Below are 461373 nucleotides of genomic sequence, written 5' to 3'. Positions count from 1 at the left end.
GTATCAAAGGTGGTCATGACCGGTTGGGTAAACCACGAGGTACCGTCATCTGAAAAATATTCTACATGCTGAGCAACGAGGCGATAGTTCAGCGCGCCTTCCGGGCTATAGACCACGGTGTCGCTGTGATCGCTTTTATAGGTCGGGTCGCTCGTGTTAACCACTTCCGCTTGCGTATCATCGCGGTCAGCGAGGTTGACGCCAATCAGTACCAGGGCGACAAGCGCAAGCAGAATGATAACCCAACGTCTGGTTTTACTCATATCGATTGCCCTTTCGCCTCATCAAGCTTGCCCTGCGACAGCAGAAGCAGATCGCAGACTTCACGGACGGCGCCGCGGCCACCGTGAATATGGGTAACGTAATCAGCACGCGGGATCAGCAGCGGGTGCGCGTCAGCCACGGCGATGCTCAGACCCACCTCCGCCATCACTGGCCAGTCGATCAAATCATCCCCGACGTATGCCACATTCTCTGGTGCAATGGCCAGTTTTCCCAGCAGATCCCGGAAAGCTACCATCTTATCAGACTGCCCCTGATAGAGATGGGTAATGCCCAGCGTTTCACACCGATCTTCTACCAGTTTAGCTTTCCGCCCGGTGATGATTGCAACTTCAATTCCGGACGTGAGCGCACAGCGGATACCGTAACCGTCGCGAACGTTAAAGGCTTTCAGCTCTTCGCCGTTATTGCCCATATAAATCAGACCGTCGGAGAGCACACCATCCACATCGAGGATCAACAGGCGGATATTTTCCGCCTTTGCCATCATGTGGGCGCTCACCGGGCCATAACAGGTTGCAAGGGATGCACCCGCATTACTCATTGTCTTATCCTTCATTACACTACGCCAGCGCGCAGCAGATCATGCATATGTACCACACCCAGCAGTTGGTCGCCATCGGCAACCATCACTGAGGTAATATGACGGGACTGCATCAGGTTCAGCACATCTACCGCCAGCGTGCCCGGACGGACGCGGATCCCGCCTGGCGTCATCACATCAGCAATGCCCAGCGTTCGGACATCCACACCCATATCGAATACCCGGCGCAGGTCGCCGTCGGTGAAAATGCCCTGAATCTTCATCAGATCGTCGCAGATAACCGTCATGCCCAGGTTTTTACGGGTGATCTCCAGTAACGCGTCGCGCAAAGAGGCCTCTTTGCTCACGTGCGGGATCTCATCCCCGGTGTGCATAATATCGTTAACCCGCAGCAGCAGTTTGCGCCCGAGCGCGCCGCCGGGGTGAGACAGGGCGAAATCTTCAGGCGTAAAACCGCGGGCTTCCAGCAGCGCAACGGCAAGGGCATCGCCCATCACCAGCGCGGCGGTTGTGCTGGAGGTCGGCGCCAGCCCCAGCGGACAGGCTTCTTTAGGCACCTTCACGCACAGGTGAATATCCGCCGCACGCGCCATGCTGCTTTCCGGTCGGCTGGTCATGCAAATCAGCGGTACGTGCAGACGCTTCAGCACCGGGATCAACGCCAGGATTTCATTCGATTCCCCGGAGTTGGACAGAGCAATAACCACGTCCTGCGGCGTAACCATGCCGAGGTCACCGTGCGCGGCTTCACCGGGATGAACGAAGAATGACGACGTGCCGGTACTGGCAAAGGTCGCCGCCATTTTGCGTCCGATATGGCCGGATTTGCCCATCCCCATCACCACGACTTTGCCGGCACAGTAGAACATCTTCTCACAGGCCAGACTAAAATCCTGATTAATGTACTGATCTAACTGCGCCAGACCTTCACGTTCAATCTCCAGAACGTCTTTGCCTGCTTTCTGAAAGTCAAAACCCGGCTGCAATTCTATTTGCGACATAATGCGTTTCCGTTTACCCAGAGAGAAGAGGCGAAAGCCAGTACAGCATCGCCAGCCATACGATAAATCCACCCGTCAGCAGCGCGCCTGCGCCTTTGCCGATCTGCTCTTTTCGCCGCCAGCAGAGCAGGGCGAAAATCACGCTGACCAGCAGCATCACACCGTAATCGCGCGTGAAAACCATAGGGTTAAACGGCCCCGGCGAGATTAGCGCCGGCAGCCCCGTCACGATCGCGATATTGAAAATATTCGAGCCAATGATATTGCCGATGGCGATATCATCTTCCCCTTTACGCGCCCCGGCGATGGCGGTGGCCAGTTCTGGCAGGCTGGTGCCGATGGCGATTACCGTCAGACCGATTGTCAGTTCGCTCATCGCAAACGCGTTCGCCAGCACCGTCGCGTTATCGACCACCATCCGCGTGGCCATTGGCATGATGATTAGCGCGACGCCCAACCACAGCAGGGCGACGGGTAAGGTCCCTTCCCGGGGCAGCTCGGCGAGATGCTCACGCGTGAGGCTATCGTTACCCTGTTTTTCCGCCAGACGTGCGATCTTCACGCTGTAAAGCAACCAGATCACGGCCAGGGCGAGCAGGAATATACCGTCACCGACGCTCAGCACCCCGTCATAAAGTACGTAGCCTGCCAGCAGACTGACGACTAACATTAACGGCAATTCCCGGCGCAAAACATCAGAATGCACGCGAAATGGATGCAGTAATGCGGCTAAGCCTAAAATCAGTAAGATATTGACGATGTTAGAGCCAATCGCGGTGCCGATAGCGAGGTCGACCTGCCCATGCAGCGAGGCTGAAACAGAAACGATGATTTCAGGAAGCGATGTGCCTACACTGACCACCGTCATGCCGATAATGATGGGCGGCATGCCAATGAGTCGACAGAGAATGGATGCGGCAAAGACCAAACGGTCAGCACTGTAGACCACCAACAGTAAACCAATTATTAACAGTGCTGTTGCTAAAAGCATCAAAAGTCCTTTCTTCAGGTATACTCGCTGGTCCACTGCGCACGAATGTTGGCGCCAGATGAAGTCTGAGACGTAACGAATTCCTAATTTTGACTTTATGCGCCGGAAAAGTAAAACAAATGCCAGCTTTCGCTAACCCCAATAGTGAATATTCTGTAAAAATGCGGGGTTTAGGGCTGATTTACGCTTCATGCCAGCCGTGAAGCAAGGTAAGTAAGGAACCATAAATGAGCCAAACGATGGCGAATATAGTCGATGTCCGGGGCGTCAGTTTTTCGCGCGGCAACCGGTTAATATTTGATGATATTTCGCTGACCGTGCCGCGCGGTAAAATCACCGCCATCATGGGGCCGTCAGGGATCGGTAAAACCACGTTGCTGCGTCTTATCGGCGGGCAAATCCCCCCTGACAGCGGCGAAATTCTCTTCGACGGCGAAAATGTCCCGGCGATGTCTCGCTCGCGCCTCTACACGGTTCGCAAACGGATGAGCATGCTCTTTCAGTCGGGCGCGCTGTTCACGGATATGAACGTTTTTGACAACGTGGCCTATCCGTTGCGTGAGCACACCCATCTTCCTCCTGAGCTGTTGCACAGTACGGTGATGATGAAGCTTGAAGCCGTGGGGCTGCGGGGGGCTGCGAAACTCATGCCGTCCGAACTCTCGGGTGGGATGGCGCGCCGCGCCGCGCTGGCGCGTGCTATTGCCCTGGAACCCGATTTAATCATGTTCGATGAACCGTTCGTCGGGCAGGACCCCATCACCATGGGCGTGCTGGTGAAGTTAATTTCGGAGCTGAACAGCGCCCTTGGCGTCACCTGCGTGGTGGTTTCCCACGACGTGCCGGAAGTGCTGAGTATCGCTGATTACGCCTATATTGTGGCTGACAAAAAGATCGTCGCCCACGGCAGCGCGCAGGCGTTGCAGGAGAATGGCGATCCGCGCGTGCGGCAGTTCCTGGACGGTATCGCAGATGGGCCGGTGCCTTTCCGCTATCCGGCGGGCGACTATCATGACGATTTACTCGGAATAGGGAGTTAAGCCACTCATGCTGTTAAATGCGTTGGCGGGTCTTGGACACCGTGGCCTGAAAACCATCAGTACGTTCGGGCGTGCCGGATTAATGTTGTTCAACGCGCTGGTCGGCAAACCGGAGTTCCGCAAGCATGCGCCGTTACTGGTGCGGCAGCTTTATAACGTCGGCGTGCTGTCGATGCTTATCATCATCGTGTCGGGTCTGTTTATTGGCATGGTGCTGGGGTTGCAGGGGTATCTGGTGCTGACAACCTACAGCGCGGAAACCAGCCTTGGCATGCTGGTGGCGCTCTCGCTGCTGCGTGAACTCGGGCCGGTGGTTGCCGCGCTGCTGTTCGCCGGGCGTGCCGGGTCAGCGTTGACGGCGGAAATTGGCCTGATGCGCGCCACCGAGCAGCTCTCCAGTATGGAGATGATGGCAGTCGATCCGCTGCGCCGGGTAATCTCGCCGCGCTTCTGGGCCGGGGTTATCTCCTTGCCGTTACTGACTATCCTCTTTGTGGCGGTAGGTATCTGGGGAGGCGCGCTGGTTGGCGTTAACTGGAAAGGCATTGATGCCGGATTCTTCTGGTCTGCCATGCAGGACGCCATCGACCTGCGGATGGATCTGGTGAACTGTCTGATCAAGAGCGTGGTTTTCGCTGTGACGGTTACCTGGATTGCGTTGTTTAATGGTTACGATGCCATTCCGACGTCGGCGGGCATTAGCCGTGCAACGACGCGTACTGTCGTACATTCGTCGCTGGCCGTTTTAGGTCTGGATTTTGTGCTCACCGCACTGATGTTTGGGAATTGAGTTCATGCAAACGAGAAAAAATGAAATTTGGGTTGGCGTGTTTCTGCTTCTGGCGCTGCTGGCCGCGCTGTTCATCTGCCTGCGAGCGGCGGACATCACCTCTGTTCGCGCCGAGCCGACGTATCGTGTCTACGCGACTTTCGATAACATCGGCGGCCTGAAAGCGCGCTCACCGGTGCGTATTGGTGGCGTCGTTATCGGACGTGTCGCTGACATTACGCTTGATGAGAAAACCTATCTGCCGCGCGTCGCGATGGATATCGAAGAGCGCTATAACCACATTCCGGACACCAGCTCGCTTTCTATCCGCACCTCTGGCCTGCTGGGGGAGCAATATCTGGCCCTTAACGTTGGTTTTGAAGATCCTGAGCTGGGAACGACTATCCTTAAAGACGGTAGCGTAATCCAGGATACCAAGTCAGCGATGGTGCTGGAAGATATGATTGGTCAGTTCCTTTACAACAGTAAAGGGGATGATAAAAAGTCTGACGATGCCCCTGCGCAGAGTGAAGACCACACCAACGTCGAACCGACGCCAGGCGCGACGAATTAATTTCAGGAGAAGTCATTCATGTTTAAACGACTGTTAATGGTTGCCATGCTGGTCATTGCCCCTCTTACCGCGGCGCACGCTGCGGATCAGAGTAACCCGTACAGACTGATGGATGAGGCCGCGAAGAAAACCTTCGACCGTCTTAAAAACGAACAGCCAAAAATCCGTTCTAACCCTGATTATCTGCGTGATGTGGTGGATCAGGAACTGCTGCCGTATGTGCAGATCAAGTATGCGGGCGCACTGGTGCTGGGCCGTTACTACAAAGACGCGACCCCTGCACAGCGCGAGGCTTACTTTGCGGCGTTCCGTGAATACCTGAAACAGGCTTACGGCCAGGCGCTGGCGATGTACCACGGGCAGACCTATCAGATTGCCCCTGAACAGCCGCTGGGCGATGCCACTATCATTCCTATTCGCGTGACGATTATCGATCCAAACGGTCGTCCACCGGTTCGTCTGGACTTCCAGTGGCGTAAAAACAGCCAGACCGGAAACTGGCAGGCGTACGACATGATCGCTGAAGGCGTCAGCATGATCACCACTAAACAGAACGAGTGGAGCGATCTGCTGCGCACTAAAGGCATCGATGGCCTGACGGCTCAGCTTCAGTCCATCTCTCGTCAGAAAATTACCCTGGACGAGAAGAAGTAATGTCACAGCAGCTTAGCTGGGCGCGTGACGGCGAGACGTTGACGCTGACGGGAGAGCTGGATCAGGATCTGCTTAACCCGCTGTGGGACGCTCGCCATAACGCGATGCAGGGCGTGACGCTGATTGATCTCCATGGCGTTACGCGGGTAGATACCGCCTGTATCGCCCTGCTGGCGCACCTGGTGGCCACGGGCAAAAAGCAGGGGAGCAGCGTTACCCTGACGGGGGTAAGCGATAACGTGATTACCCTTGCACAGCTTTACAATTTGCCCGAAGACGTATTACCTCGCTAATTTTTTCAGTACGTTACTTCTTAAAGCCCCGACAGTTTACGCGTCGGGGCTTTTTGCTTGTTTAAGACCGCGCCACTTTGCTCTAAGATGTTGAGCTTGTTTTCACTATCAGATGATGTAGACCCCATGGAAAATAATGAAATCCAGACTGTGCTGATGAATGCACTCTCCCTTCAGGAAGCCCACGTCTCTGGCGATGGCAGTCACTTCCAGGTTATTGCTGTGGGTGAGATGTTCGACGGAATGAGTCGCGTGAAGAAACAGCAGGCTGTGTACGCGCCGCTGATGGAATACATTGCGGATAACCGCATCCACGCCCTGTCGATTAAAGCGTTCACCCCACAGGAGTGGGCACGCGATCGCAAACTAAACGGTTTTTGAGCTGAGGGCGAAACGCCCGCAGCACGGTTGAATTTATAAGAGAGCAAACGATGGATAAATTTCGTGTACAGGGACCCACGCGTCTCCAGGGCGAAGTCACAATTTCTGGCGCTAAAAACGCCGCGCTGCCCATTCTTTTCGCTGCGCTGCTCGCAGAAGAGCCGGTAGAGATCCAGAACGTACCGAAGCTGAAAGATATCGACACGACCATGAAGTTGCTCGGCCAGTTGGGCACCAAAGTGGAGCGTAACGGTTCCGTCTGGATCGATGCCAGCAACGTGAACAACTTCTCAGCGCCGTATGAGCTGGTGAAAACCATGCGTGCTTCCATCTGGGCGCTTGGTCCGCTGGTGGCGCGTTTCGGTCAGGGACAGGTTTCACTGCCGGGCGGATGCGCTATCGGCGCGCGTCCCGTTGACCTGCATATCTTCGGCCTGGAAAAACTCGGCGCGGAGATCAAGCTGGAAGAGGGTTACGTTAAAGCGTCCGTCAATGGTCGTCTGAAAGGCGCGCACATTGTCATGGACAAAGTGAGCGTGGGCGCAACGGTCACCATCATGTCGGCTGCTACGCTGGCAGAAGGCACTACCATCATCGAAAACGCCGCCCGTGAGCCGGAGATCGTGGATACCGCGAACTTCCTGGTCGCGCTGGGGGCGAAGATCAGCGGGCAGGGCACAGACCGTATCACCATCGAAGGCGTTGAACGTCTGGGTGGTGGTGTGTATCGCGTACTGCCAGACCGTATCGAAACCGGTACTTTCCTGGTGGCCGCGGCCATTTCTGGCGGTAAGATTGTCTGCCGTAACGCCCAGCCGGATACCCTGGATGCGGTGCTGGCGAAACTGCGCGATGCGGGTGCGGATATCGAAATCGGTGAAGACTGGATCAGCCTCGATATGCACGGGCAGCGTCCTAAAGCCGTTAACGTGCGTACTGCGCCACATCCGGCATTCCCGACGGATATGCAGGCACAGTTCACGCTGTTGAACCTGGTGGCCGAAGGCACGGGCTTCATCACGGAAACTATCTTCGAAAACCGTTTCATGCACGTACCGGAACTGATCCGTATGGGTGCGCATGCTGAGATTGAAAGCAACACGGTAATTTGCCACGGCGTTGAAAAACTGTCCGGTGCGCAGGTGATGGCGACCGATCTGCGCGCGTCTGCGAGCCTCGTATTGGCAGGTTGTATTGCGGAAGGGACTACCGTTGTCGATCGTATCTACCACATCGATCGTGGATACGAGCGTATTGAGGACAAACTGCGCGCGCTGGGTGCAAATATCGAGCGTGTGAAGGGCGAGTAATCGTTCCGGCACCCCCCTGCCATAACAGGCCGGGGGATTGCTGTTCCTGTCAATCCTGGTGCATCAGTCCTGATGTGCTTTCTTCGTTTTGCCCTGGCGCATCATGCGCGTTCTGTCGATAAATTCATGGGTAATAGGATCGTGGTAGCGTGACGGCCATATCACCCACGGATGCGTATCCAGCGCCGTCGCGATAATCAGTTCCCCCTTCGGCCATGGGCGGGTCAGGGCGTTTGCCAGCGTCGACGAGCTTAGCCCATGACGACGTGATTCGGCAGCCAGCGATGTTCCTTTTTTACGCAGTGCCGCAATAATGTCAGCAGAATGCCAGTCGATGAATTTTGTATCCATAATGCTGTCCTTGTGTTCGTTATCGTCCACGTCGTTTCGTGTGAAAAGACAGCATTACTATACTCACTTCGAACATGTGTTCTAAAAAGTTCATGTTACGAGAAGCAATATTCAGAATAAGGCACGGCTTTATACATGCGGCCTGTAACCCGATGGGCTTACGCGGAAATGTAATTTATTGGTGTGTACTGGAATCTCCCTGCGTGGGAGCAGGGAGATGAGGAGGGGATTATCGGTCGCGCTGGACGGCGATGTGCGCGAGGCCGATTAGCGCATCACGCCATGGGCTGTCGGGAATGACCTGAATGGCGGCGATGGCTTTGTCCGCTTCTTCTTCAGCGCGCTGACGCGTCCATTCCAGGGAGCCGCAGATAGCCATTGTTTCCAGTACCGGTTCCAGAAGATGGCGTCCATTTCCCTGCTCGATAGCCTCCCGGATCATTTTCGCCTGCTCTGGTGTGCCATTGCGCATCGCGTGGAGCAGCGGCAGCGTTGGCTTGCCTTCGTTCAGGTCATCGCCGACGTTTTTACCGAGCGTTTCGCCATCCGCGCTGTAGTCCAGCAAATCATCAATCAGCTGGAACGCGGTGCCGAGGTAACGGCCATAGTCCTGAAGGCCCTTTTCCTGAGCTTCGCTACAGCCTGCCAGAATGCCGGAGCATTGCGCGGCGGCTTCGAACAGACGTGCGGTCTTGCTGTAAATCACCCGCATATAGTTTTCTTCGGTGATGTCCGGGTCGTTGACGTTCATCAGCTGTAGGACTTCACCTTCAGCGATAACGTTCACGGCTTCTGACATCACTTCCAGCACCTTCAGCGAGCCAAGGCTGGTCATCATCTGGAAGGCGCGGGTATAGATAAAATCGCCTACCAGAACGCTTGCCGCATTACCAAACGCGGCGTTGGCGGTGGCTTTACCACGACGCATGTCTGATTCATCCACAACATCGTCGTGAAGCAGGGTGGCGGTGTGGATAAATTCGATCAGCGCCGCGATCGTGACGTGGGCATTTCCCTGATAGCCAACCGCGCGTGCGGCCAGAATGGCAATCATCGGACGAATACGTTTACCGCCGCCGCTGACGATGTAATAGCCCAACTGATTGATCAGCTGAACGTCAGAGTTGAGTTGCTCCAGGATTGCTGCATTCACACCCGCCATATCTTGCGCGGTTAACTCATTGATTTTTTCTAAATTCATCGCAAAAGCCGGGCTTTTTATCCTGTTTATCCCACACGAGATGGGTACACAAAGGGTTTCGGTTTATAAATAGTATTGCTGATTGTACTGAAAAAACGGCTCAGATAAACGTTACCGTACGTGTTGTGTTTTTTTTCTTCATGTATTGATGGTAGCACTTGTCAAAGGCTCGCGTTTTGCGTAATATTCGCGCCCTATTGTGAATATTTATAGCGCACTCTGAATCATACGAGGATGTGCGCGGAAGCGGAGTTTATATGTACGCGGTTTTCCAAAGTGGTGGTAAACAACACCGAGTAAGCGAAGGTCAGACCGTTCGCCTGGAAAAGCTGGACATCGCAACTGGCGAATCTGTTGAGTTCGCTGAAGTTCTGATGATCGCAAACGGTGAAGAAGTCAAAATCGGCGTTCCTTTCGTTGATGGCGGCGTTATCAAAGCTGAAGTTGTTGCTCACGGTCGTGGCGAGAAAGTTAAAATCGTTAAGTTTCGTCGTCGTAAACACTATCGTAAGCAGCAGGGCCACCGTCAGTGGTTCACTGATGTGAAAATTACTGGCATCAGCGCCTAAGACCTGAGGAGAGATTTAAATGGCACATAAAAAGGCTGGCGGCTCCACACGTAACGGTCGCGATTCAGAAGCTAAACGCCTGGGCGTTAAGCGTTTCGGTGGCGAATCCGTTCTGGCGGGTAGCATCATCGTTCGTCAGCGTGGCACCAAGTTCCACGCGGGTACCAACGTAGGTTGCGGTCGTGACCACACTCTGTTTGCTAAAGCAGACGGTAAAGTGAAATTTGAAGTTAAAGGCCCGAACAACCGTAAATACATCAGCATCGTTGCTGAGTAAGGTTTTCTCGGTCCGGTAACGGATTAAAGCCCCGCAACGTGTTGCGGGGCTTTTTACATTGGAAACCCGGAAAATTTTCTGTAGGGAAAACGGGCATGAAGCAGCAGGCCGGCATGGGTATTCTTTTGGCGCTCACTACCGCAATGTGCTGGGGTGCGCTGCCAATTGCAATGAAGCAGGTACTGGAAGTCATGGAGCCACCGACGGTGGTGTTTTATCGCTTCCTGATGGCAAGCATAGGCCTGGGCGCCATTCTGGCCGTCAAAGGTAAGCTGCCACCGCTGCGCATCTTCCGAAAACCGCGTTGGCTGGTGTTACTGGCTATCGCGACGGGCGGTCTGTTCGGTAACTTCATTCTGTTCAGCTCTTCCCTGCAATATCTTAGCCCTACAGCGTCGCAGGTGATTGGTCAGCTTTCACCGGTCGGCATGATGGTCGCCAGCGTATTCATCCTCAAGGAGAAGATGCGCGGCACGCAGATCATCGGGGCAAGCATGCTGCTTTGCGGGCTGGTGATGTTCTTTAACACCAGCCTGATTGAGATTTTTACCCGCCTGACGGATTACACCTGGGGTGTCATTTTTGGGGTGGGTGCAGCAACGGTCTGGGTGAGTTATGGCGTCGCGCAAAAGGTGTTATTGCGCCGTCTTGCCTCACAGCAGATCCTCTTTTTGCTGTACACTTTGTGTACACTGGCATTATTGCCTTTAGCGAAGCCGGGCGTAATTACCCAGCTCAGCGACTGGCAACTGGCGTGCCTCATTTTTTGTGGGCTGAATACGCTGGTCGGTTATGGCGCTCTGGCTGAAGCCATGGCGCGCTGGCAGGCAGCACAGGTGAGCGCCTTAATCACGCTTACCCCGCTGTTTACGCTGTTATTTTCAGATTTGTTATCAATGGCCTGGCCCGATGTCTTCGTCAAGCCGATGCTCAACCTGTTGGGTTATCTCGGTGCGTTTGTCGTGGTTGCGGGCGCGATGTATTCCGCCATTGGTCATCGTCTCTGGGGGCGTTGGCGCAAAAATGAAGCGGTTGTAATAGTCCCCCGCTCAGGCGAATGAGTTACGGAGAGTAAAATGAAGTTTGTTGATGAAGCGACGATTCTGGTCGTGGCAGGTGATGGCGGTAACGGTTGTGTAAGCTTCCGCCGTGAAAAATATATTCCTCGTGGCGGTCCTGACGGCGGTGACGGTGGGGACGGTGGCGACGTGTGGCTGGAGGCGGATGAAAACCTCAACACGCTGATCGACTACCGTTTCGAAAAATCTTTCCGCGCCGAGCGTGGCCAGAACGGCCAGAGCCGCGACTGTACCGGTAAACGCGGTAAAGACGTGACGATCAAAGTGCCGGTGGGTACGCGTGTCATCGATCAGGGCACGGGCGAAACCATGGGTGATATGACCAAACACGGTCAGCGCCTGATGGTGGCGAAAGGCGGCTGGCATGGTCTGGGTAACAGCCGTTTCAAATCTTCCGTTAACCGTACCCCGCGTCAGAAAACCATGGGTACCCCGGGTGATAAGCGCGACCTGCAACTGGAACTGATGCTGCTGGCGGATGTGGGGATGCTGGGTATGCCAAACGCCGGTAAATCGACGTTTATCCGTGCGGTCTCTGCGGCGAAACCCAAAGTAGCGGATTATCCGTTTACGACGCTGGTGCCGAGCCTGGGCGTTGTCCGTATGGATAACGAGAAGAGCTTTGTGGTCGCTGACATCCCGGGTCTGATTGAAGGGGCAGCAGAAGGCGCCGGTCTGGGTATTCGCTTCCTGAAGCACCTTGAGCGTTGTCGCGTACTGTTGCACCTCATCGACATCGATCCAATCGACGGTTCCGATCCGGTTGAAAACGCCCGTATTATTATCGGCGAGCTGGAGAAATACAGTGAAAAACTGGCGCAAAAACCGCGCTGGCTGGTATTTAACAAGATCGACCTGATGGATAAAGCGGAAGCTGAAGCGAAAGCTAAAGCGATTGCCGACGCGATGGGTTGGGAAGATAAGTACTATCTGATCTCTGCCGCCAGCCAGGTTGGCGTGAAAGATCTCTGCTGGGATGTGATGACCTTTATCATCGAGAATCCGGTTGTTCAGGCAGAAGAGGCGAAACAGCCTGAAAAAGTCGAATTCATGTGGGATGACTACCACCGCCAGCAGCTCGAAGAGCTGGAAGCGGAAGAAGATGATGAAGACTGGGACGATGACTGGGATGAAGACGACGAAGAAGGCGTCGAGTTCATCTACAAGCACTAACCCTGTATAAAGCCCCTTAACGGGGCTTTTTTTTTATCCTATTTTCGCCGGTAACCAACAGCTGGCGATGAGGCCGCCCTCAGCGCCGTTCTCCAGCGTTAAATGGCCATGATGGAGCTGTACGATACGCTGTACGATGCTCAGCCCAAGGCCGCTGCCGCCGTAGCGCTGGTCGAGACGTCGGAAAGGTTCGGTGATCGACTGGCGGTGCGCCTCATCAATACCCGGCCCCTGATCGGTAACGCTCACCCGGGTACCGCCCTCCGTCGCTGTTAATGCCACTTCAATGGTTGTGCCTGCCGGGCTGTAGCGGGCGGCATTCTCCAGAAGGTTCCTTAGCATCAGACGTAACAGGACGGCGTCCCCCTGTACCGTCAGCGCGCTGTGGGCCGGCCATATTACCGTATGCTCTTTGGCTTCATGCTCCAGACTGAGCGGAGCAATGATCGTTTCTGTCCAGTTCACGGTATCGTAATGGCCGCTGGCCATCGCCTGTCCGGCACGCGCCAGCATCAGCAGCTGTTCCACCGTGTGCATCAGCTGATCGATACGGCTTATCAGTGGCGTGGCCTGCGGGGAACCGGACTGAGCCATCAGTTCCAGATGGAGCCTGATCCCCGCAAGCGGCGTACGTAACTCGTGTGCCGCATCGGCGGTAAACAGGCGTTCCTGTTGAATAGTGTGGTCCAGCCGGGCGAGGAGTTGATTGAGCGACGTGGTCACAGCGCCTATCTCTTCCATATCGGAATACATCGGCAGGGGAGTCAGATTATCCGCCGAACGGTTCGCAAGGCTGGCGCGAAGTTTGTTGAGTGGTCGGGTGATCCAGGTGACTGCCCAGAATGAGAAGAGCAAGGTAAAACCGACCATCACCAGAGAAGGGACCAGCAGGGAGGCAATAGCTTCGCGGATCTCCTTTTCGACATGGTTGTTGCGCGCTTTGGCGGACAACGTTTCATTCACAAGAAAACCGATTTGCTCGCGGCTCTCATGCCACAGCCAGACTACGCTAATGAGTTGAAAAAATAGCAGAATAACCGCCAGCAACACCATTAATCGCCGGCGCATACTGTTCATTTCTGGCTCTCCAGACGGTAACCCACGCCGCGTACGGTTTTGATGCGATCTTTACCGAGCTTGCGCCGCAGATTATGAATGTGAACTTCAAGCGTGTTTGATCCTGGATCGTCCTGCCAGGAGTAGATGTCCTGTTGCAGCGTTTCGCGGTGCACGGTCTGCCCGCTGCGCATGATCAGGCGCGTCAGCAGAGCGAACTCTTTTGGCGTCACTTCCACAGGCTGAGACTGGCGCAGCACCTGCTGAGTTTGCAGATTGAGGGTGATATCTCCGTCCGTCAGCAGGTTGTCGCTGTGGCCCTGATAGCGGCGGATCAACGCCCGTACGCGAGCCTGTAGCTCGGCAAGGGCGAAGGGTTTTACCAGATAATCGTCAGCGCCAGAATCCAGCCCGTTAATTCTGTCTTCAATGGCATCGCGGGCGGTGAGAATCAAGACGGGATTCTCAACCCCGCGACGACGCCACTGGCAGAGTAGCGTCGCGCCGTCTTTATCCGGCAGCCCTAAATCCAGGATCACGAGGCTGTATTCACCGCTCTGGATCAGGGCATCTGCTTCAGCGGCCGTGGTGGCACAATCCAGGGCGTAGCCTTCATTCCCCAGCGCCAGCGCTAACCCTTCCTGCAATAACAGATCGTCTTCAACTATCAGTAGTTTCATCGCTAGTTATTCTGGTAGATGTCCTTATAGAGCCTGCTTTCGAAACGCACCAGTGGAATACGGCGATTGCGCTGGTCAGCCGGTTCGACGGCATAGCCGGAAAGATACTGCACAAATGCCATGCGTTGTCCGCTGGCGGTAGTGATAAAACCGGCAAGGTTGTAAACGCCTTGCAGGGAACCCGTTTTGGCTGACACTTTGCCATCCACGCCCGCAGCGTGAAGGCCCGCGCGGTACTGAAGAGAGCCGTCGTGTCCGGCAAGCGGCAGCATCGTAATAAAGTTTAGCTCAGCGTCATGTTGAGCAATGTACTGCAACACCTGCATCATGGTGGCCGGCGAGATCAGGTTATGACGCGATAAACCGGAACCATCAACGGCGATCGTATTGCCCAGATCGATACCCGCCTGCTGGCGCAGGATCTGACGTACGGCATCAGAACCGGCCCGCCAGGTGCCCGGCACACCAAATCGCGCGTGCCCAATCATGCGGAACACCGTGTCGGCAATCATGTTATCCGACTTTTTCAGCATAATCTTAAGCAAATCATGCAGTGGCGCGGACTGTTTGCTGGCGATCACCGTGCCTGGCTCATTCACCTGCGTCTGGCGCAGCAGCGTTCCGGTGTAGGTTATGCCCGCCTGCTTCAGTTCATCTTTAAAAATGGCACCGGCATAGCCCGCGCCATCCTGAATGGCGAAGGCCAGCGGGAGGGGATCGGCCCGCTGGGTCAGGCAGCCGGTGAGCGTATAGCGATTGAGATCGCCCGGTACCACGTCCAGCTCGCAATACTGCGCCTCCGGGGAGCCTTTCGCCAGCGTCCGCACCTGGCTGAACATCGTGACCGGGTAGTATGAGGCCACGCGGATAAAAGCTAAGTCATTTGGTTTTGGCGCGCTGTAAAGCGATACGGAGAAGCAGTTACGGTCAACGATGGCGGCGGCTGGCGGGGCGCTAAAGCACTGCGTCATGTCGTTCCACGGCCAGCCAGGCGCTTTATCGTGGCTGGCGAAAATGGAGGTGTCGATCAGTACGTTGCCATCAATTTTTGTTACGCCGGATTTTTTCAGTACCGCCACCATATTGCGGACATCCTGGCGCTTAAAGGTGGGATCGCCACCAAAACGGGCGATAAGATCACCTTTCAGTTCGCCACCCTCAACGTTACCTCTGGTTTCAAGGGTGGTAGTAAAACGGAAGTCAGGCCCGAGCTGGAGCAGGGCGGCGAGGGCAGTGATCACCTTCTGGGTACTGGCAGGCAGCGCCATCTGTTGACTGTGATAGTCAATCTCGGGAGCCTGCGCGCCAACCTTCTGCACCATCAGGGCAAGGTTCGCGCCGGCGGGCAGTTGATTAATGTACTCATCAACATTCGCGGCCTGAACGGTGAACGTTATACTGGTAGTCAATCCGATGATAAAACTGGAAAATCGCATAATCTCGCGCTAACAACCCGAAAACAAACCGTCATACTACGGTGCATGGCACTGTAAAGTAAACGATGACCCATAGTGAACTTCGCGGTAAAATGCGTATCAAATTGAAAAATTGCTGCTGACCTGGGGCGTTGCTCCCGGGTCGGTTTTCTTTTTGCTTCTGGCCTGTTCAGGTGGGCTGGAGCAGGGAACACTGCTCCCAACAGGAATGTTTAAGAGGTATAACAAATGCAAGCTATTCCGATGACCTTACGTGGTGCCGAAAAACTGCGCGAAGAGCTGGATTTTCTCAAATCCGTGCGTCGCCCTGAAATCATCGCCGCTATCGCGGAAGCGCGTGAGCATGGCGACCTGAAAGAGAATGCTGAATACCACGCGGCGCGTGAGCAGCAGGGTTTCTGTGAGGGGCGCATTAAAGATATCGAGGCGAAACTGTCTAACGCGCAGGTTATCGATATCACCAAAATGCCAAATAATGGCCGTGTGATCTTCGGCTCTACCGTCAGCGTCCTGAATCTGGACAACGACGAAGAGCAGACCTATCGCATCGTGGGTGATGATGAAGCGGACTTCAAACAGAACCTGATTTCGGTGAACTCGCCGATTGCTCGTGGCCTGATTGGCAAAGAGCAGGACGATGTGGTCACCATCCGCACCCCTGGTGGTGAAGTGGAATACGAAATTATTAAGGTTGAATACCTGTAATTCGCTTCTCTACTAAGATGTTGATACATTGTAAAGAAAAGAAAAAGGCCGCATAGCGGCCTTTTAACAACTCAAGGAGCATGGCATTTTGCTCGCCTGCTGAAAGAAATCCCTCGTTTCACACAGAAAATGTGTTCGATTCAGGATATCCTTAACGTGGCAGCGAGATTTTGCGCTCTTTTGATGGGCGATAGAGCACCAGCGTTTTACCGATGACCTGTACATTACAGGCGCCGGTTTCGCGCACGATGGCTTCCACGATCAGGTTTTTAGTGTCTCTGTCTTCAGAGGCGATTTTCACCTTGATCAGCTCGTGGTGTTCCAGCGCTTGTTCAATCTCGGCAAGCACCCCTTCGGTCAAACCATTGTTGCCAAGCATCACTACAGGCTTGAGCGGATGTGCCAGACCTTTAAGGTGCTGTTTTTGTTTAGTACTCAGATTCATCGTATATTTTTGCTTACGTTGGGATTGAAAACGGTTCATTCTACCGCCATCTCCCTAATATCGCCAAATAGCTGCGTAGAAATTTACGTCACAGGCAAGCAACGATGAACCAGGACGGAAATGTTAAATGACAGGTAAAAAGCGTTCTGCCAGCTCCAGCCGCTGGCTTCAGGAACACTTTAGCGATAAATATGTTCAACAGGCGCAGAAAAAGGGGTTGCGTTCCCGTGCCTGGTTTAAACTTGATGAAATACAGCAAAGTGACAAACTTTTTAAACCGGGAATGACGGTGGTCGACCTCGGTGCGGCACCTGGCGGATGGTCCCAGTATGCGGTTACGCAGATCGGCGGAACGGGCCGAATCATCGCATGCGATCTTTTACCAATGGATCCCATTGTCGGTGTCGACTTCCTTCAGGGCGACTTTCGTGATGAATTAGTGCTTAAAGCACTACTTGATCGTGTAGGTGACAGTAAGGTCCAGGTTGTCATGTCGGATATGGCGCCAAATATGTGTGGAACACCGGCGGTGGATATCCCCCGCGCCATGTATCTGGTGGAACTAGCGTTAGAAATGTGTCGTGATGTACTAGCGCCTGGTGGTAGTTTTGTTGTGAAGGTGTTTCAGGGCGAAGGTTTCGAGGAGTATCTTAAGGAAATTCGCTCCCTGTTTGCGAAGGTCAAAGTTCGTAAGCCGGACTCTTCCCGGGCCCGTTCCCGTGAAGTGTATATTGTAGCGACCGGGCGAAAATGATAACCGGTAGATTTCAGGCGAAAGTTTGAATGAAACTGGATATAGAGTATCCTGACGCTGTTTTTAACACAGTTGTAATATGAGGTTAATCCCTTGAGTGACATGGCGAAAAACCTAATACTCTGGCTGGTCATTGCCGTTGTGCTGATGTCAGTATTCCAGAGCTTTGGGCCCAGCGAGTCGAATGGCCGCAAGGTGGATTATTCTACCTTCCTGCAAGAGGTCAATCAGGACCAGGTTCGCGAAGCGCGTATCAACGGACGTGAGATCAACGTTACCAAGAAAGATAGTAACCGTTACACGACTTACATCCCGGTGAACGATCCTAAGCTGCTTGATAACCTTCTGACCAAAAACGTCAAAGTGGTAGGCGAGCCGCCGGAAGAACCAAGCCTGCTGGCTTCTATCTTCATTTCCTGGTTCCCGATGCTGCTTCTTATCGGCGTCTGGATCTTCTTTATGCGCCAGATGCAGGGCGGTGGTGGCAAAGGTGCCATGTCGTTCGGTAAGAGCAAGGCGCGTATGCTGACGGAAGACCAGATCAAGACCACGTTTGCTGACGTAGCAGGTTGTGACGAAGCAAAAGAAGAGGTGGGTGAACTGGTTGAATACCTGCGCGAGCCGAGCCGTTTCCAGAAACTGGGCGGTAAGATCCCGAAAGGCGTCCTGATGGTCGGCCCTCCGGGTACCGGTAAAACCCTGCTGGCAAAAGCCATCGCGGGTGAAGCGAAGGTGCCGTTCTTTACTATTTCAGGTTCTGACTTCGTTGAAATGTTCGTGGGTGTCGGTGCATCTCGTGTGCGTGACATGTTCGAGCAGGCTAAGAAGGCAGCACCGTGCATCATCTTCATCGATGAAATCGACGCCGTAGGCCGCCAGCGTGGCGCAGGCCTGGGTGGTGGTCACGATGAACGTGAGCAGACCCTGAACCAGATGCTGGTTGAGATGGACGGCTTCGAAGGTAACGAAGGTATTATCGTTATCGCGGCAACTAACCGTCCGGACGTACTCGACCCTGCGCTGCTGCGTCCAGGCCGTTTTGACCGTCAGGTTGTGGTCGGTCTGCCGGATGTTCGCGGTCGTGAACAGATTCTGAAAGTGCATATGCGACGCGTACCGCTGGCGCCAGATATCGACGCGGCAATCATCGCGCGTGGTACTCCAGGCTTCTCCGGTGCGGATCTGGCTAACCTGGTCAACGAAGCAGCACTGTTTGCCGCTCGCGGTAACAAGCGCGTGGTGTCCATGGTGGAATTCGAGAAAGCGAAAGACAAAATCATGATGGGTGCGGAACGTCGCTCCATGGTGATGACGGAAGCGCAGAAAGAGTCCACGGCATATCACGAAGCGGGCCACGCGATTATCGGTCGTCTGGTGCCGGAACACGATCCGGTGCACAAGGTGACGATTATTCCACGCGGTCGTGCGCTGGGTGTGACCTTCTTCCTGCCTGAAGGCGACGCGATCAGCGCCAGCCGTCAGAAGCTGGAAAGCCAGATTTCAACCCTGTACGGCGGTCGTCTGGCTGAAGAGATTATCTACGGTGCGGAACATGTTTCCACCGGTGCGTCGAACGATATTAAAGTGGCGACAAACCTGGCGCGTAACATGGTGACTCAGTGGGGCTTCTCCGACAAACTCGGTCCGCTGCTGTATGCAGAGGAAGAGGGAGAAGTATTCCTGGGCCGCTCTGTGGCAAAAGCGAAACATATGTCCGATGAAACGGCACGTATCATCGACCAGGAAGTGAAAGCGCTGATTGAACGTAACTACGCTCGCGCCCGTCAGATCCTGAACGACAATATGGACATCCTGCATTCGATGAAAGATGCGCTCATGAAATATGAGACCATCGATGCACCGCAGATTGACGACCTGATGGCGCGCCGCGAAGTGCGTCCGCCGGCAGGCTGGGAAGACCCAGGCGCGTCTAACAATTCTGACAACAATGGCACCCCGCGTGCGCCGCGTCCGGTCGATGAACCGCGTACGCCAAACCCGGGCAACACCATGTCAGAGCAGTTGGGCGACAAGTAAGTCACTGCTGTTGAAGCGTTTGTCTTTATCTCAAACCCTGGAGCTTGCTCCGGGGTTTTTCTTATCTGTTTAACCACATTAATCCCAGGGACTTCACCATGAAACTATTCGCCCAGGACTCGCATCTCGACCTTTCACATCCCCATGTGATGGGGATCCTGAATGTCACGCCTGATTCCTTCTCTGACGGCGGCACGCATAATTCGCTTATCGACGCGGTTAAACACGCGAATTTAATGATTAACGCGGGTGCCACCATCATTGACGTTGGAGGGGAGTCAACGCGGCCTGGCGCGGCGGAGGTTTCGGTGGAAGAAGAGCTGGCGCGCGTGGTGCCGGTGGTGGAGGCTATCGCCCGGCGCTTTGAAGTGTGGATCTCCGTTGATACCTCCAAACCCGAAGTGATCCGTGAAGTGGCGAGAGTGGGCGCTCACATTATCAATGATATCCGCTCGCTGACCGAACCGGGAGCGATTGAAGCCGCCGCAGAAACCGGGCTACCGGTGTGTCTGATGCATATGCAGGGTCAGCCTAAGACAATGCAGGAGGCGCCAAAATATGAAGATGTGTTTGCCGACGTCACCCGCTTCTTTATTGAGCATATCGAACGCTGTGAACGTGCGGGTATCGCAAAAGAGAAATTGCTGCTCGACCCGGGCTTCGGTTTCGGTAAAAATCTCTCACACAATTACGCGTTGCTTGCGCGCTTATCAGAGTTTCATCAGTTCGGCCTGCCACTGCTGGTGGGAATGTCGAGAAAATCGATGATTGGTCAGTTGTTGAATGTCGGGCCGAGCGAACGTCTGAGCGGCAGTCTGGCCTGCGCGGTGATTGCCGCGATGCAAGGTGCACACATCATTCGCGTCCATGACGTAAAAGAAACAGTAGAAGCCATGCGTGTGGTAGAAGCCACACTGGCAGCGAAGGAAAACAAACGCTATGAGTAATCGTAAATATTTTGGTACCGATGGCATCCGTGGGCGCGTAGGCGATGCGCCAATTACCCCTGACTTTGTCCTGAAGCTGGGCTGGGCAGCGGGGAAAGTGCTGGCGCGTCATGGCTCCCGTAAGATCATTATTGGGAAAGATACCCGTATTTCGGGTTATATGCTGGAGTCCGCGCTGGAAGCCGGGCTGGCGGCGGCGGGGCTTTCAGCTTCCTTTACGGGGCCAATGCCGACCCCTGCTGTTGCCTATCTGACCCGCACCTTCCGTGCGGAAGCGGGCATCGTCATTTCAGCTTCCCATAATCCGTTCTATGACAACGGTATCAAATTCTTCTCCATCGACGGCACCAAACTGCCGGATGACGTGGAAGAGGCGATTGAAGCGGAAATGGAAAAAGAGATCACCTGTGTTGACTCCGCTGAGCTGGGTAAAGCAAACCGTATTGTCGATGCCGCAGGCCGCTACATTGAATTCTGCAAAGGCACTTTCCCGAATGAGCTGAGCCTGGCACACCTCAAAATTGTGGTGGACTGTGCCAACGGTGCGACTTACCACATTGCGCCGAATGTGTTCCGCGAGCTGGGTGCGAAAGTGATCACTATCGGCTGCGAGCCGGACGGTCTGAACATCAACGAAGAAGTTGGCGCGACAGACGTGCGTGCCTTGCAGGCGCGTGTCCTGGCTGAAAAGGCCGATCTGGGTATTGCCCTGGATGGCGATGGTGACCGTGTGATCATGGTTGACCACGAAGGTAACAAGGTCGATGGCGATCAGATCCTCTACATCATTGCGCGTGAAGGCCTGCGTCAGGGGCAGCTGCGCGGTGGCGCGGTCGGTACGCTTATGAGCAACATGGGACTCGAACTGGCGCTGAAACAGCTGGGCATCCCGTTTGTCCGTGCGAAAGTGGGTGACCGCTACGTGCTGGAAAAACTTCAGGAGAAAAGCTGGCGTATTGGCGCGGAAAACTCCGGCCACGTGATCCTGCTTGATAAAACCACCACCGGTGACGGTATTGTGGCGGCGCTTCAGGTTGTTGCCGCGATGGCGCGTAACCATATGAGCCTGCACGATCTGTGCAGCGGCATGAAAATGTTCCCGCAGATTCTGGTTAATGTGCGTTTCACCGCGGGTAAAGGCGACCCGCTGGAAAATGATAACGTGAAAGCGGTGATGGCAGAGGTGGAAGCGACTCTTGGCAGCCGTGGGCGCGTCCTGCTGCGTAAGTCGGGTACCGAGCCGCTGATCCGCGTGATGGTGGAAGGCGAAGACGAAGCGCAGGTAACTGAATTTGCGCACCGCATTGCGGATGCAGTCAAAGCTGCATAATCTTTCAGAATAAGTGTTTAAAAAGGCGGCGTTTGCCGCCTTTGTTTTAAGCAATGAATGGCTTTTTGCTGTTTTTTTCCGCAGTTGATACAATGCCTCGAAAATGCCCTTGCGAAGGTGATTCGCTTTGGTTAGTATTCACACCCGCTTCAGTGGGAAACAAAATCCTGCTAATTGGTCGAAGCATTGGTATGCGGCAAATCCGCAAGGAACAGGTTGATTATGTACGAAGCTCTTTTAGTTATTTTCCTTATTGTAGCCATCGCTCTCGTAGCGCTGATTATGCTACAGCAAGGTAAAGGCGCTGATATGGGAGCCTCCTTCGGAGCAGGCGCTTCCGGTACGCTGTTCGGTTCAAGTGGTTCTGCGAACTTCATGACCCGTACGACGGCGATTCTGGCTACGCTGTTCTTCATCATCAGTCTGGTGCTGGGCAATATCAACAGCAACAAGACCAGTAAAGGAAGCGAGTGGGAAAATCTGAGCGCGCCAGCAAAAACTGAGCAAACTCAGCCAGCTGCACCGGCTAAGCCAACCAGCGATATCCCGCAGTAAGTATTCCGTACCGAGGTGGTGGAATTGGTAGACACGCTACCTTGAGGTGGTAGTGCCCTAACGGGCTTGTGGGTTCGAGTCCCATCCTCGGTACCAATATTCCAGAAGAAAGACGTCGCAAGACGTCTTTTTTTTCGTGTGTACATTCTGTGTATCCGATCTTTTGTAGGGCGGGTAAGCGCAGCGCCATCCGCCGTTTTGCCCGGTGGCGCTGCGCTTACCGGGCCTACGAAGAGCATAAAAAAGGCGCCCAATGGGCGCCTTTTGCATGACTTGCTGTCGATTATTTCTTATCGCTGTGTTTCAGGTTCTCAACCTGAGGGAGGCCATTACCGGAACTGGCGGAGAGCAGGCCATTCTCAACATAGTTGAACAGCTTCTCACGGGTATCGGTGATGTCCAGGTTACGCATGGTCAGCTGGCCAATACGATCGTCCGGAGAGAACACTGACTCACCTTTCTCCATGGTCAGACGCTCTGCTTTATAGGTCAGGTTGTCAGACACGGTATTGAGGATGGAGTAATCATTGCCGCGACGCAGTTCCAGCGTCACTTCGCCGGTGATTGCGCTTGCCACCCAACGTTGCAGGGCGTCACGCAGCATCAGCGCCTGTGGATCAAACCAGCGACCCTGATACAGCAGTTTGCCCAGCTGACGGCCATGAGAGTGATACTGCTCGATGGTGTCTTCGTTGTGAATACCGGTCAGCAGACGCTCGTAAGCGATGTGCAGCAGCGCCATCCCCGGCGCTTCGTAAATGCCACGGCTTTTCGCTTCGATGATACGGTTTTCGATCTGATCGCTCATACCCAGACCGTGACGACCGCCGATGCGGTTTGCTTCCAGCATCAGTTCAACATCGTCGGAGAAGGTTTTACCGTTCAGGGCAACCGGATGACCACGTTCGAAACGCACGGTCACTTCTTCCGCCGGGATCTTCACGTTCTCATCCCAGAACTTCACGCCCATGATCGGGTTAACAATTTTTACGCTGGAGTTCAGGAATTCCAGGTCTTTCGCTTCGTGCGTCGCACCCAGCATGTTGGAGTCGGTGGAGTAGGCTTTCTCAACGGACATCTTGTAGTCAAAGCCGCAGGCAATCATAAACTCAGACATTTCATGACGGCCACCCAGCTCGTCGATGAAGTCGGTATCCAGCCACGGTTTGTAGATCTGCAACTCGGCGTTGGTCAGCAGGCCATAACGATAGAAACGTTCAATATCGTTGCCTTTATAGGTGCTACCGTCCCCCCAGATGTTCACGCCATCTTCTTTCATGGCGGCGACCAGCATAGTGCCGGTGACGGCACGACCCAGCGGGGTGGTATTGAAATAGGTCAGGCCGCCGGTCGTATTATGGAAAGCACCGCACTGGATCGCGGCAATCCCTTCGGCAACCAGCTGCTTACGGCAGTCGATCAGACGTGCGTTCTCTGCGCCATATTCCATGGCACGACGAGGGATCGCGTCATAATCTTCCTCGTCCGGCTGACCCAGGTTCGCAGTATATGCATAAGGAACCGCTCCCTTCTGGCGCATCCACAGCAGTGCAGCGCTGGTATCCAGGCCGCCAGAAAAAGCGATGCCAATACGTTGTCCTACCGGGAGATGCTTGAGAATCGTCGTCATATAATAAAACCCTGCTTGATTGACTGATTAGAGACCGCTTTCGCTCTCGATGCATGTTTATGCAAAATAAGTGAGTATTCATTTAATCATCTTTTATCGACGACCGAAAGAGACGTGTGCGTTTTTTGTAAAAATTTCCCTTTTATTGCCCTGGCTGAAGTTGGGTTGACAGGTGGGGTCAACTATCAATATACTGAACGCCGATTTTACGTCCCGTCTTCGGTACCAAATCCCAGCATTATTTGCAAATTCTGTCCAAAACGCGTAGAATTTGCCACGTTTCAGGCGCGGGGTGGAGCAGCCTGGTAGCTCGTCGGGCTCATAACCCGAAGGTCGTCGGTTCAAATCCGGCCCCCGCAACCACTTTCCCATAAAGTTCTTTTTCAAATATACTGTGAAGACTTAGAGCCTTCGTAGCTGGATTTGAAAAAATGCTTTCGGAGAGTGCTCCAGGCCACAGTTGTGGCTATAGGGTTCAGTTATCTAAAGCCCCGATTTATCGGGGTTTTTTGTTATCTGACTACAGAATAACTGGGCTTTACGCCCTTTTTTTATGTCTTGGGGGTGGGCTTGTCCACATTAGAGCAAAAATTAACAGAGATGATTACTGCGCCGGTCGAAGCACTGGGCTACGAACTGGTCGGCATCGAATTCGTTCGCGGCCGTACATCCACACTGCGCATCTATATTGATAGTGAAGATGGCATCAATGTTGATGATTGTGCTGATGTCAGCCACCAGGTGAGTGCGGTTCTTGATGTTGAAGATCCGATTACCGTTGCGTACAACCTGGAAGTTTCCTCACCTGGCCTCGATCGTCCGATGTTCACGGCCGAGCACTACGTGCGCTTTACCGGTGAAGAAGTGGCTCTCGTTCTGCGTATGGCCGTACAGAACCGCCGTAAATGGCAGGGAATTATCAAAGCCGTTGATGGTGAAATGATCACGGTGACAGTCGAAGGCAAAGATGAAGTGTTCGCGCTGAGTAATATCCAGAAGGCGAACCTGGTTCCCCACTTTTAACAGTCTGGATTGAGGTGAAAAGCCCGCGATGAACAAAGAAATTTTGGCTGTTGTTGAAGCCGTCTCCAACGAGAAATCACTGCCGCGTGAGAAGATTTTCGAAGCGCTGGAAAGTGCACTGGCTACAGCAACCAAGAAAAAATACGAACAAGAGATCGATGTTCGCGTAGAAATCGATCGTAAAAGCGGTGACTTCGATACATTCCGTCGTTGGGTAATCGTAGAAGAAGTGACCCAACCGACCAAAGAGATCACCCTGGAAGCGGCACGTTTTGAAGACGAAAGTCTGAACGTGGGTGACTACGTTGAAGATCAGATTGAATCTGTTACCTTCGACCGTATCACCACCCAGACCGCGAAGCAGGTTATCGTGCAGAAAGTTCGCGAAGCCGAGCGCGCGCTGGTTGTCGATCAGTTCCGCGATCAGGAAGGCGAAATCATCACTGGTGTGGTGAAGAAAGTGAACCGCGACAACATCTCTCTGGAGATCAAATCCGAAGGGCTGCCGGGTAACGCTGAAGCCGTGATCCTGCGTGAAGACATGCTGCCGCGTGAAAACTTCCGCCCAGGCGACCGTATTCGTGGTGTGCTGTATGCCGTACGTCCTGAAGCGCGTGGTGCACAGCTGTTCGTGACGCGTTCTAAACCAGAAATGCTGGTTGAACTGTTCCGTATCGAAGTGCCGGAAATCGGCGAAGAAGTTATCGAAATCAAAGCGGCGGCCCGCGATCCGGGTTCCCGTGCGAAAATTGCGGTGAAAACCAACGACAAGCGTATCGACCCGGTCGGTGCTTGCGTCGGTATGCGTGGCGCACGTGTTCAGGCGGTTTCTACCGAACTGGGCGGCGAGCGCATTGATATCGTTCTGTGGGACGATAACCCGGCGCAGTTCGTGATCAACGCAATGGCACCGGCTGATGTGGCGTCTATCGTTGTTGACGAAGACAAACACACCATGGATATCGCTGTAGAAGCGGGCAACCTGGCGCAGGCGATTGGCCGTAACGGTCAGAACGTACGTCTGGCGTCACAGCTGAGCGGCTGGGAACTCAACGTGATGACCGTTGATGACCTTCAGGCCAAGCATCAGGCTGAAGCCCACGCGGCGATCGATACCTTCACCAAATACCTGGACATTGACGAAGACTTCGCCACTGTGCTGGTTGAAGAAGGTTTCTCTACGCTGGAAGAACTGGCCTACGTGCCAATGAAAGAGCTGCTGGAAATTGACGGTCTGGATGAACCAACCGTTGAAGCCCTGCGTGAACGCGCTAAAAACGCACTGACCACCCTGGCGCTGGCTCAGGAAGAAAGCCTTGGCGATAAGAAGCCGGCTGATGACCTGCTGAATCTGGAAGGTCTTGATCGTGCGATTGCGTTCAAGCTGGCTGCCCGTGGTGTTTGTACGCTGGAAGATCTCGCTGAGCAAGGCGTTGATGACCTGGCCGATATCGAAGGTTTAACCGACGAGAAAGCCGGCGAACTCATCATGGCCGCACGTAATATTTGCTGGTTCGGCGACGAAGCGTAATAAACTGTAGCAGGAAGGAACAGCATGACTGATGTAACTGTAAAATCGCTGGCTGCTGAGATTCAGACCTCCGTGGACCGCCTGGTACAGCAATTTGCTGATGCAGGGATCCCGAAGTCCGCTGATGACTCGGTGACCGCGCAAGAAAAACAAACCTTGTTAGCGCACCTGAACCGTGAACACGGCTCTACGCCTGACAAGTTAACGCTACAGCGTAAAACGCGTAGCACGTTGAACATCCCTGGTACCGGTGGCAAAAGCAAGTCGGTACAAATTGAAGTCCGCAAGACGCGCACCTTTGTAAAACGTGATCCGCAAGAGGCAGAACGCCTTGCCGCGGAAGAGCAGGCACAGCGTGAAGCGGAAGAACAAGCTCAGCGTGAGGCAGAAGCCACTGCCAAACGTGAAGCAGAATTAAAAGCTGAACGTGAGGCCGCAGAAAAAGCGAAACGCGACGCCGGTGAAAAAGCGAAGCGTGACGCTGCGGAAAAAGACAAAGTGAGCAATCAACAGACCGACGAAATGACCAAAACTGCCCAGGCTGAAAAAGCCCGCCGTGAAAATGAAGCTGCCGAGCTGAAGCGTAAAGCGGAAGAAGAAGCCCGCCGCAAGCTTGAAGAAGAAGCTCGCCGCGTCGCCGAAGAAGCGCGTCGCATGGCAGAAGAAAACGAGAAGAACGGTGTGAATACCGCTGAACCAACTGAAGATACCAGCGATTATCACGTCACCACGTCTCAGCATGCGCGTCAGGCAGAAGACGACAACGACCGCGAAGTTGAAGGTGGCCGTGGCCGTACTCGCAGTGCAAAAGCTGCGCGTCCTGCGAAAAAAGGTAACAAACACGCTGAATCAAAAGCTGACCGTGAAGAAGCGCGTGCAGCGGTTCGCGGCGGTAAAGGCGGCAAGCGTAAAGGTTCCGCTCTCCAGCAGGGCTTCCAGAAGCCTGCTCAGGCCGTTAACCGTGACGTTGTGATCGGCGAAACCATCACCGTTGGCGAACTGGCTAACAAGATGGCGGTGAAAGGCTCTCAGGTCATCAAAGCGATGATGAAACTGGGCGCAATGGCCACCATCAACCAGGTCATCGACCAGGAAACCGCACAGCTGGTTGCCGAAGAGATGGGTCACAAAGTTATCCTGCGTCGTGAAAACGAGCTGGAAGAAGCAGTAATGAGCGACCGTGATACGGGCGCAGCGGCTGAACCGCGCGCACCGGTCGTGACCATCATGGGTCACGTTGACCACGGTAAAACCTCTCTGCTTGACTACATTCGTTCTACTAAGGTTGCCTCCGGCGAAGCGGGTGGTATTACCCAGCACATCGGTGCTTACCACGTAGAAACCGAAAACGGCATGATCACCTTCCTGGATACCCCAGGCCACGCAGCGTTTACTTCAATGCGTGCTCGTGGTGCTCAGGCAACGGATATCGTTGTTCTGGTTGTTGCTGCCGACGATGGCGTGATGCCACAGACCATTGAAGCTATCCAGCACGCGAAAGCGGCGCAGGTGCCTCTGGTTGTCGCAGTTAACAAAATCGATAAGCCAGAAGCCGATATGGATCGCGTGAAGAACGAACTGTCCCAGTACGGCGTTATGCCGGAAGAGTGGGGCGGTGAAGCGCAGTTCATCCCTGTATCTGCAAAAGCAGGTACCGGTATCGACGACCTGCTGAACGCTATCCTGCTTCAGGCTGAAGTTCTGGAGCTGAAAGCGGTTCGTAAAGGTATGGCGAGCGGCGCGGTAATCGAATCCTTCCTGGATAAAGGTCGTGGTCCGGTTGCAACCGTTCTGGTTCGCGAAGGTACTCTGCACAAGGGCGACATCGTTCTGTGTGGTTTCGAATACGGTCGCGTTCGTGCGATGCGTAACGAACTGGGTCAGGAAGTGCTGGAAGCGGGTCCGTCCATTCCAGTGGAAATTCTCGGCCTGTCCGGTGTTCCGGCTGCCGGTGACGAAGTCACCGTGGTACGTGACGAGAAGAAAGCGCGTGAAGTCGCTCTGTATCGTCAGGGTAAATTCCGTGAAGTGAAGCTGGCTCGTCAGCAGAAATCTAAACTCGAGAACATGTTTGCCAACATGACCGAAGGCGAAGTTCACGAAGTGAACATCGTTCTGAAAGCGGACGTTCAGGGTTCTGTGGAAGCGATCTCCGACTCCTTGCTGAAACTGTCTACCGACGAAGTGAAAGTGAAGATCATCGGTTCTGGCGTAGGTGGTATCACCGAAACCGACGCAACCCTGGCAGCAGCGTCCAACGCGATCCTGGTTGGCTTCAACGTTCGTGCTGACGCATCTGCGCGTAAAGTGATTGATGCTGAAAGCCTGGATCTGCGTTACTACTCCGTCATCTATAACCTGATTGACGAAGTGAAAGCAGCGATGAGCGGCATGCTGTCTCCTGAGCTGAAACAGCAGATCATCGGTCTGGCTGAAGTACGTGACGTGTTCAAATCACCGAAATTCGGTGCGATCGCGGGCTGTATGGTTACCGAAGGGACCATCAAGCGTCACAACCCAATCCGCGTACTGCGTGACAACGTGGTTATCTACGAAGGTGAGCTGGAATCCCTGCGCCGCTTCAAAGATGACGTTAACGAAGTCCGTAACGGCATGGAATGTGGTATCGGCGTGAAGAACTACAACGACGTTCGCGTTGGCGATATGATCGAAGTGTTCGAGATCATCGAAATTCAGCGTACCATCGCGTAATCTTCGTCAACTGAAGAGTAATTAGCGTAGGCCGGGTAAGCGAAGCGCCACCCGGCAGTAATTTTAAAAAGGGGCTTAAGCCCCTTTTTTGTCTGGAGAATTTATTATGGCGAAAGAATTTGGTCGCCCACAGCGCGTCGCGCAGGAGATGCAGAAAGAGATCGCTCTCATTCTGCAACGTGAAATCAAAGATCCACGCGTGGGTATGATGACCACCGTGTCTGGCGTGGAAATGTCCCGCGACCTGGCGTACGCCAAAGTGTTTGTTACTTTCCTGAATGACCAGGATGAAGACGCCGTGAAGAACGGCATTAAAGCGTTGCAGGAAGCCTCTGGTTTCATCCGCTCTCTGCTTGGCAAAGCAATGCGCCTGCGTATCGTGCCAGAGCTGACCTTCTTCTACGACAACTCGCTGGTTGAAGGTATGCGTATGTCCAACCTGGTGACCAGCGTGGTGAAACATGACGATGAGCGTCGTGTTAACCCGGCGGACGACAGCAAGGAGGACTGATGAGTCGTCCTCGTCGTCGCGGTCGTGACGTGCATGGCGTGCTGTTGCTGGATAAACCACAGGGCGCATCCAGCAACGACGTGCTGCAAAAAGTGAAGCGTATTTATAACGCCAACCGTGCAGGACACACTGGCGCGCTGGATCCGCTGGCAACCGGCATGCTGCCGATCTGCCTGGGGGAAGCGACAAAGTTTTCCCAGTACCTGCTGGATTCGGATAAGCGCTACCGCGTGATTGCCAAACTGGGCCAGCGCACGGATACCTCTGATGCAGATGGCCTGGTGGTGGAAGAGCGCCCGGTGACCTTCAGCGCGGAGCAACTTGATGCGGCGCTGGACAGCTTCCGTGGTGATACGCTACAGGTGCCGTCGATGTATTCGGCGCTGAAATATCAGGGCAAAAAGCTCTACGAATATGCGCGTCAGGGCATTGAGGTTCCGCGTGAAGCTCGTCCGATTACCGTGTATGAGTTGCTGTTCATTCGCCACGAAGGTGATGAACTCGAGCTGGAAGTACACTGTTCGAAAGGGACCTATATCCGCACCATCATTGATGACCTCGGTGAAAAGCTGGGCTGCGGCGCGCATGTGATTTATCTGCGTCGTCTGGCGGTCAGCAAATATCCGGTCGAACGCATGGTGACGCTTGAGCATCTGCACGCCCTGGTTGAGCAGGCGCAAGCGCAGGGCGTTGCGCCTGCCGATCTGCTGGACCCGCTGCTGATGCCAATGGACAGTCCGGCAGTGGACTTCCCGGTTGTTAATCTTCCTTTAACATCGTCCGTTTACTTTAAGAACGGAAACCCGGTTCGCACATCGGGGGCGCCGCTTGAGGGCCTGGTACGCGTGACGGAAGGTGACGAAGGGAAATTCATCGGTATGGGCGAAATGGACGGCGAAGGGCGTGTGGCGCCGCGTCGTCTGGTCGTCGAATATCCGGTCGAAGCGTGACGGTGATAACGCCTCACCTTGCGATAAGCAGGGGAGACGAGTAGAATATCGCCGCTTAACGCCTGGTAAATTGTTTAACAATCTGCGGGGCGTACATGGGATAGCTGAATTAGAGATCGGCATCCTTACATTCTTTATACTTTGGAGTTTGAAAATGTCTCTAAGCGTTGAAGCTAAAGCTAAAATCGTTTCTGAGTTTGGTCGTGGTACTAACGACAGCGGTTCTACCGAAGTTCAGGTTGCACTGCTGACTGCACAGATTAACCACCTGCAAGGTCACTTTGCAGAGCACAAAAAAGATCACCACAGCCGTCGTGGTCTGCTGCGTATGGTTTCTCAGCGTCGTAAACTGCTCGACTACCTGAAGCGTAAAGATGTTGCACGCTACACCGCGCTGATCGAGCGTCTGGGCCTGCGTCGCTAATTCTTGCGAGTTTCAGAAAAGGGGGCCTGATGGCCCCTTTTTTCAACCAGACGGCAGCAATTCAATGGAAACTATTGTATTGTTGCTATAAATGATCTTCATTGCAGAGGTTCGCGCGGCTAATGAGAGGCTTCACCCATGGGGGTGTCGGTTGTCATTAGTCGCGAGGATGCGAAGAAGGTCGGGTTAAATCGTCAGCACACCTGAGGTGTGCTTTCAAACATTTAAGAAAGGACAGAATTTTGCTGAATCCGATCGTTCGTAAATTCCAGTATGGTCAGCATACCGTCACGCTGGAAACCGGCATGATGGCGCGTCAGGCTACTGCTGCCGTTATGGTAAGCATGGATGACACTGCTGTATTCGTTACCGTAGTTGGCCAGAAAAAAGCTAAACCAGGTCAGGACTTCTTCCCACTGACCGTTAACTACCAGGAGCGTACCTACGCTGCCGGTAAAATCCCGGGTGGCTTCTTCCGTCGTGAAGGCCGTCCAAGCGAAGGCGAAACCCTGATCGCGCGTCTGATTGACCGCCCGGTTCGTCCGCTGTTCCCGGAAGGCTTCGTAAACGAAGTTCAGGTTATTGCGACCGTTGTTTCCGTTAACCCACAGGTTAACCCGGACATCGTTGCTATGATCGGCGCATCTGCGGCCCTGTCACTGTCTGGTATTCCATTCAATGGCCCAATCGGTTCCGCGCGCGTTGGCTACATCAACGACCAGTACGTACTGAACCCAACTCAGGAAGAGCTGAAAGAGAGTAAGCTGGACCTGGTTGTTGCCGGTACTGAAGCAGCGGTTCTGATGGTTGAATCCGAAGCTGAACTGCTGAGCGAAGATCAGATGCTGGGCGCTGTGGTATTTGGCCACGAGCAGCAGCAGATCGTTATTCAGAACATCAACGACCTGGTGAAAGAAGCCGGTAAACCACGTTGGGACTGGCAGCCAGAAGCGGTGAACGAGGCGCTGAACGCACGCGTTGCTGCACTGGCAGAATCTCGTCTGAGCGACGCATACCGCATCACCGACAAACAGGAGCGCTATGCTCAGGTTGATGTGATCAAATCTGAAGTGACCGCGACCCTGGTTGCCGAAGACGAAACGCTGGACGCTAACGAGATTGGCGAAATCCTGCACGCCATCGAGAAAAACGTTGTTCGTAGCCGCGTCCTGGCAGGCGAGCCGCGTATCGATGGCCGTGAAAAAGACATGATCCGTGGTCTGGACGTGCGTACTGGCGTACTGCCACGTACTCACGGTTCTGCGCTGTTCACCCGTGGTGAAACGCAGGCGCTGGTAACCGCGACCCTGGGTACCGCACGTGACGCACAGATCATCGACGAACTGATGGGCGAGCGTACTGACAGCTTCCTGTTCCACTACAACTTCCCTCCGTACTCTGTGGGCGAAACCGGTATGGTTGGCTCACCGAAGCGTCGTGAAATTGGTCACGGTCGTCTGGCGAAGCGCGGCGTGCTGGCAGTGATGCCAGAAGCAGACAAATTCCCGTACACCGTACGTGTGGTGTCTGAAATCACCGAATCCAACGGTTCCTCTTCTATGGCTTCCGTGTGTGGTGCCTCTCTGGCGCTGATGGATGCAGGCGTGCCAATTAAAGCCGCCGTTGCGGGTATCGCAATGGGTCTGGTGAAAGAGGGCGACAACTACGTTGTTCTGTCTGACATTCTGGGCGACGAAGACCACCTGGGCGATATGGACTTCAAAGTAGCGGGTTCCCGTGACGGTATCTCTGCCTTGCAGATGGATATCAAAATTGAAGGTATCACCAAAGAGATCATGCAGGTTGCTCTGAACCAGGCTAAAGGTGCGCGTCTGCACATCCTGGGCGTGATGGAACAGGCGATTAATGCGCCGCGTGGCGACATTTCTCAGTTCGCTCCACGTATCCACACCATCAAGATCAATCCAGACAAGATCAAAGATGTTATCGGTAAGGGCGGTTCTGTTATCCGTGCACTGACCGAAGAAACGGGCACCACCATCGAAATCGAAGATGACGGTACTGTGAAAATCGCAGCAACCGACGGCGAGAAAGCGAAATACGCTATCCGTCGTATCGAAGAGATCACGGCAGAAATCGAAGTGGGCCGTATCTACAATGGTAAAGTGACCCGTATCGTTGACTTTGGCGCATTCGTTGCCATCGGTGGCGGTAAAGAAGGTCTGGTACACATCTCTCAGATCGCTGACAAGCGCGTTGAGAAAGTGACCGATTACCTGCAAATGGGTCAGGAAGTACCGGTGAAAGTTCTGGAAGTTGACCGCCAGGGCCGTATCCGTCTGAGCATTAAAGAAGCAACCGAGCAGTCTCAGCCTGCTGCGGCACCGGAAGCCCCGGCTGCTGAACAGCAAGGCGAGTAAGGTTGCCATTTGCCCTCCGCGCAGGCGGAGGGCTTATTATCAGGCAGGACGCCTTGTTAAGCCGCCGGGGGACAGGACGTTCATCAATAGTTGTCTTCGGGAGTGGGAAATGAAGCCTTTTTTGCGCTGGTGTTTCGTTGCGACAGCTTTAACGCTGGCAGGATGCAGCAACTCTGCCTGGCGTAAGAGCGAAGTCCTCGCAGTGCCATTGCAACCGACTTTGCAGCAGGAAGTCATTCTGGCACGCATGGAACAAATACTTGCCAGTCGGGCTTTAACCGATGACGAACGCGCACAGCTTTTATATGAGCGCGGAGTGTTGTATGATAGTCTCGGTCTGAGGGCACTGGCGCGAAATGATTTTTCACAAGCGCTGGCGATTCGACCTGATATGCCTGAAGTATTCAATTACTTAGGCATTTATTTAACGCAGGCAGGCAATTTTGATGCTGCCTATGAAGCGTTTGATTCTGTACTTGAGCTTGATCCAACTTACAACTACGCGCACTTGAATCGCGGTATCGCATTGTATTACGGCGGTCGTGATAAGTTAGCGCAAGATGATCTGCTGGCGTTTTATCAAGACGATCCTAATGATCCTTTCCGCAGCCTGTGGCTTTACATCGTTGAGCAGAAGCTCGATGAGAAGCAGGCCAAAGAAGCACTGAAACAGCGCTTCGAGAAATCGGACAAGGAACAGTGGGGATGGAACATTGTCGAGTTCTACCTGGGCAACATTAGCGAAGCAACGCTGATGGAACGCCTCAAGGCGGACGCAACGGATAACACCTCGCTCGCTGAGCATCTCAGTGAAACCAACTTCTATTTAGGTAAGTACTACCTAAGTCTGGGGGATATGGACAGCGCTACGGCACTGTTCAAATTAGCGGTTGCTAACAACGTACATAACTTCGTTGAGCACCGTTATGCATTGTTGGAATTATCGCTCTTGGGCCAGGAGCAAGACGACCTGGCAGAATCGGACCAGCAATAGCTGACGACATAAACATCAGCCCGTAATCTTTTGATTGCCATCACCTTCACTGGTGAGGGCGTTGTTGTTCGTCAATACACCTAATTTGAGCCGGTTCACACTTTTCAATGAAAATTGCTAATCATTTTCACGATGAGCTAAGTAGACTGGCCGCCATTAATATCGAGGCACTTGTACTACATGGCTGAATTCGAAACCACTTTTGCAGATCTGGGCCTGAAGGCTCCTATCCTTGAAGCCCTTAACGATCTGGGTTACGAAAAACCATCTCCGATCCAGGCTGAGTGTATCCCACACCTGCTTTCTGGTCGTGACGTGCTGGGCATGGCCCAGACTGGTAGCGGTAAAACCGCAGCATTCTCGCTGCCGCTGCTGAACAACATTGATCCGGACCTGCGCGCGCCGCAGATCCTCGTCCTGGCTCCAACCCGTGAACTGGCTGTTCAGGTTGCTGAAGCCATGACGGAATTCTCTAAACATATGCGCGGCGTAAACGTGGTAGCCCTGTACGGCGGCCAGCGTTATGACGTGCAGTTACGCGCCCTGCGCCAGGGTCCACAGATTGTTGTCGGTACGCCGGGTCGTCTGCTGGATCACCTGAAGCGCGGTACCCTGGACCTCTCTAAACTGAGCGGTCTGGTACTGGACGAAGCCGATGAAATGCTGCGTATGGGCTTCATCGAAGACGTAGAAACCATCATGGCGCAGATCCCGGAAGGTCATCAGACCGCTCTGTTCTCTGCAACTATGCCAGAAGCGATCCGTCGCATTACCCGCCGCTTCATGAAAGAGCCGCAGGAAGTGCGTATTCAGTCCAGCGTGACCACTCGCCCGGACATCAGCCAGAGCTACTGGTCTGTGTACGGCATGCGCAAAAACGAAGCGCTGGTACGTTTCCTGGAAGCAGAAGATTTTGATGCGGCGATCATCTTCGTTCGTACCAAAAACGCGACCCTGGAAGTGGCTGAAGCCCTGGAGCGTAGCGGCTACAACAGCGCAGCGCTGAACGGCGACATGAACCAGGCCCTGCGTGAGCAGACTCTGGAGCGTCTGAAAGACGGTCGTCTGGATATCCTGATTGCAACCGACGTGGCAGCACGTGGCCTGGACGTTGAGCGTATCAGCCTGGTTGTTAACTACGACATCCCGATGGACTCCGAGTCTTACGTTCACCGTATCGGCCGTACCGGTCGTGCGGGTCGCGCGGGTCGTGCGCTGCTGTTCGTTGAGAACCGCGAGCGTCGTCTGCTGCGTAACATTGAACGCACCATGAAGCTGACCATTCCAGAAGCCGAGCTGCCAAACGCAGAACTGCTGGGCAAACGCCGTCTGGAAAAATTCGCTGCGAAAGTACAGCAGCAGCTGGAAAGCAGCGATCTGGATCAGTACCGTGCGCTGCTGTCCCAGATCCAGCCTGTCGCTGAAGGCGAAGAGCTGGACATGGAAACCCTGGCCGCAGCACTGCTGAAAATGGCGCAGGGCGAACGTAGCCTGATCGTGCCACCTGATGCGCCGATGCGTCCTAAGCGTGAGTTCCGTGACCGTGACGATCGTTTCGAACGTCGTGGCGACCGTAACGACCGTGGTCCACGCGGTGACCGTCCAGAGCGTGGTGGTGAAGACCGTCCACGTCGCGAGCGTCGTGACGCTGGCGAAATGGAACTGTATCGCATTGAAGTGGGCCGTGATGATGGTGTTGAAGTTCGTCACATCGTTGGCGCGATCGCTAACGAAGGCGATATCAGCAGCCGTTACATCGGTAACATCAAGCTGTTCGGTTCCCACTCCACCATCGAGCTGCCAAAAGGCATGCCGGGCGAAGTACTGCAACACTTTACTCGCACCCGTATCCTGAACAAGCCGATGAACATGCAGCTGCTGGGCGATGCACAGCCACGTCCTGACCGTGGCGGCGAACGTCGTGGCGGTGGTCGCGGTTTCGGTGGCGAGCGTCGTGAAGGCGGTCGCAGCGAAGGACGCGGTGGTGAAGGCCGTCGTTTCTCCGGTGAGCGCCGCGAAAACCGTGGTCCACGCCGTGAAGAAGGCGCCAGCCGTCGTCGTTTCGGTGACGCGTAAGCCTTTCGCTTCTAACGTAAAGTAAAATATACAGCCCCGATAGTTGCTATCGGGGCTTTTTTTATTCCTTTTGTACTCTTGTACTGGTACAGTGCAACACACTAAAATGCAGAACCACATTTTTCACTGGAGATAAGGCCGCATGGCAACACTAACCACCACCCAAACGTCACCTTCGCTGCTTGGCGGCGTGGTGATCATCGGCGGAACCATCATTGGTGCCGGGATGTTTTCCCTGCCTGTGGTCATGTCCGGTGCGTGGTTCTTCTGGTCGCTGGCGGCGCTGGTTTTCACCTGGTTCTGCATGCTCCATTCCGGGCTGATGATCCTTGAAGCAAACCTGAACTACCGCATTGGCTCCAGCTTCGACACCATCACCCGGGATCTGTTGGGCAAAGGCTGGAACCTGGTGAACGGGCTGTCCATCGCGTTTGTACTCTATATCCTGACCTACGCGTACATTTCAGCGAGCGGGTCGATTCTGCATCACACCTTCTCAGAGATGTCGCTGAACGTTCCGGCGCGTCTGGCGGGTCTCTGCTTCGCGCTGGGCGTGGCGTTTATCGTCTGGATGAGCACCAAAGCGGTCAGCCGCATGACGGCGATCGTGCTGGGCGCAAAGGTCATCACCTTCTTTCTGACCTTCGGCAGCCTGCTGGGGCACGTCACGCCAGCCACGTTGTTTAACGTTGCGGAAGTGAACACCTCCTACACGCCGTACCTGCTGATGACGCTGCCATTCTGTCTGGCGTCGTTCGGCTACCACGGCAACGTACCGAGCCTGATGAAATACTACGGCAAGGATCCGCGCACCATCGTGAAATGCCTGGTTTACGGCACGTTGCTGGCGCTGGGGCTGTATGTGATCTGGCTGCTGGGGACGATGGGTAACATCCCGCGTCCGGAATTTATCGGCATTGCGCAGAAGGGCGGTAACATTGATGTGCTGGTACAGGCGCTGAGCGGCGTGCTGAACAGCCGCAGTCTGGATCTGCTTCTGGTGGTCTTCTCGAACTTTGCGGTGGCGAGCTCATTCCTCGGCGTGACGCTGGGCCTGTTTGACTACCTGGCGGATCTGTTTGGTTTTGATGACTCTGCTATGGGGCGCTTCAAAACCGCGCTGTTGACCTTCCTGCCGCCGATTGTGGGCGGCCTGCTGTGGCCGAACGGTTTCCTGTACGCCATCGGCTATGCGGGACTGGCGGCCACCATCTGGGCGGCGATTGTACCGGCGCTGCTGGCGCGCAAATCACGTAAGCGCTTCGGCAGCCCGAAATTCCGCGTCTGGGGCGGAAAACCGATGATTGCGCTGATTCTGGTATTTGGTATCGGCAATGCGGTGGTCCACGTGCTGTCGAGTTTTAATCTGTTGCCGGTATATCAGTAAAACGTGCGGTCTGAACCCCTCACCCCGGCCCTCTCCCCATGGGAGAGGGAGAAAAGAATGTAGGCCCGGTAAGCGAAGCGCCACCGGGCAAAGCAAAAAACTACCCCACCAACTCCTCTTTCACCTGCATCGCCAAATCAAACGAATGCAGACGCGCCTGGTGATCGAAAATCTGGCCGTTAACCATAATCTCATCCGCCTGGGTTTCACGCAGCACCGCCTCCAGCCCGTGACGCACTTTCGCCTTATCACCCACCAGCGACATACTCAGAGCCTGCTGCACGCCATACTGCTCGGAGGCCGACCACAGCTGATGCATATTCTCTACCGGCGGTGGAAGCTGGCCCGTCTCACCGCGACGCAGCTTCACAAACGCCTGCTGCATAGAGGTAAACAGGAATTCCGCGTCGCGGTTGCTGTCGGCGGCAATGATATTGATACACACCATCGCATACGGCTTCTCCAGACGTTCAGACGGTTGGAAGTGCGTACGATAAAGATGCAGTGCCTGATGCAGCATATCCGGTGCGAAGTGGGAAGCGAACGCGAACGGCAGCCCCAGCTGAGCGGCGAGCTGCGCGCTGTACAGGCTTGAGCCTAACAGCCATACCGGGATCTTTTCCCCGTACCCCGGCACAGGACGCACGTGCGGGTTCGGATCCCGCGCGTCAAACCAGTCCACCAGCTCGGCCACATCGCGCGGGAAGTTATCGATATCGCCGCTCATATGGCGACGCAGGGCGCGCATGGTCGGCTGGTCGCTGCCCGGCGCGCGGCCAAGCCCTAGATCAATACGGCCCGGATAAAGGGTATTCAGCGTCCCGAACTGCTCGGCAATCACCAGCGGGGCGTGGTTCGGCAGCATCACACCGCCGGAGCCCAGGTGCAGAGTGGTGGTATTCGCCGCCAGATAGCCAATCAGCACCGAGGTGGCGGCGCTGGCGATGCCCACCATATTGTGGTGCTCCGCCAGCCAGTAGCGGTGATAGCCGCGCTTTTCGGCAAGCTGAGCAAGATCGAGAGAGTGCGTGAAGGCTTCTCTGGCCGAGGAGCCTTGTGGAATCGGCGCCAGATCCAGCACCGAAAACGGAATGGTTTTGTCAGTCATAACAGCTCACTTTGTCGACGGTCAATCTTTAATACTGCATTAAAAAATGATAACCGTTGTTAACAAAGTGAGCCTTTTTTACGCCTGCAATTCCAGCCCGGCGAGACGTCTCCAGTAACCGTTGCAGTCGCTGTTTGCCGTCAACGGCAGCGGTGAGGCGCCGTTTTCGTTGGCGCGGAAGGCGTCCAGCATCGCGAAAACGCCGGTATCAAGCGGCGAAAGACGCACCATATCCACCAGCCCGTGCATTGACGCCAGTTCGTTGCCGAGGTTATAGACGTAACCGCTCATGGTCTGAATGCCGTTGAGGACAAACACCTGCTGGTTCTCCTGCGACAGCATACTGCGGCCGTTCGGGTACTTAATGCAGCAGGTTTCGCACTCGTCTTTCGGGCGATCTTCGGAACGTGCGGTGAAGCAGCGGGCAGAGTAGGCCAGCGGCAGATGCCCATAGCTCAGGACTTCCACTTCAAACTTGTTGCGAATGCCCAGCTCTTCGCACTGATTCAGCAGGTTGGCCAGCCAGTCGCGGGAGAGCTCTACTGGCATGCACCAGCGTGTCATCCCCTGTTTGAGCAACAGGCGCAGGGTCACCGCGTTATAGCAGTTCAGCGCATGTCCGGCGACAAACGGCAGCTTACGCTCGGCACACAGGTTTACCACGCCCAGGTCGCTCGCCTCCAGCAGGAACTCACCGTTTTCGACGTAGCGCTTCAGCTCGCCCAGTTCAGAGGACGCCTGCACCAGCGCCAGCGTCGAGAGCACCACCTGCTTGCCGCTGCCGGCCAGGCTTTTCGCCATATCCAGCCAGTCGCCCACTTTGGTGGCGCGGCGCTTGCTGCACACCGCTTCGCCGAGGTAAATCACATCGGCGCTGCTGTTAGCCGCCAGCTGGTAAAAATCTTCCAGCGTCTCTTTTGGCCAGTAGTAAAGCACCGGCCCTAATGAATATTTCATGATTATCTCACTGCCATTTACGGTGATACGCGCCGAGCGTGGTTTGGGTGCCTTCGGACATCGCGCCGAGCGTCTCCATCCATGCTGGCTGCGGGGCGTAGTTTTGCGGATCCGCCATGCAGCGGTCGATGGCCTGACGCCACACCTTCGCCACCTGGCTCACGTAGGCCGGGCTGCGCTGGCGGCCTTCGATTTTCACCGAGGCAATATTGGCGGCCAGCAGTTCCGGCAGCAATTCCAGCGTGTTGAGGCTGGTGGGCTCCTCCAGCGCGTGGTAGCGCTCGCCGTCCACCAGATAACGGCCTTTGCACAGCGTCGGGTAGCCCGCGTTTTCACCGTCCTGATAGCGGTCAATTAACACGTCATTCAGGCGTGACTCCAGTCCCTGCGGCGTTTGCTGCCAGCGAACGAAGCGGGCAGGCGAGCAGGCGCCGACGGTATTTGGCGATTCCCCGGTGAGATAGGAAGAAAGATAGCAGCGGCCTTCGGCCATGATGCACAGGCTGCCGAAGGCAAAAACCTCCAGCGGCACTGGCGTGACGCGCGCCAGTTGCTTAACCTGATGAATAGAGAGCACGCGCGGCAGCACCACGCGGGCTACGTCAAAGTGTCGATGATAAAAACGCACGGCCTCTTCATTGGTGGCCGATGCCTGAACAGAGACGTGGCGCTCAATATGCGGATAACGTTCTGCCGCATACTCAAGCATGGCGAGGTCGGCCAGGATCAGCGCATCGGCGCCCAGCTGGGCCGCCATATCCACGGCGCGCTGCCAGCGGGCATAGCCATCAGGATGGGCAAAGGTATTGATGGCGATGTGCAGTTTGCGCCGGTGCTGGTGAACGAAGTTAACGGCTTCCTGAAGCTTTTTCTCCGTAAAGTTAAGACCCGCAAAATGGCGGGCGTTGGTATCATCTTTCAGCCCGATATAGACCGCATCGGCCCCATTTTCGATGGCCGCCTTAAGCGCCGGAAGGTTTCCGGCAGGGCAGAGCAGCTCCATAATTTATCCCGATGTTGTCGATCGCAGGGATCGTAAAAAATGTTAACGAGCTGGGATTTTAATTAACCCATACGCGACAATTTTTGATTTAAGGCAGCTAATGGCGTATTGATGGCACCAATAATGAGGTATACCGGACAACGGTTTGTTGATTTACGCCGCTATCTTCTTGTCGGGATATGGCAAAATAGCAGGACTATAGCTATCAGGGAGTAAAGCTCGTGCTGGATAAACTGCGTTCACGTCTCGTACAATTTGGTCCATCAATGCTGAGCGTGCCGGTAAAACTGGCGCCGTTCGCGCTTAAACGCCAGGTGCTGGAACAGGTACTGAGCTGGCAGTTCCGCCAGGCGCTACAGGACGGTGAGCTGGAGTTTCTGGAAGGCCGCTGGTTAAAGATTGAAGTGCGCGATATCGGGTTGCGCTGGTTTACTTCCGTTGAGAACGATCGGCTGATCGTCCGTGAAACCGCCGAGGCGGATGTCAGCTTTAGCGCGGATGCCAGCGATCTGCTGATGATCGCCGCGCGCAAACAGGATCCGGACACCCTCTTCTTCCAGCGTCGTCTGGTGATTGAAGGCGACACGGAGCTCGGTCTGTACGTCAAAAATTTAATGGATGCCATTGAGCTGGAGCAGATGCCGAAAGCGCTGCGTATGATGTTGATGCAAATGGCAGATTTCGTTGAGGCCGGGCTAAAAACCCCGCCGGACAGTAAACACACTTCAGTAGGTGAGCCATGCTGATTCGAGTCGAAATTGGGATTGATGCGCCGGGTATCGATGCGTTGTTACGCCGCTCTTTTGCAGGCGACGCCGAAGCCCAACTGGTTCACGATCTTCGCGAAGATGGCCTGATTACGCTGGGCCTGGTTGCCACCGACGATGAAGGGCAGGTGGTCGGCTACGTGGCCTTCAGCCCGGTGATTGTGCAGGGTGAAGAGTTACAGTGGGTCGGCATGGCGCCGCTGGCGGTGGATGAAAACTACCGTGGCCAGGGCCTGGCGCGCCAGCTGGTCTATGAAGGGCTGGATTCACTGAATGAATTTGGCTATGCCGCTGTCGTCGTTCTGGGCGATCCGGCGTTCTACGAACGTTTAGGTTTTAAGCCAGCGTCCAGATACGATCTGCGCTGCCACTGGCCGGGCACGGAAACATCTTTCCTGGTGCATCCTCTGGCGGATGATGCGCTCGACGGCGTTACCGGTCTGGTGGAGTACCACGATCATTTCAATCGTTTTTAAGCAGGCTTTCGCGTAGCGCCTCGAAAGAGCCGTCCCCGTTGACGAGACGCTCTTTCTGGCGCTTCGTCAGCTGCTTGATGCGGTATTCCAGCCTGAGCGCCAGGGATCTGTCGCCCACGGCGGCTGAAAACGCTAACTGAAGTTCACCTTTCCCCCGCAGCGCCTTCGCCCCTTTCCCCGTTTGATGTTGTAAAAAACGCCGTGCCACATCGGTAGTGATCCCGGTGTAGAGTGCGTTATCAGCGGTTCGGACAAGATAGAGAAACCAGCACACGGTAAACAGATTCAGTATGTTAAGGTGAACGCACCATAGCATGAGAGAGAGCGAAAATGGAAACACTGGCCGCCATTAACCGCTGGCTGGCAAAGCAGCATGTCGTGACCTGGTGCGTCTGTAAAGACGAGGAGATGTGGTGCGCAAATGCCTTTTATTACTACGATCCCGAGCGAGTGGCCTTTTACGTGATGAGCGAAGATAAAACGCGGCATGCGCAGATGACGGGCCAGCGGGCAAAAGTGGCGGGCACGGTAAACGGTCAGCCTAAAACCGTTGCGCTGATCCGCGGGGTCCAGTTTAAAGGTGAAATTCGTCGCCTGGAAGGTGAGGAGAGCGACGCGCAACGTAAACGCTATACGCGCCGCTTCCCGGTGGCCGCGGCGCTAAAAGCCCCGGTGTGGGAAATCCGCCTTGATGAGCTGAAATTTACCGACAACACCCTGGGCTTTGGCAAGAAGCTGCACTGGTTACGCGCCGAGCAGGCGTAGCGCTTCACGGTTAAACGCCGGCAGATCGTCCGGTGTACGGCTGGTGATCAGCTGATCGTTATCGTTCACCACTTCCTGATCGTAGAACTCGGCTCCCGCGTTTTTCAGATCGATAACGATCGGCTTCACCGCGGTGAGCTTACGCCCGCGTACCACCTCGGCGCTGATCAGCAACTGCGGACCGTGGCAAATGGCAAATACCGGTTTACCGGTGCCGACGAAGTCACGGGTAAAGGTGACGAAACGCTCGTCTCCGCGCAGGGAATCCGGTGAATGACCGCCCGGTAACAGCAGGGCGTCGAAATCCGACGGGCTGACGTTATCAATGGATTCGTCAATGGTCACGCTGGCTTCGCCCTTATGGCCCTTCACGGTTTTACCCGCTTCTTTCTCGATGGTGACCACCTCGTGGCCCGCCTTGCGGAATGCCTCTGCTGGCGACGTAAATTCTGAATCTTCAAACTCGTCGGTAATCAAGACTGCGATTTTTTTACCCATGCTTCCTCCGTTGTTTTCGCTTCAGACTGTTTTTTTCCCGTTTGTGGTAAATACTTACCGGTAACAGACTTTTAAGTGTGGTAGAGCAGGCCCAGAACGCAAACGGACAATTCTGTAAAGGGGATAAGATGAGTCAGGTACTGATTACCGGCGCAACCGGGCTGGTGGGTGGACATCTGCTGCGGCTGCTGATCCAGGATCGGCATATCAATTATATCGCCGCCCCGACGCGTCGCCCGCTGTTGGATATCACCGGCGTCTATAACCCGCACGATCCACAGCTCACCGACGCGCTGGCGCAGGTGCAGGATCCCATTGATATCGCCTTTTGCTGCCTTGGTACCACCCGACGGGAAGCGGGCAGTAAAGAAGCTTTTGTCCATGCGGATTACACACTAGTGGTGGATACCGCCCTGACGGCGAAAAAGCTGGGCGCAAAACATTTCCTGGTAGTCAGCGCGCACGGCGCGAACGCAGGCTCGCCGTTTTTTTACAACCAGGTGAAGGGCAAAATGGAAGAGGCGTTAATCGCGCAGAAATGGGAGCGCCTGACCATCGCGCGGCCTTCCATGCTGATGGGGCACCGTGACGAACGTCGTTTTAACGAGTCATTTTTCGCTCCGCTGTTTCGTATCCTGCCGGGTAACTGGAAGTCCATCGAGGCGCGGGATGTCGCGCTGGCGATGCTAAAAGAGGCGCTGGCTCCGTCGCAGGAGGGGGTTAATATTATCCCTTCGGCAAAACTGCGTGAAATCGCGCAGGGCGAGGCGTAAACTTCCCCGGCTTATTAAATAACACCTTCCGGGGAATGGTATGACTGGTCAGTCTTCATCTCAGGCGGCAACACCTGTTCAGTGGTGGAAGCCCGCACTCTTCTTTCTCGTGGTCATCATTGGCCTCTGGTATGTGAAATGGCAGCCGTACTACGGTAAAGCCTTCACCGCCGCCGACACCCACAGCATCGGTAAATCGATTCTCGCGCAGGCCGATTCCAGCCCGCTACGCGCGGCGTGGGATTACGCCATGGTCTATTTTCTTGCCGTCTGGAAAGCGGCGGTATTGGGCGTATTGCTGGGCTCGCTGATTCAGGTACTTATCCCGCGTAACTGGCTGGTGAAAACCCTGGGACAGCCGCGCTTGCAGGGCACGCTGCTGGGGACGATTTTCTCCCTGCCGGGCATGATGTGCTCCTGCTGCGCCGCACCGGTGGCGGCGGGTATGCGCCGACAGCGCGTGTCGATGGGCGGCGCGCTTGCCTTCTGGATGGGTAACCCCCTGCTGAACCCGGCAACGCTGGTATTTATGGGCTTCGTTCTCGGCTGGCATTTCGCGTTTATCCGTCTGGCGGCTGGCCTGCTGACGGTGGTGCTTGTCGCTACGCTGGTGCAGCACCTGGTGAAAGACAACGAGGCCGGGCCTGCCTCCGTTGAGCTGGACGTCCGCGAGCCGCAGGGCAATTTCTTTGCTCGCTGGGGCAAAGCGCTGTGGCAGCTTTTCTGGAGCACCATTCCGGTCTATATCCTGGCCGTACTGGTGCTGGGGGCGGCGCGCGTCTGGCTGTTCCCGCATGCGGATGGCGCTATCGACAACACGCTGATGTGGGTGATTGCGATGGCGGTGGCCGGGTGCCTGTTTGTGATCCCAACCGCGGCGGAGATCCCGATTATTCAGACCATGATGATGGCTGGTATGGGGACCGCACCGGCGCTGGCGCTGCTCATCACGCTGCCGGCGGTGAGCCTGCCGTCGCTTATCATGCTGCGTAAGTCATTCCCGGCGAAAGCGCTGTGGCTGACTGCGGGGCTGGTGGCGTTGAGCGGAGTTATTGTGGGGAGTATGGCGCTTGTGTGAAAAAAGCCCGGCGGCGCTAGCGCTTACCGGGCCTGTAGTCAGGTGGTAATTACTTAATGTAAGTAAAGGCGGTGGTGACGTGTTTCACGCCGCTCACCCGGCTGGCGATATCCGCCGCCGCTTTCCCTTCACGTTCCGTCACCAGACCCAGCAGGAATACTTCGCCGTTCTCCGTGGTCACTTTCACGTTTGAGGATTTCACCTGGTCGGTACCCAGCAGCTGGGAACGCACTTTGGTGGTGATCCAGGTATCAGATGACGCGGTGCCGAGACCAATCGGCTGGCCCTGGCGGATCTCGTTAAACACTTCCGCCGTGCCTTCCACACCCATCGCGATCTGTTTGGCGCGCGAGGCGAGTTCAGGATTTGGCGCCTGGCCTGCCAGCAGCACTTTGCCCTGATAAGCCGTCACGTTGATGCGTGCTTCCTTCTTGATCTGCTCGTCTTTCGACAGCGCACTGTTTACGCGCAGCTCAAGCGTACCGTCATCCACCTGCGTCCCAACGGTGCGCGGATCGGTCGCTGCTTTGGTGCCGACCGCTGCGGTGCCGACTACAGCGGCAGCGATGCATCCCTGAAGCAGTAATGCAGACATCACGACTGCAAGGGCCGATAAAACCTTCATGAGAACTCCTTAATCATCCTGGTGAGGGAAAAGCGTGTTATCGATCAGATCGCATAAGCAGTTCACCGTGAGCATATGCATCTCCTGGATGCGGGCGCTACGGTGCGAAGGAATGCGGATCTCCACATCCTGCGGCCCCAGCAGGCCAGCCAGCTCACCGCCGTCGTAACCGGTCAGGGCGACAATCGTCATATCCCGGGTCACTGCCGCTTCAACCGCTTTAACGATATCCCGGCTGTTACCGCGCGTGGAGATCGCCAGCAGCACGTCTCCGGCATGGCCTAAGGCGCGCACCTGCTTGGCGTAGATTTCGTCATGCAGACGATCGTTGGCAATCGCAGTTAAGACCACGTTATCGGTGTTTAGTGCAATGGCAGGTAAACTCGGGCGCTCGGTTTCGAAGCGATTGATCATGCTGGCAGCAAAATGCTGTGCGTTGGCGGCGGACGTGCCATTGCCACAACAGAGGATTTTGTTGCCGTTGAGCAGCGACTGAACCAGCGTCATCGCTGCACGCGAGATCGCGTCCGGAAGGGCTTCCGCCGCGGCAATCTGCGTTTGAATGCTTTCTGTGAAGCACACTTTAATTCGTTCGAGCACGGTATCCCTTTAAAATCTTATTTATGCGTCTTCGCCAAACGCGTTTTTAAGCCAGTCGATCGCATTTCCGGTGAAGGCTACCACATCGAAACGGCAATCCACAGTATCAAAACTCCCATTATGGCGGGCAAGCCACAAGTGGGCAGTCTGTAATAATTTTTGTTGTTTGGCGAGCGTCACGCTGGCGGCAGCACCGCCAAAACGGGACGACTGTCGGAAGCGAACTTCAACAAACACGATGGTCTGACCGTCTTTCATGATCAGGTCAATCTCGCCGCCGCGCCCGCGAACGTTGGCGGCGACAAAGCGCAGTCCTTTGCCTTCAAGCCAGCGACGCGCCTTTAACTCCCACGCGTCGCCGGTCTGTTTACGGCTTAACTGGCCGGGACAATCTGCCCCTGCTGGTATTTGAGCCATGATAACTTCCTGTTAATCACACAATCCTGATCGGCGGTCAGATCGCCGGTATTCCCGTTAAGCTCGAAGCCCGGTACCTGACGCATCTGGGTGAAGTGGTTTGCCAGCGCCCAGGCATCGACGCCCATCGCGTACAGACGCGCCAGGGAATAGTCATTGCGCACCGCGCCCAGCGCCTGCTGCATCAACTGCGGGTTGCTGCCTGCCAGCATGGGGATCTCGCTGTATTGCAGTCCTTCCATTTCCAGACGGAAATCCGGGCCTGCGGTACCCTGTGCGCTGCGTGAGCTGGCGTAGAGCGTTGCACCGCTCTGGCTGCCGTTACGCATGGCGATCATCGGTTTGATAAAGGCGATCTCTTCCGGCGTAGCGACGATGTACGCCGAATCCACTTTACCGCCGCCGCTGATTTGCGCGTCGGTAGGTGGTGCCGGGATCGTCAGACCGCCGATGGTGACGCTCTGCTGCTGCGGCAGGCTGGCGGATACCGGGCTACCGTTGAGGGCAATACCTGCCCCGCCGTTCACGCCCGCTCTCAGTTCGGAAGCTGAGCCAAATTTCTGCTGCAACACCACGCCACCGCCAAGGGTCTGCCACTCTTGCGCAAACGCGTTGGCAACGCGATCGCCCAGCGTGCTGCGTGGGATCAGCAGCAGCGGCGCCTGCTTGCCCTGCTCGTGAATATGGCGGGCCGCATCGCGGGCTTCATCCTCCGGAGAGAGGGCGAAGTAACAGATATTGGCGCGGTTCTGAACCTGCTCAGGCTGGTTAAGCGCCAGCACGTTCAGCGTGGTGTTGCTCTTCATCAGCGCTTCCACGTTGTTTTTCAACAGCGGGCCGACAACGATGCTGGCCCCGTCCTGCTGAACCTGCGCCAGCACCTGGTCAAGCGGCTGGGCGCTGGTGTCGTAGATTTTCAACTCTGCACCAGGGTTAGCGCTGGTGGTGACCACAGCCTGCGGCTGGGCTGATGGCTGCTGTTCCGGCTGCGCGGTTTGCGGCTGAGGTTGTTCTGCCGTCGCGGGCGCCGGTGTTTCAGCCGGGGCCTGTGTTGCCGCAGGCGCTGGGGTAGCAGGCTGCGTCGTTGGGGCAGTAACCGGATTCTGCATGGTGCCCTGCGCAGGGGTTTGCGCGGTGGTCAGGTCGCTGGTTTCGGCGGCGGACGGGCTGACAACGTCATTCACATTCGCCGCCTGTGCAGCCTGCGCCGGAACCGCGCTGCCGCTGACGGCGGTGGTGCCGTTTTTCGCGGCTTCAAAACCTTGCTGAATGGCGCGACCAAACACCGCAGCCTGACCGTTTAACGGCAGCAGCAGGGCAATTTTGCTGGTGGAGGCGGGCTTAAAGTTTTGCACGTTCACCAGCTGCGTTGGCAGCATTTTCGCTCCCGGGTTTTGCGGGTAACGCTTTTGCCAGTCGGTAATGCCGGCTTTCAGCATGTTCGGATCGCTGCGGTTGTTGAACCACATCTGTTGCAGATCCAGCCAGCCTTGCAGGACATTTTCATCGGCGTTGATTACCAGCGCCTTGGCCTGATCCTGGGTCATGGAGGCGAGCGCCTGCCAGGTTGCGTCAATATTTTTTTGCTTGTCCGCACCCGCGAGCAGAGGCTCCTGGGCAATCAGCGCGCGGAGTAGCGTCAGGGAAGGGCGACCCTGCTCAGCGGTGATACCGGCCTGCCAGAAACGGGCCTGCTGGTTTTTATCCAGCGTGCTGAGATCGATGGTGCCGAGGATCTTCTTCGCGCCGTCGTAATCTTTTTGCGCGACCTTCAGTTCTGCCGACAGCAGCGTCTGCTCATGGCGCTGAGTGTCGTTAAGATCCTGCGGCAGCTGGCTGAACAGCTCGGCGGCCTGCTGGGTTTTCCCTTCTTTCAGCAGTGCACGAATGGCGAGTAATTGCCAGTTGATCCTGGTATCATTTGTACTCTGCGACATTTGTTGCAGATAAAAGCCAGAATCAGCCTGAGCGGATCCCTGCATATGAGCAGTGCTCTGGTCAGGTGCCTGGGTGCCGCAGCCGGTAAAGATCAGGGCTGCCAGCAGGAGGGGCACGCTGTGCGCGGCTTTTTTTCGAAGAAACGTTAACGGTACCATACTGTATCCAGTGATTTTTTTACGCAATGCTCAATATTAAATCGGCAATACGGACGAAACAATGAAACAACACGAAACGGCAGATAATTCTCAAGGCCAGCTTTATATTGTACCTACTCCTATCGGGAATTTGTCTGATATTACCCAACGTGCGCTCACCGTATTGCAAGCTGTTGATTTAATTGCGGCTGAAGACACCCGTCATACCGGTTTACTGCTACAACACTTTGCCATCAACGCCCGTTTGTTTGCCCTGCACGATCACAATGAGCAACAAAAAGCCGAAACGCTGGTGGCGAAGCTTAAAGAAGGGCAGAACATCGCGCTGGTCTCCGATGCGGGAACGCCGCTGATCAACGATCCGGGCTACCATCTGGTACGCACCTGCCGGGAAGCAGGCATCCGCGTTGTGCCGCTGCCGGGGCCGTGCGCGGCGATTGCGGCGTTAAGCGCTGCGGGTCTGCCGTCCGATCGTTTCTGCTACGAAGGTTTCCTGCCAGCTAAATCCAAAGGTCGCCGCGATGTATTAAAGGATCTGGAAGCCGAACCGCGTACGTTGATCTTCTACGAATCCACTCACCGTCTGCTGGAAAGCCTGGAGGATATGGTGACCGTCTGGGGCGAAGGGCGCTACGTGGTGCTGGCGCGCGAGCTGACCAAAACGTGGGAAACCATTCACGGTGCGCCGGTCGGCGAACTGCTGGCGTGGGTGAAAGAAGACGAAAACCGCCGCAAGGGCGAAATGGTGCTGATTGTCGAAGGGCACAAAGCGCAGGAAGACGCTCTGCCTGCCGATGCGCTGCGTACGCTGGCCCTGCTACAGGCTGAACTTCCTCTGAAAAAAGCGGCGGCGCTGGCGGCGGAGATCCACGGCGTGAAGAAAAATGCGCTGTATAAATATGCGCTGGAGCAGCAGGGGGAGTAAGACCCTGCCGCCTGTTTTGCCGGGTGGCGGCTTCGCCTTACCCGGCCTACACCGTGTCAAAGCCTCACTATTTCTCCGGCATCGCCTCAAACACCAGCGTTTCCAGCGGTTGCAGCGTAATCACCACAGCGTTTTTATACTCCTCTGGTACGGTCGAATTACTGCCGTACACGGCTTTCAGGGTAAACTGCGAACGCTCTCCTGCCGGGATCTCAAAATCTTTGGTTAAATCCAGGAAGTAACGTTGCGGCTTATCCGATGGGTTGCGTAAGCCAAAAATCGCTTTGTCTTTACTCCATGAGGCCCAGCCGTAAACCTCAAGCGAAGTTGGGTCACCGCCAATCCAGTGAGTATCCACCAGCACGCTGGCATTCTCACGCGACCATTTCGCCGCCTGCGCCAGGGTATCCCACTTCGCCTTATTCAGCATGGACGGCGTAATGTACAGCTCCTGAAGCTGAGTTCCGGTTGCGAAGTAGCTCCAGACCTGATCGGCAAAATCGCTGTCTGTTTGCACTTTCTCGAGTCCATAGTAAGCGTTCTCTGCGCTGACGATCCCGTGGTACATCAGTGAGTTCAGCGGGAACAGCGGACCTTTACGCACGATGGATCGCCAGGTTTCGGCATCGCGGTAGGTCATCCACTGCTGCACTGGCGTGCCGGGGCCGTACAGGTTGATATCATCGCCCTGACGCCAGATTGAATCAGCATAGAACAGCCAGGACGGGCTGGCGTCGGTGCCGGTGGTCAGGTTGATAAACAGGTTCGGGTTTGCGCTGCGCATGTTGTGCAGCAGGGCAATGGACGCGTCAAAATCCGATGCAAATGGGCTGCCCTTGATATGCGAATTGGCATTACCCATTCCGTCGAGCTTGAACGAGGTAATGTGCTCGTTTTTGATCAGCTTGATGATCTGATCGTTAAAGTTTTTAAAGTAGTTCGGCCCCGACAGCGCCAGCTTGCCGTCTACGGTTTCGAAACCATACTCTTTTGCATGCGAGACGCGAATATCGCGCGGCTTGTTGTAACCGCCCCACGGTGAAAGCCACAGCCCAACCGAGCTATGCAGGCTGTCGGCTTTTTCCCTGACTTTGCCAAAACCGTTGCTGAATGCCGGGCCAAACAGCCAGCGTCCGGTGCGATCGTCCCAGCCATCGTCCAGCAGGAACGCGTCCAGCGCCACCCCGCGTCCGGCAATAAATTCTTTATTCCATTCGTCCATCCGCCCAATGACATCCTGCTCGGAGTAAGGGGTAAAGAAGCCGATGTCCATCCAGCTGTTGTAGTGCAGGTAAGGCTTATAAGGCCGTGGACGCACGGCATCGATAAACTGGTTTACGCTGCGGCGCAGCTGATTAGTTTCCGGGAAAGTGCCGAACCAGGTGGTAAAACTAACCGGTGTCTCAGGCAGAATTGGCGTTTTCAGCTCCACGTTGAGGTTCGTGGTGGCTTCATAAGCGTAAGTATTCACAATCGGTTTGTCTGGCAGGATGAAGAACGAGTCGGCCACGATTGGCGAGCTGTTAATCGCCCCGTCAACGTAAGGTGCCTGAGACTGCTTCTTCGTCGGGAAGAAGGTAATTTTCGCTACGTCCCGGGGCTGCCCGACGGCGGCGATGGTGTAGCCGATGCTGGCGTATTTTCCCTTCACCAGGTTCAGTTTCACCGTTACGTTAAAATCCGGATGCGTAAAGTCGATGACTATCGCATTGTCCTGCTTTTCGACGTACTTGATTTTGAAATCAGCGGTGTGGATTTTTGTTTCATCCGGTAGCGTCAGAAAGAACAACTCCTGGGGCGTGAGCGGATGGTTAGCTTTGCTGTCCGTTACCACTACCGTTGCGTTTGCATCATCAAACAAAAGGGCAATATTGTCGTTACTGAGCGCGTAGTTTGCTGCCGCCGCACCATGAGAAACACAGAGAGTCAGCAGCGAGAGAGTGAGCATTTTTTTCATCGGGGTAAGATCCTTATCAGTAATGCTTCAGCATTCGGTTGATGGACTGTTCCAGCCAGTAGCGCTGGGTGCCGAAGTTAATACGCAGGTAGTTTTCGCCGTTTTGTACGTAGTGGCTGCCATCTTCAATGACCACGCCAGCCTGTTTTGCGAAATGTTGAGTTAGCGCCGTCGCACTGCGATCGTCCGCACTGACGTCTATCCAGGCGAGATACGACGACTCCGGGTTCATCATCTTCCATGCAGGGAAATGGGTCTGGATGGCATCCGCAAGGTAGCGGGCATTGCCGCGCAGATAACCATTCAGCGCGTCGAGCCATGGCAGACCTTGCTGATAAGCCAGAATAATTCCCCACACGCCGAAGATATTGGGCGAGGTAATGGAGTTCTTCTCCAGCTGCTGGCGGAAACGCTGGCGCAGCGAATCGTCTGGAATCATTGAGTAGGATGTTTTTAGCCCGCCAAGGTTGAAGGCTTTATTGGGGGAGGTCAGCACAATCAGGTTGTCCTGGGCGGCACAGCCTGAAGTCAGACAACTGACGAATGTACCGTCCAGAATGTGCTCGGCGTGAACCTCATCAACCACCAGAATCGTGCCGTAGCGCTTACAGAGATCGGACACCTGACGTATCTCATCCGCGCGCCAGATTCGGCCCGAAGGGTTATGCGGCGAGCAGAAGAACCACAGTTTTGGACGGTGAGTTTTGAGCTGAACTTCAATCAGATTAAAATCCAGCTGATAGCGGTTTTCCTTCACGCTCAGCGGATTTGCAAGCACCCGCACGCCCTGTCGCTGTGTCGCCATCGCAAACGGGTCATACACTGGGGTATTCATCATCACGCAGTCCCCGGGTTTGCAGAACGCCTGAACCGTATAGTGCAGCGTGGAAACGGTGCCGTAGGTCAGGGTGATCCATGACTTATGCACCTCAACCTGATGACGGGTGCGCTGGAAGGCGATGACCGCATCGTAGAATTCGTCGAAGCACCAGGTGTAACCGAAGGTGCCATGCTCCACGATGCGCTGGAAGCCTTCAATCACGGCGGGTGGCGAGGTGAAATCCATATCTGCTATCCACAGCGGGATAAATCCCTCCGGGACATCACCGAAACGCGAGCACACAAACGCATGATCCCATTTACGGCATTTATCGCTTTTACGCTCAATGATTCTGTCGAAATCAAACACAACGTCCCCCTGTTAAATTAAGGCTTCAATGCCGGATTTGACGCTCTGCACCTGCGGGCCGATGATCACCTGAACGCTGTGGGCATCAAGCACCACTACTGACAAGGCGCCCGCGGCCTTCAGCGCCTGCTGGTCGATAAGCCCCATATCTTTTACCACCAGACGTAAGCGGGTGATGCAGTTGTCGAGCGACTCAATATTCTCTTTACCGCCAAGCGCGCGAAGAATAAGCCCATGATCGTATTTCGATTTTCCACGTGCCCGGGTATTGGCTTCCACCGCCTGGAGCGCACCCTTCGCGTCAACCTCACGGCCCGGCGTTTTAATATCGTGCCTGAGGATGTACCAGCGGAAGACGAAGAAGTAGATAGCAAACCAGGCAATACCCACCGGGAACAGCAGATACCATTTGGTCGACATCCCCTGCATGACGCCGAAGATCAGCAGATCCAGAATGCCGCCGTCGGTGTTGCCGATGGTGACGCCGAGCAGCGCCATCACCATCAGCGCCAGGCCAGACATAACGATATGAAACGCGTAAAGCACAGGGGCAATAAACAGGAACAGGAACTCAATCGGCTCTGAAATACCCGTGACAACTGAAACCAGCACGCCTGAAAGCAGCAGCCCTTTAATCACCGGACGGTTTTCCGGGCGCGCGGTGCGGTAGATAGCGTAAGCCACGGCAGGCAGGCCGAAGATAAAGGTCGGCATAAACCCTTGCGATAAAAATGCCGTAACGTGCGGGCTAAACGGCAGGCCAGCTTTCAGCTCGGCGTAGAAAATGTTCAGCGCACCGGCCACTTCCTGGCCGTTAACCATCTCAATGCCACCCGCCGGGGTGAAGCGCACCATCGCCAGCAGGATGTGGTGCAGGCCAAAAGGTTTGAGCAGCAGTACGCCCACGCCATACAGGAACGGCCCAAAGACGCTGGTGCTCTGGATGATATGACCAATCCCGGCAATGCCCATTGCCACATATTCCCACAGCAGGGGGATAAACAAGCCGACCAGCGACAGGGTGAGGGCGGTAATGATGGGCACAAAACGAATGCCGCTAAAGAAGGCAAACGCGTCGTGCAGCACCGTGTCCTGGAAGCGTTCGTGCAGGAAGTAGGTGATCACCCCTACCACAATGCCGCCGAGCACGCCCATCTCCAGCGTTTGAATGCCAAGCACAATGGATTGTCCCACCTGTCTCATGGTGGCGGCATCCGCAAGCTGGTGGGTGGCGGTCAGGTAGTAGTTGATGCTCATGTTCATCAGCATGTAGCCAACGAATCCGGCAAAAGCGCCAACCGCTTTATTACGTCTGGCAAGGCCCATCGGGATCGCCATGGCAAACATCAGCGGCAGATAGGTAAAAGCAAAGCCGCCGACCATGGCGATAAAACCAAAGGTGAGCTGCGTTAACTCGCCGCCCAGAAAGGGAAAACTTTTGATGGTGGAAGGGCTGGTGACAGAACTACCGATACCTAACAACAACCCCATAAAGGCCAACAGTGAGACCGGGAACATAAACGTCTTTCCCAGGCTCTGGAAAAACTCCCACGCTTTCGATTTAAACGACTTTTCCTGTGTCATGTAGGGACTCCTCGGTTTTTTAGGATAATGGAAGGCGCTGTCCGGCTTAAGGACGCGCCTTCATATTTGCGAGGCTTATAGTTATTTTTTTAGGTACTAACGTTATGCGCGATGGGTTCAGGCTTCAGTCGCAAGCAGCAGCCGGTTCGCCGAGCCGCAAACGGTGATTTTGCTTCTGACCACCTCTTTCATGGCATCCATGCCGACGCGCATGTAGAAGCGCGGATCGTTGCCCTGTGGGTTCTCGGCAAACCAGGCTTTGACTGCGTCAGAGAAGGCGATTTTCAGCTCTGTTGCGACGTTAACTTTGCAGACGCCCAGCTCAATGGTGCGGCGCACATCCTCATCCGGCACATCACTCGCACCGTGCAGCACCAGCGGCACTGTCACTACCTCGCGGATCTCGGCCAGCCGCTGGAAGTCGATTTTTGGGCGTTTGGTATAAAGACCGTGCGCGGTACCGATGGCAACGGCGAGGCTGTCCACGCCTGTCATTTCGACAAAGCGTTTTGCTTCCTGCGGGTCGGTCAGGAACGCGCTTTCGGCGTCGACGCTCATGTCATCTTCCACTCCGCCCAGTCGGCCCAGTTCGGCCTCGACGCTACAGTCGTTGAGGTGGCAGAAATCGACGACCGATTTCACCAGCTTGACGTTTTGTTCGAAGGGGTAATGGCTACCGTCGATCATTGCGCTACGTACGCCGGCATGGACTTTGCGGCGAATGTCGTCCAGCGATTCGTGGTGATCGAGGTGTAGCGCCAGCGGCATGTCATAAGTAAGGGAATATGCGCTGCACAAGGCGTAGATCTCTTCCAGCGCAATGTGTTTAAACGTCCCCGGCGTACCCGCGAGGATCACCGGCGATCGCATTTCGCTACAGACTTCGAGGATCGCCTGGATCGTCTCGGCGTTATGGATGTTAAAGGCCGGAACGGCATAGCCCTTCGCCTGTGCGTCCTGCAAAAGATATTTGGTAGAAATAATACTCATGAGCCTGTCCTCTTAAGCCTGCCACGGATGAATAACGACGCCCTGGACCACACGGTTAACCGTACCGCTGGCGGATGGCGTATCCGGCGTATTGCCAACGTGCAGAGACTGGGTCAGTGCGAAGACCTGGGCGTACATCAGGAAGCAGAACGCCTGCTCCATATCGTTAAATGAACGGGAAGGCGGCAGCAGGATATGCGGGCCAGCTTCAATGACCGGATCCGTTTCGGCTGCAATGGCTACCACGCGCATAGCCTGACGATCGCGTCGCAGCTCGGCGAGCAGATCCCGATCGTACTGACGCGTATACGGATGGCTGGAGACAAACACGACGACCAGCGTTTCGTTGTCTACCAGCGACTTAGGCCCGTGACGGAAACCCGTTGGCGAATCGTAGAATGCCGCCAGCTTGCCGGCGGTCAGCTCCAGCACCTTCAGCGCAGACTCCCGTGCGGCGCCCTGTAATCCACCGCTGCCCAGATAAACAATGCGTTTCCACGGTTCGTTACCAAAGACGCCGGGACTGAAATCGCCAAGCGATGTGAGGATCGCCTGACAGCGATCGGACACGTCGCGGAACGTTTTGCTGTTGATCGTTTCCGGTGCGAATACCGCCAGGCAGCTCGCCATCATGGTGGTGATGCTGCTTGTCATCGCGAACCCGCGATCGTGCGTTTCGGCTGGCATGAGCAGAGCGCAGGCGTTATCGCTGTCGACGGCATTCTGGTACAGGCTGCCTGCTTCATTACAGGTGATCGACAGGTGGTAGCACTCCGGTACAAACTGATTCGCCAGCTCAACGGCGGCGACGCTCTCCGGGCTATTGCCAGAACGGGCGAAAGAGACCAGCAGCAGCGGGTGCGAAGGGCTGAAATAATCCATCGGGTTGGTGACCAGATCGGTCGTAGGTATCGCGGTGATGTTTTTCCCCGTGTGGCTGGCAAGCCATGGCGCAATGATGTCGCCGATAAAAGCAGACGTACCCGCGCCGGTCAGAACGATCCGCAGATCGGGCTTGCGCAACAGTGGCGTCAGAAAACTGTCGATCGACGCGCGCAGATTATCAATATTGTTGAGCGAGCGAAGCCAGCTGGCTGGCTGCTGGCGGATCTCTTTTTCGGTCCAGGTGCCGGTGGTGGCGATAGTGGTTTGTGGCATAACTCAGTCCTTAGTCGTGTGAATTCCACATCAGACGCTGGCAAATGTGTCGCTATCTTTCGTTTCGTTTCACTTGTTCACTTTAGCAGTTAAATAAAATTTATAGAAAAGAAATAGAAAGTTCAATGGCGAAAAAAAAATAAAACGAAAAGTGTCATCGCGAAAGGAAAGGCGAAAATCAAGGAAAGGAAAAGAAAGGCCTTACGATCGTCTTCCGTAAGGCCAACAGGGCACACTGTGAAGGGGCTACAGGGAAAGAGCCTGACCCTGGATCCAGATCTGCCGGAGGTGTAAACCCGCATCCAGCGCAAGAACATTGGCGCGTTTGCCTGGCGCTAACGTTCCCAGCAGGTGATCCATACCGAGCAGACGAGCAGGATGCAGCGAGGCCATATGGATTGCGTTTTCTGGGGCGATCCCCGTATGCTCCACCATATTTCGCACGGCGGCATCCAGCGCGAGCGTGCTGCCCGCCAGCCCGCCCGAGGCCGTGCGGACAACGCCGCCCTGCATCTCGACATTTTCACCACACAACGTATAGCGCCCATCAGGCATACCCGCCGCCTGCATGGCATCGGTAATCAGCACCGTACGATCCTTCGCGCAGCAACAACATAGCCGCATGGCTCCAGGATGAACGTGATGCCCGTCGGCAATAAGCTCCAGCCACGCGCGTGGGTCCGTAAGCCCGGCGCCAACCATGCCGGGCTCCCGGTGGTGTAACCCTGTCATGCCGTTGTAGCAGTGCACCAGCCCGGCTGCGCCTGCATCAAATGCGGCCAGGGTTTGCGCGTATGTAGCGGCGCTGTGGCCCAGCATGACGCGTATCCCTTTTTGCTTGAGGTGATGGATCGCCTTCAGGGCATCCACTTTTTCCGGAGCAAGCGCCACTACCCGCAGCGTGTTCTGCGAAACCGCAATCAGCTCATCAAGTTCCGCGAGATCCAGTTCGCGAAACAGTTCTGGCGGGTGCGCCCCTTTGTTCTGCGGTGTAAAGTACGGGCCTTCCAGATAGCTGCCCAGGATCTGCGCGCCGGGGCCACCGGCATGACAGCGCCGGGCAATGCGCCGTAACGCGCCATGGATCGCCTCCAGCGGAGCGGTGACGGTGGTAGGCAGAAACGCCCCCACGCCTTCACGCGCTTTGTGCACGGCTAACCGGTCCAGCACGTCGGGCGCATCATCCATCACATCCACACCCGCGCCGCCGTGGACGTGGATATCAATGTATGCCGGGCAAAGCAGGTCTGCCTCGCGGGTATTAACCCCTGCCGGAATCGGCTCGATGGCGGTGATGACGCCTCTATCCATACGCAGCTGATGGTCATCCAGCCAGCCCTGCCCGGTAAGCAGACGACGCGCGCGCAGCAGCTGGCTCATATCCCTTCCTCGGCGGGCGCTTCCTCGCGACAGCGTGCAAGTTCATCCACCAGGCTGGTCAGGCCGCGATGGCCGCACTCCAGCGCCTGCAAACGAAAGGCTTCACTGCTTAATCCGTCGCGCTCCAGAACCATCTCCAGCAAAAGCTGGAGATTGGTGCCGGTGATCACTTCGCTGCCGGGGCGCTGCATCGCGAGGGTAGAGGCCACACGAAACGGCGTACCGCCGAGAAGATCGGTGAGAAACACGATATCGTGCTCTGCATCCAGTTCATTCACTGCCTGCTCAAGCTGCGCGGTCAGCCGCACAGTGGTGGAGCTTTCCGGAAAATCGATGGCGATAAACTGCGGCTGTTCGCCGAGGATTTGCTTCATCGCCTGTTCCAGCCCGCTGGCAAAACCGCCGTGACCCGTCAAAATAATGCCTAACATCGCAACCTCTTTGCTTATTACAGGAAGTGACAGAATTTACCGACAACGCCCAGCACCACGGTGATACCAATCAGGCGCAGCGGGCTCCAGCCACGGCGTACCAGCCAGAACATGGTCAGGGTGTAGACCAGCGGCAGAAAAGCGGGCATCAGTTTGTCGATCACATCGGTTTGCAGTTTGACGACCGCATCCCCGGCTTTAATCTCGAGTGTGGTATTCAGGCGCACATAGGTTGCCACCAGCGCACCAATCACTGTCATCCCGACAATGGACGCAGCATGACCAACCTTTTTGGTGTTGGCCTTGATCAGCGGGATCGCGGCGACACCCATTCGATAGGCATAGTGCGCCAGACCAAAACGCAGGCCGAGATGCACCACGTTAAACAGCACGATAAAGACCACCGCGCCAAGAATGGATCCCTGTAGCGCCAGGCTGGCGCCAATCCCCCCGCAGATGGGCAGCAGGGTCAGCCAGAACATGGCGTCACCAATGCCACCGAGCGGTGCGCCGACGGCAATTTTAGTGCTCTGGATGCTGTTCACATCCTGCTTGGAACGCTCCATTGCCAGAATAATGCCGATGACGAAGGTCACCAGGAACGGGTGGGTGTTGAAGAAGCCCATATGGCCTTTCATGGCGCGCGCCAGGTCCCGCTTATTGGTGTGGATCTTTTTCAGCGCGGGCAGTAGCCCATACAGCCAGCCGGAGGCCTGCATACGCTCGTAGTTAAACGAGGCCTGTAGCAGCATGGAACGCCAGGCGACACGGTTAATATCCTTTTTCGTTAGCTCAGCGCCAATACTCTGGTCTTCGTAGACGTTTTCATTCACGCCGGTCAGCAGTGTCTCTTCACTTTCAGACACGCCCGGCAGGGTGGTGTGATTAGATGCCATCTTCAAATTCCTCTTTCTGGGCCGCAGGCGCCGTGGGTTCAGGCGATTTGCGCAGCAGGTCGATCAGCGCCATCGCCAGCGCAGCCGCGGCAATCGCCAGCACCGGGAGTTTCAGCCAGGCCGCGGCGACAAAGCCGATAATGAAGTAAGGGATGTAAACGTTTTTCATCATGATCTTCAGCAGCACGGCGAAGCCGATCGCTGGCATGATGCCGCCCGCGACGCCGAGACCGTCGATCAGACGTTCCGGCAGCACGTCAATGGCGGTTTTCGCATGTTCAGCCCCGAAGTAGATGGGCAGAAACGCGCACAGGAAGTAGAAGACGCCGAGCGCCAGCAGTGCCAGATAGTTGACCCGTTCAATACCACGGGTGTCTGCGTTAGCCGCCATGCGATCGCAGCGGGACATCACGCCGGACATCACCGAGAAGAGGAAGGTGATCCCCATCTGAACCGCCACGGCAAACGGCACGGCGACCCCAACGGCGACATCCGGCTTCACGCCTGTAGTAATGGCAAATGTGGTGCCAACGATGGTGCCGATAATCACGTTTGGCGGCTGCGCGCCCGCCAGCGGCGCGAGTCCCATCCAGACCAGTTCTAACGTACCGCCGGTCAGAATTCCGGTGTGCAAATCGCCCAGAATCAGGCCAACCAGTGGCCCGAGCACCACTGGACGGTGCATGTGTGTTAAGCCGTTAAACATATCCAGGCCCGCTATAAAGGCGAGAAGCCCCAGCGCGAAAGCCTGCAACAGACTGATTTCCATTGTGAATCCCTCAGAGCAGTTTAAAGAGATCCAAAGCAGTCTCTGTTGGAACGCCCTGAACGAAGCATTCCACTCCGGCCGCCTTCAGGCCGTTAAACGCGGCGATATCGTTCGCGTCTACAGATACCGTTTTGGCAATTTGCTGTTTGCCACTGGCGTAATGCATATTTCCGACGTTAATACGGGTGATGGGCACGCCGCCCTCGACCAGCGTTAAAAAATCAGCCGGTGTTTTACAGACCAGCAGAATTTTCTGCCGGTCGGCGGCGCGATGAATGTTGTCGATCACTTTTTGCAGGGACCAGAAACGCACGGCGATGCCTTCCGCCAGCACCATCTCCATCAGGTTTTGCTGAACCGGATCGTCTGCAACCTCGTCATTTGCCACCAGCACCAGGTTCGCCCCCGCAAACCCCACCCACTGTACGCCCACCTGACCGTGGATCAGGCGTTCATCAATGCGGCATAAGACAATGTTTGGCATAGCGTTTTCCTCTTTTTAATTATGCGTGTTGAGTCGTTACGCCTTCGCAGGCGGCATGGTACTGCTGGAGTATGTCCTGAATGTGGTCGAGGATGAGTTCCCGTGGTGTGGACCTGAGAGCGCCATCGCGAACTTTGCTGTACTGCAACGGCAGATACTGGCTGATCAGCGGCAGCGGGATCGGTTCATCCGCCAGGTTGCGTACCAGCCGCTCAAAGGCGTCGTCAATCTGGCTGTCTGGCCAGTAATAGCGCACGCGGTCGGAATAGCTGTAACCGCGCGCCAGGCGACGGGCATTGCCGTCGCCGTGATAGTGGCTTTGCCAGTATTCCGGGCGATCGAGCATCACGTTTTCCAGGACGTGACGCAGCCCTGAGCAGGCTTTTGCCGGCAGCAGCTCTTCTTCAATTGCTGCCAGAGAGAACAGCGCTTCGCGCAGCGCGAAGGTTAGCGCAGGGCCGACTTTCAGAATGGCGAAGTGATCTTTCACCAACTGGCGCAGCGCCTGCGGCGTCTGGTAATCGGTAGAGTGTGCTTCAAATACAAGCGTGTCGTAGGCTTCAACCATCTCGCTCAGCGCGACGGCTTTATGCGGTTGATAGTCACAAACCTGCGCATGGTCGAACTCAACGCCAGGCTGAACCACCAGGCCAATAATGCGCGGCCAGATGTCGCTTAACCCTTCCTTCTCGAATGCGTGGCGGTGTGCCTCAAGCGTGGCGCGTGCCGCCTCTGGCGTGGTGACCTCAAGCTCGGTCAGCGTCTCGTGTGCCCCACCGGGAACCGGAACTTCCGTGCCGATAACGTAGACCAGATCGGCTACGCCAAATTGCTCGAGACAGGTGGTTTCGGCAATTTTAGCCAGCCGAGCGGCACGCCCGGCAACGATTGCATCGGTTAACGGAACCGGGTCGTCTTCGCAGGACATGCTGCAATCGAGGTGAATTTTTTTAAATCCGGCCGCCACGTAGCTTCTGATCAGATCGTCGGCGTTCGCCATCGCCTGCGAAGCCGGCAGGTTTTGCCAGCGGTTTGGACCTAAATGATCGCCGCCAAGGATCAGCTGCGAGGTGGGGAAACCAAGAGATCCCGCCAGCTTGCAGACAAACCCATAAAAATCGGCGGGCGTCATACCGGTATAACCGCCAAACTGATCCACCTGGTTTGAGGTGGCTTCTATCAGCAGGGGCGTCTGTTGTGAATGGGCGTAACGTAGTGCAGCTTCAAGTACCAGTGGATGTGCGGAACAGACGGCATAAATCCCGTTTGTATTCCCCCGTTTATGTTGTTCCACCATTTCTGTCAGATGTTTCACTTTCCTCTCCATTTCGGATGGTGTTGGTATTCATCTTTCGTTTTGTTTCATTTGATACTGCATTATGGTGAGGTAAAAATAAAACGAAAGATAATAGTTTTCCGATCTGTTTCACAAAAGAAACATAATGAAAGGTTTCAGCGGCGATTAAGCTTGCGTCCGCACACCATACAGGGCTTGCATTCCCTCAAAAGAAAGGCGTTAATAAGCAAAACGAAATGAAACGAAAGTGTATTTACTAAGGAGCTCGTATGAGCAGCACCGATTCGTCCGCAGAGAAGCGCATCACCGGCACCAGTGAAAGGCGAGAGCAGATCATTCAGCGGTTGCGGGCGCAGGGAAGCGTGCAGGTTAACGATCTTTCTCTTTTATTCGGCGTGTCGACGGTGACGATCCGTAACGATCTGGCCTTTCTGGAAAAGCAGGGGATTGCCGTTCGCGCTTACGGCGGCGCGCTGATTTGCGAAGGCAATGCCCCCGGCGTGGAGCCGTCCGTTGAGGACAAAAGTTCCCTTAATACGGCAGTGAAGCGCAGCATCGCGCAGGCGGCGGCTGAACTGGTGAAGCCGGGTCACCGCATTATTCTGGACTCCGGCACCACAACCTTTGAAATTGCCCGCATGCTGCGCCAGCACACCGATGTCATTGCCATGACCAACGGGATGAACGTGGCAAACGCGCTGCTGGAAGCGGAGGGCGTAGAGCTGCTGATGACCGGCGGGCACTTGCGCCGTCAGTCGCAGTCCTTCTACGGCGACCAGGCGGAGCAGTCCTTACAGAATTACCATTTTGACCTGCTGTTCCTGGGCGTCGATGCCATCGATCTCGACCGGGGGGTGAGTACGCACAACGAGGATGAAGCCCGTCTGAACCGCAAAATGTGCGAGGTGGCGGAGCGTATTATCGTTGTCACTGACTCCAGCAAGTTTAACCGTTCAAGCCTGCATAAAATCATTGATACTCAGCGGATCGACATGATTATCGTTGATGAAGGCATTCCGGCGGAAAGCCTTGAAGGATTACGCAAAAGCGGGATCGATGTGGTGCTGGTCTAAAGAGGCTTTTCCCCTCTCCCTAACCCTCTCCCCATAGGGAGAGGGTTCCCCAGTAATTTGAAAGCAAAAGCTATAACGTTGCCTCAGAATAACTGAGGGCTTTCAGCGATGCCTCGGTCCGGCTGTAAATCGCTGAGGCGTTTCCTGTAGGCCGGGGCGAGGCGCAGGGATGCGCCGAGAGGGCGGGCTTTACAGGGATGTTACCTCCGCCCGTCCCCGATAAGCCGGAAGGAATAAGCCGAAGGCACCGCGAAGCGGCGATTTTCCGCCGGAAGCCCGGGTCGCCAGGGTGGTGGCGACTGAGCCACCCTGGCACGTTCACCGCTCATGTCGTGACAGAGTAGCAAGGAACATAAAGTGAACGGAATGACCACCTGAGCCGTATGTTCCCCCTCACCCCAGCCCTCTCCCTCAAGGGAGAGGGGGCCGTCTGTGCAGGCATTATTTTGTGGGGAACCCTCAGCCCCATAGGGGAGAGGGGACTGCCCGGTGCGGTTTTTTACCCTCTCCCCGGTGGGGAGAGGGTAGGGTGAGGGGCCATCAGGTCACCGGCGCCGGGTTAAACACCGCCAGCGAGTTATGCAATCCCCATTGATCGGAGAAGGTTTTCTTCCGCCCGCTTGCCACATCCAGAATGAAGTGGAACAGCTTCCAGCCCACTTCTTCAATACTCTCTTCCCCGGTGGCGATGGTGCCCGCGTTGATATCCATTAAGTCATACCAGCGGTTTGCCAGCTCGGTGCGGGTCGCCATTTTGATCACCGGTACCGCCATCAGGCCGTACGGCGTGCCGCGCCCGGTGGTAAAGACCTGTACCGTAATGCCGGACGCCACCTGCTGGGTACCGCACACGAAATCACTGGCAGGCGTTGCCGCGTAGATCAGACCGCGTTTGGTTGGTCGCTGGCCAGGGGAGAGCACTTCCACAATCGCGCTCTGGCCGGATTTGGCAATCGACCCGAGGGCCTTTTCCACCACGTTGGCCAGGCCGCCTTTCTTGTTACCCGGAGACGGGTTGGCGCTGCGGTCGGTTTTGCCCATGTCGAGATAGTTATCGTACCAGGCCATCTCCTCCAGCAGGCGTTTGCCCACCTCTTCGTTGACGGCGCGCGGCGTGAGCAGGTGGATAGCATCACGTACTTCGGTGACTTCGGAGAACATCACCGTGGCGCCGCAGCGCACGAACAGATCGGAGGCATAACCGACTGCCGGGTTGGCGGTGACGCCGGAAAACGCATCGCTGCCGCCACACTGTGTCCCAACGACCAGTTCAGAGGCCGGGCAGGTTTCACGCTGGCGTTTGTTCAGCTTCTCCAGATGGCGCTCTGCCACCTGTAAAATGTCGTCGACCATCGATCTGAAGCCGACATGGTGTTCATCCTGAAGTCGCACAACACTGGCATCGTCAACCGGAATGGCTTTCACATCCTCAGTACCCTGCAACAGGCGTTCTGGCTGCAATTTTTCACAGCCGAGACCAATCACCATGACCTCACCGCCAAAGTTTGGGTTAAGGGCGATATTGTGAATCGTGCGGATCGGCACGACCGCTGCGGGCGCGTTGATCGCCACGCCGCAGCCGTACAGGTGGTTAAGACCCACCACGCCGTCAACGTTGGGGTATTTCGGCAACAGATCGCGCTCAATAATTTTCACCACATAATCCACTACGCCCGCCACGCAATGCACGCTGGTGGTGATGCCAAGCAGGTTTTTGGTTCCCACGCTGCCATCCGCGTTGCGGTAACCCTCGAAGGTATAACCCTCCAGCGGAGGCAACGGCTCAGGGACGCGGGTAGCCAGCGGCAACGACTCCAGCGGCGGGGCGGTGGGCAGCTCAACCAGCGACTCCTCAATCCAGCTACCCTGCGGGATAGCGCGCACCGCATAGCCGATGACTTCGCCGTAGCGCACGATTTCGCCCTGCGCCGGGATATCGACCAGTGCGACTTTATGCCCCTGCGGAATGTGCTCAATCAGCTCCAGGCCATCCGGAAAGCGGGTGCCAGCTTTTAAGCCATTGTCGTTGACAATAATCGCCACGTTATCGGTATCGTGCACTTTTATATAGAACGCCGTCGGCGACGCCTGTCGAATTTCAATATCGGCCATTGTTCACTCTTCTCCAGCAAAATATCTGATACTAAATATAGCCAGATGGTTAATTGTTTCTTATTGAGGAAATAAAGAATGCCAGGAGAGGAAAGGTGAGAATGTGATCGCGATCGCTCCCGAACCACTAATCGTTGATTCTGTGCATCAGCGCCCACTGTGTTGGGCATATGCTCAAAATAGCGTGCTACTCCCGTTGGATAATTGAGCATTGAGACAATGTGCTGCCGGGTGGTGACGATTATACTGAATGACGATTTTATAACGCCAAAATTCAGTCAGGAAAATAAATATAACGCTGACGCTGAGTCGGAATAAATAAGAAAAGCTACTGGCTAAAACTGCGGAATTAAAAAAGGTATAAGTAATGAGTAACGACATCTTCCCGAATAAATTTAAAGCGGCCCTCGCGGCGCACCAGATTCAGATTGGCTGCTGGTCTGCGCTGGCCAACCCCATCAGCACCGAAGTGCTGGGCCTGGCCGGGTTCGACTGGCTGGTGCTGGACGGCGAACATGCGCCAAACGATATCAACACGTTTATTCCGCAGCTGATGGCGCTGAAAGGCAGCCACAGCGCGCCGGTGGTGCGTGTGCCCACCAACGAGCCGGTGATCATCAAGCGTCTGCTGGATATCGGCTTCTACAACTTCCTGATCCCGTTTGTTGAAACGGAAGAAGAAGCGGTGCTGGCCGTGGCGGCGACCCGCTATCCACCGGAAGGGATCCGCGGCGTGTCCGTCTCGCACCGCGCCAACATGTTTGGCACCGTGCCGGACTATTTCGCTCAGTCCAACAAGAACATCACCATTCTGGTTCAGATCGAGAGCCAGCAGGGGGTCGATAACGTCGACGCTATTGCCGCGACGGAGGGGGTAGACGGCATTTTCGTCGGCCCGAGCGATCTGGCGGCCGCCTTTGGTCATCTGGGCAACGCCAGCCATCCGGACGTGCAGCGCGCAATTCAGCACATTTTTGCCCGTGCCAAAGCGCACGGTAAACCGTGCGGCATTCTGGCGCCAGTGGAAGCCGATGCCCGCCGCTACCTGGAGTGGGGCGCAACGTTTGTCGCCGTGGGCAGCGATCTCGGCGTATTCCGCGCCGCCACGCAGAAATTAGCGGACGCTTTTAAAAAATAACCATCATTGAGGAAACAGATTATGACGCTGAAAGTGGGTTTTATTGGCCTGGGTATCATGGGCAAACCAATGAGCAAAAACCTCATCAAAGCAGGTTACTCACTGGTGGTTTTAGATCGTAATTCAGACGCGGTGGCAGAGGTGATTGCGGCTGGGGCAGAAACGGCGACAACCGCAAAAGCGATTGCTGAGCAGTGCGACGTGATTATCACCATGCTGCCAAACTCCCCGCACGTGAAAGAGGTGGCGCTGGGTGAGAACGGCATTATCGACGGCGCGAAGCCGGGTCTGGTGGTGATCGACATGAGTTCTATCGCACCGCTGGCAAGCCGCGAAATCAGCGAGGCGCTGAAAGTGAAAGGCGTGGAAATGCTGGATGCGCCGGTCAGCGGCGGCGAACCGAAAGCCATCGACGGCACCCTGTCGGTGATGGTGGGGGGCGATAAAGCTGTGTTCGACAAATACTACGACCTGATGAAAGCCATGGCTGGCTCCGTGGTGCACACCGGTGAAATTGGCGCAGGCAACGTCACCAAGCTGGCAAACCAGGTGATTGTGGCGTTGAACATCGCGGCCATGTCCGAAGCGCTGACGCTGGCCACCAAAGCGGGCGTTAATCCGGATCTGGTCTATCAGGCCATTCGCGGTGGTCTGGCGGGCAGCACCGTGCTGGATGCCAAGGCGCCGATGGTGATGGATCGTAACTTCAGGCCGGGCTTCCGCATCGATCTGCACATTAAGGATCTGGCGAATGCGCTGGATACCTCCCACGGCGTGGGCGCGCAGCTGCCGCTGACTGCCGCCGTCATGGAGATGATGCAGGCGCTGCGTGCGGACGGTCTGGGCACCGCCGATCACAGCGCATTAGCGTGCTATTACGAAAAACTGGCGAAGGTTGAAATTGCTCGCTAATGACGTCCTGCCCGGTGGCGTTACGCTTACCGGGCCTACGGCTCAGGCATACAACTATGAAAATCGTAATCGCGCCAGACTCTTATAAAGAAAGCCTGTCTGCCACCGAGGTGGCGCAGGCGATAGAAAAAGGATTTCGGGAAATTTTCCCCGACGCTCATTACGTGTCTGTTCCCGTTGCTGACGGCGGAGAAGGTACGGTTGAAGCGATGATCGCTGCGACGCAGGGCACCTGGCAGCAGGCTGTCGTCACCGGCCCGTTAGGGGAAAAGGTGAAGGCCAGTTGGGGGATCTCGGGCGACGGTACCACCGCGTTTATCGAGATGGCCGCCGCCAGCGGCCTGGTGCTTGTTCCTCCCGCGCAGCGTAACCCGCTGGTCACGACGTCGCGCGGGACGGGGGAGCTGATCCTCAGCGCGCTGGATAAAGGCGCGCGCAACATCATTATCGGTATCGGCGGGAGCGCAACCAACGATGGGGGCGCGGGTATGATGCAGGCGCTGGGCGCGAAGTTTACGGATGCGAACGGGACGGAGATCGGCTACGGCGGCGGCAGCCTGATGGCGCTTAACCGGATTGATATTTCCGATCTCGATCCGCGTCTTCAGGGATGCGCAATCCGCGTCGCCTGTGACGTGACGAATCCGCTGGTCGGTGAAAGCGGCGCGTCGCGTATCTTTGGCCCGCAAAAAGGCGCCACGGAGGAGATGATCCTCGAACTCGACGCCAATCTTAGCCACTACGCCGGGGTGATCAAAAAATCGCTGCGCATTGACGTCAACCGGGTTCCGGGGGCTGGCGCCGCGGGCGGCATGGGCGCGGCGCTGATGGCCTTCCTGGGCGCTGAGCTGAAAAGCGGCATCGAGATTGTCACTCAGGCGCTCAATCTTGAAGAACATATTCACGATTGCACGTGGGTGCTGACCGGGGAAGGGCGCATCGACAGCCAGAGCATTAATGGCAAAGTGCCCGTCGGCGTGGCGAGCGTCGCCAAAAAATACCATAAGCCGGTGATCGGGATTGCCGGAAGTCTGACGCAGGATGTGGGTGTGGTGCATCAGTACGGCATCGACGCGGTGTTCAGCGTACTGACCAGTATCGGTTCACTGGAAGAGGCGTTCCAGGGAGCATATGACAACATTTACCGCGCCTCGCGGAATATCGCGGCCACATTGCAGGTAGGCATGCGTAGCCAGGGGTGACAGCGGCGCGCAAACCCTCTATACTGCGCGCCGAAGCTGACCAGACAGTCGCCGCTTCGTCGTCGTCCCTTTCGGGGGAGACGGGCGGAGGGGAGGAAAGTCCGGGCTCCACAGGGCAGGGTGCCAGGTAACGCCTGGGGGGGAAACCCACGACCAGTGCAACAGAGAGCAAACCGCCGATGGCCCGCGCAAGCGGGATCAGGTAAGGGTGAAAGGGTGCGGTAAGAGCGCACCGCGCGGCTGGTAACAGTCCGTGGCACGGTAAACTCCACCCGGAGCAAGGCCAAATAGGGGTTCACATGGTACGGCCCGTACTGAACCCGGGTAGGCTGCTTGAGCCAGTGAGCGATTGCTGGCCTAGATGAATGACTGTCCACGACAGAACCCGGCTTATCGGTCAGCTTCAACTTCTTACGAAACCCCGCTTCGGCGGGGTTTTTGTTTTCTGAAGGTTGCAGGCCGGGTAAGCGAAGCGCCAAACGACATCAATTCTCAATTTTGCGACGCTAAGCACATTTCACTATTTGCCTGACTGTGCGTTCCTCTCATCTGCTGCGCATGATCGTAATCACAAAATTTAACGCTATAAAATTAGAAAATTTTAGTGTTGATAAGATGTTGTAAATGTTTAGTCAGTGATGCCGAATGTTATTCATTTGATAATTTAATATTGAATCTAAAAACATTCTTCTGGTGAATGTGTGATATATCCCACTCTTTAACCGGAAAGTGAATAAATATTCCTGGTAAAGTTGATAAACCACAAAAATGTTTTAAAGGAATAATGGTGTTTTATTAACCTTTAATTGCCTGAAAGATAGCCTTTATTAATATTTTTAAGGCAAAAAAATTCACGCTGGTTATTGCCATAAAATAAATTTATTACCGCGTTTTTTATTGATCAATATCAGCGTAAATGTGTATTTTTATTGTAATAAGCATTTGATTTATAAAGACATAAATAGATTTTGGGTGCGGTTGAAAACAGAGCGTCCTGGCAAATTGTGAGTAACAGCACATACCCCCTGAAACAATATTGGGTAGAATCCGCTGCGTCATAGGGAAATAAGCGCAGAATATTATGAATACTATTATTCTACCGAAAACACAGCACCTCGTGGTATTTCAGGAAGTCATCAAAAGTGGCTCCATAGGTTCTGCTGCAAGACAACTGGGGCTGACGCAACCTGCCGTCAGCAAAATCATCAGCGACATCGAATCCTACTTTGGGGTGGAAGTGATGGTGCGTAAGAACACCGGCGTAAAACTCACTGCCGCCGGTCAGGTGCTGCTGTCCTACGCTGAGTCGATCACCCGCGAAATGAAAAACATGGTGAGCGAGATTAACAGCCTCAGTTTCAGTACCGTCATGGACGTCTCTTTTGGCTATCCGTCGCTGATTGGCTTCACCTTCCTGTCCGGGATGATCAAAAAATTCAAGGAAGTGTTCCCGAAAGCGCGCGTCTCAATGTATGAAGCGCAGCTCTCTTCATTCCTGCCCGCCATTCGCGATGGCCGGCTGGATTTCGCCATCGGCACGCTGAGCGACGGGATGCAGCTTCAGGATCTTCACGTTGAGCCACTGTTTGAATCCGAGTTTGTGCTGGTGGCGAGTAAATCACGAACGTGCACCGGCCCGACCAGACTGGCATCGCTCACGCACGAGCAGTGGGTGATGCCGCAAACCGATATGGGCTACTACAACGAACTCCTGACCACCCTGCAAGACAACCACATCAGCATTGAAAACATCGTCCAGACCGATTCCGTCGTCACCATCTATAACCTTGTCCTCAATGCCGATTACCTGACGGTGATCCCCCGTGACATGATTGCGCCATTCGGCTCGGACCAGTTTATTGTTCTGCCGGTGGAAGATGAATTACCCGTGGCGCGTTATGCCGCCGTGTGGTCAAAAAATTACAGTATTAAAAAATCGGCGTCAGTATTAGTTGAACTGGCAAAACAATATTCGTCGATGAATATCGAAAAACGACGATAGAAATAATGATGATTTAAAACACCCGGAGCGACGCTTTTTAACGCTCTGATACCCTGACTTTGCCTGAAAACAATGAATTATTATAACGAGGATATTATGCACATTACTTACGATCTCCCGGTGACCATTGAAGATATTCAGGACGCCAGAAAAAGACTGGCGGGAAAGATCTATAAAACCGGTATGCCGCGCTCGAATTATCTGAGCGAACGGTGTAAGGGTGAGATATTCCTGAAATTTGAAAATATGCAGCGTACCGGTTCGTTTAAAATACGTGGGGCTTTTAATAAATTAAGCTCGCTGACCGATGCGGAAAAACGCAAGGGCGTGGTGGCCTGTTCCGCAGGGAACCACGCGCAGGGGGTCTCTCTCTCCTGCGCCATGCTCGGCATCGACGGCAAAGTGGTCATGCCGATGGGCGCGCCGAAATCCAAGGTTGCCGCCACGCGCGACTACTCTGCCGAAGTGGTGCTGCACGGCGAGAACTTTAACGACACCATCGCCAAAGTGAGCGAAATCGTCGAGATGGAAGGGCGCATTTTTATCCCGCCTTACGACGATCCGAAAGTCATTGCCGGCCAGGGCACCATCGGCCTGGAAATCCTCGAAGATTTATATGACGTGGATAACGTGATTGTCCCCATCGGCGGCGGCGGTTTAATTGCCGGTATTGCGACAGCAATTAAATCCATCAACCCAACTATCAATATTATCGGCGTGCAGTCTGAAAATGTGCACGGAATGGCGGCATCGTATCAGGCCGGAGAAATAACCAGTCATCGTATTACCGGCACATTAGCTGACGGCTGCGACGTGTCTCGCCCAGGTAATTTAACCTTCGAAATTGTTCGTGAATTAGTCGATGACATTGTGCTGGTCAGCGAAGACGAGATTCGCAACAGCATGATCGCGCTTATTCAGCGAAATAAGGTGGTCACGGAAGGTGCCGGTGCGCTGGCGTGCGCGGCGTTATTAAGCGGCAAGCTGGACCACTATATTCAGGGCCGAAAAACCGTCTGCATTATTTCCGGCGGCAATATCGATCTCTCCCGTGTTTCCCAAATTACCGGCTTCGTTGACGCATAAAGGATGACTTATGAGCAACACAGAAAGCATTATCGTTGGCCAGACAAAAACGTCCACCTGGCGTAAATCGGATACCACCTGGACGCTCGGCCTGTTTGGTACCGCCATTGGCGCAGGCGTGCTGTTCTTCCCTATCCGTGCAGGCTTTGGCGGCCTGATCCCTATCCTGCTGATGCTGGTACTCGCGTTCCCGATTGCGTTTTACTGCCACCGCGCGCTGGCGCGTCTGTGTTTGTCCGGCAGTAACGTCTCCGGCAACATCACCGAAACGGTGGAGGAGCATTTTGGTAAGACCGGAGGGGTGGTGATCACCTTCCTCTACTTCTTTGCCATTTGCCCGCTGCTGTGGATTTACGGCGTCACCATTACCAACACCTTTATGACCTTCTGGGAAAACCAGCTCCAGATGCCCGCCCTGAACCGCGGCGTGGTGGCGCTATTCCTGCTGCTGCTGATGGCTTTTGTTATCTGGTTCGGTAAAGACCTGATGGTGAAAGTGATGAGCTACCTTGTGTTCCCGTTCATCGCCAGCCTGGTGTTGATTTCTCTCTCGCTGATCCCGTACTGGAACTCGGCGGTGATCGACCAGGTTAACCTGAGCGATATCGCCTTCACCGGTCATGACGGCATTCTGGTCACGGTGTGGCTGGGGATCTCCATCATGGTCTTCTCCTTCAACTTCTCGCCTATCGTCTCCTCGTTTGTGGTCTCCAAACGCGAAGAGTACGAACCAGAGTTCGGGAAAGAGTTTACCGAGCAGAAATGTTCCAAAATCATTGGTCGCGCCAGCCTGCTGATGGTGGCGGTGGTGATGTTCTTCGCCTTTAGCTGCCTGTTTACGCTCTCTCCGCAGAACATGGCGGACGCCAAAGCGCAGAACATTCCGGTGCTCTCTTACCTGGCGAACCACTTCGCGTCGATGTCAGGCAGTAAATCCACGTTCGCCACGGTGCTGGAATACGGCGCCTCCATCATCGCGCTGGTCGCTATCTTTAAATCCTTCTTCGGCCACTATCTGGGCACGCTGGAGGGGCTAAACGGTCTGATCCTCAAGTTCGGTTACAAGGGCGACAAGAAGAAAGTCTCCGTCGGCAAGCTGAACACCATCAGCATGGTCTTCATCATGGGCTCCACCTGGATTGTGGCCTACGCCAACCCGAACATCCTGGACCTTATTGAAGCCATGGGCGCGCCAATTATCGCCTCTCTGCTGTGCCTGCTGCCGATGTACGCCATCCGCAAGGCGCCTGCGCTGGCGAAATACAAAGGCCGGACCGAGAACATCTTCGTAACCGTGGTCGGCCTGCTGACCATTCTGAACATCGTGTACAAACTGTTTTAAACCAAAGCTCAGGAAGAGCGGAGCCATACCATGATTGAGTTTCCGGTAGTACTGGTCATTAACTGCGGATCGTCCTCTGTTAAGTTCTCGGTGCTGGACGCCGCAGGCTGCGATGCCCTGATGACGGGCATTGCGGACGGCATCAACACAGAAAAAGCCTTTATTTCCGTGAATGGGGGGGAGCCGGTCAGACTGGCTCACCAGGACTACGAAGGGGCGCTGGCCGCCATCGCCCTGGAGCTGGAGAAACGCAACCTGATGGGCAGCGTGGCCTTGATTGGCCATCGCATTGCCCACGGCGGCGACCTCTTCAGCGAGTCGACCCTGATCACGGAAGAGGTGATGGCGCAGATCCGCGAGGTCTCCCCGCTGGCGCCGCTGCATAACTACGCCAACCTGAGCGGCGTGGAAGCCGCCGGGCGCTTGTTCCCCGGCGTGCAGCAGGTGGCGGTATTTGATACCAGCTTCCACCAGACCATAGCGCCGCAGGCGTATCTGTACGGCTTGCCGTACCGCTATTTTGAAGAGCTGGGCGTGCGCCGCTACGGTTTCCACGGCACCTCTCACCGCTACGTGTCGGCGCAGGCGCACGCGCTGCTCGGGCTCTCTCCCGATGACAGCGGCCTGGTGATTGCCCATCTCGGCAACGGGGCGTCCATCTGCGCGGTGCGTAACGGCGTAAGCGTGGACACGTCCATGGGGATGACGCCGCTTGAAGGACTGGTGATGGGCACGCGCTGCGGCGACGTGGATTTTGGCGCGATGGCGTGGATTGCCCGGCAGACCGGCCAGTCGTTCGAGGATCTGGAGCGCGTGGTCAACAAAGAGTCCGGGCTGCTGGGGATCTCTGGCATCTCCTCCGATTTGCGCGCGCTGGAGAAAGCCTGGCATGACGGCAACGAGCGGGCGCGGCTGGCAATAAAGACCTTCGTCCACCGGATTGCGCGACATATCGCCGGTCATGCCGCGTCCCTGCACCGTCTGGATGGCGTGGTGTTTACCGGCGGGATCGGTGAGAACTCCGTGCTTATCCGCGCGCTGGTGGTGGACCACCTGAAGGTGTTTGGCATCATCCTCGACGAGTCCAAAAATGCCCTGCCGGGCAGCGCGGGCGAGCGCGTGATCTCCACCGAGTCGTCCCGCGCGGCCTGCGCGGTGATCCCTACCAATGAAGAAAAAATGATCGCACTGGACGCCCTCCGTCTTGGGAAGGTTACTCCGGCTGCGGCTTACGCCTGATAAAGCGAGAATCTGATGAAAGTAACAATCGATACGGGCGTCGCGCCTTACAGCGACGCATGGGCCGGCTTTCGCGGTGAAGAATGGAAAAACGCCATTAACGTGCGCGATTTTATTCAGCATAACTACACCCCTTATGAAGGCGATGAAGCTTTCCTCGCACAGGCGACGCCAGCAACGACGGCGCTGTGGCAGAAGGTGATGGTCGGCATTCGTCAGGAGAATGCTACTCACGCTCCGGTGGATTTTGACACCAACATCGCCACTACTATTACCGCGCACGGGCCGGGCTATATTGATCAGGAGCTGGAGACGATCGTTGGCCTGCAAACCGACAAGCCGCTCAAGCGCGCCCTGCATCCGTACGGCGGGATCAACATGATCCGCAGCTCGTTCGAAGCCTACGGTCGCGAGATGGATCCGCAGTTTGAATATCTCTTCACAGACCTGCGCAAAACCCACAACCAGGGCGTGTTTGACGTTTACTCCCCGGAGATGATGCGCTGCCGCAAATCGGGGGTGCTGACCGGTCTGCCGGACGGCTACGGGCGCGGACGCATCATCGGCGACTACCGTCGCGTGGCGCTGTACGGCATCAGCTATCTGGTGCGCGAGCGTGAACTTCAGTTCGCCGATCTCCAGGGGAAACTGGAGCGCGGAGAAGATCTGGAGGCCACGATCCGCCTGCGCGAGGAGCTGGCGGAGCATAAACGTGCGTTGCTCCAGATCCAGCAGATGGCGGCGAACTATGGCTTTGATATTTCACGTCCGGCGATGAATGCGCAGGAAGCGGTGCAGTGGGTCTACTTTGCCTACCTTGCCGCAGTGAAATCCCAGAACGGCGGGGCGATGTCGCTGGGGCGCACGGCCTCGTTCCTCGATATCTACATTGAACGCGACATGCAGGCAGGAAGGCTGAATGAGGTGCAGGCCCAGGAGCTGATCGACCACTTCATCATGAAGATCCGCATGGTACGCTTCCTGCGCACGCCGGAGTTCGACACGCTCTTCTCCGGCGATCCGATCTGGGCCACGGAAGTGATTGGCGGCATGGGGCTGGATGGCCGTACGCTGGTGACCAAAAACAGCTTCCGCTACCTGCATACCCTGCACACCATGGGGCCTGCGCCGGAGCCAAACCTGACGATCCTCTGGTCCGAACAACTGCCGATCGCGTTCAAGAAATACGCCGCGCAGGTGTCGATCGTCACCTCCTCGCTGCAATACGAGAACGACGATCTGATGCGCGCCGACTTCAACAGCGACGACTACGCCATTGCCTGCTGCGTCAGCCCGATGGTGATCGGCAAGCAGATGCAGTTCTTCGGCGCACGCGCCAACCTCGCCAAAACGCTGCTGTACGCAATCAACGGCGGGGTGGATGAGAAGCTGAAGATCCAGGTGGGGCCTAAAACCGAGCCGCTGCTGAATGAGGTACTGGATTACGACACCGTGATGGCGAGCCTCGATCACTTCATGGACTGGCTGGCGGTGCAGTACATCAGCGCGCTGAATCTCATTCACTACATGCATGATAAATACAGCTACGAAGCCTCGCTGATGGCGCTGCACGATCGGGACGTCTACCGCACCATGGCCTGCGGCATTGCCGGGCTGTCGGTGGCGGCGGATTCCCTGTCGGCCATCAAATACGCCACGGTAAAACCGGTGCGCGACCACACCGGTCTGGCGGTCGATTTCGTCATCGAAGGCGACTATCCGCAGTACGGCAACAACGACGATCGCGTGGACAGTATCGCCTGCGATCTGGTTGAGCGCTTTATGAAGAAAATCCAGGCGCTGCCGACGTACCGCAACGCGGTACCGACGCAGTCGATCCTGACCATCACCTCCAACGTGGTTTACGGACAGAAGACCGGCAACACGCCGGACGGACGTCGCGGCGGCACGCCGTTTGCGCCTGGCGCCAACCCGATGCACGGGCGCGACAGAAAAGGGGCGGTGGCGTCGTTAACCTCGGTCGCCAAGCTGCCGTTCACCTACGCCAAAGACGGGATCTCCTACACCTTCTCCATCGTGCCGCAGGCACTGGGCAAGGACGAGCCGGTGCGCAAAACCAACCTTGTCGGGCTGCTGGACGGATACTTCCACCACGAAGCGACCATTGAGGGCGGGCAACACCTGAACGTCAACGTGATGAACCGGGAGATGCTGCTGGATGCCGTCGCCCATCCGGAGAACTATCCGAACCTGACGATCCGCGTTTCAGGTTATGCGGTGCGGTTTAACGCCCTGACGCGCGAGCAGCAGCAGGACGTGATTTCGAGGACGTTTACGCAGGCGATGTAATACAGGCTTCATCTTCAGCCTCCTCAAATGGGGAGGCTTTTAATTTTGTGAACGCCGTCAATTTTAGAAAACTTACTCTCCTTTCTGCTATCCCGAAGTAATATTATTCTCTCGCTTTAGGAAATCCCTATAAAAGTTGTGACTTTTTTCTCCCGCGCTCCGGATATGATCTTCCCATATCAATAACTCACACCTGCACCCTCTGACTTGCAATCGCTGGCGATCGGAACCTTATAAAAACAACCAGTTACCCTACAAAATAAGCGAGTGCCCAATGAATATGGCAACAAACAGCAGTGTGATTGTGAGTGATTCCCCTGCGGCAAGGCGGGCGGGAATGAGCGAAAGCGAATGGCGAGAGGCGATCAAATTCGACAGCACCGATACGGGCTGGGTCATCATGAGTATCGGGATGGCTATCGGCGCGGGCATCGTTTTTCTTCCGGTGCAGGTCGGGTTAATGGGGCTGTGGGTGTTTTTACTCTCGTCGATAATTGGTTATCCGGCTATGTACCTGTTCCAGCGCCTGTTTATTAATACGCTGGCGGAATCACCGGAATGCAAAGATTACCCGAGCGTCATTAGCGGTTATTTAGGTAAAAACTGGGGCATCTTATTGGGTGCGCTTTATTTTGTGATGCTGGTGATCTGGATGTTTGTCTATTCCACGGCTATCACCAACGACAGCGCATCCTACCTACACACCTTCGGCGTAACCGACGGTTTGCTGTCGGAAAATCCGTTCTACGGCTTATTCCTGATCTGCATTCTGGTCGCCATTTCGTCGCGCGGTGAAAAACTGCTGTTTAAAGTCTCCAGCCTGATGGTGCTGACCAAATTATTTGTGGTGGCGGCGCTGGGGCTTTCGATGATTGGCCTCTGGCATTTAGCCAACGTCGGTATGCTGCCGCCGATGGGCCTGCTGATTAAAAATGCCATTATTACGCTGCCTTTCACCTTAACCTCCATTCTGTTTATTCAGACATTAAGCCCGATGGTGATTTCCTATCGTTCACGGGAAAAATCCGTTGAGGTGGCGCGTCATAAAGCGCTGCGGGCAATGAATATCGCCTTTGGCGTGCTGTTTGTGACGGTCTTTTTCTACGCGGTCTCCTTTACGCTGGCGATGGGGCACGACGAGGCGGTAAAAGCCTACGAGCAGAATATTTCCGCCCTGGCAATCGCAGCACAGTTCATCAGCGGTGACGGTGCGGGCTGGGTCAAAATCGTCAGCGTGATCCTCAACATTTTTGCCGTGATGACCGCGTTCTTTGGCGTCTATCTCGGCTTTCGTGAGGCGACGCAGGGCATCGTGATGAACATCCTGCGCCGCAAAATGCCGGCGGAGAAAATCAATGAAAGCACCGTCCAGCGCGGGATTATGCTGTTCGCTATCCTGCTGGCCTGGAGCGCGATTGTGTTAAACGCGCCGGTGCTGAGCTTCACCTCCATCTGTAGCCCTATTTTCGGGATGGTGGGTTGCTTAATTCCGGCGTGGCTGGTCTACAAAGTGCCCGCACTTCATAAATATAAAGGCGTATCGCTGGTGATTATTGTGATTACCGGGCTGCTGCTTTGTGTTTCTCCTTTCCTCGCCTTCTCATGAGGTTAAATAAGGTCGTAACGATGTCTGAGCAAATTAATCCTTTATGGAACCATTTTATTCGCGCTGTGCAGGAAGAGGTAAAGCCTGCGCTGGGCTGTACCGAACCCGTCTCGCTGGCGCTGGCGTGCGCGATGGCTGCCGGACAGCTTGACGGTGAGGTGACGCGTATCGAGGCGTGGGTATCGCCGAACCTGATGAAAAACGGGCTTGGCGTAACGGTGCCCGGCACCGGTATGGTCGGTTTACCCATCGCGGCCGCGCTGGGGGCGACAGGCGGTAATGCACACGCCGGGCTGGAGGTGTTGAAAGACGCGTCGGCCGAGGCGCTAACGCGCGCCAAAGCACTGCTGAACGCGGGTCTGGTGCAGGTGAAATTGCAGGAGCCGTGCGAGGAGATCCTCTATTCACGCGCCTGCGTTTACGTCGGTGAATCCTCGGCGACGGTGACCATCGCTGGCGGGCACACTCGCGTGGTGGAGGTAGTTTGTCAGGGCGAAACACGCTTCAGGCTTGACGATCGTCAGAGCCAGAACAACGACGATCCGCTGGCGGTACTCTCGACCACCACGCTGTCGCAGATCCTTGAGTTTGTAGAGCAGGTGCCGTTCGACGCGATCCGCTTTATCCTCGATGCGGGGCGGCTGAACGATGCGCTCTCCCGCGAAGGTTTGCGTGGCAACTGGGGGCTGCATATTGGCGCGACGCTCAATAAACAGCGCGCACGCGGCTGGATGGCGCAGGATCTGGGTTCAGACATTATTATCCGCACCAGCGCAGCCTCGGATGCCCGCATGGGAGGCGCGACGCTGCCGGCGATGAGCAACTCGGGTTCCGGGAATCAGGGCATCACCGCCACCATGCCGGTAGTGGTGGTGGCTGAGCACGTTCAGGCCGATGACGAACGGCTGGCGCGGGCGCTGATGCTCTCGCATCTGTCGGCTATCTATATCCACTACCAGCTTCCGCGCTTGTCCGCGTTGTGCGCGGCGACAACGGCCGGAATGGGGGCAGCGGCGGGGATGGCGTGGCTGATGGGCGGTTCTTACCAGACCATTGCCATGGCGATCGGCAGTATGATCGGCGACGTGAGCGGGATGATCTGCGATGGGGCTTCTAACAGCTGCGCAATGAAGGTCTCGACCAGCGTTACCAGCGCCTGGAAAGCCGTGATGATGGCGCTGGATGATACTGCCGTGACGGGTAACGAGGGGATTGTGGCGCACGACGTGGAACAGTCTATCTCTAACCTGTGCGCCCTGGCGTGCCGCGCAATGCAGGCGACGGACCGGCAGATCATTGAAATTATGGCGAGTAAGGTGTTGTGATTTAATCCAACCCGTTACCCCTGACTCTAACCCTCTCCCATAGGGAGAGGGAACCGATCGAGCGAGGGGGCGTGTTGATCTTAAACCGGCAAATCAATCAGCAGCGCGCGCAGCGGCGTATCGGCAACCAGAGTGATATTCGCTTCGTCACGAATAAACGCCCCGTCACCGCAGGTGAGCGCTTCTTTCTCTTCCGTATGCGTGACCGCATGCACCGTTCCGTGAATGGACTGCAAATAGGCACGCGGGCCATGAAGCTGGAAGCTCGCCTGTTCACCTTTTTTCAGTTCGATATGGTGCAACCACACCTGCTGGCGCAACTGCAAGCTGCCTTTGCTGCCGTCTGGCGAGGCAATCAGCTGCTGTTTACCGCCCTTCAGATCGATTTTTTGCACCAGCGGATTTTCCCGCTCCGGACAGGCATCCAGCCACAACTGCATGCGGGTCAGCGTTTTATCTTTGCTGAGGTTATGCTCGCTGTAGCTAATACCTGGCTGCGTGGAAATTAACAGCGCCTCGCCAGCCTTCGCCTGGACATGATTGCCCTCGCTATCGCGGTATTCTGCCTCGCCTTCCAGGATCAGGTTCAGGATATCGACTTTAGGGTACGTGCGCGGCTGGAAGGACGCGCCCGGGGCGAGCACTTCCTGATTCAATACGCGCAGTGAAGCGTAACCGAGGAGTTTAGGGTCAAAGTAGTGTCCAAAGGAAAAGGTGTAGCGGGCCTGCAACCAACCGAAATCGGCTTGTCCGCACTGTTTCGCTGTTCTTGTCGTAATCATAAACTTGACCTCTCTTTACACTAAATCAATGGTAAAGGTATGGACGCTGCATTGTTAGCCAGATATTCTGCCTGGTATGTTCAAATTTCCTGAATGAGAACGAGATGGCTAAAGAGAGAGCATTGACGCTTGAGGCGCTTCGCGTCATGGACGCGATTGACAGGCGCGGCAGCTTTGCCGCGGCGGCAGATGAACTGGGGCGCGTTCCGTCTGCCCTGAGCTACACCATGCAAAAGCTGGAAGAGGAGCTGGATGTTGTGCTCTTCGATCGCTCCGGTCATCGAACAAAATTCACCAACGTTGGGCGGATGCTGCTGGAGCGCGGCCGCGTATTGCTGGAAGCGGCGGATAAGCTGACGACGGATGCCGAAGCGCTGGCCCGCGGCTGGGAAACCCATCTGACGCTGGTGACCGAAGCGCTGGTGCCCACCGAGGCGCTGTTCCCGCTGGTGGACAGACTGGCCGCGAAAGCCAATACCCAGTTGTCGATCATCACTGAGGTGCTGGCCGGGGCGTGGGAGCGTCTTGAGACGGGCAGGGCGGATATCGTGATTGCGCCGGACATGCATTTCCGCTCATCGTCAGAAATCAATTCGCGCAAACTGTACAGCGTGATGAACGTCTACGTCGCCGCCCCGGATCACCCGATCCATCAGGAGCCGGAGCCGCTCTCTGAGGTCACGCGCGTGAAATACCGCGGTGTGGCGGTCGCGGATACCGCCCGAGAGCGCCCGGTGTTAACGGTACAGTTGCTGGATAAACAGCCGCGACTGACGGTAACGTCGCTGGAAGATAAGCGACAGGCACTCCTGGCGGGGCTGGGCGTGGCGACTATGCCGTATCCGTTTGTCGAAAAGGACATTGCAGAAGGGCGGCTGCGCGTCGTCAGCCCGGAATACACCAGCGAAGTGGATATCATTATGGCGTGGCGTCGCGACAGCATGGGCGAAGCCAAATCGTGGTGTTTGCGTGAAATTCCCAGGCTCTTTGCCCACCACAACAAATAAGCGTAGGCCCGGTAAGCGTATGCGCCACCGGGCAGAATTTACGCGCTTGCCTTAGGATCCGGACCAAAGCGGTTTTCGCCCGGCGTTCCGCTCTGACAGTTGAAAATCAAAATCACGATCCAGCCGATAAGCGGGATCAACAGCAACAGCAGCCACCACGCCGAACGATCTGTGTCGTGGAGACGACGAAACAGTACGGCCCATGAAGGCAGCAGAACTAACACACCATAAATGGTGGTGAGAATGCCTTCACCCCCCTCGCGTTCCCAGCCGAGGATCTTGTCCACAATGCCCAGCACCATAATCAGGACGAAGTTCACCAGAACGAACATCCAGTACTCTTTACGGCGGGCACGGCCACCAAATCCAACGTAGTTGCGCAGTACTTTTAAATACCAGTCCATTTTTCCTTGCCTCTTAATCAGTCAATCACTTGTTTTCTAAGCGATCGAGGTAAGGATAGATGTATGCTGTGAATTAAAAAAGGGAATCAATTGATTCCCTAAATAATTATCCGAAACGCACGTCGCGCCCGTGCGGTTCATCCAGGTCCTGCCACGGGCCAATGGAGATAATGCCCGTTGGGTTGATGGTCTTATGACTGCGGAAATAGTGGGTGCGAATATGGTCAAAATTGACCGTCTCCGCAATCCCCGGCATCTGATAGATGTCGCGCAGGAAACCGTGCAGGTTCAGGTAATCACTGATGCGATGCTTGTCGCACTTGAAGTGGGTGACATATACCGGATCAAAGCGGATCAGCGTCGTCCACAGGCGGATGTCTGCTTCGGTGAGGCGATCGCCCGCTAAATAACGATGCTGGCCGAGGATCTGCTCCAGGCGCTCCAGGGATCCAAACACGTTGCCGACCGCTTCGTCGTACGCTTCCTGACTGGTGGCAAAGCCCGCTTTGTAGACGCCGTTGTTAACGTTGTCGTAGATCCAGCCGTTCAGCTCGTCAATTTTCTCGCGCAGCTCAACCGGGTAGTAATCCCCGGCACGGGCACCGTGCGCGTCAAACGCGGTATTGAACATGCGAATGATTTCAGCGGATTCATTGCTGACGATCGTCTGGTTTTTCTTGTCCCACAGCACAGGCACCGTTACGCGTCCGGTGTAGTGCGGATCGGCGCGCAGATAGAGCTGATACAGGAAATCGTGATGATAAAGCTCATCACCCGTCGCGGCCGGGAAGCCACTGTCGAACGTCCAGCCGTTTTCCAGCATCAGCGGGTTGACCACCGAAACCGGAATTAACGATTCGAGACCTTTAAGTTTGCGCACAATCAGCGTGCGGTGCGCCCACGGACAGGCGAGAGAAACATACAGATGATAACGATCTTTTTCCGCCGCAAAGCCCCCTTCGCCACTCGGGCCGGGTGCGCCGTCGGCGGTCAGCCAGTTACGGAAGGCCGAAACAGAGCGCTTAAAGCGTCCACCGGTGGATTTGGTGTCATACCAGACATCCTGCCAGACGCCGTCTACGAGTTGTCCCATTTTTTACTCCTCCGTCAGATAGCAAAAGCGAGGAGATGTCTCCTCGCTTTGAATGTAATCAGTATAGCCTGCTTACCACTTCTTATTCAGAAGACGGTCGATGCTGTAGGCGCCCGGACCCGTGATAGCCAGCAGCAGGAAGCCGCCCGCGATGGTCAGGTTTTTCATGAACATCAGGGAGTTCACGCCTTCCGCAAAGTTGCTGTGGAAGATGAACGCGGTCAGCAGGGTAAAGCCTGCGGTGAACAGCGCCGTAGTGCGGGTCAGGAAACCGAACAGCACTGCCAGGCCGCCGCCGAACTCAAGCAGAATGGTCAGTGGCAGCAGGAACCCCGGCACGCCCATCGCTTCCATATACTGCTGAGTGCCCGCATAGCCGGTAATTTTGCCCCAGCCTGCGGTGATGAACAGAACAGGCATCAGAATACGCGCTACCAGTACACCAACATCTTCTAATTTTTTCATTTTACTCTCCAGGAAACCACATCAGCGGCTAAACGTTATTTGCTTGCAAATTCGGGTAGATACCGCGTCTTTGCTGTCGATGGAGAGGAGTGTAAACGGGGCGGATGGCAAATGTTAGCAAGGAAAACTGTTAATCTTCTTCAAAGATATTGAGTAAGGGAGGGGGTTTTGCCGGGTAGCGGCTACGCCTTACCCGGCCTACACGCAATCGTAGGCCGGGTAAGCGCAGCGTCACCCGGCAAGAAGGCTAGCGCAACTGCTGTTGTCGCAGCGTGGTTTTCACCAGCCGCCAGGCGCTCCAGGCGCCAAAGCCGCGGCGTGCCCAGCGGATCAGCATGTTAGGATGCCGAACCGACCAGATCGCCATCACGCTGCTGCCGACCAGCGCCCATGAGCGCAGGCTCAGGACCGTGTTCCAGCCGCGGTCAAACCGATGCGTGGCTTCAACCCAGTCTCGACGGCTGGCAGACAAATCCAGCCGCTGCTGCTGGATTTGGCTCAACAGATACGCTTTCCGCTTTTGACGTTCGGCTTTGTCGCTCACGACTTATCATCCTCCAGCAGGGCGCGGTCGTTGGCCAGCTCCTGGCGCGTATGGCGCAGGAAGGTCGACGTGCGCGCTTTATGCAGGGTCCAGATACCGCCTATCAGCGCCGCCACCAGCAGAACCACGGTAGTCGCAATCATCGCGTTCAGACGATACTGTGGATCGATAGCCCAGATGATTAACACCATCAGGCTCATCAGACCAAACGCGGCAAAGAGCATCGTAAGCCCAAGCATGAGCAGCATCTGGAAGAGGTTGGCTTTCTCCTCTTCCAGCTCCACTACCGCAAGCCGGACGCGCGTTTCGGCAATCCCGACCAGCGTCGTAAGAATACGCTGGCCGATGCCGAGGACGTTTTTAGCAGGCCCTTGTGCGTGACGTGGATCTTCCATAATCAACGACGCGTCAGCAGGACACCCAGCACCACACCCACTGCGGCGCCAATACCTACACCCGTCCATGGATTATCACGTACATATTCGTCTGCGCGCGCTGCCGCTTCGCGGGTTTGTTTCGCCAGCGCGTCACCGGTTTCGCCCAGACGGTAACGGCTCTCTTTCAGTGCCTGCTCCGCTTTGCTGCGCAGTTTACTTACTTCTTCTTTCGATTTATCCGCAGAAGAGTTCAGCACCTCTTCCAGGGTGTCCGCCAGGGATTTCAGTTCAGCGCGCAGATTTTCTGAAGTTGTATCTTTTGACATGATTCTCTCCTGTTGAGATTTCCGTTAACTCAATAATCGCGAGCTTCCAGCGCTTTCAGTTCGTCCTGCGCCTCTTGCAACTTCCTCTCGCGCTTGGCAATTTTTTCCGCATCACCTTTCTCTTTCGCTTCCTGTAGGTCTTGACGGCGCTCGGCTATCTCGTCCTTCTGTTCAGCGATTTTTTCCTGATGATCGGCACGCAGCTTGCTGTCCGTACAGTTGTCTTTCACTTCGCTCAACGCTTTTTTCAGCCCGTCGATCCGGTGCTGATTGTTATGCTTTTCGGCATAACTGATTTCGCGTTGGATATCCTGTTCTTTCTCCTGACAAAGAGACATAGCGAAGGAAGCTGTGCTTAAAGAAAAAAGGGCCAGAGCCAGAGTGATGCGGTATTTCATTATAGAAACCTTCCATTGTGTTACGGCGTAAACCGTGTTCCAGAACTATGCGGAGAACATCTGAGGGGTGCTCCGCGTACTTAAGCATAGTAAGTAAACGGGAGTTTCACCAAAGTAGGTGAAAATATTCGGAATCTTAGTCGTTAACCAAATCGATGCGACGTGTCGCGTAACCGTGACATCCAGGAGGCTACGTGGCTGTCATCATCCTGTTGCGCAATGATGTAACCCTGCGGCAGCGTGCGGTCCAGCACGGCTTTCGCCGCGGCGCTTTGCGCACTGGAGTCAAATTTTATCAGCAGCACATCGTCTTGCGGCGTGATGCTCTTAAAGCGGATCCCGTTTGCGTCCAGATGATGCCAGATTGAAAAACCATCCGGCACGCTGGTTCCCTGGCTCACAGGACGGATAGCCAGCGTCGACTCCTGATGCTGTAGCGCAGACCACAGCAGGATAAGAGCGCTGAACATCATCAGCGCGACGATAGCGTAAGAGAAGCGGCGCATCGCGAGCGGGGAGATGACCATCGTTAACCCCTGGCTCCGTATTTCTTCTTCCACAGTACGACCAGGGACCCGACCAGGCCAAACACCAGCAGAACGACGGGCAGCAGCATCAGGCAAGACATCAGCTGATCTTCATATTTCATAAAGACCGGCGTTTTACCCAGCGCGTAGCCGAGCGTGGTCAGGATCAGCACCCACAGCAAGCCGCTCATCCAGTTAAAGAACTGGAAGCGCGTACTGCTCAGGCCGGACAAGCCCGCAATGGTGGGCAGCAGGGTGCGTACGAATGCGATAAAGCGGCCGATCAGTAAGGCGGAAAGCCCATGCTTATGGAAAAGGTGGTGCGCTCGCTGGTGGTAATGGGCCGGAAGGTGCGAAAGCCAGTTCTGAACGATTCGCGTGTTACCCAGCCATCGCCCCTGAATGTAACTCACCCAGCAGCCCAGGCTGGCGGCAATGGTCAAAAGCAGGACCGTTTGCGGGAAAGCCATCGCCCCTTTTGCACAGAGCACCCCGACCAGCACCAGCAGGCTGTCGCCGGGTAAAAAGGCAGCAGGCAGCAGACCGTTCTCAAGGAACAGGATCATAAATAACACAAAGTAGAGCATGCCAATCATGGACGGGTTGGCCAGCGTTTCGAAATCCTGAGCCCAGAGGGCGTTCAGTAGTTGGGTCAAAAGTTCCATTCAGTGTTCCTGGAAATCGGTTAACGTCACGCCTGTCATTCGGGAAAACAGCACGGCGACATTGTTATGATTTCATTATGGTCGCTCGCGGACACATTGATGTGTGGCCAACACTGTTCCCTGTTAATTGGCTGGTTAGCAAGCACTAACTTACAAAATAACGAAGTGAATCCAATTGTAACAAAGCCCGACGTTCTGCGTCACAGAATTTGAGGGGAAACACGATTTTGGCGTAAGCCACGGAGGGGAGCGAGAAATTTTACAAAGGCTGACACTATAGAGGTTTTCTTACCCTGTCTGGCCGGAAGGCGCGGCGGTGCGCCTGCCAGCCGTTCGGGGGATTATTTTGCGAGATTGGTCGCGGTATCGAGGTGAACGACCGGATTATCGGCAAAAAGATAGCGGTCAGCGTTAAATTCAAAGTCATCACTTGTTTCATTAAACAGCATCTGTTTGGTGTTCTCCAGGTGCTGCCACATTGCCAGTTTCGCCGCATGCGGATCTTTACGAATCAGAGCCTTAAGAATCTGGTCGTGGTCGTCACACCAGTTATCTACCGTGCGGGAATCAATGTGATCGTGCAATTTCTTCCAGTACGGGTTGTGAACGCGCTGAGTCCACATTTTTTCAACGATTGCCGCCAGCGCCGTATTCTGAGTCGCAAGGGCGACCTGGACGTGGAATTGCAGGTCCCATTCGGAATCGCGGAAACATTTTTCTTTACGCGCATGATCCTGGATTTCCATCAGCTTCATGATGTCCTGCTTGGTCACCTGCGTCGCAGCAAATTCCGCAATGTTGCTTTCAATCAGCTGGCGAGCCTGGAGAAGCTCAAACGGACCGTAGCTAGCAAACTCCAGACTTTCGTCCGAGGTGGGGGAGTGTTTCGCCTGGCTGGAAATCACATGAATGCCGGAACCTTTGCGTACCTCAACATATCCTTCCACTTCCAGCATGATGATGGCTTCGCGGACCACCGTACGGCTGACGCTTTTTTCATCCGCAATGAAACGCTCAGCGGGAAGTTTATCACCGACAAGATAGACCCCTTGCTCGATGCGATCTTTCAGCTCGGCGGCAAGTTGTTGATATAAACGACGTGATTCGGTGATTTCCATATGCGCTCCAGGCAGGGTACGGCGAATGATTTGTTATACCACTTTTGCGTGCCACTCTCCAGATTTCACCATGAAAAAAGCCGCCCGTAGGCGGCTTTTGAGAAGATTTTGCCGGGTGCGCTTCGCTTGCGCGGGCCTATGGGTTTTGTAGGCCGGGTAAGGCGTAGCCGCCACCCGGCACAACAACGCTAACTCTGCGTCGCCGGTCCCCCAAGGGACTCTTTCGCCAGTTCATCGGCGGATTTGCTCTTCAGCACCGTCCAGATAACCACCGCACCCATCAGGTCGAAGATAGCCAGTACCGCGAACAGCGGGCTGAAACCAATCGTATCTGCCAGCGCGCCGACCACCAGCGCAAACAGGGTACTTGCGGTCCAGGCGGCCATACCGGTCAGGCCGTTGGCGGTAGCGACTTCGTTACGACCAAACACGTCGGACGAGAGCGTAATCAGCGCACCGGACAGAGACTGGTGAGCAAAGCCCCCGATACACAGCAGGGCGATAGCCACGTAAGGGCTGGTGAACAGGCCGATCATGCCCGGGCCGATCATCAGCAGGGCGCCCATGGTGACCACCATCTTACGGGACACAATCAGGTTCACGCCAAACCAGCGCTGGAACAGCGGTGGCAGGTAGCCGCCGATGATACAGCCCAGGTCTGCAAACAGCATTGGCATCCAGGCGAACATCGCGATCTCTTTCAGGTTAAAGCCGTAAACTTTAAACATGAACAGCGGGATCCAGGCGTTAAACGTACCCCAGGCCGGTTCTGCCAGGAAGCGTGGCAGGGCGATACCCCAGAACTGACGGGTGCCCAGGATCTGCCAGACGGACATCTTTTTGCCGTTGTCGGTCTGATGCTGAGATTCCTGACCATTAATAATGTAGTCACGTTCTTCGTCAGACAGCTTTTTCTGATCGCGCGGGTGTTTATAGAAGATCAGCCACGCCATGGCCCAGGCAAAGCTCAGCACACCGGAGATGATGAACGCCATCTGCCAGCTGTGCATCACAATCGCCCACACCACCAGTGGCGGAGCAATCATCGCCCCGATGGAGGAGCCTACGTTGAAGTAACCGACAGCGATTGAACGCTCTTTTGCCGGGAACCATTCAGAGCTGGCTTTCAGACCCGCGGGGATCATCGCCGCTTCGGCAGCACCTACCGCACCACGCGCCAGCGCCAGTCCGCCCCAGCTGCCGGCCAGCGCGGTCGCCCCACAGAAGACGGCCCAGGCTACAGCGAAGAAGGCATAACCAATTTTTGTACCCAGAATATCAAGAACATAACCTGCAACAGGCTGCATTACGGTGTAAGCGGCAGAGTAAGCCGCAATGATGTAAGAGTATTGCTGCGTGGAGATATGTAACTCTTCCATCAACGTTGGCGCCGCTGCTGCCACGGTGTTACGTGTCAGGTAGCCCAGCACGGTGCCGAGCGTCACCAGTGCGATCATGTACCAACGTAACCCTTTAATTTTACGCATGTAAAACCTCATCGTTATGTTATTTCCGTGTCGGGACACGGCAACAACTCAACCGTTGCCGGGAGTTGTTCTGTAACGGGAGGGGCGTAACCGGGAACCTGTCCCGGAACGGCCCGAACCTTGCCATAAGTAATCGTGCTAAGTCGGCTTCCGTACCGTTAAATCCGATGTCTCAAACACCGGTAATGCATTCCGTCGGCTTATAGTTTGCGACGGCGAAAAGATAACTTGTCATACAACTTTAAAAGGTGAGTGACATCACAAAAGTGTGAATCTTTGTAGGGACATTATGCGGCGCGCGCAAAGCCAGAACTGGCGCGGTCTGCGAGAGGGTTTACCCCTTTGAGGGTAATTTATTTGTCGACGTTTATTGATCTAACTCACGAAAAAAACGTCGGACTCTGGAAATTGGTGTGATAACTTTGCAGCATCTGAACATAAGCTTTCTGACGCTCCCGTAATGAGGAAGACGATAATGACACCGTTTATGACCGACGATTTTCTGCTAGATACCGAATTTGCTCGCCGCCTGTACCACGACTACGCAAAAGACCAGCCGATTTTCGACTACCACTGCCATTTACCGCCGCAGCAGGTTGCCGAAAATTACCGTTTCAAAAACCTGTATGATATCTGGCTGAAGGGTGACCACTATAAGTGGCGCGCAATGCGCACCAACGGCGTGGCCGAGCGCCTGTGTACCGGCGACGCGACCGATCGCGAGAAGTTTGACGCCTGGGCCGCTACCGTTCCTCACACCATCGGTAACCCGTTATACCACTGGACGCACCTCGAACTGCGTCGTCCGTTTGGTATCACCGGCAAGCTGCTCTCTCCCGCCACGGCGGATGAAATCTGGGATCAGTGCAACGAACTGCTGGCGCAGGATAGCTTCTCGGCGCGCGGCATCATGCAGCAGATGAACGTGAAGATGGTGGGCACCACCGACGATCCGGTCGACTCTCTGGAACATCACGCGGTTGTCGCGAAGGACAGCACGTTTGACATCAAAGTGCTGCCAAGCTGGCGCCCGGATAAAGCCTTCAACATCGAGCTGCCGACCTTTAACGACTACATGGCGAAGCTGGCGGAAGTTTCGGATACCGACATTCGTCGCTTTGGCGATCTGCAAACCGCGCTGACCAAACGTCTGGATCACTTTGCCGCACACGGCTGTAAAGTGTCTGACCACGCGCTGGACGTAGTGCTGTTCGCGGAATCCAGTGAAGCTGAGCTGGACAGTATTCTGGCGCGTCGTCTCTCCGGCGAAGCCCTGAGCGAGCACGAAGTGGCGCAGTTTAAAACCGCGGTGCTGGTGTTCCTCGGTGCGGAATATGCCCGTCGCGGCTGGGTTCAGCAGTATCACATCGGCGCGCTGCGTAATAACAACCAGCGTCAGTTCAAACTGCTGGGCGCGGACGTAGGCTTTGACTCCATCAACGACCGTCCGATGGCGGAAGAGCTGTCAAAACTGCTGAGCAAACAGAACGAGCAAAACCTGCTGCCAAAAACCATTCTGTACTGCCTGAACCCGCGCGATAACGAAGTGCTGGGCACTATGATCGGCAACTTCCAGGGCGAAGGGATGCCGGGCAAGATGCAGTTCGGTTCCGGCTGGTGGTTTAACGATCAGAAAGACGGCATGGAGCGTCAGATGACGCAGCTGGCGCAGCTCGGCCTGCTGAGCCGCTTCGTTGGCATGCTGACCGACAGCCGCAGTTTCCTCTCCTATACCCGCCATGAATATTTCCGCCGCATTCTGTGCCAGATGATTGGCCGCTGGGTGCACGCGGGCGAAGCGCCAGCGGATATCCAGCTGCTGGGCGAAATGGTGAGAAACATCTGCTTTAACAATGCGCGTGACTACTTCGCCATTGAACTGAACTAAGGCCGTTTGAGGTTGATATGCAATACATCAAAATCCATTCGCTGGATAACGTTGCCGTCGCGCTGGCCGATTTAGCCGAAGGGACGGAAGTGACCTTCGACAACCAGTCGGTGACGTTACGCCAGGCCATTGGACGTGGACATAAGTTTGCCCTGATCCCCATCGCGAAAGGGGAGAACGTGGTGAAGTACGGTTTGCCCATCGGTCATGCGCTGGCGGATATTGCGCCGGGTGAATACATTCATTCCCACAATACCCGCACCAATCTCAGCGATCTGGACGAGTACAGCTATCAACCTGACTTCCAGGCAGAAGAAGGACAGGCGGCCGATCGTGAGGTGCAGATCTACCGCCGCGCCAGCGGGGAGGTGGGGATCCGCAATGAACTGTGGATCCTCCCGACCGTCGGCTGCGTGAACGGGATCGCGCGTCAAATTCAGACGCGTTTCCTGAAAGAGACCAACAATGCTGAAGGCACCGACGGCGTGCATCTGTTCAGCCATACCTACGGTTGTTCCCAACTGGGCGACGACCACATCAATACCCGCACCATGCTGCAAAATATGGTGCGTCACCCGAACGCGGGGGCGGTGCTGGTGATTGGCCTCGGCTGTGAAAACAATCAGGTCGACGCCTTCCGCGACACGCTGGGCGAGTTCGATCCTGAGCGCGTGCACTTTATGGTGTGTCAGCACCAGGACGACGAAGTGGAAGCGGGCGTTGAACAGCTGCACCAGCTGTATGAGGTGATGCGTCACGACAAGCGCGAGCCGGGCAAGCTGAGTGAACTGAAGTTTGGCCTGGAGTGCGGCGGATCTGACGGGCTTTCCGGCATTACCGCTAACCCGATGCTGGGCCGCTTCTCAGATTACGTGATTGCCAACGGTGGCACGACAGTGCTGACCGAAGTGCCGGAGATGTTCGGCGCAGAGCGCATTCTGATGAGCCACTGCCGCGACGAAGAGACCTTTGAGAAGACCGTCACCATGGTCAACGATTTCAAACAGTACTTCATCGCCCATAACCAGCCGATTTATGAGAACCCGTCGCCGGGTAACAAGGCGGGCGGGATCACCACGCTGGAAGAGAAATCCCTGGGCTGCACCCAGAAAGCGGGCGCCAGCCAGGTAGTGGACGTGCTGCGCTACGGTGAACGGCTGAAAACGCACGGTCTGAACCTGCTGAGCGCACCGGGCAACGATGCGGTCGCCACCAGTGCGCTGGCGGGAGCGGGCTGTCACATGGTGCTGTTCAGTACCGGGCGCGGCACGCCGTACGGCGGATTTGTCCCAACGGTGAAAATCGCCACTAACAGCGAGCTGGCGGCGAAGAAAAAACACTGGATCGACTTTGATGCCGGCCAGCTGATCCACGGCAAAGCGATGCCGCAGCTGCTGAGCGAATTCGTGGACACGATTGTGGAATTTGCCAGCGGCAGGCAGACCTGCAACGAGAAGAACGACTTCCGCGAGCTGGCGATCTTTAAGAGTGGTGTGACGCTATAAGTGCTTTGTCGGGTGGCGCTAGCGCTTACCCGACCTACTAAATCCTGTAGGCCCGGTAAGGCGTAGCCGCCACCGGGCTTGTCTTTTTAACTGCGCAGGGCGTTCTTCGCTAAACGTGCATCTTCCGCCTGACAGGCCGCTGCGGTAAACAGAACGTCGGTAGAGGAGTTCAGCGCGGTTTCGCAGGAATCCTGCAATACGCCGATAATGAAGCCGACCGCGACAACCTGCATGGCAATCTCGTTCGGAATACCGAACATGTTACAGGCCAGCGGGATCAGCAGCAGCGAGCCGCCCGCCACGCCGGATGCGCCACAGGCACACAGTGATGCAACGACGCTCAGCAGCAGCGCGGTTGGCAGATCCACCGGAATGCCCAGCGTATGCACCGCCGCCAGCGTCAGCACGGTGATGGTGATCGCCGCACCTGCCATGTTCACGGTTGCACCCAGAGGAATCGACACCGAATAGGTATCGCGATCCAGATTCAGCTTCTCCGCCAGCGCCATGTTGACCGGAATGTTTGCCGCCGAGCTGCGGGTGAAGAAGGCATACACGCCGCTTTCACGCAGGCAGGTCAGCACCAGCGGATACGGGTTGCGGCGGATCTGCCAGAACACCAGCAGCGGGTTGATCACCAGCGCCACCAGCAGCATACAGCCGACCAGGACGACCAGCAGCTGCGCGTAGCCCCACAGTGCATCGAAACCGGTGGTTGCCAGCGTGGAGGAGACCAGGCCGAAAATACCGATTGGCGCAAAGCGAATCACCAGCTTCACCATAAAGGTGACAGCGTTGGACATATCGTTCACCAGGTTTTTCGTGGTCTCGTTACCATGACGCAGCGCGAAGCCCAGACCGATCGCCCAGACCAGGATGCCGATGTAGTTCGCGTTCGTCAGCGCGGTGACGGGGTTAGAGACCATGCTCATCAGCAGACCGCGAAGCACTTCCACAATCCCGGACGGCGGGGTGATATCACCGGCCGCGCTGGTCAGGTGCAGCGTGGACGGGAACAGGAAGCTAAACACCACGGCCGTTAAGGCAGCAGAGAAGGTTCCCAGCAGATACAGGAACAGAATAGGGCGAATGTTGGTTTTTTGTCCGTGCTGGTGGTTGGCAATCGACGCCATCACCAGCATCAGCACCAGTACCGGGGCGACGGCCTTCAGTGCGCCAACGAAAAGGGTGCCGAGCAGCCCCGTCGCTTCCGCGGCAGGTTTTGACACCATCGCCAGCAGAATACCCAGTACCAACCCGACCAGAATTTGTTTTACAAGACTGCCCTGCGCCAGGCGCGCGAACAGACCGCGTGATTGTGTGCTCATACGTTATTCCTGAGTGAAATTGCGTTCCATCCTGGATGTGCTCTAAGTCACATTTGTGTCCGGATGTAAGTATTTGTTTGCCTGGTTGAGTATCAGGGAAAGCAGCGAAAGGCGGAAGCGTAAAATGCTGGATTTTACGTGTTGCGTCATGTTTTTTAACTATTGGTTAACGAAAGTGCCGGGTGGCGCTGCGCTTACCCGGCCTACGGGGTGACGTTGTAGGCCCGGTAAGCGTAGCGCCACCGGGCAAAACGCACTAAGCCTGCTGCTTCTTATCGTGCTGGCGGTTAACCCAGGTATTGATAATCAGCGTTACCAGCAGAATGCCAAACACCACGCCGAGCGAAATGGCGATCGGAATATGGTAGAAATCGACGATCAGCATCTTGATACCGATAAACACCAGAATCACCGACAGACCGTACTTCAGCATTGAGAAGCGCTCTGCCGCACCCGCCAGCAGGAAGTACATCGCACGCAGGCCGAGGATGGCGAACAGGTTTGAGGTCAGCACGATGAACGGGTCGGTAGTGACCGCGAAGATAGCCGGGATACTGTCCACCGCGAAAATCACGTCGCTCAGTTCGACCAGAATCAGCACCAGCAGCAGCGGGGTGGCGAACAGCAGGCCGTTCTTACGCACGAAGAAATGCTCGCTCTCGATCTTGTCCGTCATGCGCAGATGACCCCGGATCCACTTCACCAGCGGCTTATCACCGATACCGGTATCGTCTTCTTTCGCCAGCGCCATTTTTACCCCGGTGAACAGCAGGAACGCGCCAAACACATACAGCAGCCATTCGAACTGGGTAATCAGCCAGCTACCGGCGAAGATCATGATGGTACGCAGGACAATAGCGCCCAGCACGCCGTACACCAGCACGCGACGTTGCAGAGCCGCAGGTACGGCGAAGTAGCTGAACAGCATCAGCCAGACGAAGACGTTATCAACCGCCAGGGCTTTTTCAATCAGATAGCCGGTGAGGAAGGCGAGTGCCTGAGGATCGGCCACCGCGCGGCCTTCGGTTGAGGCCAGATACCACCAGAAGGCGGCGCAGAAGAGGAGTGAGAGGGTAACCCATACCAGCGACCAGACGGCGGCTTGCTTGACGCTCATGCCGTGCTCGCCGCGACGACCCTGCAAAAAGAGGTCGATTGCCAGCATGATGAGCACGACAACCGCGAATCCGCCCCACAGCATTGGAGTGCCGACAGAATGCATACTATTTTCCTTACACATAAAAAACAAAAACGGCCATGGTCAGAAGACGATAGCCGTTAGCTTTTTATGCATAGACCTCGCCTTCCGGCAAGGTCTCACTTACAACCACGAAGGTTGCCCGGCGACCGGATGCGGTTTTGCACACATCGTAATGACGATCCACCGGCGAAGAAGTTACTCCCCTTTGCAGGTAACAAATTATGTCAGACCATCGGTTTCGTCAATGGTCTGCACGATTTCATTACACAGTTTTACGCGACGGCTTCCACATTCACGCCGTCTGCGGGGAAGATCACGCCAGTCTGTCGGCGGATCTCTGTTTGCAGCTTCGCCGTGGTGCGGCTGATCGCCACCCCCGGGTGGTTCACTTCGTTGTCTTCTACCAGACGGGCGAAGACCTCTGCCTCATAGAGCATAGTGTTAATATGCTGAGGCTGCGTCAGCTCCTGCGCTTTGCCGCCGCGGGGAACGATGCTTAGCTTCTGACATTCGGAGATTTTTTCGATCACCAGCGAGCCGTCTTCGCCCTGAATTTCGCTTGGCAGTACGGAGTCACTGACCTTCGAGTGCTGCAACGTCACGCTAAAATCACCGTAGTCCAGCACCACAACGCCGTGTGCATCCACGCCGCTTTCCAGCAGGCTGGCGGTGGCGGTTACGCCGTGCGGTTCACCCCACAGGGCGACCGCAGAGGCCAGGCAGTAAAAACCGATATCCATAATCGAGCCATTCGAGAATGCCGGGTTAAAGGTGTTCGGGTTTTCGCCGTCCAGGTAGCGCTGGTAGCGCGAGGAATACTGGCAGTAGTTGATAAAGGCTTTACGCACTTTGCCTATTTTCGGCAGCGATTGCTGCAACAGCAGGAAGTTCGGCAGGCTGGCGGTTTTGAACGCTTCAAACAGTACCACCTGGTTTTCGCGGGCAAGCGCAATGGCGACTTCCACTTCCTCAATATTCGAGGCGAGCGGCTTCTCGCAGATCACATGCTTTTTGTGGCTGAGGAACAGCTTCGTTTGCGGGAAGTGCAGAGAATTCGGGCTGGCGATATAGACCGCGTCAATGGCGTCGCTTTGCGCCATCTCATCGAGCGAGGTGAACAGATGTTCAACCAGGTAGTCATTCGCAAAACTCTGCGCCTGCTCAAGGCTGCGGGAATAGACTGCGGTGAGCTTATATTTGCCGGTTTCGTGGGCGGCGTCGACGAACTGGCGCGTGATCCAGTTCGTACCGATGACTGCGAAACGTATCATAAACGGTTACGTACTCCGTAGCAGGGAACCTAAAGCCACTGTAGCACGTCATCATGACATTTCGCGTGCGCTACTGCGCATTACTCTTTAACGATAAATGCGTCAGCCACAAACGGGTATCAAACTCCAGCTGGTGGTACTGCGGCTCCATATGGCAGCACAGTGAGTAGAACGCTTTGTCGTGCTCTTTCTCTTTCAGGTGCGCCAGCTCGTGCACCACGATCATCCGCAGAAAGGCTTCCGGCGCATTGCGAAAGACGGTCGCGACGCGGATCTCCGCTTTGGCCTTCAGCTTGCCGCCCTGTACGCGGGAGATGGCGGTATGCAGGCCGAGCGCGTTTTTCAGCACGTGGATCTTATTGTCGTACATCACCTTGTTGATCGGCGGAGCGCTCTTAAGATACTGGTTTTTCAGATCCTGCGTATACTGCCAGAGGGCTTTGTCAGTCGCGAAATCATGCGTGCCCGGGTAGCGTTTTTCCAGCACCGCGCCGAGCTTTCCCGCGGCAATCAGGTCACGAACCTGGGAAAGTAAATGCTCCGGATAGCCCTGGAGATAAGTCAGCTGGTTCATCAAAACCCCAAAATAGTGTGAAAACGGGTATACTCACGCACCCTTTTCAGGGATACGCCAAATTTTACCATTCAGGAGGGCCGATGAGCCACTTAGACAACGGTTTCCGTTCACTCAACCTTAAACGTTTCCCGGAAACGGACGACGTTAACCCGCTTCAGGCGTGGGAAGCGGCGGATGAATATCTGCTGCAACAGTTGGATGGGACTGAAATCAGCGGCCCGGTTCTGATCCTGAATGACGCGTTTGGCGCGCTGGCCTGCGCGCTGGCGGAACATGCGCCTTACAGTATCGGCGATTCTTACTTAAGCGAGCTGGCGACGCGTGAAAACCTGCGTCACAACGATATCGAAGAATCCAGCGTGAAGTTCCTCGACAGCACCGCGGACTACCCGCAGGCGCCGGGCGTGGTGCTGATTAAAGTGCCCAAAACCATGGCGCTGCTGGAGCAGCAGCTTCGCGCGCTGCGTAAGGTCGTGACGCCGGATACGCGTATTATCGCGGGTGCCAAAGCGCGCGATATTCACACCTCGACGCTGGAATTGTTCGAGAAAGTGCTCGGCCCAACCACCACTACGCTTGCCTGGAAAAAAGCGCGCCTGATCAACTGTACCTTCAGCGCACCGGCGCTGGCCGACGCGCCGGAGACGCTGAGCTGGAAGCTGGAAGGCACCGACTGGACCATCCACAACCACGCGAACGTTTTCTCCCGTACCGGTCTGGATATCGGCGCACGCTTCTTTATGGAACATCTGCCGGAAAACCTGGAAGGGGAAATCGTTGATCTCGGCTGCGGTAATGGCGTGATTGGCCTGACGCTGCTGGCGAAGAACCCGGAGGCCAGCGTGGTGTTCAGCGACGAATCGCCGATGGCGGTGGCCTCCAGCCGTCTGAACGTGGAAACCAACCTGCCGGAGGCACTGGATCGCTGCGAGTTTATGATCAATAACGCGCTGTCGGGCGTAGAGCCTTTCCGCTTCAACGCGGTATTCTGTAACCCGCCATTCCACCAGAAGCACGCCCTGACGGATAACGTCGCGTGGGAGATGTTCCACCACGCGCGCCGCTGCCTGAAAATCAACGGCGAGCTGTATATCGTGGCGAACCGCCACCTGGACTACTTCCACAAGCTGAAGAAGATTTTCGGCAACTGCGTCACCATTGCCACCAATAACAAATTCGTGGTGCTGAAATCGGTGAAGCTGGGGCGTCGTCGGTAAGATTGGGTATGTGCGGCCTGATGCCCGGTGGCGCTTCGCTTACCGGGCCTACAATGGCCTCGAACCCGTAGGCCGGGCAAGCGAAGCGCCGCCCGGCAATGCCCTAGATCGCCAGAGCTAACTTCGTCCCCTGCGCAATTGCCCGCCGCGCATCCAGCTCCATCGCCACATCGCACCCGCCGATCAAATGCACCGTTTTCCCCGCCTCACGCAGCGGATCCGCCAGATCCCGCTTCGGCTCCTGCCCGGCGCACAAAATCACATGATCCACGCGCAGCAGTTGCGGTTCGCCGCCGATCAGCACGTGCAGCCCGTCGTCGTCGATCTTCTGGTAGCTCACCCCCGGGATCATCTTCACCCCGCGCGAGAGCAGGGTGGCGCGGTGGATCCAGCCCGTGGTTTTGCCCAGCCCTTCACCCGGCTTGCTGGCTTTACGCTGGAGCATCACGATCTGGCGCGGGCTTTTCGGCAGTTGCGGCCCTTCCGGGCGTAGCCCGCCGGACTGGTTCAGGCTGGTGTCGATCCCCCATTCCACGCAGAACTCAGCGATGTTCTGGCTGGTGGCTTCGCCCGGCTGGCTTAAATACATCGCGGTATCAAAACCGATCCCGCCGCAGCCGATGATCGCCACCTTCTCGCCAACCGGCGCTTTGTCCCTTAATACATCCAGATAGCTCAATACCTTCGGATGATCGATGCCTTCGATCGCTGGCGTGCGCGGGGCGATCCCACTCGCGAGGATCACCTCGTCGAAACCGATCAGATCCGCCGCGCTGACAAACTGTTTAAGCCGCAGATCGACGCCCGTCACCTCGATCATCCGGCGGTAATAGCGCAGCGTTTCGTAGAACTCCTCTTTGCCGGGGATCTGTCTGGCGACAGTAAACTGCCCGCCAATCTCCGCCAGCGCATCAAACAGCGTCACGCTGTGCCCGCGCGAGGCGGCATTGACTGCGAACGCCAGTCCCGCCGGGCCTGCGCCCACCACGGCCAGGCGTTTTTTATTGACCGCCGGAACGATCGGCATTTTGGTTTCATGGCAGGCGCGGGGGTTAACGAGGCAGGAGGTGACCTTGCCGACGAAGATCTGATCCAGACACGCCTGGTTACAGCCGATGCAGGTATTAATCTCGTCCGCACGGCCGCTTTGCGCTTTGGAGAGCAGTTCGGCATCCGCGAGGAACGGGCGCGCCATCGATACCATATCGGCATCGCCGCGTGAGATCACATCCTCCGCCACCTGCGGATCGTTAATGCGGTTGGTGGTGACCAGTGGAACGGAGACTTTGCCTTTCAGCTTGCGCGTTACCCAGCTGAACGCCGCGCGCGGCACCGGCGTAGCGATGGTCGGAATGCGCGCTTCGTGCCAGCCAATCCCGGTGTTGATGATGGTGGCGCCAGCGGCTTCAATCGCCTGCGCCAGCTGCACGGTTTCGTCGAAGGTGCCGCCGCCCTCTACCAGGTCGAGCATCGACAGGCGGAAGATGATAATAAAATCCGTACCCGCACGTTCACGCACCGCGCGCACCACCTCCACGGCAAAACGCATCCGGCGGGCATAGTCGCCACCCCATTCGTCGTCGCGCTGGTTGGTGCGTGCGGCGAGGAATTCGTTGATCAGGTAGCCTTCCGAGCCCATCACCTCCACCCCGTCGTAGCCCGCTTCCCGCGCCAGCGCGGCGCAGCGGGCAAAATCGTCTATCAGGGCCAGGATCTCGTCGTGGCTGAGGGCATGGGGAGTAAAGCGGTTAATCGGCGCCTGAATAGCCGAGGGGGCAACCAGGTTCGGTTGATAGCTGTAGCGCCCGGTATGCAGAATTTGCAGGGCGATTTTGCCGCCCTCGCGGTGGACCGCGTCGGTCACAATGCGGTGATGCGGCAGCTGTGACGCATCGTTCAACACTGCGCCGCCCTCCATCGTCACGCCGGAAGGGGCAGGGGCTATGCCGCCGGTGACAATCAGCGCCACCCCGTGGCGCGCGCGCTCGGCATAGAAGGCTGCCAGACGTTCAGCCCCGTCCGGACGCTCCTCCAGCCCGGTGTGCATCGAGCCCATCAGCACGCGGTTTTTGAGGGTGGTGAACCCCAGATCGAGAGGGGCGAATAACGACGGGTAGCGGCTCATAGTCTCTTCCAGTGTAAAATTATTGTTATGTGGTCGGATGAGTTACTAATTTAGCCAGCGGTAGCGGAAAGGTAAAAGCGGGATCGAATGATTGTGATAGATCTCAAAGAACTTCCCCGGTGGCGCTGCGCTTACCGGGGCTACAAACCGTAGGCCGGATAAGCGCAGCGCCATCCGGCGTATTTTACGGCGCTGCTGCCCGCACCAGCCCCGGTGCCTGCCACATCGACGTCGTCAGCCCGCTGTCCACCAGCCCAAGCTGGTCGGCATACACCGCCTGCCATTTCTGCATCATGCCGTCGTACAGCTCGCGGTGCTGCGGGTTCGGCGTGAACTCGCGGCTCCACTTCACCAGCCGCTCGCCCGTCGAAGCCATATCCGCAAACAACCCCGCGCCAGCACCTGCCGCAATCGCGCAACCCAGCGCCGTTGCCTCTTTGACTTCCGGCACGCGCACCGGCAGCCCAGTAACGTCGCTTAAAATCTGGCTCCACAGGGCGCCTTTGGCCCCGCCACCCGCAAACACCAGGCTCTCAAACGTCACGCCGGAGAAGCGCGAAATCTGCGCCAGGTTGCAGGCCGAGACGATGGCCGCGTTCTCTTCCAGCGCGCGGAACAGCGTCGCTTTGTTGCACTTTTCCGGGTCGATGGAGAGGTTAATAAACGACGGCGCTGCGTGATACCACTGCTTAAAATGCATCGCGTCGGAGAAGATCGGCATCACGCCGTGGGAGCCCGCCGGGACGCGGCTCGCCATCTCTTCGAGCAGGGAGTAGGTGTCCATTCCCATTCGTTCGGCAATCAGCTTCTCTTCGGCGCAGAAGGCGTCGCGGAACCAGCGCATGGTTAGCCCGGTAAAGAAGCTGATCGACTCCGCCTGCGCCATGCCGGGGATGACGTGCGGGTTTACGCGGATGTTCATCTCAGGGTCGGTGCGCACCTGCGGCAGATTCACCACCTGCTGCCAGAAGGTGCCGGCGAGAACCGCCGTTTGTCCGGCGCGCACCACGCCCAGCCCCAGACAGCCCAGCTGCACGTCGCCGCCGCCCATCACCACCGGTGTGCCTTCGCGCAGGCCGCTCTGCTGCGCGGCCTCTTTGGTGACAGCGCCCAGCACGGTGCCGGTCTCTTTCACCGGAGAGAGAATATCGGCGCGCAGCCCGGCCATGTCGAGCAGCGCCGGACGCCAGTCGCGGGAGAAGAGATCCAGCATGCCGGTGGTGCCCGCATTGGACGGATCGACCGCCAGCTCACCGGAGAGCTTCGCCGCCAGCCAGTCGCTGATCATGGTGATGGTGGCGGCTTTACGATAAATATCCGGACGATGGTGCGCCAGCCACAGCAGGCGCGGCATGGCGCTGAGGGCAAGCGTCTGGCCGGAAACATCATACACTTCGGATTCAAACCGGTAGTCGTGGATCTCTTTGAGTTCAGCCACCTCGCGGCTGGCGCGGGCGTCGACGTTGGCGCAGGCCCAGATAGCCTCGCCGTTGCGGTCGTACAGCACAATCCCTTCGCGCATCGAGCAGCAGGCGACGGACTGAATATCCGCCGCGCTCAGGCGTGCGCGCTCCAGCGCCTGATGAATACACCGGCAGGCCAGCCGCCAGTTGGTGTCGAGGTCGAACTCCATCGAGCCCGGCACGTTCTCCACGCTCAGGTGCTTCCACTCGGCCTGGCCAACGGCAATCTGGTTGCCCTGTAAATCAAAAATCACGGCGCGAACGCTGCCTGTCCCTGCATCTAACGCTAAAAGGTAACTCATGAGCTTGCCTCGTGTCAGGCGCAGGGCTGCTCTTATCCGGCCAGAGCCAGCACCGCGCGGGCTGTCGTCTCTTCCGTCACCAGGCCATTAATACGGCGACCTTTCAGTGCGGCATAAATCGCATCGGCTTTCTCTTCCCCTCCGGCCACGCCTACGATGGTGGGCAGCTGCGCCAGTTCATCGAGCGTGACGCCCAGTAATTCTTTGTGGATCTCCAGCTCCTCAACGCATTCCCCTTCGGCATTGAGGAAATAGCCAAGGATATCGCCCACCGCGCCTTTACGGGCGTACATCAGCTGTTCACCTTCGCTGATATAGCCGGAGCGCAGTATCGTCGCGTCACGGCGCTGGTTTACCGAGCCAATCCCGACCACCGCCACGTCAGCCGCGGTGGCGGCGAGGATCACGTCCCGCACGCTGGTTTCGCGCTTTAAGATCCCGGCGACTTCAGCGGATGACACGCGAAGCGGGGCGGGGATCATGCTGACGCTACAGGCTGCATCCAGCTGGCCGATACCGGTCATATACGGCCCGACGCCGCCGGAGAGCGTCACCAGGCGGATCTGCTGCGAGCTGATAAAGCCGCTTAAGTGTTGCAGACTGCTCATGGTGGTTTCACCGAAGCCCACCGCTAACAGCTGGCCGGGTTGCAGTACGCCCATCAGCGACTGTGCCGCGCCAATGCCCAGCCGCACGTTCATCGGCGGCGTATTCAGGGCGGGCATCACGCGCACCAGCTTCAGGCCAAATCGTTGTTGCAGCTCGGTTTCCAGCGCCAGGCAGCCCTCGTAGCGGGAGTTGATCTGCACGCGGATCACCCCGGACTGACGGCCTTTCTCCAGCAGGCGGGAGATCTTCAGACGCGGCAGCCCGAGCCGTTCGCCGATGTCGTTCTGGGTCAGCCCGTCGTGGTAGTAGCACCAGGCCACGCGCGCCACCAGCTCCTCTTCCGCCAGTGCCAGCCCGGCAAACCGTCCTTCTTCCGCAGTGCGTTTATCGCTCATAATTGAACTCTTATAAAAATTTAGATCATATGTTCGTGATGGTGCGACGTGAAAATGTGAGCCACGCGACAAAACGGATCTTTTCGATCGTTTCCGCTTTATCTGAATCTCAATCGATAAAACTGTGATCCCTGCACGGTTGTAAATATAGTTCACCGTCTACGCTTTTGAACATTATTAAATCTAAAAATCATTTGTTCAATAGCGGAGCGATGATGACACCACTTCTCGACGCGCGTGATATCAGCAAGCAGTTTTCAGGCGTACCGGTCTTAAAAGGCATTGATTTCACGCTGCTTGCGGGGCAGGTGCATGCGCTGATGGGCGGTAACGGCGCGGGAAAATCGACGCTGATGAAGATCATCGCCGGGGTAGAAACCCCGGATAGCGGTGAACTTTCGGTGGCGGGTGAGTCTTTTGCACGGCTTACCCCGGCGCAGGCGCACAGGTTAGGCATTTATCTGGTGCCGCAGGAGCCGCTGCTATTTCCCAACCTGACGGTGCGGGAAAACATCCTGTTTCGTCTGCCGCGAGAGCGCGATCGGGAAAAACGCCTGGCGGAAAAACTCCGGCAGCTGCAATGCCAGCTTAACCTCGACGCTACCGCCAGCACCCTCGAGGTGGCGGACCAGCAGATGGTGGAGATCCTGCGCGGGCTGATGCGCAACGCCAGAATTCTGATCCTTGATGAACCCACGGCCTCGCTGACGCCCGGTGAAACCGAACGGCTGTTTCGCCAGATCCGCGCCTTGCAGGATCTTGGCGTCGGGATTGTTTTTATCTCGCATAAGCTGCCGGAGATTCGACAGCTGGCGAGTCACGTCTCAGTGATGCGCGACGGCGCGGTGGTGCTCAGCGGCGAAACTGCGCATTTTGACGATAACGCCCTGATCGCCGCCATGACGCCTGTAAGCCGGGAAGCATCCCTGAGCGATACGCAAAAGCTGTGGCTGGCGCTGCCGGGCAACCGCCGCACCCAGGCGCAGGATTTTCCCGTGCTGCGCGTGGAAGCGCTCACCGGGGAGGGCTTTATCGATCTCAGCCTTGAGATTTACGCCGGGGAGATCGTTGGTCTGGCCGGGCTGGTGGGGTCCGGGCGCACCGAGTTTGCCGAAACGCTCTACGGCCTGCGTCCGGTTCGCGGCGGGCGGGTGTGGCTGGAGAGCCAGGAGATCACCGCCGATCCGGTCAGTTCACGCCTGCAAAAAGGGCTGGTCTATCTGCCGGAAGACAGGCAGGTGTCCGGCCTGTTTCTCGACGCGCCGATCCGCTGGAACACCGTGGCGCTGAACGAGCCGTCGCTCTGGCAGCAGCGAAAGCGGGAGTCTGCGGTAGTGGAACGCTATCACCGGGCGCTGGGGATCAAGCTCAACCATGCGGATCAAACCGTGCGCACGCTCTCGGGCGGCAACCAGCAGAAGGTGCTGCTGGCGCGCTGTCTTGAGGCCAACCCGCTGCTGCTGATCGTCGATGAACCGACGCGCGGCGTGGACGTATCGGCGCGCGCTGATATTTATCAGCTGCTGAAAAGCGTGGCGGCGCAGAACGTGGCGGTGCTGATGATCTCAAGCGATCTCGATGAGTTTCCCGGCCTCGCGGATCGGGTGCTGGTAATGCATCAGGGCGTGCTCAGCGGCGAGCTGCCGCGCCACGCCGTCAGCCTCGACCGGATGATGGCGCTGGCGTTTGGAGGGCAATCATGAAGATCTTACTGAAAAACCGCGAGCTGAGCGCGTTTCTCTCCATTCTGGCGCTGTTCGCCGTGCTGGTGGCGCTGAACCCGTCCTACCTGAGCTTACAGACGCTGGGGATGATCTTCGCCAGCTCGCAGATCTTGATCCTGCTGGCTATCGGCGCGGCGCTGGTGATGCTGACCCGCAATATTGACGTCTCCGTCGGCTCCACCGTCGGGCTTTCGGCGATCGCCGTCGGCGTGGCGCTGAACAGCGGCTACAGCCTGCCCGTTTCCATTCTCTTCGCGCTGTCGATTGGCGCGCTGGCGGGGGCGTTCAACGGTTTTCTGGTGGTGGGCCTGCGCATTCCGGCGATTGTCGCCACCCTCGGCACGCTGGGGCTGTATCGTGGGGCGATGCTGCTGTGGACCGGCGGGAAGTGGATAGAAGGGCTGCCGCCGGGGCTGAAATCTCTCTCTGAGCCCGCCGCCGTCGGCATTTCGCCGCTCGGCATGCTGGTGTTGATTATCGCGGCCACCGGCGGGTGGACGCTGTCGCGCACCGCCTTTGGACGTGATTTTTACGCCGTGGGAGATAACCTCGCCGCCGCGCGCCAGCTGGGCGTGGCGGTGAACCGCACCCGCATGATCGCCTTTACACTCAACGGCATGCTGGCGGCCTGCGCCGGAATTGTGTTTGCCGCGCAGATTGGCTTTGTACCCAACCAGACCGGCAGCGGGCTGGAGATGAAGGCCATCGCCGCCTGCGTGCTCGGTGGCATCTCGCTGCTGGGCGGCACCGGCACGCTGGTCGGCGCCTTCCTCGGCGCGTTCTTCCTCACCCAAATCGATACCGTGCTGGTGCTGTTCAGGCTCCCGGCGTGGTGGAACGACTTTATCGCCGGGCTGGTGCTGCTGGGTGTGCTGGTGCTCGACGGGCGGCTGCGTCAGGCGCTCTCACGGCATCAGCGGGCGCTGAAATACAGCCGTTTCCAGCCGGGTAACAAAGGGGGAAAGCACGTTACCCCGTTTCCGAAACGCAAAAAAGAGGTGGCGTAAATGAGGCTTAACTGGGAAAGCGCGCTGCTGATTTTACTGGTGCTGGAGATCCTGCTCTTCGGCGCCATCAACCCGCGCATGCTTGATATCAACATGCTGCTGTTCAGCACCAGCGACTTTATCTGCATTGGCATCGTGGCGCTGCCGCTTACGCTTGTGATTATCAGCGGCGGGATCGATATCTCCCTCGGCTCAACCATCGGCCTGTGCGCCATCGCGCTGGGGGTGATGATGCAGGCAGGGTGGCCGATGGCGGTTGCCATCCCTCTGACGCTGCTGCTCGGCCTGCTGTGCGGGCTGGTGAATGCGGCGCTGATCCACTACACCGGCATCAGCCCGTTGGTCATTACCCTCGGCACGCTCTACCTCTACGGCGGCGGGGCGCTGCTGCTCTCCGGCATGGCGGGGGCGACGGGCTACGAGGGGATCGGCGGCTTCCCGGACAGCTTTACCACCTTCGCTAACCTCACGGTGGTGGGCCTGCCGATCCCGCTGGTGCTGTTCGCGGTGATTACCGCTTTCTTCTGGCTGATTACCCACCGCGGGCGCTTTGGTCGGCATCTGTTTTTAATCGGTCAGAATCCGCGTGCGGCGCGCTATGCGGCGCTGTCGGTGAACGGCATGCTGTACGCGCTGTACGGCCTGGTGGGGGTAGCCTCGGCGGTTGCCGCGCTGGTGATGGTTTCCTATTTCGGTTCCGCGCGCTCGGATCTGGGGCGCGATTTACTCATGCCCGCGCTCACCGCCGCCGTACTCGGCGGGGCAAATATCTACGGCGGGTCAGGTTCGGTTGTCGGTACGGCGCTGGCGGCGCTGCTGGTGGGGTACCTGCAACAGGGTTTACAGATGGTCGGCATCCCCAACCAGGTGTCGAGCGCGCTGTCAGGGGCGCTGCTGGTTGTGGTGGTGATGGGACGTTCGCTGAGTCTGCACCGCGAATGGGTGCGTTCTCTCTTCAGAAAACTATCCGGAGCGTAAGATGAAAACAAAACTATTCGTCCTGGCAATGGCCCTCAGCTTCGCTTCGGCGCAGGCGGCGGACCGCATTGCCTTTATCCCGAAACTGGTAGGCGTGGGATTCTTCACCAGCGGCGGCAACGGCGCGAAAGAGGCGGGGAAAGATCTCGGCGTGGACGTGACCTACGACGGCCCGACCGAGCCGAGCGTCTCCGGCCAGGTGCAGCTGATCAATAACTTCGTCAACCAGGGCTATAACGCCATTATCGTCTCCGCCGTGTCGCCGGACGGCCTCTGCCCGGCACTGAAGCGCGCGATGCAGCGCGGCGTGAAGGTCCTGACCTGGGATTCCGACACCAAACCGGAGTGCCGCAGCATCTACATCAACCAGGGAACGCCGGAGCAGCTCGGCGGTCTGCTGGTGGACATGGCGGGCAAGCAGGTCACCAAACCGAACGCGAAAGTGGCGTTCTTCTACTCCAGCACGACCGTTACCGACCAGAACCAGTGGGTGAAAGAGGCGAAGGCCAAAATCGAGAAAGATCATCCTCAGTGGCAGGTCGTCACCACCCAGTTTGGCTATAACGACGCCACCAAATCTCTGCAAACCGCCGAAGGGATCTTAAAAGCCTATCCGGATCTGGATGCGATCATCGCCCCGGACGCCAACGCCCTGCCAGCCGCGGCACAGGCGGCGGAAAACCTGAAACGGGAAGGGGTGGCGATTGTCGGCTTCAGCACGCCGAACGTGATGCGCCCGTACGTTGAGCGCGGCACGGTGAAAGCCTTCGGCCTGTGGGATGTGGTGCAACAGGGCAAAATTGCGGTCAATGTCGCCGATCGTTTACTGAAAAAAGGCGATCTTAACCCTGGCGACAGCGTCGACGTGAAAGATATCGGGACGCTGAAGGTCGAGCCGAACAGCGTGCAGGGCTACCAGTATGAGGCGAAGGGCAACGGCATCGTGCTGCTGCCGGAGCGGGTGGTGTTCACCAAAGAGAACATCAACAAATACGATTTCTGACGGGGGAGCAAATGGCTGATTTAGATGACATCAAAGACGGCAAGGATTTTGGCATCGGCACGCCGCAGCAGAATGTGCCGTACACCCTGAAGGGCTGCGGCTCGCTGGACTGGGGAATGCAGTCGAGGCTTGCGCGCATCTTCAACCCACAGAGCAACCGCACGGTGATGCTGGCCTTTGACCACGGCTACTTTCAGGGGCCGACCACCGGCCTTGAGCGTATCGATCTCTCCATCGCGCCGCTGTTTGGTGAAACCGACGTGCTGATGTGCACCCGCGGCATCCTCAGGAGCCAGGTGCCAGCCGCCACGAACAAACCGGTGGTGCTGCGCGCCTCCGGCGGTAACTCGATTCTGGGCGAGCTGTCCAACGAGTGCGTGGCGGTGGCGATGGAGGACGCGCTGCGCCTGAACGTCTGCGCGGTGGCGGCGCAGGTGTATATCGGAAGCCCGTTTGAGCATCAGTCGATCAACAACATCATCAAGCTGGTGGATGCGGGGGCGCGCTACGGCATGCCGACGCTGGCGGTGACGGGCGTGGGGAAAGAGATGGCGCGTGACGCGCGCTATTTCTCGCTTGCCAGCCGCATCGCCGCCGAAATGGGAGCGCAGTTCGTCAAAACCTACTACGTGGACGAGGGCTTTGAAAAAGTGACCGCCAGCTGCCCGGTGCCGATTGTTATCGCCGGGGGCAAAAAGCTGCCGGAGCACGAGGCGCTGGAGATGTGCTGGCGGGCGATTGACCAGGGCGCATCCGGCGTGGACATGGGGCGCAACATCTTCCAGTCCAGCGCGCCACTCGCCATGCTGAAGGCGGTGAAGAAAGTCGTTCACGAGAACATGAGCGCCCGGGAGGCGTTCCAGTTCTGGCAGGAAGAGAAACAGGGAGAAGCAAAATGAACGTGACGCTGGTGGAGATTAATATTAAACCCGAGCGGGTGGACGAGTTTCTGGAGGTATTTCGCGCCAACCACGAGGGGGCCATCAAGGAGCCGGGAAACCTGCGCTTTGATGTCTTGCAGGACCCGCGGGTGAAAACCCGCTTCTTTATCTACGAAGCCTATAAAGACGAAGCGGCGGTGCTGGCGCATAAGCAAACGCCACACTATCTGGCGTGCGTGGATAAGCTTGAAGAGCTGATGTCAGAGCCGCGCAAAAAACGCTGTTTTGTGGGGTTGTTGCCGGAGTAGCGGCTTTGCCCGGTGGCGCTGCGCTTACCGGGCCTACGGGGGCGAGATGGTGCGGTGTTTGCCCGGTGGCGCTGTGCTTACCGGGCCTACGGGGGCGAGATGGTGCGGTATTTGCCCGGTGGCGCTGCGCTTACCGGGCCTACATATGCAGTATTTGTAGGCCGGGTAAGCGAAGCGCCACCCGGCGTTGTTCACGCCAGCTCCAGCAACTGAATACGCGCCGTCGCGCCCGGCATCAGCTTTTGCAGATTGCTCACCAGCTCATCGCCAGCTTCCTGTAATGCCGCCAGCGGCATCGACGGCAGGCTTTCGAGAATAAACCACATGGATTGCGCCTGGCTGTCCAGACGCGTGCGTACCCCCTGTCGCCAGTTCCAGCGGCGGCAGGTGACGCCGAGATCGTCACGCCAGATAACTTCGCCTGGCTCCGGATTTTCTACAACCGGCTCACCTTCTTTAAAGGTATCAAACGGCTCGCTGCCGTCGGCCAGCGTCAGGCGCGGCGCTCCCGAGTAAGCCGCCAGATTTTCTCCCCCTACCGGAATAGCGTAACGGATACTGATGGCATTATAGATATCCACCACCGGGTCGAGCGGCGGCAGCGAACCGTCTCTCATCACGCGCTTGCGCAGGGCCGAGGCCGAGCAGGGCGTACGTTTGGGTTTTGCACCAAAGGCTTTAAACACCTCATCCCAGGCGGCGAGATGATTTTCTGCCCAGGGCACATCATCATTGAGCATCTGCTGGCAGGCCTGCGCCAGCGCAGCGGGCGCAACCCCCGGTTGGGTAATCGGGGCAGCTTCAACCAGAATGCTCAGCGCCCGAAAGCCGGGCGCGATCCCGACAAGTCGCGAATCTATTGACGGTGTTAGAAGAGACATAAATAATCCTGTATTGACTGTTTTATACCATGGTAGTGACCAATGACTGATAAAGTCAATATAATGACCGATGCGGGCGCCGATGTTGCCCAGGTAAGCCTGGCCGTGGCGAACCGTATCCGCAGCTGGCGGAAAGAGAAAAAGCTGTCGCTGGACGAGCTTTCCCGCCGCGCCAGCGTCAGCAAAGGCATGCTGGTGGAGATCGAAAAAGGGGCTGCCAACCCCAGCATTGCCATTCTGTGCAAACTGGCCGCCGCGCTTGGCGTCTCGGTGGCAGACATCGTTAACGTCTCCAGCGAGCCGCAGGTACACATTATTCAGGAAGAGGCGATCCCGGTTCTGTGGCAGGGCGCACAGGGCGGTTATGCCAGATTGCTGGCAGGCACCGCAGGCCCGGACATGATTGAGCTGTGGCAGTGGGAGATGCATCCGGGAGAGACTTTCACCTCTCCGGGACATCCCGCGGGAACCTTTGAGCTGCTGCACGTGAACGAAGGCATGTTAACCCTGACGGTGGACGAGACGGTGGTACAGGTTAATGCTGGCGCGTCGGCGGTGGCGAAAACGGAAGCCGCGCACGGCTATGCCAATGAAGGCGATACCGTACTTCGCTTCACCATGACGGTGGCGGAGTTCCACCGATAAAAAGCAGCCCGGTGGCGCTACGCTTACCGGGCCTACGTATGCAGTATTTTGCAGGCCGGGTAAGCGTAGCGCCACCCGGCGTTTTTTACGCCTCTTCCACGCTTACCCGCAGCGCCGCCAGCGCTTTACGCGCCGCCTTCAGCACCTGCTCACACTGCTCAATGGTAAGCGTCAACGGTGGCTCAATGCGGATGGTTTTCGAGTTGTTAAGCGTTCCCGCCACCAGTACCCGCTGGCGGAACATCTCGCTTGCGAAGCTATAACCGGTTTCGTTATCAACGAACTCAATCGCCATCAGCATCCCTTTCCCGCGCGCATCCTGTACCAGATCCGGATATTCCCGGCCCAACTGACGGAAGCCGTCCAGCAGCATGTCGCCTTTCTGCTCCGCTTGCGCGGGCAGGTTTTGCTCCAGCAGGACGTTGATGGTGGCCAGCGCCGCCGCACAGGCCAGCGGGTTACCGCCAAAGGTGGTGGTATGTAAGAACGGGTTATCGAACAGCACCGAGAAGACCTCCTCAGTGGCGACCGTTGCGCCAATCGGCATCACGCCGCCACCGAGCGCTTTCGCCAGGCACAGAATGTCCGGCTGAACGTTCTCGTGCTCGCAGGCGAACATCTTGCCGGTGCGCCCCATCCCGGTCTGCACTTCGTCGAAGATCAGCAGCGCGCCAAACTCATCGCACAGCTGACGCACGGCGGGCAGATAGCCCTGCGGCGGGAGGATCACGCCGCCTTCACCCTGAATCGGCTCCAGGATCACCGCCGCCACGTCGTCGCCGGTTTTACGGCATTCACTCAGCACGATGCGCATGGCGTTGATGTCGCCAAACGGCACGTGGCGGAAGCCCGGCAGCAGCGGCATAAACGGCTTGCGGAAGGTAGATTTAGCGGTCGCCGACAGAGCGCCCAGGGATTTCCCGTGGAACGCGCCGCTGGTGGCGATAAAGGTAAATTTCCCGCGCGGTGACTGGTACGCCTTAGCGAGCTTGAGCGCCGCTTCGACCGATTCGGTGCCGCTGTTGCTGAAGAAGCTGTATTTCAGCTTACCGGGCGTTAAGGCTGCCAGCGTTTTCGCGAGCATGGCGCGAAGCGGATCGAGCAGTTCCTGGCTATGGAGAGGTTGTTTCGCAAGTTGATTCTGTACGGCGGAAACCACAACTGGATTACGGTGCCCCACGTTGAAAATACCAAAACCACCCAGGCAATCGATAAACTCCTGTCCCTGGGTGTCGACAAGCGTATTCAGACTGCCCGCTTGCCACTCTACGGCTCCGTAATCCCCGCCGGCGGTAACAGATTTGCGATACTCCAGAAAACCTGGATTCACATGCTCCTTAAAGTAATCAATGACCTCACGGTTAAGTTGTTTCATCTCCTCATGATCAAGCGTTCGCTTCTCAATGAGATTCAGTGCGTGCGCGGTACAGGCAAGAGCCGAGGCGCTGGAAGGTAACCTGTTCAAAATATGCTCCCGGGGATCGCGTATCACATGATACTGAGTTAAGTATTGCAGGGATTACGCCACCTCAGATGCCTTAACAAAAATCGGGATAAACGCCAGGTGAAATCAAAGTTGCACAATATTTAATCATGCCATCGCGCGCCGCACGGGATAAGGGATAACGAGCCGGGGATGGGGTGTCGTCAATTGCACTGCTCCAGGGCAGGGAATGCGCCTTAAGTGTGCACCGGGGTATCATGCTTTGTAGGTAGTTTCATGCCGAAAGTATTTTAAATCAATTAATTAGAAAAACGTACGAAAAGTGCGGTTTAACCGAGATTTGCGATCTCAATCATATTTAACAACTAAAGATAAATTTTTTATCGCCGAAAAAACATAAGCCACAAAATTAACATTCAAATAACCTGCAAGGGATGCTCACTATGTCCTCTCCTGACTATGTCACCCAGAATGAATATCCGCTGGACGATGACACCACGCTTATGTCGACCACCGACCTCCACAGCTACATGACCCACACTAACGACACCTTTGTGCAAGTGAGCGGCTTTACGCTCCAGGAGCTGCTCGGGCAACCGCACAACATTGTGCGTCATCCGGATATGCCGAAAGCGGCTTTTGCCGACATGTGGTACACGCTGCAAAAGGGCGAACCCTGGAGCGGGATTGTCAAAAACCGACGTAAAAATGGCGATCACTATTGGTTACGTGCCAATGCGGTACCAATGGTGCGTAACGGCCAGATGACGGGCTATATGTCCATTCGTACCCGCGCCACGCAGGACGAGGTCGCCGCGGTGGAGCCGCTTTATAAGGCGCTCAACGAAGGACGCTGCAAAAAACGCATTCATAAAGGGCTGGTGGTGCGCAAAGGCTGGCTCGGCAAATTACCGGCGATGCCGCTGCGCTGGCGCGTGCGTAGCGTAATGGCGGTACTTTTCGCGGTGATGGCCGCAACGCTGGTTGCCAGTGCCGCGGGCTGGGCTTCGTTGGTGGCGGCAGCCGTGGTGATGCTGCTTGGCACCCTGGTGTTTGAGCAACAGATTGTCCGCCCGGTGGAAAACGTCGCACGGCAGGCGCTCAGGGTCGCTACCGGAGAGCGTAACAGCGTGCAGCATCTTAACCGCAGCGATGAACTGGGGCTAACGCTGCGGGCCGTCGGACAGCTGGGGCTGATGTGCCGCTGGCTGATCAACGACGTCTCCAGCCAGGTGGTGAGCGTGCGCGACGGCAGCGACAGGCTGGCGCAGGGCAATGAAGATCTCAACGACCGCACGCGCCAGACCGTGGCTAACGTGCAGCAGACCGTGGCAACAATGAACCAGATGGCGGCGTCGGTGCAGAGTAACTCTGAGACCGCAGCCGAAGTCGACAAGCTATCGATGGCCGCCAGCAGCGCGGCCACGCAGGGGGGCACCGTGATGCAGACCGTGGTGAAAACCATGGATGACATTGCCGACAGTACCCAGCGCATTGGCTCTATTACCTCGCTTATCAATGACATCGCCTTCCAGACCAATATTCTGGCGCTGAACGCCGCGGTTGAGGCGGCACGCGCAGGCGAGCAGGGGAAAGGCTTTGCGGTGGTAGCGGGCGAAGTGCGTCATCTTGCCAGCCGCAGCGCGAACGCGGCTAACGATATTCGCAAGCTGATCGACGCCAGCGCCAGCAAAGTGCAGTCGGGCGCCGAGCAGGTCCACGCCGCGGGACGTACTATGGATGATATTGTCGAGCAGGTGAAAAACGTCACGCAGCTTATCGCGCAGATCAGTCACGCCACCTCAGAGCAGGCGACAGGTCTGACAGAGCTGACCCGTGCTGTGGCAGAGCTGGACAGCATTACGCAGAAAAATGCTGACCTGGTCGAAGAGAGCGCGCAGATTTCCGCGATGGTTAAGCACCGGGCCGGACGCCTTGAAGATGCGGTTACCGTGCTGCATTAAGAAATGCATGCTTCGATAAAGCCGTTTATTCCTCCTGGGTAAACGGCTTTTTTGTTTTTCAGAATAAGTTATGTTGTTAATGAAATATTAAGTAACTAAAAAAAGCGCCCGGTTTTTAATTGTTACGATCCAGATTTATTGAGAGTGAAAAATAAAAAAACGATCAAAGTCATAAAGTTAGCGTGTTTCCTGTCGATAACAGCGATCGTCTGAGAAATAATCACATCGATGGGGTAAATATGTTCATACATGACGTAAAGATCGGCACGAAATTATTTCTGGCGTTTGGATTATTTATTGTCCTGATGGTCGTCAGCGCAAGCTTGTCTCTGATGAGCCTGAATCGGGCAAACAATGGAATGCAAACCATCCTTACCAGCGACTATCCAACGACGGTAAAAGCGAACCAGTTAATCGACAACTTCCAGGAATTTATAAGCACGCAGCAGCTCATGCTGCTGGACGAACAGGGAACGTACACGGCGCAATCAGAGCAGCGTCTGAAGGCGATCAGCGAGCGCATCTCCGCAATCCTGAGCGAGCTGGACAACGCTCTCAAGGATAAAAAATCCCAACAGGTGCTGGCCGATATCCACGGCGTACGCCAGCAATATCTTGACTCGCGCTACCGCATTTTGCAGGCCGTGCAGAATAACGACCGTGCGGGCGCGATAAACGAAATGATGACCAACACCCTGAATCTGCAACAGTCCTATAAAGCGAAAGTGCAGGCGCTGATTGCGATCCAGGACCATGAAATGCAGAGTGCGGGCGAGCAGGTGGAAGGCGATTTCCGCACCAATCGTCTCCTGCTGGTCCTGATTACGCTTTTCAGCGTCGCGGCAGCCAGCCTGACTGGCTGGTTCATTGTGCGATCCATTACCCGACCGCTGAACGACGCGGTGAATTTTGCGGAGGCCATTGCCGATGGCGATCTCACCGGCAGCATTATCTCGCACGGTAAAGATGAAACCGGACTGCTACTCACCGCACTGATGGAGATGAAAACGCGCCTGCTGGAGATTGTGCAGCAGGTGCAAACCGGATCGGAAAACATCTCCAGCGCCGCCGCGCAGATTGTCGCGGGAAACCAGGATCTGGCTGCCCGCACGGAGGAGCAGGCCAGTTCCGTTGAACAAACGGCCGCCTCGATGGAGCAGATCACCGCTACGGTGAAGAACACCGCGTCCCACACCGGAGAAGCGACGAACCTGTCTGCCGATGCGGCTGCTGTGGTCAAAAACAACGGCGAGATGATGAAGCAGGTCACCAGCAAGATGCGCCTGATTAACGAAACATCGAACAGGATGTCCGACATTATCGACCTGATCGACGCCATTGCCTTCCAGACTAATATTCTGGCGCTGAACGCGGCGGTCGAAGCGGCGCGCGCGGGTGAGCATGGTCGTGGCTTTGCGGTGGTGGCGGGCGAGGTACGCCAGCTCGCGCAGAAAAGTGCAACATCTGCGAGTGAGATCCGCCAGCTGATTGAAAGCTCCACAAGCCAGACGCAGGACGGCATGAACCTTGTGGAGAAGGCCAGCGGGCTTATCAACGGCATGGTCGGCAACGTAGAGGAGATGGACGTAATCCTGCGTGAGATTCGCCAGGCCAGCCACGAACAGACGGAAGGCATCTCGCAGATCAACAGCGCGATTGGCCTGATAGACGCCACCACCCAGCAGAACTCCGCGCTGGTGGAGGAGTCCGTTGCGGCGGCGGCATCCCTTAACGAACAGGCCATGCACCTGAAAGAGCTGGTCCGCGTGTTCCGCGTGAGCGACGGCGTGCTGGCTTAATCCAGCTGGGAGATCTCCAGCGCCGCGCGGTCAATCACGCCGATAATCTGTTTCAACTGCGCGTCGCTGAGCTCTCCCTGATTAACCTTCAGGTCCAGAACCGCTTTAAAGTTATCCAGCGCCCGCTTCATCTGCGGGTTTTTGCGCAGCTGGAAACCGACGGAGCGCGCCTTGATACGCGTCTGGATCTGCTCCAGCTGTTCCCGGTTGTCATCCAGCCACTGTTCTCCGGCGGCGTTAATCGCAATCCGCTTCCGGCCGTTCTCTTCTTCGGTAATGGTGATAAGCGCCTGATCCTGCAAGTAATCCAGCGTCGGGTAGATCACGCCAGGGCTAGGCGTGTAATGTCCCTGCGTCAGGTTTTCGATCTCTTTGATCAGTTCGTAACCATGGCTCGCGTTGCGGGTCAGGATATCCAGGATCACCAGCCGCAAATCGCCATGGCCAAAAAATCGTGGCCGGCGTCCGCCGCCGTCGTGTTCGTGTCGCATGTTTTTTCCTTAATTTGATATATCTAAACTATATCTAAGATATATTCAGATGCAATCTAAAAAATCTTGATTTCTTAGTTAATAGCAATCATTATCATTAAGAATTCATTCCGATATATCGTATTCACCTGAGAAGGGCATCAACATGGCATCTACCCGTTACCCTCAACGTGTCCGCAATGACCTGCGTTTTCGTGAGCTGAACGTGCTGCGCACTGAGCGAGTCAGCGCAGGATTTCAGCGCATTGTGCTAGGCGGCGAGGCGCTGGAGGGCTTTAGCTCTCGCGGCTTTGACGACCATACCAAAGTCTTTTTCCCGGCACCGGGCACCACTTTCGTGCCGCCTGTGGTGACCGATGAAGGCATCGACTGGGGCGACGGCGCGCGTCCGCAGGCACGTGACTATACCCCGCTGTACGATGACGAAAAACATGAGCTGGCGCTCGATTTCTTCGTTCATGATGGCGGCATTGCCAGCAACTGGGCGGTGGAGGCTAAGGTGGGCGACAAGCTGACCATCGGCGGGCCGCGCGGTTCGCTGGTGGTGCCGGAAGATTACGCCTGGCAGCTGTACGTGTGCGACGAGTCGGGGATGCCCGCGCTGCGCCGCCGTTTAGAAGGCATCGCAAAACTGCCTGTTCGCCCGGCGATCCACGCCATTGTCACCGTGGGCGATGCGGCGTATCAGGACTATCTGGCGCACCTGAGCGGGTTCAACATCACCTGGGTTATCGGCCACAACGAGCAGGCGGTGGCCGACCATCTTGCCGCGCTGGCCGTGCCGGAAGAGGATTACTTTATCTGGCTGACCGGGGAGGGGAAGGTGGTGAAACGCCTGAGCCGTCAGTTTGAAAGCGACGCAATTGACCCGCAGCTGGTGCGTGCCAGCGCGTACTGGCACGCCAAATAATCAGGCAGCGGGATCCAGCTGCGCTTCGCTCACCTGATGTTCGAGCGAGGCGCATACCTCTTTCAGCGCTTTCTCCTGCTGGGCAAAGTAGGCTTCCATATTGCTGAGCGACGAGACGAGCAGCCAGGACTCTTCTTTCTCCAGCTCTGCCAGCTCGTTCACCAGGGTGTCGATTTGCTCACGCACCTGCGCCATCTTTTTACGAATACGTTCCAGGTCGTTCAGCCTGTCGCTTGCCATCATCGGTTCGAATCCTTGTTGCAGACGGGCGACCAGCGAGCGAATGGCCTTCACGTCGCCGCGCTGTTTGGCCTGGTTGAGTCGCACCATCATCCTGTTGGCTTCCTCTTTTAAATCATCGGCAACCAGATCCGGGTGGCATAGCTTGCTCGCCTGACGCCAGAGCCGCTTCAGCTCGTTCCGATCCTCTTCAGAGAGATCCTTGCCTTTACGCAGGCGAACTTCGGCATCATGATGCTGTTCGCGATACTTCTTGTACTCTTCGTTGGCCTCATCGCGCGCCTGACGTGCCGGCTCTTCTTCACGCGTTAAACCGGTCTCCAGCTCCATTGCTTCGGCCAGCAGGTTGGCAATCAGATTGCTTTGCTGCTGAAGATGTTTGCGCGCCTCTGCCGCCTGAACGGAATCCGCAGGCAGATCTCGCCAGCGCCGGGTGAGCGTTGTCAGAACCTCTACGGCCTGCGCCATATAGTCCTGGCAGCGGCGGTAATCCTCTTCCCGACGACGCGTCTCCGCCTGCTGACGACGCAGGTTAAGCTCCGCCAGCGTTTTACGCAGGGCGAGGATCTGCTGCATCAACGGCCCGAGGCGGGAGAAATAGAGATCGTTGAACTCATCTAGCTGCTGTACCCGGGCGTTACGGCGATCAATCAGATCGCGCAGACGCTCTTCCAGGGCTTTCAGCTCCAGCTTGCTGGCCGCCAGCTGTGGGTCACGCCACGGGGTAACGGCGCGCTGGCTTTGCAGCCAGGCGGTGATAGCGCGAAGGGCTGCGGTGTAGTTTTTCTGCTCAAGCGCCGCGACGATGGACAGGAGATCATCGTCAAAGGCTTCCTCTTTGAGACGTTTCAGCTGGCTCCGGATGATGTCGTCATCTTCCAGCTCAATGGCATTTTTAATGATTTCTAGCCGTTTGATCGGTGTGCTCATGATGCCTTTCGCTCTGGCGCTTAAGTATTTGAGTTAAGGTTAGTTGTTGTAAAAGCTACAGGAAATAATACACACGGATGATGATCGGCGCGATGGAGGATTTCTTTAGTTTTTAGGGTTTGTGAAAGAATGAGAGTTATTGAATCTTCCTTCTGGAACGGGGAGCACGGGGTTAAATGTGACCTTAGAGTTCAATTTTGAATGCGTGAGCCGAGAAACTCGAAAATTTGGGGTTCTGGAGGCGTGCAGCGGCAGCGGTACGCCGCAATAACTGCCAGAAAATGCTTAACAGCATTAAGCATGATTAAAATACCCCAAATGTATAAGAAGTGCGGAGAGCTGGAACCGGGTGATCGCGCGGGGTGTTGCCATCGAGGGGAGGCTACGTGCTGGCAAACCGAGGGGGCGAAAGAATTGGCACTAAAAACAATACAGGGCGGATTAACCGCCCTTTTTTTACGCTGTAACCCGCTCGTTCCACGCATCCGAGTATTGGATGTTCCCATCGCAATACTTCCAGGTGATCCGTTCATAGCGGAGCTGTATTCCCTCATTATGATTGTGTATCTGTAACGCTGGCTCTTTACAGTTATGCATGACGGGGTTAATGCTGACTACCCGGACGTTTTCAAGCAGCATATTGAAATATTCAACCTCCTGGCCCGCATCGTTGATTTTATACCACTTGATCTCTGCGCTTTTCAGCGTTTGGCCGGTGGCTACCGCTTTGTAGAGATACGGGCTGGAGCTATCAAACTCTTTTTCAATTACGAGCGGCGCATGTAAGCGCGTGCCGGTGATCTTGCCGGTGTTGTTATCGGTCGGAACTAACAAGCCGTGACTAAAAGAGAGGATCTCTATACTACCTTCTCTATTTTGAACATCCACAGATCCCTTAATCGGGTTGCCGCCATCATCCTTAAGCCATAGATAAGCAGGAATAGCCATTTTTAAAACTCCATTTCCATTGAGGGTAAACCCTCATTAATGACTAAATACGGATCGCAGGTGATACAAATTGTGTTATAGGTTCGTGTTATTTAATTTCGTTACTTATTGATGTTGCAAATAAAATTAATAAATTGATCTTCAGCAGTACGCATTACCGTTATTGCTCTTATGTTGCCCTTTTTGCCTGGCAGAAAGGAAGAACGATGGCATGTATACCGATTTATCCACCCCGCGGGCTAGAGATATTGCGCGAACACATAAGGCTCGCGCGGGCGCGTCACGAAGTCCAGAATATGGCCGCCCCGCTTACGTATACGTGGTTTTATGAGCGAGTAAGAAACGGCGGGCCGTGGGATTACAAACAACATAAACGGGCTTATGCTGACTTCGGGAATTTCCATTACGGCGCTGTGGGTTATGCAGCGTGCATCCCTGCAAAGATTTTGCTTATTGCTGCCGGCGCGGCGCAGTGGAAAGCCGGCACATCAAGACCCGAATGGGGTAATTTCACGGGGACCCCGCCGTTTGGTGATGATCCGATTGACCAATTTTGGATAAAGCAAGGCATCGACTATGTTAAACAGCATCACTTTTAGGACGCTGCACTGGATCGCCACTATTCTTATGGCCCTGGCGGTCGCGGGGTACTGTTATTTCCAACATATACAGCGTTTAACTGTTAGTGATCGGCTATATCAAGTTCGCCAGCTCACGCCCCGGACCTGGTTATACATTACTGAGTATGACGGCTCGAACATGACCACCGGGGAAGTGTATCGTTATTTTTTAGCGAGTAAGATTGACGGCGATCCGCTGGTGGCTCTCGAAAAACAACATATCGCGCCCACGCTTACAGCGAATACCGCCCGCGCGAAAGTTGACGGCATAGGCAACAATATCTCATTTACTGTTTATGGCACCGTGTACAGCTTTACTACGTCTGCATTTTTTTATGATGCTGAGGGAATAGCGGCCGCGCCGTCAATCGACTTAACGGCCCGTGGCGAGGGCTGGGACAAGGGGAAATTTAGTCGATAGATAAATATTTATTTAAAAATCCCTTGCGGTCGGGTCAATGACCCGATGAGCCGCGTGTAAGTTTTCACGGCGTACCCGTGCGATTTTTGGGAAACAGCTGCATCCACCGGGCAAAGGTCTGCCCCATATCAGCCAGGCGATTCAGCAGCGGATACGCGCTATCAGCGGCGCTCTGGCGCGTTCAGCCTTTTCGCACACTCAGAGCCACCCTTAAAACAGATCGTGCGCACAGCAGGGCGCTGGCGCGTCACAGCATGACCAAAAAAATTTTTCGCAGACCAAAATCGCACTACACCGCACCCGTCTGTGGTTTTTGGATCATAAAATTTTTTCAGTTTTATTTTTCTACAAACCAGACTGCCAGACCTCGCCGGTGCTGGCGGCTTTGCGGAAAACCAGAACTGAAAAGATTGAAAAGAATTTCAGTGTTTTTCACTTTTATGGATCTGCGGAGTATTTAATGAAATTTGTAACTATCAGATAATTAATGATATTTTAGACTTTGTGAGAAAAAAGAAGATCAAAATATAGGAGGCAAGAAGTTCAGGGAAAACCCGCACGGTGAGAGCTGGCGCGGGTTTGGGGGCAGGAAATCACTTTAAAAAACTGAAACGTGTAGCAGTGCCTGTTTCATGCTGCATGTAATTTGTTAGGTATGACATGCAAAGTTTTTTCGCTATAGACAGTGGTGTTGCTGGGAATGTCTTTGTTCACAAATGACATAGCGCCGATTACAACGTTGTCACCGATGCGAATCTTATCTGCGATGATGCAGGAACCCGCGCCAATGCTGACATTGTTGCCAATAACAATGGATATCGGCTCTTTATGGACATTCGCACCGGTAATGCCAACCGTTATGTTCTGCCTGATACGCAAAGAGTGTCCGATGACAGCGGAGCCGTTTATCACTATCCCTTGATGGTGGGAAATCACCATTCCGGGTCCGATGTGTGCGCCCAACTGAATATCAGTTCCATATTTGAAAATGAGGTTTCTGTTTATCTTAGTAGCTCGTTTTTTCAGGAAGTTACTGTCTGAATGATGCCAGTATGAAGCAATGCGCCACCAGAAGTGGAAACGGCGATTGGGGCATTTGATAGATTTATGCAGCACCCCGAACCACGAAAACTTCTTAGAACTCATCATTACTTCCTGGCGTAAGCATTCACGTAAATGATTTGCTCTGGCTTGTTTATCCATTACTTATCTTTCCCTTTCATTTGTCGCGGGAATTTAAAGTCAAAAGTCTATGGAAAGCAACTTTTTGGCTTATTAGTCATGTGGACAGGGCTTTATCAAAACCTTGATGAGCGGGAGACTCTCTTACTTTCGTGCGACACTCATGTATTGAGTAACAAAAAAGCCACTCAATCGAGTGGCTTAACTGGATGATTGTAAAGCTAAAATTTGGTGGCCCCTGCTGGACTTGAACCAGCGACCAAGCGATTATGAGTCGCCTGCTCTAACCACTGAGCTAAGGGGCCGTGGCGGTGAATTATAAAGTAACTCCCCTCAGCAATCCAGCCATTCACACCTGCCTGCTGTTTTTATAAACAACGCATAATCAATCCTTTATACTTACCTTAAGATGCATAGACAGGAGTAGAGATGATCAACGATATTCTGGCCCCTGGCCTGCGGGTGGTGTTCTGCGGTATCAATCCGGGTAAGTCATCGGCGCACACCGGTTTTCACTTTGCTCATCCGGGAAATCGCTTCTGGAAGGTGATCCACCAGGCCGGTTTTACCGACAAACAGCTTAAGCCGGAAGAAGAGCAGCAGCTGCTGGATACGCGCTGTGGCATCACCATGCTGGTCGAGCGACCCACGGTGCAGGCAAGCGAAGTGAATCTGCATGAGCTGCGCGCTGGCGGGCGTGAGCTGATCGCGAAAATTGAAGACTATCAGCCCGCGGCGCTGGCGATCCTCGGCAAGCAGGCCTACGAGCAGGCGTTCAGCCAGCGCGGCGCCAGCTGGGGTAAGCAGAACATTACCATTGGCGTAACGCAGGTGTGGGTGCTGCCGAACCCGAGCGGGCTGAACAGGGCGACGCTGGACAAGCTGGTGGAGGCGTATCGGGAACTGGATGAGGCGCTGGTGGTGAGGGGGCTTTAGCTCCTCTGCGGCTTGATGCCCTCATCCTGACCCTCTCCCACAGGGAGAGGGAATAAACAAAAAAAAAGCTCCCGATTGGGAGCTTTTTCATTTCAGGACCGATTAATCGTCCAGGAAGCTACGCAGCACTTCAGAGCGGCTCGGATGGCGCAGCTTACGCAGCGCCTTCGCTTCGATCTGACGGATACGTTCGCGGGTAACGTCAAACTGTTTACCCACTTCTTCCAGCGTGTGGTCGGTGTTCATGTCGATACCGAAACGCATACGCAGCACTTTGGCTTCACGGGCGGTCAGGCCAGCCAGCACGTCGTGCGTAGCGGCACGCAGGCTCTCGGTGGTGGCAGAGTCCAGCGGCAGCTCGAGGGTGGTATCCTCGATGAAATCACCCAGATGCGAATCTTCATCATCACCGATTGGCGTTTCCATGGAGATTGGCTCTTTAGCGATTTTCAGCACTTTACGGATCTTGTCTTCCGGCATCAGCATGCGTTCAGCCAGCTCTTCCGGCGTCGGCTCGCGGCCCATCTCCTGCAACATCTGGCGAGAGATACGGTTGAGTTTGTTGATGGTCTCAATCATATGCACCGGAATACGGATGGTGCGCGCCTGGTCTGCGATAGAGCGGGTGATCGCCTGACGGATCCACCAGGTAGCATAGGTGGAGAACTTGTAACCACGACGGTATTCAAACTTATCTACCGCTTTCATCAGACCGATGTTGCCTTCCTGAATCAGATCCAGGAATTGCAGGCCACGGTTGGTGTATTTCTTGGCGATAGAGATAACCAGACGTAAGTTCGCTTCAACCATCTCTTTCTTAGCACGGCGGGCTTTCGCTTCACCGATGGACATACGACGGTTGATGTCTTTCACCTGCTCGATGGTCAGGCCGGTCTCTTCTTCAATCTGATGCAGTTTTTGCAGGCCGCGCTGTACGTCTTCTTTCACGTCGTGCAGCTTTTCAGACCACGGCTTGTTCATCGCGATAGCGGCGTTGAACCAGGTTTCGCTGGTTTCATTGCCGGTGAAGAGGGTAATGAAGTTCTTCTTCGGCATTTTGCACTGTTCAACGCACAGCTTCATGATGATACGTTCCTGGGTACGTACGCGATCCATCATCACGCGCATGCTGTTCACCAGGTAGTCGAACTGTTTTGGCACCAGGCGGAACTGTTTGAACACTTCAGACAGCTTCAGGATCTCTTCCTGAGCGGCGGCATGGCTGCGGCCTTTCGCTTTGATGGTGTCACGCGTCACTTCGTACTGGGTACGCAGCTCGGCAAACTTCTCACGCGCCAGTTCAGGGTCGATGCTGTTGTCATCGTCGCTGCTGTCGTCCTCTTCTTCTTCATCTTCGTCTTCGTCGTCATCCATCTCTTCCTGAGACAGCTCAGAACCGACGTGAGTGGCGGTTGGCGCCATATCTTCTTCAGCGTTCGGGTCGACAAAGCCAGTGATCAGATCGGACAGACGCGCTTCTTCCGCTTCGACGCGATCGTACTGCTCCAGCAGATAGGTAATCGCTTCCGGGTATTCGGCAACAGAGCACTGAACCTGGTTGATCCCGTCTTCGATGCGTTTTGCGATGTCAATTTCGCCTTCGCGGGTCAACAGTTCAACGGTACCCATTTCGCGCATGTACATACGGACCGGGTCAGTGGTACGCCCGATTTCAGATTCCACGCTGGACAGGACCTGTGCAGCAGCTTCTTCCGCATCTTCGTCAGTGTTGTTGGAGGTTTCAGCCAGCAACAGATCATCGGCATCCGGTGCTTCTTCCATCACCTGAATGCCCATGTCATTGATCATTTGGATGATATCTTCGATCTGATCTGAATCGACGATATCTTCCGGCAGATGGTCATTGACCTCGGCATAGGTCAGATAGCCTTGCTCCTTACCGCGTTGGACAAGAAGTTTCAGCTGTGACTGCGGGTTTTGCTCCATAAGACGGTATCCACACTTAATTCGTTTGATTGGTGTCGGCGATGGGCTGCCAACCTTTAAAGCGAGGGCGTACTTATATTTTTGCCGCTGCCTCTCAGTGCGGCTGCCGGGGGCTTCCCGATCGATATTCGGCACTTAAGCCGTTAAATTTTTTATTTCTTCGCCAGTTCCTGGTTAATCATCCAGAGCTCCCGGCGTTCTTCGCTGCTCAGGCCATGGGTGCGCTCGCGAGCTATCAACTCTTCCTGGCGCAACTCAAGCATCGAATCAAACATATGGTTGAGCGAGTCGGTGAACGTTTTTTCTGCGATATCCTTATCTGCTATATCGTCCCACATCGACAGTTTTTCAAGGGTAGCGGCCTCTTTTGTGCCGCGATAATGCTCTAAAAGTTGTCCGGTGGTCAGACCTGGCTGAGACAAACAAGTGTTGACCAATTCTGAAAATAAGCCAAGCCCGGGCAATTTTTCGTGGTTCAAACCCGCCAGCGACGGCACTTGCGGAGCAAGTTCGGGGTTTTGCACCAGCAACCCTATCAGTATACGCATGGTTGTGCGTTTTAGCTGAGGCGCGGGGCGTACCGTGCCGTTTTCAGCCTGTTTCGGCATTAAACGTTCAAGCTGGCTGTCATCCAGAATGCCGAGCTTGTTGCCTAACTCCTGACGCAGATAGATGCGCAGCGTTTCGCCGGGCACCTGGCTGATTAACGGCAGCGCCAGCGTGCTGAGCTGCGCGCGCCCGTCAGGGGTACTCAAATCAACCTGCGGCATCAGGCTGTTAAACAGAAACGTGGAGAGCGGCTGAGCCTGCTCCATCCGCGCTTCAAACGCCGCTTTGCCCTCTTTACGCACCAGCGTATCCGGGTCTTCACCGTCGGGCAGGAACATAAAGCGTAGCTGACGCCCGTCGGTCATATACGGCAACGCGGTTTCCAGCGCTCGCCAGGCGGCGTCGCGTCCAGCGCGGTCACCGTCGTAACAGCAAATCACGTTGTTGGTGACGCGGAACAGCAGCTGGATATGGTCCGCCGTGGTGGACGTTCCCAGCGACGCAACGGCATAGTTAATGTCGTACTGCGCCAGCGCAACAACATCCATATAGCCTTCGACGACCAGAAGACGCGGAGGTTCCGCATTATCCTGCTGTGCCTCATAAAGACCGTAAAGCTGGCGGCCCTTATGGAAAATATCGGTTTCCGGGGAGTTAAGGTATTTCGGCAGGGCATCACCCAGCACGCGACCACCAAAACCTATCACCCGGCCACGCTTGTCGCGGATCGGGAACATCACCCGCTCACGGAAGCGGTCGTAGCTTCGTCCCTGGTCGTTGGTGACCAGCATGCCTGCGTCGATGAGGGATTTACGATCTTCGCTATTGCCGCCAAAACGCTTTAACACGTTGTCCCAGCCGGGCGGGGCGTAACCAATAGCGAAACGCGCAATCACATCGTCACTCAGTCCGCGCTTGTTCAGATACTGACGCGCAGGCTCAGCCGCAGAGTGCTTAAGAGACTGTTGGTAAAACGAATTCAGGCCATCCATCAGTTGGTACAGCGTTTGCCGCTGATGGCGCTCGATCTGACTTGGCCCACTGCCTGCTTCATACGGCACTTCAAGGTTATGCATCGCCGCCAGCTCTTCGACGGTTTCAACGAACTCGAGCTTGTCGTAGTTCATCAAAAAATCGACGGCATTACCGTGTGCGCCACAGCCGAAGCAATGGTAGAACTGTTTTTCACCGTTTACGGTGAAAGAGGGGGTTTTTTCGTTATGGAACGGACAGCACGCATGGTAGTTCTTGCCCTGCTTTTTTAGCTTCACCCGCGCGTCGATGAGATCGACGATGTCGGTTCTGGCAAGCAGGTCATTGATGAAAACGCGTGGGATTCTTCCGGCCATATGCCCCAAAAATTTAAGCGACTTATAAACGAAAACAAGCCGCGCATTCCTTCCGGAAGCACGGCCTTACGACTACAACTCTGTCTGTCAATTGAGGGCTGTGGCCCTCAACAGATTAGTACAGACGAGTACGGCGTGCGTTTTCGCGAGCCAGTTTCTTCGCGTGACGTTTCACAGCGGAAGCTTTAGCGCGCTTACGTTCGGTCGTTGGTTTTTCATAAAACTCACGACGACGAACTTCAGCCAGAACACCTGCTTTCTCGCATGAACGTTTGAAGCGACGCAGTGCTACGTCGAACGGCTCGTTTTCACGTACTTTAATTACCGGCATGTAACTCTCACCTTTAATAAATTCGGTTTGCCGCTGGCATCAACGCCAGCTTATTTCAAAATGGTGCGGAATTTTACTGCAAATGCTGCTGCTTTGTAAAGCACCGATGCGATTTTGAAAGGGACTTTAATAAGGGTGAGGAGTATACACGAGGCTTCTTCCTGGGGCGAACAAAGTTTTACAACAATCCGCCCAGGCTCTACACTGCGCGGTATTGAAACGAGGTAAAACAAGTCATGCGTGTACTGGGTATTGAAACATCCTGCGATGAAACCGGCATCGCGATTTACGACGACGAAAAAGGGCTTCTGGCCAACCAGCTGTATAGTCAGGTGAAATTGCACGCTGACTACGGCGGCGTCGTGCCTGAACTGGCCTCTCGTGACCACGTGCGTAAAACGGTTCCCCTGATTCAGGCGGCGCTTAAAGAGGCCGGGTTGAGTGCAAAAGATATTGATGCCGTGGCCTATACCGCAGGGCCGGGCCTGGTCGGCGCGCTGCTGGTCGGCGCAACGGTAGGGCGTTCGCTGGCCTTCGCGTGGGATGTTCCGGCCATTCCGGTTCACCATATGGAAGGGCACCTTCTGGCGCCGATGCTGGAAGACAATCCGCCAGAGTTCCCGTTTGTGGCGCTGCTGGTTTCCGGTGGGCATACCCAACTGATTAGCGTAACGGGCATTGGCAAGTACGCGCTGCTGGGCGAGTCGATCGACGATGCTGCCGGTGAAGCCTTCGATAAAACCGCCAAGCTGCTGGGGCTGGATTACCCGGGTGGCCCGATGCTGTCGAAAATGGCGTCGCAGGGAACGGAAGGGCGCTTTGTCTTCCCGCGGCCGATGACCGACCGTCCGGGGCTGGATTTCAGCTTCTCTGGCCTGAAAACTTTCGCGGCCAATACTATCCGCAATAATGACGACAGTGAGCAGACCCGTGCCGATATCGCCCGTGCGTTCGAAGACGCGGTGGTGGATACGCTGATGATCAAGTGCAAGCGCGCGCTGGATCAGACCGGCTTTAAGCGCCTGGTGATGGCCGGTGGTGTCAGCGCTAACCGCACGCTGCGCGCGAAGCTTGCTGAGATGATGCAAAAGCGTCGCGGGGAAGTGTTCTATGCGCGTCCGGAGTTCTGTACCGATAACGGGGCGATGATCGCCTACGCCGGGATGGTGCGTCTGAACGCCGGCGCAACGGCTGACCTGAGCGTGTCCGTGCGTCCGCGCTGGCCGCTGGCGGAACTGCCTGAGGCGTGAACGGCTCTCCCGTCGTCGCGGCGGGGGAGTTTTATATTCTGATGTCGAACATCTGGTTCTTGATGATCAGAGAGTAAAGCTGGCAGTCGTTTTGCACATCCAGCTTTTCCATCGCCCGGATCTTATGCGCACTGACTGTTTTGATGCTCAGGTGCATATGTTGTGCAATCTCCTTCAAATTTAATCCGTTACATATCAGACGCAGCACATCGATTTCCCGCGGCGAGAGTTTCTCTATATCTGTCATCTCATGACGAAAAAGCATATTTACCAGCTGGCTTTCGATATAGATCTCACCTTTAAGAACTGTAGCAATCGCCTGGCTTAAGGTTTTCTCGTTGATATCCCGCGACAAATACGATCTGACGCCTTCCTTTAGCGCCTGACGAATCAATATGGCGTTTGCATAGGGCGAGAGCAGGATAATGCTGAGCGTAGGATAAGTCTGATGGAGCCATCTCAACAGCTTCAGACCGTCCATACCCGTGAGAGGAGAGCGATTAAAGCTGGTTGTCAGTGAATAGCTGAGGATAACGATATCGGGGTTATGCTGGCCAAGAAGCGACAGAAGTTCTGCGGAAGAGGCTGCTTCACCGGTCAAAACACATCTCTTATTCATGCCTGAGGCGGGTAACGAGAGCGCTTGCATCATTGAGGATAAGCCGCGGCGAATCAACGAGGATTCTTCAGCGATAACGATTTTAATGTCCATAATGATGCGTCGTATTAACCCTTACATGATAATGGCGGGGTTGGAATCCCTCGCAAGATATATCGTTATTAAAATCCAGGCTGCGGTAAAATAGCAGTAACAATGAGAGTATTTTTAACGGCGGCGGATATTGATTATTTCATTATGCTTAATCTTTACGGCTTTTGTATCCAGGTGTATCCTCGTGTTGCCAAATATAAAGAAATGAGATATGGATTTTTCTTATTCAATTATAGAAAGATCGTTCCCCCAGATTAGGAAGTTCTTATTCATCACGGTGCATGTATCACAGATACTGAAAAAGGAGAAATGTCGATTCACAAAGGAACCGTGATTACCATGAAAAAAAGTACCTTGTCCCTTTTTATTTGTGCAGCAATTTCATTTTCCGCTACGGCAGAAAATCAGGTGCAAAATGAGTTTGCACATGACAATGCGACCTACACAGCAATTGTACTCAAGCTAAAACCCACTACAGGTTTGCTAAAAGCGACAAACAATAAAATTACCCTGAATGATCCTTCCCTTATCACCACAAATATGTTTCGGCCGACTAATTTGCGGAGTTCAAATCAGTCATCCGAGTTAACGGAACTCAATAAACGCTATGGCTTTGACCGTTATCTGCGTATCGCGTTACCGCAAGATAAACGTCAGGATAAAACCTACATTAACCATATTATTACTGAGCTGGAGCAGAATCAGAACGTTGAGTTTGTTTATCCGGAGGCCGAACCGGTGTCGCTGGATGAAAACGCCCTTACGCCGCAGGTTAAATCTTCGGTAAATAATAATTTAACGTCTGCTGCCGTTCCGGATTTTCGCAATAAGCAGGATTATCTTAAAGCTCCTGATGTTAAGCGCGCCGGTTATTATATGGGGGGCGTAAACCGCGAAAGCGTTGATCACTATGCAGGCAGTGCCGGTGAAGGGGTGACGATTATTTCAACGGAGATTTATCCCTGGAATACCCACCACCTCAACTTACCGCCAATGAGTCTCAGCTCTGGAAAGACAACCTATGTTGAAAAGCAAGATCATGACACCGCTTCCGTCGGGATTATGACAGCGAAAGATATTGGCACCGGTATTCGAGGGATAAGCTGGAAAAGCCGACTGGGGTACGCGGCCTCAGCGCATAATAACCTCTATAATTTAATTCCGTTGCTAAAAGCTGGCGATGTGGTGCAGATCGGGGTACACGTAGCGGGCGGTTATCCAGCGGGTTGTCAGAAGGATTGCTGGGTGGCAATGGAGTCCGAGCCCGCCTATTACGATGTGATTAAAGCGCTGACGGATAAAGGCGTTCACGTTATTGAGGCGGCAGGTAACGGGAACGTCAACCTGGATAGCCCTGGCTTCCAGGGTGAGTTTGACGTGAACGTGCGGGACTCCGGGGCTATCCTGGTGGGTGCGTTTTGTGCAAAGGACGGTAAAAAAGCGTCGTTCAGCACCTATGGTTCGCGCGTCACCAGCTCTGCATGGGGCTGCTGGGACGTAGTGAGCACAGGTTATGGCGATCTCTATAAAAATGGCGGCGTTAACGATTCTTATACCGCGACGTTTGCCGGAACTTCTTCCTCGAACCCGATTATTGCGGGTGTGGTAGCCAGCCTGTCAGGCATCGCCAAAGCCAACGGTATTACCGTGACACCGCGGCAGATGCGTCAGATTCTGGCGGAGACCGGAACGCCACTGGCCAACGGAGATTCGGCAAAAGTGGGTACTCAACCTGACATGGAGCGTGCGGTGGCCCGTATTATGGCGCTCAAAGACGGTAGCACGCCTGTCGCGCCGGCTCCAACGGCTGTGGCAGGCGCAGATTACGCTCTGGTTTCTCCGACCACGGGGGTGATCACCTACGCGCTGGACGGCAGTAAGAGCCTGAATGCCAAATCGTATAACTGGCGTGTGACGAAAGGGGCAGAAACCTTCTCGCTGGAGGCGACACTGAACGGCACGCTGGTGAAGAGCGTGGACAACGCGCATGCCTATGCCGTCATTCCTGCCAACAGCGAGGGTGAAGCGACCTTTACGCTGACGACGACCGGCGCGGATGGGCGAACCGCGACGGACAGCATGACCATCACCGTCAGTAAACCGGCGGTACCGGCTAAGGATGACACCCCGGCAAAAGATGACACACCGGTAAATCCTGCGGCACCGGCCTATAACGCCAAAATTGCCTATCCAACCCGATGCACCAAAGTGTCTTACAACGGTAAAGTTTGGCTCAACCAGTGGTATGTCAACCCGGGGCAAGAAACGCCGGGAACTGGCGGCCAGTGGGGCGCATGGCGCGAACAAGGGTCTTCCAATAACAGCTGCAAATAACAATCACGGCCTGGCGTTATGCCAGGCCTTTTTTCAGATCCGCAGCATTCCTTTCTCTTCCAGAAACGCAATAATCGTCGCTAAACCGTCGCCCGCCTTCAGGTTGGTAAACGTCCACGGGCGCTCGCCGCGCATGCGATTAGTGTCGCGCTCCATTACCTCCAGCGACGCACCGACGTACGGCGCGAGGTCGGTTTTGTTGATCACCAGAAAATCGGATTTGGTGATCCCCGGCCCGCCCTTGCGCGGGATTTTTTCCCCTTCGGCCACGTCGATGACGTAGATGGTGAGGTCCGCCAGCTCCGGGCTGAAGGTCGCGCTCAGGTTATCCCCGCCGCTTTCCACGAAGATCAGATCCAGATTGCCGAACTTCTCGCTCAACGCTTCCACCGCCGCCAGGTTCATTGAGGCATCTTCGCGGATGGCGGTATGCGGGCAGCCGCCCGTTTCCACGCCCACGATGCGCTCTGGCTCCAGCGCACCCGCCTCGGTCAGGATGCGCTGATCCTCTTTGGTATAGATATCGTTGGTCACCACCGCAAGATGATAGGTGTCGCGCATCGCCTTGCAGAGCGCTTCCAGCAGGGCGGTTTTGCCCGACCCTACCGGGCCGCCCACGCCCACGCGCAGGGGATGTTTGTAATCAGCCATGTTGATTCCTCAGGAACGGAATAGTCGTGAATATTGGGTTTCATGGCGCGCAGAGGCGATGGCCGACAGCGGCGTAGCGGCCCCCAGCGCGTCGTCGTCACGTAAAAATGCCTGTTCAAACCCGGCGGCAAAATGGTCGCTCAGGTCGATAATCAGCTGTTGTGCGGCCTGCTGCCCAAACGGCACCAGCTTGACGCCCGCCATCACCGCGCTCTCTATCCAGCTGTAGCCGAGGCTCAGCGCCAGCTCGCGCGCGCTAATGCCCCAGCGCACGCCGAGCCACGCCATGCCGCCGAGCTGGCTTTGTATAAACAGCGGTAGCCATTCTGGCGGGCAGGCGGGTTCCCAGCTCTTAATCAGCCGCGTAAAGGCTGCCCCACGGTTGCGTTCTTCATCGCGCAGCTCGCGCGTTTCCCGACAGGCGAGCAGGTATGCCGTCCAGCGTTTTGCTGCCGCGATGTCCTGCTTCGCGCAGGCACAATACAGGCGGATAAACAGCGGCAGGTCGACGCAGAAAAAGCTCTGCTCCATCTGCTGGATCTGCCAGCGCCTGAAGGCCTCAGCGTCCGTGACCCACCCGGCCTCGACAGCCCACTCCAGCCCCTGCGACCAGGTAAACGATCCGACCGGCAGGCTACTGCTGGAGAGCTGCATCAGGCGCAGCCGCTGGCGGGCGTGCTCCATCAGCTCATCAGCGCCAGCAGGGCGGAGACGATCAGCCCGCCGCCGAAGGTTTTACGCAGGCCGTCGTGACGGCGCAGCAGCAGCCCTGCCGCGAAGCTGGCACACAGCACCGTGGCGCTGGCTAACATAAACCCGCTGGTGAAGAGCCAGAAGCTGTGGCCGGACATCTCCACGCCGTGCGCCCAGCCGTGGAACATCGCCAGGGCTGGCACCGCCAGCAGCAGGCGATTTTCAGTCTTAAACATCATCACGCCGCAGACCGCCAGCGAGGCGATAATCAGCATCTCCATGCCGCTAAAGCCGCCGAGCAGGCTGCCCGCAACGGCACCAGCAAGCATCATGCCGAGCGTCGCTAACGGCAACAGCAGCTTGCGGCCGCTCAGGGCGGAGAGCACGCCAGCCCCCGTCAGCATCAGCAGGTGATCCAGCCCGGTCAGCGGATGGAGAAATCCGGCCTGGAAGCTGTCGGTCCCGTGGCCGGGATGCGCGAGCGCGGGAACGGAAAAAGCCAGCAGTAACAGCGGTAAGTACTTGCGCATGATGAGTCCTTAATGTGAATGAGCGTGAGAGTGGCTATGGCTGTGGGCATCGCTGGTGTAAGCGCCCGCTTCCGGTTCAAATGGCAGGCTGGCGAAGGTCACCTCCAGCCCGAACTGACGCAGCATATCGTCGAGGACGTGGTCGTGGTGGTAGCGCAGTTCGCCAGGCATTATTTGCAGCGGTACGTGACGATTGCCCAGGTGATAACAGGCGCGGGCGAGCAGGAACGGGTCGGCGCAGCGCACCACGGAAACCGACTCCGGGGCGGCGATCACTTCGATCACCTCGCTGCCATCGTCGGTAGTCAGCAGGTCGCCCCCGCGCAGCAGCAGGCCGCGCGGCAGCATTAGCCCGGCTTCGCGGCCGTCGTTCAGCGCCACGCGGGCGCGGCTTTTCACCCGCACGTCAATCGGCAGCGTGACGCTGGCGGTAGTCGGATGCGCGTGGTCCAGGCGTTGGGTCAAATAGATCATCATCACTCCTCAAAACAGGAAATAGCGTTGCGCCATTGGCAGAACGTCAGCCGGTTCGCTGGTTATCAGTTCGCCGTCGACGCGCACCTCGTAGGTTTGCGCGTCAACGGTGATATTGGGCTGTAAATCGTTGTGGATCATGTCGGCCTTTTTCACCGCCCGGCAGCCCTTCACCACCGCCGTGGCGCTTTGCAGGCTGAACTGCTGCGGGATGCCGTTCGCACTGGCGGCCTGCGAGATAAACGTCAGCCGCGTGGCGTGACGTGCGGCGCCCAGCGCGCCAAACATCGGGCGGTAATGCACCGGCTGCGGCGTGGGGATCGAGGCGTTGATGTCGCCCATCGGCGCGCAGGCGATCATCCCGCCTTTGACGATGGTGGCGGGTTTGACGCCAAAGAAGGCGGGGGACCAGACCACCAGATCCGCCAGCTTGCCCGCCTCAATAGAACCGACCTCATGGGCGATGCCGTGGGTCAGCGCTGGGTTGATGGTGTATTTGGCGACATAGCGCTTCACGCGGAAGTTATCGTTATCGCCGGTCTCTTCCGGCAGTGCGCCGCGCTGCACCTTCATGCGGTGCGCCACCTGCCAGGTGCGGATAATCACTTCCCCCACGCGGCCCATTGCCTGTGAATCTGACGAGGTGAGCGAGAACGCGCCGATATCGTGCAGCACGTCTTCGGCGGCGATGGTCTCCCGGCGAATGCGGGATTCGGCAAACGCCACGTCCTCGGCGATATCCGGGTCGAGGTGATGGCAAACCATCAGCATGTCCAGGTGCTCGTCGATGGTGTTGACCGTGTAGGGCAGCGTCGGGTTGGTGGAGGAGGGCAGAATATTCGGGTGCGCGCAGGCGGTGATGATATCCGGCGCATGGCCGCCGCCCGCCCCTTCGGTGTGGAAGGTGTGGATGGTGCGCCCGGCGATGGCGGCCAGCGTGTCTTCGACAAAACCGGACTCGTTCAGCGTGTCGCTGTGCAGCGCCACCTGAATATCCATCTCTTCAGCGACCTCCAGCGAGCAGTTGATGGTCGCAGGCGTCGCGCCCCAGTCTTCGTGGATCTTAAGCCCGATGGCACCTGCGGCGATCTGCTCGCGCAGCGCGTCCGGGTTGGAGCCGTTCCCTTTACCCAGCAGGCCAATATTCACCGGTAGCGTATCGGCTGCCTGCAACATGCGGGCGATATACCACGGCCCCGGTGTGCAGGTGGTGGCGTTTGTGCCTGCCGCAGGCCCGGTGCCGCCGCCGATCATGGTGGTGACGCCAGACACCAGCGCCTCTTCCGCCTGCTGCGGACAGATCCAGTGGATGTGGGTGTCGATCCCGCCTGCGGTGACGATCTTCCCTTCGGCGGCGATCACCTCCGTTGCCGCGCCAATCGGGATCGTCACGCCGGGCTGAATGTCCGGGTTTCCGGCTTTGCCGATGGCGAAGATCCGCCCATCTTTTACGCCGATATCCGCTTTCACGATCCCCCAGTGATCGACGATCAGCGCGTTGGTGAGCACCAGATCCACGCAGTCGTCGGCGGTCATCTGCCCCTGTCCCATGCCGTCGCGGATCACTTTTCCGCCGCCGAATTTAACCTCTTCGCCGTAGATCGTGAGATCGTCTTCCACTTCGATCCACAGCTCGCTGTCGGCCAGCCGCACTTTATCCCCGGTAGTGGGGCCGAACATATCGGCATACGCCTGGCGTGAAATCTCAGCCATGTTTCACCTCGCCCATGACCTCGCCGCGAAAGCCGAAAATGCGCTGTGCGCCCGTCACCTGCACCAGCGTCACTTCCCGCTTCTGGCCGGGCTCGAAGCGCACGGCAGTGCCGGCCGGGATGTTCAGCCGGTAACCTCGGGTGGCTTCGCGATCGAACTTCAGCGCCGGGTTGACCTCGTAAAAGTGGTAGTGCGATCCGACCTGGATCGGCCTGTCGCCGTGGTTTTCCACGATCACACTTCGGGTTTCGCGCCCGACGTTGAGAGCAATGTTTCCGGACTGGATCCGGTATTCGCCTGGGATCATCACGCGCTCCTTACACGATCGGGTTGTGGACGGTGACGAGCTTGGATCCGTCCGGAAAGGTGGCTTCCACCTGGATATCCGGGATCATCTCCGGCACGCCTTCCATCACCTGATCGCGCGTCAGGACGTGGCGGCCGGCTTCCATCAGCGAGGCGACGGTTTCGCCATCGCGCGCGCCTTCCATAATAAAGGCGCTGATCAGCGCGACCGATTCCGGGTAATTGAGCTTTACCCCGCGCGCGAGGCGGCGTTCGGCAACCAGCGCGGCGGTGAACAGCAACAGCTTGTCTTTTTCTCTGGGAGTCAGTTCCATAGCGTTTCTCTTATGTTTGCCAGATGCGCGGCGAACAGGCGGTTTTGGAAGTTAAAAGCGGGCGAAGCGACTGCCATATATCGCGCATCACCCGCTGACAAATCAGGTTGTCGTGGGAGAGAAAACGCACCGACAGCAGATCGTCGGTGAGCGTCGCCCCGCCAACGTTTTCCAGCGGGGCGAGAAGCGCACGCACCGCGTCGAGAAGTGCTTCCCGGGCCGGATAGAACAGCAGCGTGCCGACCCACGGATGGTCCGCGACGGGCGTCAGATCGCCACTGCTGAGATGCAGTCGCTCAATCAGACGCGGCTCGCCATCCACCCACACCTCAAGGCGGTTCTCCAGCGTGCCGTGGCTGAAGGTTTCGTTTATCACCGGACGGCCCAGACAGTACAGTTCCCACGCCAGCAGCGTGCTGGTGGCGTGCAGGTGAAAGACGGAACGCAGCGCGGCGTTAGCGCCGGGGAAAATAATGGTGTCCTGCGGCAGCCACTCCAGCGTGGCCTCTTCGTCGAGGTAAAAATGCTGACTGAGGCAGGCCAGCGGGCCGCTGCTGCGATAGAACTTGCTGGCGCCGGGCATGGTAATGAGGGCATGGCTTTTGGCGTCGAGCCGCACGGAAATATCCAGCGTATCTCCGCCCACAATTCCGCCTGGCGGGTGCAGCAGGTAAAGGTGGCAGGTTTCCCCTTCGGGATAAAACGGACGCTGAACGGTGAGCGGCCCGCTGTGACGCGCGGAATGGAGGAGGGTTTTCTCAGGGGTATGACAAAACTGGAGGGCAAGCGAGGCCTGCCAGCCTTTGTATGAATTATCAGTGACCTGAGTTGCTAACATGGTGCTTCCATTTCCACACTATCGGGGTACGTTTCAGTATGCCCTGGCGGAAATGAAGGCTGTCATATGAGTCGCTTATGGATAAAAAAACCGGCTCATGTGAGCCGGTTTCAGTAATGTAGGCCGGGTAAGCGCAGCGCCACCCGGCAAGAAAGGCTAGCGATAATCCTCTGCATCCACATCATACCCCGACGGCTCCCAGCGGATCGCCAGCAGCGACGCCAGACCGATAAACGGCGCCAGCGCAATCACCCAGAACACGGCGGTATCCAGCGAGGCGACCAGCAGCGGGAACAGAAACAGTGACAGCGTTGAACTGCTGCGCATCAGCGTCTGGTTAAGCCCCACGCCCACGCCGCGCAGCGAGGTCGGGTAGCTCAGGGAGGCAAACGTCATGGTATGCGCACCTGGACCAAAACCCTGACCAAACAGGAACAGCGCCAGCATCGCGACGGCGACCACGCCTTCCGTAGCCCCGTCAGGGCGGCCAATCAGCGCCAGGCCGAGCAGTGCCGCAAGCTGGCACGCATAACCCGCCAGAGACATCCGCCATGCGCCGAAGCGCGGAACATAGCGCACCGCCAGCAGCCCGCCGACAAACGCGAACAGCAGGTTAAGCGCCAGCGAGATCAGAATGGTGGTCAGCATCGACTGCACAAAGAAGCTGGAGATGATCACCGGCAGGCCAAAGGCTACGGCGTTATAGGCGAACGAGGAGACCACTGACAGCAGCGTGGCGAGCGTGGTACGCCGCAGATAGATACCGCGGAACAGGTTCAGGTAGTTCGACCATTTTGCCTTGTTCACGACAGGCGCGGGCTGGTCGAGCGCATCCTGCGGTACGTGGGCATTAATATTGTAAGACTGCCGCAGGATGGACGCCGCCTCCTTCAGATTGCCCTGATTCGCCGCCCAGACCGGGGATTCGCTCATATAGCGGCTGCGGATGGCGATAATCACCAGCGCGGGCACCGCGCCAAAGCCAAGGATCAGACGCCAGAGCCAGTCGCTGTGGCTTTCCGGCAGCACGGCGTAAAAGAAGAGCACCAGAAGATAAGAGATGCTGATGGCCGCGTACCAGGTGGGGCACCACATTGCGACGCTGGAGGCTTTATTCCCCGGGCCTTTCAGCCTGGCGAACTCGCTGAGAAACGCCATCGCGACGGGAAGGTCGATCCCAACGCCAAGACCCATCACAAAGCGCGCGCCCGCAAGCACATATTCGTTCGGGGCCAGCGCACAGGCGATAGCGGCAACGACAAAGAACACCATGTCGGCCATAAAGACGCGGTAGCGCCCGATTTTATCCGTAAGATAGCCGCCGAGCAGCGCCCCGACAATCGCGCCAAAGGTAATCGCCGAGGCCACCATGCCGGTACCGGCGGGCGTCAGGTTAAATTCGCGGGTGATGTCTTTGATGCCGAATGCCAGCGCGCCGAGATCGTAGGCATCGAGGAAAATTCCCCCGAGCGCGATACCGACCACGATGCGGGCATTGGCCCGGCCCTGAGAGCCGTCATTAACGAGACGTGAAACGTCCGATGCGCTGCGTACCCACTTGATGTCGCCATCCGGGGTGTTTCCTGCCGCTGGAAGGGGAGTTGAATCTGTGATTTCTGCCATTTTCTTTTTGTGTGGTTGTGTTGTGTCTCTAACAGTTACCACAGGCAGAAGGTGACAAAAATCACATTTGGTTATAAGGCATAACGAACGGTTTACTGAGCGTCTTTCTTTTTACGCCTGAGCTTCGTCCAGATCTTCGTTTCCTTACGCCGCCACAGGCGCTGAATGTTGTCGTGATGGCGCAACAGGATCAGACACGAGAGCATCGACACCGGGAAGGTAAACTGCGGTTTAAACCACCAGACATAAAACGGGGCGATCAGTGCGCTGACGATGGCGCCCAGCGACGAATAACCGCTCAGCAGAATGGTCAGCAGCCAGGTGCCCGCCATCACGCCGGTGAGATCCCAGCCGATCGGCGCAATCGCGCCAAACGCGGTGGCAACGCCTTTACCGCCTTTAAAACCAAAGAAAACGGGCCAGATGTGGCCGACGCAGGCGGCGATGGCAATCAGCCCCAGCCAGAAGGGTGTGACGCCGAGCGCATACGCGCCCCAGACGGGAAGCATTCCTTTCAGAACATCAAAAATCAAAACCGCTACGGCTGCTCCCTTGCCGCCAATTCGTAGTACATTGGTCGCCCCCGGATTCCCGGAACCACTTTCACGCGGGTCAGGCAACCCGGCGATGCGGCAGACCAGAATGGCGCTGGAGATTGAGCCGCAAAGGTAGGCGAGGATAATCATTCCAGGCGCGATTGCACTCATAACGCTGTTCCGTTTTGAAAATGTATCTGTATTCTCAGCATCTGTGGATAATACGCATAATTCGCCGGAAGTGGTATCCGGTTTAGCCAAAAAGCAGGCAGGTCGTGATGGATATTGTATTTATAGAGCAACTTTCGGTAATCACCACAATTGGTGTTTACGACTGGGAACAGACCATCGAGCAGAAACTGGTGTTCGATATCGGAATGGGCTGGGACAACCGCAAGTCAGCAAAAAGCGATGATGTGAATGACTGTCTGAGCTACGCCGACATCAGTGAAACGGTCATCGCCCATGTGGAAGGGCAACGTTTTGCGCTGGTAGAACGCGTGGCGGAAGAGGTAGCAGACCTGCTGCTGAGCAAATTTAACTCCCCATGGGTGCGCATTAAGCTAAGCAAGCCGGGAGCGGTGGCGCGCGCCGCCAATGTGGGCGTGATTATCGAGCGTGGCACAAATCTGAAAGGAAAGATTTAACGTCATAATAGCTAAACCATTTTAGGTTATATCGGTCTTAAAGCTGTATCTTTCACGGTTGTCCGCGTGGGACACCGTTTTTTTATATCTTTTTAGGGGTTTATAGATGAGCGATATGCACTCGCTGCTGGTGGCGGCAATACTGGGTGTGGTCGAAGGATTGACGGAGTTTTTGCCGGTGTCCAGTACGGGCCATATGATTATCGTTGGCCATCTCCTGGGCTTTGAAGGCGATACCGCAAAGACGTTTGAGGTGGTGATCCAACTGGGCTCTATCCTGGCGGTGGTCGTGATGTTCTGGCGACGTCTGTTTGGTCTGATCGGTATCCACTTCGGGCGTTTGCCGCAGCGTGAAGGAGAGGGCAAAGGGCGCCTGACGCTGATTCATATTCTGCTCGGGATGATCCCGGCGGTGGTGCTGGGGCTGGTGTTCCACGACACCATTAAATCGCTCTTCAACCCGATTAACGTGATGTACGCGCTGGTTGTCGGCGGCTTCCTGCTGATTGCCGCCGAAGTGCTGAAGCCAAAAACCCCGCGTGCGGAAGGTCTGGACGATATGACGTATCGCCAGGCGTTTATGATTGGCTGCTTCCAGTGTCTGGCGCTGTGGCCGGGCTTCTCCCGTTCAGGGGCAACCATTTCCGGCGGGATGCTGATGGGCGTGAGCCGTTACGCGGCGTCTGAGTTCTCGTTCCTGCTGGCGGTGCCGATGATGATGGGCGCCACCGCGCTGGATCTCTACAAAAGCATCGGCTTCCTGACCGTGGGCGACATTCCGATGTTCGCCGTGGGCTTTATCACCGCCTTTATTGTGGCGTTGATCGCCATCAAAACCTTCCTGCAACTGATTAAGCGTATTTCGTTTATTCCGTTCGCGATCTACCGCTTTATCGTCGCGGCTGCCGTGTACGTGGTCTTCTTCTGATGACCGACCGCCCTCAGTCTTTCGGCTGAGGGCAACGTTTTTCCTTCCACGCTGCAACCGCATCAATCCGCCGCTTCGTCAGCTCTTCGCGGATCGCCGGGCCTTTAAACCCTGCCTCCACCACCTCTTTCGTTGGCACCGCTTTCGCCACGTCCCACGCCTCACGCAGCAAACGACCCTGCGGATAATCGGACGCTTCAAACCCGGTGCGGCCGCGCACGTCGGCTTCGCTGGTCAGCGCAATTTGCTCCACGCGCTGCGGTTTGCGCCAGGCGTCGATGTTATCAAACAGCCTGACGATGGTGGCGGGTTTCAGGATCGGGAAGGTGTGGATCAGGTCGTGAAACTCGGCCACCAGTTTTGCCAGATCGCGAATGTCATTCGGCACGCGCAGGCGCTGGCAAAGCCCTTCAACCAGCTTCACGCCAGCCGGACCGTGCCCGTGGTGGCGTGGCCACAACTCCTTTGGCGTTAACCCTTTGCCGAGGTCATGGCAGAGGGTGGAAAAGCGCACGTCCACCTCCGGGCTGAGCATGGCGGCCATGCTCAGCGTCATCAGGGTGTGAATGCCGGTATCAATTTCCGGGTGCCATTTCGCCGGGGCGGGCACGCCAAACAGCGCGTCTATTTCCGGGAACAGCACTTTCAGCGCCCCGCAGTCGCGCAGAACCTGGAAAAAGACCTGCGGATTACGGGTAGTCAGGGCGTTTTCGGTCTCTTTCCAGACGCGTTCTGGCGTCAGGTGTTCCAGCTCGCCCGCGTCGGTCATGGCCGTCATCAGCGCCATCGTCTCGTCGGCGATGCGGAAGCTGAGATGGGCATAACGGGCGGCAAAACGCGCCACGCGCAGTACGCGAAGCGGATCTTCAGAAAAGGCGGGGGAGATATGGCGTAAAAGACGGTCACGCAGATCGTTCTGGCCGCCGTAGACATCGATAATATGGCCGTTTTCGTCCTGCGCCAGGGCATTAATGGTGAGATCGCGGCGCAGTAAGTCCTGCTCCAGCGTCACATCCGGCGCGGCATAGCAGGTGAAGCCGGTATAACCGGAACCGGATTTCCGTTCGGTACGCGCCAGGGCGTACTCTTCCCGGCTTTTCGGATGGAGGAACACAGGAAAATCGCGGCCTACCTGCTGGTAGCCCGCGTCAATCATCGCTTCGGGCGTGGCACCGACCACGACCCAGTCTTTATCTTTGACCGGCAGACCTAATAACGCATCACGTACCGCACCACCGACCAGATAACTCTTCACGCCAACACTCCCGTTTTCTCTTTTCGCAAGATGATACGTAAGTGTGGCAGAGAAGACGAGTTAGTTCATCCAGCGGTCTTTACGTTTACGGCTTGGAATAAGGTGAGGAAGCACCAGACCCAGCACCAGACCGACGCCCAGCACCCCGCCGCCATACATAAACCACTGCATGATGATGGTGCGTTGTTTGTCATCCAGCTGTAGATTCGCGGCGTTCACTTTCTTCTGCGCGACGATGAGCTCATTTTTCAGCTTCTGATTTTCATCTTTCAGACCGGCGATCACACTGTCGCTTTGCGCCACTTTCTGCTGCATCTCTGCGGTGCGCTGGTTCCAGGTGCCGTCAATGTTGTTCAGCTTATCGGTCAGGGTTTTCACCTGATTTTCCAGATCCGGCACGCGGGTGCGCAGGCTCGGCACCGTGCTCAGCTCTTTCAGCGGGATCCATGAGGTGCGGCCAGAGCTGTCACGAACCTGACCGTAATTGGTGTCTGCATTGGTTTGCAGCAGAGTCACTTCCTCGCCGGCATTTACCGTACCCACGAGGCGATAATTGTCTCCAGGGCCGCTGCGTACCCAGGTATTCAGTTCATCAGAAACGTAACGTTTCTCTTCAGCGTGGACCGCGGTTGCGGCGCTAAAAGCGAGTAAAGTAAGTCCAATCAGGCGTAATTTAAGCATATCAGTCGTTATTTTCATAAAAAGTGGAACGATAGTAGTGGTATCAGTGTCGCTACGCAAAGGATTCATCATCAATCGGAATCATCTGTGTCATGATTTCCACCGCTTTAAACTTTTACGCCCGTCAAATTGCTCATTGCGTGGCAATTTGGCGCAAAATACTATGTACTGACAAACAAATGGCGAGGAAGTTCGCCTTCATCGACGCGTCTGTGACGCACGCAAAAGTACAAGGCTATGGCACAAGAGATCGAATTAAAGTTTATCGTCGAAAAAGACAGCGCTGACGCGCTCCGCCAGCATCTGAATACGCTGTCCGGCGAGCACCATGAACCCGTACAGCTGCTCAACATCTATTACGAAACGCCGGACAACTGGCTGCGCAACCACGATATGGGCCTGCGCATCCGGGGTGCGAACGGGCGCTACGAGATGACGATGAAAATCGCCGGTCGCGTGGTGGGCGGTTTGCACCAGCGTCCGGAATACAATATCGACATCAGTAAGCCAGAACTTGAGCTGGATCGTTTTCCGGCGGAAGTGTGGCCGGAAGGGACGCTGCCCGCAACGCTGTCGGCAGAGGCGCAACCGCTGTTCAGCACCGATTTCTGGCGTGAAAAATGGCTGGTGACGGAAGGCAAGAGCCGCATTGAGATCGCGTTCGATCGGGGTGAAATTAAGGCGGGTGAAGAGCAGGAGCCGATCTGCGAATTGGAACTCGAACTGCTGGAAGGCGAGGCGAGCGACGTGCTGAAGCTGGCGCACAAGCTGGTGAACCAGCCTGGCCTGCGTCAGGGCAGCCTGAGTAAAGCGGCGCGCGGCTATCACCTGGCCGCCGGGAATGCGCCGCGCGTGCTGCGAGAAACCCCGATTCTGCGCGTTGTGCCGAAAGCCTCCGTTGAGCAGGGCATGGAAGCGGCGCTGGAGCTGGCGCTCTCTCAGTGGCAGTACCACGAGGAGCTGTGGGCGCGTAACGTGAAAAATGCCAAAAAACAGGTGCTGGCCGCTATGGGGCTGGTGCGTCATACCCTGACGCTCTTTGGCGGCATTGTACCGCGTAAAGCCAGCACTCACTTACGTGATTTGCTCACTCAAACCGAAACGCTGATGCTTTCCGACGTGTCGGCACAAACGGCGATCTACAGCCCGCAAAACGCCGGCGCGAAACTGGCGCTGACCGAGTTTCTGGTGACGCGCGGCTGGCGTATTTTCCTCGATGCGAAAGGGCAGACCAAAATCGCGGAAAACTTCAAACGTTTTGCGGATATCCACCTCTCCCGTCACGCGGCCGAGCTGAGAACCACCTTTGCGCATCCGCTGGGCGACCAGTATGGCGATCAGCTTCCCCGCCTGGCGCGTAACATCGACAGCATGTTGCTGCTGTCAGGTGCGTATGAGGGCGTGAAGGCGCAGGCCTGGCTGGAGAACTGGCAGGGGCTGAAGCATGCCATCGAGACCCGTCAGCAGATCGAAATCGAGCATTTCCGCAACGAGGCCATTTCGCAGGATCCGTACTGGCTGCACAGCGGAAAACGTTAATTCTGGCAAGGAACCCCTGATATGCCGCTTTCTTCGCAGTTACAACAGCACTGGCAGACCGTTTGCGAACGCCTGCCTGAGTCGTTACCTGCGTCATCGTTAAGCGAGCAGGCGAAAAGCGTGCTCACGTTCAGTGATTTTGTGCAGGAGAGCGTCAGCGCCAACCCGGACTGGCTGGCAGAGCTGGAAAGCGCGCCGCCGCAGGCTGACGAGTGGCGGCATTATGCTGGCTGGCTGCAAACCGCGCTGGCAGAGGTGGCAGACGAAGCCACGCTGATGCGCGTACTGCGTCAGTTCCGCCGCCGGGTGATGGTACGCATTGCCTGGGCGCAGGCGCTGGAGCTGGTGAGCGAAGAGAGTACCTTGCAGCAGTTGAGCGAGCTGGCGCAGACGTTGATTGTCGCCGCGCGGGACTGGCTCTACGCCGCCTGCTGTAAAGAGTGGGGCACGCCGTGCAGCGAAGCCGGGGTTCCGCAACCGCTGTTGATTCTGGGGATGGGCAAGCTGGGCGGCTGCGAGCTTAATTTTTCCTCAGACATCGACCTGATTTTTGCCTGGCCGGAGAACGGCTCCACGCGCGGCGGTCGTCGCGAGCTGGACAACGCCCAGTTCTTTACTCGCCTGGGGCAGCGGCTGATTAAGGCACTGGATCAGCCCACCCAGGATGGTTTTGTCTACCGCGTGGATATGCGTTTGCGTCCGTTTGGCGACAGCGGTCCGCTGGTGCTGAGCTTTGCCGCGCTGGAAGATTATTACCAGGAGCAGGGTCGCGACTGGGAGCGTTACGCGATGGTCAAAGCGCGGATCATGGGTGACAGCGACGATGCCTGGGCCAACGAGCTGCGCGCCATGCTGCGCCCGTTTGTGTTCCGCCGCTACATCGACTTCAGCGTGATCCAGTCCCTGCGAAATATGAAAGGGATGATTGCCCGCGAGGTGCGTCGCCGTGGCCTGAAGGACAACATCAAGCTCGGCGCGGGCGGTATTCGTGAGATCGAATTTATCGTCCAGGTCTTCCAGCTAATACGCGGCGGGCGTGAACCTTCTCTGCAATCCCGCTCGCTGTTGCCGACGCTGAGCGCTATCGAGCAGCTGCATCTGCTGCCGGAAGGCGATGCGCAAACGCTGCGTGACTCTTACCTCTTCCTGCGTCGTCTGGAAAATTTGCTGCAAAGTATCAACGACGAACAGACCCAGACGTTACCGGGCGACGAGCTGAACCGGGCGCGTCTGGCCTGGGGGATGCGGGTGGATGACTGGGCGGCGCTGACGGAACGGCTGGAAGCGCATATGGCGGGCGTGCGCCGCATCTTTAACGATCTGATCGGCGACGACGAAAGTGAATCGCAGGACGATGCGCTCTCCGAGCACTGGCGCGAGCTGTGGCAGGACGCGCTCCAGGAAGATGACACCACGCCGGTGCTGGCGCACTTAAGCGACGATGCCCGCCATCGCGTGGTGGCGCTGATTGCCGATTTCCGCTTCGAACTGAACAAACGCGCCATTGGCCCACGCGGTCGTCAGGTGCTGGATCATCTGATGCCGCATCTGCTGAGCGATGTCTGCTCCCGCGAGGATGCGCCGGTGCCGCTGTCGCGCATGATGCCGCTGCTGAGCGGGATCGTCACGCGTACCACTTACCTTGAACTGTTAAGCGAGTTTCCCGGCGCGCTGAAGCACCTGATTTCTCTCTGCGCCGCCTCGCCGATGGTGGCGAACAAGCTGGCGCGTTATCCGCTGCTGCTGGACGAACTGCTCGACCCGAATACGCTGTATCAGCCGACGGCGACGGACGCCTACCGCGACGAGCTGCGTCAGTATCTGCTGCGCGTACCGGAAGAGGACGAAGAGCAACAGCTTGAGGCGCTGCGTCAGTTTAAGCAGGCGCAGATGCTGCGCGTGGCGGCGGCAGATATCGCCGGCACCCTGCCGGTAATGAAAGTGAGCGATCACTTAACGTGGCTGGCGGAAGCGATCATCGACGCGGTTGTCCATCAGGCGTGGGTGCAGATGGTGGCCCGCTACGGGCAGCCGAAACACCTTGCAGAGCGCGAAGGCCGCGGTTTTGCGGTGGTGGGTTACGGCAAGCTGGGCGGCTGGGAGCTGGGCTACAGCTCCGATCTGGATCTGATTTTCCTCCACGACTGTCCGGCAGACGTCATGACCGACGGCGAACGTGAGATTGACGGGCGGCAGTTCTACCTGCGTCTGGCCCAGCGCATTATGCACCTGTTCAGCACCCGCACCTCATCCGGCATTCTGTATGAAGTGGATGCGCGTCTGCGCCCGTCCGGCGCGGCAGGCATGCTGGTCACCTCGACGGAGGCTTTCGCCGACTATCAGAAGAACGAAGCCTGGACGTGGGAGCATCAGGCGCTGGTGCGCGCCCGCGTGGTATACGGCGATCCGCAGCTCAAAACGCAGTTTGATGCGATCCGCAAGGCGGTCATGACGACCCCGCGCGAGGGCAGTACGCTGCAAACCGAAGTGCGGGAAATGCGGGAGAAGATGCGCGCGCACCTTGGCAACAAACATCGCGATCGCTTTGATATTAAAGCCGATGAAGGCGGCATTACCGATATCGAGTTTATCACTCAGTACCTGGTGCTGCTGCACGCGCACGATAAGCCGAAGCTGACCCGCTGGTCGGATAACGTGCGCATACTGGAACTGCTGGCGCAGAACGACATTATGGATGAGCAGGAGGCGCAGGCATTAACCCGCGCCTACACCACGCTGCGTGATGAGTTGCACCATCTGGCCTTACAGGAACAGCCGGGCCATGTGGCGCTGGACTGTTTCACCGATGAACGCGCGCAGGTGACCACAAGCTGGCAGAAGTGGCTGGTGGAACCGTGCGTAACAAAACAAGTGTGATATTATCGCGCGCAAATTGTGAATCTTTCTGGAGTCAGGAATGAAAGTAACACTGCCAGAGTTTGAACGTGCTGGAGTTATGGTTGTCGGTGATGTGATGCTGGATCGCTACTGGTATGGGCCGACCAGCCGTATCTCTCCGGAAGCGCCGGTGCCGGTAGTTAAGGTCGACACCATTGAAGAGCGTCCAGGCGGCGCGGCAAACGTGGCGATGAACATAGCCTCGCTGGGCGCGCATTCGCGTCTGGTGGGCCTGACCGGCATTGACGATGCGGCGCGTGCCCTGAGTCAGTCGCTGGCGGACGTGAACGTGAAGTGTGACTTCGTTTCTGTTCCGACCCACCCAACCATCACCAAGCTTCGCGTCCTGTCGCGTAACCAGCAGCTGATCCGCCTCGATTTCGAAGAAGGATTCGAAGGCGTTGATCCTGAGCCGCTGCACGAGCGTATTAGCCAGGCGCTGGGCAATATCGGCGCGCTGGTGTTGTCTGATTATGCCAAAGGCGCGCTGGCGAGCGTGCAGACCATGATCCAACTGGCGCGTAAAGCCAGCGTACCGGTGCTGATCGATCCGAAAGGCACCGATTTCGAGCGTTATCGCGGCGCAACCCTGCTGACGCCAAACCTCTCTGAATTCGAAGCGGTGGCGGGCAAGTGCAAAACTGAAGAAGAGCTGGTTGAGCGCGGCATGAAAATCATCGCTGATTTCGAGCTGTCTGCGCTGCTGGTGACCCGTTCCGAACAGGGCATGACGCTGCTGCAACCGGGCAAGGCGCCGCTGCATATGCCAACCCAGGCGCAGGAAGTGTACGACGTGACCGGTGCCGGTGATACGGTGATTGGCGTGCTGGCGGCGACGCTGGCGGCGGGTAACTCCCTGGAAGAAGCATGCTACTTCGCGAACGCCGCGGCGGGCGTGGTCGTCGGTAAACTCGGGACCTCCACCGTTTCGCCAGTCGAGCTGGAAAACGCGGTGCGTGGGCGTGCGGATACCGGCTTTGGCGTCATGACCGAAGACGAGCTGAAAGTGGCCGTTGCTGCCGCGCGCAAACGCGGTGAAAAAGTGGTGATGACTAACGGTGTGTTCGACATCCTGCATGCGGGTCATGTCTCGTATCTGGCGAATGCGCGTAAGCTGGGCGATCGCCTGATTGTGGCGGTCAACAGCGATGCCTCAACCAAACGTCTGAAGGGTGAAACGCGTCCGGTGAACCCGCTGGAGCAGCGCATGATCGTGCTCGGCGCGCTGGAAGCGGTGGACTGGGTGGTCTCATTTGAAGAAGACACCCCGCAGCGCCTGATTGCCGGGATCCTGCCTGACCTGCTGGTGAAGGGCGGCGATTACAAACCAGAGCAAATCGCAGGTAGCGAAGAGGTCTGGGCGAATGGCGGTGAAGTGATGGTGCTCAACTTTGAGGACGGGTGTTCAACCACCAACATCATTAAGAAGATCCAGAAAGACAGTCAGTAAAAAACGGGCCAACAGGCCCGTTCGTTTTTCACCCTCTCCCTGTGGGAGAGGGCTGGGGTGAGGGCATCAGGCCGCACTTATGCCTGGTCATCCACCGGTGGAATAGCTGGCGCTGGCTTCACTTCTTCCGGCGCATTGCGGCTCTCCAGCTCGCTCAGACGCTGTTCCAGCAGCGCCAGTTTCTCGCGGGTGCGCAGCAGCACCTGAGTCTGCACATCAAACTCTTCGCGGCTGACTAAATCAAGGCGAACCAACTGTGCCTGCAACGTCTGGCGGATTTTCTTCTCAACGTCATCACCAAACTCACGAATACCTTTCGGCATGGACTCATGAACCTGACGCGCGATCTGCTCAATTTTCTTTGGGTCAATCATTGTCGTTTCCCTTGATGAAAAGGTGTTAGTGCCTATTGTAGCGCGTCATGCCGTGGGTTAAACAAAATTGTTTGAAGCTTATGCATTGCCCAGGGTAATCAATAGCGTTATAGTTATCTCGCTTATTCTCAGGGCGGGGCGAAATTCCCCACCGGCGGTAAATCAGCTTAACGCTGAAAGCCCGCGAGCGCTTTGGGTGAATTCTCAAAGGTCAGCAGATCCGGTGTAATTCCGGGGCCGACGGTTAGAGTCCGGATGGGAGAGAGTAACGATCCAGTCGGGCATGGCCCGCTCACGTTATTTTTTTGCCGCTAGTACGGCGCTCCTAAGACTGCCCTGATTCTGGTAACCATAAAGTTAATGAGGTTTTTTTACCATGAATCAGACGCTACTTTCCTCTTTTGGCACTTCAACTCAACGTGTTGAACATGCACTGGATGCACTGCGCGAAGGCCGCGGTGTGATGGTGCTTGACGATGAAAACCGTGAAAACGAAGGCGACATGATTTTTGCCGCCGAGAACATGACCGTTGAGCAGATGGCGCTGACCATCCGTCACGGTAGCGGCATCGTATGCCTGTGCATCACCGAAGACCGTCGCAAGCAGCTTGATCTGCCGATGATGGTTGAAAACAACACCAGCGCCTTTGGTACCGGCTTCACCGTGACCATTGAAGCAGCGCATGGCGTAACCACCGGTGTGTCGGCGGCTGACCGCCTGACTACCGTGCGTGCAGCGATTGCTGATGGTGCGAAACCATCCGATCTGCACCGCCCTGGTCACGTCTTCCCGCTGCGCGCGCAGCCGGGCGGCGTGCTGACCCGTGGTGGTCATACCGAAGCGACCATCGATCTGGTGACGCTGGCTGGCTTCAAACCCGCAGGCGTGCTGTGCGAACTGACCAACGATGATGGCACCATGGCGCGCGCGCCGGAGTGCATCACCTTTGCGCGACTGCACAATATGCCAGTGGTGACGATTGAAGATCTGGTTGAGTACCGCCGGGCGCACGAGCGCAAAGCCAGCTAAACATGCTGATGTGAAAAAGCCGGGGAAACCCGGCTTTTTTGTTTCTAGTGGTAGTTAATTTTGAACAGTACCACGGTTTCAAACGGCCCGGACTGAATCGCTTTCCCTTCTTCCCGTGAAAGTTCAGCCGTGTAGTTTTGCTCAACATTCATAGTATCGCCCGTAAAATCGGCGTACTCCTTGTACTGGTTGAAGGTGTAAGGCTCCGTTCCGTTAAGAATACGCAGCTTTAACCCATTCCCTATCAGTACCGCGGTGTCGTCTGCGCTAAGCGTTTCGGTTGTGTAAAACGACGAGTCCATCTTAAATCCGTCCGAGCACTGGGCATCCTGCACTTTGGTGGTTCGTATTGAAAACGTGCGCATACGCGTCTGCTGATTCACAATGTCGCGCGCGCTGAAGGCGCCGAAGTCGATCTCCTGATTTTCAGGGAAAATGCTAAACGTCGCTCCACAATCAAGCACCGTAATGTTTTGCAGTCCGTTGATGTGATACTTGAGGTTCTTCGCGTCGGCCATCTGATTAACGCCACCCTTACCGTCAAACTGCACAACGATGTAATCGCTGAGCGAACTGACATAACCATGTGGCGGCATAGTCTTAATTCTCACGAAAAGTCGTAATCGGGTGACGAACGTGCGTGAAATATGGATATCATCCGGATTGCCGGAGCAGATGCGATCCTCCCAACCCATCTGGCGGATTTGATCCGAGGTGTAAATGGTGATGTTATTGTTGTCCAGGCACTGGCGGGTATCCACGCCGTTGGGCTGGCCTGTAGCATCGTAATCTATGCCTTCATAGGTTACGCCCAGTTCATAATAGGGATCGGTTGCGGCAGGATAAGGGTTCACCCATGCAAAGACATCTTCCGGCTCAAAACTGCTCGTGACGTTGTTGTCTCACGTCACCGGAATTCTAATGTCGTCAGACTCCCATATTTTTTGGCCAACCTGAGCGTTGCTGGGGATCGCAAAAGGGGTGATCGTTTTTGTCTCCTCGACGGGGCCGCCAGATCCACCCAGATAGCAGTTAAGCGCCAGCGCGTCTTTCAAAGGCAGCGCTGAAAGCAGCAGGATAACCAGCAAACTAGCGAGCTTTTGCATCTTTGTCGATTTTCCGTTCGGTAAGTTTACATTGCGCCATTCCGGTGCACTGCACGTCGACTTTTTTTAGGGCGCCGTAATCGTCGATATAGCCGATGCTGTAATAACTACCGTGGTAATTACCGGTAGAGGCGGTTGCCGTGGCGAAAGGCGCAATCATCAGACTGTCGAAACCCGGCAGCATGGTTTTGGCATTTTTGCTCAGCCACGCCAGCGTGATGTAATACGGCGTAGGGTTGTGGACCGTGAGCCCTTTCGCGTTGGCGGTAATTTCCATTCGCATTTCAGCCAGTTTGCCGGATTTTTTGCTAATCGCTTCCGGACGCCAGAACAGCTTAATTCGGCTTTGCATGGCAACCTGCATCACGCTGCGCTCCTCGCTGGCGCTGATGCTTTTTGGCGGTACTTCACGCAGGTTGAAATAAAACAGCGATTCCCTGTCTTTTGGCAACTGGCGGGTGGCGGCTTGTTTAACAATTCTTACCTGCGACGAGGTGCCCGCTTCGATACGTTGAATGGGGGGAAGCGCCATAAAGTGCGTATCTTCTTTTTGCCCCTTTTCGTCTTCAATCCAGGAGAGCGCCAGATAAGGTAAAGCCTTGCTCTGGTTGTCCACTTTCAGGCTGCTGGCCTTGTCGCTTTCTGGAAAAACAATGCGCGTGCGGTCCAGATTAATGGCCGCATGGGTGGTAAATGCTGTGCTGATTAGCATCAGGCACAGGCTTTTAATCGGCGTTAATTTCATGATGATTTCTTACTGACACGGCAGTATCAACTGCATACTGTTTTCTAAGTGAGAAGGTAACGAGAAGCGACACTGTTGGTTGTCGCCCCATATCACGCGAAACTGCTGTTCTGGCTCAACGGCGCCGAGCCAGACGTGGCCTTCATCAGCCACCATCCCAACCTGCAAATCGTTTGCTTCCAGGCGAACAATCGCCCCGAGCGGTGGCGTTCCTGATGACATCCGCAGAACACCTGCCACGTCCCGACCTGCACGCGTGGCAATCTGACGAAAACCAATGGCCCCCTCAGTCCAGGTTGAGGTCACGACGCGGTTGTCCACGTCCACGCCATCCGGAAGGTTGTTCATATTGATCTGCACGCTGGAGGGGGAATAGCTGGAGAATGACGGTAAAACGCCGATGCCAAAACGGTTGGTCTCATCTCGCGACATGTTCAGCGGGATATTGCCTACCCCGTCGGTGCTGACCATTACGCGGGGTTCATTACCGTAGCTGCGCCGGTGCAGCGCGGCGCCTTTCACCGTTGAGGTGAAGGAACCGCTCCAGCTTGCGCTGAGGGAGTTATATTCTTCAGCTTTATAGCTGCCGGAGAGATTAAGATCGCCGTACGCAGAATAATGCTGATAATTCCCGCTGAACTGCGCCCCGGAGTCTGGCTTCCCGCTCTCCGCGCCCGCGGAAACGCCCCAGGTGTTATTGCGATCCGACGTGTCATACCACGACACGTTATGGCTCAGCGTGTCGCGGTTACGCAGGTCATAGTTAAGTCGATGATCGGGATCGAGCGGTACGCTGAGCGAGAGATAGAACTGAGTATCGTCACTTTCGTCTTTCTCATCGTAATGCGTTTTACTCCAGGACAGGGTTACGCCAAGGTTCTTCCAGCGGCCCATATCAAAGTTGTAGCCCGCCGTGATACTGCCGGTCGTGGAGGGTGAATCATTCCACCATGTCTGACGCAGCATATTGACGTACAGGTTCAGGGATAACGCCGAAATGTACTGGCTTGCCGTCACGCTCAGGGTTTGTTTTTCCGACTGGCGGTCACCGTCGTCATAATTAAGGTAGCGGGCGTAGCTCAAAAACTGTGGATCTGAGTAGCGGTAGCTGGCGAGCGTAAGCTGACTGCCGGTGGTATCGAAACGCTTGCTGTAGTTAATGCGATAGCTGTAACCCGTCTGGCTGCGCTGGTGTGGCAGCTGGCTGGTGGCCTGCGTGACGTCAAAAGAGAGCGCCCCCAGCCAGGCCATATTCTGGCCGATCCCGGCAGCGACGGAACGATAGCGGTCGCCATCGGCCAGCGTACCGCCATACAGGGAGGTGTGCGACAGCATGCCCCAGGAAAATTCGCCGCTCATGAAGGCGTTATCTTCAACGTCATGGGAGGCACCCTGGCGCGCTTTACCCGCCGCGAGCTTGTAGCGCACCTGACCCTTGCGCGTTAAAAATGGTACGGATTCGGCCGAGACCTGGAAGGTGCTGACGCGTCCATCCTCTTCCGTGACTTTGACGTCCAGCGTGCCCTGAACCGACTGGTTAAGATCCTGAATAACAAAAGGACCTGGCGGCACTTTACTCTGGTAAATCACGCGATCGGCAAGGCTTACGGTTACCGTGGCGTTGGTTTGCGCTATCCCGGTAATCTGCGGGGCATAGCCGCGCAGCGACCATGGCAGCATACGTTCATCGCTGATTAGCGATGCGCCGGTGTAGGTAAAGGCGTCAAAAATTGCGGACTGGAAATCCGTTTCACCCAACGTCAGTTTCGCACCGATCGAGGGCAGAGGGCGGAACATATACACGCGTGAAAAACGTCCATTATGCTCCGAGCCTGCGTCAGTATGACTTTGCGTGTACTGGTAATCGCTGCGTAGCCGCCACGCGCCCATGTTCGCACCGGCGGTGCCATAGGTATTGGCGTTGTCATTGTTGCTGCCGCTATTGGGCTGATAATGGCTGGCAAAAAGATTGTAATCCAGCAGTACGCCCGGCACGCCGTTGTCCCAGGTGGATGGCGGCATCCAGTCAACCGCACGGTATTGCAGCCACGCCTGGGGGATGGTCACTTTCAGGGTCTGGCTGCCTTGCTCAAAAGTAAATTTGATGTCTGGTCTGGCGGCGAAATCAACGCATCCCTCTTTCTCCGGCAAAGCGTGACGAATGTCATCCTGCAACGCAAAGGTATCGGTCAGCTCGGGGGGAATACAGACCTGAACGGCGTTATTTATTTCTCGCCAGCGAAGCTGCCAGCCATTTGCCAGCGGAATATCATTGACGGCAACCGTAACGAAATAGCTTCCCGGCGTAACCGATATTTGATCTTTAAACAGTGATAAATCGACGCTGCCGCGCTGATCTTTATCGATGGCGTTTATATTAAACTCGGTGGCAGAGGCAACTTTCGTCATTAACAGGGACGCAATGATGATTATCCATTGTAATTTGTATGTCATCATCCTGTTACTCGAGTAAATAGAGAGTGCCGACCGGTATGAATTACCAGTCGGCTGGTGCCGTGACGTAACAGAATTATTTGTACATCAGGACGTAGTTAGCCGTGGCTTCAACCTGGCCTGCCGTCGCAGTTTTACCTGTAGGGACTTCCATAACCGCTTTGAAATGCAGCGTCTGGGTGGTTGAACCCGCCAGCAACTCAACCTCGTTGGCCTCTCCCAGCGTGATAGCAGACTCCGCGTTATCCAGCAGACGCACCCCCACGTTCTGCGCACCGCTTGCATAGGTGTTGCTCATCAGGCTGGTATCCGCCGCGTCTGTCGCTGCGCTGGTAAAGGTCACATCCACTTTGGTAATTGGCGTGTCGGTCTCGTCTGCCGGATCGTCAAGCTGGCAGTTCTCCAGATTGATATCGACCGGAACCGGGGTAGATTTTTTGTTGGCGTTGATAACGGCCGTGGTCACTTCACCCAGATCGACTTCTTTATCAACGCTGTCTGGTGCGATACTGCACGGTGCGTCAATAACAATACCTTTGAATTTGATTTTTCCTGAGCCTTGATCATCTGCAAAAGTAGCACCCGATACAATGACTGCCATAGCCGTCGCTAACAGTAGTTTTTTACCCATATACATGAAAATATCCTTTTTCAGAGTGATTCATAATGTGAATATTAATTTCAGAATACTCGCGAAGTATACGAATTGGGGTGGGGAGACGCGATTAACATGACTTAAATATATTTTTAGATGGTTTTAATTAATATTTGCAGGCTATTTTAAGAGGCGTGGTTTTTCAGGGTTTTAACAGGTTTATATTTGCGGGTTATTATAGGTGAAATATATAGGATTGTTTTTTTGAATAATATAAAGCCTCCGTATAAAACGGAGGCATAAATTCTTAGCCAATACCGGCCGTTTGCAGCAGTACCAGACTCATCCCCATCACTGACATTCCACACAGTACGCCGTAGCTGGGGTTATTGTTGGGATCGATCTCTTTCGCCAGCGGCATCAGCTCATCGACAGAGAGCGCGACCATAATCCCGGCCACGGCAGCCATAATCGCAGCCATCACAATCGGGGAGACGAGGCTACCGAGGATCAGCCACGCCAGCACGCCGCCGAGAATTTCAGCCATCCCGGAGATACCCGCCCAAAAGACAGCCGTACGTTTTGAACCCGTGGCGGCATAAACGGGCCCGGCAACGGCAAGTCCTTCAGGAATATTGTGCAAAGCCACGGCCAGCGCCACACCAAAACCCATTTCCAGGTTGCTGCTGGCCGTGACATAGGTGGCGATACCTTCCGGAAAGTTATGCAGGCTGATACCCAGCGTCAGCAGAATGGCCGTGCGTTTGATATTGCCCGGGATGGGGGTAACGCTTTTTTGCATTAAATCCTGCGGGTGCGCGTGAGGAAGAATACGGTCGAGCGCAAAATAACCCAGCAGTCCAATGATAAACATGCCATAGCCCAGAACAGGCGACATACCTTCGGTGTGAAGCGCGGCGGGCAGCATCTCCATCAGCGAGATAAGCAGCATGATCCCGGCGGCGAAACCCAGCGAGAAGGCCAGAAGGCGATTAGAGGGTTTTTGCCCGAGTACCCCGAGGAACGCACCGATAAAGGTTGCGGCGCCCGCGAGTAAGGTCAAAATCAACGGTACTGACATGCATTCTCCTTAAGCGATATCTGACATTCAAATTTCCTGATGATGATCTTCACGGTTATCTGCGTTCATCTTCACCTGAATGCGCGTAATGTAGGCCCATCACATTGACACCTTCTCTAAGGATATCACCATGTCTTCTTCTCGTATGCCAGCACTGTTTTTAGGCCATGGCAGCCCAATGAACGTCCTGGATGATAACGTCTATACCCGTGCCTGGCGTCAGCTGGGTGAGACGTTACCGCGTCCGAAGGCAATTGTGGTGGTCTCTGCGCACTGGTTTACCCGGGGTACCGGTGTGACGGCTATGGAAGCGCCAAAAACGATTCATGATTTTGGCGGCTTTCCGCAGGCGCTGTATGACACGCATTATCCTGCTCCGGGCTCCCCCGAGCTGGCGCAGCGGCTCGTTGATCTGCTCGCCCCTGTTCCGGTTGCGCTGGACAAAGAAGCCTGGGGCTTTGACCACGGCTCATGGGGGGTGTTGATCAAAATGTATCCGGATGCCGATATCCCGATGGTGCAACTGAGTATCGACAGCACCAAACCGGCTGCCTGGCACATGGAGATGGGGCGTAAGCTGGCTTCGCTTCGTGATGAGGGCATCATGCTGATTGCCAGTGGCAACGTGGTACACAATCTGCGTACGGTACGCTGGCACGGTGAAAATACGCCGTACCCCTGGGCAACAGCCTTTAATGACTATGTAAAAGACAACCTGACCTGGCAAGGGCCGGCCGAACGACACCCTTTGGTGAACTATCTGGATCATGACGGCGGTTCGCTCTCTAACCCGACGCCGGAACACTTCTTGCCATTGCTGTATGTATTAGGCGCGTGGGATGGTCAGGAGGTTATTACGATCCCGGTCGACGGTATTGAGATGGGGAGCTTGAGTATGCTGTCGGTGCAGGTGGGGTAAAAACATGTCGGGTGGCGGCTTCGCCTTACCCGACCTACATATTGAGCGTAGGCCCGGTAAGCGTAGCGCCACCGGGCAAGTCTTACTCGACGAAAATATGCGGGTAGAAACGCGACAGATCCTGCGTAATCAGCGCGCGATCTTCGCGAATGCCAATCCCGGCAGGCTGATCGTTAATAAGCCAGCTGCCGATCAACGTATAGCTGTCGCCAAACTTCGGCAGTTGATAAAACGCCTGGACGATCATCCCTTCTTCACCGTACGGCCCTTCAACCGCTTCCAGCGTTTTACCGTTTTCGATAATCGAGACGTTTGCCCCTTCACGGGAGAAAATTGGCTTAACGACGTATTTCTCCATCGGTGGGAAATCATCTTCAGCAAAGTAAGCAGGCAGCAGGTTCGGGTGATTCGGGAACATCTCCCACAGCATCGGCAGCAGGGCTTTATTGGAGATAATGCTCTTCCAGGCCGGTTCCAGCCAGCGCACGCCGGCGTCTTCCAGTTTGGTAGAGAACATTTCCCGCAGCATGTATTCCCACGGATAGAGCTTGAACAGGTTGCTGATGACCTGATCCTGCATGTCCGTAAACTGACCTTTTTCACCTAAACCGATATCTTCGATATAGAGGAATTCCGTCGCCACTTCCGCTTCGGCTGCGCAGTCCTGCAAATACTGAACCGTACCGCGATCTTCTTCGGTATCGCGGCAGCAGGCGAGGTGCAACAGGTTGAAACCGTGCTGTTCACGCAGTTCGACGAAACGCTCAATCAGCTTTTCCTGAAGGCTGTTGAACTGGTCGCTGCCTTCGGGCAAGTTTCCGGCATTCGCCTGATCTTCCAGCCAGATCCACTGGAAGAACGCGGCTTCGTACAGAGAGGTTGGTGTATCCGCGTTGTTTTCTAAAAGCTTCGGTTCACCCACGCCATCCCATGCCAGATCGAGGCGAGAGTAGAGCGAAGGCTGGTTCGTTTTCCAGGACTGACGAACAAAACTCCAGGTGTGCTTCGGAATGCGGAATTTGGTCATCAGTTCATCGCTGTCGATGACTTTTTCTACTACCTTCAGGCACATCTGGTGCAGCTCTGCGGTTACCTCTTCAAGCTTTTCGACCTGAGCGAGCGTGAGCTTATAGTAAGCATCTTCACACCAGTACGGCTCGCCGTACATGGTGTGAAAGTTGAAACCGTATTCGGTGGCTTTTTCGCGCCAGTCCGGGCGCTCAACAATACTGACTCGTTCCATGATCAGCCGCCCATTGAGCGAGTTGAGGAGCCGGTCGCACTACGCTGCATGGTGGTTTGTTTGGCAACAGACTCACCAAAGCCGCCACGGGTAATGGTGCTGGTGGTGGCTGGTTTCGGCGCCATTGCGGTTTTCGGTACGGTCATCGTACGGCCTGGCGTTGCAGCACCGTAACCCTTGCCGGTGGCATCGGTGTATTTACCGTAGGCCGGGCTGTTCGGGTTTTTGGAGCTAAACAGCGGCTGCTGCTGGTAGCCCGCACCGCCGCTCATCAAACGGCCCATCATATAACCCGCCATCAGCGGCATCCAGAAGCTGCCGCCGGACTGTGCCTGCGCCTGGTTTTCCGGTGCCATACCCGCCTGAGCAGGTGCCTGCTGGCACTGGCCTTCACCGAATTCGGCTACACAGTCTTCGCGAGAGGCATATTTCGGCGCGGTACGTTCCGCTTCTTTGAGGGCGTTGTTATAGGCCGTCGTACACTCAGCGGCTTTACCGGTTGCGCTCGCGCAGTCGTCGGCGTTTTGATACAGCGAAACCGTTTCGTCGTTTTGCTCACAGCCTGCCAGCATAAAGACGGCGGTGACCGCCAGCGCGACAGGTGTCAGGTGGCGTGCGTTCCAGCTTTTGCGGAACGACGCGTGATTCATCGTTTTTGTCCGTTTCATATTTGTCTTCCAGGACCCAGTGGTAATAACGCTCAGGATAGAGGATGAGTGGTTGAAAATGAAGCGAAGAGGGGCGAAATGCGGGGGATCTTTACGTTGGCTTACGTTCAGGTGTGATTTTGCGCCGGGTGGCGCTGTGCTTACCCGGCCTACGATTAAGTAGGCCCGATAAGCTCAGCGCCATCGGGCAAGGCTTAATGACGGAACGGATTCGTACCGCTGCTGGCAGGTGCGGTGCTACGCGCTGCCGCTGGCTGCGCAAGCGGGGCGCTGCTGTTAGGGGTGAAATTATCAACGGCGGCATCCTGCTGTGGATTTTCCGGCGCGACGCTGTCAGGCGACGTAGGGACCGGTTTGCCTAGCGTGCTGTTCAGCATTTGCAGATCCTGCTCGTTCAGCGTACCCAGCGCCTGCTTGATGTTCAGCTGGTTAATCAGATACTGATAACGTGCGCTGGAGAGCTGCTGTTTCGCGTTATACAGCGTGGTCGTTGCGTCTAACACGTCCACGATGGTACGCGTACCTACGGAGTAACCCGCTTCGTTCGCATCCAGTGAGCTCTGGGCAGAGACGACGGCCTGTTTATAGGCGTTGATGCTGCTGATAGAGGCATTTACGTTGTTGTAGGAAGAACGCACGGTCTGCACCACGTTGCGGTGTGCGCTTTCCAGCTGCTCGCTGGCGCCCACAAAGTTGTACTGCGCCTGTTTAACCTGAGAGTTAACCATCCCGCCCTGGTACAGCGGCAGAGAGAAGCTGAGACCCACTTTGTTCTGGCCAACGTTGCTGTCGTCATAGGCCTGAGAGGTCGTTTTAGACCCGCTGTAGCTGGTGTCCGATACGCCGGTAGAGGCGCTCAGGCTCAGAGTTGGCAGGTGACCATCCTGTGCAAGACGGATCTGTTCGCGCGCCAGATCCTGGCTCAGGCGTGCCTGCAACAAGGTCAGGTTGCGGTTTTCCGCTTCTTTCAGCAGAGCGTTAACCGCCTGCGGTTTGTCCGTTTTGAAACTGTCCACGTTCAGAGAGGCCAGCTCAGGATAGTAGTTACCGGTGACCTGACGCAGTGCTTCCAGGGCGTTGTCGAGGTTGTTACGTGCGGTCACTTCGTTAGCCAGTACGGTATCGTACTGTGAACGGGCGTTCTGCACGTCAGTAATGGCGACCAGGCCCACGTTAAAACGCTGGGTGGTTTGATCTAACTGACGGTAAACCGCCTGTTTCTGCGCTTCGGTGTAGGAGAGGGCGTCAATCGCGCTCAGAACCTGGAAATAGGCGGTCGCGGTATTCAGGATCAGCGTCTGCTGATCGGTTTGATAGGTGACATCCTGAATGCCGGCGCTCTTTTCCTGCAAGCTCAGTTCCCGCCATTTGGACATGTCGAACAGGGTTTGTGTAAGCTGTAAAGAGGCGCTGGTGGCATTCGAATCGATGCCATTGTTATCGCGAAAACCGTTAGTGTAGGTATAATCTGCACCTAAGCCTAACTGCGGCAGCAGTGGACTACGTGCTTCGTTAATCTTTTCAAACGCAGCATCACGATCGGCCGCTGATTTACGTAAATCAGGGTTGCCCAGACGTGCCTGCTGGTAGACCTGTAACAGGTTTTCTGCCTGGCTCATTGCACTGAAGCCCGTCAGGCTCAGGCCGATAAGGATGGGGAGCAATTTCTTCATTTGCATTCCTTGTTGTGAAGCAGTATTAGCGCTGATCTAATTAAAAATAATTGCCGATTCTAACAGAATCATCCACACCAAAAGGTTGGCGTAACGTGCCATCTGGCGGTAATTTGCTCCAATCTACCATATAGCCATACAAACGGCAGCCAAACAGCCTTGAAATTCACAATTTCATCACCATTGCTACCAGGACTCGACCGATGCAAAAACCAGAAAACGTGCCTGTCACCTTCGCCAAAAACGATGTAGAAATTATTGCACGAGAAACGCTTTATAGCGGTTTTTTTTCAATGGAACTTTACCGTTTCAGGCATCGTCTGTTTAACGGTGAGATGAGCGGTGAAATCAAACGCGAAATTTTTGAGCGCGGGCATGCGGCTGTGTTGCTACCCTATGACCCAGTGCGTGATGAAGTGGTGCTGGTCGAACAGGTGCGTATTGCGGCTTATGATACCAGCGATACGCCGTGGTTGCTGGAGATGGTGGCCGGGATGATCGAAGAAGGTGAGTCGGTCGAAGACGTCGCTCGCCGTGAGGCGCTGGAAGAGGCGGGCCTGGCGATCGGCCGGACGAAACCGGTGTTGAGCTACCTGGCAAGCCCGGGTGGGACAACGGAACGTTCATCTATTATGGTGGGCGAAGTGGACGCCAAGACAGCGGAAGGGATCCACGGTCTGGCAGATGAAAACGAAGATATTCGGGTTCATGTGGTGAGTCGGGAGCAGGCTTACCAGTGGGTAGAAAAGGGGAAAATCGACAACGCAGCGTCTGTCATCGCCCTGCAATGGCTACAGCTGCATTATCAGACATTACGACACGAGTGGAAAAAATGAAGCGTTATACACCTGACTTCCCAGAAATGATGCGCCTGTGCGAAACCAATTTCGCCCAGCTGCGCCGCCTGCTGCCGCGAAACGACGCGCCCGGCGAAACGGTGAGCTATCAGGTGAGCAACGCGCAGTATCGGTTAACGATAACAGAATCAACGCGCTACACTACGCTGGTGGAGATTGAGCAAACGGCGCCGAGCATCAGCTACTGGAGCCTGCCGTCGATGACGGTACGTCTTTATCATGACGCGATGGTCGCTGAAGTGTGTTCAAGCCAGCAGATCTTTCGCTTTAAAGCGCGGTATGATTACCCGAATAAAAAGTTGCATCAACGCGACGAAAAGCATCAAATTAACCAGTTTTTAGCCGACTGGCTAAGATATTGTTTAGCACATGGAGCAATGGCGATTCCGGTTTGTTAGCGTCATAAACCTACCTAAGGACACCATTTGGAAAGCCTGTTGAACCTGACTGTTGCTGGTGGGGCGCCAGTCAGGATATTACAAATCACCGACACCCACCTTTTTGCCGAAAAGCATGAGACGCTTCTGGGCGTGAACACCTGGGAGAGTTATCAGGCGGTTCTTGACGCGATCCATGCTGGAAAGCGGCCATGCGATCTGATCGTCGCGACGGGCGATCTGGCGCAGGATCAATCCTCCGCAGCCTATCAGCATTTTGCTGAAGGGATTGCGAGCTTTAGCGTGCCTTGCGTCTGGCTACCGGGCAATCACGATTTTCAACCCGCTATGTACAGTTCGCTTCAGGATGCGGGGATTTCACCGGCAAAATGTGTCTTTGCGGGGGACCAGTGGCAAATTCTGCTCCTCGACAGTCAGGTGTTTGGCGTTCCGCACGGTGAGTTGAGCGACTATCAGCTTGACTGGCTGGAGACAAAACTGGCCGCCGAACCGAATCGCAATACGCTGCTGTTGCTGCATCATCACCCGCTGCCGGCGGGCTGTAGCTGGCTCGATCAGCACAGCTTACGCAACTCTGCGGCGCTGGACGGCGTACTGGCGAAATTTCCGCGCGTGAAAAATTTGCTGTGCGGGCACATTCACCAGGAGCAGGATCTCGACTGGAATGGTCGCCGCCTGCTCGCGACGCCCTCTACCTGCGTGCAGTTTAAGCCGCACTGCGCCAACTTTACGCTGGATACCATCGCACCGGGCTGGCGCTGGCTGGAGCTGCATGCCGATGGCTCGCTGACCACCGAAGTTTGCCGTCTGACCGGGGCTCAATTCCGCCCGGATACCGCTTCGGAAGGCTATTGATGTCGACGCTTCTCTATCTGCATGGGTTTAACAGCTCACCACGATCGGCGAAAGCGACGCAGCTTCGCCAGTGGCTGAGCGCGAATCATCCCCACGTGGAGATGATTATTCCGCAGTTGCCCCCTTATCCGGCGGATGCGGCAGAGATGCTGGAATCGATCGTGCTTGAACACGGCGGCGAATCGTTTGGCGTTATCGGGTCGTCGCTCGGCGGCTACTACGCCACCTGGCTGTCGCAGTGCTTTATGTTACCCGCTGTCGTCGTCAACCCGGCGGTCCGGCCATTTGAGCTGTTAAGGGACTTTCTTGGCGAAAACGAGAACCCCTACACCGGCCAACAATATGTGCTAGAGTCACGCCATATTTACGATCTAAAAGTTATGCAGGTCGACCCGCTTGAAGCGCCCGATCTTATCTGGCTGCTACAACAGACGGGAGATGAAGTGCTGGATTACCGCCAGGCAGTGGCGTATTACGCATCCTGCCGCCAGACTGTAGAAGAGGGCGGTAACCATGCTTTCACGGGCTTTGAAGATCATTTCACCCAGATTGTCGATTTTCTTGGACTGCACAGCCACTGACAATCAATGCGAATTGCTAGCTTAAATCATGACGCAAACCTATAACGCTGATGCCATTGAGGTACTCACCGGGCTTGAGCCGGTTCGCCGCCGCCCGGGGATGTACACCGATACGACGCGCCCAAACCACCTGGGCCAGGAAGTAATTGATAACAGTGTGGACGAAGCGCTGGCAGGCCATGCCAGACGCGTGGACGTTATCCTGCACGCCGATCAATCGCTGGAAGTTATCGACGACGGCCGCGGCATGCCGGTAGATATCCACCCGGAAGAGGGTGTTCCCGCCGTTGAGCTGATCCTCTGTCGTCTGCACGCGGGCGGTAAGTTCTCCAACAAAAACTACCAGTTCTCCGGCGGCTTGCACGGCGTGGGGATCTCCGTGGTTAACGCCCTGTCAAAGCGCGTGGAAGTGAACGTTCGTCGCGATGGCCAGGTGTATAACATCGCGTTTGAAAACGGCGAAAAAGTGCAGGATTTGCAGGTCGTCGGGACGTGCGGTAAACGCAACACCGGCACCAGCGTCCATTTCTGGCCTGACGAAAGCTTCTTCGACAGCCCACGCTTTTCCGTTTCTCGCCTGACGCACCTGCTGAAAGCCAAAGCGGTGCTGTGCCCGGGCGTGGAAATCACCTTTAAAGATCACGTAAACAACACCGAACAGAGCTGGCGCTACGAAAAGGGTCTGAACGACTACCTGTGCGAAGCGGTTAACGGCCTGCCGACCCTGCCGGAAAAACCGTTCGTCGGGAATTTCGAAGGTGACACCGAAGCGGTGGACTGGGCGCTGCTGTGGCTGCCGGAAGGCGGTGAGCTGCTGACGGAAAGCTACGTCAACCTGATCCCAACGCTGCTCGGCGGGACGCACGTCAACGGCCTGCGTCAGGGGCTGCTGGATGCGATGCGCGAGTTCTGCGAATACCGCAACATTCTGCCGCGCGGCGTGAAGCTTTCCGCAGAAGATATCTGGGACCGCTGCGCCTACGTGCTCTCCGTGAAGATGCAGGATCCGCAGTTTGCCGGTCAGACTAAAGAGCGCCTGTCGTCACGCCAGTGCGCGGCGTTCGTCTCCGGCGTGGTGAAAGATGCGTTTACCCTGTGGCTGAACCAGAACGTTCAGGCCGCAGAAATGCTGGCTGAAATGGCGATCTCCAGCGCCCAGCGTCGCCTGCGCGCGGCGAAGAAAGTGGTGCGTAAAAAGCTGACCAGCGGCCCCGCGCTGCCGGGCAAGCTGGCGGACTGTACCGCCCAGGATCTCAACCGCACCGAGCTGTTCCTGGTGGAAGGGGACTCGGCAGGCGGATCGGCCAAGCAGGCGCGCGATCGTGAATATCAGGCGATCATGCCGCTCAAGGGTAAGATCCTCAACACCTGGGAGGTCTCGTCTGATGAAGTGCTGGCCTCGCAGGAAGTACACGACATCTCCGTGGCGATCGGCATCGATCCGGACAGCGACGATCTGAGCCAGCTGCGCTACGGCAAGATCTGTATCCTCGCGGATGCGGACTCCGATGGTCTGCACATCGCCACGCTGCTCTGTGCGCTGTTCGTGAAGCACTTCCGCACGCTGGTGAAAAACGGTCACGTCCACGTGGCGCTGCCGCCGCTGTACCGTATCGACCTTGGCAAAGAAGTCTACTATGCGCTGACGGAAGAAGAGAAAGCGGGCGTGCTGGAGCAGCTCAAACGCAAGAAGGGCAAACCGAACGTTCAGCGCTTTAAAGGGCTGGGCGAGATGAACCCGATGCAGTTGCGTGAAACCACCCTGGATCCGAACACCCGCCGTCTGGTGCAGCTGACCATCAGCGATGAAGACGAACAGCAAACCAACGCCGTGATGGATATGCTGCTGGCCAAGAAACGTTCTGAAGACCGACGTAACTGGCTCCAGGAGAAAGGCGATATGGCGGATATAGAGGCCTGATGTCCCCTCACCCTAACCCTCTCCCACAGGGAGAGGGTTAGGATCGTAGGCCCGGTAAGCGTTAGCGCCACCGGGCTTTTTTACGTCAAAACTCCATCTTCACCGTAAACTGCACTTCACGCGGGTCGCCAATCTGGTTGCCCAGGTTGTTGGTCGCAATCGACGACGTGTAGTAGGTCTTATCGAACAGATTCTTCACGTTCACCTGTAGCGTCACCGGATATTGCAGCTTCATTTTGTACGCCGCAAATGCATCCGCCACGAAATAGCCCGGCAGATAATAATCCGCACCGTTAGTCGCTGAGCGGCGGCTTACGCCGTGCCCGCCGCCGCCAATTGTCAGCGTATTCCCGGCAAACGCATTGTGAATATCGTACGTCAGGAACAGGGAGCCGGTATGGCGCGGTACGTTCGGCAGCGGTTTGCCCGCGTAGTCCGGGTCTTCCAGCACCTTCGCATCGGTATAGCCGTAGCTGGCGATAATGTTGGTGTTCTCGGTCAGCGATCCGGCGAGATCCACTTCGACACCCTGCGAGCGCACGCGGCCCGCGGTTTTGGCGACGGTTTCATCACCGACGCTCTCGGTGTACAGCACGTTGCGCTTGTGGATATCAAACAGCGCGATGTTGGCGGTAATGCCGTCGAACAGGTCGAACTTAGCGCCTATTTCATACGCGTTCGACGTTTCCGGCGGCAGGTCGCCGATGTAGCTCGCAATGGACGACTGCGGCATAAACGTCTGGGAATAGTTGGCAAACAGGGAGACTGCCGGCGTGAGCTTGTATACCAGGCCCAGCTTCGGCGTCCACTGGTCGTCGCGGCTGTCGGTGTTGACGTTAAACGGACGGCCTTTGCCCGCGTACTGGGTGTAATACTGGTAGCGCAGTCCGGCAACGGCGATCCATTTATCGGTCAGGTACAGCGCGTCCTGCGCGTAGGCGGAGTAGCTCTCCTGCTTGATGGTTTGATCGCTGTCGGCTGCCGAGACGGTGGTGCACTTGCCGAGGCTGCCGTAGCTCGGGTTGTAAATATTGAAATCCTTAACGTTCTTACAACGGATCATGTCCGTGCGCAGCAGATCGTAATTTTCATACGACACGCCGGTCAGTATCTCATTGTAAAAGCCCGCGATGTCCACGTTCCCCTGCAAATCTGCCCGCGTTGTGTGCATACGCTGGGTCGAACCCTGGGTCGCATCCACGCGGCGGGTCAGGTTGCCGGTTTTTGAATCGTAGGCCATCACGCGAGCCTGGTTATCGCTGTACTTATCCTGGCTGTAGCTGTAGTCGAACTTCGCGGTCCACTGGCTGTTGAGCCGATACTCCGCGTTAAGCTGAGCGAGGTCGGACTGACCGTCGGTCACGTTAAATGGCTCATCAAAGCGGGTTTTGCGATCGACGTCGACGGCCTTTTTGGTGTTGAGATCGAAGATCGTTCCGCGATCGAACGGCGTTTTATAGTCGCGATGCGAATAGAGCACGGTCACGGTGGCATCATCGCCGAACCAGGTCAAAGACGGGGCGATAAAGGTGCTGCGTTCGGTGCCGAAATTACGCCAGTAATCCTCGTCCTGATACTCCCCCGTCAGGCGATAGGCCAGACGCGTACCTTCAATTGGACCGGTGACGTCAAACTGTCCGCTACCGCCGCCAAAGCTGGTTGATGTGGCAGAAATCGAGCCGCCGAAGGTTTTCTCCGGGCGTTTGGTCACCACGTTAATCAGGCCGCCGGGGTCGAGAATACCGTAAAGGGTCGAGGCCGGGCCTTTTAGCACCTCCACGCGCTCGGTTGCGGCATTGAAGCTGCGCGGCAGCACGGTGCGCAGGCCGTTGGTCATGATCGAGCCATCGCGGTTTGCGCCGAAGCCACGGCGCACGAAGGCATCCTGCGTGCCGCCCAGGGTGTTGGTCTGCACCACGTTGCTGACGTTATACAGCGCCTCGTCTAGCGTGGTCGCGTTTTGGTCTTCCAGCACTTTATCGCTGACGGTATTGACCACCTGCGGGATGTCCAGCATCGGCATGTTGGTCAGCGTGGCGGTGGAGGTGTTCAGGGGCTGATAGCCGCTGGTGGCGTCGGTGGAAGCGTAAGGATCGGCAGTGACGGTAAGCGTCTCACCGTCTTTTGCTGCTGCGTGCACCAGAGGCGCCATGAACAGGAGTGAAAAGAGCGCGCGCCCTTTTACCCCGGCGAATGAAGGTGTGAACTTAGCCATTACATCTGTTTTCCCAAAATATCCTGCGATGAAATGCTCGCGGAAGAATGTGTGAGTCATTGCCCTTACGCTCTGTCCGTTAGCCTCTACGGCATCGGACTTGTAATTGAGAATCATTCAAGCATGAGGGCATGTAGTAGTAAATGGAATAAATAAAAATTTCGCTACAGAGTTTTTTCTCTGGCTAAAACGCTTCGGTTTCTTGTTTAAGGTATTGAAAATAATTAATAAAAATGAATTTTAATTTGTGCGGTGACGCTCAATTATCCCTGGGTTTTACAGGGTGTATCTTCGCTTGACTACTACATGGAGCGGCGGCAAACTCACAAAAGAGAATGAGTTTTATTTTTATTTGTTGGTTTTTTTTCTTACGTTGGCGTTCACGTGGCTCACTACATCAAAAAGCCGGGACTGGTTCTTGAGAACCTCTCCGCGGGTTACCAGAAAAAAATCATCGTTGATGATATCTCCCTTGCGATCCCCCAGCAGAAAATGACTGTTCTGGTGGGCGCAAACGGCTGCGGAAAATCGACGCTGTTAAGTACCCTCGCACGGCTGCTTCAGCCGCTCGGCGGCAACGCGGTGCTGGACGGCAAAGCCATCCACTCGCAGCCAACCAAAGCGGTCGCCCGCCAGCTCGGGATCCTGCCGCAGTCTCCGCTGCTTCCAGAAGGGTTAACCGTATTTGAGCTGGTCTCGCGCGGACGTTTCCCCTGGCAGAACGTGATGCGCCAGTGGAGCGAGGAAGACGAGCGGGCCGTGGAAGAGGCGTTACGCCTGACCGGAACGGCAGAGTTTGCCCATCATCTGGTTGAAAGCCTGTCCGGCGGCCAGCGCCAGCGCTGCTGGATCGCTATGGTGCTGGCGCAGCAAACGCCCTATATCCTGCTGGATGAACCCACGACGTACCTCGATCTTCGCTACCAGGTGGAGATCCTCGAACTGCTGCACACGCTGACGCGCCGGCACGGGCGCACCGTGGTGGTGGTTCTGCACGATCTCAACTTCGCCGTGAATTACGGTGATTCGCTGGTCTTTTTACGTCAGGGAAAGGTTGAGGGGGTACTGCATGAGGGCGACGCCTGCACGCCGGAGCTGATCAAAGCGGTGTTTGACGTCGACGTGCATATGTCGGTTAACCCGCTGACCGGCAAGCCGTTCTTTATGCCGTTCCGTCAGGCTGACGACAAACCATGATGCGCACATCTGTGGCCTTTATTCTCTTTACGCTGCTGCTTCTGGCAGGCGCGATTGCGCACCTGAGCATCGGGGCGCGCGTTATCGCCCCCCGGACGGTAGTAGACGCATTTTTCCACTTCGACCCGCGCAATTTTGAGCATAGCGTGATCGTCAGGCTGCGCTTGATGCGGCTGTGCGCCGCCCTGGTGGCGGGCGCGGCGCTCGGCGTCGCGGGCGTGCTGCTGCAATCAGTGATCCGCAACCCGCTCGGCGAGCCGCATATCCTGGGGCTGAATGCAGGGGCGGCGCTGGCGGTGGTGCTGACGAGTGCCCTCGGGCTGTCGCTGCCGTTTGGCCGCCCTCTGATAGCCGCAGCTGGCGCCGCCGCGCTCTTTTTGCTGGTGCTAACGTTCTCCTCATCCGGGCGTACCGGTCTCACGCCGATGAAGGTCACGCTGTGCGGCGTGGCAATGTCGGCATTTGCCTCATCGATAACCGCCACGGTGTTGATTCTGGATGAACAGACGCTGCTGGCCATGCGGACCTGGCTTGCGGGGGATGTGGCGGGAGTCATCGGCGAGACGATCGCTAGCGCCGCGGGGGCCGCTGCCGTGGGTTTTGCGCTGGCGCTCTGGCTGTCGCCGTCGCTGAACATGCTGGCGCTGGGCGAGAGAATGGCGCAGGGGCTTGGCGTGTCGCTGCTGAAAACGCGCCTGCTCGCGCTGCTGGCCATCGCCCTGCTGTGCGGCGCGGCGGTTTCAGTTGCCGGACCGATCGGGTTTATCGGACTCGTGGTGCCGCAGCTGATTCGCCGTCTGGTATCGGTGGACCTGCGCGTGATGGTGCCGCTTTCAGCCCTCTGCGGGGCGCTGGTTCTGCTGATGGCGGATATCGCCGCCCGTACGCTGTTTACGCCGTATGAGCTGGCAACCGGCGTGATGACTGCGCTAGTCGGCGCGCCGGTCTTTATCCTTATGGCGTCAAGGATGTTCAAATGAACCGGGCTGGATTGAGGGCAGTACGATTTTTCTCCTTCTCGGCGCTGGTTCGCCCGAGGGCGCTGCTGTATCTGGCCGTATTATCGCTTGCCGCTCTCCTGCTGCTAAGTTTTGGCCTGACGCACGGTTCGCTGCCCATTCCTGCTTCCGCCATCGGACGTGCGCTGTTTTATCCTGAACGTCTGACGGCGGATGCGCATTACATTGTGATGGATATCCGCCTGCCGCGCCTGCTGATGGCGGTGCTGTGCGGCGCGATGCTCGGCATGGCGGGGGCGGCCATGCAGTCCATTACCCGCAACGGCCTTGCTGACCCCGGTCTTATCGGCGTGAAAGAGGGCTGTAGCGCGGCGGTGCTGCTGCTGATTTTTCAGTTTCCGGGATTGGGGCCGTACTGGCGTCCACTTATCGGCATGGCCGGTGGGCTGCTGACCGCGCTGCTGGTAGTGGCGCTGGCGCGTGATATCTCGCGCCCGCGATTCATCCTGATCGGCATCGGCGTGTCATGGGCGTTTGCCGCCGCGATGGGGGTCTTTATGACGACCGCCGACGTGCGCGACGTCCAGACGGCGATGCTGTGGCTGGCGGGGAGCCTGCATACGGCAAGCTGGACGCTGGTCAGCATCGCTGCTGCCTGGACGGTGCCAGCGTTTGCGCTGCTGCTCTTTACCGCACGCGCCGCAGACGTAGCCTTGCTCGGCAACCACACTGCGACGGGGCTGGGCGTGCGGACTTCACGCCTCGCTCTGCTGCGCGTGTTTGCCCCCGTGGTGCTCACCGCGGCCTGCGTCTCCTGCGTGGGGAGTATCGGCTTTGTCGGGCTGATTGCCCCGCACATGGCGCGCCTGCTGCTGCGCGGAGGGCAAACGGCACTGCTGACGGGAAGTGCCGTACTGGGCGCGCTGCTGGTGCTGCTGGCGGATAACGTCGGGCGGCTGGCATTTCTCCCGTTGCAGCTGCCGGCGGGAATTGTCATTTCACTGATTGGCGGACCGTTTTTCCTGCTGCTGTTCTGGCAGCGTCGGGATCGATTTTAGGGGATAGAAATGCGCGTATTTTTTGCAATGCTGGTGCTGGTGGGTTTTGCTGTAGGAGCCGCAGAGCCAACGCAGACGTTTACTGACGACCTGAACCGCAACGTGGTGGTGCCGGTTAACCCGAAGCGGATTGTGTCCCTGCACGACCTGGATATCACCATTCCGCTGATCGAGCTTGGCGTACCGCCGGTTGCCAGCCATGGCCGCACCCGACCGGACGGCAGCCATTTTCTGCGTTCCAGCGGTATGCTGACGGGCATCGATTTTGATAATTCCGACATCACATTCATCGGCACCGCGGATATCGATATTGAAGCCATCGCCGCGGCGAAGCCGGATCTTATCATCACCGAGCCGACCCGCAACACGCCGGTCGAACAGCTGGAAAAAATTGCCCCGACGGTGAGTATCGATCACCTCGACGGCGGTGCGCCGGAGATCTACCGCAAGCTGGCGCAGCTTACCGGGACAGAGGCGCGGCTGAAGATTCTGGAGCGTCGCTATCAGGAGCAGATCGAGGCGCTAAAGGCGACCATCGATACGAGCAAACTGACCGTCTCGGTGATTCAGGCCAATCAGGGCAAAATCAATGCCATGCACAGCTACCACTCGCTTGGGCGCGTGCTGCGCGACGCAGGGTTCAGGTTCCCGCCGCTGATTGAGAGCATCCCGGTGGGCGGGCGCATCGACGTCAGCGCCGAGCGCCTGCCGGAGCTGGATGCTGATTTTGTCTTTGCCACCTGGCGCGGGGACACTGGCGGAAAACCGCAGGACGAGCTGGCGGCGATGGATGCGGTGATGCCGGGCTGGTGTCAGTTTCTCAACGCCTGCCGAACCGGGCATTACGTGCTCATCTCCCGCGAGGAAGCGATCTCAAATTCATTTGCCTCGCTGGGGCTGATGGCCGCGCAGGTGCAGTCGCAGATAGCGGGCCGTCCGCTGCCGGAGGCCGCACGATGATCCGAAAAATTGATGTCTACGGCGACCGCCTCCGCTCGCGGGCGCACCAGCTGACGCCGCGTCTGCTGCAGGTGGCGAGCTATATCAATGAAAATCGTGAAGCGGTTATGGAGCAGACGGCAATGGAGATTGCCGCTGTGCTACACACCTCGGACGCCACCGTGGTGCGTGCCATTCAGGCGCTTGGGTTTGGTGGGCTGCGGGATCTCAAGCAGACCCTGGAGCAGTGGTTTGGCCCGGTGGTCACCTCCAGCGAGAAGATGTCCACCACGGTAAACACGCTTACCAGCGACGTCGACGCGAGCATCGATTTTGTGCTGGAAGGCCATCAGCACACCTGCGCGGTGTTGTCCGAACCGGGCAACCGCTACGCGATGGCGCAGGCCGTGTCGCTGCTGGCGCAGGCGAGACAGGTCGCTATTTTTGGCATTGGCGCATCCGGCATTCTGGCTGAGTACACCTCGCGACTGTTTAGCCGTATAGGCCTGCCTGCGATCCCGCTCAACCGCACCGGTATTGGCCTCGCCGAACAGCTGATTGCCCTACAGCGCGGTGACGTGCTGGTAATGATGGCGCAAAAATCCGCGCACCGGGAGGGGCAGACCACGCTGCGCGAAGCGAAGCGCCTGGGTATTCCCACCATTTTGCTGACCAACGCCACGGACTCGCGCTTTAGCAAAGAGGCAAGCGTAGTGATCCACGTCCCGCGCGGTGGCGAGAAGGGCAAAATCCCGCTGCACGGCACGGTGCTGCTGTGCCTGGAGATGATTATTCTGTCCGTCGCCTCCACTGAGCCGCAGCGCACCATCAAGTCGATGAAGCGCATCAACGAGTTACACCGCGGATTAAAGCCGGGGAAGAAGAGCGGTTGATCTTCCCCCTCTCCCCGTGGGAGAGGGCGGGGGTGAGGGCGTCAAACCGCACGATGGTTCTTCCTGTACTGCAACGGCGTCTCGCCAATCCCCTTTTTAAAAGCGCTGATAAACCACGTCACGTCGGAAAATCCCGCCTGTGCGGCAATGTCACGCACGCTCGAATCCGTGTGGAGTAAACACTCGCACGCCTTACGCAATCTTAGCGTGTTCAGGTAGTCGTGAATTTTTTCGCCCGTTTCCGCATGGAATCTTCGCGATACGTAACTGCGTGATTTACCCAGCTCTTCGGCCAGCGCATCCAGACGAAATTTCTCCTGATAATGCTCGTCGAGCCAGAACATTACCTGGCTGGCGATCCCCTGGCTGTTGCCCGGCTCACCGTCGCGATCGTCGGGGAGCATCGCGAACAGGCCGATCAGCAGGCTGGCGATGCTCTCGCCGTTCATCGGCGGTTTATAGCAGCTAAACAGATGGTCGATATGGTGGTGACAGTGGGCTAAATCGGCGACCCACGCTTCGCCGCCACGGCGTGACAGCCGCTCCAGGCGCTGCCGGGTCTGGGGAAAATCCCGCAGGATCTTCAGCACCGCGTGCTGGTCGAGATGAATAATGGTGCGGCGGTAAATTGCCTCCGCCTGTTCGTCCACCATGACCTTGTGCAGCGTAAAAGGCGGGAAGAAAAACAGTCGTCCGGGGCGCATGGTGTAGTGACGATTATCGACAATCGCCACGCCAAAGCCCTCTTCCACATAGAGGATCTCCAGACACTGATGCCAGTGATGGTAGCGCACCGTATTGGCAAACAGGCGGCTGAACGAGGCCACGGTATCATTCAGGGCGATCAGTTCCAGAAGGTCGGATGTCGGCGTGTCGCGCATAGTGCAATAAAACTCAACTTTTTCCCGTCTGATCGTCTTTATAAACCACCTTTTTAAATTTTCTCAACTGGAGGTTTATTCATCGTTCATGCCTGTGACATGGCTAACATTTCTGCCCCTTGCGGATTCACTATGCTTTGCCGCAGTTGATTACGAGGGCGAACCGATGTGGGCGGCAAACAAAGAAAAATCAAATCCGTTGTCTTCACGCCAGGAGGTAGTGGCGTCGTTGAATGCACTTTTACAGGCGCTGGACACGCAATTTCCGGCGAACCGTTCACGATTCCCGCTGGGCGACACCTGCGCCCATTACACAGCGGATATTGCGCAGATGGAGGGACTTTCTCGCGCGCTGTGGGGGCTGTTTCCGCTGATGGCATCTGGCGAAAGCACGCCGTTCAGCGAGAAGTACCTTACTGCCATTAAGCTTGGTACCGACCCGCAAAGCAGCGGCTACTGGGGTGAAACCGGCCCGTACGATCAGCGTCTGGTGGAGATGGCGGCCTACGGTCTGGGGCTCGCACTGCTGGGGGATAAACTCACCGCGCACTTTACCGGGCGCGAGGTGATGAACCTGCACGCGTGGCTCAACCAAATCACCGACGCGCAGATGCCGGACAGCAACTGGAACTATTTTGCCATTATGGTCCAGCTCGGCTTTAAGCGCGCCGGCCTGCCGTACGATCGGGCCGCCATTGACCACCGCTTTGCGCTGATGGACGCCTACTACCTCGGCGACGGCTGGTATTCCGACGGTCCCGGCCGCCCGAAAGATTACTACATCTCCATGGCTTTCCATTTCTACGGCCTGATTTACGCCACGCTGAGTGACGACGAGGCGAGGGCGAAGGTGCTGCGCGAGCGCTCGCGTCTGTTCGCGGAAGACTTTATCTACTGGTCCGCCGCCGATGGCGCCTCGGTGCCGTTTGGCCGCAGCCTGACCTACCGCTTTGCCATGGTTGCCTTCTGGAGCGCGGTGGCCTTTTCTCAACTGGACGTCTTCACACCGGGCATCGTGAAGGGCATTGTGCTGCGGCATCTGCGCTGGTGGCAGCAGCAGTCGATTGTCGATCGCGACGGTATTCTTACCCTGGGGTTTGCGTATCCGAACCTGGCGATGTGCGAGGATTACAACTCCCCCGGTTCACCGTACTGGGCGCTGAAAACCTATCTGATCCTGGCGCTGCCGGAAGCACACCCGTTCTGGCAGGCGGAAGAACAACCGCTGCCCGCGCTTGCTGGAAAACATGTGATTCCGCATGCGCAGCAGATCCTGATGCATTCGAAAGATTCGCAGCACGTCGTCATGCTCACCGCCGGTCAGCTGGAGCTGAACAACTACGTCAACACCGAAGCGAAATACACCAAATTTGCCTACTCCAGCCGCTTCGGATTCACCCTTGAGCGCGGGCGTTTTGGCCTGAAGCATGCCGCCTGCGATTCCATGCTGCTGCTGGCGGACGGAGATGACTATTTCCGCGGTCGTCGCGAGTGCGACGAGGTTCGGGTGGATGAAAATTACATTTTCTCGCGCTGGTCGCCGTGGCGCGACGTGCAGATTGCGACCTGGCAGATCCCGTTCGGGGAGTGGCACCTGCGCCTGCACCGTATCAACAGCGCGCGCACTCTGCAAACCGTCGAGGGCGGCTTTGCGGTGATGAAAACCGCCCACCAGGTGCGCGAACGCGGTTGTTATCTGTTGGCTGAAAACGGCAGCAGCGTCATTGTCGATCTTTCGCCGATCATTCAGCGCCAGCCAGACAGCATCGTCACGCCGCCGAACAGCAGCATTATGTTTGCGGAGTGCGCCTCCATTCCGCTGTTAAAAGCTGACCTCCCGCAAGGGGAAAGCTGGCTCTGTTGCGCCGTTCTGGCTGGCGGAAAACAGCCTGCTGCGGCGACGCCGCAGCTGAATATAACCCATAACCAGGTCGTGATTAGCGAACCCGGAAGCGAACGTAAGCTGGCGTTCACATTATAAAAATCTGGCCCTACACCCCGGCGAGGATGATATGAAAAGCACATCGACAACCAACAGAACTGAATATTACAAAATCAGCAGCTTTATCTTTCTCTATTTCTTTACCTGGTCTGCCAGTATTGGTCTGCTGGCGATCTGGCTCGGTCAGAAAGCCAACCTGAGCGGATCGGTGATTGGAACCGTCTTTGCGGTGAACGGGATATTCTCCGTTATTCTCAAGCCGATCTACGGCTATATTCTCGATAAGATCGGCATGAGCAAATATCTGCTCTATTTTGTGGTGATCATGTCGGCCCTGATGGCGCCATTCTTTATTTATGTTTACCAGCCGCTGTTAATGTCTAATACCCTGCTGGGGATTATTATCGGCGCGCTCTATTTAAGCTTTGCCTGGTACGCGGGCGTGGCGGCGTGTGAATCTTATTCCGACCGCTTTAGCCGTTTGAATGGCATGGAGTTCGGGCAGATCCGTATGTGGGGATCGCTCGGCTGGGCGGTGGCGTCATCTTTCTCCGGCCTGCTGTTCAACCTCTCACCGGCGTATAACTTTATTCTCGGCAGCGTGGCGTCGGTGGTGATGCTGATTGTCCTGCTGAGCCTGAAAGTGAACACTAACTCCGCTCACGCAGGCGAGGTGCTGACGAAAGAGAAAATTGCCCCGTCCGACGTTTACGCCCTGCTGCGTAACCGCAAATTCTGGGCTTTCTGCCTGTACGTGGCGGGCGTGGCGTGGATGATGTTTATCGCTGAGCAGCAATTCTCGCGCTATTTCGTCACCTTCTTCGATGATATTCATGAGGGCAACGCCGTATTCGGCTATCTCGGGACCGTACAGTCGGGCATGGAATTTGTCATGTATATGGTGGTCCCGCTGTTTGTGAACTTTATTGGCGCCAAACGCGGGCTGTTAATTGTCGGGCTGGTGGTTGGGGCGCGTCTGATTATTTCCGGCATGTGTGATTCACACCTGTTAATTTCAGTGCTTAAGCCGCTGTACGGTCTGGAAATTTGTCTCCTGCTGGTGTCGGTATTTAAATATATCGCCGAGCATTTCGACAAGCGCGTCAATGCCACCATGTATTTACTCGGCTATCAGGCGATGCTCTACGTTGGCAACGTGGTGGTCTCTTCCCCTGCCGGCTATATGTATGACCGTATTGGCTTTGAGCACACCTATATCATCATGGGCGCAACGGCGCTGACCTTTACCCTTATTTCTGCTTTTACGTTATCCGCCTGTCAGAGCAAATGGCGCGGGGCTCGTGCGCTGAACGTAGCAGAAACGTCAACACGATAAATTACGCCGTCAAAGAAGGAACCGAAATATGTTAAGTCGTATCAAAGAAGAACGTCTGCCTGTTATCGTTGCGCCCGTTGACTCCCGCGCATTCAGCGATGAACTGAATTCGGCGCGCAGCCACGTTCTCGACCTGATTAGCCGTCATTTAACGGAGTTCGGCGACAAATTCCCGGCGGAAACCTGCCAGAACGGTTTTTATCCGCTGACTGACAACGTGGAGTGGACCACCAGCTTCTGGACCGGGCAGCTGTGGCTGGCATGGGAGATGAGCGGCGAGGAAAAATTCCGAGCGATGGCGGAAAAACACGTGCGCTCGTTTGGCCTGCGCATCGCCGGGCGCAACGACACCAACACCCACGATTTAGGCTTCCTCTACACGCTCTCCTGCGTAGCCGCGTGGCGGCTGACCGGAAACCGCGAGGCGCGCGGCTTCTCGCTGCTGGCGGCGGAAGCCCTGCTGGAACGCTTCCACGAGAAGGCGAAAATCATCCAGGCGTGGGGCGATCTCTCCGATCCGGAGCAGGCCGGGCGGATGATCATCGACTGCAACATGAACCTGCCGCTGCTCTACTGGGCAACGGAGCAGACGGGCGATCCGCGCTTTGCCGACGCCGCAAAAGCTCACGTGATGCAGGCCGCGACATACCTCATTCGTGACGATGCCTCCACCTTCCACACCTACTATATGGATGTGGCAACCGGCGCACCGCGCTACGGCAACACCCAGCAGGGCTACGCCGACGACTCCTGCTGGTCGCGCGGGCAGGCGTGGGGGATCTACGGTTTCCTGCTGAGCTATATCTATACCGGCGACGAAACGATGATCGCCCTGTCAAAGCGGCTGGCGAACTACTTCCTCAATCGCCTGCCGGAAGACTACGTCTGCCACTGGGATCTGGCGCTGGTGGGCACCGACGCACTGCGTGACTCTTCCTCGGCGGCAATTGCGGTGTGTGGACTGCTGGAGCTGGTGAAACATCTGCCGGTCACAGATCCGGATCGCGAACGTTACCTCGAATGGGCGAAAGGGATTATGTCCTCGCTGACAAAGCACTATCTGATGGGCAAAGAAGAGAAGGGCAACGGGCTGCTTAAGCACTCGGTGTATCACCTGGCGAGCAATAAAGGCGTGGATGAGTGCGCGAGCTGGGGCGATTACTTCTACGTTGAGGCACTGGTGCGTTTTACGCAGAGCTGGAAACTGTACTGGTAAAAACAGTCGGGGGGTAACCCCCGACTTATCGATCACGCTTTCGGAATACGCAGCGTCTGACCGGGATAGATCTTATCCGGGCTGGAGAGCATTGGGCGGTTAGCCTCAAAAATCTTATTGTACTGGTTGGCATCGCCGTACACGGTTTTAGAGATTGCGCTCAGGGTATCGCCGGATTTCACCGTATAGTAGGTGGCTTCATCTTTGGCATCTGTTGCGGTGATATTGTTCTCCACTTCGCTGACGCCCGCGATGTTGCCGACGGCGACCTGGATTTTTTCTTTCTGCTCCTGCGTCAGCCCGTCGCCCGTCACGCTGGCCTTGCCGTCAGTGACGTTAACCTGAACCTTATCGGAACCGGGAATGTTGAGTTTCTTGAGGTGCTCGGTAATTTTGTCGCCCTGACCTTTATGATCGGTCAGGTTATCCCACAGCTTTTCGCCTGCTTCTTTTACGAAGTTAAAAAGTCCCATTCCATCCTCCTGTTAAACATGAAGTCAGAATAAGCATAGCAGTTGAATGTTAAGGTGATAAAAAAAGCCCGGCGGCGTTAACGCTTACCGGGCCTGGGAGGGAAGTTGAAGGCCGGGTAAACGCAGTGCCACCCGGCAAATTCCACGAACCTTAAACCCCTTGCTCCAGAATTCGGATATGGGTATCCAGCACGTCACCTTTTACCGCCTCACTCCACGCTTTCATATGCGAGGTCTGCAAATGCGCTTCAAGGTGCGCGACGGTTTCCCACTGCTCAACCATGATGATTGAGTCTGGCGCGGTCGCCTGGAAGCTTGCGCTGGTGGCGGCGTCCACCATCGGCGCGTAGCCGTGGCAGCCTTCTTCTTTCAGTACGGTCGGGATGATCTTCGCGAACTCATCCAGTACCGCCTGGCGGTGATGTTGGCCAGGACGCGTACGGATTTCAGCAATAACGGTAAGCATAATTAACTCCTTCTAATTCCAGGCTACCAGTTAAGCAAAAATTTCCGCGAGATGCTTGCGATATTCTGCGATATAGCGCGGGACGTCCGGCATTTTAATTACGTCGTTGACGATAAAGGTCGGCAGCGGCTCCATACCCAGGAACTGATTCGCCTTGTGGAACGGCAGATACGCGCCGTCTACGCCCACGCCTTCGAAGAACTGATCTTGCTCAGTGAACGCTTCTAGCGGGGCATTCCAGGTCAGGGAGAGCATGTATTTCTTGCCCTGAATCAGGCCGCCGGAACCGTATTTTTTAGACGCGTCTGAGCGGGTGCGGCCGTCGCTGGCATACAGCGAACCGTGACCTTCGGTAAACACATCGTCCATGTATTTTTTCACGGTCCACGGTGCGCCCATCCACCAGCCCGGCATCTGCCAGATAACCACGTCGGCCCACAGGAAGTTCTGCACTTCGGCCTTCACGTCGTAATCGCTGTCCGCGCGCACGACCTTAACATCATGTCCGGCGTCGCGCAGGAAACCATCCGCGACCTCGGTCAGGGTGTCATTGAGCTGGCCTTTAGAGTGCGCAAATTCTTTCGCGCCGTTGATAATCAGAATGTTGCTCATTATTTGTCCTCGATGCTGAGAGTATGCCGGGTATTCTACGCGCGAGGACGGAGCGGAAAAATAAGCAGAATGTGCAAAGTCTTTTGCGCTCAGCGCAATAATGGCTGCCAGCTGACGGTCACCTCAAAGCCCCCTTCCGGCGCATTGCCCAGCGAGACGCGCATCCCATGTAACGCCGCGATACGCTTGACGATAGACAACCCCAGACCGCTGCCGGTGGCGTCCTGGCCCGGTGGACGATAAAAGCGCTCGCCGAGACGCGCCAGCGCATCGGAAGAAATGCCCGGGCCGTTGTCGCGCACGGTAAAGCTTTGGGTATGCAGCGTCACGTCCACCACGCTGCCGCGCGGGCTGTAACGAACGGCGTTGTCCAGCAGGTTACGCGCCAGAAGGCTCAGCAGTAGCGGCTGTCCGTGACGCATCACCTCGGGCGCGTTGACGTTGAGCCGAATATCAATGCCCGCCTGCTGCGCCGGATGCCAGATATCCAGCACCGCGGATTGCAGCAAATCGGCCATCATCACGGGTTCGACGTCATCAAGATTATCCAGTGAATCCAGGCGCGACAGGGTGAGAAGCTGGTCCACCAGCCGGGAGGCGCGGTCGATGCCCGCATGCAGCTGCCCCAGCGCTTTAGACTGCGCCCCGGGATCGTCCAGGGAAAGCTGCGCCACGTCGGTTTGCACCTTCAGCGCGGCCAGCGGGCTGCGCAACTCATGGGCGGCATCCGAGGTGAAGCGGCGCTCGCGGGCCATCATCTCCTGCGTACGGGCGAAAAGATGGTTAAGCGCATCAAGCAGCGGGCGAACCTCCGTCGGCACGCCGTGGGTGGGCAGCGTATCGGTCGCATCCGGCGAGCGCGAGCGCAGGGTCCGCGCCAGATTTTTCAGCGGTTTCAGTTCCCGGCTCAGCAGAACAATCAGCAACAAAAGCATGACGGGCAGCGCCACCAGCCACGGCGTCAGCTGCGAGCTGACCACGTCCAGCGCCATATCCTGTCGGTACTCCCACTCCTGGCCAACCACCACGCGGTATTTCCCGTCCGGAGAAGTCAGCCACAGGAAACGCCATTCGTCGTTGTCATCCTGCAACCGACCGTCATCAAACCCGTCCCGGCGGTAGAGGTAAGGTATGTCGCGCCCGTTTTCGCCGTCGTTAAGCACCATGCTGCCGTCGGCGGTGAAGATTGCGAAGGCCAGCGCATCGTCGTCCAGATGGCCGTGTTTGGCTTTTTTCGGTACCTCGCGCATGCGTTCCGGGGCGCGAAGTTCGTCCACGTCCATCGTCAGCAGCCGTTTGGCAAACAGCATCTGCTGGGTATCGAACAGCTTATCGAGCTTGTCGGTCGTCTGGTGCCAGGCCACCACGCTTGCGGCAAACCAGGCCGCCAGGGACAGCAGCAAAAAGAGGAGCGTCAGGCGCAGCTTCAGGCTCAGGCGTTGGGTCAGTTTCATGCGTCACCCAGGGTATAACCGATGCCGTGCACGGTGCGGATAAATTCGCTGCCGAGCTTGCGGCGTAAATGATGAACGTGGACTTCGACGGCGTTGCTGGAGACGTCATCATCCCAGTTGTAGAGTTTCTCCTCGATGGTCTTGCGCGGCAGCACGCGGCCCGCGTTGCGCATCAGCAGCTCCAGCAGGGCGAACTCTTTGGGTTTGAGCACCAGCGTTTCGCCCTCCAGCGTGGCGACAAGGCTTGCCGGATCGAGCGTGACCTTGCCGTGACGCAGCTCGCTGCGCGCCTGACCGTGGCTGCGGCGCACCAGCGCTTCAAGGCGGGCCACCACTTCAATCAGCGCGAACGGCTTACACAGGTAATCATCCGCCCCCAGGCGTAACCCTTCGACGCGCTGATTCAGCGCATCCCGCGCGGTCAGGATCAGCACCGGTTCGCTCTTACCGCTTTCGCGCCAGGCGCGCAGGATCTCAAGCCCGTCGATTTCTGGCAGCGTCAGGTCCAGCACCACGGCATCATACGGCGCGGTGTACAGGGCCGACTGCCCGGTTTTACCGTCGGTAAACCAGTCCACGTTAAAGCCCATTTTGCTTAAGCCCGCTTTGATGCCGTCGCCGATGAGCCTGTCGTCTTCTACCAGTAAAATGCGCATATTTCCTCCTTGATGCCGTCAGTAAACCTTCTGCAAGCGCCTGCTGTACAGTAAAAATAAATAAATTTTCCCCTTAAGAAGTTGTTAAGGTTTACCCTGTTTAATGGATTGTGAAACGACATTAAAGGGAGAGATAAAGATGAAAAAATTCGCTGCAATTGCTGCCATCATGATGATGACCACGGCCCCTGTCTTTGCTGCACAGGGTGGCTTCTCTGGCCCATCTGCGACACAGAACCAGACGCAAACCCAGCAGGGTGGCTTTGTCGATAACAACGCCAACCTCACCACCGCGGCTAAAGTGAAAGACCTGAAGGACGATGCCTGGGTGAAGCTGCGCGGGAACATTACCGAGCGCCTGTCCGATGACCGTTACACCTTCCGCGATGAGAGCGGCACGGTGGTGGTGGAGATCGACCACAAGCGCTGGAACGGCGTGACCGTCAGCCCGCAGGATAAAGTCGAACTCCAGGGTAAAATCGATAAAGACTGGAACGAGTTTGAAATCGACGTGAAGCAGGTTATCAAGCTGAACAAATAACCCGGAAAGGGCCGCTTATGCGGCCCTTTTTCTTTGTGACTCAACTCGCCAGATGAGGTAGTATCTGCGGCAATATTGCCTGAAACCCATCGGTTTCTGAGTTGAGGAATCACACGTAATGAGCGATATGGCAGAGCGCCTCGCGCTACATGAATTCACGGAAAACGCCTACCTGAACTACTCCATGTACGTCATCATGGACAGGGCGTTGCCGTTTATCGGGGATGGCCTGAAGCCCGTTCAGCGCCGCATCGTCTATGCGATGTCCGAACTGGGACTGAATGCTACCGCCAAGTTTAAGAAATCCGCCCGTACCGTCGGCGACGTGCTGGGTAAATACCATCCGCACGGCGACAGCGCCTGCTATGAAGCGATGGTGCTGATGGCCCAGCCGTTCTCTTATCGCTATCCGCTGGTGGATGGCCAGGGGAACTGGGGGGCGCCGGACGATCCGAAATCCTTCGCGGCAATGCGTTATACCGAATCCCGCCTGTCTAAATATGCCGAAGTGCTGTTGGGCGAGCTGGGGCAGGGGACGGTCGACTGGGTGCCAAACTTCGACGGTACGATGCAGGAGCCGAAGATGCTGCCTGCGCGTCTGCCGAACATCCTGCTGAACGGCACGACCGGTATCGCCGTGGGCATGGCGACGGACATTCCGCCGCACAACCTGCGTGAAGTGGCAAAAGCCGCCATCACCCTGATTGAGCAGCCGAAAACCTCGCTGGACGATCTGCTGGATATTGTGCAGGGGCCGGACTATCCGACCGAAGCCGAGATCATCACCTCGCGCGCGGAAATCCGCAAAATCTACCAGAACGGCCGTGGCTCCGTGCGCATGCGCGCGGTGTGGACCAAAGAAGACGGGGCCGTGGTGATCACCGCGCTGCCGCACCAGGTGTCCGGTGCGAAGGTGCTGGAGCAGATCGCCTCCCAGATGCGCAATAAAAAGCTGCCGATGGTGGACGACCTGCGCGACGAATCGGACCACGAAAACCCGACCCGTCTGGTGATCGTGCCGCGCTCTAACCGCGTGGACATGGAGCAGGTGATGAACCACCTGTTCGCCACTACCGATCTGGAAAAAAGCTACCGCATCAACCTGAACATGATTGGTCTGGACGGTCGTCCGGCGGTGAAAAACCTGCTGGAGATCCTCACCGAATGGCTGGCCTTCCGCCGCGATACGGTGCGCCGTCGTCTGAACCATCGTCTGGAAAAAGTGCTTAAGCGCCTGCATATCCTCGAAGGTTTGCTGGTGGCGTTCCTCAACATTGACGAAGTGATCGAGATCATTCGTACCGAGGACGAACCTAAGCCTGCCCTGATGTCGCGCTTTGGCATCAGCGAAACCCAGGCCGAAGCGATCCTCGAACTGAAATTGCGCCATCTCGCCAGACTGGAAGAGATGAAGATCCGCGGCGAGCAGAACGAGCTGGAAAAAGAGCGCGATCAGCTTCAGGCGATTCTGGCATCCGAGCGCAAGATGAACACCCTGCTGAAGAAAGAGTTGCAGGCCGATGCCGACGCCTTTGGCGACGACCGTCGTTCTCCGCTGCACGAGCGCGAAGAGGCGAAGGCGATGAACGAGCACGACATGCTGCCTTCCGAGCCGGTGACCATCGTGCTTTCCCAGAGCGGCTGGGTACGTAGCGCCAAAGGCCACGATATCGACGCGCCGGGTCTGAGCTACAAATCCGGTGACAGCTTCAAGGCGGCGGTGAAGGGCAAGAGTAACCAGCCGGTGGCATTCATCGACTCCACGGGCCGCAGCTACGCCATCGACCCGATCACGCTGCCGTCTGCGCGCGGCCAGGGCGAACCGCTAACTGGCAAGCTGACGCTGCCGCCGGGCGCCACGGTGGACCATATGCTGATGGAGGCCGACGATCAAAAACTGCTGATGGCGTCTGATGCGGGCTACGGCTTTATCTGTACCTTCAACGATCTGGTGTCGCGTAACCGTGCTGGTAAGGCGCTGATTAGCCTGCCGGATAACGCACACGTCATGCCGCCGCTGATCATCGAGAACGAAAGCGACATGCTGCTGGCGATCACCGCTGCCGGACGCATGCTGATGTTCCCGGTCAGCGATCTGCCGGAGCTGTCGAAAGGGAAGGGCAACAAGATCATCAGTATCCCGTCAGCGGAAGCGGCAAAAGGCGTCGATGGCCTCGCGCATCTCTTCCTGCTGCCGCCGCAGAGCACCCTGACCATTCATGTCGGCAAGCGTAAAATCAAACTGCGTCCGGAAGAGTTGCAGAAGGTGGTGGGTGAGCGTGGGCGTCGCGGCTCACTGATGCGCGGCCTCCAGCGAATTGACCGCGTGGAGATCGACTCGCCGGCGCGCAGCAAAGCGGACGACAGCGAAGAGTAACCTGTTTCATCCCCCCTCTTTCCGGAGGGGGAATTACCATAAAATTTCCCGTAAAAACGTTGTTAATTCGTGCGTTGCGATTAACAATACGCGCTCGTAATAAAGTCCTTACCTGGCCACAGGTGAAGTATAATTGTCAGCTGTCAGGGCTTCAGAGGTCGCTATGCTATACATTGTTCGTCTCATTCTTACCGTTATTTATTGCATTCTGGTCTGTATTTTCGGATCGATTTATTGCCTGTTCAGCCCGCGTAACCCAAAGCATGTCGCGACGTTTGGCCACATGTTTGGTCGTCTTGCGCCGCTATTTGGCCTGAAGGTTGAAAAGCGTCTGCCTGAAGGGGCGGAGAATTTCGGTAACGCCATCTATATCGCTAACCATCAGAACAACTACGATATGGTGACGGCCTCAAATATTGTTCTTCCGCCGACCGTAACCGTGGGTAAAAAAAGCCTGCTGTGGATCCCGTTTTTCGGTCAGCTGTACTGGCTCACCGGTAACTTACTGATTGACCGTAACAACCGCGCCAAAGCGCATGGCACCATTGCGGAAGTGGTGGATCAGTTTAAAAAGCGCCGGATTTCCATCTGGATGTTCCCGGAAGGGACGCGCAGCCGTGGTCGCGGCCTGCTGCCGTTTAAGACCGGCGCGTTTCATGCTGCAATTGCGGCAGGCGTTCCAATTATTCCCGTGTGTGTTTCCAATACATCGAATAAGATTAATCTTAACCGTCTGAATAACGGACTGGTCATTGTCGAAATGCTGCCGCCGGTAGATACCTCAAAATACGGTAAAGACCAGGTGCGCGAGCTGGCCACGCACTGCCGCGAGCTGATGGCTCAGCATATTGCGCAGCTCGATAAAGAAGTTGCAGAGCGAGAAGCCGCCGGTAAGATTTGACCCGGTGTCGTGTAAGGGAAAACGAATTCCCGCGTTGTTAGTCGTTTCAGATGGAGCTTATATGTCACTCAGTCGGCGTCAGTTTATTCAGGCTTCGGGTATCGCCCTTTGTGCGGGTGCGATGCCGCGTACAGCCAGCGCCGCCGGGCAGCAACAGCCGCTGCCTATTCCGCCGTTGATTGAATCCCGTCGCGGGCAGCCGCTATTCCTCACGCTTCAGCGTAGCCACTGGTCCTTTACCCAGGGAACGCGCGCGCAGGTATGGGGCATTAACGGACGCTACCTCGGGCCGACCATTCGCGTGTGGAATGGCGATGACGTTAAGCTCATCTACAGTAACCGTACGACGGAAAATGTCGCGATGACCGTCAGTGGTTTGCAGGTGCCGGGGCCGCTGATTGGCGGCGCGGCACGCATGATGTCGCCGAATGCCGACTGGGCGCCCGTCCTCCCGATTCGTCAGAGCGCGGCGACATTGTGGTATCACGCCAACACCCCGAACCGCACCGCCCAGCAGGTCTACAACGGCCTGGCCGGAATGTGGCTGATTGAAGATGAGGTCAGCAAAACGCTGCCGATCCCGAATCACTACGGCGTTGATGATTTCCCGATCATTATTCAGGACAAGCGGCTGGATAACTTCGGCACGCCGGAGTACAGCGAGCCGGGCAGCGGTGGTTTTGTGGGCGATACGCTGCTGGTTAACGGCGCGCAAAGCCCGTATGTTGAAGTGTCTCGTGGCTGGGTGCGCCTGCGTCTGCTGAATGCTTCTAACTCGCGTCGCTATCAGTTGCAGATGAGCGACGGCCGCGCGCTGCACGTGATTTCAGGCGATCAGGGATTATTACCTGCGCCGGTGTCGGTAAAACAGCTGGCGCTCGCACCGGGCGAACGTCGTGAGATCCTCGTGGATATGACCAACGGGGATGAAGTGTCCGTGACCTGCGGCGAAGCGGCAAGCATTGTTGACCGTATTCGCGGCTTCTTTGAACCGTCGAGCGTTCTGGTCTCCACGCTGGTGCTCACGCTACGCCCGACCGGCCTGTTGCCGCTGGTGACCGACAGTCTGCCGATGCGCCTGCTGCCGCAGGAGATTGTGACCGGCCCGGCAGTACGCAGTCGCGATATCAGCCTTGGCGACGATCCGGGCATCAACGGTGCGCTGTGGGACGTAAACCGCATTGATATCACCGCCCAACAGGGAACATGGGAGCGCTGGACCGTCCGCTCGGAGATGCCGCAGTCGTTCCATATTGAAGGGGTGTCATTCCTGATCCGCAACGTCAACGGGGCGATGCCGTTCCCGGAAGACAGGGGCTGGAAAGATACCGTCTGGGTGGATGGCCAGGTCGAACTGCTCGTCTACTACGGCCAGCCTTCCTGGCCGCACTTCCCGTTCCTGTTCCACAGCCAGACGCTGGAGATGATGGACAGGGGATCGGTAGGGCAGATGCTGGTGAATCCGGCACCATAAAACGCTTTCTCCCTCTCCCTGTGGGAGAGGGTTGGGGTGAGGGCAACAGCCCGCACAATACCCCTTCATTTCCCCCGGTAAACCAGCGTATAATCCCGCTCCTTTTGTCTATTTTTTCTTCGGAAGCATTATGAGCGCTATTTCCCTGATCCAGCCGGATCGCGACCTCTTCTCCTGGCCCCAGTACTGGGCAGCCTGCTTTGGACCGGCGCCGTTCCTGCCGATGTCCCGGGAAGAGATGGATCAACTGGGCTGGGACAGCTGCGATATCATTCTGGTAACGGGCGATGCGTATGTCGATCACCCGAGCTTTGGCATGGCGATCTGTGGCCGTATGCTTGAAGCCCAGGGCTTCCGCGTGGGGATCATCTCCCAGCCTGACTGGAACAGCAAAGACGACTTTATGCGTCTGGGCAAGCCTAACCTGTTCTTCGGCGTGACCGCGGGCAACATGGACTCGATGATCAACCGCTATACCGCCGACCGTAAGCTGCGCCATGACGACGCTTATACGGCTGACAACGTGGCGGGTAAACGTCCCGATCGCGCGACCCTCGTCTACACCCAGCGATGCAAAGAAGCATGGAAAGACGTGCCGGTGATCCTGGGCGGCATCGAGGCGAGCCTGCGCCGCACCGCACACTACGACTACTGGTCAGATACCGTGCGCCGTTCGGTGCTGGTGGATTCGAAAGCCGACATGCTGATCTTTGGCAACGGCGAGCGTCCGCTGGTGGAAGTGGCGCATCGCCTGGCGCAGGGTGAACCGGTCAGCGAGATCCGCGACGTGCGCAACACCGCGATCATGGTGAAAGAGGCGCTGCCGGGCTGGAGCGGGGTGGATTCCCGCATTATCGATATGCCGGGCAAAATCGACCCTATCCCACATCCGTACGGTGACGATCTACCGTGCGCGGATAACAAACCGGTTGAGCCGAAGAAAGCGGAAGCAAAGGCCGTGGTGGTGCAGCCGCCGCGTCCGAAGCCGTGGGAAAAAACCTATGTGCTGCTGCCGTCTTACGAAAAAGTAAAAAGCGATAAAGTACTCTACGCCCACGCATCGCGCATCTTACACCATGAAACCAACCCCGGCTGCGCGCGAGCGCTGATGCAAAAGCACGGCGAGCGCTATATCTGGGTTAACCCACCGGCGATCCCGCTCTCTACCGAAGAGATGGACAGCGTCTTTGCTCTGCCGTACAAGCGTGTGCCGCATCCGTCATATGGCAACAGCCGTATTCCGGCGTACGAGATGATCCGTTTCTCAATCAACATCATGCGTGGCTGCTTCGGCGGGTGCTCATTTACTCTTGTTTTTATGTATTTAGAGTTAAACTCTACTTTTCTATTTTTAGAATTCAAGCTATTCATCGTAATTGAGAGATATCCTTTTAATGTTCAGCAAGCCTGTTAAAAGCACTTTATCTGAACCGCGTTTTGCCTAAATCCTGCTCAATATATACTCTCCCTGAGTTCTGAAATCCTCAAATTCCCCAATCTTAAAGCATTGATACATAGATGATGTCAGATAATGCGCAATCATCTCACCGCCAATATGGATCCGTTCCGGGTGTGGGTATGTCGCCTGTATAGCCCTTTGTTCATTCATCATTACAGGAATTGTCTGCAACAAATCCCCATCCAAGATTTGGCACTCAGGTTTTACTCCTGTTCCGTATTGTAATTGCTCTGATTCGAAATCATGGACTGAGCGATAGGCGAACGAAACGATATTTCCTGTTTCCTCGCAAATTGCGAACTGATAAACACTGGTTGTCACCGTTGAAGAAGAGGGAATTGCATGGTCATGCTTGTATTGTTTCCACAGCCTCCTTAGACAGGCCGATGTATGATAATTGAGATTTTGTATACCTGATACGACCATTCTGGTTGATGCTTCAAGCAACCAGGTGTTAGAAAATCCACCTGCCCCCGTTCCTGCTATGATGGTTCTTAGCTGGGGGATGTAACCTGCTTTGGAAACAAAAGATAACGGCTCCCCATTATCGGTGACGGCAAGGGTATCTGTTACAATCAGTGCTTGTGCTTCGTCTGTATAAAATATCAGTGATGACATATTTTCCTCATCCAGAAAAGACATTACATGAATCACAGAACAGGTCACTACAACCACGTGAAAGGGAGTCAGACCATTTTCCAGAGGTAAATATATTCTTGTGTTTGGACGCGTTGCGGTTCTCTGTAAAAAATATATAGCACAAACAAAAGTCCCCGCAGGGATAAATATAGTTATATGCGCTTTTTCTGCTGGCTTTTACAATTGAAAGTGACAGGTAAACGAAATGTGTTACAGGTTTCTTTTGCTTTTCGTTGGGTTCTGTATATGCGAATTTACCCTGTGTGTTATTTTTGCAATGGACTCAGGCTGTATTCAATCAATTAAGGTTTACTTCTGGCATTAAGATGTATCCGTTGCCTGTTTTTTAAGGGCACGGTTTGTGCCGGGAAATGAAAATCACATCTTAAGTTCTTCACTCAAAGGATTTGTGATGTTTATCACGTATGGTCCGGGTAACGTGTTGAGGTCAATGTATTGCATCGTGATGGTGTCGTTACATCTTTTACTTTCCTCCTGATTTGCATATTCACTCCCGGCAACCTGGTTGTTTGTTTTTTCTTCTTCCGGATTTATAGTGTAGGCATGAGGTGGCGTTTCAGGGCGACAGACTGTGAGGATAATCACTAACATTCATGCGCGTTATGGGCGTGTCAGCAAACTGGATGCAACAGAGCCGAAACTGAAATTTGAACCCGGATTTCTGTATGCTGAAATACCTTATATTAGCGGCATCCAGAATCGAAAACTGAGCCGATATGTACACTTTTATCTTATGGATAAAGCTATCCTGCAGGCCAGGGATTTAAAGCCTTTAGCCCGGGCATTTTTACGCTGGATAAGGTGGCTGGAGGATAACGGACTTGACCCTTTCACCCCGGGAACGTTGAAATACCAAAGCCCTACATATGGCTTCAGGGAGTATCTTCTGGGGGCCGTAAGGCAGGGGCGCATCGCCTCATCCACCGCGGCGGTGTACATCAGCGTTATCCGACGGTTTTACGTATTTCTGGGCAAGTGTGGTGAGCTGGCTGCCAGCTCATTTTTTACGTTGGTCGAAAAAGTCGTTGACGGGCGACGCAAGGTGATAAGTTCGGATCTTGCCATCAGGATAACCAGCACAACAAAAAGGACAATCAACCCACTGAATGATGCAGAGGTTCATATCCTGGATGAGGCACTGAAATCTGAGTCCGGGTTGTTCAGTTTAATGATTGTGCTGATGAAAAATTGTGGGCTACGGCTGGATGAAATGCTGACCCTGCCGTCGTCACTCTTTACTGAAGAGTACCTTGCCAGTGTCCCTGTATCTGAGTTGACCATCAGGGGGCTTCATATTGGTCCGAGATGCGGAGTTCATACGAAGTTTGGGATGACGCGAGAACTCTTCATCACCAGACGATTGTACGAGCAGGTTCTGGATTATCTGGCGGATGAGGAGTATGAAAAGAAGATCCAAAAATGGCGTGCACGACAGGGTGGGGAAGGGCGGCACGAGCCTTTATTTTTAATGGCAAACGGGAAACGGATGTCTGAAAAAGCCTTTTACTCCCGCTGGTACAGTTTTCGCCATCGCCTGGCCCGGTCTGCTCCGGGAAATGTGTTCAGACATAAACCCCATGATTTGCGGGCAACGTTTGCGACCCATTTTTTACGCTCGGCACTGAGTTGCTATCCCGATCAGGCCGCAAATGCGCTGGGTACAGTAAAATACTGGATGGGCCATAAAAGCGAAAATACGACGATGAAATACATCGTCTTTCTTCAGCAAAACCAGATTTCTGATGCAGTCGCCGGGGTCATGGACGCATTGATTGACGGTGCTGCAGGTCGCGATGGAGCCATATATGAGCCGGAGTGAAACGCAGATAACGTGGATGGCCGAAAATGTGCTGTCATGGGAGACGGTCAGCGGACACATCACTCAGCGGGATCTGAACCGATATTATTTACTTGACGTTTATCTTCAGGCTCATTTTTCAGATTATGTGTTGCTCCCCGGATGGTTTAGTGAACATTCGCATCTTGCCCGCCCTGAAAAACGCGATTTTATTGCCTCTCTGAAACGATTTCTTCTGTCTTACCGTCCCGCCGGAAGGTTAACCATTTTCCGTTATCTCAATATGTTTTTTATATGGCAGTCAGTCAATCAGTATGACTATGGCACGGCTGAAGGCGTTGAAATGTATATTAAACATCTCATGAACGATATTCGTCGGCGAAAAATTTCAGTCAGGATGGCAAGACACTACTTGTCCGTGGTCAACCGGTTTTTGCTTACGGGCGGGCAGATTCAGAGGCGGTATGAATATGAATTCTTACCGAAAGGAACGTATCAGCAGCAGGGAAGGGATAGCTATACCAGGAATGAACTTTCCGAGATCCTGAGGCAGTTGTCATCCATGAATGAGTTCCTTGCGGGATGTATCCGGGAGCATATCGCTAAATCGGAAAAAGGGGTGCGGCATTTCTCACCGTCTTTGCTGGCACCTGTTTATGAAGCGTATTTCCGGTATCCGGGAGAGAACGGGGTCAGCAGGGCAGAGATCATCATCAGGGACGTTCTGGAAAATTACTTTCTTACTTCTTTTTTTCTGTTCTGTTACCACACATGGGGAAACACCTCTCAGGTTCTGGGTCTGACGCGGGATGATATACATCTGGATGAAAAGGGTATCAGCACTGATTATGTTTATAAGGGGAGAGCGAATAAGTATATACGTCTGACGATAGGTAAATCGGAGTATGTGACCAAACGTGCGGGCTATTACTGGTTTCTGTCTTTTATCAGGCTCAGGGACGACATCGTTAACTATCTGGTTTCCGCAGATAACTTCCCTCCGGTACAGGCGCTGTTTCTGAGTGAGCCGCAGGTGAAATTCCGTAAGCTTTATTCTCTTAATCCCAGTCATCTGACTAAATTTTCTAACTCTGAGGGGGCGTGGGCCACGATGCGGCAGCTTAATCCCTCGCTTCCATCAATTACCGTTTCTGGCTTGCGCAAAACGTCTGAGCAGTATACGGACAGAACATTAAAGAATGGTCTGATTACGGCGGAAAAAGCACAGCATAACTGGGGCACTTACAGGCGGAATTATGCTGCAGGTAACCCACAGGGGGCGAAGGAAAACTTCAGTGCTGCACTTGATACGCTTATGAATCAGGGGATTGCGACACGTGCGTTATCCGAGCGGGTAAAAGTTGCTGATGAGCTGGGGATCGATCTGCGTGGAAGCGATGAGGGTGTGGATCTTTTATTGAATGGCCTGGGATGTCGATCGCAGGAGCCGCCTACAGATATTGAATTGCGCTTTATAAAAAAGCAAAAACGATTTGGCCGGACACCAAAGGCTTGTGCGGATTTTTCTCATTGTGTCGAATGTTCAAAAAGTTGCGTTGTGGAAACGCTGGAGTCTGTATGGCTCCTGCTGTCATTCAGGCATGCTATCGAGTATGGAAAACCGTTGTACATCGGTTCGGTCAATGCTGTGGAGCGTTATGAAACGTTACTCCTGAAGATTGATTTACGGCTTGGGCTGGTAGATGAGGCGACCCTGAAAAAAGCGCGCGTTAAACTTCAGCGAGAAGGTGTGGCTCCGGTATGGCAGATTTGAAGAAAAAAGAGGTAAGCCGTAGTCGAATGGCGGAGTTTCCTGCCGGAACGCCGCTTCGTTCAGGGGATGAGTTTCCGACTGAGGATATCATCTGTGAGGCACTAGAAAACAAAAGCTTTGAACGTCTGAATAACTGCCTGGTTATCGCCAGCTCAGATGAACATGATATGCGTTTTATCAATGAGGAGACGCTGAATATTTATTTCAGGGATGATGTCTGGACCAATCGCTATGTCAGAACCCATATTGGTGAAACGTTAAGAACCGTTAATTTTTCAGGCATACGGGATCCTGAACTGCGTCTTGAAGCCAAAATCATCTCAGCCAGCCTGCTCTGGATTGTCGGCAGGACCGCGAAGACGCAGTCACTGATCCGGAAATGTGCAAACATTGTGGCGGGAGCCCGTATTATTGAGTCTATGGGGTATCGCAGTCTGTTTCAGCTTCGTTTTCCGCTTGTCCGGAATGCTTTCATTGTAAAGATGAAGGAGGAGGATGAGCACGGCAGGAAGCGTTCTGAAAGAACATTACGTAATTACTTTATGGACCTGGCGGATATCTCGCTGACAGGTCATACCCGTCTTCGAAAATACGGTTACTTTCCTGATATTAGCTTCGACAGTTACAACAGTGTGGATGATTCAAACCAGACATATTGTATGCCTTTCAGTCTTATGATGTCTGTCTGGGAAGGGCTGATTACTGAACTGGATGCTGAAATCAGTGATTTCGATTTTGACGGGTTTTCCCGGCTGTGCGCTATCATAAACGGTTTTTATGATTCGCCTTACTATACGTCGATGCTGGAAGCCCGTAAAAGAGGGACAGCAAAAAGCATACCGGATTACCGGGCCGCGTATTACTACAATATTGTTGCCGGGGAAATTCGGGCGCTTTTCGCGACACTTGGCCCCGGGATGCAGGGCTGGTTCTCGGTACATAAAAATAAGCGCTGGAGATCTGATTTTATTGGCGTTGATCACATAAAGCTGAACACCTGGCATTTTGAGCTGACGTTAAAAGTCATGAATGTGATACAGGCCATGTCGGGGATGAGACACAGCGAAGTGCTTGGCGTGATGCACGGTTCACTGATTTATGATGGTGATATCCTGGGACTTCGTTCGGTGTTGCATAAGTTCGCCCCGGAAGGTGGAAGTCACGAAGACTGGGTTGTTTGTCGCTATGTGGAAAAGCCTTTTCAGCATTTACGCAGAATTAATCAAATCATGACAGGCCTGGACGGGAAGACGCTGGACAATGTTCCATTGTCTTTAAATATCAGGTCGTGGTTCTCGGAGCAAAAACTCTCTTTTATGGGGACGCAGCGCCAGACTGAGTGGGCAAAGAAATTTGTGAAAAGACACCATCTGTTCATCCGACGTGACCATATTGATGAGTTCAGGCTTTTAAATCCAAACATACGTGATGATGAACGCGTTGCGATGGAGATTCGGGAGGGGGCTTTCTGGCCATTGCGAACCCATCAGTTTCGCCGTTCACTTGCTGTACACCTCAGGCGTCTTGATCTGATTTCTACTAATGATCTTATCCGGCAGTTTAAGCACTTAATCAGAGGCATGACGGAGTGGTATATGTCCGGTGCACTCAACGCTTCGCATTTTAGCCGGGCGATCCCTCAGGCATTCGCTGCCGAGATTGAAAGGGTTGATACCGAACTCTCAGCTTCCAGGGCTGTTTCTTATCAGCATGAAGGCCTGCTTTATGGCGAAGGCGGGAAGTTACTGATGTCCCAGAGAGGTGGGCACTTACATCAGATGACGTTTCCTACACTGAAAAAAGCGATGAGCATGGCTAAACGAGGCGGGCAAAAACTGGTATCTCTTGGAAACGGTTTTTATTGCATGAATGGCCATGACTGCGAGTTTAAGGCGGTTGTTCAGTCAGCGTCCTGCAATCCGGGATGTGAGAACATGCTGGCCGGAGCTGATTCTGTTCCCGTGTGGAAACGCAGGATGGCTCATTATGACAACCTTCTGGAGATTGCCGTGCGAAATAATGCTCCTCAGGCTGACAGGGATTTTCTGATGCTTGAGAGAGATTTTTATGCAGATGCTGTCCGCTTTTTTGAAAAGGATGAATAGAGCATGACGAACGAACAGTCGGGGGTTAAAAAAACACAGGCAAGAGCAGAGCAGGCCCTGAGGGAACTGATGTTATCAGGGGAGCGTATCAGCCAGTATGCTGTGGAAAAACGAGCGGGGCTGGCAAACGGCACCCTGAATTATAACTGTCCTGAGTACAGGCAGGTCAGGGAGGCTATCCGCAGTCTGAAAAAAACGTGCCAGGGCACCGCGCCGGTTGATGAGCAGGGCATTGAGCAGCAGATCAAGCTGAAAGAAAAGTATCGCCGTCAGAGAAATGAGCTGAGGGAAGAAATCAAAAAGATGATGGCTGAAAATGTAGAGCTGTTACATAACCTTATACTTTTACAGCAGTATGTCAGGGAGCTTGAACGCAACACCGGGAGGGAGAAAGGGGACGTCATTCCGTTCTCGGGTGGTGTCAGGGACTGAGGCTATACTGAACGGAAGGACGCGAGGTGAATCGCCACGGGTTTAACAGACACCTCAGAGTCATTTAAGATGGCTTAAAGAGAGGTGCCCATGAGCGGTAAGCGTTATCCCGAAGAGTTTAAAATTGAAGCAGTCAAACAGGTTGTTGATCGCGGTTATTCTGTTGCCAGCGTTGCAACGCGTCTCGATATCACCACCCACAGCCTTTACGCCTGGATAAAGAACTACGGTCCGGATTCTTCCACTAATAAAGAACAGTCAGATGCTCAGGCCGAGATCCGCCGTCTTCAGAAAGAGCTGAAGCGGGTTACCGACGAACGGGACATATTAAAAAAAGCCGCGGCGTACTTCGCAAAGCTGTCCGACTGAGGTACGCCTTTATTCGTGACAACACCTGTTGCTGGCCTGTTCGCCTGCTCTGTCGGGTGCTGGATGAACATCCCAGTGGTTTTTACGCCTGGCTTCAGCAGCCGCATTCACAACGCCATCAGGCAGACCTGAGACTGACAGGACAGATTAAACAGTTCTGGCTGGAATCGGGATGCGTCTATGGTTATCGCAAAATCCATCTGGATCTGCGGGACAGCGGGCAACAGTGCGGAGTGAACAGAGTCTGGCGACTGATGAAACGTGTCGGGATAAAGGCTCAGGTCGGATACCGGAGCCCGAGGGCATGTAAAGGCGAGGCCAGTATCGTGTCGCCCAACAAGCTCCAGCGACAGTTCAATCCGGATGCTCCGGATGAGCGTTGGGTAATCACAGCGTGGTTTCCTCAAACCCTCGCTGTGAATTAACTGAAATACTTCATTGAAGCTGTAACCAAACAGTTAACTGAAACAATGAGCCCGCAGAGCATTGCACAGCGATGACACCATTTGTTGAGCTTCACCGTTTTCGCATACAACCGTCCGGGATTTGGAAAAGCACTGTCTTTTTGTACTGACCGATCATGATTAAGTGACACCTCTTCGAAAAAGAGAGCGCGATGAGCGATTAATATATGGCTCGAAAGACAATTATGTTGGGCTTTTATGACCGCTGTCAGAGGTATTATCTTACCCGGACGGCAACAGGGTCGGAATGTCATCAGCGGCACTGTAACAAGCTATCCGCCATCTTAAATATCTGCAGGTCCTTTCACCGAGTATGCACACCAACCGACAGAGTGATTTGACCCAAACTGGTGGATATTTTGCAAAACTATTAGCCTCTTATGACCGGTCTGCAGCCTGATATTGAGGAATTAGTGCGCTTTCATGGAATGCCTGCCGGGATCGCAAGTACGAACCCCCGGTACTGTTACACTGAATGTGCTCAGTCCTGTATCAGATTGTATTTTTCAGCAACTCAAGAACAACCCTTATTTTATCATTGTCACGTTTGTAGTACGTCCAGGGACCGATGCGCTGAGAAGTAACAAGTTGTGCCCGTTGAAGAGCTGAGAGGTAAAGAGAAACGGTAGACTGTGAGAGCCCGACCTTTTCCTGAATGATACTGACACACACACCGAACTCGTCCGCATCAGCATAAGGCTGATGGAAGTGTATTTTCGGTTCCTTGAGCATATACAGAATTTTTCTTCTAACAGGGTTTCCCAGCGCCTTAATCACGTCATTCAAATCAATATCAGGCATAAACTCTGTCACTTGTCGCATTGAGGAATTGCAATGTTACGATACTTCTCTACGTTAAGCATCAGCTTTTGAAAAGCTGATGCTCATAAGAATGGTTAGCCAAAGGCGGGATAATCTGTGTAGCCTTTTGCCGTTCCACCATACATGGTTGTTGGATCGACCGGATTCAGTGGCCATTCATGATAAAGGCGCTGCGGTAAATCCGGATTAGCTATGAACGGGCGGCCAAATCCGATAATGTCTCCCCAGCCAGCACCGATAATCCGTTCGGCTTTTTCTTGCGTATATCGCCCGGCATACATAATTACACCGCTGAATAATTTACGGACTTCAGCTCTGAATGCTTCAGGCAATTCGGGAGCATCATCCCAGTCGGCTTCAGCAAGAGAAATATAGGCTATTCCGATTTCTTCAAGAATTTTAACGGCTTCGGTATAGGTTTCATGGGGATCATCTTCCACCAGGCCAAGATAGACCCTTACTTCATCCGTGGTCTGAAAGAGCGGAGCAAAACGGACTCCCACACGGTCTTTACCGACCACATCAGCGACAGCCTGCGTCACTTCGCGCAGAAACCGCAGCCGGTTATGTAATGAGCCACCATATTCATCCTCTCTTTTGTTGCTATGGGATGACATGAACTGGTTAACCAGGTATCCATTTGCACAGTGAATTTCCACACCGTCAAAACCGGCATCAAGGGCGTTCTGAGCTGCCCCGGCGTACATCCTGACAATCTCACTAATTTCCTCTTTTTCCAGTGCGCGGGGGCAGGAAGCGGTAGCCAGCGCCCCCTCTCCCGGCCCGGTTTCGATGAATACCTTAACGTTTTCCCCTGCCGGTATCGCCGACGGAGCGACAGGCGAGGCGTTACCTGGCTGCAGGGAGTTATGGGATACTCTTCCGACATGCCAGAGCTGGGCAAAAATGATGCCTTCTTTTTCATGCACTGCCCGCGTCACTTTCTTCCAGCCTTCCACTTGCCGTGAGCTGTAGATCCCCGGGGTCCACGCATAACCCTGCCCACGAGGTTCGATTTGTGTTCCTTCGGTCACCATAAACCCGGCACTGCTGCGCTGTGCGTAATATTCAGCCATCAGTTCGTTCGGAATATCACCCGGTTGTGAGCTCCGTGAGCGGGTTAAAGGCGGAAGTACAACACGATTCTTCAGGGTGTAGGGACCTAGTCTGGTGGGAGAGAACAGGTTTTTCGTCTTCATTACATATCCTGATATAGCGAATTTTCAATATCACTGAAACGCCATGTCTCAGCATTTACGACCTGGCATGTCGTCGTTCGGCCGATGTAGCCGCAGAACCACGACACTTTATTCCACATATTGAGATTTACCAATATCTAGATTTATAAAAATTATGATCGGATGAGCGGAACGGGGGGTTGCCTGATGGCTCACAGAATCGGCATCATGAACCTAAATGGTTCTGATAATGTTATCGGAGATCCTGAACGGGAACGGTATGCGTCACGATTTTAATGACTATGTTGCATTCATGGCAGTAGCACAGGAGTGCAGTTTTTCACGGGCTGCTGTCCGCCTCGGGATTTCGGCATCCACGCTTTCACACACGATACGTCGTCTCGAGGAGCGCGTTGGCATGCCGTTACTTATGCGTACAACCAGGCGGGTGGCTGTCACCGAAGCCGGTAAACAATTATTACTGACGCTTGAACCCGGTCTTGCGCGCATTGAAGCGGGCGTGACAGCTCTTCAGAGACTGCGCCATACACCGGCTGGGCTGGTCAGACTTACGGTATCAGATCACATGATTCATGAATGTCTCTGGCCACGATTGTCACCGTTACTAAAAAAAATATTCGGATATCAAGGTGGAAATGTCGCAGCAGAACGGTTTTGTCGACATTGTTGAGGGCAATTTTGATGCCGGAGTCCGAATTGGTGATGACATATTAAAGGATATGGTGGCCGTCCGAATCGCACCGGACATACGGTTTGTCGTCATTGGATCGTCCACCTATCTTCCAGAAAGAGGTCTGCCGCTACATCCCTCTCAGCTGGAAAAACATGACTGCATCAATATACGTCTGTCACCCACAGGCCCGCTGTATGGCTGGGAATTTGTCAGGCAGGGGGAGAATATTGTGAAAAAAGTGGACGGGCAGCTTACTTTTTCAAGCATTTATCCAATGCTTCATGCAGTAAAAGATGGCTACGGCCTGGCCTACCTGCCGGAGTCTTCTGCCCTGGCGGGGATTGAGGCGGGACACTATTGTCGGGTGCTTGAGGACTGGTCAGAGGCTTTTCCCGCCGACATGATAATTCCAATAATGTCCATTACAGGCTCCGGTAAAGATAATACCGACACCTTACATGAGAAAGGCAAAAGCAATATAACCTGCTGTGCTCCGGATTTTAAGAATGAGCGGTTTACGTAGCAGGATGAGCAGTTCGAACCAGAAATTTCGTTACTATTGCTAAAGTAAAACCTGATGACCTCTAATCGTAACGGAGACCAATATGACTTCACAACTGAACTGGCAGGCCCCGGCTATCAATCGCAAAAAAGTAGGTGACATGACTGTGACCATGCTGAGTGATGGCTATCTGGACGTATCTTTTGAGCTGCTGTCTGGTATTGACGGCTCACGTGCCGAGGATTTACTGCAGAAGCGCGGTGTGCCAGCAGTACCCCGTATTAATATCAACGTCTACGTTATCCAGACGCCTGAGCGAACCATCCTGATTGACAGTGGTGCCGGAGGTATTAATGGCTGGGGCGGTCGGCTTCAGGTAGCCCTGGCCGCGGTAGGCATTGACCCGCTTCAGATTGATACCCTTCTCCTGACTCACGCGCATCCTGACCATATCGGCGGGCTTGCAGGCCCCCTGCAGACTCCCGTTTTCCGCAATGTTCAGCAGTTGTTTGTGCATGAGAAAGAACTCGCTTTCTGGCGTGATGAAACCATTTCCGCTGGCGCGCCTGACGCATTCAAGCCGTTCTTTGAAGTAGCAAGGAACGCCTTCAGCGCTTATGACGACAAACTGGTGCCATTCCGCGAGGAAGCGATTTTACCAGGTATTCAGACTGTACCGCTGTTCGGCCATACGCCAGGACATACCGGTTATCTGCTGGGTGATGAAAAAGAGTCGCTGCTCATCTGGGGTGATATTGTTCACTTCCCACACATTCAGGTTGCTCAGCCTGACGTTACTATCGCGTTCGACAGCGATCCTGCGGCGGCGGCGGCCATCCGTAGCAAAGTGCTTGACCGCGCAGCGAGCGATAACCTGGCTGTCAGTGGTATGCACTTCAACCTGCCTACTACCGGTAAGGTTATCCGTGAAGGTAACAGCTTCGCACTGAATTACGACCTGTGGTCACCCGCAGTCTGATCACCTTCCTTCCCGGTGCACACAATAGTGACCGGGAAGAGATCCCCTTTCATATCGCCCGACAAGAACCCACCTGCAATACTATGAATATCACTGCCTCACAAAAAAAATGGCTCATTACTCTTGCGCCCTGGCTTTTTGTATTCCTCTGGAGTCAGGGTTTGTCGCAGCCAAATTTACCGTGCAGTACAGCGCGCCGTTTCATCTTTTATTCCTGCGTGGCGCATTTTCCTGTCTGGTCCTTCTGCTGCTTACACTGGGGTTCAGGGCCCGTTTTCCGTCCGGCAGAGGAATGGTTCGCAACCTGATTGTCGGACTTTTCCTGCAGAGCTTCTTTCTGGGCGGATGCTTTTATGCCATCCATCGTGGCATGCCGTCAGGCATTGCGGCGCTCATCACCGGCCTGCAGCCGGTACTGACTGCAATACTGGTTTCACTCATGCACCGTCAGTCCCTGCATCCCCGGAAATGGCTGGGTATTGCGATTGGCTTTGCGGGCGTTTTCTTGGTGCTATCGCCAGGGCAGCATAGTTTTGCACTGGATCCTGTGGCTTTTGGGTCGGTCATGCTGGGGTTATTTGGCGTAACGATCGGAGCGCTTTATCAGCGCCGTGCTCAGGGAGATGGACATATCTTTGCGAACACGTTTTTACAGTACGTCACTTTGACAATATCGATGGGTGCAATTAGCCTGATGTTCGAATCTGCTCCGACGCAGTGGAGCTTATCATTTGCGCTGGGTCTGGGCTGGCTGGTTATTGGCGTATCGGTTCTGGCGATTATGTTGCTGATTTTTATGATACGAAGCGGTGAAGCAACCAAAGTCGCTACTTACTTTTACCTGGTTCCCATTCTCACGGCAGCTGAAGCGTGGTTGCTGTTTGGAGAGGCCATTACATTGCCTATGCTTGTGGGTATGGCAGTAACTATAATCGGCCTGATTTTTGTCATCCGGGAATAGACAACCGCACGCGTCGCTGTATGCTTTTGTATATGGCGACGTATAATAGCGGTCAAAGTCAAATTCCGGATGAATATGCAAACAGTCAGCTTTTCCGATTCTCCCGTTGATGATCTCCTCGCTGAGCTTCTTACCCTGGCACGCTCCCGTTTTCCACTTCCCTGCGATTGCCTTCGCGCAGAACAGACGCATCAGGTAAAGAAGTTCGAGGTGGAAGGTGCGACCCTTTCCTTCCCGCTGGAAGGAGAATTCCGGTATCGTGAAAATGAGAAATGGCACCGGGTGATCCCGGGCGAGATTATGGTCGTCCCGAATGCCCGTAGCATCGATATAGAATATGCCCCTTCAGAACAAAGTGGTGAGTTTGTCGCCCTGAGCGTGGTGCTCGCGGAGGAACAGCTTGAAGCAGCCAGGCTGTTACTTGCCGCACCACCACCACAGGACACCGGCAGCATCGCAGCCATTTCCGTATCAGCTCTTCTTTCACCCCTTAACCGCTGGACAGCCGCAATGCGGGAAGGGAAGCGTCCGCTTTCCCTGCACGCCATGGTTGAAGTGGTGCTCTGGCTTTATGGCATGGGATACCATGCTTTGCTGCGAGCCCGGCAGCCAAGTCTGGCCATGAAAATCCGTCAGATGGTAGCGGACAAACCGGCTCATCCCTGGAGTGCTGCTGAAATTGAAGATCTGACGGGACTCAGTGGCCCCACGCTTCGGCGCCACCTGGCCAGTGAGTCAACCAGCTTACGCTCAGTTATCGCCGATGCACGTATCGCGGAGGCTCTCCGCCTGCTGATGACATCGACGCTGCCGGTAAAAACGGTCGCGGGGCGGGTGGGTTACAATTCAGTATCGAGCTTCAGCAGGCAGTTTTCTGAACGCTATGGAATCGAACCTTCAGGGTTCCGCTGACTTCAGTTCGTTCAAGGTACACATTGCGTCCCTCGCACTTCAGTAACTTGCGTGGATCTTTCGAATATAACGGAAGATATTGGCCGGCATTGCGTGTAACCGGTTCAGGAGTTCTCATCGTGACGGGAGAGCTAAATCGGTACGGCTGTTGTTCTCAGCTATAAGAACAACTGAGTATCTGACCAGCTGTCTGGTGCTGGCAGCAGCATGCAGTGCAATCGGTCAGGCTCAAAGGAACTGACCTGATGTCAGGTTATAATTTCGGACACATCATAACCCCAGAAGGAGACAACTGTGGTTCATGTTTTCATTATCGGTGGTGCAGGCAAAATCGGCCAGCGTCTGTGCAGGATCCTTTCAGGAAGGGGGCATGCTGTTCGTGCCCTCTACCGTAAGCCAGAGCAGCAGGCATTGCTAGGCGAGCTGGGTGCTGAGCCCGTCAGTGGGAGCCTGACAGAGCTGGATGCAGCTGCGCTGGCGATGCACTTTGCAGGTAGTGATACAGTGGTGTTTACTGCCGGTGCCGGCGGTAAGGGGGGGCAGGAGATGACCAATGCGGTCGACGGCGAAGGGCTGAAAAAGTCGGTAGCTGCCGCCCTCAGTGCCGGTGTGTCTCGCTTTCTGCTCGTTTCTGCATTCCCGGAGTCCGCACGGGGAGAAACCACTTCTGAATCATTCGAAAATTATATGCGTGTTAAAAAAATGGCCGATGTGGAACTAGCACAAAGCGAGCTTGACTGGGTGATCCTGCGCCCCGGCGCGCTGCAGGATAAGACTGGTACGGGTTATGTACGTGCCGGCCTGGCCATCCCGTATGGTAACGTGCCCCGTGATGACGTGGCGGCTACGCTGGCTGAACTCATTGAGCAACCTGCCGTCAGCCGCGTCATCATTGAGCTGACGTCTGGCGATGCTCCTGTCCGTGAAGCCATACAGAAGCTGGCGGGCCGATAAAAGGCAGCGCACGTACCAGCAGGCTGCAGGCCCCCAGGCGTTTACAATAAACTTTCCAGCCAGTCGGTAAACGCCCGTACTTTTCGGGAGAGATGGCGGTGCGGATACAGAAGTTACAGTTTGCGATTCGGGGACGGATTATCTGGCAGAACCTCTACCAACAGCCCGCGATCGAGATAAGGCTGCAAAAAAATATTCATGCCCTGTAGTATTCCCAGCCCCGCCAGGCCTGCTGCAATGTAGGCTTCTGAGTTATCCACGACAAGCCTGCCTGGAAGTTCAATTTCGGTGGAGCCCTCTGACGTCCCGAATGTCCAGGGCATAACTTGTCTGTTGCTGCTGTTAATCCAGTTGACGGCCTGATGCTGCTGCAACTCGTCCATTGTTTCCGGGGTGCCGTGTTGATCAAGATACGCAGGACTGGCGCAGGTCGTCATTTTAACGGTTCCCACCTTCTTTGCGATATAGTCGCCATCGTCCAGCTCCCCTACCCTCAGTATGCAGTCCAGGCCATCATGCAGCATATTCCGTCGGCGGTCTGAGCTGCTCAGGATAATTTCAATTCCGGGATGCTGGCGATAAAAATCAGGCAGGTTGGGTATAACAAGTAAAGCCGCAAACGCGACAGGCATATCTATGAGCGAATAGCGGACGTCAAAATGATAGCGACAGGAAAGTTCTGCCATATTAAACATAACAACCCTTGGGCGCGCCGCCGCAGGCGCCCTCAGCACGTTTCTGCGGCCTCCCGCCTGTTTCCGGCACCTTTCCTGCCCCAACCCCTGAAAAACGCCCCTGATGATTTCTGCGCGTCTGCATGGCTATGCAGTGAGATCTGCTCTCCACCGATTAGTGCATGCAGATTTTGGAAACGTCCAATTCTGGCACGAAGCGGTCACCCCGGCGGGGTGCAGTCCGCTGTCAGCGAAAACGGACATTGAGCCAATCAAATAATCTGTGCCAGAATTTGTCATTGAGGCTAGTACTTTCGAGTAGATCTATTTCCCGCCCGTACTCTTAAACTCATCTATCTCATCCTTCTACGACTTATTACCGGGAATATAAAACCCCGCCGAAGCGGGTTTGGTAATTTGAGTTTTTCTCAGGCGGCCATCTTTCTGCATTGTTCGGCGCAGTGATGACAAGCGCTTGAGCAATCCTGACAATGGTCATGTTCATGCTTTCCACACTCGTCACCGCACTTCTGACAAACATCAGCGCAAAGACGGCAAAGATCCTGGGCAGACCCGCTATTTAGTGTCATGAATTGAGCTGCAAGACGGCAGATATTTGCACACTGCATATCCAGTTTTATGCACTCGCGCATCATCTCCAGATTCTCTTCGTCGAGACACGAAGCCGCACAGTTATCACATGCCGTTGCACATAGATAACAGGCTTCGATGCATTTTTTGTATTCGTCTAACATAATTTCTCCTTAGCTAAGGTTACGTATTAAGCATGGAAGAGATAACTGATTATTCAAATTTTGAATTAGTTAATAACCTTTTCAGCATTTCATATCATTGATTCAAAGTGCATCTCTAGGGTTACCTAATTCACCTATGTCTACTTCTGGCACAATGCAGAAATGAGATAGATTTACTTTATCCGCTTCTCGCTCAAAGCTGTCCGTAATCCCCTGCCTGCTTAAAAAAACCGGATTAACGTGTGATGTTTTTACGTTTTCCAGGCAGCCTTCATCGGTAAGTACCTGTCTTACAGACTTCAATGCACTTAGTTAAGAAACATCCTAATCGTCCTTTCGCCGATCGCGAGATCTGTTATGGCAGCTAAACTCGATTGATACCCCAATCCGCCGGGCAGCATTTCCTTTCCGCACGCAAGAAGGAGAAGATCATGAAAGCAGTAATTTACAACGGTCCTTATGATGTAAAAGTAAAAGACGTACCGGATGCGAAAATTGTCCGCCCCACGGATGTACTCGTCCGCATCACCACCACCAACATTTGTGGGTCGGACTTGCACATGTATGAGGGCCGGACCAGCTTTGAACAGGGACGGATTCTGGGTCACGAAAACCTGGGTGAAGTGGTCGAAATTGGCTCAGGCGTTGAACGTATTAAGGTGGGCGACTATGTTTGTCTGCCGTTTAACGTGGGATGTGGTTTTTGCGAAAACTGTGAAAAAGGTCTGACCGGCTTTTGTCTCACTACCAATCCGGGTTCGGCAGGCGCAGCTTATGGTTTTGCTGAAATGGGTCCCTGGGAGGGGGGGCAGGCGGAACTGCTTCGGGTGCCATTTGCCGACTTTAACTGCCTTGTTCTTCCCCCTGATGCGGCAGAAAAAGAAGATGATTATGTGATGCTCTCTGACATTTTTCCTACCGGCTGGCATGCAACAGAACTTGCCGGATTGAAGCCTGGTGAAAGCGTGGCCATTTATGGCGCGGGGCCGGTCGGTTTGATGGCAGCTCATTCGGCGATCATTAAAGGTGCTTCACAGGTGTTTGTGGTTGATACGCACACAGACCGGTTGGCTCTGGCTGAAAAAATGGGGGCGACGGGCATCAATGCTACTGGCGATGAAGCTGTACAAAAAATTCTCGACCTGACGGATGGACGCGGTACGGATTGTGGCTGCGAATGTGTTGGCTATCAGTGCTGTAACAAACATGGCCATGAAGATAACTCTGTCACCATGAACAGTCTTGTTGCGTCGACGAAAGCAACCGGGGGAATTGGTGTGGTTGGCGTCTTTATTCCTCAGGATCCGGGGGCTGAATCGGAGCTTGCCAGAGAGGGTAAGATGCCATTTGATTTTGGGAGTTTCTGGTTTAAAGGACAGGCAATCCGTACCGGCCAGGCGAACGTTAAGGCCTATAACCGTCAGCTGTCTCGCCTCATCCATCACGATAAAGCCAGTCCGGGCAAAATAATTTCTCATCGTCTTTCGCTTGAAGAGGCTCCTGCCGGATATAAGCACTTCGATGAGCGGGATGAAGGATGGACGAAGGTTATCCTTAAGCCTTAAATAGAGTTATCCGGTATGAGAAAGCAAAAACCGGGAAAGAATGTATGACTTTTGACAGGGTGCAATAAAATATCCTGTCAGGGCGTTATTATTCATACTTTCAGCTGCCAGGTGATGCTGCCAACTTACTGATTTAGTGTATGATGGTGTTTTTGAGGTGCTCCAGTGGCTTCTGTTTCTATCAGCTGTCCCTCCTGTTCAGCTACTGACGGGGTGGTGCGTAACGGCAAAAGCACCGCCGGACATCAGCGCTATCTCTGCTCTCACTGCCGTAAAACATGGCAACTGCAGTTCACTTACACCGCTTCTCAACCCGGTACGCACCAGAAAATCATTGATATGGCCATGAATGGCGTTGGATGCCGGGCAACCGCCCGCATTATGGGCGTTGGCCTCAACACGATTTTACGTCACTTAAAAAACTCAGGCCGCAGTCGGTAACCTCGCGCATACAGCCGGGCAGTGACGTCATCGTCTGCGCGGAAATGGACGAACAGTGGGGATACGTCGGGGCTAAATCGCGCCAGCGCTGGCTGTTTTACGCGTATGACAGGCTCCGGAAGACGGTTTGCGCACGTATTCGGTGAACGCACTATGGCGACGCTGGGGCGTCTTATGAGCCTGCTGTCACCCTTTGACGTGGTGATATGGATGACGGATGGCTGGCCGCTGTATGAATCCCGCCTGAAGGGAAAGCTGCACGTAATCAGCAAGCGATATACGCAGCGAATTGAGCGGCATAACCTGAATCTGAGGCAGCACCTGGCACGGCTGGGACGGAAGTCGCTGTCGCTCACAAAATCGGTGGAGCTGCATGACAAAGTCATCGGGCATTATCTGAACATAAAACACTATCAATAAGTTGGAGTCATTACCCTTTTTTCAACTTCTGATGGATGCGAGTGATTGAACTCATACATTAATGTTTTCCCACGAAGTCTTTTTTCAGGTAAGCCTTCGCACATATCGGTAAATAGCTTGCCTGCTTTTATTTTTTCTGTCATCGACATGTTCATTTTTAACATTCCGTCCTGATAAGTTGGTCGGATAAGGCGCTCGCGCCGTATCCGACATTAATTTCTTAAGCGACTTCATTCACCTGGCGACGCAGCAGAGAAAGTGGGCCGGGGCCGCTAAGCGTGAACACGGAAATTAAGGTGAAGCCCAGCGCCACCAGACCCAGCACCAGGTAAGCGCCCTGGAAACCGATGCTTTCATACATATTGCCCGCCAGAATAGACATAAAAATCATCGCCAGTTGCTTAAAGAAGCAGAAACAGACCAGATAAATCGTCGCTGAAAAACGCACTTCAAACTGGCTGGTAATATATTTAAAGCAGCCCACCAGCAGGAACGGTACTTCAAACATATGCAGCGTTTTCAGAATAACCACTTCCAGTGCTGAGGTAGCGAACGATGAGCCAATAATACGTACTGACATAATAGTGCCAGCCAGCAGCAGGGCGTTTTTCCCACCGATGCGATTAATGATCAGTGGCGCAAAAAACATAATCGAGGCGTTAAGTAATTCGCCCATTGTCGTTACGTAGCCAAATACCCGCGTACCCTGTTCACCGGTAGCAAAGAACGAAGTAAAGAAATTAGCAAACTGTTGGTCAAAAACATCGTAGGTGCAGGAAACGCCAATAACATACAGTGACAAAAACCACAGTTTTGGCTGTCTGAACAGTTCCAGCGCCAGCTTAAGGCTAAATGCCGAATGGTTGGCACCTACCGCATTGGCAACCGTGGCAGAAGAGGGCGCATCCGTTTTGGCGAAAAAGAGTAAAACGGCGAGGATGAATGCACAGCCAGAACCCAGCCAGAAAACAAACTGATTATTGATGGTGAACATGATGCCGACAATCGAGGCACACAGCGCCCAGCCAACACAGCCAAACATCCGCGCGCGACCATATTCGAAATTACTGCGACGGCTGACTTTCTCGATAAATGCCTCTACTGCTGGCGCACCGGCGTTAAAACAAAAGCCTAGATAAATACCACCAACAATCGATCCTACTAAAATGTTGTATTGTAACAGTGGCCCGAAGATAAAAATAAAGAACGGCGCAAACATCACTAACATGCCGGTAATAATCCACAGCAGGTATTTGCGCAGCCCGAGTTTGTCAGAAAGCAGACCAAACAGCGGTTGGAATAATAGCGAGAACAGAGAAATAGCGGCAAAAATAATACCCGTATCACTTTTGCTGATATGGTTGATGTCATGTAGCCAAATCGGGAAAAACGGGAAGTAGGCTCCCATGATAAAAAAGTAAAAGAAAAAGAATAAACCGAACATCCAAAAGTTTGTGTTTTTTAAATAGTACATAATGGATTTCCTTACGCGAAATACGGGCAGACATGGCCTGCCCGGTTATTATTATTTTTGACACCAGAGCAACTGGTAATGGTAGCTACCGGCGCTAAGGTGGAATTCCGCCGACACTGACGGGCTCCAGGAGTCGTCGCCACCAATCCCCATATGGAAACCGTCGATATTCAGCCATGTGCCTTCTTCCGCGTGCAGCAGATGGCGATGGCTGGTTTCCATCAGTTGCTGTTGACTGTAGCGGCTGATGTTGAACTGGAAGTCGCCGCGCCACTGGTGTGGGCCATAATTCAATTCGCGCGTCCCGCAGCGCAGACCGTTTTCGCTCGGGAAGACGTACGGGGTATACATGTCTGACAATGGCAGATCCCAGCGGTCAAAACAGGCCGCAGTAAGGCGGTCGGGATAGTTTTCTTGCGGCCCTAATCCGAGCCAGTTTACCCGCTCTGCTACCTGCGCCAGCTGGCAGGTCAGGCCAATCCGCGCCGGATGTGGCGTATTGCTCGCCACTTCAACATCAACGGTAATCGCCATTTGACCACTTCCATCAATCCGGTAGGTTTTCCGGCTGATAAATAAGGTTTTCCCCTGATGCTGCCACGCGTGGACCGTGGTAATCAGCACCGCGTCGGCAAGCGTATCTGCCGTGCACTGCAACAACGCTGCTTCGGCCTGGTAATGGCCCGCCGCCTTCCAGCGTTCGACCCAGGCGTTAGGGTCAATGCGGGTCGCTTCACTTACGCCAATGTCGTTATCCAGCGGTGCGCGGGTGAACTGATCGCGCAGCGGCGTCAGCAGTTGTTTTTTATCGCCAATCCACATCTGTGAAAGAAAGCCTGACTGGCGGTTAAATTGCCAACGCTTATTATCCAGCTCGATGCAAAAATCCGTTTCGCTGGTGGTCAGTTGCGGGATGGCGTGGGGCGCGGAGGGGAGTGTCACGCTGAGGTTTTCCGCCAGACGCCACTGCTGCCAGGCGCTGATGTGTCCGGCTGCTGACCATGTGGTCGCGTTCGGTTGCACTACGTGAACCGTTAGCCAGAGTTGTCCGGCGCTCTCCGGCTGCGGTAGTTCAGGCAGTTCAATCAACTGTTTACCTTGTGGAGCGACATCCAGAGGCACTTCACCGCTTGCCAGCGGCTTGCCATCCAGCGCCACCATCCAGTGCAGGAGCTCGTTATCGCTATGACGGAACAGGTATTCGCTGGTCACTTCGATGGTTCGCCCGGATAAACTGAACTGGAAAAACTGCTGCTGGTGTTTTGCTTCCGTCAGCGCCGGATGCGGCGTGCGGTCTGCAAAGACCAGACCGTTCATGCAGAACTGGCGATCATTCGGCGTATCGCCAAAATCACCGCCGTAAGCCGACCACGGATTGCCATTTTCATCATATTTAATCAGCGACTGATCCACCCAGTCCCAGACGAAGCCGCCCTGTAAACGGGGGTACTGACGAAACGCCTGCCAGTATTTAGCGAAGCCGCCAAGACTGTTACCCATCGCGTGGGCGTATTCGCAAAGGATCAGCGGGCGCGTCTCTCCAGGCAACGAAAGCCATTTTTTGATGGACCATTTCGGCACAGCCGGGAAGGGCTGGTCTTCATCCACGCGCGCGTACATCGGGCAAATAATATCGGTTGCGAAGGTGTCGGCTCCGCCGCCTTCATACTGTACCGGGCGGGAAGGATCGACAGATTTGATCCAGCGATAGAGTGCGTCGTGATTAGCGCCGTGGCCTGATTCATTCCCCAGCGACCAGATGATCACACTCGGGTGATTACGATCGCGCTGCACCATTCGCGTTACGCGTTCGCTCATCGCGGGTAGCCAGCGCGGATCATCGGTCAGACGATTCATTGGCACCATGCCGTGGGTTTCAATGTTGGCTTCATCCACCACATACAGGCCGTAGTGGTCGCACAGCGTGTACCACAGCGGATGGTTCGGATAATGCGAACAGCGCACGGCGTTAAAGTTGTTCTGCTTCATCAGCAGGATATCCTGCACCATCGTCTGCTCATCCATGACCTGACCATGCAGAGGATGATGCTCGTGACGGTTAACGCCGCGAATCAGCAACGGCTTGCCGTTCAGCAGCAGCAGACCATTTTCAATCCGCACCTCGCGGAAACCGACATCGCAGGCTTCTGCTTCAATCAGCGTGCCGTCGGCGGTGTGCAGTTCAACCACCGCACGATAGAGATTCGGGATTTCGGCGCTCCACAGTTTCGGGTTTTCGACGTTCAGACGTAGGGTGACGTGATCGGCATAACCACCACGCTCATCGATAATTTCACCGCCGAAAGGCGCGGTGCCGCTGGCGACCTGCGTTTCACCCTGCCACAAAGAAACCGTCACCCGCAGCTCATCGCGCAGCTCGCCGTACATCTGAACGTCTGCCTCCAGTACAGCGCGGCTGAAATCATCATTAAAGTGAGTGGCTACATGGAAATCGCTGATTTGCGTGCTCGGTTTATGCAGCAACGAGACGTCACGGAAAATGCCGCTCATCCGCCACATATCCTGATCTTCCAGATAACTGCCGTCACTCCAGCGCAGCACCATCACCGCGAGGCGGTTTTCTCCGGCGTGTAAAAATGCGCTCAGGTCAAATTCAGACGGCAAACGACTGTCCTGTCCGTAACCGACCCAGCGCCCGTTGCACCACAAATGAAACGCCGAGTTAACACCATCAAAAATAATTCGCGTCTGGCCTTCCTGTAGCCAGCTTTCATCAACATTAAATGTGAGCGAGTAACAACCCGTCGGATTCTCCGTGGGAACATACGGCGGATTGACCGCAATGGGATAGGTCACGTTGGTGTAGATAGGCGCATCGTAACCGTGCATCTGCCAGTTTGAGGGGACGATGACAGTATCGGCGTCAGGAAGATCGCGCTCCAGCCAGCTTTCTGGTACCGCTTCTGGTGCCGGAAACCAGGCAAAGCGCCATTCACCATTCAGGCTGCGCGACTCTTGGGAAGGGCGATCGGTGCGAGCCTCTTCGCTATTACGCCAGCTGGCGAAAGGGGGATGTGCCGCAAGGCGATTAAGTTGGGTAACGCCAGGGTTTTCCCAGTCACGACGTTGTAATACGACGGCCAGTGAATCCGTAATCATTGTCATAGTTGTATCCTGCGTGAATTGTTATCCGCTCACATTTTCGCATAACATACGAGCCGGACACATAGAGTGTAAAGCCTGGGGTGCCTAATGAGTGAGCTGACTCACATTAATTGCGTTGCGCTCACTGCCCGCTTTCAAGTCGGGAAACTTGTCGTGCCAGCTGCATTAAGGAATCTGCCAACGTGCGGGGAGAGGTGGTTTGCGTATTGGGCGCCAGGGTGGTTTTTCTTTTCACCAGTGAGACGGGCAACAGCTGATTGCTCTTCACCGCCTGGCCCTGAGAGAGTTTCAGCAAGCGGTCCACGCTGGTTTGCCCCAGCAGGCGAAAATCCTGTTTGATGGTGGTTAACGGCGGGATATAACACGAGCTGTCTTCGGTATCGTCGTATCCCACTACCGAGATATCCGCACCAACGCGCAACCCGGACTCGGTAATGGCGCGCATTGCGCCCAGCGCCATCTGATCGTTGGCAACCAGCATCGCAGTGGGAACGATGCCCTCATTTAGCATTTGCATGGTTTGTTGAAAACCGGACATGGCACTCCAGTCGCCTTCCCGTTCCGCTATCGGATGAATTTGATTGCGAGTGAGATATTTATGCCAGCCCGCCAGACGCAGACGCGCCGAGACAGAACTTAATGGGCCCGCTAACAGCGCGATTTGCTGGTGACCCAATGCGACCAGATGCTCCACGCCCAGTCGCGTACCGTCTTCATGGGAGAAAATAATACTGTTGATGGGAGTCTGGTCAGAGACATCAAGAAATAACGCCGGAACATTAGCGCAGGCAGCTTCCACAGCAATGGCATCCTGGTCATCCAGCGGATAGTTAATAATCAGCCCACTGACGCGTTGCGCGAGAAGATTGTGCACCGCCGCTTTACAGGCTTCGACGCCGCTTCGTTCTACCATCGACACCACCACGCTGGCACCCAGTTGATCGGCGCGAGATTTAATCGCCGCGACAATTTGCGACGGCGCGTGCAGGGCCAGACTGGAGGTAGCAACGCCAATCAGCAACGACTGTTTCCCCGCCAGTTGTTGTGCCACGCGGTTGGGAATGTAGTTCAGCTGCGCCATCGCCGCTTCCACCTTTTCCCGCGTTTTCGCAGAGACGTGGCTGGCCTGGTTCACCACGCGGGAAACGGTCTGATAAGAGACACCGGCATACTCTGCGACATCGTATAGCGTTACTGGTTTCACATTTACCACCCTGAATTGACTCTCTTCGGGTGCTATCATGCCATACCACGAAATGTTTTGCGCCATTCGGAGGGGGCACGCCGAAGTGAGATTCAAAATGCCGACGTCAGTTCACAGGTGGGTAATGATACCAACGTGTTGATTTCGTATTTTCACTGACACCAGGATCATCCTGATGTTACAAGGATTGAATGACTACAGATTAAAATAGTCATCAACAGGTTGACAGCATTACCCAGCGCCCGCTTTCCGCGTATTTTTCGATTTGCACTGCCGGGGGCACTGGCGGGTATCGCGTTCCGCACACTTTTACATTTATTTATCTGGTGACTGACCTTTTTAAGGAGACAGAATGAAAGCCGTTGGTTTCTGGCAACCCGGGAAAGTACATCCGTTATTGAAGATTTGTCGCTTCCCCACCCATCCATGCCCAAGGGGCGTGATCTTTTGATCAGAGTCAGGGCGGTCGCGGTTAACCCACGGGACCTGAAAAGCCGGCGAAACATCAGTCCCTCTGCAGGCAATCCGGTAGTTATGGGATACGACGCTTCCGGTGTTGTTGAAGCAACCGGACCAGAGGTGACGCTGTTCAGGCCAGGTGACCACGTTTTCTATGCCGGTGTGCTCGATCGCCAGGGAGCCAACGCAGAGTTTCAGCTGGTTGACGAACGCATTACGGGGATAAAGCCGGCAGCACTAAGTTTTGAAGCTGCAGCGTCGGTTCCTCTGACCGGTCTGACAGCCTGGGAAATGTTATTTGATCGTCTGCAGTTGTCAGTGAACGGAGATGCTGATCAGACCCTGTTGATGCTTGGCGGTGCGGGCGGAGTCCCTTGTATGGCTATACAGCTTGCCCGCACTCTGAGTCGGGTGAACATCATCGGGACTGCCTCCCGGCAGGAGAGTGTCAGAGCGGTTCGCGGGTTTGGTGCGCATTATGTCCTGGATCATTCATGTGCGCTTGCGCCACAGGTTGCCAGCCTTGCTGGACTCCCTCCCATTACCCGGATTTTCTCAACGTACACCACGCCATCTGCCTGGGAAAATATGGCCGAAATTATTGCCCCACAAGGCCGTATCGGACTCATCGACGACCCTGAACCACTGGATCTGCGTTTGATCAAATTTAAGAGCGTTTCTGTTCACTGGGAGGCAATGTTTACCCGCCCCATGCATGCTACTGCGGACATGTCTAAACAGCATGATATTCTTAACAAACTCTCATGCATGCTGGATTCCGGTAAGCTCAAACCTCCGTTGCTGGCAGAGTATGGCAGGCTGAATGCTAAAGCACTTCGCCGGGCTCATGAGGACATGGAAAATAAAAATGTGAACGGGAAAATTGTTTTTTCAGGGTTCTGATGAACAGGCCTGTCAGAGTAAAAAAAGATTCGGGTTCAGCACAATGCTGAATTCTGTCTGGCTATAGAGTAAGAATCGTACCGGAATTGAGCATTTACCCTCAGTACCTGCGGATGAAAAAGCAGTCTGCCCTGACATACTGAACAATCCCTTCTCATAAGATGCCTCTCTTTTGCTGTTTAAAGAGCTGAGCAGTCCGGGCGGAGACTGACCTCGTTCCGCTTTCCAAGCGACCCCCTTGTTGAAAGTGCGACAAAAGAGATAGGGCGAATGACTATACTTCGCTCATAGCTGCCCGCCATGCCAGCTCAAAAAACAGGCTTAACGTAGGATATTTAATGAGATGGTCACTCCCTCCTTCCCGGTACTATGCTGAGGACAGGCTTTCATTCGGAGAACTATCATGGAAAACATTGCGCTCATTGGTATCGATCTGGGTAAAAACTCTTTCCATATTCATTGCCAGGATCGTCGCGGGAAGGCTGTTTACCGTAAAAAATTTACCCGGCCAAAGTTGATCGAATTTTTGGCGACATGCCCCGCTACAACCATCGCAATGGAAGCCTGTGGCGGTTCTCACTTTATGGCACGCAAGTTGGAAGAGTTGGGGCATTCCCCAAAGCTGATATCACCACAATTTGTCCGCCCGTTCGTTAAAAGCAATAAAAACGACTTTGTCGACGCCGAAGCTATTTGTGAAGCTGCATCGCGTCCGTCTATGCGTTTTGTGCAGCCCAGAACGGAATCTCAGCAGGCAATGCGGGCTCTGCATCGTGTCCGTGAATCCCTGGTTCAGGATAAGGTAAAAACAACCAATCAAATGCATGCTTTTCTGCTGGAATTTGGCATTAGCGTTCCCCGAGGAGCTGCCGTTATTAGCCGACTGAGTACCATTCTTGAGGATAATAGTTTGCCTCTTTACCTCAGCCAGTTATTGCTGAAATTACAACAGCATTATCACTATCTTGTTGAGCAGATTAAAGATTTGGAATCCCAGTTGAAACGAAAGTTGGACGAAGATGAGGTTGGACAGCGCTTGCTGAGCATTCCCTGCGTCGGAACACTGACAGCGAGTACTATTTCAACTGAGATTGGCGACGGGAAGCAGTACGCCAGCAGCCGTGACTTTGCGGCGGCAACAGGGCTTGTACCTCGGCAGTACAGCACGGGAGGTAGGACGACATTGCTGGGAATTAGTAAGCGAGGTAATAAAAAGATCCGAACTTTGTTGGTTCAATGTGCCAGGGTATTCATACAAAAACTGGAACACCAGTCTGGCAAATTGGCCGATTGGGTCAGGGATTTACTGTGCCGGAAAAGCAACTTTGTCGTCACTTGTGCTCTGGCAAACAAGCTGGCCAGAATAGCCTGGGCCCTAACGGCACGACAGCAAACTTATGTAGCATAACGGCAGAAATACACCGGTTTAAAGAATTACTGATCTGGTTTTGCGAATACTGATATTGATGATACTAACGGCCCACCGGCCTGTTGAGGAACCTGTAAAACGGAAAGGCTCATTGAAGCCGTATATTTTCTGGAGGTTCATCAGGCGCGGAACTCATCAAGGCGCGGGAATAAAATCCCATTCAGACGCCGGATAGATTCAAGCAAGCCAACTTGTCGTCAAAATCGGTGTTGCAAAAACGGGAGTGACCATAGATTCCGTTTGCCAAGCGGCCCCCATATTGAATGGCTGACGGTACTGGATTTCGATGAGATAAAAATAGACCGTATTTTTATTGCCAATATTGATGACCCGGTGAAGCGAGCGCTACTTGTTTCTGTGGTGAAAGGGTTACGTGGTACTGGCAAACCACTGGTGTTTGAAGGGGTGGAAACGCCAGGACAGTTTGAATTCGTCCGTTCTCTTGGCCCCGGTTACCTAGTTCAGGGCTGGTATACCGGAAAACCCGAAACAATATCTGCGATGAATATTCAGGGTTAAAACGATACGGGGCCCGGCCCGTATCGGCAACCCGACCCGTCAGCGTATCGCTTTCTGTCTGAAGCCGGTTCAGGTCGGCTTCTATCTGCGCGATGCGGCGGGAGATTTATTCAGAACGACTGCCGAAGTTCATCCGGCGAAGCTTATCCAGCTGCGCCTGCAGATGGTCTATTTCGCGCTCCCGGTCGGCCTGCTTTTCCAGCAGGGCGCGGTTCAGCGCTTCCTGTTCGGACAGGCGCTGTTTCAGCAGAAGGATGTCGTCAGGGGGAGGTGTTGTTCATAAGCCCGCATTTTACCAGGCTTATTCAACGACAACCAGGATAAAGAGGCCTACAACATGGTCAGGGACGTAAGCAGTCTTTTAGGCTGCCGCCAGTCGATGCCTTCCAGAAGCATTGCCAGCTGCGCCGGGGTCAGGAACACTTTGCCATCGCGGGCAGAGGGCCAGGCGAAGCGGCCGCGTTCCAGCCGTTTGGTCAGCAGGCACAGCCCGTCGCCGGTGGACCACAGCAGTTTGACCTTACTGCCGCTGCGGCCCCGGAAGATGAAGACATGGCCGGATATCGGGTCATCTTTCAGCATCGTCTGCACCTTTGCGGCGAGACCATTGAAGCCGTTGCGCATGTCGGTGATACCGGCAACCAGCCAGATTTTGGTGCCTGTTGGCAGGTGGTTATCACTTCCTTTATCTGTCCTGTGATGATCCTTATGACTTCGCCAGACTACTTCACCACACACATGGGTCTGCCAGATACCGGTTCGGGATGGATTTCCGCTTCTACGCTGAACACCGTCTTTAGAAGCTCTGGTTTCATCACTGCTTCCGGAGCACCTTGCGCCATCACGCGACCGCTTGCCAGTACCACCAGATGATCGCAATAGCGGCTGGCCTGATTCAGATCGTGGAGTACCGTCACTACGGTTTTCCCCTGCCTTTTGAGTTCAACCATCAGGCGCATCAGTTCAACCTGATGATTGATATCGAGGTAGGTCGTAGGCTCATCAAGAAGAATGAGTGGGGTATCCTGTGCCAGCACCATCGCCAGAAACGCACGCTGGCGCTGGCCGCCGGAAAGCTGGGTTAACCTGCGGTCAGCCAGATTGCGCGTCCGGGTCTGACTCATTGCCACGTTGACCCGCTCGTTGTCTTCCGCGGAGAGTCGCCCCCACAACGACAGCCACGGGCTGCGGCCGTAGGAAACCAGTTCCCGTACAGTGATCCCCTCGGGGGATAAATGGTGTTGCGGCAGTAAAGCCAGGCGGCGAGCCAGCTGGCGGGCGGAAAAACCGGCTATGGGTTTTTCATCAAGCAATATCTCGCCAGAGTCTGGTGTTAACAGGCGAGAAAAACAGTTCAACAGCGTCGATTTCCCGCAACCGTTAGGGCCGAGCAGGGCCGTGATTTTTCCGGCAGGCAGGGCGAGAGAAAGTCCATCCAGCACGGTTTGTGCGCCATAGCTGACGGTCAGATTTTCAGTACGTAATCTCATTTATCGCATTCTCACAAGCAGCCAGACAAACCACGGTGCGCCGATAATGGCGGTCAGCACGCCTGCCGGAAGCTCCAGCGGCGGATGAATGATTCGTGCCAGCAGATCGGCAATGACCAGCAACAACGCGCCCGTCAGGGCCGAAACGGGCATCAGCCAGCGGTGACGCCCGCCGGCGATCCTGCGCACCATGTGCGGCACGACGAGACCAATAAAACTTATCGGGCCACAGACGGCCACGCCGGTTGCTGTCATCGCGACAGCCAGCATCAGCCCCTGGAACCGGGTGCGCTGAACCGACACGCCGAGCGTGGCTGCTCGTGCATCGCCCAGCGCCAGCAGGTCGAGATCGCGACAAAAGCGCAGGCTCAGCGGCAAAAACAGAATGAGCAACGGCACGGCAATCTTCACAAAGTGCCAGTCGCGCCCCCATAAGCTACCCGTCAGCCACAGCAGGGCACTGTTTACATCCTGCGGGTGCAGGAGCATCAGGTAATCCGTCAGGCTCGCCCAGCAGGCGGAAAGCGCCACGCCGGTGAGCGCCAGCTTCATCGGCTGGTGGGTCTTTGCCAGCATCTTCAGCAAGATCAACCCCGCCATACCGCCCGCAAAGGCCAGCAGCGGCAGCACCATCACGGATAGTGATGGCATAAGAAGCAGTGCTCCCACAGAGGCAAGGCTGGCGGCATGGTTAATGCCGAGAATATCCGGTGATGCTAGCGGGTTACGCACAATCCCCTGTACCAGCACGCCCGCCACGGCGAGGGCTGCACCGACAAACAGTGCCAGCAGCAAGCGCGGCAGTCGGTACTCCATCAATACATAATAATGCTCGCGTCCGTCCTGCCAGTCGGTCAGCAGCGCGCGCCACGGCACGGGGATCACCCCCATATGGAGTGATAACAGCGCACAACCTGCCAGGGCAAGGGTGATGAAAATGACCAGCGCAATTTTCATCCTCGCCTCCTCACCAGCCAGACAAAGCAAGGACTGCCAATCAGCGCCAGCACTGCGCCTGCGGGCAGATCGCCGGGGAAGGCCAGCGCGCGTGCGAGTACATCTGCCATCAGCATCAGCGTGGCCCCCAGCAGCATGCTCACCGGCAGTACGTTGCGCTGATCGAAGCCTGCCCAGAAGCGCGCCAGATGTGGCACCAGCAGGCCGATAAACGCCACCGGACCTGCCACACTGACGCACGCGCCAACCAGAAGCAGCACTAACATATTGATGATCAAACGTAGTCTCGGCAGGTTCACTCCCAGCGTATGGGCGGTACTGTCGCTGACGTTGAGCAGGTTCAGTTGATTCGCCAGCAGCAACACGACAGGGACTGCAGTGACCACCACCGGCAAGAGCTGCCAGACATCCTGCCAGTGGGCGTGGGACACTCCGCCTGCCAGCCAGTAAAAGATGCCGTAAGCATGATCTTCGGCCAGCAGCAGGGTGATGCGGGTCAGGGCCATACAAAAGGCCGACAGCGCGATACCCGCGAGGATCAGTTTGTTTCTGTCCTGGGTATGACGAAACCCGCCTCCTGCGGTCATGACCAGCAGCCAGCTCACGCCGCCCCCGCATGCCGCGATGAACGACAGGGAATAGCCTGCAACCGGCGTCGGACTCAGCGCGCTGGTAAGCGCCATAGCCAGCGCCGCGCCGCTGTTAATGCCGAGCAGTGAAGGAGAGGCCATTGGGTTGTGGGTCAGGGTTTGCAGCAGCGTGCCCGCGAGCGCCAGGCTTGCGCCGATCAGAACGGCGACCAGGCTTCGCGGCAAACGAAGGTTTTGCACCAGCGCTTCTGGTAGCGTTGGCGTGTGTCCAGGCAGCAGGGCGCGGATTGCGTCTGCTCCGGAAACAGGAATGGCCGAGTAGCAAAACAGACTCAGCCAGAAAATAATAATAAGTACTGCAACGGGAAGCCCCCACAGCAGCACCGGGTGTTTTAGCGCGGTCATTTCACATCGGTAAGCGGCTGATGGTGGAAGATTTTTACCGTGTCAGCGGCAATACGCTCTGCGGCAAAAATACCGCGCATCCGCGCCCAGGCGTTACTGTCGACTGAAGCAACCTGCTGCTTCTGCGCGGCGGTTAATATCTGCCAGAGCGGATCTTGTTGCCAGCGTTTAACAATGCTCTCTTCGCGATAGTGGGCAACCAGCAGCCAGGCAGGATTGACCGCCAGCAGTTGCTCCAGGCCGATGGACGGCATGGACGCGCCCGCCATCGCAGCGGGAACGTTCAGCCCCAGAGAAGCCAGCACGCTGCCGGTCCAGGTCTCCTGGGTATGCAGGTTGAATAGCTGTTCGCGTGATGTGCCAAAGGCCACGCGTGTCCCTGTGGGAAGCTGGCTGGACCACTGCGCCATCTTCTCTTTATGTTGTTCCAGACGCGCCTGCATCTCTCGTTTTTTACCTACCACTTCGCCGATGATAGCCGCTGAGTGCAAATTTTCAGCGTAGGTTTCGTTGCGGGACTTAAGCAGCAGTACCGGCGCGATTTGCTGCAAGGCAGTGTAAATCCCCGCATGGCGACTGCTGTCGGCAATGATCAGGTCTGGTTTCAGGGCAGCAATGGCTTCCAGGCTCGGCTGCGCGCGCGTTCCGACGGACTGCCACGGTTTCAGGTGCGCACGCACTTCGGGCAGGATGCGTTTTGCATCGTTATCGTCGGCAATACCGATCGGGCTGACGTCCACGGCGGCCAGCGCATCGGCGAACGAGAGTTCCAGCACCACAATCCGTTGTGGCGTTTTATCGAGTGTAAACGTGCCGTGTTCGTCCTGAACCGTGGCGGCAAAGGCGTGGCCGATCACCAGCAGCAGGCCTGCAAAAAGAAAACGGATAAATGCCAACATAGTCACATTCCAGCTAAAAGCCCGGCAAGCCGGGCGTTAACACATCAGAACTTCAACGACCCCTGCATATACAGCGTGCGCGGCTGGCCTGCGTAGATGCCTTTGTTGTTGTCGTCATAAGAGCGGATGAAGTAGTCCTGGTCGAAGATGTTTTTCACACCGAACGCCAGGTTCAGATCTGCCATCTGCGGGCCAAAGTCATACGCCACGCGTGCGCCCCAGAGCATGAAGCCGGGAATGCGGCCGGTACTGCCGTCGGCGCTCTCTTTCACCGTATTGGCGTTATCCGCAAACTGGCTGGACTGGAAATCGCTGTTCAGATTGAACGTCCAGTTGCCCGGCTTGTAGTCCACGCCCAGCGTGCCTTTATGTTTCGGGGAGAATGGCACCTGATTGCCATAGGTGTCGCCTTTCTCGCGGATTTCCGCGTTCACATACGCATAGCTGGCGTAGACGGAAACGTTATCAAGCGTTGGCGTTAGCGTACCCAGGTCGTAACGTGCCTGCGTTTCCAGCCCGGTATGGCGCGTTTTGCCACGTGCAGTGACGGTGTCGTTGGTCTGGTTGGAGTCGTACTGATTGTTAAAGTTAATCAGGAACAGCCCCATTTCCGCCGTCAGCGCGCCGTCATCGTAGCGGGTACCGAGTTCCCAGGTTCGCGCTTTTTCCGGTTCCACATTGCCGCTTTGCACAGCCTTGCCAATCTGGCTGTACTGTACGGTGCCGAACGAGCCTTCAGTGTTTGCATAAAGATTCCAGCTATCAGTCAGGTGATAGAGCACGTTCAACGCCGGAAGCGGTGCGTTATAGCTCACCTCTTCGTGCGTGCCTTTGATGGCGTTGTTCTGGTATGACTCGATATGTTCGAAACGCATACCCGGCGTGATGGTCCAGTTGCCGATGTCGATTTTGTCATCCAGATACCAGGCGTGCGCCTCGGTGCCGGAACGCGTGTCGCGGTCGTAAGGGCTTGAGCCGGACGGCAACTGCCCGCTGCTGGTGGCGGTGTAGTAACGCATTTCATGCGTTGATTCATTCACATAGCGATAGCCCACGCCCACTTCGTGCGCGGAAGGGCCGATCATAAAGCTCTGGCTGTAGCGTGGCTCAATACCGCGCACCCAGTAGATACGCGGCGAGAGGGTGATGCGTTTGCCTTGCTCCAGGTAGCCGCTGCGCAGGGTTTGGGTGTAGAACCCCTGAATGTTGAATTTATGCTGGCTGTCCGGCTGGAACTGGTAGCCCAGGCTCGCCAGCTTGCGACGGCCCCAGAAGCGGTCATACGGGCGGGTGGATTGCCAGCGATCGGCGTCGTAATCCGCGCGGGACAGGCCGCCGGGCATGTCGGCTTCACCATCGTAATATTGCAGCAGGCTGTTGAAGGTGTGCACCTCATTCGGCGCATATTTGCTTTTCAGCATCAGGTCGTCGATGCGGGTGGCGCTGTGCTCGCGCCAGTCACTGCCGCGCGTGCCGGAGTAGAGCAGCGCGGTGCCAAAACCGTTGTCCGCTGTGCCGCCCACCATCAGGTTGTGCGTCTCTTTCGGGTTGTTTTGTGAAGAGGTTGGGCTGAGCTGACCTTCCACCCCCGCCTCGATACCAAAGTCCTGCGGAATGGCGCGGGTAACAAAGTTCACCACGCCGCCCACGCTCTGCGGTCCGTAACGCACCGCACCACCACCGCGCACCACGTCAATGGCATCCATGTTGCCGAGCGAAACGGGAGCCAGTGAAAGCTGCGGCTGACCGTAAGGGGCAAAGGGGACGGGGATGCCGTCCATCAGGACGGTCGAGCGGCTGGCGAGGCGTGGGTTCAGGCCCCGGATGCCAAAGTTCATCGCCAGGTCGTGGCTGCCGGTGCCGTTGTTTTCCGGCGCGCTGACGCCAGGGATGCGGTTAAGCACCTCACGCATGGTGGTTGCGCCGGTTTTGGCGAAATCCTCACGGCGGATCACGTCACGCGCGCCAGCATGTTCAAATACGTCGTTTTCACGCGCATCGCCCAGCCAGTCGCCGACCACGGTCAGGGCATCTTCTTTTGGCGCGGGCGCGGTCTCCAGCGTCCAGCTGTTATTTCTCAGCGGTTTTACCTGCAGTCCGCTGCCGTCCAGCAGTTGTTGCAGGCCGCTCTCGACGTCGTAATCTCCGTGCAGGCCGTTGCTCTGCTTGCCGCGCGTCAGGCTGGCGTCAACCGAGAGGGTAATTCCGCTGTGTGCGGCATACTGATTGAGCGCTTTGTCGAGCGATCCCGGTGCGATATCAACCTGTGCAGCAAAAGCGGAAAACGAGAGACCGGCCAGCGGCAGCAGGCTCAGGCGAATGGCGTTAACCAAAGGTGTTGTTTTACGAAAAACGCGTAACGGCGTCATACCTTCTCCATCATCATTTTTGTTGTGTTCAGCTATGAGTCGAACGAGAAGGGTAAAAAGGACAATCGAAATGAGAATTATTTTTCTTACAGCGGTGAAATGTTTATCCAGTACCGCGTAATAGACTGAATTTTAACGGGAAGCGTTTGAGCGATAACGTTCAGGATCGCATCGGTATTTTTCAGCGGGAACGTCCCGCTCAGGCGCAGCCCGGCAACGGCGGGATCGCAGCGCAGCACGCCGTTGCGGTAACGGCTTAGCGTGGCTATCACCTCACCCAGCGGTTTATCGCTGAAGCTCAGGATGCCCTTCGTCCAGCTTGTACTCTCGTCATCCAGCGGTTTCACTGCGCCAAACTCAGAGGCGCTGAACTGCAGGCTTTCACCAGCGTTCACGATGCGTTTTTGCGCGGGGGCACTGGCGAGAAGCACTTCCACGGCGTGCTGCTGCACGTCAAGCTGCGTGAAATTATCCTGCTGGCGGACGGTAAATTCTGTCCCTAAAGCGGTGAGTTGGCCCTGACGGGTCAGGACGCGGAAGGGGCGTTGCTGCGCATCTTTCGCGGTAGTAATGGCGATTTCACCGTACCAGAGCCGGACGGTGCGCTGATGCGCATCAAAACGCACATCCGCCGCGCTTTGGGTATTCAGCGTGAGCAGGGAGTCATCTTCCAGTTGCTGACGGCTGACTGCGCCTTTGGCGGTGCGGTAATCTGCCCGCAGACCTTCGCCGGTTTCCGACTGCCAGAGTTGCCAGCCTCCGCCAGCGCCGAGCAACAGCAGTAATCCTTTCATCACGTGACGGCGGGTGAGGCGGGTATCGTGCAGCGCCCGGCTGGCAACGTCGCCAGGCACACCGCCAAGCTGGTTGCGCAGGTTTTCAACCTGCTGCCAGGCCCACTGGTTATCCTGATCCTGTTCATACCACTGTTGCCAGCGCGCTTCCTGTTGTGGGCTGACGCGCTCGCCGCTTAGCACGGCATACCAGTGGGAAGCTGAACGCAGCGCCTGACGGCGGGAATCGGTTAACGAAGGATTCATAACCCATGCTCCAGACGAAACAGCAGGCAGTGCTCGACGGCTTTCGCCACGTATTTTTTCACGGAGCTGACGGAAACACCGAGTTTGTGCGCAATCTCGCTGTATGTCAGGCCATCCAGTTGCGAAAGCAGAAACGCTTCACGTGTTTTTCCGTTTAGCCCGTCCAGCATGCTGTCGACGAGTTGTAGGGTCTCGAGCTGGCTTTCGCGTTCCTCAGGTGAAGGCGCTACCCCCTCCGGCATAAGCGCCAGCATCTCCAGATACGCTTTTTCCAGCGCGTTTCGGCGAAACAGGTCCACCATCACGCGTTTGGCGATAGTGCACAGGAAAGAGCGAGGATCGCGGATCGTCGAGAGCGTTTCGCTGCTCATTACCCGCAAAAAAGTGTCCTGGGCAATGTCATCTGCATCAAAGGCAGACTGGAGTTTGCGCGTCAGCCAACTTTTCAACCAGCCGTGATGGGTGCCATAAAGCGACTCGAACGTTAAGGAAGCTGTGGAAGTGGCACGGTCAGACATGCGGAGTGCATCAAAAGTTAATTATCACGTAGCCATATTAATATGAGAATGGTTATCATTACAATTGGAAATAAAATTGTTTCCAATAAACATTTTTAACATGTTGTTTTTCTAAGTGTTATAAGGTAGGTATAAAATGGGATGGATCCTCTGCTTCTGGCATCTGTCGGTCAGAATGACATCATGATGTGGTCTGCTATTATTGACATCCTCCCCGCCCTTTAGGGCGGGGAGGATGTCAACTATGAGTGTTGCCTGAAATGTCGCCAGCCCCCGGTACAGCAGAAGTATCTCGGGCTTTCTGCGTTTGCTCCTGGTGGGTATGGCCCCCGCAAGCGGGGGTTATTGCTAACTGGGTAATGACTCAAAATTATTGATAGTGTTTTATGTTCAGATAATGCCCGATGACTTTGTCATGCAGCTCCACCGATTTTGTGAGCGACAGCGACTTCCGTCCCAGCCGTGCCAGGTGCTGCCTCAGATTCAGGTTATGCCGCTCAATTCGCTGCGTATATCGCTTGCTGATTACGTGCAGCTTTCCCTTCAGGCGGGATTCATACAGCGGCCAGCCATCCGTCATCCATATCACCACGTCAAAGGGTGACAGCAGGCTCATAAGACGCCCCAGCGTCGCCATAGTGCGTTCACCGAATACGTGCGCAAACCGTCTTCCGGAGCCTGTCATACGCGTAAAACAGCCAGCGCTGGCGCGATTTAGCCCCGACGTATCCCCACTGTTCGTCCATTTCCGCGCAGACGATGACGTCACTGCCCGGCTGTATGCGCGAGGTTACCGACTGCGGCCTGAGTTTTTTAAGTGACGTAAAATCGTGTTGAGGCCAACGCCCATAATGCGGGCGGTTGCCCGGCATCCAACGCCATTCATGGCCATATCAATGATTTTCTGGTGCGTACCGGGTTGAGAAGCGGTGTAAGTGAACTGCAGTTGCCATGTTTTACGGCAGTGAGAGCAGAGATAGCGCTGATGTCCGGCGGTGCTTTTGCCGTTACGCACCACCCCGTCAGTAGCTGAACAGGAGGGACAGCTGATAGAAACAGAAGCCACTGGAGCACCTCAAAAACACCATCATACACTAAATCATTAAGTTGGCAGCATCACCGATTTTTTAAACATATAAAATACCATCAATGAAGTGATTAAGAAGTTATAGAGTAACAGAGAATTAATAAGATTCTTTTCTCTGAGACGCCAGAATATTTGTTCTGGCGTCTGATTTTGAGTTTATTTGACTAATGAAAATAGATCATTGAGTGATTCGCTCATCGACGGATGAGTAAATATCTGATCGCGTAATATGCTATAAGGCAGCCCGGCATCCATCACCATTTTCACTATATTGATCATCTCGTGGGAGTCAATACACAGCAGTGATGCTCCTAATATACGTTGGGTTTTATTATCAACAATCGCTTTTAATACCCCACGGGTATCGTTCATCACTCTGGCGCGCGGAATTGCAGCTACAGGCAATGTCACCACCTGAATATCAGCACCACTCTCTCTGGCTTGTTCTTCTGTCATACCAACCCTGGACAGGGGCGGTGTCATAAATACGGAATAAGGCACATTTTTCCGATCATCAGTACTACGTTTGCCTTCACCCAGTAACTCATCACGTACAATGCGGTAATCATCCAGTGATATGTAAGTAAATTGCAGCCCGCCGGTAACATCTCCCATCGCCCAAATATTGTCTGCGGTGGTATGTAATCGCTTGTCAACGACAATTGCCCCGCGCTCGTTTACTGCGATACCGGCATTTTCTGGATGTAACGAAGCGGTAGCCGGTTGACGACCGGAAGCTATTAACAGTGCATCCACCGCCAGTTGGGCGTGCTCGCTATGCACTTGCACTTGATTTTCATGGTGACTGATTCGCTCCACATGGGCATTGAGGATAATATCGACGCCCTGATCGCGTAAAATCGTCGCGATATTATCAGCAATATCCCGATCTTCCCGAGGCAAAAACAGCGAAGCTGCCTCTAAAATGGTTACTTTGCTGCCAAAATTAGCGAACATAGAGGCGAACTCAACGCCAATATATCCGCCGCCCAAAATACCTAAATGCCCAGGCAATTCTTTTAGATTAAGTAATCCGGTGCTGTCATATACACCAGGCGTGGTGGTAATTCCAGGAATTGGCGGAACCACGGCTTGTGCACCGGTATTAATAAAAATTTTCTCGCCATGAATCTCCAAATTTCCCTCAGGCCGATGAACACGCAGGCTATGATTATTGATAAACTCCGCCTGGCCGTCGATCACGTCGATATTGGGCATATCCGCAAGATTATGAAAATTCTTATTACGTAAAAAATTAACCACTTCATTTTTACGCTGTATGGCACGGACAAAATCTGTGTGCTGCTGTGCGTCATGAACCAATGTTTTGGTTGGGATACAGCCGATATTAATACAGGTCCCGCCATACATTGCATTTGATTGTTCGATGAGAGCCACACGCCAACCTGCTTTTGCCAGCGTGACGGCTAATGTTTTTCCAGCCTTGCCAAAACCAATAATAACTGCCTGATATTTATTCATGATGATTTCCTGTCGAAACGCGTTCATTTGACATCATGACTATAGACGCAAAAGGTGATGCTGCCAACTTACTGATTTAGTGTATGATGGTGTTTTTGAGGTGCTCCAGTGGCTTCTGTTTGGCTTTGTTGAATAAATCGAACTTTTGCTGAGTTGAAGGATCAGATCACGCATCTTCCCGACAACGCAGACCGTTCCGTGGCAAAGCAAAAGTTCAAAATCACCAACTGGCCCACCTACAATAAAGCCCTCATCAACCGTGGCTCCATAACTTTCTGGCTGGATGATGAAGCTATTCAGGCCTGGTATGAGTCAGCAACACCTTCTTCACGAGGCAGACCTCAGCGCTATTCTGACCTTGCCATCACGACTGTGCTGGTCATTAAACGCGTATTCAGGCTGACCCTGCGCGCTGCGCAGGGCTTTATTGATTCCATTTTTTCTCTGATGAACGTTCCGCTACGCTGCCCGGATTACAGCTGTGTCAGCAGGCGGGCAAAGTCGGTTAATGTCAGTTTCAAAACGCCCACCCGGGGTGAAATCGCACACCTGGTAATTGATTCCACCGGGCTGAAGGTCTTCGGTGAAGGCGAGTGGAAAGTCAAAAAGCATGGCCAGGAACGCCGCCGTATCTGGCGTAAGCTGCATCTCGCCGTTGACAGTAAAACACATGAAATCATCTGCGCTGACCTGTCGCTGAACAACGTTACGGACTCAGAGGCCTTCCCCGGGTTAATCCGGCAAACCCACCGGAAAATCAGGTCAGCCGCCGCCGATGGCGCTTACGATACCCGGCTATGTCACGATGAACTGCGGCGTAAGAAAATCAGCGCGCTTATCCCTCCCCGAAAAGGTGCGGGTTACTGTCCCGGTGAATATGCAGACCGTAACCGTGCAGTGGCTAATCAGCGAATGACCGGGAGTAATGCGCGGTGGAAATGGACAACAGATTACAACCGTCGCTCGATAGCGGAAACGGCGATGTACCGGGTAAAACAGCTGTTCGGGGGTTCACTGACGCTGCGTGACTACGATGGTCAGGTTGCGGAGGCTATGGCCCTGGTACGAGCGCTGAACAAAATGACGAAAGCAGGTATGCCTGAAAGCGTGCGTATTGCCTGAAAACACAACCCGCTACGGGGGAGACTTACCCGAAATCTGATTTATTCAACAAAGCCATTCACTGGATGTGGAAGAGAATATCATATCACTATGTTGCAACTGCCATAAACAAATTCATCTTGGCAAGGGGTTTGAAGATATGTTGAGGAAAATATATGCCGAGCGGAAAGATGTATTAAAAAAAGCGGGAATCGAGATATTATTAGAGGATTTGATTCTTTTTTACAAGATGGAAGGTAATTAATCTTCGAGAAGATGCATGCTTATTTTTATTTTTTAGCAATGAATGTGAAATACTGCCTGACTATCAATCCTGTCATGTGGTTCAGATTTATGGGGGAGGATTTTAATATTTTACCAGCATGGCATGTCGATCAATCGGTTAAGTATAGCGCCAGGTAACCAGACGGATTTTCCCTCTCAGGCGGGAGTCGTTATCCATCGTCCAGTACCTGATTAAAAGTAGGAGTAATTACAAGAAAATTAAATTGTATGACTATTATTTCCGTTCAGAAAAGAAAGTTACATTAAAAACCCGAAATTATTCGGGTTTTTAATTAGTTAAGTGCTATATATTTTCGTGTCCGGGGGTACCCTAAGAGGGTGCGCAAGACAACACTCCAGTGTTCATTATTTATGACTGTCAAGCCATTTATTCATCTGCTCAATTTCACCTTTTTGAGCTTTAATGATGTCCTGCGCAAGCTTTCTCATTTCGGGATCTTTTCCGTATTTGAGCTCGGTCTCAGCCATTGCGATTGCCCCTTCATGGTGTGCGATCATACCTTTTGCAAAGGCCTTATCGGGATTGGATTCATTAACGGCGGCCATCATTTTTTCATGCATATTTTTCATGCCAGCCATATATTCCTGTGATGATGCCGATGAGTGCATATCTGACATTTTCATTTCCGAATGTTCAGCAGAAATGGCTGGCAGGGATAACATTAATATTACAAAAAGGGTGTTTTTGATTTTCATATAATAATTCCTTTCAGACAGGTACCGGTTAAGTGTAGCTGAGTCAGACAAAAAAGCCCTCTGACGGGGGGCAAAAATGTAGCAACGTTGTTTCAGGAAAATCTATCAGGGAAAAGGTAACAGCACGGATACTACCGTCGCATTCAGCCTGCATTGATCATGCGGCGGTGCGCTTCGGCCATGGCCTGATGTGGGCCGGATTGCCCGTTATTCATGAATTCATGGGCAACCGCTGCTCTTTCATGCTCATTCATCGCCGCGTAAGACGTTGACGGGACGGTCGTGGATACCGTGTTATTTCCCATCATCTTCTGATGACTTTCCACCATTTTCTGGTGCGCATCCGCCGAGCCGTTCGTCATGGTCTCATGAGCAATAATGGCCTGTTCATGCTGGTCCATACCGGTCATACGAGGAGCAGTCCCCTGGATCCCGACAGGAGCCGCAGCAGACTGCATCTGGTGAGCAGGAGCCTGTGCATTGTTGACGCGATCATGGATATTCACGGTTTCAGTGGCCCAGGCCGATGAAATTAAACCAAAGCCCAGCAAAGATGCTAATACGATATTTTTCATGATAACTCTCCATTTCTGAATTAGTGATGTCCGGGGAAGTACAACCGGTGTTTTCAGTTCCATAACTGAAACAAGTTCGGCAGCGTTTATTTCTCCGGAAGAGGGCTGGATATTCATTTCCTGGCGTACTCTGACGCCGGGTATTGATGAAGCAATCCAGCCTTCCTGATAAGTTGCACTAATTATATCGAATGGCTTCTGTTTGCTGCATGACAGGCTAATGACATCTTTGTCATTTACATCTTTATTTTCAGCATTGGGTTTCCGGGATCATTTTCTCCAGTCTGGGCACGGATAAGATAAAACGCGTGGAGCGTACGTCTGATTCCACCTGCACTCTTCCGTGATGTGCTTCCACGATTGACTTCACAATCGCAAGGCCGATGCCGCTGCCTTCTCCTTTTCGTTGTCTGGATGGATCCACCCGATAAAAACGGTCAAACAGCCTTGATAAATGTTCTTCAGGGATCGGTTTCCCCGGATTTTCAATCACAAGGTCAAAAAAGCTCTCCTGCTCTCTTATTGAGACGGTGATTGCCTGTCCCTCCGGGGTATAACGCAGGGCATTGGATAACAGATTATTGATCGCCCTTCTGAACATTTGTGGATCTCCCTCAACCAGGCAGGGCATCCCGTTAAATTTGAGCGTGATATTGCGTTCTTCGGCCCAGGCTTCGAAAAACTCGAAGACTTTCATGACTTCCGCTCTGAGGTCAAACATGACCCTGTCAGGTATCAGCTGATTATTATCTGCCTGTGCCAGGAACAGCATATCGCTGACCATTTTGGTCATCCGGTTATACTCTTCAAGACTGGAATAGAGGACATCCTCAAGTTCCCTCTGTGTTCGATCCTGACTCAGTGCGATTTCAGTCTGCGTCACCAGATTGGTGATGGGCGTTCTGATCTCATGCGCGATATCGGCAGAGAAATTGGCCTGGCGGGTAAAGACATCCTCAATCTTTCCAATCATATGATTGAACGAGATAACCAGTTGCTCCAGCTCAATGGGAACGCGTGTCGGTTCCAGTCGCGCATCAAGATTCTCGGAGGTGATGTTTTTAATGGCATTGCTGACATTACGAAGGGGCAGGTGCCCCTGACGGACAGCGATTCGAATGATCAGAACAATCAACAGGCTTATCACGACGGCAATCGCAATCAGGTTCTTTTTCAGCGCATCGAGGTAATGGAGATGGAAATTAATGGATAGGCCAGTCAGCATGACATAGTTCTGCTGTTTGCCCTGAAATATCGCCTGACCAGAGGAGGCGATAATCCTGTATGTTTCCATCTTCATTTCGGACCCGGTATCCATCGGTCCCGCAGGATCCTCCACCGTCCAGAGAAAGACATCCCGTGCGCGGCTGTGCTCGCTAAAATCTGCTGAATTCACTGCCGGGCGTAGTGCCGCCCCCTGAGCTGAGCTAAAGAGCACTTCCCCCCTGGGATTGAGGAGCAAAAGGGCAACGTTGCGGTAGCTGGCAATTGATTCCTTTATTTTGCTTATTTTTTTATCATCCGGATCCACCGGGGACTGCAGTATACGGTTCAGTGTGGTGCTGATTTGTTGAAGATCGCTGACATCCTGCTCGGCAAAATGATTTTCAACAGAATGCAGCATAAACCAGGTGAAGGCGATAAAAGCCAGTATCGTGGACAGGCTGATAAAAAAGGTCAGCCGCAGAGCGAGTGAGAAAGGGCGTCTGGAAGGTTTGCTATGCATCCGGGACCTCCAGCATGTAGCCCACGCCCCGGACTGTCTGGATCAGCTTTGTCCCGTAATCGTTGTCTATTTTAGCGCGGAGTCGCTTTACTGCGACATCGATCGCATTAGTGTCGCTGTCAAAATTCATGTCCCAGACCTGAGAGGCAATCAGGGAGCGGGGAAGAACCTCTCCCTGATGGCGAATGAAGAATTCCAGCAGGCTGAACTCTTTACTGGTGAGCACAATGCGGTTTCCGGCGCGACTGACTTTTCTGGATACGAGATCAATCGAGAGGTCAGCCACCTTAAACTGGCTTTCCGTGATCATCGTGTTTCCCCGCCTCAGAAGGGTTCTCACCCGGGCGAGCAGTTCAGCAAACGCAAAGGGTTTAACCAGATAATCGTCCGCACCCAGTTCCAGTCCTTTGACCCTATGTTCGATCGTGCCGAGGGCTGTCAGCAGTAAGACCGGCATACCCTTTCCGGCAGTGCGCAGCATGCGGATGATATCCCAGCCGTTCACATCAGGTAGCATGATATCCAGAATGACTAAATCATACTCGGCTGTCATGGCGAGATGATATCCGGTAAGACCATTATCAGCGTGATCCACTACGAACCCTGCCTCTGTAAGCCCTTTGCTGAGATATTCACCTGTTTTAATTTCGTCTTCGACGATCAATATTTTCATCTTGCTCCCCGGCTGGCTGCTAATGTCATTCTATTGCGCCCACGATCGTTATCAACGGATTACAGCAAAAATGACAACATTGTCATTATCCTGTCACCCGGCAAACAGAGAGCGTTAGGTAAAGTACCCCTATCAATACTCTGGACTTCATTTGAACCATTTACCAGGTCTGCCTGGACGAGAAGCGTTATGTTCAAATTAAAATTACTCAGCATTAGCACGATATTCATCCTGGCAGGCTGCGTGTCGCTTGCGCCTGAATATCAGCGGCCCGCAGCACCGGTACCCCAGCAGTTTTCACTGTCCCATAACAGCCTGACGCCAGCGGTAAATGGCTATCAGGATACGGGCTGGCGTAACTTTTTTGTCGATCCCCAGGTTACCCGGTTGATCGGTGAAGCTCTGACTAATAACCGTGATTTGAGAATGGCTGCCCTGAAGGTTGAAGAGGCCCGAGCCCAGTTCAACGTCACGGATGCAGATCGTTATCCCCAGCTGAATGCCTCATCCGGGATAACATACAGCGGTGGTCTGAAAGGTGACAAGCCGACCACACAGGAGTACGACGCGAGACTGGAGCTCAGCTATGAGCTCGATTTTTTCGGCAAACTTAAGAACATGAGTGATGCTGACCGCCAGAACTACTTTGCCAGCGAAGAAGCCCGTCGGGCCGTACACATCCTGCTGGTCTCCAACGTTTCACAGAGCTATTTCAGCCAGCAACTGGCGTACGAACAACTCCGTATTGCGCGGGAAACGCTGAAAAATTATGAACAGTCCTATGCTTTCGTTGAGCAACAGCTCGTGACCGGGAGTACGAACGTTCTGGCACTTGAACAGGCGAGAGGACAAATCGAAAGTACCCGCGCCGAAATAGCCAAACGAGAAGGCGATCTGGCTCAGGCAAACAATGCCCTGCAACTGGTGCTTGGAACGTACCGCGCAGTTCCGTCAGAAAAAGGGATGAAAGGTGGGGAGATCGCACCAGTAAAATTGCCACCAAATCTGTCGTCACAAATATTGCTGCAGCGTCCGGATATTATGGAAGCGGAATACCAGTTGAAAGCGGCTGATGCCAATATTGGCGCAGCGCGAGCGGCTTTTTTCCCGTCCATTACCCTGACCAGTGGTCTCTCCTCAAGCAGTACGGAGCTGTCCAGCCTCTTTACGTCAGGAAGTGGAATGTGGAATTTTATTCCTAAAATTGAAATTCCTATATTTAATGCTGGCAGGAACAAAGCCAATCTGAAGCTGGCTGAAATTCGCCAGCAACAGTCGGTGGTTAATTACGAACAAAAAATTCAGTCAGCCTTTAAGGATGTTTCCGACACGCTTGCGCTGCGCGACAGCCTTAGCCAGCAACTTGAGTCACAGCAGCGTTATCTTGATTCACTACAGATAACTCTACAGCGTGCCAGAGGATTGTATGCAAGTGGTGCTGTCAGTTACATCGAAGTGCTGGATGCAGAACGTTCCCTCTTCGCGACGCAGCAAACCATTCTCGATCTTACCTATTCCCGACAGGTTAACGAAATTAATCTGTTTACCGCGCTGGGTGGCGGTTGGGTAGAGTAAATTTATTCAATTAATCAGGAAATTAAAAATGCGTAATTCACTTAAAGCCGTTTTATTTGGTGCCTTCTCTGTCATGTTTTCTGCCGGTCTTCATGCTGAAACACATCAGCATGGCGATATGAATGCTGCCAGTGATGCTTCGGTACAGCAGGTTATCAAGGGCACCGGTATCGTTAAAGAAATTGATATGAATAGTAAAAAGATCACCATTTCGCACGAAGCAATCCCTGCGGTGGGCTGGCCTGCAATGACCATGCGCTTCACTTTTGTTAATGCAGACGACGCTATCAATGCCCTGAAAACCGGCAACCATGTCGATTTCTCGTTTATTCAGCAGGGCAATATATCCTTACTCAAAAGCATTAACGTTACGCAATCCTGATTGACTGTCCGGAGCGAATACATCCAGTGCGTCTGAACATTCATTAAGGGATTACTGTGAATGAATGATCGGCCGCATATGCCAGGTGTTTTGATTTTTCAGCGAGAAATTGTATGGCTTCTTTAAAGATAAAATATGCTGCAATAATTATCAGCAGCCTCATAGCAGGAGGGCTGATATCGGTTACTGCCTGGCAGTATGTAAACTCATCACAAAAAACAGTACAAACCGAACAAAAGGCACCCGAGCGAAAGGTACTTTTCTGGTATGACCCGATGAAACCGGATACCAAATTTGATAAACCCGGAAAATCTCCCTTTATGGATATGGACCTGGTGCCAAAATATGCTGATGAAAGCGGCGATAAAAGCAGTGGCGGGATCCGTATCGATCCAACGCAGGTTCAGAATCTGGGATTAAAAACGCAAAAAGTCACGCGAGGAATGCTGAATTATTCTCAGACAATCCCGGCTAATGTCAGTTACAACGAGTATCAGTTTGTCATTGTGCAGGCGCGCTCTGACGGTTTCGTCGAAAAAGTGTATCCCCTGACGATTGGCGATCATGTGAAGAAAGGCACTCCGCTTATCGATATCACCATTCCTGAATGGGTTGAGGCACAAAGTGAGTTCCTGCTGTTATCCGGTACAGGCGGTACGTCAACCCAGATAAAAGGGGTTCTGGAGCGACTTCGTCTGGCTGGTATGCCGGAAGAGGATATTCAAAGGCTGCGTTCAACCCGCACAATCCAGACCCGTTTTACCATTAAAGCACCTATTGATGGTGTCATTACTGCGTTTGACCTGCGCACCGGCATGAATATTTCGAAAGATAAAGTAGCGGCTCAGATTCAGGGGATGGACCCGGTCTGGATCAGCGCTGCAGTGCCAGAATCTATCGCATATCTGCTGAAAGATACGTCGCAGTTTGAAATTTCGGTACCGGCTTATCCGGATAAAACATTCCATGTCGAAAAATGGAACATTCTTCCCAGCGTGGATCAGACAACCCGTACGCTTCAGGTCCGTCTCCAGGTTTCTAATAAGGATGAGTTTCTCAAGCCGGGCATGAATGCCTATCTGAAACTGAATACCAAGAGCCAGGAGATGCTGCTGATACCAAGCCAGGCCGTTATCGATACCGGCAAAGAACAGCGCGTGATTACTGTTGATGATGAAGGCAAGTTTGTGCCGAAACAGATCCACGTTCTGCATGAATCACAGCAACAGTCCGGCATCGGTTCCGGCCTGAATGAAGGCGATACCGTGGTGGTCAGTGGCCTGTTCCTCATTGACTCCGAAGCCAATATTACGGGCGCGCTGGAACGTATGCGCCACCCTGAAAAAACAGAAAGCAGTATGCCAGCAATGTCTGACCAGCCTGTAAATATGCATTCAGGGCACTGAGGAGACGACGATGATTGAATGGATTATCCGGCGCTCTGTCGCCAACCGTTTCCTGGTCATGATGGGGGCCCTGTTTCTCAGCATCTGGGGTACATGGACGATTATTAACACGCCGGTCGATGCCTTGCCTGACCTGTCAGATGTGCAGGTCATTATCAAAACCAGCTATCCCGGCCAGGCCCCGCAGATTGTAGAAAACCAGGTCACCTATCCACTTACCACCACCATGCTGTCCGTACCTGGCGCAAAAACCGTGCGTGGTTTTTCACAGTTCGGGGATTCGTATGTGTATGTCATTTTTGAAGACGGCACCGATCTGTACTGGGCCCGTTCCCGCGTGCTGGAATATCTGAATCAGGTTCAGGGAAAACTGCCTGCCGGTGTGAGTTCTGAAATCGGTCCTGATGCCACGGGTGTGGGCTGGATTTTTGAATATGCCCTTGTCGATCGCAACGGAAAACACGACCTTTCAGAACTGCGCTCTCTGCAGGACTGGTTCCTGAAATTTGAGCTGAAAACCATCCCGAACGTGGCTGAGGTCGCTTCGGTTGGCGGCGTGGTGAAACAGTACCAGATTCAGGTCAATCCGGTAAAACTGTCCCAGTACGGTATCAGCCTGCCCGAAGTGAAACAGGCACTTGAATCGTCTAACCAGGAGGCCGGTGGCTCATCCGTTGAAATGGCCGAAGCGGAGTATATGGTCCGTGCCAGCGGTTATCTTCAGAGCATTGATGATTTTAATAACATCGTCCTGAAAACAGGTGAGAACGGCGTGCCGGTTTATCTGCGGGATGTTGCCCGCGTGCAGACCGGGCCCGAAATGAGGCGTGGTATTGCCGAGCTGAACGGCCAGGGAGAAGTCGCTGGCGGCGTGGTGATCCTGCGGTCGGGTAAAAATGCGCGCGACGTTATCACGGCAGTGAGGGATAAACTGGAGACGCTGAAGGCCAGCCTGCCGGAAGGCGTTGAAATCGTGACCACCTACGATCGCAGCCAGTTAATCGACCGGGCGATTGATAACCTCAGTTCCAAACTTCTGGAAGAGTTTATCGTGGTGGCCATCGTCTGTGCTCTGTTCCTGTGGCACGTACGTTCTGCCCTGGTGGCGATTATCTCTCTGCCGCTTGGCCTGTGTATCGCCTTTATCGTCATGCACTTCCAGGGACTGAACGCCAATATCATGTCGCTGGGAGGGATAGCGATTGCCGTCGGTGCGATGGTGGATGCCGCCATTGTGATGATTGAAAATGCGCACAAACGGCTTGAGGAGTGGGATCATCAGCATCCGGGTGAGCAGATTGACAACGCCACCCGCTGGAAGGTGATTACCGACGCCTCCGTGGAAGTGGGACCCGCGTTGTTCATTAGCCTGCTGATCATCACCCTGTCCTTTATTCCTATCTTTACCCTGGAAGGGCAGGAAGGTCGTCTGTTTGGCCCGCTGGCATTCACGAAAACGTACTCCATGGCGGGAGCGGCCGCACTGGCCATCATCGTCATTCCTATTCTGATGGGATTCTGGATCCGGGGGAAAATTCCTGCCGAGACCAGTAACCCCCTGAACCGGGTGCTGATCAAAGCGTATCATCCTTTGCTGCTGCGGGTCCTCCACTGGCCAAAAACAACCCTGCTGGTTGCGGCCTTGTCCATTTTCACGGTTATCTGGCCACTGAGTCAGGTGGGCGGTGAATTTCTGCCGAAGATTAACGAGGGCGATCTGCTGTATATGCCGTCGACCTTGCCTGGCGTCTCTCCGGCAGAAGCTGCAGCGCTCCTGCAGACAACAGACAAGTTAATCAAAAGCGTTCCTGAAGTGGCTTCTGTATTTGGCAAGACCGGTAAAGCAGAGACCGCAACGGATTCCGCGCCGCTCGAAATGGTGGAAACCACGATCCAGCTCAAACCTGAGGATCAGTGGCGTCCCGGCATGACAATTGACAAGATTATTGATGAACTCGACAGGACAGTCCGTTTACCGGGTCTGGCAAACCTCTGGGTGCCGCCTATCCGTAACCGTATTGATATGCTCTCAACCGGGATCAAAAGCCCGATAGGTATCAAAGTGTCCGGGACTGTTCTGTCCGATATCGACGCGACGGCGCAGAGTATCGAGGCGGTAGCCAAAACCGTGCCTGGCGTGGTGTCTGTCCTGGCTGAGCGACTTGAGGGCGGGCGCTACATCGATATCGATATCAACCGGGAGAAAGCCTCCCGCTACGGGATGACGGTAGGTGATGTCCAGCTGTTCGTCTCTTCAGCAATCGGAGGTGCTATGGTGGGTGAGACGGTTGAAGGGGTGGCCCGGTACCCTATTAACATTCGCTACCCGCAGGATTACCGGAACAGTCCGCAGGCGCTGAAACAGATGCCGATCCTGACCCCGATGCAGCAGCAGATCACGCTGGGCGATGTCGCGGATATTAACGTCGTTTCTGGACCAACCATGCTGAAAACCGAAAATGCCCGGCCAGCCAGCTGGATTTATGTTGATGCCCGCGGCAGGGACATGGTGTCGGTGGTTAACGACATTAAGACGGCCATCAGCGAGAAAGTGAAACTGAGACCGGGAACCAGTGTGGCATTCTCCGGACAGTTTGTACTGCTTGAGCATGCCAACAAGAAACTGAAGCTGATGGTGCCGATGACGGTGATGATCATTTTCATCCTGTTGTATCTGGCATTCCGCCGGGTTGACGAAGCCCTGCTGATCCTGATGAGCCTGCCGTTCGCCCTGGTTGGCGGAATATGGTTCCTGTACTGGCAGGGCTTCCATATGTCAGTAGCGACCGGAACCGGGTTTATCGCCCTGGCCGGGGTGGCAGCAGAGTTTGGCGTGGTCATGCTGATGTATCTGCGTCATGCCATTGAAGCGCACCCGGAATTGTCCCGTAAAGAGACGTTCACACCGGAAGGTCTTGATGAAGCCCTCTATCATGGTGCCGTACTGCGTGTCCGGCCGAAAGCCATGACCGTGGCGGTGATCATTGCGGGTCTGCTGCCAATACTCTGGGGAACCGGCGCAGGTTCAGAAGTCATGAGCCGTATTGCGGCACCCATGATTGGTGGGATGATCACGGCTCCGCTGCTGTCCCTGTTCATTATTCCTGCCGCCTACAAATTAATCTGGCTGCGCAGACATAAAAAAAGCGTGTCCTGAACCTGAAAGGGCACCCCCTGTGGGTGTCCTTCTTTACTGATTCACCCTGACGTCAGGGTTTATATCGATAATATACAGAGGTGAGTATGAAAAAAGTGGTTCTAATGGCGCTGGCTCTCGGCCTTTCACTACCCGCGATGGCGAGTGAAAAAGTGATTGATATGTACAAATCTGAAAACTGTGGCTGTTGTTCCCTGTGGGGCAAAGCGATGGAAAAAGACGGGTTTGAAGTACGAACTCACGTCATGAATGATCAGGCGCTGTCAGCCCTGAAAGAAAAGCATGCTATTCCTGCAGGACTACGAAGTTGTCATACCGCGGTTGCCGGTAATTTGATCATTGAAGGCCATGTGCCTGCGACAACGATACATAAGGCAATGCAGTCTGGTTCGGGTATATACGGTCTCGCCACCCCCGGTATGCCAGCAGGAAGTCCTGGAATGGAGATGGGAGCCCGAAAAGAGGCTTACGATGTTATCGCATTCTCACCGGATGGAAGTAAAAAAGTCTTCCAGCGAATCGAATAGTCAGCGGAACGGCTGATAACGGGACGCCGGTAGCAGGCACTCCTGTGCCGGCGATATTCGTGGTAATCGCATCCATGACATACCCTGAAGACAGAAGATGCTTCGGTATGCATAAGGAGAGTTACTGTGAAAAATGACAATGCAGTGCAACACAACAACCAGACTGCTTCTGAGCAGACATTATCCCCGGACGAGGGCCACGTATTGCATAAGGTGAGAGATCCCGTGTGCGGGATGGCCATCCTGCCCGACAGGGCGCACAGCAGCATTCGATACCAGGACCACCAACTTTATTTCTGCTCCGCCAGCTGTGAGAGTAAATTTAAAGCCCATCCCGATCGTTATCTTACCGAAGATGCCAGTGAACATTCCCATCACCATCACCACGATCATCACGAAGTCAGCCCTGATCAGATAAAACAGCCTCACAACCAGGCGGAAAAAGAGAATTCTGAAGGTGTGTGGACATGTCCGATGCACCCGGAGATACGCCGCAGTGGTCCCGGAAGCTGTCCTGTCTGTGGAATGGCACTGGAGCCGCTCGTAGCTACGGCATCCACGGGGCCGAGTGATGAACTTCACGACATGACAAGACGCTTCTGGCTGGGGTTGTTGCTGGCGTTTCCGGTTCTGGTACTCGAAATGGGATCTCATCTGTTTCCCGACTTGAGGAATACAGTACCGCCACAGTACAACACATGGCTGCAGTTGCTTCTGGCCTCCCCTGTCGTGTTGTGGTGTGGCTGGCCATTCTTCGCCCGGGCCGGAATGTCGTTACGTAACCGCTCCCTGAATATGTTTACCCTTGTTGCAATGGGGACCGGCGTAGCCTGGGTTTACAGCGTCATTGCAACCGTCTTCCCCTCCTGGTTTCCTGCATCGTTCAGAAACATGGATGGCCTGGTGGCCGTTTATTTTGAAGCCGCAGCAGTTATTACGGTGCTTGTTCTGCTGGGACAGGTTCTTGAGCTGCGGGCACGGGAACAAACCTCAGGCGCCATTACTGCGCTTCTGAACCTTGCCCCCAAAACCGCCAGACGGCTGGATCATGACGGTCATGAAACGGATATTAATGCGGAAGATGTCCTGCCTGGCGATAAGCTCCGCATCAGACCTGGAGAGAGTATTCCGGTCGACGGTATCGTGGTCGAAGGCAAAACAACCGTTGATGAATCGATGGTGACCGGGGAATCTATGCCTGTTACCAAAACGGAGGGTGACCCTGTCATCGGGGGGACCATTAATCAGACAGGTAGTCTTATCATCCGTGCAGAGAAAGTCGGTGATGAAACGATGCTCTCACGAATTGTTCAGATGGTCGCTGATGCACAGCGTTCGCGGGCCCCCATCCAGAGAATGGCTGACAGCGTTTCAGGCTGGTTTGTTCCTCTGGTGATACTTATCGCGGTTGTTGCTTTCATGATCTGGTCTGTCTGGGGGCCCGAGCCCAGGATGGCGCACGGTCTCATTGCGGCTGTGTCGGTCCTGATTATTGCCTGTCCCTGCGCGCTGGGGCTGGCCACGCCGATGTCGATAATGGTGGGGGTGGGCAAAGGAGCCCAGGCCGGGGTGTTAATCAAGAATGCCGAAGCCCTTGAGCGTCTTGAAAAAGTGGACACGCTGGTTGTCGACAAAACAGGCACGCTCACGGAAGGTTCGCCGACGGTGACAGGGATTATCAGTCTCAATCCGGGTGGGGAAACATCTCTTTTGCGTGTAACGGCCGCAGTGGAAAAAGGCTCGCAGCATCCGCTGGGTATGGCAGTAGTTAAAGCAGCACAGGAAAAGGGGATCGCAATACCCGCAGTCACTCATTTCAATGCGCCGTCGGGTAAAGGTGTCTCAGGCGATGTCGAAGGTCAACGGGTTGTTATTGGTAATGAACTGGCTATGCAGGAAAACAGTATCGTTATTGATAATCAAAAGGCCGTTGCGGATACGTTGCGGATGGAAGGTGCTACCGTTATCTATGTGGCCACAGACGGGCACCTTGCAGGCCTGATAGCTATCTCGGATCCCGTGAAAGCAACCACGCCGGATGCGCTTAAAGCTTTGCGTCAGGCGGGGATCCGCATCGTTATGCTCACCGGGGATAACCAGCTTACCGCTGAAGCAGTCGCACGGAAACTGGGAATAGATGAGGTTGAAGCCGGGATTCTGCCGGATGGCAAAAAAGCAGCGATAACCCGACTGAAAGCGTCTGGCCATGTGGTTGCGATGGCCGGAGACGGTGTGAATGATGCCCCGGCGCTGGCAGCGGCTGACGTGGGAATAGCCATGGGAACGGGTACAGATGTGGCAATTGAAAGTGCCGGAGTCACCCTTCTCAAAGGCGACTTGATGATACTGAACAGGGCCCGTCATCTGTCAGAAATCACCATGAAAAATATCCGACAGAATCTGTTTTTTGCATTTATCTACAACGCACTTGGCGTGCCTGTGGCTGCAGGCCTGCTTTATCCTGTGTATGGAATACTGCTGTCGCCAGTTATTGCGGCGGCGGCCATGGCTCTTTCCTCCGTCAGCGTCATTGTGAATGCGTTGCGTCTGAAAAGTGTCAGGCTCGGGAAATAACACTGAGTGAAGGGGCTGTTACGAACAGAAGGAGTCCAGTATGAAAAGTACCACCTATGCGCTTATTGCTGTCGCCGCGATCGCGGCATTTGCCCTCCTGCGCGAACACTGGTCACATGTGGCAGGTTACTGGCCATATCTGTTATTGCTGGTCTGCCCGCTAATGCATCTTTTCCACGGCCACGGAGGGCATGGAGATCATCAACATCAAGGAAGTGAAAACGATAAAAAAAATTAATCCGGCAGACGGGGCCGCGTCGCGGCCCCGTTATCAGTCCAGGTATCGTTCGTAGTCTCTGGCATGCGCAAAGGCATGCTGTTCAAGTTTGTTATCAGCGGGTGCCGCTGCCCGGAACGCCAGTGAGTTAACAGGATTGTTATTGATGACCAGCTCGTAATGCAGATGAGGACCGGATGAACGTCCGCTGTTACCGGATAACGCAATAGCGCCTCCCCGGGTAACCCTGGCCCCTTTAGTAACGAGTATTTTATTGAGGTGGAGATAGCGAGTTTTAACACCGGCTTTTCCTGTTACTTCAACAAAATATCCCATGGTGCTGTTGTATTCGGCCCGGGTGATTTTTCCGTCGATGACGCTGACTATTTTCGTGTTCATGGGCATGGAATAATCAATGCCATTATGGGGACTCACTTTTCCCGATACCGGGTTAAGTCTTGCAGGATTGAAAGGCGAACTGAGTCTTGCTGTGGCCGGTAACGGATAATCGAGACTGCCTTTCCCGGAAGTATCGGAAAGGTTATAGAACTTTTTATCTGATATACGATACGCCGTGTAATTAAATGAACCGGACGTAAATTTATAGGCCACGACACGTGATTTTCCCGCTTTCTTTTGCAGTACGAGTTTTAATGATTCATTTTTTTTCAAATGCCGCAGATTAAACCGGGAAGGCAAGGAGCGCTGAAGAGTAGCGATCTCGTTCGATTCCAGCCCCGAGCGGGTGGCTGAAAGGTAGGCATTTTCTTTTACGACATCGGTAGAATACATTTACTGGAATTCGCCGTTAGCATGAACACTGCGGCGTATGCTAGGGGTTTTCAGGAGGCGTGTCATCTGTCAGTTAATCGGGAGCACCGTTGATGGTCGTCATTTTTGTAACATATCTTGTTTCCCGTTTGCTCCTGAAGCTCTGGGAACTGTATGACCAGCCCGACGGTGATGATTAACGGGACTGAAACAGGTTACGGCAGAGCAATATGGGGCTCATGTCCTGCTACGTAACCCGTCAGTAAAGCCCTGCTGCGCACCTGATGCTAAGCACTAACCCGCCTGCAGTTACCTGGTCGAATACAGCCCGCGAAGCTTTCTTGCCTGCGTCTGATGTGCTTCCGCACCGGCATTATTGACCTGCTCATGCACGAGAGCGGCTTTTTCTCCGGCATTCAGTTCGTTAAAAGAAGAAGACGAGGTCTTTGAATTTGCATCACTGCCGGACAGCATTTTTTTATGTTCCTCAATCATTTTCTGATGCACATAGGACGCGCTGTTGTTCATAAATGAATGAGCAACAATGGCCCTTTCATGTTCATTCATTTCAGAGAATGAGGGCGTGTTGTTTTTATTAACCCTGTCCGGTAAGTTTTCATGCGTCGAGGAGTTCACATGACTGACGGCTGAGGCATTATTAACAAATCGATGTGCTTCATGGGCAATATCACTGGACTGAGCAAAAGCTGCCCCACAAAATAAAGCTGTAAACGCAGTGGTCGTGATTAATATATTCATGTGTAATTACCTTCTGAGGTACATAAAAGATGTCCTTATGATCATATATAAAAAAATCAACCTGTGGGGAAGATGACGTAAATGTAATACAGCCACGTACATTACACGATTGTAATGAATTTGTTTCTTAAGGTGTGCTAGATTCATTTCATTGTAAGTGGATGAACCAGTAATTTAATTTAAATCGGTTCTCGAATTCTGTCAGTAACCATACTTTAAATAAGGGAATGCGCATGCTGTTGAAAACGTCTCGACGAACTTTCCTGAAGGGGTTAACCCTCTCTGGCGTAGCCGGAAGTCTTGGCGTATGGAGTTTCAATGCGCGTTCCAGTCTGAGCCTGCCAGTTGCCGCATCCCTGCAGGGTACTCAGTTTGACCTGACCATTGGTGAAACGGCCGTCAATATCACGGGCAGTGAGCGTCAGGCCAAAACAATCAATGGAGGCCTGCCGGGGCCCGTTCTTCGCTGGAAAGAAGGTGACACCATTACCCTGAAGGTCAAAAACCGTCTTAATGAACAGACGTCCATTCACTGGCACGGCATTATTCTTCCGGCCAATATGGATGGTGTTCCGGGGCTGAGTTTTATGGGCATAGAGCCTGATGATACCTACGTTTACACCTTTAAGGTTAAGCAGAACGGGACTTACTGGTACCACAGCCATTCCGGTCTGCAGGAACAGGAGGGGGTATACGGTGCCATTATCATCGATGCCAGGGAGCCAGAACCGTTTGCTTACGATCGTGAGCATGTGGTCATGTTGTCTGACTGGACCGATGAAAATCCTCACAGCCTGCTGAAAAAATTAAAAAAACAGTCGGATTACTACAATTTCAATAAACCAACCGTTGGCTCTTTTTTCCGCGACGTGAATACCAGGGGGCTGTCAGCCACCATTGCCGATCGGAAAATGTGGGCTGAAATGAAAATGAATCCGACTGACCTCGCGGATGTCAGTGGCTACACCTACACCTATCTCATGAACGGGCAGGCCCCGCTGAAAAACTGGACCGGACTGTTCCGTCCCGGTGAAAAGATACGCTTACGGTTTATCAACGGCTCGGCAATGACCTATTTCGATATCCGTATCCCCGGGCTGAAAATGACGGTCGTGGCTGCAGATGGCCAGTATGTAAACCCGGTTACCGTTGACGAATTCAGGATTGCCGTTGCCGAAACCTATGATGTCATTGTGGAGCCTCAGGGTGAGGCCTATACCATCTTCGCACAATCCATGGACAGGACCGGTTACGCTCGAGGGACACTGGCCACGAGAGAGGGGTTAAGTGCTGCCGTTCCCCCCCTCGATCCCCGTCCTCTGTTGACCATGGAAGATATGGGTATGGGGGGAATGGGACATGATATGGCAGGAATGGACCACAGCCAGATGGGAGGCATGGATAACAGCGGAGAGATGATGTCTATGGACGGTGCTGACCTTCCGGATAGCGGGACATCCTCCGCGCCCATGGATCACAGCAGCATGGCCGGTATGGATCATTCCCGGATGAAGACCTTCCCGCATCCTGACTCACACAGCGATCGACCTTTTGTGTCCTGCCCTGGACCCGTCGGTTGCCGGAAGCGCCTTCATGCGAGGCATCTCCTCACCGATGCGCGTGACTCAAGAAGGGCCTGACGGCTTGTCTCGTTACTGTCCTGTCCGGGTTATCTGTCTGGAGATTCAACTCTGTTTCCTCACAGGAGCTCTGTCATGGTTGATAAAGTTACCGAAGCTGCCGTTGTGGGTGGCGTGGATACACATAAAGATTTGCACGTTGCCGCTGTCGTAGATCAGAACAATAAAGTCCTTGGGACTCAGTATTTCTCCACAACACGACAAGGTTACCGGCAGATGCTGGCATGGATGACCTCGTTTGGGACATTAAAGCGAATTGGTGTTGAGTGCACAGGTACCTATGGTTCCGGTTTGCTTCGTTATTTTCAGAACGCCGGGTTAGAAGTTCTTGAGGTGACTGCTCCAGACCGGATGGAGCGACGCAAACGGGGTAAAAGTGACACAATTGATGCTGAATGTGCCGCTCATGCAGCATTCTCAGGCATCAGGACAGTTACTCCCAAAACGCGTGATGGCATGATTGAGTCCCTGCGGGTATTAAAAACTTGCCGAAAAACAGCAATATCAGCCCGCAGAGTCGCTCTCCAGATTATCCATTCAAATATTATCTCTGCCCCGGATGAATTACGTGAACAGCTCAGAAATATGACGCGCATGCAGCTCATCAGGACCCTGGGTTCCTGGAGACCTGATGCCAGTGAATACCGCAATGTAACCAACGTTTATCGCATTTCATTAAAGTCCCTTGCCCGACGCTATCTCGAGTTACATGACGAAATCGCTGATCTGGATGTCATGATTGCGGCAATTGTCGACGAGTTGGCACCTGAGCTGATTAAACGTAATGCTATCGGATACGAAAGCGCTTCACAGTTGCTGATCACTGCCGGAGACAATCCTCAACGGTTAAGATCAGAATCAGGATTTGCGGCACTGTGTGGTGTCAGCCCGGTCCCCGTTTCTTCTGGAAAAACGAACCGTTACCGACTTAATCGTGGTGGAGATCGTGCTGCAAATAGTGCACTTCACATCATCGCCATCGGACGCTTACGAACTGACGCAAAAACAAAGGAATATGTCGCCAGGCGTGTAGCCGAAGGACATACAAAAATGGAAGCGATACGCTGTCTAAAGCGATATATCTCCCGCGAAGTTTACACGTTACTGCGCAATCAAAACAGGCGGATCAACAGTATCCCGATAACAGCTTGACTCTTAGAAGGGCGTCAGTAAGTTGGCACCCTTACCCTGTATAGGTACTCTCTGTTTTTCGTGGCCTGCCTCGCCCACGAATTTCGCCAGTCATGACTTTGCTCCTGCATTTTATTAACGGAAAAGAATAAGTGATTTTGCGCGGAGGCTTCAATCAGTTTATCCCCGGCGGTGACGAGGTGGCCACCTATGCCGACTGGACAGGGGACTGACTATTGCCATAACGCCATCGCAGGTTGCTTCAGTAAACCTGCTAATCCCGTACAATGGCGAATTCGCTATATCCGCTTCTCGCACTTAGCTGCCATAAATCGGCCAGGCAATCACAGGTCATTTCTGTCTCGCAAAGAAGGTGCCGTTTCTGCTTTGCGTTGACACCCCTAAATATTAGAATTAAAAGGAGAGAGTTACTGGAAAAAGGCAGCGGAGGCAGTGACAATCGTGGCTTGAAGCCACTACTCGATGGATGCGGACATGTAGTTGGCGTCATTCGACAAAACTAGCAAACTTCTAATAGTCACCATTTCTCCCGTCTGGCGGGAGTGCTGTCAAATGCCCCCCTCATCTCTGTGTGGGAAATGAAGGGTGAAGGGGAAATAGATGACAGCGTTATTTCTACGCCCAGAATACTGAATACCTTGTACAGACGATCAATACTGGCGCTAGCAGGGTTTGCTTCCAGGCGGGCATAGGTTTGCTGCGTTACGCCAAGCCTCTCAGACACATCTTTTTGCGTGAAGCCCTTGATTTTGCGAAACCCGATTAGCACAGGTCTGAGCTGGTTCAGCGTTTTTATCGGGAACTGATTATTCATAAGTGACCTGCCTCGCAGACTGAGTAGGGAGTACCGCCCTGTAATACAGCAGGTAAGGTGTATTTTGTGTTATACAGACTATAGGCTGTAAAACCTTTATTGAAAAGATGCTGATGTTCCAGGGGCATGCCGAGCATGGACGATTTTCTGCGGGGCGGTATTTCGCTACGGGGGAGATTGCGTTCGGGCAATGTACCGGTGTAAAAAACGTCAATTTTTCAAAACCGCTGTTATCGGGATAAGCTGAAAACTCCGAAGGCAGACACAGCCACGAATAATGTCAGACTTAAGCTCTGTAGCTGTCTTCTTTTGCCTGTAAATAACGTCTAGTTTGACTCTGATGAAGGCTGTACCAGGCAGAGAACATGTCACTCTCGGGGCCGGATGATAAAATGTGTTCAACTGGCTGGGCAGGGTAATAGCGAAGAACGTTCTCTGAAATTCGATTCAGCTCAGCGTAACGTGCGCTGTAGGTATGTATAATCCATTGCATCAATTTTGCATCCGTATTATTCGCAGATTACACACAAGAAGCTTAACAATGGCTGAAAGAGTGAGCAGGGATATGTAACAAAAACAAGGGCTTCAAGATGAACTGGATAAAACCGGAGCAGAGCAAGCCCTGTTCCGGTTTGTCAGGCTTTGGAATTTCTTCCAGGCCCCTGCAGCTAGTCACAACAAACACATTAATGTTTTCATTGCTTCAATTCAATATTATTGTGTGAAAGGGATTCCATCGAAATCGGCTTATGCATGCTTAAAACTAAACTGCCCCGGCTGCAGTCATTTGGTTGCTGTGGGCTCTGTACTGTGTCTAATAGTGAAAGAATCTTACGTTATAACGAAGGAAATTGCTGAATGACTCTACGATTGCAGACGGAATCACCCGCTGACCAGGATATGTTTAGAGGCAGCAGTCATGAAAAAGTTGCAGAGAATGTGGCTCAGATCATCAGGACACCTGATGTCAATATTATTGGTCTGGAAGGTGAGCTGGGTTCAGGTAAGTCAACAATATTGAAGTTCCTGCAGAAAAAGCTTAAAGATGATTTTACGTTCATTAACTTTGATGCAGAACGTTACCATCATGGCTCAACTAAAAAAGCGCTTATCGATGTCATCCACCACGGGGTCAGCCTACAATGTCCGGGCTCCCGGGATGTGTTGGATAAGTATAAAAATCTGGCTCTGGGTAACATCGTTGAATACGACAAGAGGGTCAGCAGCAGGCTAAGCTGGTTGACCGTCGTTTTTATTTTACTGTCATTGCTTTCCGTGCAGATGCTTCGTTATGTGCTAACAGACCTTAATCAATATTTTACTAACAAGGAGTCATTATTAGGGTGGCTTTTTTATGTTGAGGTGGCCGCGTTTCTTTCTCCTGCCATTATGGTCGCAGGACTGGCATGCCTGCAGAACATGGAATGGTACAGAAAGAAAGGGTATTCGAGTATTGGTGATTTGTTCAAACGCAACAGTACTGACAGGATTGAAGAGACTTGGCTAGTTAATAAGGAGGTCGGAGCTATTGAGCTGGCTGAAGCTCTGCAGGGATTTACCTCCAAAGAGGTCATTTCCCATGGAGATCGCTTCATCCTTATCATTGATAATCTGGACCGAATCAGTGCAGACAAAGTGAAAGAGCTCTGGAGTGATATGGAGCTTATTGCCGGAGCCACTCATGAACACTTCAGGATAGTGGTGCCCTATTCGGCAAGACAGGTTTCAGCCTCACTTTCTGTGGCGGGTTTCAGCGGGCGTGAGTTTATTGCAAAGCGGATTCCTGTAAGTTTTCAGGTTCCTCCTCTTATTTCGGCAGGATGGCAGGAAGCGTTAAGGCAGTACTGGAAAGAAACAGTAAATGAGGATGCAGGGATAGCGTGCCGGGAAGCAACGGTGTTGCTTGAGCGCTGGAAACCCTCTGAGTATCCTCGTATCACACCGCGATTAATGAAGAAGTTTGTTAATGATATTCATATTCTGAACCTTACCGTTCCTGCAACAGAAGATCATCGCCATATTCTTATTGCTCTCTACTTACTGGTGGTCAGATACGGGGAGCGAGATATTAAAGTATTACTTCGCGATCCCAAAGCTAGTCAGACCGAACCCGGTATTGCTCCGGATGATTTTGACGAGATGCTCTCGCTAACTTATCAACAAATATCCCGAATTTTTAATAACGATACAGAAAGATGGAGCGAATTTCTGATGAGCATCCACTATCAGTCCACGGTGGAGCTTGCCAGGAGCGAGTTGCTTGATACGCCTCTTAAAGACGCGATTGGTGCTATAAATATCCCACGGCTTGAAGAACTGACGGCCTTGTGGGGTTTCGCTGAAGCATGGCAGCGAGTGGCACCACATATTCAGATGCGAGACTGGCTGGTTTCTTATAGCCGGATGGATGAGAAGTGTCAGGCTCTCGCCGAACCGCAACTCAAAGTCGCAGTGCAAATGCTGAATCAGAGTTATGCTGTTTCACTCAGAGAAAAGAATGATGAAGGTTTCGTATTGAGTCTGCAGAAACTGATGGCTGACGGGCGGATAAGCCTAGAGCCTTTCGTCGAAAGGCAAATATCGTTTATTGTGAGTAAACTTGATGAAATTCAGGATTCAGAAAAATTGGAGGCTGAATCCACGAAGACGTTGCTGCAGGAAGCTGATTCATACTCTGTTCTGGCCGGTGAATCACTACTGAATAAAATGGAGAATTTTGTAGATGGCGTATTTTATGTGGAATACCTTGTCAATAATGAAGAGACCTTGTCAAACCTGAAAATTGGCACACTAGATATCGGAAATCACGGTCGGGAGGAGATGTTACGCTATGGAGCTGAGCAACCTCAGATAGACCTTTTTAATCCGGGAATTATCCGGCATATCAATATTGCATCGAAGGCGGTACAGAACGTAATTGGAAAGAATGATGGTACAGGTGGGGCTCAGGTTAGCTCTGCAATAATGACGCTTAAAAATCGTCAGGTTGTTGAGGACGTTATCCATTTCAGAAAAATTGTTCTGAGCCCGGACTGGAATAATAATGTTTTAAATCAATATTATCTTAATAATACGGCGACGAGGAATCTCTTCCCTGCGGAATTTGCTGCACAGGCTGTTGCTCACATGGTGCTCCATGGTAACTATGCCGGTATCGAGTCGTACAGTGAACATATTGGTGAGGAACGGTTTGACCTGGCTTTGGCTGCATATCTTCGTTATCTACGTACTGCCGAGAGTATCTTTATAGCACTTAAGGATAAAAATGTTCTGCCGTACATCAAAAATGCTGTTGGCAGGATTGTTGATTTAGGTCTTCTGGTGAATATACCTGTCCTGAGCTTTGTTAAAGGTCAGTATGACGTCATCAAAGAAGCTACAAATGCAACCTCTCTTTTAATATTTGTGCGAGAGCGTCAAAAAGCACTGTCAGAGAAAATAATTGAGTCTGATGTGAATGCTATGGGTCCAGTATTTCTCCATGACGTATATCAGTCAGGTGAGCAGTTTGATATTTTGAAGAAAAAGCTGAACGCCCTGGCATGTGGAGTATTTAGTTCTTCTGAAAGGCTTATTGAGTGTTTTACGGTTCTTCCTGTGAACATGCGCTTTATCCTTGAACAAATGCAACTTCAGGGGCAGCATATCCGGATGGAAGGTAGTGTGGGTATCTTTGCATCATGGTTCCGTGATGCAGAGCCAGACGTTGTCACAAATGCCGAGAACATTCATTTTCTGTGGTCTTGCCTCGACGATACCCAGAGAGAGACTGTACTTGATGAGTTGCACGATGTCTTACTTGAAAGACATATTCGTATTGACAGCCGTATTGCGATTATTACCCGTTTTCATAATGAGTTGTCGTTTATTGAACCTGAGAAGGCCGTTGAACGCAGGGCTATTGCGGCGCTGTTTAGCGCTTCTGTTGATAATGTATTATTGTCTCAATGGCTTGACCGTCAGACGTTTTCATTTTCATCATGGTCTCCGGAGGACGCCCGTACGGCAACGAGTTGTATAATGAATAACTCGGAGATTTTTCCTCTCATCTGCAGGAATTCACAGTATATTAAAAACAGAATGTTACCAGAGAAAGCGGACGTTACAGAAGATAGTGATACGTTTCCGGACTGAGTTCGTTCTTTAAATCCTATACCTGAAGACCACAGCGGTGGTCTTTGGGAGTTTTTTTATTGCCTGATATACATTAAGCATGTTATATCTTGCTAAGAAATAATCATTCAGGGATTAATCATAACTACTGAAGTTATGTTGTGTTCTTTTCTTTTAAAAATAAATTATTCAGATTTATTTTCTATTGATTTAATGAGGTAGGGAATGACAGAAAGTGCTTTGCTTTTGCGAGAGGCATTTAATGAATCGGTTAACTATATGACATGGTCTTTTTATTCACTGATAACTGCTTACGTTTCGATGGCTTTTTATGATAGAGTTGAGGTTAAGACCCGAATAAATAATTATCTGAATAAGTTACTTTTCGTGATTGCTATGTCCGTTTTTATCCCAAATATGTACTTTGTTTCAATGGTGTTCAGTCAGAAGTTAGGCACCGCAGCTGGCGTTGCGTCATTCATTATTGGGCTACTTTTCATGATGTTAAACTCGGCACCTGTAATTACTGGTATCGTACAGCAGCGCAAAGATTGAGTTTTATGAGTATAGTCAGTTGGGTTTTCATCTGTTTTATCAGACTTAGAAAAATGAAATCTTTCAATTCATTGATTTTAAACGCAAAAAAATTTCTAAATGATCAGAATTATAGGGTGCTCGCTCTGTTCGATCACCGAACATGAAGGCCGTATTATTCAGAGCCGTTCCGAAGAGTCGATTGTTAACGAGATCGAAGCGATTCGCGACACGGTGCCGGGCTTTACCGGCGTGATCTCCGATCTGGGTGGTCCAACGGCCAACATGTACATGCTGCGCTGTAAATCGCCGCGCGCCGAGCAGACCTGCCGTCGTCTCTCCTGCGTCTATCCGAGCATTTGCGAGCATATGGACACCAACCACGAGCCGACTATCAATCTTTACCGTCGCGCCCGTGACCTGAAAGGCATCAAGAAGATCCTGATCGCCTCCGGCGTGCGTTACGACATTGCGGTGGAAGATCCGCGCTACATCAAAGAGCTGGCGACGCACCACGTTGGCGGTTATCTGAAGATCGCCCCGGAGCACACCGAAGAAGGCCCGCTGTCCAAAATGATGAAGCCAGGCATGGGCAGCTATGACCGCTTTAAACAGCTGTTTGATACCTATTCAAAACAGGCGGGGAAAGAGCAGTATCTGATCCCATACTTCATCTCCGCACACCCCGGCACCCGTGATGAAGACATGGTGAATCTGGCGCTGTGGCTGAAGCAGCGTCGATTCCGTCTGGATCAGGTGCAGAACTTCTACCCGTCGCCGCTCGCCAACTCGACGACCATGTATTACACCGGCAAAAACCCGCTGAGTAAGATTGGTTATAAGAGCGAAGACGTGGTGGTGCCGAAAGGGGATAAACAGCGCCGTCTGCATAAAGCGCTGCTGCGCTATCACGATCCGAAAAACTGGCCGCTGATCCGTCAGGCGCTGGAAGAGATGGGGAAAAAGCACCTGATCGGCTCGCGTCGTGATTGCCTGGTGCCAGCGCCAACGCTGGAAGAGATGCGCGAAGCGCGCCGCCAGAACCGCAACACGCGCCCGGCGCTGACCAAGCACACGCCTATTGCGCATCAGCGTTCGAACGGTGTTGCGGGAACGAAGAAGAACGTAAAACGTAAGACCGGTTAAACCTGTAACAATGCCCGGTGGCGCTGCGCTTACCGGGCCTACAGGTCTAACCCTCTCCCCTCCGGGGAGAGGGCAGGGTGAGGGGATCACCCGCCAAACTGATCCGGGTCCGGCCCAAGCCGTTTGCCCTGATCCAGCTTCGCAATTTCACCCAGCTCGTCTTTATCCAGGCGGAAATCCCAGACGTCGAAGTTCTCGGCGATACGCGATGGCGTGACCGATTTCGGGATCACCACCAGACCGCTATCCAGATGCCAGCGAATGACGATCTGCGCCGGGGTTTTACCGTACTTATCCGCCAGTTCACGGATGATTTTCTGGTCAAACACCCCTTCGCCGCCCTGAGCCAGCGGGCTCCAGGATTCGGTCTGGATCTTGTGCGTGGCGTTCCATGAATGAAGCTGGCGCTGCTGCATCAGCGGGTGCAGCTCAATCTGGTTAATCACCGGCGCGACGCCCGTTTCATCAATCAGGCGTTGCAGATGATGAACCTGGAAATTACAGACGCCGATGCTTTTTATCAGCCCCTCTTTTTGCAGTTCAATCATCCCTTTCCAGGCATCAACATAATGGTCGATAGCCGGCACCGGCCAGTGCATGAGATAAAGATCGACGAAATCGAGCTGGAGTTTCTCCAGACTCTCCTGCAACGCTTCGCGGGGACGCTTTTGATCGTCGTTCCACAGCTTGGTGGTGATGAAAAGCTCATCCCGGGGAACGCCGGCGCTGGCAAGCGCTTTTCCCACGCCGTCCTCGTTTTTATAGGCGGCGGCGGTATCGATGGACCGATAGCCGACTTCCAGGGCTTTATGAATGGCGGAGACGACCTCGTCGTTACCGGCTTTCCATACACCTAGCCCCAGCTGGGGCATCACGTTGCCGTCCTGTAGCTTGATTACGGTTTGGTTTGCCATTTTTCCTCCTTCAGGTGCTCATCGCCGGAGGGAACCTCCGACGATGTGATGTGCATTAAGTCTGGACGAAATGTCAAAAAACGAAAGTCAGGATCCTAAAAACGCTTAGCGTGCCGCTTCGTAAATACGACGGCTGACGTCCAGGGTGATGTCGCCATGCTCGCCGATCTGCGTCATACCGTGTGCTTCCAGTTTCGCCAGCAGGGCAGGGATGGAACTGCCGTCCAGGCCATAGCCAGAGAGACGCGTTGGCACGCCCAGGCTTTCAAAGAAGTGACGGGTGGCTTCAATCGCGGCATCGATACGCGCATCGTCGGAACCGTCGGTGATGTTCCACACGCGTTCGGCATACTGGAGCAGTTTGGCGCGTTTAGCGTCACGTTTTTCGTTCCACAGCGCAGGCAGAACCACCGCCAGCGTCTGGGCGTGATCCAGGCCGTGCATCGCCGTCAGCTCGTGGCCGAGCATATGGGTAGCCCAGTCCTGCGGCACGCCTGCGCCGATCAGGCCGTTCAGCGCCTGGGTGGCAGCCCACATCACGTTGGCACGCACGTCGTAATTTTCAGGCTCTTTCAGCGCTTTTGGACCTTCTTCAATCAGCGTCAGCAGAATGCCTTCCGCGAAACGATCCTGAATTTTGGCGTTTACCGGGTAAGTAACGTACTGCTCAACGGTGTGAACAAAGGCGTCGACCACGCCGTTCGCCACCTGACGCGCAGGCAGGGTATAGGTGTAAACCGGATCGAGGATCGCGAACACGGGCTGAACGTGTTCGTTCATAAAGGCCTGCTTGTCACCGGTGGTTTTACGGGAGATGACCGCGCCTTTGTTGGACTCTGATCCGGTGGCCGGCAGCGTCAGCACGGAGCCCATCGGGATCGCACTGCTGATGTCGCTGCCGCCCGTTTCCAGAATATGCCACGGGTCGATGCCGTCAGCGTAATGGGCCGCCGCCGCGATGAATTTGGTGCCGTCCAGCACGGAACCGCCGCCCACCGCCAGCAGGAAGGTAATTTGCTCCTCACGGGCGATTTTTACCGCGTTCATCAGCGTTTCATAAGACGGGTTAGGCTCGATACCGCCGAACTCGCGCACGTCCAGACCTTCCAGAGCCCTGTACACCTGATCCAGTACGCCGGTTTTTTTCACGCTGCCGCCACCGTAGGTGATCAGCACGCGGGCGTCAGCGGGGATTTGCGCGCGCAGGTCGGCGATGGCGTCTTTACCAAACAGAATGCGGGTTGGGGTATGAAGATTAAAGTTGTTCATGGCTTGTTCCCTGTAGTGGGTAAAAAATCGTGGTGGCGCAGAAGGCAACCTGATGCTGCTCATTGTGGCGGGCAGGCGCTATCCTCTCAATGCACATTCCTGCCGATGTCTTGCCCATTTCTACAGCGCGCTGGAGAAACGGTAAGAAAATGCGCACACTGTCAGCGTCGGAAACCGTACCCGGAGTAACTGAAAATGAACCGTGATGCCATCTGCCGCCAGCTAACGTCGCAGATTAAAAGACTGATAGATAACGGAAATGATTCGGCTGAGCTGTTGCCGGATATCCGATTGCTGTACGGTACCCAGCCCGGGACGCGCACCCCGGTGATGTATCAGCCCGGCATCGTGTTTCTCTTTTCTGGCCATAAGATTGGCTATATCAATGAGCGCGTGTTCCGTTACGACACCAATGAATATCTGCTTCTGACAGTACCTTTACCCTTCGAATGTGAAACTTTCGCGACAGAGGAGGTACCGCTGGCCGGGATCCGCGTTAACGTCGACATCCTCCAGTTGCAGGAGCTGCTGATGGAGATTGGGGAGGACGAACTTTTCCGGCCGTCAATGGCGGCAAGCGGTATCAACTCCGCGACCCTGTCGGAGGAAATTCTCTGCGCGATTGAACGCCTGTTAGACGTGATGGAAAGGCCGCTGGATGCGCGTATTCTCGGAAAGCAGATTATCCGCGAAATTCTTTACCATGTGCTGCTGGGACCGGGCGGCGGGGCGCTGCTGGCGCTGGTAAGCCGGCAAACGCACTTCAGCCTGATTAGCCGCGTGCTGAAGCGCATCGAGAGCCAGTACACGGAAAACCTCAGCGTTGACCAGCTGGCGGCGGAAGCCAATATGAGCGTCTCGGCGTTTCACCATAACTTTAAATCTGTCACCAGCACGTCACCGTTGCAGTACCTCAAAACCTACCGTCTGCATAAGGCGCGGATGCTGATGATCCACGATGGCATGAAGGCCAGCGCCGCGGCGATGCGGGTCGGGTATGAAAGCGCGTCGCAGTTTAGTCGGGAGTTTAAGCGCTACTTCGGCGTCACGCCGGGGGAAGATGCGTCACGTATAAGAACCATGCAGGGAGCCTGAGGGGAAACGGAGGCCGGGTAAGCGGTAGCGCCACCCGGCTTTTATTTATGCGCTGCAATACTTTTTCTTAATCACCACCGCAATGGTACCCACCAGCCCTGCAACCAGCAGGAAAATCGGCAGGATCATCAGGAAGGTCATCACCTGGTCTTCATGGCGCTTAACAAAGGGGATCATATTTAGCGCGTAGCCGAGCGTGGTGACCACGCCTACCCAGAGCAGGGCGCTCAGCCAGTTGAAGAACTGGAAGCGGCGGTTAGAGAGGCCTGAAATACCCGCCATGGTAGGCAACAGGGTACGAACAAACGCCAGAAAACGCCCGGCAAGTAACGCCAGCAGGCCGTGACGGTCAAACATGCAGGTCGCGCGCTGGTGATATTTATGCGGCAGCTGCGCCAGCCAGCCTTTCACCACGCGAGTGTTTCCAAGCCAGCGCCCTTGCAGGTAGCTCAGCCAACAGCCGAGACTGGCCGCAGAGGTGAGGATCACCATTGTCGGTGCGAAGTCCATCACGCCCTTGCCGATTAACGCCCCTGCGAGCAGGAGCAGGCTGTCACCGGGTAAAAATGAGGCTGGCAGTAATCCATTTTCCAGAAACAGCGTCGCGAACATCACGAAATAGACAATCCCGACGACATGCGGGTCCGCCAGCGCGGCAAAATCGTGTTGCCAGAGCGCCGTGATGATATTTTGAATAACAGCCATGGACTTTCCTGTGGAACAGCAGATATAACGCTATTGTACTCCCAATTTTGCCTGTCGGGGTTGATCGCAGGCGCATCTCATACAGACTTTTCTGCTTGCGGTGTTCAGAATAGCGTCCGGGGAGTACATTTCAGCCAGCACTTTACACGATGCGCTCAAATCCTGCCGATAAATCCGCAATTAAATCGTCCACATTTTCCAGCCCGATATGCAGGCGGATTAAGGTCCCCTCGAAGTCCACCTCGCCGCCCGGGCGCAGGGCCGCAATCTGCTCCGGCTGGTTGGGCAGGATCAGCGATTCAAACCCACCCCATGAATAGGCCATGCTGAAGAGGGTAAAGTTATCCAGATAGCTTGCCAGTTCGGCGTCATTCAGGCGCTTTTTAAGAACAAATGAGAACAACCCGCTGCTGCCCGTAAAGTCACGTTGCCAGTATTCGTGGCCCTTGCTACCCGGCAGCGCCGGATGGTTAACGCGCTCCACCTGCGGATGCAGCGCCAGCCACTGTGCAATTTGCAGGCTGCTTTCGTGATGCTGACGCAAACGCACGCCGAGCGTACGGATGCCCCGGCTGGTCATGTAGGCGGTATCGGCATCCACCATCTGGCCCATCAGGTAGGCGTTTTCACGCAATTGATCCCAGCAGCGGGCGTTAGACACCGCCGTACCGATCATGCCGTCGGAATGGCCAATCAGGTATTTGGTCGCCGCCTGAATGGAGATATCGATGTCAAATTCCAGGGCTTTAAACAGCACACCTGCCGCCCAGGTGTTGTCGATCATGATGATCGCTTCCGGCGCTATGCTGCGCACCGCCTTCACGATGGCCGGGACGTCATGCACTTCCATGGTGATGGAGCCGGGAGATTCCAGGAACACAACGCGCGTGTTGGGCTGAATAAGCGCGGCAATACCGGCCCCAATCAGCGGATCGAACCAGCTGGTGGTGACGCCGAGCTTGCTGAGTATTTTGGTGCAGAAGTCCTGGCTTGGCTCGTAGGCGGTATTGGTCATCAGGACGTGGTCACCCTGTTCCACAAACGCCAGAATGGTATTGGCGACCGCCGCCGCGCCGCACGGGAACAGCGCGCAGCCCGCGCCGCCCTCCAGTTCGCACATGGCTTCCTGCAACGAGAAATGGGTTAACGTGCCACGACGACCGTAAAACAGCCCACCCTTCGCGCGATTACGCGTAGCGATTTTTTTATCTTCAACGGTATCAAACACCAGCGAGGAGGCGCGCTGGATCACGCTGTTGACCGAGCCCTGCGTGTATTTCTTACTGCGTCCTGCCTGCACCAGCGTGGTCTCAAGCTGCTTTTTAGTCATGTTCGCTAACCCTATTTTTATACGTCTGGACGTCCAGACTACCACGATTGTCAGAATGTGCATCCGGATGCTTATCGAATAAGCAGAAAATATTATCAAAAATTCGCATAAGAAATTTTTACTGCGTAAGCGCAAGGAAAGTGAGCGAAAATTACGGCACTATGTAAATACTAATGAGAACTACTATCAATTCGACGACGTTTTGATATTATTACGTTCAGATTTTGTGATTTGCGTCCTGGAGATACAGAGTGGGTAATAATTTGATGCAGACGGATCTCTCCGTTTGGGGCATGTATCAACATGCTGACATCGTAGTTAAGATTGTGATGATCGGCCTGATTCTGGCGTCCGTGATCACCTGGGCTATCTTCTTCAGCAAGAGCGCCGAACTTCTTTCACAAAAACGCCGCCTCAAGCGTGAGCAGAAGCAGCTGGCGGAAGCCCGCTCTCTGGATCAGGCTTCTGATATCACCTCATCCTTCCATGCGAAAAGCCTGACTACCCTGTTAGTGAACGAAGCGCAGAACGAGCTGGAACTCTCCGCAGGCAGTGAAGATAACGAAGGCATTAAAGAGCGTACCGGCTTCCGTCTGGAGCGTCGCGTTGCGGCCGTGGGTCGTCATATGGGCCGCGGTAACGGCTACCTGGCGACTATCGGCGCCATCTCCCCGTTCGTCGGCCTGTTCGGTACCGTCTGGGGCATCATGAACAGCTTTATCGGTATCGCCCAGACGCAGACCACTAACCTTGCGGTCGTCGCGCCGGGTATCGCAGAAGCGCTGCTGGCCACGGCTATCGGTCTGGTTGCCGCTATCCCGGCGGTTGTTATCTATAACATCTTCGCGCGCATGATTGGCAGTTACAAAGCCACACTGGGTGACGTTGCCGCGCAGGTTCTGCTGCTGCAAAGCCGCGATCTGGACCTGAACGCCAGCGCCGTTAAACCGGTACATGCGGCGTCCAAACTGCGCGTAGGTTGATTGTATGGCAATGCGTCTTAATGAAAATCTGGACGATAACGGTGAAATGCATGAGATCAACGTGACGCCGTTTATCGACGTCATGCTGGTTCTGCTGATTATCTTTATGGTTGCCGCACCGCTGGCGACGGTGGACGTGAAGGTGAATCTGCCTGCGTCCTCCAGCCAGCCGCAGCCGCGTCCGGAAAAACCTATCTACCTGTCCGTGAAGGCCGATAAGTCCATGTTCCTGGGCAACGACCCGGTGACGGATGCCTCGGTTATTCCGGCGCTGGACCAGCTGACCGGCGGCAAGAAAGACACCACCGTCTTCTTCCGCGCGGATAAAACCGTCGATTATGAAACCATGATGAAGGTAATGGACACGCTGCATCAGGCGGGATACCTGAAGATTGGTCTGGTCGGCGAAGAGAAAGCGGCCGCGAAGTAAAACGAAGGCTTTTGCAGCCTTCCCTGCCGGGTGGCGGCGTCGCCTTACCCGGCCTGCATTCCGCAACAATCATTGTTGACTCACACTGAAGGCGCCGTCGGCGCCTCTTCATCAAGCGCTACACAGGTCACGTTTGAAGTTCGGTAATGACCTTCCGAGAGTTTACGGGTCAGGCGCAGGGTGGCTGTCTCGCGTGCCAGCAGGTACTGATAGTTCGCCTCCAGTCGCCCGAGGATCTTCTCTTTAAGCTCAGGGCGCTGTTCAATAATGGCGTTCATCACCGCGCCGTAAATCTCCTCCTTGGCCTGCAAGGCGTAAATCTCCCGACGGTTCTGCCATTTCAGACGCACCAGCGTGGCCGGAATCGAAACCAAATCCTGCGTAATTCGCGTCATCTCGTCATTTTTTATCTTTTTCAGGGCGTCGAGATTCTGCTTTAAGATAAATTCATCGCTTTTCTTATCATCTAAAGTCAAATAAACGTTATTACCGCTGTCATCATTCACGTTAATCTTCCCCCAGGTTATAAAAAATGGGATTGTTTTTTTCACGCGTAATTAAATTAAGCCAAATTTCATTGCCGGCCTCATTTATTTGCTGCGTTTTCTCGGTCATTATTTGACTTAGCGTCTGGGCATCTATTTCCCCTTCGGCCTGTAAATCATTTAGTAGATGAACTAAGGCTTCAATCTTGATGGCGCGAAATAAACGCTCTTTTAAATGGCGATCGTGCTCTTCGAGCACCATATTACGGGATTTGCCGGTGCGTGAAACACCAATTAATATGTCGGCTTCATAGTCGGAGAGTTTTCTTTTTCCTTGAGTGAAATTCGCCTCTTTATCTGCTTCCGTCGAAGGCTGTTCCACAGGCGTAATGTGGTACTTTGCCGGGACAAGATTGTCGGGCAGCATTTTAATTTCCTTTAATTTCAAAAAAGGTGGGGGTGGAAAAAGGGTGAGATTCGTTGACAATAACATGAGGCAATTTTAAAATCAAAAAAAATGGAGCCTACCCATGAACAGCATTTTCTTTACGGTCATAACGTTACTATTACTGACCGCTGGCGTGCTTTTATTGATGCAAGAGTTAAATAAACCGAAAGCGTCAAAAGACGTCAGTGAACCGCCGCAGCCTGAATTGATGTCGAAAGAGGAGGGGGAAGATCATTTCTCCGTATTGATGAACGCCGTGACGCCGGTCTGGTACTGGCGGGTAAATCACGAATATATCGATTTTCTCCATGCGACAATTAAGCGAATGAAAATGGCTGAAATTAATGATACGCCCGGCCTGTTCGACGCGCAGCGCCGTTGTAGCGACCTTAATTCGGCGGTTTATAAATATTACGACAATATCAAAAAGCGCTGTCTGAATGGCGAGAAGGTGTCGTACTCCGATTTAGACGTATTAAATCTGCGCCAGTGTTTTCGCGAGTTTAGCCTGGAAGCCTACCCGGAACTGGTCGCGCTGGTCTGGCCGGAGTATGCGCGTCCGGATGTGGATCCCAACGAGGTATAGTTGAGATATACTGAGTGCTGGTTTCGTTTGCAGACAGGATTTTATGGAACGCTTCTTTGAAAACGCAATGTATGCCTCTCGCTGGCTGCTCGCACCCGTCTATTTTGGTCTCTCCCTGGCGCTGGTCGCCCTGACGATCAAGTTCTTCCAGGAGATATTTCATGTCCTGCCAAACATTTTCTCCGTGGCAGAAGCCGATTTGATTCTGGTTCTGCTGTCGCTGGTGGATATGACGCTGGTGGGGGGATTACTGGTGATGGTGATGTTCTCCGGTTATGAGAATTTCGTCTCTCAGCTTGATATCGCCGAGCACAAAGAAAAGCTCAACTGGCTGGGGAAAATGGATGCCTCATCGCTGAAGAATAAAGTCGCGGCGTCGATTGTGGCGATTTCGTCTATACACCTGTTACGCGTCTTTATGGACGCGAAAAACGTCCCGGATAATAAGCTGATGTGGTATGTGATTATCCACCTGACGTTTGTGCTGTCGGCGTTTGTGATGGGGTATCTGGATAAGATCAGTAAGAAATAAATCCACCATGCCCCTCACCCTGCCCTCTCCCCAGAGGGGAGAGGGTGTTCAAGTTCCCTCTCCCCTCTGGGGAGAGGGTTAGGGTGAGGGGCGAAAGTATCGGACCGCACTATTTATTTATCCGACGACGCCTGCCACAAATTCAGCTCACCATCCGCAACGTGCTGGTCAATCCGCGTCAGTTCATCTTCGCTAAAGCGCAGGTTATTCAGCGCCTGAACGTTCTCTTCCAGCTGCTCCGGGCGGCTCGCGCCAATCAGCACCGACGTTACACGCTCATCTTTCAACAGCCAGCTTAGCGCCATCTGCGCCATCGTCTGCCCGCGCGCGTGCGCCATCTCGTTCAGCAAACGAAGGCTGCTCAGGTTGGCTTCCGTCAGCATTTTCTCCGTCAGGCCGCGCACTTTTTTCCCTTCGCGTTGCATACGTGAACCGTCCGGAATACCGTTCAGGTATTTTCCGGTGAGCAGGCCCTGTGCCAGCGGGGTAAAGGCGATACAGCCCGTTCCGTTTTTCTCCAGCGCGTCCAGCAGGCCGGTCTTGTCGACCCAGCGGTTAAGCAGGTTGTAAGACGGCTGGTGGATCAAAAGCGGGATCTTCCACTCGCGCAGCAATTCGGCCATTACCGCCGTGCGTTCCGTGGAGTAGGACGAAATGCCGACGTACAGCGCTTTTCCGCTCTGCACCGCGTGCGCCAGCGCGGAGGCGGTCTCTTCCATCGGCGTGTTTTCGTCTACGCGGTGAGAATAGAAAATATCCACATACTCCACACCCATGCGTTTCAGGCTCTGGTCGAGGCTGGCGAGCAGGTATTTACGTGAACCGCCCGAACCATACGGCCCTGGCCACATGTCGTAGCCCGCTTTGGTGGAGATGATCAGCTCGTCACGATACCCGGCAAAATCCTCCCGCAGCAGACGGCCAAAATTCTCTTCAGCGCTGCCTGGTGGGGGGCCGTAGTTGTTGGCAAGGTCAAAGTGGGTAATACCGAGATCGAAGGCCTTACGCAGCAGCGCGCGCTGGGAATCGAGCGGCTGAACGTGACCGAAGCTGTGCCACAGGCCCAGCGACAGTGCCGGTAAGCGCAGGCCGCTTTTGCCGCAGTATCGGTACTGCATGTTTTCGTATCGGCCGGTGTAAGGGTGCCAGGACATGATGTCTCCTTTCTTGTCGGTGAATTTTCGAAACAACGTTTTCATTCTATGCCGACTCGATAACAAAAAAGTATATTTTCTGCGGTATCTGCCGATAAAGAGGGTAGTACTCGCCTCTGGGCGAATTCACCCTCACGGCAAGGAATACTCAATGAAGATGCTTCGTAATTTCACCATCCGTTTCGTCATGCTGACGATACTGGGGATCTTTTGTGTCATGTGGGCAGGCGTGGGGCTTTACAGCACCTGGTCTCTGTCTCGTGTTTCTGATGGTAATGATGTTGACCGCCAGCTGGTCCGGCAAATGACGGTGCTGAGCCAGGGCAACGATCAGTATTTCCGTTTCGTCACCCGCCTGAGCCGGGCGATGGAAGTTAAAGCGGCGGGCGGCACGCCGGACCTGGCTCCTGCTCAGCAGGCGCTGGATAACATGAGTAAAAAGCTGGCAGAGATGAAAGCTATCTCTCCGGGCCCGATGGATGAAAAGGTGTCTGCGCAGGTGATTTCCACCTGGCAGGCGCTGCTCGAGCGTGGCGTGACGCCGCAGATGGCGCAGGCGAAGCAGGCGACGCTCGAAGGCTATCGTCAGCATGCCAACAACGTCACGCCGCCGCTAAGCCGTGCATTCGGGTCAGCGGCTGAGAACTTTAACAACACCGCGGCGAAGGCGCTCGACAGCACGCGCGTGGTGGTCGACGGCCTCACCAGCATGACCCGGACGGTGATTATCACCGCCACGATCGTGGGTCTGTTGATCCTGCTGTTCACCGACCGCTACCTGGTGGCGATACTGGTAAAACCGCTGGATCGTATCCGTCAGCAGTTCCGCCAGATTGCGCAGGGCGATCTCAGCCAGCCGATTGAATCCTTTGGCCGCAACTGCGTGGGGCAACTGGTGCCGCTGCTGAGCGCCATGCAGGACAGCCTGCGGGAAGCGGTCAGCACGATTCGTTCCGGCAGCGAGAATATCTGGCGCGGGGCAACGGAGATCTCCAGCGGGAATAACGATCTCTCTTCGCGTACCGAAGAGCAGGCCGCCGCGCTGGAAGAGACCGCGGCCAGCATGGAGCAGCTAACCGCAACGGTGAAGCTGAACGCCGAAAGCGCGCGCCAGGCCAGCCAGCTTGCGGATGTCGCCTCCAGTACGGCCAGCCGCGGCGGCTCGCTGGTGGAAGATGTGGTCACAACCATGAGCGGCATTTCGGACAGCTCGAAAAAAATCGCTGAAATCACTACCGTCATCAACAGCATCGCATTCCAGACCAACATTCTGGCGCTGAACGCCGCGGTGGAAGCGGCCCGGGCCGGGGAGCAGGGGCGGGGCTTTGCGGTCGTGGCGGGTGAGGTGCGTAATCTGGCCAGCCGCAGCGCGAATGCGGCAAAAGAGATCGAAGGGCTGATTGCAGATTCCGTTGCCCGCGTGGAGCAGGGGGCGCAGCTGGTGAACGATACCGGCACCACGATGGAAGCGATCCTGCGCGACGTGACGGAAGTGACCGTCATTATGAAGCAGATCGCCACCGCGTCAGAGGAGCAGAGCAAAGGTATTTCTCAGGTCGGCGTTGCCATCACGCAGATGGACGGCGTGACCCAGCAGAACGCCTCGCTGGTGGAGCAGGTTTCCGCCGCCGCCGCCGCACTTGAACGGCAGACCGAAGAACTCCAGCGCTCAGTGCAGAAATTCCGTCTCACCGCGTAACCTCTCGTGTCAGGCCGTCTCTGGCGGCCTGACGTTTATCGCTCTGAATAATCTGTGTCACCTGCGACAGCTGACCAATTTTCACTTCACTTGCCCGCATAAATTTACTTTTGTCGATCAGCAGCAGCGACTGGCTGGCGCGGTTTAACAGCAGCGCCTTAAAGCCCGCGTTGTGCTCGGACGGATCCCAAAGGACGCCATGCTCATCGACCCCTTCACACGAGAAGATGAACAGATCGATCTCCAGCCCTTTTAGCTGCGTCACCAGCGCCGGATTAACATAGCAGCGATACTTACGCTCAAGCGTTCCGCCGGAGCAGATAAGCGTGATCCGCTCGCGCTTTGCCATCTCGTGGCAGATAGGCAGACTGTTGGTAAATACGGTGAGGTCGATGTCCGGCAACTGGCGCGCCAGATGAAAGCAGGTTGAGCTGGCGTCGAGGGCGATGGTCATCCCTTCGCTGATCCAGCCCAGCGCGTGGCGGGCAATATCGGCTTTGTCGGCATAATGGCTTTTCAGGCGTGCGCCAAAGGGTTCACCGCTGTCGCGGCTGTCCGGATGAATCAGACGCGCGCGCCCGTGCTGGCGCAGAAGCTTCCCCTGCTGCTGCAACGACTTCAGATCCCGGCGGATGGTCTCTTTGCTGACGGAGAGCTTTTCAGCCAGCACATCGGTAGTCAGCCAGTCGCTTTTACTCAGCAAGGTGATAAGGCTCTGCTGTCGGGTCGCTTTTAGCGTCTGGTCTGACATACGAGGCTCCTTGCGCACGCGTGCTGACGCATTTTTCTCATCGCGGAAGAAGGGCGGCGAACCGCCCGGTCATGGATCAACCCTGACGTTTATCTTCCGTCTGGGTATCGAAGTCGCTTGCTGAATGACGCTCATGTAACTGCTCGTTCAGCTCGCCGTTGGTACGGTTAACAATGCGCCCGCGTCTAACAGCTGGACGATTCGCCACATCTTTTGCCCAGCGCTGCACGTTGGTGTACTTCCCGGCATCCAGGAACTCGGCGGCGTTATACACGCTGCCCAGCGCCACGCAGCCAAACCATGGCCAGACTGCCATATCCGCAATGGTATATTCCTCAGCCGCTACGTAACGACCGCGCGCCAGCTGTTTGTCCAGCACGTCGAACAGGCGTTTAGCTTCCATGGTGAAGCGATCGATAGCGTACTCAATCTTCACCGGTGCGTAGTTATAGAAGTGGCCAAAACCGCCGCCGAGGAACGGGGCCGCGCCCTGTAACCAGAACAGCCAGTTCAGGGTTTCCGTTCGTCCTGCCGGATCTTTTGGCAGGAAGTGACCAAATTTCTCGGCCAGGTAGAGCAGGATATTGCCGGATTCAAAGACGCGCGTCGGCGGGGTGGTGGAGTGGTCACGCAGGGCCGGGATCTTCGAGTTCGGGTTCACGTCGACAAAACCGCTGGAGAACTGATCGCCCTCACCAATGCGGATTAACCATGCGTCGTATTCCGCGCCCGTCACGCCCAGCGCCAGCAGCTCTTCCAGCATGATGGTAACTTTCTGTCCATTCGGCGTACCGAGAGAGTACAGCTGGAGCGGGTGCGCGCCCACAGGTAGCTCTTTCTCATGCGTCGCGCCCGAGACGGGACGGTTGATGTTGGCGAACGCGCCGCCGTTATTCTGTTTCCATTCCCACACTTTCGGTGGCTGATAGGTGTTATCTGACATGTTGGCCTGCCTTTTTGGTGTTGTGTTGAGGCAGTGTAGCAGGAGATGCAGGAACCGTTTAACGATGCGAGCGTAATGGGCAGGGCGGGTGTATGATAACGCCACCTCTGTCAGTTAATTACAACGTGCAGACGACGACAACCCCACAAAAAAATTGCCGCCTGCCTGTTTTAGGTTGGACACATGCGTAAAGGAACGTTAAGCAGTGACGCACCCTTCGGGACGTTATTAGGTTATGCGCCGGGTGGCGTGGCGATTTACTCTTCAAATTACGGCAGTCTCGATCCGCGTCATTACCCGGAAGACGCGGAATTCCGCAGCTATATCGGCAACGAATACATGGGCCATAAATGGCAGTGCGTTGAGTTTGCGCGCCGTTTCCTGTTTCTCAATCACGGGTTTGTTTTTACCGACGTCGGGATGGCGTGGGAGATCTTCTCCCTGCGTTTTTTGCGCCAGGTGGTAAATGACAATATTTTGCCGCTACAGGCCTTTGCTAATGGCTCAAAACGCGCGCCGCAGGCCGGTGCGCTGCTCATCTGGCAAAAGGGCGGTGAGTTTCATGAAACCGGCCACGTCGCCGTCATTACCCAGCTGCTGGATGACAGAGTGCGCATTGCCGAGCAGAACGTTATTCACTCTCCGCTGCCGATGGGGCAGCAGTGGACGCGCGAGCTTCGTCTGAGCGTGGAGGACGGTTGCTATACGCTTCATGACACGTTTAACGATACCGAGATCCTCGGGTGGATGATCCAGACGGAGGAGACGGAACACAGTATTCCTCAGCCGGAGATCGACGGTGAACTGCTGAAAATCAGCGGCGCGCGATTGAAGAACAACCGTCAGTTCGACGGAAAATGGCTCAATGAAAACGACGCCCTGCAACAGGCGTACGTTCGCGCCAACGGCCACGTTATCAACAACGATCCCTGCCAGTACTTTACCATTACCGAAAGCGCCGAGCAGGAGCTGATCAAAGCCACCAACGAACTGCATCTGATGTACCTTCATGCCACCGACAAGGTGCTGAAAGACGACAGCTTACTCGCGCTTTTCGACATCCCGAAAATTCTCTGGCCGCGTCTGCGTCTTTCATGGCAGTGGCGTCGTCACCATATGATCACCGGTCGTATGGATTTCTGCATGGATGAACGCGGCATCAAGGTTTACGAGTACAACGCGGATTCCGCCTCCTGCCATACCGAGGGCGGGCTCATTCTTGAAGAGTGGGTGAAAAACGGCTATCGCGGCACCGGCCACAATCCGGCGGAAGGGCTGCTGGAGGAGCTGACCGGCGCATGGAAGCACAGCCACGCGCGGCCGTTTGTCCATATCATGCAGGACAACGATATCGAAGAGGATTACCACGCGCTCTTTATTCAGCGCTCGCTGATCCAGGCCGGGTTTGAAACCAAAATCCTGCACGGACTGGGGGCGCTGAGCTGGGATGTCGCCGGGCAACTGATTGATGATGAAGGCCGTCACGTCAACTGCGTATGGAAAACCTGGGCGTGGGAAACGGCGATTGAGCAGATCCGCGAGGTGAGCGAAACCGAGTACGCCGCCGTGCCTATCCGCACCGGTCACCCGCAAGGTGAAGTGCGCCTGATTGATGTCCTGCTGCGCCCGGAAGTGCTGGTCTTTGAACCGCTGTGGACGGTGATCCCAGGTAATAAGGCGATTCTGCCGGTGCTGTGGCAGCTGTTCCCGAACCACCGTTACCTGCTGGATACCGATTTTGAGGTCAACGATCTGCTCAAACGGACCGGTTATGCCGTTAAACCGATCGCCGGACGCTGCGGGAGCAATATCGATCTGATCGGCGCCCAGGACGAACTGCTGGACCAGTCCAGCGGCAAGTTTGTCGACCGTAAAAACATCTACCAGCAGCTATGGTGCCTGCCGAAAGTTGACGGCAGATACATTCAGGTCTGCACTTTTACCGTGGGCGGGAACTATGGCGGAACCTGTCTGCGCGGGGATGACTCGCTGGTGGTGAAGAAAGAGAGCGATATTGAACCGCTGATTGTGGTGAAAGATAAATAACGTCTCCCTGTTATAAAAACGCCCCCGCAGGGCATGTTGCGGGGGCGTTTCATTACTGCTCTTCCTCTTCCTGCTGCTCGCTGATCTTCAAATCAATGATCCGGCCAATCTGGTCATGGTAAACCGTCAGCAGGTTGTACTGGCTCATCTCGGACATAATTTGCGGCGTGACGTTAAAACTTTGGGCAAGCTCGTCATGGCGCAACATTTCCGGATGACGCCGCCTCACATGCGCGCGGCGGCGATTGTACTGATACCACAGGATCAGCAGCCAGCCGTTGAACGCCGCAATCAGCAGATAGACCAGCACCGTATTAAAGGAGGCGATAATCACGCTCCAGCGGTGATCGCCCTCCTCGGTTAACTGCATCCACAGCCTGGCGTACAGAAAAAACAGGAATCCTCCCCAGGCTATCAGCGTTAATGCGGCATCGAAAAGACGCGGCGCCAGCCGATGTTCAGTCAAAATTAACGTATTCTCGTTCATTGGATGCTCCCTTTACCCCGGTCCGGACTGATCCAGCGCGCGCGGGCGCGTTTACGTTTAAGCATGACTTTCGGAAATGCCACGAGGGTGGTAAACAGGCCAATCATCCAGTACACCATCGGGAACCAGATTACCCAGAACAGCGAGCCTGCCACTTTCCGCTCGTAGCGCCGCTCGATATACAAACTGACGAGGAATTGCAGCAGGCACATCACGCCCAGCAGCAGCCCGGTAAACGCCGGGGGAAACAGGCTCGCAACGGCCAGGTTCGCGGGAAGAGGGATAATATGGCTGAGAATGAACAACACCACGGTCGCCCCATAGGCAAACGCCCACAGCGTTGATAGCGCGTACTCAAGAAACAGGGGCCACATGCGATGATGCTCCCAGCGGGCCATCTTGCGCAGGTTAACCAGAAACACCTCTGCCCCCCCCTGCGCCCAGCGCAGACGCTGTTTCCACAGCCCCTTTAGCGTCTCCGGCATCAGGATCCAGCACAGTGCCCGCGGCTCGAAAAAGATATCCCAGTGGCGAAGCTGAAGCTTCCAGCTTATGTCGATATCCTCTGTGATCATGTCCGGGCTCCAGTACCCGACATCCGCCAGCGCCTGTCGGCGAAAGGCGGCGATGACGCCGGAGACGGTAAAGACCCGGCCATAGATCCGCTGCGTTCGCTTGATAAGGCCAATAATGGAAGAAAACTCGCCCACCTGAATGCGGCCAATCAGCGTTGAGCGCGTGCGAATACGCGGATTCCCGGTGACGGCCCCAACGTGGGGATACTGAATCAGCGGTGCCACCAGATACGCCGCGGTGTCGCGGTCGAGCAGGGCGTCGCCGTCAATGCAGACCAGCAAATCGCCCCGGGCCGCCGCAGCGCCGGCCTTGAGCGCCACGGCTTTCCCCTGGTTCTCCGCGAGATTAATCACCCGCAGGCGCGGTTGCTCTCGCGCCAGCTGTTGCAGTACCTCCGCCGTGTTATCAGAAGAACCGTCATTGATGGCGATAACTTCCACATTCCAGTACCGCTGACCCAGCGCGGCGCTAATGGTCTCCCGTGCGTTGCGTTCCTCATTGAAGCAGGGAATAAGAATCGAGATTAACGGCTCACCGGCTAAGGCGGGGGCGGGTGTTGCGTTATCCCACGACCAGTGCCGTTCAAGCTGAAACCAGAAATAGAGGCCGCCGGTTACCCAGAGCACGGACATAAAAAGCGGCCAGAAAAAGACAAAGTCCAGAATCAGTTCGCCGGTAAACAGCGCGGCTACGCCTAACGGCAACCCGAATACCAGACACAAAATAGAGAAGGCGATAATGCGATCAGTCATTGTCAGGATACCAGTACGAAGAAAATTCAGGTCTGATACGTGAAATATCAGGTTGGTTGTTGAGGAAGTCGTCGGGGTAATAACCGTAATTTTTGATGCCGTTCAGCTGGAGCACCCGCATCCACTCCATCAGACGTTCATCGGCTACGGCACGCTGCGGTTTCTGTGCCCAGTCCCTGGCCTGTAGCTCAAAAATCGTTTTATTCAGCGCGCCGGGGCGTGCGGCGACGGCTTTGACTAAACGCGTCAGCCAGGCATTGCTCTCTTCTGCCGGGACGGACTCCATCAGCGGCATTGCCATCGGCACCGTCCAGTCGTAGGCCGCCAGAAAATCATCGAGATTTTGCGCAAACCATGCCTCGCTTTCCGGCTCGAGAATGGGCAACGCGAACATGTTCCGCGCGGTTTTGATCTGCGGGCCACGGATGTTTTTCACCGCCTGGCTCAGGGTGCGTGTAAAGCCGATAAGTCGCTGACTCTTCTGTCGGGTCGTGTCCTGTCCGGCATCGTCAACGTCCGTCAGCACCGCGTCGTCATGAAATAAGATGCCATTGAAGCTGGCATAGCGGGCCAGATCTTCATAGATCTCCGTCACCTGCTGGCGAACCTGCGGACTCCAGGGGGAGAGCCTGATATAGGGCTCGGCGGCCACGGTCAACTCTCCCGTTTGACGATCCCGGCGCTGCACGCGCGGCAAGGCTGGACTGAGATCGAAAGAGAGAACCGGCATCCACGCGAAGACTTTCACTCCCGCGCGGGTTTGTAGCTGCCAGGCGACAAAATTAAAGAGATCGGCCCGGACCGGGAGCCGACGGTTGGGGAAATAGAGCGCATCGATCCTGCCGTCGCCCCGCGGATCCGAAAACGCCTGGAGAAACACATGGCTGATTTTCATGTCGTAGACCCGCTGGACGAGTTTGTTGATGTTTTTCGTCTGCTGGGCCGGATCGGGATCGTAGACGTAATCGAGATCAACATGCATGACGCGCACCGGGTCAAACTCCTGAACGCGGCTAATCGTGTTGGCAAAGGTTTTTATCGACGGATTTCCGGCGATCAGCAGGCGCGGGATGTTGCCGAGGTCGCGCACGTTTCCCAGCCCGTCCTCCAGGGTAAAGGCCAACTGATAGCCCTGTTTCTGGGCGATAGCGAGCGACGTACCGTTGGCAGCCCCATAGGGCCACACCCAGGCACGCGGCGCTTTTCCCGTCACCTGGGTGATTTTATCGGTGACTCTCCGTACGTCTGCGGCGATCCGCTGGTTGAAGTGTTCATCGGTTTCGTAATGCCCCGTCGCGTTATCGAAAAAACGGTTGGCGATGGCGGGTTCACGGCTGCCCTGCGGGTTGGCCGGAATGCCGTAATGCGAGGCCCAGGTATGCGAGCCAATCTCAATCAGCGGGGACTGGCTGAGCTCGCGAACCATATCCCAGGTGGCAAAGCGATCGCGGGGCGTCATCAGACCGCCGAAGTTAACTTTTTGATTTGCCGGCGTATCCACCCAACTGCCCACCGGCGCCCACAGCGCAGGAACGTTCCAGGCCTGAAGCAGAGGCCAGACCCGGGTGTAAAAGCTGCTGTAGCCGTCGTCAAAGCTGAGCAAAACGGCTTTCGGCGGCAGCGCTTTTTTCCCTTCATGCGCATCCAGAATGTCCTGCACGCTGATGGCGTGATAGCCGTTGTGCAAAAGCCAGCTTATCTGCTCGTTTAACGCGCTGGTGCGAACGGAGAGGTAGCGCTGATCGGCGGCATCATCTTCAACGTCGTGGTAGGCCAGGACCAGAAACTGATTCTCCGGCCAGGGTTTGCTGGCCTCCAGCTGCGGCCTCTTTTCAGGGGCCATAAAGGAGAGCGGCTGCGCGCAGAGGCTCGCGCTGAGGCAGAGCCAGCCGATGACGATCAGGCTTACAGAAAAACGTGTGTTCAGCATATTCATCCTTAAAAGCGTAAAGTCGCATCTAACGTGACGGAGAGATTGCTCTCGCGTTTGCCGTCGTAAGGGCGCTTATCCCAGTTCAGCATCACGCCAGTATCGACAACGTTGTTCCACTGGATGCGTTGCCCGTAACCCAGCAGGGTAACGGCACCCGCGGACTGATTTTTCTGCCAGTAGCTGCCCCCTCCTGCCACGAACTGCTGGCTCCAGAGGGTGTCGTAGTGGCGGTACATCTCATGGTCAACGGACAGGGCAGCCGTCACGGACAGATCCCGTGCCGGGTTGTAATAGAGCGTATTCCGCAGACTGTTTTTACTGGCGGCGATCCCCGGTTCGAGATCCAGCGTCAGGGTCGGGGTCTGCCAGAGACGCTCTTTCCCAGAGAGGGTGTATTCCTGACGGCGGTTGTGGTCTGAGAAGCGGCTGACGGCGGCGTTGAACTGGTATTCACGTCGCTCGTTTTGATACCAGCGCACCCCACCTTCACCCCGGTTGGCGCTGATCCCATTGCGTAATGCCCGTAAGGGTGTGGCGCGTGACAAGCGTTCGAGGTTACCGCTGACCTGCCAGTTATCACTCAGGCTGTAGGTTGTTGAGAGCCGTGCGCCCGGCCTGTTTGTACCGTGATAGCGGTTGCTGGAGAGCTCGGCTTCGAGCGTGAGGTCACGGGGGCGCCACTCAACGCCGCCCAGCAGGTGGCTGCTGATGCCTTTACCTTCGTCGAAATTCCCCTGGGCATAGCGGGCGCCGGCAAACAGCCGCCAGTTATCCGCCACGGGCGGGCCATAGAGCGTGGCGTCCCAGTTCATGTCGTGGCTACCGCTGACGGGGTTATCTGAGTGCAATCCTTTACCCGCGTTCAGACGCAGCTCAGACATATGGTGGACCGCTCTGAGTCTGTCCAGGCGACGGGCGCTGCGATCGGCGGGGGCGCGAGCAATTACGTCATCAGCCAGTAAATCCATCTGGCGCCACTCCTGAAGGTCCATTGCGACGTAAGCCTGCTGTTTTTCAAGCTCCAGATTCGCGGGTTCAAGCGCCTCTGCTCGTTTAAGCTTTTGCTCGGCCGCGCGCGGCAGGCCTCTGGCCTGAAGCAGGGCGGCATAATCAATCTGTAACCCCTGATTTCCCGGCGCCGTTGATGCCAGACGATACGACAGCTTTTCGGCCCCCGGCAGGGCGTTGGTCGCCAGCAAATAGTTAAGTTTGAGAGACTGTCCGGTGAGCCACCGATCGTTCGGCTGAGCGGTCGGGGATCCGAAATCGTAGCGGGTCCAGGGAACTCTGCGGGTCTCGCGCTCAACGTAGCGGCGGGCGGTCTGATACTGCCCCGTATCCAGCCAGGCGTAGAAAAGCGCATGCTCCTCATCCTGCGGATCGGAGGCGTAGTGTGGATAGCGTTGCACAAGCGAGAAGGCGGCGACGGTGTTTTTCTCCTGCAAATATGCCGAGATCACCCAGCCGATGGCCCAGTCCGGTACCGGATGCTGTGCGGCCGTCAGCGACTCATATTCGCTAATGACCTGCCGGTAATTACCCTGCGCATACAGGGCGCCAAGCCGATCGATACGTGCAAGGACGACGTCTTCAGCCGCCTGCGGTTCGTTTTGCCAGCGGGAAAGCAGGGCGTGATAGCGATCTAACGCGTTTTGTGCCAGCCGCAGGCGCTCTTTCTCCGTTCTGCCAGGCACATCCGCCAGGCGTACCCTTTCAGCCGCGGCGTTACGCTCAAGGCGGCGGCGCTCCGCGGGAGACATCGCCGCGCTTTGCGACAGCCAGAGTGCAGGCGTGCTTACCCGGTTTTCCGTTAACGCATCGATCGTCTCGCGAAGAAGGGCATTATTCCCGGGAGCGGCGTTCAGCGCGCGCATGTCCGCCAGCAGCCGGTCCCCGTTTTTTCCCTGGCGCATCCAGACATAGGAGAGCGTCTCAAGGTGCGCGGGAGAAGGATCGTCCTTAACCAGCTGCCGGGCTTCCGAAAGCGCGAGGCGATCTCTGCGGGCATCGGCCAGGGTCTTAACATAGCCGATGCGGTAATCGTCGTTATCTGGCGCAAGGCTGAGCGCCTCTTTCCACAGCGATAAGGCGGATGGCCAGGCTTTTTGGTTTCTTCTGGACTGGGCGACAGCAGCGATGGCGCGAGCGGGCAGCGGCATATAAATACCATAACGCTGCCAGACCCGGATAACCTCATCATCGCGTCCTGCCCAGGAGGCTACCTGTAACCAGTCCGCAACCTGTCCGGGTGTTAAAGCATGCTGTTGCTCATAGCGCTGTAGGTAATCAAGAAACAGAGCGTAATTACCGTTACGTGCCTGTTGTATCTGATGCTCATAAACGGATTCATCAGCCTGAACCAGAACAGGAAAGAGTAAAAGCAGGAGCAATAATATTGTGGTGCGATAAAAGAATAACGTAGTGAAGCTAAGCGATCTTTCCATATCTATTTGCCATTTGTTTATCGTGAATCCATTGCATAACACGGCCGCCTTTTAACTCTGTGTTAAAGGGCATAAAGGAGAACATTAAATCTGAATGATGCTACGTTATGGGGTACTTACTTAAAGGTAATTATGAGCCCTCATCTCAGTGGTCTGATTGGGCTTAATGTACACCCGATATGTTGGGGGATAAATAAGTTGAAAAGCGGCTGGGAGGTTTTGAGATAATTCTGGAAGAAGTAAGTTTTTTAGATAATTCAGTGCAGGATTGTTCTTTTTAACTGATTGATATTAAATGTTTTTTCTTTTACTGCTTCCTGTTTTTTTATATTAGAAATGAAGTTCTGCTGAGTTAATTAAAGTACTTTCTGGTGCATGTTTGGGAAGTTTCATGACAAAAATTCTTAATGTTCAGAGAAGTGACTTTTCTGAAATTCTTTTTTATTTATAATTAACGCCAGGCATTGAGTGATAGTCTACAAAAAGTCTAGCTCACCAATGTCATATTGAGGGATGATCAAAGCCAGAAAACATTTGCCGTTAATGTAAAACGCTATAAACGAAAGCGTTCTTGTTTCTTAAGAGGCGGGCTTGCTTTAATCTAAAAGGGATGGTTAGTGGCGACTTCAATAGTGTTAGTGACTCAGGATTGTTTCCTTGTCAGGGGGATGCGGCTATTTTTCCCGGATATAATTTGCCTCAGTTCGATAGACAGAAACATATTTGATACCGACGCAAATGAATATACTGTACTGATTGATAGCCGTACGCCGCTCCGTTTATATGATTACCTGATACGCCATCCGGCCAGAACGAGAAAAACGATCTGCTGCGTTATGCTGGATATGCGTCCTCGAGAGGAGGATCTTCTCAGTATGAAGCTGTTTATGAACACGTCGCTTACGGCTCCGGATATGGCGTCGTTATTCAATCTGGTGCTTGATATGAAAGGCAGGCGTCTGACAACCAAATGGCTGCTTAACTTACGGCTGAGTCGACACGAAGCGATAATGATCAGGTTGCTGAAGGCAGGGAGGTCAATGGAAGAGATTGCAGATAAGCTGAATATGTCGGTTAAAAGCCTCTATCGCAAGCGAACGGTGCTGTCGGAGCGGTTAGGAGCAGGTAACTTCAACGAGGCGTGTTTGTTTATCTTTAAAAACAAACTGCTGGACGTGGTTGGGAACGATCCCTAGCTTCGTCAGAAGCCAAAAGCAGAAACCCGCCACGAGGGCGGGTTCTTTTAATGGAAATAATTCAGAACGACCAGCGCAGATTGGCGTTAACAGAGTTGACGCGGGTATCCGCACCATATTGTCCCTGGTAACCCACATCCAGCGTCGCAGCACGCGACAGCTGTACGCTCACGCCGATATCACCGACCATCACATCCTCATCCACGGCCTGTCCCTGAGTAATGAACGCGTCGCTGCCCGCAAACGCCATGCGCGAAGAGGTATTCTTATCGCCATAGGCGTGCTGCCAGCCCAACGAACCGTAGAGGTTAACGTGCTTCGGCAACTCGGTCACACCGCGCAACCCGAGTGTCGTATAGAAGGTGTTCATCGTTTCGTTACGGACGCTCAGCGCAGCGGCACCGCCGTCTTCCCTGAAGCTGTCGGTATGCAGCCGGATGTACGATAAATTGACGAACGGCTCAATATTCCTGTCTGGCTGGCCGAAACGGTAGCCCGCTTCGGTGAACGCCAGCAGGGAGTTCGCGTCGTAATCTGACTTCAGCCGATCCGAGAAGCCGCTGAAATCAACATTGCGCTCGCCTTCGATCTTGTGCCAGGTGTAACCCAGCGCGCCGCGAAGGGAGAACGCATCCTGTTGACCCGCCGCATACAGACCAAGGTGATAGTTGTCGGTATCCGTTGAGGAGCGACGGCTGTCGACGTCATAATCACCCCGGCTGTAGCCGAAGTAGCCGCCGACACGCACGTTATGGTCCGCCAGTTTGCGATCTGCCCCCAGCAGGAAGCCGGTGGTGTTGCCGTCCAGCTTGCCCACGTTACCGTCGCCGCTGTTTCGGCTCCAGGAGCTGAAGGTCTGGCCCCAGACGCCATTGTTTTGCGGCTCCGGCTGCTGCACCAGCGACATGGCTAACGGTGGTATCGGCAGGCTGTCGTTATCAAACGCGCGCTGCATCCGCTGGTTTAACACGTTAAACACCTGCGTGCTGCCAGCGATCAGGTTGGACTGCATTGACGGATAAACTTCACCAGAAAGCTGGTTGAACGCCTCGCGCGCTTCCGGTGCGCTTAGCAGAAGCAGCGAGTTATACAGCGCCAGCGACGGGCCGCTTTGCGTCAGCGTGGAGAGCGCGCCAGCGGTATTCCACTGGTTGCTGCTTTGGGCCACGGTCTGGAAAATGCCCGGCTTGCCGCTGCCCGGGTTTTCACCGCCAGGATTCTCACCGCCCGGGTTTTCACCTCCGGGGTTTTCACCGCCAGGATTTTCGCCACCGGGGTTTTCGCCTCCGGGGTTTTCACCGCCAGGATTCTCACCGCCAGGGTTTTCGCCTCCGGGGTTTTCACCTCCAGGATTCTCGCCACTGGTCTCTTTCTGCGCGATGGTCAGATCGACGGCGTTGGTGCTTTGCTTAAGCGCCACGTCGAGGAATGCGGATTTGGAGATCGCTCCGGCGAACTCACCGTCGATTCCCCCGTCGGAGGTCAAAATGTGGTAGCTTTGGCCCGTTTTATAGCTGGTTTGCGGATCCAGCGCGGTGACCTGTACCTTAGCCTGATTGCTGATGGTGGTTTTGCCCGATACCAGTAGCTGGTCGCTGCGGCCATCTCCTGCGATATCGACGTCATAGAAGGATTCGCCGATAAAGTTCAGATAGCGTTTCAGCGTCAACGTACCGATATTGCCGTCGCCGGGCGAGATATGTCCGCCGGACAGGATCTCGGTCTGGCCCAGCGTCCCGTTGCCGCCCAGCGTGCCGCCGGACTTGATTGACGCGGCGCTGCTGTAACCCACCCCGTTGCTGACGTCTGAACCCGCCGTCGCATTGAGGATCAGCGTGCCGCCGTTCTCCGCGCTAAGGGTCTGGACGTCAAAGATATCGTCTTCTGGCTGGGTATTAATATTGCTGGCAATGATGACTTTACCGCCCCGCGCGGTTACGTTCGCCTTGAGTGCGGAAAGATCGCCGTTCAGCGTCGTCTGCCCGGAGGTGTTGATCACATCACCTTCACCGCTCATCGTGTTGCCGAAGAGGTAATTTCCGTCGGTATGGTTGAAGTAGACATAGCTGCCGAACAGTCCGCCACGCAGGCTGATTGCCGTCTTCGCATCGAGGGTACCTGCGCCGCCCGCCGTGCCTGGCGTTGGCTCAGTTAAACCCGTGCCGGTGTCCATATTGCCGCGGCTGCCGATAATGAGCGCACCCCGGTTCGAGCCGGAACCCGATGTCCCCACGATCAGCGCATTGCTGCCTGCGGAAAATGAACCGCCGTCAATCACAGACAGCACGCCATTGCCATAATCGCCCACGTTCACGCTGCTGCCGCTGGTAAAGCGCGAGTCCTTGCCCGCAATAACCAGTTCGGCGGTTTTCCCTGCGCCGGAGACGCCCGCCACCTGCACGCCGCCAACGTTAACCACCCCGCCGTTCAGCACGTCCAGGTCGCCATAAAGCGTCAACGTACGGCCAACGTTCCACTGTGACCCGCTCCCCATGACGGTGGCTTTCGGGCTCAGCGTGTCGGTTTCACCCGGTCCGGTACCGTTGCCGATGCGTGCATCGTAAGCGGTATTGAGCGCAGCGCCGTCTTCAATCGCAAGCGTAGAGCGTGCGCCCAGATCGGTGCCTACGCTAAGAAAATTACTGGTCACACGAGAACCGGCACCCGTGGCGATTAGGTGGCTGTCGTAGCCGCGGGTGGTGCCGACAACGATCTCCTTCGCGCTCGCAAGCGCGCCCTCTTCGACTCGCAGGGTGCCGAGGCCAAGATTCAGGTCGCCGCGCAGGACGTACCGATCGTTCACCGCGTTAAGCTCAGCGTCTGGCCCACGGACCGTGACCACGCTTTCATAAATTTGGCCGTCGAACAGCCGACCGATATTGATGTTATAGGCGGTGATTTTGCCATTATCGATCAGCAGGTTTCCGCGTTGGTTACGTCCAACATAAACATCTCCGGTGTAACCCAGCGTTTCGGTAATACGCGACTCGCCATCAAAAAAGGCATCGGCTGCACGCGCGACATCGGCAGGTAAAAAAAGTAACAGCGGCGCGGAAAATAGAGCGAGGTAAAGTCTGGAAAGCGGTGTCTTAACCGCTAAAGAATGTGATGTAGAGTTATTCACGGGCTATCTCCGTACTCATTAGCATGATGTCAGGAACATCGTTTTTATATGAAAACTCAGATACGTCAGATAACGTAAAAGGCGTTATTTCAGTACGCCTTTTAATGCGGTGCTAATTATTTATGTGTGACAACTGGTGTACAGGTTGGCGCGCTCAGCGTCGGTGCAGATCCTAAAATTCCCGGCATCATCATCGATGAACAATCGAAAATACGCCCTTTTTCTGTCGTGGCGCGATAAGAGAGTTTTTGTCCTCCCAGTGCGTCCGGCTGGGCGCCATTAACGTTGGATACAGTTATTTCATCCGATGAGCCCAGTCCCAGCATTTTAGCGGTCTCCGCCTGTAGGAGTGGAATAGCCTGATCGGTTTTCAACGTGGAACAACCGGCTAGCATCAACGTAACGGTTAAAACGATTAGTGGTTTTTTCATAAATTATCCTTGATATCCAACCAGTTAATTTCACTGATTGTATTTATGTTTTCTTTTACCCAAATCAGCGAATAATATATTTCTCTTTCCTAATCGAAAAAACCCTCCTAAAGTAGGGTGGGTAGATAATAATTCATCTGTACTCTAAGATATGCGAAGGTAAAAGGAGGCTCCTTTGGGACAGAATTATGCGTTAGTCGTTGATGACCATCCATTGGTAGCAAGCGGCATCGCCAATTTTCTGATTACACATTGCCAGTTTAAACAGGCGTGTGTGGTGACGAATGAGGATGATTGCTACCGCCAAATTAGGGATCATGGCCCGCCACGTTTGCTGGTAATCGATTTTTGGCTCTCTTCCGGAACGGCCCTGAAATTACTCAAAGAAGTAAAGCAACTTTACCCACAGGTACGACTCCTGGTGGTCAGCGGGGATGACAATAATGATATCTGGGGCAAAGTTAATGCCGCCGGGGGACACGGTTTTGTATTGAAAAGCGAGCCACCTGAGATGTTCTCTCGGGCCGTTTTCGCACTCACTGATAATCAAACCTGGTTTCCTGAGGGAAACGAAATTTCCGTTAAGACGAATAATGAGAAGTTAAGTAAATTTAACTTAACGCCGCGACAAATAGACGTGTTAAATATGATTATGCGCGGCCTGCCAAATAAACGCATCGCCGCCCAGCTTTCAATTTCTGAGCCCACGGTCAAAGAACACATCAGCAATATATTGAAAAAGATAGGCGTTAACAGCCGGGTCGAAGCCATCACACTTCTGCATGGCAAACAGGAACCGTCGGAATGAGGTTTTTTCAGAGCTCACAAAATGATGGTATCTCTGCTCCGGCGCAGATCCGTTTGCTAAACAACACCTTTCTGCGGCTGGTATTTAGCTTTAGCGCGGTGCCCTTTGTTGGTATTCCTTTCGCCATCTGGATTTATATGCTTGGGGACGAACTCGGCCCAACGATTATCTGGATAATTATTTATCTGCTATGTGCCGTGGCGATACGAATATTGCACCGACGCTATCAGCGTGAAGCGAAAGAAAACGGTGAAAGGGACGTTCTGCGACGCTGGCTTCCGCGTATTAATAATATTGCCTTTATTCACGGGCTGGGAATTTCATCTCTCTATTTAATTACGCCACAGACGCAGAATTTTGACTTTTTCCTGTTACTTAATATCAGCATTGCCGCCATCGTCGCCGCCAATGCGACGCATCTGACGCCTGTCATCAGTACCTTTACGCGTTTTTTCTTCGCCTCCTGGGGGGTGCTGAACCTCGGTATTATCTGGCGGCTGGATGAGTTGATGTTCATCGTGCTCATGCTGAATCTGCTTTACGGCTTCGCGATTTACCGCCATGCGTTAACTTCCCATGCGTTCTTTATTCAGCAAGCGCTGCTTGAGGAAAAAAGCTCACGCCTTGCGGAACAGTTTCGTCAGGCCAAAGAGGACGCGGAGCAGGCACTGCTGGATAAAAATCAGTTTCTGACCACCGCCAGCCACGATCTGCGCCAGCCCGTACACGCAATGGGCTTTCTGATCGAAGCCATCCTCCACCGAAACCGGGACGACAGCCTGACGCCGCAACTCCTTGACCTTCAGCAGAGCGTTCGCTCGGTGCATTTAATGCTCAATTCTCTGCTCGATCTGAGCAAAATAGAATCCGGGAATGTCCTCTCTGCCCCGACCAAAGTGGATATCGGTGCTCTGCTCGACTCGGTCATCACGCTGTTTCGTGAAGAGGCCAACAGCCGCGCGCTTAGGCTGTGCATCCGGCGGCCTAAACGCCGTATCGACGTGATGGGCGATCCGCTGCTGGTGCGACAGTCCCTGATTAACCTGATTCAAAACGCCCTTCGCTACACGCTCCAGGGCGGGGTGTTGGTCGCCATCCGACCGCGCGGTGACGAGTGTATGGTGGAGGTGTGGGACACGGGAGTCGGTATCGCCGATGAAGAGAAGGGCAAAATCTTCTCACCTTACTACCGCCCCGAGCTGGCATGGAAGATCGACAGCGCCGGGCACGGGCTGGGACTGGCCGTCGTTGCCCGTTGTGCCAAGCTGATGAAGGTGAAATACGGAATGCAATCCATTGAAGGGAAAGGCTCCCGCTTCTGGATGCGCTTTACCCAATATGCTGGCGAAGATAGCGTGCTGGACACCCCGCCCGCCGCTGATAACACCGCCACGCCGGTACGCTATGCGCCGCTGCACGGTTCCTGCCTGGTCGTTGATGACGACCCGCTGGTGACGTCTGCCTGGGAGAGCCTGATGAGCGTCTGGGGAATCGACGTACGCTGTGCGGCCTCGGCTGAAGAAGCGTTTGCCATAATCGACGACGGCTTTACGCCGTTCGCCGTGCTGTGCGACCAGCGCCTGCGATCCGGCGAAAGCGGCTTCGATATCCTGAAGGCGCTTTTTGACCGTCTGCCGGATATGAGCGGCGCGATAGTCAGCGGCGAATTTAATTCACCGGTTCTGCTGGAGGCGGAGCAGGAGGGGTACCTGGTGCTGCGCAAGCCTCTTGAGCCGGCTAAACTGCATGCGCTGCTGACGCAGTGGTCAGGGTGTCGTGGATAGGGGAATAGATAATAGCAGCATTGCGCTTCACTGTAGGGCCAGATAGTACGCGGTGTCCTGCTGTGATGCCAATGTGTCGGTATGGTTGAGCCGCTGAGGGAGGATTTCGCGGGCCTGATTAATGATTTCATCGTGCATGATTCAGCCTCCTGTGGTGATCTGCATGTTGCTTCTACCGGGCAGGGCGGGAGATGTTGGAAACGGCCCCGAAGGAGTCATTAGAGTTGCTACCAGCGAAGTTCCGCAGTGGGCAATAATGTCAGTTTTCGAGCGTATACTCTAAGATATCTTCAACTCGTTGATATATATAAATTTGACGAATATCGTCAGGTAGCGATTTATCCGCCAAATTAAGTTAAACTTCGTCACAGGTTTCAGTGAGTTATGGGACGGATAACAGAATGACCAGCGAAGAGGCACTTTTAAAATCAGGTTTTAGCAAACGAGATCTTCAAAAGTTAAAAAACAATATTGAAAATTACGGTGGTTCGTTTGATAGCGTAACTCATGATCTGGCCAATCGTTTTAAGGCTATGAAGTGGATAACTATTATTGCCTTCATCATACTGGCTTTAACTCTTTTACTTGCATCCAAGGATACAAGCCTGACACTTGCGCTCACATTATTGATTGTACTACCTTTCATCTGGTATATAACGCCAGCAAAACTTGGCTACAAATCCTGGCGTTATCGTAAAATGCTGACTAATTCTGGGACGGGTCGCTGACGGACAACAGATCAAAAATAATCTTAGCTTTCACGCCATAACCCGCTATTTTCATTGTAAGCTGCGGGCGGCTCAGTGTGCTCACCTTTCGGTAATAGTCAGCAGGGAGATAACGAAACAGTCGCCAGATACCAGGTCGCCGTAACAAGCCAAAAATGGTGTACGCATTAGCGGCCAGTGAAATTGATTTGTAGACACCTAACCCATTCTCACGACTAAAGCCCATAAACTCAGCTGTAGACATCGCGGCATTCGCGACCAGCCCTTCACTGGTAGTGTTTTAGTTGCGTAGCGAGCCACTTCTTTACTGATGCTGTTTGTCCCGTCAGTAACCAGAATCGCACCAGCAAGAACCCCGAGAGGGGTCATAGTGCCTATGAGGGTAAATCCTGCGGCTATTTCAGCACCGGCCAGGACAACACTAACAGCCGAGATCACATACCCAACAATTTTGTTATTCTCTCGGATAAACTCGACTTTAGCGTAAAGCTTCGCTGCCTTCGTTCTTAATAAACGCGCTTGTTCCAGCAGGTTACTGTTTTCTTCTCTGAGAATTTTAACGCATTCCATGCATTCTTCATCTGATTTAGCCCGACGAGCTAACGTAAACTGATGTTCTATGAGGTCCCGAATTTCCTGAACAAACTTCATTCGAGTCAAACTATCGCTGAGATGAAAAGCCGACAGAGTGTTGGCTGTATTTACCAATTTCCTGGCTTCCATATTCACCATAGTTTCCGCCCAGGCTTTATTTCTTCCATCTGAACGCATCATGTTAAGTAATGCTGCATCCATTGTAGTTCCTCTCAATTGCTTTACCGGCCTCTGCTTAGACTGATAAATGCCCCCATGACAGCCATGCGTGCCAACGCACACACAATATAGTAGCAATGTGGTTACGGTGTCTGAAGTAGAAGTCGCTTTTTACAGCTTCGTTCCTCGGCCTACTTTACTGCGGTTAGCCAGGGCCTGTTCCAGCAGTGTACGGAACGCCGAAAGGTCACTTTTCAGGATGTCCCGGATGGATTTACCACCGATGAATCTAATAAAACAGTTAGCCGATGGGGGGTAATCACGGATACGTGATGCCGCTCTGTCGGGCTCTGTCCAATTGATATGTGCATTTGTAATGCTCAAATAGATCGGTGAAGGTCAGGTTTTTCTGCTTCTGTGTGGCGGTAAAGGCGGTAAACAACGCCAGTTGTACCACCGGGAAGCGGGGCCGGAGGAGAGATAAGGGCGGTAACTACTGTTCAAACAACGAGTTGCTGACTCAGAAAGCAAAAACCCCCGCCGAAGCGAGGGTTATAAATAAGTGGTGCCGGACTCGGAATCGAACATTTATACAATCCTATGTTTTATCGAATAAAAATAAGTGTGTGGTGTTTTTTACCAACGTGCATTTACCAACAAATCATAGGTGTTGTCAATTTAAATCAATAAGTTACGCTATTATTCGTTAGTAGACATCAGTAAACATCGGTTTTTAGATAGTGTAAACATCGTGTTGTCAAATAAAAAAGCACTTTTTGCTAAAAATGATAACTAATTGTTTTTAATTGGTTTATTATGTTTTTCCTCTATTCCCTTCCAAAAAGCCATGAAAATCCCAAAAATAAGTATTGATCGTCATAAGCGATATTCGAATAATACACTCCATCAAAACAACAATGGAGAAATATATGAAAGAAAAAACAAAACTGATCCGCATTTCTGAAGTAATCGATCGCACAGGATTTTGCAGGGCTTGGATTTATCGACTGATTAAAAATAATAGCTTCCCATCGCCCGTAAAAACAGGTGAAAGGTCTATCGCATTCATTGAAAGTGAAGTTGATCAGTGGATTGATGAAAAGATTTTTTATTCACGTAATCAGGCTGCGTAAAAACACTCTCACTTACTATTTGTTATCTTGAATATGATTACACTATTTATAGTGTAAAACGTCTAAAATCGCATACAGAGCGTTTTAAGGCTATATATGGAAAATATTAAATACTTCGAGTAAAGGCCGGATAAAATCCAGCCTTTTTTATTTTCTTTTATCTAATTGATCATGGTGTTTAAAATATTTTTCATTCTATATTGACAGGTAATATATAGAGATCTATAAAGAATAAAGATACAAAAAAAGCCAGATATTAAATCTGACTTTTTAAGGACTAAAAAAGTTTTCGCTGACTTTTTTAAGTCTTGTAATCAGTTATACGAGAACGTGATTACAAATATAAATAAAGTATTATCTAATCAACTTATATTTGTCAAATCTAAATCCCAACTTTTTACAAGTCTTTTAAATACCATTTCCAGAATTCTTTTTAATCCTCAAAAGCAATAACGTTAAAACCTGTTGTATCAGGTATAAGAATACGAAGGTCCCTCAAGTGATGGTGAATCTTATAGTTATTGCGACAACGGTTAACCGGGAGCGATGTTGTCAGCCTGAATCGCCTTACCTAAAATTTATAAAGCGTTATAGCTTCTTTAGTAAAACGAGAAGTGCTTGAAAGATCATGGTATGGTTTGCGCGGGTCGCGGGGGGGAGTATCAGATTGGAAACAGTCTGAATACTTTTTGAGTAATCAAAGCGCAATGAGCATTCTTTTTCCTTTCTCCATCTTCTTTAGCGATTTCCATTTTTCGCGCGGGGGGAGGGGGGGGAATGCTCCAAGAAAAACTAAGTTTTCCTAACGGAAAACTACTACGACTGAAAGTCGCCATCTAAAACCCCAGAACCTAAACTGATAAAATTCTAGTACTACTAGTACAAAAAAAATAAAAGTAAAACTAGTGCAAAAATAAAATAAAAAACTAGATCGAGAAAATATAAAATAGTAATGTGCCATTTCATGAGGCACCAATAAAAAAGAGTAAAACTAGATCAAAAAATATTAAAATATTTCCCGCGCCAGATATCCCACTACAGAGCTTTGTCCGCTGTTCTCTCTTCAAGATCCGAATCCTAAACAGACAATATCGGTATAAAAGATCGATAACTAAATATTGATAGCTTTTGTCAATCAAATCTTATCGGATCGATCGGTGTTTAATTGGTATAAACGATCGATAGTTTATTTGTGATAGTTTGTAGCTATCATGGTGTGATTTTCGATCGGTACAAACGATATGACGAACCATCAAAATAATTGAATTCTATGACGTTTACAGGCCAAGCGGTGGCCTGTGTCTTACCAATGAAGGAAAAGGTATGCGTAAACTTATGATGGTGGCAGGTCTCGCTGTCCTGCTTTCGGGTTGTGGCGATGATGGGATTTATGGCAACTACGTTAATCAACAATACGGTGTCAGACTTGATATTCAGAAAGATGTAATCAAGTTCAGAAATGGCGTTTTTACTGTTAAAAGCTGGGATGAAAGCCAGAAGCCAATATATATCGCTAAAACGCAAAACAAAGATCTCGACTCTTGGACTTTTAAAATAGAAAAAGTCAAAGGCGGTGTCGTCTATCAAGGCGCGATTTTTAAAAAGGAATAGGGAATGGAAAAAAATATTATTCAGTGTCCTTTTTGTCATAAAGAGAGCCAAAGAGGAGTTCAGGTATGCACAGGATGTCAGGCGTCCGTGCTATATGGAACATTTCCCGGCTGGTATGCCGCAGTGATCATTCTGTTGGCTTTTGGTCTATCATTTATAATCGGAATGTCCACAGGTATGGCAGGAGCTACTATTAGCTTACCGCTAATATTTGCTGTTGGGTATGTTATAGGCAAGGCTATATTTTCTGACAATATTATATTTAGAAGAAGAATGTAAAACTTTCCTGTCTTCCAAGGTGATGGCTCGCAGTGCGAACCATCACCTATCTAAAGTTTATTATTATCGTGTGTCATCAAATAATATATCGGAACCCACTGACATAAAAGCTGTCAGCGGGACCCCGCGATATATTACTTGACGATTTGACTCCGCTGCAAATTTACGCACAAGCTATCTATTACGCACAGCTACCAGAAAGACAATATATTATTTACTCTATCTTTTATTTGCATTTTATTTGTCGTGCAGTGTATTTATTTATGTAGCCGCTATTGACAAGTATTTTAGATCGGTTATTTATTTAAATATAGGTTGAGTTCGGCTTTGTTTTTTTGCTTTTCGGAAACTGAGGCAAGGTGTAATCCCGTAGCCGGTATTATACCCAATCCTTCGGATTGCCCCCACGCGCTACGCTTGGAGGGTTGTTAAAAGATCTACCCTTCCGCCTGCACCCTATCAAGGGTTGGCGGTAAACCATACAGTTTTACATTGGATATTATAACTATACAGGAGCATTTAATATGCATGAAGATTTTGAAAGTAGGTTGGCTGTATATACAGATAAAGATTACTTATTAGAAAGTAATGCTTTTAATTTAAATGATGAACAATATAAAAAAGCATTAAAGATGTATTTTGATTTAAGACATATTTACCATGATGATGATCAAAAAGCCATTGGTGCATTAACTAGTATTTTATATCAAAGATGCTTTTTTTACATACAAGCAAACGCAGAGTTAGATGTTAATAGAGATAGTCTTTTTAATGTATATACTGATTATTTTGTAGAGCAAGGAATAATCAAGAGGATATATGATTTTATATGTGATAACGATACTGATGAACAATATGCTGAACTTAATTTTATTTATTCTCATTTGTTCAATAAAGACGGAGGAGAAATATTATGATGATTGTATCGGTGGGAATGATGCTTCTTTGTATAATGCTTGGTGGCTTTATGATTAGAAGTTGTATGGGAAAAACAAACTCTTCAAGCGAAGCAAAACAAGCAATATCAGATGTTAGAAAAATGATAGATAAAAAAGCACTGATTAAATATAAAAGGAATAATAGAACATGAATGTAGAAAACTTAATGAATAGTATGACTATAGAATATAAGCTCGAAATACTTGCAAGGTTTTTTTATTACATAGAACAAGATAAAAATATACCTTTCTGTGAAATAAATAGTGATGAGCTGGATTTATGTTATTTTGTGGCAAATAGATACATTACAGAAAATAAAGCTGATGAACTTATTGAAGCATTAATTATTGAAAATGACAACGACTACATAAGAGCAACAGATGATTACATTATTATGAGGAATAAAGAATGCCAACAACAGACAGAAAACGAGGGCGTATAAATTTAAGTGCTGACGAACGCCGAGATATATCGATACAGTTCAGAGTAAACAAAGAAGAGTTCGAATATTTAAAATCATTGGTTGAAGCATCCGGCCTTGAAAGAGGCCATTATATCAGAAGAGAAATATTAAAATCTGAACCGGTGATAAAAAGAAAAATGCCGGAAGTAAATCAGAAGACTTATATACAACTGTCAGCCATAGGCAATAATATAAACCAAGCAACAAAGAAACTAAATGGTAATGAGTGTTTTGATAAAAATGAAGTTGATAAACTTATATTTAATATAAAGCAAGTTAGCAGAAGGATATTAGAAATAAACAAGGATCTAAATTATGAAGGGATACGTAGCTAAATCAGGTAAATCATTTAAAAACAGAGTTAAGTATATATTAAAAGATGATCATGATTTCATTTGTGGCAATATGGCAAGTGATTATAATAATGTTAGTGATTTAACTGATGAGTTTAAAACTGTAAGCAGTTTTAGGCAAGATATAAAAAAACCAGTGTTTCATGCGTTTTTATCTCTTCCAAAAGATGAAAAATTAACAGATGAAAAATGGCAGGAGATAGCAAAAGACTATTTGAAAGAAATGAATATCGATATAGAAAAACATCAATATATTTGTGTGCGTCATAAAGATACAGATCAAGACCACATCCATATAGTAGCTAATCGAGTTGGTTTAGATGGTTCTGTATGGCACGGTCAGCACTCAGCGTTTAATACAATAGCAGCTTGTGAATGTTTAGAAATAAAGCACGATTTAACCATTACAAAAGGCTTGCAGGGGCAAAAATCAGACATATCAGCTCCTACGAAAAACGAGATTGAGCAGGCGTTAAGGAAAGGTGAGAAACCAGCGCGTATAGTGCTTCAGAACGCGCTACAAGCGGCTATGTTGGGTAAACCAGACCTGCAGACTTTTATAGACAGAATACAGGCCGTAGGCATTGAACCGAGGTTCAATGTTGCCAGCACTGGCAACGTGGCGGGGGTTTCATTCAGTGTGAATGATATAGCATTTAAGGGATCTTCATTAGGTAAAAAATTTAGCTGGAACACTATTAAAGGTAAGGTGAAATATGACAAAAATAGAGATGATGAACTCATTAGGAGCTTCTCAGCAAGAAAAGATGATGAACCAAATAGTATTGGACGATCACCTATTGAACCAAATATCAATGACGGTAGAGCCTCTGACCGAATCAATGATGATCCTTTCGGAGTCAGTAAGCACAGCACTAAATCAGACACAGCAGACATTAACAAGAGTGAACAACTCATTAGAAGCAACAACAATCGCTTTAAACTCAGCGAGAAATATAATAGACCAACAAGCCATAAAGTTAGAAGAACAACACAAAAAGCTGCACAAATACTCAACAGAGTTAAAAAACAATACAATAAAGAATCAATCAAAACTTATAATAAAAGTGGCTTCAATCATGGGAGTTCTAAATTTAGCGGCGGTTCTATTGGTAGGATACTTGATCATGCAGAAACAGCAAACGCAGCCACCCATTCATTTAGACTCAAAGGCCGTAGCAGTTTCAATAGTAGAGCAACTAAGATCGAAGAGATAAGAGATAGACTCGGAATAAAAAAACCAGTTATTCAGCCAAAGAATAAAGAAAAAGTGATTGAAAAAGAAATAAAGAAAAAACCTTTAGGATTAAGCATGAATGAAAATAGATTTAAATCTAAGTTAAAAGAAGTACTTAAAAAAGAAAAACCAAAAAATGAAACAACACCGCCACAGCATGAAGACGATCAGCGTTTAAAACCTCTTGGTTTTAAACCGCGATAAAAGAGGCTTAAAGCCTCTTTTATATTAAGCGCTACTTTATTACCAGATCTTATAATAAGTATTTTGCGGTTTGGAAGTTTCACCCATTACTTTTACGTTTGTCATGTAATCAGCAGTTTTAGCCCAATCTCTGGCTCTTTCCTTAACTTTGCTTTCGTCTATTCTAAAAAATTTCTCATCGACACTTTCTACAATTTTACAGCGCTCAGTAATTTCGAACCATGCCATTTTTTCGATGTTGATATCTTTTGGACAATTATAAATTACATAACCGTGGTAGCTCTGGCTCTTAAACCAGTTTACTACAATATTGGATCCCCATATGAGTAAAATCAATAGTATTATACAAAGTAGTATATTTATGAGGTATGTCGTAGACTTTGGCATTATATCGCTTCTCATCTTTAAATGGCTATGCAATCATTTTAAATAGCATTAATGATGGCATATCAAATAATCCTTGCATATTCAAAAGGCATAATATGTTTCTCTTTATTGGCATCAAGATAATCCGCCCACCATTGCAACATTAATCGGCGTTGTATAATATGTTTTGCTTTATGAGTATAAGCAGCCCGAACATTATTTTGTTCTTTATGGCTCATTTGTCTTTCAATAGCATCCTCAGTCCATATACCCGACTCAACCAGACTACTACAAGCCATTGTACGGAAGCCATGTCCGCAAATTTGAGTTTGAGTGTTATAGCCCATAAGACGCAATGCCTTATTAACCGTATTTTCGCTCATGGGTTTGCGATAATCATGACAACCGATGAATATCAACCCTTCACCATTACTAATGTCATAACTAATCTCTTTTAGCTCTTTCAATATTTCAATAGCCTGAAGGCTTAACGGCACATAATGAGGTATCCGCATTTTAGAGCCTCGCTCAGAAAATCTAACATTATCGATCTCATCTCTTTCCGGTGGAATAACCCATAAAGCATTTTTAAAGTCGATTTCCGACCATCTGGCAAATCGTAGTTCACTTGACCGGATGAATACAAGCATAGTGAGCTTCAAAGCTAATACAGTTAGTCTACGGCCTTTATAGGAATCTATACGACTTAAAAGATCAGGTATCTGTTCAAGTTCAAGCGCCGGGTAATGCGTTCTTTTAGGTGTGATTAGCGTACCGCCAAGTTCATTAGCGGGATTATGATTAATCATATCTTCTTGAACAGCATAACGCATGATAGCTGTAATACGTTGTTTCAGGCGTGAAGCCGTTTCGTGCTGCCCTTTGCCCTCAATTTTGCGAAGCGGCAGCAACAGATCGCGCGTAGTCAACTTGGTAATATCTTTTGAGCCGATAGCAGGGAAAAGATGATTGATGAGGCTGTTTAAAATCCGTTCACTATGCTGAGGTATCCAGCGCTCACTGACAGACATTTTTTTGTGCCAGTCCCGCGCCACAGCCTCAAACGTAAAATCTCCGCGCTCCTCAGCTTTTACAGCCTTTTTTTGCTGCAACGGGTCAACACCATTAGCTAATAGAGATTTCATCGCTAAGAGGCTTGTACGAGCTTCTGAGAGCGAAACAGAAGGGTAGGTGCCAATTGAGAAGACTTTTTGCTTACCATCGAAGCGATAAGCAGCTTGCCAGTATTTGGAACCATTCGGATGCACCAGCAGATACAGCCCCTTTCCATCCGATAGCTTGATCTGCTTGTCGGAAGGCTTGGCGTTTTTTACAGCAATATCAGTTAAGCGCATAGCAAGCCTCCTGTGCAAATGTTGGTAAAAATCCCATCGAACTGAGATTACCAACATTTTTACCAACAAATAGGAGGCGCTGCCAGTAGATTTTAGCGGACAGTAGTAGACAACCAGAGGGGGGTAACTTGTTGACTTTATAAAGCAAAACGGACGTCAGTAGACGTCCGTTTATTGAATAGTGGTGCCCGGACTCGGAATCGAACCAAGGACACGGGGATTTTCAATCCCTTTGAAACTGCTTATGAACTGCTTTTTTCAACTTTTGAGAAAGGGCTTTTTGGCTGGATTGCCTTGCAAAAGACACACATTCTCACCAATGTATTATGATTAAATCGTTTATAAAGAAATCAATCTAACCCTGCCAGAATCCTACCATGTGATATCTATCATAGATCACCCTACTTTGGGTAATGACTCCAACTTATTGATAGTGTTTTATGTTCAGATAATGCCCGATGACTTTGTCATGCAGCTCCACCGATTTTGAGAACGACAGCGACTTCCGTCCCAGCCGTGCCAGGTGCTGCCTCAGATTCAGGTTATGCCGCTCAATTCGCTGCGTATATCGCTTGCTGATTACGTGCAGCTTTCCCTTCAGGCGGGATTCATACAGCGGCCAGCCATCCGTCATCCATATCACCACGTCAAAAGGTGACAGCAGGCTCATAAGACGCCCCAGCGTCGCCATAGTGCGTTCACCGAATACGTGCGCAACAACCGTCTTCCGGAGCCTGTCATACGCGTAAAACAGCCAGCGCTGACGCGATTTAGCCCCGACATAGCCCCACTGTTCGTCCATTTCCGCGCAGACGATGACGTCACTGCCCGGCTGTATGCGCGAGGTTACCGACTGCGGCCTGAGTTTTTTAAGTGACGTAAAATCGTGTTGAGGCCAACGCCCATAATGCGGGCGGTTGCCCGGCATCCAACGCCATTCATGGCCATATCAATGATTTTCTGGTGCGTACCGGGTTGAGAAGCGGTGTAAGTGAACTGCAGTTGCCATGTTTTACGGCAGTGAGAGCAGAGATAGCGCTGATGTCCGGCAGTGCTTTTGCCGTTACGCACCACCCCGTCAGTAGCTGAACAGGAGGGACAGCTGATAGAAACAGAAGCCACTGGAGCACCTCAAAAACACCATCATACACTAAATCAGTAAGTTGGTAGTATCACCAAGCCCTCATAAGGTGCTAAACTCCCGCAATTTAAGATTGCTCTTATCACCATGAAGTTTAAGCGATGTATCAGATGGATATGAACTTATCAACTATTTACAAGAACCAAGCATTACGGTACTGCATGGTAGGCGGCATGAATACCCTCGTTACAGCCTTCGTGATTATTACTCTCACGGCGCTTGGTTGCGGCCTATACCTTTCTAATTTGTTTGGATATGTTGTGGGTATCTTAGTTAGTTACGCCCTCAATACATATTTCACCTTTTCCTCACGACCTACGCTGCGAAGATTAACAAAGTTCATATTTTGCTGCGCATACTGTTATCTTATTAACATAATAGCCATGAGGCTTGCCATAGGAATAGGTATGGAAAACAAATATATCATCCAGTTGATAGGGATGTTTTTTTACACCGCATCAGGTTTTTTTATAAATAAACTTTGGGTAATGAAATAATGAATGCGCCAGTTCTTTCAATAGTCGTGCCTTGCTATAACGAGCAGGAGGTTTTTAATCTTTGCCTATCTGAGTTATCTTCGCGCTTAGAAGAAATGATAGAAAATAATAAAATTGCAAGAACAAGTGATATTGTTTTCGTTGATGACGGAAGCAAAGATGACACTTGGGCTTTAATTGAAAAAGCATCTATTTCTAGCCATCATGTCAAGGGCGTTAAGCTATCTAGAAATAAAGGCCATCAGACAGCATTAATGGCAGGCCTTTCCTCATGCACTAAATCTGATATCACAGTAAGTATCGACGCAGATCTTCAAGATGATACATCTGTAATTGAGAAAATGGTTGATACCTATCATTCTGGCAGTGACATTGTATATGGCGTTAGGAATGACAGAACTTCAGACAGTTTATTTAAGAAAATCACCGCTGAGACTTTCTATAAAGTGATGACAAAACTTGGTGTAAATCAGGTAGAAAATCATGCTGACTTCAGATTGCTAAGCCGTAGAGCACTTGATTCACTTTTGCAGTACAAAGAGCAGAATCTATATATTCGAGGCCTTATACCTCTTATTGGATATCCTAGTGACAAAGTTTACTACTCACGACACGAACGAGTTGCTGGTGAGTCAAAATATCCCCTAAGAAAGATGCTTGCCTTAGCTCTTGAGGGGATAACATCTTTTTCCGTGACCCCACTAAGAATTGTCACTGCACTCGGTTTTATAATATCAATATTTTCTACAGTCGGCGTTTTCTATACATTAATGCAGTATTTCTTGGGGCATACAGTAAGTGGCTGGGCGTCGATGATCTTGGCAATTCTTTTTATTGGTGGGGTTCAGATGCTTTGCCTTGGCATTATTGGTGAGTACGTAGGCAAGATTTATATGGAAAGCAAGAAAAGACCTAAGTTTTTCATCGAAAAATCAACACATCAGTAAGGTTAAAAAAATGACATCTAAATTCAGACCTTTCCCTTTTTTCTTTGCTGTGCTTGGCATGGTTCTTTTATCATTATTAACATATAATATTAACAACTCTAGATTTACTGATTGGGATGAAAGTAGACACATAGTTAGCGCCTTGCAAATGTTACAAAGCGGTAATTATATAGTTAACAAGTGGGGTGCTGCAGTAGATATGTGGAATCTCAAGCCTCCTGTCAGTTTTTGGTCTCTAGTAATTACGTCAAAAATTTTTGGCATTTCACTTATTACAATGAGAATTCCATCTATTTTATCAGGAATGTTATTGTTTGCCATTTGCGCATATTCTTTAAATAAAAGATATAATTTTATAGCATCCTTGTGTTTCATGCTGTTGTTTATATCTTGCTCTAAGCTAATAACATTCCACTCATTTCGCTCTGCTGATCCTGATGCGATTTATTTGCTATTCATTGTATTATCAGTAGTTATTTTATCTTTTAATTGCAAAACTAGAAATATAGCATTTGCCGCATTTTTAGTATCTTTAGCATTTTTAACTAAAAGCTGGCATGCTTTGTCAATTGGTTTTGCTTTTATTACAGCATACTTTTATCAGGTTAAAGATAGAAATCTGAACTTTAAATCTTTTATCTTTCCAATCATTTGTGTGTCAATTCCAGTTATTCTTTGGCTTATTGCAAGATATCAATATGATAAGTTCGATTTTATCATAAAGATGATTGATTATGATTTACTTCATCGTTCTTCTGTTCAAATAGAAGGTCACATAACCTCCAAATGGTATTATCTTGATATCCTTTATGAAAATCACTTTTTATTGCTGATCGCATTTGTATCATCACTTGCAATTTCAATTTTATCTAATGGAGTAAAAAGCACATTCAGTTATGATGTAAATATTATTCTTATTTCGATCTTAACCTTATTTGCATTCTTCACTCTGGCACAAACGAGGCTTCCATGGTATGGCTATCCACATACTTTGTTAATGTGTTATGCAACAGCTATACTTATCGGAAAATCCAAACATTCATGGGTTCTTGTGGTGCTTGTCATTCTTCCAGGTTCAATCATCCAATTAAACTCTATATATAGAGAAATATCTACTTACCGTCTACCTGATATGTATTATCAACTATCTATGATTAATAAAGATGGAAAAGGGGCGATTTACACCCCCCAAAATATATCACAATCTGAAAGAGCTGCATTAATGGTTTATGGTGGATTTAGCCAAGAACAGATAAAAATATCAGGGCATGATAGTGGTTATTATTTACTCAAGCGAAGCAATGATACTTTTGACGGCCCCAAAGATAAATGCATGTTAATTTCGCGTGGGAATGAATTTAATATTCACACTTGCAAAGATTAATCATAATATTCCGCTCCATGTTAACATGTGAGCGGAATATCAACCAAATAACATCGAAAATCACACAGTAATAAATATATAATTTATTATAAATTAAACACTCCATTCCATTTAGATAAAAAATAAGAAACCGATGTTGCGTTTTTAACATTGAGTTAAGGAAGGTGCGAATAAGCGGGGAAATTCTTCTCGGCTGACTCAGTCATTTCATTTCTTCATGTTTGAGCCGATTTTTTCTCCCGTAAATGCCTTGAATCAGCCTATTTAGACCGTTTCTTCGCCATTTAAGGCGTTATCCCCAGTTTTTAGTGAGATCTCTCCCACTGACGTATCATTTGGTCCGCCCGAAACAGGTTGGCCAGCGTGAATAACATCGCCAGTTGGTTATCGTTTTTCAGCAACCCCTTGTATCTGGCTTTCACGAAGCCGAACTGTCGCTTGATGATGCGAAATGGGTGCTCCACCTTGGCCCGGATGCTGGCTTTCATGTATTCGATGTTGATGGCCGTTTTGTTCTTGCGTGGATGCTGTTTCAAGGTTCTTACCTTGCCGGGGCGCTCGGCGATCAGCCAGTCCACATCCACCTCGGCCAGCTCCTCGCGCTGTGGCGCCCCTTAGTAGCCGGCATCGGCTGAGACAAATTGCTCCTCTCCATGCAGCAGATTACCCAGCTGATTGAGGTCATGCTCGTTGGCCGCGGTGGTGACTAGGCTGTGGGTCAGGCCACTCTTGGCATCGACACCAATGTGGGCCTTCATGCCAAAGTGCCACTGATTGCCTTTCTTGGTCTGATGCATCTCCGGATCGCGTTGCTGCTCTTTGTTCTTGGTCGAGCTGGGTGCCTCAATGATGGTGGCATCGACCAAGGTGCCTTGAGTCATCATGACGCCTGCTTCGGCCAGCCAGCGATTGATGGTCTTGAACAATTGGCGGGCCAGTTGATGCTGCTCCAGCAGGTGGCGGAAATTCATGATGGTGGTGCGGTCCGGCAAGGCGCTATCCAGGGATAACCGGGCAAACAGACGCATGGAGGCGATTTCGTACAGGGCATCTTCCATGGCACCGTCGCTCAGGTTGTACCAATGCTGCATGCAGTGAATACGCAGCATGGTCTCCAGCGGATAGGGCCGTCGGCCATTGCCCGCCTTGGGATAAAACGGCTTGATGACAGCGGTCATATTCTGCCATGGCAGAATCTGCTCCATGCGGGAGAGGAAAATCTCTTTTCGGGTCTGACGGCGCTTAGTGCTGAATTCACTATCGGCGAAGGTGAGTTGATGACTCATGATGTCCCTCTGGGATGCGCTCCGGATGAATATGATGATCTCATATCAGGAACTTGTTCGCACCTTCCCTAATAGTTAGAGGTTTTGACCTGCCCTCCGTTGATTAAGGGCAGCGTTGAATTTGCTTGTTGAACTCACAGTTCAGGTCCGACACTTAGGTTTAGTAGTCCAATATGTTTAATTACTACGGATAAACCATTTTATGATGGCGTGGAGGACGGGGGATTCTAGTAACGGTAAGAAGTGAAAGGGCAAGAAGAGCTTGTTCCAGGTGGACGGACTGGTGAAGATCCCCATGTGGAGAGGGTTGCCGCCAGGTATCCCCGCTTGCTATTGGGGATTTTCCCATCTTATTCCCCGCGACAAAATCACGTTAAGACCAGCGGATTAAGGCGAAATGATAATTCCCCCGTTTCCCCCGTGTTTTCTACTTCACTATGAATGATTTGAGAGAAAGGAACCGTAGAGGACCGTAGAAAGACCGTAGCTGTGTGGTTAGAAAAAGGTATATCAGAGGATGTTGAGGTGTCTAAATGTAACGAACATCTGCAAAAATGGTGAAAAATCCAGCAAGAAAATAACGTGTTGCAACGACCAGAAATCTACCGTAGCTAAGAAAGGAAAAAGCCCCGCTTTTCAGCGAGGCCTTATGAATATTGGTGCCCGGACTCGGAATCGAACCAAGGACACGGGGATTTTCAATCCCCTGCTCTACCGACTGAGCTATCCGGGCAACGGGGCGCATTAAACCCGATCCTCCCTCCGGCGTCAACGAAATTTGTTGCTTTCGGTGCAGACTGCACACTCTCTCACCATTTCGTCGCAAACTTAAGCGAAAAAGCGCGTCCAGAGCGCGGAAAGCGGCATCGCGAGCAGCAGGGCAGGGAGCATGTTCACCACTGCAAACATCTTAATGCCACAGATGCGCAGCCCTGTCGCCAGCAGCAACAGGCCGCCGACGGCGGTAAAGTCTGCCATCATCGCTGGCGTTGTCAGCGGCAGGATCAGCGTGGCGCAGGTGGCCAGCGCCAGCTGAATAAGCAACATCGGCACACAAATCGCGGCGACGGCGATGCCGAGGGTGGTGGCAAAAATGGTGGCAGTAAAGAAATCCAGAAACGCTTTCGCAATCAATATGCTGGGATCGCCGGTCATCCCTTCCTGCATCGAACCGAATATCCCCGTGCCGCTGGCGCAGAACAGAATAATGATCGCAACGTAGTTCTGAATAAACGACTCGTGCGTGCCGTGCTTTGCCTTGCCCGGACGGACAATCAGATTTTTGGCTTTGCCTACCGCGTGATTAATGCCTTTTTCCAGATAGCAAAACTCGCCGATGAGCGCGCCGAGCAGCGTCGCCAGTACCATCACCGGCAGGTTGGCGCATTTCACCACTAAAAGGATACCAATCCCTAACGACGCCAGGCCAAAAATAGAAGGCATGGAGACGCGAATACGCTCCGGCAGGCGCTGACTTAATACTGCCCCAAGTACACCGCCCAGCAATACGGCTCCCGCATTGATAAAGGGTCCAATTACCACGTTTAACTCCTGTTATTTAAGCACTGGCATTGCATGATTATGGCACGTTCGTCCCAGATTACGCTTAGCTTTGGGAGGCGTAACGCATACTGATTCCTTCTTGCACCTGAAAATAAAAGGTGACATGATTGCGCGAATTTTCTCCTTCCTGTCTCACCGTTCGGTGAGGGTATTTGCGCCTATGAAAACCATGAAAATTGCCGTCAGCCGTGAGCTGGTATCCAAAGTTTCTACGCATCGCGAAAAAGTTATGCTGGATAACACCGATTTCACCGATGTGGCGGCAGTCGTCATTACGGTTGTTGAAAGCTACAGCGGCATTCTCGCATTGCTGAAGCGTACGGGCTTTCAGTTACCGGTATTTTTGTTCTCAACAGAGCCAGGAGAGGTGCCAGAGGGTGTCACGGCGATCATCTCGGGTAAAGCACAGGAATTGCTGGAACTGGAATCTGCCGCCTGCCGGTATGAAGAGAACCTGCTGCCACCCTTTTTTGACACCCTGAGCCAGTATGTGGCGATGGGAAACAGCACCTTTGCCTGTCCGGGTCACCAGCACGGTGCCTTTTTCAAAAAACACCCGGCGGGGCGGCAGTTCTATGATTTCTTCGGTGAGAACGTTTTTCGCGCCGACATGTGCAACGCCGACGTTAAGCTGGGCGATCTGCTGATCCACGAAGGCTCCGCCAAGCACGCGCAAAAGTTCGCGGCGAAAGTGTTCAACGCGGATAAAACCTACTTCGTGCTGAACGGCACGTCGGCGGCCAATAAAGTGGTGACCAACGCGCTGCTGACCCGTGGCGATCTGGTGCTGTTCGATCGTAACAACCACAAGTCCAACCATCATGGAGCGCTGATCCAGGCCGGGGCAACGCCTGTCTATCTTGAGGCAGCCCGTAATCCGTTTGGTTTTATCGGCGGGATTGATGAGCACTGCTTTGATGAGGCCTGGCTGCGGGAACTGATCCGTGACGTCGCGCCGCAGAAAGCCGCCGAGGCGCGCCCGTTCCGTCTGGCGATCATTCAGCTCGGCACCTACGATGGCACGATCTACAACGCCCGTCAGGTGATCGACAAGATCGGTCACCTTTGCGACTACATCCTCTTTGACTCCGCCTGGGTCGGCTACGAGCAGTTTATCCCGATGATGGCGGAAACGTCTCCGCTTCTGCTGGAACTGAACGAGAACGATCCGGGAATTTTCGTGACCCAGTCGGTCCACAAGCAGCAGGCCGGGTTCTCGCAAACGTCGCAGATCCATAAAAAGGATAACCATATTCGCGGTCAGTCGCGCTTCTGCCCGCACAAGCGGTTGAACAATGCGTTCATGCTGCATGCCTCCACCAGCCCGTTTTACCCGCTGTTTGCTGCGCTGGACGTGAACGCCAAGATCCACGAGGGCGAGAGCGGACGCAGGCTGTGGGCGGAGTGCGTCGAGCTGGGCATTGAAGCACGCAAGGCCATCATCGCCAACTGCAATATGATCAAACCGTTTATCCCGCCGGTGGTGGCGGGGCGGCCATGGCAGGATCACCCCACACAGGCTATCGCCAGCGAGCGTCGCTTCTTTAGTTTTGAACCGGGTGCAAAATGGCACGGTTTTGAAGGCTATGCCCGCGAGCAGTATTTCGTCGATCCGTGCAAGCTGCTGCTGACCACGCCGGGCATTGATGCTGAAACAGGTCACTATACCGATTTCGGCATTCCGGCGACCATTCTCGCCCACTACCTGCGCGAGAACGGCATTGTGCCGGAGAAGTGCGATCTCAACTCCATCCTGTTCCTGCTGACGCCAGCCGAGAGCGCGGAGAAGCTAATGCAGCTGGTGGCAATGCTGGGGCAGTTTGAACAGCATATTGAAGACGATACGCCGCTCGCGGATGTGCTTCCGACCATCTGTCAGAAATACCCGGTGCGTTACCGCGACTACACGATCCGTCAGCTGTGCCAGGAGATGCACGATCTCTACGTCAGCTTTAACGTGAAGGATTTACAGAAGGCGATGTTCCGTCAGGAGAGCCTGCCTGCCGTGGTGATGAACCCGCAGGATGCCAACCAGGAGTACATTCGCGGGAACGTCGAACTGGTGCATATTCGTGACGCCGAAGGACGCATTGCCGCCGAAGGTGCGCTGCCATACCCGCCGGGCGTGCTGTGCGTGGTGCCGGGGGAAGTCTGGGGTGGAGCAGTACAGCGCTACTTCCTGGCGCTGGAAGAGGGCATTAATATGCTGCCGGGTTTCTCGCCAGAGTTGCAGGGCGTTTACAGCGAGAAAGATGCGGACGGGATTAAGCGGCTGTATGGATACGTATTGAATGTCTGAACGTAGGCCGGGTAAGCGTTAGCGCCACCCGGCCAGTTGCCCGGTGGCGCAAGCTTACCGGGCCTACAATACTGCGTCAGGCTTCTGCGCGGCGGTACATCCTTCTCGGATGCCCAATCTTCCCGTACAGCATCTCCACCGTCAGAAAACCCACCTCCACGCAGTGTTCCAGATAGCGCCGGGTGGTGGTTTTACTCAGGCCCGTCTCACTCACCACCTCATCCACCGTAAAACAGTGCGCCGCCTTGTTGTTAAACAGCATTTGCACCCGCGCCAGCGTGTTCTCCTCTATCCCTTTGCTGCCGTTGTCCAGGCGATAGTTTTTCGCCTGCAATTGATAGAGTGAATCTACGTTCTGCTGGTCGACGATCTTCCAGACGCGCTGCTGTTCGGCAAACTGCACAAAACGTTCCAGCGACTGGCTCAGGCGCTTCCAGGAAACCGGCTTGAGGATGTAGTCGAACGCGCCGTTACGAATTGCCTGGCTACAGGTGTCCATATCGCTGGCGGCGGTGATGAAAATCACCGAGCAGTTGGCGCGGGTGAGCATCGGGTTGCTGATAAGGGTGATGCCTTTGCCGTCCGGCAGGTAGTTATCCAGCAGCATCAGCTTCGGCTGTTTGCTCTCCAGTTGTACCTGCGCGTCGGCCAGCGACGCGGCAATCCCCACCAGCCTCAGGCGCGGATGTTTACCGATAAGCTCCGCGTGCAGTTGCGCCAGTTCGTTCTCGTCTTCAACAATCAGTACGTCGATAAGTTCATGTTGCATAGTCGGTATCTTCCAGTTCCTGTACGGGGTGCCGGGCCGTTCCCGTTGCGGGAATAAACAGTGAGAAAATGGCACCGCGTGGGGTGTTATCGGCAACTTCAATTGCACCGCCAGCCTGTGTGACATAGCTTTCAATCAGATACAGGCCAATACCATGATCGCCGCGCGTTTTGGTGGTGATGCCGCGCTCAAAGATCCGGTCGCGTATCTCCGGTGTGATGCCGACGCCCTGGTCGGCGACTTCAATAATCAGTTCCTGCTCGTTCAGCTTTATCAGCACGTCCACCGGGGCATGCGGGAGCGGTGCACGCTGGGTCGCTTCAATGGCGTTATCCAGCAAGTTCCCGATGATCGAGATAAGTTCCGATTCGAGCAGCGGCAGGAACGGTTTATCCACCCGGCAGGCCGGGTCGAAACTCAGCTCAACGCCTTTTTCACGCGCGCGGGCGGCCTTTCCAAGCAGCAAACCACACAGCGTCGGAGAGCTAAAGCGGGACGAGATAAAGTCCAGCAGCTCCTGAGCGTGTTCCGACTGCGCCTGTATGTAGCGAATCGCTTCGTCATAACGGCCCATATGCAGCAGGCCGGACAGCGTAGTCATGCGGTTCAGCTGTTCATGGCGCATGATGCGCAGGTTATCAACGTAGCGCTTCACCTGGCTGAGCTGGGCGCTGAGCGAGTCGATCTCGTTGCGATCGCGAAAGGTGATCACCCAGCCCTGCAACGCATCTTCCAGCATGATCCGCACCCGGCTGGCAATGACCGTGAGATCGTTAAAGCGACAGATCTCATCGTGGGTGTCTTTCGCAAGCATGGTTTGCGCGTTGAAGAACGGGACGGGCGCGATCACCTGGCTGATGAGCTGACCCCGCAGTTCGCGGGCGGGCTGGCGTAAGCCTAATAATTTACGCGCCGCCTGGTTAATCACCTCAATGCGAAGATCGTCGTCGATGGCAATCACCCCTTCATAAATGGATTCCATCATCGCCTTTTGCTGGCGCACCAGCAGGCCGATTTCGCGCGGCTCCAGAGAGAATATCTGCTTCTTGATGCTGCGGGTGAAGAACCAGGAGAAAATAAACAGGGCGATAAGCAGCAGCACGGCGGCAATCAGGATATTAACCACCTTGTTGACGGTGATGGTGTCCAGATAGCTCGTGAGATAGCCTACCGAAACAATCCCCACCACCTGCCCGGCATCATTAAAAATGGGCGCTTTGCTGCGCAGCGAAATGCCTAACCCGCCCTTGCGGATGGTGATGGTGCTTTTGCCGTGTAATACCTCGTCGTTATCTCCGCCAACCAGCGTTTTGCCTACCCGGTCGGCAAACACGGAGTGGAAAAGATGCAGCCCCTTATTGTCACCAATCACAATAAAACTGGCGTCGCTGCGGGCGGCTATTTTCTGCATAAAGTCATGGATACCCAGGATATCCTTTTGTTCGACTTCTTTTCGCAGGGTAGGAATAAGCGCAATTTCTTCGGCCTGTATTTTTGCGCGCGCGCTCATTTCCTGATAAAGCTGCCTGCCGACATCGACATAATAATATCCGCCCAGTAATGCGAACAGCACTGAGAAAAAGGCGACCAGCGAAATAAACAGCTTGATCTGAAACGATACTTTCATAACTATCACGCGAGATATCAACAGGTCGGCTGAATATATCATCTTTTAAGGCCAGGATGCCCGCTTTGCCGAAAACTTGTGATCCCTTGCACAGCGCAGCCTGTAAAAGATTTTTCCGAAAGTCTCATCCTCTTAAGGTTAAATGAATAAATGTTATTTCTTTGTTCAGTTAAGAAAAGAAACCATAAAAACCACGGCAATAAATAAGGCGTAAATCACATTAAATAAAAGAAACCATTAAAACCATAGCGTCCATTAAAACTTCGCTTTTAATATGCCATCCCTCACATAAAGTAAGCCTTTGTGACTCTAAGCTGAACGCACAAAATAACTAAGGGGCTTATTATGAGCACAACTGACGATTCATTCTCTGTTACCCACGACCCGATTGATATTCAGCGGCCATCGCTCAAAGAGCGCTGGTGGCATATTATGGATACCTGGAAAATCGGCATTATTCCTCTGCCGCTGTTCGTTCTGGCGGGCGCGCTGATTGCGATTGATTGCCTGGGCGGAAAACTGCCGAGCGACATTGTGGTCATGGTGGCCACGCTGGCCTTCTTCGGCTTTGCCTGCGGTGAGTTCGGCAAACGCCTGCCGATTGTCGGCAAGCTCGGTGCGGCGGCAATTTGCGCCACCTTTATCCCTTCCGCGCTGGTCTATTACGGCCTGCTGCCGGACGTGGTGGTTGAGTCCACGACCAAATTCTATAAATCCACCAATATTCTCTACCTCTATATCTGCTGCATTATCGTCGGCAGCATCATGAGTATGAACCGCACCGTGCTGATCCAGGGCTTCCTGCGCATCTTCTTCCCGATGCTGTGCGGTGAAATCGTCGGCATGATTGTCGGCATGGGTGTTGGGCTGGCGCTGGGCCTCGAGCCGTTCCAGATCTTCTTCTTTATCATTCTGCCGATCATGGCGGGCGGCGTCGGGGAAGGGGCGATCCCGCTCTCTATCGGCTATGCCACCCTGCTGCATATGGATCAGGGCGTGGCGCTCGGCCGCGTGCTGCCGATGGTGATGCTCGGCGGCCTGACGGCGATCATTATCTCCGGCTGCCTCAACCAGCTCGGTAAACGCTACCCGCACCTGACCGGTGAAGGCCAGCTGATGCCGAATCGCGCCAACGCTGATGCCACTGTTTCCCAACCTGCGTTCTCCGGCAAAGCGGACGTGACGACCATCGCCTCGGGCGCGCTGCTGGCGGTGCTGCTGTACATGCTGGGCATGCTCGGTCACAAGCTGATTGGTCTGCCAGCGCCGGTGGGCATGTTGTTTATGGCGGTGCTGGTGAAGCTCTGCAACGGCGCCTCTCCGCGTCTGCTGGAGGGTTCCCAGGTGGTGTACAAATTCTTCCAGACCTCCGTGACCTACCCAATCCTCTTCGCTGTCGGCGTGGCGATTACCCCATGGCATGAACTGGTGGCGGCGTTCACCGTCAGCAACCTGCTGGTGATTGTCAGCACCGTTTCCGCGCTGGTGGCGACCGGATTCTTCGTTGGCAAAAAGATTGGTATGCACCCGATTGATGTCGCCATCGTCTCCTGCTGTCAGAGCGGGCAGGGTGGCACCGGTGACGTGGCGATCCTGACCGCAGGCAACCGCATGAGCCTGATGCCATTCGCCCAGATTGCTACCCGTATCGGCGGCGCGATTAACGTCTCTGTCTCACTGCTGATTCTGGGCAACTTCCTCGTTTAAGTTTTCAGGAAAGAACAATGAAACTCGCAAGCTTTTTATACCAGGGAAAACGCAGCTACGGCATCGTACAGGCCGAAGGCGTGATTGATTTGGGCCGCCGCCTGGGCGACCGCTATGGCGACCTTAAAGCGCTGTTGCAGGGGAACGGGCTGGCGCAGGCCACCCGTTTTCTGAACGACGCGGTGGATGTACCGCTGAACGCCATCATCTTCTTACCGGTGATTGTCCAGCCGGAAAAAATCCTCTGCGTGGGCATGAACTATGCCGACAAGCGCAAGGAGTTTGACCAGCACAACCCGGCCCCGACGCTGTTTGTCCGCTTCCCGGATTCACAGACCGGCCACAACGAGCCGGTGCTGAAGCCGCGCCACTCCAGCGAGTTCGACTACGAAGGCGAGCTGGCGGTGATCATCGGCAAAGGCGGGGAGAACATCAGCCGCGACGACGCCCTGCGCCACGTGGCGGGCTACAGCTGTTACATGGACGGCTCCGCCCGCGACTGGCAGCACACCTGGTTCACCGCCGGGAAAAACTGGCGGCAGACCGGAGCGTTCGGCCCGTGGATGGCGACGGCGGATGAGATCCCGGACCCGCACAGCCTGGCGATCCGCACCTGGCTGAACGGCCGCATGGTGCAGGAGGACAACACCAGCAGCATGATCCACAAGGTGGCGGAACTGATCGAGTACATCAGCACCTTCACCCGTCTCAGCCCGGGCGACGTGATCATCACCGGCTCGCCTGGCGGCGTGGGTAAAAAGCGCAACCCGCCGCTGTTTATGAAGGAGGGGGATCGCATTGAGGTGGAGATCGAGCATATCGGTCATCTGAGCAACGTGATCGTGGAAGCGCCAGCCGTCGGGCTCGCGGCAGCGCACTGAGTAAGGCGGCAGCATGCAATCGCAACCCATTGATTTTCGGCACACCGTTGTGGCGAAACACCCAGAACGCTTAAGCCAGATCCGCTACCTGCTGGCAGACAGCGGCCTTGGCCTGGACAACGACATCACGCTGTTTGTCGAAGCCTGGTCCGGCGCGCAGCTGGTGGGTTGCGCCGGGCTGGCTGCCAACGTCATCAAATGCGTGGCGGTCAACGAGCAGCTTCGTGGGGAAAACCTCAGCGCGCGTCTGCTTGCAGAGGTGGAAAACGCGGCGCTGGAGCGCGGCCATTTTCACCTCTTCCTCTGCACCCGTCCGTGCAATAAGGAGCGCTTTGGCCGCAGCGGTTTCTGGCCGATTGCCCAGAGCGGGAACAACGCGGTGCTAATGGAGAACACTCCGCAGGGGATCGCGCGCTACTGCCGATCCCTGCGCGCGAAGTGCCGGTGTGGGGAAAAAACGGGCGCGATCGTGATGAACGCCAATCCCTTCACCCTCGGCCATCGTCATCTGGTGGAGCAGGCGGCGACGCAGTGCGATGCCCTGCATCTGTTTGTGGTGCGTGAAGACGCCTCGTTCTTCCCGTTCAGCGCGCGCCTCGAGATGGTGCGTGCGGGCGTGGCGCATCTGCCGAACGTGGTGGTGCATGAAGGCTCGCAGTACATCATCTCCCGCGCCACCTTCCCGGCCTACTTCCTGAAGGAGACCGGCAAAGTGCAGCAGGCGTGGAGCGAGATCGACGTGCTGATCTTCCGGGACTATATCGCCCCGGCGCTGGGCATCACACACCGCTTCATCGGCTCGGAGCCGTTCTGCGACATCACGCGGCAGTACAACCAGACGCTGCACGACCTTCTGGCCTCGCATATTGAGGTGGTGGAGATGCCGCGCATCAAGGCCACCGGCAACGCCATTTCGGCCTCGGAAGTGCGCCGTTTACTCAAGACACAGCAGTTTTCCCGGATCCGGGAGATTGTCCCGGACTCCACCTTCGCGCACCTCGAAGCACATTATCGTGCGAGTGCGGAAGTCGCATAACTATCAGGAATTTATCATGAATATTGTAAGGGAGGCGCTGGCCGGAACGCAGGAGTCCAGCGACCTGATGGTGAAAATCGCCCCCGCTCACGGTGAGCTGGAAATTGTCATCCACAGTGAAGTGATTAAGCAGTTTGGCGAGCAGATACGCCAGGTGGTCAACGACACATTGCGCGCCATGAACGTGCACCAGGGATTAATCATTATTGAAGACAAAGGGGCGCTGGACTGTGTGATCCGCGCTCGCCTGCAAAGCGCGCTTCTGCGTGCCGCCGATGAACAGGCCATCAACTGGGGGGCGCTGAAATGAGCAAACTCCGCCGCAGTATGCTGTTCCTGCCAGGCGCCAATGCCGCCATGCTCTCTACCGCCTTTATCTACCGCCCCGACTCCATCATGTTTGACCTTGAGGACGCCGTGGCCCTGCGCGAGAAAGACACCGCACGCATGCTGGTGTTCCACGCGTTGCAGCACCCGATGTATCAGGATATCGAAACCGTGGTGCGCATTAACCCGCTGAACACGCCATTTGGCCTGCTGGATCTGGAGGCCGCCGTGCGCGCGGGCGTGGACGTGATCCGCCTGCCGAAAACCGACACCCCGGACGATATTTACGAGCTGGAAGGCCACCTCGAGCGTATCGAGAAGGAGTGCGGGCGTGATGTGGGTTCCACCCGCGTGATGGCGGCGATTGAATCGGCCATTGGCGTCATCAACGCCGTGGCGATTGCCCGCAGCTCCCCGCGCCTGATCGGCATCGCGCTGGCCGCCTTTGACTACGTGATGGACATGCAGACCGAGCGCGGCGACGGCACCGAGCTGTTCTATGCCCGCTGCGCCGTGCTGCACGCCGCACGCGCCGCCGGTATCGACGCCTTCGACGTGGTGTGGTCCGACGTTAACGACGAAGCCGGGTTCCTGCGCGAGGTCGACCTGATCCGCAAGATGGGCTTCAACGGCAAATCGCTGATTAACCCGCGCCAGATAGACCTGCTGCACAACGCCTACGCCCCGACTCAGGAAGAGGTGGATCACGCCAAAAGGGTGATTGAGGCGGCAGAAGAGGGCGAGCGTAACGGCCTGGGCGTGGTGTCGCTCAACGGCAAAATGGTGGATGCACCGATTATTAACCACGCGCAGGTGGTGCTGGAGCGCGCGGCGGCCTCTGGCGTGCGTCGGTAAGGATGACATAATGAATCAGACAGAACTTCTCCATGTAAATTTCCCCCATCTGCGGGATCTGAAACCCTTTGATACCGCCCACAGCGCGACGCCGTGGCTAGCGGACAGCGAGGCGAAGCACAGCCGCAAGCTCTGCGCCTCTATTGAAGAGGCGGTTAAGCGCAGCGGCTTGCAGGACGGGATGACCATCTCCTTCCACCATGCCTTTCGCGAAGGCGACCGGGTGATCAACACCGTCGTGGCGCTGCTGGCGCGGATGGGCTTCAAAAATCTGACCCTGGCTTCCAGCTCGCTGATGACCTGCAATGACGCGCTGATCGAGCATATCGAGAGTGGCGTCATCACCCGGATTTACACCTCCGGCATGCGCGGCAGGCTGGCGGATGCCATCTCCCACGGGCTAATGGACGAGCCGGTACAAATTCACTCCCACGGCGGGCGCGTGAAGCTGCTCCAGGACGGCGAACTGAGCATCGACGTGGCATTTCTTGGCGTGCCGTGCAGCGATGAGTTTGGCAACGCCAACGGCACGCACGGAAAATCGTGCTGCGGTTCGCTGGGCTACGCCATGGTGGACGCGCACTTTGCCCGTAAGGTGGTGCTGCTGACCGAAGCGCTGGTGCCATTCCCCAATATGCCCGCCAGCCTGGTGCAGGATCAGGTGGACTACATCGTGCAGGTGGAGAGCGTGGGCGACCCGGCGAAAATCAGCGTCGGCGCGGCGCGCGTCACCAGCAACCCGCGCGAGCTGATGATCGCCCGCTATGCGGCGGACGTGATTGAACACTCTGGCTATTTCAAACCGGGCTTCTCGATGCAGACCGGCTCCGGCGCAGCGGCCACCGCCTGCACCCGTTTTATGGAAGAGAAGATGGAGCGCGGCGGCGTGAAGGCGCGCTTCGCCCTTGGCGGCATCACCGGCAGCCTGGTGGATCTGCACGAGAAGGGGCTCATCGAAAAGCTGCTCGACACCCAGTGCTTTGACGGCCAGGCAGCGGCCTCGCTGGCGCGCAACCCGAACCACGTGGAGATCTCCACCAACGTCTACGCCAACCCCGGCAGCAAGGCGGCAAGCTGCGACCAGCTCGACGTGGTGATCCTCAGCGCCCTGGAAATCGACGTCGACTTTAACGTCAATGTCATCACCGGCTCCGATGGCGTGATGCGTGGCGCATCCGGCGGACACTGCGACGTGGCGGCGGCAGCCAACCTGACCATTGTGGTCGCGCCGCTGCTGCGAAGCCGCATCCCGACGGTAGTGAAGCGCGTTACCACCCGCCTCACGCCGGGGGAGAGCATTGACGTGCTGGTCACCGACCACGGTATTGCGGTCAACCCGGCGCGCCCGGAGATCCGCGAACGACTTATGGAAGCAGGGCTGAAGGTTGTAGATATCAACGCGCTGTATGAGCGAGCGATTTCGTTGACAGGCGTACCGAAACCGATTGAGTTCACCGACAAAATCGTCGGGGTGATCCGCTACCGCGACGGCAGCGTGATCGACACCGTTCGACAGGTAAAGGAGGAAGTGTGACTATTGCGACACCCGTGCGGACGGGTGTCAGCCTGGAAGAACTGCTGGCGGCGAAAGAGCGCCGCGCAGCGCGCCAGGCTGACATGCTTGCGCACTATCAACAACCGGTGATCTCCCTCACGCTGGTTACGCCTGGGGAAATCAAAGACAGCCTTCGCTATCGCAACACCATGGGCGTGGCGCTGCAAATGTGCGACCAGCTGCTGTGGGAAAACCGCTGGCAGGTGCTGGACCGTAAGGTGCTGTGGCTACCCACCGGACCTGAAGCCTTGTGGTGCATCGCGCATCCGGCGGCGGAAATTAAGGCGCACTGTGCAGAACTGGAGCAGACGCACCCACTTGGCAGGCTGTGGGATCTGGATGTGATCTGCCCTGAAAACGGCCACGTCGGGCGTCAGTCGCTGGGGGCGAATCTCAGACGCTGCCTGATCTGTGACGAGCCCGCTCATGCCTGTTCCCGTTCGCGCAATCACCCCGCTGAGCAGGTGGTTTCCCGCGTGGAGAAGATGATCGATGACTGGTTTGCTCGCGACTGAACCGCGCCCGGTTGATCTCCCTGCGCTTGCCGCAGAGGCGCTGTGGCAGGAGCTGGAGCTGACGCCAAAACCGGGGCTGGTGGACAGGCTCAATAACGGCTCCCATCGCGATATGGACCATGCCTTGTTTGTCCGCAGCATTATGGCGATTACGCCGTGGTTTGCCCGGTTTGCGGAACTGGGGGAAGCACATGCGGCCAAACCTGCCGATCGGCAGTTGCGGATTCTTCGTCCGATGGGAATGGCCTGCGAGCAGGCAATGTACGCCGCCACGGGCGGGGTAAATACCCACAAGGGCGGGATTTTTGCCCTCGGTTTGCTCTGCTTCGCCGCCGGGCGTGTGAAAAATATCTCTGCGGATAGCCTCTGTTGTGAGGTAAGTAACATCTGTCGTGGGCTGGTGGCGAGGGAGCTGGCCGGGCGCAGCGGGCAGGCAACGGCGGGGGAGCGGCAGTTTCAGCTGTACGGTTTAACCGGCGCGCGTGGCGAGGCAGAAAGCGGCTTTGCCACGGTGCGTAAGGCTTTGGATGCGTGGAACGGTCAGTCGCTTCACGGCCTGCTGTTGCGCCTGATGGCGGTAAATCAGGACAGCAATCTCGTTTCGCGCGGCGGCATTGAGGGGCTGCGCTACGTTCAGGGCTACGCGCGGGAATTACTGGCTAACGGCTGGGACTGCGAGGCGTTGCTGAAGATGGATAAGGCATTGATTGAACGCAATCTGAGCCCGGGCGGCAGCGCGGATTTGCTGTCGGTGGGGTGGGTGCTTTCTGGAATAAAATAGCCGGGTGGCGGCTACGCCTTACCCGGCCTACGGTCTGGTTTTCCAGGCCCGGTAAGCGCAGCGCCACCGGGCACAACAATCAATGCGCGATCGGCTGCGCACCGTGCGGCTCGCGCACGTGCTTGTACTTGAACAGCGCGATGAACGCGAAGAACAGCACCAGCGAGTACCCGGCGAAGATCAGCCACACTGGCTGCCAGTTGGTGATGCCGTTGGTGGTGTACATCTCCACCACTTTACCGCTCACCACGCCGCCCAGAATACAGCCGAAGCCGTTGGTCATCATCAGGAACATGCCCTGCGCACTGGCGCGGATTTCAGGTTTCACCTCTTTTTCCACAAACACCGAGCCGGAGATGTTGAAGAAGTCGAAGGCACAGCCGTAAACAATCATCGACAGAACCAGCAGCACGGTGCCGAACGCGCTTGGGTCGCCATAGGCGAACAGACCGAAGCGCAACATCCAGGCGGCGATACTGATCAGCATGACGTTCTTGATACCGTAGCGGCTCAGGAAGAACGGGATGGTCAGGATGAACAGCGTCTCGGAGATCTGCGAGATGGACATCATCACCGACGCGTGTTCGACGATAAAGCTCCCGGCAAACAGCGGATCGTTATCGAAGCTGTGCAGGAAGGTATTACCGAACATGTTGGTGATTTGCAGTTCCGCGCCCAGCAGCATGGAGAAGATAAAGAAGATCGCCATGCGCTTGTTTTTGAACAGTGCGAAGGCGTCCAGGCCAAGCATGGTGCTCCAGCTCTGGTTTTTCTGCTGGTTAGATACCGGAATGGTGGGCAGCGTCAGGGTGAACAGCGCCAGCAGTACGGAGAGCGCCGCGCCGATGTAGAGCTGCATATGGCTCAGCTCGAAGCCCGCGAAGCTCACGCCCCACATCGCCATGATAAAGCCGATGGTGCCCCAGATACGGATTGGCGGGAAGTCGGTGACGATATCCAGACCGGCAGATTTCAGGCGATAGTAGGAGATGGTGTTGATCAGGCCAAGCGTTGGCATATAGGCCAGCGAGTTAAGCAGGATCACCATGAACATCGCCCCCGGCGTGGTCACTTCGGCCGCCATAAACAGCGTCCCCGCACCCACCAGGTGGCAAAGCATATACAGCCATTTCGCGCTTAGCCATTTATCCGCCACGATACCGAGCAGCGTTGGCATGAAGACAGCCGCAATACCCAGCGAGCTGTAAACGGCACCGATCGACGCACCATCGAACTTGAGCGTCACAAACATATAGGAGCCGAGTGTAGTCAGCCAGCTACCCCACAGGCAGAACTGCAGAAACGACAAGATTTTAAGCTGCAGCTTAAGGTTCATGTTACTTTCCTCACAAGTGAGCGGGAGATATGTTGTTTTGGGAACATTCAGGGTTGTTATTTGATGCAATTCTATCAGTTGGCAACGATATGTTTTGTTACCTCCCGCAAAAAAATGCAATCCACATTAATTTGCAGTCTGGATTGTGATGCAAATAGCATTTTCGTATGGGTGGGATGAGATGGGTGCGGTCTGATGTCCCCTCACCCTAACCCTCTCCCAGAGGGAGAGGGAACTTAAATACCCTCTCCCTCTGGGAGAGGGCAGGGTGAGGGGTAGTTTTCTAGCGGCGACGGTAGTTCTTCTGCGCCGTATTCACCTTATACAGATAGCGGCGTGATTCCGCAGACGGGTGGCGGGTGGTGAGGGTTGAGTAGACATCCCCCGGCGCCATGCTGTTGATGATGTTCGCGGCCTGCACTTTGTCATTTGAGAAGACGCGCAGCACGCTGCCCGCGCCACCGTTATAGGCGGTGATCACCGCATAGCGGCGTGAGGTTGGGTTATCAATCCCGCCCAGGTAGACATTGTTCAGCATCGCCAGGTAGGCCGTACCGGTATCAATGTTGCTTTGCGGATCGAACAGGTAGCTGCGGCTCGGCGTGCCGGATTTCCCCTGTGCGCGGAACACGTCTTTACCGGCGCTGTGCTGTACAACCTGCATCAGCCCCAGCGCGTCGGAACGGCTTACCGCGTAGGGGTTGAACGAGGACTCGGTCTGCATAATCGCCAGGATCAGCGACTCATCCACGCCATACTTACGCGACGCCTGACGCACCATGCCCAGATACTTATGCGCACGCTTGTCGAGGTGGTTCGGCACCAGGTTGATCGTGACGCTGTAGATCACTTTCAGGCCGTTGGTGCGGCTTTTCAGGCGCGTTTGCAGCAGGTAGTCGGCAAATTTCGTGGCGCGGCCTTCCCAGCGGATCGGCTGACCGGTCTGGTCAACGACCTGGCCATACAGAAACGGCTCTTTGGAGATGGTGATGTCATCGGCATCAGAGTAGAGGTCGATAGACCCCGGATCGTCGCCCATCAGCAGGGTTTTGATGATGGCCTGACGTAAATGCGCCGCAGGTTCAGTCCCTGCGATGGTTTCAACCGTAATCGTACCGTCATCGAAGTTGATGTGGCTACGGGTCTGATAGGCGTCGGTGTACTTAACGTAGTCCTTCGGTCCGGCAATAAGAACTTCGTTAAATCCCCATATGTTCTCGATGTTGTGGGCAAACTGCCCCATCAAAATGTCAAAACCGTTGGTGTCCTTGACCCAGGCTTCGTTGTATTCATCGCCTTTTTTGGAAGAACAAGACACAAGCAACGGCGCAACAAGGGCTAGCGCTAAAAGTTTTTTCATCATTCCGGGAGTGCGTGTTGTGTTTGCTTTGGGGGTGCTGTTGCCCGGCGGCGCTGCGCTTACCCGGCCTACGAAACCGTAGGCCCGTGCAAGCGCAGCGCCGCCGGGCAGCAGCCGCAGAGTATTATTTTTCCGGTGGCGTATAGCCTTCGATATGGACGTCTTTACCCTCGAACAGGAAGTTCACCATCTCCTGCTCCAGCAGTTTGCGGTGTTCCGGGTTCATCATGCTGAGCTTTTTCTCGTTGATCAGCATGGTCTGCTTCTTCTGCCACTGTCCCCAGGCTTCTTTGGAGATCTCGTTGTAAATGCGCTTACCCAGGTCGCCCGGGTAGAGCTGGAAATCCTGGCCTTCAGCGTCGCGCTGTAGGAAAGTACAAAAAATGGTTCTGGCCATACTCATTCCTCTTTGTCTTGCCGATGCTAAACCATTGCACCGACACGTAATTGCTGTAACAGGCGCTCCACGGGAGCCGCCAGCCCGACTGATGGCGGTTGCGCTAAGTTATACCAGAGAGCGTTGCCTTCATCCATGCACGACGTGAATGAGGACACGGGAAGCCACATCGGCACAATATCCAGATGGAAATGGCTGAAGGTATGACGGAACGCGTTGAGTTGCGTCAGGGTATCGGCCGCAATGCCGCGCTGTTCAAGCCATGCCCGAAGCGAGGCTTCATCCTCAAACTGTGGGAAGCAGTATAGACCACCCCACAGGCCACTCGGCGGGCGCTGAGCGAGAAACACCTCGTCGCCATGCTGCATCAGCAGCATGTACCCGGTGCGTTCAGGCAGCGTCTGCTTCGGTTTTTTCCCCGGATACTGCGCCCAGGTGTGGTTCGCATACGCCACGCAGAGGTTGTTTACCGGGCAGAGTTCGCACTTCGGTTTTGAACGGGTGCAGACCATCGCACCCAGATCCATCATCGCCTGGTTAAAACGCGCCACCCCTTCCGCCGGAGTGACCGCTTCACTGATCTCCCACAGGCGTTTCTCAACCTCTTTCTTGCCCGGCCAGCCATCTACGGCGTAGCAGCGTGCGAGCACGCGCTTGACGTTGCCGTCGAGAATAGGGAAATGTTTGCCTAAAGAGAGGGAGAGGATTGCGCCTGCGGTTGAACGCCCGACGCCGGGCAAATCCGCCACCTCGTCAAAGGTTTCCGGGAATTTACCGTTGTGGCGGGTGGCGACCTGCTGTGCGGCTTTGTGCAGGTTGCGCGCGCGGGCGTAATAGCCGAGGCCTGTCCACAGGTGCAGTACCTCGTCCAGCGGCGCGTTGGCCAGATCGGTGATTGTCGGGAAGCGCGCCATAAAACGCTCGAAGTAAGGAATGACCGTCGCGACCTGCGTTTGTTGCAACATCACCTCGGAGAGCCATACTTTGTAAGGCGTTTTTTCAATTTGCCAGGGCAGGGTTTTACGCCCGTATTTGTCGTACCAGTCCAGCACCTGGGCTGAAAATTGAGAGGCTTGCATGGTCATCGATTCGCTTAATCAGGGACGCAGATTGCAGCACAGCGTCAATCTGCTGTAAACCGGATCTTTCCCATGCTTGCATAGAAGCCTTAACTTTGGATAATGCCCGTTTCCCGAACATTCTCACAAGCAGACAACTCTTTTATGAAAAACGACGTCATTTCACCGGAATTTGATGAAAACGGTCGCCCGCTGCGCCGTATTCGCAGCTTTGTCCGCCGTCAGGGGCGCCTGACAAAAGGGCAGCAACACGCGCTGGACAACTACTGGCCGGTGATGGGCGTTGAGTTCAGCGAGCAACCGCTCGACTTCACCGACCTGTTTGGCCGCGACGCGCCAGTGACGCTGGAGATTGGTTTTGGCATGGGCACCTCGCTGGTGACTATGGCGAAAGCGCGCCCGGAGCAGAACTTCCTCGGTATCGAAGTACACTCGCCGGGCGTCGGCGCGTGCCTGGCAACGGCCCACGAAGAGGGCGTTGAGAACCTGCGCGTCATGTGTCACGACGCGGTGGAAGTGCTGCACAAAATGATTCCTGACAATTCTTTGAACATGGTTCAGCTCTTTTTCCCTGACCCATGGCACAAAGCGCGTCATAATAAACGCCGTATCGTTCAGGCGCCGTTTGCCGAGCTGGTGAAAAGTAAGCTCAAGCTGGGCGGCGTTTTCCACATGGCAACCGACTGGGAACCTTATGCGGAACATATGCTGGAAGTGATGTCGTCCCTGGACGGGTATAAAAATCAGTCTGAAAGCAACGACTACGTACCGCGTCCGGATTCACGTCCGGTGACAAAATTTGAACAGCGTGGCCATCGTCTTGGTCACGGCGTATGGGACTTAATGTTCGAGAGGGTGAAATAATGGCAAAGAATCGTAGCCGTCGACTGCGTAAAAAGATGCACATCGAAGAATTCCAGGAAGTGGGTTTCTCCGTTGCCTGGCGTTTCCCGGAAGGCACCAGTGTGGAACAGATCGATCAGGACGTTGATGCGTTCATCAACGAGGTGATCGAGCCAAACAAGCTGGCCTTCGACGGTAGCGGCTATCTGGCGTGGGAAGGTCTGATTTGCACCCAGGAAGTGGGGAAATGCACCGAAGAGCATCAGGCGCTGGTACGCAAATGGCTTGAAGACCACAAACTGGAAGATGTCCGCGTTAGCGAACTTTTCGACGTTTGGTGGGACTAATAAAGCAAGAACGGGCCAGCATTAGCTGGCCCATTTTGTCTGAGGGAGTGTTAAAAATGCGCAAAACGTTGCTGGCTGTTGCTTTACTGGCAATCGGAACCACCGCCCATGCGGAGTATAAATGTAGCGTCACCCCGCGTGATGACGTGGTGCTGAGTCCGCAAACCGTGCAGGTTAAGGGCGAGAATGGCAATCTGGTGATTACGCCGGATGGCAACGTGACCTTTAACGGCAAACCGCAAAACCTGACGGCCGCCCAGCGCGAGCAGGCGATGGACTACCAGGCCGAGTTGCGTACCGCGCTGCCCTGGATCAACGATGGCGCGCTGACCCGCGTTGAAAAGAGCCGCGTGGCGCTGGATAAAATCATCACCAAAGAGGTGGGGGAGAGCAGCAATATGCGCACCCGCCTGACGAAGCTGGATAAACAGCTGAAAGAGCAGATGAACCGTATTATCGAGACGCGCTCTGATGGCCTGACGTTCCATTATAAGGCGATCGATCAGGTGCGTGCCGACGGTCAGCAGCTGGTGAACCAGGCGATGGGCGGCATTCTCCAGGACAGCATCAACGAGATGGGCGCCAAAGCGGTGCTGAAGGGTGGCGGTAATCCGTTGCAGGGTGTACTGGGTAGCCTGGGCGGACTGCAAACCTCGATTCAGAACGAGTGGAAGAATCAGGAAGCCGATTTCCAGCAGTTCGGCAAAGACGTGTGTAAACGCGTGGTGTCGCTGGAAGACAGCCGGAAGGCGCTGGTGGGGACGCTGAAGTAATATTTGTGCGCACTGGGCCCTCACCCCAGCCCTCTCCCCAGGGGAGAGGGAGTTAGAGTTCCCTCTCCCTGTGGGAGAGGGTTAGGGTGAGGGCATCAGGCATTGCAGTCGTTGAAGAATGATATTTAACACTTCATCTTCGTTAACGCGAAATTCATTATTCCAGAACCGTACGACTTCCCATCCGTTCGTATTCAAAAACGCGGTACGACGTGAATCATAGTTCTCCTCATCCTGATGTTGCCCACCGTCCAGCTCAATAATCAGCTTCGCCTTAAAGCAGGCAAAATCCACGATATACGGCCCAACCGGCATCTGACGACGAAACTTATACCCGAAGAAACGACGACCTCTGAGCAAATACCAGAGGCGTAATTCTTCGGGTGTCATTTGTTTGCAGAGTTGTTTTGATTTTTCCATCCCCACACTCTGCCAGCCTTTCCCTCAGCCAGCAGAACGGGATGTAAAATCCTGAATCAGCCTTCAGGATTTTCAGCGAGGAACAGCTCAAGAAGGGAGTTTAAGAACAGCTTGCCGTGCTCGGTGATCTGCCAGGACTCATCACACTCGGTCAGATACCCCTGCGCCAGCGCCTCGTCAATCTGCGGACGAATCACCGACTCCGGCAGCCCGGTGTATAGCGCAAACTCCGCGCGCGGTGCGGCTTCCAGCAGACGGAAGCGGTTCATAAAGAACTCAAACGGCTTATCCGCCGCCTCGACGTCGTGCTGACGCTCCAGGTAGCGGCCTTCCATATACCCGCGCGGGTGACGCGTTTTGGCGGTACGCAGAATGCGTCCGTCCGGGAAGGTCACTTTGCCATGTGCGCCGCAGCCAATTCCCAGATAATCACCAAAACGCCAGTAGTTCAGATTGTGCTGACACTGATAGCCCGGCTTCGCATACGCCGACGTTTCGTATTGCTGATACCCCGCCGCGGTCAAAAGCTGGTGGCCCTGCTCGAAGATATCCCACAGCGCGTCATCGTCCGGCAGCACCGGAGGACGGGAACCAAACAGGGTGTTAGGCTCAATGGTCAGCTGATACCACGACAGATGCGGCGGATTCAGTTCAATCGCCTGACGCAAATCGTCCAGCGCTTCTTCGAGCGACTGATCCGGCAGGCCATGCATCAGGTCGAGGTTAAAGCTGCGCAGCCCAAGCCCCGTTGCCAGGTTTGCCGCGCGCTTTGCCTCTTCCGGGCCGTGGATACGCCCCAGACGCTTCAGCTTTGGCTCGCTAAAGCTCTGCACGCCGATAGAGATACGGTTCACGCCCGCACGCTGATACTCGACAAAACGGTCGGCCTCAACGGTACCGGGGTTGGCTTCCATCGTAATTTCAGCATCCACTGCCAGGTTCAGGCGTGCGCGCACGCCATCCAGCAGCGTCTGCATCGCCGGGCCTGAAAGCAGGCTCGGTGTACCGCCACCAATAAAAATGGTCTTCACTTCACGTCCCTGTGCGTACGATACATCGGCATCCAGATCGGCCAGCAGATGCGCGACGTAATCATCGTGCGGCACTTCGCCCTTCAGCGCGTGCGAGTTGAAATCGCAGTACGGGCATTTCTGCACGCACCATGGGATGTGAATATAAAGACTCAGAGGCGGCAAATTAGCCATTACGCAGTGCTTCCAGTAACAGTTTCAGGGCGCGTCCACGGTGGGAGATCGCGCTTTTCTCTTCGCGGGTGAGTTCCGCAGCGGTTTTGCCCTCGGTCGGGACAAAGAAAATCGGGTCGTAACCAAAGCCGCCGTTGCCCGCCGCTTCACGGGTGATCACGCCCGGCCAGCTGCCGTGACAGACAATCGGCGTGGGATCTTCCGCGTGACGCATGTAGACCAGCACGCAGTGGAACTGCGCGGTACGCTGTTCGTCAGGGACGTCTTTCAGGGCCACAAGCAGCTTTTCCAGATTCTGCTGGTCGGTGGCGTCCACCCCGGAATAGCGGGCGGAGTAAATCCCCGGAGCACCGCCCAGAAAATCCACGGCCAGACCGGAGTCATCGGCTATCGCGGGCAGTCCGGTGATCTGCGCGGCGTGGCGCGCTTTCAGAATGGCGTTTTCGATAAACGTCAGGCCGGTCTCTTCGGCGGACTCGACGCCCAGCTCGGTCTGGGCCACCACGTCCAGCCCAAAATCATTTAATAGCGAGGCCAGCTCGCGCACTTTACCGGCGTTACCGGTGGCGAGAACAACTTTCTGCATGGTTTAGTCCTGTTCTTTCAGAGCCGCGACTTCCGTCGGGATAGATTGCGGGTTAAGGATTTTTACCTGTTTATGCCGGCCAAGTTCACCTTTCTCAATGATGACCTGGCTTTTAGCGACGCGAAACTGTTTAGCCAGATATTTGGTCAGATGCGCATTCGCCTGGCCGTCAACCGGCGGGGCAGTGATGGCGACTTTTAGCTCGTCGCCATGCAGCCCAACAATACTGTCGCGGCTGGCTTTCGGCTGAATGTACAGCCGCAAAACCAGCCCGTCGGCGCAGGGGCTAACTGCACTCATAACGCCATCCACAGCCCCGGCAGCAGCATATTACCCGTCGCCTGTAACAGTTCCGCGATACCCATATTCAGCACGTACAGCAGCAGAACGAGAAGCATCGGGGAGAAGTCGATTCCGCCCATTGCAGGCAGCAGGCTACGAATCGGACGCAGCAACGGTTCAGTCAGCTGAATCAACGCGTACTCCACCGGGCTACGGCCCCGGCTTACCCAGCTCATGATCGCCATCACCAGCAGGACCCAGAAGATCAGCGAGCCGACGGTTTTAACCAGGATCAGAACGGCTGAAATCCAGATAATCGGCTGGAAAGTGATGACCATAAACAGCACGATCGCTTTGATAACGCTCAGAATAAACGCCATCAGCAGAGATGAACTGTCAATTGGCCCCATTGCCGGAATGACGCGGCGAAGCGGCCCCACAACGGGCTGCGTGATTTTCACGATAAATTGTGAGAATGGATTGTAAAAATCACAACGGGCCCACTGCATCCAGACGCGCAACAGCAGCGCCATCGTATACAGTTCAATGACCGTTGAAAGCAGGAAAGTCAACGTCTTCATGGCGTTCCTCAGGTTTCCTTATTATTGGGGGTAATCGCGCGCACCGAAAATTGCCGTGCCGATGCGCACCATGGTGCTGCCTGCCGCGATGGCGGCTTCCATATCGTCCGACATGCCCAGAGAAAGCGTGTCTACCGTGTCATAGCGCGCCTTAAGCGCCTCAAATGCTACAGCCATTTGCTGTGCCACGGCAAACTGCCTTTCATAACTTGACTCTGGCGCCGGGATAGCCATCAGCCCGCGCAGGGTTAAGCGCGGCAGCGCCGCCACGTCTGCCGCCAGCGCCTCCAGTTCGCCCAGCGTAATGCCGGACTTGCTGTTTTCATCGCTGATGTTGATTTGAATCAGCACGTTAAGCGCTGGCATCTCCATAGGGCGCTGGTCGCTCAGACGGGTAGCGATGCGCAGACGATCGATGGTGTGGCACCAGTCAAAGTGCTCTGCTACCAGACGGCTTTTGTTCGACTGTAGCGGACCGATAAAGTGCCATTGCAGGTCTGTATTTCCCCGTTCCCGGAAAGCGCGAATTTTATCCACGCCTTCCTGCACATAGTTTTCACCAAAGGCACGATGACCGGCGGCTATCGCTTCTGCGATGGCGCTCGCAGGCTTGGTTTTGCTGACTGCAAGCAACGTAATTTCTTCTGGAGCACGGCCGCAACGCGTTGCCGCGGCTGAGATTTTGTCCCGGACCTGTGCCAGGTTATGCGCAATGTCGTTCATTTTCCGAGGAGTAGTCTATGGATGTGGAAGAAATTGTGGCCCTTAGTGTAAAGCATAACGTCTCCGATCTACACCTGTGCAGTGATTCGCCACCGCGCTGGCGCAGGTCAGGCCGTCTTGAACCTGCGCCGTTTCCGCCCCCGGATGTGGAGGCGTTATTAAAAGCGTGGCTCAACGACGAACAGCAGGGCGCATGGTGGGCAAACGGGCAAGTGGATTTTGCCGTTACCCTCGCAGGCCGTCAGCGGCTGCGCGGCAGTGCGTTTAAGCATATGCTCGGCGTTTCGATTGCGCTGCGGCTGTTGCCGCTGACGTGCCCGCAGCTCTCTGCGCTAGGTGTGCCGCGAGCGATCCCGGAACTACTGTCCAATGACAATGGCCTGATTCTGGTCACCGGCGCCACCGGCAGTGGGAAATCGACCACCCTGGCCGCTATGGTCGATTTCCTCAATCACCATACGGACGGGCATATTCTGACCCTGGAAGATCCGGTGGAGTTTATGTACCAGAGCGAACGTTGCCTGATCCAGCAGCGGGAGATAGGCCAGCACAGCCCGTCCTTTGCCGAGGCGCTGCGCAGCGCGCTGCGTGAAGATCCGGATGTGATTCTGCTTGGTGAGCTGCGCGACAGCGAGACGATACGACTGGCGCTGACGGCGGCGGAAACCGGCCATCTGGTGTTAGCCACGCTGCACACGCGCGGCGCGGCGCAGGCGATCGAGCGCCTGGTCGACACCTTTCCGGCGCAGGAGAAAGATCCGGTGCGTAATCAGCTGGCGGGAAGCCTGCGTGCGGTCCTGGCGCAGAAGCTACGTCAGGATGTCCAGGGCGGGCGCGTGGCGCTGTATGAGCTACTGGTGAATACCTCGGCGGCGGCAAACCTGATCCGCGAAGGCAAAACCTGGCAACTGCCGGGCATTATTCAAACGGGGCAGCAGGCGGGAATGCAGAACTTTGAGCAGAGTCTGGCGGAGCGACGGGCGCAGGGGCGGCTGTAGCCCCGGCGCTCAGTAACCCTGTTCGAAATAGCTTTCGAGAATAATGACGGCTGAAGCTGAATCCACGCTGCCTTTGTTCAGCGCCCGGAAGCCACCGTGTTCGAACAGGCCAGCGCGTGCCTCGACGGTGCTCAAACGTTCATCGTGCAGCTTAACGGAGACGCCAAAGCGGCCATGGATTTTGTTCGCGAATTTGCGCGCGCGGGCGGTAAGCGGTTGCTCGGTGCCGTCCATGTTTAGCGGCAGGCCGACAATCACGTCGTCCGGCTGCCACTCTTTGAGCAAGCGCTCAATAAGGTTCCAGTCCGGCGTGCCGTCGTTAGCTTTCAACGCCGTGAGCGGGCGAGCGGTGCCGGTGATCCGTTGACCCACAGCGACGCCGATGCTTTTGGTGCCGAAGTCGAAGGCGAGAAGGGTGCCGCTCATTACGCGTGCCCCGCAACGCCAGGCATGGTCAGAATATCAATGCCAATCAGTTTTGCCGCGTCACGCCAGCGATCGGCGATAGGGGTTTTAAACAGGATATTCATATCCGCAGGGGCTGTCAGCCAGGCGTTGTCCAGAATTTCTTGTTCCAGCTGCCCTTTTTCCCAGGAGGCGTAGCCGAGCGCAACCAGCACCTCAGAAGGCTGACTGGCAGTGCCTAGCGTTTCAAGCACATCGCGAGAGGTGGTGACGACGGTGTTATCGGAGATACGAATGCTGGACGAGAAAACCGGCGGGGTATGCAGGATAAAGCCACGATCTTCTGCAAGCGGGCCGCCGAGCATCACCGGTTTATCGAGACGGATTTCCGGCAGCCGCGCTTCAGCAGGGATTTTCAGCTTGTCCAGAATGCCTTCCACCTGGAGGTTTTCCAGCGGCTTATTGATGATAATCCCCATCGCGCCGTCTTCGTTGTATTCGCAAATATAGACCACGGAGCGGCGGAAAATCGGATCCTGGAGAGCAGGCATGGCAATAAGAAAGTGATGCTGTAAATTCATTGTCAGAGGTACTGTTTCCTGGTTTAAAAAGCGACAGCGCCCAGTATGGGGATAAACACAGGCGCTGTCACAGGTTATTTCTGTAAACGTTTTTCGATAGCGTCCATCAGCATTCCGGTGATCGAGATCGGGAATTCCGCTTCGATTTCACGAATGCAGGTCGGGCTGGTGACGTTCACTTCGGTCAGGCGATCGCCGATGATATCGAGGCCGACGAAGATCAGGCCTTTGGCTTTCAGCGTAGGGCCGACGCGGCGGGCAATTTCCCAGTCGCTTTCGCTTAACGGACGCGGTTCGCCACGGCCGCCAGCCGCCAGGTTGCCACGGGTTTCCCCACCCTGCGGGATACGCGCCAGGCAGTAAGGCACCGGCTCGCCGTCTACGACCAGCACACGCTTGTCGCCGTCTTTAATGGCCGGCAGATAGTTCTGCGCCATGCAGTAGCGGGTTCCCAGCTCGGTCAGCGTTTCGGCAATCACGCCAATGTTCGGATCGCCCTCTTTCACGCGGAAGATCGACGCGCCACCCATACCGTCCAGCGGCTTCATGATGATGTCGCCGTGCTTCTGCCAGAATTCTTTCAGCTGCGTTTTGCTGCGGGTGACGAGCGTTTCCGGCGTCAGGTCAGAGAACCATGCGGTATAGAGCTTCTCGTTGCAGTCGCGCAGGCTCTGCGGCTTGTTGACGATCAGCGTTCCTTTCTCTTCGGCACGCTCAAGGATATAGGTGGCGTAAATGTATTCGGTGTCGAACGGCGGATCTTTACGCATCAGGATCACGTTAAGGTCGGCCAGGGCAATATCCTGCTCGGTACCGAATTCGTACCATTTTTCGTAGTTCTGCTCGACGTTAACGATGCGGGTGCGTGCGCGGGCTTCACCGTTGATCAGGTAAAGATCGTTCATCTCCATATAGTGGAGTTCATAGCCGCGACGCTGCGCTTCCAGCAGCATAGCGAAGCTGGAGTCTTTCTTGATGTTAATGTTTGCGATGGGGTCCATCACGATGCCGAGCTTAATCATCTTCTTCTCCGGTTATGGGTCAGGCTTTGCTTCAACCCAGATCGCCAAATCGCACCTGTAGCGCGGTAATGGCGGTGAGTGCCGTTGTCTCAGTGCGCAGAACGCGAGGTCCCAACAGAATATCAGTAAACTGGTAACGCGCCGTCATGGCAATTTCGTCAGCCGACAGGCCGCCTTCCGGGCCAATCAGCAGGCGTACACGCTCAACGGGCAGCGGCAGCGTATTGATGCTGGCGCTGGCGCGCGGATGAAGATTGAGCTTAAGCCCGCTTTCCTCTTCTGCACACCAGTCCTTCAGATCCATCGCCGGGCGGATCTCCGGGATACGGTTGCGGCCGCTCTGTTCGCAGGCCGCAATGGCAATTTTTTGCCACTGCTGGATCTTTTTGTTCAGACGTTCCGCATCCAGTTTAACGCCGCAGCGCTCAGAAAAAAGTGGCGTAATGAGGCTTACACCCAGTTCAATGGATTTCTGAATGGTGAACTCCATCTTTTCCCCACGCGACATCACCTGGCCCAGGTGAATGTGCAGCGGGGATTCCCGGTCGTCCACGTCGCCACGCAGCACCTTCACGTGCACGCTTTTTTTATCGGCGCGCGTAATTTCAGCGTCGAAAACCTGATTAGAGCCGTCAAAGAGCTGAATCGCCTGGCCTGCCCCCATGCGCAGCACGCGACCTACATGGTTTGCGGCATCATCAGACAGGGCGATTTCGCCGCCTGGGGTAATCAGTTCAGGGTGATAGATGCGAGGGATGCGCATAGTCAGAAATTCCATGTGTCATGCGATATAAGCGAATTGCCGTAGTGTAGGTTAGCTCTTTTGCGCCTGGCAAGCCCGCTGGACGTAAGGGTTGTGATTCCCCTGGACTTTGGCGATACGTTCGTCGCGCTGGCATTCCCAGTCCGTCACCGGGTAGAGCTTGTCCCAGGCATTGAAGAGCTGCGTCTGCTGGCGGGAAAGATTGAGATCGTAGCGGTCGCGCATATAGAAATAAGTGCGGGCGATGCTGCCGCGTGCGCGGGCAGGTGGTTCGGCGACTTTCTCTTTGAAATCGACCTTCATGGCGCACTGACCGTACTGGCCTTCGCCACCGTTCCACTGGCTGTACATGAAGTTTCCGCGGTCGCCATTAACCTCACCCACGGCGGGTTGCAGGTTGTGCATATCGCTTTCCATCTGGCGGTAGACCGGATCTTTTGCGCAATTTTTACGTCCACCGTCCTGCCAGCACTGGCGCTGGTGGCCAAACTGCCAGGCCGGAACAACGTGTTCCCATTCGATTCGGCTGGCGCGGTTCTCGTTCTTGCGCACCTTATAGCCGCAGGATCCCAGATCCACGACCCCTTTCTTACCCTGCCAGTTAATTTTACAGCCGCAGTAGAAATCACCCGGTACGTCGGCGTTAATCTTTACGCCCGCGGTTTTTGCCTGAGAGAAACTGTGAATACCGTCGGCCAGAGCATGGCCGGAGAGCGCTGTCGCCAGAAAAGCGACCGCGAGAGAAACATTACGGGACATCTTACACTCCGTGTCAAAACGAGCCCGCAACGTAACGAATGTTGTTCCCGTATGCAATCAGTCAGATCAGGAAAGTTCCTGAAAGTTCGAGTGATTATTCCGCAACCAGCGGTTCGCCGCATTTAACGCAGCGATAGGTCGCCTCGCCGCGCACCACGCGGTTATGGCGGCGGACGGTAAGCTGGTGCTGCTGACACTGGCAGCGGTAGGGGAAGGTATTGCGGCGTACCGATTCCAGCTCGAACTGATGGGTGCGGCGGGCCGGAACCCCGAGCACCGCCTCCATCATCCATTTCCACTCTTTGCCGTGCGGCGCGACGCGGCCAAAGTGTTTCCACACCAGCAGGTGCGCCAGCTCGTGCGGGACGACTTCGTCGATAAACGCCTGCTGGTTTTCCATCATCAGCACCGGATTCAGGCGGATCTCATACGAATCCAGCCAGGCGGTGCCTGCCGCGGTGCCACGCTGCTGATAGACCAGCTTCGGTTCAGGATAATTGCGGCCGAGCTTCAGGTTGGCCTGGGCGAGTTTTTCCCGCAGGCTGCGCATGACGGCTTGCTGAATGGCGATGGGGAGACGGGGAGCTTTCATAGGGGCAGAGCATAAAGCGGGAAGCGGGGAGGCGCAAGAGGCGCCTCCCGCAGGAGGATCAGTCGTGTGCGCCGATTTCGCGCAGAGGACGACCTTTCATCAGGTTACGTTCAATGTGTTCCAGTGAAACATGTTTGGTTTCAGGAACCAGCCAGATAGTGAGAACGATAAAGAACAGGTTCAGACCGGCGTAGACCCAGAAGGTATTGGCGTTACCCAGGGTATTGAGCATGGTCAGGAACGTTGCGCCGACGATCATGTTGGCAATCCAGTTGGTTGCGGTAGAACAGGTGATACCAAAATCACGCCCTTTCAGCGGCTGGATCTCAGAGCACAGCACCCAAATCAGCGGACCGGCGCTCATCGCAAACCCAATGATAAACATCAGCAGCATCGCCACGGCGAAGTACTGTGCCGTTGGGGAATGAATGCCCATGTGCATCATGGTACCCAGCACGCCCATCCCGACGGCCATCACCAGGAAGCCTAGCGTCAGGGTTGGCTTACGTCCCCAGCGGTCCACCAGACCGATAGCGATAAAGGTCGCCAGCACGTTGGTCAGGCCGACGATCACGGTGCCCCACATCTGCTCGGTGGTGTTGGTGTAGCCCGCCAGTTCGAAGATTTTCGGCGCGTAATACATGATGACGTTCATCCCGGTGAACAGTTGCATGATCTGTAACAGCACACCGAGGAACACCGCGCGGCGGAAGTTGCTGTTCTCTTTGAACAGCGCCCAGCCGGACTGTTTGACCTTCAGGCTTTCGCGGATCTCTTCCAGCTCGTTTTTGGCTTCGGCGCTGGTATCACGCAGGCGTAAGAGCACGCGTTCGGCATCATGGAAGCGGCGTTTGGCGGCGAACCAGCGCGGACTGTCCGGCAGGAAGAAGACGCCAATCAGCAGCAGGATGGCTGGAATGATGATTACCCCCAGCATCCAGCGCCATGCGCCGCTGTAGCTGAATGCGGTATCCGAGAGATAAGCCCCCAGAATACCGATGGTGATCATCAGCTGATACATGGAAATCATGCTGCCGCGGATTTTTTCCGGAGCGATTTCAGACAGGTACAGCGGGGCAGTATAAGACGCCACGCCCACTGCCAGACCGAGCAGCACGCGGGAGATGATCAGCACTTCAACGTTAGGCGCAGCGGCAGAGAACAGTGAGCCGGCAACGAACAGGATCGCGCCGATCATCAGGCTCTTTTTACGCCCGAGCTTAAAGGAGAGCCAGCCGCTACCGACCGCGCCGACGGCGGCGCCGAACATCATGGAGCTAACCACCCATTCCTGAGTGTGTGCGCTAATCTGGAACTCATCGGTGATGAAAGGTAATGCACCGGCAATTACGCCAATATCCAGGCCAAAGAGTAATCCTGCCAGAGCGGCGAGGAAGCAGACGAAGAACGTCATTGCCTTATTGGACGTACGCCCCTGTTTATTATTGTCAGGCATTATGCCCTCCAGTTGGGTTATCAGTTTTTACGATATTAAGAGTAGGTGAGCGGCTCATAAAAATATGTGAGTCAAATCACAACGGTGTAATCGGTTACACTGACTTGTAACCGTAAAAATAATTAAAGCTTTGAAAATATAGAGGTAAATTAATTGATGTGCATCGCGTTTGCACAAATTTCAGACTTAACTGAAAGGGAATGTAACAGCAGAAGAAATGCGTTCATGCAAAGAGAATATTCTGAAAGCGGGGTATAGAGAGTGAGGTGTAAACGGTTCCAAACATTGCCGGGTGGCGGCTGCGCCTTACCCGGCCTACAAAAACTCACTACCCGTAGGTCGGGTAAGGCATAGCCGCCACCCGACATAAAAAAGGCCAGCACAAAGGCTGGCCTGTTTAAGCTACTGGCAGTCGATTATTTCAGACCGGCAGCATCACGCAGCAGGGCGGCTTTGTCGGTTTTTTCCCATGGGAAATGTTCGCGGCCAAAGTGACCGTACGCTGCGGTTTCCTGGTAGATTGGGTGCAGCAGATCCAGCATCTGAATCAGACCGTATGGACGCAGGTCGAAGAACTCACGCACCAGCAGGGTCAGCTGTTCAGAAGGCACTTTTTCAGTACCGAAGGTTTCCACCATGATGGAGGTTGGCTCAGCCACGCCGATAGCGTAGGAAACCTGGATCTCACAGCGGTCAGCCAGACCGGCAGCAACGATGTTTTTCGCTACATAACGTGCAGCGTACGCCGCAGAACGGTCAACTTTAGACGGATCTTTACCGGAGAATGCGCCGCCGCCGTGACGTGCCATGCCGCCGTAGGTATCTACGATGATTTTACGACCGGTCAGACCGCAGTCACCCATTGGGCCGCCGATAACAAAGCGTCCGGTTGGGTTGATGAAGAATTTGGTCGCAGAGCTCAGCCATTCAGTTGGCAGAACCGGCTTGATGATCTCTTCCATCACCGCTTCTTGCAGGGATTTCTGGTCAATCTCTTCAGCATGCTGCGTGGAAAGAACCACTGCATCGATACCGACGATTTTCCCGTCGTCATACTGGAAGGTCACCTGGCTTTTCGCATCCGGACGCAGCCACGGCAGGGTGCCGTTTTTACGCACTTCAGCCTGACGCTGCACCAGACGGTGGGCGTAGGTTACCGGCGCTGGCATCAGCACGTCGGTTTCGTTGGTTGCGTAGCCGAACATCAGGCCCTGGTCGCCCGCGCCCTGTTCCAGCGGATCGGCACGGTCAACGCCCTGGTTGATGTCCGGAGACTGTTTGCCAATCGCGCTCAGTACGGCGCAGGAGTTGGCATCAAAGCCCATATCAGAATGTACATAGCCAATCTCACGCACCGTGTTACGGGTGATCTCTTCGATATCAACCCATGCGCTGGTGGTGATCTCACCGCCAACCAGAACCATGCCGGTTTTGACATAGGTTTCACACGCTACGCGCGCCTTTGGATCCTGCGCGAGGATCGCATCCAGCACCGCATCGGAGATTTGGTCAGCAATTTTATCAGGATGTCCTTCTGATACGGACTCGGACGTAAACAGGTGTTTTGCCATGTTTTATTTCACCTAAGAGGAATTTGGTTAGCTCAAGCTGCTGTGTGGAATAGCCATAGGAGATAATTCTACCAAGGCCTACAGGATTTTGACACTGGCAGTCTGAGTGTTAATCGGTATGGATGGATTAACATCTGGACGTCTATTTTAGGTCACTTCTTCACCTGATTTCCAGTTTTTTTTGACTCACCTCTCACTGTGTTGAAAACGCTGCTGGAAATTTTTCCTGACGACGCTGGCAACATGCGCATTTTTGTTTTGCTTTTTAGCGACCTTCTCGGTATAAAACGCGGCGCGCGGCTCATATAAAATAAGCGCTCGATGAACACATCGTGTCGCCACTTCCAGCCGGGTTAAGCAGTGAACTTTTAGCTTTGGCTTGTGGTCCGTTTCAGCAGAGGCGGCCGTGGAGGTGATACGAGATAATGAACCATCGTTTTCCGCTCATTCAGCGCAGCCGTTCTGGCGCGCATTTGATTCCCACCCGCACTTCTGGTCTAAACACCTGCCGATGTTATACCCATCTCGGTGCTTCTCAGGATTCCAGAGCCGGTCACGCTTTGTGAAAACTGAACAAGGGCGCTCTTGTTAATACAGGAGTTTTCTCGTGGTTTCGCCGAACCTTGTCATACAGAGTTCGGATACGTGTTTTACAATGATATGAATAAGAAACCGGTCGCACGGTCTGGATTTCAGCATACTCTGCTGGGAAATGGAGCCGTTAATGGGTTGTTATCGCCGTATAACGCTGCGATAGTAGTCAACTGTTTTACACTTAATACAAAGAGTTGAGGTTCGCTATGTCTGACGACATGTCTTCGCTTTCGCCTTCGTCAGCAGGCGAACAGGGTGTACTACGTTCTATGCAGGAGGTTGCGATGAGCTCCCAGGAAGCCAGCAAGATGCTGCGCACTTACAATATTGCCTGGTGGGGCAATAACTACTACGACGTTAACGAGCTGGGCCACATCAGTGTCTGCCCGGATCCGGACGTCCCGGAAGCGCGCGTGGATCTCGCTAAACTGGTGAAAACCCGTGAAGCGCAGGGTCAGCGCTTGCCTGCACTGTTCTGCTTCCCGCAGATCCTGCAACATCGCCTGCGTTCTATTAACGCCGCGTTCAAACGCGCGCGGGAATCGTATGGTTATAACGGCGACTATTTCCTCGTTTACCCGATCAAGGTCAATCAGCACCGTCGCGTGATTGAGTCCCTGATCCACTCCGGCGAGCCGCTGGGCCTGGAAGCAGGCTCTAAAGCGGAGCTGATGGCGGTTCTGGCGCACGCGGGCATGACCCGGTCGGTGATCGTCTGTAACGGCTATAAAGACCGCGAATACATTCGTCTGGCGCTGATTGGCGAGAAGATGGGCCACAAGGTCTATCTGGTGATCGAGAAGATGACCGAAATCGCGATCGTGCTGGAAGAGGCCGAGCGTCTGAACGTGATCCCACGCCTTGGCGTGCGTGCGCGACTGGCGTCGCAGGGTTCCGGTAAATGGCAGTCTTCCGGCGGTGAAAAATCCAAGTTCGGCCTCGCGGCGAACCAGGTGCTTCAGCTGGTGGAAATTCTGCGCGAGCGCGGTCGTCTGGACAGCATTCAGCTGCTGCACTTCCACCTCGGCTCGCAGATGGCCAATATTCGCGACATCGCCACTGGTGTGCGTGAATCCGCGCGTTTCTACGTTGAGCTGCATAAGCTCGGCGTGAATATTCAGTGCTTTGACGTGGGTGGCGGCCTGGGCGTGGACTACGAAGGGACCCGCTCGCAGTCTGACTGCTCGGTAAACTATGGCCTGAACGAATATGCCAACAACATCATATGGGCGATTGGCGATGCCTGCGAAGAGCACGGCCTGCCGCACCCGACGGTGATCACCGAATCCGGCCGCGCGGTCACCGCGCACCATACGGTGCTGGTCTCTAACATCATCGGCGTTGAGCGTAGCGAAATCACCGAAGCCACGCCTCCGGCAGACGATGCCCCACGTTCCCTGCAAAGCATGTGGGAAACCTGGCAGGAGATGCACGAGCCGGGCACGCGTCGTTCCCTGCGCGAATGGCTGCACGACAGCCAGATGGACCTGCACGATATTCACGTCGGCTACTCGTCAGGCACCTTCAGCCTGCAAGAGCGCGCGTGGGCCGAGCAGCTCTATCTGAATATGTGCCACGAAGTGCAGAAACAGCTCGACCCGAGCAACCGCGCGCACCGTCCGATTATCGACGAGTTGCAGGAGCGTATGGCGGACAAAATGTACGTCAACTTCTCCCTGTTCCAGTCGATGCCGGATGCCTGGGGTATCGACCAGCTGTTCCCGGTTCTGCCGCTGGAAGGGCTGAACCACGCCCCGGAACGCCGCGCCGTGCTGCTGGACATCACCTGTGACTCCGACGGCGCAATCGACCATTACGTCGACGGCGACGGTATCGCAACGACGATGCCAATGCCGGAGTACGATCCGGAGAACCCGCCAATGCTGGGCTTCTTTATGGTGGGTGCGTATCAGGAGATCCTCGGCAACATGCACAACCTGTTCGGTGATACCGAAGCGGTTGACGTGTTTGTCTTCCCTGACGGCAGCGTGGAGGTTGAGCTGTCCGACGAAGGGGACACCGTGGCGGACATGCTCGAATACGTTCAGCTGGATCCGAAAAAACTGCTCACCCAGTTCCGCGATCAGGTTAAAAACACCGGTCTGGACGATGCCTTGCAGCAGCAGTTCCTGGAAGAGTTTGAAGCGGGTCTGTACGGGTACACATACCTGGAAGACGAATAAGAAAACCTCCCTCTCCCTGTGGGAGAGGGGCGGGGTGAGGGCATCAGGCCGCTGTGCCGCCGATGCCCGGTGGCGCTGCGCTTACCGGGCCTACGAATGTACGCCGGAGAAGGCGAAGCCGCCATCCGGCAGAATGCTATACTCACTTGAACCCGTATGAATTAACGGCGATAATTCGCCCCAATATGCGATTTACGAATCAATCCCTTCCTCGTCGGGTTTAACGACGCGGAGGGGATTTTTTTTCATCTGTTTTTAATGTATCGACTTTATAAGAGGTCAGGACATGAGCACTTTAGGTCATCAGTACGATAACTCTCTGGTATCTAACGCGTTTGGTTTTTTACGCCTTCCGATGAACTTCCAGCCGTACGACAGCGATGCGGACTGGGTGATCACCGGCGTACCGTTCGACATGGCAACGTCCGGTCGCGCGGGGGGACGTCATGGCCCGGCGGCGATCCGTCAGGTTTCCACCAACCTGGCCTGGGAGCACAACCGCTTCCCGTGGAACTTCGACATGCGCGAGCGCCTGAACGTGGTGGACTGCGGCGATCTGGTGTACGCCTTCGGCGACGCGCGTGAGATGAGCGAAAAATTGCAGGCGCACGCCGAGAAGCTGCTGGCGGCCGGTAAACGCATGCTCTCCTTTGGCGGTGACCACTTCGTGACCCTGCCGCTGCTGCGCGCCCACGCGAAGCACTTCGGCAAAATGGCGCTGGTACACTTCGATGCGCACACCGACACCTACGCGAACGGCTGTGAATTCGACCACGGCACCATGTTCTATACCGCGCCGAAAGAAGGCCTGATCGATCCAAACCACTCCGTGCAGATCGGCATCCGCACCGAGTTCGACAAAGACAACGGCTTCACCGTACTCGACGCGGGCCAGGTGAACGATCGCGGCGTGGACGATATTCTGGCTCAGGTTAAGCAGATCGTCGGCGACATGCCTGTCTATCTGACCTTCGACATCGACTGCCTGGATCCGGCATTCGCACCGGGTACCGGTACGCCGGTGATCGGCGGCCTGACATCAGACCGCGCCATCAAGCTGGTGCGCGGCCTGAAGGATCTGAACATCGTCGGGATGGACGTGGTGGAAGTAGCTCCGGCCTATGACCAGTCCGAGATCACCGCGCTGGCCGCGGCGACCCTGGCGCTGGAAATGCTCTACATCCAGGCGGCGAAAAAAGGCGAATAAGCCTTACGCGCTGATTGCTGCTGCGCGCCGCATGCGCAGCAGCAACATTCCCCCGGCAAGCAGGGTGACAACCTGCGAGACGACCAGCACCGAAAAGCCTGAACTGACCGACCCCACCGATCTCATCACCATCCCCATCAGCAGCGGAATAAACGCCGCGCAGATATTGCCTATCCCATTGATTATGCCGTAAGCGCTGCCCACCGCTTCCCGCGCGGCGTGATGCTGGATCACCGCCGGAATAGCCGCCCCCTGTAGCCCCCAGAAGACGTTAGCCGAAAGCATAAACAGCGCCAGCCATGCGGGTTGATGGCTGAGCATCAGTGCGATCACGGAGAGTGCCGTCAACGTACCGCCCACCACAAACAGTACCGGCGCCTGTTCCGGCCGCATTTTGTCGAGCAGCACGCCACCCAGAAACTTTGACCCCAGGCTGAGCAGGAAGGGGATCGCCGCAAGCCAGCCCGTGGCATGCAGCGAGAAGTGGTGCTCGTCACGCAGCCATGCGGGTAACCAGGCGCTGCTCCCCCAGAGATAGCTCAGGGTGGCGATTTCAACCAGCAGGATCCAGCCCAGCAGCGGCGTCTGCCAGGCCAGCGTGAAGGTGTGGACAAACCCCGGCTTTTTCGTGGTCGGGAGCTTGCGCGGCGCGGGCAGAAAACGCCAGATTAAGCCGCCGCCGAGGAGAAGGTTGATTGCCGCCAGTGCATAAAACGATCCGGCCCAGCCCAGATGCGACATCAGCCAGGTCACCAGCGGAAAGCCCACGGCCAGCCCGAGCGAGACGCCCAGCGCGGTCACGGCGTTGGGTTTGCCGATCTCTTGCGCGCTAAAGTTATCGCTGATAAAGCGCGTTTTCAGCGAAAATAGCGGTCCCTCCGCGATCCCCAGAATCACGCGGGCGAAGAGCATTCCCGTCAGCGAGCCGAGCAAAGGTGAAGCCGCGCAGACCGCGGCCCAAATCGCAATGCTGCTTAATAATCCCTGCCGATAATGAAGTTTGCTTTCAATAACTGGCGTTAATAATAAAGCGGAAAACCCATAACCCAGAAGAAAGCAGGTCATGAGCAGGCCCTGTAACATTCTGTTTTCATTTAACTGAAAATGTTCGGCAAATTCCGGGTTTAAAATCATTACCGAGATATTTACCCGATCGACGTAGGAAATAATAATGAGTAATAAAAGCGCAATCGTGCCTTGCCATCTTGCCGTCATCATGTCCGCCTTACGTTTTTTGTAACTTATATTTTTCATCAATGTGATTGTCACGGAGCTAAAATGATTCACCTGCGAAACTCTTTGTTTATTAAAGATAAATTAAAAATTCGTTTCACAGGTGAAACGCGAAAGAGGTGACGTTCATTTATTTTTAGAGAGTAAAAAGAAAAGAAGTCAATATCTTTTATTGAAAATAAGAGACCATTAAAAAAACCTATTTCTCACGCTGCAATAATGAAAATTTCATATCGCTGCATTTTTTCGTGATCCCTTGCACACTTAGTTAATTAATTGCCGATCGATTAACAAATTCGTCACATTGTCGCTTGACGAAACATTCATCGCTTTTATATTGACCGTATTAAATAAGAAACAGAGTTTCATATATGAAACAAAAGCCTGGAGGATCGTGATGAGCTGGATAGGCGTATGTGACGCAGAGCAAGTACAGGAAGATTTCCCTTTTAGCGGCAACGTCGACGGTAAAGAGATCGGCGTTTACCTGATCGACGGTGAATATTACGCGCTGGAGGACGTATGCCCGCACGCCTATGCCCTGCTGAGTCAGGGCTTCGTGGAAGACGGCAAGGTGGAATGCCCGCTGCACGAGGCGGTGTTCGACGTCAAAACCGGCCAGTGTCTGCACGGCCCCGGAGGACGCAACCTCAATCGTTACCCGGTTCGGGTCTTTGAAAACCAGATTCAGATTACCTTCGTCGAGGAGACCGTGGCATGAGCGACACGCTGAACTACAACCCGGCGCTGCCGGAAAGCCGCCAGTTTACCCCGCCGGCAGAGGGCGGTAATGGCGCCATTCATAAGCCGGGTGATTACACCAACCTGATCTGGCAGACCCGCAGCCGCGAGCCGGAAAGCTGGGAAGTGAAGCTGATTGCGACGCTGGAAGATCTCTTCGAGCAGGGCGTTGAAACCTTGCCGGAGCTGGTAAGCGGGCTGAACGCAGTGCGTATGCACGACCAGCAGGGCGAGCCGTGGAGCGACGCCAGCTTCCAGGCATTCTTACAGGTTAACGGCTACTGAGGGCAACGCGATGACGACGACCGTACAACATTATCTGGATAAAGGCCTGCGCGGCCTCTGGTATCCGGTGCTGGCGAGCTGGGAAGTGCAGTCTGCGCCGGTGGGCATCACCCGCCTGGGCGAGCAGATTGTGGTCTGGCGCAATAAAGATGGCCAGGTTCAGGCGCTGGAGGACCGCTGTCCGCATCGCGGTGCGCGCCTGTCGATGGGCTGGAACCTCGGGGACCGCATTGCCTGCTGGTATCACGGCGTTGAGGTGGCGGGCAACGGCGAAGTGAAAGACGTGCCCGCCGTGGATAAATGTCCGCTGGTCGGCCAGCAGTGCGTGCGCAGCTATAACGTGCAGGAGGCGCACGGCGCCATCTTCCTGTGGTTTGGCGTCACCGCGGACCAGCAGCCGGACGAACTGACCTTCCCGGATGAACTCGCCGACACGGAAAACTTCAGCAACTTCCTCTGCACCGCCGCGTGGAAATGTAATTACCAGTACGCGCTGGAAAACGTGATGGACCCGATGCACGGCACCTATCTGCACTCCTCGTCGCACTCGATGGCGGAAGGGGATCGCAAGGCCGACATGGTGCTCCAGCCGACCAAAACCGGCTTTATTTTCGAGAAGAAAGGGCAGAGCGGCGTCAACTTCGACTGGGTTGAGCTCGGCAACAGCGGCACCTGCTGGATGCGCCTCTCCATTCCGTACAAGAAGCGCTTCGGACCGGGCGGCCACTTCTTTATCGTCGGCATGGTGGTGCCGGAAGATAACGACAACTGCCGCGTCTTCTTCTGGCGCATCCGCCGCGTACAGGGCTGGCAGCGCGATATGTGGCGCTTCATGTACCGCAACCGTCTGGAAAAACTGCACTGGGAAGTGCTGGAGCAGGACCGCGTGGTGCTGGAGAGCCTGGCGCCAAACGCGCGCGATCATGAATACCTGTATCAGCACGACGTTGGCCTCTCGCGCCTGCGCCGCATGATGCAAAAGGCCGCCAAAGAGCAGCTGGCGATGCGTGAAGCACAGCAGGGAGCCGCCTGATGAATGGGCTGCTGAGCGGCAAGCGCATCGTGGTGACCGGCGCCGCGCGCGGGCTGGGCTACCACTTTGCCCAGGCCTGCGCGGAGCAGGGCGCGGCGGTGGTGATGTGCGACATCCTCAAAGGCGAGCTGGCCGAGAGTGCCCACCGGCTGCGCGAGCAGGGCTATGCGATCGAATCGCACGTTATCGATCTGGCCGATCAGCACTCTATCGACCAGGTGTTCAGCGCCATTGGCGAGCAAGGGCAGATTGACGGCCTGGTGAACAACGCGGCGATGGCGACGGGCGTGGGCGGCAAAAACATGCTTGATTACGATCCGGATCTCTGGGATCGGGTGATGAGCGTGAACGTCAAAGGCACCTGGCTGGTGACGCGCGCCGCCGTGCCGCTGCTGCGCGAAGGGGCAGGCATTGTGAACGTGGCGTCCGACACCGCGCTGTGGGGCGCGCCGCGCCTGATGGCCTACGTTGCCAGCAAGGGGGCCGTGATTGCCATGACCCGTTCAATGGCGCGCGAACTGGGGGAAAAACGTATCCGGATCAACGCCATCGCACCGGGGCTAACCCGCGTCGAGGCGACGGAATATGTCCCCGCCGAACGGCATCAGCTCTACGAAAACGGACGCGCGTTAACCGGCGCGCAGCAGCCGGAAGATGTCACCGGCAGCGTGGTCTGGCTGCTTAGCGATCTGTCGAGGTTTATCACCGGACAGTTGATCCCGGTCAACGGCGGTTTTGTCTTTAACTAAGGTAGGGCGATGATGGCAAACGATCAGGAAGTGAAGTATCTGGTGCCGGGGCTAGAGCGCGGTTTACAGCTGCTGTTGGCCTTTGGCGAGCAGCATCGCGATCTGACCTTTGCCGAACTGCACCGGCTGGTGGATATGCCGAAGGCCACCGCCTATCGCGTGGTACAGACGCTGGAGTACATGGGATTTCTGGAGCGCAACACGCGCACCAATACCTTTTCGCTGGGCATGAACGTGCTGCGTCTTGGCTTTGAGTACATCGCCTCGCTGGACGTGGCGCAGGTCGGCCAGCCGGTGATCGAGCAACTGCGCGACGTGAGCCAGTGCAGCAGCCATCTGGCGATCCGCGACGGGCGCGACATTATCTACATCGCCCGCGTCAGCGCCGCCGGGTCGCGCATCAACCAGGTCAGCATTGGTACCCGCCTGCCGGTGCACTGCACCTCGCTGGGCCGCATGTTATTGACCGATATTTCCCGCGCTGATTTCGAACAGCTGTTCCCGCATGAGCGTCTGCCGGGCAACACGCCGGGGCAGCTTCACGACCGCGAAGCCCTGTGGCAGATGGTGCAGCAGGACAAAGCCCGCGGGTATGTCATCGGCGAATCCTTCTTCCGCCACGGGATCTCTTCCATCGTCTACCCGGTGTATGACCGAAGCGGCCGCGTGGCGGCGGTGGTCAGCATTCTGGTGCCGTCGGAGGAGATCCCGCAGAGCGACCGCGAGCGCCTGCAAAACGAGGTTCGCCTCGCGGCGGATAAAATTTCTGGCTTCTTAGGGTATTTGTCACAGGCCAGTTAAATCAGTGAGTTAACGTCAGGCGCTTGACTGCGTCGGGCATGTTTTACGCCCAATCTGGGCCAGATGAGGCAACGAACGATGAGTGTAACCGGAATTGAAAAGCTGGAATTTGGTGTGGAAGACCTGACGCACTGCGCCAAATTTATGCGTGATTTTGGCCTGACGGGCGATGCCAGCGGCCAGCGTTTCACCACCCTGAGCGGCGCGCGCGTGGAGCTTAACCCGATCGACAGCCCCGACCTGCCGCCCGCGTTTGAAGCGGGTAACACCCTGCGCCGCATGACCTGGGCGGTTGCCAGCCAGTCTGATCTGGACGCGCTGCGCCCGAAGCTGGCGCAACAGCAAGGTTTTCGTGAAGTGGGCGACGCGCTGGAGTGCCTGGACCCGAACGGCATGACGCTGCGCGTGCAGGTGACCCAGCAAACTGACGTGGAGCTGAACGTCGAGCCGATTAACCAGTGGGGCGATGCCCGCCGTATCGACACCCCCAGCCCGGTTTACGATCGCGCCCAGCCGATCAACGTGGGGCATGTGGTGTTCTTCGTGGAAGAGCTGGCGGCAGTGGAGAAATTCTACCGCGAGGTGCTCGGCTTCCAGGTCTCGGACCGCTATATCAACCGCGCCGTGTTCCTGCGCTGCGGCGTGCGCGGCGGCCATCACAACCTGTTCCTGCTGCAACTGCCGAACCGCAAGCGCGGCCTCAACCACGTGGCCTTCACCGTGCGCGACATCCACGAGGTGATCGGCGGCGGTATCGCGATGAATAAACATGACTGGAGCACCTTTATCGGGCCGGGCCGTCATCCGGTGTCGTCGGCGTACTTCTGGTACGTCAACAGCCCGACCGGCGGGGCGTTTGAGTATTACACCAACGATGATTATCTGACGGAAAACTGGCAGCCGCGTGAGCTGGAGCATTCGCTGGTCTCCTTTACCGAGTGGGCGGTGGAAGGCGGGATTGACCACGACACGCGCCGCCAGCAGAAAAAGCCGGAGGCGGTATGACGTCGCGCATTGTCATTATCGGCGGCGGTCAGGCGGGCGGCTGGGCAGCGAAAACCCTGCGCGATGAGGGCTTCGACGGCGAAATTTGCGTGGTGGCGGAAGAGGAATGGGATTTCTACGAGCGCCCTCCGCTGTCGAAAGCGTCTCTGCTGGAGTCGGACGCGGGGCTTCCGCGCCTGTTTAGCGACGAGGCGCAGCAGGCCCTGAACCTGACCTGGTACCGGCCGCTGCGTGCTGAAGCGGTCGATCGCGATGAGAAAAAAGTCGTTCTTAGCAACGGCGAGCAGCTTAGTTACAACATCCTTTTAATCGCTACCGGCGGTCGGGCGCGCCTGCCTTCGCAGGCGTGGGCCAGCCATCCGCAGGTCTATACCCTGCGCCACTGGCAGGACGCGCAGCGTCTGAAGGCGCGTCTGGCGGAAAGTAAAAAACTGGCGATTGTCGGCGGCGGCTGGATCGGACTGGAGATTGCTGCCTCGGCGCGGAAAAGCGGCGTGGCGGTCACGCTGTTCGAGCAGCAGCCTGCCCTGTGCATGCGCTCGGTGAGCTGCGAGGTGTCGCAGCGCCTGGAGGCCATCCACCGCGAGCAGGGGGTGGATATCCGTACCGGCTGCGGCGCGCTGGAGCTGGAGGACGACGGCGGCCTGCCGGTCATCCACTGCGACGGCCAGCGTGAAACCTTTGATGCGGTGGTGGTGGGGATCGGCGTCGATCTCAATCTGGAGCTGGCGCGCGATGCGGGGCTGAAAACCGGGCGCGGGATCGTGGTGGATGCCCAGGGGCGCACCTCGGATCCGTTCATCTTTGCCGCAGGCGATGTCGCCCAGCACCATCACTACGGGCTGTGCATCCAATCCTGGGCCTTCGCCCAGAACCAGGCGGTGGCGACGGCGAAAGCGATGCTCAACCCCGATGCGCCGGGCTATGACGACGCGCCGTGGCTATGGTCGGATCAATACCAGCACAATATTCAGATCCTCGGTATTCCGCAGCCAGGCAGCAGAACGGTCGTGCGTGAAGAGGCGCTGTACTTCTCGCTGGACGACAACGGGAGGCTGACGCAGCTGGTGGCGTTCGACGATGCGCGTACCGTCAAGCTGGCGAAGCGCTGGATGGCGGCGGGGCGGGATCTGTCCGACGTGCCGCTCGCCGACCCGACCTTTTCACTGATGTCACTGCGATAGCTAACCCGCACCCGTAGGGGGAGAGATGACCACACTAGAGACTAACACCGCGCCGGTTGAGGCGAGCGGTGAGGGGACCCGCTCGCCCGAAAAAGCGGTGCGCTGGGCCATCCCGCTGTCGCTGCTGGCCTGCGTGCTGCTGGCGTTTTTCGACAAAATCAGCATCGCGGCGCTCTTTTCGGATACCCATTTCCAGCAGGCGATGGGCATTGATTTCGACACCACGCGTCTCGGCATTTTGATGAGCGCTTTCCTGCTGAGCTATGGCTTCTCATCGGTGTTTTTAAGCGGTTTAGGCGACAAAATCGCGCCGCTGCGCCTGCTCACCGGGATGATGGCGGTGTGGTGCGTGCTGATGGTGGCGATGGGCTTTACCCATAACTACACGCTGATGATCGTCCTGCGTATTCTGCTGGGCGTGGCGGAAGGACCGCTGTTCCCGCTGGCCTTCGCCATCGTACGTCACAACTTCCCGCAGCATTTACAGGCACGCGCCACCATGCTGTGGCTGCTGGGCACCCCGGTTGGCGCGGCGATTGGCTTCCCGCTCTCCCTCTGGCTGCTGAACACCTTTGGCTGGCAGAGCACTTTCTTTGTGATGGCCATGCTTACCGTGCCGGTGCTTATCTTTGTGCGTATTGGTCTGCGCGGGATCCGCCTGGAGGCAAAACCCGGCACCTCGCAGGCGTCCCGGGACGAGCGGCGCGCGGCGCGGCGTGAGCTGTTCGTCAGCCCGCACTTCTGGATCATCTGCATCTTTAACATCGCTTTCCTGACCTATCTGTGGGGCATCAACGGCTGGCTGCCGGGCTACCTGATCAAAGGCAAAGGCATTCATCTGGAGCATGCAGGCTGGCTGTCGTCGATGCCGTTCATCGCCATGCTGGCGGGGGAAGTGATTGGCGCGTGGCTCTCGGACAGGGTCGATAAGCGCGCGGCGGCCTGCTTTATCTCGATGGCGGGGGCGGCGGTGGGGCTGGCGGCGGTGATGCACCTCGATACCCCGCTGGCCGTCATCGCGGCGATGAGCTTTAGCACCTTCATGTGGGGCACAGGCGCGCCCAACATTTTCGCCCTGCTGGCGAAGGCCACCCATCCCCGGGTGAGCGCCACGGCGGGCGGCATCTTCAACGGGCTGGGAAACTTTGCGGGCGCGCTGTCGCCGGCGGTGATGGGCGCGCTTATCGCCTTCACCCACAGCATGGATTCCGGGCTGATTTTTCTGGCGGTGATGGCGGCGGTGGGCTGCGTCCTGTTACTGCCGCTGCTGAGACGTTACTGAGGAGAGTGTCATGACTGATTCAACCGTAACCAACAAAACGGGCATCAAACCCGACCATCTGACGATGGAAGAGTGGGTCGAGTCGCGCATCGCGCGCTTCGAAGGCCGTAAATACGACTGGAACGCGCTGAAGTTCCAGGCCGATTTTGACCCGAAATATCGCCGGGCGCAGATGCGCTACATCGGCACCGGCGCAACCGGCGTGGCGAACGACACCAACACCGTGCAGGCGGACCATTTTACCTTCTCCACCATGGTGCTGCCGTCGAAGTGCGAAGGGCCGCTGCACCTGCACGACGACGTGGAAGAGGTGTTCTTCATGCTCAAGGGGCAGATCACGCTGATGATCCAGGACGGCGACAACTACACCGAAACCGTGCTGCGCGAGCGTGACCTGATCTCCGTTCCGCCGGGCATCTATCGCGGCCTGTTTAACCACGGCGAAGAAGAAGCGCTGATGTGCGTCATGCTGGGGACCAACAAGCCGGAAATCCCAACCTATCCGTCCGACCATCCGCTTTCAAAAGTGAAGCGGAACTAAGGGGGCGCCATGACGGGTTTTCGTGAACAGGGAAGCGGCATTCCGCTTATGCTGCTGCACGGGATCAGCTCCGGCGCCGCCTCCTGGCACAAGCAGATGGCGCTGAACGGTTTTCGCGTACTGGCGTGGGACATGCCCGGTTACGGCGAAAGCCCGATGCTGGCCGTAGCGCGGGCGAACGCGGGGGATTACGCCGACGCGCTGGCGGCCATGCTGGATCGCGCCGGTGTCTGGCAGACAGTGCTGATCGGCCATTCCCTGGGGGCGCTGGTGGCCAGCGCCTTTGCCGCGAAGTTCCCTGAGCGCGTCATCCATCTGGTGCTGGCCGACGCCGCACAGGGGTACGGCAATGCCGCGCCGGAGCAGCGGGAGCAGGTCTGGCGCAACCGCGAGCAGCAGATGGCGCTGGGGGGCGACATCCTCGCCCAGACCCGCGCCGCGAAGCTGCTGCGCCCCGGCGCGCGCGCGGAAGATATCGCCACCGTCGCGGCGGGCATGCGGGCGCTGCGCCCGGAAGGCTATCTCGCTGCCGCGTGGATGCTGGCACATGACGATATCCACGGCTGGCTAAAGCGTTATTCCGGCAGTTTTGAAGTCTGGTGCGGCGAGCAGGATGCCATCACCCAGCCGGAACTGGTTCAGGGGCTGGCGCTGCGCTACGGCATGCCGTTTATCGCCATTCCGCAGGCCGGGCACGCCAGCTATCTCGATAACGACGCGTTTTTCAACCAACAGCTTTTACGCATTAACGAAGAGGTGCGCGATGAATGCACAAATTGACGGGCGCGTAGCGGTCGTTACCGGCGGTTCTTCCGGCATTGGCTTTGAAACGCTGCGCCTGCTGCTGGGCGAAGGGGCGAAAGTCGCCTTCTGCGGCCGTGACCCGGACCGGCTCGCCAGCGCCCATGCGACGCTGCAAAACGAATTTCCTCACGGGGAGATTTTTGCTTACCGCTGCGACGTGCTGAACGCCGACGAAGTTCAGGCCTTTGCGGATGCGGTGCAGGCGCGCTTTGGCGCGGCGGATATGCTGATCAACAACGCCGGGCAGGGCTACGTGGCGCACTTCCATGATACCCCGCGCGAGGCGTGGCTGCACGAAGCCGAACTCAAACTGTTCGGGGTGATTAACCCGGTGCAGGCGTTTCAGCCTCTGCTGGAGCAGTCCGACATTGCCTCTGTTACCTGTGTGAACTCCCTGCTGGCGCTACAGCCGGAGGAGCACATGATCGCCACCTCTGCCGCTCGTGCCGCGCTGCTGAACATGACGCTGACGCTGTCGAAAGAGCTGGTGGGCAAAGGTATTCGCGTCAATTCCATTCTGCTCGGCATGGTGGAATCCGGCCAGTGGCAGCGCCGCTTTGAAAACCGGGCGGACAAAAGCCAGAGCTGGCCGGAGTGGACGGCGGATATCGCGCGCAAGCGCGGCATTCCGATGGCGCGCCTCGGCAAGCCGCAGGAGCCCGCGCAGGCGCTGCTGTTCCTCGCTTCGCCGCTGGCCTCGTTTACCACCGGCGCGGCGCTGGACGTTTCCGGCGGCTTCTGCCGCCATTTGTAAGGACACATCATGAAAAAGGTAATGTTGATTGGTTTTGGCGCCATGGCACAGGCGGTGATTGAGCGCCTGCCCGCCGGCGTGGCTATCGGCTGGATCGTGGCGCGCGCGTCTCACCATGCCGCCATTCACGACCAGTTTGGCGATGCTGTTGAGGCGCTGACGTCGCCGATGGCGTGCGCACAAACGCCGGATCTGGTGCTGGAATGCGCCAGCCAGCAGGCGGTGGCCCAGTACGGGGAAGAGATCCTGCGTCGCGGCTGGCATCTGGCCGTCATTTCCACCGGCGCGCTGGCGGACAGCGCGCTGGAGCAGCGTCTGCTCGCTGCGGGCGGAAAAATGACCCTGCTTTCCGGTGCGGTGGCCGGTATCGACGGGCTGGCGGCGGCGAAAGAGGGCGGCCTTGAGCGCGTTACCTATCAGTCGCGCAAAAGCCCGGCCAGCTGGCGCGGCAGCTATGCTGAGCAGCTTATCGATCTGAATGCGGTGACAGAGGAAAAGGTCTTTTTTGAAGGCAGCGCCCGCGAGGCGGCGCGGCTGTTCCCGGCGAACGCCAACGTGGCGGCGACCGTGGCGCTCGGCGGCGTCGGGATGGACGACACCCGCGTGCAGCTGATGGTTGACCCGGCAACGAAACGCAATACCCACACGCTCCATGTGGAAGGATTGTTCGGCGAGTTTCATCTGGAGCTGAGCGGACTGCCGCTGGCTTCTAATCCTAAAACCTCCACCCTGGCGGCACTGAGCGCGGTGCGCGCCTGCCGCGAGCTGGCCCTGAGCTGAGGAGAGACGATGGACGATCTGAAGATTTTTATCGGCGGCCAGTGGCGACACGGCGGCGGCAACCCGATGCAGAGCCACTTCCCGGCAGACGGGTCGATCAACGCGACGCTGAACGCCGCCAGTCTGGATGACCTGGAGGAGGCGGTAGACGCCGGAGAGCGCGCCTGGCGCGATCCCGCATGGCGTAACAGCCTGCCGCATATGCGCGCGAAGATCCTGCATAAGGTTGCCGATCTCATTGAATCCCGCGTCGACGCGCTGGCGCAGATGCAGAGCCGTGATAACGGCAAGCCGCTGGCGGAAGCGCGCGGGCTGGTGATGAGCGCGGCGGGAACGGCGCGCTACTTTGCCGCCGCCTGCGAGCTGCTGGAAGGGGAACTGCCCACGCCGCGCCAGCCGGATCTGCTGACGCTGAGCCGCTATGAGCCGCTCGGCGTGGTAGCGGCCATCACGCCGTGGAACTCGCCGATTGCCAGCGAAATGCAGAAGGTCGCACCGGCGATTGCCGCCGGAAACGCGGTGATCCTCAAGCCGGCCGAAGCCACGCCGCTGATGGCGCTGGAGCTGGCGCGGATTTTTGAACAGGCCGGGCTGCCTGCCGGGCTGCTGAGCGTGCTGCCGGGCAAAGGCTCGGTGATTGGCGATGCGCTGGCGCGCCATCCTCGCGTGCGCAAAATCTCCTTTACCGGTGGAACCACCACGGGCCGCCATCTGGCGCACGTGGCGGCGGAAAAACTGATCCCGGCCTCGCTGGAGCTGGGCGGCAAATCGCCGACTATTGTGCTGGAGGATGCTGATATCGAACAGGCCGCGCGCGGGATCTGCTATGGCATTTTCAGCTCGGCGGGGCAGGCGTGTATCGCCGGGTCGCGGCTGTTTATCCACGAGAGCATTTACGCCCCGCTGATGGCGAGGCTGCTGGAATTAACTCGCGGGCTGCGCGTCGGACACCCGTTTACCGACGGCGTGCATGTCGGACCGCTGATCGGCGAAAAACATCGCCAGAGCGTGATCGAGTACGTCGAACTGGCGAAGCGCGAAGGGGGCCGCGTGCTGTGCGGCGGTGAGATACCCGCCGATCCCGCTCTGGCAAACGGCAGCTTTTTCCTGCCCACGATTATCGAAGGGCTGAGCAACAGCGCCCGCGCCTGTCAGGAAGAGATCTTCGGCCCGGTGCTGGTGGCGATGTCGTTTGGCGATGAAGCCACGCTTATCCGCGAGGCGAACGACTCGGTTTACGGCCTGGCGGCGGGGATCTGGACGCGCGATACCGGGCGCGCCCTGCGTCTCAGCGAGCAGCTGGAGGCTGGCACGGTGTGGATCAACACCTACAAAGTCTTTGCGATTTCGACCCCGTTCGGGGGCTTTAAAGAGAGCGGTCTGGGCCGCGAGAAGGGTATTCAGGGGCTGAAAGCCTGGATGCAACAAAAGAGCATTTATCTGGCGACGGGTAACAGCGTCAACCACTGGTGCGACTGAGAAAGGGTGAGCAATGAGTGAAATGATAACCGTCGGCGACGCCATCGCCAGAACGCTGGAGCAGTATCAGGTTGAGGCCATCTACGGCGTCATCTCTATTCACAACCTGCCGATCGCGGATGCGGTTGGGCAGCGGGGCAATATCCGCTTTGTGCCCGCGCGCGGTGAAGCCGGTTCCGTCACCATGGCCGATGCCCACGGGCGCTTTTCCGGCCTCGGCGTGGCGCTGACCAGCACCGGCGCGGGGGCGGGTAATGCGGTAGGCGCGCTGGTGGAAGCCATGAATGCCTGCACGCCGCTGCTGCATTTAACCGGGCAGGTTGAGAAAGCCTGGCTGGACGCCGACACCGGGTTTATCCATGAAACCCGTGACCAGCTGACCTTCCTGAAGGCCAGCTCAAAACGGGCGTACCGCATCAGCAATGCGAATCAGGCGACAGCCATTCTGCATAAAGCTATCCAGGACGCGCAGACCCCGCCGTGCGGACCGGTCTCGGTGGAAATCCCGATTGATATTCAGGGCGCCAAAATTCCGCTGTCGCTGGTGACTAATCCGGTTAAACCGGCATCGGTTCCAGCCGTGGATACCGGAATGGTGGACGCGCTGTGGGCGCAGCTCAAACAGGCGAAACAGCCGCTGCTGTGGCTGGGGGGCGGGGCGCTGGGCAGCGCAGACGCGGTTAAAACGCTGGCGGATGCGGGCATCACCGTGATTTCCAGCACCCATGCGCGCGGCGTGCTGCCGGACAGCCACCGCGCCAGCCTGCGGGCGTTTCACAACTCGCCGTCGGTTGAGGCGCTGATTGCGCAGTGTGATTTTACGCTGGTGGCCGGTTCTCGCCTGCGCAGCAACGAAACCCGTTCCTGGACGCTTGAGCTGCCTTCCCCGCGGGTGCAGATCGATATCGACCCGGCGGCAGCAAGCCGTAACTACCTGATGGATAGCACGTTGATAGCCGATTGTTCAGCGGTGCTTGGCGCGCTTGCAGACAAAATTCAGGGCCGCGAGTGGGGCAACGCACAGTGGGATATGCAGGTGCAGCAGGCGGTTGAGCAAGCCGAACAGGGGCTGCGCGAGCAGTGCGGCGCCTACGCGAAGCTCAACGATGCCATCGAGAAAGCGCTGCCGAAAGATGGCCTGCTGGTGCGCGATATCACCGTGTCCGGCAGCCTGTGGGGTAGCCGCCTGTTCAGGGCTAACGGTCCGCTGATGAACATTCACTCCCTCGCCGGGGCGATTGGTATGGGGCTGCCGATGGCGATCGGCACCGCGATTGCCAACCCGCAGCGCAAGGTGGTGGGGCTGGTGGGCGACGGCGGCCTTAGCCTCAATTTAGGCGAGCTGGCGACGCTGGCGCAGGAGAAAGCCAACGTGACGCTGCTGGTCATGAACGACGGCGGCTACGGGGTGATGCGCGGTATTCAGGATAAGTATTTCGGCGGGCGTCAGTACTATAACGAACTGCATACGCCGGACTTTACCCTGCTGGCGCAGGCGATTGGCCTTCAGGCGTGGAGCGTTGAGCGGGCAGAGGATTTTGATGCGGTGATGACGGAGGCGCTGGCGATGCCGGGGCCGTCGGTAGTGGAAGTGCGGATGGGGCAGATTGGCGCCCTTAAGTTTGCGGGGCCGCCGCAGAAGACGCTTTACTAGCAGTGCAGTGCGGTCTGAAGCCCTCACCCCAGCCCTCTCCCAAAGGGAGAGGGTGACAGCGTTCCCTCTCCCTTTGGGAGAGGGTTAGGGTGAGGGGGTAAATCAGAACACGTTAAACGGGTATTCCACGTAAGCGCGGATCTCGTCCCCGCCCACGTTGTACTCGCTGGCGTTGCTGGAGACGCGCAGTACGGAGTAGCGCAGCTTCAGCTTCAGATCTTTCGCCGGGCCATCCTGCACCTGGTACTGGATCTGGTTAAACCACTCGTGCTCTTTGCCATTGCTGGTTTCAGAGGTTTTGATGTTATCGCCGCGCACGTAGGCGGTGGTCCAGCTCAGGCCCGGTAAACCAAGGCCGCCAAAGTCCAGACCGTAGGATGCCTGCCAGGAACGTTCATCTTCGCCGTTGAAATCAGACCAGTAGGAGTTCGCCAGCCAGATGGTGTTACCGCCGTCACCCACGCCGCCTTTGTCGCGATAGCCGCCGTAGTTGTAGCCGGTACTGCCGCTGCTCTGCTGGTACGCCACTTTGAACGTGTGAATGTCCCAGATATAGCTCGCTGCCAGGCTCCAGATGGTGTTGCTGCGGCCCGTGTCGAGGCTGTCCGCGTAATGCTGGTCGAGACGGGAGTTATAGCCGTTGAAGTCGAGCACCAGCTGCTGCCCGGTACTGAACGGCTGTTTGAAGTTCATGCCCAGGTACTGCTTGTTCATCACCTCTTCGTTATGAGAGGCGTACAGCGCGCCGCTGAACTGGTCGTTAAACTGATAGCTCGCACCGCCGAAGGAGAGGCTCTTCAGTCCGCTGTCGTGGCGGTCATCGCTTTTACGCTGCTCGTCTGTGAAGTAACCGGCGTTGACTTCCAGACCGTCGATCTCTTTCGAGGTCAGCAGGGTGCCGGTGTAGCTTTCAAACAGCAGGCGGGAGCTGTCGGATGTAATGATTGGCAGTTCAGGACGCTGGTTCCCGTAGCTCAGCACGGTATTGGAGATGCGCATTTTGGCCGTCGCGCCAAACTTTGCCAGATCGGATTTTGCCCGGCCGTCGTCTTCCTGCTTAAAGAAGTCGATGCCGCCCGCGCCGCTCTTGCCGCGGCCACCGTCCAGACGCACGCCATACTGCGCGATACCGTCCACGCCGAAGCCCACCAGCCCTTCGGTATAGCCGGATGCAAACGTGGCGATGACCCCCTGACCCCATTCGGCTTTGTCCTGCTGGCCCTGATGGTAGTCGCGGCTGATATACGCATTGCGTAAAAACAGATCCAGATGGCTGTCGTCAATAAAACCCTTGCTGTCGGATTGCTGGCTTGCGGCGGCAGGTAATGCGGCAAATAAACTTAAAGCAATTAATGATAATTCTTTTTTCACGGAGGGAACGTCTCTGTCTGGATATATTAATTTTAATAACTGCGGAAGAGATAATTACCGGAAAAAGTTACCTTTGCAATAATTATGTGACCAGACATTTCAGTGTGACAGGGCAGATTTGGCGGGGCTTTCAGGGGTGTTATCGATACGTGCTTTTAAGTTAACAATTCATGCGAAATAAAAAGGAGGCAAAACTGCCTCCTTCTGAAATTATTTAATTCCGTCTGCCGCCATACGGTCGCGAATATGCTGTGCACGCTCTTCCGAAGCCGGGTGATCGTCAAACATGGAGCTTTGACGGCCCTCCTCCAGTTTCGCCAGTTTTTCGAAGCTGGTAGCTAAACCCGATGGATTGATGCCGCGTTTGCGCAACAGATCGTAAGAGTAGTCATCCGCTTCCGACTCCTGACGCTGGGAGAACTGCGAGTTCACCAGTTTTTCGCCCACGTCGCCCAGCTGCGACTGGGACAGGCTGCCGACGATGCCGCCCGCAGAGGCCGCCGCTGCGCGCACGGCATTGGTGCCCAGCGCAACCTGCATCCCTTTCTTCACGTGACCCAGTGCAACGTGACCCATTTCATGGCCGATCACCGCTTCCACTTCGTTGTCGGTCATCATGTCCATCAGGCCGCTGTAAACGCGAATACAGCCGTTCGCCATCGCAAAGGCGTTGACGTCTTTCGCCATATACACCTTGTAGTTCACCGGCTGACCGTTAATGTTGTCGCCCAGCGCGGAAGCAATCTTGTTCAGACGTTGCGTGTAGGTGCTGTTTGCCGGGGCAAGCGTAGCTTTTCCATCCATATCCTTACAGGCCTCGTCGCTCAGCGCTTTCACCTGCGCATCGCTCAATGAGTAGGCCTGAAAAGCTTCTGCGCCTGAGGTCATCAGGCCGTTAGAATCCATATTCTGACAGCCGCTTAGCAGGAGCGTTGTTCCCACAGCCAGCCCGATTGCACGCATTTTCATGATGTTGCTTCCGTACTCGTTAATCTGAATTAATTCCGAAAAATGCACCGTCAACGAAGCCGGTGTCGGGCTAAGTATAAGGAATATCGACAGAGGCGGGCGAGCAGATTGCGCAACATGCGAGCATGATCCAGAGATTTCTTAAGCTGCAAAAGAATGGTCCATGTACATGCCCTGCGGCTTGGGTTACATTGTTGGCACTTTTTTCCGGCGTAGCCCAAAACGCGCTGTCGTCAAGGGCATGGCCTTTAACAGTCCGATCTGGAGTTAAAATGTCCTCACGTAAAGAGCTTGCTAATGCTATTCGTGCGCTGAGCATGGACGCAGTACAGAAAGCCAAATCCGGCCACCCGGGCGCCCCTATGGGCATGGCTGACATCGCCGAAGTCCTGTGGCGTGATTTCCTTAACCACAACCCGCAGAACCCGGCATGGGCAGACCGCGACCGTTTCGTGCTGTCTAACGGCCACGGCTCTATGCTGATCTACAGCCTGCTGCACCTCACTGGCTACGATCTGCCAATCGAAGAGCTGAAAAACTTCCGTCAGCTGCACTCCAAAACTCCAGGTCACCCGGAAGTGGGCTACACCGCTGGCGTTGAAACCACTACCGGTCCGCTGGGTCAGGGCATCGCTAACGCCGTAGGGATGGCGATTGCAGAGAAGACCCTGGCGGCGCAGTTTAACCGTCCTGGCCACGACATCGTTGACCACTTCACCTACGCCTTCCTGGGCGACGGCTGCATGATGGAGGGCATTTCTCACGAAGTGTGCTCCCTGGCAGGCACCCTGAAGCTGGGTAAACTGGTTGCGTTCTACGACGACAACGGCATCTCCATCGACGGTCATGTTGAAGGCTGGTTCACTGACGACACCGCCGCACGTTTCGAAGCCTACGGCTGGCACGTTGTGCGCGGCGTTGATGGCCACGATGCTGACTCGATTAAACGTGCCGTAGAAGAAGCGCGCGCCGTGACCGACAAACCGTCCCTGCTGATGTGCAAAACCATCATCGGCTTCGGTTCTCCGAACAAAGCGGGCACTCATGACTCCCACGGCGCACCGCTGGGCGACGCGGAAATTGCACTGACCCGTGAAGCACTTGGCTGGAAACACCCTGCCTTCGAAATCCCGTCTGAAATCTACGCTCAGTGGGATGCGAAAGAAGTGGGCCAGGCGAAAGAAGCGGCCTGGAACGAGAAGTTCGCGGCATACGCGAAAGCCTTCCCTCAGGAAGCGGCTGAATTCACCCGTCGTATGAAAGGCGACATGCCGTCTGACTTCGACGCGAAAGCGAACGAGTTCATCGCGAAGTTGCAGGCGAACCCAGCCAAGATCGCCAGCCGTAAAGCATCTCAGAATGCGATCGAAGCGTTTGGCCCTCTGCTTCCAGAATTCCTCGGCGGCTCCGCTGACCTGGCGCCATCAAACCTGACCCTGTGGTCCGGATCTAAGCCAATCAACGAAGATACTGCCGGTAACTACATCCATTACGGTGTACGTGAATTCGGGATGACCGCGATTGCCAACGGTATCGCTCTGCACGGTGGCTTCCTGCCGTACACCTCTACCTTCCTGATGTTTGTGGAATATGCACGTAACGCCGTGCGTATGGCTGCGCTGATGAAACAGCGTCAGGTGATGGTCTACACCCACGACTCCATCGGTCTGGGCGAAGACGGTCCTACCCACCAGCCAGTAGAGCAGGTGGCTTCTCTGCGCGTGACCCCGAACATGAGCACATGGCGTCCATGTGACCAGGTTGAATCTGCGGTGGCGTGGAAATACGGCGCTGAGCGTCATGATGGCCCGACCGCACTGATCCTCTCCCGTCAGAACCTGGCGCAGCAGGAGCGTACCCCAGAGCAGCTGGCGAACATCGCGCGCGGTGGTTACGTGCTGAAAGATTGCGCAGGCCAGCCTGAGCTGATCTTCATCGCGACCGGTTCTGAAGTTGAACTGGCCGTTGCCGCATGGGAAAAACTGACTGCCGAAGGCGTGAAAGCGCGTGTGGTCTCCATGCCGTCTACCGATGCGTTCGACAAGCAGGATGCCGCGTACCGCGAATCCGTACTGCCTAAAGCGGTCTCCGCTCGCGTGGCGGTGGAAGCGGGTATCGCTGACTACTGGTTCAAATACGTGGGTCTGAACGGCGCTATCGTCGGTATGACCACGTTTGGTGAGTCTGCGCCAGCTGAACAGCTGTTTGAAGAGTTCGGCTTCACCGTTGAGAACGTTGTCGCTAAGGCGAAAGAACTGCTGTAATTGCCGTTTTGCCCGGTGGCGCTAACGCTTACCGGGCCTACAAATGGCATAAAATGTAGGCCGGGTAAGCGTTAGCGCCACCCGGCTTTTTTGTATGCACGATTCCTCAGACATGTAACTGCTCTGTAAATTATTCCACCGAAAATGTGATGCAAGTCATATAGCTCGCTTATTCATCTGGACAGAGATTCCTTTTATTCCCCGATTCGCTTATTCTTGCTGAAGCGTTTCAGTCGATTAAATGTTCGACAATTGACCAATCAATCGCAGTTTGTGACAGCAAGGATTCCCCTTCGGGCGTCGCTGGATTACTCTTTCAGCCACCTCAAACTCAGGGATAGCTTTGCAGGAGATCTATGACCGTACGCGTAGCGATTAATGGCTTCGGTCGCATCGGACGCAACGTGGTTCGTGCTTTATATGAATCCGGGCGTCGTGCGGAAATCACCGTGGTGGCAATCAATGAACTGGCGGATGCTGCGGGCATGGCGCATTTGTTGAAATATGATACCAGCCACGGTCGCTTTGCCTGGGACGTTCGCCAGGAAAGGGAACAGCTGTTCGTCGGCGACGATGCCATCCGCGTGCTGCATGAGAACAGTATTGAAGGGCTGCCCTGGCGCGAACTGGGTGTGGATGTGGTGCTGGACTGTACCGGCGTGTACGGTAACCGTGAACATGGCGAAGCGCATCTGAATGCTGGCGCGAAAAAAGTGCTGTTCTCCCATCCCGGCAGTAACGACCTCGACGCCACCGTCGTGTTTGGCGTCAACCAGCACGAGCTGCAAGCTGAACACCGCATTGTCTCCAACGCCTCCTGCACCACCAACTGCATTATTCCGGTCATTAAACTGTTAGACGATGCGTATGGCATTGAATCCGGCACCGTGACCACGATTCACTCCGCCATGCACGATCAGCAGGTCATCGACGCCTACCATCCGGATTTACGGCGCACTCGCGCAGCGAGCCAGTCCATCATTCCGGTGGATACGAAACTGGCTGCCGGGATCACCCGTATTTTCCCGCAGTTTAACGACCGTTTCGAAGCGATTGCCGTGCGCGTGCCGACGATAAACGTCACCGCAATCGATCTTAGCGTGACGGTGAAAAAACCGGTAAAAGCCTGTGAAGTCAACCTGTTGCTGCAAAAAGCGGCACAGGGAGCATTTCATGGTATAGTTGACTATACGGAATTACCGTTGGTCTCAGTAGATTTTAACCACGACCCGCACAGCGCCATCGTGGATGGCACGCAGACGCGAGTCAGTGGTGCGCACCTTATCAAGACGCTGGTCTGGTGTGATAACGAATGGGGCTTTGCTAACCGAATGCTCGACACCACGTTAGCCATGGCCGCAAAAGGTTTCAGGTAGAGCGCACCTTGCGCTTGCAAAACTTTAAGAATCAACGAGAGGATTCACCATGTCTGTAATTAAGATGACCGATCTGGATCTGGCAGGTAAACGCGTTTTCATCCGTGCCGATCTGAACGTACCGGTTAAAGATGGCAAAGTGACCAGCGACGCGCGTATCCGTGCATCTCTGCCAACCATTGAACTGGCTCTGAAGCAGGGCGCTAAAGTGATGGTCACCTCCCACCTGGGCCGTCCAACTGAAGGCGAGTACAACGAAGAGTTCTCTCTGCTGCCGGTTGTTAATTACCTGAAAGACAAACTGTCCAGCCCGGTTCGCCTGGTGAAAGATTACCTGGACGGCGTGGAAGTTGCCGAAGGTGAGCTGGTTGTTCTGGAAAACGTTCGCTTCAACAAAGGCGAAAAGAAAGACGACGAAACCCTGTCCAAAAAATACGCTGCGCTGTGCGACGTATTCGTGATGGATGCATTCGGTACGGCTCACCGTGCGCAGGCATCTACCCACGGTATCGGTAAATTCGCAGACGTCGCCTGTGCAGGTCCGCTGCTGGCTGACGAACTGGAAGCGCTGGGTAAAGCTCTGAAAGAACCTGCTCGTCCAATGGTCGCTATCGTTGGTGGTTCTAAAGTTTCTACCAAACTGACCGTACTGGATTCCCTGTCCAAAATCGCTGACCAGCTGATCGTTGGTGGTGGTATCGCGAATACCTTCGTTGCTGCGCAAGGCCACAACGTGGGTAAATCCCTGTACGAAGCGGATCTGGTTGACGAAGCCAAACGTCTGCTGAGCACCTGTGATATCCCGGTTCCAACTGACGTTCGTGTAGCTACCGAGTTCTCCGAAACTGCTACTGCAACCCTGAAGTCTGTTAACGACATCAAAGATGAAGAGCAGATTCTGGACCTGGGCGACGTTTCTGCACAGAAACTGGCTGAAATCCTGAAAAACGCAAAAACTATCCTGTGGAACGGTCCTGTCGGCGTGTTCGAATTCCCGAACTTCCGCAAAGGGACTGAGATCGTGGCTAACGCTATCGCAGACAGCGAAGCGTTCTCTATCGCAGGCGGTGGTGACACCCTGGCAGCTATCGATCTGTTCGGTATCGCTGACAAGATCTCCTACATCTCCACTGGTGGCGGCGCATTCCTCGAATTCGTGGAAGGTAAAGTCCTGCCAGCAGTAGCAATGCTCGAAGAGCGCGCTAAGAAGTAAGCCATTCAGGGGCAGGGAAACCTGCCCAATTTTCAGCGCGCTTATCAGAGCTCGCACCTTTTCTAACGGCCGAAGATACAGGACTAAGCAACATGTCTAAAATTTTTGATTTCGTAAAACCTGGCGTTATCACTGGTGATGACGTACAGAAAGTGTTCCAGGTAGCTAAAGAAAACAACTTCGCACTGCCAGCAGTTAACTGCGTAGGTACCGACTCCATCAACGCCGTACTGGAAACCGCTGCAAAAGTTAAAGCACCGGTTATCGTTCAGTTCTCTAACGGCGGCGCTGCGTTCATCGCAGGTAAAGGCGTGAAAACTGACGTTCCTCAGGGCGCTGCTATCCTGGGTGCTATCTCTGGCGCACATCACGTTCACCAGATGGCTGAGCACTACGGTGTTCCGGTTATCCTGCACACTGACCACTGCGCGAAAAAACTGCTGCCATGGATCGACGGTCTGCTGGACGCAGGTGAAAAACACTTCGCAGCAACCGGTAAGCCACTGTTCTCATCTCACATGATCGACCTGTCCGAAGAGTCTCTGGAAGAAAACATCGAGATCTGCTCTAAGTACCTGGCGCGTATGTCCAAAATGGGCATGACCCTGGAAATCGAACTGGGTTGCACCGGCGGTGAAGAAGACGGTGTGGACAACAGCCACATGGACGCTTCTGCTCTGTACACTCAGCCAGAAGACGTTGATTACGCTTACACCGAGCTGAGCAAAATCAGCCCACGCTTCACCATCGCAGCGTCCTTCGGTAACGTACACGGCGTATACAAACCAGGTAACGTGGTTCTGACCCCGACCATCCTGCGTGATTCTCAGGAATACGTGTCTAAGAAACACAACCTGCCGCACAACAGCCTGAACTTCGTCTTCCACGGCGGTTCCGGTTCTTCTGCTCAGGAAATCAAAGATTCCGTAAGCTATGGCGTAGTGAAAATGAACATCGATACCGACACCCAATGGGCAACCTGGGACGGTATCCTGCAATACTACAAAACCAACGAAGCTTACCTGCAAGGTCAGCTGGGCAACCCGAAAGGCGAAGACCAGCCGAACAAGAAATACTACGATCCACGCGTATGGCTGCGCGCTGCCCAGACTTCTATGATTACTCGTCTGGAGCAGGCATTCAAAGAACTGAATGCGGTTGACGTTCTGTAATTTGAGCTGTTCATAGCGTCAAGAAGGTCCGCATATGCGGGCCTTTTTTTATGCCTTTTCAATAGCCTGATGCCTCTGTTTTTGTGATCTGTTTGGCAATATCATGGCTTTTTGTTTACCCTTTACTGACCTGCCTGTCTCCGTGTGGGATAGATTTTGTGGTTTTTATGAGCATAAGGAAAGATAAATGGAAGATCTCGGTGTTGTAGATAGCATCAATAACGCTGGCTCCTGGCTGGTGCGCAACCAGGCGCTCCTGATTAGTTACGCTGTGAATATTGCGGCGGCAATCGCCATTATTATTGTGGGGATGATTGTTGCCCGCACGGTTTCCCGGGGCGTTAATCGCGTAATGCTATCCCGTCATATCGATGCAACCGTTGCTGATTTCCTATCTGCGCTGGTGCGTTACGGGATTATTGCGTTTACCCTCATTGCGGCAATGGGGCGGGTCGGTGTACAGACCGCTTCGGTCATTGCCGTACTTGGTGCCGCTGGTCTGGCCGTAGGTCTCGCTCTTCAGGGCTCGCTGGCTAACCTTGCAGCTGGCGTACTGTTAGTGACGTTCCGTCCTTTCCGTGCCGGAGAGTATGTTGATCTCGGTGGCACTGCGGGCACCGTGCTGAACGTGCAGATTTTTTCTACCACGCTGCGTTCGGCAGACGGCAAAATCGTCATTGTGCCAAACAAGAAAGTGATTGATGGCAACATTACTAACTTCTCTCGTGAACCGGTTCGCCGTAATGAACTCATTATCGGGGTTGGCTATGATTCAGATACTGAGCTGGTGAAAAAGCTGATTACCGATATCATCGAATCAGATGACCGCATTCTTAAAGATCGCGAAATGACCGTTCGCCTGAACGAGCTGGGCGCGTCATCCATTAATTTTGTGGTGCGCATCTGGAGTAAAAGCGGCGATCTGCAAAACGTTTACTGGGACGTGCTGGAGCGCATCAAGCGTGATTTCGATGCCAACGGTATCAGCTTCCCTTATCCGCAGATGGACGTAAATCTCAAACGCGAGAAAGCAGCCGAATAATTTGCTTTAACGTAGGCCCGGTAAGCGTCAGCGACACCGGGCTTTTCTTATATTAGCCCGGCTAATCTCCAATTAATATTATCAATTTCCTCTAATGTCGTTCCCGCAGTATAGTCTGCCTCCAGGACAACTCTGCGAGAATTACGTCATGTTATCTTATTATTTTCAGGGGCTTGCGTTAGGCGCGGCCATGATCCTTCCCCTTGGTCCACAAAATGCGTTTGTGATGAACCAGGGCATTCGCCGCCAGTATCATCTGATGATTGCCCTGCTGTGCGCGGTGAGCGATTTGCTACTGATTTGCGCCGGGATTTTTGGCGGCAGCGCCTTGCTGATGCAGTCGCCGTGGCTGCTGGCGCTGGTTACCTGGGGCGGCGTAGCGTTTCTGCTGTGGTACGGGTTTGGCGCCCTGAAAACGGCCATGAGCAGCAATCTTGAGCTGGCGAGCGCCGAAGTGATGAAGCAGGGGCGCTGGAAGATTATCGTCACCATGCTCGCCGTGACGTGGCTTAACCCGCACGTCTACCTTGATACCTTTGTGGTGCTCGGCAGCCTGGGTGGACAGCTGGACGTTGAGCCTAAGCGCTGGTTTGCGCTCGGTACGGTCAGCGCCTCCTTCCTCTGGTTCTTTGGTCTTGCGATCCTGGCGGCATGGCTGGCGCCACGTCTTCGCACCGCTAAAGCGCAGCGCATTATCAATACCCTGGTTGGGCTGGTGATGTGGTTTATTGCCTTCCAGCTGGCGAAAGAGGGCATTCATCACGTACAGGGATTGTTCAACTAAGCGTTGTCTTATGGACATCTGAACAAGACCCGCTAAGCTTGCTGGCATGAGCCCTGTTGGTGGGGCACTCTTCGCAACATGGAGGAATGACAGTGAAGTTTAAGGTGATGGCCCTGGCGGCATTAGTAAGTTTAGGTGCGGTGTCGGTGCAGGCGAATGAACTGCCAAACGGCCCGCACATTGTCACTTCAGGCACGGCAAGCGTGGATGCGGTACCGGATGTTGCAACCCTGGCAATTGAAGTGAACGTGGCGGCGAAAGATGCTGCTTCCGCCAAGAAACAGGCAGACGATCGTGTTGCGCAATACCTCTCTTTCCTGGAACAGAACGGTGTCGCGAAAAAAGACATCAGCTCTGCGAACCTGCGTACCCAACCGGATTACGACTACCAGAACGGCAAAAGCATCCTGAAAGGCTATCGCGCCGTGCGTACTGTGGAAGTGACTGTACGCCAGCTTGATAAGCTCAACGGATTGCTGGATGGTGCGCTGAAGGCTGGGCTGAACGAAATTCGTTCCGTCTCGCTGGGCGTTGCGCAACCGGAGAAATATAAAGACGAAGCGCGTAAAGCGGCGATTGATGATGCCATTCATCAGGCGCAGCAGCTGGCATCCGGCTTCAAGACCAAGCTCGGTCCGGTTTACAGCGTGCGCTACCACGTTTCAAACTACCAGCCAAGCCCGATGGTTCGGATGATGAAGGCGGACGCCGCGCCGGTTTCTGCTCAGGAAACCTATGAGCAGCCAACCATTCAGTTCGACGATCAGGTTGATGTGGTGTTCCAGCTGGAGCCGACTGAAAAGCCCGCTCAGTAACCCGTAGGCCGGGTAAGGCGAAGCCGCCACCCGGCTAGTTTTTCAATCCTGTCTTAACACCTTATGCCCAAACGCCAGCAGCGCGTCAGTGACGTTGCGCATCATGCGGCTTTCCGGCGCAAAACGGTGCCAGTACAGCATCCGGCGCTGATACAGCCCCGGGGTTAAATCAATCAGCTCACCGCTTTTCAACTCTTTCTCAATCTGCAAATGCGGGATCATGCAGCAGGTGGTTCCCTGACGCGCGAGCTGTACGAAGGCTTCGGACGAGTTAACGATATGACACGGTACGCTGCCCGGCGGCAGATCGAAGTTTTGTTGCAGGAAAGCCTGATGCATATCGTCCAGATGGTCGAAAGCGACGGCAGGCGCTTTCAGCAGCGCGGCGCGGGTCACACCGTTCGGGAAGTAGCGCTCGGCAAAAGCTTTTGAACCGACAAACAGGTAATCCAGCGCGCCCAGCTGATCCACCAGACAGCTTGGCAACGCCTGAGGCTGAATACTGACCGCACCAACCACTTCGCCACGGCGCAGGCGTTCCTGAGTGCGGGTCTCGTCTTCAACCTGGAGATTCAGGCGGATAGGGGAGTCGGCCAGCACCGGCGCAAGGGCCGGCAGCAGCCAGGTTGCCAGACTGTCGGCGTTCACCGCCAGCGACAGCAGCAGCGGCGTGGAGCCGGTCTGTTCATCGCCCAGCCACTCATCTTCCAGCAGTTCAACCTGCCGCAGCAGGGCGAGGAGCTTTTGTCCTTGCTCCGTCGGACGCGGCGGTACGGTACGCACCAGCAGCGGCTGCCCGAACATGTTTTCAAGCTGTTTGATACGCTGTGATACGGCGGACTGGGTGATGCACAGCTTTTGCGCCGCGCGCTCAAAACCGCGTTCACGAATAACTGCATCAAGTGCCTGTAGTGTTCTGTAGTCCGGACGTTTCATTGCTCTGGCTGACTCCTTAATTTTGCTTAATCTGCACTATGACACAATTTTCCCTTCGTGGCAGACGAAATCCATTCGACGTGTTCTATAATGCGCCCTGAGTTTTCACACCACAGGCAAAACGATCATGACGCAGGATGAACTGAAAAAAGCAGTAGGATGGGCCGCTCTCCAGTACGTACAGCCGGGTACCATTGTCGGTGTTGGTACGGGGTCGACGGCGGCGCACTTTATCGATGCGCTGGGCACGATGAAGGGGCAGATCGAGGGCGCGGTTTCCAGCTCCGATGCTTCCACGGAAAAGCTGAAAAGCCTCGGCATCACCGTTTTCGACCTCAACGAAGTGGACCGTCTGGGCATTTACGTTGATGGCGCGGATGAAATCAACGGCCATATGCAGATGATCAAAGGCGGCGGCGCGGCGCTGACGCGCGAGAAGATCATTGCCTCCGTTGCGGATAAGTTCATCTGCATCGCGGACGCCTCCAAGCAGGTCGACATTCTGGGGAATTTCCCGCTGCCGGTCGAAGTGATCCCGATGGCGCGCAGCGCCGTGGCTCGTCAACTGGTGAAGCTGGGCGGTCGTCCGGAATACCGTCAGGGTGTGGTGACCGACAACGGCAACGTGATCCTCGACGTTCACGGCCTTGAGATCCTCGATGCCATTGCGCTGGAAAATGCGATCAACGGCATTCCAGGCGTCGTTACCGTAGGGTTATTTGCCAACCGTGGCGCGGACGTGGCGCTGATCGGCACGGCTGACGGTGTAAAAACCATCGTAAAATGATCTGACGGGGGGAGCGCTCCCCCCGCTAAAAAATTTTTGAAAAGCTAAATTCGGTGACTTGTGTCACGTTTTTCCGCCTCTTTTGCCGATCCTGCCACGTTCGTAATTTTCCGCAGCATTTTCCTCTGCCATTTTGCTCTGTATGACTTTTCTTCAGAGTGCCGACGCAAACGTTCATATTGCTGCAATAGTTTTTTTTGATATGTTGGCTGCACGGGATTTATATCCAGCACAACATCAGTTCAGATAAAAACAGGGTCGGGTAAATGGCAAAGGTATCACTGGAGAAAGACAAGATTAAATTCCTGCTGGTTGAAGGCGTGCACCAGAAAGCGCTCGATAGCCTTCGCGCAGCAGGCTACACCAACATCGAATTTCACAAAGGCGCGCTGGACACTGAAGAGCTGAAAGCGTCCATCCGTGATGCCCATTTCATTGGCCTGCGATCCCGTACCCAACTGACTGAAGACGTTATTGCTGCGGCGGAAAAGCTGGTGGCGATTGGCTGTTTCTGCATCGGCACCAATCAGGTTGATCTGAATGCCGCCGCAAAACGTGGTATCCCGGTCTTTAACGCGCCGTTCTCTAACACCCGTTCCGTGGCGGAGCTGGTGATTGGCGAGCTGCTGCTGCTCCTTCGCGGCATTCCGGAAGCTAACGCCAAAGCGCACCGCGGCGTGTGGAATAAGCTGGCTGCGGGCTCTTTCGAAGCGCGTGGTAAAAAGCTCGGGATTATCGGTTACGGCCACATCGGTACGCAGCTCGGTATTCTGGCTGAATCCCTCGGCATGCACGTGTTTTTCTACGATATCGAAAGCAAGCTGCCGCTGGGTAACGCGACGCAGGTGCAGCATCTCTCTGATCTGCTGAATATGAGCGACGTGGTCAGCCTGCACGTGCCGGAAAATGCGTCCACCAAAAACATGATGGGGGCGGAAGAGCTGGCGCTGATGAAGCCGGGCTCTCTGCTGATCAACGCCGCGCGCGGCACGGTGGTCGATATTCCTGCACTGTGCGACGCGCTGAAGCGTAAGCATCTGGCGGGTGCGGCGATTGACGTATTCCCGACGGAACCGGCCACCAACAGCGATCCGTTCACCTCTCCGCTGTGCGAGTTCGACAACGTGATCCTGACGCCGCACATCGGCGGTTCTACTCAGGAAGCGCAGGAGAATATCGGCCTGGAAGTGGCGGGTAAACTGAGCAAATATTCCGACAACGGTTCAACGCTCTCTGCGGTGAACTTCCCGGAGGTGTCTCTGCCGCTGCACGGTGGGCGTCGTCTGCTGCACATCCACGAAAACCGTCCTGGCGTGCTGACCGCCATCAACCAGATCTTTGCTGAGCAGGGTGTTAACATTGCCGCGCAGTATCTGCAAACTAACTCGCAGATGGGTTATGTGGTGATTGATATCGAAGCGGATGAAGACATCGCCGAGAAAGCATTGCAGAGCATGAAGGCCATTCCGGGGACGATTCGCGCGCGCCTGTTGTACTGATGGTGCGGTCTGTGGCGTCGGGTGGCGGCTGCGCCTTACCCGACCTACAGTTGTCGTGCGGTTTGTGTGTCGGGTGGCGCTTACGCTTACCCGACCTGTAATGTTCGAGGATTTATGTAGGCCGGGTAAGGCGTAGCCGCCACCCGGCTTTGTTCTACCAGGTCCAGGTTTTACTGGGCGTCACCACCGCCGGCAACGGCACATCCCATTTCTCTACGGGTAATGCCTCCACGCCCTGGCAATTATGCGCATACCCCACCGGCTGCAATCCGTACTGCTGCCAGTTTTGTAGCGTCCTGTCATAGAATCCCCCGCCCATGCCTAATCGCTGGCCCTGCTCGTCAAACGCCACCAGCGGCGTAATCAGCACATCCAGCCCGGAAAGCGGGAGCACGTCGCGCACGTCGAGTTTGGGTTCGGTGATTTTCAGACGATTCACCACCAGCTCGCTGTGCGGATGGTAGTGCAGAAACAGCAGATTGCCCGGGCTAAAGGGATGCAGAACCGGCAGGTAAACTTTTTTCCCGGCGCGCCAGAGCTGGTCGATAAGCGGTTGGGTATCCAGCTCACCATCAAACGAGATAAACAGGGCGACGGTGTTTGCCATCACCACAGGGGGATAGGCCATCATGCGGGCGGCGGCCTGCTGAGCAAACTGTGCCTGTTGCTCGGCGCTTAGGGCGCGACGACGCTGGCGAATAAGCTGACGGATGTCCTGGCGTGAAGCAGAAACTTCAGGGAGTTGAGTCATGGTAGTCGGTAGAAGAAAAGAGAGGGAATCTCCGAGATGCCGCCGCAGGCTGTAACCCTTGAACCCTTGGTTCAAGGTGAATGTGTCGTCATAGTTTTAAGGCTTCTCGGACGAACCGAGCATGCTCACCAACCATGGAGCGCCACATTCTTGTGGTATGAAATATCGGCTCAGGGGACTGGCCCGCTTGCGAACATCTCAGAGAAATTTTGTCTTCACAGTTACTCTACCATAGTCAACTGAGAAGTGTTATTCAAACTTTGGTCCCGGTCTTTCGGGACTGCGACCTTGATCAAGCAATGCCTGTTCTATGGTCTGCTGGAGCATTTTAATGCGCTGCTCCATGCTTGCCGCGTAATCGCGGGTCTTCGCTTTTTCCTGAGTCAGTTCATAGCTGATGTTCAACGCGGCGATGAAAACCAGCTGCTCAGTATTTGTGACTCTAGTGCGTTCTTTTAGATCTTGCAACCGCTGATTCAAATCGTCCGCAGCCTGATTCAAGGCATCCCTTTGTTCAGGCGGACAATTCACTCGCAGTGAACGGCCAAAAATCTGGAGATCGACGGGTTGTGCAGACATGCCACCTTCCTGCTGATTGACTGCGCTGCCTTCGCATACTGCCCCGGGGGCTGCGAAGGGGCGACACTATAGCTACCCTGATGTGAAGATACAAGCCCTTTTCTGGTATCACCAGGGTCCAAAGTGGTAGCATATCATGAATATCCTCCCTTTGATGACGAATGCGTATGTCTATACAGAACGAAATGCCTGGTTACAAGGATTTAAACCAGTTACTGAACCAGCAGGGAGTCGGTCTGACCCCTGCCGAAATGCACGGTCTGATCAGCGGCATACTGTGCGGCGGAAACAGCGACAGCTCATGGCAGCCGCTGATCCACGACCTCACCAACGAAGGGCTGGCGTTTGGCCACGAACTGGCGGAAGCGCTGCGTAAAATGCACGCCGCAACCAGCGATTCCCTGGAAGACGATGGCTTTCTTTTTCAGCTTTATCTGCCTGAAGGCGACGATGTCAGCGTCTTCGATCGCGCTGATGCGCTCGCGGGTTGGGTAAACCACTATCTTCTTGGCCTGGGCGTAACCCAGCCTAAACTGGATAAAGTGACCGGCGAAGCGGGTGAAGCGATCGACGATCTGCGCAACATCGCCCAGCTCGGCTACGATGAAGACGAAGACCAGGAGGAGCTGGAGATGTCTCTCGAAGAGATTATCGAGTACGTACGCGTGGCGTCTCTGCTGTGCCACGACAACTTTACGCGCTCGCAGCCGACCGCGCCGGAAGTTCGCAAGCCAACATTACACTAAGAAAAATAACGCACAGGAGGGTGTCATGGTTATCTCCAGTCAAGAGTATTCTCGCCGTCGTCAGGCGCTGCTGGCAAAAATGCAGCCGGGAAGCGCTGCCCTGATTTTCGCCGCGCCGGAAGTGACGCGCAGCGCCGACAGCGAATACCCCTATCGCCAGAGCAGTGATTTCTGGTACTTCACCGGGTTTAACGAGCCGGAAGCGGTACTGGTGCTGATTAAAAGCAATGACACCCACAACCACAGCGTGATTTTTAACCGCGTGCGCGATCTGACCGCGGAAATCTGGTTTGGCCGCCGCTTAGGACAGGAGGCGGCGCCAGAAAAACTGGGCGTGGACCGCGCGCTGGCCTACAGCGAAATCAACCAGCAGCTCTACCAACTGCTGAACGGTCTGGACGTGCTCTATCACGCCCAGGGCGAATACGCGTATGCGGATGACATTGTTTTCACCGCGCTGGATAAGCTGCGTAAAGGCTCACGTCAGAATTTGTCTGCACCCGCCACCCTGACGGACTGGCGACCGATGGTGCATGAGATGCGCCTGTTCAAGTCTGAAGAAGAGCTGAACGTGATGCGCCGCGCGGGCGAAATCAGCGCCCTGGCGCATACCCGCGCCATGGAAAAGTGCCGTCCCGGTATGTTCGAGTACCAGCTTGAAGGCGAAATTCACCATGAATTTAACCGTCACGGCGCGCGCTTCCCGTCCTATAACACCATCGTAGGCGGCGGGGAAAATGGCTGCATTCTGCACTACACCGAAAACGAAAGTGAACTGCGCGACGGCGATCTGGTGCTGATTGACGCCGGCTGTGAATATCAGGGTTACGCGGGCGACATCACCCGTACCTTCCCGGTGAACGGTAAATTCACCTCCGCGCAGCGTGAAATCTATGACATCGTGCTTGAGTCTCTGGAGACCGCGCTGACGCTGTTCCGTCCTGGCACCTCCATCCAGGAGGTTACGGGCGAGGTGGTGCGCATCATGATTACCGGGCTGGTGAAGCTCGGCATTCTGAAAGGCGATGTGGACACCCTTATAACCGAAAACGCCCATCGTCCGTACTTTATGCACGGCCTGAGCCACTGGCTGGGGCTGGATGTGCATGACGTCGGGGCATACGGTCCGGAACGTTCGCGCGTGCTGGAGCCTGGCATGGTGCTGACCGTTGAGCCGGGGCTGTACATCGCGCCGGATGCCGACGTGCCGGAACAGTACCGCGGGATCGGCATTCGTATTGAAGATGATATCGTCATCACCGAAACCGGTAACGAAAACCTGACCGCGACCGTGGTGAAAAAAGCTGACGACATCGAGGCGCTGATGGCGGCGGCACGCGGATGAGCGTAATCATCGTTGGCGGAGGCATGACCGGCGCTACTCTGGCGCTGGCTATTTCGCAGTTAACCCAGGGCCAGCTTCCGGTGCATCTCGTCGAGGCGGTCGCGCCGCAGGCGGCCGATCATCCCGGTTTCGACGCCCGCGCTATCGCGCTGGCGCAGGGAACCTGTCAGCAGCTTGCGCGTATTGGGATCTGGCAGGCGATAGCGGATTGCGCAACGGCGATCGGCACCGTTCACGTCAGCGATCGCGGGCATGCCGGGTTTGTGACGCTGGATGCCCACGATTACCGGATCGAGGCGCTGGGGCAGGTTGTCGAGCTGCATAACGTAGGGCTGCGGCTGTTCCGTCTGTTACAGGACGCGCCTGGCGTCACGCTGCACTGTCCGGCGCGCGTCGCCAGCTTTAGCCGTCGTGACGAGGCCGTCAGCGTGACGCTGGACAACGGCACCACGCTGGAGGGGCAACTGCTGGTGGCGGCAGATGGTTCACGCTCCGCGATCGCCACGCAGTGCGGCGTCGAATGGCGCTCTGAACCCTATGGGCAGGCGGCGGTCATCGCTAACGTCTCTACGGCTGGCGCGCATAACGGCAGGGCATTTGAGCGCTTCACGGAGCACGGCCCGCTGGCCATGCTGCCGATGTCGAACGGGCGCTGCTCGCTGGTATGGTGCCATGCGCAGGATCGGGCCGATGAGGTTCTCTCCTGGTCCGACGAACGTTTTTGTTCCGAGCTGCAAAAAGCCTTCGGCTGGCGGCTTGGGCGCATCACCCATGCCGGAAAACGCGTGGCCTATCCGCTCGCGCTGACGACCGCATCGCAGACTGTCTCCCATCGCGTCGCCCTGGTCGGCAACGCCGCGCAGACGCTGCACCCCATCGCCGGGCAAGGCTTCAACCTTGGCCTCCGTGACGTGATAAGCCTGGCAGAGCTACTGGCCCGGACGTGGAGCGAACAACAGGATTGTGGCGCATACTCGGTGCTGAGCCATTACCAGAAACGACGCCAGGCGGACAAAGCGGCGACCATTGGCGTCACCGACGGTTTAGTCCACCTGTTTGCCAATCGCTGGGCACCGCTGGTTGCGGGTCGCAACCTTGGGCTGATGGCGATGGAACTGTTCATTCCGGCACGTGACGTGCTGGCGCAGCGGACCCTGGGTTGGGTCGCGCGTTAAGGAGTATTGACCGTGCAAAATGTTGATGTCGCCATTGTGGGTGGCGGAATGGTAGGACTGGCGCTGGCCTGTGGTTTACAGGGCAGCGGCCTGCGCGTGGCCGTGCTTGAGCAAAAAGCGCCGCAGCCTGTGGCGCAGGATGCACCGCCGGAGCTGCGCGTCTCGGCGATCAATGCCGCCAGCGAAAAGCTACTGACGCACCTTGGCGTCTGGTCTGAAATCGTGGCGCTGCGTGCCAGCTGTTACCATGGCATGGAAGTGTGGGACAAAGACAGCTTCGGCCGTATCGCGTTTGACGATGAAAGCATGGGCTACAGCCACCTTGGACACATCGTTGAAAACGCGGTGATCCACCACGCGCTGTGGCAGAAAGCGCAGCAGTGCAGCGACGTCACGCTGATCGCACCGGCGAAACTTCAGCAGGTGGCGTGGGGCGAAAACGACGCGTTTATCACTCTTGAAAGTGGCGACATGCTGACCGCGCGTCTGGTGGTGGGTGCCGACGGCGCCAATTCCTGGCTGCGTAACAAAGCGGATATTCCGCTGACCTTCTGGGATTACCGCCATCACGCGTTGGTGGCCACAATCCGCACCGAAGAGCCGCACGGCGGCGTGGCGCGCCAGATTTTCCATAATGACGGCATTCTGGCCTTCCTGCCGCTTGCCGATCCGCATCTCTGCTCCATCGTCTGGTCTTTAGAGCCGGAGAAAGCGCAGCAGATGCAGGAGGCGACGCCGGATGCCTTCAGTCAGGCGCTATGCGTGGCGTTTGATAACCGTCTGGGCCTGTGCACGCTTGAAAGCGAACGCCAGACGTTTCCGTTAACCGGTCGCTACGCGCGTCAGTTTGCCGCGCACCGTCTGGCGCTGGTGGGGGATGCGGCGCATACCATTCATCCGCTGGCCGGGCAGGGGGTGAACCTCGGCTTTATGGACGCGGCTGAGCTGGTTGAAGAGCTGCGTCGCCTGCATCGGGAAGGCAAAGATATTGGTCAGCATCTGTATCTGCGTCGCTACGAGCGCAGCCGCAAACACAGTGCGGCGATGATGCTGGCGGGAATGCAGGGCTTCCGCGAGCTGTTTGCCGGAGCGAATCCGGCGAAAAAACTGCTGCGCGATATTGGCCTCAAGCTGGCCGACACCCTTCCCGGCGTAAAACCGCAGCTTCTTCGTCAGGCAATGGGCCTCAACGATCTTCCCGACTGGTTACGTTAATCTCGATCCCCGTCACACTTTATTTTCCCGGCCTCCGCGCCGGGGAAATTTCCTCGTTTGAAATAATCTAATTTCACGTCATTTTTCGCATTAGAAAATCTAATCTAACTATTTTTATGTTACGGAAATTCGGCCCGTTTTTCCGCATGAAATATCACCATCTGCTAAATTCTGTTAGATCATTGTTAATTTTATGCGGGTTTAATCGCATTTTCCCAGTGAATAACTCTGTAGGCTTTTCAGCGATTTTTGGTCATAAGCTAATGTGATGACCCGTTTTACCTTATGGTTAACCGCCGGTTTCGGTGGTAAGTTCAGGTAAAAGAGAACGTTTGCGTCGGCCCCCGATCGCGAGGCCGACACCGGGTTTCACGGTGAATTTTTCAACGAGGAAAAGATGGCTCAACAGACTCCTTTGTACGAACAGCACGTGTTGTGCGGCGCCCGCATGGTGGACTTCCACGGCTGGATGATGCCGCTGCACTACGGCTCGCAGATTGATGAGCACCACGCGGTGCGCACCGATGCCGGTATGTTCGACGTGTCTCATATGACGATTGTCGACCTGCGCGGTAGCCGCACCCGGGAGTTTTTGCGTTATCTGCTGGCAAATGACGTCGCCAAACTGAAGACGCCGGGCAAAGCGCTCTATACCGGCATGCTCAATGCCTCTGGCGGCGTGATTGACGACCTCATCGTCTACTACTTCACCGAAGATTTCTTCCGCCTCGTTGTAAACTCCGCCACCCGCGAAAAAGACCTCTCCTGGATTTCCCAACACGCTGAACCTTACGCCATAGACATCACCGTTCGTGACGATCTGTCGCTGATTGCGGTGCAGGGGCCAAACGCCCAGGCGAAAGCCGCGTCTCTGTTCAGCGACGAGCAGCGCAAAGCCACCGAAGGCATGAAGCCATTCTTCGGCGTGCAGGCGGGGGATCTGTTTATCGCCACCACCGGCTACACCGGTGAAGCGGGCTACGAAATTGCCATGCCAAACGAGAAGGCCGCTAATTTCTGGCGTGCGCTGGTGGAGGCGGGCGTGAAGCCTGCGGGGCTGGGCGCGCGCGATACGCTGCGTCTGGAAGCGGGGATGAACCTCTACGGTCAGGAGATGGACGAAGGCGTCTCTCCGCTGGCGGCCAACATGGGCTGGACCATTGCGTGGGAACCGGCTGACCGTGATTTTATTGGTCGTGAAGCGCTGGAGATGCAGCGCGAGAAGGGCACTGAACAGCTGGTAGGCCTGGTGATGAAAGAAAAAGGCGTTCTGCGCGGCGAGCTGCCTGTACGCTTCACCGATGCCGATGGCAATCATCGCGAAGGCGTGATCACCAGCGGAACGTTCTCCCCGACGCTCGGCTACAGTATTGCCCTGGCACGCGTGCCGGCGGGGATTGGCGAAACGGCGGTGGTGCAGATCCGCAACCGCGAAATGCCGGTCAACGTGACCAAACCGATTTTTGTTCGCGCCGGTAAGCCGGTCGCCTAACTATTTTTATCAGGAGAACTTCAATGAGCAATGTGCCAGCAGAACTGAAATACAGCAAAGAACACGAGTGGCTGCGCAAAGAGGCGGACGGCACTTACACCGTTGGGATCACCGAGCACGCGCAGGAGCTGCTGGGCGACATGGTGTTTGTTGATCTGCCGGAAGTGGGCGCAACCGTGAGCGCAGGCGACGACTGTGCGGTAGCGGAATCCGTTAAAGCGGCCTCTGACATCTACGCCCCGGTGAGCGGTGAAATTGTTGCCGTGAACGACGCGCTGAGCGACTCCCCGGAGCTGGTCAACAGCGAACCGTATGAAGGCGGCTGGATCTTCAAGATCAAAGCCAGCGACGAAGCGCAGGTTGCCGCGCTGCTGGATGCGACCGCGTACGAAGCACTGTTAGAAGACGAGTAATCAGTAATCCCCCTCTCCCTTTGGGAGAGGGCAGGGGTGAGGGTGCCAATCTTCCCCTCACCCTAACCCTCTCCCAAAGGGAGAGGGAACTTAAATTCACTGCACGTTTCAGGAACCATCGCTCATGACACAGACTTTAAGCCAGCTTGAAAACCGTGGCGCTTTCATTGAACGTCACATTGGGCCGGATGCTCAGCAACAGCAGGAGATGCTGAAGACAGTTGGCGCGGATTCATTAAACGCACTGATCGGCCAGATCGTGCCAAAAGACATCCAGCTTGCTACGCCGCCGCAGGTAGGCGAGTCCACGACGGAGTTCGCCGCGCTGGCGGAGCTGAAGGCCATCGCCGGCCTTAACAAGCGCTATAAGTCTTACATTGGCATGGGCTACACCAACGTGCAGTTACCGCCGGTGATCCTGCGTAATATGCTGGAAAATCCGGGCTGGTACACCGCTTACACCCCGTATCAGCCAGAAGTCTCCCAGGGCCGTCTGGAAGCGCTGCTGAACTTCCAGCAGGTGACGCTGGATCTGACCGGTATGGATATCGCCTCTGCCTCGCTGCTGGATGAAGCGACCGCCGCCGCCGAAGCGATGGCGATGGCGAAGCGCGTGAGCAAGCTGAAAAACGCCAACCGCTTCTTCGTGGCGGCGGACGTGCATCCCCAGACGCTGGACGTGGTGCGCACCCGTGCGGAAACCTTCGGCTTTGAGGTGATTGTCGACGACGCTGAAAAAGTGCTGGATCACCAGGACGTCTTCGGCGTGCTGTTGCAGCAGGTGGGCACCACCGGGGAAGTGCACGACTACGGCGCACTGATCGCCGAGCTGAAATCCCGTAAGGTTATTGTTAGCGTCGCCGCTGATTTTATGGCGCTGGTGCTGCTGACCGCGCCAGGTAAACAGGGCGCGGATATTGTCTTCGGCTCAGCTCAGCGTTTCGGCGTGCCGATGGGCTACGGCGGCCCGCACGCGGCGTTCTTTGGCGCGAAAGATGAATTTAAACGTTCCATGCCAGGCCGTATTATCGGCGTATCGAAAGATGCCGCCGGTAACACCGCGCTGCGCATGGCGATGCAGACCCGCGAGCAGCATATCCGCCGCGAGAAAGCGAACTCCAACATCTGTACCTCGCAGGTGCTGCTGGCTAACATTGCCAGCCTGTACGCGGTGTTCCACGGTCCGGCTGGCCTGAAACGTATTGCCAGCCGCATCCACCGTCTGGCCGATATCCTGGCCTGCGGTCTGCAACAGAAAGGTCTCAGGCTGCGTCATGAGCACTACTTCGACACCCTGTGCGTCGAGGTGGCAGACAAAGCGGCCGTGCTGGCGCGCGCCGAGGCAGCGCAAATCAACCTGCGCAGCGACATTCACAATGCGGTCGGCATTACGCTGGACGAAAGCACCACCCGTGACGATATCCTGACCCTGTTCAACGTATTGCTGGGTGACGCACACGGTCTGAACGTTGATACGCTCGACAAAGAGGTTGCGCTCGACAGCCGCTCCATTCAGGAAAGCATGCTGCGCGACGACGCGATCCTGACTCACCCGGTGTTCAACCGCTATCACAGCGAAACTGAGATGATGCGTTACATGCACTCTCTGGAACGTAAAGATCTGGCGCTGAACCAGGCGATGATCCCGCTGGGCTCCTGCACCATGAAGCTGAACGCCGCGGCTGAGATGATCCCAATTACCTGGCCTGAATTCTCTGAGCTGCACCCGTTCTGCCCGGCTGAGCAGGCGGAAGGTTATCACATGATGATCAACCAGCTCTCCGACTGGCTGGTGAAGCTGACCGGGTACGACGCGCTCTGCATGCAGCCGAACTCCGGTGCGCAGGGTGAATACGCTGGTCTGCTGGCGATCCGTCACTATCACGAAAGCCGCAATGAAGGCCACCGTGATATCTGCCTGATCCCAAGCTCTGCCCACGGTACCAACCCGGCTTCTGCCCAGATGGCAGGAATGGAAGTGGTGGTTGTGGCGTGCGACAAAAACGGCAACATCGATCTGGCCGACCTGCGCGCCAAAGCCGAGCAGGCGGGCGACAAACTCTCCTGCATCATGGTGACCTACCCGTCCACCCACGGCGTGTACGAAGAAACTATCCGTGAAGTGTGTGAAGTGGTGCATAAGTTCGGCGGCCAGGTTTACCTCGACGGCGCAAACATGAACGCCCAGGTGGGCATCACCTCTCCGGGCTTTATTGGCGCGGATGTGTCGCACCTGAACCTGCATAAAACGTTCTGCATTCCGCACGGCGGTGGCGGCCCGGGCATGGGCCCAATCGGCGTGAAGGCGCACCTGGCACCGTTTGTGCCGGGCCACAGCGTGGTGCAGATTGAAGGCATGCTGACCCGTCAGGGCGCGGTCTCCGCGGCACCGTTCGGCAGCGCCTCTATCCTGCCAATCAGCTGGATGTACATCCGCATGATGGGCGCGGAAGGGCTGAAGCAGGCCAGCCAGGTGGCGATCCTCAACGCCAACTACATCGCAACGCGTCTGAAGGACGCCTATCCGGTGCTCTATACCGGCCGCGACGGTCGCGTGGCGCACGAATGCATCCTCGATATTCGTCCTCTGAAAGAAGAGACGGGCATCAGCGAGCTGGATATTGCCAAGCGCCTGATCGACTACGGCTTCCACGCGCCAACCATGTCCTTCCCGGTTGCGGGAACGCTGATGGTTGAGCCGACCGAATCTGAAAGCAAGGTGGAACTGGATCGCTTTATCGACGCCATGCTGGCGATCCGCAGCGAAATCGACCGCGTGAAAGGCGGCGAGTGGACGCTGGAAGATAACCCGCTGGTGAACGCGCCGCATACCCAGAACGAACTGGTGGCAGAGTGGAACCACGGTTATACCCGCGAGCTGGCTGTCTTCCCGGCAGGTGTGGCAAACAAATACTGGCCAACCGTGAAACGTCTTGATGATGTTTACGGCGACCGTAACCTGTTCTGCTCCTGCGTGCCGATGAGCGAATACCAGTAACGTTGTTCCTGTAGTAACGTAGGCCGGGTAAGGCGAAGCCGCTACCCGGCTTTTTTATTGGGAGAAAAGAATGGCAATTGCACTGGTCACCGGCGCCAGCCGGGGTATTGGTAAAGCCACCGCGCTACAGCTGGCAAGCGAAGGCTACACCGTTGCGGTGAATTTTCATCACAACATCAAAGCCGCGACGGACGTCATTAATCAGATCGTGGACGCGGGCGGTAAAGCCTTTGCCGTACGCGCGGACATCAGCGATGAAGCGCAGGTGATGGCGATGTTCGACAGCATCGATCGCGAAGGTGAGCCGCTCGCCGCGCTGGTGAACAACGCCGGGATTTTGTTTGAACAATCCACCATCGAAAACCTCTCCGCTGAACGTATTAACCGCGTGCTGGCTACCAACGTCACCGGCTATTTTCTCTGCTGCCGTGAAGCGGTTAAGCGCATGTCGCATAAACACGGCGGCAAGGGCGGCGCGATTGTGAATGTCTCCTCGGCGGCATCACGGCTGGGCGCGCCGGGGGAATATGTGGATTATGCCGCCTCAAAAGGGGCGGTGGATTCCCTGACCACCGGCCTCGCGCTGGAGGTGGCGGCGCAGGGCATTCGCGTTAACGGCGTGCGGCCAGGCCTGATTTATACCGATATTCACGCCTCCGGCGGCGAGCCGGGGCGTGTGGATCGGGTGAAGTCGATGTTACCGATGCAGCGTGGCGGTCAGCCGGAGGAGGTCGCCCAGGCCATTGTCTGGCTGCTGAGCGACAAAGCCTCCTATGTCACCGGTAGCTTCCTGGAGCTGGCTGGCGGGAAGTAACGCTACGACGCCAGCCACAGCCGCAGGCGCATTCCCCAGCCGCTGGTCCAGCCGGTGGTGATCGACTTCACCTCACCGTGAGAGATCACCACCAGCGTTGGCGTAACCTTAACGTCCCACTCACGCGCCAGTTCTCCGCTGGCGTCGTTGACCGTGGGCATCGTCGCCTTCTTCTTCCTCATCCAGGTTTCGAGCGTCGCGTTATCGCCCGAGCGCAGCGCAACCGACATCACGTTACCCCCGTCCGCGGCAAGCGCCGCCACCGACGGCGTGGTGTAGCGGCAGACGCCGCACCATGTCGCCCAGACGTAGACCAGCAGCGGTCGCTCCTTACTCATGGCGATAAGATCGACGGGCTGGCCGTCGAGGGTGTGCAGTGCCGTCGCGGAGAAATTCTGCGGCAGCGCGGGCTGGCGGAAATAGTCCACCGCCAGGCTCACGGCTACGCCAATCAGCAGCCATACGCCCAGCTCGCGCAGCAGGCGCGGAAGCTTACTTGCCACGGGCGTTTGCCAGCTGTTCTTTGACCAGCCCCTCCAGGTCGTCATACGGAATTGCGCCCGCCACCATCTGGTCGCCGATAATGGTCGCCGGGGTACCCTGAATATTCAGCACCTGCGCCAGGATGAGGTTCATCTTTAGGCTGTCCATGGTTTTATCATCCTTTTTAATGCTGTCCGTTCCGGTCTTTACCTTCGCGGCGGCGATGCTGGCGTCATCGTGATAGCCCTTTTTCATCATCAGCCGCTGGTGGAGCGCCCAGAATTTATCCGGCGCCTGCTGCCACGTTGAGAGTGCCGCTTTCGCGGCATTTACCGAGCTTTGTCCCTTGAACGGCAGCAGTTTGACGATGAGCTGCACGTCGGGATTTTCCTGCACGATTTTCTCAAGCATTGGGTCGAACTGCTTGCAATACGGGCAGTTGTAGTCAGTGAAGGAGACGATGGTCAGCTTCGGCGATGTCGCGCCGGTTCGCGGGCTGTTGGGGTCGTTAAACAGCAGTTTTGCCAGCTGGTCGCTGGAAGCGTCATCAGAAGGTGCGGCGAAACCGAACGTTGATAACGACAGCAGAAGTAAGGCAACGAAGGCTCTCATGTTATTTTCCTTTTGCATCGGACAGGGTGCTCAGCACCGCTTCGCGGCTTAACAACGCAGGCAGCACGTGGCCCTGCGGTAATCCCGGTCCGTAGATCTGGTTAAACGGCACGGCGGCGCTGCCGCGCGTGGTTAAGAACTGGCTGATGGTATCTGAGGGGCGGCTCCAGTCGCCGCGCAGGGCGACAACGTCCGGGGCGGAGAGCGCATCCTGCACGTCGTCGCGCAGCAGCACGTTGTATTTATTGGCTTTACAGGTCACGCATCAGTCGGCGGTCACGTCGACGAACACCCGTTTGTTCTCCGCCAGCGCGCGGGCAATGGCCTGCTCGCTGAGCGGCTGCCAGTGAATACGATCGCGGCGGGAACCCTCGCCGCCGGAACCGGATACAAACGCGACCGCCCCGGCCACCACTACAGCTAATACCCCGGCGCGCAGTGCCGTTTGCCAGCGGTAGCGCCAGGCGGTGACCAGCAGCAGCGTAAGGATCAGGAACACGCCCAGCGTGATGACGGGCAGGCTGCCAATGTGCACCGTCAGCAGGCTCAGCAGCCACAGCGATGAGCCGAGCATCATCATCCCCAGCACTACGCGTACGACGTTCATCCAGCGTCCCGGACGCGGCAACCGCTGGGCCAGCCCCGGCCAGGCCGCCACCAGCAGCCACGGCAGGCTCATGCCGATACCCATCGCCAGGAAGATCCCCCACAGCAGGGGAAGCGGCGCCGCCAGCGCGACCGAGACCGCCGTACCCAGGAACGGCGCGGTGCAGGGCGTCGCCAGCAGCGTGGCAAACGCGCCTTGCCAGAAATGACCCGCAAGCCCGTTGCCGCCGCGCGTGGCGAGGAAGGTGCTGGCGCCGGAAGGGAGACGGATTTCAAACAACCCCAGCAGGCTGGCGCTGAAAAGCACCATCACCAGCGCCATCGCGCCAATAAACCACGGATTCTGGAACTGGATCCCCCAGCCGAGCGCCTGATTGCCTAAGCGTAAAACCGTCATCATCAGCGCCAGCGCGAGGAACGAGATCACGATCCCGGCTACCGACGCAAGAAACTGTCGGCGTACCTGACTCCGCGCCTGCCGTTCGGTTTGCATCAGCGTGCCTAGCTTCATGGCCAGCACGGGCAGTACGCAGGGCATGACGTTAAGGATCAGACCGCCCGCCAGCGCCATCAGCAGCACCCAGCCTAACGAGAGCGTCGGCGCGGCGTTCCCCGGCTGAATGCTCAGGCTGGACTCCTGTGCCTGCCCGCTATCGGCCAGAACCAGCGACAGGGTTTTGCCGCTGAGGTTGGGCGCGGCCTCGCCCCAGCTGTCCGTCACGGGCACGGTGGCGACCAGCGAGTCACCGCGCACGGTGAGGGCCGGTTTGCCGAAATCAACATCATCCATACCGTCGATAAACAGGGACGGCGCCTGCCAGCCTGCGTCACGCTGCGCCGTTACGGTCAGCTTGCCGGGGGCATAGGTGGCGTTAAGCGTTGAGGTCAACCCGCCGCTGAGCGGAAGGGTGCCCATGGCCCGACTGAAATCGTAATCAAAACCGGCGCCTGCGGATGCGGTCATGTTCAGCGAAAACGGGTAGTCGGTAAGAATACAGACGTTGCTACAGGTGGAGAGCGTCAGTACGCCGCTCAGGATCTTCGGGACGTCGCCCCGCAGAGTGATGGGAAAGCTGACATCGCCGTGGTAGCCCTGCGTGGTGATGCCCGCGACGTCGAAACGCTGCGGCACAGGCCAGCGCCAGATCGCCTCGACGGGCTGATGCCATTTAATCGCGGGGGCGACGCCGCCTTCGCCCGGCGAGCGCCAGTAGGTTTTCCAGCCTTTTTGCAGGGCGACGTCCAGCAGCAGGCGGGTTTCGCCAGTGCTTTCGGGTTGCGCACGCAGCCTGACGCTGGCGTGCTGATTATCGGCGGCGCGCAGCCAGCCGCTGTCGGCAGCCTGGCTGAGGGGCAGCCATAGCCAAAGCAGGCAGACCAGCAGTCGCCTGAATACAGTAAACATAAATTTTCTCCGTAAATGATGAATTAACCTGAAGTAACAGGCGAAGGCTCATTCACGGAAGACGCATAATCGCAGATGCACCCTTAACCGGGGCGGGGAGATAACGCGGGGAGGCCACTGCCGTTCGCGGCGCGGTGGACTGGCTGCCAGCAACGCCAGCAGCAGGGTGACGGCAATCAGGGCGCCTTCAAACAAAACAGGCGGGACCGACATCAGCGACTTAGCGCTAAGCTCACACGGGGTTACCGGTGCGTCGGCACTCTCCTGCCCCTGCTGGACAGACTGGCTCGTGGCGGTGACGTTCATGACAAGCGCGTGCATCCCGGCCATCCGCTGGGCGGTGCATATCAGCACCACCAGGCAGGCCAGGGCTACAAGCAGGATAGCGTTGCGTTGTCGCTTGATCATGTTCGCCTCAAATATTCAGGACGCCTATATTATCGGGCGAACATATTTTGGCAACGCAAAAGCTGTAAAGAAGTGTCTGGAAGATAAGCGGTTTGCCCTCTCCGCTTGCAGAGAGGGCGAGCCATTACAGCGTTTTGCCGTTGCTGGCAATGACGGTTTTATACCACTCAAAGCTCTTCTTACGGGAGCGGGACATGTCACCGGTACCGTCGTCGTGCTTGTTGACGTAGATAAAGCCGTAGCGCTTACTGTACTGGCCGGTGGTGAAGGAGACGCAGTCGATGCAGCCCCACGGTGTGTAGCCCATCAGATCCACGCCATCCCAGGTCACCGCCTTCATCATCTCTTCCACGTGGGCGCGCAGGTAGTCGATGCGATAGTCATCGTTGATGCTGCCGTCCTCTTCTACAGTGTCGTAGGCGCCGAAACCATTTTCCACGATAAACAGCGGCTTCTGATAACGTTCGTACAGTTCACACAGCGAATAGCGCAGGCCTACCGGATCAATCTGCCAGCCCCAGTCGGACGCCTTGACGTGTGGGTTCGGCACGCTGCCCTCGAAGCCGGAAATGGCGTCACCGGTACCGCCTTCCGCTTTGACCGCGTTGGTCATGTAGTAGCTGAAACCTAAGTAATCGCAGGTGCCTTCACGCAGGATCTGCTCGTCGCCCGCTTCCATTTTGATGGAGAAGCCACGGCGCTCCCACTCGTTCAGCACGTAAGACGGGTAGTAGCCGCGCAGCTGTACGTCGGTGAAGACGTAGCGCTCGCGCATGGATTCCTGAGCGAACATGACATCTTCTGGCTTGCAGGAGTATGGATAGAGCGCCACCATCGCCAGCATGCAGCCGACTTTCATTTCCGGGTTAATGCGGCGTGCGGCTTTCACCGCCAGCGCGCTGGCCACGAACTGGTGGTGCAGCACCTGGTACATGGTCTCTTCCGGGTTGTCGTGCTCGGTATAGACCACGCCAGAGCAGCAGTAGCCGAACAGCGGCGCACGCCAGTTGCGCTGGTTGTTGATTTCGTTGAAGGTCATCCAGTATTTGACCTTATTTTTGTAGCGCTCAAATACCACTTCCGAGAAGCGCACAAAGAAATCGACCACTTTACGGTTGGTCCATCCGCCATATTCCTGAACGAGGTGCAGCGGCATTTCAAAGTGGGAAAGGGTGATCACCGGCTCGATGTTGTACTTCAGCAGTTCATCGAACATGTCGTCGTAAAACTTCAGCCCCTCTTCGTTTGGCTGAGTTTCGTCGCCTTTCGGGAAGATGCGCGTCCAGGCGATGGAGGTACGGAAACATTTGAAGCCCATCTCGGCAAACAGCCTGATGTCTTCTTTGTAATGGCCGTAGAAGTCGACGGCTTCGTGGTTGGGGTAATATTTGCCTTCAATCACTTCCTGCGTGATTTCTCGCGGAACGCCGTGTGCGCCGCCGGTGAGCACGTCGCAGATGCTTGGCCCTTTGCCGCCTTTGTTCCAGCCGCCTTCAACCTGGTGCGCCGCTACCGCGCCGCCCCATAAAAAATCTTTCGGTAAGGTGAGTTTTTTCATCTTTGCTATTCTCAATTCAGGACTTATTGATTTCGAGTCTAGCAAAGCGGAATTAAATGTCACGATATAACATTTTGCGGAAATTGTAATTTGTCACATCAAAAAAACAGGATGTTTTATTCTGTTAATTTCTTCGCCAGTTTCCGGCCTAATGATTCCAGAATATAGATGACGGGAATTTGCGTGGTGATATCGTAAACGCCGCCAATGCGCGTTTGCGGTACGTGCCAGGAGAGGTTAAAGTCCGCCAGCTTTGCGAGACGTGAATGTTCGTGGCTGGTGACTGAGAGCACCTTGCAGTGGTGCAGGCTGAACTGGCTGGCGAAGCGCAGGATCTCCTCGGTCTCGCCGGAGACGGAGAGTACAATGGCCAGCGCATTTTTAGCCATGTCGTTAGTGACCGGGAAATAAGGATCGTCGATATGGTTACTGAATTTCCCGATATTTGAAAAGAAACGTGCGCCATATTTTGCCAGCGATCCGGAGGTGCCCGCACCGACAAAAATAATTCGTTCAGATGATAAAATAATATCGACCGCGTTATCTAATAGCGCATCAAACTCTTCGTTATTTACGCTTTTAAAGAAGCTGATGATTTCACTGGCACCAAAATTCGCCTGCTGCGGCTCGTTCTGCTCCAGATAGAGTTTAAAGCGCACCCGAAATTCCGAGTAACCATCGCAGTTGAGCTTGCGGCAGAAGCGCAGGATAGTGGTAGTGGAAACGCCCGCCGCATCCGCCAGCTCGCGGATGGTCATGTACATCACTTTATCGCGGTTCTTAATGACATAGTTGTAGACCATCATTTCCAGATTGTTGAGGCTGGCAATGGCGGAATGGCTGAACATACTCACAATGGCTAAACTCGCTGTCGGACACTATTCCTGAAGCATACCATGATGACGAAGGGCGGGAGACGGATTTATCTCCTTGATTACTTAGATGTTAATGAAATCATTTACACCTGTGCGGTGGATTGTTTTTACATTATGCTGATTTATAAGGATAAATCTTGAATGTGGATTTATTTTAGCTAACAGGTGTTCACTGGAATCATTCTCAGTTAGCATAGACTGGCGATGAATAATCATCTTTTGTTTTCCCGGAGTTAAGTATGGTGAGCAGACCATTAATCGCACAGGGATATTCGCTGGCTGAGGAAGTAGCCAACAGTATAAGCCACGGCATTGGTCTGGTTTTTGGGATTGTCGGCTTAGTGTTATTGCTGGTACAGGCAGTGGATACCAACGCCAGCGCGATGGCCATTACCAGCTACAGTCTGTATGGCGGGAGTATGATCCTGCTTTTCCTGGCCTCAACGCTGTATCACGCTATTCCGCATCAACGGGCGAAGATATGGCTCAAGAAATTTGACCACTGCGCTATCTATCTTCTTATTGCGGGTACCTATACGCCGTTTTTGCTGGTGGGGCTCAACTCACCGCTGTCGCGTGGCCTGATGATTGTGATCTGGAGCCTGGCGCTGCTGGGGATCCTGTTTAAGCTGACCATTGCGCACCGGTTTAAAGTGTTGTCGCTGGTTACCTATCTGACAATGGGCTGGCTGTCGCTGATTGTGGTGTATCAGTTAGCCATTAAGCTGGCGGTGGGGGGCGTGACGCTTCTGGCGGTGGGCGGGGTGGTCTACTCGCTGGGCGTTATTTTCTACGTCTGCAAGCGTATTCCGTACAACCATGCCATCTGGCACGGCTTTGTGCTGGGCGGCAGCGTGTGTCACTTCCTGGCAATTTATCTGTATGTTGGGCAGGTGTAGTTTTTTTGTAAGGTGCGGTCTGATGCCCTCACCCCGACCCTCTCCCACAGGGAGAGGGAGAATATCAACACCGTAGGCCCGGTAAGCGCAGCGCCACCGGGCGATACAGCATCAATCTTCCAGAGAATACGGCAGCGGCTCAATGCTGAGCGTGTTTGCATCATCCCGCACGCGGAACACGCTGTCGGGCTCCATATCATTATTCATGACAACCTGCACCAGCAGGCGGCCATCATCGAGCTGGACGGCGGCTAACACGGTGCCGGTACGGCGCCAGTTTTCGCCCATCTTCATCTCAAGATCTTCACCCGCTTCCGGCACACGGCTGGCGTGACCAGCCAGTGTCCACAGGGCGCGTTTGTTCGCGCCGCGGAATTTCGCACGCGCCACCATTTCCTGACCAGTGTAGCAGCCCTTCTTAAAGCTGATACCACCCAGCGCCTGGATGTTTGTCGCCTGCGGGATAAACTGCGCGCTGTTTGCCGCGTCAATCACCGGCAGGCCCGCTTCGATGTTCAGCGCCAGCCACTGCTGGCTGTTGTTGAGCTGTGCTTCACCGCGCAGGGCGTCAGTGACGCGTTCCGCCGTTGCTTCGTCGGTTACCAGCAGGAAGCGCTCCGCCGGGTGTTCGAACCACAGAATGGAGGTCGCTCCCTCGCTGACCAGCTGTTTTTTAGCATCCGGCAGCTCGGCAAACAGGTTTTTCAGCGCTGCACGCGCCTGGAAACCCGCGACCCCCAGCAGAACGTGTTCATCGTCCGGGGCGATGGTGACTTTAGAAAAGACCGCGTATTTTTTCAGCTCTTTAAGCTGGGCGTCACGCAGGCTGCGGCGCTCAATAAAGGCGAATCCGTCCTGACGGCGGAACAGACGCAGGTTGCTCCACATTTTGCCTTTTGGATCGCAATGCGCGGCCAGCAGATGCTGGTGCTCAGTCAACTGCGCCACGTCCGCCGTGACCTGGCCTTGCAGGTATTTTTCACTGTCCGCACCAGTCAGTGTCGCCAGTGCCCAGTCATCAAGAGTAATCAGCGTCAGCGGCAGACGCGCAGAGGCGGCGGGCTGGCGAGGAGAAAATGGTGTAAATGCCATAGTGATGTCCTGAATTGCTTAACGCTTTGATAATACCTAATGGTAAAAGAGACTGTATTCAATGCAAGCGCTTTCAGCAGGCCATTCGTGCCATTACGCGGTTATGCGTGGCGCTACGCAAAATAGTGTAATCCGCTGTCTTTATAAGGATTATTCAGGGAGCCTGCTCGAGGTTCGCAATATTCCAGTAAAGAAACGGTCAAAAACACGTTACACTAGCAGGTGTTCCCGGAGAGCAATAATGAATACCAAACGGGATACCGACTGTGCCAAACGTAATGCAGGAAACAGAACATGGATATTAACAACAAGGCCCGTATTCACTGGGCGTGCCGTCGCGGCATGCGTGAACTTGATATCTCCATCATGCCTTTCTTCGAGTATGAGTACGACAGCTTAAGCGATGACGATAAGCGCCTGTTTGTCCGTCTGCTTGAGTCTGACGATCCGGATTTATTCAACTGGCTGATGAATCACGGCAAGCCCGCCGACACCGAGTTGCAACGGATGGTGCAATTAATTCAAACACGGAATCAGGAACGTGGTCCTGTGGCAATCTGATCTTCGCGTCTCGTGGCGCTCACAGTGGATGTCCTTACTGCTCCACGGGCTGGTGGCGGCACTGGTGTTATTGGTGCCGTGGCCGCTTAGCTATACCCCTCTGTGGTTGCTATTGCTGTCGTTTGTGGTGTTTGACAGCGTGCGCAGCCAGCGTCGAATCAACGCCCGTCAGGGTGAAATTAAGCTGCTGATGGATTCTCGCCTGCGCTGGCAGGGAAAAGAGTGGGAGATGATGGGGACGCCGTGGATGCTTAATACCGGGATGATGCTACGGCTGCGTCGGGTCGAGGATAACCGTCGCCAGCACCTGTGGCTGGCCGCAGACAGTATGGATCCCGCGGAGTGGCGAGATCTGCGCCGGTTGATCGTGCAACAGCCGACGCAGGAGTAAATCAGCTGAATTGCTCGGCCATCTCACCCAGAATCTGCTCGCACCAGCTCTGGAGGCGCTCGTCGCTAAGATCGTACTGGTTGGTTTCATCCAGCGCGAGCCCGACAAACAGCTGACCGTCGGCAATAATCGGTTTTTGACTGGTGAACTCATAGCCTTCCGTAGGCCAGTAGCCGATAAAGGTCGCGCCCTTTGGCGCCAGTTTGTCGTGCAGCATGCCGAGTGCGTCAAGGAACCACTCCCCGTAGCCCAACTGGTCGCCCATGCCGTACATCGCAATGATTTTGCCTTCAAAATTGACTGAATCGAGCTGATCCCAGATGGCTTCCCAGTCTTCCTGAATCTCACCAAAGTCCCAGGTAGGGATACCCAGAATCAGCACATCGTACTGCTCCATCAAGGCAACCGCGTCATCTTTCAGGTTATGCAGCGTCACCAGTTCCGGGCCAATGATGTCACGAATTTTCTCCGCCGCCATTTCGGTGTAGCAGGTGCTGGAACCATAGAACAGACCAATATTCATCGCGTAACTATCTCAATTCTTGCTATGACTTTGCGCGTAGTGTACCAGAAACCGATGGCATTCAGGCATAATGGCCAGATTGCAGAACCAAAGGGGCTGATGTGGAAAAGGATCTCGCACTCATCGAACAGTTTCTCGACGCGCTGTGGCTGGAGAAAAACCTCGCTGAAAATACGCTCAGCGCCTATCGTCGGGATCTCACGCTGCTGGTCGAGTGGCTGGCACATCGTGGGCTGACGCTTGAAAGCGCGCAAAGCGATGACCTGCAAGGGTTACTGGCTGAGCGGATGGAAGGGGGGTACAAAGCCACCAGCTCTGCACGTCTGCTGAGCGCCATGCGCCGCCTGTTCCAGCACCTGTACCGCGAGAAGATCCGCGCGGATGATCCCAGCGCACTGCTGGCATCGCCTAAACTGCCTCAGCGGCTGCCAAAAGATCTCAGCGAAGCACAAGTTGAGAGATTATTACAGTCGCCCGCAGTTGACCTTCCGCTGGAGTTACGCGATAAAGCCATGCTTGAACTATTGTATGCCACGGGCTTGCGCGTTTCCGAGCTGGTGGGCCTGACGATGAGCGATATCAGCCTGCGTCAGGGCGTGGTGCGCGTTATCGGTAAAGGGAACAAAGAACGGCTGGTGCCGCTGGGTGAAGAGGCGGTCTACTGGCTGGAGACGTATCTGGAACACGGGCGTCCATGGCTGCTGAACGGCGTCTCCATAGATGTATTGTTCCCGAGCCAGCGCGCGCAGCAGATGACGCGACAAACGTTCTGGCATCGCATTAAACATTACGCCACACTGGCGGGTATTGACAGTGAGAAGCTGTCGCCGCACGTTTTGCGTCACGCCTTCGCGACGCATCTGTTAAACCACGGCGCTGATTTACGCGTGGTGCAGATGTTGCTTGGACACAGCGATCTTTCAACGACGCAAATATACACCCATGTCGCGACGGAACGCCTGCGGCAGCTACACCAACAGCACCACCCTCGCGCGTGAGTGCCGACGAATTGTTACAGGAACAAATATGAAAAAGTCTTTAGCGCTGTTCACCCTGCTGGCAGCTTCGGTTTCCGGTTTTGCCCATGCGGATGATGCCGCCATTAAACAGTCTCTGACGAAACTCGGCGTCGCCAGCAGCGAGATCCAGCCAGCGCCGGTGGCTGGCATGAAAACGGTGCTGACCAACAGCGGCGTGCTGTACGTGACCGAAGACGGCAAACACATCATTCAGGGGCCTATGTACGACGTGAGCGGCGCGCAGCCGGTGAACGTCACTAACCAGCTGCTGATGAAAAACCTGAACGCGCTCGAAAAAGAGATGATTGTCTACAAAGCGGCGCAGGAAAAGCACGTTATTACTGTCTTCACCGACATCACCTGCGGCTACTGCCACAAGCTGCATGAAGAGATGAAAGACTACAACGCGCTGGGCATTACCGTGCGTTACCTGGCTTTCCCACGTGCCGGCGTGCAGAGCCAGCCTGAGCAGGATATGAAAGCGATCTGGTGTGCGAAAGACCGCAACAAGGCCTTTGATGACGCGATGAACGGCAAAGGCGTGAAGCCCGCGTCCTGCGATATCGACATCGCTAACCACTACGCGCTGGGCGTACAGTTTGGCGTGAGCGGTACGCCAGCCATTGTGCTGAGTAACGGCTACGTGGTGCCGGGCTACCAGGGGCCAAAAGAGATGAAGGCGTTCCTCGACGAGCACCAGAAACAGATGGGTGGTAAATAATTCGCGTGAAAGCCCCGATAAAACTGCGCCGCCGCGATGCGGGTGAAACCGCGGATTTACCAGACACGCTTCCGCTGCTGTTAAAGCGGCTGTACGCCAGCCGTGGCGTGCGTACGGCAAGCGATCTTGAGCGCAGCGTCAAAGGCATGCTGCCCTGGCAAGCGCTGAGTGGCATCGAAAAAGCGACTGAAATGCTCTACGACGCGTTCCGGGAAGGCACGCGGATTGTCGTGGTGGGCGATTTCGATGCCGACGGCGCAACCAGTACCGCGTTGAGCGTGCTCAGCCTGCGTGCGCTGGGCTGCGATAACGTGACTTACCTGGTGCCGAACCGGTTTGAAGACGGCTACGGCCTCAGCCCGGAAGTGGTCGATCAGGCCCACGCCCGTGGCGCACAGATGATCATGACCGTGGATAACGGGATCTCCTCTCATGCGGGGGTCGATCATGCCCATGCGCTGGGGATCCCGGTACTGGTCACCGATCACCACCTGCCAGGCGAAACCCTGCCTGCCGCCGAAGCCATCATTAACCCGAACCTGCGCGACTGCGATTTCCCGTCGAAATCGCTGGCCGGAGTAGGGGTGGCATTTTATCTGATGCTGGCGTTACGCACGTTGCTGCGTGATAAGGGCTGGTTCGAATCGCGCGGGATTGCCGTGCCGAACCTCGCGGAGTATCTCGATCTGGTGGCGCTGGGAACCGTGGCGGACGTGGTGCCGCTCGATACCAATAACCGTATTCTCACCTGGCAGGGCTTAAGCCGCATTCGGGCAGGTAAATGCCGTCCGGGGATTAAGGCGCTGCTGGAAATTGCCAACCGCGATCCGCTGAAGCTTGCGGCAAGCGATTTAGGCTTTGCCCTCGGCCCGCGCCTGAACGCGGCGGGGCGGCTGGATGATATGTCGGTTGGCGTTGCGCTGCTGCTGTGCGACAACATCGGCGAAGCGCGCGTGCTGGCCAGTGAGCTGGACGCACTCAACCAGACCCGTAAAGAGATTGAGCAGGGGATGCAGGCCGAAGCGCTGACCCTGTGCGAAAAGCTGGAGCGCAGCGGCGATACCCTGCCGGGCGGGCTGGCGATGTATCACCCTGAATGGCACCAGGGCGTGGTGGGCATTCTGGCGTCGCGCATTAAAGAGCGTTTCCACCGCCCGGTGATAGCGTTCGCCCCCGCCGGGGACGGCACGCTGAAAGGCTCCGGTCGTTCCATTCAGGGTCTGCATATGCGCGATGCGCTGGAGCGTCTGGATACGCTGCATCCGAACCTGATGATTAAGTTCGGCGGTCACGCGATGGCGGCAGGCCTGTCGCTGGAAGAGGCGAAGTTCGACGAATTCCAGCGTCTGTTTGGCGAACTGGTCACCGAGTGGATCGATCCGGCTCTGTTGCAGGGTGAAGTGGTTTCTGACGGTGAGCTTTCACCGGCTGAAATGACCATGGAGGTGGCGCAGATGCTGCGCGATGCCGGCCCGTGGGGGCAGATGTTCCCGGAGCCGCTTTTCGACGGACGTTTTCGTTTGCTGCAACAGCGCATCGTGGGCGAACGCCATCTCAAAGTGATGGTGGAACCGGTCGGCGGCGGACCGCTGCTCGACGGCATCGCCTTTAACGTTGATACCTCCATCTGGCCGGACAACGGCGTGCGCGAGGTTGAGCTGGCCTATAAGCTGGATATTAACGAGTTCCGCGGTAACCGCTCCCTTCAGATCATCATCGACAATATCTGGCCAATTTAGCGTCAGTAATCTCTATAAAAAAGGGCGTGGATTCGGTACAATCCCGCTCTTATCACCGCATTTTGACAAGCTCATAAAAGAAAACAGACCATGTTTGAAATTAATCCGGTAAAAAACCGCATTCAGGACCTCACGGAGCGCTCTGACGTTCTTAGGGGGTATCTTTGACTACGATGCCAAGAAAGAGCGTCTCGAAGAAGTAAACGCCGAGCTGGAACAGCCGGACGTCTGGAACGAACCTGAGCGCGCTCAGGCGCTGGGTAAAGAGCGTTCCTCCCTCGAAGCCATCGTAGATACGCTGGATCAAATGGCGCAGGGTCTGGAAGATGTTTCTGGGCTGCTGGAGCTGGCTGTCGAAGCCGACGACGAAGAAACCTTTAACGAAGCCGTGGCAGAGCTCGACGTGCTGGAAGAGAAGCTGGCGCAGCTGGAATTCCGTCGCATGTTCTCCGGCGAATACGATAGCGCTGACTGCTATCTCGATATTCAGGCAGGTTCTGGCGGTACCGAAGCGCAGGACTGGGCGAGCATGCTGATGCGCATGTACCTGCGCTGGGCGGAAGCGCGCGGTTTCAAAACCGAGATTATCGAAGAGTCCGAAGGTGAAGTGGCGGGTATCAAATCCGTCACCATCAAGATTATTGGCGATTACGCTTACGGCTGGCTGCGTACCGAGACCGGCGTTCACCGCCTGGTGCGTAAGAGCCCGTTCGATTCCGGCGGCCGTCGTCACACCTCCTTCAGCTCCGCGTTTGTCTACCCGGAAGTCGATGAAGATATCGATATCGACATCAACCCGGCGGACCTGCGTATCGACGTTTACCGCGCATCCGGCGCGGGTGGTCAGCACGTTAACCGTACGGAATCTGCGGTGCGTATTACCCACATTCCAACCGGGCTGGTAACACAGTGCCAGAACGACCGTTCCCAGCATAAGAACAAAGACCAGGCCATGAAGCAGATGAAAGCGAAGCTTTATGAGCTGGAGATGCAGAAGAAAAATGCTGAGAAGCAGGCGATGGAAGACAACAAGTCCGATATCGGCTGGGGCAGCCAGATCCGTTCTTACGTCCTTGATGACTCCCGCATCAAAGACCTGCGTACCGGGGTTGAAACCCGCAACACGCAGGCGGTGCTGGACGGCAGCCTGGACCAATTTATCGAAGCAAGTTTGAAAGCAGGGTTATGAGGAACCAACATGTCTGAACAACAAGCACAGGGCGCTGACGCGGTAGTCGATCTTAACAACGAACTGAAAACCCGCCGCGAGAAGCTGGCAGCGCTGCGCGAGCAGGGCGTGCCGTTCCCGAACGATTTTCGTCGTGACCACACCTCAGACCAACTGCACGCAGACTTCGACGGTAAAGAGAACGAAGAGCTGGAAGCGCTGAACGTTGAAGTGTCCGTGGCGGGCCGCATGATGACCCGTCGTATCATGGGTAAAGCGTCCTTCGTGACCTTACAGGACGTTGGCGGCCGCATTCAGTTGTACGTCTCTCGTGACGACCTGCCGGAAGGCATCTACAACGAGCAGTTCAAAAAGTGGGACCTCGGCGATATCCTGGGCGCTAAAGGTAAACTGTTCAAAACCAAGACCGGTGAACTGTCTATCCACTGCACCGAACTGCGTCTGCTGACCAAAGCCCTGCGCCCGCTGCCGGACAAGTTCCACGGTTTGCAGGATCAGGAAGCGCGCTATCGTCAGCGTTACCTGGATCTCATCTCTAACGATGAATCCCGTAAGACCTTCAAAATTCGCTCCCAGATCATGGCCGGTATTCGCCAGTTCATGGTTAACCGCGACTTTATGGAAGTAGAAACCCCGATGATGCAGGTGATCCCAGGCGGTGCCTCTGCCCGTCCGTTCATCACCCATCACAACGCCCTGGACCTGGACATGTACCTGCGTATCGCGCCGGAACTGTACCTGAAGCGTCTGGTGGTCGGCGGTTTCGACCGTGTGTTTGAGATCAACCGTAACTTCCGTAACGAAGGTATCTCCGTACGTCATAACCCAGAGTTCACCATGATGGAACTCTATATGGCGTATGCGGATTACAAAGATCTGATCGAGCTGACTGAATCCTTGTTCCGCACCCTGGCGCAGGACATTCTGGGCACCACCCAGGTGCCTTACGGTGAAGAGGTGTTCGACTTCGGCAAGCCGTTCGAAAAACTGACCATGCGCGAAGCGATCAAGAAATACCGTCCGGAAACCAACATGGCGGATCTGGATAACTTCGACTCTGCGAAAGCGATCGCTGAAAGCATCGGTATTAAGGTTGAGAAGAGCTGGGGCCTGGGTCGTATCGTGACCGAGATCTTCGAAGAAGTGGCCGAAGCGCATCTGATTCAGCCGACCTTCATCACTGAATACCCGGCGGAGGTGTCTCCCCTGGCGCGTCGTAATGACGAGAACCCGGAAATCACTGACCGCTTCGAATTCTTCATCGGTGGCCGCGAAATCGGTAACGGCTTTAGCGAGCTGAACGATGCAGAAGATCAGGCGCAGCGCTTCCAGGATCAGGTTAACGCGAAAGCGGCAGGCGACGACGAAGCGATGTTCTTCGACGAAGACTACGTGACCGCGCTGGAGCATGGTCTGCCGCCGACGGCTGGCCTGGGTATTGGTATCGACCGTATGGTGATGCTGTTCACCAACAGCCACACCATCCGCGACGTGATCCTGTTCCCGGCGATGCGTCCGGTGAAATAAGCCGTTAAGACGTAAAAAAAGCCCCGTGCGTTTATCGCCGGGGCTTTTTTATTGCGCCGCGAAGGCGCTGAGTTTTTCACGCGCGGTGTTCGCTTCCTGCACCATCCACGGGCTAAATGCCCACGGTGTGGCGTCCAGCGCGCGGAATAGCGCGTCCAGCTCCACCCACTGATACTCCATCACTTCATCGTCATTGATTGCGAGGGTATTCGTTACGCGGGCGGCATAGACCGGGCAGATTTCGTTTTCAACGATCCCTGACGGGTCGGCTTCACGGTAGCGGAACTCCGGGGCAATGGGGGTGATGTCTGTGATTTCGGCGCCGACTTCAAAGCGGCAGCGGCGGATAATCGCCTGCTCTGTCGCTTCGTCGGCCTGTGGATGGCCGCAAACGGAGTTGGTCCATACGCCGGGCCAGGCTTTTTTACTTAATGCGCGCCGGGTGATCAGACATTCTCCATTAGCGTTAAACAGCCATGAAGAGAAGGCCAGGTGTAGCGGGGTGTCTGACGTGTGCGCGGCGTACTTCTCCTGAGTGCCAATCACCTTTCCCTGGTCATTTACCAAAATAACGTGTTCTTGAATACTCATTGATGCTCCAGTGCCAAAATGCTTAATGGTTCAGCACCACCAGCGGAATTATTATACTGCATTCTTATGCGAACGGTTTGGCCCACAGAGCGGAAAAGGGCATGACCCGCATCAGTTTGGGCTGCTATCATAGTGCGCCATTCACGCTGACCGAGGAGCTGTTTTGTTTGCAGGAAGCCTGACGAGAAACCCGATCATTGCCGTTTTCTGCCTGACGCTGACGCTACTTGTAGCAGGATGCTCGGGGAGTAAATCTTCGGATATGGGCAGTTATTCCGGTGCAGTCTATACCGTTAAGCGCGGGGACACGCTCTACCGCATCTCACGCGCCACGGGAACCAGCGTGAAGGAGCTGGCGCGCCTGAATAATATCTCTCCACCGTATACTATTGAGGTAGGGCAGAAGCTCAAGGTTAACGGCGGTTCCTCCTCAGGGAAAAAGTCCTCAACGCGTAAAACAGCCAAAGTCACGCCATCCTATCAGGTGCCTAAATCATCCTGGCCGCCGGTCGGTCAGCGCTGCTGGATCTGGCCTGCAAGCGGAAAAGTGGTTGCGCCGTACTCGCTCTCGGAAGGTGGCAATAAAGGTATTGATATCGCTGCCGCACGCGGCACACCGGTTTACGCTTCAGGGGCCGGGAAGGTGGTCTATGTCGGTAACCAGCTTCGTGGATACGGTAACCTGATCATGATTAAGCATGGTGAGGACTACATTACGGCGTATGCGCATAACGACACTATGTTGGTCAATAACGGGCAGAACGTGAAGGCGGGGCAGAAGATTGCGACCATGGGCAGTACCGGGACGGATACGGTGAAGCTGCACTTCCAGATCCGCTATAAGGCCACGGCCATCGATCCGCAGCGTTATCTTCCGGCGCAGGGCAGTAAGCCGAAGTGCTAAGTGATTATTTAATCGCCACTTAGTTGGGTAAAGGCTTGTATGAAGAGGCGTAAGGTCTATAATGCCTTACGCACCTCAAAGCGGGCGTAGTTCAATGGTAGAACGAGAGCTTCCCAAGCTCTATACGAGGGTTCGATTCCCTTCGCCCGCTCCAGATCTCTCACCTCGTACGAACGCCTTAAAATCATTCTCTATCAGCAGCTTAAATAATTATCTGTTTTAGCCGCCTATGAGTTATGCCATCGTGATCCGCCCTTGGTAACTGTCACGCTAAGTTACATGGTGAGAAGACAAGATAACTCAGCGTTGGTGTCAGTTGCATCCTCACACCGCGATAGCAAAACGTGAAGAAAAAGCCACACTGGTATTGTTATGTCATCGACAGACTGCTCAGACGCATTTAAGCCCGATGTGCGGCCTTATGAGCCACGTAATAACCATAACTACAAACGACCTGTAGGCTTTATCAACGTTTCAGCCACGCTCCCGCAAGGGTACACGGTTATCCTGATAAGGTGTGATCCCTCTGACGGTCTGATGTTGTCGCTTAACGGCTCCGCTTGTTGCTGTATCACCAACGGGGAGTAGTGTTTGCACCGTCACTGTGTTTAATAAATGGCTAATGTTCGCGTATAGACTATTTCGACTTATGTTTTTACGATGTAGATAAATCATACAAGGAGGATAGTTTATGAGCGCATATGCAGAGGAAGGAACATTGCGCCGGATGACCTTAGGCGAGATTGCAATGGCTCGCAGAGTGTTCGGTGATTCGATAGTGTATAGCCGTGTCTGGATTCATTGCGACAGCTATTTACCGTTCGGCCTCCAGAAACAGAACTACGCGATGACTCCCAACGGGGAGTTGTGGTACAGAAAACAGATGTACAGGGAAGACTTTTCCGCAAACTCGGTTTTTGTTGAAGATAAATATGTTTTCATCCATGAATTGGGGCATGTCTGGCAACACCAACACGGGCAATGGGTGAGAATGCGGGGTGCGTTTAGCTGGGCTGCTGAATATACCTACAGGCTGGATAAAGAAAAGCTCACTGATTACTCTCTTGAGCAGCAAGCCTCTATTTTAGCTGATTACTGGTTACTGCTGGTTTATGGGATTAGTAAGTGGTCTTATTATCAAAGGCCTGGGCGCATGGGGATGTACAGAGGCGTAGATAAGTTGCAGGATGTCCCTTCGCTTTACCAAAAAATCGTAACAGGGAAGGGGTGTTAAACATGAAGAACAAAATGTTGCTGGGTGTTGTATTCCTCTTGACGGGATGCCCTGGGCCTGGTGATCGAATGGTAGATCGTGAATCTACAACGGCATTTATCAAAGATAATCAAGTTTGTGTGGTGTCACCACTGGAGCCACAGGAACGGATCACTGCTATCCAAATCAACAGTGATAATAGCGACTCTCTTCACAAGATTTTTGATGACAAGCCCGTGTATGTTCAAAAGGGCGGGTGTCTTCCTGTGTTCGGATTTAAGTTTACACCTGGAGAGCGGTATAACTTCGCGTATGACGTCCAATCTGATAAATCAGGGTCACATTTAGTCACTGCTGAATTTTCTTATCCCAAAGAATAAGGGGCTGAACGCCCCATATTCTTAACGGCGTGTAAACGCCAACCTGAGCCCTAATCCAATGAATGTTACACCAACAATTCTATCCAGTATTTTCTGCAACCTTCTGTTTTGCGAAACGGTTCCAGCTGCACTACCTGCAAGTACGGCGAACGTTAAATCAGTCATAAAAGCGATCAATGCGTAGGTCATACCCAGGAGTAGAAAAGAAGCTGTCTGGTGCTCGCTTCCAGGCGCAACGAATTGAGGGAAAAAGGAGATGAAGAATAACAGTACCTTCGGGTTGGTTAAGGTAGTTATGAAACCTTTAGTAAGTAGACTCGTCAGAGTCGCTTTTGCCTTAACGCTTTCAGCTTCGTTGTGATTAGTGGTTTGCTTTGTCAGCGTTCCCCAAATCATCTTACTACCGAGATACATCAGATAAGCCGCACCGAGAGACTTAATGATGGTGAACATCATCGGAGATGCTGTTATCAACGCGGTTAATCCCACAGCGCTTGCAATTGCATGTGTGCAACTACCTAATGCTACTCCAGCGGCAGAGATAATTCCCGCTCGTCTTCCATTAACCACGCTTTGACCTACCACGTAGGCTATATCAGGCCCAGGTGTAACGGAAAGGAGAAATACAGACAGGGCGAAAAGCCCAAAATGAGTTATGTCCAGCATAGCTATCTCCGGAAAAAATTAAGCACCTCCATGCTAACACTGAATTTTTATGCGTAAAGGGTGATTTGCTATGCTTTTAATCTTCTTCTGCTAAACGACGAATCACCCATGGCATAACACGCTAAGTTGCACATTTCCTGTACCCTGGATACCCTGAGATTAATCCTAATAACTCAAGGGTGAGTATGGCTACCGGGAAGAGAAAGAACCAAAAGGAATCACCTGAAGAAGAGTTAGATCGCTTGCTGAATGAGCTTGAACTCACAGAGGAGCAACGGGAGTTTATCGAATCCATGCGGGAGGATAAGGGCGATCCCAGTAGTGAGTAACGCTTGCCTTCAGCCGAACGAATACGAATGGCCGCATAACGGCATTGTAAAGATCTTTTCTCCTCACGAGGGCTTTCCGTCAGCGTCGATGGCTCAGCGTACCGTGCCAGAAATTGTCCTGAAATGATGCGGTATTCAGACCGGATCGGACTACTATTCATTATGATTTATCAATGCATTATACCCTGACCATGTGCATGTAAAATCGCGGAGCCGGGAGAGTTGACGGCAATGTAAAAGAAATCATGAGGAAAGAAATATGGCTGCTACAAACGGTATGATTGATACTGATGACGCTGTAATTTTACTCATCGACCATCAGAGTGGCTTATTCAACACGGTACGTGATGTGCCTGTACCAGACCTTCGTAATTATGTGACAGCGATAGCCAAAGTTGCCACGCTTTTAAATATCCCGGTGATCACCACGGCCTCTGTTCCTGACGGTCCCAATGGCCCGCTCATCCCGGAAATTCACAAATATGCACCCCATGCCGTGTATGTTCCACGCACCGGGCAGATTAATACCTGGGATAATCCGGCGTTTGTGAAGGAAGTGGAAAAGACGGGCAGAAAGACCCTGATTATTGCCGGCACGCTCACCAGCGTCTGCATGGCGTTCCCTGCGGTTAGCGCTGTCCAGGAGGGGTATAAGGTTTACTGTGTTGTGGATGCCTCGGGGAACTGGTCCAAAATCGCGACCGATACCACCATCGCGCGCGTGGCTCAGGCGGGGGCGATCCCTACCGATACGTTTGCCATTGTCGCTGAATTAATGAGAACCTGGAACCGCGCGGAAGGTTCTCGCTTTGCTGAGATCCTGGCAGAGCATGTCTGTCCGGAATATAAGTGCCTGATTGAAAGTTTCGGCAAAGCTCAGGAAATTGCCAGAACGGGCCCGGAAACCAATCTGGAGCATTATAAGTAAGGCAGGATAAACCTGAACAAAATTCCTGGATTTTATCGTCCTGTACCTGAACGTATTACAGGTGCAGGACGTAGCGGCGCCTTATTCCGGACGTCGCTGAATTGTCAGAGATATTAAGAGGGGCTGAACCGCGCATAATTTAAAATTAAACCCTCTTCCTTTTTACGTCATCAGGCGCCCCTGTTATATCTGTCGGCAAATTTTTTATTTCCCGGATCGCAGATGAAAACACGACTCCTCCTGTGCGCGGGCTTATTTGCCGCCTCCAGTGCCCATGCCAGCGCCCTCTATTTTTATGAAGCCGGCACCGAAGATACCGCGCTTGCCGGAGCAGGGCAGGCGGCTCGTGCGCAGGATGCCTCGACAATCATGACCAACCCTGCTGGCATGACGCGCCTGCCGGATCATATGGTCACTGGCGGGTTACAGGTTATGGATGGCTCCATCGACAACCAGCTGGATAACCATGCCCATCAAAGCCCCGGCGACGTGATGAAAACCATCCCGAATGCCAGCGCCTTTTATAGCCAGAAGATAAACGATGATCTTTATGCCGGGATCGGGCTTTACGGTAATTACGGTCTGGGGATCGATTACGGTAGCTGGGCGGGCGACAGGCTGATTAAAAAGAGTACCCTGGTTGCAATGACGCTCAGTCCGTCACTGGCATACAAGCTCAACGACCGACTCTCAATAGGGGCGTCCGCCAACGTTAATTACGGTTATTTCTCGCTGACCCGCAACGTTAATGATAATGACTATCGGCAGCATGATGAGGACTGGGCCATGAGCTATCGGCTTGGGCTACTCATGCAACTGACCGACCAGACGCGAGCCGGTATTACATGGAACAGCGAGACGAACTATCGCTACTCTGTTAACGGCAAAGCTCGAGTACAGAATGGTGCCTACGACCTCCCGGTGTCGGCACAAATCAGCGCGCCGCAGCAAATCATGCTCAGTCTTGTGCATGATATTAACCCTCGGTGGTCGGTTATGGGCGATCTCGGCTGGCAGGACTGGAGCCAGTTCGGTGCCCCGCAAATCGTCGTTGGGGATCGGCAACTGAACAACGTCAGCCGCATGAAGGATACGTGGCACGGCGCGGTGGGCGTGCAGTATCGTCCAACACCTCAGTGGCGACTGAATACCGGTGTGGCGTTCGACAGCTCTCCGTATGAGAGTCAGAGTGATGTGGCCTTAACTTTACCCACCGGGGATGAGTGGCGATTTGGCACGGGAGCCCAGTATCAGATCACCCCGGCCAGCAATATTGGTATTGCCGTGTCGTATCTTCATATGCAGTCGTCGCATGTGAAATCCCCGACGGCGTTTGCCGGAAGTTACGATCATCCTTATCTTTGGTTTGCCAGCGTCAACTACAGCTATCAGTTTTGATCGGCTAACCGCTTAAAATATATGGTCTATAATGGCAGATATTGAATGTACAGAAGGTTGTACCATGCATATTTTACCGCCTGTTCGACCCGAAAGATCCATCGAACGACTGACCGCCATCCTTGAGCCGATAGCGGAGAAAGTGCACGTTGTTCCGCGTAAGCGACTCACCTGGTTACGGAAGGGGAAACAGCAGATGTACCTCTTTCTGGAAGGAGAGCTGTCCCTACTGCGGGCTTCGGATGGACTGGTGGTAGTGACCGTTTACGAGCCGCATTTGTTTGGTATTGCAGAGATGATCCAGCCTACGCGGGGGCACCTTCTCCGTGCTGAAAGAGAGTCGACTATTTTACGTCTCGATGCGGACAAGGCGGCTGAGTTGTTTCGTGCCGAGGGCGTCTGGGAGGATGTCGCCGCGCTGCTCTCATACCATACGGCCTATTTAATATTCCGTGATGCCCAGGTACTCCAGCAGCGTACCTATTCCGTTATTCGTAACCACCTTCAGGAAATGATTTTGCTCCCGGAAGAGACGCGTTTGCGTACCACGATTCTGGAATATATCCAGGATCGTACGCTGCTCTCTCGCAGCAGTATACTCAATGTATTATCTGCCCTTAAGCAGGGGGAATATATCGCCTTTAAGCGCGGTGGATATCTGCTTGAGGTCAGACATTTACCCGAGTCATTCTAGCGGAAGTTTAAAATTAAACAGAAATGCAATTAACGCTACCGTTAATTTTCTATATCGTTTGCTTTCTCAGATTTAACATTATCAAGTAAACGGTATATTTATGAAAAAGACAGTTATCGCATTGATTATGGCTAATGCATTTACCGCCACTTCCGCGTTCGCCGCCGCTGATGCGGGCACCTGGTATAGCGGGGCTAAATTCGGCTGGTCTCACTATTTTGATACCAATATGGGTTCAAAAGCGTTTGAGAACACGTATTCCGATCACTTCGATTTTAACCATGATAATGTCGGCGGGGGTGTTTATACGGGTTATCAGATTACCCCATGGCTTGCGGTAGAAGGTGGTTATGATTATTTAGGTAACATGCAGATTAAAGGTCAGCATGGCGCCGGGGCGCAAATGAAGACGCAGGGCCTGCAAATGTCTCTGAAGGCCAGTTATGCCCTGACCAGTGACTGGGATATTTACGGCCGTGCCGGCGCAATGGGCTATCGCGCTGAATCCGATGTAAGTGGTCACAATCGTTTTGAAACCGGTGTGCGCCCGCTTGCAGCCGTGGGTACTGAATACGCTTTCAATAAAAACTGGGCGGGCCGCCTGGAATATCAGTGGGTAAGCAACGTGGGCAATGTTAACCAGATCGGCGTGAGCAGCGACCTGAGTTCCGTCACCGCAGGGCTTAGCTATCGCTTTGGTCAGTACGACTGATGCCCGTGATATGCCCATTAATAAAAACCCGGCTGCTTATGTTGCCGGGTTTTTTATTTTCAGCTGGTGAATAACGGTTCAAGAATGATATGAATATTTTGCAGGCCCGTGACATTATTATCTTTCAGGTATTGCTGATTAACCATATCTAACTGTTCCAGTTTGGTCAGCGAGGCATAGACGCGTTGAACGTCACTGTCCGCAACAAAAATTTCTTTTGCGGTGGTGTCCTGTAGATAATGTGATTTTACGCTGCGCGTTAAGGTCTCGATCTGCTGTTTATTTTCCTGATAAAGAGACGCGATATGCGATATCTGTGCCTGCGGCAGTTTTTCCCCCGGCAACACCAGTGGAATTTGCAGATGATTAATTTTTTCAACATTGTCTGGTTGGGGAGAACTACAGGCTGTTAATGTGCTGAGGGTTAATACAGCGAAAAAGAACGGCAGGCTCTTCATCGAATCACTCCGGGGAAATAACTGGACTCAGCATTATCCCTTAAGGACGCAGTGACGAAAGAATAAACTAATTTATTTATAAACGTTATTTCCATAGGCTAAAGATAAGCCTGGTGATAGCCTCCTTTCCCCCCATGTACCGCCAGCGTGAATATAACTCCTCGAGGAAGTATGAAATTTAAAACTCTCGTTAGTGCGATAGCCGTTGCTGGTCTGCTATTAGTGTCGTTGACCTCATTGCCTGTCCTGGCACAAAAGGAAGGGAAGGGAGCCACTGTCCATACGAAAGAGATGAATGATGCACTTTATGGTCAACTGCCCTTCTTCGATAAGACGGATTTCCGAAATGCGCACAAAGGCTTTATTGCCCCGCTGCCACCCGCGGTGATTAAAGGCGAAAAAGGCGCCGTTATCTGGAACCCCCAGAAATACGCTTTTATCAAAGAAGGGCAAAAAGCGCCGGATACCGTCAACCCGAGCCTGTGGCGTCAGGCGCAGCTGAATAATATTGGCGGTCTGTTTGAGGTCACGGAAGGCGTCTACCAAATCCGTAACCTCGAACTGTCAAATATGACGATTATAGAGGGCAAAGAGGGGATCACGGTTATCGATCCGCTGGTGTCTGCGGAAACGGCCAAAGCGGGCATGGATCTTTACGTTCAACATCGTGGCAAACGCCCGGTTGTTGCCGTTATTTATACCCATAGTCATGTCGATCATTATGGCGGCGTGCGTGGCGTAGTCGATGAAGCGGGAGTGATAACCGGCAAAGTGAAAGTCTATGCTCCAGCAGGTTTTATGGAAGAGGCGGTATCGGAAAATATCATGGCCGGAAATGCCATGAGCCGCCGTGCCAGTTATATCTACGGAAACCTGTTAAAGGCCAATGTAAAAGGTCAGGTAGGGGCGGGTCTGGGGACGACCACCTCAGCCGGGACGGTCACGCTTATCGCGCCCACTCACGCCATTACCGAAGACGGGCAGAAAGAGATCATCGACGGTCTCACCTATGATTTTATGCTGGCGCCGGGGTCGGAAGCGCCGTCTGAAATGCTCTGGTATGTGGAAGAGAAAAAGCTGATTGAAGCAGCAGAGAACGTCACTCACACCCTGCACAATACTTACTCGCTGCGCGGGGCGAAGATACACGATCCGCTGGCATGGTCAAAATACATCAATAACGCCCTCGATCGTTGGGGGGATAAAGCGGAAATTATTATCGCGCAGCACCACTGGCCCACATGGGGTAATAAGAAAGTGGTGAAGCTGATGAAAAGCCAGCGTGATATCTACCGCTATATCAACGACCAGACGCTGAGGCTGGCGAATAAAGGGCTGACGAGGGATGAGATAGCCGCTAATTTCGCCCTGCCTTACGGGCTGGCAAAATCCTGGGCAGGCCGTGGCTATTACGGCTCGGTGAGTAACAATGTCAAAGCCACCTATGTCTACTATCTTGGCTGGTTCGACGGAAATCCGGCGACGCTCAATGAACTGCCTCCGGTCGAGGCAGCGAAAAAATATGTCGATTACATGGGCGGAGCCCGCGCGAACCTTGAAAAAGCCCGGGTTGATTATGCCCGGGGAAATTACCGCTGGGTGGCGCAGGTAGTGAGTAAAGTCGTTTTTACCGATCCAAATAATAAGGCGGCGCGCGAACTGGAAGCGGACGCGGTTGAACAGCTGGGATACCAGGCCGAGTCAGGACCCTGGCGTAACGCCTACCTCACCGGTGCGCAGGAGTTGCGTAACGGGGTGAAGAGGATGCCGACGCCCAATACCGCCAGCCCGGATGCGGTTCGTGCCATGTCGACTGAGATGATTTTTGACTACTTCGGCGTTCACCTTAACGGCGTCAGAGCTGCGAATGCCAGAGGGATTTTTAACGTTGATCTGGGTCGCGAGGGCGGCAGGTACAAGCTGGAGCTGGAGAATGGCGTGCTGAACCATATCGCCAACGCTCAGGCAGAAGATCCGGATGCAACCATCACGCTCAGCCGCGAAACGCTGAATAAAATCATCCTCAAAGAGACCACGTTGAAAAAGGCGCAACAGGCAGGAGAGGTGACGATCGTCGGCAATGCCGCGAAGGTAAACGAAATGCTGCGCTGCATGGAGAGCTTCAGCTTCTGGTTTCCTGTCGTCACCCCTTAAACGTAAAAAGGGCTGCTTTCGCAGCCCTTTAGCATTCGCCTGCAACAATTTGCCGGGTGGCGGCTTCGCCTTACCCGGCCTACACTCTGCGAGCCTTGAGCGCTAGATGACGCCATCCCCGCCGTCTGAACACCACACCTGCCCGGAGGTGTATGAACACTCATCCGAGGCCAGGGTGACATACAGCGGTGCGATCTCCACGGGCTGTCCCGGGCGTCCCAGAGGGGTACTCTCGCCAAAATGTTTCACTTTTTCCTGTGGCTGCCCACCGCTGGGCTGAAGCACGGTCCAGTAAGGTCCCGGCGCTACCGCGTTCACGCGGATCCCCTTCGGTCCCAGCTGTTTCGCCAGCGCTTTGGTGAACACCGCGAGACAGGCTTTGGTCTGCGCATAGTCAAGCAGTACGGCGCTCGGTTTAACCGCCTGAACGGAGGAGGTGTTAATGATGGAAGCGGGGGCTTTCATGTGGCGCAACGCCGTCTTTGTGATCCAGAAAGGCGCATAGACGTTGGTCTTAAAGGTCGCGTCAAAATCTTCCGTGGTCAGTTCTTCCAGCGACTCACGGTACTGCTGGCGGCCTGCGTTATTCACCAGGATATCCAGCCCGCCCAGTTTTGAGACGGCCTGCTCCACCAGGTTCTGACAAAAAGTTTCGTCCCGCACATCGCCCGGAAGCGCGACGGCATTCCGTCCTTCCGCTTTAATCAGGGCGATGACTTCCGCTGCGTCTTCTTCCTCTTCCGGCAAATAGTTAATCGCGACGTCTGCCCCTTCGCGGGCATAGGCAATGGCTACCGCGCGTCCGATGCCGGAATCGCCCCCGGTAATCAGCGCCTTCTTACCGGCAAGTCGACCATGCCCTTTGTAGCTCTTCTCACCGTGGTCGGGTACGGGTTCCATCTCAGAGGCCAGGCCCGGTGGCGTCTGAGGCTGCTCCGGGAAAGGTGGCGTTGGGTAAGCGTTCGTACGTTGTTCATTATCACTCATAGCTAACTCCTTGTTAGGGGTGAGATTTGATGGATAGTTACAGCGTTAACGCTTCGCTGAATTATTTTTGCAAGTGGCTGACCCGCACTACGGGTGGGGATGATTTTTTATCGAGCGAGCCGCTAATACTGATCATGTTGTCAGGTTCCACGGTTCTGTCGTCAAATACGGCTTTCGGGATAATAACGTCGATTTTCCCGGTTTTATCCTGGAATACGTATTTATCGCCATTGCCATTAATAAGATTGCCGCGCAATGAAATAGAGGCACCATCATGCATCTCTTTCGCCTGAGTAATAGTCATAATGCGCGCATCATCGGTACCACGATAACCGCTGTCCAGCGCATGCGGCGGTGGCGGCGCATCACCCTTTTGTAACCCGCCGTTATTATCTGCCCATGCAGTAGGGATAATTAATATAAACAAGGCTGAAATCACTGATAATTTCATCTGATACCCTTCATTTTGGATGTCTTGACTTATTAAGTATTGTTGCTATTCCTTTATGTGGCAAATGTGATAAGTCTTAAAAGCATTTGCACAGAAAAATCAAAAATTTCGGCAATTAAGCGAAACGGTGACCACAGCCATGGAACCAAAAAATGAAAAAGTGCCTGGGATAAAAGAGAGTAGCCGTTTACTGACGTTTGAGTATGCATTTCGCCAGGTGGGTTTTATTGTGCTGTTAGCTATTATCGTGGCCGCGATAGCCGGCCTGTTTTCCAGCGGCGCGGTCAGCGACGTGGAGAAAACAAACGAAGCAAAATCCCTGACCCTGAGCTATGAGCGCTTCGGTCGCCGCCAGACCGAATCGCGGATGGCACTGACGTTTCCGGTGACGTCTGAGGGGAAATATACCCTCAGCATGACCAGCGAAAGCAGCGACGCGTATGAGCCAGGCAGCGTTTGGCCACAGCCGGACAGCATGTACAGCCGGGGGAATACCCTGTTTCTCGTCTACGATCGTTTACAACAGACCGATAAATTTACCGTTTTGTTATTTACCACGCCGTCAAAAGCAGGGAAGTGGACAAACAGCATCCGCGTAAACAACGAGCCAGATATCCATTTCTGGCAGTTTATTTACCCCTAGGAGTCGAATATGGACATGGTTTTTCGTGCCCTGGCAATTTACCTGTTTCTGGTCATTGTGTTTAAAGTTGCCGGGCGACGCGCTCTGCTACAAATGACCAGTTTTGACCTTATTTTGCTCTTAATTATCAGTGAAGCGACACAGCAGGCGCTGCTTGGCGAAGATTTTTCCGTCACCGGCGCGATGATTACAATAACAACGCTGGTGGTGGTTGATATTATTTTTGGCCTGCTGAAAAAATATTTTTCCACTGTTGAGAATATTCTTGATGGCACGCCGGTGATATTGGTGGAGAACGGTGTTCCCCTCGCCGATAAACTGAAAAAGGTCGATGTATCCTGTGATGATATATTGGTATCAGCCCGCCAGAATCACGGTATTACAGAATTGAAGGAGATTAAATACGCTATTCTTGAGCGTAATGGTCATATTTCTATTATTCCGGACGAAAATTAAGGGGCAATGCGATGAGCAATCTTATTCACGACAGCAACAGCACCATCAGCGAGCTGACGAAAAAGCTCGCCACTCAGCTTACGGACAGAGGTTTGCGGTTAACCACCGCAGAGTCCTGTACCGGGGGCAACCTCGCGGTTGCGCTTTGTTCCGAAGAGAACACGGCGGAATTTTATGACGTTGGCATGGTGGTGTTCAGCGATGCGGCGAAGGAGCGGATCCTCGGCGTGCGGCACGAAACCATTGAGCGCTTCACCGCCGTCAGTGAACAAACGGTGACCGAGATGGCCGCTAAAATTCGCGAAATTGCCGAGGCGGATATCGGCCTTGCCATCAGCGGCTATGCGGGACCGGAAGGCGGCGACGATGGCACCGCAGCCGGTACGGTCTGCTTCGGCTGGAATATTCGCGGACAGACGGAAACCCGCACCGTGCTGTTTTCCGGTGAATGTCAGGATGTGGTGGATAAAGCGGTGCGTTATTCCCTGTCTGAACTGATCGAAATACTCTCCGGCTGGGATAACGTCTGAAACAAGGGGAAAGGCTATGGCTGTGATCGTTATTACCGGCGGTACGGCGGGCGTGGGGAAAGCCACGGCGCTGCACTTTGCCAAAGCGGGCTACGATGTGGGCATCATTGCCCGCGACGAGCAGAGCCTGCGCTCCACAGAAGAGGAGTTGCGCCGTTTTGGGATCAACGCCCGTGCCGTTCAGGCCGACGTGGCCGACAGCAAGGCGGTGACCGATGCTGCTAACGAGATTGAATACCGGCTTGGGGCCATCGATGTCTGGGTGAATAACGCCATGGGCGGGATGCTGGCGCCGTTTCGCACCATGTCGCCTGACGAGTTTCGCCGCGTCACCGAGGTGACCTATCTGGGCTATGTTAACGGCACCCGCGCCGCGCTGGAGTTAATGACCCCACGCGATCGCGGAACGATTATTCAGGTTGGCTCCGCGCTGGCCTACCGTTCCATTCCCTTGCAGTCAGCCTACTGCGGGGCGAAAGCCGCGATCCGCGGATTTACCGATGCCGTGCGCACCGAACTGATGCATGAAAACAGCCGGGTGCAGATCGCAATGGTACAGATGCCGGGCCTCAATACGCCGCAGTTCGAGTGGGCGAGGAATAAATTTGCCTGGGCGATGCGCCCGGTTCCTCCCGTTTTTCAGCCGGAAGTAGCTGCCAGCGCTATTTTTAAGGTGGCGCAGAAACCGGTGCGGGAACTGTGGGTGGGCAGCAGCACCGTCCAGTCGATTGTCGGGCAATTTCTTTTCCCCGGCTTTCTGGAGCGGCTGATGGTTAAAAAGGCCTGGGAAGGGCAGATGACCGATACGTTAAATGCGGATGACCGTCAGGACTATCTGGATCAGCCGGTTAACGACCTGCATAAAATCCACGGGCACTTCACCGACGAAGCAAAAGAGCGCGCCACCAGCGTCACCTCCGGCATGCCGGGGAAAGTGCTGCTCGGCTCCCTTGCCGTCACGGGCGCGATCGTGGCCCGTCTGCTGCTCTCGCGGAGACGATAATCAGCGCAGTGCGGTACGATCGGTCCAGAACCAGCGGTAGCCATAGCCGCTGAGGTTAAGCGCGACGGTTTTGCCGCACACCAGCGCGTCGTCGTAGCGTTTGTCCGCCAGGCAGGCGGTCCAGGTCGCATGCCGGATCCCTCTGGCGGTAAAATTAACGGGCTTATCGCTGAAGTTAACGAAGGTCAGAATGCTGCGCGTGTCGGTTTCGTAATAGAGCCCCAGTACCGCATCGCTGTCGATATTAATAAGACGAAACGGCGCGACGCCGATCTCAGGGAACTCCGAGCGCGTATTGGCGATATCGATAATGCAGTGCAGGAGTGAGTTGCGGTGCAACAGCGAATCCGCCACGTTGATTTTTTGATAGCGGTACGGGCCGTGGTCAATCATCGGGGCGACAAAAGTTTCCGGGTCGGCATCTGAGAAACCGCCGCCTTGCGATCCGGCCCACTGCATCGGGGTGCGTACGGCGTAACGCTCCTCCAGATCCAAATCATCCCCCATGCCAATCTCATCCCCGTAGCGCATGACCGGTACGCCCGGCAGCGAAAACAAGACCGCATGGCAAAAGGCCAGCCGCTTTCGATCGCCATTAAGCATCGGCGCCAGACGGCGGCGGATACCTCGCTGATACACACTCATCTCTTCGTCAGGGGCAAAGGTATCGATGACGGTCTGCTTCGCTTTTTTTCCTATCCCTTCCAGATCCAGCTCATCATGATTGCGCAGCCAGTTGGCGAAGCAGCAGGAGTCCGGCGGCACAATCATCTTCTTCACCGCGTTGCGCAGCGGTCGTGCGCTCTTCTCTGCCAGGCTGACGTAAAAGTACTTATTGAGCCAGAAATTCAGCACCAGGTTGAGCCGGTCGTTCTGACCAAAATAATCTTTGTAGGCCTCGACCTCCACGTCGACTTCGCCGAGCAGGATCGCGTCCGGGTTACGCTGCCCGATAAGACGGCGCAGATGCTCCAGGATCCACAGGCCGCGTTTTTCATCCCCACGTCCGGCCTGTTTTGTCAGGTGCGATGCCGCATCCAGGCGAAAGCCCGACACCCCGAGCTTTAGCCAGAAGATGATGATGTTCTCAATCTCCTTTAGCACCGCAGGGGAGGCCAGATTGAGATCCGGCTCGTGGTGATAAAACATATGCCGGTAGTATTGCCCCGCCTCGTCGTCCCATGTCCAGATGCTCTTCTCCACGCCGGGGAACATCGGTGGCGTATCGTCGTCATCCGTGTCGGACCACAGGTAATAGTCACGGTAGGGTGACTGGGGGTTGCGGCGGGCCTGTTGAAACCAGGGATGCGCATCCGAGGTATGCTGGATCAGCAGCTCAATAATGACCTGCATCCCCAGCTCCCGCGCCTGTTCAATAAAGGCGATGATATCGTTGAGCTTGCCGAAGCGGGGATCGACCTGCAAATGGTCGCTCACGTCATAGCCTTCATCGAGAAAAGGCGTGAGGTAAAACGGGGTGATCCAGATAACCGTCGCGCCCATCCGACGGATGTAGCGCAGCTTCGCGGTGATTCCGGCGATGTCGCCACAGCCATCGCCGTTAAGATCGTAAAACAGGGCGGTATCAATCTGGTAAATAATGGCGCGTGTATGCCAGCCTGCCATAGCAATCCTTAATGATAACCTTCGGTATCAGACACTTTGCCCCGGAAGACGTAATAGCTCCAGGCGGTATAAACCAGGATCACCGGGATGATTAACAGCGTACCAATCAGCATAAACAGCTGGCTGGCAGGCGGCGCGGCGGCTTCCCACAGGGTGATGTGCGGCGGAATAATGTGTGGCCACAGGCTGATGCCCAGGCCGCTAAAGCCGAGGAAGATCAGGCCCAGCGTTAACAGGAACGGACGGGCATGGCTGTCGGGATTGCGCGTCAGCCGCCAGATCCACAGGCTGAATACCGCGACCAGAACCGGAACTGGCAGGAACCAGAAGAAGTTAGGCAGAGTAAACCAGCGCTCGGCGACAAACTGCCAGCCGAGCGGGGTCCAGATACTTACCACCGCAATAACGGCAATCAGCGCCAGCAGCACGTGGCGGGTCAGCTCGCGCATCCGGTTTTGCAGCGCGCCTTCGCTTTTCATGATCAGCCACGTGGTAGCCAGCAGGGTATAGGCGACAATTAAGCCCAGCCCGCAGAACAGATTAAACGGGGTGAACCAGTCCAGCGAGGAGCCCACAAAGCGACGCCCTTCCACGTCAAAGCCGTTGATCATCGCGCCAACCACGATCCCCTGGCTGAAGGTTGCCAGCAGGGAACCGCTGGCAAAGGAGTAGTCCCAGAATTTGCGGTGTGAAGGGGTCGCCTTAAAGCGAAACTCAAACGCCACCCCGCGGAAAATAAGCCCGATCAGCATGGCCGTCAGCGGGATGGTCAGGGCATCGATAATCACTGCGTAGGCGAGCGGAAACGCGCCGAACAACCCTGCACCGCCGAGAACCAGCCAGGTTTCATTTCCGTCCCAGACCGGGGCGACGCTGTTCACCATCACGTCGCGCTCTTTGGCATCGCCCACAAAGCTGAACAGCATGCCGATACCGAGATCGAAACCGTCCATGATGATGTACATCAGCGTGGCGAAGACAATAATGGCAAACCAGATGACCGGGATATCGACGCCCATCAGATCTTCTCCTCTTCCGGAACGGACTCGGCGGCGGACAGCGGACGGGCAGGGGTGCCCGACGTATTAGACGTTAGCGTGCCCACAGGCTGCGGACCTTTTTTAATCAACCGGGCGAGATACACATAACCCACGCCAAACACCGAACAGTAGACCACGATAAAGGCCAGCAGGCTGATGCTCATCTGCAACGTGCTGTGCAGAGACACCGCATCTATCGTGCGCAGATAGCCGTAAACGACCCACGGCTGGCGGCCCACTTCGGTGGTGACCCACCCGGCGAGCAGCGCGAGCAGTCCGGCAGGCCCCATACAGAGGGCAAACCAGTGGAATGGCCGCGAGTGATAGAGTCGACGGCGATAGCGCAGCCAGACGCTCAACACGCCAAGGGTAATCATCAGCAGCCCCATGCCGACCATAATGCGGAAGGACCAGAAGACGATGAGCGAGTTAGGGCGGTCCTCTTTCGGGAAATCCTTCAGCGCCGGGACCTGTTTATCCAGGCTGTGCGTCAGGATCAGGCTGCCGAGCGCGGGAATTTCAAGCCCGTATTTGGTGCGCTCCTCTTCCATATCCGGTACGCCAAACAGCAGCAGCGGGGTGGCCTCGCCGGGCGGGTTTTCCCAGTGGCCTTCAATCGCGGCGATTTTGGCAGGCTGGTGCTCAAGCGTATTCAGGCCGTGCATATCCCCAACCACGGCCTGAATGGGCGCGACCAGCAGCGCCATCCACATGGCCATGGAGAACATTGTGCGAATAGCGGGCGTATCGTTACCCCGCAGCAGATGCCATGCCCCGGATGCGCCCACAAACAAGGCGCTGCACAGGAAGGCGGCGATGGACATATGGATCAGGCGGTAAGGGAATGAGGGGTTAAAGATAATGGCCAGCCAGTCTTCGGGAATGACCTGACCGTTCTGAATACTGAAGCCCTGCGGGGTGTGCATCCAGCTGTTGGAGGCGAGGATCCAGAAGGTGGACATCAGCGTGCCCAGCGCCACCATGCAGGTGGCAAAGAAGTGCAGGCCGGGGCCGACCTTGTTCCAGCCGAACAGCATCACGCCTAAGAAACCAGCTTCCAGGAAGAAGGCGGTTAGTACTTCATAGGTGAGCAGAGGGCCGGTTATGCTGCCTGCGAACTGGGAAAAGCCGCTCCAGTTAGTCCCAAACTGGTAAGCCATGACCAGCCCGGAAACCACGCCCATACCAAAGTTGACGGCGAAAATTTTCAGCCAGAAATGGTATAGCGAGCGCCAGACATCATTTTTGGTGCGAAGCCACATGCCTTCGAGAACCACCAGATAGCTCGCAAGCCCGATGGTGATCGCCGGGAAGAGAATATGAAAAGAGACGGTAAAGGCGAACTGTATCCTGGCCAGATGAAACGCATCAAGCTCGAACATGCTCCGTACCTCTGGAACTGATAACGCACAAGGCATTGCCAGACAGCCTCAGGCTGCCTGGCAAAACCGGTTACGGTTTTTTCTTACCTGCGCCAAGCTCGGCACCGGTAAGCGGATCGGCATTGGGGTCGGATTTCGTGCGTGCGCACATCGCTTTGACCAGCGTTTCCTGCTCTGTAGTGAGCGTTACGCTTGCGCCGCCGTCACCGCCATCGACCGCTGGCTGAGGAGATTCCACGTAGTCGAAGTGCTTATCGCTGTTCCAGCTGCCGCGAACTTCTCCCCCCTCAGACATATTGTAGTACTTGTTGGTGTACTCTTCGATTGGCGGCAATTTACCTGGTGGGAAATTGTTACGGATCGACTGGAGCGCCTTCTCAAACGAGAGCTGGTGTGCTGCCTCACGCGTCATTAAAAACGCCAGCGCATCTTTAACACCCGGATCGTCCGTTACGTTAATAAGCCGTTCGTAGATAATTTTGGCGCGCGCCTCGGCCGCTATGTTAGAGCGCAGATCCGCGGTCGGTTCGCCAATGGTATCCACGTACGCCGCCGTCCACGGTACGCCTGCGGAGTTAGTAAGCGGAGTACCGCCGCCGTAGAGCAGGGAGGTGATATGACTGTCGTTGCCGTTCTCGGTCATGGAGCGGTACAGTTCCGCTTCATTTTCAACGCCTTCCGCCAGTTCGCCTTTCGCACCCTTATTGAGCATACCCACCAGGGTGCCGATAATTTCCAGGTGACTTAACTCCTCGGTCGCGATATCCATCAGCATATCTTTACGACCGGGATCGTCGTCGCTTAATCCTTGCGTAAAGTAACGACATGCCGCGGCAAGTTCGCCCTGTGGCCCGCCAAACTGCTCAAGCAGAAGATTGGCCAGGCCCGGATTCGGTTCGGCTACGCGTACCGTGTATTGCAGCTGTTTTACGTGTCGAAACATACATTCTCCCTATTTCGTTATTTTTTCGCTTCAACGCCGTCCGCGTCGGAGCGCAGCAGGAACTGTTCCGTCGTCTGTGGAATATGCTGGAGCAGCCAGTCTGCCATCTGGCGCTCTTCTTCCAGAATGGATTCAAGGGCTGGAATGGAGGCGGTATCGCCTGCTTGTTTGGCCGCAGCCAGCAGAGAGGTGTAGCAGGCAATTTCAAACTGCTCAAAAACGTAGCCGCTGATGGAGCCTTTAACAATTTCGTCGGAAGGGAACATGCCGCCAATGGACTGGCCGAGCGCCGCCATTTTGCTCATGGAATCTTTTATGACCGAACGGGAAATATCATTGCGGTCGAGAATTTCTTCCAGCACGGTAATTTGGTGTTTAGTTTCATTAACGTGTTGTTCAATTCGTGCACGTAAGTCGGGATAATTATCAATACGGCTGGCCATTGATTCCAGCATGGATTCGGCTTGCTTTTCCATCGCATGGGCATCGCGTAGCCAATCATGGTAGTGTTCTACATGATTCATAATTAACTCCTGTGATTTATTTTCTGGTTAATTTTTGGTGCTGATGCTCATCAGATATTAATTATCCTTTCTGGGCTTTTTGATTAATATTACCGACAGCCAGATCGGTTAATTTGAGATCGGTTTCTTTTTCTTCTTCCAGCGTTTCGGCAAGAAGTTTAACGGCTTTTTTATAGCCTAATTGTTCAGCCAGGGTGGCCAGGGTGCCGTAGCTGGCAATTTCGTAGTGTTCAACTTTCTGAGCTGCGGCAATTAATGCAGCGTCACGTACTTCATTTTTCTCAGTGCTCTCAATAACTTCGTTGGCTTCTTCAATTAAGCCTTCCATCGCAACGCATTTCATGCGCTTCAGTTTGAGGCCGGATTCCTGCTCAATAATCTGATCGATACGTTCGATCTGTCCCTGCGTCTCTTCGAGGTGAGCCGTGAACGCGGCACTCAGCTTCTCGCTGGATGCGGCGCGAGCTAATTTGCTTAGCGCGCGGGTCAGCTGCTTCTCAGCGCTGTAGGTGTCGGATAACAGGTGAATAAATACATCTTCAACAGTTTTCATATTCATATTTTCGCTCCAGTGAAGTAAAGGGAAGGTACTGCGAGCCGACGGGCCCGCAGCATGCTCTCGGTATATTTATAAGAGCTTTAAATAAGATCAAGAGTTATCAGATTTACGGCCTCCGCCGTGACTGCTCTGTCCCCCTTTCTTACCCGCTTCAGATGCGCGTTGCGGATCGTTTTTGAAATTACCGCCGCTGTGCTGGCCGCCTTTACGTCCAGCTTCTGATGCCTTTTCACGGTCTTCAGCGAAATTACCGGAACCACCACGATGTTGCTCTGCCATATATCAACCCTCATGTTGCGTTTATGTCAGGAGATACGATAAGTAATTCGTATCAGTTGTCGTTCAGAAATTAACATTAGTCGTTATGTGAGAAGAGTCAAATTTCTTGTTTGGGTTGTTTTACGGTAATTTTGCAGGGAATGAAGAAATACCGCTTCGTTACGAGTTTTAAAAACGAATGGGAAATCCATCAGTTAGATGAAAATAAAACCGGAGGTTAAGATTGCGCTTAGCTAATAATCCTAATGTGAACGTGGCGGGAATTATTACAAGAATTGACACAGCGCAAAAATATATCTTCGCAACGGGTGTTCTTGTATTCGGAATAATCCTATGAACGTGACGAAGTCATGCGCTGAAAAGAGTGTGGCTAAACCTCGTTTTTGACGTGGTCAGGCGGATCGGGTGAGGGTATGCTTCTTTTGTCACCACAATAATTACAGAGGCAATGTCATGGATCAGGAGCTACTGGATGCGGGGTACCGGGCCTATACCGGTGAGAAAATCGATGTCTATTTCAACACCGGGATCTGCAAACACTCGGGCAACTGCGTGCGCGGCAGCGCGAAGCTGTTCGATCTGAAGCGTAAACCATGGATCGCGCCGGATGAAGTAGATGCAGAAACGGTTATGCGCGTAATTGATACCTGCCCGAGCGGTGCGCTGAAGTACCGCCAAAAATAAGCGAGGAACCATGGAAATTCTTGAAGGCCATAACAAGTTTTACGTCAACGACGCCGAAGGCAATCAGGTAGCGGAGATCGTCTTTGTCCCGACCGGCGAGCATCTGAGCATCATTGAGCACACCGATGTGGATTCGAGCCTGAAAGGGCAGGGTGTGGGTAAACAGCTGGTGGCGAAGGTGGTAGAGAAGATGCGCGGTGAGAATCGTAAAATTATCCCGCTGTGTCCATTTGCGAAGCATGAGTTTGATAATACGCGGGAGTATGACGATATTCGGGCGTAAAACAGATGCCCGGCATTGCGCCGGGCAGCATACTCAACCCACAAACATCACCGACACACACAGCACACCCACAATCAGCGTCAGCAGGTTACCGAAGGAGCGGTACGGTTTTAATGACGGGATCAGGTACGTCGACAGCGTCGGCATGATGAACAGGATCATGGCGATAAGCGGACCGCTGATGGCATAAATCATTGAGATCGCATTCGGGTTGATGCAGCAGACCGCAAAGGTAATCAGCGACACGCCGAGAATCGAAATCGCGCGGTTAAAGGCGCGGCTTTTCTTCACACCCACCTGATTCAGCGACGATTTCACAATTTCCGTTGCCCCTTCAATCACGCCAAAATAGGTGCCGAGGAACGATTTCGACATCGCAATAATCGCCACGATAATGCCGGAGATGCCCAGCCATGCCGGGGACGATGGCATCATCGACAGCGCGGACAGGATCGTCACCCCTTCCTCTTTTGCCGCCACGATATACGACGGTGGAATCGAAAGCAGGCAACTGAACACAAAGAACAGCACGCTGAGGCAGATGATCAGGTACGCCACTTTCATGATTTTTTTGCATTTACCCATCGCCTCTTCACCGTATTTCTCGCGACGGTCTACGGCGAAGGTCGAGATGATCGGAGTATGGCTAAAAGCGAAAACCATCACCGGGATCGAAATCCACACCTGGTGCAGCGTATGCTGGTCGAAGGCCATCTGGCTGGTCAGCAGCGACGGCTGCCAGCTGCCCGTCAGATACAGCGAGACAAACAGAAAATAGGCGATCAGCGGAAAGACAAGGAAACCCATCACCTTAATGGTGATGTGCCGCCCCATCAGGAAGATCAGATTCAAAATCAGCACCACGCCAAAGCTCACCAGCATCCGCATGCCGGTATCCACCGTCATCCGTTTCGCCAGCTGTTCAGTGAGTGAGTTGGTTATCGCCACCGCGTAAATCAGAACTACCACAAAGAAGGCCACAAAATAGAGCGTGGTGATCAGGTTGCCGATCTTTTTGCCGTAGTAATGGGAAACGGCACCGGTGATCCCTTCGTTGCCTTTCGTCTTCGACGACAGAATAAATTGCGCCAGCGCTTTATGCGGCCAGTAGGTTAAGGGATACGCCACAAGGGCGGTGATCAGCAGGACAATCGCGCCAGCAGAGCCGAGCTGAATGGGCAAGAACAGGGTTCCTGCGCCCACGGCAGTGCCGTAGAGGGCGAAACTCCAGAGAGTCTCTTCTTTTGACCAAATTTTCGACATTAGAGCAACGTATCAACTATAAAACGAACAAAAAGGAGTGCAATTTACCATAATTATGCGTTGAGGTCGCCGTTGCTTCGCAGGGGGCGGGCCGGAGCAGGTCTCCGGCCGGAAGGTTATTCGCTTGCCAGGGCGCGTCGTTGCTGGCGGCGCTTGATGATTTTCTCCCGCAGGGTGTCGTACGCCCAGTTGTAGAGCATGGTGTACGGCAGGAAGAACAGAAAGAAACCAATTTCCAGGGTAAAAGCCTGGAGCAGCGTCACGCCCAGCACGGCGGCAACGATGGTTACGCCAATCACAATAAAGCCGCATTCAAAACCCAGGGCATGCAGGGCGCGCACTTTCGCCGTGCGCTTCACCCGCTGGACGGGCCAGAAACGGTCGAAGCCAAAGTTATAGATAATGTTCCAGAGCATTGCCGTGGTCGCCAGAATAATGGTAAGACCCCCCATTTCAACCACCGAGCGCTGCATTAGCCACGCGGCCGTCGGGGCGAGGATCGCCGTGGCAATGCCTTCAAAACAGACGGCATGGAAGATCCGCTCCGGCAATTTACGTTGGAGTGCATCCTGATGTTGCATATTTACCTCATATAGACGCCAGTATGGGCGTTGATGCGGCCTATTCTTATCGCTTAAGGTGATATATAAAAGATGGTATCCATCGATAAAGCAGATACATCATGCGTTATTCTCCCGAAGCACTGACCGCGTTTGTTGAAACTGTCGCCGCAGGTTCGTTTTCTGCTGCGGCACGGCGGCTGCGTAAAAGCCAGTCCACCATCAGCACCTCCATTGCCAACCTTGAAGCTGACCTTGGCTTTGAGCTGTTCGATCGCTCGGCGCGTCATCCGGTATTAACCGCCCAGGGTGAACAGGTGCTGGGCTATGTCCAGTCGATACTCGCCGCCAGCGCGCGCCTGGATGAGCTGGCCGTATCTTTAACCGCGCAAACGGAGGCGCGTTTTACCTTTGTTCTCTCCGATACGCTTAACCCGGCCGTGCTGGAAGAGATGATGAGCCAGTTCGACCAGCGTTTTCCGCACACGGAATTTGAGTGCCTGATTGGAGAAGAGGAGGACGTGATCGATCTGCTGCAAAAGGAGCGGGCGCAAATTGGCCTGACGGAAGCGCGCGACAGCTACCCGACCGATATTGGCGCGACCCGTCTGCCTATGCAGACGCGGATGGCCATCTACGTTTCTGCCGGACATCCTCTGGCAGGGCAACATGAGACGCAGGCGGACGAGCTGCATGGCTGGCGCGAGCTGCGGCTGAGCACCTATCTTGAACGGGAAGCGCCCCTTTCGCGCGGGCCGGTCTGGTCTGCGCCGAATTACCTGTTACTGCTGAGCATGGCGGTACAGGGCTTTGGCTGGTGCGCGTTACCCTGCGCGCTGGTCGACGAATTTGCCGCGTCGAAATCGCTGGTGCAGCTGAACGTGCCGGGCTGGCCGAGGTCGATTGCCATCGATCTGGTATGGAACAAACGAACCCCGCCCGGCGTCGCCGGAAGCTGGCTGCGCCAGTACTTGCAGGACGCACGATAATCCTGTGACTAAACTCACTAATTTTAAACATTTGCGTCAATTGTTGATAACAATCCTCTACTATCGTCATGTCATTTTGCACAGAGGTCGTGATGAAAGATGTCGTTATAGTGGGTGCGTTACGTACGGCTATCGGCTGTTTTCAGGGAGCGCTTGCGCGTCACTCTGCGGTTGATCTTGGCAGCGTGGTGGTAAGAGCGCTGGTGGAACGCTGCGGGATTGCCGCACATGAAATTGATGAGGTGATCCTGGGCCAGGTGCTGACCGCTGGCGCGGGACAAAACCCTGCGCGCCAGGCGGCGCTGAAGGGCGGCCTGCCTAATACCGTTTCGGCAATTACCATTAACGACGTCTGTGGTTCAGGTTTGAAAGCGCTCCATCTTGCAACGCAGGCCATCCAGTGTGGTGAAGCGGATGTGGTCATTGCCGGCGGGCAGGAGAATATGAGCCGCGCCCCGCATGTCCTGACCGACAGCCGGACCGGCGCGCAGCTCGGGAACAGTCAGCTGCTTGACAGCCTGGTTCACGACGGGCTGTGGGACGCCTTCAACGACTACCATATGGGCGTAACGGCGGAAAACCTGGCGCGGGAATACGGTATCAGCCGCGAGCTTCAGGATGCATATGCCCTCAGCTCACAGCAAAAAGCGCGTGCAGCGATCGACTCCGGGCGTTTTCGCGATGAAATTGTCCCGGTCAGTACCCAGCGCCAGAACGGCGAAGCGCTCATCGTCGATACCGACGAGCAGCCGCGCACCGATGCCAGCGCAGAAGGGCTGGCAAAACTCGATCCGGCCTTTGAAACGCTCGGTTCCGTAACGGCAGGCAACGCCTCATCCATTAACGACGGTGCGGCGGCGGTGATGATGATGAGTGAAAGCAAAGCCCAGGAGCTGGCGCTGCCGGTGCTGGCGCGGATCAAAGCGTTTGCCAGCGTGGGCGTTGATCCCGCGTTAATGGGGATCGCCCCGGTCTATGCCACGCGCCGCTGCCTGGAGCGGGCGGGCTGGGAGCTGAACGATGTGGATCTGATTGAGGTCAACGAAGCTTTTGCTGCACAGGCGATCTCGGTCGGGAAAATGCTGGAATGGGATCCGCTGCGGGTCAACGTCAACGGCGGAGCCATCGCGCTGGGCCATCCCATTGGCGCCTCCGGCTGCCGCATTCTGGTGTCGCTGGTCCACGAAATGAAAAAGCGTAACGCCCGAAAAGGGATCGCAACGCTCTGTATTGGCGGGGGGCAGGGGGTGGCCCTGGCTATCGAACGGTAATTTCTCCCTCTGCGCACAGAAAACCTCCCACGGGAGGTTTTTTTGTGTCCGCAGAATCCTTTTTTAACACTTATGCGTTCTTTCTGAAGCCCGCAATAATTATTGCGCGGTTAATTATTTGCTTTGTGAAGTGCTTAATGTGATCTCACGCCTGAAATTTACGGTTAATACCCTTTTTTTGTTGATGGGGTTCACGTCAATCTTTGCCAAAAAAAATGAAACAAATAATTTCGATCCTTGTCACTAAAATAACGGTGCATAAAAAATAAACTCAAGTTTCATAAAAACGAAACGTTATTTTAATTGAGGGTTTTTTCATGTTTAAGAAATCTCTGCTCCTTGCTTCCCTTATTAGTGCCTCTTTTGCGGCTAGCGCCGTTACCGTCGATCTGCGTCACGAATATATTGACAGCGGCTCGAATGCCGACCGTGTTGCCGTCTCGCACCGCTTTGATAATGGCTTCGGTTTTTCAGTCGAGGCGAAGTGGAAATCAGGCGGGGACAAGGCAGATCAGCCATTCGCGGATGTAGTGGGGAACGGTCACGAAGATCAGATTAGCTGGCGCTGGAAAGCGACAGACAATATCGCCCTGACCCCTGCGTTTACGATTGAAAGCACAGACAGTCGCACCATTTATAAACCGAATCTGCATGTGCAATATAGCTTCGATAATGGCTTCTACGTGGCTGCGCGTTACCGTTACGAATATACCCGCTACCCGTCAAGCTCAAATAAGGACGACGATAAAGTTAACCGTGGCGATGCGTGGGTCGGTTGGGTATTAGGTGACTGGCGTACCGAGCTGAACTATGTTTACGCGAAAAGTTCTGAAGGCGTGGCCCGAAATAACAATAAAGATTATTCCAACGAATATAACGCCAAGCTGGCCTACAAATGGGATAAAAACTGGGCGCCGTATGTGGAGGTGGGCAACGTGGGGGTTAAAGACACGGACGAACGCCAGACCCGTTTCCGTTTAGGCGTGGCGTACTCCTTCTGATAATTTATCTTCTTCGCTAAAACTGCCGGGTGGCGCTTCGCTTACCCGGCCTACACCTTCTTATCCGACCTACACCTTCCTTCCAATCCGTCGTTTCGTAGGCCGGGTAAGCGAAGCGCCACCCGGCAAAAAGCGCCGCGCAATCACCCAAAAAAAAGCCCTCCGAATCGGAGGGCAAGGCCAGTTACAGAAACACTAACTCAAGTCAGGCATGCAACATTTCAGGTTGCTCGGGGAGTTTCGCGATATAGAGGGCCGGTTTGCCGTCTTTATCGGAACTGTACAGCACCGCTTTTTCGTCCGGCGTGAAGGACGGATGCGGGTGGGTTACCTGGCGGCTGTTCGCCACCGTAGCCCATGAGGTGTCATGACGGGCGATGCGGTAACAGGCTTTTTTCGCCACGTCAAAGGCATACAGATAAGGATCGTTATCAATGGTGTAGCCGCCGGTGTCTTTCACATCGACAGGCGTACCGGAGCCGTCGCCAACCAACAGGGTGCCGTCGACGTTGCTCATCAGGTGCGAACAGGCGGGCATATTCATTACCGCTTCATTCACGCCGGTGTCCGGGTTGAAGCGGGAGATGGTGCGCCCTTGCTGACCTTTCAGGTAAGAAACGTAGATCAGCGCGGACCCGTCCGGCACCCAAAATTCATGTGTACAGCTTTCACCTTCCGCGTGCGTTTTCACTTTCCGCACATTGCTGCCATCTTCGTTCACCAGCCACATGCGGGCGTCGACCAGGTCGTGCGGCCCTTCATGACAGAAGGCCACGGTATTGTCATCGAACGGGCGATATATTGGATGTCCCAGCCAGATCTTCTCGTCATGAATGGTGGTGCTTTCACCCGTTTTCAGATCAACGCGCAGCAGGCGGCAGTGCGGCCCTTTGTGGAAGAAGTCGTGGAAAATTTTCCAGTCGTTGAGTGGCGTCCAGTCACGTCTGGCAATCTCAATACCCACCAGTTTGGTGCAGTCGCTGTTCGCGACCCAGGTGCCGTAGCCGACCCACTCTTCCGGGACGCGGTACACTTCGCGCTCTGCCAGCGTCTGTAAATCCACCTCCAGCAGGGTGCGATCGTTCTTCACATAGTAGAGGGATTTATCGTCCGGAGAGAGGAACCCGCCAAAGGTGTTATCGCCCGCGCCTTCGGTCAACTGTACCGCTTCGGCGTTTTTCAGATCCAACAGGTAATAGTTCCAGTGACCGTCGAACTCCCCGGCGAACAGCAGGTGGCTGCCATCGTTAAAGAAGCACTTCTGGTAAAAGTAGTTGCGATGACAGGTTACTTCCGGTGGGGTCAGGCGGGTGACTTCCACGCCTGTATCCGGATCGCGGCTGACCTCATAGTTCAGCTTGACCCGCATACCTTTAGCCATAATGCACTCCTTTGAACGCGTAATGTAGGTTGAAAACTAGGTGATAAATTATCAAAACGTTGTTTCATTGTGTGTGACTGACAGCGCACTTTCTCAGTTTGATTAACCAGATTGAGGGTCTTAAAAATTTATCGTGATCGAAACACCATTTCTGGCATAAACAAGCAGAAAAAATGAAACGTTGTTTTAAATGCAATTGAAAACCCCGTGATCAGGGGATAATATGTGTTCATCACGAAAACGGAACGTTGTTTCGTTAATTATCTTTGCCTTCGGGCACGATCAATTCTGGAGGTTTACGTGGACGTCAGACAAAGCATCCACAGTGCGCACGCTAAAACGCTGGATACTCAGGGGCTGCGCAGTGAGTTTTTAGTTGAGCAAGTGTTCGAAGCCGACAAGTACACCATGGTCTACAGCCATATTGACCGCATTATTGTGGGCGGGATTATGCCGGTGGCGAAAACCGTCTCCGTGGGCGGTGAAGTGGGCAAACAGCTGGGCGTGAGCTACTTCCTCGAACGCCGTGAACTGGGCGTGATTAACATCGGTGGGCCGGGCACCATTACCGTTGATGGCCAGTGCTACGAAATTGGTCACCGCGACGCGCTGTACGTCGGCAAAGGCGCGAAAGAAGTGGTGTTCGCCAGCATTGATGGCAGCAAACCGGCGAAGTTTTACTACAACTGCGCCCCGGCTCATACGAATTACCCCACCAAAAAAGTCACGCCAGCGGATGTTGCCCCGGTGACCCTTGGCGATAACCTCACCAGCAACCGTCGCACCATCAACAAATACTTTGTTCCGGATGTGCTGGAAACCTGTCAGCTCAGCATGGGGCTGACCGAGCTTGCGCCGGGCAACCTGTGGAACACCATGCCGTGCCATACCCACGAGCGCCGCATGGAGGTCTACTTCTATTTCAACATGGATGAAGACGCCTGCGTGTTCCACATGATGGGACAGCCGCAGGAGACGCGCCATATCGTTATGCACAACGAGCAGGCGGTCATTTCGCCGAGCTGGTCCATCCACTCTGGCGTGGGAACGAAAGCCTATACCTTTATCTGGGGTATGGTCGGTGAAAACCAGGTCTTCGATGACATGGACCACGTCGCTGTTAAGGATCTGCGCTAGTCGCAGGCAGTTAAGTATATATCTGCCTGTTTCTGACAGGCGCTGAACGATTAAGGAATAAACATGATTCTGGATGCATTTTCTCTGCAAGGTAAAGTGGCTGTGGTTTCCGGTTGTGACACCGGGCTGGGGCAGGGTATGGCGTTAGGTCTGGCTGAAGCGGGCTGCGATATCGTCGGGATTAACATCGTTGAGCCAACGGAAACCATCGAGCGCGTTACCGCACTGGGCCGCCGTTTCCTGAGCCTGACCGCGGACCTGCGCAAAATCGATGCGATCCCTGAGCTGCTGGATCGCGCGGTGGCGGAGTTTGGGCATATCGATATTCTGGTCAACAACGCCGGCCTGATCCGTCGTGAAGACGCGATTAACTTCAGCGAAACGGACTGGGACGACGTGATGAATCTGAACATCAAGAGCGTGTTCTTTATGTCCCAGGCGGCTGCGAAGCACTTCATCGCCCAGGGGAAAGGGGGCAAGATCATCAATATTGCCTCCATGCTCTCTTTCCAGGGCGGCATCCGCGTGCCGTCTTACACCGCATCGAAGAGTGCCGTGATGGGCGTGACCCGTCTGCTGGCGAACGAGTGGGCGCAGCACAACATCAACGTCAACGCGATTGCGCCGGGCTACATGGCCACCAACAATACCCAGCAGCTGCGTGCGGATGAAGAGCGCAGCGCGGCAATCCTGGAGCGTATTCCAGCGGGTCGCTGGGGTCTGCCGAGCGATCTGATGGGCCCGGTTGTGTTCCTGGCGTCCCCGGCTTCGGATTATATTAACGGCTACACCGTTGCCGTTGACGGCGGCTGGCTGGCACGATAATTCACCCCGAATAAAGAACCTCTGCCCTCGGGTGGAGGTTTTTTTTGCGCCAAAATTGGCTTTATCCATATCCTTAAAGATGAAAAATCCATACTGAAAAGGAATGAATGACGGGTGTCACACATTTATTGCTTAAATATTAACTAATTAATAAAAAATAAGGTTAAACCACCCTGATTTGAAATTGTAATGTCCATCACAGATCGGTATGTCGTAGCGAAATAATCCATATCTTCACCAGTTCCGGCCTGACACTTTCTTCCGGTATCTCGTAATTTCACTTAACGAATTTCGCTGTTGAGGCAGGAAACTATGACATCTGTAAATGACTCTACCCTTATGCCCGCTGCGCTGCGCGATACCCGACGCATGAACCAGTTTGTTTCTGTTGCGGCCGCCGTAGCCGGTTTACTGTTTGGTCTGGATATCGGCGTTATCGCTGGCGCACTGCCCTTTATTACCGACCACTTTACGTTAAGCAACCGCCTGCAAGAGTGGGTGGTGAGCAGCATGATGCTGGGTGCGGCCATCGGCGCACTATTTAACGGCTGGCTGTCGTTCCGTCTCGGGCGCAAATACAGCCTGATGGTTGGGGCGATCCTGTTTGTTGCCGGTTCCATTGGCTCGGCGTTTGCCATCAACGTTGAGGTGCTGCTGCTCTCCCGCGTGCTGCTGGGCGTGGCGGTGGGTATCGCGTCCTACACCGCGCCGCTTTACCTCTCCGAAATGGCGAGCGAAAACGTGCGCGGGAAGATGATCAGCATGTACCAGCTGATGGTGACGCTCGGTATCGTGCTGGCGTTCCTGTCGGATACATACTTCAGCTACAGCGGCAACTGGCGGGCAATGCTTGGCGTGCTGGCGCTGCCTGCGGTGCTGCTGATTGTGTTAGTCATTTTCCTGCCGAACAGCCCGCGCTGGCTGGCGCAAAAAGGGCGTCACGTGGAGGCGGAAGAGGTGCTGCGCATGCTGCGCGACACGTCTGAAAAAGCGCGTGAAGAGCTGAACGAAATCCGCGAGAGCCTGAAGCTGAAGCAGGGCGGCTGGTCGCTGTTTAAGGCAAACCGCAACGTGCGCCGCGCGGTGTTCCTCGGCATGCTGTTACAGGCGATGCAGCAGTTCACGGGGATGAACATCATCATGTATTACGCCCCACGCATCTTTAAAATGGCCGGTTTTACCACCACCGAACAGCAGATGATCGCCACGCTGGTGGTAGGGCTGACCTTTATGTTCGCCACCTTTATCGCGGTGTTCACCGTTGATAAGGCCGGACGTAAACCGGCCCTGAAAATTGGCTTTAGCGTGATGGCGCTCGGCACCTTAATACTCGGCTACTGCCTGATGCAGTTCGATAACGGCACGGCGTCAAGCGGCCTCTCCTGGCTCTCCGTCGGCATGACCATGATGTGCATCGCCGGTTACGCGATGAGCGCCGCGCCGGTGGTGTGGATCCTGTGCTCTGAAATTCAGCCGCTGAAATGCCGTGACTTTGGTATCACCTGTTCCACCACCACCAACTGGGTGTCGAACATGATCATTGGCGCGACCTTCCTGACGCTGCTGGATGCGATTGGCGCGGCAGGCACCTTCTGGCTCTATACGGTGCTGAACGTGGCATTTATCGGCGTGACCTTCTGGCTGATTCCGGAAACCAAAGGCGTGACCCTGGAGCATATTGAACGCAAGCTGATGAGAGGGGAGAAACTACGTAATATCGGCGTGTAATGTCATTGCCCGGTGGCGCTTCGCTTACCGGGCCTACGATAGCCTGTAGGCCGGGTAAGGCGTAGCCGCCACCCGGCTTTGTGTTTACCGCATCGCACGTCTCAAAATACGCTCCGCCTGATGCTGGAAGTCAGCGGCCGTCTCTTCCACGGTTTTCTGCCCGTAGTCGATATACTGCAAAGAGGTACCGAACTGCGCCACAATCTGTGGGTCGTCAAAGTATGGCGAGACGGTGAGTTTCGCCGGCAGCGACTGCGCCAGGCGCAGGCCCGCCACGGATGGATCGTCCTCTTTAATGGTGCCGTCTTCGGTCAGATACTGCACCGCCACTTTGCTCAACGGCACGCCGCGCTCAAGACCCAGCGTATCAACCCCTTCTTTGCTGTTGAGCAGGAAGTTAATCAGCTTCGCTGCCGCTTCCGGGTTTTTGGTCGTCTTACCAATCGACAGCATCTGCGCCGGTTTGAAGAACAGACCCGCGTCGGTGGCGCCCGGCAGCATTGGGTAGCTGCCCAGCTCCAGTTTCGCCGGTGGCTTCAGGTTGTCGGAATATTTGTTGATGGTGGAGTTCCACATGTAGGTGCCGCCCCATTCACCCTGGATCCACGGCTTCATCTCATACATGTTGCTCTTACCGAACGAGGCATAGTATTTGGTGTCCGGCATGACGTGGCTGTCGATCAGCTTTTTGTAGGTCTGGAAAAACTCCACCCACTGTTCCTTTGTGTAGCTGAACTTTTTGGTTTTCTCATCCACCGCAGGAATGTTGTACTTCTGGATCATGTACGAATTCAGCAGCGCCAGCGTATCCTGGTGCTCCAGGATCACCGGGTAGTATTGCTTGCCGAGCTTGCTCTCGAAGGTTTTACCGGCCGCCATCAGCTCGTCCCAGGTTTTCGGGTACGCAATACCCGCTTTTTTCCAGGTTTCGTCATTGAAGTAGAACACGCGCGCCGTCACCGAGATCGGAATGCCGTTCAGCTTGCCGTCCACGGTGGTGGTTTGCAGCTCTTTAGGATCGAACTGCGACAGGTCGATCACGTCCTTCATCTTGTTCAGATCGTAGAAGCCGTCACCGGTTTTCGAGAAGATCGGCAGCCAGTTCCAGTTGGTCTGCATCACGTCCGGCTCGGTGCCGCCCGCAATCTGTGTGGTCAGACGGGAGAGGTGACCGTCCCAGCCGGTGTATTCCGCTTTTACGTTGATGTCCGGGTTCTGCTTATGGAACTCTTCCAGCGCTTTCAGAGTGACCTGGTGACGGCCATTGCCGCCCCACCAGGACATCCGTAAATCCACATTCTGCGCCATCGATGGCAAAGCGGTAAGGCCCAGGGGCGCGGAGATTGCTGCGCTTAAAAGCACTTTTTTCATTTTTATCACTCCATCAGAGAGAGAGGTTCTGTTCAGTTTTTGCGTCAAAAATATGACACTTGTTCATCTCAAACGTGAAATACACCTTACGATGAAGCCCTTTATCAATCATTGGCTTAGCTTCATCGGACGGGATTCGGGCGGTCAGTTCGTAGTCCGCGACCTTCAGGTACACAAAGAATTCGTGGCCCATGTTCTCCACGCGCACCATCTCCCCGCTACAGCCGCCATTCGGGAAGGGCTCATCAGAGAGCGACACAAATTCCGGGCGCACGCCGTAGAAGATCTCCTGACCCGCGTAAGCCGCGACTTTCTCCTGCTTCTCCGCGTTCAGCGGCATGGTTTCATCGCCAATGGCGATGTGCAGCTGGCCCGCTTTTTCGACCAGCACGCTTTTGCGTATATTCATCTCCGGCGCGCCGATAAAGCCCGCCACGAACATGTTCTTCGGCTTGTGGTAGAGGTTGTCCGGCGTGTCCACCTGCATGATATGGCCGAGCTTCATCACGCAGATGCGGTCGCCCATGGTCATCGCTTCGGTCTGGTCGTGGGTCACGTAAACGGTGGTCGCCGGTTTTCCTGACTTCTTCAGCTGCTTGTGCAGGTCAGAAATACGGATACGCATCGAAGCGCGCAGTTTGGCGTCGAGGTTTGAAAGCGGCTCATCGAACAGGAACACATCCGGCTTTTTCACAATCGCACGGCCTACCGCCACGCGCTGCGCCTGGCCGCCGGAAAGCTGGCGCGGCAGGCGGTCGAGCAGCTCTTCCAGCTCAAGAATTTTGGCGGCATCATTCACCTGAGACTCAATCTGATCTTTCGGCAGTTTGCTCAGCTTGAGACCAAAGGCCAGATTCTCGCGCACCGTCATGTGCGGATAGAGGGCGTAGTTCTGGAACACCATTGCAATACCGCGCTCCTTCGGCGCGAGGTTGTTCACGATCTTGTCGCCGATGCGCACCTCGCCGCCGCTGATGGTTTCCAGCCCCGCCAGCATGCGCAGGGTCGTGGATTTGGCGCAGCCGGACGGCCCGACAATCACCATGAATTCCCCTTCAGCAATTTTAAGATCGATAGCGTGTACCGCTTTAAAGCCGTTGGAGTAGACCTTTTCCAGCTTGTTGAAAATAACTTCAGCCATGGTATTTCCCTCTTAACCTTTAATTCCGCTGCTGGTGACGCCCTGTACGAAGTAGCGCTGTGCCAGGAAGAAGACAATGATGGATGGCAGAATGGAGATGCTCGCCATTGCCAGAATTTCGTTCCACGGCGCGCCTTCGGTGACGTCGATGGACATTTTCAGCGCCAGTGCGATGGGGTATTTATCCACGCTGTAGACGTAAATCAGCGGCCCGATAAAGTCGTTCATGGACCACATGAACTGGAACAGGGCGACGGAGATAATGGCCGGTTTCAGGATCGGTACCACCACGTACCACAGCACCTGGAAGGAGTTACAGCCGTCAATCTGCGCCGCCTCTTCCATGTCACGCGGGACGCCGCGCAGGAACTGGATCAGCATGAAGACGAAGAACCCCTGAGTGGCGAAGGCCAGCGGCAGGTACAGCGGCATATAGCTGTTGAGCATGCCCATTTCACGGAACATGAGGTACTGCGGGATCAGCAGCACGGTGCTGGGCAGCAGCATGGTGGTGATGAGCGTGGCGAACCAGAACTTCTTCCACGGGATCTCGAAGCGGGCAAAGCCGTACGCCACGATGGTGGAGGATATAATGGTCAGGATCACTTTCGGGATCACATACTTAAAGGTATTCAGCATGTAATGGCCGAAGTTGTACTCGGTGCCGGTTTTCCAGCCGTTCACGAAACCATCCCAGGTGGCGTGGGCAGGCCACAGGCTCAGGGTGGTGAAGATCTCGTGGTTCGGTTTGAACGACGCGGAGAACATCCACACCAGCGGGTAAAGCATCAGCAGGCCGACAACCAGCAGGATTACATAGCGAACGGAGGCGTTGATTTTCTCTCTGCGCAGCGTGCGGGCCACTTCGCGTTCGGCGACGCTTCTTGCCGTGGAGAGTTGTTGAATATCAGCCATTTTTGCCTCCTTTATCGGCGGAGTAGAACACCCAGTATTTCGACGACTTAAAGGCGATACCGGCGAAGACGGCCACCACCAGGAACAGGACCCACGCCAGCGCCGCGCCATAGCCCATATCGAAATACTTAAACGCGGTGTCGTAGATGTAGAGCGAGAACAGATAGGTCGAATAGGTTGGCCCGCCGCCGGTAATCACGTACGGCCCGGTAAATTCCTGGAACGCCTGCGTGGTCTGCATGATGAAGTTGAAGAAGATCACCGGCGTAATCAGCGGCACGGTCACCTTCATGAACATCTGCCATTTCGATGCGCCATCGATCATTGCCGCTTCATACTGGGACTGCGGTACGTTTTGCAGCGCGGCCAGGAAGATGACCATCGCGGAACCGAACTGCCAGACGCGCAGCAGGGTAACGGACATCAGCGCCAGCGACGGCTCGCCCAGCCAGTTCACCGGATCAAAGCCAAATACACCGATAAAGCTGTTTAGCAGACCATCAATGGCAAATAAGGCGCGCCACAATACGGCAATGGCGACGGAGCTGCCGAGGATCGACGGAATATAGTAGGCCGTTCGGAAAAAGCCGATGCCGCGTAATTTAAAGTTCAGGACAAAGGCAATTCCTAATGCAAAGGCGAGCTTTAACGGGATGGTTAAAAATACATAGGCAAAGGTCACGCCCATGGATTTCCAGAAGAGCGTGTCTTCGGTAAACATGTAGCGATAGTTTTCAATGCCGTTAAACACCGGCGGACTCATCAAATCGTAATCCGTAAAGCTGAGGAAAAACGATGAGACGAAGGGGAATGCCGTAAAGAGTATCAGCCCGATGATGTAGGGTGATATCCATGCGAGCCCCAGCAGCTTGTTTTCATTCATACATACCTACCTGGCAATCAATGGTTTAATACGAAATCTGCTTTGTTACATTTTCCCAGGCCTGCGATGCGCGGCATGAGAGCTGAAATTCAGGGTGTAACGTCTGGCAACGGCGAAATCTATGTTTGTTTTTTAACGCTTTTTTGTCTTTCTTTGTGCTGTAAGCGCTTCTGGTTTCAAAAGAGCTGAACCGGCGTTCTTGGATACTAAAACATCGTTTTATTTTATATTATTGCGATTTATTTCTGCGTCATTCGCTTAATGGTGGAAATGTGATCGGCGTCGAAACGCTGTTTCAATATAGTGAGGGAGGTGGCATTTTTGACTTTTCACGAAGCTTTGCCGCCGGCCATGAGGAAGAGATAACGAAGCAAAAAGGGAGCGGGAATAAGAATAGTCACGCAGCGTGGCTAACTACCAGATCTGATAGCAGGTCTACAGATGTACCAATTCGTCATTCAGATAATTCTTACATTCTTGTATGATTTGTTACACCGGAACCAGTCAGGCAGAATTTCACTGCATCCTTAAAAGAAGAACAGTTATGTCAGCGATGGATTTCAAAAAACATACGGATCTCAACTTTCCTCACTATGCTCCCCCGGCGGTCAGCGCTAAAGAAATAGATCTTCTGGGTCTGCTGGACGTCCTGCTGGCAGCAAAAAAACGCATCATCACTATTGTCTTTGCATTTGCACTGGTCGGCCTGGCAATCGCCTTTCTGATACCGCAAAAATGGACCAGTAAAGCGGTCATTACGCCCGCGGAACAGACGCAGTGGAGTTCGCTACGCCAGATGATGGTGGCGCTCCAGGTGCTTGATGTCGACGTGAAAATTACCCGTGCGGATGTGTTTAATCTGTTTGTTAAAAAGTTTCAGTCCCAGTCTCTGCTTGAAGAGTACATGAAGAGCTCACCTTACGTGATGGCTCAGCTCGATGGCGCTCAGGTTGACCCGCTGGAGCTGCACCGCGCGGTGGTCAATATTGCCGAAAAGATGAAAGCCGTTGATAACACGCAGGAAAAAAATGCCGATAAAGCACCGTACCTCTCCTGGACGTTAAGCTTCACTGCCCCAACGGCAGAGGACGCGCAGAAAGTGTTGAATGGTTACATTCAGTACATCTCCCGCATCGTCGAGCAGGAGACCATGCAAAACATTCGCGATCAGCTGATCCTGAGAACCAAAACGGTTCAGCAGCAGCTGGAGCTGGATCGGGTCCGTCTGACAAATATCCATAATACCAACCTGCAACGCCTGAACTACTCGCTGGAAGTGGCGAACGCGGCAGGGATCAAAAAGCCGGTCTACAGCAATGGACAGGCGGTGAAAGACGATCCGGATTATTCCGTCGCCCTCGGTGCGGACGGGATTGCGCAGAAATTGCAGATTGAAAAAAATCTGAAGGACGTTTCTGAGCTGAACGCCGATTTCCAGAACCGCGAATACTATCTGGCACAGCTGCAAAAACTTTCCTTCGAAGATGTGAGCCTGGAGCCGTTCAAATACCAGCTTTCACCTTCTATGCCGGTGAAAAAAGATGGCCCGGGCAAAGCCCTGATCGTGCTGCTGGCGTGTATTCTGGGTGGACTGTTCGCCTGTGGTAGCGTGCTGCTGCGCGAGGCAATGAGCACCCGCAACCCGCTGCCGGAACAACTTCCTGAGCCGGTTACGGAATAACATCAAAAAAGGCGCTCAACTGAGCGCCTTTTTTTATTTCAGGAAATCTTCGCGAACCGGCGTAAAGGTATCCAGCAGGGTGCCGGGTTTCAGGCAAACGCAGCCGTGCATCACGTGCGGCGCTTTATAGAGGGTGTCGCCCGCCATCACCACATGCTTCTCCTCGCCAATGGTGAACTCAAATTCCCCCGAGAGAACGTAGGTGAGCTGCTCATGCGGATGGTTATGCATCGGGCCAATCGCGCCTTGCTCGAAATTCACTTCCACCGCCATCATCCTGCCGTCGTGCGCCAGAATACGACGCGTCACGCCGTTGCCCAGATCCTCAAGCGTGGTCTCTTTATGGAAAATAAACATATTTTCGCCCTGTCATGTAATGAAACATTGTTTCAATTAATTTATCTCACCCGCGGCGAAAAGGAAACGTTTAGCCAAATAACTGGAAAGGCGATCACAAGTTTGCTTCACTGGGTGAAACGCACAGGAGGAAAGATGAAAACGATCGGTCTGTTAGGGGGCATGAGCTGGGAATCAACGATCCCGTACTACCGCCTGATTAATGAAGGTGTCAAACAGCGTCTGGGCGGTCTGCATTCGGCCAGCCTGCTGCTGCACAGCGTGGATTTCCATGAAATAGAAGCCTGCCAGTCGAGCGGGGAGTGGGACAAAGCCGGGCAGATGCTGGCGGACGCCGCGCTCGGGCTGGAGCGTGCGGGCGCGCAGGGTATTCTGCTGTGTACCAACACCATGCATAAGGTGGCGTCGCAGATTGAAGACCGCTGTTCGCTGCCGTTCTTACATATCGCGGATGCCACCGGGCGTGCCATACGTGCCGCCGGCATGACGCGCGTGGCGCTGCTGGGGACGCGCTACACCATGGAGCAGGATTTTTACCGCGGGCGGCTGAACAGCCAGTTCGGGATTGAAAGCCTGATCCCTGAAGAGGCTGACCGGGCGCGCATTAACCAGATTATTTTTGATGAGCTGTGTCTGGGCACCTTCAGCGAAACGTCGCGCGCATGGTACGTCAGCGTGATTGAGAAACTGGCGCAGCAGGGGGCGGAAGGGGTTATCTTCGGCTGTACCGAAATTGGCCTGCTGGTGCCGGCAGACCAAAGCCCGATAACGGTCTTCGATACCGCCGCCATCCATGCCGCGGATGCGGTGGAGTTCATGCTGTCATAGTGGTTTTTGCAGGTCAGGTAAGCGAAGCGCCACCTGACGCGCGTGCGCAATCAGGTGTTCACTAAAGGCATCAACCAGCGCTGAGGCGGGCCGGTGCAGCGGGCGGATCAGGCTCACGGTAAAGGGAACGGAAACGCTAAAACGGCGCAGAACCACGCCGCTGCTGGCGTAGTCCATGGCCGTGAGCGGGTTCACCACCGAAATACCCACGCCCGCGCGCACCATCGCGCAAATAGACGCCGCACTGTGCGTTTCCATCACCATCCGCCGCTTCACCTGATGTTCGGCAAACAGGCCATCCAGAAGCTGCCGGTAGCTGTCGGTCTGCGACAGGCTGATATAGTTCTCACCGTGAAAATCCGCCGGCGTCAGCTCCGCTTTGTGGGCAAGCGGGTGGCTGGCAGGTAGCACGCAGACCTCATCCAGCGACAGCAGCTCCGTGCGTTCCGTTCCCGCTGGCGTGACGAGGGTTTCGGTCAGACCCAGATCGTGGCGCTGGGCCGAAAGCCACTCCTCCAGCAGCGGCGACTCCTGCGGCACGATGGTCAGGCTGACCTCCGGATAGCGGGCCAGAAACGGCTGTAACAGTACCGGCAGGAATGACTGGGAAAAGACCGGCAGGCAGACGATGGACAGCTCGCCCTGGCGGAACTCCCTCAGGCTCTCTGCCGCGCTCACGATCCTGTCCAGCCCGTACCAGGAGCGCTGAACCTCCTCAAACAGGCGTAAACCCTGCACCGTTGGATGCAGCCTGCCGCGGGCGCGTTCAAACAGCTTCAGCCCCAGCACTTTCTCAAAACGCGCCAGCTCGCGGCTGACCGTCGGCTGCGAGGTGTGCAGCATGTGCGCGGCTTCAGTGAGATTGCCGGTGGTCATTACCGCATGAAAAATCTCGATATGGCGTAGGTTAACGGCGGGCATAGGGCACCTGATGGCTGAGCGTAGTCCATATCATTTTTGCATAGACTCACGATAAAACGATATTTTTTATTCTCTTCAGGCTATGGCGTAATGATAAAAAACAGATTTCCGGAGACGACCATGCCACGCCCACTCAACCAGACTGAGACCGATTTAAACGCCGATAACCTGCTGCGCCTGCCTGCCGAATTCGGCTGCCCGGTGTGGGTCTACGATGCGCAGATTGTGCGCGAGAAGATCGCCGCGCTGCATCAGTTTGATGTGGTGCGTTTTGCGCAGAAGGCCTGCTCCAATATTCATATTCTGCGCCTGATGCGCGAGCAGGGCGTGAAGGTTGACTCCGTATCGCTGGGTGAAATCGAACGTGCGCTGGCGGCCGGGTTTGATCCGAAAGCCGACAGCGACGCGATCGTCTTCACCGCTGACCTGATTGACGACGCCACGCTGGCGCGCGTGCACGAGCTGCAAATCCCGGTCAATGCCGGTTCGGTGGATATGCTGGAACAGCTTGGGCAGGTCTCTCCTGGCCATCGCGTCTGGCTGCGCATCAACCCGGGCTTTGGTCACGGTCACAGTCAGAAAACCAACACCGGGGGCGAAAACAGCAAGCACGGGATCTGGTATGCCGATATGCCTGCGGCGCTGGAGGTTTTACAACGCTACAACCTCAAGCTGGTGGGCATTCACATGCATATCGGGTCCGGCGTGGATTACGGCCATCTTGAGCAGGTCTGTGGCGCCATGGTGCGTCAGGTTATCGATTTTGGTCAGGATCTGGAGGCGATCTCCGCCGGGGGAGGGCTTTCGATCCCTTACCGCGAAGGGGAAGAGGCGATCGACACGGATCACTACTACGGCCTGTGGAGCGCCGCGCGTGACAGCATCGCCGCCCATCTGGGCCATGCGGTGAAGCTGGAGATTGAGCCGGGTCGTTTCCTGGTTGCCGAGGCCGGCGTGCTGGTGGCGCAGGTGCGGAGCGTGAAGGAGATGGGAAGCCGTCACTTTGTGCTGATTGATGCTGGCTTCAACGATCTGATGCGCCCGTCCATGTACGGCAGCTATCATCACATCACCGCACTTGCCGCCGATGGCCGCGATCTGGTTAACGCCCCGCGCATCGAGACCGTTGTTGCCGGCCCGCTGTGTGAATCCGGTGACGTCTTTACTCAGCAGGAAGGCGGGAAAGTCGAAACCCGTTCGCTGCCAGAGGTAAAACCGGGAGATTATCTGGTGCTGCATGATACTGGCGCGTACGGGGCGTCTATGTCTTCCAACTACAATAGCCGCCCGCTGCTGCCGGAAGTATTGTTTGATAACGGCGTGGCGCGGCTGATTCGCCGTCGCCAGACCATTCAGGAGCTGCTGGCGTTAGAGCTGGTCTGATTAAACCAGGGCCCTGTTGTCACCGAATCGCGTAACACCAGCGTGCCGGTGAACGGCGGGATCGCTTCAACCGGCTGGTTTTTTGCCAGCCGGATCGCCTGGTCGATCGCCGTGACGATCATGTTGTCGATCGGCAGATACACCGACGACAGGGCAGGCTCCAGCCACTTTGCGCTGGGGGCATCGTCAAAACCAAACAGCGAAATATCCTGCGGGATCTTCAGCCCGGCCTGGTGTAATGCTTTGGAGGCGCCCAGGGCCATATCATCGTTACAGGCAAACAGGGCGCTGAACGATGTCTTTTCCGCAATCAGCTCCTTGCACAGCTCGTAACCCCGCGTCATGCCTGCATCGCCGTATTTAATCCGCCGCTCGTCGAGACGAATACCGTGCTTCTCCAGCGCCTTACGGTAGCCCATCAGTCGCGCTTTACCCGTTGGCGTGTGGATCGGGACGGTGATACAGGCGATCTCCCGGTGGCCCTGGCTTATCAGGTAATCCACCGCTTTGAAGGCTGCGTCCTGCTGTTCAAAGAAGACGCAGCGATCCGCCGCCTGGCTCACTTCACGGTTAATGATCACCAGCGGCGTCTGCACGCTGTTGATCAGCTTCAGGATCGTCTTTTCGCTCATGTAACGCGTATACAGCACGATGGCGTCGCACTTGCGATCGGCGAGCATCTGGACCGCCTGTTCTTCCTGCTCAGGTGCGTCGTGACCGTCGGTAACAATCAGCTGTTTTCCGTGCTTTTCGGTCTGCCGTGACGCCTGCTGTAGCAAACGACCAAAGTAAAAACCGTCGAACGTCGAGACGACCAGACCAATGCTGTTGCTGGTCTGGTTAGCCAGCGAACGCGCGAGAAAGTTCGGACGATAGCCCAGCTCCTCCATCGCGCGAAATACCTGCTGACGCGTGCTCTCTTTAACCTGACCTGTGCCGTTCAGCACGCGCGAAACGGTGGCCTTCGACACGCCCGCACGCAGTGAGACATCCAGCATTGTTGCCATTCGAAATTCCTGTTTCCACGTAATGGTTTGCAGTTTAACACAGACCATCCGGCGCATAAGCGACGTGGGAAGGGCAAAACCCCATAACGATCACGCTTTTCGGTAACGATCCTCGCCCGCGGGATAAATGCCTGTCATTGGCATGCCAAAATGGTGATAAATCGCAATCTGGAATACCTCTTACCTCATTGAGAGCTTAATCACAGAACAAAGCGCCTGTGGACGCTATTTTTGGCATACCAATAGTATCCGGCTGTCCATCTTATTCAATAAAAGCCCTTTTACTGAGGTATTACCCTATGGCATTTCAGGAAAAACTGATCGACGCTCTGGGCAGTTTTGCCACCACCTTCAACAGCTATCGCTATATCCAGGCGATCAAGTCTGCGTTTATTACCTTAATGCCGGTCATCATTGTGGGGGCGTTCTCGGTACTGATCTCCAATATGGTGCTGGATCCGAAAAACGGCCTGGCGAGCTTTCAGTCGCTGTCGTTTCTGGCGGCGTTAAAGCCGATCACCAGTGCGCTGAACTATGCCACGCTCAACTTTCTCAACATCGGCGCGGTGTTTTTAATCGGCATTGAGCTGGGGCGTATTAACGGCATTAAGTCCCTGTTCCCCGGCCTGCTGGCGGTGATCTGCTTTATCTGCGTGACGCCGACCACGGTGGAAATGCTGGTGGACGGCGAGATGCACGTGGTGAAAGACGTGCTGCTGCGCCAGTTCTCGGATACCCGCAGCCTGTTCCTCGGCATGTTTATCGCCATCCTGTCAGTGGAGATTTACTGCTGGCTGGAAAACCGCAAGGGGCTGAAAATCAGGATGCCAGACACGGTGCCGCCGAACGTCGCCGCGTCGTTCTCTGCGCTGATCCCGGCCATTATCACCACCACCGCCATCGCCACCTTTGGCTTCGTGTTTCATCGGGTTACCGGAATGTATCTCTACGACGCGGTTTACCAGGTGGTGCAACAGCCGCTGGAGCGCGTGGTGCAAAGCCTGCCGGGGATCCTGCTGCTGATGTTTGTCGCCCAGCTGTTCTGGGTGATTGGTATTCACGGCAACCAGATGATCAAGCCGATCCGCGAGCCGCTGCTGCTGGGGGCGATCACTGTCAACATGAGCGCGTTCGAGCAGGGCAAAGAGGTGCCAAACATCATCACCATGCCGTTCTGGGACGTCTATATGAGCATCGGCGGCTCCGGCCTGACCATCGGCCTGCTGATAGCCGTCATGATTGCCACCAAACGTAAAGAGATGAAGGAGATCGCTAAGCTCTCCATCGGCCCGGGTATTTTTAACATCAACGAGCCGGTGATCTTCGGGATGCCAGTCATGCTCAACCCGATCCTGGCTATCCCGTTCATCATCACGCCGCTGGTGACGGGCTCGATTGGCTACTTTGCCACCGTGACCGGATTTGCCGGGAAAGCCGTGGTGATGGTGCCCTGGACCACGCCGCCGCTGATCAACGCCTGGCTGTCAACCGCGGGCTCCATGGGGGCGGTGATCACCCAGTTTATCTGCATCGTGACCGCGGTGATTATCTATCTGCCGTTTGTGAAAATTGCCTCACGCCGCGCAGATCAGGCCGCACTGCAACAAGCCACCGATAACGCATGAGGACAGGATGAGCATAAAACAGATAACCATACCGCCAGATTTTATGCTGGGCGCGGCAGCATCGGCCTGGCAGACCGAGGGCTGGAGCGGCAAAAAGCCGGGGCAGGATTCGTGGATCGATCTCTGGTACAAGAACGATCGTCACGTCTGGCACAACGGCTACGGCCCGGCGGTGGCAACCGACTTTATCAATCGCTTTCGCGAAGACGTGGCGCTGATGAAGCAGGCGGGACTGACGCACTATCGCACCTCGATCAACTGGTCGCGCTTTTTGACCGACTATGAAAACGCCACCGTAGATGAAGAGTACGCCGCCTATTACGACGCGCTGTTCGATGAAATGCACCGTCAGGGCATTGAGCCGATGATCTGCCTGGAACACTACGAATTGCCGGGCGTGCTGCTGGAGACCTACGGCGGCTGGGCGTCGAAGCACGTCGCCGAGCTGTTCGTTCGCTATGCGGAAAAGGTGTTTGAGCGCTTTCACGGCAAAGTCACCCGCTGGTTTACCTTCAACGAGCCGATTGTGGTCCAGACGCGCGTCTACCTTGACGCACTGCGCTGGCCCTATGAGCAGAACACCAGCACCTGGATGCAGTGGAACCACCATAAGGTGCTGGCGACGGCGAAAGTGGTGAAGCTGTTTCGCGAGAAAGGGTATGACGGCACGGTGGGTTGTATTCTCAACCCGGAGGTGACCTACCCGCGCTCGCGCGCGTCGCATGACGTGCGGGCGGCAGAGATGTACGATCTGTTCTATAACCGCGTCTTTCTTGACCCGCTGGTGCACGGGCGCTATCCGCAGGCGCTTTTTACCCTGCTGGCGCAGCATCAGGTGCAGTGGGAATACACGGCTGACGAGCTGGCGCTGATTGCCGACAACACCGTCGACGAGCTGGGCATTAACCTCTATTACCCGCATCGCGTCAAAGCCCCGTCCCGCGCCTGGCACCCGGAGACGCCGTTCCACCCGGCGTACTACTACGAGCCGTTCGAGCTGCCGGGGCGGAGGATGAACACCTCCCGCGGCTGGGAGATCTTCCCGCGCATTATTTACGACATGGCGATGCGGATTAAAAACGACTATCGCAACATTGACTGGTTTGTAGCGGAAAGCGGGATGGGCGTGGAGAACGAAGCGCAGTTTCGCAATCGCGACGGCATTATCGATGACGCGTACCGCATTGCGTTTCTCAGCGAACATCTTTATTACACGCTGCTGGCGCGGGAGGCGGGGGCTAACTGCCACGGCTATATGCTGTGGGCCTTCACCGACAACGTCTCCCCGATGAACGCGTTTAAAAACCGCTACGGGCTTATTGAGATCGACCTTGAAAACCATCGCGCACGGCGGGCAAAGAAATCGGCATCCTGGTTTCGCCAGCTGCGCGATGAGCGTGTGCTGACGCTCAGGGTTGACGATGAATGGAAGTAAGCCTTCTGGTAAAATAGCGCACAAACTGGCCGGGAGGACGTCCGGCCCGCGCATTAACTGATAAACACAGGTGAAAACGTGGATAAGGCTGTCATCCTGCCGGAAAAAAAACAGTACCAGGAGATTGGCGAGGATTTACGGGCGCAGATTATCCAGGGGCATTATCCCGTGGGATCGCGTCTGCCGCCGGAGCGCAACATTGCCGAGACGTATGGCGTGAGCCGCACTATCGTGCGCGAGGCGCTGCTGATGCTTGAGCTACAGGGGACGGTGGATATTCGCCAGGGGTCTGGCGTGTACGTGATGCGCATTCCGGAGGAGCATGAAAATGAGGAAGAGCGTTTTCTGAACAGTGACGTGGGTCCGTTTGAAATTCTCCAGGCGCGTCAGCTGCTTGAAAGCAACATTGCCGCCTTTGCCGCAAAAATGGCGACGCGGGCGGATATCGACAACCTGCGCCGCATCATCGAGCAGGAGCAACGGGCTATTGCCGCCGACGATCGCAGCCAGGACAACAACAAAATGTTCCACCTGGTGCTTGCGGGAGCCACACAAAACCAGATGCTGCTGGCGACCGTTGAAAGCGTCTGGCATCACATGGACAGCAGCCCGCTGTGGCAGCAGTTTAATGGCCACATCGCCAGCCGCGCATGGCGGCTGAAATGGCTCGGCGACAGGCAAACCATTCTCGCTGCCCTCCGCCGCCGCGACGTGATGGGAGCGTGGCAGGCGATGTTCCAGCATCTTGAAAACGTCAAAAAGAGCCTGCTTGAGCTGTCAGACGAAGACGCGCCCGATTTTGACGGCTATCTCTTTGAATCGGTCCCCCTTTTCCAGGGGAAACTGGTGTGAATATACTGCCGCTTCACGCTGCGCCGCAGTTTACACAGCGGGTGATCGACTGGATCTGGAACGCGTTTGGTGAAGGTATGCCGCGTGCCTTTTTCCAGAGCATTGTTGAGCACAGCCTGACGCCGGGCGAGTTACCGCTTACCTTTATTGCCGTTGAGGATGACCAGCTGCTGGGCACCGTTGGGTTGTGGCGTTGCGATTTAATTTCCCGACAGGATCTCCACCCCTGGCTGGCTGCGCTGTATGTCGATGAAGCCGCCCGGGGAAACGGGCTGGCGGGAAAACTTCAGCGGCATGTTATCGGCTACGCGCGACGCGCCGGATATCACGAGCTTCATCTCTGGTCTGCCTGCCGCGACTTCTACGAACGTTACGGCTGGCACTACATTGGCGATGCGCTGGAATACCCGGATAAAACCGTCCATCTCTATCGCTGTTCGCTCACGGCTTCCGCGGGCGATACCACCGAGTGACGGCGCACTAAGGTTGGGCTGAACAGGTGGGTAATTTCCGGTGGCGGGCGATGCTCGGCCAGCGCTAACGCCAGTTCTGCCGCCTGCGTTGCCATGGTCACAATCGGGTAGCGCACGGTGGTCAGGCGAGGGCGCACGTAGCGCGACACCAGCACATCATCAAAGCCAATCAGCGAAATTTCTGCCGGGACGTCAATCCCGTTATCATTCAGCACGCCCATTGCGCCGGCGGCCATGGAGTCGTTATAGCTGGCCACGGCGGTGAAATTCCGCCCGCGGCCCAGCAGCTCCGTCATCGCCTGCTCGCCGCCACTCTCATCCGGTTCTCCGTACGCCACAAGACGATCGTTGCACGGCAGACCGGCTTCGCGCAGCGCGTCGTAATAGCCCTGAAGGCGATCTTCCGCATCGGAAATTGGGTGGTTGGAGCACAGATAACCAATTCGGGTATGGCCCTGCTGGATCAGATGACGGGTTGCGAGCCATGCGCCGTAACGGTCGTCGAGCGCCACGCAGCGGGTTTCAAAACCGGGAATAATACGGTTGATAATCACCATCCCCGGCATCTGTTTCATCAGATGGATCAGCTCGGCGTCGGGGATCATTTTTGCATGGACCACCAGCGCCGCACAGCGATGACGGATCAGCTGCTCAATGGCCTGGCGCTCTTTCTGTTCATTGTGGTAGCCATTACCAATCAGCAGGAAATTTCCGGTGTGATAAGAGACTTGTTCTACGGCTTTGACCATCGCACCGAAAAACGGATCGGATACATCTCCGACCACCAGCCCGATGGTTTCTGTCGACTGCTGGGCAAGGGCGCGCGCGTTGGCGTTAGGGTGATAATTCAGGTTTTCCATGGCGTCCTGCACGGCCTGGCGCGATGCATCACTCGCTTTAGGGGAGTTGTTGATCACGCGGGAGACGGTCGCGACGGAAACACCGGCCAGACGAGCCACATCCTTAATTGTCGCCATTCAATACCTTCTTATAGGGGTAAGCGTTTACACACTAACTAGTGTTGCGGAAAAGCAGCGCGCATTCAAGGGGAGCGGGTGGGCGTCCTCTGCAAACGTGAAGCAGAACATCCCTCACGGTGTAATCGTTACACGGCCAGTCATGTCTGAATAATGTCAATCTGAACCTTTAGTTACACTTTGCCTCAGGCTGTTGCGATTGTCCGTTAGCAACGATGCGTAGTGAATTGCTAGAGTCGAGATCCCAGAGGTATTGATAGGTGGAATCAACTTCGGTTGATTAACACGATTTACACCAACCTGCGTTTTACGCAGGTTTTTTTTTGCCTGTAAGTTCAACCTGTAACAGCAAAAGAGAATATTCACACCTGGTTGCACTTCGGCTCATTCCCTTGCGTTTTCCCGCTGGCGAAGCCTGTCGCCGGAGGCCACAATCAAGATCCCAGAGGTATTGATTGGTGAGAATTCCTGGTACGTTTTCGTACTCTTCTCTTGCACCAACCTGCGCGGATGCGCAGGTTTTTTTTCGCCTCTGTTTTTGCTATCGCTCCCTCACTACTTCTCGTGTAATCTGCCACCATTTATACCTTTCACACTGGCTGGCAAAGGGAGTTGAAATGCTTTTTGGGTTCTTCCGCACACTGTTTCGTGTCCTGTTTCGCATCCGCGTGACTGGCGATACGCAGGCACTCTATGGCGAGCGTGTGCTTATCACACCGAATCACGTCTCTTTTCTTGATGGCGTATTGCTGGCGCTGTTTTTGCCCGTGCGCCCCGTCTTCGCGGTTTACAGCTCCATCAGTGAAAAATGGTACATGCGCTGGCTCAAACCGCTGATTGATTTTGTCCCGCTCGATCCAACCAAACCGATGATGATTAAACATCTGGTGCGTCTGGTTGGGCAGGGGCGCCCGGTGGTTATCTTCCCGGAAGGGCGTATTTCAGTGACGGGCTCCCTGATGAAAATTTACGACGGGGCCGGTTTTGTCGCGGCGAAGTCTCAGGCCACCGTCGTGCCGCTACGCATCGACGGGGCTGAGCTGACCTTTTTCAGCCGTCTGAAAGGGCTGGTGAAGCAGCGTCTGTTCCCGAAAATTACCCTGCATATATTACCGCCGACGTCACTGCCGATGCCCGAGGCGCCGCGCGCGCGCGACCGCCGTAAAATCGCCGGGGAAATGCTGCACCAGATTATGATGGAAGCGCGCATGGCCGTTCGCCCGCGCGAAACGCTGTATGAATCGTTGCTGTCGGCGCAGTATCGCTACGGTGCGAAGAAAAACTGCATCGAAGACATCAGTTTTACGCCGGATACCTACCGTAAGCTGTTGACCAAAACGCTGTTTGTCGGGCGTATTCTGGAAAAGTACAGCAAACAGGGCGAAAAGATCGGCCTGATGCTGCCAAACGCGGGTATCAGCGCGGCGGTAATCTTTGGTGCCGTCTCCCGGGGCCGCATTCCGGCGATGATGAACTACACGGCGGGCGTGAAAGGGCTCTCCAGCGCGATTACCGCAGCACAAATCAACACCATCTTTACCTCCCGCCAGTTCCTGGATAAAGGCAAGCTGTGGCACCTGCCGGAACAGCTGACGCAGGTGCGCTGGGTGTTCCTGGAAGATCTGAAAGCAGACGTCACGACCGCCGACAAGCTGTGGATTTTCGCGCACCTGCTGATGCCGCGTCTGGCGCAGGTTAAGCAGCAGCCGGAAGATGATGCCATTATCCTCTTTACCTCTGGCTCTGAAGGTAACCCGAAAGGTGTGGTTCACAGCCACAAAAGCATTCTAGCGAACGTCGAACAGATTAAAACTATTGCTGACTTTACCGCCAACGATCGCTTTATGTCAGCGCTGCCGCTGTTCCACTCATTTGGTCTGACCGTGGGTCTCTTTACGCCGCTGCTGACCGGTGCCGAGGTGTTCCTCTACCCAAGCCCGCTGCACTACCGCATTGTGCCGGAACTGGTTTATGACCGTAACTGCACGGTGCTGTTCGGGACGTCCACCTTCCTCGGTAACTACGCGCGCTTCGCCAACCCGTATGATTTCTTCCGCGTACGCTACGTGGTGGCGGGCGCGGAAAAACTCCAGGACAGCACGCGCCAGATCTGGCAGGACAAGTTTGGCCTGCGCATTCTGGAAGGCTATGGCGTGACGGAGTGCGCGCCGGTGGTCTCCATCAACGTTCCGATGGCGGCTAAACCGGGAACGGTTGGCCGCATTCTGCCGGGGCTGGACGCACGTCTGCTGGCGGTGCCGGGTATTGAAGACGGCGGACGTCTTCAGCTGAAAGGGCCGAACGTCATGAACGGCTATCTGCGTGTGGAAAACCCGGGCGTGCTTGAGGCGCCGACGGCCGAGAACGTCAATGGCGAGGTTGAAACGGGCTGGTACGACACGGGCGATATCGTGCGCTTCGACGATCAGGGCTTCGTGCAGATCCAGGGACGTGCAAAACGCTTCGCCAAAATCGCCGGGGAAATGGTCTCTCTTGAAATGGTCGAAACGCTGGCGACCGCCGTCTCGGCGGAGAAAATGCATGCGACCGTGGTGAAAAGTGATGCCAGTAAAGGCGAGGCGCTGGTGCTCTTCACGACAGACGGTGAACTGAAGCGTGACGCGCTGCTCAGGTATGCACGCGAACACGGTATCCCCGAGCTGGCGGTCCCCCGCGATATTCGTTACCTCAAACAGTTACCGGTGCTGGGCAGCGGTAAACCCGATTTCGTGACCCTGAAGGGCATGGTTGAAGAGGCAGAACAGCAAAATGCGTGAGTCAGTGCACACTAACACTTCAATCTGGTCGAAAGGCATGATGGCGGTTATCGCCGCCCAGTTTCTTTCCGCGTTCGGCGATAACGCGTTGCTGTTTGCCACGCTGGCATTGCTGAAAGCTGAGTTTTACCCCGACTGGAGCCAGCCGATCCTACAGATGGTGTTTGTGGGTGCTTACATCGTATTTGCGCCGTTTGTCGGCCAGGTGGCGGACAGCTTCCCGAAAGGTCGGGTCATGATGTTTGCCAACAGCCTTAAGCTTCTGGGCGCGGCAAGTATCTGCTTTGGTATCAACCCGTTTGTCGGCTACACGCTGGTGGGCATTGGTGCGGCAGCCTACTCCCCGGCGAAGTACGGCATTCTGGGTGAGCTCACCACCGGTGATAAGCTGGTGAAGGCCAACGGCCTGATGGAGTCCTCCACCATTGCGGCTATTCTGCTGGGTTCGGTGGCGGGTGGCGTACTGGCAGACTGGCATGTGCTCGCCGCGCTTGGCATCTGCGCCCTGATGTACGGTGGCGCGGTGATCGCCAACCTGTTTATCCCCAAACTGGCCGTGGCGCGTCCGGGGCAATCCTGGCGCTTCGGGCCAATGACCGGCAGCTTCTTCAACGCCTGCCGCGTACTGTGGCGTAACGGTGAAACACGCTTCTCGCTGATGGGCACCAGCATGTTCTGGGGGGGCCGGCGTTACGCTGCGTTTCCTGCTGGTGCTGTGGGTGCCGGTGGCGCTGGGCATTACTGACAACGCCACGCCGACTTATCTGAATGCCATGGTCGCCGTCGGGATTGTTGTCGGGGCCGGGGCTGCGGCAAAACTGGTGACGCTGGAAACCGTCGCGCGCTGCATGCCTGCGGGGATCCTGATTGGCGTCGGCGTTCTGTTCTTCTCCCTGCAACATGCCCTATTGCCTGCCTATGCCCTGCTGTTGCTGATCGGCATGTTAGGCGGTTTCTTTGTGGTGCCGCTAAACGCGCTGTTGCAGGAGCGCGGCAAGCAGACCGTTGGAGCGGGTAACGCCATTGCGGTGCAAAACCTTGGTGAAAACATGGCGATGTTACTGATGCTGGGGATTTACTCGCTGGCGGTAAAAGCAGGTGCGCCGGTCGTGGCAATCGGGGTAGGATTCGGCGCGCTGTTCGCGCTGGCGATTAGCGGTCTGTGGGTCTGGCAGCGTCGTCGTTGAATTGTGCGGCCTGATGCCCTCACCCCGGCCCTCTCCCACGGGGAGAGGGTGAAAACCCTAAAAACGGCAACGCACGTTGCCGTTTTGCTTTTATTACGGTGCCGGGTAGGTATAAACCTGATGCACCGCTTCAATCTCCGCTAATACCTCTTCACTCAGGTTCAGATGGAAACTCTCAATATTGGTTTTCAACTGATCCATCGTCGTTGCGCCGAGCAGGGTACTCGCCACAAACGGCTGACGACGCACGAAGGCCAGCGCCATCTGCGCCGGATCGAGTCCGTGGCGTTTCGCGATATCCACGTAGGCCGCAACGGCTTTTTGCGTCTGCTCGCCGCTATAGCGGGTGAAGCGGCTGAAAAGCGTGTTACGCGCACCAGCCGGTTTCGCGCCGTTCAGGTATTTGCCCGTCAGGGTACCGAAGCCCAGGCAAGAGTAGGCGAGCAGTTCCACCTCTTCGTACTGCGTCACCTCCGCCAGACCCACTTCATAACTGCGGTTCAGCAGGCTGTACGGGTTCTGAATGGTCACGATGCGCGGCAGGTCGTGTTTATCGGCCAGATGCAGATAGCGCATCACGCCAAACGCCGTCTCGTTGGAAACGCCAATGTAGCGGATCTTACCCGCCCGCTGGCACTCCGTGAGCGCTTCCAGCGTTTCCAGCAGGGTAACTGCCGGAGCACTTTCGTTCCAGGTGTAGCCAAGCTTACCGAAGCAGTTCGTCGGACGCTGCGGCCAGTGCACCTGATAAAGATCGAGATAGTCGGTTTGCAGGCGCTTGAGGCTGGCATCCAGCGCGGCACGGATATTCTTGCGATCAAGGATCTGGTTAGGGCGGATCCCGGCATCGTTATTACGGGAAGGGCCGCTGACTTTGGAGGCGATGACCAGCTTTTCGCGATTGCCGCGTTTCGCCAGCCAGTTGCCGACATACGTTTCAGTAAGACCTTGTGTTTCCGGGCGGGGAGGAACGGGGTACATCTCCGCCACGTCAATCAGGTTAATGCCCTGGCTGACGGCGTAATCGAGTTGTGCATGGGCATCGGCTTCGCTGTTTTGTTCACCAAATGTCATGGTGCCCAACCCCAGTTGGCTGATCTCCAGAGCGCTGTGGGGGATACGGTGATAATGCATAGCCGGTTTCCTTTTTTAGACATACAGACTGCGTCAGGAACCTCCCGACAAAGGAATATAAACATGGCAGAGGGAAGGCAAAAGGGGAAGGAAAAAATCAAAAAGGCCAGCAAGCTACTGACCTTTATCTGTTTAACGCTCGATGATCTGGGAGACTTCGTCGCGATTAATCTGCATTTGATTGCCTTCGCGATCGCGGTAACTCACCAGACCGGTATCGTCGTCGACTTCGGGTTTGCCATCGGTCAGGATCATACGACCATCTTTCGTTGACATGACATAGTCGCTGCTGCAACCCGATACCGCAAACGCTAAACCGACTGCTGAGATAATTACTGCCCATTTTTTCATCGTTCTCATCCTCACCTGGCTCGTATCAAATCATAGTGTAGTAATAACCTGATATTACGACAGGTGAAAGGGGGGAAATCTTAAAAAGGAGGAGATTATGTTAGCCGGAGCGCAAAATTGGTAAAAAACTATGTTTTCAACAGGAAGTGGCGTGCCAGCAGCGCCCCGGTGAAATTCTTTTTAAGATAGAAACCGCGCGGCAGCGTCAGGATCGGTTCGCCCTGTGCGCCTACCGCTTCAGTGAGCGCTTTGCTGTTGGCGGCTTTGGGACGAAGTTGCAGCACTTCGCCATGCCGGGCGGTGATACGCTCAACCTGTCCCAGCACAATCATGTCCATCAGCTCTTCCCAGTCCTGGGAAAGCTGTCTCTCCTCTTCTTCATTCGGGCTCCAGAGCAGCGGGGCGCCAACGCGACGCTCAGCCAGCGGGATCTGCCTGTCGCCCTCAACGGGTACCCACAACACCCGCTTCAGCTTATGCCTGACGTGGCTGGTTTCCCAGGTCACTCCGCTGTTACCTGTGAGCGGCGCAACGCAGACAAAGGTGGTTTCCAGCGGCCGTCCCTGGCTATCGATGGGGATCGTCTTCAGTTCCACCCCCAGCGCCGCAAAATCTTGCTCGGGTTTACTGCCCGCGCTTGCGCCCAGCCAGCGTTCCAGCAACACGCCGATCCAGCCCTTATCACGCTTTAGATCGTTGGGTATCGTCAACCCCGCCATCACGGCCAGCTCGCCCAGTGAATAGCCTGCCAGACGTTGCGCCTGCTGGAGCAACTGGGCTTCACTGACGGGAGGAGAGAGCAGTGGGGCGAGAGATTGCATGCTAACGACCTTTTGATTAAAAAATGAGCTGATATTTTATCCCTTGTGGACAGAGTTTACCTTTTTCTGTGCACCTATTCCATGTGGATGATTTATATCATCTTTTTTAGAATATAATCCGTCCCGCGGCGGCTAAAAAACAGGTTGTGCAATTCTGGTCACTGACAATAAACAGGATCTTACACCATGTTATCCACAGAAAAATGGGATAACTGGGAATAACTGCCACTACTGTTTCAATTTACAGCCTTGACGTGCGATGAAAATCGAATTTTCACACAAATTGTGCCTAACTTATTGGCACAAACTGTGGATAAAACCGACGCTGTTCGATCTTTCATCAGCAGGAGGATCTTTGATGTGATGATCGTCACGTTTATCGCACTGGATACCCTTAATTTCAATATAATCATATGAATTTAAATGATTTATTATAAGCGGGGTAAATTGGCGGCTCGTCGGGCTACAAGGTTGTTCATCGGTAATTCCGCACTTCTTCACAACTATATCCACAGAAAAGGTGAATAAAAATGGTCTCTGTCGGCCGCATCTGTTTATAACTCCGCACTAAATTGTGAGTTATTCAAATGTTATTAGGTTGCAGGCCTGTAAGAGAGTGGTTTACCGCCTCCCTGTAGTGTGAAACAATCATTCATATATCAGATTTAGTTTGGGGTAGTCCGGTGATTGATGACGATGGCTACCGCCCAAACGTAGGAATAGTAATTTGTAATCGTCAGGGCCAGGTGATGTGGGCCCGGCGATATGGTCAGCACTCCTGGCAGTTCCCGCAAGGCGGGATCAATCCCGGAGAGTCCCCAGAACAAGCGATGTACCGGGAGCTGTTTGAAGAGGTTGGTTTAAGCCGAAAAGATGTTCGCATCCTGGCTTCGACCCGCAACTGGTTGCGTTACAAGTTACCGAAACGTTTGGTGCGTTGGGACACAAAGCCGGTTTGTATCGGCCAGAAACAGAAGTGGTTTCTTTTGCAGTTGGTGGGCAACGATTCAGATATCAATATGCAAACCAGCAGCACGCCAGAGTTTGATGGCTGGCGCTGGGTAAGCTACTGGTATCCGGTTCGTCAGGTCGTGTCATTTAAGCGCGATGTATATCGTAGGGTGATGAAAGAGTTCGCAAGTGTCGTGATGCAGCTTCAGGAGACGCCTCCGAAGCCACAGAGCGCACCTGCCTGGCGACGTAAAAGAGGTTAAGCTACGCAAATCATGCTCACCCGCTTGCGAGAAATAGTTGAAAAGGTTGCCAGTGCGCCTCGCCTCAACGAGGCGCTGAATATTCTGGTGACGGACATCTGTCTTGCGATGGAAACCGAGGTCTGTTCGGTCTACCTGGCCGACCATGACCGACGTTGCTACTACCTGATGGCAACCCGCGGTTTAAAAAAACCACGGGGACGTACCGTCACGCTCGCGTTTGATGAAGGTATTGTTGGCCTGGTCGGGCGACTGGCGGAGCCAATCAACCTTGCCGATGCGCAAAAACATCCCAGCTTCAAATATATCCCTTCCGTCAAAGAGGAGCGGTTCCGCGCTTTCCTTGGCGTGCCGATTATTCAGCGTCGTCAACTGCTTGGCGTGCTTGTTGTCCAGCAGCGAGAGTTGCGTCAGTACGACGAAAGCGAGGAGTCTTTCCTCGTCACGCTGGCAACGCAGATGGCTGCGATCCTCTCCCAGTCTCAGCTGGCAGCCCTTTTTGGGCAGTATCGTCATACCCGCATCCGCGCGCTTCCGGCCTCGCCGGGCGTCGCGATTGCCGAAGGCTGGATGGATGCCACGCTCCCCCTGATGGAGCAGGTCTATGAAGCCTCGACGCTGGATGAAGCGCTTGAGCGCGAACGGCTTACCGCTGCGCTGGAAGAGGCGGCGAATGAGTTTCGTCGCTACAGCAAACGCTTTGCCGCTGGCGCTCAAAAAGAGACGGCGGCCATTTTCGACCTCTACTCACACCTGCTTTCCGATGCGCGTTTGCGTCGTGAGTTATTTGCCGAGGTCGATAAAGGTTCGGTGGCAGAGTGGGCGGTTAAAAAGGTCATTGAAAAATTTGCCGAGCAGTTTGCGGTGCTGACTGACGGTTATCTGAAAGAGCGCGCCGGCGATTTACGCGCGCTTGGGCAACGTCTGCTGTTCCACCTTGATGATACTATTCAGGGGGCGAATGCCTGGCCGAGCCGGTTTGTACTGGTGGCCGATGAACTCTCGGCGACGACGCTGGCGGAATTACCGCAGGACAGGCTGGCGGGCGTAGTGGTGCGCGATGGCGCAGCTAACTCCCATGCCGCCATTATGGTGCGCGCGCTCGGTATTCCGACCGTGATGGGGGCGGATATTCAGCCCTCCGTACTGCACCGCCGTACGCTGGTGGTGGACGGATACCGCGGTGAGTTGCTGGTGGATCCTGAGCCGGTTCTCCTTCAGGAGTACCAGCGTCTTATCAGCGAAGAGAATGAATTAAGCAAGCTGGCGGAAGATGACGTCAACCTGCCCGCGCAGCTCAAGAGCGGTGAGCGTGTGAAGGTGATGCTCAATGCTGGCTTAAGCCCTGAGCATGAAGAGAAGCTCGGCAGCCGCATCGATGGCATCGGCCTCTACCGCACCGAAATACCGTTTATGCTGCAAAGCGGCTTCCCGTCAGAAGAGGAGCAGGTGGCGCAGTATCAGGGCATGTTGCAGATGTTTAACGACAAACCCGTCACGTTGCGCACCCTGGACGTCGGCGCGGATAAGCAACTGCCCTATATGCCCATCAGTGAAGAGAATCCCTGCCTCGGCTGGCGTGGGATCCGCATAACCCTCGATCAGCCGGAAATCTTCCTTATCCAGGTTCGTGCGATGCTGCGTGCCAACGCGGCCACGGGGAATCTCAGCATTTTGCTGCCGATGGTCACCAGTATTGACGAGATCGACGAAGCGCGGCGGTTGATAGAACGTGCAGGGCGCGAAGTGGAAGAGATGATCGGCTATGCGATCCCTAAACCCCGTATTGGCGTGATGCTTGAAGTGCCTTCGATGGTCTTTATGTTGCCGCAGCTGGCGACCCGCGTTGATTTTATCTCCGTTGGCACCAACGACTTAACGCAATACATTCTGGCAGTCGATCGCAACAATACGCGCGTTGCCAGCATCTACGACAGCCTGCATCCGGCGATGCTTCGTGCCCTGGCGATGATCGCCCGCGAAGCCGAGCAGCATAATATCGACCTGCGCCTGTGCGGTGAAATGGCCGGCGATCCGATGTGCGTGGCGATCCTGATTGGTCTCGGTTTCCGTCACCTGTCAATGAACGGACGTTCCGTTGCGCGTGTGAAATACCTGTTACGTCACATCGAACAAGATGAGGCGCGCGAACTGGCCGCGCGTAGCCTGGAAGCACAGCTGGCAGCCGAAGTGCGCCATCAGGTGGCTGCGTTTATGGAGCGACGCGGCATGGGCGGTTTGATCCGGGGCGGCCGCTGATCCCCACAAAATAATGACGGCTCCGACGACCCCCTCTCCCTTGAGGGAGAGGGATGGGGTGAGGGGGAACAGCGCGCATGAAACCCTATACACATCTTTTACATCTCAGGCGCATCCTCCACGCCTGCCTTATGCTATGATTCGCAACTTTGGAGCACCTGCCAACGGCGGGAATGCAATTCACCCGCTGTCCACTTTCAGCGGAATAACAACATCTTGTGGTGACAGATGAACAGTGGTTATCTGCATTTTCCGGAATTCGATCCGGTTATTTTCTCAATAGGACCTGTAGCGCTGCACTGGTACGGTCTGATGTACCTGGTGGGCTTCGTCTTTGCCATGTGGCTTGCTGGCCGTCGCGCCAGTCGTCCAGGCAGCGGCTGGACGAAGAACGAAGTGGAAAACCTGCTTTATGCCGGCTTCCTAGGCGTGTTCCTGGGCGGTCGCATCGGTTATGTCCTGTTCTATAATTTCCCGGTATTCCTGAACGACCCGCTCTATCTGTTCCGCGTCTGGGACGGTGGCATGTCTTTCCACGGCGGGCTGATTGGTGTGATCCTGGTCATGGTGATCTTCGCCAGACGCACCAAACGCAACTTCTTCCAGGTGGCTGATTTTATTGCGCCGTTAATCCCGTTTGGGCTGGGCGCAGGGCGTTTGGGCAACTTCATCAACGGTGAACTGTGGGGGCGTGTCGATCCGAGCGTGCCGTTTACCATGCTGTTCCCGGGTTCCCGCGCGGAGGACATCGCGCTGCTGCCTTCGCATCCTGAGTGGCAGTCCATTTTCGATACCTACGGCGTTCTGCCGCGCCATATGTCACAGCTCTATGAGCTGGCGCTGGAAGGCGTGGTGCTGTTCATCATCCTGAATCTGTATATCCGCAAACCGCGCCCAATGGGGGCTGTCTCCGGTCTGTTCCTGATTGGCTACGGCGCGTTTCGTATCATCGTCGAGTTCTTCCGCCAGCCGGATGCGCAGTTTACCGGGGAATGGGTACAGTACATCAGCATGGGGCAGATCCTCTCCATCCCGATGATTGTCGCGGGTGCCATTATGATGATTTGGGCGTATCGTCGTCGTCCACAGCAACAACTTTCCTGAGGAATCATGAAACAGTATCTTGAATTGATGAAAAAAGTGCTCGACGAGGGCACGCCGAAAAACGACCGTACCGGCACCGGTACGCTCTCCATTTTTGGCCACCAGATGCGCTTCAATCTGCAAGAAGGCTTTCCTCTGGTGACAACGAAGCGCTGCCATCTGCGCTCGATCATTCATGAACTGCTCTGGTTCCTGCAAGGCGATACCAACGTTGCTTATCTGCATGAAAACAATGTCTCCATCTGGGACGAGTGGGCAGATGAGAACGGCGACCTGGGGCCGGTCTACGGCAAGCAATGGCGCGCGTGGCCTACCCCGGACGGCCGCCATATTGACCAGATCACGACCGTCATGAACCAGCTGAAAAATGACCCGGACTCGCGCCGTATCATTGTCTCTGCCTGGAACGTGGGGGAACTGGATAAAATGGCGCTGGCGCCTTGCCACGCGTTTTTCCAGTTCTATGTGGCGGACGGCAAGCTCTCCTGCCAGCTCTATCAACGCTCCTGCGACGTGTTCCTCGGCTTGCCGTTTAACATCGCCAGCTACGCGCTGTTGGTGCACATGATGGCGCAGCAGTGCGATCTTGAAGTGGGCGATTTTGTCTGGACGGGCGGTGATACCCACCTCTACAGCAATCATATGGAACAGACGCATCTCCAGCTGACCCGCGAACCGCGTGCATTGCCGAAGCTGGTGATCAAACGTAAACCGGAATCGATCTTCGATTACCGTTTTGATGATTTCGAGATTGAGGGTTACGACCCGCATCCCGGCATTAAAGCTCCTGTCGCCATCTGATACGGCAAATCCTGACACAACCGGTGCTCTTTAGCGCCGGTTTTTTTTCTCGCCCGTTTTGTTTTTCGAGCCTGTTTCCAGAGATGATGCAACGCGTTGCAACGGGTGAAAATCTCCGGAAAGCGGCTCGTAAAGTTCTGGTTTGACGCTCGTACCGTTTCTGCTATTCCGCCACACTCCCGCCATGAAAAACGAACAAGGCTTTACGCTTATCGAAACCCTTATCGCCGTTTCGCTGACAGTGATCCTCAGCGCCACAGGGCTCTATGGCTGGGACAGTTGGCAGCAGCGGCAGCGGCTTTGGCAAACTGCCTGCCAGGTGCGGGATTACCTGGTGTTTTTGCGCAATGACGCCAACCGTCACAACAGCGAGCACAGGATCGCGCTGTATAACGACGGTGAAAAGAACTGTCTGGCCAGTTCAGCGGTGACCGGTTGTGACAGCGGCGGACCGTTCGTGATGAAGCCGATGTGGCCCGAGGTCACGATAAGCGACATAACCCCTGCGCTGGGATTTTACGGTTTAAGGGATACCGCATGGGCCGGACATATCCGCGTGCAGAGCCGCGCTGGTGGGTGGTGGGTTATTGTCTCAAATGGCGGACGTATCAGGCTGTGTAATGCCGCAGGAGAAGGTGCATGCCAGTAAATCGAAAAGGGTTTTCCCTGCTGGAAGTGCTTATTGCGATGACGATAAGCAGCATTCTTTTACTCAGCACGTCACGTTTTTTACCGGGGCTACAGCGGGGTGTTTTACTGCAATCCGGACAGCAGGAGCTGGAGGATGAGGTCTGGCAACGTCTGTTCGCGATCGGTAAACAGTTTCAGAGGGCAGGATATTGTGCAGGGCATTGCCAGGGGCAGGGGATGATCATCGGCAGGCAAGGACGATGTGCGATTGTGCTATGGGATGCGAACAGCAACGGCCAGTGGGATAGCACCGCGTCAGAAAACGACAGTACGGGATTCCGGCTTGAGTCCGGATCGCTTGAAACGCTGCGGGGCGCCACATCCTGTGACGGTAAGGGATGGGATAAGCTCACCGACCCGGATCGGGTCCTGATAGAGCAATTTATGGTCACTAAAACCGATCATGATGGCTTTGCGCCGGTCATCAGTATCGAGCTGCGTGCCCGCCGCAAAGGTGAACTGGCCGCACCCTTTTCGGCTCGCCATACCGTAACGGGGTTTAATCTGTGAATCGTCAGCGGGGCATGTCATCGCTGGCACTGGTCCTGCTATTACTGGTGCTCGGCACGCTGATCCTCACCGGATTAAATCAGCAGCTGCAAACCTTTAGCACGCTGGTAAGTGGCGAGAGTTTGTCTGTTCGCCAGCAGGCTGCCGTGCAATCTGCACTGGAGTGGGGGCGCGTTCAGGAATGGGCTTTACAGCCAGAGGTTCAGTGCAAACAGACACAACGTTTGCGGGTCTGTATAAGGCTGTTTGGGGTGCGTGTGTTGCTTATTGCCGGCAATGACAATCTATTGCTATGGCGAGGCGGGGACATCTCGGAGGGGCAGATACGCTTTTCCGTCCACGGCTGGAGTGATTTCTGCCCCCTTAAGGAAAGTACGCTATGTCAGTTACCCTGAGCAGACAAAAAGGATTTAGCATGGTTGAGGTTTTGCTGGCAATGATGTTGCTGGTTGTGGTTGTGATGGCGTTATCCGGCTATCATCGCGCGCTGGCAGCCCGGTATGCGGCGCTTAGCCAGTATCGTCAGCTATGGCATCATGCGTGGAATCAGTCGCAGATCTCAACATTAACGCTCCCGCCGGGCTGGCAGGTCAGTCGGGGGCAGACAACACAGTCCGGATGTGTCAGCATCACGGTCACACTTATTTCTCCTATGGGGCGGCAGGGCGCGTTGACGCGTCTGCATTGCCCGGTTAGCCGCTAGTCGGGAGCGTTTATGCTAAGGGTTTACCACTCAAATCGTCTGGATGTGCTGGAAGCACTGATGGAGTATATCGTTGAGCAAGAGCGTCTTGACGATCCGTTTGAGCCAGAAATGGTGCTGGTGCAGAGCACCGGTATGGCGCAGTGGCTGCAAATGTCCCTTTCGCAGAAATTTGGCATTGCGGCGAACATCGATTTTCCGCTGCCCGCGAGCTTTATCTGGGAGATGTTTGTTCGCGTCCTGCCGGATATTCCTGAGCAGAGCGCCTTCAACAAACAAAGTATGGCCTGGAAACTGATGACGCTGCTGCCGGACATGCTGGCGCATGATGAGTTTGCCATGCTGCGGCACTACCTGAATGACGACACTGACAAGCGTAAACTTTTCCAGCTTGCCTCACGTACTGCCGACCTTTATGACCAGTATCTGGTTTACCGTGCAGAATGGCTGATTCGCTGGGAAGCGGGAGAATTAGTCGATGGGTTACCGGAAGCGCAAATCTGGCAGGCGCCGCTCTGGAAAGCGCTGGTCGAGCATACCGGGAAACTCGGTCAGCCTAAGTGGCACCGTGCTAACCTGTACGATCGCTTTATCTCAATACTTGAGAACAGCGCAGAACGGCCAGCCCGTTTGCCGTCACGCGTGTTCATTTGCGGTATCTCCGCGCTGCCGCCTGTCTACCTGAACGCGCTAAAAGCGCTCGGTAAGCACACTGATATCCATATCCTCTTTACCAACCCGTGTCGGCACTATTGGGGGGATATTCAGGATCCGCGCTGGCTATCACGGCTGGTCACCCGTCAGAGAAAACGCCTCTTTGAGGAACGCGCCGTGCCGCTGTTTAAAGACAGTGAAAATGCGGCGCAGCTTTTTGATGAAGAGGGGATTCAGAACCTGCCGAACCCGCTGCTTGCCTCGTGGGGCAAGCTCGGACGCGACTATATTTATCTGCTTTCTGAAATCACCTCTTCGGGAGAAGGGGATGTGGATGCGTTTGCGGATATTACGCCGGACAGCCTGCTGCACAATATTCAGCTTGATATTCTGGATTTGGAAAACCGTGCCGTTGCCGGGATCACTGCCGAAGAGTTTGCGCGAAGCGACAAGAAGCGAAAACTGGATCCTGACGATCGCAGTATCGCGATCCACGTTTGCCACAGCCCACAGCGTGAAGTTGAAATTCTTCATGACCGCCTGCTGGCCATGTTACAGGACGATCCAACCCTGACACCGCGCGATATCGTGGTGATGGTGGCGGATATCGACAGCTACAGCCCGTTTATTCAGGCGGTATTTGGCAGCGCAACGGGCGACCGCTATCTGCCCTACGCAATCTCTGACCGTCGCGCTCGTCAGTCACACCCGGCGCTACAGGCCTTTATCAGCCTGCTTTCGCTGCCTGATAGCCGGTTTATCTCTGAGGATGTGCTGGCACTGCTGGATGTGCCTGTTCTGGCCGCACGTTTCAACATTAACGAAGAGGGGTTGCGCTATCTGCGCCAGTGGGTCAACGAATCTGGTGTCCGCTGGGGTATCGACGATGATAACGTCCAGGAGTTCGAACTGCCTGCGACCGGCCAGCATACCTGGCAGTTTGGCCTGACGCGCATGCTGCTGGGGTATGCTATGGAGAGCATCCACGGCGAATGGAATGACGTGCTGCCGTACGATGAATCCAGTGGGTTGATCGCGGAACTGGTTGGTCACTTAGCCTCGCTGCTTATGCAGCTCAACCGCTGGCGCCGTGCGTTGATGCAGCCCCGCCCGCTCGAAGAGTGGCTGCCGATTTGCCGCGAAATGCTGAATGATTTCTTTCTGCCGGACAGCGAAACTGAAGCCGCCATGGCGCTTATCGAGAAGCAGTGGCAGGCCATCGTTGATGAGGGGGTTAATTCGCACTATCACGAGGCGGTTCCTCTTTCGCTTCTTCGTGATGAGCTGACGCAACGTCTCGATCAGGAGCGCATCAGCCAGCGCTTCCTTGCGGGGCCGGTGAATATTTGTACCCTGATGCCAATGCGTTCAATCCCGTTCAAAGTGGTCTGTCTGCTTGGCATGAACGACGGTATTTATCCGCGTGCGCTTCCACCTCTGGGTTTTGATCTCATGAGCGCACAACCGAAGCGGGGCGACCGCAGCCGCCGCGATGATGACCGTTATCTCTTTCTTGAGGCGCTGATGTCTGCGCAAAGCAGGCTGTATATCAGCTATATCGGACGTTCAATTCAGGATAACAGCGAGCGTTTCCCGTCTGTGCTGGTGCAGGAGCTGGTGGACTACATTGGACAGAGCCACTATCTGCCGGGCGATGAAGCCTGCAACTGCGACGAAAGCGAACGTCGGGTGAAAGCGCATATCACCTGTCACCATAGCCGTATGCCGTTTGATCCTGTCAATTACGTTCCTGATGAACTGCAAAGCTACGCCCGCGAGTGGCTTCCCGCCGCGAAGAAAGCGGGGACGCCGCAAACCGATTTTATTCAGACGCTCGAACCGCGCGTCATAGATACCCTCTCGTTTGAGCAGCTACAGCGCTTTTGGGCGCACCCGGTCCGGGCTTTTTTCCAGCAACGCTTGCAGGTGAATTTCCGCTCTGAAGAGAGCGAAATCCCCGATGCGGAACCGTTTATTCTTGATGGGCTGGAGCGTTTTAAGCTTAATTCCCAGCTTCTGAATGCGCTGGTTGACGAAGAAGACGCCAGTAAACTGTTCCGACGTTACAGGGCGTCGGGATTACTTCCGTATGGTGCATTCGGCGAAATCGTCTGGGATGCCCAGTGCGAGGAGATGCGAGCGCTTGCTGACCGCGTTATCGCGTGTCGGCAGCCGGCGAGCAGCATTGAAATCGATCTCGATTGTAACGGTATGCACCTCAGCGGCTGGCTCACGCACGTGCAGTCTGACGGGCTGCTGCGCTGGCGGCCATCCATGCTCAGCGTTTCACATGGCCTGCAACTCTGGCTCGAACATCTTGTCTACAGTGCGAGTGGTCACGAAGGTGAAAGCCGGTTGTTTGTACGTAAGGACGGCGAATGGCGTTTCCCGCCGATGGAGCCTGAGCAGGCGTTGACGTATCTGTCGCTTTATATTGAAGGTTACCGTCAGGGCATGAACAAACCTCTGCTTTTGCTGCCTGAAAGTGGGGGGGCGTGGATAAAAGCCTGTTACGACGCGCAGAATGATGCCATGTTAACGGATGAGGCTTCGCTCCAGAAAGCGCGCAGCAAGTTTTTGCAGGCCTACGAAGGGAACATGATGGTACGTGGCGAAGGTGACGATGTCTGGTATCAACGTTTATGGCGAACGCTGGAGCCAGAATATTTCGACATTATCACCCAAGAGGCGCAACGCTACCTGTTACCGATGTTCAAATTTAATCAGTCCTGAGTGCTGTATAAAAATTGCGCAGTGTGAGGTGTTCATTTATGATGCACCTCTTATCACGGACTGATGTACCCAAAGAAAGAGATGCTGGCGTGTCCAGCACGCACGTTGTTAATGATGTAGCCGTGATAAAGAGGTCGTAATGCCAGGCAGCACCTTGTTCAAAGCGTTTGTTTTGTTTATCGCCCTTTGGGCTCCCGTCACTCAGGCCGATTCCGGTTGGCAACCTGTCAAGGAAACAATCCGTAAGAGCGATAAGGACACCCGTGAGTATCAGGCGATTCGTCTTGATAACGGGATGACCGTGCTGCTGGTTTCCGATCCTCAGGCGGTGAAATCGCTCTCCGCGCTGGTTGTGCCGGTGGGTTCGCTGGAAGATCCTGACGCCCATCCTGGACTGGCGCACTACCTTGAGCACATGACGCTGATGGGCTCTAAAAAATACCCACAGCCTGACAGCCTGTCCGAATTTCTGAAAATGCATGGCGGCAGCCACAACGCCAGTACCGCGCCGTATCGCACCGCGTTTTACCTGGAAGTGGAAAATGATGCGCTTGATGGGGCGGTGGACCGTCTGGCGGATGCCATCGCCGCACCGCTGCTGGATAAAAAATACGCTGACCGTGAACGTAATGCCGTGAACGCCGAACTGACGATGGCGCGCACGCGAGACGGTATGCGCATGGCGCAGGTTAGCGCTGAAACCATCAATCCGGCGCACCCGGGTTCGCGCTTCTCAGGCGGCAACCTTGAAACGCTAAGCGACAAGCCAGGTAGCCCGGTGCTCGATGCGCTGCATGCGTTTCGTGAAAAATACTATTCCGCCAATCTGATGAAAGCGGTTATCTACAGCAATAAACCGTTGCCGACGCTGGCAAACATGGCCGCGCAGACCTACGGCAGGGTGCCAAATAAAAATATCGATCTGCCGCAGATTAACGTGCCGGTTGTCACGGACGCGCAAAAAGGCATTGTTATTCACTATGTGCCGGCCTTGCCGCGCAAGGTGTTACGCGTTGAATTCCGTATTGATAACAACACGGCGCAGTTCCGCAGCAAAACCGACGAGCTGGTGACGTATCTTATCGGCAACCGCAGCCCGGGTACGCTCTCCGACTGGCTGCAAAAGCAGGGGCTGGTGGAAGGTATTCGCGCTGACTCCGATCCCGTTGTAAATGGGAATAGCGGCGTGCTGGCCATCTCCGCGACGCTGACCGATAAAGGGCTGGCTCACCGGGACGACGTCGTTGCGGCCATTTTCAGTTACCTCTCTCTGCTGCGCGATAAAGGCGTCGATAAGCGCTACTTTGACGAGCTGGCGCACGTGCTGGATCTCGATTTCCGCTATCCCTCTATCACGCGTGATATGGACTACGTTGAGTGGCTGGCAGATACCATGATCCGCGTGCCGGTGGAACATACGCTGGATGCGGTAAATATTGCCGACCAGTATGACGCCGGAGCGCTCAAAGCGCGACTGGCGATGATGACTCCGCAGAATGCCCGCGTCTGGTATATCAGCCCGAACGAACCGCATAACAAAATGGCCTACTTCGTTGATGCCCCGTATCAGGTTGAAAAAATCAGCGAACAGACCTTCGCGGGCTGGCAGAAAAAGGCGGGGGAAATTGCGCTGACGTTACCGGAACTTAACCCCTACATCCCGGACGATTTCTCGCTGATCAAACCCGCAAAGGCGTATCCGCACCCGGAGCTGATTGTTGATGAGCCGACGCTGCGCGTGGTCTACACCCCAAGCCGCTATTTCGCCGACGAGCCAAAAGCGGATGTCAGCGTGGTGCTGCGTAATCCTAAAGCAATGGACAGCGCCAGAAACCAGGTGCTATTTGCGCTTAACGATTATCTGGCCGGTATTGCCCTCGATCAGCTCAGCAACCAGGCTGCCGTTGGTGGTATCAGTTTCTCCACCAACGCCAATAACGGCCTGATGGTGAATGCCAACGGCTATACCCAGCGTTTGCCGCAGCTGTTCCAGGCGCTGCTGGACGGTTATTTCAGCTATACGCCTACGGAAGAACAGCTCGAGCAGGCTAAGTCCTGGTATGCCCAGATGATGGATTCTGCCGAGAAGGGTAAAGCCTACGATCAGGCGATTATGCCAGCACAGATGCTGTCGCAAATTCCGTACTTCCAGCGCGAAGATCGCCGCGCGATATTGCCCTCAGTCACCTTAAAAGAGGTGCTGGCTTACCGTGATGCGCTGAAAACCAATACCCGTCCGGAGTTCCTGGTTGTAGGGAATATGAGCGAAGATCAGGCTAAAACGCTGGCGCAAAACGTCCGGGCGCAACTGGGTTCAAAAGGCGATGAGTGGTGCCGTAACCAGGATGTGCTGGTAGAGAAAAAACAGAACGTGATCTTCGAAAAAGCGGGAAGCAGCACGGATTCCGCGCTGGCCGCGGTGTTTGTCCCTGTCGGTTATGACGAATTTACCAGCTCTGCCCAGAGTGCGGTGCTTGGTCAAATTATTCAGCCGTGGTTTTACAACCAGCTGCGCACCGAAGAGCAGCTGGGCTATGCGGTATTCGCTTTCTCTATGAATGTGGGCCGTCAGTGGGGGCTGGGCTTCCTTCTGCAAAGCAGCGACAAGCAACCCGCTTACCTGTGGCAGCGTTATCAGGCGTTCTTCCCGCAGGCGGAAGCAAAACTGCGCGCCATGAAGCCGGAAGAGTTTGCCCAGATCCAGCAGGCGGTTATCGCCCAGGTGATGCAGCCGCCGCAGACGCTGGGTGAAGAGGCCTCGCAGCTGAGCAAAGATTTTGATCGCGGTAATATGAAATTTGATTCGCGTGATAAAATAGTGGCCGAAATAAAACAGCTGACGCCACAAAAGGTTGCCGATTTCTTCCATCAGGCGGTAGTAAAACCGCAGGGTATGGCCATCCTGTCTCAGGTTTCTGGCAGCCAGAACGGGAAAACGGACTACGTAAAATCAAAAGAGTGGACCGTCTGGAAGAGCGTCAGCGCGCTGCAACAAACTATGCCCTGGAGTAAGAAAGAATGACCCATACCGCTGAGCCGCTTGATCCCCTAAGTTTACCTCTACAGGGTGAGCGACTGATTGAAGCCTCAGCGGGAACGGGAAAAACCTATACCATCGCCGCGCTCTATCTGCGTCTGCTGTTGGGGCTCGGCGGCAACGCCGCTTTTTCGCGCCCGTTAAGCGTGGAAGAGCTGCTGGTGGTAACCTTCACCGAAGCGGCCACTGCCGAGCTGCGTGGCCGTATTCGCAGCAACATTCATGAGCTGCGCATCGCCTGTTTGCGTCAGACAACGGATAACCCCCTCTACGCGAGCCTGCTGGACGAGATTGCGGATAAGCAACAGGCTGCGCAATGGCTGCTGCTGGCCGAGCGGCAAATGGATGAAGCGTCCGTCTTCACCATTCACGGTTTTTGTCAGCGCATGTTAAGCCTGAATGCGTTTGAATCCGGCATGCTCTTTGAGCAGCAGCTTATTGAAGATGAATCCGAGCTTCGCTATCAGGCCTGTGCGGATTTCTGGCGTCGTCACTGTTATCCATTGCAGCGCGACATTGCCGAAGCGGTTCACGCCCTGTGGAAAGGTCCGGAAGAGCTTCTTCGCGCCATCGACCGTTACCTGCAAGGCGAAGCGCCGGTCATTAAATCTCCGCCGCCTGCCGATGAAACGCTGGCCTCGCGCCATGAAAAGATCGTCGCCAAAATTGCGACGCTTAAGCAGAAGTGGAATGAGTCGGTTGGTGAAATTGATGCAATCATCGAAAACTCAGGCATCGACAGACGCAAGTTCAACCGTGGGAACCAGGGGAAGTGGATCGAAAAGATCAGCGTCTGGGCCCAGGAGGAGACGCGGGGCTACCAGCTTCCGGACGCACTGGAAAAATTTTCGCAGCGCTTTTTGACCGAGCGAACCAAAGCCGACGGCATTGTGCCTGAGCATTCCCTGTTTGTGGCGATTGATGCGCTGCTTGCGGAGCCATTAACGCTCAATGACCTGATGATCACACGCGCCATGACGGAGATCCGCCAGGCCGTCGCGCGCGAAAAACGTCGCCGGGGCGAGCTGGGGTTTGATGACATGCTGAGCCGCCTGGACGAGGCGCTGTCCAGCGAGAATGGTGAAGCGCTCGCCAGCGCGATCCGTACCCGTTTTCCGGTGGCGATGATTGACGAATTTCAGGACACTGACCCTCAACAGTACCGCATTTTTCGCCGCATCTGGCGACAGCAGCCCGACACTGCCCTGTTGTTGATAGGCGACCCTAAACAGGCGATTTACGCCTTCCGTGGGGCAGATATCTTCACCTATATGAAAGCCCGTAGTGAGGTTGTCGCGCATTACACGTTAGACACTAACTGGCGTTCCGCTCCGGGGATGGTTGAGAGCGTCAATGCGCTGTTCAGCCGTATGGAGACGGCGTTCATGTTCAATGAAATCCCTTTCCTGCCGGTGAAATCCGCCCCAAAAAACGCATCCCTGCGCTTCGAAGTCAGTAGCGCGGTGCAACCCGCCATGACCTTCTGGCTGCTGGAAGGGGAAGGCTATGGGGTTGCCGACTATCAGGCGGCGATGGCGCAGCACTGCGCCGCGCAAATCCGTGACTGGCTGAGCGCAGGCGCGCGCGGCGAGGCGCTGCTTTGGGAGGGGGAACAGGCAAATCCTGTTAAAGCCTCTGATATTACCGTGCTGGTGCGCAGTCGTCAGGAAGCGGCGCTAATCCGCGATGCGCTAACGTTGCTGGATATTCCGTCAGTGTATCTCTCTAACCGCGACAGCGTGTTCGACACGCTGGAAGCCCAGGAAATGCTCTGGCTGCTTCAGGCGGTGCTGGCCCCGGAGCGCGAAAATACGCTTCGAAGCGCGCTGGCCAGCTCTATGCTGGGGTTGAACGCGCGCGATATTGATGAGCTCAACCATGACGAAAACGCATGGGATACGGTGGTGGAAGAGTTTGTCCATTACCGTGAACGCTGGCAAAAACGCGGCGTCATGGCGATGCTGCGCGAATTGATGACGCGGCGCCAGATTGCCGAAAATATGCTGGCGTCATCGGGCGGTGAAAGGCGTCTTACCGATATTTTACACATCAGCGAACTGTTGCAGGAAGCCGGCACCCAGCTTGAAAGTGAACATGCCCTCGTGCGCTGGCTGGCGCAGCAAATCGCGGATCCAAACAGTAACGCCTCAAGCCAGCAGATGCGTCTTGAGAGCGATAAGCATCTGGTGCAAATCGTCACCATTCACAAATCGAAAGGTCTCGAGTATCCGCTGGTCTGGCTGCCCTTTATCGCCAACTACCGCGTTCAGGATCAGGCCTATTATCATGACCGCGAGACTTTCGATGCGGTGCTCGATCTCAGCAAGGCGGAAACCAGCGTTGAGCTGGCGGAAGCGGAGCGTCTGGCGGAGGATTTGCGCCTGCTTTACGTGGCGTTGACCCGTTCTGTCTGGCATTGCAGCCTGGGCGTCGCGCCGGTTTTCCGCCGTCGCGGGGAGAAAACAGGGGAGAGCGATTTACATTTAAGCGCCTTAGGGCGGCTTGTTCAGCGTGGTGAGCCGAAAGATGCGGCGGGGTTGCGCCTCTGTATTGAGTCGCTTTGCGGAGACGATATCGCCCTGCATATCCCTTCTCTGCCAGACAACAGCCGCTGGGAAATGGCGCAAGAGCCCGCGACCGATCTTAACGCGCGCCAGATCACACGGGTGCTTGCCGACGACTGGCGCGTCACCAGCTATTCTGGCCTGCAACAGCACGGGCAAAGTATTGCGCAGGATCTCATGCCGAAGCTGGACGTGGATGCCGCAGGGGTGGGCGATGTTCCGGTTGAACCGACGTTAACTCCACATCAGTTCCCACGCGGCGCGTCGCCGGGCACCTTTTTGCACAGCCTCTTTGAAGAGCTTGATTTCACCCAGCCTGTCAGTGAGGAGTGGGTGCTGAAGATGTTGCAGAGCGGAGGCTATGACGCGCACTGGCAGCCCGTTCTCACTGACTGGATCAACGCCATTTTGCAGGCGCCGCTGACGACGCAGGGCTTCTCTCTTCGTCAGTTAACGGCCAAAAATAAGCAGGTTGAGATGGAGTTTTATCTGCCCGTCGCAGGCCCGCTTAAGGCCGACGCGCTCGATGCGCTTATCCGTCAGTACGATCCGCTGTCAGCCGGTTGCCCGCCGCTGAACTTCCGTCAGGTGCAGGGCATGCTGAAAGGGTTTATCGACCTGGTCTTCCGTCACGAAGGACGGTACTACCTGCTGGATTACAAATCGAACTGGCTGGGCGAGAACAGCGAAGCCTATACCCAGCAGGCGATGGCGGCAGCCATGCAAATGCATCGCTACGATCTGCAATATCAGCTCTATACCCTGGCGCTGCACCGCTATTTGCGCCACCGTATTGCGGATTATCGCTACGACGATCATTTTGGCGGTGTCATCTATCTGTTCCTGCGCGGGGTTGATGCTGCCGATCCGCGCTCCGGGATCTTCAGCACTCGTCCGGATGCGGAATTGATTAATAAAATGGATAACCTGTTTGCAGCAAACACGGAGGAGATGGCATGACGATGCAGGACTTATTGCTGGATGCGGTAGAGCAACGCGTGCTGCGTCAGCTGGACGTGCAGTTTGCCATGATGATTGCCGCTGACCAGCCCGCCGTGATGCTTGCCGCTGCCCTGTTGAGTAAAGACGCCGGAGAGGGGCATGTGTGTCTGCCGCTCTCGCGTCTGGTGGCTGACGAGAAAATGCCGCCTGTCCTCCAGTCCTGCTTTGCGCTGCTGGGGGAGACGGTGGACTGGCAGAAAATCTTGCGTGAATCGTCAGCCGTCGGGCCGGGAGACAACCAGGCACCGCTGATCCTGACGGGGGAGCGCTTATACCTGAACCGCCTGTGGCGAAACGAACTGACGGTAGCGCGTTTCTTTAGTGAGACCAATGCGCCGCTTCCCTGCGACGAAGCACAGCTTCGCCAGACGCTGGACAGGCTGTTTGACTCCGGTGAGGCCACAGACTGGCAGAAAGTGGCGGCAGCCGTCGCCCTGACGCGGCGGATCTCGGTGATATCCGGCGGCCCGGGAACCGGGAAAACAACGACCGTCGCAAAGCTGCTGGCAGCCCTGATACAGCTTTCAGGCGAGCAGCGATGCCGTATTCGTCTGGCGGCGCCCACCGGGAAGGCCGCGGCGCGTCTGACCGAATCACTGGGCGGTGCGATGCAACGGCTGCCGCTCACCCAGGAGCAGCTTGCGCTTTTCCCGGGTGAAGCAAGTACTCTGCACCGTCTGCTCGGCGCGCAGCCGGGTAGCCAGCGGCTGCGCTACCATGCGGGCAATCCGCTGCATCTGGACGTGCTGGTGGTGGATGAAGCCTCCATGATCGACCTGACCATGATGTCGCGCCTGATCGATGCGCTACCACCCCATGCGCGCGTGGTTTTCCTGGGCGATCGCGATCAGCTCGCCTCTGTAGAAGCCGGGGCGGTGCTGGGAGATATCTGTACCTACGCCAGTTACGGTTATACCGCCGCGCGGGCGCAGGAGCTCGCCCGTCTGACCGGTTGCTCGCTTGAACCCGATCACACGCCGATCGCGGGCGCACTGCGTGACAGCCTGTGCCTGCTGCAAAAAAGCTACCGTTTCGGTAGCGACTCCGGCATCGGCCAGCTGGCTGCGGCGGTCAACCGTGGCGACAGGCACGCCACGCGCACGGTGTTTGACGGTTCCTTCACTGACATTGAAAAGAAATCGCTGCAAAGCGGGGAAGAGTATCAGGCTATGCTTGAGGAGGCTCTCCAGGGATACCAGCATTTTCTGAGCTGCGTGCAGCAGCGCAGTCAGCCCGGGCAGGTCATCGCCGCATTTGGCGAATACCAGCTTCTGTGCGCATTGCGGGAAGGGCCGTTTGGCGTCGCGGGCCTGAACGACAGGCTGGAGCAGCTGCTGGTGCAGAAGCGCAAAATTAACCGTCAGCTGCATTCGCGATGGTATGAGGGCCGGCCAGTGATGATCTCCCGCAACGACAGTGCGCTGGGGCTGTTCAACGGTGATATCGGCATTGCGCTCGATCGCGGCAACGGTCTGCGCGTCTGGTTCCAGCTACCGGACGGTAGCGTGAAGTCCGTCCAGCCCAGCCGCCTGCCAGAGCATGAAACGGCATGGGCGATGACGGTACATAAATCTCAGGGCTCCGAGTTCAACCATGCGGCGCTGATCCTGCCGACACAGCTGTCGCCGGTTGTGACCCGCGAGCTGGTCTACACCGCCATTACCCGTGCGCGCCAGCGTCTTTCACTGTATGCGGATGAGCGCGTGTTGAGTCAGGCGATTGCCACTCGTACCGAGCGCAGAAGCGGATTAAGCGCGATATTTGAATCTGTCTGAGTGAACGCCCTCTCCAGCAGGAGAGGGTGACTGTTATCCCAGGTCCGCCATTAACACCTTCGAGCGGCGCTGGTAGTTGTACATCTCTTTCTTACTTTCCGGCAGGGAATCAATATCCACCGGCGTGAAGCCGCGCTCCTGGAACCAGTGAATGCTGCGCGTGGTAAGCACGAACAGCTTGCTCAGACCCATCTGGCGCGCCTGTGCCGCCACGCGTTCAAGCAGCAGCTCCCCCCGTGAGGAGCTACGGTAATCAGGATGCACGGCGACGCACGCCATTTCGCCAATCTGCTCTTCCGGGAACGGATAAAGCGCCGCACAGGCAATGGTCAGGTTATCCCGCTGAATGATGGTGAACTTGTCGATCTCCATCTCCAGCTGCTCGCGGGATCGGCGAACCAGAATGCCCTGTTGTTCCAGCGGACGGATCAGCTCCAGAATGCCGCCGATATCGTTGATGGTGGCACGGCGGATCTGCTCGGCGCTCTCCATGACGATCTGCGTACCGATCCCGTCACGGGAGAACAGCTCCTGCAACAGCGCGCCGTCTTCCTGATAGCTGATCAGGTGGCTGCGGCGCACCCCGCTACGGCACGCTTTAACGGCGCCGCGCAGAAAACGCACGGTACCGGAATAGTAATCGCCTTCTGCTTCCAGCGCTTCGACGCGCGCCTGGGCTTCATTCGGAAAAAGTTCTGGCACAATCACGCCCTCATCGTTCACGACACCCTGTGAGGAGCAAAAGCCGATCATTTTTTCCGCTTTCAGCTTGATGGCCAGCTGGGTGGCAATCTCTTCTGAGGTCAGATTAAAACTTTCACCCGTTACGGAGACGGCAACAGGGCCCATCAGAACGATCGCGCCATTGTCTAACTGGCGGTGAATGGCTTCTTCATCAATACGGCGGATGCGGCCGCTGTGGCAGTAGTCCACGCCATCGTCCACGCCGAGCGGCTGAGCGATGATAAAGTTGCCGCTCACCACGTTGATGTGCGCGCCCTGCAACGGCGTATTGTTCAGGCTCATCGACAGGCGGGCGGTGATATCGAGCTGCAACAGACCCGCCGCCTGTTTGACCAGCTCGAGGGTTTTCGCATCCGTCACGCGCGTGTGTTTGTGGTAGATCGGCTCATGGTGATGGGCGGCCAGGTTGGCTTCAATTTGCGGACGTGCGCCATACACCACCACCAGACGGATGCCGAGGCTGTGCAGCAGGCCGATATCATTGACGATGCTGGAAAAGTTTTCATGCTCAATGGCTTCGCCGCCAAGCATGATGACAAACGTTTTTCCCCGATGGGTGTTGATATAGGGAACAGAATGGCGGAATCCCTGGACCAGTTCGGTTCTGCGTTCCTTAACCATGACACAACCCTTAGTGAATGTTTATTCGTAATTTCTGTATTTTTATTCGATTGTGGCCGCGTGTGCAAGCCTAAATTTTCTGCGACCCACAGAAAATAATAAGTAATCCGTGCGTTAACGTATGATTGTTTACCCTTTTATAGATGACAGTTTATGCGTCATTCGTTAAAGTTTTCGGTCAATTTGGGCGTTTTGTTCATCAATCAGATTTCTTGCTCGGGAGAAGCATGTCGGGATCCAATTCAGCAATAAGCCGCCGCCGCC

General features: G+C 54.9%; 424 protein-coding genes, 5 tRNA genes, 2 other RNA genes, 16 pseudogenes and 1 riboswitch (2 of these 448 running past the window's edge). Of the genes and pseudogenes, 245 read left to right on the top strand and 202 right to left on the bottom strand.

Features of this window, described 5'->3' with window-relative positions; translation table 11 throughout:
* The 4 genes in view from lptC to ACQG1Y_RS20900 are tightly spaced (at most 14 nt apart) and all read right to left on the bottom strand, a layout consistent with a single transcriptional unit that may run on beyond the window.
* Positions 1-263, bottom strand: the 5' portion of a protein-coding gene (gene lptC, locus ACQG1Y_RS20915; RefSeq protein WP_015571983.1) for an LPS export ABC transporter periplasmic protein LptC. Its footprint begins 313 nt before the window's first position; 263 of the gene's 576 nt are visible here — the first part of the coding sequence; its start codon is at positions 261-263; its stop codon lies off the left edge, out of view.
* Positions 260-826 (bottom strand): 3-deoxy-manno-octulosonate-8-phosphatase KdsC, encoded by a 567-nt coding sequence (kdsC, locus tag ACQG1Y_RS20910; protein WP_017693909.1) that lies wholly within the window; start codon positions 824-826, stop codon positions 260-262. Before kdsC ends, lptC begins: the two co-directional genes overlap by 4 nt.
* 14 nt (positions 827-840) lie before the next feature.
* Complete coding sequence (kdsD, locus tag ACQG1Y_RS20905) at positions 841-1827, bottom strand: arabinose-5-phosphate isomerase KdsD (RefSeq protein WP_003861853.1); 987 nt, start codon at positions 1825-1827, stop codon at positions 841-843.
* Between the two features lie 13 nt (positions 1828-1840).
* Positions 1841-2818, bottom strand: a complete 978-nt coding sequence (locus ACQG1Y_RS20900) for a calcium/sodium antiporter (RefSeq protein WP_003861852.1) — start codon at positions 2816-2818, stop codon at positions 1841-1843.
* Positions 2819-3045: 227 nt separating this feature from the next.
* Here ACQG1Y_RS20900 and mlaF point away from each other — a divergent pair, with 227 nt between their 5' ends.
* The 7 genes from mlaF to murA all read left to right on the top strand — a co-directional run bounded on the left by mlaF (position 3046) and on the right by murA (position 7839).
* Positions 3046-3858 carry a phospholipid ABC transporter ATP-binding protein MlaF gene (mlaF, locus tag ACQG1Y_RS20895; protein WP_017382730.1) on the top strand — a complete coding sequence of 271 codons (813 nt, stop codon included), beginning with the start codon at positions 3046-3048 and terminating at the stop codon, positions 3856-3858.
* Between the two features lie 7 nt (positions 3859-3865).
* The gene (gene mlaE / locus ACQG1Y_RS20890; protein WP_003861848.1) at positions 3866-4648 is read left to right on the top strand and encodes a lipid asymmetry maintenance ABC transporter permease subunit MlaE; all 783 of its coding nucleotides are present in this window, start codon (positions 3866-3868) and stop codon (positions 4646-4648) included.
* A 4-nt stretch (positions 4649-4652) separates the two neighbouring features.
* Positions 4653-5201: an outer membrane lipid asymmetry maintenance protein MlaD gene (gene mlaD / locus ACQG1Y_RS20885; protein ID WP_006812131.1), complete on the top strand. Its 549-nt coding sequence runs from the start codon at positions 4653-4655 to the stop codon at positions 5199-5201.
* Between the two features lie 18 nt (positions 5202-5219).
* Positions 5220-5855: a phospholipid-binding protein MlaC gene (gene mlaC / locus ACQG1Y_RS20880; RefSeq protein WP_141414478.1), complete on the top strand. Its 636-nt coding sequence runs from the start codon at positions 5220-5222 to the stop codon at positions 5853-5855.
* Positions 5855-6148, top strand: coding sequence for a lipid asymmetry maintenance protein MlaB (gene mlaB / locus ACQG1Y_RS20875; protein WP_368740828.1), 294 nt, complete (start codon positions 5855-5857; stop codon positions 6146-6148). The genes mlaC and mlaB overlap by 1 nt, the downstream gene beginning before the upstream one ends.
* A 126-nt stretch (positions 6149-6274) precedes the next feature.
* Positions 6275-6529 carry a BolA family iron metabolism protein IbaG gene (gene ibaG, locus ACQG1Y_RS20870; RefSeq protein ID WP_003861840.1) on the top strand — a complete coding sequence of 85 codons (255 nt, stop codon included), beginning with the start codon at positions 6275-6277 and terminating at the stop codon, positions 6527-6529.
* Positions 6530-6579: 50 nt separating this feature from the next.
* A complete protein-coding gene (gene murA / locus ACQG1Y_RS20865) occupies positions 6580-7839 on the top strand; it encodes a UDP-N-acetylglucosamine 1-carboxyvinyltransferase (protein ID WP_006812128.1) in 1260 nt (419 codons plus the stop codon).
* A 63-nt stretch (positions 7840-7902) separates the two neighbouring features.
* Here the strand turns inward: murA and sfsB are convergent, their stop codons facing one another.
* On the bottom strand, positions 7903-8190 hold the full coding sequence (gene sfsB / locus ACQG1Y_RS20860) for a DNA-binding transcriptional regulator SfsB (protein ID WP_020480545.1): 288 nt from the start codon (positions 8188-8190) through the stop codon (positions 7903-7905).
* Positions 8191-8419: 229 nt separating this feature from the next.
* Positions 8420-9391 carry an octaprenyl diphosphate synthase gene (gene ispB / locus ACQG1Y_RS20855; protein WP_006812126.1) on the bottom strand — a complete coding sequence of 324 codons (972 nt, stop codon included), beginning with the start codon at positions 9389-9391 and terminating at the stop codon, positions 8420-8422.
* Between the two features lie 257 nt (positions 9392-9648).
* On the opposite strand from ispB, the gene rplU reads away from it, so the two are divergent.
* The 4 genes from rplU (at position 9649) to cgtA (ending at position 12489) form a co-directional block, all read left to right on the top strand.
* Positions 9649-9960 (top strand): 50S ribosomal protein L21, encoded by a 312-nt coding sequence (rplU, locus tag ACQG1Y_RS20850; protein ID WP_003025032.1) that lies wholly within the window; start codon positions 9649-9651, stop codon positions 9958-9960.
* 19 nt (positions 9961-9979) lie between these two features.
* Positions 9980-10237: a 50S ribosomal protein L27 gene (gene rpmA, locus ACQG1Y_RS20845; protein WP_003861831.1), complete on the top strand. Its 258-nt coding sequence runs from the start codon at positions 9980-9982 to the stop codon at positions 10235-10237.
* Positions 10238-10332: 95 nt separating this feature from the next.
* Positions 10333-11298, top strand: a complete 966-nt coding sequence (locus tag ACQG1Y_RS20840; protein ID WP_015571979.1) for a DMT family transporter — start codon at positions 10333-10335, stop codon at positions 11296-11298.
* A gap of 15 nt (positions 11299-11313) precedes the next feature.
* The gene (gene cgtA, locus ACQG1Y_RS20835) at positions 11314-12489 is read left to right on the top strand and encodes an Obg family GTPase CgtA (RefSeq protein ID WP_006812124.1); all 1176 of its coding nucleotides are present in this window, start codon (positions 11314-11316) and stop codon (positions 12487-12489) included.
* 33 nt (positions 12490-12522) lie between these two features.
* Here cgtA and pmrB read toward each other — a convergent pair whose 3' ends face one another.
* Genes pmrB through dacB form a run of 3 tightly spaced genes read right to left on the bottom strand, consistent with a single transcriptional unit; the run spans position 12523 to position 15661 of the window.
* Entirely contained in the window at positions 12523-13566 is a 1044-nt protein-coding gene (gene pmrB, locus ACQG1Y_RS20830) for a two-component system sensor histidine kinase PmrB (protein ID WP_017382733.1), read from the bottom strand.
* A complete protein-coding gene (gene pmrA / locus ACQG1Y_RS20825) occupies positions 13563-14225 on the bottom strand; it encodes a two-component system response regulator PmrA (RefSeq protein ID WP_015571977.1) in 663 nt (220 codons plus the stop codon). Before pmrA ends, pmrB begins: the two co-directional genes overlap by 4 nt.
* A gap of 2 nt (positions 14226-14227) precedes the next feature.
* The gene (gene dacB, locus ACQG1Y_RS20820; RefSeq protein WP_003861817.1) at positions 14228-15661 is read right to left on the bottom strand and encodes a serine-type D-Ala-D-Ala carboxypeptidase; all 1434 of its coding nucleotides are present in this window, start codon (positions 15659-15661) and stop codon (positions 14228-14230) included.
* A 228-nt stretch (positions 15662-15889) separates the two neighbouring features.
* Between dacB and greA the strand changes: the two genes are divergently transcribed.
* Positions 15890-16366 carry a transcription elongation factor GreA gene (greA, locus tag ACQG1Y_RS20815; protein WP_006812122.1) on the top strand — a complete coding sequence of 159 codons (477 nt, stop codon included), beginning with the start codon at positions 15890-15892 and terminating at the stop codon, positions 16364-16366.
* A gap of 151 nt (positions 16367-16517) precedes the next feature.
* Here greA and yhbY read toward each other — a convergent pair whose 3' ends face one another.
* Entirely contained in the window at positions 16518-16811 is a 294-nt protein-coding gene (gene yhbY / locus ACQG1Y_RS20810; RefSeq protein ID WP_003861814.1) for a ribosome assembly RNA-binding protein YhbY, read from the bottom strand.
* Positions 16812-16938: 127 nt separating this feature from the next.
* Between yhbY and rlmE the strand changes: the two genes are divergently transcribed.
* The 6 genes from rlmE to ACQG1Y_RS20780 all read left to right on the top strand — a co-directional run bounded on the left by rlmE (position 16939) and on the right by ACQG1Y_RS20780 (position 22530).
* The gene (gene rlmE / locus ACQG1Y_RS20805) at positions 16939-17565 is read left to right on the top strand and encodes a 23S rRNA (uridine(2552)-2'-O)-methyltransferase RlmE (RefSeq protein ID WP_003861812.1); all 627 of its coding nucleotides are present in this window, start codon (positions 16939-16941) and stop codon (positions 17563-17565) included.
* Positions 17566-17667: 102 nt separating this feature from the next.
* Positions 17668-19602, top strand: a complete 1935-nt coding sequence (gene ftsH / locus ACQG1Y_RS20800; protein ID WP_003861810.1) for an ATP-dependent zinc metalloprotease FtsH — start codon at positions 17668-17670, stop codon at positions 19600-19602.
* A 98-nt stretch (positions 19603-19700) separates the two neighbouring features.
* Positions 19701-20549, top strand: coding sequence for a dihydropteroate synthase (gene folP, locus ACQG1Y_RS20795; protein WP_003861807.1), 849 nt, complete (start codon positions 19701-19703; stop codon positions 20547-20549).
* The gene (glmM, locus tag ACQG1Y_RS20790; RefSeq protein ID WP_045343286.1) at positions 20542-21879 is read left to right on the top strand and encodes a phosphoglucosamine mutase; all 1338 of its coding nucleotides are present in this window, start codon (positions 20542-20544) and stop codon (positions 21877-21879) included. Before folP ends, glmM begins: the two co-directional genes overlap by 8 nt.
* A gap of 222 nt (positions 21880-22101) precedes the next feature.
* Positions 22102-22434 (top strand): preprotein translocase subunit SecG, encoded by a 333-nt coding sequence (gene secG / locus ACQG1Y_RS20785; protein WP_003861803.1) that lies wholly within the window; start codon positions 22102-22104, stop codon positions 22432-22434.
* 9 nt (positions 22435-22443) lie between these two features.
* Positions 22444-22530 (top strand) — tRNA-Leu (locus tag ACQG1Y_RS20780).
* A gap of 187 nt (positions 22531-22717) precedes the next feature.
* Here the strand turns inward: ACQG1Y_RS20780 and argG are convergent.
* Positions 22718-24064: an argininosuccinate synthase gene (gene argG, locus ACQG1Y_RS20775; RefSeq protein WP_047062670.1), complete on the bottom strand. Its 1347-nt coding sequence runs from the start codon at positions 24062-24064 to the stop codon at positions 22718-22720.
* A gap of 286 nt (positions 24065-24350) precedes the next feature.
* On the opposite strand from argG, the gene ACQG1Y_RS20770 reads away from it, so the two are divergent.
* The 12 genes from ACQG1Y_RS20770 (at position 24351) to mtr (ending at position 38053) form a co-directional block, all read left to right on the top strand.
* Positions 24351-24427 (top strand) — tRNA-Met (locus ACQG1Y_RS20770).
* A 207-nt stretch (positions 24428-24634) separates the two neighbouring features.
* Positions 24635-25087: a ribosome maturation factor RimP gene (gene rimP / locus ACQG1Y_RS20765; protein WP_014833432.1), complete on the top strand. Its 453-nt coding sequence runs from the start codon at positions 24635-24637 to the stop codon at positions 25085-25087.
* A 28-nt stretch (positions 25088-25115) separates the two neighbouring features.
* Entirely contained in the window at positions 25116-26618 is a 1503-nt protein-coding gene (gene nusA, locus ACQG1Y_RS20760; protein ID WP_003861798.1) for a transcription termination factor NusA, read from the top strand.
* Positions 26619-26642: 24 nt separating this feature from the next.
* Positions 26643-29330 carry a translation initiation factor IF-2 gene (infB, locus tag ACQG1Y_RS20755; protein WP_006812117.1) on the top strand — a complete coding sequence of 896 codons (2688 nt, stop codon included), beginning with the start codon at positions 26643-26645 and terminating at the stop codon, positions 29328-29330.
* A gap of 106 nt (positions 29331-29436) precedes the next feature.
* On the top strand, positions 29437-29841 hold the full coding sequence (gene rbfA / locus ACQG1Y_RS20750) for a 30S ribosome-binding factor RbfA (RefSeq protein WP_003861793.1): 405 nt from the start codon (positions 29437-29439) through the stop codon (positions 29839-29841).
* Positions 29841-30791, top strand: coding sequence for a tRNA pseudouridine(55) synthase TruB (gene truB, locus ACQG1Y_RS20745; protein ID WP_017693918.1), 951 nt, complete (start codon positions 29841-29843; stop codon positions 30789-30791). Before rbfA ends, truB begins: the two co-directional genes overlap by 1 nt.
* A gap of 154 nt (positions 30792-30945) precedes the next feature.
* Positions 30946-31215: a 30S ribosomal protein S15 gene (gene rpsO, locus ACQG1Y_RS20740; RefSeq protein WP_003861789.1), complete on the top strand. Its 270-nt coding sequence runs from the start codon at positions 30946-30948 to the stop codon at positions 31213-31215.
* A 242-nt stretch (positions 31216-31457) separates the two neighbouring features.
* Complete coding sequence (gene pnp, locus ACQG1Y_RS20735) at positions 31458-33596, top strand: polyribonucleotide nucleotidyltransferase (protein WP_017693919.1); 2139 nt, start codon at positions 31458-31460, stop codon at positions 33594-33596.
* 109 nt (positions 33597-33705) lie between these two features.
* Positions 33706-34590, top strand: a complete 885-nt coding sequence (gene nlpI / locus ACQG1Y_RS20730) for a lipoprotein NlpI (protein ID WP_003861782.1) — start codon at positions 33706-33708, stop codon at positions 34588-34590.
* Between the two features lie 107 nt (positions 34591-34697).
* Positions 34698-34778, top strand: coding sequence for a protein YrbN (gene yrbN / locus ACQG1Y_RS20725; protein ID WP_097397692.1), 81 nt, complete (start codon positions 34698-34700; stop codon positions 34776-34778).
* Positions 34771-36666, top strand: coding sequence for a DEAD/DEAH family ATP-dependent RNA helicase (locus tag ACQG1Y_RS20720; RefSeq protein ID WP_003861780.1), 1896 nt, complete (start codon positions 34771-34773; stop codon positions 36664-36666). The genes yrbN and ACQG1Y_RS20720 overlap by 8 nt, the downstream gene beginning before the upstream one ends.
* Before the next feature lie 142 nt (positions 36667-36808).
* Positions 36809-38053, top strand: coding sequence for a tryptophan permease (mtr, locus tag ACQG1Y_RS20715; protein ID WP_006812114.1), 1245 nt, complete (start codon positions 36809-36811; stop codon positions 38051-38053).
* A gap of 100 nt (positions 38054-38153) precedes the next feature.
* Here the strand turns inward: mtr and ACQG1Y_RS20710 are convergent, their stop codons facing one another.
* From ACQG1Y_RS20710 to ubiU, 3 genes are all read right to left on the bottom strand, one after another.
* Entirely contained in the window at positions 38154-39161 is a 1008-nt protein-coding gene (locus ACQG1Y_RS20710) for a luciferase-like monooxygenase (protein ID WP_032672051.1), read from the bottom strand.
* A 78-nt stretch (positions 39162-39239) separates the two neighbouring features.
* Complete coding sequence (locus ACQG1Y_RS20705; protein ID WP_063138921.1) at positions 39240-40118, bottom strand: U32 family peptidase; 879 nt, start codon at positions 40116-40118, stop codon at positions 39240-39242.
* A gap of 7 nt (positions 40119-40125) precedes the next feature.
* Entirely contained in the window at positions 40126-41121 is a 996-nt protein-coding gene (gene ubiU, locus ACQG1Y_RS20700; RefSeq protein WP_045329228.1) for a ubiquinone anaerobic biosynthesis protein UbiU, read from the bottom strand.
* 221 nt (positions 41122-41342) lie between these two features.
* On the opposite strand from ubiU, the gene ubiT reads away from it, so the two are divergent.
* Both ubiT and ACQG1Y_RS20690 read left to right on the top strand, forming a co-directional pair.
* On the top strand, positions 41343-41867 hold the full coding sequence (gene ubiT, locus ACQG1Y_RS20695; protein ID WP_003861771.1) for a ubiquinone anaerobic biosynthesis accessory factor UbiT: 525 nt from the start codon (positions 41343-41345) through the stop codon (positions 41865-41867).
* The gene (locus ACQG1Y_RS20690) at positions 41861-42364 is read left to right on the top strand and encodes a GNAT family N-acetyltransferase (RefSeq protein ID WP_015571968.1); all 504 of its coding nucleotides are present in this window, start codon (positions 41861-41863) and stop codon (positions 42362-42364) included. The genes ubiT and ACQG1Y_RS20690 overlap by 7 nt, the downstream gene beginning before the upstream one ends.
* On the opposite strand, the gene ACQG1Y_RS20685 is transcribed toward ACQG1Y_RS20690, so the two are convergent.
* Positions 42351-42680, bottom strand: coding sequence for a GIY-YIG nuclease family protein (locus tag ACQG1Y_RS20685; protein WP_003861768.1), 330 nt, complete (start codon positions 42678-42680; stop codon positions 42351-42353). The genes ACQG1Y_RS20690 and ACQG1Y_RS20685 overlap by 14 nt on opposite strands.
* Before the next feature lie 14 nt (positions 42681-42694).
* On the opposite strand from ACQG1Y_RS20685, the gene ACQG1Y_RS20680 reads away from it, so the two are divergent.
* On the top strand, positions 42695-43129 hold the full coding sequence (locus ACQG1Y_RS20680; RefSeq protein WP_015571966.1) for a YhbP family protein: 435 nt from the start codon (positions 42695-42697) through the stop codon (positions 43127-43129).
* On the opposite strand, the gene ACQG1Y_RS20675 is transcribed toward ACQG1Y_RS20680, so the two are convergent.
* Positions 43109-43627, bottom strand: coding sequence for a type 1 glutamine amidotransferase domain-containing protein (locus ACQG1Y_RS20675; protein WP_015571965.1), 519 nt, complete (start codon positions 43625-43627; stop codon positions 43109-43111). The genes ACQG1Y_RS20680 and ACQG1Y_RS20675 overlap by 21 nt on opposite strands.
* Before the next feature lie 128 nt (positions 43628-43755).
* Here ACQG1Y_RS20675 and ACQG1Y_RS20670 point away from each other — a divergent pair, with 128 nt between their 5' ends.
* Together ACQG1Y_RS20670 and ACQG1Y_RS20665 are read left to right on the top strand one after the other, a co-directional pair.
* The gene (locus ACQG1Y_RS20670; protein ID WP_023304489.1) at positions 43756-44400 is read left to right on the top strand and encodes an NAD(P)H-binding protein; all 645 of its coding nucleotides are present in this window, start codon (positions 43756-43758) and stop codon (positions 44398-44400) included.
* 40 nt (positions 44401-44440) lie between these two features.
* Positions 44441-45478, top strand: a complete 1038-nt coding sequence (locus ACQG1Y_RS20665) for a permease (protein ID WP_045907597.1) — start codon at positions 44441-44443, stop codon at positions 45476-45478.
* A 49-nt stretch (positions 45479-45527) separates the two neighbouring features.
* Here the strand turns inward: ACQG1Y_RS20665 and dolP are convergent, their stop codons facing one another.
* From dolP to ACQG1Y_RS20645, 4 genes are read right to left on the bottom strand one after another with little or no spacing between them, the layout of a single operon-like run.
* Positions 45528-46103: a division/outer membrane stress-associated lipid-binding lipoprotein gene (dolP, locus tag ACQG1Y_RS20660; RefSeq protein ID WP_006812102.1), complete on the bottom strand. Its 576-nt coding sequence runs from the start codon at positions 46101-46103 to the stop codon at positions 45528-45530.
* Between the two features lie 9 nt (positions 46104-46112).
* The gene (diaA, locus tag ACQG1Y_RS20655; protein ID WP_003861754.1) at positions 46113-46703 is read right to left on the bottom strand and encodes a DnaA initiator-associating protein DiaA; all 591 of its coding nucleotides are present in this window, start codon (positions 46701-46703) and stop codon (positions 46113-46115) included.
* Between the two features lie 21 nt (positions 46704-46724).
* Positions 46725-47120 carry a YraN family protein gene (locus tag ACQG1Y_RS20650; RefSeq protein WP_017382447.1) on the bottom strand — a complete coding sequence of 132 codons (396 nt, stop codon included), beginning with the start codon at positions 47118-47120 and terminating at the stop codon, positions 46725-46727.
* Positions 47078-49216 (bottom strand): penicillin-binding protein activator, encoded by a 2139-nt coding sequence (locus tag ACQG1Y_RS20645; RefSeq protein WP_126543306.1) that lies wholly within the window; start codon positions 49214-49216, stop codon positions 47078-47080. Before ACQG1Y_RS20645 ends, ACQG1Y_RS20650 begins: the two co-directional genes overlap by 43 nt.
* A gap of 61 nt (positions 49217-49277) precedes the next feature.
* Between ACQG1Y_RS20645 and rsmI the strand changes: the two genes are divergently transcribed.
* Positions 49278-50141, top strand: a complete 864-nt coding sequence (gene rsmI, locus ACQG1Y_RS20640; RefSeq protein ID WP_000809144.1) for a 16S rRNA (cytidine(1402)-2'-O)-methyltransferase — start codon at positions 49278-49280, stop codon at positions 50139-50141.
* Positions 50142-50208: 67 nt separating this feature from the next.
* Here rsmI and ACQG1Y_RS20635 read toward each other — a convergent pair whose 3' ends face one another.
* The 11 genes from ACQG1Y_RS20635 to kbaZ form a co-directional block, all read right to left on the bottom strand.
* Positions 50209-52098, bottom strand: coding sequence for an enterotoxin (locus ACQG1Y_RS20635; protein WP_368740827.1), 1890 nt, complete (start codon positions 52096-52098; stop codon positions 50209-50211).
* Positions 52099-52114: 16 nt separating this feature from the next.
* Positions 52115-53287: a MalY/PatB family protein gene (locus ACQG1Y_RS20630; protein WP_032672046.1), complete on the bottom strand. Its 1173-nt coding sequence runs from the start codon at positions 53285-53287 to the stop codon at positions 52115-52117.
* A 12-nt stretch (positions 53288-53299) separates the two neighbouring features.
* Positions 53300-54871, bottom strand: a complete 1572-nt coding sequence (gene malX, locus ACQG1Y_RS20625; protein ID WP_414234772.1) for a maltose/glucose-specific PTS transporter subunit IIBC — start codon at positions 54869-54871, stop codon at positions 53300-53302.
* Between the two features lie 117 nt (positions 54872-54988).
* A complete protein-coding gene (gene kbaY, locus ACQG1Y_RS20620; RefSeq protein ID WP_047741485.1) occupies positions 54989-55861 on the bottom strand; it encodes a tagatose-bisphosphate aldolase subunit KbaY in 873 nt (290 codons plus the stop codon).
* Between the two features lie 12 nt (positions 55862-55873).
* The gene (locus ACQG1Y_RS20615) at positions 55874-57019 is read right to left on the bottom strand and encodes an SIS domain-containing protein (RefSeq protein ID WP_015571960.1); all 1146 of its coding nucleotides are present in this window, start codon (positions 57017-57019) and stop codon (positions 55874-55876) included.
* Between the two features lie 246 nt (positions 57020-57265).
* On the bottom strand, positions 57266-58399 hold the full coding sequence (gene nagA / locus ACQG1Y_RS20610) for an N-acetylglucosamine-6-phosphate deacetylase (RefSeq protein WP_045329210.1): 1134 nt from the start codon (positions 58397-58399) through the stop codon (positions 57266-57268).
* Positions 58396-58830: a PTS galactosamine/N-acetylgalactosamine transporter subunit IIA gene (gene agaF / locus ACQG1Y_RS20605; RefSeq protein WP_047636379.1), complete on the bottom strand. Its 435-nt coding sequence runs from the start codon at positions 58828-58830 to the stop codon at positions 58396-58398. Before agaF ends, nagA begins: the two co-directional genes overlap by 4 nt.
* A gap of 17 nt (positions 58831-58847) precedes the next feature.
* The gene (agaE, locus tag ACQG1Y_RS20600; protein ID WP_017693933.1) at positions 58848-59726 is read right to left on the bottom strand and encodes a PTS N-acetylgalactosamine transporter subunit IID; all 879 of its coding nucleotides are present in this window, start codon (positions 59724-59726) and stop codon (positions 58848-58850) included.
* On the bottom strand, positions 59716-60495 hold the full coding sequence (agaW, locus tag ACQG1Y_RS20595; protein ID WP_003861730.1) for a PTS N-acetylgalactosamine transporter subunit IIC: 780 nt from the start codon (positions 60493-60495) through the stop codon (positions 59716-59718). Before agaW ends, agaE begins: the two co-directional genes overlap by 11 nt.
* 10 nt (positions 60496-60505) lie before the next feature.
* Complete coding sequence (gene agaV, locus ACQG1Y_RS20590; protein WP_003861728.1) at positions 60506-60979, bottom strand: PTS N-acetylgalactosamine transporter subunit IIB; 474 nt, start codon at positions 60977-60979, stop codon at positions 60506-60508.
* A 19-nt stretch (positions 60980-60998) separates the two neighbouring features.
* Complete coding sequence (gene kbaZ, locus ACQG1Y_RS20585) at positions 60999-62306, bottom strand: tagatose-bisphosphate aldolase subunit KbaZ (protein WP_032649636.1); 1308 nt, start codon at positions 62304-62306, stop codon at positions 60999-61001.
* A gap of 239 nt (positions 62307-62545) precedes the next feature.
* On the opposite strand from kbaZ, the gene ACQG1Y_RS20580 reads away from it, so the two are divergent.
* The gene (locus ACQG1Y_RS20580) at positions 62546-63349 is read left to right on the top strand and encodes a DeoR family transcriptional regulator (protein WP_017693937.1); all 804 of its coding nucleotides are present in this window, start codon (positions 62546-62548) and stop codon (positions 63347-63349) included.
* Positions 63350-63889: 540 nt separating this feature from the next.
* On the opposite strand, the gene garD is transcribed toward ACQG1Y_RS20580, so the two are convergent.
* The gene (garD, locus tag ACQG1Y_RS20575) at positions 63890-65461 is read right to left on the bottom strand and encodes a galactarate dehydratase (protein WP_017382436.1); all 1572 of its coding nucleotides are present in this window, start codon (positions 65459-65461) and stop codon (positions 63890-63892) included.
* A 367-nt stretch (positions 65462-65828) separates the two neighbouring features.
* Here garD and garL point away from each other — a divergent pair, with 367 nt between their 5' ends.
* From garL to ACQG1Y_RS20520, 11 genes are all read left to right on the top strand, one after another.
* Entirely contained in the window at positions 65829-66599 is a 771-nt protein-coding gene (gene garL / locus ACQG1Y_RS20570) for a 2-dehydro-3-deoxyglucarate aldolase (protein WP_003862676.1), read from the top strand.
* A gap of 21 nt (positions 66600-66620) precedes the next feature.
* The gene (gene garR / locus ACQG1Y_RS20565) at positions 66621-67511 is read left to right on the top strand and encodes a 2-hydroxy-3-oxopropionate reductase (RefSeq protein WP_015571956.1); all 891 of its coding nucleotides are present in this window, start codon (positions 66621-66623) and stop codon (positions 67509-67511) included.
* 56 nt (positions 67512-67567) lie between these two features.
* On the top strand, positions 67568-68713 hold the full coding sequence (garK, locus tag ACQG1Y_RS20560; protein ID WP_032672038.1) for a glycerate 2-kinase: 1146 nt from the start codon (positions 67568-67570) through the stop codon (positions 68711-68713).
* 32 nt (positions 68714-68745) lie between these two features.
* Positions 68746-69122: RNase P RNA component class A (gene rnpB, locus ACQG1Y_RS20555), an RNA gene on the top strand.
* 672 nt (positions 69123-69794) lie between these two features.
* A complete protein-coding gene (gene tdcA, locus ACQG1Y_RS20550; RefSeq protein ID WP_006812085.1) occupies positions 69795-70715 on the top strand; it encodes a transcriptional regulator TdcA in 921 nt (306 codons plus the stop codon).
* 96 nt (positions 70716-70811) lie between these two features.
* Positions 70812-71801: a bifunctional threonine ammonia-lyase/L-serine ammonia-lyase TdcB gene (tdcB, locus tag ACQG1Y_RS20545; protein WP_032655731.1), complete on the top strand. Its 990-nt coding sequence runs from the start codon at positions 70812-70814 to the stop codon at positions 71799-71801.
* A 10-nt stretch (positions 71802-71811) separates the two neighbouring features.
* Complete coding sequence (gene tdcC / locus ACQG1Y_RS20540) at positions 71812-73143, top strand: threonine/serine transporter TdcC (protein ID WP_006812083.1); 1332 nt, start codon at positions 71812-71814, stop codon at positions 73141-73143.
* 30 nt (positions 73144-73173) lie between these two features.
* Positions 73174-74382, top strand: coding sequence for a propionate kinase (gene tdcD / locus ACQG1Y_RS20535; RefSeq protein WP_234095089.1), 1209 nt, complete (start codon positions 73174-73176; stop codon positions 74380-74382).
* Positions 74383-74397: 15 nt separating this feature from the next.
* Entirely contained in the window at positions 74398-76692 is a 2295-nt protein-coding gene (gene pflB, locus ACQG1Y_RS20530; protein WP_033487675.1) for a formate C-acetyltransferase, read from the top strand.
* A gap of 274 nt (positions 76693-76966) precedes the next feature.
* Positions 76967-78298, top strand: coding sequence for an amino acid permease (locus ACQG1Y_RS20525; protein WP_017693942.1), 1332 nt, complete (start codon positions 76967-76969; stop codon positions 78296-78298).
* Between the two features lie 20 nt (positions 78299-78318).
* Complete coding sequence (locus tag ACQG1Y_RS20520; RefSeq protein WP_149500418.1) at positions 78319-79623, top strand: serine dehydratase subunit alpha family protein; 1305 nt, start codon at positions 78319-78321, stop codon at positions 79621-79623.
* An 80-nt stretch (positions 79624-79703) separates the two neighbouring features.
* Here the strand turns inward: ACQG1Y_RS20520 and ACQG1Y_RS20515 are convergent, their stop codons facing one another.
* A complete protein-coding gene (locus ACQG1Y_RS20515) occupies positions 79704-80405 on the bottom strand; it encodes a pirin family protein (protein ID WP_017382430.1) in 702 nt (233 codons plus the stop codon).
* Positions 80406-80509: 104 nt separating this feature from the next.
* On the opposite strand from ACQG1Y_RS20515, the gene yhaJ reads away from it, so the two are divergent.
* Entirely contained in the window at positions 80510-81412 is a 903-nt protein-coding gene (gene yhaJ / locus ACQG1Y_RS20510) for a DNA-binding transcriptional regulator YhaJ (RefSeq protein WP_045911536.1), read from the top strand.
* Positions 81413-81450: 38 nt separating this feature from the next.
* On the opposite strand, the gene ACQG1Y_RS20505 is transcribed toward yhaJ, so the two are convergent.
* The 11 genes from ACQG1Y_RS20505 to ACQG1Y_RS20455 all read right to left on the bottom strand — a co-directional run bounded on the left by ACQG1Y_RS20505 (position 81451) and on the right by ACQG1Y_RS20455 (position 88816).
* Positions 81451-81816: a DUF805 domain-containing protein gene (locus tag ACQG1Y_RS20505; protein ID WP_015571946.1), complete on the bottom strand. Its 366-nt coding sequence runs from the start codon at positions 81814-81816 to the stop codon at positions 81451-81453.
* Positions 81817-81922: 106 nt separating this feature from the next.
* Positions 81923-82909 carry a glutathione S-transferase family protein gene (locus ACQG1Y_RS20500; RefSeq protein ID WP_017382429.1) on the bottom strand — a complete coding sequence of 329 codons (987 nt, stop codon included), beginning with the start codon at positions 82907-82909 and terminating at the stop codon, positions 81923-81925.
* 72 nt (positions 82910-82981) lie between these two features.
* Positions 82982-83374: a DoxX family protein gene (locus ACQG1Y_RS20495; RefSeq protein ID WP_006812075.1), complete on the bottom strand. Its 393-nt coding sequence runs from the start codon at positions 83372-83374 to the stop codon at positions 82982-82984.
* Between the two features lie 247 nt (positions 83375-83621).
* Positions 83622-83918 (bottom strand): YqjK-like family protein, encoded by a 297-nt coding sequence (locus ACQG1Y_RS20490; RefSeq protein ID WP_003862649.1) that lies wholly within the window; start codon positions 83916-83918, stop codon positions 83622-83624.
* Positions 83915-84313: a phage holin family protein gene (locus tag ACQG1Y_RS20485; RefSeq protein ID WP_003862647.1), complete on the bottom strand. Its 399-nt coding sequence runs from the start codon at positions 84311-84313 to the stop codon at positions 83915-83917. Before ACQG1Y_RS20485 ends, ACQG1Y_RS20490 begins: the two co-directional genes overlap by 4 nt.
* 2 nt (positions 84314-84315) lie before the next feature.
* The gene (locus tag ACQG1Y_RS20480; RefSeq protein ID WP_003862645.1) at positions 84316-84621 is read right to left on the bottom strand and encodes a DUF883 family protein; all 306 of its coding nucleotides are present in this window, start codon (positions 84619-84621) and stop codon (positions 84316-84318) included.
* 29 nt (positions 84622-84650) lie between these two features.
* Entirely contained in the window at positions 84651-85019 is a 369-nt protein-coding gene (locus ACQG1Y_RS20475) for a DUF1090 domain-containing protein (protein WP_017382428.1), read from the bottom strand.
* A gap of 143 nt (positions 85020-85162) precedes the next feature.
* Entirely contained in the window at positions 85163-85546 is a 384-nt protein-coding gene (gene mzrA / locus ACQG1Y_RS20470) for an EnvZ/OmpR regulon moderator MzrA (protein WP_047741490.1), read from the bottom strand.
* A 2-nt stretch (positions 85547-85548) separates the two neighbouring features.
* The gene (gene yqjA, locus ACQG1Y_RS20465) at positions 85549-86211 is read right to left on the bottom strand and encodes a DedA family general envelope maintenance protein YqjA (protein ID WP_003862638.1); all 663 of its coding nucleotides are present in this window, start codon (positions 86209-86211) and stop codon (positions 85549-85551) included.
* 341 nt (positions 86212-86552) lie between these two features.
* On the bottom strand, positions 86553-87329 hold the full coding sequence (exuR, locus tag ACQG1Y_RS20460) for a transcriptional regulator ExuR (RefSeq protein ID WP_047741492.1): 777 nt from the start codon (positions 87327-87329) through the stop codon (positions 86553-86555).
* Between the two features lie 188 nt (positions 87330-87517).
* Positions 87518-88816 carry an MFS transporter gene (locus ACQG1Y_RS20455; protein WP_032672035.1) on the bottom strand — a complete coding sequence of 433 codons (1299 nt, stop codon included), beginning with the start codon at positions 88814-88816 and terminating at the stop codon, positions 87518-87520.
* Positions 88817-89291: 475 nt separating this feature from the next.
* Between ACQG1Y_RS20455 and uxaC the strand changes: the two genes are divergently transcribed.
* Both uxaC and ACQG1Y_RS20445 read left to right on the top strand, forming a co-directional pair.
* Positions 89292-90704 carry a glucuronate isomerase gene (gene uxaC / locus ACQG1Y_RS20450; protein WP_017382427.1) on the top strand — a complete coding sequence of 471 codons (1413 nt, stop codon included), beginning with the start codon at positions 89292-89294 and terminating at the stop codon, positions 90702-90704.
* 17 nt (positions 90705-90721) lie between these two features.
* Positions 90722-92209: a UxaA family hydrolase gene (locus ACQG1Y_RS20445; protein WP_015571940.1), complete on the top strand. Its 1488-nt coding sequence runs from the start codon at positions 90722-90724 to the stop codon at positions 92207-92209.
* Between the two features lie 86 nt (positions 92210-92295).
* Here ACQG1Y_RS20445 and sstT read toward each other — a convergent pair whose 3' ends face one another.
* The 4 genes from sstT to ACQG1Y_RS20425 form a co-directional block, all read right to left on the bottom strand.
* Positions 92296-93537 carry a serine/threonine transporter SstT gene (gene sstT / locus ACQG1Y_RS20440; protein WP_033487676.1) on the bottom strand — a complete coding sequence of 414 codons (1242 nt, stop codon included), beginning with the start codon at positions 93535-93537 and terminating at the stop codon, positions 92296-92298.
* Positions 93538-93793: 256 nt separating this feature from the next.
* Positions 93794-94759 carry a TerC family protein gene (locus tag ACQG1Y_RS20435; protein WP_017382424.1) on the bottom strand — a complete coding sequence of 322 codons (966 nt, stop codon included), beginning with the start codon at positions 94757-94759 and terminating at the stop codon, positions 93794-93796.
* Positions 94760-95010: 251 nt separating this feature from the next.
* Entirely contained in the window at positions 95011-96009 is a 999-nt protein-coding gene (locus tag ACQG1Y_RS20430) for a Gfo/Idh/MocA family protein (protein ID WP_047062677.1), read from the bottom strand.
* Positions 96010-96079: 70 nt separating this feature from the next.
* The gene (locus ACQG1Y_RS20425) at positions 96080-96583 is read right to left on the bottom strand and encodes a YgjP-like metallopeptidase domain-containing protein (protein ID WP_003862622.1); all 504 of its coding nucleotides are present in this window, start codon (positions 96581-96583) and stop codon (positions 96080-96082) included.
* Between the two features lie 83 nt (positions 96584-96666).
* Here ACQG1Y_RS20425 and rlmG point away from each other — a divergent pair, with 83 nt between their 5' ends.
* Positions 96667-97803: a 23S rRNA (guanine(1835)-N(2))-methyltransferase RlmG gene (rlmG, locus tag ACQG1Y_RS20420; RefSeq protein ID WP_015571936.1), complete on the top strand. Its 1137-nt coding sequence runs from the start codon at positions 96667-96669 to the stop codon at positions 97801-97803.
* A gap of 103 nt (positions 97804-97906) precedes the next feature.
* Here rlmG and ACQG1Y_RS20415 read toward each other — a convergent pair whose 3' ends face one another.
* The 3 genes from ACQG1Y_RS20415 to lsrR all read right to left on the bottom strand — a co-directional run bounded on the left by ACQG1Y_RS20415 (position 97907) and on the right by lsrR (position 102697).
* Complete coding sequence (locus ACQG1Y_RS20415; RefSeq protein ID WP_047716842.1) at positions 97907-99928, bottom strand: NADPH-dependent 2,4-dienoyl-CoA reductase; 2022 nt, start codon at positions 99926-99928, stop codon at positions 97907-97909.
* A 184-nt stretch (positions 99929-100112) separates the two neighbouring features.
* A complete protein-coding gene (lsrK, locus tag ACQG1Y_RS20410; RefSeq protein ID WP_368740876.1) occupies positions 100113-101693 on the bottom strand; it encodes an autoinducer-2 kinase in 1581 nt (526 codons plus the stop codon).
* Positions 101694-101725: 32 nt separating this feature from the next.
* Positions 101726-102697 (bottom strand): transcriptional regulator LsrR, encoded by a 972-nt coding sequence (lsrR, locus tag ACQG1Y_RS20405; RefSeq protein WP_015571933.1) that lies wholly within the window; start codon positions 102695-102697, stop codon positions 101726-101728.
* Positions 102698-102912: 215 nt separating this feature from the next.
* Between lsrR and lsrA the strand changes: the two genes are divergently transcribed.
* From lsrA to lsrG, 6 genes are read left to right on the top strand one after another with little or no spacing between them, the layout of a single operon-like run.
* A complete protein-coding gene (gene lsrA, locus ACQG1Y_RS20400) occupies positions 102913-104400 on the top strand; it encodes an autoinducer 2 ABC transporter ATP-binding protein LsrA (protein ID WP_032669124.1) in 1488 nt (495 codons plus the stop codon).
* On the top strand, positions 104397-105428 hold the full coding sequence (gene lsrC, locus ACQG1Y_RS20395) for an autoinducer 2 ABC transporter permease LsrC (RefSeq protein WP_259385076.1): 1032 nt from the start codon (positions 104397-104399) through the stop codon (positions 105426-105428). Before lsrA ends, lsrC begins: the two co-directional genes overlap by 4 nt.
* Positions 105429-106406, top strand: a complete 978-nt coding sequence (lsrD, locus tag ACQG1Y_RS20390) for an autoinducer 2 ABC transporter permease LsrD (RefSeq protein WP_368740877.1) — start codon at positions 105429-105431, stop codon at positions 106404-106406.
* A gap of 1 nt (position 106407) precedes the next feature.
* Positions 106408-107409, top strand: coding sequence for an autoinducer 2 ABC transporter substrate-binding protein LsrB (gene lsrB, locus ACQG1Y_RS20385; protein WP_368740878.1), 1002 nt, complete (start codon positions 106408-106410; stop codon positions 107407-107409).
* An 11-nt stretch (positions 107410-107420) separates the two neighbouring features.
* A complete protein-coding gene (gene lsrF / locus ACQG1Y_RS20380) occupies positions 107421-108308 on the top strand; it encodes a 3-hydroxy-5-phosphonooxypentane-2,4-dione thiolase (RefSeq protein ID WP_017694299.1) in 888 nt (295 codons plus the stop codon).
* On the top strand, positions 108305-108598 hold the full coding sequence (lsrG, locus tag ACQG1Y_RS20375; RefSeq protein WP_023295476.1) for a (4S)-4-hydroxy-5-phosphonooxypentane-2,3-dione isomerase: 294 nt from the start codon (positions 108305-108307) through the stop codon (positions 108596-108598). Before lsrF ends, lsrG begins: the two co-directional genes overlap by 4 nt.
* Before the next feature lie 191 nt (positions 108599-108789).
* Here lsrG and ACQG1Y_RS20370 read toward each other — a convergent pair whose 3' ends face one another.
* Positions 108790-109479 (bottom strand): B3/B4 domain-containing protein, encoded by a 690-nt coding sequence (locus ACQG1Y_RS20370; protein ID WP_032669128.1) that lies wholly within the window; start codon positions 109477-109479, stop codon positions 108790-108792.
* Between the two features lie 42 nt (positions 109480-109521).
* On the opposite strand from ACQG1Y_RS20370, the gene ACQG1Y_RS20365 reads away from it, so the two are divergent.
* Positions 109522-110124 (top strand): helix-turn-helix domain-containing protein, encoded by a 603-nt coding sequence (locus ACQG1Y_RS20365; RefSeq protein WP_032669129.1) that lies wholly within the window; start codon positions 109522-109524, stop codon positions 110122-110124.
* Positions 110125-110209: 85 nt separating this feature from the next.
* Here ACQG1Y_RS20365 and ygjG read toward each other — a convergent pair whose 3' ends face one another.
* Positions 110210-111589: a putrescine aminotransferase gene (ygjG, locus tag ACQG1Y_RS20360; RefSeq protein WP_032672027.1), complete on the bottom strand. Its 1380-nt coding sequence runs from the start codon at positions 111587-111589 to the stop codon at positions 110210-110212.
* Positions 111590-112011: 422 nt separating this feature from the next.
* Here ygjG and ACQG1Y_RS20355 point away from each other — a divergent pair, with 422 nt between their 5' ends.
* Both ACQG1Y_RS20355 and ACQG1Y_RS20350 read left to right on the top strand, forming a co-directional pair.
* Positions 112012-113532, top strand: coding sequence for a methyl-accepting chemotaxis protein (locus tag ACQG1Y_RS20355; RefSeq protein WP_368740904.1), 1521 nt, complete (start codon positions 112012-112014; stop codon positions 113530-113532).
* A gap of 239 nt (positions 113533-113771) precedes the next feature.
* Positions 113772-115331 (top strand): methyl-accepting chemotaxis protein, encoded by a 1560-nt coding sequence (locus ACQG1Y_RS20350; protein ID WP_023295468.1) that lies wholly within the window; start codon positions 113772-113774, stop codon positions 115329-115331.
* On the opposite strand, the gene ACQG1Y_RS20345 is transcribed toward ACQG1Y_RS20350, so the two are convergent.
* Positions 115328-115822, bottom strand: a complete 495-nt coding sequence (locus ACQG1Y_RS20345; RefSeq protein WP_015571917.1) for a PadR family transcriptional regulator — start codon at positions 115820-115822, stop codon at positions 115328-115330. The genes ACQG1Y_RS20350 and ACQG1Y_RS20345 overlap by 4 nt on opposite strands.
* A 145-nt stretch (positions 115823-115967) precedes the next feature.
* Here ACQG1Y_RS20345 and ACQG1Y_RS20340 point away from each other — a divergent pair, with 145 nt between their 5' ends.
* Positions 115968-116732, top strand: a complete 765-nt coding sequence (locus ACQG1Y_RS20340; RefSeq protein ID WP_047365711.1) for a siderophore-interacting protein — start codon at positions 115968-115970, stop codon at positions 116730-116732.
* On the opposite strand, the gene ACQG1Y_RS20335 is transcribed toward ACQG1Y_RS20340, so the two are convergent.
* Both ACQG1Y_RS20335 and ACQG1Y_RS20330 read right to left on the bottom strand, forming a co-directional pair.
* Positions 116733-117902 (bottom strand): DNA repair protein, encoded by a 1170-nt coding sequence (locus ACQG1Y_RS20335; protein ID WP_426737012.1) that lies wholly within the window; start codon positions 117900-117902, stop codon positions 116733-116735. It abuts the gene before it with no gap.
* A 456-nt stretch (positions 117903-118358) separates the two neighbouring features.
* The gene (locus ACQG1Y_RS20330) at positions 118359-118850 is read right to left on the bottom strand and encodes an Hcp family type VI secretion system effector (protein ID WP_045327447.1); all 492 of its coding nucleotides are present in this window, start codon (positions 118848-118850) and stop codon (positions 118359-118361) included.
* Between the two features lie 206 nt (positions 118851-119056).
* On the opposite strand from ACQG1Y_RS20330, the gene ACQG1Y_RS20325 reads away from it, so the two are divergent.
* Entirely contained in the window at positions 119057-119449 is a 393-nt protein-coding gene (locus ACQG1Y_RS20325; RefSeq protein WP_017692645.1) for a polymorphic toxin type 44 domain-containing protein, read from the top strand.
* Positions 119427-119891, top strand: a complete 465-nt coding sequence (locus ACQG1Y_RS20320; protein ID WP_063135355.1) for a hypothetical protein — start codon at positions 119427-119429, stop codon at positions 119889-119891. The genes ACQG1Y_RS20325 and ACQG1Y_RS20320 overlap by 23 nt, the downstream gene beginning before the upstream one ends.
* Before the next feature lie 630 nt (positions 119892-120521).
* On the opposite strand, the gene ACQG1Y_RS20315 is transcribed toward ACQG1Y_RS20320, so the two are convergent.
* Both ACQG1Y_RS20315 and ACQG1Y_RS20310 read right to left on the bottom strand, forming a co-directional pair.
* Positions 120522-121094, bottom strand: a complete 573-nt coding sequence (locus ACQG1Y_RS20315) for a serine acetyltransferase (protein ID WP_063135357.1) — start codon at positions 121092-121094, stop codon at positions 120522-120524.
* A gap of 208 nt (positions 121095-121302) precedes the next feature.
* A tRNA-Ile gene (locus ACQG1Y_RS20310) sits at positions 121303-121378 on the bottom strand.
* 124 nt (positions 121379-121502) lie between these two features.
* On the opposite strand from ACQG1Y_RS20310, the gene mug reads away from it, so the two are divergent.
* Positions 121503-122009 (top strand): G/U mismatch-specific DNA glycosylase, encoded by a 507-nt coding sequence (mug, locus tag ACQG1Y_RS20305; RefSeq protein ID WP_017384024.1) that lies wholly within the window; start codon positions 121503-121505, stop codon positions 122007-122009.
* 102 nt (positions 122010-122111) lie between these two features.
* On the opposite strand, the gene rpoD is transcribed toward mug, so the two are convergent.
* The 3 genes from rpoD to rpsU all read right to left on the bottom strand — a co-directional run bounded on the left by rpoD (position 122112) and on the right by rpsU (position 126185).
* Complete coding sequence (gene rpoD / locus ACQG1Y_RS20300) at positions 122112-123956, bottom strand: RNA polymerase sigma factor RpoD (RefSeq protein WP_015571912.1); 1845 nt, start codon at positions 123954-123956, stop codon at positions 122112-122114.
* Positions 123957-124108: 152 nt separating this feature from the next.
* Entirely contained in the window at positions 124109-125854 is a 1746-nt protein-coding gene (dnaG, locus tag ACQG1Y_RS20295) for a DNA primase (RefSeq protein ID WP_003862574.1), read from the bottom strand.
* A 115-nt stretch (positions 125855-125969) separates the two neighbouring features.
* Positions 125970-126185 carry a 30S ribosomal protein S21 gene (gene rpsU, locus ACQG1Y_RS20290; RefSeq protein WP_001144069.1) on the bottom strand — a complete coding sequence of 72 codons (216 nt, stop codon included), beginning with the start codon at positions 126183-126185 and terminating at the stop codon, positions 125970-125972.
* A gap of 236 nt (positions 126186-126421) precedes the next feature.
* Here rpsU and tsaD point away from each other — a divergent pair, with 236 nt between their 5' ends.
* The gene (gene tsaD, locus ACQG1Y_RS20285; RefSeq protein WP_015571911.1) at positions 126422-127435 is read left to right on the top strand and encodes a tRNA (adenosine(37)-N6)-threonylcarbamoyltransferase complex transferase subunit TsaD; all 1014 of its coding nucleotides are present in this window, start codon (positions 126422-126424) and stop codon (positions 127433-127435) included.
* Positions 127436-127466: 31 nt separating this feature from the next.
* On the opposite strand, the gene ACQG1Y_RS20280 is transcribed toward tsaD, so the two are convergent.
* On the bottom strand, positions 127467-128147 hold the full coding sequence (locus ACQG1Y_RS20280) for a LuxR C-terminal-related transcriptional regulator (RefSeq protein ID WP_414234775.1): 681 nt from the start codon (positions 128145-128147) through the stop codon (positions 127467-127469).
* A gap of 558 nt (positions 128148-128705) precedes the next feature.
* Between ACQG1Y_RS20280 and ACQG1Y_RS20275 the strand changes: the two genes are divergently transcribed.
* Positions 128706-130481, top strand: coding sequence for a S8 family peptidase (locus tag ACQG1Y_RS20275; protein WP_246933373.1), 1776 nt, complete (start codon positions 128706-128708; stop codon positions 130479-130481).
* Between the two features lie 33 nt (positions 130482-130514).
* On the opposite strand, the gene ureG is transcribed toward ACQG1Y_RS20275, so the two are convergent.
* The 10 genes from ureG to plsY all read right to left on the bottom strand — a co-directional run bounded on the left by ureG (position 130515) and on the right by plsY (position 138330).
* Entirely contained in the window at positions 130515-131132 is a 618-nt protein-coding gene (ureG, locus tag ACQG1Y_RS20270) for an urease accessory protein UreG (RefSeq protein ID WP_003862566.1), read from the bottom strand.
* A 9-nt stretch (positions 131133-131141) separates the two neighbouring features.
* Positions 131142-131816 (bottom strand): urease accessory protein UreF, encoded by a 675-nt coding sequence (locus tag ACQG1Y_RS20265; RefSeq protein ID WP_246933371.1) that lies wholly within the window; start codon positions 131814-131816, stop codon positions 131142-131144.
* Positions 131816-132355 carry a HupE/UreJ family protein gene (locus ACQG1Y_RS20260; RefSeq protein ID WP_015571909.1) on the bottom strand — a complete coding sequence of 180 codons (540 nt, stop codon included), beginning with the start codon at positions 132353-132355 and terminating at the stop codon, positions 131816-131818. The genes ACQG1Y_RS20265 and ACQG1Y_RS20260 overlap by 1 nt, the downstream gene beginning before the upstream one ends.
* A 9-nt stretch (positions 132356-132364) precedes the next feature.
* Positions 132365-132829 (bottom strand): urease accessory protein UreE, encoded by a 465-nt coding sequence (gene ureE / locus ACQG1Y_RS20255; protein ID WP_063138839.1) that lies wholly within the window; start codon positions 132827-132829, stop codon positions 132365-132367.
* 9 nt (positions 132830-132838) lie between these two features.
* A complete protein-coding gene (gene ureC, locus ACQG1Y_RS20250) occupies positions 132839-134542 on the bottom strand; it encodes an urease subunit alpha (RefSeq protein WP_086524056.1) in 1704 nt (567 codons plus the stop codon).
* Positions 134535-134849 carry an urease subunit beta gene (locus ACQG1Y_RS20245; protein WP_015571906.1) on the bottom strand — a complete coding sequence of 105 codons (315 nt, stop codon included), beginning with the start codon at positions 134847-134849 and terminating at the stop codon, positions 134535-134537. Before ACQG1Y_RS20245 ends, ureC begins: the two co-directional genes overlap by 8 nt.
* A 10-nt stretch (positions 134850-134859) precedes the next feature.
* Positions 134860-135162, bottom strand: coding sequence for an urease subunit gamma (locus ACQG1Y_RS20240; protein ID WP_003862556.1), 303 nt, complete (start codon positions 135160-135162; stop codon positions 134860-134862).
* A gap of 10 nt (positions 135163-135172) precedes the next feature.
* Positions 135173-136000 (bottom strand): urease accessory protein UreD, encoded by an 828-nt coding sequence (locus ACQG1Y_RS20235; protein WP_032669209.1) that lies wholly within the window; start codon positions 135998-136000, stop codon positions 135173-135175.
* A 156-nt stretch (positions 136001-136156) separates the two neighbouring features.
* Positions 136157-137623 (bottom strand): MFS transporter, encoded by a 1467-nt coding sequence (locus tag ACQG1Y_RS20230; RefSeq protein WP_045343345.1) that lies wholly within the window; start codon positions 137621-137623, stop codon positions 136157-136159.
* Positions 137624-137715: 92 nt separating this feature from the next.
* Positions 137716-138330 carry a glycerol-3-phosphate 1-O-acyltransferase PlsY gene (gene plsY / locus ACQG1Y_RS20225; protein WP_017384031.1) on the bottom strand — a complete coding sequence of 205 codons (615 nt, stop codon included), beginning with the start codon at positions 138328-138330 and terminating at the stop codon, positions 137716-137718.
* Positions 138331-138437: 107 nt separating this feature from the next.
* Between plsY and folB the strand changes: the two genes are divergently transcribed.
* Together folB and bacA are read left to right on the top strand one after the other, a co-directional pair.
* The gene (gene folB, locus ACQG1Y_RS20220; RefSeq protein WP_368740815.1) at positions 138438-138806 is read left to right on the top strand and encodes a bifunctional dihydroneopterin aldolase/7,8-dihydroneopterin epimerase; all 369 of its coding nucleotides are present in this window, start codon (positions 138438-138440) and stop codon (positions 138804-138806) included.
* Between the two features lie 106 nt (positions 138807-138912).
* Positions 138913-139734, top strand: coding sequence for an undecaprenyl-diphosphate phosphatase (bacA, locus tag ACQG1Y_RS20215; RefSeq protein WP_003862545.1), 822 nt, complete (start codon positions 138913-138915; stop codon positions 139732-139734).
* A 13-nt stretch (positions 139735-139747) separates the two neighbouring features.
* On the opposite strand, the gene ACQG1Y_RS20210 is transcribed toward bacA, so the two are convergent.
* On the bottom strand, positions 139748-140989 hold the full coding sequence (locus tag ACQG1Y_RS20210) for a multifunctional CCA addition/repair protein (protein WP_023304444.1): 1242 nt from the start codon (positions 140987-140989) through the stop codon (positions 139748-139750).
* A 60-nt stretch (positions 140990-141049) separates the two neighbouring features.
* Positions 141050-141670, bottom strand: coding sequence for a TIGR04211 family SH3 domain-containing protein (locus ACQG1Y_RS20205; RefSeq protein WP_001303390.1), 621 nt, complete (start codon positions 141668-141670; stop codon positions 141050-141052).
* Positions 141671-141907: 237 nt separating this feature from the next.
* On the opposite strand from ACQG1Y_RS20205, the gene ACQG1Y_RS20200 reads away from it, so the two are divergent.
* From ACQG1Y_RS20200 to hldE, 3 genes are read left to right on the top strand one after another with little or no spacing between them, the layout of a single operon-like run.
* The gene (locus tag ACQG1Y_RS20200; RefSeq protein WP_045911500.1) at positions 141908-143209 is read left to right on the top strand and encodes an inorganic triphosphatase; all 1302 of its coding nucleotides are present in this window, start codon (positions 141908-141910) and stop codon (positions 143207-143209) included.
* A 21-nt stretch (positions 143210-143230) separates the two neighbouring features.
* The gene (glnE, locus tag ACQG1Y_RS20195; protein ID WP_047062689.1) at positions 143231-146086 is read left to right on the top strand and encodes a bifunctional [glutamate--ammonia ligase]-adenylyl-L-tyrosine phosphorylase/[glutamate--ammonia-ligase] adenylyltransferase; all 2856 of its coding nucleotides are present in this window, start codon (positions 143231-143233) and stop codon (positions 146084-146086) included.
* Between the two features lie 40 nt (positions 146087-146126).
* Positions 146127-147557 carry a bifunctional D-glycero-beta-D-manno-heptose-7-phosphate kinase/D-glycero-beta-D-manno-heptose 1-phosphate adenylyltransferase HldE gene (gene hldE / locus ACQG1Y_RS20190; protein ID WP_040118125.1) on the top strand — a complete coding sequence of 477 codons (1431 nt, stop codon included), beginning with the start codon at positions 146127-146129 and terminating at the stop codon, positions 147555-147557.
* Positions 147558-147634: 77 nt separating this feature from the next.
* On the opposite strand, the gene ubiK is transcribed toward hldE, so the two are convergent.
* Positions 147635-147931 (bottom strand): ubiquinone biosynthesis accessory factor UbiK, encoded by a 297-nt coding sequence (ubiK, locus tag ACQG1Y_RS20185; protein WP_000566823.1) that lies wholly within the window; start codon positions 147929-147931, stop codon positions 147635-147637.
* Positions 147932-148051: 120 nt separating this feature from the next.
* A riboswitch (FMN riboswitch) is annotated at positions 148052-148202 on the top strand.
* Positions 148203-148307: 105 nt separating this feature from the next.
* Between ubiK and ribB the strand changes: the two genes are divergently transcribed.
* Positions 148308-148961 carry a 3,4-dihydroxy-2-butanone-4-phosphate synthase gene (gene ribB / locus ACQG1Y_RS20180; protein ID WP_015571897.1) on the top strand — a complete coding sequence of 218 codons (654 nt, stop codon included), beginning with the start codon at positions 148308-148310 and terminating at the stop codon, positions 148959-148961.
* Between the two features lie 44 nt (positions 148962-149005).
* Here the strand turns inward: ribB and ACQG1Y_RS20175 are convergent.
* From ACQG1Y_RS20175 to zupT, 5 genes and pseudogenes are all read right to left on the bottom strand, one after another.
* Positions 149006-150067, bottom strand: a pseudogene (locus ACQG1Y_RS20175) (fimbrial protein).
* Positions 150051-150812, bottom strand: coding sequence for a molecular chaperone (locus ACQG1Y_RS20170; RefSeq protein WP_368740816.1), 762 nt, complete (start codon positions 150810-150812; stop codon positions 150051-150053). Before ACQG1Y_RS20170 ends, ACQG1Y_RS20175 begins: the two are co-directional and overlap by 17 nt.
* 9 nt (positions 150813-150821) lie before the next feature.
* On the bottom strand, positions 150822-153266 hold the full coding sequence (locus ACQG1Y_RS20165; RefSeq protein ID WP_257438850.1) for a fimbria/pilus outer membrane usher protein: 2445 nt from the start codon (positions 153264-153266) through the stop codon (positions 150822-150824).
* A 76-nt stretch (positions 153267-153342) separates the two neighbouring features.
* Positions 153343-153903, bottom strand: a complete 561-nt coding sequence (locus ACQG1Y_RS20160; RefSeq protein WP_426737007.1) for a fimbrial protein — start codon at positions 153901-153903, stop codon at positions 153343-153345.
* 265 nt (positions 153904-154168) lie between these two features.
* Entirely contained in the window at positions 154169-154942 is a 774-nt protein-coding gene (zupT, locus tag ACQG1Y_RS20155) for a zinc transporter ZupT (protein ID WP_015571892.1), read from the bottom strand.
* A gap of 130 nt (positions 154943-155072) precedes the next feature.
* On the opposite strand from zupT, the gene ygiD reads away from it, so the two are divergent.
* The gene (ygiD, locus tag ACQG1Y_RS20150) at positions 155073-155861 is read left to right on the top strand and encodes a 4,5-DOPA dioxygenase extradiol (protein ID WP_033487697.1); all 789 of its coding nucleotides are present in this window, start codon (positions 155073-155075) and stop codon (positions 155859-155861) included.
* A gap of 82 nt (positions 155862-155943) precedes the next feature.
* Here ygiD and ACQG1Y_RS20145 read toward each other — a convergent pair whose 3' ends face one another.
* From ACQG1Y_RS20145 to tolC, 3 genes are all read right to left on the bottom strand, one after another.
* The gene (locus tag ACQG1Y_RS20145) at positions 155944-157104 is read right to left on the bottom strand and encodes a glutathionylspermidine synthase family protein (protein ID WP_017384039.1); all 1161 of its coding nucleotides are present in this window, start codon (positions 157102-157104) and stop codon (positions 155944-155946) included.
* 2 nt (positions 157105-157106) lie between these two features.
* Positions 157107-157772, bottom strand: a complete 666-nt coding sequence (locus ACQG1Y_RS20140) for a DUF1190 family protein (RefSeq protein ID WP_017384040.1) — start codon at positions 157770-157772, stop codon at positions 157107-157109.
* Between the two features lie 194 nt (positions 157773-157966).
* Entirely contained in the window at positions 157967-159445 is a 1479-nt protein-coding gene (gene tolC, locus ACQG1Y_RS20135) for an outer membrane channel protein TolC (protein WP_017384041.1), read from the bottom strand.
* A gap of 203 nt (positions 159446-159648) precedes the next feature.
* Between tolC and nudF the strand changes: the two genes are divergently transcribed.
* From nudF to parE, 5 genes are read left to right on the top strand one after another with little or no spacing between them, the layout of a single operon-like run.
* The gene (nudF, locus tag ACQG1Y_RS20130) at positions 159649-160281 is read left to right on the top strand and encodes an ADP-ribose diphosphatase (protein ID WP_032672007.1); all 633 of its coding nucleotides are present in this window, start codon (positions 159649-159651) and stop codon (positions 160279-160281) included.
* Positions 160278-160700 (top strand): DUF1249 family protein, encoded by a 423-nt coding sequence (locus ACQG1Y_RS20125; RefSeq protein WP_003862516.1) that lies wholly within the window; start codon positions 160278-160280, stop codon positions 160698-160700. The genes nudF and ACQG1Y_RS20125 overlap by 4 nt, the downstream gene beginning before the upstream one ends.
* A gap of 27 nt (positions 160701-160727) precedes the next feature.
* A complete protein-coding gene (cpdA, locus tag ACQG1Y_RS20120) occupies positions 160728-161555 on the top strand; it encodes a 3',5'-cyclic-AMP phosphodiesterase (protein ID WP_368740817.1) in 828 nt (275 codons plus the stop codon).
* The gene (yqiA, locus tag ACQG1Y_RS20115) at positions 161555-162136 is read left to right on the top strand and encodes an esterase YqiA (RefSeq protein WP_368740818.1); all 582 of its coding nucleotides are present in this window, start codon (positions 161555-161557) and stop codon (positions 162134-162136) included. The genes cpdA and yqiA overlap by 1 nt, the downstream gene beginning before the upstream one ends.
* A gap of 28 nt (positions 162137-162164) precedes the next feature.
* The gene (gene parE, locus ACQG1Y_RS20110) at positions 162165-164057 is read left to right on the top strand and encodes a DNA topoisomerase IV subunit B (RefSeq protein WP_017384044.1); all 1893 of its coding nucleotides are present in this window, start codon (positions 162165-162167) and stop codon (positions 164055-164057) included.
* Positions 164058-164142: 85 nt separating this feature from the next.
* Here parE and ACQG1Y_RS20105 read toward each other — a convergent pair whose 3' ends face one another.
* Entirely contained in the window at positions 164143-166272 is a 2130-nt protein-coding gene (locus ACQG1Y_RS20105; RefSeq protein WP_015571887.1) for a TonB-dependent siderophore receptor, read from the bottom strand.
* 384 nt (positions 166273-166656) lie between these two features.
* Here ACQG1Y_RS20105 and ACQG1Y_RS20100 point away from each other — a divergent pair, with 384 nt between their 5' ends.
* Genes ACQG1Y_RS20100 through ACQG1Y_RS20080 form a run of 5 tightly spaced genes read left to right on the top strand, consistent with a single transcriptional unit; the run spans position 166657 to position 171318 of the window.
* On the top strand, positions 166657-167469 hold the full coding sequence (locus tag ACQG1Y_RS20100; protein WP_368740819.1) for an ABC transporter ATP-binding protein: 813 nt from the start codon (positions 166657-166659) through the stop codon (positions 167467-167469).
* The gene (locus ACQG1Y_RS20095; protein WP_023295453.1) at positions 167466-168449 is read left to right on the top strand and encodes a FecCD family ABC transporter permease; all 984 of its coding nucleotides are present in this window, start codon (positions 167466-167468) and stop codon (positions 168447-168449) included. The genes ACQG1Y_RS20100 and ACQG1Y_RS20095 overlap by 4 nt, the downstream gene beginning before the upstream one ends.
* The gene (locus ACQG1Y_RS20090; RefSeq protein ID WP_368740820.1) at positions 168446-169486 is read left to right on the top strand and encodes a FecCD family ABC transporter permease; all 1041 of its coding nucleotides are present in this window, start codon (positions 168446-168448) and stop codon (positions 169484-169486) included. The genes ACQG1Y_RS20095 and ACQG1Y_RS20090 overlap by 4 nt, the downstream gene beginning before the upstream one ends.
* Positions 169487-169495: 9 nt before the next feature.
* A complete protein-coding gene (locus ACQG1Y_RS20085) occupies positions 169496-170446 on the top strand; it encodes an iron-siderophore ABC transporter substrate-binding protein (protein ID WP_063659221.1) in 951 nt (316 codons plus the stop codon).
* On the top strand, positions 170443-171318 hold the full coding sequence (locus ACQG1Y_RS20080; protein ID WP_015571883.1) for a MurR/RpiR family transcriptional regulator: 876 nt from the start codon (positions 170443-170445) through the stop codon (positions 171316-171318). Before ACQG1Y_RS20085 ends, ACQG1Y_RS20080 begins: the two co-directional genes overlap by 4 nt.
* Positions 171319-171359: 41 nt before the next feature.
* Here the strand turns inward: ACQG1Y_RS20080 and ACQG1Y_RS20075 are convergent, their stop codons facing one another.
* Positions 171360-172199 carry an AraC family transcriptional regulator gene (locus tag ACQG1Y_RS20075; protein WP_023295450.1) on the bottom strand — a complete coding sequence of 280 codons (840 nt, stop codon included), beginning with the start codon at positions 172197-172199 and terminating at the stop codon, positions 171360-171362.
* Positions 172200-172365: 166 nt separating this feature from the next.
* Between ACQG1Y_RS20075 and ACQG1Y_RS20070 the strand changes: the two genes are divergently transcribed.
* From ACQG1Y_RS20070 to ACQG1Y_RS20060, 3 genes are read left to right on the top strand one after another with little or no spacing between them, the layout of a single operon-like run.
* Complete coding sequence (locus ACQG1Y_RS20070) at positions 172366-174180, top strand: DUF2264 domain-containing protein (RefSeq protein ID WP_368740821.1); 1815 nt, start codon at positions 172366-172368, stop codon at positions 174178-174180.
* Between the two features lie 31 nt (positions 174181-174211).
* Positions 174212-175477: an oligosaccharide MFS transporter gene (locus ACQG1Y_RS20065; RefSeq protein ID WP_015571880.1), complete on the top strand. Its 1266-nt coding sequence runs from the start codon at positions 174212-174214 to the stop codon at positions 175475-175477.
* 28 nt (positions 175478-175505) lie between these two features.
* The gene (locus ACQG1Y_RS20060; RefSeq protein ID WP_045615296.1) at positions 175506-176693 is read left to right on the top strand and encodes a glycoside hydrolase family 88 protein; all 1188 of its coding nucleotides are present in this window, start codon (positions 175506-175508) and stop codon (positions 176691-176693) included.
* A 32-nt stretch (positions 176694-176725) separates the two neighbouring features.
* On the opposite strand, the gene lysM is transcribed toward ACQG1Y_RS20060, so the two are convergent.
* The 5 genes from lysM to qseB form a co-directional block, all read right to left on the bottom strand.
* Positions 176726-177166 carry a peptidoglycan-binding protein LysM gene (lysM, locus tag ACQG1Y_RS20055; protein ID WP_014885249.1) on the bottom strand — a complete coding sequence of 147 codons (441 nt, stop codon included), beginning with the start codon at positions 177164-177166 and terminating at the stop codon, positions 176726-176728.
* Between the two features lie 151 nt (positions 177167-177317).
* Positions 177318-177632: a putative quinol monooxygenase gene (locus tag ACQG1Y_RS20050; RefSeq protein ID WP_368740823.1), complete on the bottom strand. Its 315-nt coding sequence runs from the start codon at positions 177630-177632 to the stop codon at positions 177318-177320.
* A 30-nt stretch (positions 177633-177662) separates the two neighbouring features.
* Entirely contained in the window at positions 177663-178244 is a 582-nt protein-coding gene (locus tag ACQG1Y_RS20045; protein ID WP_015571876.1) for an NAD(P)H-dependent oxidoreductase, read from the bottom strand.
* An 89-nt stretch (positions 178245-178333) separates the two neighbouring features.
* Positions 178334-179698, bottom strand: coding sequence for a quorum sensing histidine kinase QseC (gene qseC / locus ACQG1Y_RS20040; RefSeq protein WP_045906820.1), 1365 nt, complete (start codon positions 179696-179698; stop codon positions 178334-178336).
* Positions 179695-180354 carry a quorum sensing response regulator transcription factor QseB gene (qseB, locus tag ACQG1Y_RS20035; RefSeq protein ID WP_368740824.1) on the bottom strand — a complete coding sequence of 220 codons (660 nt, stop codon included), beginning with the start codon at positions 180352-180354 and terminating at the stop codon, positions 179695-179697. The genes qseC and qseB overlap by 4 nt, the downstream gene beginning before the upstream one ends.
* Positions 180355-180493: 139 nt before the next feature.
* Here qseB and ACQG1Y_RS20030 point away from each other — a divergent pair, with 139 nt between their 5' ends.
* The 5 genes and pseudogenes from ACQG1Y_RS20030 to ACQG1Y_RS20010 form a co-directional block, all read left to right on the top strand.
* Entirely contained in the window at positions 180494-180895 is a 402-nt protein-coding gene (locus ACQG1Y_RS20030; RefSeq protein ID WP_032649546.1) for a YgiW/YdeI family stress tolerance OB fold protein, read from the top strand.
* A gap of 118 nt (positions 180896-181013) precedes the next feature.
* Positions 181014-183272 carry a DNA topoisomerase IV subunit A gene (parC, locus tag ACQG1Y_RS20025; protein ID WP_015571873.1) on the top strand — a complete coding sequence of 753 codons (2259 nt, stop codon included), beginning with the start codon at positions 181014-181016 and terminating at the stop codon, positions 183270-183272.
* A 163-nt stretch (positions 183273-183435) separates the two neighbouring features.
* Positions 183436-184173, top strand: coding sequence for a 1-acylglycerol-3-phosphate O-acyltransferase (gene plsC, locus ACQG1Y_RS20020; protein WP_003862497.1), 738 nt, complete (start codon positions 183436-183438; stop codon positions 184171-184173).
* Positions 184174-184234: 61 nt separating this feature from the next.
* The gene (gene ftsP, locus ACQG1Y_RS20015) at positions 184235-185647 is read left to right on the top strand and encodes a cell division protein FtsP (protein WP_017384056.1); all 1413 of its coding nucleotides are present in this window, start codon (positions 184235-184237) and stop codon (positions 185645-185647) included.
* 130 nt (positions 185648-185777) lie between these two features.
* Positions 185778-186953 (top strand): annotated as a pseudogene (locus tag ACQG1Y_RS20010) (YgiQ family radical SAM protein); the annotation flags it as partial.
* Between the two features lie 135 nt (positions 186954-187088).
* On the opposite strand, the gene ACQG1Y_RS20005 reads toward ACQG1Y_RS20010, so the two are convergent.
* The gene (locus ACQG1Y_RS20005) at positions 187089-187748 is read right to left on the bottom strand and encodes a hypothetical protein (RefSeq protein ID WP_223826471.1); all 660 of its coding nucleotides are present in this window, start codon (positions 187746-187748) and stop codon (positions 187089-187091) included.
* Positions 187749-188337: 589 nt separating this feature from the next.
* Between ACQG1Y_RS20005 and ACQG1Y_RS20000 the strand changes: the two genes are divergently transcribed.
* The 5 genes and pseudogenes from ACQG1Y_RS20000 to ACQG1Y_RS19980 form a co-directional block, all read left to right on the top strand.
* Positions 188338-189585, top strand: a complete 1248-nt coding sequence (locus ACQG1Y_RS20000; RefSeq protein ID WP_007897923.1) for a tyrosine-type recombinase/integrase — start codon at positions 188338-188340, stop codon at positions 189583-189585.
* Entirely contained in the window at positions 189572-191338 is a 1767-nt protein-coding gene (locus tag ACQG1Y_RS19995; RefSeq protein ID WP_007897920.1) for a hypothetical protein, read from the top strand. Before ACQG1Y_RS20000 ends, ACQG1Y_RS19995 begins: the two co-directional genes overlap by 14 nt.
* The gene (locus ACQG1Y_RS19990; protein WP_017384059.1) at positions 191326-193443 is read left to right on the top strand and encodes a hypothetical protein; all 2118 of its coding nucleotides are present in this window, start codon (positions 191326-191328) and stop codon (positions 193441-193443) included. The genes ACQG1Y_RS19995 and ACQG1Y_RS19990 overlap by 13 nt, the downstream gene beginning before the upstream one ends.
* 3 nt (positions 193444-193446) lie before the next feature.
* Positions 193447-193875 (top strand): hypothetical protein, encoded by a 429-nt coding sequence (locus ACQG1Y_RS19985; RefSeq protein WP_017384060.1) that lies wholly within the window; start codon positions 193447-193449, stop codon positions 193873-193875.
* A 90-nt stretch (positions 193876-193965) separates the two neighbouring features.
* Positions 193966-194654: pseudogene (locus ACQG1Y_RS19980) on the top strand (IS3 family transposase); the annotation flags it as partial.
* A 546-nt stretch (positions 194655-195200) separates the two neighbouring features.
* Here the strand turns inward: ACQG1Y_RS19980 and ACQG1Y_RS19975 are convergent.
* Both ACQG1Y_RS19975 and ACQG1Y_RS19970 read right to left on the bottom strand, forming a co-directional pair.
* Positions 195201-195509: an ArsR/SmtB family transcription factor gene (locus ACQG1Y_RS19975; protein ID WP_032622084.1), complete on the bottom strand. Its 309-nt coding sequence runs from the start codon at positions 195507-195509 to the stop codon at positions 195201-195203.
* Between the two features lie 95 nt (positions 195510-195604).
* The gene (locus ACQG1Y_RS19970; RefSeq protein WP_017384063.1) at positions 195605-196729 is read right to left on the bottom strand and encodes an alkene reductase; all 1125 of its coding nucleotides are present in this window, start codon (positions 196727-196729) and stop codon (positions 195605-195607) included.
* 259 nt (positions 196730-196988) lie between these two features.
* Here ACQG1Y_RS19970 and ACQG1Y_RS19965 point away from each other — a divergent pair, with 259 nt between their 5' ends.
* The 6 genes from ACQG1Y_RS19965 (at position 196989) to ACQG1Y_RS19940 (ending at position 201710) form a co-directional block, all read left to right on the top strand.
* Positions 196989-197399, top strand: coding sequence for a LysR family transcriptional regulator (locus tag ACQG1Y_RS19965; RefSeq protein ID WP_157698488.1), 411 nt, complete (start codon positions 196989-196991; stop codon positions 197397-197399).
* Positions 197365-197925: a LysR substrate-binding domain-containing protein gene (locus ACQG1Y_RS19960; RefSeq protein WP_023295442.1), complete on the top strand. Its 561-nt coding sequence runs from the start codon at positions 197365-197367 to the stop codon at positions 197923-197925. Before ACQG1Y_RS19965 ends, ACQG1Y_RS19960 begins: the two co-directional genes overlap by 35 nt.
* Before the next feature lie 82 nt (positions 197926-198007).
* Entirely contained in the window at positions 198008-198883 is an 876-nt protein-coding gene (locus tag ACQG1Y_RS19955) for an MBL fold metallo-hydrolase (RefSeq protein ID WP_023295441.1), read from the top strand.
* Between the two features lie 109 nt (positions 198884-198992).
* Positions 198993-199844 (top strand): DMT family transporter, encoded by an 852-nt coding sequence (locus ACQG1Y_RS19950; protein WP_007897905.1) that lies wholly within the window; start codon positions 198993-198995, stop codon positions 199842-199844.
* A gap of 75 nt (positions 199845-199919) precedes the next feature.
* A complete protein-coding gene (locus ACQG1Y_RS19945) occupies positions 199920-200756 on the top strand; it encodes a helix-turn-helix transcriptional regulator (protein WP_017384067.1) in 837 nt (278 codons plus the stop codon).
* A 294-nt stretch (positions 200757-201050) separates the two neighbouring features.
* Positions 201051-201710, top strand: coding sequence for an SDR family oxidoreductase (locus ACQG1Y_RS19940; RefSeq protein WP_007897903.1), 660 nt, complete (start codon positions 201051-201053; stop codon positions 201708-201710).
* A gap of 41 nt (positions 201711-201751) precedes the next feature.
* Here ACQG1Y_RS19940 and ACQG1Y_RS19935 read toward each other — a convergent pair.
* Both ACQG1Y_RS19935 and ACQG1Y_RS19930 read right to left on the bottom strand, forming a co-directional pair.
* Positions 201752-202348 (bottom strand): annotated as a pseudogene (locus tag ACQG1Y_RS19935) (LysR substrate-binding domain-containing protein); the annotation flags it as partial.
* A gap of 464 nt (positions 202349-202812) precedes the next feature.
* Positions 202813-203139, bottom strand: coding sequence for a four-helix bundle copper-binding protein (locus tag ACQG1Y_RS19930; RefSeq protein ID WP_022649401.1), 327 nt, complete (start codon positions 203137-203139; stop codon positions 202813-202815).
* A 431-nt stretch (positions 203140-203570) separates the two neighbouring features.
* Between ACQG1Y_RS19930 and ACQG1Y_RS19925 the strand changes: the two genes are divergently transcribed.
* The 3 genes and pseudogenes from ACQG1Y_RS19925 (at position 203571) to ACQG1Y_RS19915 (ending at position 205565) form a co-directional block, all read left to right on the top strand.
* Positions 203571-204704 carry a glutathione-independent formaldehyde dehydrogenase gene (locus tag ACQG1Y_RS19925; protein WP_017384068.1) on the top strand — a complete coding sequence of 378 codons (1134 nt, stop codon included), beginning with the start codon at positions 203571-203573 and terminating at the stop codon, positions 204702-204704.
* 165 nt (positions 204705-204869) lie between these two features.
* Positions 204870-205145, top strand: a complete 276-nt coding sequence (locus ACQG1Y_RS19920) for an IS1-like element transposase (RefSeq protein ID WP_000179213.1) — start codon at positions 204870-204872, stop codon at positions 205143-205145.
* Positions 205064-205565: pseudogene (locus tag ACQG1Y_RS19915) on the top strand (IS1 family transposase). Before ACQG1Y_RS19920 ends, ACQG1Y_RS19915 begins: the two are co-directional and overlap by 82 nt.
* A 14-nt stretch (positions 205566-205579) precedes the next feature.
* Here ACQG1Y_RS19915 and ACQG1Y_RS19910 read toward each other — a convergent pair.
* The 4 genes and pseudogenes from ACQG1Y_RS19910 to lacI all read right to left on the bottom strand — a co-directional run.
* A pseudogene (locus tag ACQG1Y_RS19910) lies at positions 205580-205720 on the bottom strand (maltose acetyltransferase domain-containing protein); the annotation flags it as partial.
* A 65-nt stretch (positions 205721-205785) separates the two neighbouring features.
* Complete coding sequence (gene lacY / locus ACQG1Y_RS19905; RefSeq protein WP_003846917.1) at positions 205786-207039, bottom strand: lactose permease; 1254 nt, start codon at positions 207037-207039, stop codon at positions 205786-205788.
* Between the two features lie 51 nt (positions 207040-207090).
* Positions 207091-210165, bottom strand: a complete 3075-nt coding sequence (gene lacZ, locus ACQG1Y_RS19900) for a beta-galactosidase (RefSeq protein WP_007894989.1) — start codon at positions 210163-210165, stop codon at positions 207091-207093.
* A 121-nt stretch (positions 210166-210286) separates the two neighbouring features.
* Positions 210287-211369, bottom strand: coding sequence for a DNA-binding transcriptional repressor LacI (gene lacI / locus ACQG1Y_RS19895; RefSeq protein WP_007851507.1), 1083 nt, complete (start codon positions 211367-211369; stop codon positions 210287-210289).
* Positions 211370-211721: 352 nt separating this feature from the next.
* On the opposite strand from lacI, the pseudogene ACQG1Y_RS19890 reads away from it, so the two are divergent.
* From ACQG1Y_RS19890 to ACQG1Y_RS19880, 3 genes and pseudogenes are all read left to right on the top strand, one after another.
* Positions 211722-212731: pseudogene (locus ACQG1Y_RS19890) on the top strand (zinc-binding alcohol dehydrogenase family protein).
* A 403-nt stretch (positions 212732-213134) separates the two neighbouring features.
* Positions 213135-214139, top strand: a complete 1005-nt coding sequence (locus tag ACQG1Y_RS19885; RefSeq protein WP_000427623.1) for an IS110-like element IS4321 family transposase — start codon at positions 213135-213137, stop codon at positions 214137-214139.
* A 261-nt stretch (positions 214140-214400) separates the two neighbouring features.
* On the top strand, positions 214401-214679 hold the full coding sequence (locus ACQG1Y_RS19880; RefSeq protein WP_007898884.1) for an EAL domain-containing protein: 279 nt from the start codon (positions 214401-214403) through the stop codon (positions 214677-214679).
* A 22-nt stretch (positions 214680-214701) separates the two neighbouring features.
* Here the strand turns inward: ACQG1Y_RS19880 and ACQG1Y_RS19875 are convergent.
* The 12 genes and pseudogenes from ACQG1Y_RS19875 to rclA all read right to left on the bottom strand — a co-directional run.
* A pseudogene (locus tag ACQG1Y_RS19875) lies at positions 214702-214960 on the bottom strand (IS66 family transposase); the annotation flags it as partial.
* A gap of 49 nt (positions 214961-215009) precedes the next feature.
* Positions 215010-215348 (bottom strand): IS66 family insertion sequence element accessory protein TnpB, encoded by a 339-nt coding sequence (gene tnpB, locus ACQG1Y_RS19870; protein WP_028018554.1) that lies wholly within the window; start codon positions 215346-215348, stop codon positions 215010-215012.
* Between the two features lie 53 nt (positions 215349-215401).
* Positions 215402-216169 (bottom strand): Fe(3+) dicitrate ABC transporter ATP-binding protein FecE, encoded by a 768-nt coding sequence (fecE, locus tag ACQG1Y_RS19865; RefSeq protein ID WP_004152282.1) that lies wholly within the window; start codon positions 216167-216169, stop codon positions 215402-215404.
* Positions 216170-217126: a Fe(3+) dicitrate ABC transporter permease subunit FecD gene (gene fecD, locus ACQG1Y_RS19860; protein ID WP_004118246.1), complete on the bottom strand. Its 957-nt coding sequence runs from the start codon at positions 217124-217126 to the stop codon at positions 216170-216172.
* Positions 217123-218121, bottom strand: coding sequence for an iron-dicitrate ABC transporter permease FecC (gene fecC / locus ACQG1Y_RS19855; RefSeq protein ID WP_004118243.1), 999 nt, complete (start codon positions 218119-218121; stop codon positions 217123-217125). Before fecC ends, fecD begins: the two co-directional genes overlap by 4 nt.
* Positions 218118-219020, bottom strand: coding sequence for a Fe(3+) dicitrate ABC transporter substrate-binding protein FecB (gene fecB / locus ACQG1Y_RS19850; RefSeq protein WP_007898890.1), 903 nt, complete (start codon positions 219018-219020; stop codon positions 218118-218120). Before fecB ends, fecC begins: the two co-directional genes overlap by 4 nt.
* A gap of 44 nt (positions 219021-219064) precedes the next feature.
* On the bottom strand, positions 219065-221389 hold the full coding sequence (gene fecA / locus ACQG1Y_RS19845; protein ID WP_022652364.1) for a TonB-dependent Fe(3+) dicitrate receptor FecA: 2325 nt from the start codon (positions 221387-221389) through the stop codon (positions 219065-219067).
* 86 nt (positions 221390-221475) lie between these two features.
* A complete protein-coding gene (gene fecR, locus ACQG1Y_RS19840; RefSeq protein ID WP_023304425.1) occupies positions 221476-222429 on the bottom strand; it encodes a ferric citrate uptake sigma factor regulator FecR in 954 nt (317 codons plus the stop codon).
* Positions 222426-222947, bottom strand: coding sequence for an RNA polymerase sigma factor FecI (gene fecI, locus ACQG1Y_RS19835; protein WP_016151347.1), 522 nt, complete (start codon positions 222945-222947; stop codon positions 222426-222428). Before fecI ends, fecR begins: the two co-directional genes overlap by 4 nt.
* Before the next feature lie 370 nt (positions 222948-223317).
* A pseudogene (locus ACQG1Y_RS19830) lies at positions 223318-223693 on the bottom strand (IS1 family transposase).
* Between the two features lie 44 nt (positions 223694-223737).
* Positions 223738-224013 (bottom strand): IS1-like element transposase, encoded by a 276-nt coding sequence (locus ACQG1Y_RS19825; protein WP_000179213.1) that lies wholly within the window; start codon positions 224011-224013, stop codon positions 223738-223740.
* A 177-nt stretch (positions 224014-224190) separates the two neighbouring features.
* Complete coding sequence (gene rclA / locus ACQG1Y_RS19820) at positions 224191-225516, bottom strand: reactive chlorine resistance oxidoreductase RclA (RefSeq protein WP_007896426.1); 1326 nt, start codon at positions 225514-225516, stop codon at positions 224191-224193.
* Between the two features lie 153 nt (positions 225517-225669).
* On the opposite strand from rclA, the gene ACQG1Y_RS19815 reads away from it, so the two are divergent.
* Together ACQG1Y_RS19815 and ACQG1Y_RS19810 are read left to right on the top strand one after the other, a co-directional pair.
* Complete coding sequence (locus ACQG1Y_RS19815; RefSeq protein ID WP_072203788.1) at positions 225670-226638, top strand: IS5-like element IS903B family transposase; 969 nt, start codon at positions 225670-225672, stop codon at positions 226636-226638.
* Positions 226639-226693: 55 nt separating this feature from the next.
* Positions 226694-226882 (top strand): annotated as a pseudogene (locus ACQG1Y_RS19810) (HNH endonuclease); the annotation flags it as partial.
* 386 nt (positions 226883-227268) lie between these two features.
* Here ACQG1Y_RS19810 and copM read toward each other — a convergent pair.
* The 4 genes from copM to silR form a co-directional block, all read right to left on the bottom strand.
* Positions 227269-227619, bottom strand: a complete 351-nt coding sequence (copM, locus tag ACQG1Y_RS19805) for a CopM family metallochaperone (protein ID WP_000694953.1) — start codon at positions 227617-227619, stop codon at positions 227269-227271.
* 143 nt (positions 227620-227762) lie between these two features.
* Complete coding sequence (silE, locus tag ACQG1Y_RS19800) at positions 227763-228194, bottom strand: silver-binding protein SilE (RefSeq protein WP_000790483.1); 432 nt, start codon at positions 228192-228194, stop codon at positions 227763-227765.
* Positions 228195-228444: 250 nt separating this feature from the next.
* Complete coding sequence (gene silS / locus ACQG1Y_RS19795; protein WP_000555737.1) at positions 228445-229920, bottom strand: copper/silver sensor histidine kinase SilS; 1476 nt, start codon at positions 229918-229920, stop codon at positions 228445-228447.
* Positions 229913-230593 (bottom strand): copper/silver response regulator transcription factor SilR, encoded by a 681-nt coding sequence (gene silR / locus ACQG1Y_RS19790; protein WP_000697969.1) that lies wholly within the window; start codon positions 230591-230593, stop codon positions 229913-229915. Before silR ends, silS begins: the two co-directional genes overlap by 8 nt.
* Before the next feature lie 189 nt (positions 230594-230782).
* Here silR and silC point away from each other — a divergent pair, with 189 nt between their 5' ends.
* The 7 genes from silC to ACQG1Y_RS19755 all read left to right on the top strand — a co-directional run bounded on the left by silC (position 230783) and on the right by ACQG1Y_RS19755 (position 240452).
* Positions 230783-232168 carry a Cu(+)/Ag(+) efflux RND transporter outer membrane channel SilC gene (gene silC, locus ACQG1Y_RS19785; RefSeq protein WP_004098962.1) on the top strand — a complete coding sequence of 462 codons (1386 nt, stop codon included), beginning with the start codon at positions 230783-230785 and terminating at the stop codon, positions 232166-232168.
* Positions 232169-232196: 28 nt separating this feature from the next.
* The gene (gene cusF / locus ACQG1Y_RS19780) at positions 232197-232550 is read left to right on the top strand and encodes a cation efflux system protein CusF (RefSeq protein ID WP_004098961.1); all 354 of its coding nucleotides are present in this window, start codon (positions 232197-232199) and stop codon (positions 232548-232550) included.
* 113 nt (positions 232551-232663) lie between these two features.
* Positions 232664-233956, top strand: coding sequence for a Cu(+)/Ag(+) efflux RND transporter periplasmic adaptor subunit SilB (gene silB, locus ACQG1Y_RS19775; protein ID WP_426736990.1), 1293 nt, complete (start codon positions 232664-232666; stop codon positions 233954-233956).
* Between the two features lie 10 nt (positions 233957-233966).
* A complete protein-coding gene (gene silA / locus ACQG1Y_RS19770) occupies positions 233967-237113 on the top strand; it encodes a Cu(+)/Ag(+) efflux RND transporter permease subunit SilA (protein WP_426736988.1) in 3147 nt (1048 codons plus the stop codon).
* Between the two features lie 86 nt (positions 237114-237199).
* Positions 237200-237640, top strand: coding sequence for a DUF411 domain-containing protein (locus tag ACQG1Y_RS19765; RefSeq protein ID WP_000758228.1), 441 nt, complete (start codon positions 237200-237202; stop codon positions 237638-237640).
* A 126-nt stretch (positions 237641-237766) separates the two neighbouring features.
* The gene (gene silP / locus ACQG1Y_RS19760) at positions 237767-240214 is read left to right on the top strand and encodes an Ag(+)-translocating P-type ATPase SilP (RefSeq protein WP_023295437.1); all 2448 of its coding nucleotides are present in this window, start codon (positions 237767-237769) and stop codon (positions 240212-240214) included.
* 40 nt (positions 240215-240254) lie between these two features.
* A complete protein-coding gene (locus ACQG1Y_RS19755) occupies positions 240255-240452 on the top strand; it encodes a DUF2933 domain-containing protein (protein WP_000843497.1) in 198 nt (65 codons plus the stop codon).
* A 33-nt stretch (positions 240453-240485) separates the two neighbouring features.
* Here the strand turns inward: ACQG1Y_RS19755 and ACQG1Y_RS19750 are convergent, their stop codons facing one another.
* Both ACQG1Y_RS19750 and ACQG1Y_RS19745 read right to left on the bottom strand, forming a co-directional pair.
* Positions 240486-241223 (bottom strand): peptidoglycan DD-metalloendopeptidase family protein, encoded by a 738-nt coding sequence (locus ACQG1Y_RS19750; protein WP_000287501.1) that lies wholly within the window; start codon positions 241221-241223, stop codon positions 240486-240488.
* 288 nt (positions 241224-241511) lie between these two features.
* Positions 241512-241961 carry a hypothetical protein gene (locus tag ACQG1Y_RS19745; RefSeq protein WP_016151365.1) on the bottom strand — a complete coding sequence of 150 codons (450 nt, stop codon included), beginning with the start codon at positions 241959-241961 and terminating at the stop codon, positions 241512-241514.
* Between the two features lie 233 nt (positions 241962-242194).
* Here ACQG1Y_RS19745 and pcoA point away from each other — a divergent pair.
* Positions 242195-243517: pseudogene (gene pcoA, locus ACQG1Y_RS19740) on the top strand (multicopper oxidase PcoA); the annotation flags it as partial.
* A gap of 159 nt (positions 243518-243676) precedes the next feature.
* Positions 243677-244753, top strand: coding sequence for an IS110 family transposase (locus tag ACQG1Y_RS19735; protein ID WP_000227969.1), 1077 nt, complete (start codon positions 243677-243679; stop codon positions 244751-244753).
* A 517-nt stretch (positions 244754-245270) separates the two neighbouring features.
* On the opposite strand, the gene ACQG1Y_RS19730 is transcribed toward ACQG1Y_RS19735, so the two are convergent.
* Positions 245271-245567, bottom strand: a complete 297-nt coding sequence (locus ACQG1Y_RS19730) for a helix-turn-helix transcriptional regulator (RefSeq protein WP_017384073.1) — start codon at positions 245565-245567, stop codon at positions 245271-245273.
* 858 nt (positions 245568-246425) lie between these two features.
* Between ACQG1Y_RS19730 and ACQG1Y_RS19725 the strand changes: the two genes are divergently transcribed.
* From ACQG1Y_RS19725 to ACQG1Y_RS19715, 3 genes and pseudogenes are all read left to right on the top strand, one after another.
* Positions 246426-249701 carry a P-loop NTPase fold protein gene (locus tag ACQG1Y_RS19725; protein WP_021242119.1) on the top strand — a complete coding sequence of 1092 codons (3276 nt, stop codon included), beginning with the start codon at positions 246426-246428 and terminating at the stop codon, positions 249699-249701.
* 204 nt (positions 249702-249905) lie between these two features.
* The gene (locus ACQG1Y_RS19720) at positions 249906-250235 is read left to right on the top strand and encodes a hypothetical protein (RefSeq protein WP_000140246.1); all 330 of its coding nucleotides are present in this window, start codon (positions 249906-249908) and stop codon (positions 250233-250235) included.
* 114 nt (positions 250236-250349) lie between these two features.
* Positions 250350-251360: pseudogene (locus ACQG1Y_RS19715) on the top strand (radical SAM protein); the annotation flags it as partial.
* Between the two features lie 86 nt (positions 251361-251446).
* Here the strand turns inward: ACQG1Y_RS19715 and dkgA are convergent.
* The gene (dkgA, locus tag ACQG1Y_RS19710) at positions 251447-252274 is read right to left on the bottom strand and encodes a 2,5-didehydrogluconate reductase DkgA (RefSeq protein ID WP_003862493.1); all 828 of its coding nucleotides are present in this window, start codon (positions 252272-252274) and stop codon (positions 251447-251449) included.
* Positions 252275-252379: 105 nt separating this feature from the next.
* Positions 252380-253543 (bottom strand): alcohol dehydrogenase, encoded by a 1164-nt coding sequence (gene yqhD / locus ACQG1Y_RS19705; protein WP_077580039.1) that lies wholly within the window; start codon positions 253541-253543, stop codon positions 252380-252382.
* Between the two features lie 195 nt (positions 253544-253738).
* On the opposite strand from yqhD, the gene ACQG1Y_RS19700 reads away from it, so the two are divergent.
* Complete coding sequence (locus ACQG1Y_RS19700; protein WP_017382749.1) at positions 253739-254638, top strand: AraC family transcriptional regulator; 900 nt, start codon at positions 253739-253741, stop codon at positions 254636-254638.
* Positions 254639-254683: 45 nt separating this feature from the next.
* Here the strand turns inward: ACQG1Y_RS19700 and yghB are convergent, their stop codons facing one another.
* Together yghB and metC are read right to left on the bottom strand one after the other, a co-directional pair.
* Positions 254684-255343: a DedA family general envelope maintenance protein YghB gene (gene yghB, locus ACQG1Y_RS19695; RefSeq protein WP_015571869.1), complete on the bottom strand. Its 660-nt coding sequence runs from the start codon at positions 255341-255343 to the stop codon at positions 254684-254686.
* Positions 255344-255485: 142 nt separating this feature from the next.
* Complete coding sequence (gene metC / locus ACQG1Y_RS19690) at positions 255486-256673, bottom strand: cystathionine beta-lyase (RefSeq protein WP_015571868.1); 1188 nt, start codon at positions 256671-256673, stop codon at positions 255486-255488.
* A gap of 251 nt (positions 256674-256924) precedes the next feature.
* On the opposite strand from metC, the gene exbB reads away from it, so the two are divergent.
* Both exbB and exbD read left to right on the top strand, forming a co-directional pair.
* Positions 256925-257656 carry a tol-pal system-associated acyl-CoA thioesterase gene (exbB, locus tag ACQG1Y_RS19685; RefSeq protein WP_003862482.1) on the top strand — a complete coding sequence of 244 codons (732 nt, stop codon included), beginning with the start codon at positions 256925-256927 and terminating at the stop codon, positions 257654-257656.
* Positions 257657-257660: 4 nt separating this feature from the next.
* Positions 257661-258086, top strand: coding sequence for a TonB system transport protein ExbD (gene exbD, locus ACQG1Y_RS19680; protein ID WP_001251472.1), 426 nt, complete (start codon positions 257661-257663; stop codon positions 258084-258086).
* Between the two features lie 80 nt (positions 258087-258166).
* On the opposite strand, the gene ACQG1Y_RS19675 is transcribed toward exbD, so the two are convergent.
* Both ACQG1Y_RS19675 and ACQG1Y_RS19670 read right to left on the bottom strand, forming a co-directional pair.
* Entirely contained in the window at positions 258167-258592 is a 426-nt protein-coding gene (locus ACQG1Y_RS19675; protein WP_017382748.1) for a hypothetical protein, read from the bottom strand.
* A 1-nt stretch (position 258593) separates the two neighbouring features.
* Entirely contained in the window at positions 258594-258998 is a 405-nt protein-coding gene (locus ACQG1Y_RS19670; protein ID WP_032649523.1) for a hypothetical protein, read from the bottom strand.
* Positions 258999-259101: 103 nt separating this feature from the next.
* Here ACQG1Y_RS19670 and ACQG1Y_RS19665 point away from each other — a divergent pair, with 103 nt between their 5' ends.
* Positions 259102-259605 (top strand): ESA_00282 family adhesion-associated protein, encoded by a 504-nt coding sequence (locus ACQG1Y_RS19665; protein ID WP_033487658.1) that lies wholly within the window; start codon positions 259102-259104, stop codon positions 259603-259605.
* Between the two features lie 43 nt (positions 259606-259648).
* Positions 259649-260137 (top strand): TIGR00645 family protein, encoded by a 489-nt coding sequence (locus ACQG1Y_RS19660; RefSeq protein ID WP_006811956.1) that lies wholly within the window; start codon positions 259649-259651, stop codon positions 260135-260137.
* 113 nt (positions 260138-260250) lie between these two features.
* Here the strand turns inward: ACQG1Y_RS19660 and ACQG1Y_RS19655 are convergent, their stop codons facing one another.
* On the bottom strand, positions 260251-261291 hold the full coding sequence (locus ACQG1Y_RS19655) for an aldo/keto reductase (RefSeq protein ID WP_032649519.1): 1041 nt from the start codon (positions 261289-261291) through the stop codon (positions 260251-260253).
* A gap of 151 nt (positions 261292-261442) precedes the next feature.
* Between ACQG1Y_RS19655 and ACQG1Y_RS19650 the strand changes: the two genes are divergently transcribed.
* Positions 261443-262990 (top strand): methyl-accepting chemotaxis protein, encoded by a 1548-nt coding sequence (locus ACQG1Y_RS19650; protein ID WP_045910779.1) that lies wholly within the window; start codon positions 261443-261445, stop codon positions 262988-262990.
* On the opposite strand, the gene fucR is transcribed toward ACQG1Y_RS19650, so the two are convergent.
* Together fucR and yghU are read right to left on the bottom strand one after the other, a co-directional pair.
* A complete protein-coding gene (fucR, locus tag ACQG1Y_RS19645; protein WP_015571863.1) occupies positions 262980-263741 on the bottom strand; it encodes an L-fucose operon activator in 762 nt (253 codons plus the stop codon). The two genes, ACQG1Y_RS19650 and fucR, sit on opposite strands and share 11 nt — an antisense overlap.
* A gap of 76 nt (positions 263742-263817) precedes the next feature.
* Complete coding sequence (gene yghU / locus ACQG1Y_RS19640; RefSeq protein WP_426736984.1) at positions 263818-264684, bottom strand: glutathione-dependent disulfide-bond oxidoreductase; 867 nt, start codon at positions 264682-264684, stop codon at positions 263818-263820.
* A 183-nt stretch (positions 264685-264867) separates the two neighbouring features.
* On the opposite strand from yghU, the gene gss reads away from it, so the two are divergent.
* Positions 264868-266730 carry a bifunctional glutathionylspermidine amidase/synthase gene (gene gss, locus ACQG1Y_RS19635; RefSeq protein ID WP_047738268.1) on the top strand — a complete coding sequence of 621 codons (1863 nt, stop codon included), beginning with the start codon at positions 264868-264870 and terminating at the stop codon, positions 266728-266730.
* A 52-nt stretch (positions 266731-266782) separates the two neighbouring features.
* On the opposite strand, the gene pgaD is transcribed toward gss, so the two are convergent.
* The 4 genes from pgaD to pgaA are packed head-to-tail and all read right to left on the bottom strand — an operon-like array spanning position 266783 to position 272922.
* Positions 266783-267217, bottom strand: coding sequence for a poly-beta-1,6-N-acetyl-D-glucosamine biosynthesis protein PgaD (gene pgaD / locus ACQG1Y_RS19630; RefSeq protein WP_015571861.1), 435 nt, complete (start codon positions 267215-267217; stop codon positions 266783-266785).
* Complete coding sequence (gene pgaC / locus ACQG1Y_RS19625) at positions 267214-268545, bottom strand: poly-beta-1,6-N-acetyl-D-glucosamine synthase (protein ID WP_015571860.1); 1332 nt, start codon at positions 268543-268545, stop codon at positions 267214-267216. The genes pgaD and pgaC overlap by 4 nt, the downstream gene beginning before the upstream one ends.
* A complete protein-coding gene (pgaB, locus tag ACQG1Y_RS19620; protein WP_333073925.1) occupies positions 268538-270475 on the bottom strand; it encodes a poly-beta-1,6-N-acetyl-D-glucosamine N-deacetylase PgaB in 1938 nt (645 codons plus the stop codon). The genes pgaC and pgaB overlap by 8 nt, the downstream gene beginning before the upstream one ends.
* Before the next feature lie 8 nt (positions 270476-270483).
* Complete coding sequence (gene pgaA / locus ACQG1Y_RS19615; RefSeq protein WP_368740882.1) at positions 270484-272922, bottom strand: poly-beta-1,6 N-acetyl-D-glucosamine export porin PgaA; 2439 nt, start codon at positions 272920-272922, stop codon at positions 270484-270486.
* Positions 272923-273590: 668 nt separating this feature from the next.
* Between pgaA and ACQG1Y_RS19610 the strand changes: the two genes are divergently transcribed.
* A complete protein-coding gene (locus ACQG1Y_RS19610) occupies positions 273591-274118 on the top strand; it encodes a helix-turn-helix transcriptional regulator (protein ID WP_045324834.1) in 528 nt (175 codons plus the stop codon).
* Positions 274119-274179: 61 nt separating this feature from the next.
* Here the strand turns inward: ACQG1Y_RS19610 and ACQG1Y_RS19605 are convergent, their stop codons facing one another.
* A complete protein-coding gene (locus ACQG1Y_RS19605; RefSeq protein ID WP_368740883.1) occupies positions 274180-277242 on the bottom strand; it encodes an autotransporter outer membrane beta-barrel domain-containing protein in 3063 nt (1020 codons plus the stop codon).
* Between the two features lie 116 nt (positions 277243-277358).
* A complete protein-coding gene (locus ACQG1Y_RS19600) occupies positions 277359-277673 on the bottom strand; it encodes a lipoprotein (RefSeq protein ID WP_017382737.1) in 315 nt (104 codons plus the stop codon).
* 175 nt (positions 277674-277848) lie between these two features.
* Here ACQG1Y_RS19600 and ACQG1Y_RS19595 point away from each other — a divergent pair, with 175 nt between their 5' ends.
* The 3 genes from ACQG1Y_RS19595 to ACQG1Y_RS19585 all read left to right on the top strand — a co-directional run bounded on the left by ACQG1Y_RS19595 (position 277849) and on the right by ACQG1Y_RS19585 (position 280993).
* On the top strand, positions 277849-278481 hold the full coding sequence (locus ACQG1Y_RS19595; RefSeq protein WP_368740884.1) for a LuxR C-terminal-related transcriptional regulator: 633 nt from the start codon (positions 277849-277851) through the stop codon (positions 278479-278481).
* A complete protein-coding gene (locus tag ACQG1Y_RS19590; RefSeq protein ID WP_368740885.1) occupies positions 278478-280265 on the top strand; it encodes a hybrid sensor histidine kinase/response regulator in 1788 nt (595 codons plus the stop codon). Before ACQG1Y_RS19595 ends, ACQG1Y_RS19590 begins: the two co-directional genes overlap by 4 nt.
* 401 nt (positions 280266-280666) lie before the next feature.
* Positions 280667-280993, top strand: a complete 327-nt coding sequence (locus ACQG1Y_RS19585) for a hypothetical protein (RefSeq protein ID WP_023298582.1) — start codon at positions 280667-280669, stop codon at positions 280991-280993.
* Here the strand turns inward: ACQG1Y_RS19585 and ACQG1Y_RS19580 are convergent.
* Positions 280971-281788 (bottom strand): annotated as a pseudogene (locus ACQG1Y_RS19580) (DUF4225 domain-containing protein). The gene ACQG1Y_RS19585 and the pseudogene ACQG1Y_RS19580 overlap by 23 nt on opposite strands.
* A gap of 887 nt (positions 281789-282675) precedes the next feature.
* Between ACQG1Y_RS19580 and ACQG1Y_RS19575 the strand changes: the two are divergent.
* From ACQG1Y_RS19575 to ACQG1Y_RS19540, 8 genes are all read left to right on the top strand, one after another.
* Positions 282676-282879: a helix-turn-helix transcriptional regulator gene (locus tag ACQG1Y_RS19575; RefSeq protein ID WP_035339627.1), complete on the top strand. Its 204-nt coding sequence runs from the start codon at positions 282676-282678 to the stop codon at positions 282877-282879.
* Positions 282880-284202: 1323 nt separating this feature from the next.
* Positions 284203-284490, top strand: coding sequence for a hypothetical protein (locus ACQG1Y_RS19570; protein WP_191686536.1), 288 nt, complete (start codon positions 284203-284205; stop codon positions 284488-284490).
* 3 nt (positions 284491-284493) lie between these two features.
* Positions 284494-284769 carry a hypothetical protein gene (locus ACQG1Y_RS19565; RefSeq protein WP_352475148.1) on the top strand — a complete coding sequence of 92 codons (276 nt, stop codon included), beginning with the start codon at positions 284494-284496 and terminating at the stop codon, positions 284767-284769.
* Positions 284770-285293: 524 nt separating this feature from the next.
* Positions 285294-285686: a hypothetical protein gene (locus tag ACQG1Y_RS19560; protein ID WP_368740886.1), complete on the top strand. Its 393-nt coding sequence runs from the start codon at positions 285294-285296 to the stop codon at positions 285684-285686.
* Entirely contained in the window at positions 285683-285859 is a 177-nt protein-coding gene (locus ACQG1Y_RS19555; protein ID WP_368740887.1) for a hypothetical protein, read from the top strand. The genes ACQG1Y_RS19560 and ACQG1Y_RS19555 overlap by 4 nt, the downstream gene beginning before the upstream one ends.
* Positions 285856-286149 (top strand): hypothetical protein, encoded by a 294-nt coding sequence (locus tag ACQG1Y_RS19550; RefSeq protein ID WP_352475150.1) that lies wholly within the window; start codon positions 285856-285858, stop codon positions 286147-286149. The genes ACQG1Y_RS19555 and ACQG1Y_RS19550 overlap by 4 nt, the downstream gene beginning before the upstream one ends.
* On the top strand, positions 286116-286505 hold the full coding sequence (locus ACQG1Y_RS19545; protein WP_352475151.1) for a plasmid mobilization protein: 390 nt from the start codon (positions 286116-286118) through the stop codon (positions 286503-286505). Before ACQG1Y_RS19550 ends, ACQG1Y_RS19545 begins: the two co-directional genes overlap by 34 nt.
* On the top strand, positions 286486-287964 hold the full coding sequence (locus ACQG1Y_RS19540; protein WP_368740888.1) for a relaxase/mobilization nuclease domain-containing protein: 1479 nt from the start codon (positions 286486-286488) through the stop codon (positions 287962-287964). Before ACQG1Y_RS19545 ends, ACQG1Y_RS19540 begins: the two co-directional genes overlap by 20 nt.
* Positions 287965-288003: 39 nt before the next feature.
* On the opposite strand, the gene ACQG1Y_RS19535 is transcribed toward ACQG1Y_RS19540, so the two are convergent.
* The 3 genes from ACQG1Y_RS19535 to ACQG1Y_RS19525 form a co-directional block, all read right to left on the bottom strand.
* Positions 288004-288351: a hypothetical protein gene (locus tag ACQG1Y_RS19535; RefSeq protein ID WP_058587584.1), complete on the bottom strand. Its 348-nt coding sequence runs from the start codon at positions 288349-288351 to the stop codon at positions 288004-288006.
* 62 nt (positions 288352-288413) lie between these two features.
* The gene (locus tag ACQG1Y_RS19530; RefSeq protein ID WP_352475153.1) at positions 288414-289685 is read right to left on the bottom strand and encodes a tyrosine-type recombinase/integrase; all 1272 of its coding nucleotides are present in this window, start codon (positions 289683-289685) and stop codon (positions 288414-288416) included.
* Between the two features lie 424 nt (positions 289686-290109).
* Positions 290110-290807 (bottom strand): IS1-like element IS1A family transposase gene (locus ACQG1Y_RS19525; protein WP_103215986.1). Its coding sequence is split into 2 segments (ribosomal slippage): positions 290110-290558 and positions 290558-290807, totalling 699 coding nucleotides; the frame shifts between segments, so codons are not numbered across the junction.
* Between the two features lie 120 nt (positions 290808-290927).
* On the opposite strand from ACQG1Y_RS19525, the gene ACQG1Y_RS19520 reads away from it, so the two are divergent.
* From ACQG1Y_RS19520 to ACQG1Y_RS19510, 3 genes are read left to right on the top strand one after another with little or no spacing between them, the layout of a single operon-like run.
* Positions 290928-291323 carry a GtrA family protein gene (locus ACQG1Y_RS19520; RefSeq protein ID WP_306792277.1) on the top strand — a complete coding sequence of 132 codons (396 nt, stop codon included), beginning with the start codon at positions 290928-290930 and terminating at the stop codon, positions 291321-291323.
* Positions 291323-292270 carry a glycosyltransferase family 2 protein gene (locus ACQG1Y_RS19515; RefSeq protein ID WP_032626190.1) on the top strand — a complete coding sequence of 316 codons (948 nt, stop codon included), beginning with the start codon at positions 291323-291325 and terminating at the stop codon, positions 292268-292270. The genes ACQG1Y_RS19520 and ACQG1Y_RS19515 overlap by 1 nt, the downstream gene beginning before the upstream one ends.
* Positions 292271-292280: 10 nt before the next feature.
* The gene (locus ACQG1Y_RS19510; RefSeq protein WP_071993644.1) at positions 292281-293654 is read left to right on the top strand and encodes an ArnT family glycosyltransferase; all 1374 of its coding nucleotides are present in this window, start codon (positions 292281-292283) and stop codon (positions 293652-293654) included.
* 305 nt (positions 293655-293959) lie between these two features.
* Here ACQG1Y_RS19510 and ACQG1Y_RS19505 read toward each other — a convergent pair.
* The 3 genes and pseudogenes from ACQG1Y_RS19505 to ACQG1Y_RS19495 form a co-directional block, all read right to left on the bottom strand.
* A pseudogene (locus tag ACQG1Y_RS19505) lies at positions 293960-294940 on the bottom strand (IS5-like element IS5 family transposase).
* 657 nt (positions 294941-295597) lie between these two features.
* Positions 295598-295673 (bottom strand) — tRNA-Phe (locus ACQG1Y_RS19500).
* Positions 295674-295768: 95 nt separating this feature from the next.
* Complete coding sequence (locus tag ACQG1Y_RS19495; RefSeq protein WP_045896923.1) at positions 295769-296482, bottom strand: DUF554 domain-containing protein; 714 nt, start codon at positions 296480-296482, stop codon at positions 295769-295771.
* Between the two features lie 181 nt (positions 296483-296663).
* Here ACQG1Y_RS19495 and ACQG1Y_RS19490 point away from each other — a divergent pair, with 181 nt between their 5' ends.
* Positions 296664-298802 (top strand): ornithine decarboxylase, encoded by a 2139-nt coding sequence (locus ACQG1Y_RS19490; RefSeq protein WP_045906879.1) that lies wholly within the window; start codon positions 296664-296666, stop codon positions 298800-298802.
* A gap of 76 nt (positions 298803-298878) precedes the next feature.
* Here ACQG1Y_RS19490 and ACQG1Y_RS19485 read toward each other — a convergent pair whose 3' ends face one another.
* Both ACQG1Y_RS19485 and ACQG1Y_RS19480 read right to left on the bottom strand, forming a co-directional pair.
* Complete coding sequence (locus tag ACQG1Y_RS19485; RefSeq protein WP_015571854.1) at positions 298879-299571, bottom strand: response regulator; 693 nt, start codon at positions 299569-299571, stop codon at positions 298879-298881.
* Positions 299561-301198 (bottom strand): ATP-binding protein, encoded by a 1638-nt coding sequence (locus tag ACQG1Y_RS19480; protein ID WP_017382937.1) that lies wholly within the window; start codon positions 301196-301198, stop codon positions 299561-299563. The genes ACQG1Y_RS19485 and ACQG1Y_RS19480 overlap by 11 nt, the downstream gene beginning before the upstream one ends.
* Positions 301199-301543: 345 nt before the next feature.
* On the opposite strand from ACQG1Y_RS19480, the gene ACQG1Y_RS19475 reads away from it, so the two are divergent.
* Genes ACQG1Y_RS19475 through citG form a run of 8 tightly spaced genes read left to right on the top strand, consistent with a single transcriptional unit; the run spans position 301544 to position 308855 of the window.
* Complete coding sequence (locus ACQG1Y_RS19475; RefSeq protein ID WP_015571852.1) at positions 301544-302905, top strand: 2-hydroxycarboxylate transporter family protein; 1362 nt, start codon at positions 301544-301546, stop codon at positions 302903-302905.
* Between the two features lie 17 nt (positions 302906-302922).
* Complete coding sequence (locus ACQG1Y_RS19470) at positions 302923-303786, top strand: fumarylacetoacetate hydrolase family protein (protein ID WP_368740889.1); 864 nt, start codon at positions 302923-302925, stop codon at positions 303784-303786.
* 13 nt (positions 303787-303799) lie between these two features.
* On the top strand, positions 303800-304822 hold the full coding sequence (gene citC, locus ACQG1Y_RS19465) for a [citrate (pro-3S)-lyase] ligase (protein WP_196358997.1): 1023 nt from the start codon (positions 303800-303802) through the stop codon (positions 304820-304822).
* Between the two features lie 16 nt (positions 304823-304838).
* Positions 304839-305132, top strand: coding sequence for a citrate lyase acyl carrier protein (gene citD / locus ACQG1Y_RS19460; protein WP_017382935.1), 294 nt, complete (start codon positions 304839-304841; stop codon positions 305130-305132).
* Positions 305129-306004, top strand: a complete 876-nt coding sequence (gene citE / locus ACQG1Y_RS19455) for a citrate (pro-3S)-lyase subunit beta (protein ID WP_332993803.1) — start codon at positions 305129-305131, stop codon at positions 306002-306004. The genes citD and citE overlap by 4 nt, the downstream gene beginning before the upstream one ends.
* A gap of 10 nt (positions 306005-306014) precedes the next feature.
* Entirely contained in the window at positions 306015-307538 is a 1524-nt protein-coding gene (gene citF, locus ACQG1Y_RS19450; RefSeq protein ID WP_023295416.1) for a citrate lyase subunit alpha, read from the top strand.
* Positions 307535-308074, top strand: a complete 540-nt coding sequence (gene citX, locus ACQG1Y_RS19445; RefSeq protein ID WP_047062730.1) for a citrate lyase holo-[acyl-carrier protein] synthase — start codon at positions 307535-307537, stop codon at positions 308072-308074. Before citF ends, citX begins: the two co-directional genes overlap by 4 nt.
* The gene (gene citG, locus ACQG1Y_RS19440) at positions 308052-308855 is read left to right on the top strand and encodes a triphosphoribosyl-dephospho-CoA synthase CitG (RefSeq protein WP_032654999.1); all 804 of its coding nucleotides are present in this window, start codon (positions 308052-308054) and stop codon (positions 308853-308855) included. Before citX ends, citG begins: the two co-directional genes overlap by 23 nt.
* A 79-nt stretch (positions 308856-308934) precedes the next feature.
* On the opposite strand, the gene ACQG1Y_RS19435 is transcribed toward citG, so the two are convergent.
* The 4 genes from ACQG1Y_RS19435 to mutY form a co-directional block, all read right to left on the bottom strand.
* Entirely contained in the window at positions 308935-310191 is a 1257-nt protein-coding gene (locus tag ACQG1Y_RS19435; RefSeq protein WP_015571846.1) for a nucleoside permease, read from the bottom strand.
* A gap of 283 nt (positions 310192-310474) precedes the next feature.
* Positions 310475-311551 (bottom strand): membrane-bound lytic murein transglycosylase MltC, encoded by a 1077-nt coding sequence (gene mltC / locus ACQG1Y_RS19430; protein ID WP_017382930.1) that lies wholly within the window; start codon positions 311549-311551, stop codon positions 310475-310477.
* A 124-nt stretch (positions 311552-311675) separates the two neighbouring features.
* Positions 311676-311948: an oxidative damage protection protein gene (locus tag ACQG1Y_RS19425; protein WP_003862425.1), complete on the bottom strand. Its 273-nt coding sequence runs from the start codon at positions 311946-311948 to the stop codon at positions 311676-311678.
* 26 nt (positions 311949-311974) lie between these two features.
* Complete coding sequence (gene mutY / locus ACQG1Y_RS19420) at positions 311975-313027, bottom strand: A/G-specific adenine glycosylase (protein WP_169810064.1); 1053 nt, start codon at positions 313025-313027, stop codon at positions 311975-311977.
* A 144-nt stretch (positions 313028-313171) separates the two neighbouring features.
* Between mutY and trmB the strand changes: the two genes are divergently transcribed.
* Genes trmB through ACQG1Y_RS19405 form a run of 3 tightly spaced genes read left to right on the top strand, consistent with a single transcriptional unit; the run spans position 313172 to position 314990 of the window.
* On the top strand, positions 313172-313891 hold the full coding sequence (gene trmB / locus ACQG1Y_RS19415; protein ID WP_015571843.1) for a tRNA (guanosine(46)-N7)-methyltransferase TrmB: 720 nt from the start codon (positions 313172-313174) through the stop codon (positions 313889-313891).
* Positions 313891-314217 carry a YggL family protein gene (locus ACQG1Y_RS19410; protein WP_003862421.1) on the top strand — a complete coding sequence of 109 codons (327 nt, stop codon included), beginning with the start codon at positions 313891-313893 and terminating at the stop codon, positions 314215-314217. The genes trmB and ACQG1Y_RS19410 overlap by 1 nt, the downstream gene beginning before the upstream one ends.
* A gap of 56 nt (positions 314218-314273) precedes the next feature.
* A complete protein-coding gene (locus ACQG1Y_RS19405; protein ID WP_015571842.1) occupies positions 314274-314990 on the top strand; it encodes a DUF2884 domain-containing protein in 717 nt (238 codons plus the stop codon).
* Positions 314991-315071: 81 nt separating this feature from the next.
* Here the strand turns inward: ACQG1Y_RS19405 and ACQG1Y_RS19400 are convergent, their stop codons facing one another.
* From ACQG1Y_RS19400 to ACQG1Y_RS19375, 6 genes are read right to left on the bottom strand one after another with little or no spacing between them, the layout of a single operon-like run.
* Positions 315072-315410 (bottom strand): endonuclease domain-containing protein, encoded by a 339-nt coding sequence (locus ACQG1Y_RS19400; protein WP_063933123.1) that lies wholly within the window; start codon positions 315408-315410, stop codon positions 315072-315074.
* 56 nt (positions 315411-315466) lie between these two features.
* Positions 315467-316615 carry a radical SAM family heme chaperone HemW gene (gene hemW, locus ACQG1Y_RS19395; RefSeq protein WP_045141926.1) on the bottom strand — a complete coding sequence of 383 codons (1149 nt, stop codon included), beginning with the start codon at positions 316613-316615 and terminating at the stop codon, positions 315467-315469.
* Positions 316608-317201 (bottom strand): XTP/dITP diphosphatase, encoded by a 594-nt coding sequence (locus tag ACQG1Y_RS19390; RefSeq protein WP_045327517.1) that lies wholly within the window; start codon positions 317199-317201, stop codon positions 316608-316610. The genes hemW and ACQG1Y_RS19390 overlap by 8 nt, the downstream gene beginning before the upstream one ends.
* A gap of 3 nt (positions 317202-317204) precedes the next feature.
* The gene (gene yggU / locus ACQG1Y_RS19385; RefSeq protein ID WP_023304404.1) at positions 317205-317501 is read right to left on the bottom strand and encodes a DUF167 family protein YggU; all 297 of its coding nucleotides are present in this window, start codon (positions 317499-317501) and stop codon (positions 317205-317207) included.
* Entirely contained in the window at positions 317498-318064 is a 567-nt protein-coding gene (locus ACQG1Y_RS19380; protein WP_015571838.1) for a YggT family protein, read from the bottom strand. Before ACQG1Y_RS19380 ends, yggU begins: the two co-directional genes overlap by 4 nt.
* Before the next feature lie 21 nt (positions 318065-318085).
* Complete coding sequence (locus tag ACQG1Y_RS19375; protein WP_017692690.1) at positions 318086-318787, bottom strand: YggS family pyridoxal phosphate-dependent enzyme; 702 nt, start codon at positions 318785-318787, stop codon at positions 318086-318088.
* Positions 318788-318804: 17 nt separating this feature from the next.
* Here ACQG1Y_RS19375 and ACQG1Y_RS19370 point away from each other — a divergent pair, with 17 nt between their 5' ends.
* The gene (locus ACQG1Y_RS19370) at positions 318805-319785 is read left to right on the top strand and encodes a type IV pilus twitching motility protein PilT (protein WP_032669250.1); all 981 of its coding nucleotides are present in this window, start codon (positions 318805-318807) and stop codon (positions 319783-319785) included.
* Between the two features lie 9 nt (positions 319786-319794).
* On the opposite strand, the gene ruvX is transcribed toward ACQG1Y_RS19370, so the two are convergent.
* The 8 genes from ruvX to metK all read right to left on the bottom strand — a co-directional run bounded on the left by ruvX (position 319795) and on the right by metK (position 326934).
* Positions 319795-320211: a Holliday junction resolvase RuvX gene (gene ruvX / locus ACQG1Y_RS19365; RefSeq protein ID WP_006811925.1), complete on the bottom strand. Its 417-nt coding sequence runs from the start codon at positions 320209-320211 to the stop codon at positions 319795-319797.
* Complete coding sequence (locus ACQG1Y_RS19360) at positions 320211-320771, bottom strand: YqgE/AlgH family protein (protein ID WP_006811924.1); 561 nt, start codon at positions 320769-320771, stop codon at positions 320211-320213. Before ACQG1Y_RS19360 ends, ruvX begins: the two co-directional genes overlap by 1 nt.
* 74 nt (positions 320772-320845) lie before the next feature.
* Positions 320846-321793 carry a glutathione synthase gene (gene gshB, locus ACQG1Y_RS19355; protein ID WP_015571835.1) on the bottom strand — a complete coding sequence of 316 codons (948 nt, stop codon included), beginning with the start codon at positions 321791-321793 and terminating at the stop codon, positions 320846-320848.
* Between the two features lie 31 nt (positions 321794-321824).
* Positions 321825-322556, bottom strand: coding sequence for a 16S rRNA (uracil(1498)-N(3))-methyltransferase (rsmE, locus tag ACQG1Y_RS19350; RefSeq protein WP_045343973.1), 732 nt, complete (start codon positions 322554-322556; stop codon positions 321825-321827).
* A 51-nt stretch (positions 322557-322607) separates the two neighbouring features.
* Positions 322608-323315, bottom strand: coding sequence for a deoxyribonuclease I (gene endA / locus ACQG1Y_RS19345; protein ID WP_003860034.1), 708 nt, complete (start codon positions 323313-323315; stop codon positions 322608-322610).
* A 94-nt stretch (positions 323316-323409) separates the two neighbouring features.
* The gene (locus ACQG1Y_RS19340) at positions 323410-323907 is read right to left on the bottom strand and encodes a SprT family zinc-dependent metalloprotease (RefSeq protein ID WP_047057511.1); all 498 of its coding nucleotides are present in this window, start codon (positions 323905-323907) and stop codon (positions 323410-323412) included.
* A gap of 58 nt (positions 323908-323965) precedes the next feature.
* Positions 323966-325363 carry a galactose/proton symporter gene (gene galP / locus ACQG1Y_RS19335; protein ID WP_426736968.1) on the bottom strand — a complete coding sequence of 466 codons (1398 nt, stop codon included), beginning with the start codon at positions 325361-325363 and terminating at the stop codon, positions 323966-323968.
* Positions 325364-325779: 416 nt separating this feature from the next.
* Positions 325780-326934 carry a methionine adenosyltransferase gene (metK, locus tag ACQG1Y_RS19330; RefSeq protein ID WP_003860037.1) on the bottom strand — a complete coding sequence of 385 codons (1155 nt, stop codon included), beginning with the start codon at positions 326932-326934 and terminating at the stop codon, positions 325780-325782.
* Positions 326935-327359: 425 nt separating this feature from the next.
* Between metK and ACQG1Y_RS19325 the strand changes: the two genes are divergently transcribed.
* The 4 genes from ACQG1Y_RS19325 (at position 327360) to speB (ending at position 330918) form a co-directional block, all read left to right on the top strand.
* Positions 327360-327500, top strand: a complete 141-nt coding sequence (locus ACQG1Y_RS19325) for a hypothetical protein (RefSeq protein WP_418235904.1) — start codon at positions 327360-327362, stop codon at positions 327498-327500.
* Between the two features lie 94 nt (positions 327501-327594).
* Entirely contained in the window at positions 327595-327726 is a 132-nt protein-coding gene (gene yqgB / locus ACQG1Y_RS19320; protein ID WP_057979949.1) for an acid stress response protein YqgB, read from the top strand.
* Positions 327727-327734: 8 nt separating this feature from the next.
* On the top strand, positions 327735-329711 hold the full coding sequence (gene speA, locus ACQG1Y_RS19315) for a biosynthetic arginine decarboxylase (protein WP_017382922.1): 1977 nt from the start codon (positions 327735-327737) through the stop codon (positions 329709-329711).
* A 286-nt stretch (positions 329712-329997) separates the two neighbouring features.
* On the top strand, positions 329998-330918 hold the full coding sequence (gene speB, locus ACQG1Y_RS19310; protein ID WP_017382921.1) for an agmatinase: 921 nt from the start codon (positions 329998-330000) through the stop codon (positions 330916-330918).
* A 3-nt stretch (positions 330919-330921) separates the two neighbouring features.
* Here the strand turns inward: speB and ACQG1Y_RS19305 are convergent, their stop codons facing one another.
* Positions 330922-332133, bottom strand: coding sequence for an MFS transporter (locus tag ACQG1Y_RS19305; protein WP_414234752.1), 1212 nt, complete (start codon positions 332131-332133; stop codon positions 330922-330924).
* Between the two features lie 415 nt (positions 332134-332548).
* Here ACQG1Y_RS19305 and ACQG1Y_RS19300 point away from each other — a divergent pair, with 415 nt between their 5' ends.
* From ACQG1Y_RS19300 to ACQG1Y_RS19235, 14 genes are all read left to right on the top strand, one after another.
* Complete coding sequence (locus ACQG1Y_RS19300) at positions 332549-332872, top strand: Rieske (2Fe-2S) protein (protein ID WP_003860044.1); 324 nt, start codon at positions 332549-332551, stop codon at positions 332870-332872.
* The gene (locus ACQG1Y_RS19295; RefSeq protein WP_017382919.1) at positions 332869-333177 is read left to right on the top strand and encodes a recombinase-like helix-turn-helix domain-containing protein; all 309 of its coding nucleotides are present in this window, start codon (positions 332869-332871) and stop codon (positions 333175-333177) included. The genes ACQG1Y_RS19300 and ACQG1Y_RS19295 overlap by 4 nt, the downstream gene beginning before the upstream one ends.
* 10 nt (positions 333178-333187) lie before the next feature.
* On the top strand, positions 333188-334210 hold the full coding sequence (locus ACQG1Y_RS19290; protein WP_017692695.1) for an aromatic ring-hydroxylating oxygenase subunit alpha: 1023 nt from the start codon (positions 333188-333190) through the stop codon (positions 334208-334210).
* Entirely contained in the window at positions 334210-334959 is a 750-nt protein-coding gene (locus ACQG1Y_RS19285; protein WP_017382918.1) for an SDR family oxidoreductase, read from the top strand. The genes ACQG1Y_RS19290 and ACQG1Y_RS19285 overlap by 1 nt, the downstream gene beginning before the upstream one ends.
* Positions 334960-334971: 12 nt before the next feature.
* A complete protein-coding gene (locus tag ACQG1Y_RS19280; protein WP_003860053.1) occupies positions 334972-335760 on the top strand; it encodes an IclR family transcriptional regulator in 789 nt (262 codons plus the stop codon).
* 78 nt (positions 335761-335838) lie between these two features.
* Positions 335839-336765 (top strand): VOC family protein, encoded by a 927-nt coding sequence (locus ACQG1Y_RS19275; RefSeq protein ID WP_368740899.1) that lies wholly within the window; start codon positions 335839-335841, stop codon positions 336763-336765.
* Positions 336762-337949, top strand: coding sequence for an NAD(P)/FAD-dependent oxidoreductase (locus ACQG1Y_RS19270; RefSeq protein ID WP_368740898.1), 1188 nt, complete (start codon positions 336762-336764; stop codon positions 337947-337949). The genes ACQG1Y_RS19275 and ACQG1Y_RS19270 overlap by 4 nt, the downstream gene beginning before the upstream one ends.
* A gap of 25 nt (positions 337950-337974) precedes the next feature.
* Positions 337975-339231, top strand: coding sequence for an MFS transporter (locus tag ACQG1Y_RS19265; RefSeq protein WP_164692021.1), 1257 nt, complete (start codon positions 337975-337977; stop codon positions 339229-339231).
* 10 nt (positions 339232-339241) lie between these two features.
* Entirely contained in the window at positions 339242-339772 is a 531-nt protein-coding gene (locus ACQG1Y_RS19260) for a cupin domain-containing protein (protein WP_017382915.1), read from the top strand.
* 9 nt (positions 339773-339781) lie between these two features.
* Positions 339782-340552, top strand: coding sequence for an alpha/beta fold hydrolase (locus ACQG1Y_RS19255; protein ID WP_368740897.1), 771 nt, complete (start codon positions 339782-339784; stop codon positions 340550-340552).
* A complete protein-coding gene (locus ACQG1Y_RS19250; protein ID WP_015571822.1) occupies positions 340536-341330 on the top strand; it encodes an SDR family oxidoreductase in 795 nt (264 codons plus the stop codon). The genes ACQG1Y_RS19255 and ACQG1Y_RS19250 overlap by 17 nt, the downstream gene beginning before the upstream one ends.
* A gap of 9 nt (positions 341331-341339) precedes the next feature.
* Complete coding sequence (locus ACQG1Y_RS19245; RefSeq protein WP_047741534.1) at positions 341340-342110, top strand: aspartate dehydrogenase; 771 nt, start codon at positions 341340-341342, stop codon at positions 342108-342110.
* A gap of 9 nt (positions 342111-342119) precedes the next feature.
* Positions 342120-343589 carry an aldehyde dehydrogenase gene (locus tag ACQG1Y_RS19240; protein WP_032669257.1) on the top strand — a complete coding sequence of 490 codons (1470 nt, stop codon included), beginning with the start codon at positions 342120-342122 and terminating at the stop codon, positions 343587-343589.
* Positions 343590-343602: 13 nt separating this feature from the next.
* Complete coding sequence (locus ACQG1Y_RS19235; RefSeq protein WP_368740895.1) at positions 343603-345243, top strand: thiamine pyrophosphate-binding protein; 1641 nt, start codon at positions 343603-343605, stop codon at positions 345241-345243.
* A gap of 102 nt (positions 345244-345345) precedes the next feature.
* On the opposite strand, the gene ACQG1Y_RS19230 is transcribed toward ACQG1Y_RS19235, so the two are convergent.
* Both ACQG1Y_RS19230 and ACQG1Y_RS19225 read right to left on the bottom strand, forming a co-directional pair.
* Positions 345346-346614: an OprD family outer membrane porin gene (locus ACQG1Y_RS19230; RefSeq protein WP_141414642.1), complete on the bottom strand. Its 1269-nt coding sequence runs from the start codon at positions 346612-346614 to the stop codon at positions 345346-345348.
* Between the two features lie 210 nt (positions 346615-346824).
* Positions 346825-347583 carry a M48 family metallopeptidase gene (locus ACQG1Y_RS19225; protein ID WP_017382909.1) on the bottom strand — a complete coding sequence of 253 codons (759 nt, stop codon included), beginning with the start codon at positions 347581-347583 and terminating at the stop codon, positions 346825-346827.
* A 272-nt stretch (positions 347584-347855) separates the two neighbouring features.
* Between ACQG1Y_RS19225 and tkt the strand changes: the two genes are divergently transcribed.
* The 7 genes from tkt (at position 347856) to ACQG1Y_RS19190 (ending at position 356249) form a co-directional block, all read left to right on the top strand.
* The gene (tkt, locus tag ACQG1Y_RS19220) at positions 347856-349847 is read left to right on the top strand and encodes a transketolase (protein ID WP_368740894.1); all 1992 of its coding nucleotides are present in this window, start codon (positions 347856-347858) and stop codon (positions 349845-349847) included.
* A gap of 356 nt (positions 349848-350203) precedes the next feature.
* Positions 350204-351223: an erythrose-4-phosphate dehydrogenase gene (epd, locus tag ACQG1Y_RS19215; protein WP_015571810.1), complete on the top strand. Its 1020-nt coding sequence runs from the start codon at positions 350204-350206 to the stop codon at positions 351221-351223.
* A gap of 49 nt (positions 351224-351272) precedes the next feature.
* A complete protein-coding gene (pgk, locus tag ACQG1Y_RS19210) occupies positions 351273-352436 on the top strand; it encodes a phosphoglycerate kinase (protein WP_015571809.1) in 1164 nt (387 codons plus the stop codon).
* Between the two features lie 92 nt (positions 352437-352528).
* A complete protein-coding gene (gene fbaA, locus ACQG1Y_RS19205) occupies positions 352529-353608 on the top strand; it encodes a class II fructose-bisphosphate aldolase (protein WP_017692704.1) in 1080 nt (359 codons plus the stop codon).
* Between the two features lie 187 nt (positions 353609-353795).
* Positions 353796-354650 (top strand): small-conductance mechanosensitive channel MscS, encoded by an 855-nt coding sequence (gene mscS, locus ACQG1Y_RS19200; protein ID WP_015571808.1) that lies wholly within the window; start codon positions 353796-353798, stop codon positions 354648-354650.
* A gap of 148 nt (positions 354651-354798) precedes the next feature.
* Positions 354799-355434: an arginine exporter ArgO gene (gene argO / locus ACQG1Y_RS19195; RefSeq protein ID WP_003860085.1), complete on the top strand. Its 636-nt coding sequence runs from the start codon at positions 354799-354801 to the stop codon at positions 355432-355434.
* A gap of 92 nt (positions 355435-355526) precedes the next feature.
* A complete protein-coding gene (locus ACQG1Y_RS19190) occupies positions 355527-356249 on the top strand; it encodes an oxidative stress defense protein (RefSeq protein WP_017382904.1) in 723 nt (240 codons plus the stop codon).
* Positions 356250-356291: 42 nt separating this feature from the next.
* Here ACQG1Y_RS19190 and argP read toward each other — a convergent pair whose 3' ends face one another.
* Positions 356292-357185: a DNA-binding transcriptional regulator ArgP gene (gene argP, locus ACQG1Y_RS19185; RefSeq protein ID WP_003860089.1), complete on the bottom strand. Its 894-nt coding sequence runs from the start codon at positions 357183-357185 to the stop codon at positions 356292-356294.
* A 127-nt stretch (positions 357186-357312) separates the two neighbouring features.
* Here argP and rpiA point away from each other — a divergent pair, with 127 nt between their 5' ends.
* Together rpiA and serA are read left to right on the top strand one after the other, a co-directional pair.
* Positions 357313-357972 (top strand): ribose-5-phosphate isomerase RpiA, encoded by a 660-nt coding sequence (gene rpiA, locus ACQG1Y_RS19180; RefSeq protein WP_003860091.1) that lies wholly within the window; start codon positions 357313-357315, stop codon positions 357970-357972.
* A 266-nt stretch (positions 357973-358238) separates the two neighbouring features.
* A complete protein-coding gene (serA, locus tag ACQG1Y_RS19175; protein ID WP_017382902.1) occupies positions 358239-359471 on the top strand; it encodes a phosphoglycerate dehydrogenase in 1233 nt (410 codons plus the stop codon).
* 154 nt (positions 359472-359625) lie between these two features.
* Here the strand turns inward: serA and ACQG1Y_RS19170 are convergent, their stop codons facing one another.
* The 3 genes from ACQG1Y_RS19170 to zapA all read right to left on the bottom strand — a co-directional run bounded on the left by ACQG1Y_RS19170 (position 359626) and on the right by zapA (position 360801).
* Complete coding sequence (locus ACQG1Y_RS19170) at positions 359626-360222, bottom strand: 5-formyltetrahydrofolate cyclo-ligase (RefSeq protein WP_368740744.1); 597 nt, start codon at positions 360220-360222, stop codon at positions 359626-359628.
* 24 nt (positions 360223-360246) lie between these two features.
* A non-coding RNA gene (ssrS, locus tag ACQG1Y_RS19165) (6S RNA) lies at positions 360247-360430 on the bottom strand.
* A gap of 41 nt (positions 360431-360471) precedes the next feature.
* Positions 360472-360801, bottom strand: coding sequence for a cell division protein ZapA (zapA, locus tag ACQG1Y_RS19160; protein ID WP_003860096.1), 330 nt, complete (start codon positions 360799-360801; stop codon positions 360472-360474).
* A 167-nt stretch (positions 360802-360968) separates the two neighbouring features.
* On the opposite strand from zapA, the gene ACQG1Y_RS19155 reads away from it, so the two are divergent.
* The 8 genes from ACQG1Y_RS19155 to ACQG1Y_RS19120 all read left to right on the top strand — a co-directional run bounded on the left by ACQG1Y_RS19155 (position 360969) and on the right by ACQG1Y_RS19120 (position 370999).
* The gene (locus ACQG1Y_RS19155; RefSeq protein WP_003860099.1) at positions 360969-361547 is read left to right on the top strand and encodes a YecA family protein; all 579 of its coding nucleotides are present in this window, start codon (positions 360969-360971) and stop codon (positions 361545-361547) included.
* A gap of 31 nt (positions 361548-361578) precedes the next feature.
* Positions 361579-362892 carry a Xaa-Pro aminopeptidase gene (gene pepP, locus ACQG1Y_RS19150; protein WP_026080576.1) on the top strand — a complete coding sequence of 438 codons (1314 nt, stop codon included), beginning with the start codon at positions 361579-361581 and terminating at the stop codon, positions 362890-362892.
* A complete protein-coding gene (ubiH, locus tag ACQG1Y_RS19145; RefSeq protein ID WP_032669263.1) occupies positions 362889-364067 on the top strand; it encodes a 2-octaprenyl-6-methoxyphenyl hydroxylase in 1179 nt (392 codons plus the stop codon). The genes pepP and ubiH overlap by 4 nt, the downstream gene beginning before the upstream one ends.
* Positions 364068-364079: 12 nt before the next feature.
* On the top strand, positions 364080-365282 hold the full coding sequence (gene ubiI / locus ACQG1Y_RS19140; RefSeq protein ID WP_047050791.1) for an FAD-dependent 2-octaprenylphenol hydroxylase: 1203 nt from the start codon (positions 364080-364082) through the stop codon (positions 365280-365282).
* Between the two features lie 397 nt (positions 365283-365679).
* Positions 365680-366774 carry a glycine cleavage system aminomethyltransferase GcvT gene (gcvT, locus tag ACQG1Y_RS19135; RefSeq protein WP_058689567.1) on the top strand — a complete coding sequence of 365 codons (1095 nt, stop codon included), beginning with the start codon at positions 365680-365682 and terminating at the stop codon, positions 366772-366774.
* Positions 366775-366797: 23 nt separating this feature from the next.
* The gene (gcvH, locus tag ACQG1Y_RS19130; protein ID WP_006811885.1) at positions 366798-367187 is read left to right on the top strand and encodes a glycine cleavage system protein GcvH; all 390 of its coding nucleotides are present in this window, start codon (positions 366798-366800) and stop codon (positions 367185-367187) included.
* Positions 367188-367311: 124 nt separating this feature from the next.
* Complete coding sequence (gene gcvP / locus ACQG1Y_RS19125; RefSeq protein ID WP_163278370.1) at positions 367312-370185, top strand: aminomethyl-transferring glycine dehydrogenase; 2874 nt, start codon at positions 367312-367314, stop codon at positions 370183-370185.
* Positions 370186-370255: 70 nt separating this feature from the next.
* On the top strand, positions 370256-370999 hold the full coding sequence (locus tag ACQG1Y_RS19120) for an SDR family oxidoreductase (protein ID WP_015571798.1): 744 nt from the start codon (positions 370256-370258) through the stop codon (positions 370997-370999).
* Positions 371000-371001: 2 nt separating this feature from the next.
* Here ACQG1Y_RS19120 and ACQG1Y_RS19115 read toward each other — a convergent pair whose 3' ends face one another.
* The 6 genes and pseudogenes from ACQG1Y_RS19115 to ACQG1Y_RS19090 form a co-directional block, all read right to left on the bottom strand.
* Positions 371002-371502 (bottom strand): protein disulfide oxidoreductase, encoded by a 501-nt coding sequence (locus ACQG1Y_RS19115; RefSeq protein ID WP_017382895.1) that lies wholly within the window; start codon positions 371500-371502, stop codon positions 371002-371004.
* Positions 371492-372094 (bottom strand): DsbA family protein, encoded by a 603-nt coding sequence (locus ACQG1Y_RS19110; RefSeq protein ID WP_032669266.1) that lies wholly within the window; start codon positions 372092-372094, stop codon positions 371492-371494. The genes ACQG1Y_RS19115 and ACQG1Y_RS19110 overlap by 11 nt, the downstream gene beginning before the upstream one ends.
* 1 nt (position 372095) lies before the next feature.
* Positions 372096-374105, bottom strand: a pseudogene (locus ACQG1Y_RS19105) (protein-disulfide reductase DsbD family protein).
* Between the two features lie 48 nt (positions 374106-374153).
* Positions 374154-374513 (bottom strand): hypothetical protein, encoded by a 360-nt coding sequence (locus ACQG1Y_RS19100; RefSeq protein WP_022649310.1) that lies wholly within the window; start codon positions 374511-374513, stop codon positions 374154-374156.
* 124 nt (positions 374514-374637) lie between these two features.
* Positions 374638-376071: a 6-phospho-beta-glucosidase gene (locus ACQG1Y_RS19095; RefSeq protein ID WP_426736961.1), complete on the bottom strand. Its 1434-nt coding sequence runs from the start codon at positions 376069-376071 to the stop codon at positions 374638-374640.
* Positions 376072-376187: 116 nt separating this feature from the next.
* Positions 376188-376919, bottom strand: coding sequence for a MurR/RpiR family transcriptional regulator (locus ACQG1Y_RS19090; RefSeq protein ID WP_015571796.1), 732 nt, complete (start codon positions 376917-376919; stop codon positions 376188-376190).
* 266 nt (positions 376920-377185) lie between these two features.
* On the opposite strand from ACQG1Y_RS19090, the gene trhA reads away from it, so the two are divergent.
* On the top strand, positions 377186-377845 hold the full coding sequence (gene trhA, locus ACQG1Y_RS19085) for a PAQR family membrane homeostasis protein TrhA (RefSeq protein WP_003863433.1): 660 nt from the start codon (positions 377186-377188) through the stop codon (positions 377843-377845).
* A 111-nt stretch (positions 377846-377956) separates the two neighbouring features.
* On the opposite strand, the gene ygfZ is transcribed toward trhA, so the two are convergent.
* Positions 377957-378937 carry a tRNA-modifying protein YgfZ gene (ygfZ, locus tag ACQG1Y_RS19080; RefSeq protein WP_017692714.1) on the bottom strand — a complete coding sequence of 327 codons (981 nt, stop codon included), beginning with the start codon at positions 378935-378937 and terminating at the stop codon, positions 377957-377959.
* A 294-nt stretch (positions 378938-379231) separates the two neighbouring features.
* Here ygfZ and sdhE point away from each other — a divergent pair, with 294 nt between their 5' ends.
* Entirely contained in the window at positions 379232-379498 is a 267-nt protein-coding gene (gene sdhE / locus ACQG1Y_RS19075) for an FAD assembly factor SdhE (RefSeq protein ID WP_003863437.1), read from the top strand.
* The gene (locus ACQG1Y_RS19070) at positions 379479-379889 is read left to right on the top strand and encodes a protein YgfX (protein ID WP_017382887.1); all 411 of its coding nucleotides are present in this window, start codon (positions 379479-379481) and stop codon (positions 379887-379889) included. Before sdhE ends, ACQG1Y_RS19070 begins: the two co-directional genes overlap by 20 nt.
* A 1-nt stretch (position 379890) precedes the next feature.
* On the opposite strand, the gene fldB is transcribed toward ACQG1Y_RS19070, so the two are convergent.
* Complete coding sequence (gene fldB / locus ACQG1Y_RS19065; protein ID WP_015571793.1) at positions 379891-380412, bottom strand: flavodoxin FldB; 522 nt, start codon at positions 380410-380412, stop codon at positions 379891-379893.
* 101 nt (positions 380413-380513) lie between these two features.
* On the opposite strand from fldB, the gene xerD reads away from it, so the two are divergent.
* The 5 genes from xerD (at position 380514) to lysS (ending at position 386607) form a co-directional block, all read left to right on the top strand.
* The gene (xerD, locus tag ACQG1Y_RS19060; RefSeq protein ID WP_003863442.1) at positions 380514-381410 is read left to right on the top strand and encodes a site-specific tyrosine recombinase XerD; all 897 of its coding nucleotides are present in this window, start codon (positions 380514-380516) and stop codon (positions 381408-381410) included.
* Positions 381411-381438: 28 nt separating this feature from the next.
* Positions 381439-382152 carry a bifunctional protein-disulfide isomerase/oxidoreductase DsbC gene (gene dsbC / locus ACQG1Y_RS19055; RefSeq protein WP_003863443.1) on the top strand — a complete coding sequence of 238 codons (714 nt, stop codon included), beginning with the start codon at positions 381439-381441 and terminating at the stop codon, positions 382150-382152.
* A 5-nt stretch (positions 382153-382157) separates the two neighbouring features.
* Positions 382158-383891 carry a single-stranded-DNA-specific exonuclease RecJ gene (gene recJ / locus ACQG1Y_RS19050; protein ID WP_017382886.1) on the top strand — a complete coding sequence of 578 codons (1734 nt, stop codon included), beginning with the start codon at positions 382158-382160 and terminating at the stop codon, positions 383889-383891.
* Between the two features lie 90 nt (positions 383892-383981).
* Positions 383982-385080, top strand: a protein-coding gene (gene prfB / locus ACQG1Y_RS19045; protein WP_096147815.1) for a peptide chain release factor 2 whose coding sequence is annotated in 2 segments (ribosomal slippage) — positions 383982-384056 and positions 384058-385080 — 1098 coding nt in all. Because the reading frame shifts where the segments join, the coding sequence is not laid out codon by codon here.
* A gap of 9 nt (positions 385081-385089) precedes the next feature.
* Complete coding sequence (gene lysS / locus ACQG1Y_RS19040) at positions 385090-386607, top strand: lysine--tRNA ligase (protein WP_003863452.1); 1518 nt, start codon at positions 385090-385092, stop codon at positions 386605-386607.
* 48 nt (positions 386608-386655) lie between these two features.
* Here the strand turns inward: lysS and idi are convergent, their stop codons facing one another.
* Positions 386656-387198 carry an isopentenyl-diphosphate Delta-isomerase gene (gene idi / locus ACQG1Y_RS19035; RefSeq protein WP_141414624.1) on the bottom strand — a complete coding sequence of 181 codons (543 nt, stop codon included), beginning with the start codon at positions 387196-387198 and terminating at the stop codon, positions 386656-386658.
* 163 nt (positions 387199-387361) lie between these two features.
* On the opposite strand from idi, the gene actS reads away from it, so the two are divergent.
* The 4 genes from actS (at position 387362) to ACQG1Y_RS19015 (ending at position 389695) form a co-directional block, all read left to right on the top strand.
* Positions 387362-388102 carry an amidase activator ActS gene (actS, locus tag ACQG1Y_RS19030; protein ID WP_022651807.1) on the top strand — a complete coding sequence of 247 codons (741 nt, stop codon included), beginning with the start codon at positions 387362-387364 and terminating at the stop codon, positions 388100-388102.
* 80 nt (positions 388103-388182) lie between these two features.
* Positions 388183-388256: transfer RNA gene (locus ACQG1Y_RS19025), tRNA-Gly, on the top strand.
* 537 nt (positions 388257-388793) lie between these two features.
* Positions 388794-389336 carry a type IV secretion protein Rhs gene (locus tag ACQG1Y_RS19020; RefSeq protein WP_033487626.1) on the top strand — a complete coding sequence of 181 codons (543 nt, stop codon included), beginning with the start codon at positions 388794-388796 and terminating at the stop codon, positions 389334-389336.
* Between the two features lie 2 nt (positions 389337-389338).
* Complete coding sequence (locus ACQG1Y_RS19015) at positions 389339-389695, top strand: putative T6SS immunity periplasmic lipoprotein (RefSeq protein ID WP_033487625.1); 357 nt, start codon at positions 389339-389341, stop codon at positions 389693-389695.
* 21 nt (positions 389696-389716) lie between these two features.
* Here ACQG1Y_RS19015 and ACQG1Y_RS19010 read toward each other — a convergent pair whose 3' ends face one another.
* Entirely contained in the window at positions 389717-390361 is a 645-nt protein-coding gene (locus ACQG1Y_RS19010; protein WP_033487624.1) for a LysE family translocator, read from the bottom strand.
* Positions 390362-390546: 185 nt separating this feature from the next.
* Between ACQG1Y_RS19010 and ACQG1Y_RS19005 the strand changes: the two genes are divergently transcribed.
* The 5 genes from ACQG1Y_RS19005 to ACQG1Y_RS18985 all read left to right on the top strand — a co-directional run bounded on the left by ACQG1Y_RS19005 (position 390547) and on the right by ACQG1Y_RS18985 (position 394422).
* A complete protein-coding gene (locus ACQG1Y_RS19005; RefSeq protein WP_032654893.1) occupies positions 390547-390690 on the top strand; it encodes a hypothetical protein in 144 nt (47 codons plus the stop codon).
* Positions 390691-390949: 259 nt separating this feature from the next.
* Positions 390950-391618: an isochorismatase family protein gene (locus tag ACQG1Y_RS19000; protein ID WP_023295377.1), complete on the top strand. Its 669-nt coding sequence runs from the start codon at positions 390950-390952 to the stop codon at positions 391616-391618.
* Positions 391619-391840: 222 nt separating this feature from the next.
* Positions 391841-393016 carry an OmpP1/FadL family transporter gene (locus ACQG1Y_RS18995; RefSeq protein WP_045616616.1) on the top strand — a complete coding sequence of 392 codons (1176 nt, stop codon included), beginning with the start codon at positions 391841-391843 and terminating at the stop codon, positions 393014-393016.
* A 64-nt stretch (positions 393017-393080) separates the two neighbouring features.
* Positions 393081-393710: a winged helix-turn-helix transcriptional regulator gene (locus tag ACQG1Y_RS18990; RefSeq protein ID WP_032669273.1), complete on the top strand. Its 630-nt coding sequence runs from the start codon at positions 393081-393083 to the stop codon at positions 393708-393710.
* A gap of 100 nt (positions 393711-393810) precedes the next feature.
* On the top strand, positions 393811-394422 hold the full coding sequence (locus ACQG1Y_RS18985) for an outer membrane beta-barrel protein (protein ID WP_032619086.1): 612 nt from the start codon (positions 393811-393813) through the stop codon (positions 394420-394422).
* A gap of 59 nt (positions 394423-394481) precedes the next feature.
* On the opposite strand, the gene ACQG1Y_RS18980 is transcribed toward ACQG1Y_RS18985, so the two are convergent.
* Entirely contained in the window at positions 394482-394880 is a 399-nt protein-coding gene (locus ACQG1Y_RS18980) for a hypothetical protein (protein ID WP_032669274.1), read from the bottom strand.
* Between the two features lie 171 nt (positions 394881-395051).
* On the opposite strand from ACQG1Y_RS18980, the gene ACQG1Y_RS18975 reads away from it, so the two are divergent.
* Positions 395052-397034 carry an alkyl/aryl-sulfatase gene (locus ACQG1Y_RS18975; protein WP_426736956.1) on the top strand — a complete coding sequence of 661 codons (1983 nt, stop codon included), beginning with the start codon at positions 395052-395054 and terminating at the stop codon, positions 397032-397034.
* A 102-nt stretch (positions 397035-397136) separates the two neighbouring features.
* Here ACQG1Y_RS18975 and ACQG1Y_RS18970 read toward each other — a convergent pair whose 3' ends face one another.
* Together ACQG1Y_RS18970 and ACQG1Y_RS18965 are read right to left on the bottom strand one after the other, a co-directional pair.
* The gene (locus ACQG1Y_RS18970; RefSeq protein ID WP_047741541.1) at positions 397137-398021 is read right to left on the bottom strand and encodes an SDR family oxidoreductase; all 885 of its coding nucleotides are present in this window, start codon (positions 398019-398021) and stop codon (positions 397137-397139) included.
* Positions 398022-398082: 61 nt separating this feature from the next.
* Positions 398083-398472, bottom strand: a complete 390-nt coding sequence (locus ACQG1Y_RS18965) for a YdeI family stress tolerance OB fold protein (protein WP_414234733.1) — start codon at positions 398470-398472, stop codon at positions 398083-398085.
* A 139-nt stretch (positions 398473-398611) separates the two neighbouring features.
* Between ACQG1Y_RS18965 and ACQG1Y_RS18960 the strand changes: the two genes are divergently transcribed.
* From ACQG1Y_RS18960 to ACQG1Y_RS18945, 4 genes are read left to right on the top strand one after another with little or no spacing between them, the layout of a single operon-like run.
* Positions 398612-399115 (top strand): hypothetical protein, encoded by a 504-nt coding sequence (locus ACQG1Y_RS18960; RefSeq protein ID WP_058689558.1) that lies wholly within the window; start codon positions 398612-398614, stop codon positions 399113-399115.
* Positions 399116-399124: 9 nt separating this feature from the next.
* Positions 399125-399571 (top strand): DUF421 domain-containing protein, encoded by a 447-nt coding sequence (locus ACQG1Y_RS18955; protein ID WP_006811854.1) that lies wholly within the window; start codon positions 399125-399127, stop codon positions 399569-399571.
* 11 nt (positions 399572-399582) lie between these two features.
* A complete protein-coding gene (locus ACQG1Y_RS18950; RefSeq protein WP_058689557.1) occupies positions 399583-400101 on the top strand; it encodes a 2-oxo-tetronate isomerase in 519 nt (172 codons plus the stop codon).
* Between the two features lie 16 nt (positions 400102-400117).
* Entirely contained in the window at positions 400118-401104 is a 987-nt protein-coding gene (locus tag ACQG1Y_RS18945; protein WP_368740740.1) for an SDR family oxidoreductase, read from the top strand.
* On the opposite strand, the gene ACQG1Y_RS18940 is transcribed toward ACQG1Y_RS18945, so the two are convergent.
* From ACQG1Y_RS18940 to ACQG1Y_RS18910, 7 genes are all read right to left on the bottom strand, one after another.
* Complete coding sequence (locus ACQG1Y_RS18940) at positions 401105-402730, bottom strand: alpha-amylase family protein (RefSeq protein ID WP_368740739.1); 1626 nt, start codon at positions 402728-402730, stop codon at positions 401105-401107. It abuts the gene before it with no gap.
* An 8-nt stretch (positions 402731-402738) separates the two neighbouring features.
* A complete protein-coding gene (cydB, locus tag ACQG1Y_RS18935) occupies positions 402739-403749 on the bottom strand; it encodes a cytochrome d ubiquinol oxidase subunit II (RefSeq protein ID WP_077580077.1) in 1011 nt (336 codons plus the stop codon).
* Positions 403749-405152: a cytochrome ubiquinol oxidase subunit I gene (locus ACQG1Y_RS18930; RefSeq protein ID WP_017382872.1), complete on the bottom strand. Its 1404-nt coding sequence runs from the start codon at positions 405150-405152 to the stop codon at positions 403749-403751. The genes cydB and ACQG1Y_RS18930 overlap by 1 nt, the downstream gene beginning before the upstream one ends.
* 70 nt (positions 405153-405222) lie before the next feature.
* Positions 405223-406095: a manganese catalase family protein gene (locus ACQG1Y_RS18925; RefSeq protein WP_015571777.1), complete on the bottom strand. Its 873-nt coding sequence runs from the start codon at positions 406093-406095 to the stop codon at positions 405223-405225.
* A gap of 17 nt (positions 406096-406112) precedes the next feature.
* Entirely contained in the window at positions 406113-406619 is a 507-nt protein-coding gene (locus ACQG1Y_RS18920; RefSeq protein WP_017382870.1) for a ferritin-like domain-containing protein, read from the bottom strand.
* Between the two features lie 61 nt (positions 406620-406680).
* A complete protein-coding gene (locus ACQG1Y_RS18915) occupies positions 406681-407178 on the bottom strand; it encodes a ferritin-like domain-containing protein (RefSeq protein WP_003862851.1) in 498 nt (165 codons plus the stop codon).
* 90 nt (positions 407179-407268) lie between these two features.
* Positions 407269-407457: a general stress protein gene (locus ACQG1Y_RS18910; protein ID WP_015571775.1), complete on the bottom strand. Its 189-nt coding sequence runs from the start codon at positions 407455-407457 to the stop codon at positions 407269-407271.
* Positions 407458-407910: 453 nt separating this feature from the next.
* On the opposite strand from ACQG1Y_RS18910, the gene yjdI reads away from it, so the two are divergent.
* Positions 407911-408141 carry a 4Fe-4S mono-cluster protein YjdI gene (gene yjdI / locus ACQG1Y_RS18905; protein ID WP_015571774.1) on the top strand — a complete coding sequence of 77 codons (231 nt, stop codon included), beginning with the start codon at positions 407911-407913 and terminating at the stop codon, positions 408139-408141.
* 10 nt (positions 408142-408151) lie between these two features.
* A complete protein-coding gene (locus ACQG1Y_RS18900) occupies positions 408152-408424 on the top strand; it encodes a GNAT family N-acetyltransferase (protein ID WP_368740738.1) in 273 nt (90 codons plus the stop codon).
* Between the two features lie 33 nt (positions 408425-408457).
* Here the strand turns inward: ACQG1Y_RS18900 and ACQG1Y_RS18895 are convergent, their stop codons facing one another.
* The gene (locus ACQG1Y_RS18895) at positions 408458-409687 is read right to left on the bottom strand and encodes an amino acid permease (RefSeq protein ID WP_032654873.1); all 1230 of its coding nucleotides are present in this window, start codon (positions 409685-409687) and stop codon (positions 408458-408460) included.
* Between the two features lie 116 nt (positions 409688-409803).
* On the bottom strand, positions 409804-410268 hold the full coding sequence (locus ACQG1Y_RS18890) for a multidrug/biocide efflux PACE transporter (protein WP_022651793.1): 465 nt from the start codon (positions 410266-410268) through the stop codon (positions 409804-409806).
* Positions 410269-410369: 101 nt separating this feature from the next.
* On the opposite strand from ACQG1Y_RS18890, the gene ACQG1Y_RS18885 reads away from it, so the two are divergent.
* The 3 genes from ACQG1Y_RS18885 to ACQG1Y_RS18875 all read left to right on the top strand — a co-directional run bounded on the left by ACQG1Y_RS18885 (position 410370) and on the right by ACQG1Y_RS18875 (position 413508).
* On the top strand, positions 410370-411236 hold the full coding sequence (locus ACQG1Y_RS18885; RefSeq protein ID WP_015571771.1) for a LysR family transcriptional regulator: 867 nt from the start codon (positions 410370-410372) through the stop codon (positions 411234-411236).
* A gap of 92 nt (positions 411237-411328) precedes the next feature.
* Entirely contained in the window at positions 411329-412507 is a 1179-nt protein-coding gene (locus ACQG1Y_RS18880; protein ID WP_032669281.1) for an acetyl-CoA C-acetyltransferase, read from the top strand.
* 317 nt (positions 412508-412824) lie between these two features.
* Positions 412825-413508, top strand: coding sequence for an oligogalacturonate-specific porin KdgM family protein (locus ACQG1Y_RS18875; protein ID WP_003862842.1), 684 nt, complete (start codon positions 412825-412827; stop codon positions 413506-413508).
* A gap of 205 nt (positions 413509-413713) precedes the next feature.
* Here ACQG1Y_RS18875 and ACQG1Y_RS18870 read toward each other — a convergent pair whose 3' ends face one another.
* On the bottom strand, positions 413714-414889 hold the full coding sequence (locus ACQG1Y_RS18870; protein ID WP_033487612.1) for an oligogalacturonate lyase family protein: 1176 nt from the start codon (positions 414887-414889) through the stop codon (positions 413714-413716).
* Positions 414890-415189: 300 nt separating this feature from the next.
* Here ACQG1Y_RS18870 and kduI point away from each other — a divergent pair, with 300 nt between their 5' ends.
* From kduI to araE, 3 genes are all read left to right on the top strand, one after another.
* Positions 415190-416026, top strand: coding sequence for a 5-dehydro-4-deoxy-D-glucuronate isomerase (gene kduI, locus ACQG1Y_RS18865; RefSeq protein ID WP_368740737.1), 837 nt, complete (start codon positions 415190-415192; stop codon positions 416024-416026).
* A 63-nt stretch (positions 416027-416089) separates the two neighbouring features.
* Positions 416090-416851, top strand: coding sequence for a 2-dehydro-3-deoxy-D-gluconate 5-dehydrogenase KduD (kduD, locus tag ACQG1Y_RS18860; protein ID WP_003862835.1), 762 nt, complete (start codon positions 416090-416092; stop codon positions 416849-416851).
* Between the two features lie 312 nt (positions 416852-417163).
* Positions 417164-418579, top strand: a complete 1416-nt coding sequence (araE, locus tag ACQG1Y_RS18855) for an arabinose-proton symporter AraE (RefSeq protein ID WP_023295370.1) — start codon at positions 417164-417166, stop codon at positions 418577-418579.
* 84 nt (positions 418580-418663) lie between these two features.
* On the opposite strand, the gene ACQG1Y_RS18850 is transcribed toward araE, so the two are convergent.
* Genes ACQG1Y_RS18850 through ACQG1Y_RS18835 form a run of 4 tightly spaced genes read right to left on the bottom strand, consistent with a single transcriptional unit; the run spans position 418664 to position 422889 of the window.
* Complete coding sequence (locus ACQG1Y_RS18850; protein WP_368740736.1) at positions 418664-419950, bottom strand: ABC transporter substrate-binding protein; 1287 nt, start codon at positions 419948-419950, stop codon at positions 418664-418666.
* 13 nt (positions 419951-419963) lie between these two features.
* Positions 419964-421091 carry an ABC transporter ATP-binding protein gene (locus ACQG1Y_RS18845; protein WP_039269866.1) on the bottom strand — a complete coding sequence of 376 codons (1128 nt, stop codon included), beginning with the start codon at positions 421089-421091 and terminating at the stop codon, positions 419964-419966.
* 12 nt (positions 421092-421103) lie between these two features.
* A complete protein-coding gene (locus tag ACQG1Y_RS18840; protein WP_017692724.1) occupies positions 421104-422006 on the bottom strand; it encodes a carbohydrate ABC transporter permease in 903 nt (300 codons plus the stop codon).
* Positions 421999-422889: a carbohydrate ABC transporter permease gene (locus ACQG1Y_RS18835; RefSeq protein ID WP_006811834.1), complete on the bottom strand. Its 891-nt coding sequence runs from the start codon at positions 422887-422889 to the stop codon at positions 421999-422001. Before ACQG1Y_RS18835 ends, ACQG1Y_RS18840 begins: the two co-directional genes overlap by 8 nt.
* 544 nt (positions 422890-423433) lie before the next feature.
* On the opposite strand from ACQG1Y_RS18835, the gene wzz(fepE) reads away from it, so the two are divergent.
* Positions 423434-424570 carry an LPS O-antigen length regulator Wzz(fepE) gene (gene wzz(fepE) / locus ACQG1Y_RS18830; RefSeq protein ID WP_032669284.1) on the top strand — a complete coding sequence of 379 codons (1137 nt, stop codon included), beginning with the start codon at positions 423434-423436 and terminating at the stop codon, positions 424568-424570.
* A gap of 33 nt (positions 424571-424603) precedes the next feature.
* Here the strand turns inward: wzz(fepE) and ACQG1Y_RS18825 are convergent, their stop codons facing one another.
* Complete coding sequence (locus ACQG1Y_RS18825) at positions 424604-424927, bottom strand: cupin domain-containing protein (protein ID WP_015571763.1); 324 nt, start codon at positions 424925-424927, stop codon at positions 424604-424606.
* 135 nt (positions 424928-425062) lie between these two features.
* Between ACQG1Y_RS18825 and ACQG1Y_RS18820 the strand changes: the two genes are divergently transcribed.
* On the top strand, positions 425063-425755 hold the full coding sequence (locus tag ACQG1Y_RS18820; protein WP_032669287.1) for an aspartate/glutamate racemase: 693 nt from the start codon (positions 425063-425065) through the stop codon (positions 425753-425755).
* On the opposite strand, the gene ACQG1Y_RS18815 is transcribed toward ACQG1Y_RS18820, so the two are convergent.
* Positions 425750-426676 carry a LysR family transcriptional regulator gene (locus ACQG1Y_RS18815; RefSeq protein WP_017382857.1) on the bottom strand — a complete coding sequence of 309 codons (927 nt, stop codon included), beginning with the start codon at positions 426674-426676 and terminating at the stop codon, positions 425750-425752. The genes ACQG1Y_RS18820 and ACQG1Y_RS18815 overlap by 6 nt on opposite strands.
* 120 nt (positions 426677-426796) lie before the next feature.
* Here ACQG1Y_RS18815 and lysA point away from each other — a divergent pair, with 120 nt between their 5' ends.
* Positions 426797-428059 (top strand): diaminopimelate decarboxylase, encoded by a 1263-nt coding sequence (gene lysA, locus ACQG1Y_RS18810; RefSeq protein WP_017692727.1) that lies wholly within the window; start codon positions 426797-426799, stop codon positions 428057-428059.
* Here lysA and ACQG1Y_RS18805 read toward each other — a convergent pair.
* Positions 428029-429066, bottom strand: coding sequence for a LacI family DNA-binding transcriptional regulator (locus tag ACQG1Y_RS18805; protein ID WP_003862814.1), 1038 nt, complete (start codon positions 429064-429066; stop codon positions 428029-428031). The two genes, lysA and ACQG1Y_RS18805, sit on opposite strands and share 31 nt — an antisense overlap.
* Positions 429067-429365: 299 nt before the next feature.
* Between ACQG1Y_RS18805 and ACQG1Y_RS18800 the strand changes: the two genes are divergently transcribed.
* From ACQG1Y_RS18800 to ACQG1Y_RS18785, 4 genes are all read left to right on the top strand, one after another.
* A complete protein-coding gene (locus ACQG1Y_RS18800) occupies positions 429366-430691 on the top strand; it encodes a PTS sugar transporter subunit IIC (protein ID WP_032649375.1) in 1326 nt (441 codons plus the stop codon).
* A gap of 7 nt (positions 430692-430698) precedes the next feature.
* Entirely contained in the window at positions 430699-432126 is a 1428-nt protein-coding gene (locus tag ACQG1Y_RS18795) for a glycoside hydrolase family 1 protein (RefSeq protein ID WP_048973800.1), read from the top strand.
* A gap of 78 nt (positions 432127-432204) precedes the next feature.
* Positions 432205-432978, top strand: a complete 774-nt coding sequence (locus ACQG1Y_RS18790) for a GntR family transcriptional regulator (protein WP_003862809.1) — start codon at positions 432205-432207, stop codon at positions 432976-432978.
* Positions 432975-433451: a GNAT family N-acetyltransferase gene (locus tag ACQG1Y_RS18785; protein ID WP_032669290.1), complete on the top strand. Its 477-nt coding sequence runs from the start codon at positions 432975-432977 to the stop codon at positions 433449-433451. The genes ACQG1Y_RS18790 and ACQG1Y_RS18785 overlap by 4 nt, the downstream gene beginning before the upstream one ends.
* Here the strand turns inward: ACQG1Y_RS18785 and galR are convergent.
* Positions 433406-434428: an HTH-type transcriptional regulator GalR gene (galR, locus tag ACQG1Y_RS18780; protein ID WP_003862806.1), complete on the bottom strand. Its 1023-nt coding sequence runs from the start codon at positions 434426-434428 to the stop codon at positions 433406-433408. The two genes, ACQG1Y_RS18785 and galR, sit on opposite strands and share 46 nt — an antisense overlap.
* Before the next feature lie 617 nt (positions 434429-435045).
* Between galR and aas the strand changes: the two genes are divergently transcribed.
* The gene (gene aas, locus ACQG1Y_RS18775) at positions 435046-437205 is read left to right on the top strand and encodes a bifunctional acyl-ACP--phospholipid O-acyltransferase/long-chain-fatty-acid--ACP ligase (protein ID WP_033487605.1); all 2160 of its coding nucleotides are present in this window, start codon (positions 435046-435048) and stop codon (positions 437203-437205) included.
* Positions 437198-438392 (top strand): annotated as a pseudogene (gene lplT / locus ACQG1Y_RS18770) (lysophospholipid transporter LplT). The gene aas and the pseudogene lplT overlap by 8 nt, the downstream one beginning before the upstream one ends.
* A 93-nt stretch (positions 438393-438485) precedes the next feature.
* On the opposite strand, the gene ACQG1Y_RS18765 reads toward lplT, so the two are convergent.
* From ACQG1Y_RS18765 to mutH, 3 genes are all read right to left on the bottom strand, one after another.
* Positions 438486-439526, bottom strand: coding sequence for an NADP(H)-dependent aldo-keto reductase (locus ACQG1Y_RS18765; RefSeq protein WP_015571754.1), 1041 nt, complete (start codon positions 439524-439526; stop codon positions 438486-438488).
* Positions 439527-439658: 132 nt separating this feature from the next.
* A complete protein-coding gene (locus ACQG1Y_RS18760; protein ID WP_003862794.1) occupies positions 439659-439877 on the bottom strand; it encodes a YgdI/YgdR family lipoprotein in 219 nt (72 codons plus the stop codon).
* A 128-nt stretch (positions 439878-440005) separates the two neighbouring features.
* Entirely contained in the window at positions 440006-440698 is a 693-nt protein-coding gene (mutH, locus tag ACQG1Y_RS18755) for a DNA mismatch repair endonuclease MutH (protein ID WP_033487604.1), read from the bottom strand.
* Between the two features lie 683 nt (positions 440699-441381).
* Here mutH and rppH point away from each other — a divergent pair.
* The 12 genes from rppH (at position 441382) to recD (ending at position 459744) form a co-directional block, all read left to right on the top strand.
* Positions 441382-441912, top strand: coding sequence for an RNA pyrophosphohydrolase (gene rppH, locus ACQG1Y_RS18750; protein WP_003862791.1), 531 nt, complete (start codon positions 441382-441384; stop codon positions 441910-441912).
* Between the two features lie 12 nt (positions 441913-441924).
* A complete protein-coding gene (ptsP, locus tag ACQG1Y_RS18745; RefSeq protein ID WP_015571752.1) occupies positions 441925-444171 on the top strand; it encodes a phosphoenolpyruvate--protein phosphotransferase in 2247 nt (748 codons plus the stop codon).
* Between the two features lie 228 nt (positions 444172-444399).
* Entirely contained in the window at positions 444400-445275 is an 876-nt protein-coding gene (gene lgt, locus ACQG1Y_RS18740) for a prolipoprotein diacylglyceryl transferase (RefSeq protein WP_003862787.1), read from the top strand.
* Positions 445276-445281: 6 nt separating this feature from the next.
* The gene (thyA, locus tag ACQG1Y_RS18735; protein ID WP_015571751.1) at positions 445282-446076 is read left to right on the top strand and encodes a thymidylate synthase; all 795 of its coding nucleotides are present in this window, start codon (positions 445282-445284) and stop codon (positions 446074-446076) included.
* Positions 446077-446260: 184 nt separating this feature from the next.
* Positions 446261-446725: a prepilin peptidase-dependent protein gene (locus ACQG1Y_RS18730; RefSeq protein ID WP_017692737.1), complete on the top strand. Its 465-nt coding sequence runs from the start codon at positions 446261-446263 to the stop codon at positions 446723-446725.
* On the top strand, positions 446716-447276 hold the full coding sequence (locus tag ACQG1Y_RS18725; RefSeq protein WP_015571748.1) for a prepilin peptidase-dependent protein: 561 nt from the start codon (positions 446716-446718) through the stop codon (positions 447274-447276). The genes ACQG1Y_RS18730 and ACQG1Y_RS18725 overlap by 10 nt, the downstream gene beginning before the upstream one ends.
* Entirely contained in the window at positions 447273-447671 is a 399-nt protein-coding gene (locus ACQG1Y_RS18720; RefSeq protein WP_426736946.1) for a DUF2509 family protein, read from the top strand. Before ACQG1Y_RS18725 ends, ACQG1Y_RS18720 begins: the two co-directional genes overlap by 4 nt.
* Entirely contained in the window at positions 447656-447979 is a 324-nt protein-coding gene (locus ACQG1Y_RS18715; protein ID WP_023295356.1) for a prepilin-type N-terminal cleavage/methylation domain-containing protein, read from the top strand. The genes ACQG1Y_RS18720 and ACQG1Y_RS18715 overlap by 16 nt, the downstream gene beginning before the upstream one ends.
* Before the next feature lie 12 nt (positions 447980-447991).
* Positions 447992-451366, top strand: a complete 3375-nt coding sequence (gene recC, locus ACQG1Y_RS18710; RefSeq protein WP_193547843.1) for an exodeoxyribonuclease V subunit gamma — start codon at positions 447992-447994, stop codon at positions 451364-451366.
* Positions 451367-451505: 139 nt separating this feature from the next.
* Entirely contained in the window at positions 451506-454388 is a 2883-nt protein-coding gene (gene ptrA, locus ACQG1Y_RS18705; protein ID WP_368740735.1) for a pitrilysin, read from the top strand.
* The gene (recB, locus tag ACQG1Y_RS18700; protein WP_368740734.1) at positions 454385-457927 is read left to right on the top strand and encodes an exodeoxyribonuclease V subunit beta; all 3543 of its coding nucleotides are present in this window, start codon (positions 454385-454387) and stop codon (positions 457925-457927) included. The genes ptrA and recB overlap by 4 nt, the downstream gene beginning before the upstream one ends.
* Positions 457924-459744, top strand: coding sequence for an exodeoxyribonuclease V subunit alpha (recD, locus tag ACQG1Y_RS18695; RefSeq protein ID WP_368740733.1), 1821 nt, complete (start codon positions 457924-457926; stop codon positions 459742-459744). The genes recB and recD overlap by 4 nt, the downstream gene beginning before the upstream one ends.
* 33 nt (positions 459745-459777) lie before the next feature.
* On the opposite strand, the gene argA is transcribed toward recD, so the two are convergent.
* Complete coding sequence (argA, locus tag ACQG1Y_RS18690) at positions 459778-461109, bottom strand: amino-acid N-acetyltransferase (RefSeq protein ID WP_015571744.1); 1332 nt, start codon at positions 461107-461109, stop codon at positions 459778-459780.
* A 227-nt stretch (positions 461110-461336) separates the two neighbouring features.
* On the opposite strand from argA, the gene amiC reads away from it, so the two are divergent.
* Positions 461337-461373: the start of an N-acetylmuramoyl-L-alanine amidase AmiC gene (gene amiC / locus ACQG1Y_RS18685; protein ID WP_017382840.1), read on the top strand. 1217 nt of this gene lie beyond the right edge of the window; 37 of the gene's 1254 nt are visible here — the first part of the coding sequence; the start codon lies at positions 461337-461339; its stop codon lies beyond the right edge, outside the window.

It is taken from the genome of Enterobacter cloacae complex sp. 397G4 (assembly GCF_050031515.1).
GTDB lineage: Bacteria > Pseudomonadota > Gammaproteobacteria > Enterobacterales > Enterobacteriaceae > Enterobacter > Enterobacter hormaechei_C.
The sequence above is the reverse complement of the archived record's forward strand: the minus strand, read 5'-3'. Positions and strand labels throughout refer to the sequence as shown.

Excerpts from the sequence above, each read along its gene's own strand:
- ACQG1Y_RS19560 (WP_368740886.1), top strand. The coding sequence starts at position 285,294 with ATGCATGAAGATTTTGAAAGTAGGTTGGCTGTATATACAGATAAAGAT.
- cusF (WP_004098961.1), top strand. The coding sequence starts at position 232,197 with ATGCGTAATTCACTTAAAGCCGTTTTATTTGGTGCCTTCTCTGTCATG.
- mutY (WP_169810064.1), bottom strand. The coding sequence starts at position 313,027 with ATGCAAGCCTCTCAATTTTCAGCCCAGGTGCTGGACTGGTACGACAAA.
- ACQG1Y_RS19370 (WP_032669250.1), top strand. The coding sequence starts at position 318,805 with ATGGATGTGGAAGAAATTGTGGCCCTTAGTGTAAAGCATAACGTCTCC.
- ACQG1Y_RS20475 (WP_017382428.1), bottom strand. The coding sequence starts at position 85,019 with ATGAAATACCGCATCACTCTGGCTCTGGCCCTTTTTTCTTTAAGCACA.
- nusA (WP_003861798.1), top strand. The coding sequence starts at position 25,116 with ATGAACAAAGAAATTTTGGCTGTTGTTGAAGCCGTCTCCAACGAGAAA.
- ACQG1Y_RS20435 (WP_017382424.1), bottom strand. The coding sequence starts at position 94,759 with ATGCATTCTGTCGGCACTCCAATGCTGTGGGGCGGATTCGCGGTTGTC.
- murA (WP_006812128.1), top strand. The coding sequence starts at position 6,580 with ATGGATAAATTTCGTGTACAGGGACCCACGCGTCTCCAGGGCGAAGTC.
- exbD (WP_001251472.1), top strand. The coding sequence starts at position 257,661 with ATGGCAATGCGTCTTAATGAAAATCTGGACGATAACGGTGAAATGCAT.
- mlaD (WP_006812131.1), top strand. The coding sequence starts at position 4,653 with ATGCAAACGAGAAAAAATGAAATTTGGGTTGGCGTGTTTCTGCTTCTG.
- araE (WP_023295370.1), top strand. The coding sequence starts at position 417,164 with ATGACATCTGTAAATGACTCTACCCTTATGCCCGCTGCGCTGCGCGAT.
- glnE (WP_047062689.1), top strand. The coding sequence starts at position 143,231 with ATGCCGCTTTCTTCGCAGTTACAACAGCACTGGCAGACCGTTTGCGAA.
- ACQG1Y_RS18825 (WP_015571763.1), bottom strand. The coding sequence starts at position 424,927 with ATGTTTATTTTCCATAAAGAGACCACGCTTGAGGATCTGGGCAACGGC.
- ACQG1Y_RS19745 (WP_016151365.1), bottom strand. The coding sequence starts at position 241,961 with ATGAATATATTAATCACGACCACTGCGTTTACAGCTTTATTTTGTGGG.
- ACQG1Y_RS19170 (WP_368740744.1), bottom strand. The coding sequence starts at position 360,222 with ATGACTCAACTCCCTGAAGTTTCTGCTTCACGCCAGGACATCCGTCAG.
- ACQG1Y_RS18995 (WP_045616616.1), top strand. The coding sequence starts at position 391,841 with ATGAAAACACGACTCCTCCTGTGCGCGGGCTTATTTGCCGCCTCCAGT.
- ACQG1Y_RS19665 (WP_033487658.1), top strand. The coding sequence starts at position 259,102 with ATGAACAGCATTTTCTTTACGGTCATAACGTTACTATTACTGACCGCT.
- yqiA (WP_368740818.1), top strand. The coding sequence starts at position 161,555 with ATGTCGACGCTTCTCTATCTGCATGGGTTTAACAGCTCACCACGATCG.
- ACQG1Y_RS20350 (WP_023295468.1), top strand. The coding sequence starts at position 113,772 with ATGTTCATACATGACGTAAAGATCGGCACGAAATTATTTCTGGCGTTT.
- uxaC (WP_017382427.1), top strand. The coding sequence starts at position 89,292 with ATGACACCGTTTATGACCGACGATTTTCTGCTAGATACCGAATTTGCT.
- ruvX (WP_006811925.1), bottom strand. The coding sequence starts at position 320,211 with ATGAGCGGCACCCTTCTCGCCTTCGACTTCGGCACCAAAAGCATCGGC.
- ACQG1Y_RS19960 (WP_023295442.1), top strand. The coding sequence starts at position 197,365 with ATGTCGCAGCAGAACGGTTTTGTCGACATTGTTGAGGGCAATTTTGAT.
- ACQG1Y_RS19325 (WP_418235904.1), top strand. The coding sequence starts at position 327,360 with ATGAACCATCGTTTTCCGCTCATTCAGCGCAGCCGTTCTGGCGCGCAT.
- lsrG (WP_023295476.1), top strand. The coding sequence starts at position 108,305 with ATGAACGTGACGCTGGTGGAGATTAATATTAAACCCGAGCGGGTGGAC.
- ACQG1Y_RS19610 (WP_045324834.1), top strand. The coding sequence starts at position 273,591 with ATGCGGCTATTTTTCCCGGATATAATTTGCCTCAGTTCGATAGACAGA.
- hldE (WP_040118125.1), top strand. The coding sequence starts at position 146,127 with ATGAAAGTAACACTGCCAGAGTTTGAACGTGCTGGAGTTATGGTTGTC.
- ACQG1Y_RS18960 (WP_058689558.1), top strand. The coding sequence starts at position 398,612 with ATGGAACCAAAAAATGAAAAAGTGCCTGGGATAAAAGAGAGTAGCCGT.
- lacZ (WP_007894989.1), bottom strand. The coding sequence starts at position 210,165 with ATGACAATGATTACGGATTCACTGGCCGTCGTATTACAACGTCGTGAC.
- ACQG1Y_RS19700 (WP_017382749.1), top strand. The coding sequence starts at position 253,739 with ATGAACCGTGATGCCATCTGCCGCCAGCTAACGTCGCAGATTAAAAGA.
- yjdI (WP_015571774.1), top strand. The coding sequence starts at position 407,911 with ATGGATCAGGAGCTACTGGATGCGGGGTACCGGGCCTATACCGGTGAG.
- ACQG1Y_RS19015 (WP_033487625.1), top strand. The coding sequence starts at position 389,339 with ATGAAGAACAAAATGTTGCTGGGTGTTGTATTCCTCTTGACGGGATGC.
- argG (WP_047062670.1), bottom strand. The coding sequence starts at position 24,064 with ATGACGACGATTCTCAAGCATCTCCCGGTAGGACAACGTATTGGCATC.
- ACQG1Y_RS18895 (WP_032654873.1), bottom strand. The coding sequence starts at position 409,687 with ATGTCGAAAATTTGGTCAAAAGAAGAGACTCTCTGGAGTTTCGCCCTC.
- ACQG1Y_RS20665 (WP_045907597.1), top strand. The coding sequence starts at position 44,441 with ATGACTGGTCAGTCTTCATCTCAGGCGGCAACACCTGTTCAGTGGTGG.
- ubiK (WP_000566823.1), bottom strand. The coding sequence starts at position 147,931 with ATGATTGACCCAAAGAAAATTGAGCAGATCGCGCGTCAGGTTCATGAG.
- garK (WP_032672038.1), top strand. The coding sequence starts at position 67,568 with ATGAAAATCGTAATCGCGCCAGACTCTTATAAAGAAAGCCTGTCTGCC.
- ACQG1Y_RS20425 (WP_003862622.1), bottom strand. The coding sequence starts at position 96,583 with ATGAACCAGCTGACTTATCTCCAGGGCTATCCGGAGCATTTACTTTCC.
- recB (WP_368740734.1), top strand. The coding sequence starts at position 454,385 with ATGACCCATACCGCTGAGCCGCTTGATCCCCTAAGTTTACCTCTACAG.
- pgaA (WP_368740882.1), bottom strand. The coding sequence starts at position 272,922 with ATGGAAAGATCGCTTAGCTTCACTACGTTATTCTTTTATCGCACCACA.
- ribB (WP_015571897.1), top strand. The coding sequence starts at position 148,308 with ATGAATCAGACGCTACTTTCCTCTTTTGGCACTTCAACTCAACGTGTT.
- ACQG1Y_RS18815 (WP_017382857.1), bottom strand. The coding sequence starts at position 426,676 with ATGCCCGCCGTTAACCTACGCCATATCGAGATTTTTCATGCGGTAATG.
- agaW (WP_003861730.1), bottom strand. The coding sequence starts at position 60,495 with ATGGAAATCAGTCTGTTGCAGGCTTTCGCGCTGGGGCTTCTCGCCTTT.
- mug (WP_017384024.1), top strand. The coding sequence starts at position 121,503 with ATGATCAACGATATTCTGGCCCCTGGCCTGCGGGTGGTGTTCTGCGGT.
- ACQG1Y_RS20170 (WP_368740816.1), bottom strand. The coding sequence starts at position 150,812 with ATGAAATTAACGCCGATTAAAAGCCTGTGCCTGATGCTAATCAGCACA.
- garR (WP_015571956.1), top strand. The coding sequence starts at position 66,621 with ATGACGCTGAAAGTGGGTTTTATTGGCCTGGGTATCATGGGCAAACCA.
- nudF (WP_032672007.1), top strand. The coding sequence starts at position 159,649 with ATGCAAAAACCAGAAAACGTGCCTGTCACCTTCGCCAAAAACGATGTA.
- ACQG1Y_RS20365 (WP_032669129.1), top strand. The coding sequence starts at position 109,522 with ATGACTGATAAAGTCAATATAATGACCGATGCGGGCGCCGATGTTGCC.
- ACQG1Y_RS19280 (WP_003860053.1), top strand. The coding sequence starts at position 334,972 with ATGGCAAACGATCAGGAAGTGAAGTATCTGGTGCCGGGGCTAGAGCGC.
- ACQG1Y_RS20370 (WP_032669128.1), bottom strand. The coding sequence starts at position 109,479 with ATGTCTCTTCTAACACCGTCAATAGATTCGCGACTTGTCGGGATCGCG.
- plsY (WP_017384031.1), bottom strand. The coding sequence starts at position 138,330 with ATGAGTGCAATCGCGCCTGGAATGATTATCCTCGCCTACCTTTGCGGC.
- ACQG1Y_RS19535 (WP_058587584.1), bottom strand. The coding sequence starts at position 288,351 with ATGCCAAAGTCTACGACATACCTCATAAATATACTACTTTGTATAATA.
- ACQG1Y_RS19240 (WP_032669257.1), top strand. The coding sequence starts at position 342,120 with ATGGACGATCTGAAGATTTTTATCGGCGGCCAGTGGCGACACGGCGGC.
- lysA (WP_017692727.1), top strand. The coding sequence starts at position 426,797 with ATGCCACGCCCACTCAACCAGACTGAGACCGATTTAAACGCCGATAAC.
- rpsU (WP_001144069.1), bottom strand. The coding sequence starts at position 126,185 with ATGCCGGTAATTAAAGTACGTGAAAACGAGCCGTTCGACGTAGCACTG.
- ACQG1Y_RS20315 (WP_063135357.1), bottom strand. The coding sequence starts at position 121,094 with ATGGATAAACAAGCCAGAGCAAATCATTTACGTGAATGCTTACGCCAG.
- rsmE (WP_045343973.1), bottom strand. The coding sequence starts at position 322,556 with ATGCGCATCCCTCGCATCTATCACCCTGAACTGATTACCCCAGGCGGC.
- citE (WP_332993803.1), top strand. The coding sequence starts at position 305,129 with ATGAGCAAACTCCGCCGCAGTATGCTGTTCCTGCCAGGCGCCAATGCC.
- citC (WP_196358997.1), top strand. The coding sequence starts at position 303,800 with ATGCAATCGCAACCCATTGATTTTCGGCACACCGTTGTGGCGAAACAC.
- citG (WP_032654999.1), top strand. The coding sequence starts at position 308,052 with ATGACTGGTTTGCTCGCGACTGAACCGCGCCCGGTTGATCTCCCTGCG.
- ACQG1Y_RS20515 (WP_017382430.1), bottom strand. The coding sequence starts at position 80,405 with ATGATTACGACAAGAACAGCGAAACAGTGCGGACAAGCCGATTTCGGT.
- silB (WP_426736990.1), top strand. The coding sequence starts at position 232,664 with ATGGCTTCTTTAAAGATAAAATATGCTGCAATAATTATCAGCAGCCTC.
- cydB (WP_077580077.1), bottom strand. The coding sequence starts at position 403,749 with ATGGGCGTCGATATCCCGGTCATCTGGTTTGCCATTATTGTCTTCGCC.
- ftsP (WP_017384056.1), top strand. The coding sequence starts at position 184,235 with ATGTCACTCAGTCGGCGTCAGTTTATTCAGGCTTCGGGTATCGCCCTT.
- copM (WP_000694953.1), bottom strand. The coding sequence starts at position 227,619 with ATGAAAATCAAAAACACCCTTTTTGTAATATTAATGTTATCCCTGCCA.
- ACQG1Y_RS19245 (WP_047741534.1), top strand. The coding sequence starts at position 341,340 with ATGAAAAAGGTAATGTTGATTGGTTTTGGCGCCATGGCACAGGCGGTG.
- yqhD (WP_077580039.1), bottom strand. The coding sequence starts at position 253,543 with ATGAACAACTTTAATCTTCATACCCCAACCCGCATTCTGTTTGGTAAA.
- ACQG1Y_RS18850 (WP_368740736.1), bottom strand. The coding sequence starts at position 419,950 with ATGAAAAAAGTGCTTTTAAGCGCAGCAATCTCCGCGCCCCTGGGCCTT.
- ACQG1Y_RS19515 (WP_032626190.1), top strand. The coding sequence starts at position 291,323 with ATGAATGCGCCAGTTCTTTCAATAGTCGTGCCTTGCTATAACGAGCAG.
- ACQG1Y_RS20480 (WP_003862645.1), bottom strand. The coding sequence starts at position 84,621 with ATGTCAAAAGATACAACTTCAGAAAATCTGCGCGCTGAACTGAAATCC.
- ACQG1Y_RS19930 (WP_022649401.1), bottom strand. The coding sequence starts at position 203,139 with ATGTTAGACGAATACAAAAAATGCATCGAAGCCTGTTATCTATGTGCA.
- yhbY (WP_003861814.1), bottom strand. The coding sequence starts at position 16,811 with ATGAATCTGAGTACTAAACAAAAACAGCACCTTAAAGGTCTGGCACAT.
- fecE (WP_004152282.1), bottom strand. The coding sequence starts at position 216,169 with ATGAGATTACGTACTGAAAATCTGACCGTCAGCTATGGCGCACAAACC.
- ACQG1Y_RS19955 (WP_023295441.1), top strand. The coding sequence starts at position 198,008 with ATGACTTCACAACTGAACTGGCAGGCCCCGGCTATCAATCGCAAAAAA.
- fbaA (WP_017692704.1), top strand. The coding sequence starts at position 352,529 with ATGTCTAAAATTTTTGATTTCGTAAAACCTGGCGTTATCACTGGTGAT.
- silE (WP_000790483.1), bottom strand. The coding sequence starts at position 228,194 with ATGAAAAATATCGTATTAGCATCTTTGCTGGGCTTTGGTTTAATTTCA.
- lsrF (WP_017694299.1), top strand. The coding sequence starts at position 107,421 with ATGGCTGATTTAGATGACATCAAAGACGGCAAGGATTTTGGCATCGGC.
- ACQG1Y_RS20140 (WP_017384040.1), bottom strand. The coding sequence starts at position 157,772 with ATGAAACGGACAAAAACGATGAATCACGCGTCGTTCCGCAAAAGCTGG.
- folB (WP_368740815.1), top strand. The coding sequence starts at position 138,438 with ATGGATATTGTATTTATAGAGCAACTTTCGGTAATCACCACAATTGGT.
- yghB (WP_015571869.1), bottom strand. The coding sequence starts at position 255,343 with ATGGCTGTTATTCAAAATATCATCACGGCGCTCTGGCAACACGATTTT.
- ureG (WP_003862566.1), bottom strand. The coding sequence starts at position 131,132 with ATGGCTGATTACAAACATCCCCTGCGCGTGGGCGTGGGCGGCCCGGTA.
- ACQG1Y_RS20095 (WP_023295453.1), top strand. The coding sequence starts at position 167,466 with ATGATGCGCACATCTGTGGCCTTTATTCTCTTTACGCTGCTGCTTCTG.
- ACQG1Y_RS19235 (WP_368740895.1), top strand. The coding sequence starts at position 343,603 with ATGAGTGAAATGATAACCGTCGGCGACGCCATCGCCAGAACGCTGGAG.
- ACQG1Y_RS18885 (WP_015571771.1), top strand. The coding sequence starts at position 410,370 with ATGCGTTATTCTCCCGAAGCACTGACCGCGTTTGTTGAAACTGTCGCC.
- malX (WP_414234772.1), bottom strand. The coding sequence starts at position 54,871 with ATGACACAGGAAAAGTCGTTTAAATCGAAAGCGTGGGAGTTTTTCCAG.
- glmM (WP_045343286.1), top strand. The coding sequence starts at position 20,542 with ATGAGTAATCGTAAATATTTTGGTACCGATGGCATCCGTGGGCGCGTA.
- ACQG1Y_RS19765 (WP_000758228.1), top strand. The coding sequence starts at position 237,200 with ATGAAAAAAGTGGTTCTAATGGCGCTGGCTCTCGGCCTTTCACTACCC.
- ACQG1Y_RS18980 (WP_032669274.1), bottom strand. The coding sequence starts at position 394,880 with ATGAAGAGCCTGCCGTTCTTTTTCGCTGTATTAACCCTCAGCACATTA.
- rpsO (WP_003861789.1), top strand. The coding sequence starts at position 30,946 with ATGTCTCTAAGCGTTGAAGCTAAAGCTAAAATCGTTTCTGAGTTTGGT.
- pmrB (WP_017382733.1), bottom strand. The coding sequence starts at position 13,566 with ATGAACAGTATGCGCCGGCGATTAATGGTGTTGCTGGCGGTTATTCTG.
- ACQG1Y_RS19475 (WP_015571852.1), top strand. The coding sequence starts at position 301,544 with ATGAGCACAACTGACGATTCATTCTCTGTTACCCACGACCCGATTGAT.
- ACQG1Y_RS20245 (WP_015571906.1), bottom strand. The coding sequence starts at position 134,849 with ATGATCCCAGGCGAATACCGGATCCAGTCCGGAAACATTGCTCTCAAC.
- yqgB (WP_057979949.1), top strand. The coding sequence starts at position 327,595 with ATGAATAAGAAACCGGTCGCACGGTCTGGATTTCAGCATACTCTGCTG.
- ACQG1Y_RS19885 (WP_000427623.1), top strand. The coding sequence starts at position 213,135 with ATGGAAAACATTGCGCTCATTGGTATCGATCTGGGTAAAAACTCTTTC.
- ACQG1Y_RS18800 (WP_032649375.1), top strand. The coding sequence starts at position 429,366 with ATGGCATTTCAGGAAAAACTGATCGACGCTCTGGGCAGTTTTGCCACC.
- ACQG1Y_RS19435 (WP_015571846.1), bottom strand. The coding sequence starts at position 310,191 with ATGAACCTTAAGCTGCAGCTTAAAATCTTGTCGTTTCTGCAGTTCTGC.
- ptrA (WP_368740735.1), top strand. The coding sequence starts at position 451,506 with ATGCCAGGCAGCACCTTGTTCAAAGCGTTTGTTTTGTTTATCGCCCTT.
- pgaC (WP_015571860.1), bottom strand. The coding sequence starts at position 268,545 with ATGACTGATCGCATTATCGCCTTCTCTATTTTGTGTCTGGTATTCGGG.
- exuR (WP_047741492.1), bottom strand. The coding sequence starts at position 87,329 with ATGGAAATCACCGAATCACGTCGTTTATATCAACAACTTGCCGCCGAG.
- ACQG1Y_RS19565 (WP_352475148.1), top strand. The coding sequence starts at position 284,494 with ATGGAAAAAAATATTATTCAGTGTCCTTTTTGTCATAAAGAGAGCCAA.
- tsaD (WP_015571911.1), top strand. The coding sequence starts at position 126,422 with ATGCGTGTACTGGGTATTGAAACATCCTGCGATGAAACCGGCATCGCG.
- yggU (WP_023304404.1), bottom strand. The coding sequence starts at position 317,501 with ATGAGTGCAGTTAGCCCCTGCGCCGACGGGCTGGTTTTGCGGCTGTAC.
- agaV (WP_003861728.1), bottom strand. The coding sequence starts at position 60,979 with ATGCCAAACATTGTCTTATGCCGCATTGATGAACGCCTGATCCACGGT.
- ACQG1Y_RS19530 (WP_352475153.1), bottom strand. The coding sequence starts at position 289,685 with ATGCGCTTAACTGATATTGCTGTAAAAAACGCCAAGCCTTCCGACAAG.
- lgt (WP_003862787.1), top strand. The coding sequence starts at position 444,400 with ATGAACAGTGGTTATCTGCATTTTCCGGAATTCGATCCGGTTATTTTC.
- ACQG1Y_RS19100 (WP_022649310.1), bottom strand. The coding sequence starts at position 374,513 with ATGATCAAGCGACAACGCAACGCTATCCTGCTTGTAGCCCTGGCCTGC.
- ACQG1Y_RS19990 (WP_017384059.1), top strand. The coding sequence starts at position 191,326 with ATGGCAGATTTGAAGAAAAAAGAGGTAAGCCGTAGTCGAATGGCGGAG.
- ACQG1Y_RS20065 (WP_015571880.1), top strand. The coding sequence starts at position 174,212 with ATGAAAAGCACATCGACAACCAACAGAACTGAATATTACAAAATCAGC.
- ACQG1Y_RS20165 (WP_257438850.1), bottom strand. The coding sequence starts at position 153,266 with ATGACATACAAATTACAATGGATAATCATCATTGCGTCCCTGTTAATG.
- sstT (WP_033487676.1), bottom strand. The coding sequence starts at position 93,537 with ATGAGCACACAATCACGCGGTCTGTTCGCGCGCCTGGCGCAGGGCAGT.
- ACQG1Y_RS18795 (WP_048973800.1), top strand. The coding sequence starts at position 430,699 with ATGAGCATAAAACAGATAACCATACCGCCAGATTTTATGCTGGGCGCG.
- ACQG1Y_RS20645 (WP_126543306.1), bottom strand. The coding sequence starts at position 49,216 with ATGGTACCGTTAACGTTTCTTCGAAAAAAAGCCGCGCACAGCGTGCCC.
- nlpI (WP_003861782.1), top strand. The coding sequence starts at position 33,706 with ATGAAGCCTTTTTTGCGCTGGTGTTTCGTTGCGACAGCTTTAACGCTG.
- ACQG1Y_RS20635 (WP_368740827.1), bottom strand. The coding sequence starts at position 52,098 with ATGAAAAAAATGCTCACTCTCTCGCTGCTGACTCTCTGTGTTTCTCAT.
- ACQG1Y_RS19380 (WP_015571838.1), bottom strand. The coding sequence starts at position 318,064 with ATGAAGACGTTGACTTTCCTGCTTTCAACGGTCATTGAACTGTATACG.
- argA (WP_015571744.1), bottom strand. The coding sequence starts at position 461,109 with ATGGTTAAGGAACGCAGAACCGAACTGGTCCAGGGATTCCGCCATTCT.
- ACQG1Y_RS20505 (WP_015571946.1), bottom strand. The coding sequence starts at position 81,816 with ATGGACTGGTATTTAAAAGTACTGCGCAACTACGTTGGATTTGGTGGC.
- ACQG1Y_RS18910 (WP_015571775.1), bottom strand. The coding sequence starts at position 407,457 with ATGGCAGAGCAACATCGTGGTGGTTCCGGTAATTTCGCTGAAGACCGT.
- ACQG1Y_RS20045 (WP_015571876.1), bottom strand. The coding sequence starts at position 178,244 with ATGAGCAACATTCTGATTATCAACGGCGCGAAAGAATTTGCGCACTCT.
- lysM (WP_014885249.1), bottom strand. The coding sequence starts at position 177,166 with ATGGGACTTTTTAACTTCGTAAAAGAAGCAGGCGAAAAGCTGTGGGAT.
- ACQG1Y_RS20320 (WP_063135355.1), top strand. The coding sequence starts at position 119,427 with ATGTTAAACAGCATCACTTTTAGGACGCTGCACTGGATCGCCACTATT.
- mlaC (WP_141414478.1), top strand. The coding sequence starts at position 5,220 with ATGTTTAAACGACTGTTAATGGTTGCCATGCTGGTCATTGCCCCTCTT.
- ACQG1Y_RS19485 (WP_015571854.1), bottom strand. The coding sequence starts at position 299,571 with ATGCAACATGAACTTATCGACGTACTGATTGTTGAAGACGAGAACGAA.
- ACQG1Y_RS19255 (WP_368740897.1), top strand. The coding sequence starts at position 339,782 with ATGACGGGTTTTCGTGAACAGGGAAGCGGCATTCCGCTTATGCTGCTG.
- ACQG1Y_RS19020 (WP_033487626.1), top strand. The coding sequence starts at position 388,794 with ATGAGCGCATATGCAGAGGAAGGAACATTGCGCCGGATGACCTTAGGC.
- ACQG1Y_RS19225 (WP_017382909.1), bottom strand. The coding sequence starts at position 347,583 with ATGAAAATGCGTGCAATCGGGCTGGCTGTGGGAACAACGCTCCTGCTA.
- ispB (WP_006812126.1), bottom strand. The coding sequence starts at position 9,391 with ATGAATTTAGAAAAAATCAATGAGTTAACCGCGCAAGATATGGCGGGT.
- ACQG1Y_RS19520 (WP_306792277.1), top strand. The coding sequence starts at position 290,928 with ATGTATCAGATGGATATGAACTTATCAACTATTTACAAGAACCAAGCA.
- ACQG1Y_RS19265 (WP_164692021.1), top strand. The coding sequence starts at position 337,975 with ATGACCACACTAGAGACTAACACCGCGCCGGTTGAGGCGAGCGGTGAG.
- trmB (WP_015571843.1), top strand. The coding sequence starts at position 313,172 with ATGAAAAACGACGTCATTTCACCGGAATTTGATGAAAACGGTCGCCCG.
- ubiU (WP_045329228.1), bottom strand. The coding sequence starts at position 41,121 with ATGGAGCTGCTCTGCCCTGCCGGAAACCTTCCGGCGCTTAAGGCGGCC.
- ACQG1Y_RS19425 (WP_003862425.1), bottom strand. The coding sequence starts at position 311,948 with ATGGCCAGAACCATTTTTTGTACTTTCCTACAGCGCGACGCTGAAGGC.
- ACQG1Y_RS19585 (WP_023298582.1), top strand. The coding sequence starts at position 280,667 with ATGACCAGCGAAGAGGCACTTTTAAAATCAGGTTTTAGCAAACGAGAT.
- zupT (WP_015571892.1), bottom strand. The coding sequence starts at position 154,942 with ATGTCAGTACCGTTGATTTTGACCTTACTCGCGGGCGCCGCAACCTTT.
- trhA (WP_003863433.1), top strand. The coding sequence starts at position 377,186 with ATGGTGAGCAGACCATTAATCGCACAGGGATATTCGCTGGCTGAGGAA.
- fecA (WP_022652364.1), bottom strand. The coding sequence starts at position 221,389 with ATGACGCCGTTACGCGTTTTTCGTAAAACAACACCTTTGGTTAACGCC.
- ACQG1Y_RS20430 (WP_047062677.1), bottom strand. The coding sequence starts at position 96,009 with ATGATACGTTTCGCAGTCATCGGTACGAACTGGATCACGCGCCAGTTC.
- ACQG1Y_RS19300 (WP_003860044.1), top strand. The coding sequence starts at position 332,549 with ATGAGCTGGATAGGCGTATGTGACGCAGAGCAAGTACAGGAAGATTTC.
- ACQG1Y_RS19975 (WP_032622084.1), bottom strand. The coding sequence starts at position 195,509 with ATGCCTGATATTGATTTGAATGACGTGATTAAGGCGCTGGGAAACCCT.
- kdsD (WP_003861853.1), bottom strand. The coding sequence starts at position 1,827 with ATGTCGCAAATAGAATTGCAGCCGGGTTTTGACTTTCAGAAAGCAGGC.
- ACQG1Y_RS19480 (WP_017382937.1), bottom strand. The coding sequence starts at position 301,198 with ATGAAAGTATCGTTTCAGATCAAGCTGTTTATTTCGCTGGTCGCCTTT.
- ACQG1Y_RS19390 (WP_045327517.1), bottom strand. The coding sequence starts at position 317,201 with ATGCAGAAAGTTGTTCTCGCCACCGGTAACGCCGGTAAAGTGCGCGAG.
- ACQG1Y_RS19260 (WP_017382915.1), top strand. The coding sequence starts at position 339,242 with ATGACTGATTCAACCGTAACCAACAAAACGGGCATCAAACCCGACCAT.
- metK (WP_003860037.1), bottom strand. The coding sequence starts at position 326,934 with ATGGCAAAACACCTGTTTACGTCCGAGTCCGTATCAGAAGGACATCCT.
- ACQG1Y_RS20230 (WP_045343345.1), bottom strand. The coding sequence starts at position 137,623 with ATGGCAGAAATCACAGATTCAACTCCCCTTCCAGCGGCAGGAAACACC.
- ACQG1Y_RS20145 (WP_017384039.1), bottom strand. The coding sequence starts at position 157,104 with ATGGAACGAGTCAGTATTGTTGAGCGCCCGGACTGGCGCGAAAAAGCC.
- cgtA (WP_006812124.1), top strand. The coding sequence starts at position 11,314 with ATGAAGTTTGTTGATGAAGCGACGATTCTGGTCGTGGCAGGTGATGGC.
- argP (WP_003860089.1), bottom strand. The coding sequence starts at position 357,185 with ATGAAACGTCCGGACTACAGAACACTACAGGCACTTGATGCAGTTATT.
- ACQG1Y_RS18990 (WP_032669273.1), top strand. The coding sequence starts at position 393,081 with ATGCATATTTTACCGCCTGTTCGACCCGAAAGATCCATCGAACGACTG.
- silA (WP_426736988.1), top strand. The coding sequence starts at position 233,967 with ATGATTGAATGGATTATCCGGCGCTCTGTCGCCAACCGTTTCCTGGTC.
- epd (WP_015571810.1), top strand. The coding sequence starts at position 350,204 with ATGACCGTACGCGTAGCGATTAATGGCTTCGGTCGCATCGGACGCAAC.
- ACQG1Y_RS19400 (WP_063933123.1), bottom strand. The coding sequence starts at position 315,410 with ATGGAAAAATCAAAACAACTCTGCAAACAAATGACACCCGAAGAATTA.
- ACQG1Y_RS19510 (WP_071993644.1), top strand. The coding sequence starts at position 292,281 with ATGACATCTAAATTCAGACCTTTCCCTTTTTTCTTTGCTGTGCTTGGC.
- ACQG1Y_RS19410 (WP_003862421.1), top strand. The coding sequence starts at position 313,891 with ATGGCAAAGAATCGTAGCCGTCGACTGCGTAAAAAGATGCACATCGAA.
- ACQG1Y_RS20520 (WP_149500418.1), top strand. The coding sequence starts at position 78,319 with ATGTCTGAGCAAATTAATCCTTTATGGAACCATTTTATTCGCGCTGTG.
- ACQG1Y_RS18760 (WP_003862794.1), bottom strand. The coding sequence starts at position 439,877 with ATGAAAAAATGGGCAGTAATTATCTCAGCAGTCGGTTTAGCGTTTGCG.
- lsrK (WP_368740876.1), bottom strand. The coding sequence starts at position 101,693 with ATGAGTTACCTTTTAGCGTTAGATGCAGGGACAGGCAGCGTTCGCGCC.
- ACQG1Y_RS19590 (WP_368740885.1), top strand. The coding sequence starts at position 278,478 with ATGAGGTTTTTTCAGAGCTCACAAAATGATGGTATCTCTGCTCCGGCG.
- ACQG1Y_RS20720 (WP_003861780.1), top strand. The coding sequence starts at position 34,771 with ATGGCTGAATTCGAAACCACTTTTGCAGATCTGGGCCTGAAGGCTCCT.
- mlaF (WP_017382730.1), top strand. The coding sequence starts at position 3,046 with ATGAGCCAAACGATGGCGAATATAGTCGATGTCCGGGGCGTCAGTTTT.
- ACQG1Y_RS19670 (WP_032649523.1), bottom strand. The coding sequence starts at position 258,998 with ATGCTGCCCGACAATCTTGTCCCGGCAAAGTACCACATTACGCCTGTG.
- ACQG1Y_RS20485 (WP_003862647.1), bottom strand. The coding sequence starts at position 84,313 with ATGGAAGATCCACGTCACGCACAAGGGCCTGCTAAAAACGTCCTCGGC.
- ACQG1Y_RS20005 (WP_223826471.1), bottom strand. The coding sequence starts at position 187,748 with ATGTCTTTTCTGGATGAGGAAAATATGTCATCACTGATATTTTATACA.
- lsrR (WP_015571933.1), bottom strand. The coding sequence starts at position 102,697 with ATGAGCGATAAACGCACTGCGGAAGAAGGACGGTTTGCCGGGCTGGCA.
- kbaY (WP_047741485.1), bottom strand. The coding sequence starts at position 55,861 with ATGAGTATTATTTCTACCAAATATCTTTTGCAGGACGCACAGGCGAAG.
- tdcB (WP_032655731.1), top strand. The coding sequence starts at position 70,812 with ATGCACATTACTTACGATCTCCCGGTGACCATTGAAGATATTCAGGAC.
- ACQG1Y_RS19110 (WP_032669266.1), bottom strand. The coding sequence starts at position 372,094 with ATGAGAGCCTTCGTTGCCTTACTTCTGCTGTCGTTATCAACGTTCGGT.
- lsrC (WP_259385076.1), top strand. The coding sequence starts at position 104,397 with ATGAAGATCTTACTGAAAAACCGCGAGCTGAGCGCGTTTCTCTCCATT.
- dkgA (WP_003862493.1), bottom strand. The coding sequence starts at position 252,274 with ATGGCAAACCAAACCGTAATCAAGCTACAGGACGGCAACGTGATGCCC.
- ACQG1Y_RS20340 (WP_047365711.1), top strand. The coding sequence starts at position 115,968 with ATGGCATCTACCCGTTACCCTCAACGTGTCCGCAATGACCTGCGTTTT.
- ACQG1Y_RS18730 (WP_017692737.1), top strand. The coding sequence starts at position 446,261 with ATGAAAAACGAACAAGGCTTTACGCTTATCGAAACCCTTATCGCCGTT.
- ftsH (WP_003861810.1), top strand. The coding sequence starts at position 17,668 with ATGGCGAAAAACCTAATACTCTGGCTGGTCATTGCCGTTGTGCTGATG.
- argO (WP_003860085.1), top strand. The coding sequence starts at position 354,799 with ATGTTATCTTATTATTTTCAGGGGCTTGCGTTAGGCGCGGCCATGATC.
- bacA (WP_003862545.1), top strand. The coding sequence starts at position 138,913 with ATGAGCGATATGCACTCGCTGCTGGTGGCGGCAATACTGGGTGTGGTC.
- ACQG1Y_RS19750 (WP_000287501.1), bottom strand. The coding sequence starts at position 241,223 with ATGTATTCTACCGATGTCGTAAAAGAAAATGCCTACCTTTCAGCCACC.
- ACQG1Y_RS18890 (WP_022651793.1), bottom strand. The coding sequence starts at position 410,268 with ATGCAACATCAGGATGCACTCCAACGTAAATTGCCGGAGCGGATCTTC.
- gcvP (WP_163278370.1), top strand. The coding sequence starts at position 367,312 with ATGACACAGACTTTAAGCCAGCTTGAAAACCGTGGCGCTTTCATTGAA.
- ACQG1Y_RS19090 (WP_015571796.1), bottom strand. The coding sequence starts at position 376,919 with ATGTTCAGCCATTCCGCCATTGCCAGCCTCAACAATCTGGAAATGATG.
- lsrB (WP_368740878.1), top strand. The coding sequence starts at position 106,408 with ATGAAAACAAAACTATTCGTCCTGGCAATGGCCCTCAGCTTCGCTTCG.
- ACQG1Y_RS18715 (WP_023295356.1), top strand. The coding sequence starts at position 447,656 with ATGTCAGTTACCCTGAGCAGACAAAAAGGATTTAGCATGGTTGAGGTT.
- thyA (WP_015571751.1), top strand. The coding sequence starts at position 445,282 with ATGAAACAGTATCTTGAATTGATGAAAAAAGTGCTCGACGAGGGCACG.
- ureE (WP_063138839.1), bottom strand. The coding sequence starts at position 132,829 with ATGATCTATTTGACCCAACGCCTGGACCACGCGCATCCGACTACCGCC.
- pmrA (WP_015571977.1), bottom strand. The coding sequence starts at position 14,225 with ATGAAACTACTGATAGTTGAAGACGATCTGTTATTGCAGGAAGGGTTA.
- ACQG1Y_RS19095 (WP_426736961.1), bottom strand. The coding sequence starts at position 376,071 with ATGAAAAAACTCACCTTACCGAAAGATTTTTTATGGGGCGGCGCGGTA.
- ACQG1Y_RS20330 (WP_045327447.1), bottom strand. The coding sequence starts at position 118,850 with ATGGCTATTCCTGCTTATCTATGGCTTAAGGATGATGGCGGCAACCCG.
- fecD (WP_004118246.1), bottom strand. The coding sequence starts at position 217,126 with ATGAAAATTGCGCTGGTCATTTTCATCACCCTTGCCCTGGCAGGTTGT.
- metC (WP_015571868.1), bottom strand. The coding sequence starts at position 256,673 with ATGACTAAAAAGCAGCTTGAGACCACGCTGGTGCAGGCAGGACGCAGT.
- agaF (WP_047636379.1), bottom strand. The coding sequence starts at position 58,830 with ATGTTAGGCATTATTTTGACGGGTCACGGCGGTTTTGCCAGCGGGCTG.
- secG (WP_003861803.1), top strand. The coding sequence starts at position 22,102 with ATGTACGAAGCTCTTTTAGTTATTTTCCTTATTGTAGCCATCGCTCTC.
- gss (WP_047738268.1), top strand. The coding sequence starts at position 264,868 with ATGCGTAAAGGAACGTTAAGCAGTGACGCACCCTTCGGGACGTTATTA.
- ACQG1Y_RS19550 (WP_352475150.1), top strand. The coding sequence starts at position 285,856 with ATGAATGTAGAAAACTTAATGAATAGTATGACTATAGAATATAAGCTC.
- fecC (WP_004118243.1), bottom strand. The coding sequence starts at position 218,121 with ATGACCGCGCTAAAACACCCGGTGCTGCTGTGGGGGCTTCCCGTTGCA.
- zapA (WP_003860096.1), bottom strand. The coding sequence starts at position 360,801 with ATGTCTGCACAACCCGTCGATCTCCAGATTTTTGGCCGTTCACTGCGA.
- ACQG1Y_RS20675 (WP_015571965.1), bottom strand. The coding sequence starts at position 43,627 with ATGGGTAAAAAAATCGCAGTCTTGATTACCGACGAGTTTGAAGATTCA.
- tdcD (WP_234095089.1), top strand. The coding sequence starts at position 73,174 with ATGATTGAGTTTCCGGTAGTACTGGTCATTAACTGCGGATCGTCCTCT.
- galR (WP_003862806.1), bottom strand. The coding sequence starts at position 434,428 with ATGGCGACAATTAAGGATGTGGCTCGTCTGGCCGGTGTTTCCGTCGCG.
- ACQG1Y_RS18925 (WP_015571777.1), bottom strand. The coding sequence starts at position 406,095 with ATGTTTCGACACGTAAAACAGCTGCAATACACGGTACGCGTAGCCGAA.
- ACQG1Y_RS19010 (WP_033487624.1), bottom strand. The coding sequence starts at position 390,361 with ATGCTGGACATAACTCATTTTGGGCTTTTCGCCCTGTCTGTATTTCTC.
- ACQG1Y_RS20325 (WP_017692645.1), top strand. The coding sequence starts at position 119,057 with ATGGCATGTATACCGATTTATCCACCCCGCGGGCTAGAGATATTGCGC.
- ACQG1Y_RS19155 (WP_003860099.1), top strand. The coding sequence starts at position 360,969 with ATGTCTATACAGAACGAAATGCCTGGTTACAAGGATTTAAACCAGTTA.
- ACQG1Y_RS20280 (WP_414234775.1), bottom strand. The coding sequence starts at position 128,147 with ATGGACATTAAAATCGTTATCGCTGAAGAATCCTCGTTGATTCGCCGC.
- ACQG1Y_RS19540 (WP_368740888.1), top strand. The coding sequence starts at position 286,486 with ATGAAGGGATACGTAGCTAAATCAGGTAAATCATTTAAAAACAGAGTT.
- mtr (WP_006812114.1), top strand. The coding sequence starts at position 36,809 with ATGGCAACACTAACCACCACCCAAACGTCACCTTCGCTGCTTGGCGGC.
- rclA (WP_007896426.1), bottom strand. The coding sequence starts at position 225,516 with ATGAATAAATATCAGGCAGTTATTATTGGTTTTGGCAAGGCTGGAAAA.
- parC (WP_015571873.1), top strand. The coding sequence starts at position 181,014 with ATGAGCGATATGGCAGAGCGCCTCGCGCTACATGAATTCACGGAAAAC.
- ACQG1Y_RS19725 (WP_021242119.1), top strand. The coding sequence starts at position 246,426 with ATGACTCTACGATTGCAGACGGAATCACCCGCTGACCAGGATATGTTT.
- ACQG1Y_RS19965 (WP_157698488.1), top strand. The coding sequence starts at position 196,989 with ATGCGTCACGATTTTAATGACTATGTTGCATTCATGGCAGTAGCACAG.
- endA (WP_003860034.1), bottom strand. The coding sequence starts at position 323,315 with ATGTCCCGTAATGTTTCTCTCGCGGTCGCTTTTCTGGCGACAGCGCTC.
- citF (WP_023295416.1), top strand. The coding sequence starts at position 306,015 with ATGAATCAGACAGAACTTCTCCATGTAAATTTCCCCCATCTGCGGGAT.
- ACQG1Y_RS18805 (WP_003862814.1), bottom strand. The coding sequence starts at position 429,066 with ATGGCAACAATGCTGGATGTCTCACTGCGTGCGGGCGTGTCGAAGGCC.
- mzrA (WP_047741490.1), bottom strand. The coding sequence starts at position 85,546 with ATGGTCATCTCCCCGCTCGCGATGCGCCGCTTCTCTTACGCTATCGTC.
- mlaE (WP_003861848.1), top strand. The coding sequence starts at position 3,866 with ATGCTGTTAAATGCGTTGGCGGGTCTTGGACACCGTGGCCTGAAAACC.
- yghU (WP_426736984.1), bottom strand. The coding sequence starts at position 264,684 with ATGTCAGATAACACCTATCAGCCACCGAAAGTGTGGGAATGGAAACAG.
- ACQG1Y_RS18845 (WP_039269866.1), bottom strand. The coding sequence starts at position 421,091 with ATGGCTGAAGTTATTTTCAACAAGCTGGAAAAGGTCTACTCCAACGGC.
- ACQG1Y_RS20500 (WP_017382429.1), bottom strand. The coding sequence starts at position 82,909 with ATGGGACAACTCGTAGACGGCGTCTGGCAGGATGTCTGGTATGACACC.
- gcvH (WP_006811885.1), top strand. The coding sequence starts at position 366,798 with ATGAGCAATGTGCCAGCAGAACTGAAATACAGCAAAGAACACGAGTGG.
- silS (WP_000555737.1), bottom strand. The coding sequence starts at position 229,920 with ATGCATAGCAAACCTTCCAGACGCCCTTTCTCACTCGCTCTGCGGCTG.
- ACQG1Y_RS18900 (WP_368740738.1), top strand. The coding sequence starts at position 408,152 with ATGGAAATTCTTGAAGGCCATAACAAGTTTTACGTCAACGACGCCGAA.
- ACQG1Y_RS18985 (WP_032619086.1), top strand. The coding sequence starts at position 393,811 with ATGAAAAAGACAGTTATCGCATTGATTATGGCTAATGCATTTACCGCC.
- ACQG1Y_RS20090 (WP_368740820.1), top strand. The coding sequence starts at position 168,446 with ATGAACCGGGCTGGATTGAGGGCAGTACGATTTTTCTCCTTCTCGGCG.
- ACQG1Y_RS19575 (WP_035339627.1), top strand. The coding sequence starts at position 282,676 with ATGAAAGAAAAAACAAAACTGATCCGCATTTCTGAAGTAATCGATCGC.
- ACQG1Y_RS20705 (WP_063138921.1), bottom strand. The coding sequence starts at position 40,118 with ATGAAATATTCATTAGGGCCGGTGCTTTACTACTGGCCAAAAGAGACG.
- aas (WP_033487605.1), top strand. The coding sequence starts at position 435,046 with ATGCTTTTTGGGTTCTTCCGCACACTGTTTCGTGTCCTGTTTCGCATC.
- mscS (WP_015571808.1), top strand. The coding sequence starts at position 353,796 with ATGGAAGATCTCGGTGTTGTAGATAGCATCAATAACGCTGGCTCCTGG.
- ACQG1Y_RS20265 (WP_246933371.1), bottom strand. The coding sequence starts at position 131,816 with ATGGAGCACGCCCGCCAGCGGCTGCGCCTGATGCAGCTCTCCAGCAGT.
- ACQG1Y_RS19250 (WP_015571822.1), top strand. The coding sequence starts at position 340,536 with ATGAATGCACAAATTGACGGGCGCGTAGCGGTCGTTACCGGCGGTTCT.
- nagA (WP_045329210.1), bottom strand. The coding sequence starts at position 58,399 with ATGAGCCAGCTGCTGCGCGCGCGTCGTCTGCTTACCGGGCAGGGCTGG.
- ACQG1Y_RS20335 (WP_426737012.1), bottom strand. The coding sequence starts at position 117,902 with ATGAGCACACCGATCAAACGGCTAGAAATCATTAAAAATGCCATTGAG.
- rsmI (WP_000809144.1), top strand. The coding sequence starts at position 49,278 with ATGAAACAACACGAAACGGCAGATAATTCTCAAGGCCAGCTTTATATT.
- pgaB (WP_333073925.1), bottom strand. The coding sequence starts at position 270,475 with ATGCTGAACACACGTTTTTCTGTAAGCCTGATCGTCATCGGCTGGCTC.
- ACQG1Y_RS20345 (WP_015571917.1), bottom strand. The coding sequence starts at position 115,822 with ATGCGACACGAACACGACGGCGGCGGACGCCGGCCACGATTTTTTGGC.
- yhaJ (WP_045911536.1), top strand. The coding sequence starts at position 80,510 with ATGGCTAAAGAGAGAGCATTGACGCTTGAGGCGCTTCGCGTCATGGAC.
- gshB (WP_015571835.1), bottom strand. The coding sequence starts at position 321,793 with ATGATTAAGCTCGGCATCGTGATGGACCCCATCGCAAACATTAACATC.
- ACQG1Y_RS20080 (WP_015571883.1), top strand. The coding sequence starts at position 170,443 with ATGATCCGAAAAATTGATGTCTACGGCGACCGCCTCCGCTCGCGGGCG.
- yrbN (WP_097397692.1), top strand. The coding sequence starts at position 34,698 with ATGAAAATTGCTAATCATTTTCACGATGAGCTAAGTAGACTGGCCGCC.
- ACQG1Y_RS18955 (WP_006811854.1), top strand. The coding sequence starts at position 399,125 with ATGGACATGGTTTTTCGTGCCCTGGCAATTTACCTGTTTCTGGTCATT.
- ACQG1Y_RS18820 (WP_032669287.1), top strand. The coding sequence starts at position 425,063 with ATGAAAACGATCGGTCTGTTAGGGGGCATGAGCTGGGAATCAACGATC.
- ACQG1Y_RS18940 (WP_368740739.1), bottom strand. The coding sequence starts at position 402,730 with ATGGCAGGCTGGCATACACGCGCCATTATTTACCAGATTGATACCGCC.
- agaE (WP_017693933.1), bottom strand. The coding sequence starts at position 59,726 with ATGGCATCTAATCACACCACCCTGCCGGGCGTGTCTGAAAGTGAAGAG.
- ubiH (WP_032669263.1), top strand. The coding sequence starts at position 362,889 with ATGAGCGTAATCATCGTTGGCGGAGGCATGACCGGCGCTACTCTGGCG.
- rlmG (WP_015571936.1), top strand. The coding sequence starts at position 96,667 with ATGAGCCACTTAGACAACGGTTTCCGTTCACTCAACCTTAAACGTTTC.
- qseB (WP_368740824.1), bottom strand. The coding sequence starts at position 180,354 with ATGCGCATTTTACTGGTAGAAGACGACAGGCTCATCGGCGACGGCATC.
- lsrD (WP_368740877.1), top strand. The coding sequence starts at position 105,429 with ATGAGGCTTAACTGGGAAAGCGCGCTGCTGATTTTACTGGTGCTGGAG.
- qseC (WP_045906820.1), bottom strand. The coding sequence starts at position 179,698 with ATGAAACTGACCCAACGCCTGAGCCTGAAGCTGCGCCTGACGCTCCTC.
- ACQG1Y_RS19925 (WP_017384068.1), top strand. The coding sequence starts at position 203,571 with ATGAAAGCAGTAATTTACAACGGTCCTTATGATGTAAAAGTAAAAGAC.
- yqjA (WP_003862638.1), bottom strand. The coding sequence starts at position 86,211 with ATGGAACTTTTGACCCAACTACTGAACGCCCTCTGGGCTCAGGATTTC.
- tkt (WP_368740894.1), top strand. The coding sequence starts at position 347,856 with ATGTCCTCACGTAAAGAGCTTGCTAATGCTATTCGTGCGCTGAGCATG.
- ACQG1Y_RS19490 (WP_045906879.1), top strand. The coding sequence starts at position 296,664 with ATGAAAACCATGAAAATTGCCGTCAGCCGTGAGCTGGTATCCAAAGTT.
- dacB (WP_003861817.1), bottom strand. The coding sequence starts at position 15,661 with ATGCGATTTTCCAGTTTTATCATCGGATTGACTACCAGTATAACGTTC.
- gcvT (WP_058689567.1), top strand. The coding sequence starts at position 365,680 with ATGGCTCAACAGACTCCTTTGTACGAACAGCACGTGTTGTGCGGCGCC.
- ACQG1Y_RS18835 (WP_006811834.1), bottom strand. The coding sequence starts at position 422,889 with ATGAATGAAAACAAGCTGCTGGGGCTCGCATGGATATCACCCTACATC.
- recC (WP_193547843.1), top strand. The coding sequence starts at position 447,992 with ATGCTAAGGGTTTACCACTCAAATCGTCTGGATGTGCTGGAAGCACTG.
- ACQG1Y_RS19360 (WP_006811924.1), bottom strand. The coding sequence starts at position 320,771 with ATGAATTTACAGCATCACTTTCTTATTGCCATGCCTGCTCTCCAGGAT.
- ACQG1Y_RS20650 (WP_017382447.1), bottom strand. The coding sequence starts at position 47,120 with ATGGCTCAAATACCAGCAGGGGCAGATTGTCCCGGCCAGTTAAGCCGT.
- fecI (WP_016151347.1), bottom strand. The coding sequence starts at position 222,947 with ATGTCTGACCGTGCCACTTCCACAGCTTCCTTAACGTTCGAGTCGCTT.
- ACQG1Y_RS20685 (WP_003861768.1), bottom strand. The coding sequence starts at position 42,680 with ATGCTATGGTGCGTTCACCTTAACATACTGAATCTGTTTACCGTGTGC.
- pgk (WP_015571809.1), top strand. The coding sequence starts at position 351,273 with ATGTCTGTAATTAAGATGACCGATCTGGATCTGGCAGGTAAACGCGTT.
- ACQG1Y_RS19730 (WP_017384073.1), bottom strand. The coding sequence starts at position 245,567 with ATGAATAATCAGTTCCCGATAAAAACGCTGAACCAGCTCAGACCTGTG.
- ygfZ (WP_017692714.1), bottom strand. The coding sequence starts at position 378,937 with ATGGCATTTACACCATTTTCTCCTCGCCAGCCCGCCGCCTCTGCGCGT.
- ACQG1Y_RS20105 (WP_015571887.1), bottom strand. The coding sequence starts at position 166,272 with ATGGCTAAGTTCACACCTTCATTCGCCGGGGTAAAAGGGCGCGCGCTC.
- ACQG1Y_RS20030 (WP_032649546.1), top strand. The coding sequence starts at position 180,494 with ATGAAAAAATTCGCTGCAATTGCTGCCATCATGATGATGACCACGGCC.
- infB (WP_006812117.1), top strand. The coding sequence starts at position 26,643 with ATGACTGATGTAACTGTAAAATCGCTGGCTGCTGAGATTCAGACCTCC.
- idi (WP_141414624.1), bottom strand. The coding sequence starts at position 387,198 with ATGAGTATTCAAGAACACGTTATTTTGGTAAATGACCAGGGAAAGGTG.
- ACQG1Y_RS20125 (WP_003862516.1), top strand. The coding sequence starts at position 160,278 with ATGAAGCGTTATACACCTGACTTCCCAGAAATGATGCGCCTGTGCGAA.
- ACQG1Y_RS19985 (WP_017384060.1), top strand. The coding sequence starts at position 193,447 with ATGACGAACGAACAGTCGGGGGTTAAAAAAACACAGGCAAGAGCAGAG.
- ACQG1Y_RS19005 (WP_032654893.1), top strand. The coding sequence starts at position 390,547 with ATGGCTACCGGGAAGAGAAAGAACCAAAAGGAATCACCTGAAGAAGAG.
- ACQG1Y_RS19970 (WP_017384063.1), bottom strand. The coding sequence starts at position 196,729 with ATGAAGACGAAAAACCTGTTCTCTCCCACCAGACTAGGTCCCTACACC.
- ACQG1Y_RS19285 (WP_017382918.1), top strand. The coding sequence starts at position 334,210 with ATGAATGGGCTGCTGAGCGGCAAGCGCATCGTGGTGACCGGCGCCGCG.
- ACQG1Y_RS18970 (WP_047741541.1), bottom strand. The coding sequence starts at position 398,021 with ATGAGTGATAATGAACAACGTACGAACGCTTACCCAACGCCACCTTTC.
- ACQG1Y_RS20060 (WP_045615296.1), top strand. The coding sequence starts at position 175,506 with ATGTTAAGTCGTATCAAAGAAGAACGTCTGCCTGTTATCGTTGCGCCC.
- ACQG1Y_RS20235 (WP_032669209.1), bottom strand. The coding sequence starts at position 136,000 with ATGTTAGCAACTCAGGTCACTGATAATTCATACAAAGGCTGGCAGGCC.
- lsrA (WP_032669124.1), top strand. The coding sequence starts at position 102,913 with ATGACACCACTTCTCGACGCGCGTGATATCAGCAAGCAGTTTTCAGGC.
- ACQG1Y_RS18975 (WP_426736956.1), top strand. The coding sequence starts at position 395,052 with ATGAAATTTAAAACTCTCGTTAGTGCGATAGCCGTTGCTGGTCTGCTA.
- ACQG1Y_RS20075 (WP_023295450.1), bottom strand. The coding sequence starts at position 172,199 with ATGCGCGACACGCCGACATCCGACCTTCTGGAACTGATCGCCCTGAAT.
- ptsP (WP_015571752.1), top strand. The coding sequence starts at position 441,925 with ATGCTCACCCGCTTGCGAGAAATAGTTGAAAAGGTTGCCAGTGCGCCT.
- ACQG1Y_RS18920 (WP_017382870.1), bottom strand. The coding sequence starts at position 406,619 with ATGAATCATGTAGAACACTACCATGATTGGCTACGCGATGCCCATGCG.
- lacY (WP_003846917.1), bottom strand. The coding sequence starts at position 207,039 with ATGTACTATTTAAAAAACACAAACTTTTGGATGTTCGGTTTATTCTTT.
- dolP (WP_006812102.1), bottom strand. The coding sequence starts at position 46,103 with ATGAAGGTTTTATCGGCCCTTGCAGTCGTGATGTCTGCATTACTGCTT.
- rlmE (WP_003861812.1), top strand. The coding sequence starts at position 16,939 with ATGACAGGTAAAAAGCGTTCTGCCAGCTCCAGCCGCTGGCTTCAGGAA.
- ACQG1Y_RS20085 (WP_063659221.1), top strand. The coding sequence starts at position 169,496 with ATGCGCGTATTTTTTGCAATGCTGGTGCTGGTGGGTTTTGCTGTAGGA.
- ACQG1Y_RS20070 (WP_368740821.1), top strand. The coding sequence starts at position 172,366 with ATGTGGGCGGCAAACAAAGAAAAATCAAATCCGTTGTCTTCACGCCAG.
- ACQG1Y_RS20495 (WP_006812075.1), bottom strand. The coding sequence starts at position 83,374 with ATGAAAAAATTAGAAGATGTTGGTGTACTGGTAGCGCGTATTCTGATG.
- ACQG1Y_RS19555 (WP_368740887.1), top strand. The coding sequence starts at position 285,683 with ATGATGATTGTATCGGTGGGAATGATGCTTCTTTGTATAATGCTTGGT.
- sdhE (WP_003863437.1), top strand. The coding sequence starts at position 379,232 with ATGGATATTAACAACAAGGCCCGTATTCACTGGGCGTGCCGTCGCGGC.
- lysS (WP_003863452.1), top strand. The coding sequence starts at position 385,090 with ATGTCTGAACAACAAGCACAGGGCGCTGACGCGGTAGTCGATCTTAAC.
- silC (WP_004098962.1), top strand. The coding sequence starts at position 230,783 with ATGTTCAAATTAAAATTACTCAGCATTAGCACGATATTCATCCTGGCA.
- ACQG1Y_RS20840 (WP_015571979.1), top strand. The coding sequence starts at position 10,333 with ATGAAGCAGCAGGCCGGCATGGGTATTCTTTTGGCGCTCACTACCGCA.
- fldB (WP_015571793.1), bottom strand. The coding sequence starts at position 380,412 with ATGAATATTGGTCTGTTCTATGGTTCCAGCACCTGCTACACCGAAATG.
- ACQG1Y_RS19660 (WP_006811956.1), top strand. The coding sequence starts at position 259,649 with ATGGAACGCTTCTTTGAAAACGCAATGTATGCCTCTCGCTGGCTGCTC.
- ACQG1Y_RS19270 (WP_368740898.1), top strand. The coding sequence starts at position 336,762 with ATGACGTCGCGCATTGTCATTATCGGCGGCGGTCAGGCGGGCGGCTGG.
- citD (WP_017382935.1), top strand. The coding sequence starts at position 304,839 with ATGAATATTGTAAGGGAGGCGCTGGCCGGAACGCAGGAGTCCAGCGAC.
- ACQG1Y_RS20615 (WP_015571960.1), bottom strand. The coding sequence starts at position 57,019 with ATGCCACAAACCACTATCGCCACCACCGGCACCTGGACCGAAAAAGAG.
- plsC (WP_003862497.1), top strand. The coding sequence starts at position 183,436 with ATGCTATACATTGTTCGTCTCATTCTTACCGTTATTTATTGCATTCTG.
- ygiD (WP_033487697.1), top strand. The coding sequence starts at position 155,073 with ATGTCTTCTTCTCGTATGCCAGCACTGTTTTTAGGCCATGGCAGCCCA.
- serA (WP_017382902.1), top strand. The coding sequence starts at position 358,239 with ATGGCAAAGGTATCACTGGAGAAAGACAAGATTAAATTCCTGCTGGTT.
- greA (WP_006812122.1), top strand. The coding sequence starts at position 15,890 with ATGCAAGCTATTCCGATGACCTTACGTGGTGCCGAAAAACTGCGCGAA.
- ACQG1Y_RS19995 (WP_007897920.1), top strand. The coding sequence starts at position 189,572 with ATGAGCCGGAGTGAAACGCAGATAACGTGGATGGCCGAAAATGTGCTG.
- ACQG1Y_RS20260 (WP_015571909.1), bottom strand. The coding sequence starts at position 132,355 with ATGCGCAAGTACTTACCGCTGTTACTGCTGGCTTTTTCCGTTCCCGCG.
- rbfA (WP_003861793.1), top strand. The coding sequence starts at position 29,437 with ATGGCGAAAGAATTTGGTCGCCCACAGCGCGTCGCGCAGGAGATGCAG.
- ACQG1Y_RS20355 (WP_368740904.1), top strand. The coding sequence starts at position 112,012 with ATGTCCTCTCCTGACTATGTCACCCAGAATGAATATCCGCTGGACGAT.
- ACQG1Y_RS19570 (WP_191686536.1), top strand. The coding sequence starts at position 284,203 with ATGCGTAAACTTATGATGGTGGCAGGTCTCGCTGTCCTGCTTTCGGGT.
- ACQG1Y_RS19275 (WP_368740899.1), top strand. The coding sequence starts at position 335,839 with ATGAGTGTAACCGGAATTGAAAAGCTGGAATTTGGTGTGGAAGACCTG.
- ACQG1Y_RS18930 (WP_017382872.1), bottom strand. The coding sequence starts at position 405,152 with ATGTTCGAGCTTGATGCGTTTCATCTGGCCAGGATACAGTTCGCCTTT.
- silR (WP_000697969.1), bottom strand. The coding sequence starts at position 230,593 with ATGAAAATATTGATCGTCGAAGACGAAATTAAAACAGGTGAATATCTC.
- rpiA (WP_003860091.1), top strand. The coding sequence starts at position 357,313 with ATGACGCAGGATGAACTGAAAAAAGCAGTAGGATGGGCCGCTCTCCAG.
- mutH (WP_033487604.1), bottom strand. The coding sequence starts at position 440,698 with ATGCAATCTCTCGCCCCACTGCTCTCTCCTCCCGTCAGTGAAGCCCAG.
- ACQG1Y_RS19655 (WP_032649519.1), bottom strand. The coding sequence starts at position 261,291 with ATGTCCTGGCACCCTTACACCGGCCGATACGAAAACATGCAGTACCGA.
- ACQG1Y_RS18765 (WP_015571754.1), bottom strand. The coding sequence starts at position 439,526 with ATGCATTATCACCGTATCCCCCACAGCGCTCTGGAGATCAGCCAACTG.
- ACQG1Y_RS18880 (WP_032669281.1), top strand. The coding sequence starts at position 411,329 with ATGAAAGATGTCGTTATAGTGGGTGCGTTACGTACGGCTATCGGCTGT.
- speA (WP_017382922.1), top strand. The coding sequence starts at position 327,735 with ATGTCTGACGACATGTCTTCGCTTTCGCCTTCGTCAGCAGGCGAACAG.
- ACQG1Y_RS19290 (WP_017692695.1), top strand. The coding sequence starts at position 333,188 with ATGACGACGACCGTACAACATTATCTGGATAAAGGCCTGCGCGGCCTC.
- rplU (WP_003025032.1), top strand. The coding sequence starts at position 9,649 with ATGTACGCGGTTTTCCAAAGTGGTGGTAAACAACACCGAGTAAGCGAA.
- kbaZ (WP_032649636.1), bottom strand. The coding sequence starts at position 62,306 with ATGGAGAGGAAAGTGAAACATCTGACAGAAATGGTGGAACAACATAAA.
- ACQG1Y_RS18915 (WP_003862851.1), bottom strand. The coding sequence starts at position 407,178 with ATGAATATGAAAACTGTTGAAGATGTATTTATTCACCTGTTATCCGAC.
- pflB (WP_033487675.1), top strand. The coding sequence starts at position 74,398 with ATGAAAGTAACAATCGATACGGGCGTCGCGCCTTACAGCGACGCATGG.
- ACQG1Y_RS20690 (WP_015571968.1), top strand. The coding sequence starts at position 41,861 with ATGCTGATTCGAGTCGAAATTGGGATTGATGCGCCGGGTATCGATGCG.
- ACQG1Y_RS19950 (WP_007897905.1), top strand. The coding sequence starts at position 198,993 with ATGGCTCATTACTCTTGCGCCCTGGCTTTTTGTATTCCTCTGGAGTCA.
- speB (WP_017382921.1), top strand. The coding sequence starts at position 329,998 with ATGAGCACTTTAGGTCATCAGTACGATAACTCTCTGGTATCTAACGCG.
- fecB (WP_007898890.1), bottom strand. The coding sequence starts at position 219,020 with ATGTTGGCATTTATCCGTTTTCTTTTTGCAGGCCTGCTGCTGGTGATC.
- pgaD (WP_015571861.1), bottom strand. The coding sequence starts at position 267,217 with ATGAACGAGAATACGTTAATTTTGACTGAACATCGGCTGGCGCCGCGT.
- ACQG1Y_RS20525 (WP_017693942.1), top strand. The coding sequence starts at position 76,967 with ATGAATATGGCAACAAACAGCAGTGTGATTGTGAGTGATTCCCCTGCG.
- ACQG1Y_RS20415 (WP_047716842.1), bottom strand. The coding sequence starts at position 99,928 with ATGAGCCGCTACCCGTCGTTATTCGCCCCTCTCGATCTGGGGTTCACC.
- mltC (WP_017382930.1), bottom strand. The coding sequence starts at position 311,551 with ATGAAAAAACTTTTAGCGCTAGCCCTTGTTGCGCCGTTGCTTGTGTCT.
- hemW (WP_045141926.1), bottom strand. The coding sequence starts at position 316,615 with ATGGCTAATTTGCCGCCTCTGAGTCTTTATATTCACATCCCATGGTGC.
- ACQG1Y_RS19650 (WP_045910779.1), top strand. The coding sequence starts at position 261,443 with ATGAAGATGCTTCGTAATTTCACCATCCGTTTCGTCATGCTGACGATA.
- ACQG1Y_RS18840 (WP_017692724.1), bottom strand. The coding sequence starts at position 422,006 with ATGGCTGATATTCAACAACTCTCCACGGCAAGAAGCGTCGCCGAACGC.
- ACQG1Y_RS19755 (WP_000843497.1), top strand. The coding sequence starts at position 240,255 with ATGAAAAGTACCACCTATGCGCTTATTGCTGTCGCCGCGATCGCGGCA.
- ACQG1Y_RS18950 (WP_058689557.1), top strand. The coding sequence starts at position 399,583 with ATGAGCAATCTTATTCACGACAGCAACAGCACCATCAGCGAGCTGACG.
- fecR (WP_023304425.1), bottom strand. The coding sequence starts at position 222,429 with ATGAATCCTTCGTTAACCGATTCCCGCCGTCAGGCGCTGCGTTCAGCT.
- ACQG1Y_RS18875 (WP_003862842.1), top strand. The coding sequence starts at position 412,825 with ATGTTTAAGAAATCTCTGCTCCTTGCTTCCCTTATTAGTGCCTCTTTT.
- folP (WP_003861807.1), top strand. The coding sequence starts at position 19,701 with ATGAAACTATTCGCCCAGGACTCGCATCTCGACCTTTCACATCCCCAT.
- ACQG1Y_RS18725 (WP_015571748.1), top strand. The coding sequence starts at position 446,716 with ATGCCAGTAAATCGAAAAGGGTTTTCCCTGCTGGAAGTGCTTATTGCG.
- fucR (WP_015571863.1), bottom strand. The coding sequence starts at position 263,741 with ATGTCAGACCAGACGCTAAAAGCGACCCGACAGCAGAGCCTTATCACC.
- tdcC (WP_006812083.1), top strand. The coding sequence starts at position 71,812 with ATGAGCAACACAGAAAGCATTATCGTTGGCCAGACAAAAACGTCCACC.
- ACQG1Y_RS20455 (WP_032672035.1), bottom strand. The coding sequence starts at position 88,816 with ATGCGTAAAATTAAAGGGTTACGTTGGTACATGATCGCACTGGTGACG.
- ACQG1Y_RS19470 (WP_368740889.1), top strand. The coding sequence starts at position 302,923 with ATGAAACTCGCAAGCTTTTTATACCAGGGAAAACGCAGCTACGGCATC.
- tdcA (WP_006812085.1), top strand. The coding sequence starts at position 69,795 with ATGAATACTATTATTCTACCGAAAACACAGCACCTCGTGGTATTTCAG.
- ACQG1Y_RS18945 (WP_368740740.1), top strand. The coding sequence starts at position 400,118 with ATGGCTGTGATCGTTATTACCGGCGGTACGGCGGGCGTGGGGAAAGCC.
- ACQG1Y_RS19000 (WP_023295377.1), top strand. The coding sequence starts at position 390,950 with ATGGCTGCTACAAACGGTATGATTGATACTGATGACGCTGTAATTTTA.
- ureC (WP_086524056.1), bottom strand. The coding sequence starts at position 134,542 with ATGGCTGAGATTTCACGCCAGGCGTATGCCGATATGTTCGGCCCCACT.
- ACQG1Y_RS19405 (WP_015571842.1), top strand. The coding sequence starts at position 314,274 with ATGCGCAAAACGTTGCTGGCTGTTGCTTTACTGGCAATCGGAACCACC.
- ACQG1Y_RS20240 (WP_003862556.1), bottom strand. The coding sequence starts at position 135,162 with ATGGAACTGACTCCCAGAGAAAAAGACAAGCTGTTGCTGTTCACCGCC.
- ACQG1Y_RS18870 (WP_033487612.1), bottom strand. The coding sequence starts at position 414,889 with ATGGCTAAAGGTATGCGGGTCAAGCTGAACTATGAGGTCAGCCGCGAT.
- parE (WP_017384044.1), top strand. The coding sequence starts at position 162,165 with ATGACGCAAACCTATAACGCTGATGCCATTGAGGTACTCACCGGGCTT.
- ACQG1Y_RS20200 (WP_045911500.1), top strand. The coding sequence starts at position 141,908 with ATGGCACAAGAGATCGAATTAAAGTTTATCGTCGAAAAAGACAGCGCT.
- ACQG1Y_RS20710 (WP_032672051.1), bottom strand. The coding sequence starts at position 39,161 with ATGACTGACAAAACCATTCCGTTTTCGGTGCTGGATCTGGCGCCGATT.
- ACQG1Y_RS19600 (WP_017382737.1), bottom strand. The coding sequence starts at position 277,673 with ATGAAAAAACCACTAATCGTTTTAACCGTTACGTTGATGCTAGCCGGT.
- ACQG1Y_RS20670 (WP_023304489.1), top strand. The coding sequence starts at position 43,756 with ATGAGTCAGGTACTGATTACCGGCGCAACCGGGCTGGTGGGTGGACAT.
- sfsB (WP_020480545.1), bottom strand. The coding sequence starts at position 8,190 with ATGGATACAAAATTCATCGACTGGCATTCTGCTGACATTATTGCGGCA.
- ACQG1Y_RS20900 (WP_003861852.1), bottom strand. The coding sequence starts at position 2,818 with ATGCTTTTAGCAACAGCACTGTTAATAATTGGTTTACTGTTGGTGGTC.
- ACQG1Y_RS20160 (WP_426737007.1), bottom strand. The coding sequence starts at position 153,903 with ATGTATATGGGTAAAAAACTACTGTTAGCGACGGCTATGGCAGTCATT.
- garL (WP_003862676.1), top strand. The coding sequence starts at position 65,829 with ATGAGTAACGACATCTTCCCGAATAAATTTAAAGCGGCCCTCGCGGCG.
- recD (WP_368740733.1), top strand. The coding sequence starts at position 457,924 with ATGACGATGCAGGACTTATTGCTGGATGCGGTAGAGCAACGCGTGCTG.
- dsbC (WP_003863443.1), top strand. The coding sequence starts at position 381,439 with ATGAAAAAGTCTTTAGCGCTGTTCACCCTGCTGGCAGCTTCGGTTTCC.
- ACQG1Y_RS19735 (WP_000227969.1), top strand. The coding sequence starts at position 243,677 with ATGGTTGATAAAGTTACCGAAGCTGCCGTTGTGGGTGGCGTGGATACA.
- ACQG1Y_RS20445 (WP_015571940.1), top strand. The coding sequence starts at position 90,722 with ATGCAATACATCAAAATCCATTCGCTGGATAACGTTGCCGTCGCGCTG.
- galP (WP_426736968.1), bottom strand. The coding sequence starts at position 325,363 with ATGCCTGACAATAATAAACAGGGGCGTACGTCCAATAAGGCAATGACG.
- truB (WP_017693918.1), top strand. The coding sequence starts at position 29,841 with ATGAGTCGTCCTCGTCGTCGCGGTCGTGACGTGCATGGCGTGCTGTTG.
- ACQG1Y_RS19375 (WP_017692690.1), bottom strand. The coding sequence starts at position 318,787 with ATGAACGACATTGCGCATAACCTGGCACAGGTCCGGGACAAAATCTCA.
- rpoD (WP_015571912.1), bottom strand. The coding sequence starts at position 123,956 with ATGGAGCAAAACCCGCAGTCACAGCTGAAACTTCTTGTCCAACGCGGT.
- ACQG1Y_RS19545 (WP_352475151.1), top strand. The coding sequence starts at position 286,116 with ATGCCAACAACAGACAGAAAACGAGGGCGTATAAATTTAAGTGCTGAC.
- kdsC (WP_017693909.1), bottom strand. The coding sequence starts at position 826 with ATGAGTAATGCGGGTGCATCCCTTGCAACCTGTTATGGCCCGGTGAGC.
- ACQG1Y_RS20205 (WP_001303390.1), bottom strand. The coding sequence starts at position 141,670 with ATGCTTAAATTACGCCTGATTGGACTTACTTTACTCGCTTTTAGCGCC.
- ACQG1Y_RS20050 (WP_368740823.1), bottom strand. The coding sequence starts at position 177,632 with ATGCTTACCGTTATTGCTGAAATCCGTACGCGTCCTGGCCAACATCAC.
- ACQG1Y_RS19945 (WP_017384067.1), top strand. The coding sequence starts at position 199,920 with ATGCAAACAGTCAGCTTTTCCGATTCTCCCGTTGATGATCTCCTCGCT.
- ACQG1Y_RS19295 (WP_017382919.1), top strand. The coding sequence starts at position 332,869 with ATGAGCGACACGCTGAACTACAACCCGGCGCTGCCGGAAAGCCGCCAG.
- ibaG (WP_003861840.1), top strand. The coding sequence starts at position 6,275 with ATGGAAAATAATGAAATCCAGACTGTGCTGATGAATGCACTCTCCCTT.
- ACQG1Y_RS19120 (WP_015571798.1), top strand. The coding sequence starts at position 370,256 with ATGGCAATTGCACTGGTCACCGGCGCCAGCCGGGGTATTGGTAAAGCC.
- tolC (WP_017384041.1), bottom strand. The coding sequence starts at position 159,445 with ATGAAGAAATTGCTCCCCATCCTTATCGGCCTGAGCCTGACGGGCTTC.
- ACQG1Y_RS19720 (WP_000140246.1), top strand. The coding sequence starts at position 249,906 with ATGACAGAAAGTGCTTTGCTTTTGCGAGAGGCATTTAATGAATCGGTT.
- ACQG1Y_RS18965 (WP_414234733.1), bottom strand. The coding sequence starts at position 398,472 with ATGAAATTATCAGTGATTTCAGCCTTGTTTATATTAATTATCCCTACT.
- dnaG (WP_003862574.1), bottom strand. The coding sequence starts at position 125,854 with ATGGCCGGAAGAATCCCACGCGTTTTCATCAATGACCTGCTTGCCAGA.
- garD (WP_017382436.1), bottom strand. The coding sequence starts at position 65,461 with ATGGCCGATATTGAAATTCGACAGGCGTCGCCGACGGCGTTCTATATA.
- mlaB (WP_368740828.1), top strand. The coding sequence starts at position 5,855 with ATGTCACAGCAGCTTAGCTGGGCGCGTGACGGCGAGACGTTGACGCTG.
- kduD (WP_003862835.1), top strand. The coding sequence starts at position 416,090 with ATGATTCTGGATGCATTTTCTCTGCAAGGTAAAGTGGCTGTGGTTTCC.
- ACQG1Y_RS19340 (WP_047057511.1), bottom strand. The coding sequence starts at position 323,907 with ATGAAAGCTCCCCGTCTCCCCATCGCCATTCAGCAAGCCGTCATGCGC.
- ACQG1Y_RS20680 (WP_015571966.1), top strand. The coding sequence starts at position 42,695 with ATGGAAACACTGGCCGCCATTAACCGCTGGCTGGCAAAGCAGCATGTC.
- ACQG1Y_RS19305 (WP_414234752.1), bottom strand. The coding sequence starts at position 332,133 with ATGACGGCAAGATGGCAAGGCACGATTGCGCTTTTATTACTCATTATT.
- rpmA (WP_003861831.1), top strand. The coding sequence starts at position 9,980 with ATGGCACATAAAAAGGCTGGCGGCTCCACACGTAACGGTCGCGATTCA.
- ACQG1Y_RS20580 (WP_017693937.1), top strand. The coding sequence starts at position 62,546 with ATGAGCAGCACCGATTCGTCCGCAGAGAAGCGCATCACCGGCACCAGT.